Source organism: Paenibacillus amylolyticus, assembly GCF_051136285.1.
GTDB classification, from domain to species: domain Bacteria; phylum Bacillota; class Bacilli; order Paenibacillales; family Paenibacillaceae; genus Paenibacillus; species Paenibacillus amylolyticus_F.
The window spans coordinates 57,672-519,044 of sequence record NZ_CP194938.1 but is presented as its reverse complement, the minus strand read 5'-3'; the positions used below and the strand labels follow the sequence as shown (position 1 = coordinate 519,044).

411 protein-coding genes, 10 pseudogenes and 3 riboswitches (2 of these 424 running past the window's edge) are annotated in these 461,373 nt (G+C 44.6%); of the genes and pseudogenes, 170 read left to right on the top strand and 251 right to left on the bottom strand.

Going from position 1 to position 461,373, the window contains the following annotated elements:
* Together ACR8BL_RS02360 and ACR8BL_RS02355 are read left to right on the top strand one after the other, a co-directional pair.
* A protein-coding gene (locus tag ACR8BL_RS02360) for a beta-glucoside-specific PTS transporter subunit IIABC (RefSeq protein WP_434751123.1) crosses the window boundary here: on the top strand, positions 1-858 show its 3' portion. The gene continues 1,107 nt to the left of window position 1, outside the view; 858 of the gene's 1,965 nt are visible here — the last part of the coding sequence; its start codon lies beyond the left edge, outside the window; its stop codon occupies positions 856-858.
* A gap of 91 nt (positions 859-949) precedes the next feature.
* Entirely contained in the window at positions 950-2,416 is a 1,467-nt protein-coding gene (locus ACR8BL_RS02355; RefSeq protein ID WP_434751122.1) for a glycoside hydrolase family 1 protein, read from the top strand.
* A gap of 147 nt (positions 2,417-2,563) precedes the next feature.
* Here ACR8BL_RS02355 and arr read toward each other — a convergent pair whose 3' ends face one another.
* Complete coding sequence (gene arr / locus ACR8BL_RS02350) at positions 2,564-2,980, bottom strand: NAD(+)--rifampin ADP-ribosyltransferase (RefSeq protein WP_434751121.1); 417 nt, start codon at positions 2,978-2,980, stop codon at positions 2,564-2,566.
* A gap of 240 nt (positions 2,981-3,220) precedes the next feature.
* On the bottom strand, positions 3,221-4,105 hold the full coding sequence (locus tag ACR8BL_RS02345; RefSeq protein ID WP_434751120.1) for a LysR family transcriptional regulator: 885 nt from the start codon (positions 4,103-4,105) through the stop codon (positions 3,221-3,223).
* A 144-nt stretch (positions 4,106-4,249) separates the two neighbouring features.
* On the opposite strand from ACR8BL_RS02345, the gene ACR8BL_RS02340 reads away from it, so the two are divergent.
* Together ACR8BL_RS02340 and ACR8BL_RS02335 are read left to right on the top strand one after the other, a co-directional pair.
* Positions 4,250-4,996, top strand: a complete 747-nt coding sequence (locus ACR8BL_RS02340) for an acetoacetate decarboxylase (RefSeq protein ID WP_434751119.1) — start codon at positions 4,250-4,252, stop codon at positions 4,994-4,996.
* A gap of 13 nt (positions 4,997-5,009) precedes the next feature.
* A complete protein-coding gene (locus ACR8BL_RS02335) occupies positions 5,010-6,047 on the top strand; it encodes a ketopantoate reductase family protein (RefSeq protein WP_434751118.1) in 1,038 nt (345 codons plus the stop codon).
* A gap of 135 nt (positions 6,048-6,182) precedes the next feature.
* Here ACR8BL_RS02335 and ACR8BL_RS02330 read toward each other — a convergent pair whose 3' ends face one another.
* Both ACR8BL_RS02330 and ACR8BL_RS02325 read right to left on the bottom strand, forming a co-directional pair.
* Positions 6,183-6,833 carry a TetR/AcrR family transcriptional regulator gene (locus tag ACR8BL_RS02330; RefSeq protein WP_434751117.1) on the bottom strand — a complete coding sequence of 217 codons (651 nt, stop codon included), beginning with the start codon at positions 6,831-6,833 and terminating at the stop codon, positions 6,183-6,185.
* Positions 6,820-8,022, bottom strand: a complete 1,203-nt coding sequence (locus ACR8BL_RS02325; protein WP_434751116.1) for an MFS transporter — start codon at positions 8,020-8,022, stop codon at positions 6,820-6,822. The genes ACR8BL_RS02330 and ACR8BL_RS02325 overlap by 14 nt, the downstream gene beginning before the upstream one ends.
* A gap of 139 nt (positions 8,023-8,161) precedes the next feature.
* Here ACR8BL_RS02325 and ACR8BL_RS02320 point away from each other — a divergent pair, with 139 nt between their 5' ends.
* From ACR8BL_RS02320 to ACR8BL_RS02305, 4 genes are all read left to right on the top strand, one after another.
* Entirely contained in the window at positions 8,162-8,902 is a 741-nt protein-coding gene (locus ACR8BL_RS02320) for a class I SAM-dependent methyltransferase (protein WP_434751115.1), read from the top strand.
* 54 nt (positions 8,903-8,956) lie between these two features.
* Positions 8,957-9,145, top strand: coding sequence for a hypothetical protein (locus ACR8BL_RS02315; RefSeq protein WP_434751114.1), 189 nt, complete (start codon positions 8,957-8,959; stop codon positions 9,143-9,145).
* A 230-nt stretch (positions 9,146-9,375) separates the two neighbouring features.
* Positions 9,376-9,801, top strand: a complete 426-nt coding sequence (locus ACR8BL_RS02310; protein ID WP_434751113.1) for a hypothetical protein — start codon at positions 9,376-9,378, stop codon at positions 9,799-9,801.
* Positions 9,770-10,009, top strand: a complete 240-nt coding sequence (locus ACR8BL_RS02305; RefSeq protein WP_434751112.1) for an alpha/beta hydrolase — start codon at positions 9,770-9,772, stop codon at positions 10,007-10,009. Before ACR8BL_RS02310 ends, ACR8BL_RS02305 begins: the two co-directional genes overlap by 32 nt.
* 88 nt (positions 10,010-10,097) lie before the next feature.
* On the opposite strand, the gene ACR8BL_RS02300 is transcribed toward ACR8BL_RS02305, so the two are convergent.
* A complete protein-coding gene (locus tag ACR8BL_RS02300) occupies positions 10,098-10,355 on the bottom strand; it encodes a GlsB/YeaQ/YmgE family stress response membrane protein (RefSeq protein ID WP_434751111.1) in 258 nt (85 codons plus the stop codon).
* 173 nt (positions 10,356-10,528) lie between these two features.
* On the opposite strand from ACR8BL_RS02300, the gene ACR8BL_RS02295 reads away from it, so the two are divergent.
* The 4 genes from ACR8BL_RS02295 (at position 10,529) to ACR8BL_RS02280 (ending at position 14,715) form a co-directional block, all read left to right on the top strand.
* Positions 10,529-11,236, top strand: coding sequence for a response regulator transcription factor (locus ACR8BL_RS02295; RefSeq protein ID WP_434751110.1), 708 nt, complete (start codon positions 10,529-10,531; stop codon positions 11,234-11,236).
* A gap of 41 nt (positions 11,237-11,277) precedes the next feature.
* Positions 11,278-12,666, top strand: a complete 1,389-nt coding sequence (locus tag ACR8BL_RS02290) for a sensor histidine kinase (RefSeq protein ID WP_434751109.1) — start codon at positions 11,278-11,280, stop codon at positions 12,664-12,666.
* Positions 12,667-12,780: 114 nt separating this feature from the next.
* Complete coding sequence (locus ACR8BL_RS02285; RefSeq protein WP_434751108.1) at positions 12,781-13,500, top strand: hypothetical protein; 720 nt, start codon at positions 12,781-12,783, stop codon at positions 13,498-13,500.
* Between the two features lie 315 nt (positions 13,501-13,815).
* Complete coding sequence (locus ACR8BL_RS02280; RefSeq protein ID WP_434751107.1) at positions 13,816-14,715, top strand: cation diffusion facilitator family transporter; 900 nt, start codon at positions 13,816-13,818, stop codon at positions 14,713-14,715.
* A gap of 145 nt (positions 14,716-14,860) precedes the next feature.
* Here the strand turns inward: ACR8BL_RS02280 and ACR8BL_RS02275 are convergent, their stop codons facing one another.
* The 3 genes from ACR8BL_RS02275 to ACR8BL_RS02265 all read right to left on the bottom strand — a co-directional run bounded on the left by ACR8BL_RS02275 (position 14,861) and on the right by ACR8BL_RS02265 (position 16,166).
* Positions 14,861-15,331 carry a ferritin family protein gene (locus tag ACR8BL_RS02275; RefSeq protein ID WP_434751106.1) on the bottom strand — a complete coding sequence of 157 codons (471 nt, stop codon included), beginning with the start codon at positions 15,329-15,331 and terminating at the stop codon, positions 14,861-14,863.
* 126 nt (positions 15,332-15,457) lie between these two features.
* A complete protein-coding gene (locus tag ACR8BL_RS02270) occupies positions 15,458-15,907 on the bottom strand; it encodes a hypothetical protein (RefSeq protein ID WP_434751105.1) in 450 nt (149 codons plus the stop codon).
* 73 nt (positions 15,908-15,980) lie between these two features.
* On the bottom strand, positions 15,981-16,166 hold the full coding sequence (locus tag ACR8BL_RS02265) for a hypothetical protein (RefSeq protein ID WP_434751104.1): 186 nt from the start codon (positions 16,164-16,166) through the stop codon (positions 15,981-15,983).
* Between the two features lie 291 nt (positions 16,167-16,457).
* Between ACR8BL_RS02265 and ACR8BL_RS02260 the strand changes: the two genes are divergently transcribed.
* The 3 genes from ACR8BL_RS02260 to ACR8BL_RS02250 are packed head-to-tail and all read left to right on the top strand — an operon-like array spanning position 16,458 to position 20,704.
* Positions 16,458-18,356, top strand: coding sequence for a beta-glucoside-specific PTS transporter subunit IIABC (locus tag ACR8BL_RS02260; RefSeq protein ID WP_434751103.1), 1,899 nt, complete (start codon positions 16,458-16,460; stop codon positions 18,354-18,356).
* Between the two features lie 44 nt (positions 18,357-18,400).
* Complete coding sequence (licT, locus tag ACR8BL_RS02255) at positions 18,401-19,240, top strand: BglG family transcription antiterminator LicT (RefSeq protein WP_434751102.1); 840 nt, start codon at positions 18,401-18,403, stop codon at positions 19,238-19,240.
* 15 nt (positions 19,241-19,255) lie between these two features.
* A complete protein-coding gene (locus tag ACR8BL_RS02250; protein ID WP_434751101.1) occupies positions 19,256-20,704 on the top strand; it encodes a glycoside hydrolase family 1 protein in 1,449 nt (482 codons plus the stop codon).
* A gap of 114 nt (positions 20,705-20,818) precedes the next feature.
* On the opposite strand, the gene ACR8BL_RS02245 is transcribed toward ACR8BL_RS02250, so the two are convergent.
* Positions 20,819-22,195, bottom strand: a complete 1,377-nt coding sequence (locus ACR8BL_RS02245; RefSeq protein WP_434752985.1) for an MmgE/PrpD family protein — start codon at positions 22,193-22,195, stop codon at positions 20,819-20,821.
* A gap of 171 nt (positions 22,196-22,366) precedes the next feature.
* The gene (locus ACR8BL_RS02240; protein WP_434751100.1) at positions 22,367-23,326 is read right to left on the bottom strand and encodes a LysR family transcriptional regulator; all 960 of its coding nucleotides are present in this window, start codon (positions 23,324-23,326) and stop codon (positions 22,367-22,369) included.
* 228 nt (positions 23,327-23,554) lie between these two features.
* On the opposite strand from ACR8BL_RS02240, the gene ACR8BL_RS02235 reads away from it, so the two are divergent.
* The 5 genes from ACR8BL_RS02235 to map all read left to right on the top strand — a co-directional run bounded on the left by ACR8BL_RS02235 (position 23,555) and on the right by map (position 29,002).
* Positions 23,555-24,112 (top strand): DJ-1 family glyoxalase III, encoded by a 558-nt coding sequence (locus ACR8BL_RS02235; protein WP_434751099.1) that lies wholly within the window; start codon positions 23,555-23,557, stop codon positions 24,110-24,112.
* A gap of 12 nt (positions 24,113-24,124) precedes the next feature.
* Positions 24,125-24,679 carry a DJ-1 family glyoxalase III gene (locus ACR8BL_RS02230; RefSeq protein WP_036615521.1) on the top strand — a complete coding sequence of 185 codons (555 nt, stop codon included), beginning with the start codon at positions 24,125-24,127 and terminating at the stop codon, positions 24,677-24,679.
* A 27-nt stretch (positions 24,680-24,706) separates the two neighbouring features.
* The gene (locus ACR8BL_RS02225) at positions 24,707-26,638 is read left to right on the top strand and encodes a glucose PTS transporter subunit IIA (protein WP_434751098.1); all 1,932 of its coding nucleotides are present in this window, start codon (positions 24,707-24,709) and stop codon (positions 26,636-26,638) included.
* A gap of 13 nt (positions 26,639-26,651) precedes the next feature.
* Positions 26,652-28,067 carry a 6-phospho-beta-glucosidase gene (locus ACR8BL_RS02220; RefSeq protein ID WP_434751097.1) on the top strand — a complete coding sequence of 472 codons (1,416 nt, stop codon included), beginning with the start codon at positions 26,652-26,654 and terminating at the stop codon, positions 28,065-28,067.
* A gap of 194 nt (positions 28,068-28,261) precedes the next feature.
* Positions 28,262-29,002, top strand: a complete 741-nt coding sequence (gene map, locus ACR8BL_RS02215; protein ID WP_434751096.1) for a type I methionyl aminopeptidase — start codon at positions 28,262-28,264, stop codon at positions 29,000-29,002.
* 221 nt (positions 29,003-29,223) lie between these two features.
* Here map and ACR8BL_RS02210 read toward each other — a convergent pair whose 3' ends face one another.
* Complete coding sequence (locus ACR8BL_RS02210; protein WP_434751095.1) at positions 29,224-30,450, bottom strand: NAD(P)/FAD-dependent oxidoreductase; 1,227 nt, start codon at positions 30,448-30,450, stop codon at positions 29,224-29,226.
* A gap of 300 nt (positions 30,451-30,750) precedes the next feature.
* Here ACR8BL_RS02210 and ACR8BL_RS02205 point away from each other — a divergent pair, with 300 nt between their 5' ends.
* On the top strand, positions 30,751-32,130 hold the full coding sequence (locus ACR8BL_RS02205; protein WP_434752984.1) for an MFS transporter: 1,380 nt from the start codon (positions 30,751-30,753) through the stop codon (positions 32,128-32,130).
* A 63-nt stretch (positions 32,131-32,193) separates the two neighbouring features.
* Complete coding sequence (locus ACR8BL_RS02200; protein ID WP_434756535.1) at positions 32,194-33,393, top strand: macrolide family glycosyltransferase; 1,200 nt, start codon at positions 32,194-32,196, stop codon at positions 33,391-33,393.
* 163 nt (positions 33,394-33,556) lie between these two features.
* On the opposite strand, the gene ACR8BL_RS02195 is transcribed toward ACR8BL_RS02200, so the two are convergent.
* The gene (locus tag ACR8BL_RS02195; RefSeq protein WP_434752983.1) at positions 33,557-34,918 is read right to left on the bottom strand and encodes an alkaline phosphatase; all 1,362 of its coding nucleotides are present in this window, start codon (positions 34,916-34,918) and stop codon (positions 33,557-33,559) included.
* Positions 34,919-35,350: 432 nt separating this feature from the next.
* Between ACR8BL_RS02195 and ACR8BL_RS02190 the strand changes: the two genes are divergently transcribed.
* The 10 genes from ACR8BL_RS02190 (at position 35,351) to ACR8BL_RS02145 (ending at position 50,784) form a co-directional block, all read left to right on the top strand.
* Complete coding sequence (locus ACR8BL_RS02190) at positions 35,351-36,649, top strand: NCS2 family permease (RefSeq protein WP_434751093.1); 1,299 nt, start codon at positions 35,351-35,353, stop codon at positions 36,647-36,649.
* Between the two features lie 412 nt (positions 36,650-37,061).
* On the top strand, positions 37,062-38,051 hold the full coding sequence (locus ACR8BL_RS02185) for an alpha/beta fold hydrolase (protein ID WP_434751092.1): 990 nt from the start codon (positions 37,062-37,064) through the stop codon (positions 38,049-38,051).
* A 330-nt stretch (positions 38,052-38,381) separates the two neighbouring features.
* Positions 38,382-40,754 (top strand): glycoside hydrolase family 95 protein, encoded by a 2,373-nt coding sequence (locus ACR8BL_RS02180; protein ID WP_434751091.1) that lies wholly within the window; start codon positions 38,382-38,384, stop codon positions 40,752-40,754.
* A 226-nt stretch (positions 40,755-40,980) separates the two neighbouring features.
* A complete protein-coding gene (locus tag ACR8BL_RS02175; RefSeq protein WP_434751090.1) occupies positions 40,981-42,000 on the top strand; it encodes a LacI family DNA-binding transcriptional regulator in 1,020 nt (339 codons plus the stop codon).
* A 137-nt stretch (positions 42,001-42,137) separates the two neighbouring features.
* Complete coding sequence (locus ACR8BL_RS02170; protein ID WP_434751089.1) at positions 42,138-43,130, top strand: ABC transporter permease; 993 nt, start codon at positions 42,138-42,140, stop codon at positions 43,128-43,130.
* A 15-nt stretch (positions 43,131-43,145) separates the two neighbouring features.
* Positions 43,146-44,033: a carbohydrate ABC transporter permease gene (locus ACR8BL_RS02165; protein ID WP_434751088.1), complete on the top strand. Its 888-nt coding sequence runs from the start codon at positions 43,146-43,148 to the stop codon at positions 44,031-44,033.
* A gap of 50 nt (positions 44,034-44,083) precedes the next feature.
* Positions 44,084-45,727: a sugar ABC transporter substrate-binding protein gene (locus tag ACR8BL_RS02160; RefSeq protein ID WP_434751087.1), complete on the top strand. Its 1,644-nt coding sequence runs from the start codon at positions 44,084-44,086 to the stop codon at positions 45,725-45,727.
* Between the two features lie 15 nt (positions 45,728-45,742).
* On the top strand, positions 45,743-47,101 hold the full coding sequence (locus tag ACR8BL_RS02155; protein ID WP_434751086.1) for a glycoside hydrolase family 30 protein: 1,359 nt from the start codon (positions 45,743-45,745) through the stop codon (positions 47,099-47,101).
* 297 nt (positions 47,102-47,398) lie between these two features.
* Entirely contained in the window at positions 47,399-49,018 is a 1,620-nt protein-coding gene (locus ACR8BL_RS02150; protein WP_434751085.1) for a response regulator, read from the top strand.
* A gap of 11 nt (positions 49,019-49,029) precedes the next feature.
* Complete coding sequence (locus ACR8BL_RS02145) at positions 49,030-50,784, top strand: cache domain-containing sensor histidine kinase (protein ID WP_434751084.1); 1,755 nt, start codon at positions 49,030-49,032, stop codon at positions 50,782-50,784.
* A gap of 169 nt (positions 50,785-50,953) precedes the next feature.
* Here the strand turns inward: ACR8BL_RS02145 and ACR8BL_RS02140 are convergent, their stop codons facing one another.
* The 3 genes from ACR8BL_RS02140 to ACR8BL_RS02130 all read right to left on the bottom strand — a co-directional run bounded on the left by ACR8BL_RS02140 (position 50,954) and on the right by ACR8BL_RS02130 (position 54,433).
* Positions 50,954-51,844 (bottom strand): carbohydrate ABC transporter permease, encoded by an 891-nt coding sequence (locus ACR8BL_RS02140; protein ID WP_434751083.1) that lies wholly within the window; start codon positions 51,842-51,844, stop codon positions 50,954-50,956.
* Between the two features lie 15 nt (positions 51,845-51,859).
* Positions 51,860-52,750 carry an ABC transporter permease gene (locus ACR8BL_RS02135; protein WP_434751082.1) on the bottom strand — a complete coding sequence of 297 codons (891 nt, stop codon included), beginning with the start codon at positions 52,748-52,750 and terminating at the stop codon, positions 51,860-51,862.
* An 87-nt stretch (positions 52,751-52,837) separates the two neighbouring features.
* Positions 52,838-54,433, bottom strand: coding sequence for a hypothetical protein (locus ACR8BL_RS02130; RefSeq protein ID WP_434751081.1), 1,596 nt, complete (start codon positions 54,431-54,433; stop codon positions 52,838-52,840).
* Between the two features lie 340 nt (positions 54,434-54,773).
* Here ACR8BL_RS02130 and ACR8BL_RS02125 point away from each other — a divergent pair, with 340 nt between their 5' ends.
* The 10 genes from ACR8BL_RS02125 (at position 54,774) to ACR8BL_RS02080 (ending at position 64,013) form a co-directional block, all read left to right on the top strand.
* The gene (locus tag ACR8BL_RS02125) at positions 54,774-55,787 is read left to right on the top strand and encodes an alpha/beta fold hydrolase (protein WP_434751080.1); all 1,014 of its coding nucleotides are present in this window, start codon (positions 54,774-54,776) and stop codon (positions 55,785-55,787) included.
* Between the two features lie 120 nt (positions 55,788-55,907).
* Positions 55,908-56,528: an NAD(P)-dependent oxidoreductase gene (locus ACR8BL_RS02120; RefSeq protein WP_434751079.1), complete on the top strand. Its 621-nt coding sequence runs from the start codon at positions 55,908-55,910 to the stop codon at positions 56,526-56,528.
* Between the two features lie 265 nt (positions 56,529-56,793).
* Entirely contained in the window at positions 56,794-57,261 is a 468-nt protein-coding gene (locus ACR8BL_RS02115; protein WP_434751078.1) for a hypothetical protein, read from the top strand.
* Entirely contained in the window at positions 57,258-58,313 is a 1,056-nt protein-coding gene (locus ACR8BL_RS02110; RefSeq protein ID WP_434751077.1) for a CehA/McbA family metallohydrolase, read from the top strand. The genes ACR8BL_RS02115 and ACR8BL_RS02110 overlap by 4 nt, the downstream gene beginning before the upstream one ends.
* Positions 58,310-59,068: a glycerophosphodiester phosphodiesterase gene (locus tag ACR8BL_RS02105; protein ID WP_434751076.1), complete on the top strand. Its 759-nt coding sequence runs from the start codon at positions 58,310-58,312 to the stop codon at positions 59,066-59,068. The genes ACR8BL_RS02110 and ACR8BL_RS02105 overlap by 4 nt, the downstream gene beginning before the upstream one ends.
* On the top strand, positions 59,046-60,083 hold the full coding sequence (locus ACR8BL_RS02100; RefSeq protein ID WP_434751075.1) for a LacI family DNA-binding transcriptional regulator: 1,038 nt from the start codon (positions 59,046-59,048) through the stop codon (positions 60,081-60,083). Before ACR8BL_RS02105 ends, ACR8BL_RS02100 begins: the two co-directional genes overlap by 23 nt.
* A gap of 2 nt (positions 60,084-60,085) precedes the next feature.
* Positions 60,086-60,910 (top strand): ABC transporter permease, encoded by an 825-nt coding sequence (locus ACR8BL_RS02095; protein WP_434751074.1) that lies wholly within the window; start codon positions 60,086-60,088, stop codon positions 60,908-60,910.
* A 48-nt stretch (positions 60,911-60,958) separates the two neighbouring features.
* The gene (locus tag ACR8BL_RS02090; RefSeq protein ID WP_434751073.1) at positions 60,959-61,999 is read left to right on the top strand and encodes an ABC transporter ATP-binding protein; all 1,041 of its coding nucleotides are present in this window, start codon (positions 60,959-60,961) and stop codon (positions 61,997-61,999) included.
* A gap of 14 nt (positions 62,000-62,013) precedes the next feature.
* A complete protein-coding gene (locus tag ACR8BL_RS02085; RefSeq protein ID WP_434751072.1) occupies positions 62,014-63,177 on the top strand; it encodes an extracellular solute-binding protein in 1,164 nt (387 codons plus the stop codon).
* Positions 63,174-64,013 (top strand): ABC transporter permease, encoded by an 840-nt coding sequence (locus tag ACR8BL_RS02080; protein ID WP_434751071.1) that lies wholly within the window; start codon positions 63,174-63,176, stop codon positions 64,011-64,013. Before ACR8BL_RS02085 ends, ACR8BL_RS02080 begins: the two co-directional genes overlap by 4 nt.
* A 137-nt stretch (positions 64,014-64,150) precedes the next feature.
* On the opposite strand, the gene ACR8BL_RS02075 is transcribed toward ACR8BL_RS02080, so the two are convergent.
* A complete protein-coding gene (locus ACR8BL_RS02075) occupies positions 64,151-64,573 on the bottom strand; it encodes a VOC family protein (protein ID WP_434751070.1) in 423 nt (140 codons plus the stop codon).
* Positions 64,574-64,767: 194 nt separating this feature from the next.
* On the opposite strand from ACR8BL_RS02075, the gene ACR8BL_RS02070 reads away from it, so the two are divergent.
* The 3 genes from ACR8BL_RS02070 to ACR8BL_RS02060 all read left to right on the top strand — a co-directional run bounded on the left by ACR8BL_RS02070 (position 64,768) and on the right by ACR8BL_RS02060 (position 69,655).
* Positions 64,768-66,588, top strand: a complete 1,821-nt coding sequence (locus tag ACR8BL_RS02070) for a family 43 glycosylhydrolase (protein ID WP_434751069.1) — start codon at positions 64,768-64,770, stop codon at positions 66,586-66,588.
* 365 nt (positions 66,589-66,953) lie between these two features.
* Complete coding sequence (locus tag ACR8BL_RS02065) at positions 66,954-68,306, top strand: glucoamylase family protein (protein WP_434751068.1); 1,353 nt, start codon at positions 66,954-66,956, stop codon at positions 68,304-68,306.
* 329 nt (positions 68,307-68,635) lie between these two features.
* Complete coding sequence (locus tag ACR8BL_RS02060; protein WP_434751067.1) at positions 68,636-69,655, top strand: phosphotransferase enzyme family protein; 1,020 nt, start codon at positions 68,636-68,638, stop codon at positions 69,653-69,655.
* 86 nt (positions 69,656-69,741) lie between these two features.
* On the opposite strand, the gene ACR8BL_RS02055 is transcribed toward ACR8BL_RS02060, so the two are convergent.
* The gene (locus tag ACR8BL_RS02055) at positions 69,742-70,449 is read right to left on the bottom strand and encodes a transglutaminase-like domain-containing protein (RefSeq protein ID WP_434751066.1); all 708 of its coding nucleotides are present in this window, start codon (positions 70,447-70,449) and stop codon (positions 69,742-69,744) included.
* A gap of 29 nt (positions 70,450-70,478) precedes the next feature.
* Entirely contained in the window at positions 70,479-71,240 is a 762-nt protein-coding gene (locus tag ACR8BL_RS02050) for a helix-turn-helix domain-containing protein (protein WP_434752982.1), read from the bottom strand.
* A 292-nt stretch (positions 71,241-71,532) separates the two neighbouring features.
* Here ACR8BL_RS02050 and ACR8BL_RS02045 point away from each other — a divergent pair, with 292 nt between their 5' ends.
* A complete protein-coding gene (locus tag ACR8BL_RS02045; RefSeq protein ID WP_434752981.1) occupies positions 71,533-72,288 on the top strand; it encodes an SDR family oxidoreductase in 756 nt (251 codons plus the stop codon).
* Positions 72,289-72,403: 115 nt separating this feature from the next.
* Here the strand turns inward: ACR8BL_RS02045 and ureC are convergent, their stop codons facing one another.
* Both ureC and ureA read right to left on the bottom strand, forming a co-directional pair.
* Entirely contained in the window at positions 72,404-74,116 is a 1,713-nt protein-coding gene (gene ureC / locus ACR8BL_RS02040; protein WP_434752980.1) for an urease subunit alpha, read from the bottom strand.
* Complete coding sequence (gene ureA / locus ACR8BL_RS02035) at positions 74,116-74,739, bottom strand: urease subunit gamma (RefSeq protein WP_434751065.1); 624 nt, start codon at positions 74,737-74,739, stop codon at positions 74,116-74,118. The genes ureC and ureA overlap by 1 nt, the downstream gene beginning before the upstream one ends.
* Before the next feature lie 311 nt (positions 74,740-75,050).
* Here ureA and ACR8BL_RS02030 point away from each other — a divergent pair, with 311 nt between their 5' ends.
* Positions 75,051-75,935 carry an AraC family transcriptional regulator gene (locus ACR8BL_RS02030; protein WP_434751064.1) on the top strand — a complete coding sequence of 295 codons (885 nt, stop codon included), beginning with the start codon at positions 75,051-75,053 and terminating at the stop codon, positions 75,933-75,935.
* A 124-nt stretch (positions 75,936-76,059) separates the two neighbouring features.
* On the opposite strand, the gene ACR8BL_RS02025 is transcribed toward ACR8BL_RS02030, so the two are convergent.
* Together ACR8BL_RS02025 and ACR8BL_RS02020 are read right to left on the bottom strand one after the other, a co-directional pair.
* Entirely contained in the window at positions 76,060-77,619 is a 1,560-nt protein-coding gene (locus ACR8BL_RS02025) for an IS1182 family transposase (RefSeq protein ID WP_434750997.1), read from the bottom strand.
* 287 nt (positions 77,620-77,906) lie between these two features.
* The gene (locus tag ACR8BL_RS02020) at positions 77,907-79,085 is read right to left on the bottom strand and encodes an IS110 family transposase (RefSeq protein ID WP_434751063.1); all 1,179 of its coding nucleotides are present in this window, start codon (positions 79,083-79,085) and stop codon (positions 77,907-77,909) included.
* Between the two features lie 346 nt (positions 79,086-79,431).
* Here ACR8BL_RS02020 and tnpA point away from each other — a divergent pair, with 346 nt between their 5' ends.
* Both tnpA and ACR8BL_RS02010 read left to right on the top strand, forming a co-directional pair.
* Complete coding sequence (gene tnpA / locus ACR8BL_RS02015; RefSeq protein WP_434751062.1) at positions 79,432-79,905, top strand: IS200/IS605 family transposase; 474 nt, start codon at positions 79,432-79,434, stop codon at positions 79,903-79,905.
* A gap of 270 nt (positions 79,906-80,175) precedes the next feature.
* The gene (locus ACR8BL_RS02010) at positions 80,176-81,156 is read left to right on the top strand and encodes an ROK family protein (RefSeq protein ID WP_434751061.1); all 981 of its coding nucleotides are present in this window, start codon (positions 80,176-80,178) and stop codon (positions 81,154-81,156) included.
* A gap of 72 nt (positions 81,157-81,228) precedes the next feature.
* Here the strand turns inward: ACR8BL_RS02010 and ACR8BL_RS02005 are convergent, their stop codons facing one another.
* Entirely contained in the window at positions 81,229-82,431 is a 1,203-nt protein-coding gene (locus tag ACR8BL_RS02005) for an AraC family transcriptional regulator (RefSeq protein WP_434751060.1), read from the bottom strand.
* A gap of 311 nt (positions 82,432-82,742) precedes the next feature.
* Between ACR8BL_RS02005 and ACR8BL_RS02000 the strand changes: the two genes are divergently transcribed.
* Both ACR8BL_RS02000 and uidA read left to right on the top strand, forming a co-directional pair.
* Complete coding sequence (locus tag ACR8BL_RS02000; protein ID WP_434751059.1) at positions 82,743-84,095, top strand: MFS transporter; 1,353 nt, start codon at positions 82,743-82,745, stop codon at positions 84,093-84,095.
* A gap of 82 nt (positions 84,096-84,177) precedes the next feature.
* Positions 84,178-85,965: a beta-glucuronidase gene (uidA, locus tag ACR8BL_RS01995; protein ID WP_434751058.1), complete on the top strand. Its 1,788-nt coding sequence runs from the start codon at positions 84,178-84,180 to the stop codon at positions 85,963-85,965.
* Positions 85,966-86,106: 141 nt separating this feature from the next.
* Here uidA and ACR8BL_RS01990 read toward each other — a convergent pair whose 3' ends face one another.
* The 3 genes from ACR8BL_RS01990 to ACR8BL_RS01980 form a co-directional block, all read right to left on the bottom strand.
* Complete coding sequence (locus ACR8BL_RS01990) at positions 86,107-86,853, bottom strand: AAA family ATPase (protein WP_434751057.1); 747 nt, start codon at positions 86,851-86,853, stop codon at positions 86,107-86,109.
* A gap of 133 nt (positions 86,854-86,986) precedes the next feature.
* Positions 86,987-87,508, bottom strand: a complete 522-nt coding sequence (locus ACR8BL_RS01985; RefSeq protein ID WP_434751056.1) for a DinB family protein — start codon at positions 87,506-87,508, stop codon at positions 86,987-86,989.
* Positions 87,509-87,727: 219 nt separating this feature from the next.
* Positions 87,728-88,489 (bottom strand): helix-turn-helix transcriptional regulator, encoded by a 762-nt coding sequence (locus ACR8BL_RS01980; RefSeq protein ID WP_434751055.1) that lies wholly within the window; start codon positions 88,487-88,489, stop codon positions 87,728-87,730.
* 56 nt (positions 88,490-88,545) lie between these two features.
* On the opposite strand from ACR8BL_RS01980, the gene ACR8BL_RS01975 reads away from it, so the two are divergent.
* On the top strand, positions 88,546-89,967 hold the full coding sequence (locus tag ACR8BL_RS01975; RefSeq protein ID WP_434751054.1) for a family 43 glycosylhydrolase: 1,422 nt from the start codon (positions 88,546-88,548) through the stop codon (positions 89,965-89,967).
* Between the two features lie 167 nt (positions 89,968-90,134).
* Here the strand turns inward: ACR8BL_RS01975 and ACR8BL_RS01970 are convergent, their stop codons facing one another.
* Positions 90,135-91,058: an AraC family transcriptional regulator gene (locus tag ACR8BL_RS01970; RefSeq protein WP_434751053.1), complete on the bottom strand. Its 924-nt coding sequence runs from the start codon at positions 91,056-91,058 to the stop codon at positions 90,135-90,137.
* A 171-nt stretch (positions 91,059-91,229) separates the two neighbouring features.
* Here ACR8BL_RS01970 and ACR8BL_RS01965 point away from each other — a divergent pair, with 171 nt between their 5' ends.
* The 4 genes from ACR8BL_RS01965 to ACR8BL_RS01950 all read left to right on the top strand — a co-directional run bounded on the left by ACR8BL_RS01965 (position 91,230) and on the right by ACR8BL_RS01950 (position 97,367).
* Positions 91,230-92,105, top strand: coding sequence for a fumarylacetoacetate hydrolase family protein (locus ACR8BL_RS01965; protein WP_434751052.1), 876 nt, complete (start codon positions 91,230-91,232; stop codon positions 92,103-92,105).
* Between the two features lie 46 nt (positions 92,106-92,151).
* Positions 92,152-93,618: an alpha-ketoglutaric semialdehyde dehydrogenase GucD gene (gene gucD, locus ACR8BL_RS01960; RefSeq protein ID WP_434751051.1), complete on the top strand. Its 1,467-nt coding sequence runs from the start codon at positions 92,152-92,154 to the stop codon at positions 93,616-93,618.
* Between the two features lie 17 nt (positions 93,619-93,635).
* On the top strand, positions 93,636-95,696 hold the full coding sequence (locus ACR8BL_RS01955) for a YjhG/YagF family D-xylonate dehydratase (protein ID WP_434751050.1): 2,061 nt from the start codon (positions 93,636-93,638) through the stop codon (positions 95,694-95,696).
* Positions 95,697-95,777: 81 nt separating this feature from the next.
* A complete protein-coding gene (locus tag ACR8BL_RS01950) occupies positions 95,778-97,367 on the top strand; it encodes a glycoside hydrolase family 43 protein (protein WP_434751049.1) in 1,590 nt (529 codons plus the stop codon).
* Between the two features lie 84 nt (positions 97,368-97,451).
* Here the strand turns inward: ACR8BL_RS01950 and ACR8BL_RS01945 are convergent, their stop codons facing one another.
* Positions 97,452-99,020: an FAD-dependent monooxygenase gene (locus ACR8BL_RS01945; protein WP_434751048.1), complete on the bottom strand. Its 1,569-nt coding sequence runs from the start codon at positions 99,018-99,020 to the stop codon at positions 97,452-97,454.
* A gap of 120 nt (positions 99,021-99,140) precedes the next feature.
* On the opposite strand from ACR8BL_RS01945, the gene ACR8BL_RS01940 reads away from it, so the two are divergent.
* On the top strand, positions 99,141-99,800 hold the full coding sequence (locus ACR8BL_RS01940; protein WP_434751047.1) for a TetR/AcrR family transcriptional regulator: 660 nt from the start codon (positions 99,141-99,143) through the stop codon (positions 99,798-99,800).
* A gap of 46 nt (positions 99,801-99,846) precedes the next feature.
* Complete coding sequence (locus ACR8BL_RS01935; RefSeq protein ID WP_434751046.1) at positions 99,847-100,200, top strand: SH3 domain-containing protein; 354 nt, start codon at positions 99,847-99,849, stop codon at positions 100,198-100,200.
* A gap of 108 nt (positions 100,201-100,308) precedes the next feature.
* On the opposite strand, the gene ACR8BL_RS01930 is transcribed toward ACR8BL_RS01935, so the two are convergent.
* Entirely contained in the window at positions 100,309-101,199 is an 891-nt protein-coding gene (locus ACR8BL_RS01930) for a LysR family transcriptional regulator (RefSeq protein ID WP_434751045.1), read from the bottom strand.
* 123 nt (positions 101,200-101,322) lie between these two features.
* On the opposite strand from ACR8BL_RS01930, the gene ACR8BL_RS01925 reads away from it, so the two are divergent.
* On the top strand, positions 101,323-102,501 hold the full coding sequence (locus tag ACR8BL_RS01925) for an MFS transporter (RefSeq protein ID WP_434751044.1): 1,179 nt from the start codon (positions 101,323-101,325) through the stop codon (positions 102,499-102,501).
* Positions 102,502-102,724: 223 nt separating this feature from the next.
* Here the strand turns inward: ACR8BL_RS01925 and lpdA (ACR8BL_RS01920) are convergent, their stop codons facing one another.
* Positions 102,725-104,107: a dihydrolipoyl dehydrogenase gene (lpdA, locus tag ACR8BL_RS01920; RefSeq protein WP_434751043.1), complete on the bottom strand. Its 1,383-nt coding sequence runs from the start codon at positions 104,105-104,107 to the stop codon at positions 102,725-102,727.
* 206 nt (positions 104,108-104,313) lie between these two features.
* Between lpdA (ACR8BL_RS01920) and ACR8BL_RS01915 the strand changes: the two genes are divergently transcribed.
* From ACR8BL_RS01915 to ACR8BL_RS01900, 4 genes are all read left to right on the top strand, one after another.
* Complete coding sequence (locus ACR8BL_RS01915; protein ID WP_434751042.1) at positions 104,314-104,895, top strand: TetR/AcrR family transcriptional regulator; 582 nt, start codon at positions 104,314-104,316, stop codon at positions 104,893-104,895.
* A gap of 235 nt (positions 104,896-105,130) precedes the next feature.
* Positions 105,131-106,735, top strand: a complete 1,605-nt coding sequence (locus ACR8BL_RS01910; protein ID WP_434751041.1) for a xylulokinase — start codon at positions 105,131-105,133, stop codon at positions 106,733-106,735.
* Positions 106,732-106,998, top strand: a complete 267-nt coding sequence (locus ACR8BL_RS01905; protein ID WP_434751040.1) for a hypothetical protein — start codon at positions 106,732-106,734, stop codon at positions 106,996-106,998. Before ACR8BL_RS01910 ends, ACR8BL_RS01905 begins: the two co-directional genes overlap by 4 nt.
* Positions 106,999-107,078: 80 nt before the next feature.
* Positions 107,079-107,576, top strand: a complete 498-nt coding sequence (locus tag ACR8BL_RS01900) for an SMI1/KNR4 family protein (protein WP_434751039.1) — start codon at positions 107,079-107,081, stop codon at positions 107,574-107,576.
* 13 nt (positions 107,577-107,589) lie between these two features.
* On the opposite strand, the gene ACR8BL_RS01895 is transcribed toward ACR8BL_RS01900, so the two are convergent.
* The 4 genes from ACR8BL_RS01895 to ACR8BL_RS01880 form a co-directional block, all read right to left on the bottom strand.
* A complete protein-coding gene (locus ACR8BL_RS01895; protein ID WP_434751038.1) occupies positions 107,590-107,889 on the bottom strand; it encodes a hypothetical protein in 300 nt (99 codons plus the stop codon).
* Positions 107,890-107,974: 85 nt separating this feature from the next.
* Complete coding sequence (locus ACR8BL_RS01890) at positions 107,975-108,253, bottom strand: SDR family oxidoreductase (RefSeq protein WP_434756533.1); 279 nt, start codon at positions 108,251-108,253, stop codon at positions 107,975-107,977.
* A gap of 14 nt (positions 108,254-108,267) precedes the next feature.
* A complete protein-coding gene (locus ACR8BL_RS01885) occupies positions 108,268-108,462 on the bottom strand; it encodes a phosphopantetheine-binding protein (RefSeq protein ID WP_434752979.1) in 195 nt (64 codons plus the stop codon).
* A gap of 520 nt (positions 108,463-108,982) precedes the next feature.
* Positions 108,983-109,258 carry an alpha/beta hydrolase fold domain-containing protein gene (locus ACR8BL_RS01880; protein ID WP_434751036.1) on the bottom strand — a complete coding sequence of 92 codons (276 nt, stop codon included), beginning with the start codon at positions 109,256-109,258 and terminating at the stop codon, positions 108,983-108,985.
* Between the two features lie 74 nt (positions 109,259-109,332).
* Between ACR8BL_RS01880 and ACR8BL_RS01875 the strand changes: the two genes are divergently transcribed.
* From ACR8BL_RS01875 to ACR8BL_RS01825, 11 genes and pseudogenes are all read left to right on the top strand, one after another.
* A complete protein-coding gene (locus ACR8BL_RS01875) occupies positions 109,333-109,461 on the top strand; it encodes a DUF6254 family protein (RefSeq protein WP_222128654.1) in 129 nt (42 codons plus the stop codon).
* Positions 109,462-109,837: 376 nt separating this feature from the next.
* Complete coding sequence (locus ACR8BL_RS01870; protein WP_434751035.1) at positions 109,838-110,875, top strand: ornithine cyclodeaminase family protein; 1,038 nt, start codon at positions 109,838-109,840, stop codon at positions 110,873-110,875.
* Positions 110,876-110,888: 13 nt separating this feature from the next.
* Entirely contained in the window at positions 110,889-111,851 is a 963-nt protein-coding gene (locus ACR8BL_RS01865; protein ID WP_434751034.1) for a threonine ammonia-lyase, read from the top strand.
* A 222-nt stretch (positions 111,852-112,073) separates the two neighbouring features.
* A complete protein-coding gene (locus ACR8BL_RS01860) occupies positions 112,074-112,385 on the top strand; it encodes a nucleoside hydrolase (protein ID WP_434751033.1) in 312 nt (103 codons plus the stop codon).
* A complete protein-coding gene (locus ACR8BL_RS01855) occupies positions 112,382-112,954 on the top strand; it encodes a nucleoside hydrolase (protein ID WP_434756532.1) in 573 nt (190 codons plus the stop codon). The genes ACR8BL_RS01860 and ACR8BL_RS01855 overlap by 4 nt, the downstream gene beginning before the upstream one ends.
* 253 nt (positions 112,955-113,207) lie before the next feature.
* A complete protein-coding gene (locus ACR8BL_RS01850; RefSeq protein ID WP_434751031.1) occupies positions 113,208-114,248 on the top strand; it encodes a helix-turn-helix domain-containing protein in 1,041 nt (346 codons plus the stop codon).
* Positions 114,249-114,302: 54 nt separating this feature from the next.
* A complete protein-coding gene (locus tag ACR8BL_RS01845) occupies positions 114,303-115,094 on the top strand; it encodes an SDR family NAD(P)-dependent oxidoreductase (protein WP_434751030.1) in 792 nt (263 codons plus the stop codon).
* Between the two features lie 486 nt (positions 115,095-115,580).
* Complete coding sequence (locus ACR8BL_RS01840) at positions 115,581-116,327, top strand: ABC transporter ATP-binding protein (RefSeq protein ID WP_434751029.1); 747 nt, start codon at positions 115,581-115,583, stop codon at positions 116,325-116,327.
* Positions 116,311-117,936 carry a hypothetical protein gene (locus ACR8BL_RS01835; RefSeq protein WP_434751028.1) on the top strand — a complete coding sequence of 542 codons (1,626 nt, stop codon included), beginning with the start codon at positions 116,311-116,313 and terminating at the stop codon, positions 117,934-117,936. The genes ACR8BL_RS01840 and ACR8BL_RS01835 overlap by 17 nt, the downstream gene beginning before the upstream one ends.
* Positions 117,937-118,096: 160 nt before the next feature.
* Positions 118,097-118,660 (top strand): GNAT family N-acetyltransferase, encoded by a 564-nt coding sequence (locus ACR8BL_RS01830; RefSeq protein ID WP_434751027.1) that lies wholly within the window; start codon positions 118,097-118,099, stop codon positions 118,658-118,660.
* A gap of 232 nt (positions 118,661-118,892) precedes the next feature.
* Positions 118,893-119,492 (top strand): annotated as a pseudogene (locus ACR8BL_RS01825) (alpha/beta fold hydrolase); the annotation flags it as partial.
* Between the two features lie 66 nt (positions 119,493-119,558).
* On the opposite strand, the gene ACR8BL_RS01820 reads toward ACR8BL_RS01825, so the two are convergent.
* Positions 119,559-120,218 (bottom strand): helix-turn-helix transcriptional regulator, encoded by a 660-nt coding sequence (locus ACR8BL_RS01820; protein ID WP_434751026.1) that lies wholly within the window; start codon positions 120,216-120,218, stop codon positions 119,559-119,561.
* Positions 120,219-120,382: 164 nt separating this feature from the next.
* Here ACR8BL_RS01820 and ACR8BL_RS01815 point away from each other — a divergent pair, with 164 nt between their 5' ends.
* From ACR8BL_RS01815 to ACR8BL_RS01750, 14 genes are all read left to right on the top strand, one after another.
* Positions 120,383-121,741 carry an MFS transporter gene (locus ACR8BL_RS01815; RefSeq protein WP_434751025.1) on the top strand — a complete coding sequence of 453 codons (1,359 nt, stop codon included), beginning with the start codon at positions 120,383-120,385 and terminating at the stop codon, positions 121,739-121,741.
* Between the two features lie 12 nt (positions 121,742-121,753).
* Positions 121,754-122,071: a winged helix-turn-helix transcriptional regulator gene (locus tag ACR8BL_RS01810; RefSeq protein WP_434751024.1), complete on the top strand. Its 318-nt coding sequence runs from the start codon at positions 121,754-121,756 to the stop codon at positions 122,069-122,071.
* Between the two features lie 21 nt (positions 122,072-122,092).
* Positions 122,093-122,452 (top strand): HesB/IscA family protein, encoded by a 360-nt coding sequence (locus tag ACR8BL_RS01805; RefSeq protein ID WP_434751023.1) that lies wholly within the window; start codon positions 122,093-122,095, stop codon positions 122,450-122,452.
* Between the two features lie 21 nt (positions 122,453-122,473).
* A complete protein-coding gene (locus ACR8BL_RS01800; RefSeq protein WP_434751022.1) occupies positions 122,474-122,764 on the top strand; it encodes a HesB/YadR/YfhF family protein in 291 nt (96 codons plus the stop codon).
* Positions 122,765-123,343: 579 nt separating this feature from the next.
* A complete protein-coding gene (locus tag ACR8BL_RS01795; protein ID WP_434751021.1) occupies positions 123,344-123,748 on the top strand; it encodes a GNAT family N-acetyltransferase in 405 nt (134 codons plus the stop codon).
* A gap of 376 nt (positions 123,749-124,124) precedes the next feature.
* Entirely contained in the window at positions 124,125-124,991 is an 867-nt protein-coding gene (locus ACR8BL_RS01790; protein ID WP_434751020.1) for a carbohydrate ABC transporter permease, read from the top strand.
* 16 nt (positions 124,992-125,007) lie between these two features.
* A complete protein-coding gene (locus tag ACR8BL_RS01785) occupies positions 125,008-125,886 on the top strand; it encodes a carbohydrate ABC transporter permease (protein WP_434751019.1) in 879 nt (292 codons plus the stop codon).
* A gap of 38 nt (positions 125,887-125,924) precedes the next feature.
* Entirely contained in the window at positions 125,925-127,088 is a 1,164-nt protein-coding gene (locus ACR8BL_RS01780) for an efflux RND transporter periplasmic adaptor subunit (RefSeq protein WP_434751018.1), read from the top strand.
* Between the two features lie 39 nt (positions 127,089-127,127).
* Complete coding sequence (locus ACR8BL_RS01775; RefSeq protein ID WP_434751017.1) at positions 127,128-128,459, top strand: extracellular solute-binding protein; 1,332 nt, start codon at positions 127,128-127,130, stop codon at positions 128,457-128,459.
* A gap of 418 nt (positions 128,460-128,877) precedes the next feature.
* A complete protein-coding gene (locus tag ACR8BL_RS01770) occupies positions 128,878-129,312 on the top strand; it encodes an Imm26 family immunity protein (protein ID WP_434751016.1) in 435 nt (144 codons plus the stop codon).
* 86 nt (positions 129,313-129,398) lie between these two features.
* A complete protein-coding gene (locus ACR8BL_RS01765) occupies positions 129,399-130,064 on the top strand; it encodes a GntR family transcriptional regulator (protein ID WP_434751015.1) in 666 nt (221 codons plus the stop codon).
* 17 nt (positions 130,065-130,081) lie between these two features.
* Positions 130,082-131,773: a dihydroxy-acid dehydratase gene (gene ilvD, locus ACR8BL_RS01760; protein ID WP_434751014.1), complete on the top strand. Its 1,692-nt coding sequence runs from the start codon at positions 130,082-130,084 to the stop codon at positions 131,771-131,773.
* 591 nt (positions 131,774-132,364) lie between these two features.
* Positions 132,365-133,618 (top strand): phospholipase D-like domain-containing protein, encoded by a 1,254-nt coding sequence (locus ACR8BL_RS01755; protein ID WP_434751013.1) that lies wholly within the window; start codon positions 132,365-132,367, stop codon positions 133,616-133,618.
* Positions 133,619-133,644: 26 nt separating this feature from the next.
* On the top strand, positions 133,645-133,830 hold the full coding sequence (locus ACR8BL_RS01750; RefSeq protein ID WP_434751012.1) for a hypothetical protein: 186 nt from the start codon (positions 133,645-133,647) through the stop codon (positions 133,828-133,830).
* A 1,038-nt stretch (positions 133,831-134,868) separates the two neighbouring features.
* On the opposite strand, the gene ACR8BL_RS01745 is transcribed toward ACR8BL_RS01750, so the two are convergent.
* Positions 134,869-136,173 (bottom strand): hypothetical protein, encoded by a 1,305-nt coding sequence (locus tag ACR8BL_RS01745; RefSeq protein WP_434751011.1) that lies wholly within the window; start codon positions 136,171-136,173, stop codon positions 134,869-134,871.
* Positions 136,174-136,910: 737 nt separating this feature from the next.
* Here ACR8BL_RS01745 and ACR8BL_RS01740 point away from each other — a divergent pair.
* From ACR8BL_RS01740 to ACR8BL_RS01715, 6 genes are all read left to right on the top strand, one after another.
* Positions 136,911-137,906: a glycoside hydrolase family 43 protein gene (locus ACR8BL_RS01740; RefSeq protein WP_434752978.1), complete on the top strand. Its 996-nt coding sequence runs from the start codon at positions 136,911-136,913 to the stop codon at positions 137,904-137,906.
* 947 nt (positions 137,907-138,853) lie between these two features.
* Positions 138,854-139,441 carry a polysaccharide deacetylase family protein gene (locus tag ACR8BL_RS01735; protein ID WP_434751010.1) on the top strand — a complete coding sequence of 196 codons (588 nt, stop codon included), beginning with the start codon at positions 138,854-138,856 and terminating at the stop codon, positions 139,439-139,441.
* A 221-nt stretch (positions 139,442-139,662) separates the two neighbouring features.
* On the top strand, positions 139,663-140,136 hold the full coding sequence (locus ACR8BL_RS01730) for a YkyA family protein (protein WP_434752977.1): 474 nt from the start codon (positions 139,663-139,665) through the stop codon (positions 140,134-140,136).
* A gap of 316 nt (positions 140,137-140,452) precedes the next feature.
* Complete coding sequence (locus tag ACR8BL_RS01725; protein ID WP_434751009.1) at positions 140,453-140,599, top strand: paeninodin family lasso peptide; 147 nt, start codon at positions 140,453-140,455, stop codon at positions 140,597-140,599.
* 380 nt (positions 140,600-140,979) lie between these two features.
* Complete coding sequence (locus ACR8BL_RS01720; protein ID WP_434751008.1) at positions 140,980-141,678, top strand: DUF421 domain-containing protein; 699 nt, start codon at positions 140,980-140,982, stop codon at positions 141,676-141,678.
* Between the two features lie 22 nt (positions 141,679-141,700).
* Positions 141,701-142,327 (top strand): histidine phosphatase family protein, encoded by a 627-nt coding sequence (locus ACR8BL_RS01715; RefSeq protein WP_434751007.1) that lies wholly within the window; start codon positions 141,701-141,703, stop codon positions 142,325-142,327.
* A gap of 486 nt (positions 142,328-142,813) precedes the next feature.
* Here the strand turns inward: ACR8BL_RS01715 and ACR8BL_RS01710 are convergent, their stop codons facing one another.
* Positions 142,814-144,193: a sugar phosphate nucleotidyltransferase gene (locus tag ACR8BL_RS01710; protein WP_434751006.1), complete on the bottom strand. Its 1,380-nt coding sequence runs from the start codon at positions 144,191-144,193 to the stop codon at positions 142,814-142,816.
* 11 nt (positions 144,194-144,204) lie between these two features.
* Positions 144,205-145,020, bottom strand: coding sequence for a DUF6492 family protein (locus tag ACR8BL_RS01705; protein WP_434751005.1), 816 nt, complete (start codon positions 145,018-145,020; stop codon positions 144,205-144,207).
* Between the two features lie 236 nt (positions 145,021-145,256).
* Here ACR8BL_RS01705 and ACR8BL_RS01700 point away from each other — a divergent pair, with 236 nt between their 5' ends.
* From ACR8BL_RS01700 to ACR8BL_RS01655, 10 genes and pseudogenes are all read left to right on the top strand, one after another.
* Entirely contained in the window at positions 145,257-145,979 is a 723-nt protein-coding gene (locus ACR8BL_RS01700) for a YheC/YheD family protein (RefSeq protein WP_434751004.1), read from the top strand.
* 542 nt (positions 145,980-146,521) lie between these two features.
* Positions 146,522-146,659 carry a paeninodin family lasso peptide gene (locus ACR8BL_RS01695; protein ID WP_434751003.1) on the top strand — a complete coding sequence of 46 codons (138 nt, stop codon included), beginning with the start codon at positions 146,522-146,524 and terminating at the stop codon, positions 146,657-146,659.
* 610 nt (positions 146,660-147,269) lie between these two features.
* Positions 147,270-148,106 carry a class I SAM-dependent methyltransferase gene (locus tag ACR8BL_RS01690; protein ID WP_434751002.1) on the top strand — a complete coding sequence of 279 codons (837 nt, stop codon included), beginning with the start codon at positions 147,270-147,272 and terminating at the stop codon, positions 148,104-148,106.
* Between the two features lie 165 nt (positions 148,107-148,271).
* Positions 148,272-149,504, top strand: a pseudogene (locus ACR8BL_RS01685) (NAD(P)-binding domain-containing protein).
* Between the two features lie 79 nt (positions 149,505-149,583).
* Positions 149,584-150,612, top strand: coding sequence for a flavin-containing monooxygenase (locus ACR8BL_RS01680; RefSeq protein WP_434752976.1), 1,029 nt, complete (start codon positions 149,584-149,586; stop codon positions 150,610-150,612).
* Between the two features lie 31 nt (positions 150,613-150,643).
* A complete protein-coding gene (locus tag ACR8BL_RS01675) occupies positions 150,644-150,793 on the top strand; it encodes a hypothetical protein (RefSeq protein WP_434751001.1) in 150 nt (49 codons plus the stop codon).
* A gap of 209 nt (positions 150,794-151,002) precedes the next feature.
* On the top strand, positions 151,003-151,332 hold the full coding sequence (locus ACR8BL_RS01670; protein WP_154985670.1) for an ArsR/SmtB family transcription factor: 330 nt from the start codon (positions 151,003-151,005) through the stop codon (positions 151,330-151,332).
* Positions 151,329-152,765, top strand: coding sequence for an arsenic transporter (locus tag ACR8BL_RS01665; RefSeq protein ID WP_434751000.1), 1,437 nt, complete (start codon positions 151,329-151,331; stop codon positions 152,763-152,765). The genes ACR8BL_RS01670 and ACR8BL_RS01665 overlap by 4 nt, the downstream gene beginning before the upstream one ends.
* A 2-nt stretch (positions 152,766-152,767) precedes the next feature.
* Positions 152,768-153,193, top strand: a complete 426-nt coding sequence (gene arsC, locus ACR8BL_RS01660; protein WP_434750999.1) for an arsenate reductase (thioredoxin) — start codon at positions 152,768-152,770, stop codon at positions 153,191-153,193.
* Position 153,194: 1 nt separating this feature from the next.
* Positions 153,195-153,647 (top strand): protein-tyrosine phosphatase family protein, encoded by a 453-nt coding sequence (locus ACR8BL_RS01655; protein ID WP_434750998.1) that lies wholly within the window; start codon positions 153,195-153,197, stop codon positions 153,645-153,647.
* A gap of 699 nt (positions 153,648-154,346) precedes the next feature.
* Here ACR8BL_RS01655 and ACR8BL_RS01650 read toward each other — a convergent pair.
* A complete protein-coding gene (locus tag ACR8BL_RS01650) occupies positions 154,347-155,906 on the bottom strand; it encodes an IS1182 family transposase (protein ID WP_434750997.1) in 1,560 nt (519 codons plus the stop codon).
* Between the two features lie 267 nt (positions 155,907-156,173).
* Between ACR8BL_RS01650 and ACR8BL_RS01645 the strand changes: the two genes are divergently transcribed.
* The 17 genes and pseudogenes from ACR8BL_RS01645 to ACR8BL_RS01565 all read left to right on the top strand — a co-directional run.
* Positions 156,174-156,872: a response regulator transcription factor gene (locus tag ACR8BL_RS01645; protein ID WP_434756529.1), complete on the top strand. Its 699-nt coding sequence runs from the start codon at positions 156,174-156,176 to the stop codon at positions 156,870-156,872.
* 31 nt (positions 156,873-156,903) lie between these two features.
* Positions 156,904-157,740, top strand: a complete 837-nt coding sequence (locus ACR8BL_RS01640) for a sensor histidine kinase (RefSeq protein WP_434750995.1) — start codon at positions 156,904-156,906, stop codon at positions 157,738-157,740.
* Positions 157,737-158,396, top strand: coding sequence for a response regulator (locus tag ACR8BL_RS01635; RefSeq protein ID WP_434750994.1), 660 nt, complete (start codon positions 157,737-157,739; stop codon positions 158,394-158,396). The genes ACR8BL_RS01640 and ACR8BL_RS01635 overlap by 4 nt, the downstream gene beginning before the upstream one ends.
* 68 nt (positions 158,397-158,464) lie before the next feature.
* Positions 158,465-159,160, top strand: a complete 696-nt coding sequence (locus ACR8BL_RS01630; RefSeq protein ID WP_434758313.1) for an ABC transporter substrate-binding protein — start codon at positions 158,465-158,467, stop codon at positions 159,158-159,160.
* A gap of 53 nt (positions 159,161-159,213) precedes the next feature.
* Positions 159,214-159,657 carry an iron chelate uptake ABC transporter family permease subunit gene (locus ACR8BL_RS01625; protein ID WP_434750992.1) on the top strand — a complete coding sequence of 148 codons (444 nt, stop codon included), beginning with the start codon at positions 159,214-159,216 and terminating at the stop codon, positions 159,655-159,657.
* On the top strand, positions 159,654-159,995 hold the full coding sequence (locus ACR8BL_RS01620; RefSeq protein WP_434750991.1) for a FecCD family ABC transporter permease: 342 nt from the start codon (positions 159,654-159,656) through the stop codon (positions 159,993-159,995). The genes ACR8BL_RS01625 and ACR8BL_RS01620 overlap by 4 nt, the downstream gene beginning before the upstream one ends.
* Positions 159,976-160,608, top strand: a complete 633-nt coding sequence (locus ACR8BL_RS01615) for an ABC transporter ATP-binding protein (RefSeq protein ID WP_434752975.1) — start codon at positions 159,976-159,978, stop codon at positions 160,606-160,608. Before ACR8BL_RS01620 ends, ACR8BL_RS01615 begins: the two co-directional genes overlap by 20 nt.
* A 255-nt stretch (positions 160,609-160,863) precedes the next feature.
* On the top strand, positions 160,864-162,372 hold the full coding sequence (gene nikA, locus ACR8BL_RS01610; RefSeq protein ID WP_434750990.1) for a nickel ABC transporter substrate-binding protein: 1,509 nt from the start codon (positions 160,864-160,866) through the stop codon (positions 162,370-162,372).
* 2 nt (positions 162,373-162,374) lie between these two features.
* Positions 162,375-163,310 (top strand): nickel ABC transporter permease, encoded by a 936-nt coding sequence (gene nikB / locus ACR8BL_RS01605; RefSeq protein ID WP_434750989.1) that lies wholly within the window; start codon positions 162,375-162,377, stop codon positions 163,308-163,310.
* Positions 163,311-163,312: 2 nt separating this feature from the next.
* The gene (gene nikC, locus ACR8BL_RS01600) at positions 163,313-164,155 is read left to right on the top strand and encodes a nickel transporter permease (RefSeq protein ID WP_434750988.1); all 843 of its coding nucleotides are present in this window, start codon (positions 163,313-163,315) and stop codon (positions 164,153-164,155) included.
* Positions 164,121-164,975: an ABC transporter ATP-binding protein gene (locus ACR8BL_RS01595; protein ID WP_434750987.1), complete on the top strand. Its 855-nt coding sequence runs from the start codon at positions 164,121-164,123 to the stop codon at positions 164,973-164,975. The genes nikC and ACR8BL_RS01595 overlap by 35 nt, the downstream gene beginning before the upstream one ends.
* Positions 164,972-165,763 carry an ABC transporter ATP-binding protein gene (locus ACR8BL_RS01590; RefSeq protein ID WP_434750986.1) on the top strand — a complete coding sequence of 264 codons (792 nt, stop codon included), beginning with the start codon at positions 164,972-164,974 and terminating at the stop codon, positions 165,761-165,763. The genes ACR8BL_RS01595 and ACR8BL_RS01590 overlap by 4 nt, the downstream gene beginning before the upstream one ends.
* Before the next feature lie 263 nt (positions 165,764-166,026).
* A pseudogene (locus ACR8BL_RS01585) lies at positions 166,027-167,433 on the top strand (heavy metal translocating P-type ATPase); the annotation flags it as partial.
* A gap of 34 nt (positions 167,434-167,467) precedes the next feature.
* Positions 167,468-167,701, top strand: coding sequence for a hypothetical protein (locus tag ACR8BL_RS01580; protein ID WP_434750985.1), 234 nt, complete (start codon positions 167,468-167,470; stop codon positions 167,699-167,701).
* Between the two features lie 81 nt (positions 167,702-167,782).
* Complete coding sequence (locus tag ACR8BL_RS01575) at positions 167,783-169,759, top strand: sigma-70 family RNA polymerase sigma factor (protein WP_434750984.1); 1,977 nt, start codon at positions 167,783-167,785, stop codon at positions 169,757-169,759.
* A 268-nt stretch (positions 169,760-170,027) separates the two neighbouring features.
* Positions 170,028-170,318, top strand: a complete 291-nt coding sequence (locus tag ACR8BL_RS01570; RefSeq protein ID WP_434750983.1) for a hypothetical protein — start codon at positions 170,028-170,030, stop codon at positions 170,316-170,318.
* A gap of 21 nt (positions 170,319-170,339) precedes the next feature.
* Positions 170,340-170,480, top strand: a pseudogene (locus ACR8BL_RS01565) (tyrosine recombinase XerS); the annotation flags it as partial.
* A 487-nt stretch (positions 170,481-170,967) separates the two neighbouring features.
* Here the strand turns inward: ACR8BL_RS01565 and ACR8BL_RS01560 are convergent.
* Positions 170,968-171,558 carry a LysE family translocator gene (locus ACR8BL_RS01560; protein WP_434750982.1) on the bottom strand — a complete coding sequence of 197 codons (591 nt, stop codon included), beginning with the start codon at positions 171,556-171,558 and terminating at the stop codon, positions 170,968-170,970.
* Between the two features lie 138 nt (positions 171,559-171,696).
* On the opposite strand from ACR8BL_RS01560, the gene ACR8BL_RS01555 reads away from it, so the two are divergent.
* Both ACR8BL_RS01555 and ACR8BL_RS01550 read left to right on the top strand, forming a co-directional pair.
* On the top strand, positions 171,697-172,602 hold the full coding sequence (locus ACR8BL_RS01555) for a LysR family transcriptional regulator (RefSeq protein ID WP_434750981.1): 906 nt from the start codon (positions 171,697-171,699) through the stop codon (positions 172,600-172,602).
* Between the two features lie 115 nt (positions 172,603-172,717).
* The gene (locus ACR8BL_RS01550; protein WP_434750980.1) at positions 172,718-172,870 is read left to right on the top strand and encodes a hypothetical protein; all 153 of its coding nucleotides are present in this window, start codon (positions 172,718-172,720) and stop codon (positions 172,868-172,870) included.
* Positions 172,871-173,042: 172 nt separating this feature from the next.
* Here the strand turns inward: ACR8BL_RS01550 and ACR8BL_RS01545 are convergent.
* Positions 173,043-173,308 (bottom strand): annotated as a pseudogene (locus ACR8BL_RS01545) (PhzF family phenazine biosynthesis protein); the annotation flags it as partial.
* Between the two features lie 317 nt (positions 173,309-173,625).
* Here ACR8BL_RS01545 and ACR8BL_RS01540 point away from each other — a divergent pair.
* Positions 173,626-173,832 (top strand): helix-turn-helix transcriptional regulator, encoded by a 207-nt coding sequence (locus ACR8BL_RS01540; RefSeq protein ID WP_434750979.1) that lies wholly within the window; start codon positions 173,626-173,628, stop codon positions 173,830-173,832.
* The gene (locus ACR8BL_RS01535) at positions 173,833-174,273 is read left to right on the top strand and encodes a hypothetical protein (RefSeq protein ID WP_434750978.1); all 441 of its coding nucleotides are present in this window, start codon (positions 173,833-173,835) and stop codon (positions 174,271-174,273) included. It abuts the gene before it with no gap.
* Positions 174,274-174,507: 234 nt separating this feature from the next.
* Here the strand turns inward: ACR8BL_RS01535 and ACR8BL_RS01530 are convergent.
* Positions 174,508-175,213, bottom strand: a pseudogene (locus ACR8BL_RS01530) (IS30 family transposase).
* Between the two features lie 452 nt (positions 175,214-175,665).
* Between ACR8BL_RS01530 and ACR8BL_RS01525 the strand changes: the two are divergent.
* The 4 genes from ACR8BL_RS01525 to ACR8BL_RS01510 all read left to right on the top strand — a co-directional run bounded on the left by ACR8BL_RS01525 (position 175,666) and on the right by ACR8BL_RS01510 (position 180,986).
* Positions 175,666-176,340, top strand: coding sequence for a response regulator transcription factor (locus ACR8BL_RS01525; RefSeq protein WP_434750977.1), 675 nt, complete (start codon positions 175,666-175,668; stop codon positions 176,338-176,340).
* Positions 176,337-177,698 carry a sensor histidine kinase gene (locus ACR8BL_RS01520; RefSeq protein WP_434750976.1) on the top strand — a complete coding sequence of 454 codons (1,362 nt, stop codon included), beginning with the start codon at positions 176,337-176,339 and terminating at the stop codon, positions 177,696-177,698. Before ACR8BL_RS01525 ends, ACR8BL_RS01520 begins: the two co-directional genes overlap by 4 nt.
* 194 nt (positions 177,699-177,892) lie before the next feature.
* On the top strand, positions 177,893-180,019 hold the full coding sequence (locus tag ACR8BL_RS01515) for a serine hydrolase domain-containing protein (protein ID WP_434750975.1): 2,127 nt from the start codon (positions 177,893-177,895) through the stop codon (positions 180,017-180,019).
* A gap of 25 nt (positions 180,020-180,044) precedes the next feature.
* Complete coding sequence (locus ACR8BL_RS01510) at positions 180,045-180,986, top strand: alpha/beta fold hydrolase (RefSeq protein ID WP_434750974.1); 942 nt, start codon at positions 180,045-180,047, stop codon at positions 180,984-180,986.
* A gap of 106 nt (positions 180,987-181,092) precedes the next feature.
* Here the strand turns inward: ACR8BL_RS01510 and ACR8BL_RS01505 are convergent, their stop codons facing one another.
* Both ACR8BL_RS01505 and ACR8BL_RS01500 read right to left on the bottom strand, forming a co-directional pair.
* Positions 181,093-181,380, bottom strand: coding sequence for an IS3 family transposase (locus tag ACR8BL_RS01505; protein ID WP_434750973.1), 288 nt, complete (start codon positions 181,378-181,380; stop codon positions 181,093-181,095).
* Positions 181,377-181,817 (bottom strand): hypothetical protein, encoded by a 441-nt coding sequence (locus ACR8BL_RS01500; RefSeq protein WP_434750972.1) that lies wholly within the window; start codon positions 181,815-181,817, stop codon positions 181,377-181,379. The genes ACR8BL_RS01505 and ACR8BL_RS01500 overlap by 4 nt, the downstream gene beginning before the upstream one ends.
* Positions 181,818-182,013: 196 nt before the next feature.
* Here ACR8BL_RS01500 and ACR8BL_RS01495 point away from each other — a divergent pair, with 196 nt between their 5' ends.
* Complete coding sequence (locus ACR8BL_RS01495; RefSeq protein WP_434758312.1) at positions 182,014-182,367, top strand: hypothetical protein; 354 nt, start codon at positions 182,014-182,016, stop codon at positions 182,365-182,367.
* A 220-nt stretch (positions 182,368-182,587) separates the two neighbouring features.
* On the opposite strand, the pseudogene ACR8BL_RS01490 reads toward ACR8BL_RS01495, so the two are convergent.
* From ACR8BL_RS01490 to ACR8BL_RS01450, 9 genes and pseudogenes are all read right to left on the bottom strand, one after another.
* Positions 182,588-182,743 (bottom strand): annotated as a pseudogene (locus ACR8BL_RS01490) (RDD family protein); the annotation flags it as partial.
* A gap of 360 nt (positions 182,744-183,103) precedes the next feature.
* Positions 183,104-185,608: a WG repeat-containing protein gene (locus ACR8BL_RS01485; RefSeq protein ID WP_434758311.1), complete on the bottom strand. Its 2,505-nt coding sequence runs from the start codon at positions 185,606-185,608 to the stop codon at positions 183,104-183,106.
* A gap of 532 nt (positions 185,609-186,140) precedes the next feature.
* Positions 186,141-186,413 (bottom strand): hypothetical protein, encoded by a 273-nt coding sequence (locus ACR8BL_RS01480; protein WP_434758310.1) that lies wholly within the window; start codon positions 186,411-186,413, stop codon positions 186,141-186,143.
* Positions 186,400-188,238: a hypothetical protein gene (locus tag ACR8BL_RS01475; RefSeq protein ID WP_434750967.1), complete on the bottom strand. Its 1,839-nt coding sequence runs from the start codon at positions 188,236-188,238 to the stop codon at positions 186,400-186,402. The genes ACR8BL_RS01480 and ACR8BL_RS01475 overlap by 14 nt, the downstream gene beginning before the upstream one ends.
* A 10-nt stretch (positions 188,239-188,248) precedes the next feature.
* On the bottom strand, positions 188,249-191,824 hold the full coding sequence (locus ACR8BL_RS01470) for a DUF4132 domain-containing protein (protein ID WP_434756525.1): 3,576 nt from the start codon (positions 191,822-191,824) through the stop codon (positions 188,249-188,251).
* Between the two features lie 9 nt (positions 191,825-191,833).
* On the bottom strand, positions 191,834-193,024 hold the full coding sequence (locus ACR8BL_RS01465) for a VWA domain-containing protein (protein WP_434756524.1): 1,191 nt from the start codon (positions 193,022-193,024) through the stop codon (positions 191,834-191,836).
* A complete protein-coding gene (locus tag ACR8BL_RS01460) occupies positions 193,021-195,462 on the bottom strand; it encodes a DUF5682 family protein (RefSeq protein ID WP_434750964.1) in 2,442 nt (813 codons plus the stop codon). The genes ACR8BL_RS01465 and ACR8BL_RS01460 overlap by 4 nt, the downstream gene beginning before the upstream one ends.
* Positions 195,450-196,550, bottom strand: coding sequence for an ATP-binding protein (locus tag ACR8BL_RS01455; RefSeq protein ID WP_434750963.1), 1,101 nt, complete (start codon positions 196,548-196,550; stop codon positions 195,450-195,452). Before ACR8BL_RS01455 ends, ACR8BL_RS01460 begins: the two co-directional genes overlap by 13 nt.
* A 565-nt stretch (positions 196,551-197,115) precedes the next feature.
* Complete coding sequence (locus ACR8BL_RS01450) at positions 197,116-198,093, bottom strand: aldo/keto reductase (RefSeq protein WP_434750962.1); 978 nt, start codon at positions 198,091-198,093, stop codon at positions 197,116-197,118.
* Positions 198,094-198,281: 188 nt separating this feature from the next.
* On the opposite strand from ACR8BL_RS01450, the gene ACR8BL_RS01445 reads away from it, so the two are divergent.
* Together ACR8BL_RS01445 and ACR8BL_RS01440 are read left to right on the top strand one after the other, a co-directional pair.
* Positions 198,282-199,490, top strand: a complete 1,209-nt coding sequence (locus tag ACR8BL_RS01445; protein WP_434750961.1) for a cytochrome P450 family protein — start codon at positions 198,282-198,284, stop codon at positions 199,488-199,490.
* Positions 199,487-199,849 carry a ribosomal protein L7/L12 gene (locus tag ACR8BL_RS01440; protein ID WP_434750960.1) on the top strand — a complete coding sequence of 121 codons (363 nt, stop codon included), beginning with the start codon at positions 199,487-199,489 and terminating at the stop codon, positions 199,847-199,849. Before ACR8BL_RS01445 ends, ACR8BL_RS01440 begins: the two co-directional genes overlap by 4 nt.
* A 162-nt stretch (positions 199,850-200,011) precedes the next feature.
* Here the strand turns inward: ACR8BL_RS01440 and ACR8BL_RS01435 are convergent, their stop codons facing one another.
* The 9 genes from ACR8BL_RS01435 to ACR8BL_RS01395 all read right to left on the bottom strand — a co-directional run bounded on the left by ACR8BL_RS01435 (position 200,012) and on the right by ACR8BL_RS01395 (position 210,801).
* Positions 200,012-200,767, bottom strand: coding sequence for an SDR family NAD(P)-dependent oxidoreductase (locus ACR8BL_RS01435; protein WP_434750959.1), 756 nt, complete (start codon positions 200,765-200,767; stop codon positions 200,012-200,014).
* Between the two features lie 246 nt (positions 200,768-201,013).
* Complete coding sequence (poxB, locus tag ACR8BL_RS01430; protein ID WP_434750958.1) at positions 201,014-202,741, bottom strand: ubiquinone-dependent pyruvate dehydrogenase; 1,728 nt, start codon at positions 202,739-202,741, stop codon at positions 201,014-201,016.
* A gap of 283 nt (positions 202,742-203,024) precedes the next feature.
* Positions 203,025-203,786 carry an SDR family NAD(P)-dependent oxidoreductase gene (locus ACR8BL_RS01425; RefSeq protein WP_434750957.1) on the bottom strand — a complete coding sequence of 254 codons (762 nt, stop codon included), beginning with the start codon at positions 203,784-203,786 and terminating at the stop codon, positions 203,025-203,027.
* 130 nt (positions 203,787-203,916) lie between these two features.
* Positions 203,917-204,225: a Dabb family protein gene (locus ACR8BL_RS01420; protein WP_434750956.1), complete on the bottom strand. Its 309-nt coding sequence runs from the start codon at positions 204,223-204,225 to the stop codon at positions 203,917-203,919.
* A gap of 162 nt (positions 204,226-204,387) precedes the next feature.
* Entirely contained in the window at positions 204,388-204,639 is a 252-nt protein-coding gene (locus tag ACR8BL_RS01415) for a type B 50S ribosomal protein L31 (protein ID WP_434750955.1), read from the bottom strand.
* A 143-nt stretch (positions 204,640-204,782) separates the two neighbouring features.
* A complete protein-coding gene (locus ACR8BL_RS01410) occupies positions 204,783-205,073 on the bottom strand; it encodes an HPr family phosphocarrier protein (RefSeq protein WP_434750954.1) in 291 nt (96 codons plus the stop codon).
* A 167-nt stretch (positions 205,074-205,240) separates the two neighbouring features.
* Entirely contained in the window at positions 205,241-206,314 is a 1,074-nt protein-coding gene (locus ACR8BL_RS01405) for an NAD(P)-dependent alcohol dehydrogenase (RefSeq protein WP_434750953.1), read from the bottom strand.
* A gap of 165 nt (positions 206,315-206,479) precedes the next feature.
* On the bottom strand, positions 206,480-208,627 hold the full coding sequence (locus ACR8BL_RS01400; RefSeq protein ID WP_434750952.1) for an alpha-glucuronidase family glycosyl hydrolase: 2,148 nt from the start codon (positions 208,625-208,627) through the stop codon (positions 206,480-206,482).
* Complete coding sequence (locus tag ACR8BL_RS01395; protein ID WP_434750951.1) at positions 208,624-210,801, bottom strand: glycoside hydrolase family 52 protein; 2,178 nt, start codon at positions 210,799-210,801, stop codon at positions 208,624-208,626. The genes ACR8BL_RS01400 and ACR8BL_RS01395 overlap by 4 nt, the downstream gene beginning before the upstream one ends.
* Before the next feature lie 212 nt (positions 210,802-211,013).
* Here ACR8BL_RS01395 and ACR8BL_RS01390 point away from each other — a divergent pair, with 212 nt between their 5' ends.
* A complete protein-coding gene (locus ACR8BL_RS01390; protein ID WP_434750950.1) occupies positions 211,014-211,925 on the top strand; it encodes a helix-turn-helix domain-containing protein in 912 nt (303 codons plus the stop codon).
* 135 nt (positions 211,926-212,060) lie between these two features.
* On the opposite strand, the gene ACR8BL_RS01385 is transcribed toward ACR8BL_RS01390, so the two are convergent.
* Both ACR8BL_RS01385 and ACR8BL_RS01380 read right to left on the bottom strand, forming a co-directional pair.
* Positions 212,061-213,461 carry an aldehyde dehydrogenase gene (locus tag ACR8BL_RS01385; protein ID WP_434750949.1) on the bottom strand — a complete coding sequence of 467 codons (1,401 nt, stop codon included), beginning with the start codon at positions 213,459-213,461 and terminating at the stop codon, positions 212,061-212,063.
* Between the two features lie 186 nt (positions 213,462-213,647).
* Positions 213,648-213,950 (bottom strand): ArsR/SmtB family transcription factor, encoded by a 303-nt coding sequence (locus tag ACR8BL_RS01380; RefSeq protein WP_434750948.1) that lies wholly within the window; start codon positions 213,948-213,950, stop codon positions 213,648-213,650.
* A gap of 299 nt (positions 213,951-214,249) precedes the next feature.
* Between ACR8BL_RS01380 and ACR8BL_RS01375 the strand changes: the two genes are divergently transcribed.
* From ACR8BL_RS01375 to ACR8BL_RS01355, 5 genes are all read left to right on the top strand, one after another.
* On the top strand, positions 214,250-214,924 hold the full coding sequence (locus ACR8BL_RS01375; RefSeq protein ID WP_434752974.1) for a GntR family transcriptional regulator: 675 nt from the start codon (positions 214,250-214,252) through the stop codon (positions 214,922-214,924).
* A gap of 69 nt (positions 214,925-214,993) precedes the next feature.
* Positions 214,994-216,061 carry a mannonate dehydratase gene (gene uxuA / locus ACR8BL_RS01370; RefSeq protein WP_434756523.1) on the top strand — a complete coding sequence of 356 codons (1,068 nt, stop codon included), beginning with the start codon at positions 214,994-214,996 and terminating at the stop codon, positions 216,059-216,061.
* Entirely contained in the window at positions 216,058-216,933 is an 876-nt protein-coding gene (locus tag ACR8BL_RS01365; protein ID WP_434750946.1) for an SDR family oxidoreductase, read from the top strand. Before uxuA ends, ACR8BL_RS01365 begins: the two co-directional genes overlap by 4 nt.
* Before the next feature lie 170 nt (positions 216,934-217,103).
* Positions 217,104-217,835: a DUF421 domain-containing protein gene (locus ACR8BL_RS01360; RefSeq protein WP_434750945.1), complete on the top strand. Its 732-nt coding sequence runs from the start codon at positions 217,104-217,106 to the stop codon at positions 217,833-217,835.
* A gap of 56 nt (positions 217,836-217,891) precedes the next feature.
* Positions 217,892-218,263 carry a DUF4363 family protein gene (locus ACR8BL_RS01355; RefSeq protein ID WP_434750944.1) on the top strand — a complete coding sequence of 124 codons (372 nt, stop codon included), beginning with the start codon at positions 217,892-217,894 and terminating at the stop codon, positions 218,261-218,263.
* A gap of 135 nt (positions 218,264-218,398) precedes the next feature.
* On the opposite strand, the gene ACR8BL_RS01350 is transcribed toward ACR8BL_RS01355, so the two are convergent.
* From ACR8BL_RS01350 to ACR8BL_RS01320, 7 genes are all read right to left on the bottom strand, one after another.
* Positions 218,399-219,106 carry a M50 family metallopeptidase gene (locus ACR8BL_RS01350; protein ID WP_434750943.1) on the bottom strand — a complete coding sequence of 236 codons (708 nt, stop codon included), beginning with the start codon at positions 219,104-219,106 and terminating at the stop codon, positions 218,399-218,401.
* Positions 219,107-219,147: 41 nt separating this feature from the next.
* On the bottom strand, positions 219,148-219,639 hold the full coding sequence (locus ACR8BL_RS01345; RefSeq protein WP_434750942.1) for a hypothetical protein: 492 nt from the start codon (positions 219,637-219,639) through the stop codon (positions 219,148-219,150).
* 163 nt (positions 219,640-219,802) lie between these two features.
* Positions 219,803-220,873, bottom strand: coding sequence for a metal ABC transporter substrate-binding protein (locus tag ACR8BL_RS01340; protein ID WP_434750941.1), 1,071 nt, complete (start codon positions 220,871-220,873; stop codon positions 219,803-219,805).
* Positions 220,874-220,896: 23 nt separating this feature from the next.
* A complete protein-coding gene (locus ACR8BL_RS01335; protein WP_434750940.1) occupies positions 220,897-221,775 on the bottom strand; it encodes a metal ABC transporter permease in 879 nt (292 codons plus the stop codon).
* Positions 221,721-222,428: a metal ABC transporter ATP-binding protein gene (locus tag ACR8BL_RS01330; RefSeq protein WP_434750939.1), complete on the bottom strand. Its 708-nt coding sequence runs from the start codon at positions 222,426-222,428 to the stop codon at positions 221,721-221,723. Before ACR8BL_RS01330 ends, ACR8BL_RS01335 begins: the two co-directional genes overlap by 55 nt.
* A gap of 56 nt (positions 222,429-222,484) precedes the next feature.
* Positions 222,485-222,634: a 50S ribosomal protein L33 gene (gene rpmG / locus ACR8BL_RS01325; protein WP_036613813.1), complete on the bottom strand. Its 150-nt coding sequence runs from the start codon at positions 222,632-222,634 to the stop codon at positions 222,485-222,487.
* Positions 222,635-222,716: 82 nt separating this feature from the next.
* Positions 222,717-223,928 carry a GTP-binding protein gene (locus tag ACR8BL_RS01320; RefSeq protein WP_434752973.1) on the bottom strand — a complete coding sequence of 404 codons (1,212 nt, stop codon included), beginning with the start codon at positions 223,926-223,928 and terminating at the stop codon, positions 222,717-222,719.
* A gap of 305 nt (positions 223,929-224,233) precedes the next feature.
* Here ACR8BL_RS01320 and ACR8BL_RS01315 point away from each other — a divergent pair, with 305 nt between their 5' ends.
* Both ACR8BL_RS01315 and ACR8BL_RS01310 read left to right on the top strand, forming a co-directional pair.
* A complete protein-coding gene (locus ACR8BL_RS01315; RefSeq protein ID WP_434750938.1) occupies positions 224,234-225,256 on the top strand; it encodes a permease in 1,023 nt (340 codons plus the stop codon).
* Positions 225,257-225,499: 243 nt separating this feature from the next.
* Positions 225,500-226,498, top strand: coding sequence for a TIGR03943 family putative permease subunit (locus ACR8BL_RS01310; protein WP_434750937.1), 999 nt, complete (start codon positions 225,500-225,502; stop codon positions 226,496-226,498).
* Between the two features lie 642 nt (positions 226,499-227,140).
* On the opposite strand, the gene ACR8BL_RS01305 is transcribed toward ACR8BL_RS01310, so the two are convergent.
* The 6 genes from ACR8BL_RS01305 to ACR8BL_RS01280 all read right to left on the bottom strand — a co-directional run bounded on the left by ACR8BL_RS01305 (position 227,141) and on the right by ACR8BL_RS01280 (position 234,163).
* Positions 227,141-228,442, bottom strand: a complete 1,302-nt coding sequence (locus tag ACR8BL_RS01305) for a pyrimidine-nucleoside phosphorylase (protein WP_434750936.1) — start codon at positions 228,440-228,442, stop codon at positions 227,141-227,143.
* A gap of 214 nt (positions 228,443-228,656) precedes the next feature.
* Entirely contained in the window at positions 228,657-229,364 is a 708-nt protein-coding gene (gene deoD / locus ACR8BL_RS01300) for a purine-nucleoside phosphorylase (protein ID WP_434750935.1), read from the bottom strand.
* 279 nt (positions 229,365-229,643) lie between these two features.
* The gene (gene deoB / locus ACR8BL_RS01295) at positions 229,644-230,822 is read right to left on the bottom strand and encodes a phosphopentomutase (RefSeq protein WP_434750934.1); all 1,179 of its coding nucleotides are present in this window, start codon (positions 230,820-230,822) and stop codon (positions 229,644-229,646) included.
* A 36-nt stretch (positions 230,823-230,858) separates the two neighbouring features.
* Entirely contained in the window at positions 230,859-232,049 is a 1,191-nt protein-coding gene (locus ACR8BL_RS01290) for a NupC/NupG family nucleoside CNT transporter (protein ID WP_434756522.1), read from the bottom strand.
* A 232-nt stretch (positions 232,050-232,281) separates the two neighbouring features.
* A complete protein-coding gene (deoC, locus tag ACR8BL_RS01285) occupies positions 232,282-232,929 on the bottom strand; it encodes a deoxyribose-phosphate aldolase (protein WP_434752972.1) in 648 nt (215 codons plus the stop codon).
* Between the two features lie 295 nt (positions 232,930-233,224).
* Complete coding sequence (locus ACR8BL_RS01280; protein WP_434752971.1) at positions 233,225-234,163, bottom strand: sugar-binding transcriptional regulator; 939 nt, start codon at positions 234,161-234,163, stop codon at positions 233,225-233,227.
* A gap of 308 nt (positions 234,164-234,471) precedes the next feature.
* Here ACR8BL_RS01280 and ACR8BL_RS01275 point away from each other — a divergent pair, with 308 nt between their 5' ends.
* Positions 234,472-235,098: an FMN-dependent NADH-azoreductase gene (locus ACR8BL_RS01275; protein ID WP_434750933.1), complete on the top strand. Its 627-nt coding sequence runs from the start codon at positions 234,472-234,474 to the stop codon at positions 235,096-235,098.
* 152 nt (positions 235,099-235,250) lie between these two features.
* On the opposite strand, the gene ACR8BL_RS01270 is transcribed toward ACR8BL_RS01275, so the two are convergent.
* From ACR8BL_RS01270 to ACR8BL_RS01255, 4 genes are all read right to left on the bottom strand, one after another.
* The gene (locus ACR8BL_RS01270; protein WP_434750932.1) at positions 235,251-235,607 is read right to left on the bottom strand and encodes a hypothetical protein; all 357 of its coding nucleotides are present in this window, start codon (positions 235,605-235,607) and stop codon (positions 235,251-235,253) included.
* 188 nt (positions 235,608-235,795) lie between these two features.
* Positions 235,796-236,458 carry a class II aldolase/adducin family protein gene (locus tag ACR8BL_RS01265; protein ID WP_434750931.1) on the bottom strand — a complete coding sequence of 221 codons (663 nt, stop codon included), beginning with the start codon at positions 236,456-236,458 and terminating at the stop codon, positions 235,796-235,798.
* A gap of 16 nt (positions 236,459-236,474) precedes the next feature.
* Positions 236,475-237,974, bottom strand: a complete 1,500-nt coding sequence (locus tag ACR8BL_RS01260; RefSeq protein ID WP_434750930.1) for a rhamnulokinase — start codon at positions 237,972-237,974, stop codon at positions 236,475-236,477.
* Positions 237,975-237,998: 24 nt separating this feature from the next.
* Positions 237,999-239,789 carry an L-fucose isomerase gene (locus tag ACR8BL_RS01255; RefSeq protein ID WP_434750929.1) on the bottom strand — a complete coding sequence of 597 codons (1,791 nt, stop codon included), beginning with the start codon at positions 239,787-239,789 and terminating at the stop codon, positions 237,999-238,001.
* 488 nt (positions 239,790-240,277) lie between these two features.
* Here ACR8BL_RS01255 and ACR8BL_RS01250 point away from each other — a divergent pair, with 488 nt between their 5' ends.
* Positions 240,278-241,291, top strand: coding sequence for a LacI family DNA-binding transcriptional regulator (locus ACR8BL_RS01250; RefSeq protein WP_434750928.1), 1,014 nt, complete (start codon positions 240,278-240,280; stop codon positions 241,289-241,291).
* 151 nt (positions 241,292-241,442) lie between these two features.
* Here ACR8BL_RS01250 and ACR8BL_RS01245 read toward each other — a convergent pair whose 3' ends face one another.
* From ACR8BL_RS01245 to ACR8BL_RS01235, 3 genes are read right to left on the bottom strand one after another with little or no spacing between them, the layout of a single operon-like run.
* A complete protein-coding gene (locus tag ACR8BL_RS01245; RefSeq protein ID WP_434750927.1) occupies positions 241,443-242,336 on the bottom strand; it encodes an NAD-dependent epimerase/dehydratase family protein in 894 nt (297 codons plus the stop codon).
* Positions 242,333-243,115 carry an SAM-dependent methyltransferase gene (locus ACR8BL_RS01240; RefSeq protein ID WP_434750926.1) on the bottom strand — a complete coding sequence of 261 codons (783 nt, stop codon included), beginning with the start codon at positions 243,113-243,115 and terminating at the stop codon, positions 242,333-242,335. The genes ACR8BL_RS01245 and ACR8BL_RS01240 overlap by 4 nt, the downstream gene beginning before the upstream one ends.
* Before the next feature lie 33 nt (positions 243,116-243,148).
* Positions 243,149-244,129, bottom strand: coding sequence for a Gfo/Idh/MocA family protein (locus ACR8BL_RS01235; RefSeq protein WP_434750925.1), 981 nt, complete (start codon positions 244,127-244,129; stop codon positions 243,149-243,151).
* A gap of 321 nt (positions 244,130-244,450) precedes the next feature.
* Here ACR8BL_RS01235 and ACR8BL_RS01230 point away from each other — a divergent pair, with 321 nt between their 5' ends.
* Positions 244,451-245,035 carry a bifunctional transcriptional activator/DNA repair enzyme AdaA gene (locus tag ACR8BL_RS01230; RefSeq protein ID WP_434750924.1) on the top strand — a complete coding sequence of 195 codons (585 nt, stop codon included), beginning with the start codon at positions 244,451-244,453 and terminating at the stop codon, positions 245,033-245,035.
* Complete coding sequence (locus tag ACR8BL_RS01225) at positions 245,032-245,850, top strand: radical SAM protein (RefSeq protein ID WP_434750923.1); 819 nt, start codon at positions 245,032-245,034, stop codon at positions 245,848-245,850. Before ACR8BL_RS01230 ends, ACR8BL_RS01225 begins: the two co-directional genes overlap by 4 nt.
* A gap of 151 nt (positions 245,851-246,001) precedes the next feature.
* Here the strand turns inward: ACR8BL_RS01225 and ACR8BL_RS01220 are convergent, their stop codons facing one another.
* The 22 genes from ACR8BL_RS01220 to ACR8BL_RS01115 form a co-directional block, all read right to left on the bottom strand.
* Complete coding sequence (locus ACR8BL_RS01220) at positions 246,002-247,108, bottom strand: Gfo/Idh/MocA family protein (protein ID WP_434750922.1); 1,107 nt, start codon at positions 247,106-247,108, stop codon at positions 246,002-246,004.
* Positions 247,109-247,227: 119 nt separating this feature from the next.
* On the bottom strand, positions 247,228-247,953 hold the full coding sequence (locus ACR8BL_RS01215) for a ThuA domain-containing protein (RefSeq protein WP_434750921.1): 726 nt from the start codon (positions 247,951-247,953) through the stop codon (positions 247,228-247,230).
* Positions 247,954-248,025: 72 nt separating this feature from the next.
* The gene (locus tag ACR8BL_RS01210) at positions 248,026-249,198 is read right to left on the bottom strand and encodes a Gfo/Idh/MocA family protein (protein WP_434750920.1); all 1,173 of its coding nucleotides are present in this window, start codon (positions 249,196-249,198) and stop codon (positions 248,026-248,028) included.
* 148 nt (positions 249,199-249,346) lie between these two features.
* The gene (locus ACR8BL_RS01205; protein ID WP_434750919.1) at positions 249,347-250,408 is read right to left on the bottom strand and encodes a LacI family DNA-binding transcriptional regulator; all 1,062 of its coding nucleotides are present in this window, start codon (positions 250,406-250,408) and stop codon (positions 249,347-249,349) included.
* A gap of 208 nt (positions 250,409-250,616) precedes the next feature.
* A complete protein-coding gene (glpX, locus tag ACR8BL_RS01200; RefSeq protein WP_434750918.1) occupies positions 250,617-251,699 on the bottom strand; it encodes a class II fructose-bisphosphatase in 1,083 nt (360 codons plus the stop codon).
* A 690-nt stretch (positions 251,700-252,389) separates the two neighbouring features.
* On the bottom strand, positions 252,390-254,678 hold the full coding sequence (locus ACR8BL_RS01195) for a glycosyl hydrolase (protein WP_434752970.1): 2,289 nt from the start codon (positions 254,676-254,678) through the stop codon (positions 252,390-252,392).
* Between the two features lie 323 nt (positions 254,679-255,001).
* Positions 255,002-255,394, bottom strand: coding sequence for a hypothetical protein (locus ACR8BL_RS01190; protein WP_434750917.1), 393 nt, complete (start codon positions 255,392-255,394; stop codon positions 255,002-255,004).
* Positions 255,395-255,527: 133 nt separating this feature from the next.
* Positions 255,528-256,100, bottom strand: coding sequence for a (2Fe-2S)-binding protein (locus tag ACR8BL_RS01185; RefSeq protein ID WP_434750916.1), 573 nt, complete (start codon positions 256,098-256,100; stop codon positions 255,528-255,530).
* A complete protein-coding gene (pucD, locus tag ACR8BL_RS01180) occupies positions 256,097-258,409 on the bottom strand; it encodes a xanthine dehydrogenase subunit D (RefSeq protein ID WP_434750915.1) in 2,313 nt (770 codons plus the stop codon). Before pucD ends, ACR8BL_RS01185 begins: the two co-directional genes overlap by 4 nt.
* Before the next feature lie 105 nt (positions 258,410-258,514).
* A complete protein-coding gene (locus ACR8BL_RS01175; protein ID WP_434750914.1) occupies positions 258,515-259,474 on the bottom strand; it encodes an FAD binding domain-containing protein in 960 nt (319 codons plus the stop codon).
* Positions 259,475-259,552: 78 nt separating this feature from the next.
* Complete coding sequence (locus ACR8BL_RS01170; protein WP_434750913.1) at positions 259,553-260,203, bottom strand: nucleotidyltransferase family protein; 651 nt, start codon at positions 260,201-260,203, stop codon at positions 259,553-259,555.
* On the bottom strand, positions 260,169-261,212 hold the full coding sequence (locus tag ACR8BL_RS01165) for an XdhC family protein (protein WP_434750912.1): 1,044 nt from the start codon (positions 261,210-261,212) through the stop codon (positions 260,169-260,171). Before ACR8BL_RS01165 ends, ACR8BL_RS01170 begins: the two co-directional genes overlap by 35 nt.
* Positions 261,213-261,274: 62 nt before the next feature.
* Positions 261,275-262,600, bottom strand: coding sequence for a 5'-deoxyadenosine deaminase (locus tag ACR8BL_RS01160; protein ID WP_434750911.1), 1,326 nt, complete (start codon positions 262,598-262,600; stop codon positions 261,275-261,277).
* A gap of 80 nt (positions 262,601-262,680) precedes the next feature.
* Positions 262,681-264,276, bottom strand: a complete 1,596-nt coding sequence (ggt, locus tag ACR8BL_RS01155; protein WP_434750910.1) for a gamma-glutamyltransferase — start codon at positions 264,274-264,276, stop codon at positions 262,681-262,683.
* 42 nt (positions 264,277-264,318) lie between these two features.
* Positions 264,319-264,696: a hydroxyisourate hydrolase gene (gene uraH, locus ACR8BL_RS01150; RefSeq protein WP_434750909.1), complete on the bottom strand. Its 378-nt coding sequence runs from the start codon at positions 264,694-264,696 to the stop codon at positions 264,319-264,321.
* Positions 264,697-264,712: 16 nt separating this feature from the next.
* Complete coding sequence (gene uraD, locus ACR8BL_RS01145; RefSeq protein WP_434750908.1) at positions 264,713-265,249, bottom strand: 2-oxo-4-hydroxy-4-carboxy-5-ureidoimidazoline decarboxylase; 537 nt, start codon at positions 265,247-265,249, stop codon at positions 264,713-264,715.
* 279 nt (positions 265,250-265,528) lie between these two features.
* Positions 265,529-267,151 (bottom strand): PucR family transcriptional regulator, encoded by a 1,623-nt coding sequence (locus tag ACR8BL_RS01140; protein WP_434750907.1) that lies wholly within the window; start codon positions 267,149-267,151, stop codon positions 265,529-265,531.
* A gap of 273 nt (positions 267,152-267,424) precedes the next feature.
* Positions 267,425-270,190 carry a CHASE3 domain-containing protein gene (locus ACR8BL_RS01135; protein WP_434750906.1) on the bottom strand — a complete coding sequence of 922 codons (2,766 nt, stop codon included), beginning with the start codon at positions 270,188-270,190 and terminating at the stop codon, positions 267,425-267,427.
* A 198-nt stretch (positions 270,191-270,388) separates the two neighbouring features.
* On the bottom strand, positions 270,389-271,777 hold the full coding sequence (gene fumC, locus ACR8BL_RS01130; protein WP_434752969.1) for a class II fumarate hydratase: 1,389 nt from the start codon (positions 271,775-271,777) through the stop codon (positions 270,389-270,391).
* A 157-nt stretch (positions 271,778-271,934) separates the two neighbouring features.
* Positions 271,935-272,945: an aldose 1-epimerase gene (locus tag ACR8BL_RS01125; RefSeq protein WP_434750905.1), complete on the bottom strand. Its 1,011-nt coding sequence runs from the start codon at positions 272,943-272,945 to the stop codon at positions 271,935-271,937.
* Positions 272,946-273,127: 182 nt separating this feature from the next.
* The gene (locus tag ACR8BL_RS01120) at positions 273,128-273,943 is read right to left on the bottom strand and encodes an MBL fold metallo-hydrolase (protein ID WP_434750904.1); all 816 of its coding nucleotides are present in this window, start codon (positions 273,941-273,943) and stop codon (positions 273,128-273,130) included.
* Positions 273,944-274,129: 186 nt separating this feature from the next.
* Positions 274,130-274,396, bottom strand: a complete 267-nt coding sequence (locus tag ACR8BL_RS01115; RefSeq protein ID WP_434750903.1) for a hypothetical protein — start codon at positions 274,394-274,396, stop codon at positions 274,130-274,132.
* Positions 274,397-274,610: 214 nt separating this feature from the next.
* Here ACR8BL_RS01115 and ACR8BL_RS01110 point away from each other — a divergent pair, with 214 nt between their 5' ends.
* The 4 genes from ACR8BL_RS01110 (at position 274,611) to ACR8BL_RS01095 (ending at position 278,929) form a co-directional block, all read left to right on the top strand.
* Positions 274,611-275,843, top strand: a complete 1,233-nt coding sequence (locus ACR8BL_RS01110; protein ID WP_434750902.1) for an aminopeptidase — start codon at positions 274,611-274,613, stop codon at positions 275,841-275,843.
* 89 nt (positions 275,844-275,932) lie between these two features.
* Positions 275,933-277,165, top strand: a complete 1,233-nt coding sequence (locus tag ACR8BL_RS01105) for an aminopeptidase (protein ID WP_434750901.1) — start codon at positions 275,933-275,935, stop codon at positions 277,163-277,165.
* A gap of 254 nt (positions 277,166-277,419) precedes the next feature.
* A complete protein-coding gene (locus tag ACR8BL_RS01100) occupies positions 277,420-278,010 on the top strand; it encodes an RNA polymerase sigma factor (protein WP_434750900.1) in 591 nt (196 codons plus the stop codon).
* Positions 277,988-278,929 (top strand): hypothetical protein, encoded by a 942-nt coding sequence (locus tag ACR8BL_RS01095; RefSeq protein WP_434750899.1) that lies wholly within the window; start codon positions 277,988-277,990, stop codon positions 278,927-278,929. The genes ACR8BL_RS01100 and ACR8BL_RS01095 overlap by 23 nt, the downstream gene beginning before the upstream one ends.
* A gap of 2 nt (positions 278,930-278,931) precedes the next feature.
* Here the strand turns inward: ACR8BL_RS01095 and ACR8BL_RS01090 are convergent, their stop codons facing one another.
* Entirely contained in the window at positions 278,932-279,459 is a 528-nt protein-coding gene (locus ACR8BL_RS01090; protein WP_434756520.1) for a hypothetical protein, read from the bottom strand.
* Positions 279,460-279,861: 402 nt separating this feature from the next.
* Here ACR8BL_RS01090 and ACR8BL_RS01085 point away from each other — a divergent pair, with 402 nt between their 5' ends.
* Positions 279,862-280,035 carry a hypothetical protein gene (locus ACR8BL_RS01085; protein WP_434750897.1) on the top strand — a complete coding sequence of 58 codons (174 nt, stop codon included), beginning with the start codon at positions 279,862-279,864 and terminating at the stop codon, positions 280,033-280,035.
* Positions 280,036-280,065: 30 nt separating this feature from the next.
* Here ACR8BL_RS01085 and ACR8BL_RS01080 read toward each other — a convergent pair whose 3' ends face one another.
* From ACR8BL_RS01080 to ACR8BL_RS01005, 16 genes are all read right to left on the bottom strand, one after another.
* Complete coding sequence (locus ACR8BL_RS01080; RefSeq protein WP_434750896.1) at positions 280,066-281,529, bottom strand: Msr family ABC-F type ribosomal protection protein; 1,464 nt, start codon at positions 281,527-281,529, stop codon at positions 280,066-280,068.
* A 545-nt stretch (positions 281,530-282,074) separates the two neighbouring features.
* Entirely contained in the window at positions 282,075-283,367 is a 1,293-nt protein-coding gene (locus tag ACR8BL_RS01075; protein ID WP_434750895.1) for a hemolysin family protein, read from the bottom strand.
* Between the two features lie 292 nt (positions 283,368-283,659).
* On the bottom strand, positions 283,660-285,186 hold the full coding sequence (locus ACR8BL_RS01070; protein WP_434750894.1) for a sigma-70 family RNA polymerase sigma factor: 1,527 nt from the start codon (positions 285,184-285,186) through the stop codon (positions 283,660-283,662).
* Between the two features lie 230 nt (positions 285,187-285,416).
* Positions 285,417-285,878, bottom strand: coding sequence for a spore coat protein GerQ (gerQ, locus tag ACR8BL_RS01065; RefSeq protein ID WP_434752968.1), 462 nt, complete (start codon positions 285,876-285,878; stop codon positions 285,417-285,419).
* 114 nt (positions 285,879-285,992) lie between these two features.
* Positions 285,993-286,415, bottom strand: coding sequence for a cell wall hydrolase (locus ACR8BL_RS01060; RefSeq protein ID WP_434750893.1), 423 nt, complete (start codon positions 286,413-286,415; stop codon positions 285,993-285,995).
* Between the two features lie 176 nt (positions 286,416-286,591).
* Positions 286,592-288,292 carry a hypothetical protein gene (locus ACR8BL_RS01055; protein ID WP_434750892.1) on the bottom strand — a complete coding sequence of 567 codons (1,701 nt, stop codon included), beginning with the start codon at positions 288,290-288,292 and terminating at the stop codon, positions 286,592-286,594.
* Between the two features lie 206 nt (positions 288,293-288,498).
* Positions 288,499-289,248: an SDR family NAD(P)-dependent oxidoreductase gene (locus ACR8BL_RS01050; RefSeq protein ID WP_434750891.1), complete on the bottom strand. Its 750-nt coding sequence runs from the start codon at positions 289,246-289,248 to the stop codon at positions 288,499-288,501.
* A gap of 202 nt (positions 289,249-289,450) precedes the next feature.
* Positions 289,451-289,849, bottom strand: coding sequence for a DUF2500 domain-containing protein (locus ACR8BL_RS01045; RefSeq protein ID WP_434750890.1), 399 nt, complete (start codon positions 289,847-289,849; stop codon positions 289,451-289,453).
* 185 nt (positions 289,850-290,034) lie between these two features.
* Positions 290,035-290,322: a hypothetical protein gene (locus ACR8BL_RS01040; protein WP_434750889.1), complete on the bottom strand. Its 288-nt coding sequence runs from the start codon at positions 290,320-290,322 to the stop codon at positions 290,035-290,037.
* Between the two features lie 371 nt (positions 290,323-290,693).
* The gene (locus tag ACR8BL_RS01035) at positions 290,694-291,179 is read right to left on the bottom strand and encodes an AAA family ATPase (protein WP_434750888.1); all 486 of its coding nucleotides are present in this window, start codon (positions 291,177-291,179) and stop codon (positions 290,694-290,696) included.
* Between the two features lie 33 nt (positions 291,180-291,212).
* Entirely contained in the window at positions 291,213-291,779 is a 567-nt protein-coding gene (locus ACR8BL_RS01030; RefSeq protein ID WP_434750887.1) for a GNAT family N-acetyltransferase, read from the bottom strand.
* Positions 291,780-292,156: 377 nt separating this feature from the next.
* Positions 292,157-292,945, bottom strand: coding sequence for an HAD family hydrolase (locus ACR8BL_RS01025; protein WP_434750886.1), 789 nt, complete (start codon positions 292,943-292,945; stop codon positions 292,157-292,159).
* 32 nt (positions 292,946-292,977) lie between these two features.
* Entirely contained in the window at positions 292,978-293,757 is a 780-nt protein-coding gene (locus ACR8BL_RS01020) for a phosphotransferase family protein (protein ID WP_434750885.1), read from the bottom strand.
* Between the two features lie 56 nt (positions 293,758-293,813).
* Complete coding sequence (locus ACR8BL_RS01015) at positions 293,814-294,149, bottom strand: hypothetical protein (protein WP_434750884.1); 336 nt, start codon at positions 294,147-294,149, stop codon at positions 293,814-293,816.
* Between the two features lie 45 nt (positions 294,150-294,194).
* The gene (locus ACR8BL_RS01010; protein ID WP_434750883.1) at positions 294,195-294,767 is read right to left on the bottom strand and encodes a histidine phosphatase family protein; all 573 of its coding nucleotides are present in this window, start codon (positions 294,765-294,767) and stop codon (positions 294,195-294,197) included.
* Between the two features lie 141 nt (positions 294,768-294,908).
* Positions 294,909-295,928, bottom strand: a complete 1,020-nt coding sequence (locus ACR8BL_RS01005) for a fibronectin type III domain-containing protein (RefSeq protein WP_434750882.1) — start codon at positions 295,926-295,928, stop codon at positions 294,909-294,911.
* Between the two features lie 1,155 nt (positions 295,929-297,083).
* On the opposite strand from ACR8BL_RS01005, the gene ACR8BL_RS01000 reads away from it, so the two are divergent.
* Entirely contained in the window at positions 297,084-297,230 is a 147-nt protein-coding gene (locus ACR8BL_RS01000; protein ID WP_434750881.1) for a hypothetical protein, read from the top strand.
* Between the two features lie 274 nt (positions 297,231-297,504).
* On the opposite strand, the gene ACR8BL_RS00995 is transcribed toward ACR8BL_RS01000, so the two are convergent.
* On the bottom strand, positions 297,505-297,714 hold the full coding sequence (locus ACR8BL_RS00995; protein WP_434750880.1) for a hypothetical protein: 210 nt from the start codon (positions 297,712-297,714) through the stop codon (positions 297,505-297,507).
* 229 nt (positions 297,715-297,943) lie between these two features.
* A complete protein-coding gene (locus ACR8BL_RS00990; RefSeq protein ID WP_434750879.1) occupies positions 297,944-299,218 on the bottom strand; it encodes a WD40/YVTN/BNR-like repeat-containing protein in 1,275 nt (424 codons plus the stop codon).
* A 351-nt stretch (positions 299,219-299,569) separates the two neighbouring features.
* Here ACR8BL_RS00990 and ACR8BL_RS00985 point away from each other — a divergent pair, with 351 nt between their 5' ends.
* Positions 299,570-300,499 (top strand): L-lactate dehydrogenase, encoded by a 930-nt coding sequence (locus tag ACR8BL_RS00985; RefSeq protein WP_434750878.1) that lies wholly within the window; start codon positions 299,570-299,572, stop codon positions 300,497-300,499.
* A gap of 249 nt (positions 300,500-300,748) precedes the next feature.
* On the opposite strand, the gene ACR8BL_RS00980 is transcribed toward ACR8BL_RS00985, so the two are convergent.
* The 7 genes and pseudogenes from ACR8BL_RS00980 to ACR8BL_RS00950 form a co-directional block, all read right to left on the bottom strand.
* Positions 300,749-301,966, bottom strand: a complete 1,218-nt coding sequence (locus ACR8BL_RS00980) for a chromate transporter (protein ID WP_434750877.1) — start codon at positions 301,964-301,966, stop codon at positions 300,749-300,751.
* 113 nt (positions 301,967-302,079) lie between these two features.
* Complete coding sequence (locus ACR8BL_RS00975) at positions 302,080-303,015, bottom strand: tyrosine-type recombinase/integrase (protein WP_434750876.1); 936 nt, start codon at positions 303,013-303,015, stop codon at positions 302,080-302,082.
* A gap of 92 nt (positions 303,016-303,107) precedes the next feature.
* The gene (locus tag ACR8BL_RS00970; protein ID WP_434750875.1) at positions 303,108-304,196 is read right to left on the bottom strand and encodes a hypothetical protein; all 1,089 of its coding nucleotides are present in this window, start codon (positions 304,194-304,196) and stop codon (positions 303,108-303,110) included.
* A gap of 320 nt (positions 304,197-304,516) precedes the next feature.
* A complete protein-coding gene (locus ACR8BL_RS00965) occupies positions 304,517-305,902 on the bottom strand; it encodes an amino acid permease (RefSeq protein ID WP_434756519.1) in 1,386 nt (461 codons plus the stop codon).
* A gap of 595 nt (positions 305,903-306,497) precedes the next feature.
* Positions 306,498-307,626, bottom strand: a pseudogene (locus ACR8BL_RS00960) (glycoside hydrolase family 1 protein).
* 46 nt (positions 307,627-307,672) lie between these two features.
* Positions 307,673-307,807, bottom strand: a pseudogene (locus ACR8BL_RS00955) (PRD domain-containing protein); the annotation flags it as partial.
* 110 nt (positions 307,808-307,917) lie between these two features.
* The gene (locus ACR8BL_RS00950; protein ID WP_434750873.1) at positions 307,918-309,291 is read right to left on the bottom strand and encodes an amidohydrolase family protein; all 1,374 of its coding nucleotides are present in this window, start codon (positions 309,289-309,291) and stop codon (positions 307,918-307,920) included.
* Between the two features lie 313 nt (positions 309,292-309,604).
* Positions 309,605-309,755: riboswitch (FMN riboswitch) on the top strand.
* A gap of 144 nt (positions 309,756-309,899) precedes the next feature.
* Between ACR8BL_RS00950 and ACR8BL_RS00945 the strand changes: the two genes are divergently transcribed.
* Together ACR8BL_RS00945 and ACR8BL_RS00940 are read left to right on the top strand one after the other, a co-directional pair.
* Positions 309,900-310,880 (top strand): DMT family transporter, encoded by a 981-nt coding sequence (locus ACR8BL_RS00945; protein ID WP_434750872.1) that lies wholly within the window; start codon positions 309,900-309,902, stop codon positions 310,878-310,880.
* A gap of 195 nt (positions 310,881-311,075) precedes the next feature.
* Positions 311,076-312,584, top strand: coding sequence for an amidase (locus tag ACR8BL_RS00940; protein WP_434750871.1), 1,509 nt, complete (start codon positions 311,076-311,078; stop codon positions 312,582-312,584).
* A 154-nt stretch (positions 312,585-312,738) separates the two neighbouring features.
* Here ACR8BL_RS00940 and ACR8BL_RS00935 read toward each other — a convergent pair whose 3' ends face one another.
* From ACR8BL_RS00935 to ACR8BL_RS00900, 8 genes are all read right to left on the bottom strand, one after another.
* The gene (locus ACR8BL_RS00935; RefSeq protein WP_434750870.1) at positions 312,739-313,041 is read right to left on the bottom strand and encodes a hypothetical protein; all 303 of its coding nucleotides are present in this window, start codon (positions 313,039-313,041) and stop codon (positions 312,739-312,741) included.
* Complete coding sequence (locus ACR8BL_RS00930) at positions 313,041-313,820, bottom strand: peptidoglycan recognition protein family protein (RefSeq protein ID WP_434750869.1); 780 nt, start codon at positions 313,818-313,820, stop codon at positions 313,041-313,043. The genes ACR8BL_RS00935 and ACR8BL_RS00930 overlap by 1 nt, the downstream gene beginning before the upstream one ends.
* Before the next feature lie 14 nt (positions 313,821-313,834).
* Complete coding sequence (locus ACR8BL_RS00925) at positions 313,835-314,179, bottom strand: hypothetical protein (RefSeq protein WP_434750868.1); 345 nt, start codon at positions 314,177-314,179, stop codon at positions 313,835-313,837.
* A gap of 1 nt (position 314,180) precedes the next feature.
* Positions 314,181-314,492: a hypothetical protein gene (locus ACR8BL_RS00920; protein WP_434750867.1), complete on the bottom strand. Its 312-nt coding sequence runs from the start codon at positions 314,490-314,492 to the stop codon at positions 314,181-314,183.
* 447 nt (positions 314,493-314,939) lie between these two features.
* A complete protein-coding gene (locus tag ACR8BL_RS00915; RefSeq protein ID WP_434758309.1) occupies positions 314,940-321,098 on the bottom strand; it encodes a DNRLRE domain-containing protein in 6,159 nt (2,052 codons plus the stop codon).
* Between the two features lie 42 nt (positions 321,099-321,140).
* Positions 321,141-322,355: a hypothetical protein gene (locus ACR8BL_RS00910; RefSeq protein ID WP_434750865.1), complete on the bottom strand. Its 1,215-nt coding sequence runs from the start codon at positions 322,353-322,355 to the stop codon at positions 321,141-321,143.
* An 80-nt stretch (positions 322,356-322,435) separates the two neighbouring features.
* Positions 322,436-324,763: a hypothetical protein gene (locus ACR8BL_RS00905; RefSeq protein WP_434758308.1), complete on the bottom strand. Its 2,328-nt coding sequence runs from the start codon at positions 324,761-324,763 to the stop codon at positions 322,436-322,438.
* A gap of 24 nt (positions 324,764-324,787) precedes the next feature.
* Positions 324,788-326,029: a hypothetical protein gene (locus ACR8BL_RS00900; protein ID WP_434756518.1), complete on the bottom strand. Its 1,242-nt coding sequence runs from the start codon at positions 326,027-326,029 to the stop codon at positions 324,788-324,790.
* 21 nt (positions 326,030-326,050) lie between these two features.
* On the opposite strand from ACR8BL_RS00900, the gene ACR8BL_RS00895 reads away from it, so the two are divergent.
* On the top strand, positions 326,051-326,455 hold the full coding sequence (locus tag ACR8BL_RS00895) for a hypothetical protein (protein ID WP_434750862.1): 405 nt from the start codon (positions 326,051-326,053) through the stop codon (positions 326,453-326,455).
* Here ACR8BL_RS00895 and ACR8BL_RS00890 read toward each other — a convergent pair.
* The 21 genes from ACR8BL_RS00890 to ACR8BL_RS00790 all read right to left on the bottom strand — a co-directional run bounded on the left by ACR8BL_RS00890 (position 326,436) and on the right by ACR8BL_RS00790 (position 357,752).
* Positions 326,436-328,445, bottom strand: coding sequence for a hypothetical protein (locus ACR8BL_RS00890; protein WP_434750861.1), 2,010 nt, complete (start codon positions 328,443-328,445; stop codon positions 326,436-326,438). The two genes, ACR8BL_RS00895 and ACR8BL_RS00890, sit on opposite strands and share 20 nt — an antisense overlap.
* A gap of 60 nt (positions 328,446-328,505) precedes the next feature.
* Positions 328,506-329,111 (bottom strand): hypothetical protein, encoded by a 606-nt coding sequence (locus ACR8BL_RS00885; RefSeq protein WP_434750860.1) that lies wholly within the window; start codon positions 329,109-329,111, stop codon positions 328,506-328,508.
* A gap of 39 nt (positions 329,112-329,150) precedes the next feature.
* A complete protein-coding gene (locus ACR8BL_RS00880; protein ID WP_434750859.1) occupies positions 329,151-329,624 on the bottom strand; it encodes a hypothetical protein in 474 nt (157 codons plus the stop codon).
* 174 nt (positions 329,625-329,798) lie between these two features.
* Entirely contained in the window at positions 329,799-331,031 is a 1,233-nt protein-coding gene (locus tag ACR8BL_RS00875) for a hypothetical protein (RefSeq protein ID WP_434750858.1), read from the bottom strand.
* Between the two features lie 103 nt (positions 331,032-331,134).
* The gene (locus ACR8BL_RS00870) at positions 331,135-331,974 is read right to left on the bottom strand and encodes a hypothetical protein (protein ID WP_434750857.1); all 840 of its coding nucleotides are present in this window, start codon (positions 331,972-331,974) and stop codon (positions 331,135-331,137) included.
* Between the two features lie 14 nt (positions 331,975-331,988).
* Positions 331,989-333,071 carry a cell adhesion protein gene (locus ACR8BL_RS00865; RefSeq protein ID WP_434750856.1) on the bottom strand — a complete coding sequence of 361 codons (1,083 nt, stop codon included), beginning with the start codon at positions 333,069-333,071 and terminating at the stop codon, positions 331,989-331,991.
* 10 nt (positions 333,072-333,081) lie between these two features.
* A complete protein-coding gene (locus tag ACR8BL_RS00860; protein ID WP_434750855.1) occupies positions 333,082-337,050 on the bottom strand; it encodes a hypothetical protein in 3,969 nt (1,322 codons plus the stop codon).
* Between the two features lie 26 nt (positions 337,051-337,076).
* Entirely contained in the window at positions 337,077-338,897 is a 1,821-nt protein-coding gene (locus ACR8BL_RS00855; RefSeq protein ID WP_434750854.1) for a hypothetical protein, read from the bottom strand.
* 87 nt (positions 338,898-338,984) lie between these two features.
* Entirely contained in the window at positions 338,985-340,469 is a 1,485-nt protein-coding gene (locus tag ACR8BL_RS00850) for a hypothetical protein (protein ID WP_434750853.1), read from the bottom strand.
* A gap of 48 nt (positions 340,470-340,517) precedes the next feature.
* Positions 340,518-343,178: a PKD domain-containing protein gene (locus tag ACR8BL_RS00845; protein ID WP_434750852.1), complete on the bottom strand. Its 2,661-nt coding sequence runs from the start codon at positions 343,176-343,178 to the stop codon at positions 340,518-340,520.
* A gap of 15 nt (positions 343,179-343,193) precedes the next feature.
* Positions 343,194-343,580, bottom strand: coding sequence for a Low copy number virion structural protein (locus ACR8BL_RS00840; RefSeq protein WP_434750851.1), 387 nt, complete (start codon positions 343,578-343,580; stop codon positions 343,194-343,196).
* Between the two features lie 3 nt (positions 343,581-343,583).
* The gene (locus tag ACR8BL_RS00835) at positions 343,584-344,000 is read right to left on the bottom strand and encodes a hypothetical protein (protein WP_434750850.1); all 417 of its coding nucleotides are present in this window, start codon (positions 343,998-344,000) and stop codon (positions 343,584-343,586) included.
* 86 nt (positions 344,001-344,086) lie between these two features.
* Positions 344,087-347,575: a peptidoglycan DD-metalloendopeptidase family protein gene (locus ACR8BL_RS00830; protein ID WP_434750849.1), complete on the bottom strand. Its 3,489-nt coding sequence runs from the start codon at positions 347,573-347,575 to the stop codon at positions 344,087-344,089.
* A 14-nt stretch (positions 347,576-347,589) separates the two neighbouring features.
* Entirely contained in the window at positions 347,590-348,633 is a 1,044-nt protein-coding gene (locus tag ACR8BL_RS00825) for an S-layer homology domain-containing protein (protein WP_434750848.1), read from the bottom strand.
* 3 nt (positions 348,634-348,636) lie between these two features.
* Positions 348,637-349,257: an S-layer homology domain-containing protein gene (locus tag ACR8BL_RS00820; protein WP_434750847.1), complete on the bottom strand. Its 621-nt coding sequence runs from the start codon at positions 349,255-349,257 to the stop codon at positions 348,637-348,639.
* A 58-nt stretch (positions 349,258-349,315) separates the two neighbouring features.
* The gene (locus tag ACR8BL_RS00815; RefSeq protein WP_434756517.1) at positions 349,316-354,529 is read right to left on the bottom strand and encodes a hypothetical protein; all 5,214 of its coding nucleotides are present in this window, start codon (positions 354,527-354,529) and stop codon (positions 349,316-349,318) included.
* Positions 354,530-354,593: 64 nt separating this feature from the next.
* A complete protein-coding gene (locus ACR8BL_RS00810) occupies positions 354,594-354,962 on the bottom strand; it encodes a hypothetical protein (protein WP_434750845.1) in 369 nt (122 codons plus the stop codon).
* Positions 354,923-355,381 carry a DNA polymerase III subunit gamma/tau gene (locus tag ACR8BL_RS00805; protein ID WP_434750844.1) on the bottom strand — a complete coding sequence of 153 codons (459 nt, stop codon included), beginning with the start codon at positions 355,379-355,381 and terminating at the stop codon, positions 354,923-354,925. The genes ACR8BL_RS00810 and ACR8BL_RS00805 overlap by 40 nt, the downstream gene beginning before the upstream one ends.
* A 159-nt stretch (positions 355,382-355,540) precedes the next feature.
* Positions 355,541-356,599, bottom strand: coding sequence for a hypothetical protein (locus ACR8BL_RS00800; RefSeq protein ID WP_434750843.1), 1,059 nt, complete (start codon positions 356,597-356,599; stop codon positions 355,541-355,543).
* A complete protein-coding gene (locus ACR8BL_RS00795; RefSeq protein ID WP_434750842.1) occupies positions 356,600-357,061 on the bottom strand; it encodes a hypothetical protein in 462 nt (153 codons plus the stop codon).
* A gap of 295 nt (positions 357,062-357,356) precedes the next feature.
* Positions 357,357-357,752 (bottom strand): hypothetical protein, encoded by a 396-nt coding sequence (locus tag ACR8BL_RS00790; RefSeq protein WP_434750841.1) that lies wholly within the window; start codon positions 357,750-357,752, stop codon positions 357,357-357,359.
* Between the two features lie 634 nt (positions 357,753-358,386).
* Between ACR8BL_RS00790 and ACR8BL_RS00785 the strand changes: the two genes are divergently transcribed.
* Positions 358,387-358,665 (top strand): helix-turn-helix domain-containing protein, encoded by a 279-nt coding sequence (locus tag ACR8BL_RS00785; RefSeq protein WP_434750840.1) that lies wholly within the window; start codon positions 358,387-358,389, stop codon positions 358,663-358,665.
* A gap of 273 nt (positions 358,666-358,938) precedes the next feature.
* On the opposite strand, the gene ACR8BL_RS00780 is transcribed toward ACR8BL_RS00785, so the two are convergent.
* The 26 genes from ACR8BL_RS00780 to ACR8BL_RS00655 form a co-directional block, all read right to left on the bottom strand.
* Positions 358,939-359,229, bottom strand: a complete 291-nt coding sequence (locus tag ACR8BL_RS00780; protein WP_434750839.1) for a hypothetical protein — start codon at positions 359,227-359,229, stop codon at positions 358,939-358,941.
* A gap of 549 nt (positions 359,230-359,778) precedes the next feature.
* Positions 359,779-360,048 (bottom strand): thioredoxin family protein, encoded by a 270-nt coding sequence (locus ACR8BL_RS00775; RefSeq protein ID WP_434750838.1) that lies wholly within the window; start codon positions 360,046-360,048, stop codon positions 359,779-359,781.
* Between the two features lie 380 nt (positions 360,049-360,428).
* Positions 360,429-361,214, bottom strand: coding sequence for a sigma-70 family RNA polymerase sigma factor (locus tag ACR8BL_RS00770; RefSeq protein WP_434750837.1), 786 nt, complete (start codon positions 361,212-361,214; stop codon positions 360,429-360,431).
* Between the two features lie 173 nt (positions 361,215-361,387).
* Positions 361,388-361,618 carry a hypothetical protein gene (locus ACR8BL_RS00765; protein WP_434750836.1) on the bottom strand — a complete coding sequence of 77 codons (231 nt, stop codon included), beginning with the start codon at positions 361,616-361,618 and terminating at the stop codon, positions 361,388-361,390.
* A gap of 114 nt (positions 361,619-361,732) precedes the next feature.
* On the bottom strand, positions 361,733-362,074 hold the full coding sequence (locus ACR8BL_RS00760) for an HU family DNA-binding protein (RefSeq protein ID WP_434750835.1): 342 nt from the start codon (positions 362,072-362,074) through the stop codon (positions 361,733-361,735).
* Between the two features lie 383 nt (positions 362,075-362,457).
* A complete protein-coding gene (locus ACR8BL_RS00755) occupies positions 362,458-363,177 on the bottom strand; it encodes a sigma-70 family RNA polymerase sigma factor (RefSeq protein ID WP_434750834.1) in 720 nt (239 codons plus the stop codon).
* The gene (locus ACR8BL_RS00750) at positions 363,177-363,419 is read right to left on the bottom strand and encodes a hypothetical protein (protein ID WP_434750833.1); all 243 of its coding nucleotides are present in this window, start codon (positions 363,417-363,419) and stop codon (positions 363,177-363,179) included. Before ACR8BL_RS00750 ends, ACR8BL_RS00755 begins: the two co-directional genes overlap by 1 nt.
* Before the next feature lie 172 nt (positions 363,420-363,591).
* Complete coding sequence (locus tag ACR8BL_RS00745) at positions 363,592-363,834, bottom strand: hypothetical protein (RefSeq protein WP_434750832.1); 243 nt, start codon at positions 363,832-363,834, stop codon at positions 363,592-363,594.
* Positions 363,831-364,124: a hypothetical protein gene (locus ACR8BL_RS00740; protein WP_434758307.1), complete on the bottom strand. Its 294-nt coding sequence runs from the start codon at positions 364,122-364,124 to the stop codon at positions 363,831-363,833. Before ACR8BL_RS00740 ends, ACR8BL_RS00745 begins: the two co-directional genes overlap by 4 nt.
* Before the next feature lie 253 nt (positions 364,125-364,377).
* Positions 364,378-364,560: a hypothetical protein gene (locus ACR8BL_RS00735; protein ID WP_434750830.1), complete on the bottom strand. Its 183-nt coding sequence runs from the start codon at positions 364,558-364,560 to the stop codon at positions 364,378-364,380.
* A gap of 37 nt (positions 364,561-364,597) precedes the next feature.
* A complete protein-coding gene (locus ACR8BL_RS00730) occupies positions 364,598-365,095 on the bottom strand; it encodes a hypothetical protein (protein WP_434750829.1) in 498 nt (165 codons plus the stop codon).
* Between the two features lie 311 nt (positions 365,096-365,406).
* Entirely contained in the window at positions 365,407-365,736 is a 330-nt protein-coding gene (locus ACR8BL_RS00725) for a hypothetical protein (RefSeq protein ID WP_434750828.1), read from the bottom strand.
* Complete coding sequence (locus tag ACR8BL_RS00720; protein WP_434750827.1) at positions 365,714-366,070, bottom strand: hypothetical protein; 357 nt, start codon at positions 366,068-366,070, stop codon at positions 365,714-365,716. The genes ACR8BL_RS00725 and ACR8BL_RS00720 overlap by 23 nt, the downstream gene beginning before the upstream one ends.
* Before the next feature lie 87 nt (positions 366,071-366,157).
* Positions 366,158-366,469 (bottom strand): hypothetical protein, encoded by a 312-nt coding sequence (locus ACR8BL_RS00715; protein ID WP_434750826.1) that lies wholly within the window; start codon positions 366,467-366,469, stop codon positions 366,158-366,160.
* Complete coding sequence (locus ACR8BL_RS00710; RefSeq protein ID WP_434750825.1) at positions 366,466-366,684, bottom strand: hypothetical protein; 219 nt, start codon at positions 366,682-366,684, stop codon at positions 366,466-366,468. Before ACR8BL_RS00710 ends, ACR8BL_RS00715 begins: the two co-directional genes overlap by 4 nt.
* A 196-nt stretch (positions 366,685-366,880) precedes the next feature.
* Complete coding sequence (locus ACR8BL_RS00705; RefSeq protein ID WP_434758306.1) at positions 366,881-367,816, bottom strand: hypothetical protein; 936 nt, start codon at positions 367,814-367,816, stop codon at positions 366,881-366,883.
* Positions 367,817-368,291: 475 nt separating this feature from the next.
* Positions 368,292-368,495, bottom strand: a complete 204-nt coding sequence (locus ACR8BL_RS00700) for a hypothetical protein (RefSeq protein WP_434750823.1) — start codon at positions 368,493-368,495, stop codon at positions 368,292-368,294.
* Between the two features lie 114 nt (positions 368,496-368,609).
* Positions 368,610-368,993, bottom strand: a complete 384-nt coding sequence (locus tag ACR8BL_RS00695) for a hypothetical protein (RefSeq protein ID WP_434750822.1) — start codon at positions 368,991-368,993, stop codon at positions 368,610-368,612.
* Positions 368,994-369,099: 106 nt separating this feature from the next.
* Complete coding sequence (locus ACR8BL_RS00690) at positions 369,100-369,537, bottom strand: hypothetical protein (RefSeq protein WP_434750821.1); 438 nt, start codon at positions 369,535-369,537, stop codon at positions 369,100-369,102.
* Positions 369,538-369,611: 74 nt separating this feature from the next.
* Positions 369,612-372,197, bottom strand: a complete 2,586-nt coding sequence (locus ACR8BL_RS00685; protein ID WP_434750820.1) for a DNA polymerase — start codon at positions 372,195-372,197, stop codon at positions 369,612-369,614.
* Positions 372,198-372,312: 115 nt separating this feature from the next.
* Entirely contained in the window at positions 372,313-372,972 is a 660-nt protein-coding gene (locus ACR8BL_RS00680; protein ID WP_434750819.1) for a hypothetical protein, read from the bottom strand.
* Between the two features lie 451 nt (positions 372,973-373,423).
* Positions 373,424-373,954 carry a sigma-70 family RNA polymerase sigma factor gene (locus ACR8BL_RS00675; protein ID WP_434750818.1) on the bottom strand — a complete coding sequence of 177 codons (531 nt, stop codon included), beginning with the start codon at positions 373,952-373,954 and terminating at the stop codon, positions 373,424-373,426.
* A 104-nt stretch (positions 373,955-374,058) separates the two neighbouring features.
* A complete protein-coding gene (locus ACR8BL_RS00670; protein ID WP_434750817.1) occupies positions 374,059-375,159 on the bottom strand; it encodes a toprim domain-containing protein in 1,101 nt (366 codons plus the stop codon).
* A gap of 167 nt (positions 375,160-375,326) precedes the next feature.
* A complete protein-coding gene (locus ACR8BL_RS00665; RefSeq protein WP_434750816.1) occupies positions 375,327-376,610 on the bottom strand; it encodes a DnaB-like helicase C-terminal domain-containing protein in 1,284 nt (427 codons plus the stop codon).
* A gap of 446 nt (positions 376,611-377,056) precedes the next feature.
* Complete coding sequence (locus ACR8BL_RS00660) at positions 377,057-377,833, bottom strand: ATP-binding protein (protein WP_434750815.1); 777 nt, start codon at positions 377,831-377,833, stop codon at positions 377,057-377,059.
* Positions 377,833-378,807, bottom strand: coding sequence for a helix-turn-helix domain-containing protein (locus ACR8BL_RS00655; protein ID WP_434750814.1), 975 nt, complete (start codon positions 378,805-378,807; stop codon positions 377,833-377,835). Before ACR8BL_RS00655 ends, ACR8BL_RS00660 begins: the two co-directional genes overlap by 1 nt.
* Before the next feature lie 420 nt (positions 378,808-379,227).
* Between ACR8BL_RS00655 and ACR8BL_RS00650 the strand changes: the two genes are divergently transcribed.
* The 3 genes from ACR8BL_RS00650 to ACR8BL_RS00640 all read left to right on the top strand — a co-directional run bounded on the left by ACR8BL_RS00650 (position 379,228) and on the right by ACR8BL_RS00640 (position 381,400).
* Entirely contained in the window at positions 379,228-379,842 is a 615-nt protein-coding gene (locus tag ACR8BL_RS00650) for a DUF1989 domain-containing protein (protein WP_434750813.1), read from the top strand.
* Positions 379,843-379,953: 111 nt separating this feature from the next.
* Positions 379,954-380,580 (top strand): LysE family transporter, encoded by a 627-nt coding sequence (locus ACR8BL_RS00645; RefSeq protein ID WP_434750812.1) that lies wholly within the window; start codon positions 379,954-379,956, stop codon positions 380,578-380,580.
* 82 nt (positions 380,581-380,662) lie between these two features.
* Complete coding sequence (locus ACR8BL_RS00640) at positions 380,663-381,400, top strand: YqcI/YcgG family protein (protein ID WP_434750811.1); 738 nt, start codon at positions 380,663-380,665, stop codon at positions 381,398-381,400.
* 37 nt (positions 381,401-381,437) lie between these two features.
* Here ACR8BL_RS00640 and ACR8BL_RS00635 read toward each other — a convergent pair whose 3' ends face one another.
* The 6 genes from ACR8BL_RS00635 to ACR8BL_RS00610 all read right to left on the bottom strand — a co-directional run bounded on the left by ACR8BL_RS00635 (position 381,438) and on the right by ACR8BL_RS00610 (position 386,396).
* Positions 381,438-382,760: an amino acid permease gene (locus ACR8BL_RS00635; RefSeq protein WP_434750810.1), complete on the bottom strand. Its 1,323-nt coding sequence runs from the start codon at positions 382,758-382,760 to the stop codon at positions 381,438-381,440.
* A gap of 262 nt (positions 382,761-383,022) precedes the next feature.
* A complete protein-coding gene (locus ACR8BL_RS00630) occupies positions 383,023-383,307 on the bottom strand; it encodes a barstar family protein (RefSeq protein WP_434750809.1) in 285 nt (94 codons plus the stop codon).
* Complete coding sequence (gene psiE, locus ACR8BL_RS00625) at positions 383,282-383,725, bottom strand: phosphate-starvation-inducible protein PsiE (RefSeq protein ID WP_434750808.1); 444 nt, start codon at positions 383,723-383,725, stop codon at positions 383,282-383,284. The genes ACR8BL_RS00630 and psiE overlap by 26 nt, the downstream gene beginning before the upstream one ends.
* 17 nt (positions 383,726-383,742) lie before the next feature.
* Entirely contained in the window at positions 383,743-384,330 is a 588-nt protein-coding gene (locus ACR8BL_RS00620) for an RNA polymerase sigma factor (RefSeq protein ID WP_434758305.1), read from the bottom strand.
* Between the two features lie 76 nt (positions 384,331-384,406).
* The gene (locus ACR8BL_RS00615) at positions 384,407-385,714 is read right to left on the bottom strand and encodes a HAMP domain-containing sensor histidine kinase (RefSeq protein ID WP_434750806.1); all 1,308 of its coding nucleotides are present in this window, start codon (positions 385,712-385,714) and stop codon (positions 384,407-384,409) included.
* On the bottom strand, positions 385,701-386,396 hold the full coding sequence (locus ACR8BL_RS00610; protein ID WP_434750805.1) for a response regulator transcription factor: 696 nt from the start codon (positions 386,394-386,396) through the stop codon (positions 385,701-385,703). Before ACR8BL_RS00610 ends, ACR8BL_RS00615 begins: the two co-directional genes overlap by 14 nt.
* A 266-nt stretch (positions 386,397-386,662) precedes the next feature.
* Between ACR8BL_RS00610 and ACR8BL_RS00605 the strand changes: the two genes are divergently transcribed.
* Entirely contained in the window at positions 386,663-387,898 is a 1,236-nt protein-coding gene (locus tag ACR8BL_RS00605) for a DUF418 domain-containing protein (RefSeq protein ID WP_434750804.1), read from the top strand.
* A gap of 474 nt (positions 387,899-388,372) precedes the next feature.
* Here the strand turns inward: ACR8BL_RS00605 and ACR8BL_RS00600 are convergent, their stop codons facing one another.
* The 3 genes and pseudogenes from ACR8BL_RS00600 to ACR8BL_RS00590 all read right to left on the bottom strand — a co-directional run bounded on the left by ACR8BL_RS00600 (position 388,373) and on the right by ACR8BL_RS00590 (position 390,702).
* A complete protein-coding gene (locus tag ACR8BL_RS00600) occupies positions 388,373-389,263 on the bottom strand; it encodes an aldo/keto reductase (RefSeq protein WP_434750803.1) in 891 nt (296 codons plus the stop codon).
* Between the two features lie 222 nt (positions 389,264-389,485).
* Positions 389,486-390,181: pseudogene (locus tag ACR8BL_RS00595) on the bottom strand (SDR family NAD(P)-dependent oxidoreductase); the annotation flags it as partial.
* Positions 390,182-390,213: 32 nt separating this feature from the next.
* The gene (locus ACR8BL_RS00590) at positions 390,214-390,702 is read right to left on the bottom strand and encodes a GNAT family N-acetyltransferase (RefSeq protein WP_434750802.1); all 489 of its coding nucleotides are present in this window, start codon (positions 390,700-390,702) and stop codon (positions 390,214-390,216) included.
* Positions 390,703-390,905: 203 nt separating this feature from the next.
* Between ACR8BL_RS00590 and xerS the strand changes: the two genes are divergently transcribed.
* Positions 390,906-391,997 carry a tyrosine recombinase XerS gene (gene xerS, locus ACR8BL_RS00585; protein ID WP_434758304.1) on the top strand — a complete coding sequence of 364 codons (1,092 nt, stop codon included), beginning with the start codon at positions 390,906-390,908 and terminating at the stop codon, positions 391,995-391,997.
* Between the two features lie 407 nt (positions 391,998-392,404).
* Here xerS and mobB read toward each other — a convergent pair whose 3' ends face one another.
* Positions 392,405-393,106, bottom strand: a complete 702-nt coding sequence (mobB, locus tag ACR8BL_RS00580; RefSeq protein WP_434750800.1) for a molybdopterin-guanine dinucleotide biosynthesis protein B — start codon at positions 393,104-393,106, stop codon at positions 392,405-392,407.
* A gap of 7 nt (positions 393,107-393,113) precedes the next feature.
* On the bottom strand, positions 393,114-394,382 hold the full coding sequence (locus tag ACR8BL_RS00575) for a molybdopterin molybdotransferase MoeA (protein ID WP_434752967.1): 1,269 nt from the start codon (positions 394,380-394,382) through the stop codon (positions 393,114-393,116).
* Between the two features lie 179 nt (positions 394,383-394,561).
* On the opposite strand from ACR8BL_RS00575, the gene ACR8BL_RS00570 reads away from it, so the two are divergent.
* Entirely contained in the window at positions 394,562-394,852 is a 291-nt protein-coding gene (locus tag ACR8BL_RS00570) for an HNH endonuclease (protein WP_434752966.1), read from the top strand.
* A gap of 98 nt (positions 394,853-394,950) precedes the next feature.
* On the opposite strand, the gene ACR8BL_RS00565 is transcribed toward ACR8BL_RS00570, so the two are convergent.
* The 5 genes from ACR8BL_RS00565 to ACR8BL_RS00545 form a co-directional block, all read right to left on the bottom strand.
* On the bottom strand, positions 394,951-395,700 hold the full coding sequence (locus ACR8BL_RS00565) for a DUF4247 domain-containing protein (RefSeq protein WP_434750799.1): 750 nt from the start codon (positions 395,698-395,700) through the stop codon (positions 394,951-394,953).
* 11 nt (positions 395,701-395,711) lie between these two features.
* On the bottom strand, positions 395,712-396,218 hold the full coding sequence (locus ACR8BL_RS00560; protein WP_434750798.1) for a DUF4178 domain-containing protein: 507 nt from the start codon (positions 396,216-396,218) through the stop codon (positions 395,712-395,714).
* A gap of 31 nt (positions 396,219-396,249) precedes the next feature.
* Positions 396,250-396,651: a DUF350 domain-containing protein gene (locus tag ACR8BL_RS00555; RefSeq protein ID WP_434750797.1), complete on the bottom strand. Its 402-nt coding sequence runs from the start codon at positions 396,649-396,651 to the stop codon at positions 396,250-396,252.
* Between the two features lie 95 nt (positions 396,652-396,746).
* Positions 396,747-397,418, bottom strand: coding sequence for a PspA/IM30 family protein (locus ACR8BL_RS00550; RefSeq protein WP_434750796.1), 672 nt, complete (start codon positions 397,416-397,418; stop codon positions 396,747-396,749).
* A gap of 101 nt (positions 397,419-397,519) precedes the next feature.
* On the bottom strand, positions 397,520-397,852 hold the full coding sequence (locus ACR8BL_RS00545) for a hypothetical protein (RefSeq protein ID WP_434750795.1): 333 nt from the start codon (positions 397,850-397,852) through the stop codon (positions 397,520-397,522).
* 154 nt (positions 397,853-398,006) lie between these two features.
* On the opposite strand from ACR8BL_RS00545, the gene ACR8BL_RS00540 reads away from it, so the two are divergent.
* Positions 398,007-398,828: a polysaccharide deacetylase family protein gene (locus ACR8BL_RS00540; RefSeq protein ID WP_434750794.1), complete on the top strand. Its 822-nt coding sequence runs from the start codon at positions 398,007-398,009 to the stop codon at positions 398,826-398,828.
* 107 nt (positions 398,829-398,935) lie between these two features.
* Here ACR8BL_RS00540 and ACR8BL_RS00535 read toward each other — a convergent pair whose 3' ends face one another.
* The 3 genes from ACR8BL_RS00535 to ACR8BL_RS00525 form a co-directional block, all read right to left on the bottom strand.
* Positions 398,936-399,607: a 3D domain-containing protein gene (locus ACR8BL_RS00535; protein ID WP_434750793.1), complete on the bottom strand. Its 672-nt coding sequence runs from the start codon at positions 399,605-399,607 to the stop codon at positions 398,936-398,938.
* 2 nt (positions 399,608-399,609) lie between these two features.
* Positions 399,610-399,805: riboswitch (cyclic di-AMP (ydaO/yuaA leader) on the bottom strand.
* 188 nt (positions 399,806-399,993) lie between these two features.
* Positions 399,994-400,716, bottom strand: coding sequence for an amino acid ABC transporter ATP-binding protein (locus ACR8BL_RS00530; protein WP_434750792.1), 723 nt, complete (start codon positions 400,714-400,716; stop codon positions 399,994-399,996).
* A complete protein-coding gene (locus ACR8BL_RS00525) occupies positions 400,703-402,148 on the bottom strand; it encodes an ABC transporter substrate-binding protein/permease (RefSeq protein ID WP_434756703.1) in 1,446 nt (481 codons plus the stop codon). The genes ACR8BL_RS00530 and ACR8BL_RS00525 overlap by 14 nt, the downstream gene beginning before the upstream one ends.
* A gap of 225 nt (positions 402,149-402,373) precedes the next feature.
* On the opposite strand from ACR8BL_RS00525, the gene ACR8BL_RS00520 reads away from it, so the two are divergent.
* Positions 402,374-403,549, top strand: a complete 1,176-nt coding sequence (locus tag ACR8BL_RS00520) for a M20 family metallopeptidase (RefSeq protein WP_434750791.1) — start codon at positions 402,374-402,376, stop codon at positions 403,547-403,549.
* Positions 403,550-403,652: 103 nt separating this feature from the next.
* On the opposite strand, the gene glgA is transcribed toward ACR8BL_RS00520, so the two are convergent.
* Positions 403,653-405,089, bottom strand: a complete 1,437-nt coding sequence (gene glgA, locus ACR8BL_RS00515; protein ID WP_434750790.1) for a glycogen synthase GlgA — start codon at positions 405,087-405,089, stop codon at positions 403,653-403,655.
* Positions 405,086-407,065, bottom strand: a complete 1,980-nt coding sequence (glgB, locus tag ACR8BL_RS00510; protein WP_434752965.1) for a 1,4-alpha-glucan branching protein GlgB — start codon at positions 407,063-407,065, stop codon at positions 405,086-405,088. The genes glgA and glgB overlap by 4 nt, the downstream gene beginning before the upstream one ends.
* Before the next feature lie 226 nt (positions 407,066-407,291).
* On the opposite strand from glgB, the gene ACR8BL_RS00505 reads away from it, so the two are divergent.
* Complete coding sequence (locus ACR8BL_RS00505; protein ID WP_434750789.1) at positions 407,292-408,518, top strand: glucose-1-phosphate adenylyltransferase; 1,227 nt, start codon at positions 407,292-407,294, stop codon at positions 408,516-408,518.
* A 110-nt stretch (positions 408,519-408,628) separates the two neighbouring features.
* On the opposite strand, the gene ACR8BL_RS00500 is transcribed toward ACR8BL_RS00505, so the two are convergent.
* From ACR8BL_RS00500 to ACR8BL_RS00480, 5 genes are all read right to left on the bottom strand, one after another.
* On the bottom strand, positions 408,629-410,182 hold the full coding sequence (locus tag ACR8BL_RS00500) for a sensor histidine kinase (RefSeq protein ID WP_434750788.1): 1,554 nt from the start codon (positions 410,180-410,182) through the stop codon (positions 408,629-408,631).
* Complete coding sequence (locus tag ACR8BL_RS00495) at positions 410,179-410,877, bottom strand: response regulator transcription factor (RefSeq protein ID WP_434750787.1); 699 nt, start codon at positions 410,875-410,877, stop codon at positions 410,179-410,181. The genes ACR8BL_RS00500 and ACR8BL_RS00495 overlap by 4 nt, the downstream gene beginning before the upstream one ends.
* 14 nt (positions 410,878-410,891) lie before the next feature.
* Positions 410,892-412,190 carry a hypothetical protein gene (locus ACR8BL_RS00490; RefSeq protein WP_434750786.1) on the bottom strand — a complete coding sequence of 433 codons (1,299 nt, stop codon included), beginning with the start codon at positions 412,188-412,190 and terminating at the stop codon, positions 410,892-410,894.
* Between the two features lie 30 nt (positions 412,191-412,220).
* Positions 412,221-412,946 (bottom strand): phosphonate ABC transporter ATP-binding protein, encoded by a 726-nt coding sequence (locus tag ACR8BL_RS00485; protein WP_434750785.1) that lies wholly within the window; start codon positions 412,944-412,946, stop codon positions 412,221-412,223.
* Positions 412,947-413,029: 83 nt separating this feature from the next.
* Positions 413,030-414,220 carry an MFS transporter gene (locus tag ACR8BL_RS00480; RefSeq protein ID WP_434750784.1) on the bottom strand — a complete coding sequence of 397 codons (1,191 nt, stop codon included), beginning with the start codon at positions 414,218-414,220 and terminating at the stop codon, positions 413,030-413,032.
* Positions 414,221-414,432: 212 nt separating this feature from the next.
* Here ACR8BL_RS00480 and ACR8BL_RS00475 point away from each other — a divergent pair, with 212 nt between their 5' ends.
* Complete coding sequence (locus ACR8BL_RS00475) at positions 414,433-415,353, top strand: ArsR/SmtB family transcription factor (protein ID WP_434750783.1); 921 nt, start codon at positions 414,433-414,435, stop codon at positions 415,351-415,353.
* 58 nt (positions 415,354-415,411) lie between these two features.
* Complete coding sequence (locus ACR8BL_RS00470; RefSeq protein ID WP_434750782.1) at positions 415,412-416,176, top strand: HAD family hydrolase; 765 nt, start codon at positions 415,412-415,414, stop codon at positions 416,174-416,176.
* 81 nt (positions 416,177-416,257) lie between these two features.
* Here ACR8BL_RS00470 and ACR8BL_RS00465 read toward each other — a convergent pair whose 3' ends face one another.
* The 9 genes from ACR8BL_RS00465 to pdhA form a co-directional block, all read right to left on the bottom strand.
* On the bottom strand, positions 416,258-418,567 hold the full coding sequence (locus ACR8BL_RS00465) for a DNA topoisomerase 3 (RefSeq protein ID WP_434750781.1): 2,310 nt from the start codon (positions 418,565-418,567) through the stop codon (positions 416,258-416,260).
* A 126-nt stretch (positions 418,568-418,693) separates the two neighbouring features.
* Positions 418,694-419,185 carry a Fur family transcriptional regulator gene (locus ACR8BL_RS00460; protein WP_434750780.1) on the bottom strand — a complete coding sequence of 164 codons (492 nt, stop codon included), beginning with the start codon at positions 419,183-419,185 and terminating at the stop codon, positions 418,694-418,696.
* A gap of 369 nt (positions 419,186-419,554) precedes the next feature.
* Positions 419,555-421,042 (bottom strand): glutamate synthase subunit beta, encoded by a 1,488-nt coding sequence (locus ACR8BL_RS00455; RefSeq protein ID WP_434750779.1) that lies wholly within the window; start codon positions 421,040-421,042, stop codon positions 419,555-419,557.
* A 579-nt stretch (positions 421,043-421,621) separates the two neighbouring features.
* Positions 421,622-422,110 carry a dihydrofolate reductase gene (locus ACR8BL_RS00450; protein ID WP_434750778.1) on the bottom strand — a complete coding sequence of 163 codons (489 nt, stop codon included), beginning with the start codon at positions 422,108-422,110 and terminating at the stop codon, positions 421,622-421,624.
* A 27-nt stretch (positions 422,111-422,137) separates the two neighbouring features.
* Positions 422,138-422,932, bottom strand: a complete 795-nt coding sequence (gene thyA, locus ACR8BL_RS00445) for a thymidylate synthase (RefSeq protein WP_434750777.1) — start codon at positions 422,930-422,932, stop codon at positions 422,138-422,140.
* 282 nt (positions 422,933-423,214) lie between these two features.
* Positions 423,215-424,630 carry a dihydrolipoyl dehydrogenase gene (gene lpdA, locus ACR8BL_RS00440; RefSeq protein ID WP_434750776.1) on the bottom strand — a complete coding sequence of 472 codons (1,416 nt, stop codon included), beginning with the start codon at positions 424,628-424,630 and terminating at the stop codon, positions 423,215-423,217.
* 3 nt (positions 424,631-424,633) lie between these two features.
* Complete coding sequence (locus ACR8BL_RS00435; RefSeq protein WP_434750775.1) at positions 424,634-425,956, bottom strand: dihydrolipoamide acetyltransferase family protein; 1,323 nt, start codon at positions 425,954-425,956, stop codon at positions 424,634-424,636.
* A gap of 176 nt (positions 425,957-426,132) precedes the next feature.
* A complete protein-coding gene (locus tag ACR8BL_RS00430; RefSeq protein ID WP_434750774.1) occupies positions 426,133-427,110 on the bottom strand; it encodes an alpha-ketoacid dehydrogenase subunit beta in 978 nt (325 codons plus the stop codon).
* Positions 427,111-427,215: 105 nt separating this feature from the next.
* Complete coding sequence (gene pdhA, locus ACR8BL_RS00425) at positions 427,216-428,283, bottom strand: pyruvate dehydrogenase (acetyl-transferring) E1 component subunit alpha (RefSeq protein WP_090916691.1); 1,068 nt, start codon at positions 428,281-428,283, stop codon at positions 427,216-427,218.
* A gap of 254 nt (positions 428,284-428,537) precedes the next feature.
* Here pdhA and ACR8BL_RS00420 point away from each other — a divergent pair, with 254 nt between their 5' ends.
* Positions 428,538-429,272: an alpha/beta hydrolase gene (locus ACR8BL_RS00420; RefSeq protein ID WP_434750773.1), complete on the top strand. Its 735-nt coding sequence runs from the start codon at positions 428,538-428,540 to the stop codon at positions 429,270-429,272.
* A 213-nt stretch (positions 429,273-429,485) separates the two neighbouring features.
* On the opposite strand, the gene ACR8BL_RS00415 is transcribed toward ACR8BL_RS00420, so the two are convergent.
* Both ACR8BL_RS00415 and ACR8BL_RS00410 read right to left on the bottom strand, forming a co-directional pair.
* Positions 429,486-429,953 (bottom strand): low molecular weight protein-tyrosine-phosphatase, encoded by a 468-nt coding sequence (locus ACR8BL_RS00415; RefSeq protein ID WP_434750772.1) that lies wholly within the window; start codon positions 429,951-429,953, stop codon positions 429,486-429,488.
* A gap of 6 nt (positions 429,954-429,959) precedes the next feature.
* Positions 429,960-430,655 (bottom strand): trimeric intracellular cation channel family protein, encoded by a 696-nt coding sequence (locus ACR8BL_RS00410; RefSeq protein WP_434750771.1) that lies wholly within the window; start codon positions 430,653-430,655, stop codon positions 429,960-429,962.
* Positions 430,656-430,848: 193 nt separating this feature from the next.
* Here ACR8BL_RS00410 and ACR8BL_RS00405 point away from each other — a divergent pair, with 193 nt between their 5' ends.
* Together ACR8BL_RS00405 and ACR8BL_RS00400 are read left to right on the top strand one after the other, a co-directional pair.
* Positions 430,849-431,490 (top strand): thiamine diphosphokinase, encoded by a 642-nt coding sequence (locus ACR8BL_RS00405; protein ID WP_434750770.1) that lies wholly within the window; start codon positions 430,849-430,851, stop codon positions 431,488-431,490.
* Positions 431,491-431,828: 338 nt separating this feature from the next.
* Positions 431,829-432,329, top strand: a complete 501-nt coding sequence (locus ACR8BL_RS00400) for a C40 family peptidase (RefSeq protein ID WP_434750769.1) — start codon at positions 431,829-431,831, stop codon at positions 432,327-432,329.
* Positions 432,330-432,460: 131 nt separating this feature from the next.
* Here ACR8BL_RS00400 and ACR8BL_RS00395 read toward each other — a convergent pair whose 3' ends face one another.
* The 26 genes from ACR8BL_RS00395 to metH form a co-directional block, all read right to left on the bottom strand.
* The gene (locus tag ACR8BL_RS00395; protein ID WP_434750768.1) at positions 432,461-433,156 is read right to left on the bottom strand and encodes a winged helix-turn-helix domain-containing protein; all 696 of its coding nucleotides are present in this window, start codon (positions 433,154-433,156) and stop codon (positions 432,461-432,463) included.
* A gap of 144 nt (positions 433,157-433,300) precedes the next feature.
* Complete coding sequence (locus ACR8BL_RS00390) at positions 433,301-434,350, bottom strand: ThiF family adenylyltransferase (protein WP_434750767.1); 1,050 nt, start codon at positions 434,348-434,350, stop codon at positions 433,301-433,303.
* A complete protein-coding gene (locus tag ACR8BL_RS00385; RefSeq protein ID WP_434752964.1) occupies positions 434,347-435,114 on the bottom strand; it encodes a thiazole synthase in 768 nt (255 codons plus the stop codon). The genes ACR8BL_RS00390 and ACR8BL_RS00385 overlap by 4 nt, the downstream gene beginning before the upstream one ends.
* An 82-nt stretch (positions 435,115-435,196) precedes the next feature.
* Positions 435,197-435,400, bottom strand: a complete 204-nt coding sequence (gene thiS, locus ACR8BL_RS00380) for a sulfur carrier protein ThiS (protein WP_434750766.1) — start codon at positions 435,398-435,400, stop codon at positions 435,197-435,199.
* Positions 435,397-436,641, bottom strand: coding sequence for a glycine oxidase ThiO (thiO, locus tag ACR8BL_RS00375; protein WP_434750765.1), 1,245 nt, complete (start codon positions 436,639-436,641; stop codon positions 435,397-435,399). Before thiO ends, thiS begins: the two co-directional genes overlap by 4 nt.
* A gap of 34 nt (positions 436,642-436,675) precedes the next feature.
* Entirely contained in the window at positions 436,676-437,353 is a 678-nt protein-coding gene (locus ACR8BL_RS00370; protein ID WP_434752963.1) for a thiamine phosphate synthase, read from the bottom strand.
* A gap of 267 nt (positions 437,354-437,620) precedes the next feature.
* Positions 437,621-437,730, bottom strand: a riboswitch (TPP riboswitch).
* A 39-nt stretch (positions 437,731-437,769) separates the two neighbouring features.
* Positions 437,770-439,323 carry an ABC-F family ATP-binding cassette domain-containing protein gene (locus ACR8BL_RS00365; RefSeq protein WP_434750764.1) on the bottom strand — a complete coding sequence of 518 codons (1,554 nt, stop codon included), beginning with the start codon at positions 439,321-439,323 and terminating at the stop codon, positions 437,770-437,772.
* A 54-nt stretch (positions 439,324-439,377) separates the two neighbouring features.
* Positions 439,378-440,400, bottom strand: a complete 1,023-nt coding sequence (locus tag ACR8BL_RS00360; RefSeq protein ID WP_434750763.1) for a hypothetical protein — start codon at positions 440,398-440,400, stop codon at positions 439,378-439,380.
* Positions 440,387-440,938 (bottom strand): hypothetical protein, encoded by a 552-nt coding sequence (locus ACR8BL_RS00355; RefSeq protein WP_434750762.1) that lies wholly within the window; start codon positions 440,936-440,938, stop codon positions 440,387-440,389. The genes ACR8BL_RS00360 and ACR8BL_RS00355 overlap by 14 nt, the downstream gene beginning before the upstream one ends.
* Positions 440,938-441,333, bottom strand: a complete 396-nt coding sequence (locus tag ACR8BL_RS00350) for a hypothetical protein (protein WP_434750761.1) — start codon at positions 441,331-441,333, stop codon at positions 440,938-440,940. The genes ACR8BL_RS00355 and ACR8BL_RS00350 overlap by 1 nt, the downstream gene beginning before the upstream one ends.
* A gap of 16 nt (positions 441,334-441,349) precedes the next feature.
* Positions 441,350-441,835, bottom strand: coding sequence for an ABC transporter permease (locus tag ACR8BL_RS00345; RefSeq protein ID WP_434750760.1), 486 nt, complete (start codon positions 441,833-441,835; stop codon positions 441,350-441,352).
* Positions 441,836-441,898: 63 nt separating this feature from the next.
* Positions 441,899-443,737 carry a hypothetical protein gene (locus ACR8BL_RS00340; RefSeq protein ID WP_434750759.1) on the bottom strand — a complete coding sequence of 613 codons (1,839 nt, stop codon included), beginning with the start codon at positions 443,735-443,737 and terminating at the stop codon, positions 441,899-441,901.
* Between the two features lie 217 nt (positions 443,738-443,954).
* Entirely contained in the window at positions 443,955-445,781 is a 1,827-nt protein-coding gene (locus ACR8BL_RS00335) for a pilus assembly protein CpaF (protein ID WP_434750758.1), read from the bottom strand.
* 7 nt (positions 445,782-445,788) lie between these two features.
* On the bottom strand, positions 445,789-446,619 hold the full coding sequence (locus ACR8BL_RS00330) for a hypothetical protein (RefSeq protein ID WP_434750757.1): 831 nt from the start codon (positions 446,617-446,619) through the stop codon (positions 445,789-445,791).
* Complete coding sequence (locus tag ACR8BL_RS00325) at positions 446,616-447,329, bottom strand: hypothetical protein (RefSeq protein ID WP_434750756.1); 714 nt, start codon at positions 447,327-447,329, stop codon at positions 446,616-446,618. The genes ACR8BL_RS00330 and ACR8BL_RS00325 overlap by 4 nt, the downstream gene beginning before the upstream one ends.
* Positions 447,330-447,387: 58 nt before the next feature.
* Complete coding sequence (locus ACR8BL_RS00320) at positions 447,388-448,410, bottom strand: SAF domain-containing protein (RefSeq protein ID WP_434750755.1); 1,023 nt, start codon at positions 448,408-448,410, stop codon at positions 447,388-447,390.
* Between the two features lie 26 nt (positions 448,411-448,436).
* Positions 448,437-449,915, bottom strand: a complete 1,479-nt coding sequence (locus ACR8BL_RS00315) for a serine/threonine protein kinase (protein ID WP_434750754.1) — start codon at positions 449,913-449,915, stop codon at positions 448,437-448,439.
* 188 nt (positions 449,916-450,103) lie between these two features.
* The gene (locus ACR8BL_RS00310; RefSeq protein ID WP_434756515.1) at positions 450,104-451,153 is read right to left on the bottom strand and encodes an SAM-dependent methyltransferase; all 1,050 of its coding nucleotides are present in this window, start codon (positions 451,151-451,153) and stop codon (positions 450,104-450,106) included.
* Between the two features lie 6 nt (positions 451,154-451,159).
* The gene (locus tag ACR8BL_RS00305; protein ID WP_434750753.1) at positions 451,160-451,939 is read right to left on the bottom strand and encodes an ABC transporter ATP-binding protein; all 780 of its coding nucleotides are present in this window, start codon (positions 451,937-451,939) and stop codon (positions 451,160-451,162) included.
* The gene (locus tag ACR8BL_RS00300) at positions 451,936-452,253 is read right to left on the bottom strand and encodes a thioredoxin family protein (RefSeq protein WP_434750752.1); all 318 of its coding nucleotides are present in this window, start codon (positions 452,251-452,253) and stop codon (positions 451,936-451,938) included. The genes ACR8BL_RS00305 and ACR8BL_RS00300 overlap by 4 nt, the downstream gene beginning before the upstream one ends.
* Complete coding sequence (locus ACR8BL_RS00295; protein WP_434750751.1) at positions 452,250-452,591, bottom strand: cyclic-phosphate processing receiver domain-containing protein; 342 nt, start codon at positions 452,589-452,591, stop codon at positions 452,250-452,252. The genes ACR8BL_RS00300 and ACR8BL_RS00295 overlap by 4 nt, the downstream gene beginning before the upstream one ends.
* An 18-nt stretch (positions 452,592-452,609) precedes the next feature.
* A complete protein-coding gene (locus tag ACR8BL_RS00290; protein ID WP_434750750.1) occupies positions 452,610-453,458 on the bottom strand; it encodes a deoxyribonuclease IV in 849 nt (282 codons plus the stop codon).
* Positions 453,448-454,269: an Fpg/Nei family DNA glycosylase gene (locus tag ACR8BL_RS00285; protein WP_434750749.1), complete on the bottom strand. Its 822-nt coding sequence runs from the start codon at positions 454,267-454,269 to the stop codon at positions 453,448-453,450. Before ACR8BL_RS00285 ends, ACR8BL_RS00290 begins: the two co-directional genes overlap by 11 nt.
* A 7-nt stretch (positions 454,270-454,276) precedes the next feature.
* On the bottom strand, positions 454,277-455,086 hold the full coding sequence (locus ACR8BL_RS00280) for a TIGR01457 family HAD-type hydrolase (protein ID WP_434750748.1): 810 nt from the start codon (positions 455,084-455,086) through the stop codon (positions 454,277-454,279).
* Positions 455,087-455,439: 353 nt separating this feature from the next.
* Positions 455,440-456,381: a ribonuclease Z gene (rnz, locus tag ACR8BL_RS00275; protein ID WP_434750747.1), complete on the bottom strand. Its 942-nt coding sequence runs from the start codon at positions 456,379-456,381 to the stop codon at positions 455,440-455,442.
* Positions 456,382-456,456: 75 nt separating this feature from the next.
* A complete protein-coding gene (gene metH / locus ACR8BL_RS00270; protein ID WP_434752962.1) occupies positions 456,457-459,837 on the bottom strand; it encodes a methionine synthase in 3,381 nt (1,126 codons plus the stop codon).
* Positions 459,838-460,075: 238 nt separating this feature from the next.
* Between metH and ACR8BL_RS00265 the strand changes: the two genes are divergently transcribed.
* Positions 460,076-460,621 (top strand): cupin domain-containing protein, encoded by a 546-nt coding sequence (locus ACR8BL_RS00265; RefSeq protein ID WP_434750746.1) that lies wholly within the window; start codon positions 460,076-460,078, stop codon positions 460,619-460,621.
* A 149-nt stretch (positions 460,622-460,770) separates the two neighbouring features.
* Here the strand turns inward: ACR8BL_RS00265 and ACR8BL_RS00260 are convergent, their stop codons facing one another.
* Positions 460,771-461,373 carry the 3' portion of a GntR family transcriptional regulator gene (locus ACR8BL_RS00260; protein WP_434750745.1) on the bottom strand. Its footprint extends 72 nt past the window's final position, so 603 of the gene's 675 nt are visible here — the last part of the coding sequence; its start codon lies beyond the right edge, outside the window; the stop codon is at positions 460,771-460,773.

Below are 461,373 nucleotides of genomic sequence, written 5' to 3'. Positions count from 1 at the left end.
GCAATCTATGGTGTAACGTTGAAGCTGAAAAAGCCGTTCTATGCTTCGATCATCGGTGGTGCAGCCGGCGGTGGATTTATTACAGCAGTAGGGTTAAAATGTTTCGGTTTTGCCGTTCCGGGTCTGTTGTCCCTGCCTTTATACATTGGTCCAAATGGGGGCATGGCGAATTTCTGGTATGCACTCATCGGTGTGGGCATCAGCTTTGTTGTTTCCTTTACAGTGACCTTGTTGCTTAAGTGGGATGAACCGAATACGCAGCAAGCTGCTGTGCCAAGTTCCTCCGAGCAGGGAAGCGCAGCTGAGTTAACAGAAGAAAAAGCGACTATAGCTCCAACAACAGATCGGTCTAATCGAGAACTTGCACCCCCGCCTGTAAGCGTTCATTCGATTGAGGAAAAGAAAGGGGAAATATTCAGCCCGCTTACTGGTGAACTGGTCTTACTTAAAGAACTGCCTGATCCTACGTTTGCAGAAGAAATGACGGGAAAAGGCATTGCTATTTATCCAAAAGAGGGCCGTGTAACGGCACCTTTTGAGGGAACGGTCACAATGATTGCCAAGAGCAAACATGCCATTATGCTGACTTCCTCCAGTGGAATCGATATTCTCATTCATGTTGGACTGAATAGCGTGTCACTTAAAGGTCAGTTTTTTGACGCAAAGGTGGTTACCGGACAGAGGGTGAACAAGGGAGATTTACTGTTGGAGTTTGATATCGAGAGCATTCAAGCTGCAGGTATAGATCTGATCACCCCGGTCATTGTCGCCAACACGCCAGATTATCTTGATGTAGTCCCTGTTCAGGTGAAGGGGGTGATTCCAATGAATGAATTGCTGCTGCTCACCGTTCGTTAAAAGCTTATTACAAAACGAATGAAGGATTTCTATTGTACAGTGAGTTTTAAAATCTAACGTTATATTTACACAAAAAAGGAGAGAAACCATCATGACACAACCAACAAAACACACATTCCCTAAAGGATTCCTATGGGGCGGAGCTACCGCTGCCAATCAGCTAGAAGGCGCATTTGATGCTGACGGCAAAGGACTTTCCACCTCTGACATGGCGCCATATATTCCGCATGAGGACCGCAATGGTAAAGATTTTACGTTTGACGTAAACTCCGTTGAACTGGAACAGTATTTAAGTGGCAGTACGAATGTGTATTTTCCGAAGCGCAATGGGGTAGATTTCTACCACCGTTACAAAGAAGATATCGCATTGTTTGCCGAGATGGGGTTCAAAGTATTCCGTCTTTCCATCGCTTGGCCGAGAATTTTCCCGACAGGAGAAGAAACCGTTCCAAATGAAGCAGGGCTTGCCTTCTATGATAAAGTGTTTGATGAATTGTTGAAATATGGCATTGAGCCGCTGGTCACAATCTCACACTATGAAATGCCAATTGAGTTAACCCGCAAATACAACGGCTGGGAATGCCGTGAGATGATTGATTTGTATTTGAAATTTGCGAACACACTGTTTGATCGTTACAAAGACAAAGTAAAATACTGGATCACCTTTAATGAAATGAATATGATGCTGACCAGCTTGTATACGGGCGGCGGAATTTTGGAAGATAAAATCAAAGGTACACCGGAGCAGGTAGCCTATCAGGCAACACATCATCAGTTTGTAGCTAGTGCGCTGGCTGTAAAAAGCGGTAAAGAAAAAATGCCTAATGCCCAAATCGGCTGTATGATCTGCCGTCTGGAGACATACGCTGCATCCAGCAAACCGGAAGATGCTCTGCAAACCATGAAGGAAGATCAGATGAACCTGTTTTATCCGGAAGTACAGGCGCGTGGTGAGTACCCGTCCTACATGCAAAGATATTTTAAAGAGCAAGGCATTGAACTGGTGAAAGAACCTGAAGATGATGCGATTATCCGCGACAATACCGTTGACTTTATTGCATTCAGTTATTACATGACGTATATCGGTAAATACGATCCGAACGACAACAGCAACTCTGGTATGCTGGTAAGTCAGATCAAAAACCCGCATCTGAAAGCCACGGAGTGGGGATGGCCAATCGATCCAATCGGTCTTCGCATCGCGCTGAACCGGTTGTATGATCGTTATCGTATGCCGCTCTTTATCGTAGAGAACGGGCTCGGCGCTACGGACACGCTCGAAGAGGACGGATCTGTACATGATCCTTATCGCATTGATTACCTGCGTAGCCACATCGAGCAGATGAAAGAAGCGGTAGCTGACGGTGTGGAACTAATGGGTTTCACCAGCTGGGGACCCATTGATATTATCAGCTGCTCTACATCCGAGATGGGTAAACGTTATGGCTTTATCTATGTTGATCAAGACAACGCGGGTCATGGTTCGCTGGATAGAACACGCAAAGATTCATTCTACTGGTACAAACAAGTCATTGAATCGAATGGAGAGATCCTCTAAACGTCCGAAATATGGAATGTATACTTCTAACCTCAAAACCGAAGATATACAAATCCATTAAACAATATAATTATGTCATGCAAAGCAAAAGAAGGAGGGCCTACAAAAACAGGCCACTCCTTTTTTTATTATCAGCTCGTTCATACATTAATCATAGATTACATTTTTTCCTTCATCACTTAACTTTTTCAGAGATGAAGTCATATGATGTATCTCTTCATCGGTGTGTCTTTCCCATGAGGCTAATTCAGCAACTATTTTTAACGGAGATTTAGAACGATAGGATCGCGTAGGGTTTCCCGGGAATCTCTTATCCGTTACGTTGGGATCATTTTCGAATTCTCCTAATGGCTCGACAATGTAGATTCTTTCTTTTGCACTCGATCTGGCAAGTTCAGCACCCCATTTGGCAGCATTTAATGTTCCAGTAAAGTAAATGTGATTTGACTTTTTGTCTTGATAATTGGATAAAAATTGTGGCTCTAATAAATCGCCAATGTTCAGTTCTGCTTTGGTACCATGAAAAAAAGAACCTGGATCTAAAACCATTTTTTTGTCGTCCATATGACACACCCCAACTTTATAGATTTGTATTTAGCAGTATAGTGCAGGCACTGGTGAAAAAAACAGTCTGTTATCTAATTTTTAAAAACGTTATAATGGAAGTAGAGAGAAGAGGATCGGGCAGATCAGACCATGAATTGTTATATTGAAATTCTTAAGCCGCTAATTTAGCGGCTTTTTTGTTGTTACTATGAAGCGGTAGAAGCTGGTTACTAGTACGTGTTCAAGTACCTTCCTTATTCAAATCTTAAACATCGATGCATTCGATGCATAGTACGAGACAATAAAGTCACGAAATTGTGCCAAGTACGGCGACAAGTTTCGATGTCTCACCCATGACAAGCTGATTGGATAAACCACGGCATCGTCAGCAATGGGTACATAGTGCAGTCCAAGATTACGACAGACGGAGACCGGCAGCAAAGCAACACCCCGATCTAGCCTAATAATCTCGACCAATGTATGTGAATCAACCTCAAAAGCCAGATGTGGAACAAAACCAGCCTTCTCACATAACATCGTGGTAAATCGGCTGTATTCATCATTATTGGCGAGAGACAGAAAAGGTTCGTTGGCAACCGCATGTAATGAAATTTCCTTTTCCGCGCCATAAGCGTGGGCGTAAGGCAGGACAAGCACAATATGTTCCTCAACAAGCACACGGCTTGCAATCTCCTCATCCTGAATGGGGTGGCCCGTGATCCCCAGATCAATATCTCCTTTTTTCAGCTGCATCCTAATATCACTACGGCTTGCAATCCCTTGATGGAGCTGAGCGCTTGGACATACTTCGATATATTCACTAATTAGCCCCGATAGAAACCTCGAATTCGAGATCGCAATACGGATTAACTTTGACAGCTCGTCATCTTTTTGGTGGATGGCCAGCTTTGCATTTTCCAGTTCAATAAAAATCCGGTTGACATGCTTCAGCAAAATTTCTCCCGCTGCATTCAATTCGATGTTCCTGCCTTTTCGATGAAAGAGGGGTGTACCAATTTCGTCCTCCAGGCGCTTGATCGTTAAACTAAGTGAAGGCTGGGCAATATTTAACTGAGCAGCAGCTTTCGAGATATGTTGCGTATAAGCCACAGTTTGAAAATATTTTAGTTGGAGCAGCTCCATTTATATACACCCCTTATTTATTTTAATAAATATATATAGTACTTATTATGTATTATATTAAATTTAAAGAAAGTTGTAGACTTTATTTATAGCAAACAAATAACACAATCAACCAATCATTAATGTAAAGGCGGTGTCTTTTTCATGAAAATCGATGTGCACAATATTGCAAAAAACCTGAACACACCTTTAACGGCTCCGGCATATCCCATGCCACCTTATAAATTCGTCAACCGTGAGTACCTGAATATTATCTACCGAACAGATGAAAAAGCTCTACGCGCAGCCGTTCCCGAGCCATTGCAAATCACCGAACCACTCGTGAAATTCGAAGTGATGTGGATGCCGGATGTATCTGGACTTGGCGCATACACCGAAGCTGGACAGGTTATTCCGGTACAGTTCAATGGAGAAGATGGGGATTATGTGCATTCCATGTACGTGGACAACTTTCCCGCGATTGCGAGCGGACGAGAATTAACGGCCTATCCAAAAAAGCTCGGTGCTCCCAAGCTGTATACGGACTCTGACACACTCGTGGGCACACTCGACTATGGTTCACTACGCGTAGCAACAGCAACGATGGGTTTCAAACATGTGGAGATGGACAAGGAGCTTGCGATAAAAGAAATCTGCCGTCCCAATTTTATGATCAAAATTGCTACAGATTATACCGGGAATCTGCGCATCTGCGACTTGATCCGTACCCAAATTACCGATATCGAGGTGAAGGAGGCTTGGACTGGGCCAGCTCGCCTGCAACTGTTTGAGCATGCACTTGCACCTTTGGCAGATTTGCCAGTGCTTGAAGTGGTGTCCGCTTCGCATATCCTGACGAACTTAACTTTGAATGCAGCCCAACCTGTATATAACTATCTGGACGAAAAATAAGGAGGCAACACATATGAGAATTGCAATTGTAGGTGCAGGGTCACTAGGAACCATCGTGGGTGCTTATCTGGCAGATGGCGGAATGGATATGGAGTTAATTGATGCGTATCAGAAACATGTCGATGTTCTGAATCAGACAGGAGCAAAAGTAACCGGAACGACCGAGTTTCAGGCCAAAGTTAAGGCAATCACCCCTGAACAAAAGTCTGGCCAATATGATCTTGTGCTGTTGTTAACGAAACAATTGTACAATGAGTCTGTATTGAAAGAATTGCTTCCATATCTGCATGAAGACAGTGTCGTATGTTCTCTGCAAAACGGGATTCCGGAAGACAACGTGGCATCGATCGTTGGAGCTGAACGGGTCATCGCGGGTTCGGTTGAGTTTGGCGCTACATTTATGGAACCCGGCGTATCCAGTCTGACCACGGCGTATCCTCAATTCAAGCAGTACGCATTCCAGATCGGAGAATTGAATGGAGAGACGACCGAGCGAATTCAGCGTGTAAAAGAAGTGCTGGATCTGGTTGGCGGTACACATATCTCGGATAATCTGGTAGGAACGAAATGGTCAAAACTGCTGATCAACAATGCTTTTAGCGGATTGTCTGCGGCACTGAATGGCACGTATGGAGATATTCTGGATCATGAAGCTGGTATTCGAAGTGCGGTTCATATCATTGACGAAACGATCAAGGTCGGACATGCGAATGGTGTTTCTTTTGTCACCATGAACGGATTCGATATGGCTTCACTAGAGCTGCAGAGCGAAAAGGAAATCCCCGCACGTATGCATACGTTACGTCATGTGATGGAACCTTCCAGACTGCTTAAAGCGAGCATGTTGCAGGATCTGGAGAAACAACGTAAAACGGAGATTCATTATATTAACGGCGTAGTTTCGAGCAAGGCTAAAGGTACCGGGATTGCAACACCGTATAATGATATGGTGGTTAAACTGGTTCAAGCCGCAGAAGAGGCACATAACGTACCTGAGTTTAAGACAAACATTCTTGCTTTTGAACAGCTTTTGAAAGAATCACGGGTCTAAGGCTTGATGAATCTCACCAGTTTATAAACTGTCCTTCATATAAATAATAAGAATAATGTAAATAAATAAAGAAAGAAGCCTTTCCATTTCATGGTTTTAAGAAGTAATCATGAGGTGGGGGTTTCTTTTGTTTAATTACGATCTCGTGTGCTCATTGCTTACATAATGCAGCAGCATATCAACTAACTGTCTCGTCATCTGATCATCCAATTGATGAAGCTTATGTGAGCGGTGTGTAAACATCTTCTGAAGCATACCCATCATCACCGTAAATATGAACTGCGCCAGCTTAAGCGGAGGGGTAGCATTACGGATGCTGCCGTCGGCAACTCCTGAGACTAATGCTTGAAGCAGGAAGTGGTTCTCTTTACCGTTTTGGATAAACCGTTCATAGGTGTCTTTCAGTTCTTGCTGAAAATGAACCACCTCATAATTGATATCGAATAGTTGAATAAAACGAATATGGTCGGGATTCATCTTGGCAAAAGAAACCCATGCGTTCAGCATCGCTGCAAGCTGTTCACGGCCACTACCACTTGAGCTTGCAGCCTGTCCAACATGCTGTGTCATGGATTCAACCAACTGCATCTGAATGGTGAGCAGCAGCTCATCGATCGACTGAAAATGCTTATAGAAGGTCACTCGGCTTAGATTTGCTTCAGCGCAAATGTCTTTGATTTTAACTTGAAGCAAACCGTGTTTTAGAAAAAGTTGCTTACCCGCTTCGATCAGTTCATCCCGATTCTGATTTTTTAACTGCTGATGCCAATTCTCATTCGTTTGCATATCGGTTTCCTTTCCTGAAACGTTGTCCGCTCATCGTAAGTGATAATGCTGCCAGTAACATAAAGGCACCAAAAATATACGGAAAGTTCACGTTTTTGTCAAACAGCAGACCGGCAACAAGTGGTCCAAAGACGGTTCCTAAGCTGGAATACGTCGTATTCAGACCTGATGCATAACCTTGACGATCCCCGGCACTTTTGGATATCAGGGAGCTGACGGTTGGCCGCAGAAATGCATTAAATGCAAAATAAAGCGCCGATGCAAATAACAGAAATACCAGATTGACCTTAATTAACATAAGCAAAAGGGCAATTGGGGTCATGATTAAGGACAGACGGATGAGTTTGATTTCGCCCAAGCGTTTCACAAAAAAGTCCAGCAACCAGATTTGGATGACGATGCCGATAACAGCTCCCATGGTAATGATAATCGAGATGGTTGAAGCAGTGAAGCCATATTTGGTTTCCGCAAAAAGGGAGAAGACCGTCTCATAACTCATCAAACCAAAGGTCATCACTAGAATAATCAACAAGTATCCGAAATAGGGAACCTTGAATGAACTCCAGATTTGCTCGCCCATAGCGAAACCCTTTTTCTTCGAAGAAGAGAGTATTCTTTTTTCAGGTGGAAGAGTCTCGGGCAAAAGAAGGGTAAGCAGTGCGGCAACCAGACCCAAACCGGAAGCGACGAAATACGGCATACGCACACCCATCTCGGCAATAAAACCGCCAAGACCTGGCCCAAGCACCATACCCAGGTTCATCGATGCACCGAAATAACCCATCCCCTTGGAACGGGTCTCCGGAGTTGTAATATCAGCAACATAAGCCAGATTGGCTGGAACCATCAGACCTAGACTGATTCCTCCGATGAAACGAGCGATATAGAGGAGAGGCAAAGATGTCGATACCGCAAAAATAAGATCGGACACGACCACAAGAAACATTCCGGCCATAATCAGCTTTTTACGTCCAAACCGGTCAGCCCATTGTCCTCCCAGCGGCGAAAATAGAAACTGGGCTGCGCCAAAGGCTGCGACCAAAAATCCGGCAACGGTGCCTCCAGCATGGAACAGCTTGAGATACTCCGGTAAAATCGGGATCAGCATCCCTTGTCCCAACAAAGCAATAAACAGATTTAACATGAGAATGAACATCGGAAAGCGGGTGGATTGTGTCATCGAACTCATACGTTTAAATTTCTCCTTCTCCATCATTTACACACTTTTATATGGTTTACACATCGTTAACCTTTACTCAATGTAAATCATTATAGTGTGTTATAATTCCTGTTGTAAATACATTTTTGATGGAAAAGGGTGAGACATATTGATTGATCACAACAATCAGGAAGAGTATCGGGATCCGATGAATTATGATCTGGAATTTGGCGGAGAGACGGACAAATACGAATTCTTTCTTCAACTGGCTGAGAAACATCCGGGACATGTGCTGGAGCTTGCTTGTGGAACCGGATTAACCACACTTCATTTAGCGGAACGGGGTATTCGTATAACAGGTGTAGATATCGTAAAGCCCATGCTCGCGTATGCGAGGATCAAAGCGAAGGATCTGCCGGTTGCTTTTATCGAAGCAGATGCACGCACGTTTGAGTCCGATCAGCGCTTCTCTATGATTTTTCTGACGGGAAATGCATTTCAGGCATTTCTCAGCGATGAGGATCAGCAAGCATTGCTGCAAACCGTATATAAACATTTGGAACCCGGTGGAATATTCGCATTTGAAATGCGGAATCCGGACGGCAATGATCTATCGGATGAAGAGGAAGAGAGCTGGGGTACATTTGTTGATATGGATGGTGTTACGGTCAAGGTATCTGGTAGCCAGACGTATGATGCCGAGAACCAGATTATGCACTGGACGACCATTCGGGACTGGGAACATCGTCAAACGACGTCACGCATTGCTTGTCGATTTACTGATGTGCAGACACTGCAGCAGTTGCTGGAAAAGCAAGGTTTTACGGTAGAGAAACAGTATGCGAACTGGGATCAAACGTTGTTTCAACCCTCAAGTCCGATGGTGATAAGTTTATGTAAGAAAGAATGAGAATGCATTAAAATTAGGATTGAAATTACATAAGTAGAAAGGGGAATATTGAATATGACAACAACATCTAAGACTTGTAACGACTGTGGAGGTACATCCTTTGTGGAGGCAACCGATTTTATTAATTTACGTCCTTTGGATAAAAAGATGTCACTTGGTTCTGAACGTGTATATACGATCTGCCTGAACTGCGGTGAGGTCGTTTCCATTAAGGTGAAGAATCCGGAGAAGCTGGTGAAATAAAATAGTTCTCGGGAGAGAAAACAAACGAAACACTGTACTTTTAGCAAGACTTAACTGTTTCTATCTACTCGTCACAGGCAACCGATGCATGTATCGGTTGTCTTTTTTTGTTTTTTCCACCCCAACCCATATCATCACATGTCCGTATCACAAATCCCTCTCCTTGTATTTCAAATGTCACCTTTAATAGAATATCCGTCACTCTTCTTACGGCGATCGGAACACTAGCCATGAGTTATCAGGACAAGCTGGTCCGTCAGGCGACACAGGATTACGGTGATTATGAGGTATCATTTAACGGGGTTTCAGGCAACGACGTACCCCGCATCGTGAATCAGGCCGCCATAGGCAGTGCAGGAGTCATTCATCGTATTGGTTATGCAATCATAAGTTCCACGAGTGAAAAGGAGAAAAACGAAAACCCGTTTGCTGCGCCGTATCGTTATTTGAATGTGAAAGGATACGATTCACAAGCCATGTCCAAGCTTCAAATTCAATTGGAGAATGGACATCTGCCGCAAAAACCTAATGAAATCATCCTGTCATCCTGGAGCCTGAATAATTTCACTTCGAAACCAGCGATTGGTGACAAGATTACGCTAAACCTGGGGGATCGGCTCGAACTTGTCCGCACTTCAAATTACGGGAAGCAATGATGGTGTTCTGAACTGGGAATCGTGGGAAAAAGCCAAATCCAATCTTCCTAATGACACAACATTTGTAAGTATTGAAGGCGGCAACCATGGTCAATTTGGCTCATACGGAATGCAAAAGGGAGACAATGAGCCCAAGATCACAGAGCAAGAGCAGCTTAAAAGGGTCGTTCAGGCATTGAAAGAATGGTTTAGTAAGCTCAATCCCTAGAACATAAAAGATTAGAATAATTTCTTAATTACAAAGGACTCCAAGGGTTAAACCGAAATGGCCTAACCTTTGGAGTCTTTTAACTTTTTTAACGTCTTCGGAATGCACCGCCACGCGCTAGAGCAAAAAAGATCAGCAGCGCAATAATCGCTCCCACAATCGCGGGAATGATATGAAATCCTCCCAGCACAGGCCCTCTTGCACCAAGCAGCTCTGTTCCTAACCAGGAACCAATAAAGCCTGCGACAATATTTCCAATCACGCCTCCCGGCACATCACGCCCAATCAAATTTCCACTTAACCAACCGATAAGACCACCGACGATGAGTACCCATAAAAGATCCATGCATTTGTCTCCTTTCTGTTGGTTTATTTAAGTTATGTATGAAGCAGACGAACTTGAACCTGGAACCCGATGTTTTTTTGCCAAAGCATTGTTATAGTAGACATATTGAGTTCGTGTACGATAGAGAATGTAAAAAAACGAATGCATGGATATGCCGAACAGGAGGAATCCTTTTGAAAAAAATTCTAGTCATTGATGATGAAATCGCCATTCGAGATTTAATTGAGCTCGTACTAAGGCGAGAGAACTACGAGGTGCAGACCGCAGAGGATGGCAAAACCGGACTGCAATTGCTGGGTTCTTTTCAACCCGATCTGGTGGTGCTTGATTTGATGCTGCCAGACTGCTCCGGATATGACTTGTGCAAGGAAATCACCGGGAAACGTGCGGTTCCTGTAATTATGCTTTCTGCCAAAAATGAGATTATAGACAAGGTACTCGGGCTTGAGCTTGGTGCGGAAGATTACATGACCAAACCTTTTGATAATCGGGAATTGCTTGCCCGCATTAAGGTGATTTTGAGAAGAAACGATAACAGGGAGGACACGAGTGAAGTCACAGCAGTGGAAGCCACACGCATCATACATGAAGAGCTGACATTTGACCTGGAAAGCCGTAGAGTGCTGAAAAATGATGTGCCTGTCTCGTTAACAGCCAAAGAGTTTAAAATTCTGGAGACGTTACTCAGGAGGCCTGACAAAATTTACACCCGGGATGAGCTTTTACAGATCGGATGGGGTTATGACTTTATGGGAGACAGTCGCAGTGTGGATATGACCATCATGCGATTACGGAAGAAGCTGGAGGATAACGCGGACGAACCGAAATATGTGAGAACGATTTATGGATTTGGTTATCAGCTTGGAGGTGGCGAGGCCTGAAGTACGCAACCCGGTTACTGCTGAATTATTTATTTTTCTCCGTGCTGTCCTTTGGCATTATCATATTTGCCGTCAATAAAGCTATTGATTACTACAGCTTCATTACCATTGAAAAACAAATGATGGAGAAGGCAGATCTGTCGGAGTTGTCCTTCCGTGAAGTGCTGGCACAGCATCGATCATCATCAGGGGAGCCGCAGACGAAAGAAATCGTCAGACTTGCTCTGGAGAAGCTGAAAGCATCAGGCAAGGAAGTGCGTATCTATGACAGTTCCAAGCAGCTACTGGGCTTAGCTGTAGAGGGCATCATCATTAATGATGGAAAACCACATATTTTCGTGAAAAATATTGAAAAAGCTCTGAACGGCAACTATGTCTACACTGTAACAGATAATCATTTGCTTTATTTTGCGACTCCCATTCAGAATCAGTTTTACGAAAACGCTTATGTGTTTGAATTCGTGGAGGACATTTCGTACTTTTATGCTATCATGGATCAAATCCGTTATGTTCTGTTTGCCGGGGCAGGCGGATTCATTGTGCTGATTACGTTAGCCAGCCTGTGGATTGCACGCAGTACAACCAAACCGATTAAAGTGCTTCTTGGTGCTGCACAAAGTTTCTCCAGACAGGAATTTCGGAGAGTTCATCTGAACCGCAAGGATGAGCTGGGTATGCTCGCGGATGGACTGGATTCCATGGGACGGCAGCTTCACGATTACATTCAGTACCAGAAACAATTTGTCTCCAATGTATCTCACGAGTTAAAAACACCGTTGGCAGCGATTCGTGGTTTCTCTCAGTACCTGTATGAAGGGGAACATGAGAACAAAGAGTTGCAAAAAATCTATTCGCATCTGCTGCAGGAATCAGATCGGCTGACCCGTTTGATCAATGAATTGTTATTGTTATCCCGATTCGACAAGACGGGTTCAAGCGAACTGGAGGTCGAAAAGACGGAAATGAACGCGCTGATTCAGCAAGTTACCATGAATATGGAAGGAAAGGCGAAGGATAAAGAAATCAAAATCACAGTTCATAAAGCGCAGGGCGAAACCTCAGATGAAGGTGAAGGTCTGACAAAAGTCTATGCAAACGTAAATCCAATGCTGATGTCTCATGCGATTGCCAACCTTATGGATAACGCCATCAAATATTCAGGCAGTCATTCACAGATTGAAATAGAGATGGAATATACGCCAAACGAGGTGGGGATTCGGATACGGGATGAAGGCATAGGCATCGCTGGTGATGAGCTGGAGCGAGTACAGGAACGCTTTTACCGGGCGAAAAATGCAAGCACAGCGAATGGTTCAGGTCTCGGCCTTTCCATTAGCAAAGAAATCGTAGAGCGCTTTAATGGGTATATTGACGTGGAAAGTCAGTTAGGACAAGGGACTACCGTGACGATTGTCCTGCCTCGCGCGTAAATATAAGTGCAATTCAGGTGTTGTTACAAGACTGATACAATTCTGTTATGAGACTAACAAATGTTTTTTCTATAATTACTTCATAAGAACAAATCACACATTTATGGAGGGATTATGATGAAATTAACAAAGAAATCTGCGAGCTTTATCCTGCTAAGTGTTTTACTAACGATGGCTCTGACGGGGTGTCAGTCCACTGATGCCAAGTCACCAGCAACCGGACAGAACTCGGCTGAACAAAATACGTCGAACGGACAAAGTAAAGATGAAGGTACATCGGATTCAAAAAAATCAGATTCTGAAAGTACCGAAGGACAGAGCTCTGAAGTGGTGAAGGAAGGCTCAGTGCAAAAAGAAGGTAATGTAGTGTTGAAGGAGCTTGCTTTTGTTTATAATAATCAAACCATTGCCATTTCGGATACAGTGAATGAAGAGCAGATGGAGCAAGAGCTGGGCAAGCCGGATAAGATGAAATCTCATACGTATACTGCCGGCGATGGAACCAATATGGATAATTTAATCGGATTTACGGAAAAAGTATATACGTATCCTGGTCTGGAGATTAAAACCATCAGCGTACCTGGAGGAAAACAAGACTCGATCTTTAATATCAAAATTACCGATCCCAAGTACACAACTGTTCGAAATATTAAAGCAGGGGACAGCTTAGACACACTAAAAAAAGCGTATCCTGAAGGGAAACTGGTAGGTAATGGAGCACCTGACGAGGAGGATGACTTCCGTTACGAGCCATCCAACTACGTAGATGTCATGTCGTTCCATATTAAGGATGCCAAGGTCGAGAGTATTCACATCTTCAGTTTGTTAGACTAATGTAGTGCCCGATTCAAATCGATTGACAGAGCCACTTCATACGCTTCACTTTTTTTCAAACCTGCCCAATTGTGGGCAGGTTTTTATGTCGTTATGAGTCGATTATAGATTGATATAGAACAGAGCGCTTTACCTTTTAAAATATAGACAGCGTACAAGTTTGCCATACACAACTTTTTTGGATTCCCGTTAAACTCTTGCCGCTCTCAGATTATGTTTGCTCACACTTAAAACGTTTCTCTAGACCCACACAAATGTTGAATGATACCATCATACAAGTGTTACGAGAGTTGAAGATTGCAGGAGGAACAGAACGTGGATCAACTAAGATACGATAACTTAAAACTCGGGGAACGAGGGGCGATCATCAGTATCATCGCTTATATATGTTTGACCGCATTAAAAATGGTGATTGGCACAATTGCTGGCTCTGAAGCACTCAGAGCAGACGGCTTGAATAATGCGACGGATATTGTTGCGTCCATCGCTGTACTGATTGGCTTAAGGTTCGCCCAGCGTCCGGCAGATAAAGATCATACATATGGGCACTGGCGAGCAGAAACGGTGGCGTCTCTTGTGGCTTCTTTTATCATGATGGCCGTGGGACTGCAAGTATTGTTCGAAGCTTTCGGTTCTGTGTTCGAAGGCAAGCATGAATCTCCTGATCTTATTGCCGCATATACAGGCATTTTCTCTTCGGTTATTATGGTTTTGGTCTATCGCTATAATAAAAGACTGGCAACACGTATCAAAAGTCAGGCCGTTATGGCTGCCGCAAAGGATAACATCTCCGATGCTTGGGTGAGTATCGGTGCGGTCATCGGTATTGTAGGTTCTCAGTTCGGTCTGCCTTGGCTTGACCCTGTAACGGCAATTATCGTCGGTTTGCTGATCTGCAAAACGGCTTGGGATATTTTCAGAGAAGCTACACACCACCTTACGGATGGATTCGATGTAGAGTTGATTCAGGAATACCGGGACACGATTGCCGGAATTGACGGTGTGGAGACTGTTAAAGATGTGAGAGCGCGTAATTACGGCAGCAATGCCGTGGTTGACGTTGTAATCACCGTTCGAGGAGATCTCGATTTGCAGCAAGCACATGACATCTGTACAGATGTAGAGAATGAACTGCTGGAAGAGCATGATGTGTATACGGTACACGTTCACGTCGAACCAGAGCCGGAGCAGGAAACGCTCAACGAATACATGTAATATTGTTCTGAATTAAAAAGGGACAAGGTAACATAAAACCAGTAAACGATGATGTTTACTGGTTTTTTTGACGAAGTTGCTTATGGATCTGGGTTGTTTATCGATCTGGATTAGGTTTAACAGGCAGAAGCCCGCATTCCTCAAATTACTTGGGCATATTATACATGATCAGATTATTGTACTTATCCGCATGTTTTTGCTCATCCAGAATAATACCCCACACGGTATCTTTGTATATGCCGTAAGGGAGACCAAACCATATCTTTCTGTACTTTTCAACTGCGGCAAGTTCACCCTGAAACGCCTTTTGCAAACCACCCAAATAAGATGTAACAGTTTCCGGTGATTCAGTACTTCCGCCCGTGATCTCCTGACCTGTGAGGTCTTTATACATCTCTCTGAACATTTGATTATGCCCGCGCTCATCATCGCGAATGCCTGTAATGATTGCTGCTTGGTACGTATCAGGAGCCATGCGAATAAGAGCATCGTAGAATAGTTCATCATTTCGTTCACCTTGAACAGCCGATTGAATTAATCGAAGAGCTTCATCTGTCGATGTCGCCCACACGGGCATAAATGGTTTTCTATAAAAATAAGGATACGGTGCGTACATGCCAATCCCTCCAACACAATGATGAGTTAAGATATGCACATACACCCACCAATGTTAACTTTCCTTTATTTTATTTAGCTCGCTGTGAGTTGATCCATGGATACCCTCAAGGGTTTAACCTTCACCTCAATGGTTTGGAACGGACACTTTCAATAGCTTACTGTACCCATAAGCGAGCACAAACGGCAGGAAATAAGACCAGAATGTCCAGAAGATATTCCATCCGTTAAAATAAACAACATGACCCATCATCTTGGCAATCCACTCGATCAACGTTAACAAGAGTGCTGAAACAACGATACTCGGCCAAGGCCTGGCGTTTTTCACCAGAATCAGATACATCATAATACAGCCTGTAACCGGATATATGCCCAGATCCATCGGAAGGGCCGCATAGGCTTCATTACGAGTATGGGGCAGGATATTCCAGAAATAATTAAATCCAACACTGTTAATGCAATTGGATATTGCAACACCAAGAGGATAATAGATAACGAAGAGTTTATAGTGCCGCCGTAAAATCCATGCACCCAGTAGAAGGGGGATGAACATACCAATAATCCAGTTACCTAACATTTCTTTTCTCCTCCAACTTTAACTGCATGTCGTTGATTCCAGTCTCGGACTTTGAACGTTTATATATGACACTTTAATTGGTTTTCGACTGTTCCAGAAGGCGGTTCACCTTATTGTTCAATTCTTCCAGCTTTTTATCATAATGCTTGTACGTATACCATCCAATCACTGCTTTGACCGCCAAAAAGAGCACTGCAGCAAAGACAACCAAAATATAATTATGTGCGATCTGTCTTAACCAATCATTAACATGCTGCATGGTATATCACTCCTGTCACGTTCATATATTATTTGGTTAAGATGCCCATGAAATGCTTAAGTGATGCATAAGATATGATATGACTCTTGCGTGGAAGGTGTTGCTTTTTGTCGAAATCCATGCTACATTATCGATGTAAACGTTTATAAATGCAATAAACAACATCATATATGATTCAATTTGGCGTGTTACTGTTCGGCAGGCAAGGCCTAAATTGGGTGGTTTGTATATTTATTATACCCACCCAATTTAGGCCTTTTTTTATGCAAAATTTCAGGGTGAGGTGTTTACATGAATTACAAAGAAACCGCTAAGGCTATCCTTGACAAAGTAGGCGGACAAGAAAATATTAATGATTTTCTCCATTGCTCTACTCGATTAAGGATGAATTTGAAAGATCCAAATCAAGCAAAAACCGAAGAAATTAAAGCCATGGATGGCATCATGGGAGCCGTATACAGTGGCGGACAATATCAAGTTATTATCGGTAATGATGTAAGTTATGTATATAATGAACTTAAACAAATGATCACTATAAACACAGATGAGAAGCCGGAGCCAAACAAGAAAAGAGATATGAGTTTTAAAGGTTTGTTTGAGAGTTTTGCCGGATTGATTACGGGCATTTTCCAGCCGATCATTCCAGCAATCGCAGCGGCGGGTATGTTTAAAGCTTTGCTTTTATTGTGCACATCGCTCGGTATACTTTCTAAAGAAAGTCAGATTTACGCGTTATTGCTTAATATCGCCGATTCAGCGTTTTATTTTCTGCCTGTATTGCTGGCATACTCAAGTGCGCAGAAATTCAAAACCAATCCTTATATTGCAGCCACACTGGCGGGGGTATTACTGCATCCTAAAATGATCGCATTACTTGGCGGAGAAGTACCCGTGGAAATCGCTGGTATTCCTGTACCTAATATCAGTTATGCGTCCAGCGTTTTACCCATCATTCTGACCGTATGGCTCATGTCGTATGTTGAGAAATTTGCGGATAAGGTATCCCCTGGTCCAGTGAAAATCTTCTTGAAACCTTTAATTGTCATACTTGTCATGGCACCACTGGCTCTCACTGTTTTGGGACCCATCGGTAACTATTTGGGTGTAGGTTTGTCTGATGGTTTATTCTGGATTCAAGGTAAAATTGGCTGGTTAACCGTTGTAATTTTGGCTGTATTCCTTCCGTTTATCGTGATGTTCGGAATGCACAAAGTGTTTTATCCCGTTATTTTCGCAGCAATGGTTTCACCCGGATATGAAACATTGATTCATAGTGCAATGCTTTCTTCTAACATGGCACAAGGCGCTGGAGCGCTCGCGGTCTGGTTCTTGGCTAAGGACAAAAAATTGAAGCAAGTTGCGTTGCCAGCTGGTATATCTGGATTGTTCGGTATTACGGAACCTGCTTTGTACGGGGTACATTTACGTCTGAAACGTACTTTGGTAGCTTGTATGATTGGAGCGGGTTCAGCGGGACTCTTTGCCGGTATCGTCAACTTGAAAGCTTATGCAGCAGTAGGACCGGGTCTTGCATCGTTACCTATGTTTATCGGGGCTGAAAATAACTTCACATATGCCTTGATTACAGCAGCTATTTCTATCGTTGTTACTCCAATTGCCGTTTATTTCATCGGTTTTAATGATCCAGGAGCAGAAGATAATGCACAAGCTTCATCAGGAGAATCCGCTCAAGTAGAAACAACTCCGGCAGCTCCAAAGAAAGAGAAATTGCAGTCGCGTTTGGTTGTTTTCTCCCCGATTGAGGGCGAGGCAATCTTGTTAAAAGCAGTGAACGATGAAGCGTTCTCCCAAGAAGCGATGGGGAAAGGTATGGCGATTAAACCTTCCAAAGGTCAAGTTGTAGCTCCATTTGATGGAACAGTTCAAACTGTTTTTCGCACCAAACACTCGATCGGTTTGAGATCGGTAGAAGGCGTTGAAATTCTGATCCACATCGGGATTGATACTGTGAAGTTAAAAGGACAACACTTTAATGTTGTTGTTCAAGAGGGTGATGTCGTGAAACACGGACAACTTCTGATCGAGTTTGATATGGAGGCCATTGAAAAAGCAGGCTACGACACAACAACACCGGTTATTGTAACCAACAGTGGTGATTATCTTGAAATCCTTGGACATGAGCAGTCCGGTAAAATAGGAGCTGAGACACCACTAATAACCATTTTGTAATATTATGAGGGTGAGGTTCACCCTGAACATAGAGGAGCATGGATATGAGAGTAGTTAAGGTTCTCAATACAAGTATTGTTTTGGCCAAGCGTAATGACAAAAAAGAGGTTATCGCAATGGGCAAGGGAATCGGATTCAGAAGCAGACCCGGGGACATCATTAACGAAAATGAGATCGAAAAAGTATACGTCGTTGAGAATGAAGGCATGTCCTCGGATATGACAGCGCTGATGAGAGAGACGCCGGAAGAGTATTTAATTTTGGCAGACGAAATCATATCCTATGCTAAACAAGTATTATCAAGGGATCTCAGTGAGAATCTATACTTTTCGTTGACAGACCATCTTCATATGGCTGCCAAACGATTCAAATCCAATATTACGATACAAAATCGAATGTTATGGGAAGTGCAGAAGTTTTACCCGCAAGAATTCCTCATTGGGAAGCAGGCATTGAAGTTTATTAAAGATAAGCTTGGACTAGATCTGCCGGAAGAGGAGGCAGCTAACATCGCCTTCCATCTGGTCAATGCACAGCAAACGGAACAGAATATGAGTCAGGTTATGATTATGACCAACACCGTGAAGGATATTCTTAATATCATTCGTATTCAATATGGAATTGAGCTGGACACGTTAAGTATTAACTATTCACGCTTTTTGACTCATCTGCAGTTTTTTGTTCAGCGATTATTGGAGAATACGATGCTTGAATCCAAAGATGATGAATTGCTTGAACGGATCTCTAGTAAATATCCGGAGGAGAGCAATTGTGTTTCGAAGATCAACAACTACATTGGTGCAAAATTTGAACGGTTTATGTCCAACGAGGAGAGATTGTATCTCATCATTCACATTAGCCGTGTGATGGACAGAGCGCATTAATAGGAGGATTATGATATGACGACCATCAGAACATTTCCCGAAGGATTTTTATGGGGCGGAGCCATTGCAGCGAATCAGGCTGAGGGAGCCTGGAACGTAGCAGGAAAAGGGGTTTCCACCGCTGATACGGCTATGAATAAGAAAAACATAGGTGACTACAAAAAGCAAAATGCTGTAAGCTCGGAGCAGCTGGAAATCGCTCTTCAGGATCAATCTACATTGAATTATCCGAAACGAAGAGGAATTGATTTTTATCATCGCTATCCAGAAGACCTTGCATTATTGGGCGAGATGGGCATTAAAACATTACGTACGTCCATTGCGTGGACTCGAATTTTCCCGAATGGAAATGAAACGAATGCAAACGAAGAAGGTTTGCTATTCTACGATCGCCTTTTTGATGAGATGGTTAAGAATGGCATTGAGCCCTTGGTTACTTTGTCTCACTATGAGATGCCGATGTATCTGGTCGATCATTATGGAGGATGGACATCCAGAGACGTTGTTGATTTTTTTGTACGCTTTAGTACAACGGTGTTCAAGCGTTATAAAGATAAAGTGAAGTATTGGATCACTTTTAATGAAATTGACGGCATTGTGCGTCATCCGTTCACCAATGGTGGCATTGTTCCGGATCGCTTCGATAATGTTGAGCAGGCAGTATACCAATCGCTACATCACCAATTCGTTGCAAGTGCTTATGCGGTAAAGTTATGCCATGAGATCATGCCTAACGCTCAAATTGGATGTATGTTGACAAGCCTGTTGCACTATCCTCACACATGTAATCCACTGGATGTGCTGGCGGCACATAAAAATAATCAATTCAATCTGTTCTTTACCGATGTACAAGTACGAGGCGCTTATCCGGGTTACATCGAGAGATACTTTAGAGAACAGAATATTGTCATTGAAAAAGCTGTGGGTGACGACGAATTGCTGAAAAAATATACCGCTGACTTTATTTCATTCAGCTACTACAACTCCTTTGTTGCAAGTGCAGATAGCGAGGGCTTGGAAACAGTTAGTGGTAATACGATGGGAGGCGTAAAAAACCCGCATCTGCCTGTTAGTGATTGGGGATGGCAGATCGATCCGATTGGTCTGAGACTCGCGCTTAACAATCTGTACAGCCGTTATCAAGTACCTCTGTTTATCGTAGAAAATGGCATTGGTGCTTATGATACCGTTGAAGAAGATGGTACAATTAGCGATCCTTATCGTATCGAATACCTTCGTTCTCATATCGAACAAATGCATGAGGCTCTGCTGGACGGTGTTGAAATTATGGGGTATACCGTCTGGGGAATCATCGACCTGATCAGCTACTCTTCTTCTGAAATGGAAAAACGGTATGGTTTAATCCATGTCGATCAGGATAATGACGGAAACGGCACGCTTACGCGAAGACGAAAGGAAAGTTTCTTCTGGTATCAGAATTTGATTTCCAACAATAGACTATAATCTAGATACAGGAGGGGCTGTCCCTAGCCGTTTTATGACTTAGGGACAGCCCCTCTATCTTGTGCCATTTTGTTCTGGTTAAAAACATTTTCAGATATTCGTTAGCCAAATCACTTACAAGCAGAGCAGCATATCTACATGCTTTGAGTTCTCCAAATTTCGAATAAACTTAAATCTTTCTTTGTGTGTTTCGTCAAATGGAGTGGCAGAAAGAAAGCGATTGAATTTCTGTTCAAGCATTTCCCAGCCAAACGGTGTTTCAACATCACCTAAGGGTACTGGCATCCAGCGCCTATACGAACTGCCATCATACGTTGTTATTACAACGTGGGCAGCGCAAAAATGGGTCGGATGATCAGCTAGATACTGCTGCACTTCATCATCCAGTGTTACTGTGATTTTGTTAACCAGTTCATGCACCTCTGGATCGGTAAAGCTATCGAATATTAATTCCTCCGAATCCATACGGCCATATTTAAGAGCCACGGCTGAAGTAAATTGTGTGCTGGCCTGTGCTCCAATGGCTGTCTTCGGTTTTGGATTCGTTAGTCGGTAAACAAAGGAAGATGTTTTCACATCAACAGACTTGATCTCCGAAGGCGTTAAATGATAATCTTCACGAAGTTCCAGCATGGCGTCCAGCGTTGCGTGTAAGCCGCGCTGACAGGCATGGCGTTTAAAATATATACTCGTTACTTTAAAATCTATTCCCAGCCCATTTAATACATCACTTGTATCACAATGCCCGCTTGTACCTTTGAAGGCTTGAAAAAATCCATATCTTCCTTCTAATGCTGCATCAGGCCCCGTAAAACCACAGGATGCCAGTCTCATGGCTCTTAATCCGGTCAATGCGGCCCAGCCACTGCACAAAATTTTCCCCGATGTTCCATCATTCTGGTATTCAATCAAACCTCCTGTGAAAAGAGATGCAATCCCCATGGCATCTTTGGTCTGCTTGGCATCTGCTTTTGTTAGTTTGCATACCAATGCCGCTGCTGCAACAGCTCCGCACACCCCGGTAGCATCAAAACCTCTTTCACGATACATAAATGGATTAATCGCTTCACCTAACCTGGCATATACGTCGTATGCTGCAACAATAGCTGTAATCATCTGTTTGCCATCGTTTCGGTGTAATTGGGCCATACTTAGTAGAAGTGGAACCAGCACAGAACCGGGATGACCCATCGCATGACGATATCCATCATCAAGATCTGCACAGCGCGCCATCATCGTATGGATAAAGACTGCATGGTCTGTACTGGTGCGAACATCCTGTTCACCAAGCAGTGAAACCAATTCTTCATTTTTAATAACCGAGTCTGCAAGGGTTGCATATTTCAGGATGCGTTCACTTGCTTCCGAGTATCGGCCAAATATCATGTTACCGTAAGAGTCCAGTATCACTTGTTTACCGACCTCAATCGCCCTCTCGGAGAGATCCTCATATTGAAGGCGAGTTACATAATCAGCCAGTTCAACAATCATCGTTTTCACAACAATTCACCTCGTTATTTTGACTTCCATCCACGAATGTACGGGAAGTTTACATAACAAAAATATATAGTTGGCACGATGTTGAACTCCAGCACAAGTTAACTGCAATCACTCAACTTTTGTATGCACAAGATGGCTTGAAGGGCAATATCACTCGATTTGTTACTCGATTTGATGTAATGAAGGGTTGCAATAATGCTTGATTATTTTTTTCAGATCCTCTACGTAGGAAGGAAAGATTTTGTTTCTGTGATAAATCAATGCGAGCGGGTGGAGATAGGCAAAATCAGCGATCGGAAATACATGAAGCGGAGAGCTGGTATGCCCGGACTCATTCAACGCCTGTATTCCTGAAAGGTACATCGTTAACGAAAAACTTGCAGCATAATCTTCCGCACATAAAAGGTGATGAATGTCTGGTTGAGTTAATTCGTTAATGCAATACAAGGAAATATTACGTTCAGCGAGATGTTTATCGAGTAAAATACGAGAATTGAAGTTTTTCTTGTTCAGTACAAATGGAACATGTTGAAACAGACTCAGATCCGCACCTTGATTAAAGGTTTCGATACAATCGGGATACTGATCTGGGAAATAATGCTTAAGCAGATTGTCTGAAATGACCATGTACATTTGCTCATGCAGAATCGTTTCATACTTTACATTTTGCGTCACGATGTTGTCTACACCCGAGAGAAATAGATCCAGTGAATTGTTTAACACCATCTCCTGCATTTGCGGGGAAGTTGTACGATGAATTTCAAGCTGAACCTTTGGATGTAAGGTGTGAAATTCTTTTAACAGCTTCGGTACGATAATCGGATAACGCCCTTCGGTAATGCCAAAATGAATGGTGCCTGACTTATCCTCTTTCAAATCGGTGAGTTGATTCTCCATATTTTGATCCAGCAATTCAATTTGGCGAAGCGTGTTTTGCATAATTCTCCCTGCAGGTGTAAGAGCAATTTTAGGTTTTCGTTCAAAAAACGCAACCCCGTGTTTTTCTTCTAGACTTTTCAGATATTTGCTAAGGGACTGATGGGAAATATATAACCGCTTGGCTGCATTGGAGATATTTAACTCCTCGGATAGAACCAAAAAGTATTTATAGTTATTCAGCATACTGACCTCCTGTGTTTCCTCTCTGTGACTTTGATCAACGGATGACATATACCAACAAGGTTAGGATCATCATACTGCAACTAATAGTTACATACAAGCAATCTAAATGTGCTTTAGGGTTGCGGATATGTATGCTAAATTATGAATGTATCGCGGCACCTATAGCGTTGTAAGCGTGAGCAATAAAAAATTGCTTGCTCTGAATAAAATAAACAGGAGGTTATGTGCGTGAGTAAAGTTGCAGTTCTTTTAGCAGAAGGATTTGAAGAAAGTGAAACACTGACGATAGTGGATATTTTAAGAAGAGCCCATATCGAATGTCATATGATCAGTACAACGGGAGAAATGGTGCGAGGCAGTCATGACATCGTGGTCAAGGCTGATGCGCTCATCAGTGAAGATGTCAAAACCTACGATATGATTGTACTCCCTGGAGGAATGCCTGGGGCCGCTAATCTTCGTGATGATGAACGTGTGATCCAACTACTTCAGGAGATGAATCAATCTGGAAAATATGTAGCAGGTATGTGTGCGGCGCCACTTGCACTGGCTAAAGCGGGTGTTTTGGAAAATAAAAAGTTTACTGCCTATGTAGGCTATGATCAGAAGATTCAAACGAGCGGTACGTTTAAAGAAGACATTGTGGTTCAAGATGGAAACCTGATTACAAGTCGCGGCCCTGCAACGTCTTATGCTTTTGCTTTTTCATTGGTGGATGCTTTGGGCGGAGATAGCATGGCTGTGAAAAAACGTATGGTATATTTCAATGCATTTGATGCTGAATAGGAGGGAACTGAAATGACGAATAAAGTAGCAGTATTGATGGCGGAAGGTTACGAAGAGGGCGAAACGCTGACGATTGTGGATATTTTGAGAAGAGCCGGCCTGACATGTGACACGTTTTATTTTGGCGATAAGCTGGTTAAGGGCATGCACGGCATCTTTGTAGAAGCAGACAAACCTTTTGGCGAAGAAGTAAAGCAGTATGACATGATCGTTCTGCCGGGAGGCCGCCCAGGTGGACAAAACCTGAAGGAAAATCCCGATGTGATTGACATGGTGCAGTACTTCAATCAGAACAACAAATACATTGGCGCAATGTGTTCCGGTACGGTGGTACTGTCTGATGCCAAGGTCATTGAAGGCAAACAGGTAACAGGTTATGTAGGGTACGCTGAGAAATTGATTGGCGGCATCTTCAAGGATGAGGTTGTCGTAGCAGACCAAAACCTCGTTACAAGCCAAGGGCCTGCAACACCTTATCCGTTTGCATACAAAATTGCAGAGATTTTCGGCAAAGATACATCAGGCTTGCGTGAGAAGATGTTATATAACTTTGCCGGAGGCAAGTAAAGACAGCTAAGAGGGCGGGGGAATCATATGAAAACTGAGGAATTGGCTAAGGAAATTATCGCTAACATTGGACAAGATAATATTACGTATGCCACGCATTGTGCAACCAGACTGAGATTCAACGTAAAAGATGAGTCTCAAGTCAACTTGAAAGCGCTTGACCGACTGGAAGGTGTCCTGCGAGCGCAGTTTAACAGTGGTCAGTTGCAGATCATTATTGGTGCAAAAGTCAAAAGCGTTTTTGACGCAGTAAGTGAAAAGCTTGACTTGGATAATCAGGACATCGAAGTGAAAGCAGTGCAGCAAAAAAAGAATGTATTATCCCGAGTCGTGGAAACGGTGGCAGGTATATTCGGGCCAGTCATTCCCGTGTTAATTGGATGCGGTATGGTTAAGTCTGTCCTTGCAATCCTGACGACAATGAAGCTTCTTGAGACAACAAGCGGTGCATACCAAACCTTTAACTTGATTAGCGATCTTATTTTCTATTTTTTCCCCTTCTTCCTAGCAGTCAGTGCAGCCAAGAAGTTTAAAACGAACGAGTATTTAGCTGTTGCTCTTGCAGGCGCTTACATGTATCCGACGATCATGGAAGGTGCTGCAAAAGCAGCTGAGACCGGTATCACCAGCTTAAGTTTTTTTGGACTTCCGCTACTGCTCGTGAACTATAAGTCAACGATTATTCCGATTATTATTTCCGTTTGGGTCATGAGCTACGTACACCGCTTTGTTAATAAGCGTATACCCGATATGTTTAAAATTTTGTTTGTACCGATGATTGTGTTGTTTATCATGGTTCCACTTGGATTAATTGTATTCGGGCCGATCGGAACCTATTTCGGTAGCGGGGTTGCACAAATTGTAACGTATTTGTATACCGTTAATGGTGTGATCGGTGCCTTTCTATTCGGAACATTCAGGCCGCTTTTGATCATATTTGGCATGCATTACGCGATTACACCGATTAACAGCCAACTTATCGCAGAATATGGTTACTCGGTCATTTCACCAGCCAACCTGACAGGCAATCTGGCTCAAGCCGGAGCATGTCTTGGTGTATTCCTCTTGCTGAAACATAAAGCGAGTAAATCGAGTGCTTTATCCAGTGGTGTAACAGCCATGTTTGGAATTACGGAACCGGCTATTTTCGGGTTCAATCTGAAATACAAGCGGCCATTTATTTGTGCGATGCTTGCAGGAGGGATTGGAGCAGCTTATATCAATTTCTGGGGCGGAGGAGCTACAGCCCTGATTCTACCAGGAATTCTTGCGTTACCAACTTATATTGCCGATAGCTACATTCATATCATTATTGGTGTGGCGATCAGCATCACCCTCGCTTTAGTTGCAGTCTTGCTATGGGGGATCGAAGAAGAGATTCCAGTTCCTGCAATAACCAATGCTGGCGATGGGATGTCAAGTGCTACAACGCCTAGTCCTATAGCGGTGATGTCTGAATCTTCGGTATCCACATCTGCAAACGCAGGGAATAGTAGCGTAATTCGACCCTCTGGAACGTTAATCATTGGATCACCTATTAACGGCAGAATTAAAAATATGACAGAAATTGATGATCCTATCTTTGCTTTAGGCAGCGGCGCAGCAGTTGAATCCATCGACGGCAAAGTATACGCGCCATTTGACGGTAAGGTAGTCTCCTTGTTCCCGACCAAACATGCCATTGGACTGATGTCGAATGAGGGAGTAGAGATGTTAGTTCATGTGGGGATTAACACAGTTAAGTTGAAAGGTCAGCATTTTACTTCTCATGTGCAGCAGGGTCAGATCATTAAACAAGGTGATTTATTGCTCGAATATGATGTAGAAGCGATCCGAGCAGCAGGATTTGACACAGTCGTTCCCATTATTATTTCAAATACGTTTGAATATCAGAGTGTAGAGCAGGTCGCTACAGATCGAATTGCCCAAAATGAGGCATTGCTGCGCATTCATACTTAGAGGTGGTGAGATCATGAACAAATTATCTGAACACTTCCTATGGGGAGGCGCTGTTGCTGCCAATCAAGTTGAAGGCGGCTGGAACAAACGTGGCAAAGGTATTAGTGTCGCTGATGTGATGTCAGCAGCGGCGCATGGAGTTGAGCGGAGAATTACAGAAGGTATAGAGGAGAATGTATATTATCCTAGTCACGAGGCTAGTGATTTTTATACGAGATACAAGGAAGACATTCAATTGTTTCATGAGATGGGTTTTAAATGCTTTCGAACCAGTATTGCTTGGACAAGAATATTTCCAAACGGGGATGAGACGCAGCCGAATGAAGAAGGCCTGCAGTTCTATGATAACTTGTTTGACACCTGTTTGGCATATGGAATTGAGCCGGTAGTCACCATATCCCACTTTGAAATGCCCTATCATCTCGTGACGGAATACGGAGGATGGCGCAATCGAAAGCTGATTGATTTCTATCTGAACTACTGCGAAGCAATCTACATGAGATTTCGGACAAAGGTCAAGTACTGGATGACGTTTAATGAAATCAATATGATTGTACGCAAACCTTGGAAGCCAGGCGGAATTCAATGGGTTGAAGGAGAAAACAAACTGCAGACCATGTATCAGGCTGCACATTATATGCTGGTCGCCAGTGCCAAGGCAGTCAAACTAGGTAAAAAGATCAACCCGGAATTTATTATTGGCGGCATGTTTCTTCATCCAACGTCCTATGCAGCGACATGCGACCCTAATGATGTGCTCGCCCATGTTAAGAAGCTTCAGCAAGCTTATTACTTTCTCGATGTACATGTCAGAGGCAAGTATCCGCGCTCCTACGATCGGTTCGTGAAGCAGCATCAATTGCGCATCGAAACTGCTCCTGAGGATGAATTGACCCTGAAAGAAGGAACCGTAGATTATATCGGATTCAGTTATTACTCCAGTTCTGTCGTTATGTCTAACCCAACGGATCAGGACAAAAGCGAAGGCAATGAGATAAGTGGTTATAAAAACCCGCTCTTACCTGCCAGCGAATGGGGATGGCAGATTGATCCAGTAGGTCTTCGGATTACACTAAACTGGCTGTACGATAAGTATCAGATCCCCTTGTTTATTGTGGAGAATGGACTGGGTGCCATAGATGTACTGGAATCAGATGGATCAGTACATGATCCGTATCGAATTAATTACCTTAAACAGCATGTGAGTGAGATGAAAAAAGCAATTTTGGAAGATGGGGTCGAAGTAATGGGCTACACTCCATGGGGCTGTATTGATCTTGTCAGTGCTGGTACAGGAGAGATGAAAAAGAGGTATGGCTTGGTCTACGTAGACAAAGACAATGAGGGAAGGGGTTCTCTGAAAAGGATACGGAAAGATTCTTTCTATTGGTACAAAGAATGTATCGCAAGTAACGGGGAAAACATATAATGTTGAACAACATATGTTAATGATAAGCACTGTTTCGTTCCTTAAGGACAACAGTGCTTTTCTCATTATACAAGTAGTATAGTCGTATAGCAGGTAGTATTTTCAACGCAAAATGTTGCAAAGTGTAGCAATTTATGTTGCAATGAGATGAAACTTTCTGTTTACAAAGAAGAAGGAACGTGAGGTAAGCGTATATGATTGCAAAAACCGAAGAAGATTTTAATGGATTAAAAGAAATTGGCAGAATCGTTGCTTCCATCCGGGATACATTGGTTGAGCGTACGACTCCGGGTGTAACGACCAAAGAACTGGATGATTTGGCTGGGGAGTTATTTGAGAAAGAGGGCGCCATTTCTGCTCCCAAAAGTGAATATGACTTTCCTGGTTTTACATGTATTAGTGTCAATGAAGAAGTCGCTCATGGGATTCCAGGTGAGCGGGTAATCAAAGAAGGCGATATCGTTAACATCGATGTTTCCGGCTCCAAAAACGAATATTTCGCAGATACAGGCATTTCATTTGTTGTGGGTCAGGGAGAAGAAGTCTTAACAAAAATCTGTGAGGTAGCCAAACAAGCCTTTGAAGCAGGTTTGAAAAAGGCGAATCCTGGCTCTAAAAAGAGCGGCATTGGAAAAGCCGTATTCCTGACTGCCCGTCAGAATGGATTAACGGTTATTCGTAACCTCACAGGGCATGGGGTTGGTCGTGCAATACACGAGGCACCGGATCATATCTATAACTACAATGACACATCCGATGATGAGTTGTTAAAAGAAGGAATGGTTATTGCATTTGAACCCTTTATCTCTACGTCCGAAGAAGAAGTGTATCAAAAAGGAGACGGATGGACGTTTGCTACGAAAAACAGCTATGTAGCACAGATTGAACACACGATCATCCTGTCTAAAAAAGGGCCTATCATTATCACCCTGTAACTATAGAGGTATTATTAGGTTTTACAAAGGATATGCTTAAAGGGGCTGTCTCAAAAGTCATGTTATGATTTTTCAGCCCCCACTTTAGACAGGAGTTCAAGCAAGAGAGAAGCCTTCAAACCCACTTTAGCGGTGGTTTTGAAGGCTTTTCCGTTCAACGTTTGGGGCTGGTTTATCCGTCGGTACCCTTTTGGGACAGCTCCTTTTGCGTTGTGAACAAATTAGTGAGCTACTTTTTCAACAAGTGGTCTGTTCTGTAAATACAGATCCATATCGGGACTAGAGCCATGCACAATCTGATCCGTAACGATTTTGGCAAGAACTCCGTTATACACCGTTCCGTTGTCGCCATAAGCCATAATGATATAACAATGCGGATAGGAATCATACTGACCGATGACCGGCAAACCATCATGTGTTCCCCCGTAAAAAGCTCCCAAATAATACTCTGGTTCCGCCTGAATATGAGGAAAAAGCTTGTTAAACTCGTGGATCAGCTTATCTTTGCTCGCCAAAATTTTGGAATCCCTTGTTTCGGCGTAGGCTGTATCCTTATCCATGCCACCGATAATAATGCGATTGTCCGGAGTTGTTCGCATATAAACATATGGACGTGCCGTTTCCCAGATTAATGTGCGTTTGTACCAGTTTTCTAAATCCGAAACTGGCTTGGTAATGACAGCGTAGGAGCTGGACAGGGTGGCATTTTTCTCCACTTTAAAGTCTTTATCTTCATAGCCGGCAGCAATAATCACATGTTTGGCACGAATTTCGCGACGATCCTTGGTGTAGAAGACAGCCGTATCATCGCCGAAATGTTTACCTGAAATTTCAGTTTCCTCGTAGATTTGAACACCTTTCGACTTGGCTTTCTCAAGCAGACCATAGACAAACTTTAACGGATTCATCTCCGCATCATCATGATAATAGAGCGCAGCAGATTTAGAGAAAGGATACACACTTTTTATACGTTGCTCATCCCAAAAATCTACGTTGAAACCATGCTTTTTCAGAAGTGCATATTCTTCTTGCAATGTGGGAATATCTTCCTGGCAACTCGCGTAATACAAGCTGTCACGCCTTATAAAATCTGGATTGAACGGAAGTTCACCACTGATCTGCTCAATATGATGAATGGACTGCGCACACAATTTAAGATGACGAGCGGCTCTTTCTTCCCCGAACGTATGACTTAAAGAGACAAAACTCTTCTCCCCGGCATATTGAATCAATGCAGTATTGGTACTTGTGCTGCCTTCTCCAACCTTACGCTTGTCTACAACAACGACAGATAATCCTTGATCACTTAAAAAATGCGCACACTGTGCCCCTGAACTACCCGCACCGATAATAAGAACATCACAGTTAATATCCTCTTCAAGTTTCGGATAGGAAGGAGGGTTTGTTACCGTTGTGGGCCAATATAATTTACCGCTCTGCAGATCCATGTCGAATCTCTCCTTAGATATATTCGGTACGTAGTATGAGCACTTTACTGGAAGTCAATGCAGAGAAGATGCTTCTTGCGAAGGAGCGTATTACGAAATCTTGGAACAGTGAGTTATCTTTGGGCAGGCGCAATTAACGATGAAAAAGGAACTTATTAAACGTTTTTATTTACAAAGTAGGATACTTAATCTATATTAAAGATACATCTGCAGGTGTATTTTACTAATATTTCAATATTTATGGAGGTGTCCGTGACAAACGAGAAGCCGATCGGTATCTTTAATCGACGTTACAGTACCATGACCATTGGCATTATGTTGGTATTGACCACTTCAGCATTTGAAGGGCTCGCAATTACAACCATTGCAGCGAAAATAGCTCAAGACATGCAGGGGGTTCATTTATATGGCTGGATTTTCAGCGCGTTTTTATTATCCCAGCTTGTAGGAACATTGGTTATGGGTCAGCAAGTAGACAAACGAGGCGTATTCACATCTTTGCTTATATCTTTTGCTGTTTTTGTACTTGGCACAATCATTGCTGCTGCATCTATGAACATGTATATGCTGATTTTGGGAAGAATCTTTCAAGGATTTGGGGCCGGTGCATTAATTACATGTGTCTATGTGTGTGTAACGTTATACTATCCGGAAACGTTGCGAACACAGATTTTGGCGGCGTTCTCTATGGCATTTGTTCTGCCATCGTTGATCGGGCCTTATTTTGCAGGTCTCATTGCTTCTTATATGTCTTGGAGGTTTGTTTTCTGGATTGTTATTCCATTGATTGCCCTCGCACTTCTCCTTACATATCGGTCGTTTCGTGATTTGCAGCGCCGTATGCAAACTACAGGAGGAGCAACAGCCGTTGACTCCAGAACAGGGCAGGCCATTCTGCTAGCGATTGGAACGGGGCTGTTACTGACAGGTCTTGGCATGATTACGAATTGGCTAGGGGTAGCTCTTTCCATTGGCGGATTAATAATCATGATTCCGTTCATCCGCAAACTGATGCCTCAAGGGACATTTTTGGTTAAATCGGGTTTACCGGCAACATTGGTAACGAGAGGATTGTATGTGGCTTGTTATTTTGCAACCGAGAGTTTTGTTATTTTGGGTCTCACGGAGATGAAAGGCCTAGCCGCAGACACAGCCGGACTACTTGTAGCAGCAGGCTCATTGAGCTGGTCAGGTGCAGCATGGCTACAAGCTAGATGGGATGCAAAAGACCGGGGTGGAGGACGTAAGAAGAGAGTGACGCTCGGAATAGGCATCATGATCGGCGGAGTTATCTTGGTCATACTGGCTTTGTTTTTGGCAAATACCGGGATCATCCTTATCCTTATCTCACAGATTATTGTTGGTTTTGGTGTTGGCCTAGCTAACCCTACTACCGCGGTCATCGCTCTACAACATGCAGAACTTGGACAGGAAGGAAAGATGTCTGCAAATCTGCAGTTTGTCGATTCTTTTTATGTAGCTGTGAGCATTGGCGTAAGCGGTTCATTGGTTGCATTAGCGAAAACGATGGGATGGGGCATATCCATAGGGGTTCTGATGGTGCTGATGCTTCAACTCCTATTGGCTTTACTCAGCTTTTTCTCATCATTACGGATTGCAGTTGTGACTTCTCAATCACATCATCCCGCTGGGCAAAAAATAGATACACTTCCGATGTAAACAAACAACCGGTCAGACGAGATACAGATCGGAGGCACATATTACATTCAGGAGGTGCGCAAGATGGCGCGTGTGTTAGTTGTTATTACTCCGGCTGAAGGCCATGTCAATCCCTCACTTGGTTTGATCACAGAACTGGTCAAGCTTGGAGAAGAAGTTGTTTATGTATGTGCTGAGGAGTACCGTTCCCGGATTGAACAAACGGGGGCTCAGGTCATGACATATCCCTTTTTAGTGGATGCTTTTTCACATGACCCTATTCTCAAACCGTTGGAATATCGCCATCCATACCAATTCATACACATGATCACTTGCGGAGTGATACCCAAAATGATTCCCGAAGTGCTTCGTGTGATAGAGGATGAAACGTTTGATTATCTGATCTACGATTCCCTAATGGGCTGGGGAGGCAGGATACTAGCTGAGAAATTGGAGATTCCAGCGGTATGTACGATTGCTTCCTTTGCTTCCGTTGAGCCTTTGAGCATAAATGAGGAAGGTATCGATACACAGGAAATGTATGAAGCGATAATGCAAACTGCGAGAGAGATCGCAGCAGAGCATCAGGTTAGTATACCAGCAGTGGAGGACATGACAGCACATACAGGTCTATTGAACATTGTCTACAGCAGCCGTTATTTTCAGCCGAGAGCAGATGAATTAGATGATCGGTTTCTCTTCACTGGTTCGTCGATTATCCCGCGGAAGGATGCACCGGAATTCCCATTTCATTTGCTTTCTGAACGTCATCCTGAGACGGTATACATTTCTATGGGGACCATACTGAATAAAAGCCTGGAATTTTACAAATTGTGCTTTGAGGCATTAAAGAATCTGCCCATTAACGTTGTTTTATCTTCTGGCAAATATACTGAAATTGAATCTCTTGAAGAGCTGATTCCTGATAACTTTATTGTAAAATCATATGTTGCACAAATTGAACTACTTCAGCATACCAACGTTTTTGTTACCCATGCGGGAATGAACAGTGTAAGCGAGGCGTTGTATTTTGATGTACCACTTGTCATGATCCCGATGACTTCAGATCAACCTATGGTTGCGGGTCGCGTCAAAGAACTTGGAGCCGGGGTGGTGTTAGATCAACATCATTTGAACGCAATCCAATTACAGGAGGCCGTTATGGAAGTGCTCCACAATCCCATCTATAAAGAGAAGGCACATCTCATCGGTAAATCTCTGAGAGAAGCTGGCGGCTACACACGTGCTGCGGCAACCATTATGCAACAATTTGCCAAGGTATAATGCGGAGCCTAAGCTTATCTACTGCAATAATGAATAACATAAGCATATAAGCATGAATATGAACCCGCTCTCTTCATTTCAATCGAAAGAAGAGAGCGGGTTCACCTTAGAAAAACAAATATAGTTTGTTTCAACTAGACATCAAGCCGTGATACTAGATTATTTACTTACCCTTTTTCAAGACATCAAAAATGATTTTTGCATTATCGGTGTTATCAATTAACCCGGAGAAGCGTTGACTTCCTGGGCCATACGCGTACACCGGTACATCTTCACCGGTATGTCCACCTGTTGTCCAACCAGTGAAGGAGCGGTTGTCAATAATAGCTTCAATGGCATTATCAATTTTGGTCACATCTGCACTCTGAGCAGCATCTTTTACGGATTGAAGTTCTTCAGCAGTCAGCTCAAGTTTAAGATACTTTTTCAAAGTTTCATCTACAGAAGCTCCTTTGGCAATTTGAGCAGCCATGAAGTCAGGAGTACGAAGTGCAGCTTTAATGGGGTCTACGAAGAAGTTGTATTCACCATCTTTACCAAGGGTAAGGCCACCTGTAGAGTGGTCAGCAGTTGCAACCACGAGGGTTTGACCGTCTTTTTTAGCAAAATCAATTGCGGCTTTAAAGGCGGCAGCAAAATCGTCCATCTCACTCATGGCACCCACAATATCATTATCGTGACCTGCCCAGTCAATCTGACTGCCTTCAACCATAAGGAAAAATCCTTTTTTGTTCGTTTTAAGACGATCAATAGCCGAATTTGTCATCTCAGCGAGGGAAGGAGTTGCACTTGTGCGATCAATGAATTTATCCAGGCCACCATCCGCAAATAATCCAAGGACTTGTTTATTTTTGTTCCCCAGAAGAGATGCACGGTCCGTTACATAACTATAACCGGCTTTTTGAAACTCTTTGGTGAGATCACGATCTTTACGTATAAAATTGGTTTTGCCGCCGCCAAGCAGCACATCCACTTTATGTTTTCCGTTAATTAACTCGTCGTAATAGTCGTTTGCAATAGCATCCATATTTTTGCGGCTAATGTCATGAGCACCAAAGGCAGCGGGGGTGGCATGTGTAATCTCCGAGGTTGCGACCAAACCTGTGGATTTACCGATTTGTTTGGCTTGCTCCAATACGGTCTTCACAGACTTTTTATTCGTGTCCACTGCAATGGCTGCGTTATACGTTTTCACACCTGACGACATTGCGGTTGCTGCAGAAGCGGAATCTGTAACGTTTTGTTTGTCATCGTCGGGATAGGTCATTTGAGCGCCTACAAGATAAGGATCAAACACCGTTTTCTCCATCACCTTGGTAGCAGGATTATCCTTCATGTAACGATACGCTGATGTATACGACGTTCCCATACCATCTCCGATCAGGAAAATGATATTTTTGATCGGTTTTTTCTCTGCACCTGCGGCTTGAGCAATCGTTGCTTGTCCAGTTGAGAGAAGAGTAGAGGCTGAAACAGCCAAGGTTAGTGCTAATGCGGGCAATGCTTTTTTAGACAATTTCAAAATAGTTCCTCCTCATTTTATCTTTAATATGAATGCATGAAGTCTTGTTCATTTGTTCATCTTTAAGAAGATTATCATTCATTTGTAAACATAATCCATCGGAATTGTACGAAGAACGTAAAATAAAGGTGCGATCAAAAAACGAAGAAAATTCTCCAATAAACGAATAAAATCATTAAATTTTCCCGAATAGTTCGTAAATACTGTGAACAAAACCGATTTTCCATTGACATCTAGTGTTAAGTTTAATAAAATTCGAAATGGACATCAGGTTAGAAACATTAATATGTTCCCGAAACTTTACATTCGGAGCTATTCAGATCCTAACGACGAATATAGGAGCTTGAGAATTCCCATCCTATAGGTGTTAGGATTTTTTGTTTTTAGCTGTAAGAATTCATGAAGACAATATGAAAGTTGGAGGCTGGCTTTACGATGGACAACTGGTTCAAACTGAAAGAAAGAGGCACCACCGTTTCAACCGAAATTATTGCTGGTATTACTACATTTTTCACGATGGTATACATAGTGATTGTGAATCCTGGAATTCTGAGCGACACAGGAATGAGCTTTAACGGGGTATTCATTGCTACGATTTTGGCGAGTATTGTGGCAACGCTGATTATGGGACTGTGGTCCAATTATCCGATTGTTATCGCACCGGGTATGGGATTAAATGCGTTTTTCGCGTTTAGTGTGGTAAAGGGGTATGGCGTAACTTGGCAGACCGCACTTGGCGCTGTATTCATAGCGGGTATATTGTTTATTATTTTATCGCTGACTTCGTTTCGTTACATGCTGCTGGATGCCATTCCAGCCAGCCTCAAACATGCGATAACGGCGGGAATTGGACTATTCATTACAACGGTTGGGTTACAGAACGCAGGAATTATTGCCGATTCTGAATCCAATCTCATTACACTCGGAAATCTGGCGCAACCGATGACGTACCTAACGATTATTGGTCTAATCATCACCGTTACGTTGATGGCTTACAATGTCAGAGGATATTTATTTATCGGAATGGTCATTACCGCGATTATTGCGTGGTTCATGGGACTCTTCCAGATGCCTGCATCCATCGTTGCCATGCCGTCAGGACTCGGGGAAACCGCGTTCCAGATGGATTTGGCAGGTGTCTTCTCTAATGGAATATACACGATCATTTTCACGTTTTTGTTGATTACTTTGTTCGATACTACAGGGACGATGCTTGGTGTCGCGGAACAAGCCGGATTACTGAAAGATGGCAAATTCCCGCGCTCTCGTGGTGCATTGCTCGCTGACGCCGTTGGTACAACGACGGGAGCCATGCTCGGAACAAGCCCCACATCGGCTTATATTGAGTCCAGTACGGGTGTAGCCGCAGGGGGGAGAACGGGACTGACTGCGGTAACAGTAAGTGTATTGCTCGCCGCAACTTTGTTCTTTAGTCCAATCGTAAGTGTCATTTCGAGCATCCCGGCGATCACATCCCCGGCGCTCATCATTGTAGGTTTCTTTATGATTAGTGTTATTAGCAAAATGAACTGGAGTGATCTGGAAGAAGCCTTTCCGGCGTTCCTGATCATTATCCTGATGCCGCTGACGCACAGTATTGCAACAGGTATCGGGATTGGTTTCATTTTCTACCCTGTGCTCAAGCTGCTCCGTGGTAAAGGTAAAGATGTTCATCCGATTTTTTATATTTTTGCAATCCTGTTTTTTATTCAACTTGTATTCCTCGACCACTAAGAACGTTCATAAAGATGACAAAGAGAACTGCTTTTATATAAGCAGTTCTCTTTTTTTCTCAAATATACTGCTCATAAAACGATATAAAATGAATGATTTATTTACACAGAAACGGAGAGGACAGAAAAAACCTGGAAAAGCGGAGCTAAAAGCTTTCTGAAAGAAAGCTACTTCGAAAGCATAAGCTTAGCCTTTATCACCGGATTTTCCCTTTCCAAAAGGGAATCAAAAAAATCTGGGGATAACCGCTACTCTCCAGGTTATTCTGTCATCGGAGTGCTCGTGTAAAGCAATTCAACTTATATAAGCTAGTTCATATTCCGTTCATATTGGCGTCACGATGGCGACATCTTGCCAGATTATACTGTTGATAAGTCACCAAGACAGTTACACAGACTAAGGACGGGAGAAGATGAGAGTGGAAGAAATCGTAGAGATTAAACCAACAGAGAAGAAACGCGGCAAGAAACGCAAGTTATTCTTAAAGATATTCGGAGGAATCATCGCAGCGCTCGTGTTATTTATGGGCATCGTATTTGTGATAAATGTGATTAGCAATGGAATGGAAAAGAAAAAGATAGAAACCTATGGGCAGTATGTGCAAGTGGATGGCAAAAACATGAATGTCTCCATTCAAGGTAACGGAGAACAGACCATCGTGCTGCTTCCGGGGCAGGGAACGCCATCTCCTGTGCTAGATTTCAAACTATTAATTGATCAATTAACATCAGATTATAAAGTGATAACGATTGAACCGTTTGGCTATGGATTAAGTGATCGTACAGATAAAGAACGTACCTCTGAAAATATCGTTAGCGAAATACATGAAGCTGTGGAGCAGCTTGGTCTTGACCGCTATATTCTTATGGGACACTCTATTACGGGACTGTACAGCGTCTCTTATGTAAAAAATTATACAGATGAAGTGATTGCATTTATCGGTATAGACAGTAGTGTGCCTAATCAGCCTGGCATGGATGTGAAGCTCCCTCTGAAATTTATGCAATTTCTTCAAACGTCAGGTGTAATGCGTTTCCTCAAAAATGTGAATGCAGATCCTTACAAATCAATGGATTATGATGAGCATACCATAGAGCAGATGAACCTGATCTCGAACCAGGTATCGAGCAATTCGACCCTAATGAATGAGTTGAAAAATATGGGTTCTAACTTCAAAAATGCAGAGAAGCTGACGTACCCTCGCAATCTGCCGATGCTGCTCTTCGTTCAATCCAATAACACCGCGAATCCAAATTGGATACCGCTGCATGAGGAGCAAATCAAACAATCGGATCAGGGCAAAATGATTCCGATGGAAGGTTCACATTACCTGCATCATACGAAGTACAAAGAGATTGCTGAAGCATTCAAAGCTTATATGAAGAGTGTTCAATTACAATAAAGTAACTCATTAGAATAAAGCAATGAAGTGCTTGCAAACGTAACACTTGATTAAAGAGCGGTGCCAAATATGGTACCGCTTTTTAGTAAACACACATTTAACATCTTTATGTGCGAGTGATCGTGAAGGAAATAATATTAAAACATATCGAAAAAATAATGCTTTCATCCTAAATGGGATATTAAGGATTTTTTGTCATTCGTTTAAGCTTTTCTACATCATTTTTATTAAATATATATCTTCCCTTCGTATTGAAAGATATAATAATTGCTGAGCAAGTAAAATTAGAGTTTGTCCAAAAATCAAGTGCATTCGGAGGTAACGATCAGCATGAATATTCAGTTTGGCACTCCAGCCACTTATTGGGTTGAAGCATTGCCTATCGGCAACGGTAAGTTGGGCGGAATGGTCTTTGGCGGTATCGAAAAAGAACGCATTGCATTAAATGAAGACACGTTATGGTCAGGCTATGCACAGGATTGGAATAATCCGGAGGCAAGGGAAGTATTGCCTCAGATCAGGGATTTAATCGCCCGTAAACAGTATGTAGAAGCGGATCAACTTAGCAAAAAAATGATGGGACCTTTTACACAATCGTACCTGCCATTTGGTGATCTGGAGCTTGTAATGGAGCATGGGCAATTATGCGAACGGAAAACCTATCAACGCAAACTTGATTTGTCTACAGGCATTGTAAGCGTTTCCTATGAAATAGGCGGTGTGCGTTATGACCGAGAGGTGTTTGCTTCCCATCCGGATCAAGGTATCGTCATTCGTTTAACCTCTAGCAAAGAGGGCGCATTAAATTTCCGTACTCGTCTGAGCAGCCCGCTGCGACACGAAACTTCTGCTGCGAATGCTCAATTTGAACTGTCCGGAACCGCTCCTGAGTATGTATCACCTAACTATCATGATGTTGAAGTACCTGTCCGTTACGGAGATACGGAATCAACACGAGCAATGTCTTTCCATGGCAGACTCGCTGTATCTCATACCGGAGGTTCACTGCATTCAAGCAACAGTGGTCTGCAGATCACTGGTGCAACTGAAGCTGTAATTTATTTTGCAGGGGCTACGAGTTATGTTTCTACGGTTCAAACTAATGTGACTGCTCCCGATGTTAAAACGGCGGACGTTATTCGGCAGATTATGACATGTACCTATAATGATCTGTTTGAACGTCATGTACAGGATCATCAGGCATTGTTCAATCGGGTGCAATTGCATCTGGGAGATAGCATTGCCCCGCAGGACATGCCTACGGATGAGCGGATTGAGACATACGGAAGCAGTGATCCAGGTCTGGTCGAGCTTTTGTTCAACTATGGCCGCTATTTGATGATCGCCAGCTCCAGACCAGGCACGATGCCAGCCAACTTGCAGGGCATCTGGAACCAGGAAACACGTGCACCTTGGAGTAGTAATTACACGTTGAATATTAATGCAGAGATGAATTACTGGCCTGCGGAGACGTGTAACATGGCTGAACTGCATGAACCGTTGCTTGATTTTATTGGCAAACTTGCGGAGAATGGACGTAAAACGGCTGAAGTAAACTATGGCACTCGAGGCTGGGTAGCGCATCACAATGCGGACATCTGGGGACAGACAGCTCCTGTTGGCGATTATGGCGTCGGTGATCCGGTCTGGGCGCTGTGGATGATGGGCGGCGTATGGCTGACGCAGCATCTGTGGGAGCATTATGCTTTCTCAGAAGATAAAGAGTTTTTGCAGGAAACCGGTTATCCACTGATGAAGGATGCTGCTTTGTTCTGTCTGGACTGGCTCATTGAGAATAAAGAAGGACTTTTGATCACATCACCATCAACGTCACCGGAGATGAAATTTGTAGTTAACGGAGAACATGCCGCTGTAAGTGAAGCAACCACAATGGACATTTCACTCATTGCCGAGCTGTTTGATAACTGCATTCAAGCAGCTGAAGTGCTACAAACGGACGCGGAATTCGTGGATATCCTACGAGCGAAGAAACAACAACTTCTGCCTCTGCAGATTGATGCACAGGGACGTCTTCAAGAGTGGAGCGAAGATTTCACGGAAGAAGATGCACAGCACCGCCATGTGTCCCACTTGGTTGGTGTGTTCCCTGGCCGACTGATTACTCAGAAAAAATCACCTGACCTGATGAAAGCGGCCCGAACTTCACTGGAGATTCGCGGCGATGGTGGCACAGGGTGGAGCCTTGGATGGAAAATTGGTCTGTGGGCTCGCTTTGGAGAAGGTAACCGTGCTGAGCAGCTCATCTCTAATTTGCTAACTTTGGTTAAAGCTTATGAGCCAAGCAAACATGAGACTGGCGGAGTGTACGCCAACTTGTTTGATGCTCATCCACCGTTCCAGATTGACGGCAATTTTGCCGCAACTGCAGGTATTGCCGAGATGCTGCTGCAATCACATCAGGGATATCTGGAGTTTCTGCCAGCTTTGCCGGAACGCTGGTTGACAGGTTCAGTTAAAGGGTTGAGAGCAAGAGGGGGATTTGAAGTTAGTCTGCGCTGGGAGAATGGCAAGCTGATCGAAGCAGAAATTCTCTCGCATACAGGCAATACATGTTATTTGCAGTCTGTACCTGGTCTAAAAGTTCATCAAGGGGATACGGTTGTGCAACCCCCCCCGGAAAAAGACGATCAAGTTAGCCTGCTTACGCAAAAAGGACAAACGTATATCATTTCATTTGAATAAACATGAACTTGAATTCTAATGTTGTTCGAATGTAATGACTCGTATTGGATCAAATTATTCACTGTTGGAGCATGATAAGCTCAAGAGATAAGTGTTCATACCGCTGATCAATAAAGATCAGCGGTTTTCTTTTATACAAATTTGATAAGTTGATTGTTGTAATGAAAACGGTTTTATGCTATTTTGAATGTATAAAAACGTTTTAATAGCAAAGGAACATGAATTTATGGGAAAAATCACAATCAAAGATGTTGCAAGAGAAGCCGGTGTCTCCATCTCTACCGTTTCTAATGCCTTGAATGGTGTCGATGTTCTGAATCCGGAAACGAAGTCCCATGTGCTCAAAGTGGCCGAACGCTTGAATTACATCCCCAATCTCAATGGGAAACTGTTGAAATCGGGGCAGACGAAAATGCTTGGTTTCTTCACGACAAGTGTGTCGGGGCCATATTTTTACAAGTTAGTCGAAGCCATGTCGCGTGAGTGTGACCGTCTTGGTTATGGTCTCAATGTGTTTGTGACAAAAGATAAACATGTCATTATGAGCAATATTCTGGGCAGGCGGGTGGATGGCGTAATCATCTACGAAGAGCTTCGGATTGATGAACAGGATATTCTGTCGATGGAAAAAGACAAGATCAAAGCGGTTTTCCTGGATCGTGTGTATCAAAGCGAGCGAATGGGAAGTGTTATTTTTGACTCCTATGAAGCCAGCTACGAAGCTACCAAATATTTGATTGGGCTGGGTCACAAAAAAATTGCCTACATCTCTGGTGTAGATGAGATGTTTGACAGTGCACAGCGCCGGGAGGGTTATCTGGCAGCCCTTCGAGAATACGATCTCCCGGTAGACCAGGACTACATTATTCAGGGATATTTCGAAGAAGAGGCCACCTACAGTGCGATCAAATCCTTCGTTCATCTGCATCCAGGCAAGTTACCAGATGCTTTTCTGGCCGGTAATGACTTGAGTGCAATCGGATGCATTCAAGCGTTGAAATCCCATGGTTATGAAGTTCCGAGTGACATCAGCGTGGTCGGATTCGATGACATCGATATCGCTCCGTATTATTCTCCACCGTTAACGACGGTTCGAAATCAGATTGCAAGACAAGGCATTCTGGCTGTCACGCAATTGGTCAATATGATCAAGGAGCAGGAACAAGGGACATCGCAAAAACTGGCAGGGGAACTGGTGGTACGAGGGTCAAGTCATGTAAGAATGAACCGAAGAGATACCCGCTAATAACGGGTGAAATATTCTTCGGTTACTTCTTTTATTGATATTACAGAGAAGGGAGTTTCTCGCAGCAAAAATAAAAACGTTTTTATAAATAGGGAATAAATGCATTAAATGAAACATACAGAGGGGAGCAACGAAGAATGAGTCATCTTACGACCACAACAGCCAACAGGCAGCAGCAACCTCTAAAACCTGGCGGCAAATTGCCGTTGAAACAACGATTCCAAACGTTTTGGATCGATTTCGCCAGACAATGGGAGATCCAATCCATGGTTCTACCCGGTATCCTGTTCATGATTGTCTTCTGTTACATACCAATCTACGGATTAACAATTGCTTTTAAAAATTATACCGTCATTGATACATTGTCCAGTGCACCCTGGGTGGGGCTGGATAACTTCAGAATCATCATGTCAGACAAATACTTCTGGGATGCTGTCGTCAATACACTCGGCATCAGCTTTTTGAAACTGGGGATTGGATTTGTTATTCCAATTATTCTAGCCATTATGATCTACGAATTAAACAGCGGACGATTCAAGAAATTCGTGCAAACGGTTTCATATTTACCTCACTTTCTCTCGTGGATTGTACTCGGTGGCATGCTCATTACCTGGTTCTCCACAACTGGATTGTTCAATGAATTGCTGCTGGGTCTCGGGATCATCTCCCAACCACAAAACATTTTGCTGGACGCAGGCAAGTACTGGTGGATCGCTACGTTATCAGATATCTGGAAAGAAGCCGGATGGGGAACCATTCTGTATCTCGCCATCATGTCCAAGATTGATCCTACGTATTACGAGGCCGCCAAAATAGATGGAGCCAGCAGGATGCGTCAGATATGGAATATCACCTTGCCTAACATGAAGTCTATTATCAGTCTGAATCTGATCCTGACGGTCAGCGGACTACTCGGTTCGAATCTCGATCAAACGCTGGTGCTCATGAACTCACAGAACCGTGAGAAGGCCGAAGTTATTAATTCATATGTCTATCGCATGGGGATGTCGCAGGGTGACTTTTCATATGCTACCGCGGTAGGTTTGGGTGTTTCCATCATTTCTGTAATTCTGCTCATCACGGCAAACAAAATAACTAGCAAGCTGAATGACAACCAGTCTGTGCTGTAGAAGGAGGTCTTCCCTGTGAATGGAAAGGTGGCAAAAGAAGATCTGGACAGCCGGATCTTTGATACCCTCAATATCATTTTTTTAACAATCTGTACTATCGTCATTATCGTTCCGCTCTGGAATGTCATCATCTCGTCCTTTAGTTCAGGCAAAGCACTGGCAGAAGGAGGATTCATCTTCTGGTCACCCGAGTTCTCGCTGGAAAACTATCGAGCGGTGTTTAATGATTCAAACATTTGGCAGGCGTTCTTCATCTCTATATCCAAAACCACGATCGGTGTTGTGACACATGTATTCTTCTGTGCCATGGTTGGATACGGACTGAGCAAGAAGTACCTGAGAGGGCGCAAATTGTATGTAGCCATGGGTGTAATTACAATGTTTTTCTCCGGCGGTATGATTCCTACCTTTTTGCTTATTAAGGCACTTGGTCTCCTGAACAGCTTCTGGGTGTATATTATTCCGGCTTTGTTCAGTTTCTTCGATGTGGTCATCCTGATGAATTTCTTCCGTAATGTACCGGATTCACTGGAAGAGTCGGCGAAGATGGATGGGGCTGGAGACTGGCATATCTTTCTCAAAATCTTTATCCCGCTGTCCATGCCAGCAATGGCAACCATCGCTTTATTTAATGGGGTAGGGCAGTGGAACGACTTTATGACGACCAAACTGTATATCACAGACCAATCACTGTACCCATTACAGATGATGTTGTATGAGATTATTGTTCAATCCCAGACCCAGTCCATGCAGAACGTTGGCGGGTCCGTAGTGATCGAAACAACAACCAAAGGCGTGCAGCTTGCCACCATTGTGATTACCACATTGCCAATTGTGCTGATCTATCCTTTGTTGCAACGATATTTCATTTCAGGAATGATGCTTGGAGCTGTTAAGGAATAAACGATGGATTCACATCAACGATTTATATTCGACTACGAGGGGGAAAACACATGTTTAATTTTCACCGGGTACTGGGCAAAAGAGGGGTTAAAGGATGTGCAGCATTACTGACAGCGGTGTTAATGATTACGGGATGCAGCGGTGGTTCCGATGGATCGAGTGAAGCAAACTGGGTATCCATTGAGAATCGTTATACGGTTGATCCAGAGAAACCAGCATGGCAGCTCGATAAAAAGGAAGAAGTGACTGATTTGACCTGGTACGTCAATGCTGACTGGTGGAATACCGATTTTGGCAAAGATATCGTCACCAAAAAGATTAAGGAAGATTTGAACATTAACATCAAATTTATTACAGGCGATGATACCAAATTAAATACCTTTTTTGCTGGTGGAGATATGCCTGACCTGCTGACGGTGTTTGATTCCAATTCGCAAGTCGTGAGCAAAGCATCAACCTGGGCCATACCTCTGAACGATTTGGCTGAGAAATATGATCCGTATTTCAACAAGGTCGCGGCTGCGGACACGCTGAAGTGGTTCCAGCAAGCGGATGGCAAGACTTACGGTTATCCGAATTATTCCAACACACAAGCGGATTATGATAGTGGTAACATTCCAGCCAAGACCGCCTTTATTATCCGCAAGGACGTATATGAAGCATTAGGCAGTCCAGTCATGGGAACACCGGAACAATTCCAGAATGTGATGAAACAGATTAAGGAAAAGTTCCCATCGCTTATTCCGTTTGGCTTCAACGCCATCGGTGGAGGTACAGGTTCACTTGGAGATGCCTTACAGGATTTTATCGGTGTACCCTTGGAGACGGAAAATGGAGAGTTCTATGACCGCAATCTGGACGAAGATTATCTGACTTGGCTGAAAACATTAAATGCCGTGTACAGAGACGGCAATATTAGTGATGACAGCTTTGCGGATGACGGTACAGCCTTTGAAGAAAAAGTGAAATCCGGCAAATATGCGACGATGCTGCTCGACGGTACACCTCAACAAGGTGGAAATCTTCAGATCTATATGAGTGATAACGAAGGCAAAGAGTATATTGCCATTGATGGGCCGCAAAGTACCAAGGGCAACGCGCCAACACTGAATCAATCCGGTATTACAGGCTGGATGATTAATTTCATCTCCAAAGATGCCAAAGACCCGGCTAAAGCGATGCAAATTTTCACGTATTTGCTGAGTGAAGAGGGCCAAATACTGATGAACTATGGCGTTGAAGGAGAGACGTTTAAGAAAAAAGCTGACGGTACAGTGGAATTACTTCCGGCAGTGAAGGACATGCAATTGCATAATGCGGATCAATTCAAGAAGGATTATCGCCTGGGTGAATTTATGTTTTTCGGTCATGACCGTCATAAGGCGCTGAGTGCCGATGCCTTCCCGGAAGCCATTAAACAAATGCAAGCATGGGGCAAAGGCAAGCTGACACCTCATTTTATTCTGGAAAATATCAATCCAAACCTGGGAACACCAGAAGCTCGTGCTTTGTCTGCAGTTAACACCAAATGGAACTCCACGCTGGTAAGCATGTTGCGGGCAAAGGATGATGCCTCGTTTGACAGCGCCCTTGCGGCATATCAATCGTTCCTGGAAGAAAATCGCTGGCCTGACATCGTGAAGATCCGTAGCGAGAAGATGAAGCAGAATAAAGAGAAATTAGGCATGAAATAATGAGGAGGCTGCGCGATGACAACATTTAAAATATTCAAAACTACGGGGGAAAATGACCTGTTTCGTCTTCTTTCCCCCGAGGAATATAATTCGTTCAAGTCTACGGACGCTGATTCTTCAACCATAACCGTACAATTGGATGATGGTCAAACCTACCAGGAGATGGACGGGTTTGGAGCGTCATTCACGGATGCTGCTGCATATCTGATGAATCAAAAGATAACGCACGAACAGCGGACGGAAGTGATGACACGGCTGTTCCATCCGACAGAAGGGATCGGCTTGTCGGTGATACGCAACCCAATGGGAGCTTCCGATTATGCCCGTACTGTATACAGTTATAACGATCTGCCTGACCAACATACAGACCCGGAATTAGCCGGGTTTAGCATTGCACATGATGAAGCGGATATCATTCCGTTAACGCAGCAGGCGCTTGCACTGAACTCCGAGTTGAAACTGTTTGCTTCGCCGTGGAGTGCGCCCGGCTGGATGAAAACAAGTGGTTCCATGATCACTGGCCAGCTGAAGCCTGAGTGGTATTCGGCTTATGCCGAGTATTTTGTAAAAACCATTCAGTCATACGCAGTACATGGCCTGCCGATCTATGCGATTACGCCGCAGAACGAGGCTTTATACGAACCAGCTCATTACCCTGGTATGTTAATGCTTGCAGACGCACAAGCAGATTTCATTTCAAATCATCTCAAACCTGCTTTCGTGCGCAACAACCTTGACACCAAAATCTTCTGTTATGACCATAACTGGGATCGTCCGGATTATCCGTTGACTGTTCTGGAGCAAGCGGGAGAAGCAGTCGATGGGGTTGCCTGGCATTGGTATGGGGGAGATGCCTCTGCTCAATCCAAAGTATACGAAGCATTTGCGGGAAAAGAAGTGCATTTCACCGAAGGTTCCGGAGGGGAATGGATTCCACCGTTTGAACAAGCATTCTCCAATGTGATTCGAACAGGCATTCAGATACTACGAAACTATAGCAAGTCACTCGTTTTATGGAATATGGCACTGGATGAAAATAACGGCCCCACCGTACCGGGTTTTGGACAGAGCACTTGCCGCGGAATTGTACAGATCAACCAGCAAACAGGTGAGCTAGTCTACACACTGGATTACTACGCATTGGCTCATTTTAGCGCTTTGATCCGTCCTAAAGCGGTTCAGATTCAATCGGTTTCCAGTGATGAATCCGTATACACCGTAGCTTTTCGGAACACGGACGGAACTATCGCAGTGGTGCTGTTCAATGATGGGCAAGAAGCCCGGCAGGTCAAGATTGAGCTGCAAGATCAAGCAGTTCTCACTGTGCAGATGGAGTCTAAATGCGCCATGTCCATTTTAATATCGAACGAATAAATAAAAGCAGCAGATCGGCTATCGCTAATCTACTTATATTAAAGAAATGAAAAGCCTGCTTCAGCATTTATTTTATCTCCTCATTTCCAAGAATAATAACGCAAATGATAGAGACCGCCAAATTTTGGCGGTCTTTTATCGTTTGTCTATTTTTTGAATTGTTTTCGGATCATTTTTCTAACTATTCAAGGGGATTTCCTGCATGAAGTCCGAATAAATTACAAGATAGAATGTACATGCCCAATGAATATTTAGGGTGATGGCTCTTGTATAAATAACCAACTTTGGAGGACTTTCATGTATAAACTGATGATTGTGGAGGATGAACTGCTAATGCGTGTTGGCATTCGTTCGATGCTGAACTGGGAAGAACACGGCTTTTGTATCACAGGCGAGGCCAGCAATGGAAAAGAAGCATTGGAGCTTGCGATGGAAAAAAAACCAGACCTGATCATTACAGATATCCGAATGCCCCTTATGGATGGACTACAGCTGATCCAGGAAGTATCCCACTCGTTAAAGAAATGTAAATACGTTATCCTGAGCAATTTCGATGAACTGCATTATGTGAAGAAGGCTTTAAAGCTTGGAGCTACAGATTACCTGATTAAAAGCGAAATCAATGAGCATTCTCTTATGCAGCTTTTGACGAATATTCGAGAAAAGCTTCAGAGTGAACAGGATAGATTCAGCGCTTCAGCTTATGTATCCTCCGATTATTCCAAGAGCATCCGTTACTTAAAGGATAGTTTCTTCCAAGATCTTGTAAGCGGATTCACTCATGAAAAAGAATTACTTTCCAAAGCGGAAGAACTGCATTTCCGTATCCAGTCGGAGCATCTGGTCGTCATCAAGTTTATCGTGAATCATTATGAGAGGGCCAAGCAAAAGTATATTGAAAAAGGGGAAAAGTTGCTCCGCTTCTCCATTCTCAACATTATGGAGGAAGTCATCCCGTCCCGGTGGTCAAAGGAAATCTTTGTGGAAAGCTCGTCTGAATACTGGGTTGTTGTAAACGTTGGTTCTACACATGCTGATCTGAACAAGCTGATCTGTAAAATCATGTCTTCGATCAAGGATTTTATGAATTTATCACTTACAGCAGGTGTGAGTTCAGTGGTTTTCGGTTTTGCAGCGATCCGGAGGGCATGTCAGCAGGCAGAGCTTGCACTTCATGAGCGTTTTTTCGCTGGTGCAAACCAGATCTTACATGTTGAAGATGTACGTGAAACACCGAGCAGAGAAGACGTTGCACTTCTTCTGAATCCGCAGCAGGAACAGCATTTATTGAAAATTTGTATGAGCAAAAATAAAGAACAAGTCGAGCAGTTTCTTGATGGAATTCGCTCTGATTTGAGGGCTTTAGAGGCTGATGAGAAAAGTATCCGCAAACAATATATTGCATTACTTGAGATAATACATGCCCATTTACTGAACGTCACATCACGAAACAAACTTTCGGTGACTGAGAAATCGCCCTATGAAATTGTTCTGAATGGAGAGTACTGGCATGAGATCCATCAGGATGTACTGACTCACATCACGGAGAGGTTTAACGTCCCCTCTCATGGTACTGACGAGCACACGTATACTGACCTCGCTTTGGATCTCATCCACAAATATTATGCAGAAGATATTTCGCTGCAAAGTGTAGCCAGCCATATTAACGTTAATCCGTCATATCTAAGTCGATTGTTCAAGCAGGAGAAGGGGGAGAATTTCATCTCTTATCTGACCCGGGTTCGTATTGAACATGCGAAGGCTTATCTGCTCAGCAAAGAGCTGAAAATATATGAGATTGCGGACAAAGTAGGATATCACAACTACACGTATTTCAGTAAGATTTTCAAAAAAAGAACAGGGCTTACGCCAGAAGAATATCGGGAACAGCAGCATGTACATGCCAATCGTGAATAGAGGGGTTATCAATGAAATATACTCGGCCTTTTCAGATTAAATACAAAATTATGGTGATCTGTATCATCGTCATTATCTTTCCTGTTCTCGTGATGACTATTAATTCTTACTATTCTTCTGAGCGGTTATTATCACAAAATTACAATACATTACTCAGCGACTTAACCAAACAGACCAACATCCGTATTGACGAGTTTCTGAAAGAAATCGAAAAGATTACATTGCTTGCCAGCAATGGACTCAGTGACAGTTTATCGGCAACTCATGAAGGTAGCTTTCCTATTCAGGATTTTCTGCGTGTAAGTGATGAAGGCAACGAGATTGCCGCGTACAACATTCTAATGAATTACATCATGATGAAAGATCGTGTATTTTCGATTTATCTTTACAATATGAACGGAGGACAAGACCTGTTTGTAAGTCCGCATCAACCGATTGATCCCACTTTTAACGTGAGAAATGAGCTGTGGTTCAAGAAGTTTATGCATGACGACGAGCGCACAATCACGTTAACGACGCGAATAGACAAGCAGTTGGAAAATAAAGTGCTCGCCGTATCTCATGCGCGAAAAATTCATGATGTAACAAACGGGAAATTACTTGGGGTGATGGTAGTTAGTATCGATATCAAGTTTATTGAAATCGTGAACCGCAATTTACAGGAAGGGCTTCGATCCAGATTCATGATCATCGATGAAGATGACAAGATTGTGTACAACGTCAACGACCAATTAATTGGCACCTTGTTTCGGGATAACGTCCGCCCATCCGAAGCATATAACGTAGTTGTGAAAAGTCCTCTCAGTCAGCAGAAATGGACGACATATGTGTATATGCCACTTGAAGAGCTGACCGCTGACGGAAAAATATTAGGCCGAAATCTCGTCACGCTTGCTATTGTCATGTCTCTTTTTGCTGCGGTTATCTCCATTTTTCTGTCCCATGTCATTACTCGTCCTATCAAAAAGCTGCTGAATAATATTCGTCTCGTCGAAAAGGGACAGTTTGAACACGTGCAAGATATCCGCTCCCGGGATGAGATTGGCCATTTATCCACCCGGTTTAACCGCATGTCTCATGAATTGAAACGAATGGTAGAACGGATGCAGCAGGAAGAGGTTGAAAAAGCCGCAGCCGAGATGCGGGCACTGCATGATCAGATTAACCCGCACTTTTTATATAACACTTTAGGTTCCGTGAAATGGATCGCTTCGATGCAGCAGGCCGATAAAATCGTAGATATGACCGATGCGCTTATCTCTATGCTGCGATATGCCACAAAATCTGATGGAAGTCTCGTGAGGATTCGAGAGGAATTAAGCCATATTGAGCATTATGTGACCATTCAAAATGTACGATATTACGGCGGCATCCAGATGAAGGTTGAGATTGAAGAAAACCTGCTGAATTATGTTATGCCGAAAATGATCCTGCAGCCCATCGTAGAGAATGCCTTCTTTCATGGTCTGGCTGAGATTGAAGAAGAAGGGGTAATTACCATTCGGATTCAGCCGCAGGAGAATGATATTTCGATTGAAGTTGCTGATAATGGAGTCGGAATGGATCAGAACATGGTTCGCAGCTTGATGGAGGAAACACATGAACCCGTGAGTGGGAGCCGGGGGATTGGTCTATATAATGTGCAACGCCGGATTCAACTTCATTTTGGTCAACCATATGGAATACAGGTTAGAAGCCAGATTAGCAAAGGGACAACGTTTACCATCCGGTTGCCAGCAATACCCTGTTTACCAGAGTACAAGTGAAATGGTTAGGACCGAACAAAGTCGAACATATTCCAAAAAGTCTGCAAACCAAAGAACCTGTAGCTTGATGTCTACAGGTTCTTTGGTTTAATCTCTTATTTTTTGTTTTCGTTTTCGTTTTTGTGTGAACATGCAAACGGCATCTAAAATATTTGCCCCTGACTTCACATCATCCTTTAACGCTGCCAAGCACCAGTCCTTTGGTGAAATATTTCTGCAGGAACGGATAAATGAGCAAAATTGGAATCGCACCAAGGAACATCTGAGCTGCACGTCCTGTTCTGGCATTCATCATAGATAACAGCTGTGCATAATCTGAGCCTGACTTCAGCATCATCTGTTCAAAGCTTTGAAGCAACGTCTGCAAATAGCTCTGTAGCGGGTAGTTAGCCGGATTGTTCATATAGATAATGCCGTCGAACCAGGAGTTCCAATGTCCCACAATACTGAACAAACCAACCGTCGCTAGCGCAGGTTTGAGCAGTGGCAGCATGATTCGGATCAACACCTGTAGAGGGCCCGCGCCGTCAATGATGGCCGATTCTTCAATCTCCTCCGGTAATCCTCGAATAAAGTTCATCAGAATAATCATGCTGAATACGGGCAGGGCACCTGGAAGAATCAGAGACCAGATGGAATCGATCAGTCCCATTTTCACCACAACGAGATAGGTCGGGATCAAGCCGCCGCTAAACAGCATCGTAACGATGAAAAATCCCATGTAGACATTACGTCCCATCACCTTCTGTTTGGTTTTGGACAGAGGGTAGGCTGTGAGCACAATCAACAGCAGATTCACAAGTGTACCCAGAACCGTTCGCTGGATGGCAACCCATAACGAGGAGTAAAATGCGCCACCAGATAAGGCAAACTCATACGCTTTGGTTGTGAATTCGACAGGCCAGAACGTAACACTGCCCGCAGAAACCGCTGAACTGCTGCTGAAGGAGACGGCGAGTAAATTCACAAATGGCAGGACACAGAGCAGTGAGATGGTCAACAGGATCGTGTAATTCAAAATATGAAAGAGGCGCCGGCTTATACTTTTATCATAAATCATGCGAATATGCCCTCCTTAGAAGATACGGTAACCTGCCACGCGGTAAGCCAGAATGTAAGAGACAGCAACGAGAATACAGGAGATGATTGATTTAAATAATCCGACTGCGGTCGCGATGGAATACTGTGCCTGCTGGATACCCAGACGATACACATAGGTATCAATGATATCCCCGGTCTGATAAACGACAGGAGAATATAGATTATAAATCTGATCGAAACCGGCATTTAACACATTTCCAAGTGACAATACCGTCATTAAAACAATCGTTGGCATCAGAAGAGGCAGGGTGATATAGAGCGTTTGCTTCCAGCGCTTCGCTCCATCGATCACTGCGGCTTCATACAGACCGGGATCGATGCTGGTTAAGGCCGCCAGATAGACAACAGTGCCGAAACCGAAGCCCTTCCAGATGTCACTCACAATCATCGTCCATGGGAAGATCGAAGGGGTACCGAGAAAAGAGATAGGCTTGACGTCGAACAAACTCAGAAACGTATTAACGATGCCATCTGCACTCAGAATGTCGAGCATAATGCCCGCCATAATGACCCATGACAGGAAATTCGGTATATATACGAGGGTCTGGAACGTGCGTTTGATCCCGTTGTGCATGACTTCGTTCAACAGCAGGGCGAAAATAACCGGAATGACAATACCGCCAATCATTTTAAAAACGGACATGTAGAGCGTATTCCAGATCGTTCTTACAAAGTTGGGCTGATTAAATACATGGGTGAAATTATCCCATCCGACCCAAGGTGAGTTAAAGCCCAGACCGGGGTTATATTTTTGAAACGCAATAATGAGTCCATAGAACGGGATGTAGCTAAAAATAAACACCAGCACCACACTGGGAATTAACATGAGGTGGTAAGGACTTTGCTGTTTCCATTTTTTCAGCATTGCTTTTCCTCCGTTCAGTTTATCAACAAAGAGGGGTGAGACAGGCTCACCCCCTCCAGATTCACACCGCTTCACATCGCTAATGCTTTATTTTTTCCCATAGGCTTCGTTCACGGCTTCGATGGCTGTATCACCGCCAGCTGCACGCCAGTTCTGCACCACCACATCAAAGTAGTCGATGTTTTCACTGCCCATAATGATTTTGGTAAAACCTTCGGTCAAAATGTCGTCTAGTGTTGTGCCATAACTTGAGAGGGCTTCAGGTGTAACCCCCCATAGCGCAGTTTTGGTGTAATTACCGCTGTCGAGCACTTTTTTCGCCAGACCGTAGGCGTTTTTCGGAGCACCTTGTTGCAAATAATCCCCAACCGATCCCGGTGTTGCATTCTTGATGAACTCGACACTGTTGTTATATTTCTGCCACATCCCTGAAGTAGTAAGGCCGCTAGTGTCTTTGGTTTCAAGAGCTTTGGACACAGCCTCAAACTGCTCATAGTCTGAATTCGGATTAAGCACACGGAATGCACCAACCACATGGGCAATATCATTGTCCAGCAGGGCAGACAACGTCTCCGGTTTTTCCTTGCCGTTGCCTTCATCTACAATATAGGCATAGTCATTTAAGATCTCGATTACAGCCTGCGGATTGACAGCATCCTTTTTCATGACGATATAGTTGTTGTTGGCAAAAAAGATAGATTGTTTCGCTTCCTTACCATCCACGCTTGGAATGAGATATGGATAGAAGATGGCGTCTTTGCCCAGGTTGGCAACGGTATCTACGCCAGGATTGTACCCCCACCACTGATAATAAGGCTGGATGCCCACTTTACCAGCAACAATATCGGCATTCATGGCGTTGAAGTCCTTAATGGCAAATTCAGGATCAATGATACCCCGCTTATACCACTCTGCCCATTCCGCGAGTGCGTTTTTCATCTCAGGCTGGATGGAGCCATAGCTCAGTTTGCCCGCGCTATCCTCAATCCACATGTCGGGATGTGCATTCCATGCAATGGCGAGCAGGTTCAGATAATCAAGGGATTGATCTACAGCGATACCGTATCCGCCGTGTTTTTCCATAAATTTGAGAGCCATATTTTTGATATCTTCTATGGATTTCGGGTCTTGCAGTCCAAGCTCTTCTTTCCAGTCGTTGCGAACCCAGATAAAGTCCGGCTGATCAATTAAACCCCAATGCATCTGCGGTATGCCGAAGAGTTTTCCGTCTTTTTTACCAGATTCATAACTGTCTGCATCCGCTTTCATATAACTTTTAAGACGTTCCGAGGCGTACTGGTCAAAAGCTTCTGTCAAATCCATGACCATATCTGCCTCAACCAGTTGCCGCAACTGAGAAGGATTCACCCGGAAGACGTCTGGAAGTTCATTGGAAGAGATCGCAAGATTCAGTTTGGTTTCGTATTCATCACTGACCCAGTCTGTCTTGACGTTAATGTTTAATTTCTCTTTGTACCGCCGAGTCCAGACATTATTCGTTATATCATCGCCCTTTGGATATTTTGCTGAACTGTACTCCGATGTAACGGTATGAATCGTGACGGCACCTGTGCCATCGTCCGCATCGGTCTGTGTTTTACCTTTTCCGGTGTCATTACAGGCCGTGATCAATAACGTAGATATACTCATCGACAAGATCAGAAGCTTCATCTTTTGGTTCATTCACGTTCCCCCTCAGGTTCAAGTCATCGTTTAGGAATGTTGTACTTGAAGATATTGTAATGGAGAATGAGAGGAGGGGATATAAACGTTATTGACTAGAATCTGTATGATTTTTTACTTTAGAGGGATGTAAGAAGTAAGAAATGAGATGTACGTTGCACTTATTTTACCGAGTTGCACTTTATTGACCTGAGTGAATCGATGGAAGGGCATTAGACTCTGAATTCGTTTATCATGGTTCATCTTCTGTTCATATTGCATTCATTTGGAGGACATCCAAGTTGAGTACACTTGGCTTGATCGCAAAATCCACCACAGAAAGAAACAGGACTTGAAGGAGATGAAGAGGTTGATTCAACCAGATAACTCGGATTCAAAAAAATCAAAAGCAAGCCAGGATTCCAAAGCCAAGCGAGTTCTTAAACTTTTATTAAAAGTCATAGTCTCTATACTTATCGTCATCCTGCTTTTCATCGCGACCGTATTCACGGTGAACCAAGTCAGCAGTCATTCTGAACAAAAACGACTGGAGCACTACGGGCAACAGGTATCTGTCGATGGAAAACGAATGAACGTATTCATGCAGGGTGAAGGGAAAGAAACAATAGTCATTTTGCCCGGATTCGGAACAGCTTCACCTGCGCTTGACTTTAAACCGCTCATCTCTGAACTGAGTCCTCATTATAAGGTCGTAGTTGTCGAACCTTTTGGTTACGGATTAAGTGACTCGACGGACAAAGAGCGTAGTTCTGCTAACATTACACATGAGATCCATAGCGCTTTGCAAAGCCTAGGGATCAAACGTTATACGCTGATGGCTCACTCCATCTCCGGTCTCTATAGTCTGGACTATGTGAACCAATATGCAGATGAGGTACAAGCATTCATTGGGCTAGATCACAGTGTACCGTCTCTTAGTGAGCAAAAAGTTGAAGCATCCGACATACAGCCCATTAAATGGTTCCGCAACCTTGGTTTTGCCCGTGTGCAGTTGAAGCTAAGTGATGACCCGTATGAAGGGCTTTCCTATGACGACGATACAAGAGATCAATTAAACATCTTCATCCACAAAAATATGTATAACAACACGCAATTAAATGAAGCGGTGAGCATGTATTCCAACTTCGAGGCAGCAAAACAACTTACATGGCCGAGAGATTTACCCGTTCTTTTCTTTGTACAGAAGAAGCACCCTGTCGTGAAAGAGTGGGTTCCGGAGCATGAGAAACAGATCGCGAACGCTGAGCAGGGAGAAATGGTTTTACTGGAGGCGGGACATTACTTGTATCGCTCCCATCCCAAGGAGATTGCTCAGAAGATTAAGGAGTTCAGCGAAAAGATCACTACACATTGAAGCAACACCGTTATGCGGCGTACTTAGAGTACCCGGATAACGTTTTTTTTGTTATTCTATTGTTTTACGGGCAAAATGTTGGCAAACCATATAGTAAACATTACATCAGGAGGTTTCTTTATGCATATTTTAGTGCTCGGAGCTACTGGACGTGTCGGAAGCCATATCGTTACATACGCGCTTCAGGACGGTCACCAAGTAACGGCTTTGGTTCGTACGCCAGAGAAAATAAACACACATCATGACCAGTTGACGATTATACAAGGTAACGTGTTGGAACCCCAAGATCTCTTCCGTGCCATACAAGGCGCTGATGTGGTGATCAGTGCGTTGAATACGGATGGAACAACCACTCTTTCGGAAAGTATGCCGTTACTTATGGATGCTATGGTACAAGAAGGCATACAACGAATCATTACTGTGGGAACGGCTGGTATTCTGCAAAGCAGAACCGAACCTGAGAAGCTGCGCTATCAATCCAGTGAATCCAAGCGCAAGTCAACCCGAGCGGCTGAGGAACATGAACGGGTGTATACACTGCTAAAAGAATCCAATCTGGAGTGGACCATGGTGTGTCCAACGTATTTGCCAGATGGGGAACGTCTTGGTACCTACCGGGTAGAACGAGATATGTTGCCCGAGGGCGGCACTGAAATTTCCGTTGGGGATACTGCTGAATTCACCTATCGTCAACTCATGGATCGTCGGTTTATGAACTCCAGGGTCGGTATATCCTACTGACGCTGACTAAAAAGGCATCTATAATTCAGCTATGGGAAAATAGACTAATTCTCTTTGAGTGTGTGAAAACAATCAACTATGTCCTGATCAGAAGGGCCTGTCTTCTTTTAATAGAAGGCAGGCCCTTTTCGGCTTTACAGAATATTAACACGCGCCAGAAACAGGGCTGATAATCTCACCTTAACATAAGAAGTGGATGTGGGAACGGTCCCACAGAGGAATCATCATTTCTTTTTCATAACACGCTGAAGGGTGTGCTGTTCAAATGAAGGTACTGGATCTGACAGGAAGCCTCACTTCCCATGATTCAAAGACACATATCTGCATGCCATTTGTTGTCGAAACCGGATGCGCCAAGCTGCACATGCGCTTGCAATACGGGCCCAAAACCCTTGAGGATCAGGACAGATCCATAGAGCTGCTTAAAGAAAGTTACGATCTGTACATTTTACCCGAACAGCGTGAATACGCCATAGCGAATGCGAGTCGGCATCTCCCGTTAAAAAACCTGATGACCCTATCGCTGGACGACACAAGTCGATACCGTGGAGCTTGCCATCGCCATGATCCTATTCAGGAACTGTACATAACCAAACAGGATGCTTCCCCTGGACTGATACCGGGTGAACTGCCCGCTGGAACCTGGACGGTCATATTAAGCGTGCATTGTATTGTGACAGAAACATGCACCTATCAGATGCAAATCTGGACATCCGAGGGGGACAGCTTATGAAATGGCTCGCTTGTGAACTGCATACCCATACGCTGCACAGTGACGGCAGTCAGACCCTCGAAGAACTTGTTACAGGTGCCGCTGAACTCGGATTCGATGCTATCGCATTGACAGATCATAACACCATGTCTGGCTTGATCGGTAAAGGCGAGATAGAACAGGAATACGGGCTGCACATCATCCCGGGTATGGAGTGGACGACCTTTTACGGTCATATGGTGACTATTGGGCTTCAAGAATTTGCAGATTGGCGTGATGTGAGCCGGGACGATATTGAAAAAGGAATCGCGGTTGTTCATCGACACGGGGGTATTGCTGGACTTGCACACCCATTTCGTATCGGAAGTCCCGCCTGCACAGGCTGCTTCTGGGAATATGAGATTACGGACTGGCCTAGCGTTGATTATATCGAAGTGTGGTCTGGTACATTTCCCTCCATTCAGACGAATAATCATCGAGCCTTTGAACTATGGACACAAAAGTTGAATGAGGGATACCGGATCGCGGCCACCTCGGGCCGAGACTGGCATTCACAAGATAAGACCGATGATCCGCTCTCTGTCACATACCTTGGAATTGGGGAAGAGGCAAACATGGCTTCGCTTCACACAGATCACTTGATTCACTCCTTACGTGAAGGAAGAGTGTCTGTAACGATGGGGCCATTACTCACTTTGACGATGAGCGATGGAGATACCACTTACCCTCTGGGTTCTGTCGTTCCGCCTCCACTGCTCAGGACGCAAAATACGGAACAGCTGCTGCTGGCGCATATCACCTTGGACTTCTCTGCCCGTGCCGGAAAGTGGTCGTTACCAGATCAGACATTAATGATCAAGCTGTTCTCCAATCTGGGCGAGGAAGGACAGGCAGAGGTGGTCGGGCAACCAAACGAGCCTGTTCTGGAATTGCATATGCCGCTGTCTGCAAATGATGCAGCAGCACCTCGAACATGGATTCGTGCCGAATGTTGGGGAACGATGAAAGGCGCATATGTGCGAATCGCTTTTACCAACGCCATCTATTTTGAAGAAGGAGCGAAGCAACCATGAGCAGATTCCCGCTGATTACAGCACATACGGGTAGCATGGGACATCCTGATCACTCTTTTGAATCATTACAGGCTTCCTTGGGACTAGGGGTGGATATTTACGAAGACGATATTCGAATAACCCGGGACGGGATTCCCGTGCTCGCGCATGATGATGAAGTCGAACTCGAAGGCGGCAGACGAGGCTGTCTGGAGAAACTTACGTTGAATGAGTTGAATGCGAAGAGACTAACTCCGTTCACGACCCTTCAGGAGATGCTGCTGCAAATCCATGAGGCGGGTAAAATCATGAACCTTGATATCAAAACGGATCACGCGCTGGAACCAGTGTCGACCCTGATTGAGCAGATGCACATGAGAGAACACGTATTACTAAGCGGTTGTGCATATGAAACTGCAAAGAAAGCAGCCAGGTATGCACCACATATTCGCAGGTTACTGAATGTAAACCTGAAGCATCTGGGACGTATCCGCTATGCGGATGCTATCAATCAGATGTGCAAGGAAGCCAAAGATACTGGCTGCTTTGGACTAAACCTGCCTTTTCAGATCCTACAAGAGGATTTCACTAATATCGTACATTCGAACGGACTTGATGTCTATGTATGGACGGTTATGGAGGCTGAGGATATGCACAGGCTGGCACGATGGGGCGTCGATTCCATTACCACTCGTGATCCGCTGAAGCTGACAGCTGTGCGTGAAGAGATGAATCGGGCGGAGGAGAAACGGGTTGAACCAAAAGCTGAACTATAGTCTGCGAGAACTAGCAGAACTGGCAGGTGTATCCAAATCAACAGCATCCCGTGTGATCTCTGGCAATGGGTACGCAAGTCCTGATGTGCGAGAGCGTGTGCTTCAGGCGGCCGATCAGCTCCGATACAAACCTAGCGCAGTTGCAAGGGCCATGGTTTCGAAGCGCACGTATAACATCGGTGTCATCGTTTTTCGGGACAAGCTACCTATTGTATCCCACACGCTGTATGGACGAATTATTGATGAGATTCTAATGGCTGCTGAAGAGCTGGGTTATTCCATCTTTTTGAAGACGGATCGGGAAATGTCACTGCGCTCTACGGATTACATGCTGGAGCAGCGAGTGGATGGACTCATTCTGGTCAGTCGATTACAGAAGAACGTGATCGACTACGTTAAAAAATTCAATATTCCATATCTCATGGTCAACGGATCAACCGAAGATCCCGATGTTGTACATCTCGTTAGCAACGATGAAGCAGGAGGTCAACGCGCAGCAGAATATTTGGTTTCCTGTGGACACCGCCGATTCTTCGTCATTGCCGGGCCAGGCGAGCATCGAAGCCACTCGTTACGGCTGAAGGGTTTTTGCCAGCGTCTCGAATCACTTGGTATCTCCGCCTCTCAAGGGCAGGTTACCATCGTGCCATCTTTGGAATCGAGCTTCGAATCTGGACATCAAGTAATGGAAGAGAACTATGCAGCTTTCCGGGAAGGGCAGTACAGCGCACTTTTCAGTACAAACGACATGCTGGCACTGGGTGCGATGAAGGTGATGCTCGATCGCGGCATGCAGATCCCGGAGGATGTAGCGGTAATGGGTTACGATAACACGGAGTTATCCAGCATGGTTCACCCTTCACTGACTACGGTCAGCGTGGATGCCACAAGCATTGGGCGTGATGCCGTATCTATTCTGGATCGCCTGATTCGCGGGGAGAAGAATGTACCTCATTTGACCGAATACGAAAGTCACGTACTGATTCGACAATCGACAAAAAGAGAGGAGGAATAGATATGTTGTGGTACTGGAAACATGTTGGGCCAAGAAGAATCATTGAATTTGTATTACTGACCTTGTTCGCCATTTTCTTTGCAGGACCTCTGGTTAATCTGCTGGTGCTTGCATTTAGTGAAAAATGGAACTACCCGGACATTCTTCCTCAGATCTGGGGATTTAAATGGTGGGAATTCGTGCTGGCGAAGGATGACATCGTCTCGTCGATCTCGTTATCCTTCCTTATCGCTACGCTCGTAACTTTGCTGTCCATCGTCATCTGCATCCCGGCTGCGTATGCTTTTGCCAGATTGCAATTTCCACTGAAGCGCATGTTCCTGTTTTCGTTCCTTCTGACACATGCTTTTCCCAAAATGGGGCTGTATGTCTCCATCGCCGTACTTTTCTACCAGATCGGTCTGATGAATACACTTCTTGGTGTTGTGCTGATTCATATGATTAATGTGCTGATGTTCATGACCTGGATTCCCACCTCTGCCTTCCGCAACGTACACCGGGCACAAGAAGAGTCGGCGCGAGACGTTGGGGCGAGTCCGTTCAAAGTGTTTCGCAGCATCACATTACCTATGGCGATGCCCGGCATTATGGTTGCATCCATCTTTACCTTTCTCAACTCACTGGATGAAGCACAAGGGACGTTCCTGGTCGGTATTCCCGATTATAAAACGATGCCCATCGTGATGTACTCGATCATTTCCGATTTTCCAAGCAGTGCCGGAGCCGTATTCTCCATTATTCTGACACTGCCGACGATCATTTTGCTAGTAGCAGCCCAACGGCTGGTTAGCGCGGATGTGCTAGCCAATGGTTTTCAGATGAAATAAACAACGTTTCGGTCATCATACCGGGGCAAAAGGGAGGCAGTACGTACCATGCAGTTGTCAGTACGCGAGTTATCTAAACGTTACAAAACGGGCGATGGGGTCAGCGGCATCAACATCGATATTCAAAAGGGAGAGCTGGTTACATTGCTGGGACCTTCAGGTTGCGGGAAAACAACCGTGCTTCGGAGCATTGGTGGATTTCTGGAACCGGACTCTGGCGACATTCTAATCGAAGGCCAAAGTGTGATTCAGCTGCCGCCGGAGAAACGTCCGACCTCCATGGTGTTCCAAAGCTATAATCTATGGTCCCATATGTCGGTATACGACAACCTGGCGTTTGGTCTAAAAATTCGCAAAAAGCCCAAGGATGAGATTCAAACCGCTGTAGAGGATGCACTCAAGCTGGTTCGGCTGTCGGGGTTTGACAAAAAATATCCGGCCGAGCTGTCTGGTGGACAACAACAGCGCGTTGCCCTCGCGCGTTCCCTGCTGCTTAATCCGGCCGTGTTGTTATTGGACGAGCCATTCTCTGCACTGGACGCCAAACTGAGACATGAGATGCGCGAGGAACTCCGTGAGATTCAGATAAAAACAGGACTCACGATGGTGTTTGTGACGCATGATCAGGAGGAGGCCTTGTCCTTATCCGACCGCATTATCGTCATGAATCACGGGCGAATTGAACAAATCGCAGAGCCTCAACGGATTTATGATGAGCCTGCTTCATTATATGTTGCCAGTTTTATCGGCAAAATGAATTTCCTGAGAGGGGTGGCAGCAGGGGAAAGCATTCAAATTGGAGATATCCTTCTCCCAAACGAGAAAAATCTGGATGGACAGGTGATAGCAGCAGTTCGACCGGAAGACGTACAGTTGCAATTAACCGTAGGAGATCAGCAGAGCTTGGCAGGAAAAATCAAACAAGTGATGATTCTGGGGCATTATGCCGAAGTTACCATTGATCTGTCCCAGCTTGGTGTTATTCGTGCTTTTCTAAACAAAGAGGGGGTAGAGCAGCTTCATACAGGTAAGGACGTTCACGTATCGATCAGCAAAATGACTGCATTTCCACATGAGGAATCATACTGAGGAGGAAGAAAAATATGCTTAAGAAGAACCCTTTTTTATCATTGTTGACGGTAGTTGGATTGTCCATGTCTCTACTCGCAGGTTGTGGCAGCGTAAGTGATACCAAGGCAGCGTCAAGTGAGGGCAGCGCAGCTGCATCGAGTAAGCCCGTATCTTTTAACTTCTATTTTACAGGCTCACAAAATGTAAAAGACCTGTGGGACTCACTGGAACCGATGTTTGAAAAAGAACACCCGGATGTCGACGTTAAACTGGTTTACATTCCATCAGGCACTGGAGCAGAGCCAACCTATGACCGGATCCTGGCTGCCAAGAAGGCAGGAAAGGGATCAGGGGATATTGATCTGTACGAGGATAGCATCACTACCGTTTCCCAAGGAATCAAAGATGACGTATGGGCACAGCTGGATGCGAAGGACATTCCCAATCTGAGTAAAGTTAACGCTAATACGATGAAGGATGTTAACCATTATGCAGTCCCATATCGTTCATCAGCAGTTGTTCTGGCTTATAACAGCACTAAGGTAAGCAATCCGCCCAAGACACTGGATGAACTCATGACATGGATTAAAGCAAATCCCGAGCAATTCGCTTATAATGACCCTTCAACTGGCGGTTCGGGAAGCTCATTTGTGCAGACGGTTGTTTATAAAGATCTGCCAGAAGAAGACATTCACAACTCTGATCCAGCGATTATGGAGAAGTGGAGTACCGGCTTCAATGCCCTCAAAGAAATTGGACCATTCGTTTACGGCAAAGGCATTTATCCTAAGAAAAACCAGGGTACCCTGGACTTGCTTATGAATGGAGAGGTGTCCATGATTCCGGCTTGGTCCGATATGGTGCTGCAACAATTGAACGAAGGTTTGCTGCCGGATACGATCAAAATGCAACAGATTACACCAGGTTTTAACGGTGGCCCAACATATTTGATGGTGAATCAAGCGTCGGACAAAAAAGAAGCGATTAACACTTTCCTGAATTTCGTATTGTCCCCAGAAGCACAGGAAGTGATTGTAAACAAAATGAACGGTTTCCCTGGTATCGAGCTTTCCAACATGTCCAAGGAAGTACAAAGCAAATTTGACGGAGTAGCTGAAGGCTTCCGCACATTTAACATCGGGGATCTGGGCACAGAAATTAATAAACGCTGGCAGAGTGACGTCGCTGCTCAATGAGTAAGGAAATCAGGCAGTCGATTACAGGTATAGCGATGGTGCTCCCCTCCTTCGCAATCCTGCTGATTGTAGTCATCATTCCAATTATTCAGTCGTTTATTATGAGTCTGACCACTGATTCAGGCGGTTATGATCTGAGCCGATATACGTTTTTGTTTACTGACAAAGGCATGCGTGATAACATCGTTTTCACTCTGAAAATCACAGCGATAACCTGCATCGTCGTTATACTTATCAGCTACAGCCTGGCAATCTACATGCGTTTCAACCAAGGGCCGATTGTGAATCTGATTCGTAAAACGTACATGATTCCGCTTTTTATTCCGGGGGTTATTGCAACCTATGGCCTGATTAATCTGCTTGGCAACCACGGCTGGCTTGCACGTCTGCTGGAGGTGGTAGGGATAACGTTGCCGCGCATCATTTTTGATGAAAAAGGAATTATCATTGCGAATCTTTGGTTCAACATTCCGTTCACAACGATGCTTCTTAGTTCCGCACTATCCGGCATTCCTTCATCCGTGATTGAAAGTGCTAAGGACGTGGGTGTTGGCAGGCTGACACTGTTTACCCGGTTTATATTCCCGCTGTCCTACAAAACATTTCTTGTTGCAATAACCTTTGTCTTTATGGGGGTCATTGGCTCGTTTACCGCGCCATTCCTGATCGGAGCGAACTCTCCCCAGATGCTCGGGGTATCCATGCAGCAGGTGTTCAGTGTATTTCAGGAACGTGAACAGGCCGCAGCCATTGCATTTTTCTCTTTCTTGCTCTGTTCGGTGCTTGGGGCATTCTACATTCGTTCCATGGCAGAGGATGAGAAGGGGAGAATTTAAAGTCAAAGCAGATGTTTAAACTGGAACACGGCTTCATTGAAGTGGATTAAACATGAATTTAGCCCCTCTGAAGAGAGGGGCTTTTCATATTTTTGTTAATATACATGTTTTGCTTTACGTTTCGTCTACTTGCACCACTACTTCATACGATTGGAGATCGGGTGATCCTCATTCATCTGCAGCAAATCCCACAGGTTCCCGTAAAGGTCTTTAAACACAGCAACGATGCCATACGATTGTTCCTTCGGCTCTCTTACAAATTCAATTCCTTTGGATACCATGTCATTGTAATCTCTCCAGAAGTCATCGGTATTCAGGAACAGGAAAACACGCCCACCAGCTTGGTTACCGATAAACGGCTCTTGCTCCGGCTTGGAAGCTCTAGCGAGTAATATGGTTGTGCCGATGGAACCGGGAGGAGCGACCACCACCCATCTTTTATCCTGCTCAGGTTGATAGGTGTCTTCGAGTAACGTAAAGTTCAACTTTCGGGTATAAAACTCGATCGCTTCATCGTAATCGTTAACAACCAGGGCGATATGTATTATGGATTGAATCATAAGGGGTTAGTCCTCCAGTTCATTTGAGCTTAACTTTGCAATTATACCATTGTATACGAAGACCCGGCGGTGGTAAATGAGCGAAGTGCAGTAAGTTATACTACTCCTAAAAGCAGATTTGAAGTAAGATACAAAGTAAGTTAAGCGCTTTCTTTTATAAAAAATACTATACATAACTTAGGAGGCTAATGAACTTGTTGAACACAAACATAAACACAAACTACGCTGGATATCTCTTTGTGCATTTTATCGGTGAGCAGCCCGATGGAGAGCAGGTATATTTTTCATATAGTGAGGATGGCTTGCACTGGAAGGATCTAGGTGGAGGTAATCCCGTATTACGCTCCAAACTGGGTGAACAAGGCGTACGGGACCCGTTTCTCATTCGCTCCGCCAAGGATGGCAAGTTTTATCTGATTGCTACCGATCTACGAATAGCAAACGGCAAAGGCTGGGATACAGCAGTTCATGCGGGCAGCCGCGACATTGTTGTCTGGGAATCCAGCGATCTCACAACGTGGTCTTCTCCATGGACCGTAACAGTCGGTGTAGCGGGGGCGGGCTGCGTGTGGGCACCTGAAGCCGTGTATGATGAAATAGCTGATGAATTTCTTGTATTCTGGGCCTCGGCCACAGAGGAAGCACATGAATCTGAGCGTAAACAAAAGATTTACAGCGCACGCACCAAAGACTTCCGTACATTCACTCCATCGGAAAAGTATATCGAGCGTGAAAATCACATCATTGATACGACCATTCTTGCTTCATCGGGTTCTTACTACCGCTATTCCAAAGATGAAACAACCAAAAACATTCGCGTTGAAAAGGGTAACTCTCTGGACAAGGATGCCTTCACTCCGCTCCATGCGCCTCTGCTGGAAGCGCTGATGGGTGTAGAAGGGCCGCAGATATTTAAATTCAATGACCGGGAGGAGTGGTGTCTGATTGTTGATCGTTTTGCAGAGGGAAAAGGTTATCTACCGCTGTTGACGACTGATTTGGATAGCGGAAACTTCCGAATAGCTTCAGATGATGAGTTTGATATGGGAAAAACCAAAAAGCGACATGGCGGCATTTTGCCAATCACCGCGGAAGAATGTAACCGGCTGATAGCAGCGTATGGAGACGGGCACCAGGTACTGGCTAGTCAGTACGCCGACCCTGATATCGCAAAGGTTGACGACCGCTACTATATGTATCCAACTACTGATGGTTTTGATGGGTGGTCAGGTACACAGTTTAAGGTCTTTTCCTCGATCGATCTGAAGTATTGGCAAGATGAAGGTGTGATTCTTGATCTGGCAACGGATGATGTACCTTGGGCCATCGGGAATGCATGGGCACCAGCGATTGCCAGCCGGAACAACAAGTTTTACTACTATTTCTGCGGAAAGATGCCTAACGATGAGAGCGCTATTGGTGTCGCCGTTGCCGATTCCCCAACGGGGCCATTCCGAGCGGAGCCGCAGCCACTGATTACGATGGATCAATTAAGACGGCTTGGTATCACAATGGGACAAGCCATTGATCCTTCAATCTATGCAGAGCAAGATGGCAAAATGTATCTATTGTTTGGCAACGGGGATGCTGCCATTGTGGAGCTTGGTGACGATATGATCACGGTTCGTGAAGATACGATGCGTAACCTTGCAGGATTGCATGATTTCAGGGAGGCTGTAACCGTGTTAAAGAGGGATGGCCTATACCACTTCACATGGTCTTGTGATGATACGGGAAGTGAAGATTACCATGTCAATTACGGTACGTCGGAAAGCCTCTATGGCCCAGTGACCTATCACTACCCTGTTTTAAGTAAAAATGTAGAAAAAGACATGCTGGGAACAGGACATCACTGTATTTTCCATGATTCTGAAACGGATCAGTACCACATGGCTTACCATCGTTTTGTCACTCCGTTATCGCGGTTCTCCGAAGGAAAAGGGTATCACCGGGAAGTGTGTATTGACCCGATTCAGTTTGGAACGGATGGGCGAATGAAGCCTGTTGTTTTGTAAAATGATGGGATGGTTTGAGCAGTATTGAAGCGAACAATCACGATACAAACCAATGCAACTCGAATAGAGTATTGTGATTGAATTTCATCATTTGTATGTCTCATGGAAGCCGCTAACCCTAGCGGCTTTTTTAGCGTTTGCTTATATACGTACCTGGGTCGAATCTTCGCTCTTACACAAGAGAGAGTGACTACACGCATCAGAATCTCTGTTATTCATGAAACGTTTCGAAATGAAAACCAAAAGAAAAACCTGAATAAAACTATAAAAAGTAAGGGTTTTCATTTTGTTGTTTACCAATTATGGGCATCCGTGCTATCATAAATACGAAACGTTTCGAATTACATTTTGAAGGGAGAAAAGGGATGAACATTGTAAAAAGGTTAGGACTTGTTTTAACTTTTTGTCTGTTTGCCAGTACAGCTTTCACTCCTGTCTTATCGGCACATGATTCAGGTAAACCACAAGGTTTCAAACCAGAATTGAAAGCGGTTGCCGAGAAAACGTACAAGTACTTCAACGATTTTACCGATCCCAAAACAGGATTGACGTATGATGAGGTCAGAATGAAGGAGAAGGGCATCGAAGAAGCCAAACGCACTTCACCCACAAACATTGCGATGTACATGATGAGTACGGTTTCTGCGGAGCAAATGGGTATCCTTTCAAAGAAAGAAGCCGTATCCCGCTTGAAAACAACGCTTAACACACTGGAGAAGATGGATAAGTGGAACGGGCTCTTTTATAACTGGTATAACACAGACGATGGTTCCGTCAAAAAAGATTGGGGGCAATTTATATCTCAAGTGGATAACGGTTGGTTATCTGCTGGATTAATTGTCGTTGGTCAAGCCTATAAAGAATTGAATACACAAACCAGCACACTTGTTAAACAGATGAACTACACAACGTTGTACGATCCGGAAGTCGGTCAATTCCGTGGTGGCTATGATGTCGCCAAAGGCGCACTGACAGAGCACCATTATGGGTCATTTTACACAGAACCTCGTGTAGGAAGTTATATTGCTATTGGTAAAGGAGATGTACCGAAAGAACATTGGTGGAAGATGTATCGTACGATGCCTCTGGAATGGGATTGGCAGTCTCAGATTCCACAGGGTCACACGGTGAATTATGATGGCGTGGATGTTTTCGAAGGAAGTTATGAGTATAAAGGTAAAAAGTTCGTACCTAGCTGGGGCGGTAGCATGTTTGAAGGACTTATGCCGGGTCTCGTGATCAAGGAAAAGGACTTGGGTACTCAGGCATTAGGATTAAACAATCAACGTCATGTCGAATTGCAAATCGAATATGCCAAAGAAAAAGGATATGTTGCCTGGGGATTCTCCCCGTCCGCAACTCCAACAGGATATAGTGAGTTTGCAGCGACACCTCTTGGCATCTCAGGTTACAAAGACGGAGCAACGGTAACTGCACACGCAACATTCCTCGCTCTGGATTATGCGCCTAAAGAGGCACAAAAAAACATCAAAACGTTGAAAAAGTTAAACATGATGGGTAAATACGGCTTATATGACTCCATCAATCTGGACACCAAAGAGATTGCCAAAGCTTATCTGGCACTGGATCAGGGCATGATTATGGTATCCATTGCCAACTATCTGGAAGACGGGGTGATTCGAGAATATTTCCACAGTGATCCGATCGGTAAGAAACCTGAAGCATTATTGAAAAAAGAAGTGTTCTCCATTAAGTAGACCGGATTCAGCAGAATAGAACAGGAATAGGTTGAGAGTGCAACCGAAGAGAATAGTACCGAGGAGAAATCTTTCTCGTTTATCAGAAGTTCAGCTATTCAAATGGAACGAAGCATCGCTTGATGACGCTTCGTTCCGTTTTTTGTTTTCCTGCAAATGCTAGCTCTAGCAAATAACATATTCCTATTGCCGATCAGATATATGACTTTTCTGTGTAAAGCATAGTTTAAATTATTTACTACATATTTTTAAGCTTTTACTATCGTTACAATAACATATAAGAGAAGTAGTTAATTTTTACTTCATGAAAACTGCAGGGGGGATAACAAGTGAATGATTTTTTTAGATTTGATACGGATGAAGAACGGCGGGCGTTATTAATCAGAGCAAGGAAAGTTGTTTTATCAGCAATTCAACAGTATGACATAGAGTGGGATAACATCCAGTTTATTCAACTATCCGATTCGATTACGTATAAAATTGAAACCAGTACAGATAACCATTATTTGCTTCGCATTCATTCGGACCGATTGAGTAAAGAGGAAATTCGTTCGGAACTTTTACTGTTACAAGCACTGAACAAATCGAATGATCTAAAGGTACCCGAAGGAATACCAAGTTCTGATGGTATTTATGTATTGGACATCGAAACAGAGATAGGATATAGACGCCCTTATGTAACGATGATGCGGTGGATCGAGGGTGAAAAAGCACCAGGTGAATTTACGGATAGTCATGCATATAATATGGGGGTATTGATGAGCAGGCTGCATGAAGCAACAAAGGATTTCAATCCACCTTCTGAATTTGTAAGACCTACTTGGGGAGTAGAAAGTTTTAAACGTGATATGGCTAAGTTGGAACGTTATTATGAACATTTTTTATCCGAAGAGGCATGGAAGCAGTATCAAGATGCAGCTGAGAAGGTTGTATCCCAACTTACCACTATGCGTCCAAGTGAACATAACTATGGGCTCATTCATGCTGATTTACATACCGGTAATATGGTTTTTAATGATAATCAACCTTATCCGATTGATTTTGGAAGATGTGGGTACGGATATTATCTCTACGATATGGCAGGCAACATGTTGGAGCTTTGGCCAAAGCATCGATGGATGCTGATCCAAGGTTATGAGAGTATTAGGAAGTTGGAAACGGACTATACTCGGGATCTGGAATGTTTTTTCGTCATGTTCATGATCGAGAACTACTGCCATCACGCCTCTGATCCAAGAGAAACAGCCAGTTTAATCGATGAACAGAAATATGCCCAAGCATACATAAGAGAATATTTAAACGGTAATCCATTTTTATTCGAAGTGATCGAGCCTGTAAATATGGATTAATACGAAATTTCGCACGGAACGAAACAGAGAATTTGCTGAATCGTTCCGTATTTTTGTTGGGTGTTTTGCATCATAAGAATAAACGATCACCCCCGCCTAATGCTTCTCACATTCCTATTCATTAGATGCCTAACCACATGGCTGAATATCATTCTCTTGATTAGATTTAACTTTTGCGGATGGAGAGTAAAAAACTGATCCGGATTGTCAAACGTACCGAAATCCTGGAGAATACCTTCTTTTTGTACATAGGTATCATTTTCATTCCAAAAAATAGAGGGGTTTTGAAAATCATCCGTGGCCACTCCATAACCGCAAAATGAACCTGTACATTGTTTGAATTTTTGCTGAAGTTTGTGGAGATAGGGAAGATCAACGATGAAACCCTCCATATTTAACCACCTGTCGTTATATAAGACTTCAATCCAGCTATGGATGATCTCTTTCGGAGAAAGATGATAATACCAGCCATTCATGGCACCCTTCTGCAATTGCTTATGAATCGTAAAACCGTGAATGCGGCAAGGGATGCCCAGCGCTCTGAGCAGTGCCATGAACAAAATGCCTTTTGTATTGCACTGCCCGTAGCCGTCTTGCAGCACTTCTGAAGCTTGAATATCATCACCGCGATTATAACCAAATTCAATCTCGTCACGAACGTAATTATATACGTGCAGAATCTGCTCCTTTACAGAGAGTGAAGCCCAGTTACGACTGCGAATGAGGCTCTGGATGGCCGAGTGATTAAAGTTTAACAATTCCGTCTGCTCGAGATAGTGATACATGTTATTCATGATGAGCACCTCCTGTAAACATTGTATCGTCAGTACAGGGAGGAAACTTGCAAAAACACGCTATCTTTACGAATATCCTTCGCCGTCATGCCGAGCAATCGCTTGCTGGTATTGGCAAAATGAGAGGGCGTATCAAAACCGGCCGCCATGGCTGCATCCGTAATACTCCGTCCTTCAAAAATCAGATAGGATGCTTTCTGTAACTTATGTAACAACATATATCCGCTAAGTGAAATACCCGTATTCTCTTTAAACAAATGTGACAACCTGCTATTCGATAGACCGAACTGTTCAGCGTAAGTACGAATAGAGTGCTCCGAATCCGTGCAATTCTTCATTAATTGGATCAGTTCCTTGATTCGAGAGTCCGTGATGGCAGGTTGCATGAAATCCAGATGAAAGAAAGTCATGAGTTCTTGTACAAATAAACCATAACGTTCAGCATCATGGATTTGCGGTAAACTCGCTTTAATAAATCCGGCAACTTTTCCACTAACTTCTGAAGGGAAATTGGCGTATGCCTGTTTACCCATATACTGTTTAAAAGCTGCTGCGATGTTGGAGGTGCTATCTATTAAAAGCAATACCAAGGGCTGACCTGAGACCTGCAAGCGATGAGTAACATTGGAGTTAAGCACGATTCCAGCTGTAGATAGTTTTTCTCCCTGAACTTCAATCTGGAAATGATTTTCCAACGCAATTGTGACTTGAATAAACGTATGTTGATGTGCCTCAGCATCAATGGCATTGGAATGCACCAGAATGTGATGCTGCGCACCATATAAATTCATCAAACGGGGATCACCTCATAGATAAAATAAATACATGCTCACTGTCTATTACGCTACTTATAGGATAACTTTCAAATAGATTGTATCATCTAATCGCCTAATGTGGAGATACATATGTGATGGATGAAAAGTATGTTCTATCTGCATATCAAGGGAAAACGGAAGAGATTGGTTGAGCAGATCAGAGAACATTGGTCAGATCATTAAAGGTGATGTTCATCAGCTCTATTATCTACTATGATAAAGATTGATGAATATTTTCATAACAACTTCATGACATGGAGGTAAAATGATGACTCTAACTCAGAGAAAAATAGCAATCATCACAGGTGCCAGCGATCCAAGAGATATGGGCAGTGCTTTTTGCCGCAAGTTAGCTTCCAGAGATATTGATATTTTCTTCACACACTATAAGGCTGATCCTGAATGGATCAATGCCTTTCACAAGGAAATTGAAGACATGGGTGTTCGCTGTGCATCAATCGAGATCGATCTAACCGACCGTAACGCAGCACAACGAGTATACGAAAATGCAGTCGAGAAACTAGGGCAGCCTTGCATACTCATTAACAATGCAGCTTATAGTGTCAACACGGATTACAAGTCCTTTGACGCCGAATTCTTGGATAACCACTATGCTGTTAATATGCGATCGACGTTTCTACTGTGTACGATATTTGCCCGTGAATTCGAAAAATCTAATCTAACCTCAGGCAGGATTATCAATATGACGTCGGGACAGGATATATCACCGATGCCAGGCGAGTTAGCTTATGTTGCGACCAAGGGAGCGATCTCCGCCTTTACTACATCCTTATCCCGTGAACTTGCACCTTTAAAGATTACGGTAAATGCCGTAAACCCGGGACCAACCGATACAACGTGGATGGATGATTCCATTCGTGATTATCTTATGCCCAAGTTTCCACTAGGAAGAATCGGAGCCCCTGAGGATGCGGCCAATATTATTGATTTTCTGGTTAGTGAAGCAGGGGCGTGGATTACGGGGCAGGTTATTCATTCCGAAGGCGGTTTTATTCGGGAATAGTCGGATGCAACTGGCAAAAATAATAGATTGAAATCAAAAAAAGCTCAGCTAAGTTAGCTGGGCTTTTTCAAAGATATAATCAAAGTTTTGAACGAGGGGTAAAACGCTCTTCAAATTAACTCAAGAAATACCGCTGTGCCATTGGAAGTTCGTCAACCGGAAGGCAGCGCAGCGTTTCACCATTCACGGATACCGTATATTTTTTCGGATCAACCATAATATTCGGCGTTTCTCCGTTCAAAATCATATCTTTTTTACTGGCTGCACGACAGCCGGTTACAGGTTTTAATGCTTTACTGAGTCCAAGAGGAGAGAGAGTGCCTGCATCGATGGAAGCTTGTGAAACAAAGGTCGCACAAATGGCTGAACGTGCTTGGCCATAACTTCCAAACATCGGTCTGTACATATATGGCTGTGGTGTCGAGATGGTGGAGTTCGGATCTCCCATCACACTATGAATAATCATACCGCCCTTAACGACAAGCTCCGGTTTAACTCCAAAAAAGGCGGGTTTCCATAACACAAGATCGGCCATTTTGCCGACTTCAATTGAACCTACGTATGTGGAAATGCCATGGGTAATTGCAGGATTAATCGTGTATTTCGCAATATATCGTTTAACACGCTCATTATCTGCCTGATGATCACCGGTAAGCGAACCACGTTGTTTTTTCATTTTATCCGCCGTCTGCCATGTTCGGATTGCCACCTCACCTACACGTCCCATCGCTTGTGAATCCGAACTTGTCATACTGATTGCACCGATATCATGTAAAATATCTTCCGCACCAATCGTTGTCTCCCGAATCCGCGAAGCGGCGAAAGCGACATTCTCCGGAATTTTGGGATCGAGATGATGGCAAATCATCAGCATATCCAGATGCTCATCGACTGTATTTCGGGTATAAGGCATGGTTGGACTGGTGGAAGAAGGCAAGACGTTCGGCATAGAAGCTACACGTAACAAGTCCGGCGCATGACCGCCGCCCGCACCTTCAGTATGGTAGGTATGAATGGCTCGACCATTGAATGAACGCAAACTGTCCTCCACATATCCAGCTTCATTTAACGTATCGGTATGGATATTGACCTGAATATCATATTTTTCCGCCACGCTTAAACATTTGTCGATAACATAAGGTGTGCTTCCCCAGTCTTCATGAATTTTCAGCCCGCCGACACCAGCAAGTACTTGTTCGATCAACGCTTCAGGTCTGGAACTGTTACCACGACCAAGCATCACAAAATTCATTGGCAGTGAATCGAGCGCTTGTAACATGCGTTCAATATGCCATACGCCCGAGGTACAGTTGGTTGCAAGTGTGCCTGTAGCCGGGCCAGAACCTCCGCCGATCATCGTCGTAATCCCACTCTGAAGCGCAATTTCAATTTGCTGTGGAGAGATGAAGTGCACGTGGCTATCTACACCGCCAGCGGTCACAATCAAATTTTCACCAGAGATCACTTCTGTGCCTACCCCAATATACATGTCAGGATCGACACCATCCATCACAAATGGATTTCCCGCTTTGCCAATGCCCCGGATCAGTCCATCCTTAATCCCGATATCAGCTTTAACAATTCCCCAAGTATCGACAATAACAGCGTTGGTAATGACCGTATCCAGAACACCTTCATCCCGTGTCGCTAAAGGGTGTTGTCCCATACCATCTCTAACCGTTTTACCTCCGCCAAAAACACACTCATCTCCGTACACCGTAAAGTCTTTTTCGATCTCAATTTTTAACGAGGTGTCCGCGAGCCGAATCCGGTCTCCTGTTGTTGGACCATACATGCTTGCATACGTTGCACGATCAATGGTGTTCATCATTCAACCCTCCCGTTGGTTAGTCCGGCGAATCCGTGGATTTCTTTCGTTCCACCGATTTCAACCAGCGTAATTTCATGCATTTCTCCTGGTTCGAAGCGGATGGAAAGGCCTGAAGCGATATCTAGCCGATATCCTTTAGTACCTTCCCTGTCAAATGATAAAGCGGGGTTCGTTTCAAAAAAATGAAAGTGTGATCCGACCTGAATAGGACGGCTTCCCGTATTGGTCACGGAACGGGTAATTCGTCTCCGATCAGGCAGCAGCACAATGGGGTCATTCGCAAATTCATATTCACCGGGTATAATCGCATCATCGATCCGGGCAACTGGCTCATGTACAGTCACAAGCTTCGTTCCATCCGGGAACGTAGCTTCAATCTGGACTTCGCTCAGCAGCTCAGCTACGCCATCCATTACCTGATTCGCAGCCAAGAGGTGACGAGCTTCTTCCATCAGTTGTTTCACGGTTTTTCCATCCCGTGCACCTTCTACAACGAATCCTGAAATATATGCAGCCGCTTCCGGATAATTGAGCTGAACGCCACGTTTAAGCCTTTTATCGGCCATATCTGCAGCTAGATACATCAGTAATTTTTCACGTTCCTGTACGGTTAAATGCATAGTCAGCAACTCCTTTGCCGGGTTAAAATAATGAGAAATAACAGGATGAATATCATGTAATCTTTTTCCAATATCCACTTATGTTTGAAAATGTAACATGGTTGTCGGTGGCAGTCAAACAAGAATGTCAAATAACATAACATCAGAAGATCGATTTGTGCAAGAACACAAATGATTGTTAAAGAAAAGGTGCTTAACACAATATTAGTGCGGAGATGGGTGGGGCATGATGAAACTTCAGAGTGCACAAATCGTTGCGAAACCTTGGTTACATAAGGCTATACTTTACTTTAATTGAGAGGAGGGATCAGATGGATTGGCTGATGAGAATGAATCGTGCTCTAGATCATATTGAAACGAATCTATCCAACGAAATCAGTTTAAAAGACGTTGCGCAGTGTGCTTGCTGTTCTTCATATCAATTTCAGAGGATGTTCTCGTTCATTACGAATGTGCCACTGGCAGAGTATATTAGAAGAAGACGGCTTACACTGGCTGCTATCGAATTACAGACCAGTGATGCGAAAGTGCTTGATGTTGCAATAAAGTATGGCTACGAATCTCCGGTATCGTTTGCAAGGGCATTTCATGCGTTACATGGAGTGAACCCTGCACGTGCAAGAGAAAAAGGGACGGCGCTCAAAGCCTATCCACGGCTTTCCTTTCTTATCTCTATTAAAGGGGCTGAGCCTATGAATTATCGCATTGAAACAAAAGAAAGCTTTGAAGTGTTCGGGATCGAAAAAATATTCAGCTTATACGGAAAAGAAACCCCAGCCTACTTATGGAAACAAAGTCATGAGAATGGTGAGGTTGAAAAACTTGCACTCCATGCCAATGGGCTGCCTGATTTTTTAAATCAGAACTATCATCAAGTACACGCTATGTGCAGTTACAGACCGACGGAAGAAGAAACATTTCCGTATATGTTGTGTGCATTTAAAAAGGAGACAAGTGGAACTGCTGGTTACACCGTCATAACTATACCTGCGCATACGTGGGCCATCTTTTCATCCGAACCATTTACCTGGGATCAACTGGACGAGGTAATGGATACGTTATATAAACGTTTCTTCTCGGAATGGCTCCCCACAGCAGGTTATGAGCAAGTTGACGATCTCGAATTCGAGGTTACAGGAAACAACGATGGACTGCAATTTGTAGAATTATGGTTTGCTGTACGGAAAATCAATTAGTTGGTTCCATCTAAAATAAGCTAGCCTAAATAGCCAGAGCCAGGGGCTGTCTCAAAAGCCTTTAAAAAAGAACATCGGTGAAGAGAAGGAACACCGATACGTCCAAACGAGACCAAGCAGAGGTTCATCCTGATTGGTCTCGTTTACGTTTTTCCGCCATTGTCGCTTTTTTGAGCAGATTATGGGCAAGGCAAAGCCACCCGACCTCCAGGCTTACTTTTTGCAAGCCGCGAAGCAGGAATCTTCGGAATCCCCGATTGTTTTTCATTTGTCCAAACACACTTTCAGGCTCGATCATGCGCCGAACGGAAAGACGATATCCTTCCTCGCTGCGCAGGCGTTCTCGCATCTCGTTTTTTTGCCGCAGGTAGGTCAGGCTTATGGCAATTTCCCGATCTCCTTGGGCCCTGGTGCATATCGATTTCATGGGGCACTGGCTACAATCTTCGCTCAGGTAATGACGGGTGCGAATCGGGTAGCCGCTCTCTGTCACTGTCTGACGTTCCACGCGAAAATGTAATGTTTGTCCAGCCGCACAGGTCCACGTATCTGACGTTTCGTTGTAACTCCAGTTGTCTACTTTACCCATAGCTCGCTGAAAAGTCCTTGTTTTTTCCTTATGGTATGTCCCGTACTTCACGATACCCTGAATGTTTTTTTCCTCCAGATAACTGTAATTTTCCTCACTACCATACCCCGCATCGGCAATGACGGTCTTGGGTTTCTGGCCTAGCATTTTTTCCAGATGATCCAGATGGGGCTTCAGACATTTGGTATCCGTAGGCCGCTGGTGGACGCTGTAGCCTAAAACAAACTGATTTTCTGTTCCGATCTGTACATTGTATCCAGGCTTCAATTGACCATTTCGCATGTGATCTTCTTTCATTCGCATAAACGTCGCATCCGAGTCGGTTTTGCTGTAGCTGTTTCGCTCGCCAACAGTTTGAAGCTGATGCTCATATTTTTGCAACCGGGGCAGCAAGTCCTTCCGCAACTGGCGCACCGCTTTTTTGAGGGTTTTGTCCTTGGGTTTTTCGCTGAGTTTTTCTTCTAAGTGCTTCACGGCTTGCTCCAGCTTTTCCGCCGTGAGCGCCGAGGTTTCACCAAGTTCAGGCAGGTCGGCCCCGGTATGGACGGCATCCTCTTCGTTTTCTGCCTCTTCGATGGCTTGAAACAAGGTATGTACTTTTTCTTGCAGCTTGGCCTGGTGCTTGACGACGGCTTTTTTCCACACAAAGGTATAGCGATTCGCATTCGCTTCGAGCTTGGTTCCGTCCAAAAAATAGTGATCCAAGGATACGTATTGCTCCTGAACCAACAGCTCCAGCACATGGGTAAACACGGTTTCGAGCACTGCTTTCATCCGCTCGGAACGAAAGCGATTGATGGTACGGAAATCTGGTTTTTGGCGTGCGGCGAGCCACATGAACATGATATTTTCGCGAACCGCCTTGGCGATTTGCCGGGAAGAATAGATGCGCTGGGTGTAGGCGTAGATGATGATTTTAGTGAGCATTTTGGGATGATAGCTGTGGCGGCCACCACCAGGATATGCGGCGTTGAAAATGGAGTCGCTCAGGCGGTTAACTGCGTCATTCACGACACGCACAAGATGATTTTCGGGGATATCTGTCTCCAAATCCATTGGCAAGAACAGTTGATCCATGGTATATTGAATGTACAAAAGAAGCCCTCCTTAAAGTGGTTGCTCGACACTTCCATTTTACCAAGGAAAGGCTTCTTTTTGTTGTGTAAATTTGAAAACTGGGGCTATCCCGAGTCTTTTTATGACTTATGGGACAGCCCCTATTCATTATGGCTTTAGCCAGTTGAGTGCGTGAAACGCGCGAAACAAAAACCAGCTAATGTTTGTCAAGCATTTCAGCTTGGATGAGTTTTCTTTTCATGTTATACTTTTTTCGACCAATGCAAATAACCTCCACTGCAATGGAGGTTTTGGTTAAATATGGATTATACTTGGTAGGGCTGGCCCTTCTGCAAGATGGCGAAAATGTGATGCAACAGCTTGTTTGCGCAGGCGATCACGGCCACCTTGTAGGGCTTGCCCTCGTTTCTTTTTTTCTCGTAGTACGAGCGGATTCTTGCATTCGCATTCTTTCGCATTCCACATTGAACCGCTAAATATAGCGAACGTCTGAGCCTTTTAGAGCCTCGTTTCGTGATTCGTGTACTTGTCGCTGTGAACTTTCCTGAACTGAAAATCCCGGGGTCAAGGCCCGCAAACGCTACAAGTTGCTTCGCATCTCTAAACTGTTTCACATCACCTAGTTCAGCTACAATGGCTGCGGCCAGTTTCGTTCCAATTCCCGGAATACTTCTCATTAGTTCCACTTCAGGCAGATTTTCTGCGAGTTCCTCCATTTGTTTTTCGAGTTCCTCCAGTTGCCGAATCATCGCGAGCAATAAAGAGACCATTCCAAGCAGTGCCTTGCTTTGAGCAGGGCTACGCCGAATTTCTCTCCATTCATTCAGTACTTCCTCCAGTTTTCTCGCTTTTTCATGGGCCCATCGCTTGGAATGGGATCGTCCCGAATTACCCTGAATGACTTCATTCCAATTCGTCACACTTCCCTCCAAACAATGAGACAGCACGGTCAATGATGTTGTTGAAAACACATTGTAAAATATCTGCTCATACGCCGGAAAGACTTGCTCCAGCAAGGCTCTGCTGTTCAGCTTCGCCTGCACAAAGATTCCCGTGACAAACTCATGCTGCCGAGTCAAATGCTGTAGTTCTGTAAACATCTCATCCCAATTTCGATGTGGTTTCACGTCGCCGCGATAGTACATCTCTGCCAGATGCCAAGCATCTGCAGCATCTGTTTTAACTTTGCGCAACTGTGTTCCCTTGGCTCGCTTGGATTGCAAGGGATTCACAATGTAGTAGGTGTAGCCGCTCCGATTCAGACAGGACACTAAGGCACGATGGTAATGTCCAGTCGCCTCCAAAACAACCACTGGCTCAACTCCCGTTTCGGCTTGAAGGGCGCCTAATATCTCCGTGAATCGTTCGAACCCACTCGCAACATGCTCAATGACGATAGCTTTACCAACGGGCTCATTTCGTTTTTGAAATGCCTGTATCACACTTGAACCTTTAGCGACATCTACACCAACAACAGGTTCCATGTCCTCACTCCTTGTCTTTCGTTTCGCCGGTCCTTTCCACGATGGTTCCAAACCCATAGCTTCGCTTGTTATACGGGGTCAACTGCCCCTACCAGCCCAAACATGGTCTTTTGGAGGTCGTGGGAGAACTGTTTTTGTTACGAGGTCCTAGCCCCTAAAACCGCCACGTTCTCCCGGCTTCCCCCATCGTAAAACGACCACAAAAAAAGGCCAACCAGTAATTACTGGCTAACCTGATAATACGAAAACCACCCGCTATGCGGGTGGAGGGATGAAGGGTTTGACCATTATGACCATTCCAATACAATTGAGATGTTCAGGCTCAAAAAGAAAGGAATGGTCATTCATGGCAACCAAGAGCTACAGCCTAGCTCACACGAAGTGGATGTGCAAATACCACATTGTGTTCACCCTGAAGTATAGACGGAAAGAAATTTATAATCAAGTGAGAAGAGATTTAATTGAAATCTTCAAACGATTGTGCAAGTACAAAGGAGTAGAAATTATAGAAGGTCACATGATGCCCGATCATGTCCATATGCTGGTAGCCATACCACCTAAAATTGCAGTCTCCACGTTTATGGGATATCTAAAGGGGAAAAGTTCGCTCATGATCTTCGAAAAGCATGCCCAGCTCAAGTATAAATATGGAAATCGAAAATTTTGGGTCGAAGGGTACTACGTGAGCACAGTGGGGCTAAATGAAGCAACAGTGAGAAAGTATATTCGTGAGCAAGAAGCGCATGATCAGGCGTTAGATAAGCTGAGTGTAAAAGAATACGAAGATCCATTCAGCAGTAATCGGAGCAAAAAGAAGTAAACCAGTTTAACTGGTAAGTGAAAGAGACAAATAACAATGAGCCTGAACGTCCCTGCTGTCAGGCTAGCGTCTTTAGGCGCAGTTTGGCATCAGGGGGTTATACCCCAAGAGCAAACCACCCGTTGGACGGGTGGTCCTGATTTGTGAAATTTCCTGAACCCGGCACGGCAATAGCACTGCTATCATTGTATTCGCTGTAAATTTAGATTTTCCCCCGGTTTCGTGGTTTAATATTGAGGTGTCTATATCATTAAAAGTCAGGATGTTAACATGAGTAAATATATAATTGGAATAGATCTGGGCGGTACGAATATCAAATCCGCTGTTTTTAATACAGAATTCAAAAAAATTCAAGAGCGAAGTGATGCAACCGAAGCAGATAAAGGACCTGCTCATGTGTTGAATAAAATGGCAAAGATAACACAAGAAATGATGTTGGCCGAAGGAATCCATCCAGATGAGGTAAATTGTATGGGTATAGGCATACCTGGCTTATTAGATCCCCAAACGGGTTTATCTATATTTTCGCCTAATTTTCCCGAATGGGAGAATATCCATGTAGTGAATCATATGAACAAACATTTTGATTTCCCTGTTTTTATCGACAATGATGTACGCGTTAATCTATATGGTGAATGGCTGTTTGGTGCAGGTGTCGGTTGCCGCAACTTGGTATTAATTACCTTAGGAACCGGTCTAGGCTCTGGAATCATCAATGACGGGAAGGTAATCTACGGAGCAACCTCAAGTGCAGGCGAAATTGGACATATGAATATGTATAGAGAAGGTCGGCCTTGTCGTTGCGGGAGTTCAGGTTGTCTTGGAAGATACGCATCTGCCATTGGAATGGTTCGAACGTTGACGGAAAAGCTGGAGGCAGGCCGATCCAGTATGATTACGGAGTGGGTAGAAGGAGATGTGTCCAGAATCACAGCTCATATGATCTCGAATGCGTATGATCTTGGCGACGCGCTTGCTGTTGAAGTCATGCACGAAACAGGAGAGATATTAGGTTTCGGCCTTTCCAATGTGATAAATATGTTGAACCCAGAAATAATTATCGTAGGGGGCGGCATGTCCGCAGCTGGTGATCGTCTCCTTAACACCGTCCGTAATACCGTTCATAATCATTCATTAAAGCTCTCTTCAGGAGCTTGTACCATCGTGCAAGCCAAATTGGGCGGACAAGCGGGCGTGATCGGTGCTGCGGCATATGCGAATCACAGGCTACTTTCGAACACCGGAATGTAAATTTACTAAACAAGCTTTCAACAGCCGCTTTTACAGCGGTTTTTTGTTGTTTCTGACCAAATTTAATTTAATTTAATCTTGTTTTCTTTGATCTTTAAATTGTTTGGGAGTACATCCCGTATACGTTTTAAACACTTTCGCAAAATAACTCTGATCGTAAAAGTTCAAAAGAGTAGAAATCTCCGCTAATGAATAGTGAGAATACGTCAACAAATGTTGAGCTTCTTCAATTTTCGTTTTCAAAATAAACTGCGAAATGGAGATGCCTACTTCTTTTTTGAACAGATTGGACAAATAATTCGGATTCAATGCAGTGATTTTAGCCAGTTGTGCGATCGTAATCCGTTCATTTAAATGGTTGAAGATATAGTTTTGGCAGATGTTAATCGGTTTCGAGTATTTGTGTTTTTTACTACGCTTCACACGTTCCGCAAAATCAAGCAGAGCAACCTCCATTAAATCCTCTACCGCTTGGCTGTTGGTTAAATCCTCAATTTTGAGGATATAAAAATCACTAAGATTATAAGCAATCTCTTGAAAAACACCACCTTCTACCGCTGACCTTGTCGCAAGCGTGATAAGGGAGATCGCCAGATTCTGTTGACTACGCAAATAACTCGTCTTGGACAACACACTTTTTTTGCCTTGTTTATGAATCGTATGAAAGGATTCCAGCACCTTATCGGTTCTACCCAATCGAATGAAATCAAATACTTTCTTCTCTTTATCAATTTCAGTGTGAATGAGATTATTTTGACGGTCGTCTATGATTTGCTTATATGGTTGCTCGATTTCCAGCGTTTTTCTCCAACGCTCATTCTCATTTTTCATTAAGATTTCGTCCAGCGTTAGCTTCTCCTGATAGAGCATGAAATACATCATCATACTAAGATTAATCAATTTAAACGTACTCATCACAGGGACTCCGTCGAAATACATCTTCACTTTCTGGTGATCCACCTTAGCTAACAAATCACTTAGAGTAACACGAATGATTTCCTCTGTCATTTTAAAATTAATAACCGGGCCTACAATGATGATTCCTTTCCACTGATGATCTGCACGAATACGTATTGCAAAAAAATTCTCCAAATAGATTGTTTCTCGAAGGACAGGAAGTTGCTCGAGTGGCATGCTGGAAAACAGGTCTGTCATGATCTTATCGTCAGAGGGAAGTAAGGGGTTATGCTGGAAATCCACAGGGGTGACCTGATAGATTAGCTTGTATTCGTTATCCAAATAGTAGACGGGTACATTGTATAAATGATGTGTCATATTACATATATATTCAACGTTTTCATCACAAAAGTTATGCATCACCAAGCCTCCGTTCCAGTCTAAGAAGTGAAAAACACATGTGAATATTCCTATTTACATGTGAAACTTACCATATGAAACATCACAATACCGATTATAATTTGTCATGAAATCGATTTCAAGCATGGGTTTAAGGGGGATCAGCTACTTAAGCAATATACGGATCAGCTACATCCTGATATGAGAGCGTTATCAAAAAAAGCAGAATCATCTTGTAATAAAATAAGACAATAGTTATTCCAAATTTTTGAATAAAGAGGTGGATTTTTATGCGTCCTTTCGGATATAAGGATAAATTCGGCTATTTGTTTGGTGATTTTGGAAACGATTTCTTTTTTGCCTTGGTTGGCTCATTTTTGATGGTCTATTACACCGATGTATTTCATATTAACCCGGCAGCAGTCGGAGGATTATTCCTGTTAGCCCGTTTGTGGGATGCCGTAGCCGATGTCACGTGGGGACGTTTTGTTGATACGCGTAAAGCAAGCAAACATGGTAAATTCAAACCATGGATTTATCGCATGTCATTTCCGCTTGTAATCTCTGGGGTACTCATGTTTGTTTACATTCCAGGGATGCCCGATGGATTTTATCTCGCCTACGCTTATGTTACTTATATTCTTTGGGGAACGCTTTACAGCACCGTTAACATTCCTTACGGTTCCATGGCTTCAGTCATTACTGCTGACCCCGTAGAACGAACCGTGCTGTCTACATGGAGATCGCTGGGAGCAACATTGGCGCAATTATTTGTAGGCGTGGTGGGCCCATTGCTGTTGTTTGTAAATAACGAAGCGAGTGCAAGCCGTTTTTTACTGGGAGCTGTTATTTTTGGAATATTGTCCATTGCTTCTTATATGGCGTGTTATAAATTATCGCTCGAACGTGTTATCCCAGATGCGAATGAGAAACCCAACACCAACTTGAGAAAAACACTTTATGGACTTTTGAAAAATAAACCACTCATCGTCTTCCTGATCGGATCGCTCATTTTCTTAATCAATTTAATGTTGCTTGGCACGGTTAATACGTATTTGTTCAAGGACTATTTTGGTAACGCGCAATTACTTAGTGTGTTCAGTCTGGTGCAAGCTGCGCCTATTTTTATCGGAATGCCGTTAATCAAACCACTCGTAGCAAAGTTCGGGAAAAAAGAAGTTGCCGCTGCAGGCTTTTTACTCTCAACGCTTGTTTACTTGCTGTTATATCTCATACCGAACCTTTCGGCTGTTCAATACATGGCGATTCTGTTCATTGGGTTGTTAGGATACGGTCTGTTCAATCTGATCAGCTGGGCGTTTATTACAGACCTGGTTGACTATCATGAACATGTCACAGGACTGCGAGAGGATGCAACGATATATTCCATTTATTCCTTTTCGCGTAAAGTTGGGCAGGCCGTTGCTGGAGGTATTGGCGGGGTAGCTATGGCGGCTGTCGGGTATAATGCTACACTGCATGTGCAAACAACACGTACACTTGAAGGTATTTATTTCTTGGCAACGCTTGTTCCAGCTATAGGCCTGTTTCTCGTATTTATCTGCATAGCTTTCCTGTATCCATTAAACAAGAAACGTACAGCACAACTTGTAAGCGATATCAACGCAAAACGAATGAACTGATACCCGAGACCCGTTTCACAACGTGTACAAGGCAGGAGGTATAGGAAGCAGCTATTTTATAGAGAATGAAGGAGAGGTTCATATGTTATACCCTATATTGACCGAGACACGTAATCTAATCGATCTGAATGGAATCTGGAATTTCAAGCTGGATACCGGAGAGAGCTTTCAGGAAAATTGGCAAAAGGAAAAACTCCAAGATCCGATGCGCATGGCTGTTCCAGCTTCATATAACGATATCGGAGTATGCGCCAAAATTCGTGACCATGTGGGCTGGGTCTGGTACGAGCGGGAGATCACGCTGCCGAATGTGATGAGTGAAGAGAGAGTTGTATTACGGTTTGGCTCCGTTACTCATTTAGCCAAAGTATATGTGAACGGGGAGTTTGTTGCCCAGCACAAAGGCGGCTTTTTACCTTTTGAAGTTGAAATGAACCGTTACCTGCACAATGGAAAGAATCGCCTAACCGTTGCTGTAAATAATATCGTGGATGAAACAACACTACCCGTTGGTTCCATCATTGAGAAAGAACATTCAAATGGACAAACAACGGTGCACAATCTGCCGAACTTTGATTTTTTCAACTATGCCGGTCTGCATCGCCCTGTAAAAATATATACAACACCAACGACCTATGTTAACGATGTCACGATCGTAACGGAATTGGATGGACAGGTTCAGTATTCCATTGATGTGATTGGATCTGCGTCAGTTAAAGCTAAAATTATCGATGAATCCGGCTCTTTGGTTGCAGCATCCGAAGGCGAATCCGGTACAATGATCATATCAGATGTTAGACTCTGGGAGCCGCTGAATGCCTACTTATACACGTTGCGTGTAGAACTGGAAACCGAAGGGGAAACCATAGATGTTTATGAACAGCCGTTCGGGGTGAGAAGTGTCGAAGTGAAGGAAGGCAAGTTCCTGATTAATGATAAACCCTTTTATTTCAAAGGGTACGGCAAACATGAGGATACCACAATACATGGCAGAGGTTTTAATGAAGCGGCCAATGTACTCGATTTTAATCTGATGAAATGGTCGGGAGCCAACTCCTTCCGTACTGCACATTATCCATATTCTGAAGAAGTCATGCGACTGGCGGATCACGAAGGATTTGTTGTTATTGATGAGGTGGCAGCTGTAGGCATGCATCTGAATATGCTGGTTGTACATCGCGGAGGTGTGCTCAAGAACACATGGGACGAGCTTGATACGTTTGAACATCATCAGGAAGTCATTCGGGAACTCATCCAGCGGGACAAAAATCACCCCTGTGTGGTCATGTGGAATATAGCCAATGAGCCTGCCTCTGAGGAAGAAGGTGCGTATGAATACTTTAAACCGTTAATTGATTTAACGAGAAAGTTAGATCCCCAGAAACGCCCGGTTACCATTGTTACTCAAATGGAATCCTCCCCTGAAAAGGATCAGATTGCAGAGCTGTTGGATATTCTCACCTTCAACCGATATTATGGATGGTATGTGGATGGTGGAGATCTGGATTCAGCTAAGGAAAAGCTTCGCGCTGAATTCAATGGCTGGCTAAAGCGATGCCCGAACAAACCCTTCATGATGACTGAATACGGCGCAGACACGGTTGCCGGATTACACGATGTTGAACCTGTGATGTTTACGGAGGAATATCAAGTAGAATTTTACAGAGCGAACCATGAGGTATTCGATGAATTTGAACAGTTTGTTGGTGAACAAGTATGGAACTTTGCTGATTTTGCGACCAGTCAGGGAATTATCCGTGTACAAGGCAATAAAAAAGGAATTTTCACACGGGATCGCAAACCGAAAGCTATCGCACATGAACTGAAAAGACGCTGGACAACTATACCGGATTTTTATTACAAGAGTTAAGAACGAATAAGGAATATGACATGAAACCTTTCAGAATGATTAAATAAAAAAGACAGCTAATGATTATGATTAGCTGTTTTTTTTATTTAATGTCAGTGATAAGACAAGTTGCAGGAGCAGACCAGAGAGGGGGTGGTGTCCTTAATCGTCTGCGTTCGAATTTTCAAACAACTGCTGTATCATCTTATCCTTGTTATTTAAAAATTCCTTCATGATCAGGAAATGATCTGTTTCTTCCAAGGTCTGAATCTCAATGCCTTCCGATGTCAGGTTGAAAATCTGCGCATCGGGATATGCCATCAGAATGGGAGAATGGGTAGCGATAATAAATTGTGAGTTTTGTTGCACGAGTTCATGGATTCGGGTAAGCATAGCCATCTGACGAAGCGGCGACAACGCGGCCTCAGGCTCGTCCAGAATGTATAAACCATTTCCCCCAAACCGATGAACAAATGTCGAAAAAAAGGACTCCCCATGAGATTGCTCATGCAGAGATTTCCCACCATACGAATCCTTAATTGGAGGGCCATATGAAGGCTCACGATCCAACTCATCAATGGTTGTTGCCAGATTATAATAACTTTCGGCTCTGAAAAAGAACCCGTCCTTGGGACGCCGTGTACCTTTGACTAATTGAATATGCTCATACAAGTTCGAATGTGTAGCTCGGGTAGAAAACGTAAAGTTCATGGTGCCGCCTTCGGGATTGAAGCCCCACGATACAGCAATCGACTCCATTAACGTAGACTTGCCCATCCCGTTTTCACCAACGATGTATGTCACTTTAGGATGGAACTCAAGCGTGTGCAGGTTACGGATGACGGGCAAGTCAAAAGGATACTCATTGTAAGCGGCAATTTGATTGCGTTTCAGCTGTATTTGTCTCAAATAGGCTGGAGTTCCTTTCAATTCACTTCACCCCCGGAGATTAATAATACGCTTCGTCTGACCCGTAGTAATGGAGCTTCCTTTATACCCGGAATAGCCTACGAAATTATTTCGTGTTGAATGCCGTCACCCGTTATATCTGGACATTATAACGCTCACGAAGGATAGATAAGTGATGCAGCTCATGTCCGGTAATCACGTAAGCAATGGAGCGGGCGGAAGCCACTTGATCATTGACCAAACCTTTGCGTATCATGGCTTCTGGACTCAGACGACGAAGTAGAAGAAGCGTGGAGTGTCGTACCGCTGAATATTCTTCAGCCAGATCCACCACGGTATACGTTTCAAAAGGATGACCTGACATAAAAATGTCCTGATCGTACCCTGGAAGAGAAGTATTATCCCCTCTGGCAATACGAAGCAAACGGCCGCTCATAATGCGCTCATTATCAATAAGATGGCCGAAAACCTCTTTAACACTCCATTTCCCTTCACCATAACTGAAATTAGCTTGTTCCTCCGATAAAGAGCGAATTGCGCTTTCTACACGTTCAGCTTGCTTTTCCAACAATTCAACTACATTTCCTTCGGGAACAAGATGGATATATCCTTCGTAATAAGCTGCATATTCTTCTTGATTAGGTCTTTCGTTCATGTCATATCTCCTTAAAATATCATATTTTTGGTATTTATTTTAACATTATTTAGGCAAGAACCCTATAGTGAAGTCCAATATGAGGATTAATCAATTTTGGGTCAGGATAAGTCATTGCATTCCATATGATTGAACATCTATCTTTAATATAAGAGAGCGCTACCAATCCACAAAAATGATCTTCGAAATAGAAAAGGCTGTTCCAAATGGTGCAGATGCTCAGAGCTGTTGCTTGAATTGTTTAGGCGATACACCTGTAATCTGTTTGAACTGTCGGCAAAAATGCTCTACATTACGGTATCCGCACCTGTCGGCAATCTCTGCAACCGTATATGGATGGTGCCTAAGATTCTCTTTTGCCAATCGAATTCGGCTATGGATAACATCGTCCATACAGGACAATCCGAAGGCTTTTTTATAAATAAGCTGTAAGTACCCTGAGCTGATATTCATCGTTTCGGCCATTTTAGTAACCGTCCATGAATGACTCGGATCGTTGTGAATCGCTGTTCGAAGTTTCATCAGAGGATAGTGATGCGGGCCAATGTTCTCTTGGCCACAAGATTCCAGCAACTTGTTAAACAACGTTCGAAGCAAATAATCTATGGATGATTCCCGGTAGTCTTTCTGAAAGGAGTGCTCCGCGACAAGCAATTGAAACAGCTTATGACAATATTCGTGGTCATCTAATGGAAAAGGCTCGCCCAGCGGCAGAGAAGTATCAGTTACATACAGCTCATCACTTGCAAAACGAATCCAATCGTTCATATATTGCTCTGAACAAGCGCGGTAGTATATTTTCTGATACGGCGGATACAGAACAGCACAATGGGGCGGATATTCTTCCAGCTTACCATTCACCCAGAACTGTGCTGGAGTCTGCGTAACGACCAACAGCCAGCAATCATGACCTTCGGGTATATCAAATACAAACGGACTGTGATGAGCAGCATCATATTCAACATAAAAAATAGTATTCATTCCTCATTCTTCACCTTTCTTCATACAACATTACTTTGACAAGGGGTGCTTTTAAAATGAAAAAACAAGGTTTCAATCCATATCTTCCATCCTGGGAATACGTCCCTGACGGAGAGCCCTACGTGTTTAACGACAGAGTATATGTCTACGGATCACATGACCGCTTTAACGGACATGTTTTTTGCCTGAATGATTATGTATGCTGGTCGGCTCCGGTCGATGACCTAGGGAATTGGCGTAATGAGGGTGTTATTTATCAGAAAACAGATGATCCGCTGAACACGGACGGTCATATGTGTCTTTATGCACCCGATGTAACATCGGGGTCAGACGGTCGCTATTATTTATATTATGTACTCGATAAAGTGCCGGTGGTTTCGGTTGCTGTATGCGATACACCCGCAGGTAAATATGAATTCTATGGATATGTAAAATATACAGACGGCACCCGGCTCGGCGAACGAGAAGGGGATGAGCCTCAATTCGACCCTGGCGTGATGACGGAAGGAGAGTTTACTTATCTGTATACCGGCTTCTGTGGACCGGGCGACCGCTCCAGACATGGCGCAATGGCAACGGTGCTCGGTCCGGACATGCTCACGATTGTGGAAGAACCCGTAATTGTGGCACCGAGTCAACCGTATAGCGAGGGCACCGGATATGAAGGACATGAATTTTTTGAAGCCCCTTCAATACGCAAAAGAGGAGACCTCTACTATCTGGTGTATTCCTCGGTTGTAATGCATGAACTCTGTTATGCAACCAGTATATCTCCAACCACAGGATTCAAGTACGGAGGCGTCATTGTGAGCAACTGTGATCTCCATATCGATACGTACAAGCCAGCCGACAAACCGATGTATTATGGAGGCAACAACCACGGCAGCATCGTTGAGATCAACACGGACTGGTATATTTTCTACCACAGGCATACGAATGGAGATGCATTCAACCGACAGGGATGTATAGAAAAGATTGCTATTGAAAAAGACGGTTCCATCCCTCAAGTCGAAATGACCTCATTGGGCCTGAATGAGAGATTACTACAAGGTAAAGGGGAGTACCCCGCTTATATTGCATGCAACCTTTTTACCCAAGATGATCAAGTCTACACCGGTGGTTTCGGTGCGGGTGCTTGGATGGATAGCCGTTTCCCGAAAATCACACAGGATGGCCGAGACGGCGATGAAGAAACCGGATATATTGCCAATATGACGGAATCAGCGACAGCCGGTTTTAAATACTTCGACTGTAACGGCATCAGCCAGGTCACAATCAAGGTACGTGGATACTGCAACGGACACTTTGAGGTGAAAACCGCATGGGACGGTTCGGTTCTGGGGACAATCCCGGTACACTTCACCAATGAATGGAAACCGTACACGGCTGCAATAAACATTCCTGACGGTAAGAAGGCCTTATATTTGACATACCGTGGAACGGGAAGCGCAAGCCTGGCTTCATTTATATTGGATTAACTTAGGCACCCATAAAAATTGGCAATAATTCAGTCCTTCATAACATCCCATCATAAACGGTATAAAATGAAATACAGATTTCATCTGCGCAAAGACCAAGCAGCCACTGGTGAGGCCACTCATCTATGAGCTGCTTTTTATGTTGCCATCGTATTTTATCGGAAACCTTACACTTGTTCTCCATCTTGTGTATAATTCGTAACGCACTGCTGGGCATGAGTGCGAAATTCGCTTGGTGCGATACCTGTCCACCGTTTGAACTGACGACTGAAATGCGCATTGGTTTTGTACCCGAGCATCATCGCAATGTGATCCACGTTCAGATCGGTTTGTTTTAATAGCCGCTGCGCTTCATTCAGTAACGTTTCCGATAAATATTTGCGCGGTGCCTGACCATATACTTCTCGAAAAATCCGGTTGACCTGTGACGTGCTCAAGCTTAACGATTTCGCAATATCCTGAATCCAGGTACGGTTATTATCCTGAATTTCACTATGTAAATGAATATATCGTACCGAATCCTCAATATGCTCAGCGATCTGATGGGCAATGGTCTCTTTTCTGGATAGAGTAACGGATGCGTTCTGCGATAATTGTCCTACCAGCGAACCGAGCAGCTCAAATACGGCGGCATGCACCTTCATTTGTTTGGAGGAGGACAATGAATCAGACAAATTCTCTTTGGACAGCTCATATAAGGTAGAGAGGATAGGGGATATTGCCAGTGCCAGATTCGAATCCGCCGGATAATAGGTATCTTTGCAGCGATTGAGTTCCCGACAGAAGGAAGTATCATGTACGCTGAAGTGTACCGAAAAATAAGTAAACCCTTCCGGCCCTGCTCCTATGCAGGAATGGGTCATACCCGGACGAATGAACAAAAGATCACCCTTGGACTGCTCATGTAGCTTTCCATTGATCACCATGCTCATCTGACCCTCCATCATCCAGTGAATTTCATACATCGAATGTTCATGGGATGGATACGTCCAGTTCGAATCTGCTTTTCTGGCATGCAATCCCATTAATTGAAACGACAGACGAACATCGGGCAGACGGCCTAAATACATGGCTTCTGAAAGATTCGTCACAACAGCTCAACTCCTTTTGGAACGATTCTGTTTAACTTATAAACTCATCTTAACAGAAAATCAATGCGTGAAAAGGGTAACTCATCAGAGTGATTAGAACATCGTCATGAGACATTGCTGATGCTAATGTATAACTATCAACCCGATAGGGGAAACAGGGGGCACGCTTACATGCGAATTATTCGATTTCTGGATGGAGAACAGAAGTGGCTGGCAGCCGTTACGGATGATGAACAAGCCTATCGTTTGCCGCAGGCCGATTTCATGACCTTGATCTACCAAGCAAGGGAGCAAGGCGTTACGCCGGTTCAACTTGTTGAAAGCGCTTTTAAACCAACAAACAAACTGACAGATGATTGGACAAGCCTGCATATTGTTAATCCCATCGAAGCCCCGGAAGTCTGGGCAGCAGGTGTGACTTATCAGCGAAGCCGGGAAGCGCGTAATTACGAAGCAACAGATGGCAAGCTGGATGCAACTACTTTTTACGATAAGGTTTATGATGCAGAACGTCCGGAGATCTTCTTCAAATCCACAGCTGCACGTACCATTGGACCGAATGAAGTAGTCACGCTCCGCAGCGATTCCACATGGCAGATTCCAGAGCCTGAGCTTGGCCTCGTACTTGCCGCAGATGGCAGCATTGTAGGATACATTGCAGGCAATGATATGAGCTGCCGGGATATCGAAGGGGAAAACCCACTGTATCTGCCACAAGCCAAAATATGGCGCAATTCCTGCTCCATCGGACCAGCAATTCGACTGGCGGAAACGGTGAAGAATCCGTATGACCTTAACATTGTCTGCGAAATATACCGCAATGGAGAGGTCGTTGTGAGAAGTGATGCCAGTACGCGTGATTTAAATCGTAAGCTGGATGACTTGGTTTCCTTTTTGGCAAGAGACAATGATTTGTTTGACGGAACCGTACTCCTGACGGGTACCAATATTGTACCGCCGAATGATTTTACATTGGAGCCAGGAGATCGCATTGAAATATCGATCAGCGGAATCGGCACACTCATTAATCCTGTTATATCAAACTAAAGTCAATCTAAATTTCCAAACGATTTATGTAGAGAGGATGAAGAAGATGAGCGCTTTTCAATTAGAGCAGACCTATAACAACTTTATTAACGGAGAATGGGTGAAGGCTTCAAGCGGCAAAACTGAACCCAGTATCAATCCGGCAAATCGAAAAGAGGTCGTGGGCAATGTACCCGCCTCAGGCATTGAGGATCTAAATCAAGCTGTAGCATCGGCTAAAGCAGCCGCGAAGACTTGGCGGAAATTAACTGGCGCAGAACGAGGTAATTATCTTTTTCAGGCAGCCAATATACTGGAACGCAGGGCCGAAGAGGTAGCGGAAGCCATGACGAGAGAAATGGGCAAAACCTTCCCTGAAGCTAAAGGAGAAACGATGCGTGGCGTCGCTATCTTAAGATATTACGCAGGTGAAGGCATGCGTAAAACGGGTGATGTTATTCCGTCAACAGACAGTGAAGCTTTGATGTTCACCACGCGTGTACCTTTAGGTGTTGTTGGCGTTATTGCGCCGTGGAACTTCCCGGTAGCTATCCCGATCTGGAAAGCGGCTCCTGCGCTAATCTACGGGAACACCGTAGTATTGAAACCTGCTCAGGAAACAGCAGTCACGGCGGCTAAGGTATTAGAATGTTTTGCAGAGGCAGGCCTCCCGGCTGGGGTTCTCAATCTTGTGTGCGGCAAAGGCTCAGTGATCGGTTCTGCACTGGCTGAACATCCAGATGTGAACGGAATTACCTTCACGGGTTCCAACGAAGTTGGTAAACGTGTCGGTGCGGCGGTACTCGCTCGAGGAGCGAAGTATCAGCTTGAGATGGGTGGCAAAAATCCGGTCATTATTGCAGCGGATGCTGACTTAGATCTGGCTGTGGAGGGAACGATCAGCGGCGGTCTGAAATCAACGGGGCAGAAATGTACAGCTACCAGCCGCGTAATTATTGAACGAAAAGTTTATGATGCTTTCAAAGAAAAGCTCCTGTCACAGGTCCAGGAAATTCGTTTGGGCGATGGTATGTCTGCGGGCAGCTGGATGGGTCCATGCGCTAGTGAATCACAACTTAATACCGTGCTGAGTTACATTCAAAAGGGACATGATGAAGGTGCCGTGCTGCTAGCTGGAGGAAACAGACCGGACAGTCCTGAGCTTGCAGAAGGATTTTATGTACAGCCGACGGTATTTGAAGGTGTCGAACCGCATATGGCCATAGCTCGGGAAGAAATATTTGGCCCAGTTCTGGCCTTGATGCCTGTAGAATCCATTGAAGAAGCTATAGCACTGGCCAATGATAGTGACTATGGATTGAGTGCTTCGATCTATACACAAAATGTGGGTTCTATGCTTTCATTTATCCGGGATATGGATGCCGGACTTGTAAGAATTAATGCGGAAACCGCTGGTGTAGAACTGCAGGCTCCGTTTGGCGGAATGAAAATGTCCAGTTCTCATTCCAGAGAGCAAGGACAGGCAGCTATTGAATTTTTCACCGCAATCAAAACAATCTTCGTGAAGTCATAAACTGTGGGGAGGGTATCATGTACGAACAGATCCAATCCATTATGGGGGAAAATTCGCCTGATATGAGCAACAAAGCGTCTAAATCAGGGGATAAGGTAGCTGATCCGAAGGAATGGACTTCTGATCATGGACAGAGGCAGTCTGATCTCTTCGAGATCAAAGCCCATGCTCCCGGCGTGGAAGGACGTCTGCCATTAACCGATGATTTGCTGCGAAATGCACCAAGTGGCGACTTGTTTGGTATGTCCCAGAATGTCGGCATGGGCTGGAAGCCTGGAGAATTAAACGGAAAGCAGTATCTGATCTTAAGTACACAAGGCGGCATTCGTAACGAGGACGGTAGTCCCACTGCGCTTGGTTATCATACGGGTCACTGGGAGGTGGGACTCCTGATGAAAGCTGCGGCAGATGAATTATCCAGCCGTGGCGGAATCCCTTTTGCCGGTTATGTCAGCGATCCCTGTGACGGCAGATCGCAAGGAACAACCGGCATGTTCGACTCGTTACCTTACAGAAACGATGCAGCGATGGTTTTCCGCAGATTGATTCGTTCTTTGCCCACACGCAAAGGTGTGCTTGGTGTTGCAACATGTGACAAGGGACTGCCCGCTATGATGCTTGCCCTCGCGGGTATGCCGCAGTTGCCAGGCGTTATTGTTCCCGGCGGTGTCACTCTTCCGCCTACAGATGGGGAAGATGCAGGCAAGATTCAGACCATTGGTGCAAGATACTCGAATGGAGAGCTTTCCCTGGAAATGGCATCGGAGTTAGGGTGCCGCGCTTGTGCGACACCAGGTGGAGGCTGCCAGTTTCTGGGGACAGCGGCAACCGCGCAGGTTGTAGCTGAGGCGATGGGCATGACCGTTCCTCATGCTGCTCTGGCACCTTCGGGGCAACCGATTTGGATCGAGATGGCACGTCAATCCTCACGTGCACTGATTCAGATGGAGACTCAAGGAATAAGAATGGCCGACATTGTCACAGATGCATCGATTCGCAATGCCATGGTTGTACATGCGGCCTTCGGTGGATCTACCAATCTGCTTCTTCATATCCCGGCCATTGCCCATGCGGCAGGTCTAACGCTGCCCAATGTACAGGACTGGATTCAGGTCAATAAAATTGTCCCGAGACTCGTTAGTGCGCTGCCGAACGGTCCTATCTTTTATCCAACCATTCGGGTGTTTCAAGCTGGCGGTGTGCCAGAAGTGATGCTTCACCTCCGACGTCTTGGTTTGTTGGATGAGACTGTGAAGACTGTAACCGGCACATCTTTAGCTCACGTACTGGATTGGTGGGAGTCATCGGAGCGCCGGCAGGTTATGCGAAAACAATTGCAGGAGAGGGACGGCATCGATCCGGATCGTGTCATTATAAGTGCAGAACACTCCCAGCGCCTGGGCATCTCCTCCACCGTCACATTTCCAACGGGCAATATTGCTCCGGAAGGCTCTGTTATCAAATCAACGTCCATTGACCCGGATGTACTCGATGAAAATGGCATATATCGTCACCGGGGGACAGCCAAGGTGTTTACTACCGAACGTGAAGCGATTCGAGCGATCAAAACAGGCGGAATCCTCGCCGGTGACATTATCGTCCTCCTCGGACGTGGGCCATCCGGTACGGGGATGGAGGAAACGTATCAGCTTACCTCTGCGCTCAAACATCTGTCTTTCGGAAAATATGTTTCGCTCATTACTGATGCCCGCTTCTCTGGTGTATCCACAGGTGCATGCATAGGTCATGTTGGCCCCGAAGCGCTGGCTGGCGGACCGATTGGCAAGCTGCGCAACGGTGATCTGATTGACATCGTCGTGGATCGGAGCACACTTGACGGGAGTGTTAATTTTGTCGGAAAAGAAGGGATGGAGGTTTCTCCTGAAGAGGGGGCACTCATCTTGGCACAGAGATCTTTTCATCCAGACATGCGTCCTGATGAAGCACTACCGGACGATACACGCTTGTGGGCAGCGCTGCAATCCGTCAGTGGAGGCACCTGGAGAGGGAACATATACGATGTTGACCGCATCATAACTGCACTTGAGGCTGGAAAAAAGGCGCTTGGTTGGAACTGAGGCCCTGAAATCAATCAGTCCTTTTACGATGTGCTAGCCAGCAATGTTTTATAGCTATTAATTTTACCGGAGGTTGCTTTCATGAATACATCCACAACCATGATTACCAATCCCATTCTAACCGGCTTTCATCCCGATCCTTCCATATGCCGTGCAGGAGAAGATTATTATATCGCTACATCCACCTTCGAATGGTTTCCGGGTGTACGCATTCACCACTCCAGGGATTTGGTTCATTGGCGTGCGTTACCTTCACCATTGACTCGAATATCCCAGTTAAACATGGAGGGAAATATTAACTCTGGAGGCGTATGGGCGCCTTGTCTAAGCTATGATAACGGTGTGTTTTATCTGATATATACCGATGTGAAGAGTAGGGTAGGTGCTTTTAAAGACACTCACAATTATCTTGTGACCACAACGGATATTGAAGGCCCATGGTCAGATCCGATCTACCTGAACAGCAGCGGCTTCGATCCTTCTCTGTTTCATGATGAAGATGGACGCAAGTGGCTGCTCAATATGATCTGGGATCACCGCAAAGGTAAAAACCGCTTTGCAGGCATTGTACTTCAGGAATATTCGCTTCAGGAGCAAAAACTGGTCGGAACTGCCGTCAACATTTTTAAGGGGACGGAACTGGGACTGACAGAAGCGCCACATCTGTATAAACACAACGGTTATTATTACTTGGTTACAGCTGAAGGCGGAACGGGTTATGAGCATGCGGTGACGGTTGCCCGTTCACGTACATTACAAGGCCCGTATGAAGTTGATCCAAGCAATCCGATGCTCACTTCAGAAGGCAGGCCGGATTTACTGTTGCAAAAGGCGGGACACGGAAGTCTCATTGAGACACATACGGGCGAATGGTATATGGCACATCTGGTGGGCAGACCTGTGCTGGAGAAACACTGTATCCTTGGACGTGAGACAGCTCTGCAGCGTTGTACGTGGAACGAGGATGGATGGTTAAGGTTAGCAAGCGGAGATCGATATCCAGAGCTTCAGGTAACAGCTCCAAAGATCAAACCGCAACCGTTGGAAATCGCAGATGAGATGGATCACTTTGATCAGGCTGAACTTCGTCACGACTGGAATACTCTTCGTATTCCGCCTGACACAACGTGGCTTACACTGTCTGAACGTCCTGGCTATTTACGCTTGTATGGGATGGAATCGATGAGTTCAACACACAGACAAAGCATGATCGCACGCAGACTACAGGATTTTGAGTGTGAAGTCGAAACATGTCTGGAATTCGCACCGGATCATCCACAGCAGATGGCAGGACTGATTCTCTATTACGACACGCAGGATTATCTCTACCTAAGAGTAACGTTTCATGAAGAAAAGGGATTGTGCCTTGGCATCATCCACTCCAAGTATGGGGTATATGATGAACTTGTGGAGGACATTCCATTGCAATCGGGGAGTCGCATTCGTTTAAAAGCCGTGATTAAGCATGATCGTTCTTGCTTTTACTATGCGTTAGGAGATCATGTAGCATCATGGATTCAGGTTGGTGAGTGGACGGATATTACCCATCTGTGTGATGAATCCCCAGAATACATCCGGTTCACGGGAACCTATATTGGTCTCTGTGTGCAGGATCTCGGCGGAACTCGTAAACATGCTGATTTTGATTATTTTCGTTATTCCACATCATAAAAAATGAAGAAGATGGCTCCTGTTTTCACGGGGGCCATCTTTAGGTTGAGCATCAGGAGCTTCCAACATATAACCTAGTTTTAATTAGTTCGCGCGATAAATAGAGTTCAGGTATTGTAGAATCAATGCGCTGTCCTCAATGGAAGTACGTAATGCGATGTATCCGTCGGGACGAATCAATATAAGCGTTTCGCTTGTAACATCGTACATTTGATAGGCATTACCTGCCGTGTCAATGATACATTCTTCTCCTTCCACATGTGATGGCACAATGCAATGCGTGTGGAGTTCATCAAAAGTGAAGCCCTGTTGAGAAAGGTGATCTGTACGGTTTACAAAAGCTAAAAGAGTCCAGTGTGAGCCGCGCAACAGGTCAAAGACATCTCCTGTGAACTCAGCACTTTGCAGGCCCTCGGCATTAGGAGCACGATCTCCAGGCAATGAACGGGTAACATTGGCTTGAAGAGAGGGGCGGGTAAGAGAACTTAAACGATAGGAAATAAGAAGCCCGCTCGTTAGATCATCGGATATGTTGCTCAAAGATTGGGATAATGCTCCACGTTCAGTCGCTGTTCCTAAGATAGCCCCCATTTTTTTTGTGCTATCCTCAAGCACCACTTGAGCCACAGGACGACGTTCTTCATCATAGGTGTCCAGCAGGGTGGTGTTTGCTCCGCGTATGACGGATTCTAGTTTCCATCCTAGGTTGTAAGCGTCCTGTATCCCAGTATTCATGCCTTGCCCTCCGGCTGGTGAGTGAACATGCGCGGCATCGCCGGCAAGAAAAACCCGACCGCTGCGGTAACATTCAATCATTCGGACGTTGATCCGGTAGATAGATAGCCATAAGGCATCCATAATCCGAACATATCCAGCACCTGCTCGTCGGTTAAACAACTCCTGATACACTTCTAAAGACGGCTTTTCCGGTTCCTTGATATCGGACGGAATGGTAGCTTGCAATTGCCAAATGTCGGATTTAGGTAAAGGTGTCACTCCGACCATCCCCTCCGGAGAAGTCCAGATATGGATATGATCACGATCCAATCCTTCCAAACGCACATCGCCAAGATACCACCGTTCATGATCGTGTGTCTTCCCAACCAACGGAAGTTGGATAAACTTGCGAATATTACTTTTGCCACCATCAGCGCCAACCACATAACGGGCATGAATTTGCTCTTTTCCTACTGGTGTATTCACTGTTACCTGTACACCCTCCAAGTCTTGAACAAGTCCTACAGCTTCCATATCCAGCTCAACTTTACCACCAAACATTGTATATTGGTCACGTAATGCCTTTTCCACATCAAATTGAGCAATCCAGACCGGATCTGGATAGGGGGATCCCAGTTCAGCACTGGCCGTAACGGTAATAGAAGGCTTAACCATACTTTTGCCATCTTCGGTATAATAGCGCACAGGTAAATCCACGAGACCTGTGTCCATAATGTAACGAACGGCGTCTAAATCATCAACGACTTCAAGCGAACGGGGCTGAATCCCTTTGGCACGAGATGCTACGTTATACAAGGTGCTTCGTTCGATAATCCGATGGTCTACGTTTCGACGGGCAAGGTCGCAGGCAAGTGTCAGACCTGTTGGTCCAGCCCCAACAATGAGAACATCAACAAAAGACTGTGGTGTGTTCATAAGTAAATTCCTCCTTGATTACGGATTTGGTAGGTAACATTAACTAAACTACACCGTGCAGTGTAATTTGTAAAGTGCAACTCATTTTTGATAGTATAGTCATAGGGGGGAAGCTTAAGGATGAATACTACGGAAATCAAAAAAGTCCGCAAAGGCTCTTCTGACAAAAGAGCTAAAATTATGGCGGCGGCAAGAGATTTGTTTCTCTCAGATGGGTTTGATCGTTCCAGTGTTGATGCGGTCGCAGCTAAAGCAGGCGTTTCCAAACGGACAGTTTATGATTATTATGGTGACAAACAAAACTTACTGCTGGCTGTTGTAGAAGAAACCAGTGGGGCAGTTTTGGACATGATCAAACAAGGGATATCAGACTACCTCTCGGAATTCGAGGATTTGGAGCAGGCCCTTATTTTGTTCTGTGAACAATTCGTAGTTTCTGCGAACGGTTCTTCTGATTACAGTGCTTTGATCCGTCTAGTTACGATGGAAGAAGCCAACCTACCCATCTCTTTTTTAGAAAAGTTAGACAACGCAACGGAAGAGGGGCTGATCAGGAGGTTTACCGAGTTTGGAGAAAACGGACTGCTTAATGTGCCCGATCCTGAACTGGCTACAAAGCATTTCGCCGCATTAACGTTTTTAATGGTATTTAATCAACCGAAAAAAATCGGGAATTTGCACGATGAACAAACCAAACGAATCATCACTGAAGGGGTACGTGCCTTCCTTCGCGCCTATGGACAATGCGCCATTTATCACAAAAAAGAAGAATTGTCCTGATCGTTGGTTTCACTTCTTAAAGAACTACATTCTGGAGGGAGTACATATGAAGCAATACAAGGTAATTCACCCGCATCAGTCGAATTATCCAGACCCTATTGTGTTGGCTAAGGGAGATATTGTTCATTACGGAGAGGAAGATACTGAATTTCCGAACTGGATTTTTTGTGAATCTATTGAATCTAAAAAGCGTGGTTGGGTGCCGAAGCAAATACTGAGCACACCGAATGAAGAACTTATGACAAAAGTAAAGGAGGACTACGCTGCATACGAATTGAACGTGACTCCTGGTATGATCGTCCAGAAAGAACTTGAGCTGAACGAATGGAGTCTTGTGCACACGACTGAAGGTGAGAAGGGGTGGGTACCTAATAAAGTCATCACCCCATTAAAACAATGACAATCAGCTTCTTTTTGATTATAAAAACCAATATCTTTAAAACGGATTACTGACGCATATTTAACCATTCCGATTGCAATATCGCGTATTGACACTCATAAATAAACCTCAGTTCGTTTTTAATTTAAAAAACTCGATCAACCATTCCGCTAGCTGTTGCTGCGCTTTACTGATGAACCGATCAGCGTAATATGTCAGCTCCATGTGCCGAACAGGTGCGTCCCCCGCAATAGGTATCGTTACAATATCTTCCCAACCCGAATGCTGCTTTAACAGTTCCCTCGGCTGAATCGTGGCACCAATGCCAGCAGCTACGAGCTGCAACAGGGATGATGCAGAACCAGCCTCCATCACCGTAGTTAACTCCAAGCCTTGTTCCCGGAAAACCTCATCCACCAAATCTCTGCCTATATACCCTTTGGGGTACATGACCAGCGCAAGCTGTGTCAATTCTTCAAGGGTTATTTCATGTCTTTTCGCAAGATCACTCGATGAATGAACAAATAGTTCATAAGGTTCGCTCCCCAAAGGGATCTGCACGAGGCGTTTATCCTTGGGGCCACGTAGCCCGATGCCAAGATCCACTTTATGTGTTAATACTTCGTCTCGTACATAGATCGTTGAGAAAGCCTGCAGTTTGGTGTCCGGGTACCTTGTCTTAAATTCCACGAACAGCGGAACGAGTTGAAAATCAAGATCAGAGGGTAACACAGCGAGTCGAACCGTTCCGCGCTTCTCCGATCGCAGCTCTTGAATCGCACTTTTTGCATCCATTTCAGCCTGAATCATTTTCATGCCGTATTGATGGAGAAGTCTGCCTGCCTCGGTTGCAACGACTTTTTTTCCAATTCTATCAAAAAGAGGCATACCCACTTCCGCCTCCAGCAGACGGATCTGCTGACTAAGCGTAGGTTGTGAAATGCCCAGAATCTCTGCCGCGTTCGTGAAATGAAGATGCTCAAAAACCGCCATAAAATAAGTTATATTTCGTGTATCCATCTTTTATCCTTCGCATAATAATAGTATTTTACTATCATTATAATACGAATTATTGGATTGATCAATGAAACAGACGGCTTTATACTCATATTTAATTCAACAAGATTCAGGAGGAAGAGAAAGGTGAAAAAAACATTTTATTTATTAGCTCTATTCTTCGCAGCATTGAATCTGCGTCCCATCATTACTTCTGTGGCATCCATGATGAGTATGATTCAAGCGGAACTGGGTATCAGCGCATTAACAGCAAGCCTGATGACTACATTGCCCGTCCTGTGCATGGGACTGTTCGCCCCAGCCACCACAACGTTAAGTCAGCGTCTCGGTTTGGAGCGAACTATTTTCATCTCGCTTTTTCTCATTACACTCGCCACTGCACTCCGCAGTGTAGATCCATCTGTTACTATTTTGATCGTTACCGCGTTGGTCGGTGGGATTGGTATTAGTCTTGCCGGGCCATTGTTGTCCAGCTTTATTAAAAAGTATTTCCCGGCAAACCCTGGCATAGTCAGTATTTACTCCGTATCCATGACAATTGGAGCGGCCCTGGCATCTGGGTTGACCATTCCGATTTACACACAACGTCAGCATAATCTTTCATTTGCTTTGTCCTGTTGGGCTATTTTGGGGATCGTTGCTGTATTCTTCTGGATTGGACTTATTCGAAAAAATAAACCTTCCAGCAGTGATATAAAACGTCTCAGATTACCGCTGGGTAACAAAAAAGCAATTCAATTCACCTTGTTTTTTGGTTTCATGGCCAGCATGTTCTATAGCTTGACGGCATGGATTTCACCCATTGCCCTTAGCTTTGGATACAGTTCACAACATGCCGCGTTACTTCTAACCGTGTTCACATTGATTCAAGTTCCTGTCGCGTTATTGATTCCGAATCTTGTAAATCGCTCGGGGAAGATCAAACAATGGCTTGTCTTGTGCAGTGTGTCTGAACTCATCGGTCTTGTGTTACTCTTGTCACCAGTGCCGATGCTTCCAGCAGTTCTTTTTCTCGGTATCGGTGCCGGTGGATTGTTTCCGCTAGCGCTGATGCTGCCCATTATGGCAACAAATACGCCGGAAGAAGCAGGAACGTGGTCAGCGATGTCACAAATGGGAGGTTACATCATGGGTGCTTTCGGCCCACTTATTATAGGACGGATCTTTGATCTTAGCGGACAGTTTTACATATCTATTATGGCCATGCTGGTCATTGTACTGCTAATGATTAGTGTACAGCTGTCCATGAACTTGGGGAGAAGAGCTGTAGAAACTCCTCAGGATAATGAACCACAAAAGAACTGAGAAGCAAGATACAAAAACTACACAACTTCACAGTACAAATCGCCGCATCCTATTGTTTGAACAGGTTTGCGGCGATTATTCATTCTATGCAGTAACCTGAAAAAAGGATGGAAACGCAAGCGGTGTTAATTGAATACCCATTACGAGAAATGAAGGGTACAGTATCTGTGATTCCGGAATATACAAGTCCCATTTGAATCTCATGATGTTCTCTCCCTAGTTATCATTTTTTCACTCGACGACAAGCTTGTTCTGCAGCTTCCATAATGATTTCTCCCAGCGTTGGATGAGGATGAATGGTCATTGCCAAATCTTCCACCGTAGCTCCCATTTCAATAGCAAGAGACAACTCTGAGATCAGCGTAGAAGCTTCAGCCCCGACAATCTGTGTACCTAATACAAGACCCGATGTAGCGTGAGCTACAATCTTCATAAAACCTTCGGTTTCCTTTAGAGCAAGTGCACGGCCATTGATAGAAAAAACAGATTTTCCAACAACAATGGGAATGGATTTTTGCTTACACTCTGTCTCGCTAAGACCAACGCTAGTGATCTCCGGATGAGAAAACACAACTAACGGAATCGCCTTGTAGTCGATGATAGAGGGTTTACCCGCGATAGCCTCTGCTGCAATTTTTGCTTCATACGAAGCTTTATGAGCTAAAGCAGGGCCTTGAACGATATCTCCAATAGCATAAATATGTGGGATGGATGTTCTGCACTGCCCGTCAATCTCGATCAACCCTTGTGGAGTAAGGGAGAGACCTATATTTTCAAGACCTAAGGTTCCATCTGTGTTCGGTTTTCTGCCTACCGTAATTAACGCATATTCCGCTTGAACAACTTGGCGTTCATTCTGACTTATATAGTGGAGATCGATGTGACTCGTATACTGGTCTGCTCCTGTAACCTTAGCTCCGGTTAAGATGGTTATGCCATCCTTTTTCAGTTGACGAATAACAGGCTCAACCAGCTCTGCTTCGAATCCGGGCATGATCTGTTCACTTCCCTCAAGCATCGTAACTTTGGTTCCAAATCTCGCAAACATCTGCCCCAGCTCCACGCCAATATAACCGCCGCCAACCACAACGAGACTATCCGGAATTTCGGTCAGCGATAGCGCTTCGGTGGATGAGAGAATACGTCCGCCGAAGGGAAGAGCACTTATTTCAATTGGACGCGAACCGGTTGCCAGTATGAGATGTTTAAAGCTTATTCGACGCTCACCATCTTCAACATGATGAATTGCGGCAGTATGTGCATCAATCAAGCTTGCTTCTCCTTTCAGTACAGTCACACTAGCCGTTTTAAGCAAAAACCGAACCCCTCCAGACTGCTTATCCACCACGGCTTGCTTGAAAGCCTGAGCCTCCTGATAGGAAACACCATTGTCAACAGAACCCCATTGCCTGCGTAAGGTAAAACGATCCGCTTCACCAATTAGCGCTTTGGAAGGAATACAACCTACATGCGTGCATACACCTCCGATCTGCTGACGCTCTACAATGGCTGTTTTCTTACCTAATTGTGACGAACGCAGTGCAGCCACATAACCTCCGGGCCCTGATCCAATGACCAGGGTATCTACTACTTCTAGTGCCTTCATAAGGGTACCTCCAAAATAAAATATGATGATCATAATATATTATAGTCATCATATTTTAAGGGAGTCAATACTCCATTTATAATCACTCTTCCTCCGCAGAAGATGTTGATCTATGAATTGACATTAAATAATATGATAAATATAATATTTTGAAAAACGATCCTTAAATACAGACATAGAGAAAACAAAAAAGGAGAGGAAGCAGGATGCCTTATCCGAAAGGCCACAAACTCAAAGTCCGGAACCATATTATTATTAGCGCCGCTAAAGCATTTCGAACCCATGGCGTGCGGAATATAAGTCTTCCACATATTATGAAAGGTGCTGGACTGACACATGGGGGATTTTACTCGCATTTTGAAAACAAAGATCAGCTTGTGATGGAGACTTGCCATTTTGCTATTAGTGACACCATCGAAATGTTGCAAAAAGTTGCTGATAAAAATAAAAACGAAGATCAGCCTCCGATTGAGGCTGTCATTGATTTTTATTTGAGCTCCTTGCATCGAGATCAAACGGAAGTCGGTTGTATCTTACCTGCACTGTCAGGAGAGATTTCCCAATTATCGGAGGATATTCGGCAAGCTTACACGCAAGAGTTGCAACGTTATATCGCGTTTATTACAAATATGGCCGGAATGGATGCCTCTTCTGGATATGCACTAGTAAGCAGTATGGTGGGTACTCTTGCTTTGGCACGTGCAGTCAGTGATTCAAAGCTCAGTGATGATCTGTTACAGGCAGGCCGTATACAGGCCAAACAAATGGTAAACGCCGGCTCCATGTAATACCTAAAGTAATTGATAGGACATATGGATGGGGGATTGACATGTCTTATTATCATTTGCCAAAAATGTTGTTTTACATCCATTTTAGGCAGGTGAGAATTGAGGATGTCTTTCTTACATTTCATAGTCAAAACTTAGTTTATCCAATATACAAAGTGTGCTAAACATGTTATTATCACACCAAGTTATTCAATTCATACGATATCACTCTTTTAAAAGGTGGTGCGCGCCCGTAATGGATAAATATTTTAAACGAGCGATCGTCAGTGGAGACACCTCGCTTGGCATTGAATTTGGATCAACACGGATCAAGGCTATTTTGATCAATAACAAGTTTGAAATCATTGCTTCCACAAGTTATGAATGGGAAAATCAATGGAATAATCAATACTGGACCTATCACCCTAATGAGATGGTTCAAGGGTTACAAGACGTGTATGCTCAACTAAAGCAGCAGGTTTGGATGAATTATGGAATAACACTGAACAGAATAGGCTGCATCGGACTATCCGGCATGATGCAAGGTTACCTTGTTTTGGATAGAGCAGGGGAACTGTTAGTTCCATTTCGTACTTGGCGTAATATCACAACGACTACTGCAGCAGCATTCTTAACCCGGGAATTCCAGTATAAAATTCCAGAGCGCTGGAGTATTGCGCATCTGTACCAAGCCATCTTAAACCATGAAGAACATGTAAGGAAGATTAACTATATGACAACGTTGTCGGGTTACATGCACTTTCTTCTAACAGGCCATAAAGCGCTAGGTGTGGGGGATGCATCAGGCATGTTCCCAATCAACAGGTCGACAAGAGGGTACAATGAAGAGATGATTGAACAGTTTAACGAATTGATAAGCCATAGAGATTACCCATGGAAACTGGAAGATCTTTTACCTACTGTATATTCGGCCGGTGATCATGCGGGTTATCTTCATGAAGCTGGTGCGCGTCTCATTGACCCGGAAGGCGATCTGCAAGCCGGCATTCCATTCTGCCCTCCAGAAGGGGATGCCGGAACAGGCATGGTGGCTACGAACAGTATCCAACCTTACAGCGGTAGTATATCTGCAGGCACGTCTATTTTTGCTATGATTGTTCTGGACAAAGATATCGGGGTATATCCCGAGATTGACATTGTAACTACACCTGATGGAAGCCCAGTAGGTATGGTTCTTGCCAACAACTGCACTAGTGATATTAATGCATGGGTCAGATTGTTTCATGAATTTTGTGATGCATTCGGATATAAAGCTGACGCTAGTCATCTGTTTCATGTTTTGTTTAATAAAGCGCTCGAAGCAGACCCGGATGGAGGCGGTTTGCTGAGTTATGGTTACTACTCGGGAGAGAAAATTACTGGCGTAACTCAAGGACGTCCGTTATTTGTTCGTACTCCAGAGAGCCGATTTACACTCGCTAATTTTATGAGAACACATCTGTTCAGTGCGTTTGGCGCATTAAGAGTCGGAATGGACATTTTAACTCAAAGAGAAAGTGTAAAGGTTGACCATATCTTGGCACATGGCGGATTATTCAAGACGCCCCTGGTTGGCCAGAAAATGTGTGCAGCCGCACTTAACGTTCCCGTATCTGTCATGCCGACTGCTGGTGAGGGCGGTGCATGGGGTATAGCCGTATTGGCTTCCTATATGATTGGTAAGGAGAACAACCAAAGCTTAACCGATTACCTCAATCTGAACGTATTTCGTGACGTCGAAGCAATGAGGATTGATCCGGATATTACTGATGTGAACGGATTCGCCCGATTTATGGAACGGTACACAAAAGGAATAACGATTGAGCAAGCAGCAGCAGATCATTTTACAGAAAAGAGATGAATCATTTGACTGAATTCGTTTGGGGAATATTTGTAGCAGATGCCTCTGCACCCTTTCCTGACTTCTTTCCTATCGGCATGTACGGCACGAGGGAGGCCGGCTTGAAAGAAATTCATTCTTTACCCCGAGATCACAATTATCAATTGCTGCGATTGCCGCTGAATCATAACTTTGCCTTTTACCACAAAAAAACGGGTAAGCTGGCAGGAATGGAGTCGATCCATCACGAACATTTTCATTTTAAGGATGAAGGTGAACTGTAGCTCTTATGTCTCTGATGGCTACGCTATGCTATGCTCGATCGTTCGAGAGAAAATCTTGTGAGGAAGGGGGACTATACGATATGGATAAAATCATTCTGGAATTTGTGACTTGGGCTGAGTCAAATGGTTGGATTGTAACTCTTAAATCTGAACCTGGCCTCAATCTGGATCATCGGTTAATCACAAGATACACGAATATGCCCCCGGAATATACAGCGTTTTTGCATGTGGTTAAACAATGCGTGACACCAAGCGAGCAGACCTGGTTCCTGTGCGAGGCTGACTACAACAATAGCTCCGATTCTGAATTCCAATGGAATGAATTTGAATTAATCAGCCTGGAAGCAGCAATAGATGATGCGGCATGGAGATCAGAAATAACGACATGGTGGGATCATTATCTGCCATTCATGGTGTCTGTTCATGATGGATATTCCTTTTATGCCATTGATCTATCCAATGAAATTGGTGCGGTTGTAAGCGGGGAAGAGCCTGAATTCGAAGAGGTTACACAAGTGGCAGAAGATTTACATCATTTTTTACAACTCATTATGTCAGGCTCAATTGCTGTGGGATAACATCAGCAGGGAATTAAACTGCGCACCTTCTTCTCAACACCAAGAAACAATAGGAGCGCAGTTTAAAATTTTTCAATTGGATACTTATCTTTTCAAGCGTCTTTCTAGGAACCCCGACATTCTTCATATAATTAAAATAACGTTTCATCAAATCGGTGTTGATTTCCGGAAAATAAATCCCCAAAGAATCCAAAGCATGTTGTGTATTAGAGGAGTCGTACTTCGGCATGTTTTCGTATAGCTCCCAGATACTCTTATCTTGCTCAACTTTCTCTGCAAGCATAGAAAGAAACAGCATTAATGCGTTATTCATGTGATCGCTATCTTTAATAAGTGATGTTAACCAATTCCAATAGCTTTTCTTCTCAATCTCATAACCTAATTCAAGCTTGATTTTTTCAAAAAAGAGATTTAGTTTCCAGTGACCTCTGATAGGGTGGAACGAGATGGTACGCGCGATTAAAGTTATCCGGATTACTGCATATGCCTATTACAGCTCTCGCGACAACATTAACAGGTGCAAATTCTTTACGTTGGTTCGGTAAATCAGGATAAGATTTCAGCTGAATACAGCCCTTGATCAGCTTCGCCATATAATCTTCTGTATTACAAGCTCCAGTTTCTGTATCCCCCATAATAAATCCTGGTCTAAGCACCGTAACAGGAACTCCACGCATTTTAGCTTCCCACACTAACTGTTCCGCAACCCATTTGCTTGAAGACTCGCGCGAATGTGTCGGGAAGGAGCTGAAGTATTCTTCTCAAGAAACCGTTCTAATTGAATAAGCATCTTGGCGGCTAGTATCGAATTCCCGCCTAAATCAAAGAAGGTATCATGTATTCCTATCGGGTTAAGATGAAGTATGTCTGACCATAGTTTACACACAGCTTCCTGTAATTCGTCCGTTGGTGGTTTATATTGCGCGTTAAATTCAGGTCGCTCGAATTGTTTCACGCGTATTGGATGAAAAGATGATCCCTCGTGATCAGTACGATGGAATCTTGCTGATCCGCGACATTCATCCTTCAACAAAGTAGAATTTAGCACAAAATCTAATGATACCTAACGAACTGAACGAACCGAGTAATTAGAGGAAAGTGCTCAGGATGTTTAGAAAAGCCGCTCTATAGCGGCTTTTTTAAATTTTGGTTTAGATTAGACTTTTTTACAATGTCTTTTTTCTAAAATGTTATTGATGCTTCTGCTTATTTTGGATAATGTCTATAATCTGTTTAAGCGCCTTTTTCGCTTCAGTATCGGAAATACGGGGAATAGTTGATTCATTTTGGGATACTCAAAATAGTTTATGTCAACCAACTGACGAGCAGCTTTTTCTCTGAATTTTCGAGCATCCGGAAGGAAAAGTTCATGTGTACCAATAAACACGGAAATCTTACCCAGATTTTTAATTTCTCCATGAATCGGACTCACTAAATAAATATGAACGAGATGTTTCACCAGCGTACCTCTTTCCAGCTTCAACCAGCATCTCCCAATTCAACATGGGCTCTTTATCTATCATGGCAAGGACTTGCGGGTTATTTAGGGTGATATCCAGCCACGGAGAGAGTAGAATAATGTCCTTAGGCTGCGGCAATCCCTGCTCTAATAAATATTGTGCCAAGGCTAGAGAAAGACCACCTCCGGCAAAAGAATGAATATGTATTTTCGTCAGTTTCATGCGAATGAAAGCAACTTGTTAATGACATCCTACAGAAGTAGTAAAATTCTCATTTCCTGAGGAGGAGATCTTGTATGGCTCGCCAGAAGAAAAGGCAGGAAGCTGCTTGGAAGTCACGGAAGCAAGAACAGCACCCTCATGGTAAAATCAGATCGCTCAAAGAAATATCAAGCGAATATGAAGAGAAGAATACTACGGACTAAAAGCATGACTGTCGGCGATATTTGCCGATAGTCATTTTAACATTTACATAAGGACACATGCCACGAGCATTGGAGAAGCGTATACGTTTTACTTCGGGCGAGTGAAATCCACAAAAGATTCCATAGTTAAAGTTATGTAAACCAAAACTCTAAAACGAGTACTTAGGCTGATATCCCCACAGGAATCTTGTTTAGCGCTGAAGGTAAAACAGTATTCCATGCAGCTGAGAGTTATCGTTGTATTCTCCACAAAATTCAGCTAAAATAAAGCTACAAATTTGATATTATGCTTGTTTTTATCCCCGGGTAAAAACGATTAAAGCATTGAGTCTCAATCCCCACTAGGGCCTACGTAATGTAGGAGGGATGAGATTCAATGCTTTTTTTGATAAAGAAGGAGGCATACCAGGTGCGATTTTTAAGTGATAACGATGTCAGACAAGGATTGAATGTACCGCAGGTGATACATCTAGTAGAAACAGTCTACAAGGCTAGGAGTAAACATAACACGGAGACTTGGCCAACGATCTTTTATGATTTTGTTCCAGGCAAGGCAGATATGGACATCAAATCAGGGTATTTGAAGGGTGAAAAGGTATTCGGACATAAAACCATTACATGGTTTGCCGAGAATGAAGCGAAGCAGCTCCCCACCTTAACAGGACTCATAAACGTATTTGATGCCGAAACAGGCAGACCCTTAGGAATAACCGAGGCCTCCTTTATTACTGGCATACGAACAGGCGCTTCGGGAGCGATCGGGGCAAAGTATCTAGCAAGACAGGATTCTGAAACTCTGCTTGTTGTAGGCTCTGGAAACCAAGCGATCTTCCAGATCGCCTGCGCCTTGTCTGTGCTTCCGAACTTGAATACAGTTTGTGTTGCCGCCAGGGATCAAGAAAAGCTGAGTTCTTTTGTTGACGCAATACCACACAGACTTCAATCTGAATTTGGTATGAACATAGAGAACGTTACATTTGCAGCAGCCGAATCGCTGGAACACGCCGTGAAAAGCAGTGATATTATCATCACCGTAACCTCATCGAGAACACCAATCATTAAGAAGGAATGGGTCAGGGAAGGCACACATATTTCTTGCATAGGTGCAGATATGATAGGGAAACAGGAGATTGATTCCAGCCTGATGTCACTAGCATGCCTATTTGTAGATGATAAAGAACACTGTATGCAAGTGGGTGAGGTTGAAATACCGCTGAAGGAAGGCAAGATTACAGAAAGCCATATAAGCGGTGAGATCGGCGATTTGATACTAGGGAAAATAGAGGGAAGAACCTCAAACGAACAAATCACTATATTTGATGCGACAGGTATGGCGATTCTGGATATATATGCAGCAAAAATGGCGTTACAGACTGCAGAGGACCGAAATTTAGGCATTAAAATTGACATCTAGGGGAGAAAGAGAAATGACTTTTAGCTATGAACATGTGTTACAAGCTTATGATCGCATCAAGAAACATCTGAAGCAAACACCACTTGAAGAGTCGTTCTATCTAGGCGATCTGAATAGAAGATACTTTTTCAAACTGGAGTCCTTCCAACGAGCAAAGAGTTTTAAAATCCGAGGCGCATTAAACAAAATGATGACGTTGTCCGAGGAAGAAAAGAACAGAGGCGTTGCCGCCATTTCTTCAGGTAACCACGGTAGTGCTGTGAGTTACGCAGCTTCTATTCTCGGAATTCATCACGTCCAGGTGATTGTTCCCGAAACGACAGCCCAAAGCAAGATTGATAAAATGAACTGTTTTGGGGCAGAAGTGATGAAATTAGGTAAAGATTTTGACGAGGCTCATACGCTCGGCATGAAGTACATTCATGAACATCATTTAACTTATATTGATCCTTACTACGATGATCTGGAAATTTATGGTGGACAAGGGACGATAGGCATTGAAATTTTAGAACAGAACCAAGATATTGATACAATTGTCGTTCCAGTAGGGGGTGGGGGTCTGATTACAGGGATTGCGGTAGCTGCCAAATCGATCAAACCGTCCATCCGAATTGTTGGAGTGCAAACCGAAGCCTGCCCGGCCATGATCAAATCTTACGAAGATCATACCTTATATGAACAATATCCTAGCGAGGAATCCCTCTGTGACGCACTCCTTGGTGGGGTTGGAAAACTGAGTTACGAGATGGCTAAAGATTATGTTGATGATTTGATTGCCGTGTCGGAGCATTCGATTGGCCAAGCCGTAAGTTTTCTGGCGAAAGAAGAAAAATACATTATTGAAGCAGGAAGTGCTACTGTGGTTGCGGCAATTACGGAACACAGAGAACGAATTGGAGGGCAAAATATCGCACTTGTGTTAAGCGGTGGCAACATTGATGGAGATGTACTCCTGAATATTTTGTCTAAATTTTAACCTTTAAAATCCTGAAATGCATTTCGAAGAAACGCTATCATCTCCAAGCTGTGGAATAACCTGTGCATCTGTTTCGGCTAGTTTTGAGGAGCCTGCTCCCCGGACCGATGTCTTAAAATGGGGAATTTATGATAACTGAGTCATATCAAATGTTGGAGATGCAGTATGGGGATTTGCACTGCTCTCTTGTATAGCTGATTTCAGATACAGGAGGCTTAATACATGGAAAAAGTACTGCTTGATACCGATATTGGCGGGGATATAGATGATGCAATCTGTCTGGCTTATTTATTAAGAGAACCACAGTGTAACTTAGTTGGCATTACAACCGTGTGTGGAGAACCAGAGAAGCGGGCGGCCATTGCGAGTGCCATTTGTAAAACAGTCAAGAGGGATATTCCGATTGTTGCTGGATTAGATAAAACGCTGCAGCCTGTGCCTGTTTACCCAACCCCGGACGGTGCGGCAGCATTGTGTAACTGGGAACACGATATCTATGAAAATCGGATGCAGGTGCATTTATGTATGAGATGATCAGGTCTAATCCACATGAAATTGTGCTTCTCGGCATTGGGAACATGACCAATATTGCAACGCTGTTTAACATATATCCTGACGCCTTGTCTCTATTAAAAGGACTTTATGCGATGAATGGATATTTCGGTAAAGAAAATTTGCCCGAAGCCTGTTACAATTGGAACTCATGGGCTGATCCGCATGCTTCCCAAATTGTTTTTGCTGCCCAAATAGCGATTAACCGAGCCATTACACTGGAAATTACAGATCAATTAACGATAGAAGCAGCTAGAGCGGGAGAACTTTTTGTTGCGAATTCGGCGTTAATGAAATCCGTCTTTGATTTTGGGAACTCGTGGTTAGAAAGCTCGAACAAGCTGACCTTACATGACCCACTCGCGGCCGTAAGTATATTTCATCCTGATGTTTGTGAATTCGAAAAAGGTTTTGTCCGCGTTGAAACCCAGGAGGAATCCTTGATGGGGGCGACCTCATTTAGAGCTGATCCTAATGGAAACGTGGAAATTTCCCGAGAAGTCGATAAGAAACGTTTTTATGAAATTTTATCGGGTACATTACAGAGCTAAAGAGATATTCCTAATTAAAGTCGCTAATTTAGCGACTTTTTATGTTATAGGGACAAGTTGTCCATAGTGTTACAATACACCGGAGGTAATTCAAAGAAAGGATTGTTTGGAAAACGGCGTAATTCGTTAGTCTGTTGTCACCCTGTGCTAGTTACATATCAGAAAGTTAAGGGTATCATCATATTCATGAGTCAGCGAAGACGGTGAGGTTTGTCATTCGGGTGTTTCAGTCAGCAGAAGGAGGTGCAAATGAATGTCATCCCATTCCTATAACCGTATCAAAATGCCTCAAGGTTTCTGGGAAGGGCTACGTCAGTTAGGGATTGCCTCACATGATGTAACTCGGAAAGCCGGATTACCGCTTACCATAATTTCCGAAACGACAGTAAGCACCACTCAATATTATGCTATTTGGCAAGCGTATTCTGACCTTACAGGCGATGTTGCCCAAGGAATCATCAGGCTTGCAACCGTTTATGAAGTAACGAAGTATCCGCCGCCGATATTAGCCACATATCATGCCCGTGATTATCGCGATGCATTGCATCGGATGGCCAGGTATAAACAACTCTGTCCTCCTGAAAGCTTAAAGATGGTTGAGATGGGTGAGAAATGTATGATTGATTTGGAGTGGATCGTCACCGATCAAACATGCCCGCCATTACTGGTTGGTCTTACATTAGCATTCCTGCTTGAATTGGGACGTAAAGGAACAGGTCAGCCTCTCACTGCCAGTGCAGTAGAATTTGCCCAGCCGATGGGAGATGTACAAGCACTTGAAGTTTATTTGGGGTGCCCTATCCGAACAGGGGGCAGTAGAAATCGGTTGACGTTACATCGAAAAGACCTGGATCTTCCTTTCCTCACCTACAATGAAGAGTTACTTGAGATTTTGAGCCCTGCACTGGATCATACGCTACATGAATACAAAGTAAATCGTTCCATGTCGGACATCGTTAAATGGATCATGAAGCGTAGCTTGAGCGCCGGATGTCCAGAAGTACAAACCGTCGCTAAGGAATTGGGCATGAGTGACCGCACTTTGCAGCGCCGATTAATGGATGAAAAAACAAGTTTCGTACACCTGCTCACGCAGGCAAGACATGAACAAGCTCGGATGTACTTGACAGACTTATCACTTAATATCAAGGAAGTTGCATTCCTGATTGGATATGAGGACCAGAATTCATTTTACCGTGCATTTCGCGCTTGGGAAGGAGTTACACCTGCCAATTGGCGAAGCAAACATGCGGAGAGATATGCCAAACCAGAAGATACATTTACAGGTAGATAAACACTTATTACATTCAACTAGAAGCCAACTAGACAGAAAAGGGAGAGATGGTTTGTGGAAATGGGATTAAATAACAAAACAGCATTGGTGACAGGATCCACCAAAGGAATCGGTAAAGCGATTGCTATGGAGTTAGCCCAAGAAGGGGTCAACGTACTTATCAATGGACGATGTGCTGAAGAGGTGGAACGAGTCGTTCGCGAAATCAAATCTGTTTATCCGAACACTTCTCCTCAAAATGCGGCTGCAGATATTGTCAACGTCGCTGAACGTGAAGCATTGTGCAAAACGTTCCCACAGGTTGATATTTTGATCAACAACACCGGGATTTACGAAATCATGTCCTATTATGATGTAGACGACACTGTATGGGAAAAATATATTCAAACGAACGTTCTTTCCGCAAACGCACTGACCAAATTTTATTTGCCAACCATGCTGGACAATGGATTCGGAAGGGTCATCTTTATCGCGAGTGAAGAAGCTGTAATGCCTAGACATATGCCGCAATATGCTGTAACCAAATCCATGCTGCTCTCTTTATCGAAGAGTTTAAGCCAATTGACAAAGGGCACGGAAGTAACGGTAAATACCATCATGCCTGGACCAACCCTCTCGGAGAATGTAGAGCAGATCATCGAGAGTGTCATTCAGGATGAGAGTCTGACCTTTGATGAGAAAGAAAATACGTTCATGGCGACCAATCTTCCACAATCTGAGTTGCAGCGCTTCATCAGACCAAGCGAGATCGGAAGACTAGCAACATTTGTATGCAGCCCTTATGCAACGCCATTTAAAGGTTCACCGATCCGTATGGACGGGGGAATGGTTCCAACAATTTACTAGTGAAATTACATCCATAAGTGGTTTACATGGTCAGGAACTAACAAGAGATTATAAAAACAGTCGCTAATTTAGCGGCTGTTTTTACGTTTCCGCTTTTACTATATTCACAATAGACAGAAAACGGAAATTAGATGAGATTTTAACTAAGCCTTAACTAATATGTCATTAAGCTAAGCGATAAGGCTGCTTTATCATGCTTAAAAACATCCTAGCGGACTATCATTGAATAGTTCGTTATCTTTTATTCGCAGATACAACAAGGAATAATATAAATCAAGATCGAATACAAGAAAAGTAATTCTCTAATTTCCCAATATTATCAATTGGATATCATTAAGATGATTTAACTTCTAAAGGGATGTTAATGGCTGTCCTTTTATGAAAATAATTTGAAGGGACTGATCTGTATGAAAACTAAAGAATTATTAAATATGAATACGAACGAGATACAAAAAACGAAATGTTGTGAAAGCGAGGAGCTAATTAATGAGATTGGTATTACAGGATTTAAGGAAGAGTTTTGGTGAGAAAAAGGTACTAGCCGATGTAAATTTCCAATTTGAAAAAGGGAAGATATACGGCCTTCTTGGACGAAATGGTGCTGGAAAAACAACATTATTTAATTGTTTGGGTGGCGAGATTCAAGCGGATAACGGCACGATGAAACTGGTGAACGAATCTACATCACGTGATTTAGAGATGGATGATGTAGGTTACGTATATTCTCTGCCCATGTTACCTGAATTTCTTACTGGATATGAGTTTGTACGTTTTTTTATTGAAGTTAATGGTGATGTGATTGAAGGGCAAGGAAACGATATGGATGGCTTATTCGATATGATACATATGTCACATGAAGACCGCCACAAGCTCATTAAACACTATTCACATGGAATGAAAAATAAAGTTCAAATGTTGTTATTTTTACTCATCAAACCTACAGTGATCCTGCTGGACGAACCGCTTACTTCTTTTGATGTTGTCGTTGCCAGCGAGATGAAACAGCTGTTGCGTGATATGAAAAAGGATCATATCCTCATTTTCTCAACTCATATCTTGCAATTGGCAACAGATCTGTGCGATGAGTTAATTATTTTAAATCATGGGAGTTTGACTTCGATTTCACCTGAAATTCTCACTCAACCCGACTTTGAAGAACAAATTATCAAGTTATTGCGAAATGAAAACGAACTTGGTATGGGGGAGGAGAATGCCGATGCAGGGAATCTTTAGTACGATTTCTCTCATGTGGCAGCTGCAGGTGATTACGTTAGTCAACCGCTTAATATATTTCACGCAAAGGTTACCGGTCGTAGGCATTTTCATTCGTGATCAAACGTATGCTGCTTTCCGGACGAAACGCACACTAGGTGCAATCGCAGTTATTTTAATGTTTGGCGCTGGTTTGTTAGAAAGTTTACTCTACTTCTGGGGAATGCTCGCACTGCCCATCCTTTTATGGACAGAAGATACTAATACGGATCAATTTGCACTTCTTCTTCATATGTATTTTTGCATTAGTGGCGTAATGGGTGGGATAATTAGTGCAAAAGTGTTGGAGTCAAACAAGATGAAATACACTGCCACCAGGCTTATGCGAATCGTTCCAACCCGATTTATGCGAGCTGTTCTGCTTCACCGCTATATAACCTTTTTCTTATATCAAGGGATTTCATTTATCCTGGTTTCCGTTTATTTCAACTTTTCAATTGTTCATGCCTTGCTGGTCGTGGGGATCATAACGTTATGGCGGGTGCTATGCGAATTATTTCATTTGACAGTATTTCAACGGAAGGGCATAGTCTTTGTACAGAAAACATGGGTTATGAGTTTAACAATGTTAATCGCGCTGACTCTTGCATACCTTCCCTTAACCCCATGGGGTATCCCTTTATTTGGGGCTGTAATACTGGATCAAGGATGGCTTGTGACATTGATAATGTTGTCGGGAACTGTCGCTGGGTATGTCCTGTTAAAACATACGGATTATTCCGACGCTGTGCGCGCAGTAACAAACTATGCTGATCCATTGTTAAACATAGAAATCATGTTGGCTGATCTTCAACAACGAATGATCCAGTCGAAAGACAATGATCTGAGCGGGATTCCATCCTCTACACCTCATGTCAGTCAGAAGAGTATCTCAAGCCCAAAGGGATACAAGCAAATTCACCAACTGTTCGTTACGAGGCACGTTAATCTCCTTCGGTTACCGTTTCGCAGACGTTTAATAGCCGTTATGATCATTGGTTTAGTATTATCTTTGTTGGCATTCATCTTCAATGATCACATCTCTCTGGATTACATTGGAAGATTTACCCCTGTACTCATTCTTGCTATGCTAAACCTGACTGTAGGTAGTCAAATCTGCAAAGTTCTGTTCCTCCATTGCGACAGGCCACTTATGCGCTATGCATTTTACCGCAAGCATTCAAAGGTGCATTTCCTTCTAAGATTTAAAAGTTTATTAAGTATGAATCTAAAATTAGGTTTGTTGTTCGCAGCTGTAATGAGTGTACCCATACTCATATTAACCGAGGGACGGAATATAGGTTCACTCCTTGCTATCTGGATTTTGATTATTACGCTGGCTGTTTTCTTCTCATTACATCATCTATTGTTGTACTATGTGTTTCAGCCTTACACAACGGAGTTGGAAACGAATAATCCTTTGTTTACAATCGCGAACAGTCTTATCTCATTAGGCATCGTTGTAGCGATGTTTTTAGGGCCTACACTTTGGGTATTAACTGCTGCCCTAATTGTATTGACTGTAGGTTATCTGTTCAGTGCTGTACCTCTTGTCAGCAATTATGCTGCAAACAATTTTAGAGTAAAATGAGGGGAGTATAGGGCTCATCGTTCTTCGTAAAATGATCTTAATTTAAACGGTAGAGTGTATCCTCCCTTTTGAAAAGAAGGGGGGATTCTGTTATGACGTAACAACATGAATTAACAACTTCAATAGATTGAGGTTTAAATACAATCTGGAGGCGAATAAAGTGCTGGAGTTAGAGTTTACTACCATAGAGGCGTGGGATGAAGCATTGTGGGCGCGGATGAAACCAATCTATCATGAAGCTTTTCCAAGCGGCGCCAAGTCTCAAGCGATTCTACGCAGTATGCTGGATCGTGGAATTGGTTATTTGCACATAGGCGTACATCATGGAGAAGTGGTTGCGATGGCTGTTACTGGACTGGAGGGGAAGGATGCTTACCGCATCCTGATCATCGATTACCTCGCGGTTGAACAGAAGTTGCGCGGGTCGGGCATAGGGGCCTGGATGCTGAGGCAACTCAGAGCCTGGGCGTTAAGGGAACACGGGATCAAAGGTATGCTTATCGAGGCGGAGTCCGGGACAACAGAGCCTCATCAGTTACGCATTCAATTCTGGCAACGCAACGGCTTCATCCTGACCTCTTATGTTCATCAATATAGAATGGTGCCTGAGCCATATCAGGCAATGATGCTGCCACTGGATGGAAGCACGCATGTGCCTGATGATGGTAAGGCACTATTTCGTTATATCAATGCTTTTCATAAGGTTGCTTACCGGAAGAGTTAGACCGCAATTATGGTAGCTCATTGAAACCGTAGCCCTGATCCATTCAGCCCTTCTAGACGATGCTCAATGCGATATTTGGAGGGGGGACTGATTGTAATCTTAATGACGGATCATGATACGAAATCGCAGAAACCACTGTTATTGTACAGATACCGCTTTCGGTGTCATGGCTGCGGTACAGGAAGCATTGCTCTTTTCCAATACGAGAGAGATTGAAGTTTTATCTGCGCTTACCACAGAAAATATGGTTAGTGAAATTCATGAAGCGTTACAGCAGCTTAATATTCATCGTTACACGCTCATGGGTCACTCTATTTCAGGAATTTACGGACTAGACTATGTGAACAAATATCCAAACGAAGTAAGTGCCTTTGTCGGGATTGATAGCAGCGTTCCAACGCAGGGAGGTAACGATGCTCCATTTCCAACTGAAACGTACAAATTGCTTAAAAAATCAGGATTCTACCGATTGTTAATGAAACTGGCCCCTGATCAACTGATTGCACCCGACGTTGATGATGAAACCAGAGAACAAATTAGAATACTTTCACTCAAAAATACGTTTAATCCGAACAACCTGAATGAAGGAGAAAACTTCGGCTCTAATTTCAAAGCAACGGAGAACCTGACCTTTCCCAAAGAACTTCCTGTGATTTTCTTCTTACAAGCGAATGATACCGAAACAAAAAACTGGATACCCTTGCATGAAGAGCAAGTTAAAGATTCTGTGCATGGGAAAGTGATGACATTCGAAGGAGGACATTATTTACACCATACCCGATCCAAAGAAATGGTCGAAAACTTTAGGAAGTTTATGAATGAAATAAAATAAAAGATATCAATAAGGACCGATGTGAAGTAAACAAAAGAGCAATCTCCATTGAGGTTGCTCTTTTCTTCATGGTTTATTTTGCCTGACCGTGTATACGCATTTTGTTCCTCCTGCTAAAAGGTACTCTCCCCGTTCAATATGAACATTATTGCCTAGAACCGTTTTAAATAAATGTAATTCATTCTTGCATAACCCGGTACATACTGCCGCCGCCTCACAGATTGGGCAATGCTTCTCAATAAATAGGAGGCTGCCATCATCCTGTGCCTTAACCTCGGCCATATAACCTTCATTTGTTCGAATTTCGGCCAGTTTCTCCAATTTCTCTCTGACTCCTGATGCATCGCCAAGATGCTGAAGATATTGTTCTTGCATATTTTTATTTCGAACATCCAGCAGCTTGTCCAGCCCTTCATTACCAAAAGCTTCTTTCATCGAATGAATGAGACTGACGGATAAATCGGAATAGCCGCTTGGGAAAAAACGATTAGCCGCAGGAGTTAATATCCATAGCTTGGTGGGTCGACCCATGGGACGGGCCTCTTCCACATTCGTAACTAGTCCTTCTTCTTTCAGCGCATTCAAATGTTGACGAATAGCCATTCCAGACAACGAAAATTGAGAGGAGAGTGCCACAACATCCATGCCACCTCGCTCCTTTAACAGATCAATGATGGCTCTTCGAGTACTGGTGGAGACATCTTTTTTGACTTGATTTCGGCTCATAGTGCATCTCCTTTTGAAGCAACTAAATTTACCTCACTCCCTACATTTTAAACAAAAATGTTGACAAAGTCAAAGTGGAACTGTAGCTTAACATTATAAACAAAAATGTTTACTAAGTATCCGGATACGAGTATACATACCAATTTTCCTGGAGGTCACATTTCATGTCGTCTAATCATCAAGGTATTTTCAGCCCACGTTATTTTGCACTTTCCATAGGAATCATCTTGTCAGTGATGGCCGTTGGATTCGAAGGTTTATCCGTAACCACCATAGCTCCTTCGATTGCTGGAGACTTAAACGGTCTTAGCCTGTTCGGGTGGATATTCAGTACGTATTTGCTTGCGCAGATTATCGGAACGCTGATCGTCGGTCGGATCATAGATAAAAAAGGACCTGCAGCACCGTTTAGTGTTGCACTTCTGTTGTTTATTGTAGGGCTGATTGCTGCCGCAACAGCAGGGGATATGTATATCATGATAGGATCACGGGCTCTGCAGGGTTTGGGTGCCGGAGCTATGATGACTTGTGTGTATACGGCAATATCTTTAAGTTACCCGGATGAGTTACGTGCCAAAATACTTGGAGCATTTGGTACAGCCTATGTTCTTCCGTCCATGCTCGGTCCATATGTAGCAGGTCTTATCGCAGATCAGTGGTCCTGGCGGTTTGTTTTCTGGGGGATCCTACCTGTGCTGGTTGTTTCAGCATTTCTTAGTTTACCTGCTTTCAGGAAATTGAAAGTGCAGAATACGGGAGGGGATAGCGGATCTTCATCCACTTGGATGGCGTTACTCTTAACGATGGGTACAGGGATTTTCCTGGTTGGTCTAAGTAGGCTTCCGAGCATTATGGGATTTGTTTTAGTCACAATTGGTTTCGTATTGATGGTATTTCCTCTCCGTAAATTGCTACCGAAGGGAACACTTACGTTGCGTAGAGGAATGCCAGCAATTCTGGCAACTCGTGGGTTGTTCTTCGCAGCCTATACCAGCACACAGAATTTCTTGGTATTGGCTCTAATCGACGTAAAAGGAATTACACCTTCACAGGCCGGATTAATTGTAGCGAGTGCTGCATTAAGTTGGTGTATCATTGCGTATCTGCAAGGACGGTGGGATGCGGCAGATCAGGGCCGTGGACGTCATATGAGAATTTTTCTTGGGGTATTGTTACTTGCGATAGGGATTGCCATCGTATTTTGGGTACCTGTTGTGACCGTTACCATTGCAGTTATTGGTCAGATCATCGCAGGAGTCGGTATCGGATTGGCGCATCCGATTAGCGGTGTTGTCGCATTTTCCCAGACGGGGGAGGAAGGCGTGGGCCAAACCTCGGCAAATCTGCAATTTGCAGATTCTTTTACACCTGGTGTAGTGATTGGCATCGGTGGTTCCATCCTTGTCGTGTGTCAGGCTGGCGGAATGTCACTTCAATCCGGCTTAATTGTAGCCATGGGTTTTCATCTCTTGTTGATCGTCATGAGTATCATTGCCAGCACTCGGATCTCACCACGCGGATGAATAAGAAAGTGGGTGTACAGACCATTGTTCACTGAAGATTCGAATAAAATATTTACGGCTTATCGTATCATCGGAACGAAATGGACGATCCATATTCTATGTGTTCTGTCTCAAGGCCCGAAGAGATTCGGCGAAATTTTCGAAAGCATTCCTTCAATTTCCGAAATGATCCTCGCCAGACGTCTGAAGGGTCTTCAACATGATCATTTGGTCAAAAGAACAATACGGACACATCCTACACAAATTATTTATGAACTTACAGCAAAAGGAGCTGCCCTTGCTACATTCATCCCCTGTCTAATGGACTGGGATAGAAAATTTTCAAAATGATACCATCAAGGAGGAATGAAGATGATCATCGAGGTCAGTGATATAGCATCGGATAGAATAGTCGAAATTTTATCAAGTTCGGATATCCAAAATGCTTGTCTTAGAGTAGCCGTTGATGAAGGGGGATGCAGTGGTTTATCTTATACCCTTGTCGTGGATGACCAGCAGGCAGAAGAAGACGTTGTATTAAATAAAAAGCAATTTAAGATATTGGTTCACGCGAACAGTATTCCATATATCGATGGTCTTGAGATTGACTATGAAGAAAGCGGAATGTTAGGCGGATTCACCATGAATAATCCAAATGCCAAAGTTTCGTGTGGATGCGGAGCCAGTTTCAGAATGGCCAATTATCGTGGCGAAGTGAAAAAATGTGATTAACTAAGGAAGGAGTGCAGAGCAATGATCTCATTTGTAGTAACTGAACAAGCAATCGATTCATTTAAGAATGAATGGGAATTGGAAGAGGGCCAATATGTAAGGATTTATGCAAAATATGTCGGAGGAGGCTCCGATGCTTTTACGATTGGCATAAATGCGAGTGCTACACCGGTTGATCCCGCATTGGTTCAATCCATTGGAGGATATCATTTCTTTGTTGTTGAAAAAACAGATGCTTGGATTTTACAGGATGAACTTCTTCAAATAGATTGTAATGAAAATGGTATATTTTCAAACAAAATCTCCTATTGAGCATGTAATAAAGAAGGAGCATCTTTATTCGCCGGAATGAAAAACAGGGCTGCAGGAACTAGTGAATTCCTCCATATATAATATATCCAGGATAAATGATAAATCCGGCAATATTATAACGATAACCCTTGATCCATTCATCCTCTATTTGAGGATTCCCTGGCTACTTCTCCAAACTAGCAAAAACCACCGAAATGGCTTTTCGGTGGTTTCATTAAGAAGGAAGATGCCCAGTGATTCATTTTTAATGAATTATCGGATGTTATTAAGAACAGCAATGCCGTTATAATGGGGCCTGTATATTTAATTTCTCACTCCAAGATTCAGAAATTGGTTGAAATGCTCTAATTAGGGTGAGTGGCTGTGACCTAACAGAATTAAATCCTTTTAATCAAGGGAAATTACGCGTGTCCTTTCACTACCACCAACAACACCTCGAAAATTTATTAATGTAAATCAATACAAATTAACTTCAATTAATCCATTTTCTATACATATTTATAATAGTACATTAGTGAATAAAGTTATTATTCACTTTGAGAGAAATCCGTAATTAGTTTTATGAAAGGAAGGTATAGGATGAGTATTTATTACGCTTCAAGCAAAGAGGACATCACTGCGGATGCACTCCAAGAGTTATTTCTTTCGGTAGAATGGGAGTCTGGCAAGTATCCAAACGAGCTTTTACAAGCAATCAGAGGGTCTCATTCCATTGTTACCGCTTGGGAAGGAGGAAAGCTTGTCGGTTTAATAAATGCTTTGTCAGATGGTGTTTTAACGGTATATTTTCATTATATGCTTATTAATCCGAGTTATCAGGGTAAAGGTATTGGCAAGGAAATGATGAATATAATGCTTGATAGATATAGCGAGTGTAAAACAAAAGTATTAATTTCTTATCCTCATGCTGTGGATTTCTATAATAAATTTGGCTTTGATACAGAAGATGGAGCTACACCAATGTTTATCTCAGAGTTGATATGATCGAACTATCGAGAAATGCTAGTTCAGGTTAACAGTAAATAAGCGTTGAGAGACAGAAAAACATATTTCCGTTGCAGTCGCTCGTATGAGGACCACTTTCCAAGTGGTCCTTATTTGCTTGATGCTGTGTATCAAGCAGGAGGGAATGATTTTTAATAGATGAGTCTGATCAAAGACAATAGAAATCGAACGAAAGTCACTCTCGAATGTAGCATCGGTGTTAAGAAACTGCAAAATCAGTAAGAAACTTTAGAAATTTTTAATAATTTACCACTATTTTCTTAAGCAATCTTTTCTAAACTTGAATGCAGAGGGAGGCGAAACAGAAACCTGAATGAAAAACAAATTGACAGTGAAAGGATGAATCTAGAAAACCATGAAAAAATGGCTCCGTAAGGATGCTTCGGCGGCCATGTTCTTCCTTGTGCCAAGCAGCATCGGATTCGCACTCTTTTACCTTATTCCGTTTGCCATGGGCGTGTATTATTCGTTTATGAGCCATTCAGTAGACGGTCATTTTGTGGGGCTCAATAATTATCGTGAGCTACTCGGAAGTACTTCTTTTCTTAAAGCAGCTTCCAACACGTTATACTTTAGCGCGATCAGTGTTCCACTTATGATCATACTGTCATTGGGGCTCGCGATGCTTTTGCATAAAAATGTCTATATCCAAAAATGGCTTCGAACAGCATATGTTATGCCGCTTGTTGTGCCCACCGCTTCGATCATCATGATTTGGCAGATCCTTTTTGATTGGAACGGCTCTCTAAACGCCTGGCTGGACAGTTTCGGATACGATCGTGTGGATTGGATGAAGTCCGAGTCGGCACGCACAGTCGTGATTATCGTGTATATATGGAAGAACATAGGTTATAACGTCATTCTATTCCTTGCCGGGCTGCAGCAAATTCCAAAGGATTACTACGAAACGGCACGAATTGAAGGGGCTGGTCGTTTACGGCAATTCCGGAGTGTCACACTCGTTTACATCACCTCGACGATGTTTTTTGTCGTGATTATGTCGATTATCAACTCATTTAAAGTGTTTCGGGAAACATATCTGATTGCAGGCGATTATCCCCATGACAGTGTTTACATGCTGCAGCACTATATGAATAACATGTTCATATCACTCGACATACAGAAACTAACGGCAGCGGCAACCTTGATGTTTGTCAGTATACTACTGATCGTTCTGGTGCTGTTTGCGATGGAGCGTCGGCATCGGCAGTACATGGAATAGGAGGTGAAATGAGTCTGTGCGATTAGTGTACATATTGAAAAATGGCGTATTAACATTCGGTCTGATTGTTATTGCCTTCATCTTAATATCACCTATTGTGATTATATTCACAAATTCACTGATGACAGAGCAAGAAATTGGGATCAACTATGGCCTGGTTGGGCAAATGACGAAAGCAGCAGTCGGTAGAGAGGGTATATTTGCAAACTTGAAATTGATACCGGATAAGGTGTCCTTGGCACAGTACGGGAAGGTATTCATCGACAATCCAAAATATCTAATGATGTTCTGGAATTCGGTGTTCATGGTGGTGCCGATTATTGCAGGTCAGACTCTTGTTGCGGCTCTGGCTGCCTATGCATTCTCCAAGCTGAAATTTCGCGGCCGAGACTCCATGTTTTTGGTATATGTCATGACGATGCTCATGCCATTTCAAGTCACGCTGGTACCGAATTATATTATGGTCGATCGGCTTGGGATGCTGAATAGTATAAGTGCCATCATTGTTCCTGGCATCTTTGCAGCTTTTGGCGTGTTTATGCTCAGACAATTCATGCTGGACATTCCTTACGCTTATATTGAAGCTGCCAAAATGGACGGAGCAGGTCATTTGCGGATTTTTGTAACGATGATTGTTCCAATGATCAAGCCAGGGTTAGCCGCACTTGTGATCCTGCTTTTCGTTGATTATTGGAACATGGTGGAACAGCCGCTTATTTTTTTGAATGACCCGTTCAAGCAACCGCTGTCCGTCTTTTTATCCACAATTAATCAAAGTGAGCGGGGTATGGCTTTTGCTGCATCGATGCTCTATATGGCTCCGATGGTGATGGTATTTCTGTATGCGGAGTCGTATTTCATTGAGGGCATTCAATTATCCGGCGTTAAAGGTTAAATTTTCAGTGCGGCTTTTGGGAGGAGAGAAGAAAGGATATGGAGTTAGGTTCAGGGGCTGCCGAGCAGAGACGAAAGCGAATCATTGTAGTCGTGTTCATCAGTTTTATGGGATTGCTGCTGCTATTCACATTGTTCAGCAACACGCTGCAATCGCTGACCTTACCGAAAGTGACCACGGAGCAGCCTAAAAAGGGAGGTATTCCTTTAGTTATCGAAGGTAGCGGAATCCTTCAGCCGATCGCTGAAGCGAAGTTATCCGGTTCAACCAACTGGAAAACTCAGCAGATTCATGTGAAAGAAGGTGATCGTGTCAAGAAAGGACAGAAGCTTATCACCTATGACAGTAAACCGGCAAAACAAGATATTGAAGTTGAAGTAACGAATCTGGAAAAGCAGAAGATCGATCAGCAGAGTTTTCAGGACCAGTTTATTCTGGCGTCTTTTGAAGAAGATGAACTCAAGCGGCGCAGCGCACAACGTGATATTGAAAAAGGCAAACTTGATATCGCTGCACAGGAGCGCAAGATCAACGAAATGAGAGAGCATGTGTCCAAAAATCAGGTGCTGACCGCTCCGTTCGAAGCTATTATAACAAAGCTGAACGCGGTAGAAGGACTGGCTTCCACAGGAGAGCCGGATATCATTGTCTCGAAAAGCAGCCAAGGGTACAGATTCGAGGTTAGAGTGGATGCAAAGCGTCTGTCTACCTTAGGCATATCCATCGGAGAACGGATCAAGGTAGAGGTAGATACAGATCAAGAGCAGCAAGCCAGAAGCATGGATGGCATCCTTGAAGAAATCAATAATGAGAAGCCACTTATAGAGGGGTCATCTGAATCTGATGAAGGAGTGGGGGTGGTAACCATACCTCAAAAGATTCTCCGCATTAAGCTCCTCGATGCCAAACTGAAAGGAGGTGAGCAGGCTCGGATCAGAATCGAGAAAAGTTCTCTCGATCAAGGTCTGCTTGTTTCCAATGGAGCTATTCATCAGGACCGGCAAGGCACTTATGTTTTTGTAGTGGACCAGAGACCTGGTGCACTTGGTAATGTATTTGTTGTCCGTAAAGTGGACATTAAGTCCAGCGAGAAGAATGACAAAGAAACGATGATCCAGACCGACAGCATCTATGCAGAGGATAAAATCATTCTGAACAGCAGCGAGCCTATGCAGGATGGCGACCGTATTCGCTTGGAATAGGGAGACGTAATAATAAAAAGAGATCAGGAGGAATTTAGAATGAAAAAGTGGATTTTGCTCCTTGCTATGGGGACAATCATTACGAGTTTAACCGCGTGTGCTTCAGAGGAAAGCAGTACATCGGCTAAAGTTAAATCGAAAGATGGCAGAACAGTACTTACGCTGTCCGTGACAGAGTCAAATCCATTTTATCAAACGGTGGAGAAAAAATTCGAAGAGAAATATCCCGAAATCGATTTGCAAATCAATGCATATAAAACGGGCGAGCAATGGGGCCAAGGCGAATTCGAAAAATACCGGAATTCAATGAATACAGCCATGTTATCGGGAAAAAGCATGGATATCATTGAAATTGACAGCCTGCCACTTAAAGAATATGTGAGCAAAGGTTTTCTTCTCAACATGAACGATTTGCTCAAGCAAGATCAGACATTGGATAAAAACGATTTGCAAATGAATATTTTGAACGGTTTAAAGATGAATGATGGAATGTATACGATTCCTTTGGGGTATATGTTACGAGTATTTGTAGGAGATGAGGCGATGCTGAACAAAGCAGATGCTCAATTTGATGACAAGACATGGAACTGGAAGGAATTTGAGAAGGTTTCAAAGGAAGTCATTCAAAAGGAAAACGGACAGGATAAGATTTATGCTTTAGCATCCTACCCGCCGGAGCTCCTTTTTCAAGAAATGCTTTATGAGAACTACGCCGCATTCGTCGATCCTTCAGCCCAAAAGGCAACATTTGATTCTCCCGAATTTGTCAATATGTTGGAGCAAGTTAAACAAATGTACCAGGATAAGATTGTGACATCGGAAGAGTCAAAGCGGGGCAATCAAATATTTAGCTCAACGCCGATTACGTCGCCAATTGATTTTATCGAAGGGCCCTACATGTTATTTGATCAACCCAAGCTGTTGCAATCACCGCAAGCGGGAGAAAACGGAAATCGCAAGGGATCGCGAATTTCTATCATGGCACAATTCGCAATTCATGCCAAATCACCCGTAAAAGATGAAGCCTGGAAGTTCATTAACTTCTTATTGTCGGAAGAAGTGCAGATGCTGCAAGATCGAGAAGGATTCTCGATGCTTAAATCCGTGAATGAAAAGAAGATTGAGGAGCTGCATGAAAAAGTTAAAAATGGCGAATACAAGCTTTCGAGTGGGGAGATGGCAAAAGTACCGGATGAACAGTTCACCGTGTTTAAACAAGTTGTTCAATCCGCCGATCAATATGTAGACCTGGACGTTAAAGTGTTAGGTATTGCCGGAGAAGAGTCCCTCGCATTCTTTGGTGGACAGAAAACGGCAGAGGAAGTAGCCAAGCTGATCCAAAACCGGGTCACCACCTATCTAAACGAATAACTGAACTTCATGAGCTCATCATAGGAGTGATCGACCCGAGCAAAAAATCTATTGAAAAGATATTAACGCTCGGTACCGATTGAACTTTAGCAACAATAAATTATTCTCCATGAACTTGAATACCAACTTGAGGTCGAGGGACAAGAACATATTCCTAATGAAGTCGCTATTTTAGCGGCTTTTTTATTTAATCATTACAAATTCGTTTAGCAAATACTTTAGCAAATAAAAGAGAAGGCAAATGAATGTGATTTTATATCAAAGAAGTAGAGACACGAGGAAGAGAACAGTAAATGATTATAACACATGGCGGCGCTAAGCTCAAAATATTATTTCAGCGAATAGCTTTATTGCATTTCTCCGCATAATAAGAAGATCAATAAGCTTATGAGAGCTGCAACGAGGAGTTTGAATAACCTTGAAAAAGACAAAAATTAATCGGATAAAATTGGGTGATATCTATGCTATACCTTTGCCTAACGGTAAGTTTTCCTTTGGAAGAAGGCTTAAAGACGCCAGCATTGCAATCTACGATCACATAAGTGACTCTATAGATGAGTTACCGAAAGATGAGAAGTATCAGTTTATTGTGGGTGTGTATGATCATGTTCTGAAATCAGGAAATTGGCCAGTCGTTGGGAATCGTGCTTTTCTGGATGAAAATGAGGCTTGGCCCCCACCTGCATGCATGGATAGGATATCAGGAGAGTACTCGATATATCATTTGGGAGAAATCAGACCTTCGGATCGCAAAGAGTGTGAGGGATTAGAGATGGCGGCGGTTTGGGATGCTCATCATATTATTGATAGAATAATGGGAGATGATAAGTGGCACCGAGATCGGAATAGATAGTGAGAGCTAAAATGAAATAATAATTGCTTCTTGGTTGTGTATGCGATATATTGCATATAAGAATAATTGTAATGAGGTTGAAAACCATGCCTATTCCTAAAGATTTTGCTTTACCCGTCCGTATGTCCGCAAAAGAACGAGCGTTTTCACAGATACAACGATGGATTATTGATGGAACACTTCAACCAGGTGAGAAGCTTATTGATGCGGAAATAGCTGAATCGCTTGGAGTCAGCCGGACACCGATCCGAGAGGCGTTTCAGTTACTCGAAGTTCAAGGTCTCGTATCTATGCATCCAGGAAAAGAAACCAAAGTAACGTGTATTGAGAAAAACGATATTTTTAAGATGTATTCAACGATGGCGGCTCTTCAGGCTTTAGCTGCTGAAATCACTGCTGAAATTATTGTTCCAGAACAGATCGAGAAATTAAGAGCATTAAATTTAGAATTCGCAAGTTCTATAAAAAATGGTCAAGTGTATCAGGCTATGGAGGTGGACGAGCTATTTCATAATTATATTGTGGAGCTCTCAGATAATCCTTATGTGGCCACATTTAATGCATCTCTTCAGATTCACATTAGGCGTTTTAAATATGTGTTTTTAAAACAACCTAATACGGCTACACTAGCTTCAGTCGAAGAGCATGATTTGATTATTAAAGCTTTTGAAGGCAAAAATAGTGACGATGCCCATAATCTAATGAAACAAAATTTTATCAGACCGATGCAGGAACTGAACGATATACTTTGAAATCAGGGGTGAGTGACATGGAAAATAAAAAAGATCTTCGTATTCGAAGCAAGGTAATCAGTGAAGGTGCTAACCGGGTACCGAACAGAGCCATGTTGCGTGCAGTTGGTTTTCAAGATGAGGATTTTAAAAAGCCAATGATCGGAATAGCGAGTACGTGGAGTGAAGTAACTCCGTGTAATATGCACATTAATGATTTAGCGGTGCAAGCTAAGCAGGGCGCACGTAAAAACGGCGGTGCTCCACTAATTTTTAATACGATTACCGTTTCGGATGGGATCTCAATGGGGCATGGTGGGATGTTGTTCTCACTCCCAAGTCGGGAAGCGATAGCTGATTCGATTGAAATTGTGACTGGAGCCGAGCGTTTTGATGGCGTTGTTGCGATCGGTGGTTGTGACAAAAATACGCCTGCATGTTTGATGGCTATTGGACGAATGAACATTCCTTCCGTTTATGTCTATGGAGGAACCATTCAACCTGGTAATCTCGACGGTAAAGACGTAGATATCGTTTCAGCTTTTGAAGCCGTTGGTCAATATCAGGATGGCAAAATAACAGATGAACAGTTGCATAAGGTCGAATGTAGTGTTTGCCCGGGTCCAGGGGCTTGCGGGGGGATGTATACCGCTAATACGATGGCAGCGGCTGCAGAGGCTATGGGTATGTGTTTGCCTGGTTCTTCTTCGACATCAGCAATCTCGGCGGATAAAGCATTGGAATGCGAAGCAGCAGGTAAGCAGGTCATCTCACTTCTTGAACAGGAAATCTATCCAAGAGACATTATGACGAAGAAAGCATTTGAGAATGCGATCACCGTTGTTATGGCTCTGGGGGGATCAACTAACGCATTTCTCCATCTGCTAGCTATTGCGCACTCGGTAGAAGTCGATTTAACCTTAGATGATTTTGAGCGCATTCGTTTGTGTGTTCCTCATTTGGCAGATCTGAAGCCAAGTGGCCAATATGTGATGCAGGATTTGAATGATATCGGCGGTGTTTCAGGAGTAATGAAGCTGTTGCTTGCTGAGGGATTACTTCATGGAGATTGCCTCACGGTAACGGGTAAAACGTTAGCGGAGAATTTAGCGGAATCTGCTCCACTTGAAAATGATCAAGAGATTATACGACCACTCAATAATCCACTTAAGCCAAACGGACCTCTAGTTGTACTTCGGGGAAACCTCGCTCCTGAAGGCGCTGTTGCCAAAATGTCAGGCATGAAGATACAGAAGTTTTCCGGTCCCACAAAGGTATACGACAGCGAGGATGAAGCGACAGTAGCGATTATGAATGATGAAATTAAAGAAGGAGACGTCGTGGTCATACGTTATTGTGGTCCGAAGGGTGGACCTGGTATGCCTGAGATGCTTTCCGTTACAGCACTCATTGTAGGAAAAGGGCTCGGCGGGAAAGTCGCCCTCATCACAGATGGTCGATTCTCGGGTGGTTCACATGGATTTGTAGTCGGTCATGTATCACCTGAAGCACAAGTCGGTGGACCGATCGGTTTGCTTAGAAATGGTGATATTATCACGATTGATAGCGATATCCAAGAGATGAGAGTTGAGGTTTCAGAAGAAGAGCTAGCTGCTCGAGCACAAGCGTGGGTACAACCGCCACTGAAAGTAAAATCCGGTGTGCTCGGTAAATATGCCAAACTAGTTTCCTCTGCTTCCAAAGGTGCAGTAACCGATTTAATGGAATAGTCAAAAAAACATTGAGGTCGCATGTAAAAAGAGAAGGAAGAAATGTACGACGAAAGCTTGAAGCATACGGTACAAAAAAGTAACAATTTTAGTAATCAAGAATGCACAAGAAAATAAAGAATAATTCGTTTTGTAAAGATTAAACTTTTATCCCCCGTTATTTTCATGAGCTGAAAATGAACGGGTTTTTTATTTTATCGATACAAGTTCTTTCTTGTGCCAAAATGACGAAATTAACCTGCTCTCATTTATCCAAACGTTAAATTTCCAGAAACACATCATATGCATCATATGTTTAATCTTTGTTAGTACCTTATTTCTACCTTTTAGTATCTCCAGTAAGCGCAAGCTTCTATGGTGTATTATGTAGATGGACATATGATATATTTATTAAAGCAGGAATCAAACCAAATGAATGGCATAAAGGGAATATATTGTTTCAGGAAAATACTATTATGTTGTTGATGTAGAAAAATACACCTTTATGACTACAAGCAAGTACAGGATTATCAGAGCATACCTATATGAAACTTTGTTGGTGAAGAAAGAGTAGACTCCGTCTGCTCTTATCTGAGTATGGAGGAAGAAATTATGAACGAAACATCAATTTATTCGAATTCAGGAAAGTACAAAGATGGGTTATACCTAGCTCTGGATAAGCACAGCAAAAATACAGACGTATTTATCGCTTCAGCCTTTTTCACGAGACATGAATACATAGAAGAGTTAGTTAAGAATGGTTGTAAAGTTCATTTGGTTGTTCGTCTGGGGTTCCCGACTTCCTCAAAAGCACTGCGTAAAGTGTTGGGTTTGCGTAACGTGTTTGTCCGTTATTTCACTTCGGCTCGTTTCCATCCCAAGCTGTATCTCTTTGAGGATATCGCATTTATTGGTTCTTCAAACTTAACGGGAAGTGGGATACTCACAAATAATGAACTAAATGTCTCGATAGATAAAGACCATGCAGGTTTCGATCGTGTAAGGGATATTTTTGCTGATTATTGGGATAATGCCGCAGTGTTAAAATCTGACGTGCTTTCCAAGTACGAAGAAGCAGAAACTGTAATGAAAAAGGCAAAAGGCGAGTATGAAGACAAGATGAAAGGTATTTCACTCGTTGAGTTGCCAAACACTAATTGGCAGGGGCGTAAAAAGAAGAACCCTAACTTATATGTAGAAACTGTTCAACGTAAATACCAAACATTCTTGTCGGCTTTCAAAGAATTGGAGTCGGAGTACCTGTCTGTGAACAAACGTCTTATTTCAGACGATGTACTACCTTTACGTTTGGAGATTCACAGGTTTATGAACTACATCAAGGATATCCCTATGCAAGGAAGAACATCTAAGGGTGTGGAACATCCGATTCGTAGAGGAGAAGACCTTAAACTATTTGTAAGAAATCAAATACATAACTTCCACGATGAAAGAGGGCATCATAATTTCTCGGACGTCATTGGTAAGTACAAAAAGCTAACCACTGCCTTTGAATCGTCTGAAAGCATTCAAAATCTATCTGCAGAAGACCTGCTAGATTCATTGCTTTGTGTAAATGCGTTTAAGGAGCACATCCGAAGTTCTGGTGAAATAACGACAGTGCGCGACACTTTCTATAAATCTAACGATATCAATCGTGTGAAGGCGAGCATCACTTATTTGTTATTTGGTAAAGAAGAGTTCGAAGTACGAGTATCGAAATGTTGTGTATCTGATGATTACAAACTGAATGATTTCGGACCAAACAGTATGAAAGAGTTGTATGGTTGGATCAATCCAGATGGGATTCCACTCTACAATAATAGAGTAAGTTCAAGCATGAGTTGGCTAGGGTACGGGAATCTATAACATTAAGATTAGTGGAGGTTGTGTAGATGATGGGAGGGCTGATTGCTTCTGTTGCTTGGATCGGCATGATACTCGGAATTGCATTTATTGCATTAGGATTTGGTGAAGGAGCAAGAGGTGAAGGTCGTTACAATTGGTCGGTTGTAATCAATAAATATATGTGTGGTGGGATATTTTTGTTGTTAATCTGCGCTTCTTGGTTATATATGTAATTTCATTTCTATAAGAGACAATATAATAAGATTATACTGGATCAAAAATTCTACAATGCACGTGTTCAGGTAATCCTGTTGACCGAAAAATATATTGGTATATAATAGATATTTAAAACAAAATAAGGATATCACAATCTATGTATAAAATGTTGATTGAACCTGGTATTGGAATTGGCGAACTGAAATTAGGTATGATTAAGACTGAAGTAAACGATGCAAGATGAATGGTTCAAAGAAATGTGCACAGAAAATCAAGAAGACGAAATGCGGTATTTATACTTTCAGACAGTAGCAGTTTTCCCTAATGATAGCTTGTATTACAAAGGTTTGATTTAATTGGATAAATCAAAATCCTCCTGAGTGGAGGTTTTTTTGATTGTGAATTTCAGATATCTATACTAATGAAAGGCTCGTTTTATCAACATATAAGAAAGTCTAAGCACCATTTATCAAATCCATTTCCATTAGTACGCATAAGGTAGGAGGAATATGATATATAACAGACTATTCGGAAAGTACGTTACGAATGACTATGAAGAGGAGGACTGTGCAGAATGGAATTCAAATTTGGGAACGTTGCTATTGTTCTGCCCCCTTTACAACTCACAATTATTGGGATCATCATTATACTCTTGTTAGTAAGGTGGAGTAAACAATTAGAGACAAGACGTTTTACCGTTTTCTTTTACTGTTGGATCAGTACACTCGTTACACCAATCTATTCCTATGGTTCATCAGAAGGTGACTTTCAGCTATCGCTTCCCATTGGATTTTTATTGATTTTATTATATTTATCAAACCGAGAGAGATACCATCCATCAAAAATGAAGGCGAGTCTTCTAGGGCTTTCCATAGCGCTATACCAGCTAATTCTTCAATATGTTGGATAGATGCATTGACGGGGGATGAGGGATTACGAGTAGTAACCCGATGGCTAATATGAAATACCCTAATAAAAAAACGACGTATGCCTAGCTCTTATCAAGGAGCTAGGGCATACGTCATTATTCAGTTGAATGTGCAAGCTTGCATAGGTTATTTTAAAACGTATTTGGTGATCGTTTCACCCATGTGAATATAGAATGTGTTTGCATCGTGAAAACGAATATCAGCTTGGTGGAAAAGAGCTTCATCGAGTTCAAGGGTGTTTTTTACTTTTAATGTCCGCGAATCTAGAATGTAGTAGACGGCCTTCTTCGGCTCTGGTTTAGTTGAATCATACCAGGCTTGTGATTTATCAGTGGCTCCAAAGACGATACTGTGATCGTTGAGTTGTTGTAGCAATCCTTGTGCAGGTAAATCATCAAATGTCTTGGTCGCTATCAATTGATTGTTAGTATTGTACAAACTAAGCTTATTTTTTTCTTGAATCAAGTAGTTATTTCCTAAGGATACATATATAGAATCATACATGCCGTGGGCGTATGTTGTGCCGTACACGACATCTTGTGCTGGCTTAGGCAAACGTCTGGTCCATTTTTCTTCCCCGTTAGGCTTGTAGCCGTGTAAAGTTTCTACTTCCGTCTTAGCATCGTATATAGGAACAATCACAGTGCCGCCACTGAGCACTTCAAAGTCAGCATGCACGATATTGACGTGATCTTGCGGTTGGACAGCAGAAACAACCTTTTTACCAGTGGATATGGAATAGATATCAATGGTCGTCGTGTTTCTCGGTGCATTAGAATTGATCAATCCGACGTAGTTGCCCTGAATATGACGCATGTGACCAGGAAACTCCGTTTTGATAAGCTGCTTGCCTTCCTGGTTGTAAATTGTGATTACGCTAGTTTCTTTGGTGAACGTAACTATTGCTATACGACCATCTTCCAGTATATTGAATTGAAAATGCTCTTTGAATGTTTTGACCCAACGTTGCTTGTTATTGGAATCCAGGGCAATTAATTTGTATACCTTTTTGTTACCAGACATTACCTCATCATAATAGTAGACATTACCTTCCTCATCCAAGTCAAAAGAATTATAGCGCATAGGTGAGTCGTGAATCCATTTTTGCTTTCCTGTTTTATCATCTATCGCGAGTATTGAATTTACAGCTTTAGATTTGCCGGCAGAACGAGCTGTTTTATACAAGAATGTATATGCGGTTTCTAGATTAGTCAGTTCTGACACAATAGGAAAAACGACTCTCCCAGTGTAATAATTGTTCTTACTATGTATTTGTGTGGTCGTATCGGACGGTACATGATATGTCCATTCTGGCTTAGGAAGTAGCTTATAACCCGCAGCAGATATGGTCATGTTGGTTGAGACTAAAGGAATCGTAAGAAGAGCGGTTAAAGTCGTCATTAAAAATGTACGTTGAATGATTTTTCTCATGGTATAAGTTACTCCTATTCTGGTTGTACTGGTGACTATAGACTATAGATCTATAAATGCTATATTCAAATTGTTACATGCAGTCTCCTAGTTAGTATGACTCTCAAATTAGATTTTTTACATACAACAGGGAAATGCAGATGGAATAGTACAATCACTACAATAATTTTCACATTCCTCCTTACTTTTGGTTAAAACAACCTTTCAAGTATAACATAAGATTCTGAATCAGCTACACTTAGTTGGACGAAGCGTTATAGATAGAAATTGTACATTTTTTCGGGGAAGACCTTTAGTATGTATATTGGAAAAAACAAGCGGGGAGTGTACAATTACATCAGAGATTGTAAGCGTTTGCTTTAATTGCAAAGGGAGGGTGCGATGCGTTCAATGAACTACCCTAATCCCGTAATCGTCGGATATTTAAGCGCTATTCTCGGAACGATCAAGAGAATGCCTACACGCTGGAAGATGAGGTGCCTCCCACGTTCGCGTACCTCAATCAGCAGCTTCACCGGTTGGATACCGGGTTAAGCCCGAACTCCACGCCCGAAACTGAAGGAGAATATGCAAGACTCGTGGCGGGGCAGAACAAATCAGCTTAGTCTCCGCTGCGCTGGACATTTCAATCTCTGCTCCAACTCTGCGGATGGATGTCCTGGCATGAAGTCCCGGAGACAGTACATGTATACGTCCTGAATTCAATTCTATTATTCCAATACCAAAGGAGATGCCTTATGAAACAACAACAACTACCTAAGCCCCACCAGCCGCTCGTAACCCACATCTTCACTGCGGACCCGTCCGCCCATGTCTACGAGGGCAAAATCTACATCTATCCTTCCCATGACCTCGATCATGACGAGCCGAGCAATGATAACGGCGACCAGTATAAAATGGAAGACTATCATGTCCTCTCGATGGACAACTTCGATTCCCCGGTGGTCGATCATGGCGAAGCATTGCATCTGAGAGATATTCCATGGGCCTCCAAGCAACTCTGGGCACCGGATGCCGCTTATAAGAACAATACCTATTACCTGTTCTTCCCGGCACGGGACCATGACGGTATCTTCCGTCTGGGTGTGGCAACATCAGAGTCTCCGGCAGGACCGTTCACGCCCCAGCCGAATTATATGGAAGGTAGCTTCAGTATTGATCCGGCTGTGCTGGTGGATGATGACAATCAGTCATACATCTATTTCGGCGGACTCTGGGGTGGTCAGCTGGAGAAATGGCAGACTGGCAGCTTCGTGCCAGATGCGGAAGGACCGGCTCCTGACCAGCCGGCGCTTGGACCGCAAGTTGCATTGCTTAGCGACGACATGCTGTCCTTCCAGAGCAAGCCTGCCGAGATATCGATTGTCGATGAAGACGGGAATCCGATTCTGGCCGGGGATGAGGACCGGAGATATTTTGAAGGCCCATGGATGCATAAATATAACGGATATTACTACCTGTCCTACTCTACAGGAAGCACGCACAAGCTCGTATATGCGATTGGCAAGAACCCGATGGGACCATTCACGTTCAAGGGCGAGATTCTCTCTCCAGTTATCGGCTGGACAACCCACCACTCCATTGTGCAAGTTGAAGACAAGTGGTATCTGTTCTATCACGACAGCTCCATGTCGGAGGGCGTCAACCACAAGCGTTGCGTTAAATATTCCGAGCTAAAATACAACGAAGACGGAACGATCCAGAAGATCAATCCTTATCCAGATGCCGAGTAAGCTGGTGGGTTATCGGAAACAGATCAGATTACAAGATAAGGTATAACATGAAGCAGCTCCTGACGGGGCTGCTTTTTTGGATAGGAGGATCAGTTGTGTCACTCAAACGCAAATCAGATCAACCTAACGAATAGCTGTCTGACAAATTAAGGATGCCAAGGACAGGAACTTGTACCGATTGCCTAAATGGACAAGAACATGTTCCCATTACCGATTAGATGGATACCTAATTGGAGTTTAAAGCTTTCTCATTATACTAATTTTTGCTACAAAAGTTCGTTTGGCTTCGTCAAGCATAATTCCGCAAAACATATCCGAATATATAAAAGTAAATATAAATTAGCTCAGGACCCTGGTGAAGCTGGGGTCTTTTAGTTGTTCAGCCGCTTGGTTGGTCCGCAATATCGCAGATAAAATCACAGCGACAGAAATTTTTTATTGCAAATCAAACTTTTTGAACAACTCGCCCGTCTTGCTCCCGTAAGGCAATTGCAATTGATGGTTACCCGCGCGGGCCCAAAGGAGTGTCTGATTAGATGAGAGTCGGCCGGAAGCTGGAAAAGCTTCTAATCCAATGCATCACCGAAAACCTGAAGAATACGGGTTGCCGAAGTGTTTAACGAGAAGCTCAGCACCTTGAAAACAAGGCTCTATCAAGGACTGCCGAAGCTTCGGGTGAACATGAGCGAGGAAGACCAAGAGGAGGAGAGACGATAATGCATGACAAGCTGAATAGGATAAAGCAGGAGTATGAGTCCACTCCTATTCCCGATGAATTAAATGGGATGGTGGACAGAACGATCGCCTCCCGACGAACTTTTCTATTAATCTTATGTAAGAACAAGTTCAAAGATTAATAGTTAGCATAAATAACGAGATGATAGGACGAGGACAGGTTTTGAAATCACATCATGAATCAACAACAGTGAGCGGAAGTGCAATTCGCGGTGGAAGTCGCAAACGAAGACACGGGGCAGTTGCTGGATATTATGAACCAGTATGATGCTAAAGCTACATTTTTTATGGTTGGAGAGAATCTGGATCACTACCCGAAAGCGGTGAAGTGTTTGGTGAAAGAAGGCAGTTATCCCGGGCTGCATAGTATGACACATAGTTATAAAAAGTTATATAAGAGCGGAAGCGCAGACAACTTTTTGAATGAGTTTAAAGAAGTACAAAATAAGGTCGAGGCATTGATTGGATATACGCCACATCTAATACGTGCGCCTTATGGAAGTAGCCCGCAGATTGGTGAGGCTTTTAGAGGGGATATCGCGGAAGCAGGGTTTAAAATGTGGGACTGGACTACGGACTCACTTGACTGGAACCTTCCCGGGCAGCCCAATAAAATTATATCCCGGATACTCAAAGGCGTACACCGAGATACAGAAGTTATTCTGATGCATGAACGGAAACAGACTGTAGAAGCTCTGCCACAAATTTTAAAGTTGCTGAAAGCAAAAGGCTATGAGTTTGAGGTTTACAATCCGAATGAGCATCTGGTAGTTAATTTCAGCCACGATACTCGCTTGTAATTCAACTTAGATAAACTAACAATAAAAGAGGGAAAACTCGTGAACATTATAAGTAAAAAACGGACCCACGCTGTTCTCATTACTGTATTGCTCCTCCTACTTAACGGATGTGGAGAGTCTCAGGAGCCTGCGGTCAATCAGATTAATCATCTAGCTCAAAATAGTCAGGAGATCGACAAAGGCCTGGAGTCCCTTTCAAATCATGAACAAGAAGATATGAAATTATACAATGTTATTCTGAGTCAAGGGAAAGAGAAAACAGTAATGTTACAGGGTTCCTGGATCAGGTGGAGACTCATATTCAGGCGCGAAGAACTATTCTTGATCAATTAGAAAGAGCTAGGCAGAAGGATGATGAACAAACGAAATCACTTCAACAATCACTGCTAAAACTTTCGTTCGAAAAAGAAGAATCACTTTCTCTCGCGGGAAAAGCTCTCGAACAATTTGAGTCAAGAAACCAAACACTTCAGATGTTTATTGAAGCTTATGGACTGGGTTTGGATGCTGAAGAGCAAGTGTACGGATCCATGAGAGGACGTACTAAAACGGATCTTAAAGAAATCAAACTTGCTATTCGGAAACGAAATGTTCTATATGACAAATTGATTGAAATTCAAGAAAAGTTCAATTTACTGACCCAGACATTTAACAGTACTCAAGAGCAACTTATTAAGCTAGGCCATGAAAGATGAGCGAAATTAAGATCGACAACTTCCATGCTAGATAATGAACCGATGATCAGAAGGGTTTGAGTTCACGGAGGGTTCGAAATCAAACAATAAATAAAAAAGCTATATATAGGCGAGCGGGCTTTAACTTGGGTCAGTAGCGCTACAGGGAAATACTTAACCCAGAGAAAGGGATGAAATAGGTTGTTTACTTAGATACGTAATGTGTCTTATAATTTCATTAAGATACATATCGTATCTTAAAAAGTTTGTTTAACGCAAGTAATGTAAGGTTGCTCGCATCTTGGTGCCAGTTTTTGTAGAAAGGAGGGGACGAGCGATGGAAACGAAAAAAGCGCCTTGGCAGGCACCGAAATTAGAGGTTCTGGATGTGCGGCAGCAAACGATGGCTGGCCGTGGATACAGGCAAGTTGATTGGATCTCCGAACATGATGCAGACCTATATAATCCAGCGTCCTCAAGTTGAAAATCGTATTCTTGCTCAAAAGGTCGCCTGTGGGCGGCTTTTTTATTTTATCGGTACAAGTTCTTGTCCCCAACCAAGGAAATGATTTAAGATTTTTCGAAAATTTGCATCGAATGATAAGGATTGTCTCAAGTATCAAAAAGCGCTAGACCAATTTCAAGAAGCAATGCAGGCTTATCAAAAACAATAAATATCAACACCATTTAAACAATTAACTTACTTTCGCACTAAAATGTTTACTTAAAATCCCAAGCCATAGTTTGGGATTTTGTTATCTATTGTTTGGAAATCATTACAATGTATCAAAAAATGGTGCTGGAGCATCATTGTAACAATAACGTTTAACGATTGAAGGAGTGCTTAGCTTGCTAGATCATTTCATGATTCTAATTAGAAGTATCTCTGCCTTTTTACTTCTATTAGTTATCGCACGGATATTGGGGAAACAAACCTTGTCAAACATGAATTTTCATGAGTTTGTCACTGCAGTAATAATGGGAGCGATTGCAGCCAATTTAGCTTTTAATGAGAAGATGGAAGTCATGCATCTTCTCATATCGTTAATTGTTTTTACTTGTACCTCCTATCTGTTGTCTAAAATGAATCTAAAAAGCAGAAAACTACGTTTAATGGCTGAAGGCTCACCAACTGTATTAATTGAAGGGGGAAAAATTATGGAGAATAATCTCGCAAAGAATAAACTAACATTAGATTCCTTGAACCAGATGTTAAGACAAAAAGATATATTTAATATCGAAGAAGTAGAATATGCATTGCTGGAAGTGAATGGACAAGTTTCGGTGATGAAAAAAGCCGGTTACAGAGTAGCTACAGTTCAGGATGTACATAAAAAATCTGAACAGAAACAGGAACGTATGCCTGTCGAGTTGGTTATGGATGGAGTGGTTTTAGTGATGAATTTGAAGTTAAATGGTATATCCGATGAAGAGTTATTACTACAGCTTGAATCAAACAATAAGAAAGTCGCTGATGTCTTCTATGCAGTAAAAGGAAGCGACGGAAGATTATATATCGATTACTATAAAGATCAATTAAAACACCCTGTTGATATAGAATAAAAGAAAATGAGGTGGAACAAAAATGTACCGTTTGTTCATAGTAGTACTTTGTCTTTTTCTGTTGCTTGGAAGTACCAATACTACCAGGGCATCAGAGCTCTCTGCTAGTTCTCTAATACATGATCTTCAAAATGGTGGGTACATACTTTATATCCGACATGGAGATGCAACTTTAGGAGAAGATCAACAAGATCTTAGTTTGACAGATTGTACTACACAAAGAACTTTAAACGCTTTGGGAAAGGAACAGGCTGAGAAGTATGGCAATGCTATTCGAAAATTAAATATTCCTGTTTATATGCCCGTGGAAGGTAGCCCCTTATGCAGAACCGTCCAAACGGCTCAAACTGCTTTTGGTATACAAAATGTAAAAGTTAATGATTTTTGGATAAATATATATAAACTCAGTCAAAATCCGAGCACTGAAACCATAAACAGTACACTACAAGTTTTTACCAAAGAAGTTGAACAAACAACTCCAAGTAATTTCAACCGGGTAATTGTAGCTCATTCTTTTCCTCCAGGGTTAGGGTTGGGAGAGCTCTCAAGTATGGAAACTGTTATTATACAACCTCTGGGAGATCAAAGAGGGTATAAGGTTATTGGGAAACTGAAACTAGAAGACGTTTTGCGGCTAGCAGGAATGTAATACTATATTAAATTATCTTCGCACTGTTTGCAGATTTCATGATGAACTGAACGATTAAGAGCAGCTTTAAGCACAAAAGCTGCTCCTCATTGAGTTTTCATTGAATTCACCCTATTTCTTCATCTTCATGTCTGGGGATAAATTCATCTTGCCAGGTTATAGTTTAGCATGTTGTTGTATCTATCAGCATGTTTTTGTTCTTAAAAAATGATTCACCACACGGTATCTTTATAGATTCCATAAGGAAGTCCGAACCAAATCCTTCTATACTTTTCTATAGCTGTTAATCACCTTCAAAAGCTCTTTGTAGTCCACTTAAATATGAATTAATTGGGCCCGGTTGTTTGTTACTTTCACCTAAAATGTCTTGCCCAGTGAAATCTTTATATATTTGTCTAAACATCATGTTGTGTCCTCGTTCATCATTTCACCTGAAGACTGAGAAAATTTATTTGAATCAGACAGTGATTTTTTCTTCATCTAGCATTAATCCGGTGTTTTATAAGATCCTGCAATCTCAATCATTACCTTCCAATCCTGTGCTTCATAAGGCATGCTTTCCTCATTCTCCGATACGCCAAGCTGGACCTCATGAATTACCATCCTGGTTTCGGCCAGAATAGAAAAGAGGCTATTCAAGGTAATCGCAAACTGATTGCCTGTGGTTACCTGCCTGATCTGCCCGTTAATAAGCACCTGCCCACTGCCTGAAATTACAGTCCATGCTCGGCAACCTAATCGATGCTGGCGTAATCCGATATGTTTGCCGGGCAAGAGAGTCATATTCAATGTGGTTACGGTTGTATTTTCGTTTTCTACCGATCTCTCCATGACACGATAGCTGCCCCAAGTTGCCTCGACATACATTGGTTGCAGTGGAATACTGCCCAATTGCTCTTTAATTTCATTTGAATCTTTTTTGTTGGCTATGAGAATACCGTCCGGACTTGCGACAGTGATAATACCTGGGACTCCAATGACGTGGATCGGGTAGAGGAGCTCGTTAACGATGTAGGAATCCGGGGAGGATTCGGATATTCTGCCGTGTCCCAATACATTGGAATCCAACTGCTCACACAGAGCATCCCAGCTTCCGATATCCTGCCACACACCCTCATATGGCAGTACAACTGCCCGTTGCGATTGTTCTGCAACTTGTTTGTCAAAACTGCGTTCAGGCAATTGTTCATACAGAGTTAACAATTGTTCGTAATGAACCGGAAGGCCATTTTTTTCAATATGGGACAACATAAACGCAAGAGAGAAGGCATACACCCCGCAGTTCCACAATGCGCCATGCTGTAGCAGGGTTTCAGCGACATCCAATTCAGGTTTCTCTATGAATTGTGTTACCGGTGCATAACCATTAGGTGCTTTTCTTCCTGGCAGGATGTATCCATATTGTTCTGAAGCGTATGTGGGCCTTGTCCCAATTAAAATGATATCAGCATGAGTCTGTTTCAATATATCCGGAAGTAATTTGAAGCTCTTAAAAAAGTCCTCATCTGCGAACACATCCGCTGGCGCGATACAAATCATATCGTCAGGTTCAGCCGCTCCGGAGGATTTCAGATACAAGGTCGCCAAGGCAGCTGCGGTAAATGTCCCCCGTTTAAAAGGTTCTCCAATGACGGGTATCTTGCCTTTGGTATGACGGGCTGTAATGTCGGTCTGGTCCTGATGTGAAATGATGAGCGTTGAGTCCAGTAGGCCTGAGCTGTCAAGCTGGCGGCATACTCTGCTGATCATGGATTCCCTTCCACCTGCAGGTGACGGAAGTATATCCACGAACAGCTTGGAGCGAAGCTCATTGGACAGCGGCCAAAGCCTTTTGCCTGCGCCGCCACATAGCAGTACGATATGCATGGTCTTCCTCCTTAAGCTCGGGGAGTTTTGCTATAGATTTTACGTTTGTGAAAGGAAAGAGATCGGTATTTAAGCGCAAAATTGCGAATTTGTTGTTCTTTTAACGAGGAAGCGTTCATGTTCAGACTTTTATTCATGGAACTCTTCAGGGTCATGCTAGCCGGGCTTTTCGAATACATAAAATTGGCATAGGTTTCATACTCAGAGAACCCAAACTGCTTCTTCTTATTGATATTCGAGATAATCGCTTTGTACCATGGCAGCTGATGTATCGTTTCAATTTTCTTTTTCAAAGCAGAGAGTTTCGACTTTTCGAACAGCATATAATGGGTGACAAAAGAGCGTGGGCGTGGCGCTTTCATGTCTAACAGCTTGCGGTAGGTGTTGAAATATTCTGGCTGACTCCAGTCGCGACAGTAAAATACCGTCTTATTATCAACAATAAATGTATGAGGTTTAATGAGCACCGTATCCGCATCCATCACCAGAAAGTGCTTCGCTCTCACAATGTGATCCCCGTTCATTTTAAGCAGTTGTTGATATAACCAGCCTGAGCGGTCCCAGCGTGATGATTGATAGTGTATATCATTTTTGGTGATAGGCAGGACTGAACGCTCGTTAACAAAAATGCAGTGTTTGCGGGAACAAAGGTTTCTGATTTTGTTGCTGGTTGGGGAAACAATATAAATCTGTCCAATCGGATGCCGCACATAACGGCGAATATTATCGATAACTTGAGGAAGGGTGCTCAAATCTTTTTCGATCGCAGGTATAAGAACATCGATCATAGGCGCACGATTTAACTGTATTCCATGCTGAACTGGCATCTTCTCAACTCCTTGCACAAATGGTTACGTCTTGTTCATGATATGTGTGCAAAATTGGTTTGGTCAGGGCATGTGTTAATATACCATTTTTACGAACAAGGGCATTTGATTAGGATTGTTTTATCGGTATTACATATAATGCATGATCTTGATGAAACATCAGGGTTTGATTCATTTGTTGAAGGGAGAAGTGTTATATGGGGGTTGATAAATTGAAGCCGTTAAGAAGCAAATGGTTGAAAACAAAAGTGATCCTCAATAATGGTTCTATCAAACCATTTATACCTGATACGCAACGATGTAACAAAGCCAACCTGTGGTCCATGATCAGCAGATACGGTATGGTTTATATTAAACCCGAGATTGGCACTTACGGAATGGGTGTCATAAAGGCGGAGATGGTAAGTCATCATAATTTTGCCTATCAGATTGAACAAAAACGACTGTCGTTTGACAACTTTGACTCTTTCCATGCAAGTCTTGTACGTCTGGTGCATAAAAGAAGCTATCTCATTCAGAGAGGAATCGATCTGCTTAAGCACAACAAGAGGCGTTTTGATATCAGAGTCATGATACAGTTAAGCCCCGACAATCAGTGGGAGGCTACGGGAATCATCGGCCGACTCGGTCATCCGAAAAAAATCGTGACCAATTATCACAGCGGTGGTAAACCAATGGATGTTCACAGACTGCTGGAATCTCATGCATCCCTGAAACGCAGAAACGAACTCATCCAGGAGATGAATGAGCTTGGATTACGTATTGCACGCCACATGAAGAAAAAATACCCGTACCTTAAGCAAATCGGCGTGGATATTGGGTTGGACCAGAGTTTGAAACCCTGGATTATTGAGGTGAACGTCAAACCGGACCCTTATATTTTCAACCAATTAAAGGACAAGAAAATGTATCGAAGGGTGATAAAATACTTCCGCCATGCTGCTAAAAAAACAAAATAACGTTTCTCTTTTAATCATAACAATATCACCCCCGCAGTCCGTTCTTATTCTGTAATCCATGCAGGGAGCGAGCTGTTCTTTTTAGAGTTATACCCTTACTTGGCATCTGTTTTGTCGTCTTAGAATTTTGCGGAAAAAGTGAATCTATCTCGAAAATTACTCTTAGCAGAAGTCCAGAAATGGCAGCATGAAACGACAAGAACATATTCCCATTGAAGTCGCTATTACAGTGGCTTTTTTATTTTATCAGTACAAGTTCGTGTCCGGAGCCAAGGACAAGAACTTGTACCGATTACCGATTAGATATGTGTCTAAATAAAAAAGCTATATAGAGGCGAGTTGGCTTTAACTTGGGGCAGTTAGCGCTACAGGGAAATACTTAACCCAGAGAAAGGGATGAAATATTTGTTTGCTTGGATACGTATTGTGTCTTATAATTCCCATTAAGATACATATCGTATCTTAGAAAGTTTGTATCGCGCAAGTAATGTAAGGGTGCTCGCATCTTGGTTCCAGTTTTTGTAGAAAGGAGGGGACGACCGATGGAAACGAAAAAAACGCCTTGGCAGGCACCGGAATTAGAGGTGCTGGATGTGCAGCAAACGATGGCTGGCTATGGATTCAGGCAAATTGATTGGATCGAAGAACATGATGCAGACCTATATGATCCAACGTCCTGATGATCATACTTCAAATTGAAAATCGTATTCTTGCTCAAGAGGTCGCCTGTGGGCGGCCTTTTCGATGCTCAGATGAGGGATAAGAACATGTTCCAATTTCCAATTAGATAAATATCTAAGTGTAGAAGTGAGTCTAACGAAGAGATTTTCTTATGCAATAAAGTTAACTTCAATGACATAGTATTGGAGAACTGACGCGGGACAAGAACATTGTACCATTCAAAACCAGTCGTTGAAACACATGTGATACACCAGGGGGGGATGACAAACAAGTCGCCTTTGGAAACCAAAATACATTAGTCCCCAATCTGATGAAGCCCTTCTCCTTCATATACATAAGCGATTTCAACAAAATCATGGTGATGCATCGGCTCTTCTTTTGTCAGCTTCACATGGACGGGGTGAAGGAGTCAAAAAAATACTCTTCTCTAAATACGATTGAATTGTGCATGATCAGATTCCCTCCGCTTCGTAAGTCATTTGGTAGGAAGCATTGCTTACGGACAATATGTCTGTATTTTTTGGCGCATTCAACCATATATTGGATTCGTTAATTATGTTAGAATAGGTTCTACACCATTTATAGCGTTGTGAGAGGGGAGTGATCATTTTGAATACTTCTAAACAAATGATGCCTCATAATTCCAATGATCGTTTTAGTAAACTTGGAATTTATAGCGTCCAAAGTGTCTTTATTATTCTGTTCTTGCTGTTAACCCCTGTCTACTATTTGAACAAATGGGACTTTAAACGTCACAAAAAGCGGAATCCTTTCTACACCAGTAAATTGGTTCGATTGCAAGAGCGTTATCCTATTTTCTACGAATTGGCCATGTACGTTCAAAATTTCCCTATTCCTCGTAATGTCTACAAAGTTTTACCCCCTTTAAAGGGCGATGTTCTTCAGGTGGGCTGTGGTACAGGTTTATTGAACAAGTATCTTCGCAAGCAGAAGGATGTTCGTTTTCTCAACATGGATCCGAATTTAAATGCTCTAAAACTTGGAAAGAAGTGGGGAAGGTTTAATTCTTATATCCATGCTTTCATTGATAAGCCGACTTCTTTACCTGATCATAGCTGCGATATGATTTTGTTTGCACGAAGCTTTCATCACATTCGCTATCACAAAAAAGCCTTCATAGAGAGCTGCAGACTGTTACGTGACGGTGGATCTATCATTATTGCGGACCCGGTTGTTCTCAAGTCTCTTTCAGGTTCTGTAACGGCCGGTGGTTATATGGCGAACTCTTCGATTGATGGTGTAATTTGGAGATTCACCAAAGAAACATTAATTACTCACATAGAGCGCTGTCTTCCTCCTGAATTAAAGATTGAATCAGTAACCGAAACGAGACAAGTGCATGTAACGAATTATAATTTATTTGTACCTCAGACAGATATCGTAGTGGTACTGCGAAAAAGGGAGGCTGTATACAATGACAACTAGTTCAGATTTAATTATTCGACCTTAAGATATAGTTGTTTTCCGAACTAGTTACGGTAGAGAACTGGAACATTGGTAACGTATGCTGTACACCACTGGGATAATACTTATCCCATTTATTTAATATAATACTTGCAAAACGCAACTAATTATGAGGATGAAACTAAGATGATTAAACATATCCCTGTGAACCAAGTGAGCTGCTGCGAAGCACCAGTACAAGAGAAGAGCAAATTACCTGTTGCGATCATTGGAGCTGGACCGGTTGGTCTTGCCGCAGCAGCACAACTCATTTCAAAAGGTGAGCCGTTTATGTTGTTTGAAGCTGGAGATGAAGTGGGGGCAAACATTCGAAAATGAGAACATGTACGACTGTTTTCGCCATGGCAGTATAACATCGATAAAGCTGCTAAAGAGTTGCTGCTATCGGCGAATTGGGTTGCTCCACAAAACGAAAAGATCCCGACGGGTAAGGATATTGTCGAACATTATCTAAAACCTTTGGCTGCGCTACCTGAATTAAGTCCAAATGTGCATTTGAATACGAAAGTTACTGCGATCAGTCGCAAAGGGTTAAGCAAAGTGAAAACAAGTGGGCGTGAGAAACTGCCGTTTGTGATTCATGTTGTACAAAACGGATCTTCGTTTATTTATGAGGCGCGGGCTGTTATCGATGCCTCGGGGACATGGTCCAATCCCAACCCGCTTCGATCAGACGGTCTATTTTCAGAAGAGGAAAAAGCGCTTAATAGCCACATTTCATACGGTATTCCTGCTGTATTAGGAAAAGAGAGAAATCGATATAGCGGCAAGAAGGTGCTTGTTGTAGGAAGCGGACATTCTGCGATTAACACGTTGCTTGAACTTGTAGAGCTTCAAAAACAAGGTGAACAGATCCATGTTTCCGGAACCATAAAAGATGAACAAGTGGTGATTGATCACATCGATGAAATTGTAGGTAACACAGGTTCTCGTCCTGACTTATCGATGGTGAGAGAAGTACGGGTATTGACGGACCCAAGCTTAGATTGTGTTTATGAGCTCGCGCCATTAATTGACCCCAATATCCACAGTTGCGGAACAGTTCGACCACATGGCGAAAAAGAACTCCGTCAACCAGAAAAGGACTTTTATATCGTAGGTGCCAAAAGTTATGGAAGAGCGCCAACTTTCCTCATGGCAACGGGATATGAGCAAGTCAGATCCATAGTAGCTGCTCTAGTGGGAGATATGGAGTCAGCACAAAAAGTAGAACTGGAACTGCCAGAGACGGGCGTTTGCAGTCTTGGTGCTAGTGGCACGGAAAGCTGCTGTGAACCGGTTCAAGTGAAGGAAGCATCTTCGGATTGCTGCTCTCCTTCAAAAAACGAAAAGGCAGGATCGAATTCCTGCTGCGGATAATCAAGAATTCAGAGCTACTGCATCCGAATCGTGATGCAGTAGCTTTTTATAGTAGGAGGGAGAAAATAAATTGAAAAACATGATTTATGATTGCATCGTTATTGGTGGTGGTCAATCTGGTTTGGCAGCAGCCTATTACTTGCAAGAAGCTAAACGGAACTTTATCATCCTTGAAAAAAGTAGAGAGCATTTAGGATCATGGGCAAATTACTATGATAGCTTAACGTTGTTCTCGCCTGCACCGTATTCCTCATTGCCAGGACTCCCATTTCCAGGCGGTGCAAATGTTTATCCGCGCAGAGATGAGGTTGTTCAATACTTAAAGTCTTATGCAGCTACATACAATTTTCCAATACACTCAGGGCAAGAAGTAATTAAAGTGGATAAGGAAATTAATATCTATACACTCCATACCTCAACCGGAGAACAGTTTCGTACAAGGTCCATCGTCTGTGCAAGCGGGGCATTCATAAATCCTCATATTCCAGACATTCTTGGCCTGCATGAATTTAAGGGGGAAATGCTTCATGCTAAGAACTACCAAAATGAGAAACAGTTTACAAACAAACGTATCATTGTTGTGGGAGGAGGCAATTCGGCGATCCAAATAGCGGTTGAACTGGCTAGGACGGCGCATGTAACGATTGCATCCAGAAGCCCGATCAAATTCAAGCCGCAGGTCATTGCAGGGAAAGATATTCACTTTTGGCTGACCATACTTAGGCTTGAACAATCCAATTGGGGTAAACGATTATTGCAAAAAAGCAGTGATGGTGTCCTTGATACCGGTATATATAAAAATGCTATTGATCAAGGTAAGCCTGATGCCAAACTGATGTTTAAAGCTTTTACGGAAAATGGGATAGTGTGGGCAGATGAGACTCGTGAACATGTGGATACCGTTATTTTTGCCACAGGGTATATCCCGAATTTTGAATATCTTAGTGGATTGAATGTTCTTGACTCATCAGGTGTACCTTTAAAACAAAGCGATGAAAGAATTCATTTTGTAGGTATACCGTGGCAGACCTCTTTTGCTTCGGCGACGATTCGAGGCTCAGGGAAAGATGCGAAAAAAGCTGTGCAATCGCTTGTGAAAAGATTGTGAGCTAACGAATCTCAGGAGGGTGTTATAATTTGTGATTATAACTATTCTTGAGGTGACTTTAATGAAGGGCACACTTTTGTATACCGCAGCGCAACTTAATGATGCAATTTTAAAACAATGGCACGTAGAGGTATATCAGCATGATGAATTATTAGATCAAGGTGGAGTCATTGAGTATTAAACGAAAGATATAGTTAAGATGAAAGGCAGTCATTATTTTATGAAATCAAAATGTGATTTTTTAGTTCGTGACTAAAAAGTCGGTAATCTTTATTGCCGGCTTTTTTGATGCACTGAACTTCTTATATTCGTCATTGATTATATAAGTGATTCATTATATGATTATATCATTAAATGAAGCCGACAAGACTAATCACAGGGGGTGTACATATGGAACAAAGAATTCAGGAGATGGCTGAGGCGTATAAGTTATTAGCTGATAAAACACGTTTGACCATCATTGCGCTACTTCAGGAACAGGAACTTTGTGTATGTGATATCACTGACATTATTGGCATGTCACAACCAAACGCCAGTCAGCATCTTCGAAAACTAAAGGCAGCCGGTCTCCTTAATGAAAAGAAAAAAGGGCAGTGGGTGTACTACTCTCTTAATCCAGATGCAGAAGCATATGTTCAGTGTGTGTATCCGTATCTGCCATCCATGAAAGATAAAATAGCAGGATTGAAAAACTGCTGCGGTCCTCAGGAGGAAGCATGACCATTATTGCGATTTTAATCTTTTTGCTGACACTGACTTTTGTGATTTGGCAACCTAAGGGACTTAATATTGGATGGTCAGCGTCAGCTGGAGCTGTCCTTGCACTTCTTTTTGGAGTCGTCAGTCTATCCGATGTAGGTACGGTTACAGGAATCGTATGGAACGCCACGCTTGCTTTCGTAGCTATTATTTTAATTTCACTGATTTTAGATGAAATTGGATTTTTTGAATGGGCTGCACTACACATGGCAAGGCTCGCAAGAGGTAATGGTAAGTTGATGTTCGTTTATGTTGTGCTGCTTGGGGCAGGGGTGGCAGCGTTCTTTGCAAATGACGGTGCCGCACTGATCTTAACGCCCATTGTGCTTGCTATGGTCCGAGCGCTCAAATTTGATCAAAAGATGATTTTACCTTTTATCATCGCTAGTGGTTTCATTGCAGATACAACTTCACTTCCGCTTGTCGTGAGTAACCTCGTCAATATCGTTTCTGCCGATTACTTCGGTATTGGCTTTGTGGAGTATGCGAGTCGTATGATTATTCCGAATTTCTTTTCAATATTGGCAAGTCTTCTGGTCCTGTTTTTGTTCTTTAGAAAGAGTATTCCAGGGAACTACGAAGTCAGTCAGCTCAAAAAGCCAGCCGAAGCGATCAAGGATAAGAAACTGTTCAACATATCTTGGGTGATCTTAGCCGTCCTACTGGTGGCGTACTTGATGAGCGAGTTCATTCAAGTTCCGGTGTCTGTTATCGCTGGGGTTATAGCCATCTTGTTTATCTTAGCTGCAAAGCGAAGTCACGCTATTCAAACCTGGAAGCTCATTAAAGGGGCTCCATGGGCAATCGTGATTTTCTCTATCGGTATGTACGTCGTCGTTTATGGACTGCGAAATGTGGGATTGACGGATGAACTTGGTAAGGTCATTCAAGCTATTGCCGACCAGGGGCTCTACATCTCCACACTTGGCATGGGCTTTCTAGCTGCAGTATTGTCTTCGGTTATGAACAATATGCCAACGGTGATGATTGATGCGCTTGCTATTAATGGAACCAGCACGCAAGGTGTCATCCGGGAATCCCTGATTTATGCCAATATTATCGGCAGTGACTTGGGTCCGAAAATTACACCGATTGGATCGCTCGCCACACTTTTGTGGCTACATGTACTGTCCCGCAAAGATGTAAAAATCACGTGGGGAAGTTATTTCAAAATTGGAATTGTGCTCACCATCCCAACGCTCTTTATCACGTTAACAGGACTGTATTTGTGGTTACACTTGATTCATTCAACAAGCATAAACATTTGGTTGATGATTGGCGTAATCGCAGTAGCATTGGTTGTTATTGCTGTGATCATAAAAACGTTGATTAACTCAAAAATGAGCGAAGCGAAAATACAAGTAAGCCAAACCAAAGACAAAGGAGATCAATAATCATGAACAATAAACCACTTGTTTACTTTTTGTGTACAGGAAACTCTTGCAGAAGCCAAATCGCCGATGGATTTTTAAAGGCACTTGGTAGTGACAAATATGAGGTGAGAAGTGCTGGGTTAGAGGCACATGGCTTAAATCCTCGTGCTGTTCAAACGATGAAAGAAGCTGGAATCGATATTTCAAGTCATACATCAGATGTAATTGATCCTGAGATTTTAAAACAAGCAGACTACATCATCACGCTTTGTGGTCATGCCAACGATAATTGTCCAGTTGTACGTAATGATAAAGCTGAAAGATGGCATTGGGGCTTCGATGATCCAGCCAAGGCGACAGGTACAGAGGAAGAAATCACAGCTACATTCGCTTATGTCCGCGATTCAATTCAAGCTCGAATCGAGCAGTTCTTGAAAGAAGGTAAGTAAAATGGATCACGCCGAAAAGAAATACCATGCACTTATTGCTGAACAAGTTTTTATGGGCGGAGCTACCGACGTAGAGGCAATGGTTCTTAATGAAGACATTGAGGTTGTGGTGGATCTTCGAGAAGAAGCAACAGAGTGCGCGTATCCAGCAGATCATGTGAAGTGGGTAAAGATTCCGCTTGATGACGATACGAAAGAACATGAAGCCGAGCTTTTTAAACAAGCCATTCATGAGGTTGTTGGAGCATATAATGCCGGCAAGAAGGTCGCCTTTCATTGTGGTGGAGGCAAGGGTAGAACGGGAACTGTTGCAGCCGGAATATTGTTAGAGCTAGGGTTGGCAAATACGTTTGAGGATGCTGAGATAAAGGCAAAAAGCATCAGAAGTATCATTAATATTAAGCCAGAGCAAAAGGAATTATTAAATAAAATATTCTTAAATAAAGCCTTTTAATCGTTGCGTTAACGGGAAGCGATAGCATAATAAAATTAAGAAAGCAGCTGATCAATGTGATTGGCTGCTTTTATTCAACTAACGTAAAGCATTACAAAAGTGAAATTTCGTAATAAAACTAGCCGTTGAGGGACAAGAACTTGTGCCGATTACCGAAATGGACAAGAACATAGTCCGATTGCCGATTAAATCTATATCTAAACATTAAGCACATGCAACTTAAAACCACTCATTAAGCAAGAGGGATTAAGGATTAAAGGGTTGCAATTATCGCATTAATTCCTTTCTAACGCATAAAAGCCGCCATACAAGTTAGTCATAAGCCTCTAAAGTGGACAGTACAGAAATGAAAGGTTTAAGCTACGGCCGATGCAACGATAAAAAAGCGTAAACAGGAGGAGATGAAATCTTCTCTGCTTGCGCTTTTTATTTGTCGTGCTAGTTAAGGGATTAACCTTTCAGGCTTTTTCCGTTGGTAGCGATGACTTCTTTGTACCAGAATTAGCTTACTGGGAGAGACTTTGTTAGTTTCTTAGATAAGTATGTTCGGTATGTTCTAATATCCATATTACTTATCGTTCATACATTGTTTGCAATTGAGTAATAATCTTCTGAACGGGGCTGTCTCAAAAGCCTTTAAAAAAGAACATCGGTGAAGAGAAGGAACACCGATACGTCCAAACGAGACCAAGCAGAGGTTCATCCTGATTGGTCTCGTTTACGTTTTTCCGCCATTGTCGCTTTTTTGAGCAGATTATGGGCAAGGCAAAGCCACCCGACCTCCAGGCTTACTTTTTGCAAGCCGCGAAGCAGGAATCTTCGGAATCCCCGATTGTTTTTCATTTGTCCAAACACACTTTCAGGCTCGATCATGCGCCGAACGGAAAGACGATATCCTTCCTCGCTGCGCAGGCGTTCTCGCATCTCGTTTTTTTGCCGCAGGTAGGTCAGGCTTATGGCAATTTCCCGATCTCCTTGGGCCCTGGTGCATATCGATTTCATGGGGCACTGGCTACAATCTTCGCTCAGGTAATGACGGGTGCGAATCGGGTAGCCGCTCTCTGTCACTGTCTGACGTTCCACGCGAAAATGTAATGTTTGTCCAGCCGCACAGGTCCACGTATCTGACGTTTCGTTGTAACTCCAGTTGTCTACTTTACCCATAGCTCGCTGAAAAGTCCTTGTTTTTTCCTTATGGTATGTCCCGTACTTCACGATACCCTGAATGTTTTTTTCCTCCAGATAACTGTAATTTTCCTCACTACCATACCCCGCATCGGCAATGACGGTCTTGGGTTTCTGGCCTAGCATTTTTTCCAGATGATCCAGATGGGGCTTCAGACATTTGGTATCCGTAGGCCGCTGGTGGACGCTGTAGCCTAAAACAAACTGATTTTCTGTTCCGATCTGTACATTGTATCCAGGCTTCAATTGACCATTTCGCATGTGATCTTCTTTCATTCGCATAAACGTCGCATCCGAGTCGGTTTTGCTGTAGCTGTTTCGCTCGCCAACAGTTTGAAGCTGATGCTCATATTTTTGCAACCGGGGCAGCAAGTCCTTCCGCAACTGGCGCACCGCTTTTTTGAGGGTTTTGTCCTTGGGTTTTTCGCTGAGTTTTTCTTCTAAGTGCTTCACGGCTTGCTCCAGCTTTTCCGCCGTGAGCGCCGAGGTTTCACCAAGTTCAGGCAGGTCGGCCCCGGTATGGACGGCATCCTCTTCGTTTTCTGCCTCTTCGATGGCTTGAAACAAGGTATGTACTTTTTCTTGCAGCTTGGCCTGGTGCTTGACGACGGCTTTTTTCCACACAAAGGTATAGCGATTCGCATTCGCTTCGAGCTTGGTTCCGTCCAAAAAATAGTGATCCAAGGATACGTATTGCTCCTGAACCAACAGCTCCAGCACATGGGTAAACACGGTTTCGAGCACTGCTTTCATCCGCTCGGAACGAAAGCGATTGATGGTACGGAAATCTGGTTTTTGGCGTGCGGCGAGCCACATGAACATGATATTTTCGCGAACCGCCTTGGCGATTTGCCGGGAAGAATAGATGCGCTGGGTGTAGGCGTAGATGATGATTTTAGTGAGCATTTTGGGATGATAGCTGTGGCGGCCACCACCAGGATATGCGGCGTTGAAAATGGAGTCGCTCAGGCGGTTAACTGCGTCATTCACGACACGCACAAGATGATTTTCGGGGATATCTGTCTCCAAATCCATTGGCAAGAACAGTTGATCCATGGTATATTGAATGTACAAAAGAAGCCCTCCTTAAAGTGGTTGCTCGACACTTCCATTTTACCAAGGAAAGGCTTCTTTTTGTTGTGTAAATTTGAAAACTGGGGCTATCCCGAGTCTTTTTATGACTTATGGGACAGCCCCTATTTTTTATCATTTAACGGTATGCTGTTTACGATAAACTCATTTTACCCATTTCTCACTAGAGCAAGACGTAAATGAACGCTATCTCAGTTTGATTAGATGGAGGTATGACATATGAATGGGACCCTGCAGAAAAACAGAATATTGATCGTAGATGATGATGAAAGGGTCCGGAGGTTGCTTAAAATGTACCTGGAAAAAGAACAATTTATTATCGAAGAGGCCGCCCTTGGTGTGCAAGCTTTGAGCAAACTTCATAAAGGTTCTTATGCATTAATCATTCTCGATTGGATGCTTCCTGACATTAAGGGTATTGAAATATGCAATTATCTGCGATTGAGTACAAGCATTCCTGTGATGTTTTTGACAGGAAAGTCTGAAGAAGCGGACCGAATTGAGGCGTTTAAGGCAGGAGCAGATGACTTTGTGATGAAACCCTTCAGCCCCAGGGAAGTTGTGCTTCGGATCAAATCGATGATGGCACGTTTTACCGGGTTTTACGGGCATGTTATACCAGATCATTCCGCCAGTGAAGTAATGATTTCATCCATTTTAATTAATCCCACTTCTAGAAAAGTTCTGGTAAAAGATGAAGAAATTCATATGACACCTAAAGAATTTGATTTGTTATACCATCTGGCAACTCATCCAGAGATCGCTTTCTCCAGACAGGATTTGCTGAGAATCGTCTGGAAGGTGGAGCAAAATGAAGAACTGGACTATCGAACCGTAGATACCCATGTTAAACGATTACGTGATAAATTATCGGAATATGTAATGAATCGTGAAGATCTCATTCAAACTCTGTGGGGGTTTGGTTATATCCTTCGTTTGCCCCATTAAATTTTCTCTATTAAAAACCAGGAGGAGCATCATGTCCTATAAACAAATCAAATGGATGATTCTATTCATTCCAACCATTACAGTCGCTATCTGGGAATATGTCAGACATCAATTTTTACTACCCTATATCTCGATGGATTTGGGCAATTGGTTAACACCGGTGTTGGTTTATCTTGTTACGATTACATTGCTAACCAAGCTATTTCGTATCCTTGAAAACATTCAGAAAGAATTGGAACGTGCACGTTCTGCCAAAGCTGCACTTGAAGCACGTGAAGAGCTGGCGCGAGAACTTCATGACGGAATAGCTCAATCTCTATTTTTGCTATCTGTTAAGGCAGAAAAGCTTGAAATGGGAAGTGACGGAAATCAACAAGAACAGCACGTTCTGTCCATTCGTAAAACGATTCATGAGGTGAACCGTTATGTCAGACAAGCAATCACCAATCTTCGACTGGATCGTGACGAAAATCCTGTACACCAGACCTCACCATCATTAGTGAAGCAAGTTCATGCGATGTCTAAAGACATCCGCACACCAATCCATATTCACTGGGATTTAGAGGAGCATCACCAAGAGGATAAAGAAAAAATAGAATTGTTAGCTTGTATACGTGAGGCGCTCATTAATATGGACAAATATGCGTCAGCTACAGAAGGATCAATCACTGCAGTAGGAATGAGCCATAGCTGGAAGATTACGGTGTCGGATAATGGTAAAGGATTTGAGGGAGATCCATTTGCCAAGAAAAACAAGTTCGGTCTACGAATTATGAAGGAGCGTTGCAATGAGATGGGATGGATTATGAACATGTATCGTAAGGATGGAAAAACCATCGTTGAGATTCAAAAAGGGGGACTCGTATGACAAAGAGCACAACAAGAGTGTTGGTCGTTGATGATCACGTGCATGCAAGGGAAGCCATCCGTGAAATTTTGAGTATAGACGAACACTTTGAGATCATCGGTATGGTAAATAACGGTCAAGAGGCGATTGACTTCATGGAGAAGTGGCTTCCCGATCTCATTTTGATGGATATTCAAATGCCCATTATGGACGGACTCGAAGCAACGCGGAGAATCAAACTCGTTTTTCCCTATGTGAAAATAGTTGTGATTACGGTTTCGGACGACATGATTCATCTACTTGAGGCGCTCAAAAGGGGTGCGCAAGGATATCTGCTCAAAAATTTGGAACCCACGACATGGCTTGAATATCTGCATTCCATCATTAATGAGGAAGCCCCCATGTCCAGAGATGTTGCCTATCAGATCCTGAAGGAAGTTAATGTAACAGAAAAGAAGAAAACCGAAGTTAAGCTGACGACTCGAGAACTGGATATTTTATATGGGGTAGCTGAAGGATGGACGAACAAAGAAATTGCAGGGAAATATGACATATCAGAATACACCGTGAAGAACCACTTGAAAAATATTTTACAGAAGCTACAGTTACAAAATCGGGTTCAATTAACGCGTTATGCTCTTGAGCAAGGACTTGTTTGGAATACTAACAGACTTTAGCTGTGAGCTTCATCTGTTATTTCATTAATTGTCAGTTTCTCTTTTCACTTAGCTAAAAAATAGCTCAGTTGAGGCAAGAAGCGACCGAAGTTCCCAAAGTAGGATTTATGCACGAGGTTAGTATGGAAAAGTTAAAACCTGATTTGGTGATCGGTCAGCGCTTTGACCATGGTAAATTGAGAGAAATTTTCAAAGAAGCTAATATCCCTTTAGCAAATCTTAACACTCAATCTATTGAAGACATAAGACAAAATACGATTTTGATGGGGAAAATTACAGGTAATGAGCAAAAAGCGGAAGAGCTTGTAGATCAGATGAATTCAGAAATCAATCAAGTTATTGAGCAGATTCCAGATGAAAAGGAAATGCCGACTTACGCCATACTAACCGTTATGGGAGACACTGCATATGTCGAGCAGAGTTCAACAATAGCAGTAGATATTGCAGATCAGTTAAAACTTCGTAACGCTACAGTATCCATAGATGGAGAAGCTTTTGCCGGATATATCCCGTTTAGTATGGAAGAGATGGTGATGATTAATCCTGATTATCTCTTTATTCTTTCCCACACAACGAATGAGGAAGCTGAGTCAATGATCGAAAACAATTTCAAATCAAATCCAGCTTGGAACTCGCTTTCAGCCATTTCAAATGACCGAATGTACGTTCTTCCGAAAAATAAATTTGTAACGGCTTCTGGTGTTGATGTCTCCGAATCTTATAAATATATGGCAGACTTGATCGATTCAAGTCAAACGAATTAAATATTTATGATTGAGAATAATCAGTTAAAAACAAGATAAGCTGGAAAATCTTCATGATTGGACTTTTTGTGACCTTCGCTATACTTAGCGTCATAATTAGTTTGGCTTTTGGAGCTATTTCAGTAGATGTACGGTCCATTTTAAGTACTTCACTTGGCAACACAGATTCGGATTACTACACGATTATATGGAATATTAGACTGCCACGTACACTTGTAGCCGTATTTGTCGGCGTAAATTTAGCTCTTTCGGGCGCATTACTACAAGGGGTGATGCGTAACCCTATGGCTGATCCCCATATTATCGGTGTTTCCTCCGGTGCAGGTTTATTTGGAACAACCATGCTGTTAGTCTTTCCTGCCTACTCACATTTTTCAAGGAGCGGTTTCCTTTATGGTAGGAAGTCTGTCCGCCAAAAGCTGGGGACATGTGGAGACGATTATTCCTTACAGCATTATTGGATTAATATTGGCTTTGCTAAGCGCCCAAGCGTATGAATGTACTGTTACTCGGGGATGCGGAATCAAGATCACTAGGACTAAACACAGAGGGCTATCGTTTATGGTTTATTGTTATAAGCGCGCTCCTTGCTGCCAGTGCTATAAGCATTGTGGGTCTGCTCGGATTTGTTGGCTTAATTGTTCCTCATGCTGCAAGGATTCTTGTGGGGAATGATTATCGAATATTACTACCGGCTTCAGCGCTGCTGAGATTGACCGTTCTATGTTTATCGGACACCATTGGCCGTGTTGCTTTCGCACCAATTGAGCTGCCCGTGGGCATTATTATGGGTATGATAGGCGCTTGGAAAGAAAATTCATACTGCCGCTGGTGAAATTATATTTAAAAATAGTGATATCAATACCTGGAGCAGAAAAGCTTTTGCTAGAGAGTTAGCCTTTTTAATGCAAGTACATGAGAGCAATCCCGAGGTGACTGTTAGACAGCTCATTGAGTATGGCCGTTTCCCTCACAAAAGGAAATTTGAACGATTAAATCAAGAAGATCAGGCCATTGTTGATCAAGCCATCTCTCTTACTCATTTAGTGGATTTAGCAGAAAGAACAGTAGATCGTTTGTCTGGAGGGGAGCGCCAGCGGGCATGGATCGCAATGGCACTGGCCCAACAGCCTGCTGTTTTGTTATTAGATGAACCTACGTCCTATCTAGACATACACCACCAGCTTGAAATCATTGAACTGATTAAACGTTTAAATATCGAACAGGGCATTACAATCATTCTGGTCCTACATGACATTAATCAAGCAGCAATGATCTCCGATCAAGTCATTGTGCTTCAATCTGGCAAACGATATGACAGTGGCCCTCCTCAAAATGTGATCACACAGAAAATGCTGCGTGATGTTTTTAAAGTTGATGCCGAAGTAGATATTTCCTCTGAAAATGAATGGATCACTGTCTACAACTTTCAACTATTCAAGGAATAAATACAAAACAACCTCTGAAAAATAAGAGGTTGTTTTGTATTTACCATTCACGACTGAAAGTGAAGTTAGAGTGTATGAAGCAGCTGGTGTAAACGGCTTGAGCATTTTTTGTCACAGTTTTTAGCTGTAATAGCTCATAGGAGCTATACCGAATATGAATTTCATCAAGTACGATAGAACACGTACTGTTTTTACACATTTGAAAGCCTTATTAATGGAGGTTATACAACGTTGCAGACAAAGAGAAAACTAACAATGCTATTGGTTTTATGCGCAGTGCTCGTCATTTCGGCATGTTCCAGCACAACGAAGGAGACAGCCACGAAGCCTGCAGCAACGGAAGACAAGGAAGTCACATTTTTGTTCAACTTTGCAAGCCAGACCATAGACCCACATCAAGATTATACCCCACTCAGAGCAGGCATTACCGAAACTTTAGTGAAACTGAGTGAAGATTTAAAGATTGAGCCATGGCTAGCCGAAAAATGGGAGACGGAGGACGGACAACATTGGACATTTGAGATCCAAAAGAACGTAACCTTTCAAGATGGACGAGCGCTGGATGCAGAAGCTGTGAAACAATCTCTGGAACGAGCCATCCAGGTGAATCCAGGTGTAGAACAGGTTCTAAAGATTAAAGAAATGAATGCGTCTGGTCAGACGCTGAACATTACGACTGAGCAACCTTTCCCGCAATTTCCATCTGAACTCGTTCACCCGAATACGTCCATTCTGGATGTTAACGCACCTGATCCGGACAAAAAACCGGTTGGCACGGGGCCTTTCAAGGTCACGTCCTTCACAGCCGGAAGCTCGCTCAAGGTCGAGCGCTTCAATGAATATTGGGGAGGAGCTGCCAAGCTGAGTCGTGCCTCATTCAATTTTAACGAAGATCCGAGTGCCCGGCTGTCCGCATTAATGTCAGGGGATGCCGACATTGTGTATCGTCCGCCGGTTGAAAGTCTGGAGACGATGAAAAGTGATCCAAGCCTTCATCTCGAATCCGTGATGAGTTTGAAGACCCACGAACTTATTTTCAATGCACATCAACCCGAATTTCAAAACAAATATGTTAGAAAAGCCTTTGATGCCCTCGTGAACCGTGAAGAATTGAAGGATGTCCTCATGGCCGGACAAGCTACGCTTGCATCGGGACCATTTATGCCGAATTTCGCCTTTGTGCCTTCCTATGAAGCTAAAACGACAGGTGTTGATGCTGCACTGAAGTGGTTTGAGAAGGCGGGCTATCAAGTAGAACAGGGCAAAGTAAGTAAAGATGGTAAACCACTGAACTTAAAACTTGTCACGTATACATCTCGAGCAGAATTCCCACTGTTCGCTCAGGTGCTGCAAGCACAAGCAAAAAATATCGGTATCCAAATATCGATAGAGTTTGTGGATAAATATGAAGACTATCTCCTTTCTTTAGATGACTGGGATCTGGGCACATACAGTCCGATCATCGCACCACGTGGAGACGCGAGTTATTTCCTTAATGTTTCCTTTAAACCGGACGGTACATTGAATTTCGGCAAAATCAATGATGCGGAACTGAATCGCTGGATTGATGAACTAGACCAGATGGTAGATCCAGATGAACGAAATGCACAGATTCAAAAAATTCTTACACATATTGATCAGGAGACCTACTATTCCTATCTTGTTCATCCAAATACACTCGTTGTCTATAAAGATCGGGTGAAAAATTGGGTGACTAGCAAAAGTGAGTATTACATGCTGACTAATCAATTGGATGTAGAGTAACCATGGGAAGGCTTTTAAAACGAAGTATAGAATTCTTCCTTTTTATTTTGCTTTTATCCTTTATCAGTTTTGTATTTATGAAATTAGCTCCTGGGGATGCCGTAAGAGAGATGCTTCGCGCAGAAGATGTAGCCGTAACCTCGTCCCAGATTGAAGAGCAGAGAGAGGCATTGGGACTAAACGATCCTGTGTTGGTACAATACGGGCAGTGGCTCGGCCGACTTGTTCACTTCGATTTTGGAACGTCGTATATGACGAATCGACCTGTTATGGAGGAATTGTTAGGCAAGTTACCGGCAACATTACTGCTAACCTGTTCTTCTCTTTTGGTGCTGATCGTCATCGCCATTCCGCTCGGTACACTGTCTGCGTTATATCCTAATCGCGTCATCGACCGGTGTAGTCGTCTTCTGGCTGTTCTAGGCACCTCAGTCCCTAGCTTCTGGCTGGGGCTTCTTTTAATAGAAGGCTTCTCTGTGAGAACACATGTATTTCCCTCTATGGGGACAGGGAGTATGGCACATTTGGTGCTCCCCTCCTTAACACTGGGTTTGACGATGGCAGCCGTATACGTGCGTCTCATTCGTTCCAGTTTGCTTGAGAGTCTGGGACAGGATTTCATTAAGGGGGCACGTTCCAGAGGATTAGGCGGAGCAAGTGTGCTCGTTCGTCATGCTTTCCGGCATGCGCTCACTCCCGTTGTCACGATGTTTGGAGTAAGCATCGGAAGTTTGCTTGGTGGAACCGTTGTGATTGAGGTGTTGTTTGCTTATCCGGGTATGGGGAAATTCATAATCGACGCCATTCAGAGTCGGGATTATCCCGTTATCCAGGGTTATATGGTCTTGATGGGCCTGATCGTTACGATAATCCATATTCTCGTTGACCTGCTCAATGATGTTCTAAACCCCGAGATTCGATTAAAGGGGGAACAATGAGGATGTTTAAATCTAAACCGAACATAGTTTATCCTTTGAAAACACGACAAAACCGGGTACACATTCTAATTTTGGTACTCCTCATTTTGGTTATACTCTGTGCACATTATATCGTTCCGTATGATCCCTATGCAGTAAACTTGACTGTACGCCTGCTGCCCCCTGATATGAATTATTGGCTTGGAACTGATGACCTCGGTCGGGATGTATTCTCTCGACTGTTACTCGGAGGAAGAAATACGGTTGGAACCAGTCTGATCGTTCTCCTGGGTTCACTTGCGATCGGAGTTCCTGCCGGTTTGTTAGCTGGATATGCAGGCGGCTGGATGGATCGCGTATACAAACGAATTTCGGATGCGTTTCTTGCGTTTCCGGACTTCATTATCGCGATTGTGCTCAGTGGGCTCATGGGGCCAGGTATCTTCAATCTGATGATTGCCATCATTTCGGTCAAATGGATTACGTATTCTCGTATCGTTCGCAATAGCGTCAATGCTGAAAAACAACAGGAATACATTACGATTGCCCGCTTGAGTGGTTTACGTCCTCATCAGATTTTGAGGAAACATTTGTTGCCACATGCCTTATCACATGTCATTGTGATCGCTTCTCTGGATATGGGGAAAATCATTCTCATGATTGCCTCGCTCTCGTATATCGGGCTAGGTGTGCAGCCACCTGCACCTGAATGGGGGGCCATGCTGAACGAAGGACGGGTCTATTTTCATAGTGCACCCTATCTTATGATTGCACCTGGTCTCGCGATCATGCTTGTCGTTCTCTGTTCCAACATGCTGGGAGACCGTGTTCGTGATCAATTGGATATTAAGCGGAGCAGGGAGTGAGAAAGTCATGAGTTTACTTGAATTAAAAGGACTCTGTCTTATGGCTGGAGAGCAGATCCTGGTTCACGAAATGAACTTGTCCATTAAGGCTGGCGACTGGCTGACGGTCATCGGGGAAAGTGGCAGTGGAAAAACACTGACTGGCTTGTCTATCGGACGTTTGCTTCCACATGGGGTGCGCCATGCAGCAGGGCAAATTACGTTTAACGGTCAATCTTTATCAGAGTTACCTGAGAGACAGATCAATAAGCTGCGTGGCAAAGAGATCGCCTACGTATTTCAAGACTACACCGGCACATTTAGTCCGTTCCTTAGGATAGGCAAACAACTGGATGAGACGATAAGGGTTCATTATCCATGGGGACGAAAGGAACGGAAGGAACGAATCCTGAACGTATTGGAGCAGGTTTCCTTGCCTGCCAAGCGCGTTGTGGAGAGCTATCCATTTCAGTTAAGTGGTGGACAATTACAGCGGGTATCTATCGCGACTGCAATGCTGCTTGAGCCAAAACTACTGATTGCCGACGAGCCTACGTCTGCGCTGGACTGGGTTACGGGGACAGAGATACTTGATCTGCTCATCCAACTTCAAGAGAAATCCGGCTGCTCCATATTGTTCATCACACATGACCTCAAGCTTGCCAGACGCTGCGCGGATCAGATTGTCATTATGCGGGAAGGGCGAATCCTGGAAGAGGGGAAAGCTGAGGTCGTACTGACACAAGCTACACATCCATATACCCAAAGACTTTTGGCAGCCGAGTCCATGCTGAATTATACCGAACCTGGAGTAGTTCCTGAACGAGGTGAAATGGGATGAGTGAAGACGCACTGCTCACCGTTGATAACTTGGTCAAGACCTATTCAGGACATACAAGGGCAATCGACGGAGTTTCCTTCAGCCTTCATGCAGGAGAGTGTGTAGGACTGATCGGAGAAAGCGGGAGTGGTAAGAGTACACTGGCCCGTTGCTTGTTATGGATGGAAAAAATAGATTCCGGGCGAATATGGTTTCAGGGAAGAGAGATTATACAGTCCCGGACTGCTTTTGCCTATCGAGCCCTTGAGGGACGAGTTCAGGCCGTATTTCAGAATCCAGCATCCAGTCTTAATCCTCGGCTTCGAGTAATTGATTCTTTAATGGAGCCGCTGGATAACCTCAACAATCGAATACCGAATATTGTGGCAGAATGCCGTCATAACAGACAGAAATGTGCTGCACGGCTGCTGGAAATGGTGGAGCTGCCCATTCACCTTTTGCAACAATACCCGCATCAACTTAGCGGTGGTCAGAAGCAGCGCGTAGCCATCGCCAGAGCGATAAGCAGTGAACCATCCTTGATTATCATGGATGAACCAACATCCAGTCTGGATATGATTACTCAAGCTCAAATCATGGATATGCTGATAAGATTACAACAACGGATTGGATTTGCCTGTTTATTCATTTCACATGACCTGGGCACAATTCAACGTATATCCGATCACATTATGGTGATACAGCAGGGCCAAATCATCGACCATTTTGCCAAAGAATCCTTGTTCTCATCGGAGAGGCATTCTTATACGCAACAGTTAGTTCACAAATTCGCAGAACAAAGAGTTTAAAGTATAGAAATCCGGCTAACGCGATAGCCGGATTTTATTTATGACCATATTAGGTAGAAAATATCGCCTAGCTACTTTAAGTTCATATATTATTTTCATTTGTGACTAAAACCGCTTGAAGGTAGCCCTTAAGAGTCATCCAGTGTTTGTTCTTATTCAAGTATGATAGTTCTAGTTGATTGAAATGAGCATACAACCCTCTAACACTGTATCAACATGAACGGCTAGAAGCAATTTCGTTCAAAAAAAAGGAGACCGCAATGATGGACAAGCTTTCTACCCCAAAATCAAAACAGCCTTCAACTAATACAGATGATCATCCTGCACTGTGGCAAACAACCCTTCACATTAAAGGGATGACTTGTGCAGCCTGTTCAGCTCGTATTGAAAAGGGATTATCTCGTATGGAGGGCGTACAACAGGCTAACGTCAATCTCGCAATGGAGAAGGCAACGATATCCTATGATCCTGCCAATATCGGTATACATGATTTTCGGAACAAAGTAGAAGCGCTGGGCTTTGAGACTGTCACCGAATCCGTTGACTTGAACATTACAGGCATGACGTGCGCTGCATGTTCAGCACGAATTGAGAAAGGTCTCTCCAAGCTGCCTGGTGTGTCTCGTGCCAATGTGAATCTGGCCCTGGAAACGGGTCATGTCGAATACGTTTCTGGAACATTGAAGGGCTCGGATCTCATCTACAAGATCAGACAATTGGGTTTCACTGCCCAGTTAAAAGAAACGGAAGAAGAGACCATCTCTCTGCGAGAACAGGAATTACAGCGAAAAAAATGGAACTGGATTCTGTCGGCTATTCTTTCTCTCCCATTATTATGGGCGATGGTAGGTCATTTTTCATTCACTTCCTGGATCTGGGTACCTGATGTATTTATGAATCCATTGTTTCAATGGGTACTCGCTACTCCTGTGCAATTCTTCCTGGGTCGCCAGTTTTACATCGGTGCGTATAAGGCATTGAAAAACCGAAGCGCCAACATGGATGTACTGGTTGCTCTGGGAACAAGTATGGCTTATTTCTACAGTCTCTACTTGACTTCATTAACCAGCACGGGTGGATTATCCGGTCACAATCATGGAGGTAGTGCAGTTGTAACGGATACTGCGAATGCTGCGGCACAAGCTCCGGTTGATTTTTATTTTGAAACCAGTGCAGTCCTGATCACTCTTATTCTGCTTGGCAAATGGTTGGAGGCTTTAGCCAAGGGACGCTCCACCCAGTCAATCAAAAGCCTAATGAAGATGGCTCCGCGTAGTGCAAGAGTGATTAGGGATGGTCAGGAAATTAGTCTGGTGCCTGAATATGTCTTGATGAACGATCTTGTTATCGTGAAGCCTGGCGAAAAGATACCCGTAGACGGTGTAGTGGAAGAAGGATTCTCATCCGTTGATGAATCCATGTTGAGTGGTGAAAGCCTTCCCGTGGACAAGAAACCGGGTGACTCTGTCACAGGAGCTACATTGAACAAAAACGGTATACTCCGTTTGAGAGCAACACGTGTGGGCGCAGACAGCGCACTATCGCAAATTATTAAGATTGTGGAACAGGCGCAAGGCTCCAAGGCCCCCATACAGCGTATTGCGGATACAATTTCAGGTATTTTTGTCCCCATTGTAGTCAGCCTTATTAGTACGTTAGCTTATATCATTAAGGCCAAATTAGTGGATGGACAATGGAAGATTGATGATTTGGGTGGACGTTCAAGGGCGTGGAACCCATGAGGATATTGCGAAAGAAATCCATGTCGCTCGCGCCATCGACTACCGGGGGATCGAACGGGGAATGGACTGTGAGTTCTCCAATACCCGTACCGGGCTGGAAGAACTGCTTCAGTGGATGAAGGAGCTTCAGCAGGAACACGCCAAGAGTGACGTACTCTTTGGCACCCGTGCTTGCCGCATGCGGGTGGTCACTTGATCGGTCAGTTCCAGAATAATGTTACATTAATTAAATCCAAACCCCCGAGTTAGCTGTCTATATAACAGGAGGTGAACGACAATGATCGATGCACAGCAACAAATCAACGCCGCACAAAACGGAGATCACGATGCCTTCGTTTCTCTTATAAAGGATCGAACGGATAAGCTGCATCGAGTGGCTCGCCATTATGTACGGGAGTCCAAAGATGCGGAGGATATCGTTCAGGATGCCCTGGTTAAGGCTTATGAGTCACTGCAAACGCTGCAGCAAGCCGAAGCGTTTGAGAGCTGGCTTACCAGAATTGTGGTGAACCGGGCGCTCAATCATTTGGAGAAATCCAAGCGTGTTCACCTGAGCGAAGACCCGCAGGCGCAAGAGCCATTGGTCGTTAATGATATCGATCAAACCCTGGATCTGGAGCGTGCATTGGCCAGTCTGAATCCGAAGCTGCGTCAGCTCCTGTTCTTAAAATATAAGAAGGACCTGACCCAGCAGCAAATCGCCCATCTCCTGGATATGCCATTAGGTACTGTAAAAACACAATTACGGAAGGGGCTGGAACATTTGCGCAACGAAATGGCTCAAGATTTTCTCGAACGAGATCTGGATACATTACGCATGCAGTTAAGACAACAGGCAGAGCACCAGTTTGCCGTTTCACCGGATTATGATCTGATCGTCAATGACTATCAAGAGAACACCATGAGGGGAACTGGGAAGGGAGAAGCGGGATTCTTATGGGTTAAAACGGGGAGTGATGACGCCGTTTCTGCCACGCTCTCCAGGGACGGCAACTTGCTAGACTATGCCATTTCCTGGGCCTCATTGGACAACGAGACACGGATATCTGAGGAGGAGCTCAAACAGCAGGCAGAGCAATTCCTGGAAGATCATTATCCCGGCGCACTGCGTGATTTTCCGTATTGTGAGATGGAGTGGATGGAAGGGATGTTTGGGTACACACGACAGCAGAAGGCGATGGGGCTGCCGCTTCCTGAGACGGGATGCCTGATTATGGTTCACCCCAGCGGTCGCGTGGTCGGATTTAGGTACTACGGAACCGTTCCAGGGCCAACACTCCCAACCATGATCACGCCAGAAGAGGAACAGATGGCGTGTATGAAGGCGAATTTTTTGCTACATGTGGAATATTGCGTATTGGACAAAGCCGTGTACACGGATGGTGACGATCAGGTCCATCTTGTTTACGCCCCCCGAAGTAGAGGACTAATCTATACTGCATCATCACAGGAGGAAGTTCCGACAGCCTATAGGGCAGAAGCTGTCCCCTCTGACCCAAGAACTCTGGACGAGTGGCCAGGTGAGTTCCCGCCCGCACGAAGCCTAGAAGAGTGGATTGGCGTAGACAACGACCAATTTCAGTTAGTACAAGACGACAATATTGGCTCGAACACCAAGTTGATGGTGTGGAAGCAACAAAATGAAGAGCGTCCAGCCAAGAATGACCGGTCTTGGAAGGCCTATTGGGCTGATCAGATGGAGGGAGCGGTCAAGGCGCGAGTAGGCAGCCAAACCGGACAATTGATTGACTTTGTTTCGCATGGTAAGCCAGATCAACTAGCTCCATTAACCTGGGATCGAGACGCATGTATAGAAGTAGCTATGGACTATGTCCGAGGACTAGCAGCCGAAATGTTGCCGTATCTCAAGCTTCTAACTGAAGAAACCGACGACGAAGATCGTTTGGAAATCATTCGCTTTGGTGTATATATTCAAGACATATCTGTCAGGGATGAATGCTATCAACTAGCTGTTGACCGCTCTAATGGGAGGGTCAAAAGTTTGATGTCCCCCTCCATAAGGCCAGAACAGTTAAAGAAGCTGGAGACCGTGCCTTCATTTGATTACCAGACAGCCATCCTCCGATGGACGGCACAGGCCAAGCTGCGTCTGCAATGGGAACGGATGCACAATGCCAGGGTGGAAGAGTCCCCGTACGAACTAGTGTATCGAATGATTGGTAGCGGGCACGAGCGGACGCCCGAAGTGCTTGATGCGCATACGGGGAAGTTATACGAAAATACTTTTTACTGACAAACAAAAACATCTATATAGACCGCAATTAAGGGCTGGAAGGCATTCAAAAGCCTGCGGACGTAGAACAGCATTGGAAGGAGGTTGGTGTCCATTCCAGAATGCCCATCGATGGTTCCTTATGAAAGGACGATCCCATCCTTTCTTCCTATCCACCATCCCGTGTATACGAGGTCATCGAGCGAGATCATGCAGGAAGAGCGATGGAGTTTTTGAGAAAGCCAGAGAAGCCGTCTTTGCGTTCAACCTAATATTGCGCGGGGACAGCATGCTGCGAAAGTATTTGTTTCTGGCGGTACTCCAGCTTGCGCGTCACCAACCGGACTTCAAGCGCTGGCATAAGCAGAATGTGAAAAAGGGGGATGGGCAAGATGCAATCTATGTTAAACTTATTGGAAAGCTAGCTCGTATTCTCATTGGTATGGTTCAGCATGGAGAAACGTATCGCAGCCTAACCAGAGCACGCAGCAATAACAAAATAACAAAAACCGCACACACTAAGGAAAGAACGACTCACTCACGAATGTTGACCCATTCGCAGGATAAACAGAACGCATAGAGGAACCGAGTATAGCAAGCGTTTATTGCAGTACCTGTAGGATGCAAAGGTAAAAATAGACGTTTAACACAACGTTCTATAGAAGAACTTGTTGAGAAATATGCAACAGCCTTTGGAAAGCCGGCTTTGACGGTTCATTCTTCTTTAAGGCATTCATTTTCCATTACTTAGACAAAGGGCATAAATTCATGAATCTGGTTATACGACGGATGGGTGGGAGTTAAGTGTCGAGGGACAAGAACATGTTCCCATTTCCGATTAGATGTATATCTACGTTTGAGAAGTAAGTCTCTTTTGAGCTGCTAACACGATAAAGGATGGATTATGATCAAGAGACCAGCTTCAACACTAGGGGGGACGGTAAATGCTTAATGTGACTTTGGTTCAAGGGAGGAGGAAAATATGAACTATCTTACTTTGTGCTGATATCTGGGACAAAAACCTGTACCTATTACCATATTTGACAGGAACATGTTCCTATTCACAAATAGGTGTATATTTAATCATTTTTTGCCCCTTAATTCATTAAGCTAACGGGCAGGATAGTGATATAGAAGTGCAGAAATTGCATATTGCCAAATGAGTCAAGTTATGGGGAGACGAGACCTTCGAGAAATCGGAGTAAGAAAACCAGCGGATCTTCTTAATCCTAATAGTTCGAAAATAAAAGAAAAATTGCTACAATAATCAATGATCCGCCCATCACCAAATTAAAAACCTTAATGCCGTTCTTCACTTTCATAAGAAATTGTAATTTCGATCCTAAAAGGGCCCAGGAGGCAAGTGAAAGATAACAAATGAGAAAATAAATAACCACAAACACAAGAAGCATCGAATAGGAAGTATTCGAACCAAAGGCAGAAACACCGGAAAGACATGCAATCCAAGCTTTGGGATTAAGCCACTGCATAAGAAAACCGTGACGAAAACGTGGCAGTTGTTCCTCTTTTAACTCGATTTCTGTATGTGAAACCATAATTTTGTAGCCAATATAACTCATGTATCCTGTCCCTATATATCTTAGCAATTCATAGAATATAGGGACTTGCGCCACGAGATTGGATACCCCTAAACCAACAGCAGTTAACAAGAATGTAAACCCGACTGTTGAACCGGATACGAAAGGTAATGAGTGCTTAAAACCATAATTGACTCCAGAAGAAAGAATTGTTATGTTCACAGGGCCTGGAGAGATCGACATGGATAATGAAAAAAAGCACATTGCAATGAATAGAGACATGATTGCATACTCCTTATATAGTTTATCTGGGATTACTATAGCTCATCATGTTTAAAACCGTCTAATTTCAAGTTCTGATCGGACCCATCGGGAAAACGGAATGATTCATGCAAATACATCTGAGGAGGTCTAGGATAGTTGGAGCTGTATCAATTGAAAACCTTTATAGAAATTGCCCGAACTGGCAATTTGACCGAAGCGGCAGCGCATCTTAACACAAGTCAGCCGGCTGCAAGTGCACACATCAAAGCCTTGGAGAAAGAAGTTGGTTTTCCTCTCTTTTATCGAACTTCCAAAGGAATGACTATTACAGAAAAAGGTTCGAAGATATTGTTGGAAGCACAGAAAATACTCACCTCCCTAGATGATTTCTATCTTAAAGCGAGTGATTTGAAGGCAGAATCAGACACCATTCGGATCGGGTTAAATACAAACGGGCAGCTTCTTCGAATAGAGAAATTGATCAGGTTTATTTCGGAATGCCTGCCGCAGGTAGAATTGCATTTTATCGATATTAAAAGTGAAGATTTCACCCAGGATTTGACCAGCGAGAAAATAAGCGTTGGTTTTTATTATGGGAATGTTGCACATCCGTCCGTATACTCCATCAAACTCCATTCCTTCAAGATGGTTGTGGTCTATCCCAACAGTTGGGATGTACCACCGAAGAAGAGGTTGTCCCTGGAGTATTTTGCAGAAAAGCCGTGGATTTGGACAACACAAGGTTGCCCCTTCTATAAACAATCCATCGATTACTTCCTGAAACAGGATATGGTTCCGCAAAAAATCATGTATGTCGATGACGAATCTCTGATAGGGAAATTGGTTCAAGGAGAAATTGGTTGTTCATTGCTGGCGGAGCCAATAGCTATGCGGTTTGCTAATGAAAACATGTTGCAGATCTGGGAGGGTATCGATCTCAATATTGATCTACATTTTGGTTATCTAAAGGATAAAAAGAGCGATACTGTGTTCCTTGAAATAGGCTCAATAGTGGATAGGATATGGAACGCGGATGGTATCTCGATAGTAAACAGTAGCTAGTAAGATTATGATGAGAATCGATAGTTCCAATCTTATAATCTCAACTAACGGGAAACTATAGTTCAATAATATGAACGGGCAGGATAGTTGAACAAACCTTAGAGGAGAAAAAAAAATGTCGAGGGACAAGAACATTGTCCCATTGAAAGTCGCTATTTTAGCGGCTTTTTTTGTTTTATCGGTACAAGTTCGTGTCCTTGGCTTGGGACAAGAACTTGTACCGATTGCCGGAATGGACAAGAACATAGTCCGATTACCGATTAGATGATCATCTAAATGAAAAAAGCTTTATAAGTAGCGTAAAACAGGGCAGTTTTCACATTCTTATGGAAAACAAAGACTCGATAAGAGAAATACGGTCAGCTAGGGATTTCAGGGAACGTAATCTATAATTCTTTAATTATTTTGTATTTTCATTTTAAACGTAAGCCTTCCAAATCTTAGAATTGCAAATCAGCAATGGAATATAAGACAGCTCTGCCAGCCATTTTCACACGATCATTTCGAGTTTGCAGTATAAAATTTCACCACGTTTAGAAAGCTGTCTTACCGTTAACCTTTTTGCCCAGTAGGGAATGAAGTTACAGTGCGCGGAACCCCATACTGGATCTTCATTTACGTTTAACTTTGGAAAAAAGCTTCTAGATACAAAATCGAATTTGTCGCTTTTCGCTGTAATGGAGACACCAAGACCGTCTGGTAACTCTTAAGAAAAAACCGACTGAGTGTGCAAACATTTTGAGGAGAAATGCACCCTTTAGGGTGGACATTGAAAAAAAACCAGGTTCAACCTATGAAATTCTATGGGATTAGAATTATTCTGACGAATTCAGGGGAGGGGCTCATTATCATAGGCACATCGTTCGGATTGATCCATAACGACCAGAAGCATAGAGGAAGCCCCATTTTGCAAACTCCTTCGGTAAAATTAGTAAACCATATAGAATGCAAAGTTAACTTGACACATAATGCAAAGTGAACTATGCTAAAAATGCAAAGTAAACATTGCAAGGACGTGATCATTTGAAGACAAGAATTGCAGAACTGCGTAAGCAGCATAAGCTGTCACAGGAAGAGCTGGGACGAATTGTTGGCGTTACCCGGCAAACCATCACCTCTATTGAAAGGGGAAAGTATACGGCTTCCCTTATTCTTGCTTACAAAATCGCAAATTTTTTCGGACTCACCATTGAAGATGTTTTTGATTTCAGCGAAGTGGAGGAAATGTAAATGGACAAGTACAAGATTAAAGTAAAAACTCGCAAAAACGTACTGTCACTGGTAGCCGCTGCTACCCTATTGATCTATGTAGGACTTATATTTTACCAAGGTGGACTACCCGATTTACCTAGTTTTATAAAGGGATTTCACACAGGCGCTTTTATCGGGGTTGAAGTGGCTGTCGCTTTTTTCCTCGTCAGGTATATTAAAGCCAGCAATAATGAAGCCGAGCTGAAGAAGCAGTATATTGAGGAGAATGACGAGCGGAGTGTAATGATACTCCAGAGTGCCGGCACACTCAGCGCAGCAATCATTCTCATTGGTCTAGGCATTGCCTCCGTAATCGCCGGTTTCTTTAATCCCTTGATATTCTACACCTTACTAACTTGCTTATTATTTGTTTTAATCGTATTTTTTGCACTGTGGATGTATTATGCGAGAAAAATTTAAGGTTTTGATCAAAGCAGAGGAGAGCGGTAAATGTTTAGCGGATATCGAAATACTGGTTCATCAAGCGAAAATTTTTAATAAGACAGTTGATCGTTTCATAACTTAAGAAGAGAATGATGCTCATACAACCAAAACGAATACGTTCAAGCGTAAACAGATAAAATTACAAGATAAGGCATAACATGAGGCAGCTCCTGACGGGGCTGCTTTTTTATTTTATTTTAAGACGGATTGTCAAGCCAAGTGCGACAGTTCCTCTGAAAAGGATTCGTGAGCGGTTCTCCACCCCAAGCATTTTCGTGGTCTGTGATTGATCAGGTCCAGAGCGTTTTCTAGAGCCTCATCCGTGATTTGGGCGAAATCCGTTCCCTTGGGGAAAGACTCTCGCAGGAGCCCATTGGCATTTTCATTCGAGCCGCGTTGCCAAGAGGAATAGGGGTCTGCAAAATACACCTGCACGCCATGAACGGCTTCCAGACTGGTGTAACAGGCAAATTCCTTGCCACGGTCTGCGGTAGCGGTTTGAAACGCACGGACAGGGTACTGCGAAGCCGCTACCCCAAAGGCAATCTCCATGGACAATGCGGTACGATCCGGCATACGAATCGCAGTGTACAAGCGAGTTTTTCGCTCAATGAACGTGGCTACGCATCCCTTGCTTTTTCCGCGACCTGAGACCACCCTGAAGCTTTTCTTCGATGCGATTCGCCAGATCCAGATTCCACTTGCCTTCAGAAACGGATGCCTTACGCCGATGGATATAGCCCTCTTGAGAAGCCTTTGCGCAGTACGGGTGTTCTGCTGCATTTCGGCGGAGTTCCCGGCCAATCGTGGAAGGATGTCTGCCAAGTTCTTTGGCAATCACTCGGGTACTTTTCCCCTGCTGGTGGAGGATTTCTAGCTTGCTGCGTTCGATTATGCTAAGATGTGTGTAGCTCATGGTGGATTCTCCTTGTGTGAATGGTTGTGTGAGAACTTTCATTCTACACGAATCCGGCCATGGGCCATTTTTTATTTATTTCCAGTAGGTGTCGCACTTCATATTACAATCCGTCTTTTAAAAAAGGAGTATCGTCCATAAGAATCACTTGTGGGCAGGAATTCTGGAAAATTACGCCACGGTGAATCTGTACGAGTTACTCAAAAAATGGCATTGAATAGCTTTTAATTGTCTTTAGGGGCTTCCGGTTTCACGTAAACCATGCACTTCCTATCTGACCAACAACTGCCGTGGATGCGATCTGGACTGCTACCGGACAGGCCAAAAACAACTCAGAGGGATCATTTTTCACATTAACACCATTGCATGATTTCAACCAATGAGGTAGCATAATTTAGAATTCTTTACACTTGCTCAACCGAAGAATTATTTTTTTTAGGAGAGTGCCAACGATGACTACGATTTTGGTTGCTGACGACGATGCTAACATTCGCAAACTCGTTGGTTTATTTTTGCGTAACAACGGATTTACAACGATCAACGCCGCAAATGGAAAGGAAGCCCTGGATATCTATACCTCCACGCCAGTCGATTTGGTCATTCTTGATATTATGATGCCCGTTATGGACGGTTGGACATTATGCGAGGAACTTCGAAGAGCCAATCCGGATCTTCCATTACTAATGCTGACGGCAAGAAGCGAAACCTGGGAGAAAGTACAAGCTTTTCAGCTTGGAACAGATGACTATATGACGAAGCCATTCGATCCGCTTGAGTTAATGGCTCGCGTTAAGGCACTGTTGAAACGATACCGTATAGGTGTAACACAGACGATCCAGTTAGGAAACGTTATTCTGAACCAGCAGTCTTATAAGGTCGTGAGGGGCACAGAGTCGTTCACCTTGCCGCTTAAGGAGTTCGAATTATTGTACAAACTAGCTGGATTACCGGGACAAGTCTATACGCGGGAGCAATTAATCGATCAAGTATGGGGAATTAATTATACTGGCGATGATCGAACAATAGACGTGCATATTAAACGTCTACGCGAACGTTTCGCCGAAATCTCTGATTTTCGTATTGAAACGGTGCGGGGGCTGGGCTACCGGCTAGAGGTGCAGGAGTGACCGGCTCCCTATATACACGTGTAGTCCTGACCTTTCTGGTGTCCGTGATCGGGGGCACAATCCTTTCTTTTCTTGCTACAACCTGGATATTTCAAGATAAATTAAACGAAAACTTACAAGGCTCCTTGCTTGACTTTGGCCAGGATATCGTCCGCATCTACGAGACATTGCCTCTACGCGAAGCAGAAATGTTTATAAGTGAAATGAAACAACTCAACTCTTACCACATTCGAATCTATAAAGCAACGGGTCAGTTTCAATCCTATGGAGAACTTAAAGGACAACATCCTTTCCTAGTGACTACAGAACAAGTGAAGAAAGTGCTGGATGGGGAAAGGGTCCAAGTTAATGGAATCGATACGATCTTCTTGGGATTGCCGATAAAAACTGAAATGGGAAGCATAGCAATGTTTGTAGAGCCCCTCACTTCCTCTTCCACCTCATTTCTTATCAAGTTTGTTGTAACCTTTTTGATTTGTTCCTTGTTAGCAGGAAGCCTATTGATACTAATTGCGGCTATTTTTCTGGTAAGACCGATCAAAAAATTGACAGAAGCGACCCGGCTTATAGCTGCTGGAGATTTCAACGTCAAGCTTAATATTAAACAAAAGGGTGAGATAGGTACTTTGGCTCGCAGCTTCGAAGAAATGATGCACGATCTACAGCAGCTTGAGCAGATGCGCAGGGAATTCGTAGCAAACGTGTCCCATGAAGTTCAGTCGCCCCTCACTTCCATTTCCGGTTTTGCTATAGCGCTCAAACAGGTAGACATCCCGGATGACGAACGAAGCTCTTATCTCGACATTATCATCACTGAGACTGCACGGATGTCCAAAATAAGTGATAGTCTGCTAAAGCTGAGTTTGCTCGAATCTCAGTCATTGCAAATGCGACTTGCCACGCTCAGTCTGGATGAACAGATCAGACGAGTAATCGTCGCTATTCAACCCCACTGGTCGGCCCGTAACATTCAGTTCGATCTTGATTTGCAGCCAACCAAAATCACGGCCGATCATGACCAGTTAAATCAGGTGTGGATCAATATCTTTGGCAATGCCATCAAATTTTCCGAAGATGGTGCCCGAATTAGTATCAGGATCAAACAGAATATCAAGAACGTGACGATCCGCATATCGGATTCGGGTATTGGTATTCTCCCGGAAGACCAAAAGCGTATATTTGACCGCTTCTTTAAAGCAGATCGTTCCCACAGTCAGAAATATGAAGGAAGCGGTATGGGACTAGCTATTGTAAAGCAGATCGTCTCGCTTCATCAAGGGGACATCCGGGTGGAGAGCGAATATGGACGAGGAACGACCTTCATAGTCATCTTGCCAATCACAACACCCACAGAGTGATTGGATTTCATGCCTTCACTAGGCTATGACACCCTATATAAACCTCCTTGCGTATGATAATTCAAACTTTTTTGGCCTGTTCATCCTCCGTTCATACTCTAGTAATTAGGGGGACATCTTGGTTTGTTATATTGTCTTTAGCACCCACGTTATGGTGGCCTAACACAATGATGAAGACAGGAGTAGATGCAAGAATGAAACTAAGAGAGGTAACCAAACTGAAGATGAGTGTGAGGAGAGCAGGAAAGAGAAATACTATAGCTGCTGTGACTCTCATGCTGACGATACTTGCCCCAATGTCTGCAATGGCCGCACCGGCTCCCATGAAAAACAGCAACTTTACGTATGAGACAACAAAGAAAACCGTAATCGAAAAAGCCAAATTACTGACTGAAACGTACGGTACGACGAGTCTGCAATATGCGCTCATTGATGGTGGAGAGATTACGGTGTCCGGTCAAACGGGGAAGAACGATCTAAACGACAAGGTACCTCTTACTACGAACACGATCTATGGCATTGGTTCAACCAGTAAAATGATGCTTACAGCCGCTGTAATGAAGCTGGTTGATGAAGGCAAGATTGATTTGGATGTGCCTGTGGTGAACTATATGCCTGATTTTACAATGAAAGATAACCGATACAAACAGATTACACCGCGCATGCTGTTAAATCATTCCTCTGGTCTTCTGGGCACCTCAACCAGCAATGCCACCTTGTACGGAGATAATGACACGTATTCACATGATACGTTGCTCGATCAATTGGCGAATCAAAACCTGAAAGCAGATCCCGGCGCATACTCCGTCTACAGCAACGATGGCTTTTCGTTAGCCGAGATTTTGGTTGAAAGAGTGAGCGGCCTCGATTATACCGCATTTATACACAAGTATTTTACGGAGCCTTTGGATATGAACCATACCAAAACACCACAGGATGTGGTTAATCCGGCAGAAATGGCGGGAATCTATTCCCCTTTTTATAAGGGACAACTTCCAAAAGAGAATTATAATATCCTCGGTACTGGAGGTCTGTATTCCACCGCTGAAGATCTGGTCAAATTTTCACGAATCTTCACGGGAGAAGTTAAGGGTATTCTTTCAAATAAGTCTGTAAAAGCTATGGCACAAGAAGAGTATAAAAGAGGCATGTGGCCTAAGGATAGCGATACGCTGATGTCTTACGGGTTAGGATGGGATAGTGTGAACTTGTTCCCATTCAACGAATACGGTATTCAGGCCGTTATGAAAGGAGGAGATACGTTATCTTATCATTCTTCACTCGTGGTACTTCCGGAATACAACATGGCTGCAGCCGTGATCTCTTCAGGCGGGTCAAGCTTAACCAATCAATTCATTGCGAGTGATTTATTACTCAGCGCACTTGAAGAAAAGTACATTATTAAAGAACGGAAGCCGGAAAAATCATTTGGCGTACCTGTGAAGGCAAATATGCCTAAAGGAATATCCAAGTATGCAGGTATCTATGGTGAGAATAATTCAGTTACGAAGATCAAAATAAATACGGCTGGACAAATGACGCTCTCCTCACTCACAGCTCCAAGTAATCCGGTTCAAGAATACACCTATACATCAGAGGGTACTTTTGTGAATGATGATGGTACAGAAAAGTTGAAATTCGTTGAGGAGAAAAATGGGAATACCTACCTGTGGTCTCGATCTTATATCTCCGTTCCAGGACTCGGACAGGTGGCTCTCTCAGAATATAATGCGGAGAAGCTTAAAGCCAATACATTACCCAAGAAGATTAACGCTGCATGGGCAAAGCGCGATGGTAAAAAATATTATCTGGTGAATGAGAAATACACATCCATTCTCTATCTTAATGCTACATCGATCCTGCCTATTCAGTTGAATAAAGAGAATCCAGGGTATATGTCCAATAATAAGATTATTGGAGCCAACGAAGCAGCCAATCGATTGCAGATTCCAGGTTCTGCCGGACGTGATACGATGGACATTCATTTCTCCAAAAAGAACGGAGGAGAGTATCTTACATTTTCAGGTTATGTATACGCCAGTGAGGAACTGGTAAAACCCATCTATTCGGGTAAACAATCCACAACAACCATTCAAGCAGATGGATATGCCAAATGGTTTTCGGTACCAGCTACTGCGAAAGGGAAAGTCATGACAGTGAAGTTGCCTGCAAATGGAGCTTTTGCTGTCTATGATCAGAACGGAATTTGTATTAATCACAGCGTGGTCAGCGGTAAGAATATTGTTGTTTTACCAGAGAACGGCCGTATTGTATTTGCAGGTGAGGCTGGTGCCAAATTTGAAATTTCATTGAAAAAGTAAATAAACTCAACAGGAGAGAACCATCATGATGAAAAAAATATTAATTATTTTGCTCAAAATATTTGGTGCGATCGTTATCGCTTTTGTATTATTTATTGCGACTGTCTTTATTGTTAATGTAGTTAGCAACAAATCGGAGGAAGGGAAAATAAAACCTTATGGCCAATTTGTAGCGGTTGACGGCAAAAACATGAATGTGTTGATTCAAGGAAAAGGCAAAGAAACGGTGGTATTGCTTCCTGGATATGGTACACCCGCCCCAGCCCTTGATTTCAAACCGCTCATCGATGAGCTATCTCCATTTTACAAAGTCGTTGTCATTGAACCTTTCGGTTATGGATTAAGTGACATTACTGAAAAAGAGCGTACTACGGAAAATATGGTTAGTGAAATTCATGAAGCGTTACAGCAACTTGGTATTCAGCGTTACACGCTCATGGCTCACTCCATTTCAGGGATATATGGACTGGATTATGTGAACAAATATGCAAACGAAGTAACTTCCTTTGTCGGCATTGAGAGCAGTGTCCCAACGCAGGGAGGTAACGATGATCCATTCCCAACCGAAACGTATAAACTGCTTAAAAAATCAGGATTCTACCGATTGTTAATGAAACTGGCCCCTGATCAACTGATTGCACCCGATGTTGATGATGAAACCAGAGAGCAAATTAGAATACTTTCACTCAAAAATACGTTTAATCCGAACAACCTGAATGAAGGCGAAAACTTTGGTCCTAATTTCAAAGCAGCTGAGAACTTGTCCTTCCCCAAAGATCTTCCGTTGATTTTCTTCTTACAAGCGAATGATACCGAAACGGAAGGATGGATACCTTTGCATGAAGAGCAAGTCAAAGATTCATTGCATGGAAAAGTGATGACTTTCGAGGGGGAACATTATTTGCACCATACCCGATCCAAAGAAATCGCGGAAAATTTCAGGAGATTTATGAAAGAAATAAAATAATAGATATCAATCACTACTGAACTGCTCCCCGTCAAGTAGACACTTTAAAAAACAAAAATGATTCGTTTGGATACCTTAGCTCGGATGACGTGCTGAGGTATCTTTGTTATGCTGCTCTTCGGTATTCGTTCGGAGACAAACCGTCCAGACACTCTGTGTAACGGTAGTTGTTGTAGTAGCGCATATAATGACGAACTGCGCAGTACAGAGCTTCATAGGTGTCATACTTCGTAAGATAATAACTTTCTGACTTGTATGTGCCCCAAAATCGTTCAATGGGCTGGTTATCCAAACAGCGACTTACACGAGACATGCTCTTTGTAAATCCGTACTTCAACTGGAGCCTTTTATACTCATGAGACGTGTACTGAAAGCCTCTGTCGCTTTGAATCATTGGGGACACACCTGGAGATATTTCACAATTTCGATTCGTTCCTCGAATGTGGTTTTACGTCCTTTTTTCATGTGAGATCGTCCTTTACCTTGAAGGGTGTTTTTCCATACGATCTCTTGAGTATACTTGGAAATCCATCTCGATAAAACGCTTCGGCTTGAAATATGATAGGTTTGGATTGCCTTTTCTATGGAGGAACGCCCAGACAATACATCCTGCACGGCAGCTTGTTTAAGCTCGTTGGAGTACGCATGCCATGTTCTTGATTCCACTAATCCGCGCAAGCCCTCTTCTTTATATTTCCATATCCATTGCCTGATCGTATACGCACTATATCCTAATTGCTTGGCTTCCTGGTTTGGACTGGACTCCAACGCAAGGCACTGCTTCACTGCGCGTAGTTTCGCTTCAAGGGACACCTGGCTTCGTTTAGACATTAGAAAAACTCCCATCATAGTAGACGTAGAAAGTTTTGTTTTTTTCTACTGTCTACTATGATGGGAGCATATCAGCTTTTTTGTTTTAAGAAACCAAGTTCTTGTCCCAAGCGGAGGACAAGAACTTGGTTCCTTTGCCGAAAAGGACAAGATAATTGAAGATCACTTAGATTATTTCTGCGAACAAATTGTAAGTTTGCAAATGAAAATTCAAAATAGTATTGACGCAAGAATTCTATTTTGGATTATCGAAAAATTAGTTATTCAATTCAGCGAGAACTTTTTTAACGCCTGGCTGAAGATAGCAGGGAAGAGAAGCAAGGAAATTAGCACGCCTTCATGGGAAGAAGTAATTGCAATGAGAGATCGATCTTTTCCAATAGTAGCTTTGAAATACAATTTTGCTGAGAAAAGTTCATCTAGTTCAATCGAATATCACGATTCAGAAAATGAAGAAGTGTCAGGTGATAAATACATTTGTCCATATCAACATGAAACTGTCAAACGTAGTATTTTTACTATGGCGTCTTATACACCTCAATCAGTGTGATATGATGATTTAACGGTTTTTTGTTGCAGTAAAAAGATATAACTTAAAGGCAAAAGGAGGCAATGGAACAATGTTGTTGTCTTTTAAGGAACAATGTTCTTGTCCTCAGACAAAAAGCGGTATCCAAATCTAAATGTCCATATACATATGTACAAAATACTAGTTTTGTGAAACAGTATAATGTTTTATCTTAAGTCAGCTCAATTTTATCTATTTTCACTTAATCCCACACAACTTCTGTTCCCGCAATAAAATCATGTATTGCACGCCGATCTTCCCGTAATCCAATCATAAACATGCTCACAATAATTCCAATACCTAAGGTCAATGAGTACACAAGTCCTGCCACTAAAACTCGCATTAACATTGTAGTTATTCTAGGTGAGTGATTCTTGTGTGTCATCGCTTGGCCATACCAATAAAAACGCACTCAATATTTTGGCAAACGACTCATCTGTATCATAGTTCCCGGTAATTACACCTGCGATTCATATCTTGATGCGTGGATATTTGTATTATACTTGAAATATATACCATTTGGTTCATATTATTCATTTTAATCTCCTAAACCTCTTCCATCCCACTTTGTGAATTTATGAACGTTCTTATTTAAATTAACATGTTGGACTTACATTTTCACATAGGACACCTTATAAAATTAAAGAAAGTAAAATAAAAAAAAGCCATATGGCTTCATATGGCTTCAAAATGTATATCCCCCTACTCATTCAATAATCTAATAAAATGCTTTCCAGAAAGACCCTTCCGTATTAATAATGCTCATGATCTGACTAAACGGAATCGTAAATGTCGGAAATCCCGCAGCATATGGCGCGATATCATAGGGATTAAAATAAAGATGCAGTGCATCCGCTGTCACAAAAAAAGGCTGATTCGCACTTATACCAGTGTACGTATCTGGAAAAACATAAGAATACTGCGGATCATTTTTGATCTGCTCCCCTACAATCTGGCTTAACACCTTCACATAGTCACTGTTTGGTTTAAACAGATCCTTCAACTCGTACAGCTGGCCATTCGAAAGATTAATGATGGCATATATCATCGTTGGCATACCATGTGCGGCTCCAGCCGGATAGTTGTAACCAGTTAATTGCATTTGAAGCAATTGCTTCTGGTAGAACGTGATATCAAAATCACCGGTATACGTATAATCCAGTTGCTGATCTGCAGGAACAGGTTTCACTTGGGAAAGCTCCCTCAGCCTAGCATTTAACTTATCCTGCTCTGCTTGATTGCTCAATCCTTCAACCTTCGGATAATAGACGAGGTAATCTCGGTTAGGTTTATACTTCTCCTCACGCACCCGATAAGGCGGATGTAGAGGTACGATTATATTTTGCTGCCATATGATCTGTCCAGCTCGGTTCACATAGGATAAACGTTGATCCACAAACACCTTAATGAGATTCGGTGCCACAACTTCCATGGATCCTGCCCCTGTCACACGAGGATATCCTGGAGCTGGTCTGCCGCTCAAATCCAACAGATAAGTCTGATTTCCATCCGATGCGGAAGCGAGACCCTGTTTGTAATTTTCCACATTGCGATAGATAAAGTCCGTTAGTCTCCTGCCATTCATCTCAGAGATCGCATACAGCGAGCCAATATAAGGTTCCTCTGGCTGAATAGCTTTTCCAAGTGCATACCTGTGCTCCCCAAGCTCCCGAATGTCGTTATAGGCAGGTTGAATTACAAATGAACCCTGCGTATTAATAACACCATAGTTGGATTTGTAATCCTCTGCTGTATTAACAATCGCCTGCCCACCGCTAAAAGGAAATGCTGATGTAAACTTGGGCTGAATACGAATATTACCCCGTTCATCGATGTACCCGTATTTGCCCGAGGATTCTTTTTGAAAAGCAAGCAATCCATCTCCTAGCGGCCCTACATAGGTATATGGATAAGTCGCATGCCGATTTCCGTTCCGATCGATGAGCGCATATTCCTGATCTTTAATCTGTACAACAGCTTTGCCATGCTGAAAATCATTTGCTGACGCAAATTGTGCTCGAATCACTTCATTTCCCGAAGCATCCAGGTAACCATATAGACTCGATGAGCCATTCGCCTGATTTGGGTTATTATCGTAAAACATGGCTCTGCCTTCATGCATATCTGCGATAAACGGGTACGCCCGTTTGGTCAGAACCGTGCCCTGCTCATTGATCATTTTAAAGCCTTGAGAATCAATAGCCATAGCGCGCTCTTCAGAAAAAGAATTGATAGAATCGTACACTGGTTGAACCACATACTGTCCTTGAAGATTAATGACACCCGCACGGCCGTTCTTCACGACAACTGCCAATCCATTCGGCTGAAACGCCTGAGCTTCCTCCAGAACCGGCTCCAGACGAATATGTCCCTGTGCATCCATATAACCCCATCGAGTCCCGCTCGTTGTTCGAACAGAGACAGGATATAACCATGTCGTAACTCTGGTAGAAGAACTAGCAGCCAGCGCCTGTTTAATTTTTTTCTCCAGTTCAAGCAAGTTCTCTCTCGAAGGATACGCTTCCGGAAAGCTTAGCGCCTTCTGAACTGAAGTCAGTGCTGCAGGATATAGCCCTGCTTGAAATTGAGCATCCGCAAGGTAATACCAATAGAATACATAGTCGGGATAATGCTGTGTTAACTGTTCGTAATATTGCACTACTTTAGGATAATAGGCGGGGTACACATCCGTTGCTGGAACCCATTGACCCTGCTGCCACCGAATAATATCTACCCGATAAGCTTCCCCAGTATCGTGAATCCACAGCGCAACCTCAACCTTACCATCTCGCCCATGCGCACCAGGCATATCCATAATCTCAGCATAGCTATAATATAAATCGTCAGGAGCAATATCCTTCAGACCAGATTCAGTCCATTCATATACAGCAAGCTTTGACCAAATCGCACCAATCTGCCAGCCTACGATCAGATTATTTCTTGCCGTTGAAGTTGCAGGTGCTGCCGTGAGCAGCGTAACGCCATATCCAAGCCCTTTTGTCAGAGCCATCTTGATCCAATGTCCTTGAACAAACTTTAATATAAGCAGATACAGCTCGCTATTCAGTTGGTAAACAGCTGCAATCTCAGGCATTCCATCGCCTGTAAGATCAGCTGCATACACAGCCGGATGTAGATTGGGCTTATCAATCGTAATGACCGTTGCCCCCGCCGGAATATGTTGATTCACAATTTGCAGTAATAGCGGTTCACTCATCGACATCTTCGCTTCCTCCCTTATGACCGCATTCGCCTAATGGTATGCGTCTTTACTCGGGATATGACACGAAAATGTTTGATGTCTTCGTTTTACTCTTCAAAACTCACCTTTTGTCCATTAAGGAGTATATAGTTTACATCCTCTACCGAGATTGTTTCAGGTGATATCCATTTGAAATGGTCATTATCGAACTGAAATATGCTTGAAGTAGCAACGATCAATAGCCTTATGTTTTGCAATCGTCGCAAGATAAGTTTTCAGAATGCTTCACCCGGATTGAAATGCCTCTGGTTGCTGCCAAAATGTGAAAAAGGTATCCGCGACACATTCCTCAATCTCTTCATTGGACACATGCTGAAGAATTGAATGTGCAATCTTACACAACAAGCTCGCATATTTAGCTTCATAACTTATATTCGTTTATCAAAACACTTTTACTTACATTACAACAACAAAAAAATGCAGGTGGCTGAGCCTCTGCATTTTTTGTGTTATTTATTTTTTTACAATGTTAAAGCCCAGAAAGAGATCAATCTTATGTTTGCACACTGATCTGCACATACTGGGCCAAGCGGCAGTACTGATCCAGTAGCTGTTCTTCATGCCCTTCGCCAAGAGCAACCCGGCGTCCTGCTTCCAAAACACCATGGATCAATTCGTGCAGGAAATGCATTTGCATTCGTTGCACATCCGTAGCTAGCTGTCCCAGCAGCTGAATATCTCGAATGGTAAATTGAGATAACCCGCGAAGGAGAATTTCCTCAGCCCAGCCAGATAACTGCTGCATGCATTCATTATTTTCTTCCAAAACGCCCCATCCTTCCGCTACCGGAATCCAGCTTTAAACTAAGCAGCGTCTGGCCCTTCAGGAAACTGATTGGGCTGCACCTTTTCCCCTCCAAGCGTACAAACGCATAAAAATGTTCAAGCTTCTGAGAACCAAATCCCGACTCCAGCCTGTTAATCATAGACTGCCAATCGGATGAGTAAGGAAGCGTGAGTGGCAATCGCTCCCCCTCCGTATTTTCTACGGTAAGGATCAGATCTTGCGTCTGCTTATTGAATGTATGCTCTACAATGCGAGTTACTTCAATTATGGCCAGCCGTTCTTTCGGTTCTGCGAATAAATAGATAGAATCAGGCTGCTGTTGAAGTGCAGACGAGATATCCATGAGATACGAACCAAAATCCAGATCTGTCACATTCGTTCGTGGCAGAATATTCAGCTTCGCTCCATCGCCTGACGATATCCGTCGTTCTTCATTCACTTTAACGGACTGAAACTGTACTTCCTCTCCCGTAAACTGACTAAATGTCAGATTGGGTAGCCAAGGCGTATAGGCTGCATAATGTTCAGCAAACGAGAATTGTTGATCCTCGTAATAAACCGCACGCACATCACTGTACGTATACATCTGCCCATCATCCAAGCAATAGAAATAATACGTTATCCCGCGGAATCCGGAACGTGTCTCCCAAGAGTCTGCACCCAGGCCATAGAGATGAAGTGAAGGCACCGTAAAATACTTGCTTCGAAAGCTGCCAACAAGCTGATTCTGTTGCTTGATGGTTATCGCACTTTGTACAAGTACCTCTAAGGCGAGATAAAGCTTACTTATGCGATCCAGCATCGTCTGCATGGAGAATCGCACATGACGTTTGAAAAAAAGCTGAAGCTCTCCCTGAATTCCGCGCAAATTGCGTTCAACATCTGGAAGGTTACTGCTATGCGCAGCAATAGCCAATGTCTCGAGCTGAGCCATATAGGACTGGGGCAGCCTTGCGAGTCCTGTTTTAAGCATGCCTGCCAACATTTCGCGGCACTCACGAACCGTTTGAAGGGAGAACTTGGGCTCGTATGCGCGAACACTCAAAGCCTCTGTATCATCCAGTCCATGAATGATACGATATCGCAACAATGCTTCAAGTTTGGCCATCTTTCCGGCAGTCTGCTTTAATTTGCATAAAGCTTTAGTCAGATTAGGCTCTTCTGTAAAAGAAACCTCAATATCCTGACTTTTCAAATGTATGGTAAGCAGTGTATCCTCCGTGATCTGAATGTCTTCCGGGTAACGCAAACGAAAAACAATTTCTTCAACCATCGTTGAAGTATATGATTTGATGATTGGCGCAAGATCGGCTCCAAGCATCCAGCGAAAACGAGCATTCTCTTCCGATGGTTGAGTTGGCAACTCGTAACCACGACTGGCTGACTCCTTAACGAGAAGAAGTTTATCCTTATCAAAGGCCTTCTGCTTCTCGGAAAGCTCATGCACTTTCGAATCCTCAGATTCTTCATGCATAACTGGTGATGGCTCTGTCGCAGCATCATGTTCTACCGTTTGCTGCCGCTGATCATACAAAATCGCAATTAACACGTGCTTGCAGATATTCTCGGATGGACAAGAACACTGCCACTCATCCAGCGTAGCATGGAGGGTACATTCCGTACCCTCACTTAGCTGACAGCTGACCGATGCTGCATGCCACGTGTACTGCACAGATACACCCTGCTCCAGCTCTTTAAGCGCCCTTTTGTATAATCCTTTGTTCGCATAACGAATGAGATAATCCTCTGTGCACAGCTTCGAAAAATGCCTGAATTTCTGCTTAAATTCATTGGACTCGTTCATACCCACGGAATCAGCGCCCCGTTGCTCTCAAAATATCATAGATGGTTTCACTAAATACCCGACCTGGAATCTTGCCCAGAGGAATCGATTTGTTATCTGCGTAATAATAGTGCTGTCTCTTGCCGTTTGGTTTGAAGAAATGTAATGATTCCAGCGTAACATCATCCAGTCCTTCATAATAAGTGATACTTGTACCGCTGAATCGAAGTTCAGCAACGATCTCTCCATACTCTTTGTAAAACTCATGGAACCAACCGCCGTCTTGTGCAGGCCCTTTAATCCAGCCGTATTTCTCCAAAGCTTTCGGGAGAGCAGTTGGTGAGAACTCCTCTTCCGGAAGACGTTCAAATTCTGTCTTGGCCTGATCTTCATCCTCAATCAAGTGGATTTGACGTTTCAGCTGCTCAAAAGGCTGTTTGACCTCATAATCCTCAAGCTGAGTAGTCCATCCCTCCAAAATTTCCTGATCCAGTTCAAGAGGATGCACAAGCCCTACCTGAGCCCCTGATGGTAAATCCGTTTCATCCTCATCCACCGTATTAAACGTACCGTCCTCCATATACCGGAATGTGCTGACCAACTCACCATCTTCATATATTCCCCAGATTAATCCAACAGCGAACTTCTGCATGATCACATTGTCCACAAACAGGGATGTCCATTCATCAGCCGTCCAGAGACGTTGCTTCGACAACGATTCTTCCAAACGCTGTGTCTGGATCGTCACCATCGTTTTTAGATCCTTCTTCAATTGGGTGAAACGTGCCTTGGATTGTGCCGCAAGCTCAGGGTCATCCTTTTGTGCCGGAGCAGGCAAACTTTTGACTGATTTACCTGTCTCCTCATTCATGACGACAACCTGCAGCTCGGCATTGACTTTCACTTGGAAGGAGCGTTCTCCATAACTTAGCTGCAAAGTACCATTTTCATCAAAACCAAGGGAAGTGACAAGACGGTCTTCAAGCTGTTCCGCAGTCAGCCCCATGTTCTCAGCAGCAAGCTGTAATGCTTCTTCCGCTGCTCCTTTAACCTGGCGGTTCTTCACACTGCGTTTAATCTTATCAATCGCCATAAGCGCGGAAGGTTCTTTCAGATACGCCAGCACCTTCACTGCCTCTGCTGCAATAGCACCACGGCTGTTTTCTGTCCATTCTTTAATCTGCGGAGTCAAAATATGAACAATTTGAATATCACCGAAGAGTGCAGAGACATACATGACCCATTTTTCCTTCGCAGGTGCACCTTCATGAATCCATATCTGCAGTAGTTCTTTTGACAAGCGGATCAACGAAGCCTCACTCACATATTCTCTGAGTTCATTTAACCGCTCATTCGGCCCAGACCCGTGATCAATAGATTGCAACAGTACATACTGTTTGATCCGATCATCCAGAGGCTGACCGTCCGCTGAACGGATTAAAGCTGGCAGTTCCTTGAGAGGTAACCAACTAATCCGGGACATCTTTTTGGCATCAGCCAGATCAGCAAGCGCTGCGTGTGCATACTCAGGACTTAGCTCAGCTGTATCGAGCAAAATCTGAATCAGATTTTTCCAATCCGCTGCCTTCTCGTTCTGCAAAAGCTCTGTATATAATTCCTTACTGTTATCCAGACTTCGGATCGCTGTTAACGCCATTTCTTTAATGGATGCCTTTTTCTCGGCACGATAAATCATCGTATACAGTTCTTGATCAGGAACCCGGTTGAATTCGGCCAGAGCAATACTGTTCGCCCGTTTGGACGCGTCTTGCAAGCCTGCCTGAATAGCTGTCACCAACTGTTTCTTAGGCAAGGTAGCTCTCTGCTCAAATGCAACCTCCAGCGTTAATATACGTGTGTCCGTTGGCAGTTTTTTGTACTGCTTCAATGCGTACTCCAGATTTTGCTGCAAAATACGGCGATACTCATCCTGCGGCATCGATTGATACGTATAATCCGTCATACCATTCAACGATATTAGACTTGTTAGCAACTGTTCGCGTTTAACTTGAGGATCGTCACCATATGCATTCAATATTTGCTCACCGCTAAATGCATAAGAATGATACATATCTGATACAATATCGAGCGTCCATTCCGGATGGGTTAGCAAGATCGCAAAACGGTGCATCGGTTCCGAATCAAGTGGTAGGAAACTGATGCTAATGAGATTGTTAATCCGTTTACGATCCCGATTGACATGATTAAACAACCCGCGGCTGTCTTTGTCTGCCCAATATTCCTCAAATGTGTTCTCACCACTTAAATATCTGGCAATGGCAAGTCCTTGCCGCCCACCCTCTAGAGGTTGACGCAGTACACGGAATACAGCCTCTTCGATTGTAGTTTCCGGATGATGTAAAGTGATTCCCTGATCCAACATCATTTTATGAAGACATAATTTCAGAAATGGTGCCCTGACAATCTCATATGCTCGTTTGGAGTGTTCAGGTTGACTGGCAATTGCCGCCTTAATTATAATCCATGACACGCGGTATGAGTTCAACTCGATCTGCATCAATTCAATTAATTGATAGGGCTCGTTCAGCGGGATCAGACCAGCCAGCAGATCATCTTCGCTTCTTGAACGAGGATTCATACTAAGTAAATACTTACGAACCTCCATCGGATATATCTCATGTAAGTGATGAATGAATTCAAGAAGTACTTTGCCAACCTCACTGGCGTTATCCAGAAACCGCTGCTTCCCTCCATAGATATTCGTCAGATATAACACCGCACTGCTAAGCAACACCATGGTCTGATGAAAATCGGCATGTGAAACATGATGTTTCGGGGAGAAAGTGATTTCCGGGTAGTGCTTTGCAATCAGTTCACTGCGTTTTTGCTTTAAGAATTCCTCTTCTAGCAACTGGGTGGAACTGTTCTGTTTACCTTGAACGCTGCCTGCAATTAATGGTTCGATCAACGAATACAGCTCTGTGTGGAGCTTTGCCGCATCATTCGCCATAACATATTGGAACAGCTCGGGCAGGGATGCACTGATTTCTTTGATCTCGTTCATATTGGTAAACTCACAATCCGGTTGCAAACACAATTGAACAAGAATCATGGCATCAACCACATCTCTGAAATTGCCCTGACTATCTGCCTTTTTGGAATCAAACAACCATTGGGCTCGCTTCACGCGTCGCTTAAGCTCCGTGAGAATTTCTTCTTCGCCAGCATATTGCTTCATTTTCTTCAAATGGGATAACAAGTCGCCCATCCGGTCTGGACTCTTGCTTTTTGCATTTAATCCGTAAGCCTCCGAATCCTCACCGAGACAAGCTGTGAATGCGTTAACCCCCCAAGGGCTTCTGCGGAAATAATTCGACTCCAGATGCATAGCAATTGCTCCGGCACGGAAAAAAATATCTCCATCGTCTTTCTTGCCAAGCTTGGATAGTGCCTCTACAGTTCGATAGACGTAATGGCTCGTCTTGCCCATCATATCAGGAAATTTTTCTGTCGCACCCATAACATAATCAATAATTTCGGAACTGCGATCGGTCGTGAGTGAGTAATCATCTGAACAGATTGAAGCGAACTTTTCTACTAAACTCTCTACTGCACGGTCTGCGGTAAGCATCATATATTCCTCCATTAAGTTGGTTTAAGTAATCATTTCTCCAATCCATTCGGCAAGCTCATTAGGCGTTATAGCTGCGACTTGTGCTCCCATATTGGCCAGCGTCTGCGCGGCATGTTTGTTATATACCGATTCTCCATTGAAATCGAGTGCCGTGAGAACAAGCAACTTGCATCCTGAATCGATAATATCCTTGCACGCTTGATACATCTGATTGATCGGAAATCCTTCCACCAGATCACTGACCAGAATGTATATCGTTTTACCAGGATTCTCGATCAGCGTCTCTCCGTAACGCAGCGCTTTGGCAATATGAGTTCCTCCGCCAAGTTGCACATTCATCAGCACGTCCACGGGGTCCTCAAGCCGGTCACTTAAATCCACAACCTTGGTATCAAAAATGAACAGTTTCGTGCGTAACGCATTCAAACGATAGAAAATACTCGCCATGACCGAACTGTAAATGACCGAATCCATCATACTGCCGCTTTCATCTACCCCGATAATGATGTTCCACTTATTGTGCTGCTGTATATTCCCATCAAAATAAAGACGATCTATCACAAACCTTCGTTTATGTTTATCATAATTTTTCAGATTGCGGGCAATCGTGCGTTTAAAATTCAGGTTACGCAATGAACGCACTGAACTGGACGCATACTTACTTCGTTTCCCCATAATACTGGCACGGGTATGTAACTCCAGCTTCCTCCGTAGATCCTCAACGACTGTCCGCACAATATCTTTGGCACTCCGCAGTACTTCACCTTTCATACGTCCCTTGAACTGCATGATGTTTTTGAGAAGGTTCATATTAGGTTCAAGAGACTCCAGCAGCTTTTTATCTGTTAACAGTTCCGTAAGTCCATAACGATCCAATGCCTGTTTTTCCAAAATTTCAACCGTTGATTTGGGAAAAAGATCTCTGACCTTGTGTAACCAATTCGGAACGGTAAGCTCTGATGAACCACGTCCACCTTCTTTGCGGTAACCTTGCTCTTCCCCGTATTCACGGTTATACAAATACCCTAAAATCTCGTCCAGTTCCACATACTGAAATTCGCCCGTTATATATTGATCTGATTCACACAGGCCCACCTCAGCCGATTCACCAAGAATCAGGCGCCAACGGTTCAAAGTTTCGACAGCACTTCGTTCTTCCGTGGCAGGCTTCTCTGTCAATGGTTCGTCTTGTCCATGAGGTGCTTCGTTCATATTAACTTCCATGCTGCAAACTCCTTCCGAAGCGCCTCATCCCGCGTTCTGTATTGAACGAGCATCTGTTCATCCAGCACAGGGGTCGTCATCTCATCCGGCATCATCTGATGCAGATTTGTCACACGTTCAGCAATTAGATTCGTTTCCATCGGCGTAAAATAAGTGAAAGCCAGACGTAGTTCTGGAATCATCGCAATAAAATCGTCATAGGACAACTGCTCAATCAGCCCATTTAGCTCCGACAACAACTGATCTTCGTATAAAAAGGCATCCCGCGCAACCGTAAACACACCCTGTAAAAATAATGCCGTTTGACGGGTCTGTTCCGGTGTTCCACGAATATACCCCCTCGCACGCTCCACAATTTCCTCTCGGGATCGGTCACCCAGTCCGGATGCAATAGCGATACAGACCCCCTCAAGTTGAGCAGGAAGCTTCGGATCTGACAAAAGTTCATTCAGATGGATCCGAAACACCGTATCCTGGAATTGCTCCTCTGATGACTCCGCCAGCATCGCAAGTAACTTCAACCCCTGAATAATGCCTTCATGTTCATCGGCGTTCGTTCTGGAAAGCTGCTGCAGCTTGTCGACCGCGTTACTGTAGGCTTCCGATACGAGATCAGACAGGTGAGCATCATCCGATAATCCAAGCAACCTGCGGTGCTGATAAATCCGATTCAGAATGGTTAAGCTGTTGCACAAAGAAAGGAAGTGTCCATCTGTCCGCAGGGCAGCCCGAACCTTGGCATACAAATGCATGGCTGTCTCCTGAAGACCCATCAGCAGTGCTTGAAGCATCAGACTTGCAAGCTCTCCGCTGTGATGATCCGGGATGTCTTGCATCTGCTCCTCCATTTTACGAGTAGCTGCACCAGCAAGCGTACCCCCATACAGAGAATTTTCAATGAGCCGCGCTTCAATCCGTGAGGAATACATGTATTCCCAAGTTTCACGAACCAGGTTCATATCACGCTGTGCGATCCAGTCCGGACCTGCTTGGCGCTTCGCAAACTCGGGAACCAGATAAGAGATACATTGAAACAACTGGCTGATCAAGCGATGTTCTGGTTTAGCATATAAATCAAGCACTTTTTTGTGCTGTCCAGTCGTTCGAATCTGGAGTTTATGCTCCGTACAACGAGTTTTAAAATCCTCCACGATCGGGATATGAAAAGCATTAGGCGCAACACTTCCGATGGCATCCCCGGTTAATAGAAGCTGCAGTTCCTGCAACGGCTTATCAGTGGCCAGCGTAAGTTCTCCTTTGATGAATGAAGAAAGTGCCGCGTCCATAAGCTCATAAACTCCGCCTTCTCGCTTGCCTCTTAGCTCTGCCAGACCCTGTATCATACTGTAAGCCTCGATCGCATCACTTGTAGATACATGTTCTTCTCTTTCCCTCAGCTTACGCATCAGTCTCGATAACACATTTAGCGTGGTTACACGGTAAGGAGAACTTGGAGAACGAAGAATCTGACCCCAGATTTGATCATAAAAGTACACATAGGGCATGCCGCTGGCATAACCATTCAGACGATCAGCCTCGGCAAACGTGTACACCATGGGATACATCTGTTGCTGAAAGTCCACTGCATCTGCTGTAGCCTGCTGTGTTGTCGCGCCCTTTGGCTCCACTTCCTGATGAATGGAATTCACTAAGCCATACGTATGAAAACCTCCGGTAATAACAAGCACACGTTGATACTTCTTTTCTGCTTCCTTAATTCGTTTCACCATATGCGCTTCACGTAACAGGTCACCATTTGCAATCAGCCGCTCAGGGGTGTAACACATTCTGGATAGTGTACAGTAGGTGAAAACATCCTGAACAAAGACAGGGGTCTCTTTCTCCAGACCACCGATCTCAAATACCTTTTCCCACAATTCATCAAAGCTGCGGCAGTTTGTTTTCTCGCACAATCGGTTAATGAAGTCTGATCCGGCAAGCAGCGTTTCGTCCTGAATGGATATCTCTTTCTGCTCTGTTTGCGGAGGGTTGCCCGCACGTCCCGATACATGCCGATAATCCAAATCAATGAACTGTGTCGGAATGCCAAGCCGATGAGCTTCCTTTAGCGCAACATATTCAGGTGAATACCGAAGCATCGGATAATAACAGGCTTCTCTTCCATATTCATCTTCACAGGTATAATACAGACTGACTGGAGGAAGGGTCGCTTCATCCGTGAGAACAGAAATGAGCGGGTTGCCGCTTTCCGGTCCCTCAATCAGAATCATATCGGGCTTGTACTCTCCGATTACACGTAGCAGATGATGCGCACAGGCCGGACTGTGATGCCGAATTGGAAAATAAACCGTTCTGTTATTCAAATTAAATACACTTGTATCAAATATGGATTGCAGCTGATTCAAATCGGTAACATCCGATAAGACGGCAGGGTCAGCAGACTGTACCTGGCCTAACCGATCCATTTTCTTTCCTCATAATAATTCTTCCAGATCGCCTCTTCCGCAGAGCGAGCTTTGACAATTTTGGAAAAGTAGTTCTTGAGAATAGTTAAATCCTTATCATTTTCCTTAGCAATCGTTCCCAACATATTTTGCACTAACCGATCCAGCGCAATGGATTTGCCTTCGTAATAATAAGAGGTCATCGCGCTTTGCACGTACACGGACACCGCTTCTGCAGTACTCATGGACGCTTGAGGCGTATCCAGCTTATAACCTTCTCGCGACATCCCTGTCCGCAGTTCCATAAACGTAGTCGCCAGCAGCTCCACCACGTCGGTTTGAATTTCGGTATCAATTCCACTATGTAATAACAGGTTTCTCGCCTGAGATTCAATGATTTTGGCTTCCATTTTGACATTCTGAATCGGCTTGATCGTCTCAAAATTAAAACGCCGCTTGAGCGCACCGCTCATCTCGTTCACACCTTTATCCCGAATGTTAGCGGTAGCGATGACATTGAATCCAGGTTTGGCAAAAAGTACACCTCCGTCAAGCTCCGGAATACTCATGACTTTATCGCTCAGAATACTGATCAAACTGTCCTGTGCTTCGGCCGGACAACGTGTAATTTCCTCAAAACGGGTGAGGATGCCCTTTTTCATGCCATTGTATAACGGGGAAGGAACGAGAGCCGCCTCCGATGGTCCTTTGTCCAAAAGCATCGCATAATTCCAGGAATACTTAATCATATCTTCCGTTGTTCCAGCCGTACCCTGTATCGTATTCAGACTGGTTCCCGAGATAGCAGCTGTAAGCAGCTCACTAAGCATTGTTTTGGCTGTACCTGGCTCACCAACCAGCATCAATCCACGATTCCCCGCAAGTGTAACAACTGCACGTTCGATTAATACATCATTTCCGTAGAATTTACGAGTGATATTAATTTGTTCTCCATCCAGCATGGCTGGTTGATCTCGACCAATAATAAAATCCCGCACATGCGCTGGCGACAATAACCAGTTAGGCGGATGATGGCCCTGATCCTCCTGCTGTAATGCCCGTAATTCCTTCTCATATAACGTCTCAGCTGGCGGTTTAAGCATCTCCATTATCAAGATGTCTCCTCTCATATCAAACAGATCGTATGTTCCTATTTATTTTCATTTTATCATAGCCTTGGCACACTCAGCCTTAAATCCCGCAAAAATGGTTGAAACGTCCTTCTTACCTGCACTCATCTGTAAGTCCAAGGTCTTATATGCCCGTACAAGTATGAACATTCTCTCCCGGTCTAATTATAGAATGAAGCGCTCACTCTGCACCCACAATATCAGTTAGACATATGTATCCGATTATATTTATTAACTAGCAAACTGCATAGAAAAGGCACTACAATCTTATAAACATTTAGACATAGGCTTTAATCACATCTCATAAAAGTAAAATTGTAAAAAGGAGCTGTCCCAAAAGGGTACCGACGGAAAAGCCTTCAAAACCACCGCTAAAGTGGGTTTGAAGGCTTCTCTCTTGCTTGAACTCCTGTCTAAAGTGGGGCTGAAAAATCATAACATGACTTTTGGGACAGCCCCTTCATCCGTTATTTCTTTCGTTCTTATTTGACAGCAGGTCATAACATCATTACACGTTAAACTTCGAACATGGCTATATCGCTACTTACATTCTGCGTCCGCAAGAAGAAGAATACAGCTCGTACCATTCATATCGCGTCAGTTCAACCTGAGTCGCGTCGCGGCAAGCGAGAATCCGCTCCGGGCGAATCGAACCAATGACTGGCTGAATCCCGGCCGGATGTTTCATTAGCCAAGCCAACACAATGGCTTCTCTCGTGACACCACGCTCTTTGGCAATCCGACCCACCAGTTCTGCCGTTGCTTCGATCTCAGACCGCTGCCCGTCGATGATCCTTCCTGTAAATCTGCCTTGTGCGAGAGGGCCCCAGGCTTGCAGCTGAATATGCTCTGCCTGACAGAATTCCATCGTACCGTATGGAAAAACATTATCTTTTGCCTGTGCACGGTTAACAGTCACACCAGCTTCTACAAAACCAATCTTATCAAGGCTCATCTCCAGCTGATTAACGATGAATGGCACACGACTGTACATCTGAAGCAAGCGGATCTGTTCCGAGCCCATATTGGACACGCCGAAGTGCCTTACTTTGCCAGCCTGATGAAGTTTAGCCAGTGCTTCTCCAATCTCCTGCGGGTGGGCGAGCGGGTCAGGACGGTGCAGTAGCAGAATATCCAGGTAATCTGTGCCGAGCCTGGATAAAATGCCGTCAACACTCTCTACAATATGTGCACCTGATGTATCATAGCGCTGTGGGCCTTCATCATCGCCTACCAGCCGAATTCCGCATTTCGATTGAATAATGATCTGTTCACGAAGTCCATGCCTATCAGATAATATGCGCCCAAATACATGCTCCGCTTTACCACGTGTATAGATATCTGCAAGATCATAATGAGTAATCCCGATCTCCAGTGCGGACTCTACCGCTTGACGGCCTTCGACCACCAAATCTTCGGTAATGGGTTGTCCGTCCCATTCTCCACCAAAACGCATGCACCCCAGAACAATCGGACTCGCGGTAATCTGATGATAATGCAAAGGCAACTGCCTATATGACATTCCCTCATTCACCTCGTTTTTTTATTTTGCGAACGTATTCTTTACACTCTCTCTTGTCTTCTTGAGTCTCCCGCTATATTCCTGCATCACTCGCATTTTTATCGTCTCGAAACAAGGTTTTGAACCTTCACTTATGGAATATATAGAAAGCGACATATCTTACAGCCATAGGAGAGGAGATTACACATTTGAATCCGAATGAATCTAACAAATCCAATGAGACATCAAGCACTGATTTTTTCACAGCATCATTTACGCAGAATCCTTATCCGGTATATGAGAAATTAAGAAAAGATGCTCCACTCTTCAAAGTCATGTTCCCTCAAGGAGAGTTTGGCTGGATGATTACCCGATATGAGGACGCTGTTCAGATTTTGAAAGATTCTCGTTTTAGCAAAGATATGGTTAAGCGCTACGGGTCAGAAGGTCAGAGTATATTTTCCAGTAACATGCTGTTCTCCGATCCACCCGATCACCGTCGTTTGCGGGGCTTGGTACAAAAGGCTTTTACACCAAAACTTGTCGAAGATATGAGAAACCATATCCAGAGCATTGCGGATAATCTGCTGAACAATTTGCCTTCACAGGAAACGATGAATCTCATTGATGACTTTGCCTTTCCGCTGCCCATTATTGTCATTAGTGAAATTCTCGGAGTTCCGCTGGAGGATCGTGACAAATTCCGCATGTGGTCCAACACCTTCATTGATGCATCTACTGCCAAGAATACAGAACTTTTACTGCAACATAAACAGGAATTCATTGAATATCTGACTGACTGGTTTGCCAAAGTGCGCAAGGAACCCGGACAAGATCTGATCAGTCAGCTTGTCATAGCTGAAGAGTCCGGTGAGCAGTTAACTGAAAGAGAATTACTTAGTGTTGTCTCTTTGCTTATTATAGCGGGACATGAAACTACTGTTAATCTCATTGGTAACGGTATGCTAGCCCTGTTAGAGCATCCGGAACAACGTAATTTGTTAATTCAGCAGCCTGAGCTTATCCATCAAGCCATTGAAGAAATGCTGCGATATAACGGCCCGGTTGAATTCAGCACCTCACGCTGGGCTTCAGAGGATATGGAATTCCGCGGGCAGCAGATTGCTAAGGGTGAACTTGTCGTTGTTGCACTGGATTCAGCCAATCGGGATGAAGAGCAATTTAAAGACCCGGATGTGTTTGACATTACACGTGAGAAAAGTGCTCATCTCGCTTTTGGCAAAGGTATTCATCTCTGCCTCGGTGCGCCGCTCGCCCGTCTTGAAGGCGAGATTGCCGTAAGCACACTGTTGAATCGTTTTCCAAACATGAGATTGCAAAACGATGTCGATACATTAGAATGGAGACCAGGCATGATCGTTCGCGGCGTCAAAGAAATTCCGGTGCAACTGAAATGAGCAATTTCTTATTTGTCGTGTTCCTGTTGATTATTCCGATTTTGTGGTCAAAGCTCAGTAAACTGCAACGTCAGATGGATGAATTAAAAACAGAGGTGGAGCAACTTCGAAACGGCACATCCCCCGAAGCGAATCGCTTTGTTCTCAATCATTCATCTTTTTCTAATGATTCTGCATCGTTCTCTTCTTTTGCAGGTGCAAGCTCTACTGCTCAGAGTGAGTTAAATAATGAGTTAGATCAGGAACTGCTTGCCATGGTACACAGAGGAAACAAAATTCAGGCGATAAAAAAGCTGCGTGAAGCCCGCAGCCTCTCTCTAAAAGAAGCGAAGGATTATGTCGAAGCACTGGATAGGTAGAAGTATGATTCCGTTTTGACCATGATCTTCTGCTAGAGGTAGTGTCGTGTTGTAAAATAGCTCTTGAGCTGATTAGTCGTAAGGCAGCAAGAGGGACTGTGCGGATTATCCACACAGTCCCTCTTTTTCATGCTCTATTTTAAAATGTATGGATCTACCTTCTTACTGAGCAGTAACAGCGCCATCAATCGGATACACAGCTCCGTTAATGTACGGCGCTTCGTCTCCAAGCAGGAAGGAAACCAGATTGGCAATCTCTTCCGGCTTGCCCAAACGTCCGGATGGAATGCTATTTACCGTAGCCTGGAAAACTTCCGGATTATCTTTGCCAAATTGAACAACCATCGGTGTCTCAATGGTACCCGGCGCAATTGCGTTTACGCGAATGTTTTCCTTGCCATATTCAATCGCGGCTGTACGTGTCAAACCAACAACACTGTGTTTGGTTGCTGCATACGGAGCTACTGCAGGAACACCTACAATCCCAGCGGTAGAAGCCGTATTTACAATGGAACCGCCACCCGTTTTGAGCATTTCAGTAATAACATATTTTAATCCATAAAATACACTTCGCAAATTAATATCGATGATTTGGTCAAATTGCTCGATTGTATGTTCAATTAATTTGACGCCTGGGCCCGCAATACCCGCATTGTTGAAGAACAGATCAATCCGGCCAAACTCTTCGACTGTCTTCTTCACATAATTCTCTACCTCAGCGGCTTTACTCACATCGGCCTGAACAAAAATAGCTTTGCTTCCCAGCTGTTCAATCTGTCTCACCGTCTCAAGACCTGTCTTTTCGATCAGATCAACAACAACGATAGAAGCACCTTTCTCAGCCAATTTCAGCGCTGCGGCTTGACCTAATCCACTTCCTGCTCCCGTAATGATGGCTACTTTTCCTGCGTGACTCATGATGATCTCCTCCAATTATGTGCCATTTGTGATTGCACCTATTCATTCCCCGGTTTCTTATGGATGAACTATGTAAGTCAGAAGGATAGGATACCTTCCTGACTTTACCTATTCTAAACAACCATTCACTTAAAAACAAACCAAAATGATATTGATCTATACGATTGATACGATGTTCGCCTAAACAATACGATCCGAAACTAGTCCAGCTCCCAATCATAAGCCTGGCGCCCGTACCAACTTGCTCTACCGAAGCAAATTCGTTTTTGCTAGCTCAATTAATTCATCGCCACGTCCGTTGAGGACGGCTTTCATCATCCATAGAGTGAATCCTTCAGCCTGTTTAATATTAATTTTCGGTGGCAGAGACAACTCCTGACGATTCACAACAACGTCGATCAACACCGGGCCGTTATGTTGCAAAGCACGCTCTATGGCTCCTTCAAGCTCCGCAGGATCTTCCACACGTATGCCCTCAATGCCCATCGCCTGTGCTACCATTGCAAAGTTTGGATTTACAAGCTCCGTCCCCGATTCGAGGAACCCAGCAGCTTTCATCTCCAATTCTACGAAACTCAGGGCGCCGTTATTAAACACTACCACGTTAACCGGAAGATTATGCTGTTTTAACGTGAGTAGATCCCCCATAAGCATCGCTAAACCGCCGTCTCCGGATAAAGAGATGACCTGTCGTCCGGGATTAGCAACCTGAGCACCAATCGCCTGTGGAAGTGCGTTTGCCATTGTTCCATGATTAAATGATCCCAGCAATCTTCGATTCCGGCTCATCTCAAGATAACGTGCCGCCCATACCGTTGGTGTACCCACATCACAGGTAAAGATCGCATTCTCAGCGGCGGCATCACTGATTACTTTGGTTAAGTACTGCGGATGAATTGGCTTTTTGCCTGGTTTGCCTACAGCCAGCTCGTCCAACTCTTCTCGTACTTTCGTGTAGCGCTTCACACTTTTACGCAAATGCTTATCACTATGCTCAGCTGTCAGGTATGGAAGTAATGCTTCAATGGTCGCCTTGATGTCGCCGCATACGCCATAATCCAGCTTGGTGCGCCGGCCCAGATGTGAGGTTTGAATATCCACTTGCAGCACCGTTGCATCTTCCGGGTAGAACTGACGATAAGGAAAATCCGTACCCAGCATGAGCAGCACGTCACAATCCATCATGGCATGGTATCCAGAAGAATATCCAATTAATCCCGTCAGTCCCACCGAGTAGGGGTTCTCGTATTCCAGGTATTCTTTACCTCGAAGCGCAATAACCATAGGGGATTTTAATCGGCCACACAGCTCCAGTAACTGTTCACGCGCCCCTGCACATCCGGCTCCGCACAAAAGAGTGATTTTTTTGTCTTCATTCAAATATTCTGCCAGCTTGGCAAGTTCCGGCTCCGAAGGATGTACTACCGGATGCGGGGCATGGTACACATGCTCGGGAACGGGCAGATCAGCTGCCTCAAGTCCAGCAACATCTCCCGGTAGCACAATGACAGACACACCCGAACGCGCTACTGCCGTTTGCATAGCCATCGTAACCGAACGTGGCATCTGCTTGGCTGTTGTAATCACTTCACAATAATGACTGCATTCCTGGAACAAATACTCCGGATGAGTCGCCTGAAAATATTCACTGCCAATCTCATCACTCGGAATATGAGCAGCAATAGCCAGGACCGGCACACGATTTCGGTGACAATCGTAGAGTCCGTTAATCAGATGCATATTCCCCGGCCCACTGCTGCCAGCGCATACTGCGATGCTGCCACTCACTTGAGCATCTGCACCTGCGGCAAAAGCCGCCACTTCTTCATGACGTACATGAATCCATTCAATTTTTCCCGATTTGCGGATGGAGTCGAGGACCGCGTTCAAAGAGTCTCCAACAATGCCATATATTCGATGAATACCCGCGTTTAACAAGGCTTCAACTAGAACGTCTGCAATCGTTTTTTTCATGAGGCTTGGTCACTCCTTAATTACGTTATTTTGATTAGGTTTCCATCCCGTGAATATACCTATTCTTATACCCCAATTTTTTGAAAAACGAATCAACATCATATGTCAATCCAAGTATAAGGAAACCACCTCGTTATCATCTGATTCATAAAATAAAAATCCGTCTGCCCTTGAAGGCAAACGGATCAGTCCAAAAAACATCAATTTACAAATTATAAATTGCATCTGTTCCAAAGAGCATGTATTTCATAGTGTTTTTCATTCATTTGATTTAAAATACAACTCAGATTGCAGGCATGACATTGCCACCGCTTACAGGAATATATGCCCCAGTAATAAAAGAGGATAAGTCTGACGCCAAGAAAGCAACAGCGTTTGCAATCTCCTGATCTTCTCCCCTGCGTTTCAAAGGTACGGTCTGGGTGTATGCTGCATCATGCCCAGGTTCGCTGCTTCGATCCCGTTCACTGATCGTCCAGCCTGGAGCAACCTGGTTGACCGTAATCTGATATTCGCCGACTTCCTTGGCTAACACACGATACACACCATCCATGCCGCGTTTACCAGCAGTATAGGCAGATTGATGGGCAAAGTTCTGCATCGCACATTCCGTATTAATTCCGATAAAACGGCCTGATCTCATATCCTGCATGTACGGAATAAAAGCTTTCGCAAGATATACGCTCTGCATGACACAAGATTCAAACTGACTCAAGTAATCTTCAGGGGCTTGCTCCAGCACCGTCGTCCACTCGTATTGAATGACTGCATTCGCAACGACAATGTCTACTCCGCCCAGCTTGCTCTGGATTTCATCCCGGATCCGAAATGCGGCATCCTGTTTGGTGATGTCACCTTGCACAATAACAACCCGACGACCCAGTGTTTCGATCTCGTCCTGTAGTTGTGTGGCCTTCGTCTCATTGTTTATGTAATGCAGTGCCAGATTTGCGCCGCAAGCAGCAAGTGTACGAGCAATAACTCTTCCCAATTGACCGGTTGCCCCTGTCACTAAAGCCGTTTTTCCTGCCAGATCCAATTGCATGGCCGAAATGACCTCCTTTTGAACTCCACCACAAGCGGAAAACGCTTTCGATCATCTACATTTACTTCTCATTTCATATCCATTTTAGAATGATGATGCTTTCCAATCCTCTAGCCTTACTTTTACATCATTATTCGCCACCGTATTGCACAAGATCAATTTCCTGAAAACGGCTGACTTCCTTCTCCCAGCGTTCTGCAACATATTGACGGTGCACGGGATGATCATTGTAAGCATCATAGGCAGCCTGATCCGCAAATTCCATGGAGAAGCTATAATCAAACTCGTTTTTTGCACTCACCTGCCGCAGTACCTGAAATGTTTCGACACCTGTAATAGCCGCAAGCGCTTCCTTACTTTCTTTCAAAAAAACCTCGGCTTCCGTTGTATCTTTGCCTGCATAAAGCGAAAACGTTACCATATGTGTTATTCTGCTCATCTCTGTTTCCTCCTCCACTATGTTCAAACTCTGTACTCTAGTTTACAACTGAATATGTTGAAAGCGCAATATTTGGTTGATCTGCTTCCTAAACGAAGGACGATCAGACGCAAAAAACCCCCGGAATCATCTTCCGGGGGTTTCTCCTCATCTATAAGAGAACTAGTTTTTGAGGTTGTATTTACGGTTAAACTTATCAACACGTCCACCGATGTCCACGTTTCTTTGTTTACCAGTGAAGAACGGGTGGGATGCAGAGCTAGTGTCCACACGAATCACTGGGTATGTGTTACCATCTTCCCATTCCATTGTTTCGTTCGAGAACTTAGTGGAAGAAGCAACGAATTTGAAGTCAGCACTTGCATCGTAAAAAATAACGAGCTGTGTCTTAGGATGGATGTCAACTTTTGGCATAATCTATTTACACTCCTTTAATATGGGTACTCCCTAGAATCAAACTAAACTTTATTATACTCTTTTTTTGCGCGAAGTACCAGCAAGATTTGATGAAAAGACAAAAAAAATATAATTCGTGCGATTGGGTATCTGATCCATCATTAAGCTGGCCCTTTTTCCAGTACATACAGCATGTACTCGAGCGCCTCCAATTCATCCCTTCCCTTGGTCTGTAATCGGACAATACTGCCGTTTCGAAGCGGTAGCAGTGCCATACCGAGCAGGCTCTTCACATCTACACGATGCTCATGTTCAGACTCCGTATAAGACAATAATATATCCGACGCAAAACGTGACGCTTGAGAAGATACCGACAACAGCTCATCCCGATGAAAATCCGCGTGAATCATAAACTCATGTGTTCTCACAACCTTCAGTTCCTTTCGCTCCATTATGAACACCTGTAAACGTGTGTTTTCATTTATATATTAAAATCAACATGAATTATACCATGTGCTGGCAGGTTGTCTATGCCTTTCATACGGAAAATAAAAATTTTCTGTCTATCCCCGAAAAAAGCCCCGTACACATCTGTGTACAGGACTCCATCCAATTTCTTTTACATGCCGTTCGGATAAACCATTACTTTCAAACTGCCACTTTTATTGTGAAGCGCCCGCTCCATGGCTTGCTGTGTCTCTTCAAGTGTATATCGATCCGTGATCAAAGACATTACATTATGCTGTCCGGAGCTCAAAAATGCGATCCCCGCAGGATATGTGTTGGCGTAACGGAATATACCGTAGATATCCACTTCATTATCCGCAATAAACGGCACATTGATGGCAATCTCATCCTGTGCAGGCAACCCAACAATGGCCAGTTTGCCTCCCCTGCGTAGAGAGTAGAGAGCGGATTGTAGCGCTTTGGGGTTCCCAGCTGTCTCCCATGCCGTATCCACCCCGATACCACCGGTGATTTCCCGGATAACAGCTAGGGCATCCTCATGACGCACATTGATGGTATGTGTTGCTCCCATCCGGCGCGCGGCCTCAAGCCGCACTTCCTCTAGATCCGTTACAATAATCGTCTGTACTCCGAAGGATTTGGCAGCTGCAACAGCCATCAGTCCGACGGGCCCCATGCCCATGATGGCCAGAGTAATACCCGGTGCCAGCTTACTGCGGCGTGCTGCATGAATACCAACCGAGAAGGGTTCATTCATTGCTGCTTCCTCATAGGTCAGATGATCGGGGATTGGAAACACCATGTCTTCTCGTATGACCATGTATTGCACAAATGCCCCGTCGACTGGAGGGGTCGCCAGGAATTGAACTTCCGGGCACAGATTGTAACGTCCTTCCTTACAAGCTGTACAGTGACCACATGTCACCCCAGGTTCAACAGCAACTCGATCTCCTACTTTCAGCCTGGAGACATCTGTTCCCACGGCCGCAACAACACCTGCACATTCATGACCTAAAATAATCGGTTTCTCCACAATAAACCTGCCAATGCGACCATGCTCGAAATAGTGTACATCTGATCCACAAACGCCTACGGCCATCACTTTTACAAGTACTTCATTAGCTGAGGGTCTAGGGACAGGCTGTTCCTCAATGTTGATATGTCCTGGCTCTGTCATTACAGCAGCCTTCATCATCTCAGGTAGTTCGAGTTGACTCATATGCATTCTCCTCCTTGTGCTTGTCAGTGCTGTCTCTTGGTTCAAAGAAAACGTTGCGTACTTCGTACATTATCGTTATCTGTCAGATGATCGCTCATGGATCATTTCCCCAAATCAAACCAATCAATGTTATAACTTCGCATTCAATGAAATTCAATGAATACTAATCGATTAATAGATGGTTCTTGCCTGTTCATCCTGAATCCCGCTCTTGCGATAAAAATACGTGTTAATTATATCCCGCCATTCCTTTGCATGTTCCACCTGTTCCTCCTGCAACGCTGCAACCTTGTTAAAGATGTCCGGATCCACTCTGCCCTCCAGCTCTCTCCAAGTTTCGGCTAATGCTTCAGCCTGTGCAACACCTTCGAAATGAGTATCGTAGATGTGCTGAATGACTGTCTTACCAGAGTGCAACACATGTGTATACGGAACGTGATGGAAAAAGAGAATTAACTCATCGGGACAAGTTTCCAACGATTCATAACGAGCAGCATTTTCCGGATGATATTGGGAAGTGTACCCTGTACCACTCTTCACCGTCCGATCAACCCCAATTCCATGACAGTCGGCAAAGTGATACGTTCCCCATTTGGAATACTCATAACCGTCTACATTAGGTCCATAATGGTGATCCGGATTCACCATCCAGCCTACACCAAGAGGGGCTGTATAGTTTTCATAGATATCCAGCGAAGACAGCAACATGCCCGTAATCCGCTCCACAACCTGTTCATCATGTCCAAACGTTAACCTTACCCACTCATCTGCAATGGTTTCTGCCGAAAGTTCAGGATTCCACCCGAGTCTGCCGTATCCGTATAGATTGGCTTGGGCCAGCGGATGTCCCGTCCAACTTGCATCAGCACCGATATTAGACACAGCTGCAAATCCACTGTATGGACGCTGATAGAGCGAACCGTCTGCGATGCGTTTGATCTCTGAGCCTTTACCTTTGGCGTAGGTGTCAAAATCCAGAATTTCCTTCCATTGTGGCACCAGGTAAGCTAAATGACGCTGCTGCCCCGTATATTCCTGTGTAATCTGAAATTCGATGACTTGGTTTGTATTCTCCATTGCTCCGAATAAAGGAGATACCGCTTCCCTTACCTGAAAATCCATAGGTCCATTTTTGATCTGCAAAATGACATTGTCGGCAAATCGTCCGTCCAACGGCTTAAAATGATCATACGCCGCGCGTGCCCGATCTGTGGAACGATCCCGCCAGTCCTGCTTGCAGTTGTATACAAAGCAGCGCCAGATAACAAGTCCACCGAATGGACGGAGGGCTTCAGCCAACATATTTGCACCATCAGCATGGTCACGGTTATACGTGAACGGCCCCGGACGATTTTCAGAATCGGCCTTGATCAGATATCCGCCAAAATCCGGAATTGCAGCATATACCTTCGCGGTTTGAATGTTCCACCACTCCCGTACCTGTTGATCCAGCGGATCAGCCGTCTGTAGACCACCAACTTCGATTGGACTGGCATAATTGGCACAAAGGAATAAACGAACACCGTATGCTCTGAATTCAGCGGCTACCTTGGCAACATCGCCCAGATAGCGTTCTGTTAGAAACAAGCTCTCTTGTTTATGGACATTCACATTATTAATAGATATCGCATTAATACCCGTTGAAGCGAGTAATCGAGCATAGTCTCGAATTCGTCCTAAATCTTGTGTAAACTCACCGTTTTCGTAAAAAATAGAACGCCCGGCATATCCCCGCTCAATACTGCCGTCCACATTATCCCACTGATTAATCATGCGCAGTTGATTCACGGGCTGCTCTGTAATCAAAATCTGCTTCTCCCCGTCAATCGTCGAATCCGCCTGATCCGTCCCTCTTTGCTTCAGCGTCAGTTCCCGAAGCAAATGAAAGACAGCATACAGGACACCTTGCGGCGTCTCTGAACCAATAACCAGTTCACGAAGAGATTCATCTTCACGAACGATAAAACCTTCACCCTGTACAGCAGCACGTTCCGTCTCGGTAAACGTACTAGTCACCAGACTGTTGCCTGCCCAAGTGCCCAACCGGATGGAAGGTTTACGTTGTTCGTCTGTTTCAGTACTCTGGGTCTGAGAGTGGCTAATAACGGGTTGTTCTCCATATAACATGCTAAGCCCTTGCGTAAGCTCAGCAAGTGCTGTGTCGATGACTGGATGCTTTTCCTGTACATCAATCTGCTGGCTCCAGAGAGGAATTGCCGTTCTTACAACCCCGTTCACTCCTGGCAATGCTGTATGATAACCTAGCCATGCTTCATACTGCGGACCGGATAGTCCGGATTGAACAATAGTTTTACTCATTGTACAGCCTCCTTGCTTGCATAGATCTGTGCAAGACGATTATTCTTGCCTTCAAGCAACCATAGAATTGAAGTTACGCCACGTGGATAATATTTGCTGCCCACGGCAACACCGGATAAAATCTGGTCACTCCAGCACCAGTAGGATTCCTCCGGATGAAGTAGCCATTTCACATGAGCTGCATCCGCTGCTTTTGTCTCATCCCACTCCACACCCAAAATCTCACGGGTGATAAATTGGGACAGATAGATTTTACTCAACCAGGAGTTGTTACTTGTCGAAGATAGCTTCCAGCCACCATCTTCAAACAGGCATGTTCCAGGAACAAGCACCGTTTTCAGATGTGTGTGCAGCGCCTTTATATATGATCCGAACCGGCCGTTAACGTCCAGTGCTGCTTCACAGCCTGTAAAATACGGGAATACCAGGCCTTCGATGGCCGGAATGATTCGTGAGTCGTTATTTTCTGCGATAACTGCCGGGATGTAACCACCATCTGTCAATTGAGCAGCAATGCTTGCCGCGCAGCGATCGGCTTGTTTTCCAGCCTGATGGGATAGGTCTGCCAGTTTCTCAACTGCAAACAGTTTCTCGAGTGCAACATAGACAGCCCAACACTTCCCAGCAAGATAGATGTTGTTCCGTGACTGTCCAAGAGATACGTCCAGACTATCGTAGGTTGTAATCTCTGCCCCGCCTTGTGTCCGGCTGCTATCCAGCCCCATCAAACCGTTACGTTGATCTTCTTCGGGATGATCGCGGTGAAGCATACTTTGGAAACATTCCTGTATCACTGGCAACATCTCTTTAATAAATTCCTGGTCCTTCGTCTGCTCAATATATACCGTTGCACAGCAGAGCCAGTTCACCAGCTCTTCATGGCTCATCTGCGAGAAACAGTCATCGATGCCGACGAGTTCATATGCCGAGTGACCTGGGCGAGAAAATACATTGGCAATACCAATATCGTGGGTAAATGTGATGCCCCCTGGATATAACTTTTCTTCCCCTGGAAAACGAACCTCATCGGTATAGCTATAACGCTTCACGAACCACTCCAGCTCATTACGCACAGTCCACGGATTAAGCGCAAGCTCGAAGTATAGTTGGTCTGCGGTCAGATCCAGTGTGTTCATCATGCGATATTCCCCTTCATTCACAATCCAGAGCGGCTCTCCATCCGCATCGAGCAATTGTGTACTGGCATAGTAGCTGTGGATGGAATGGGCGAGCATAAAGGACTGATCTTCGCTCAGCGCTGCTGTTCCAAGACGCCGATCCACTTCGGCACAGGATGCAGTCAATACATCAAAACGATTCAGCGCATACTCGCCTGCCTGCAGAATGTCAGCAAAGTAACGTGTATACCAATATGTTGTATCCATTCCGGTAGTTACAATGCCGCCGCGATAGAAACAAACTGCGAATTGGAACGTACGTTTCTCACCTGCAGGTACTTCCATCAGCAACACAGAGGTTGATCCTAAACCAAATGCCAGATTATCCCGATGTTTTTCCTCCAAAATTTTCTCCAACGTGAATCCGCGTGCAGGCCACAGACCTTCATTTTTGGACACAATGGCTGTTAAACGACCTTGTCCAATCCCTGTCAATGATCCGCCCTCTGGTCCGCCAATCAAACGCATCGCAGAATAGGGGTCACTGCCTTGATAGCCGAAGTAACCTTTACGTGTCTTATCGCCTTGAGTATTGTCAATCGTCATCTCAACCAATACCGCTGGCACAAGAGCATCCATGAGTGCTTCACGGTCTGCACTCTCTGGATGTGGAACGGGACGTACAGGGGAATAGATACGGAATTCAAGATCCCCTGCGTTCCACGTATCTGTGCCTGAGCTGAACTCCCGAGTGATGTCTTCATCCATGAATGCCGAAATCAATGGCTTAGTCGCTGCGCCATCAGCTTGCTTTCCGTTCTCCAGCTTCTCTACATCATAACGGCTGCTCTCATCTTCACTTGCTTCATAAAAAGGCAACGCCTGATAGTGCTCTCCATCACGAGCCTGTAATCCAATATATACGTTCTGGTCGGCTGGCTTGCCAAGTTCAAGACCTAGCCCGCCTTTAGCCCCTTTGTAACCTAGCGTGAAACTGGCAAATGCACCGATTGGCGCATGATGCGCGTTGTAAAAAATGGCTCTGGATGTACTCAACCTTTATAACCCCTCTCGGAATAAGAAATGCATACGTTTTCATTAGCCCCATCCTACCATGCACTGCTCGTCCAGACCATGAACAAATCAATCGAATATTTACCCAAATCGAGCTGATGTATGATAAAATATAAAGCGGTTACACTTTTCAATTTTTAAGTAAATCATTCTGAGTATGTACATAAACCCGACTGACATAAGGAGGAATTCGAATGTCTTCCACGTATTTACCTCCCGATCTGGGAGAAAGTGTGCATGAAGTTTTTTACCCAGATGTGCAAACCACTGTGAACCTGTTTGCCATTCATCTACGCAGTGTTGGAACCAACTGGGACTACCCGGCGCACGAGCACCCTCAATATGAACTCAATTATGTAACAAAGGGTGTTCAATATATGACGATAAACGGTACTTTATACGTACAAAATGCTGGCGAACTGCTGTTGATCCCTCCGGGAAGTGTACATTCCAGTCAAAGCCGAAACGGGCAGGGTTTCACTTATTTTTGTATGCATTTTGACATCGACGATCAGTTGTTTCTCTCCCTCCTGGCTCGAATCAAACAGATTTTGTTCAGTGCTGACAGTCCAGTTACTCAGCAGATTGAACCGGTGCTGCACAAACTGATGTCCTCTGCTCACGATCAATCCGCCAGTGCCATGGTACAGCGTATGCAACTACAATCAGCGGTGTTTGAACTATTCGGGCATCTGTGGGAGACCGTTTCGCAGGAAGCGGCACAGACGTTTACAGATGGATACGAGCGGATTGAACTGGCACATCAGATTCGTACTCGTTTACAAGGGCTAATGAGCCAGCAATTCAAACAAGGCGATGAATCCGACAGCCACTATGGGATCGATGATATCGCTGCTGAACTCGGCATCAGTACTTCGCATTGCAATCGTGTGTTCAAACAAGTATTCGGGCAGTCACCTCGGACCGTTTTATCCCAAATGGTGCTGCACGAGGCCAAAGTTCTGTTAGGAAACCCACAGCTCTCTGTGCAAAATATCGCGGTGATGCTCGGGTATAAGGATATTGCCCATTTCAGCCGTCAATTCAAACGGTGGTCCGGGATGTCTCCATCCCGTTATAGACAGGAACAGCCTGTTCTGGAGTGATGTCCAGCAACAGGCTGTTTTTAGTTGAAGGTTAGGAATTTAGGAATTTAGGAATTTAGGAATTTAGGAATTTAGGAGTTTAGGCTTTTAGACTTTTATCAGACGTTCACGGCAACATTTGATATATGCAATCTTTCACTTCAACAGACGTTTGATCAGCGAAAGTTTATTATTATAAGGCGGGTACAGCATATGTGGATTAAGCTTGGTACTTTTTTTCAGAACACTTTTCATATGAGAAAAGGTTTCGAAGCTGTACCGTCCATGGTACGAGCCAATTCCGGAATGACCTACGCCTCCAAACGGCAACCGAGGGTTAGCGACATGAGTGATCGTATCGTTAATACAACCTCCGCCAAAAGAAACCTCGGTTAACACTCTATCCTGAACCGCTGGATCGGACGTGAACAAATACAAAGCGAGCGGCTTTGGACGTTTAATAATTTCTGCAATGACTTCATCCAGATGCCCATAACTGATGATCGGCAAAATCGGTCCGAAAATCTCATCTTCCATTGTAGCTGCATTCCATGAGTCCACATCAATTAAGGTCGGCTCGATAAAGCGATCCTCCTCATCCGAAGTCCCTCCATAGATCACCTGATCCCGATCTCGTTCAATAAGCGTGGTGAGTCGTTTGAAATGTGACTTGTTCACGATGCGTCCATAATCCCAGTTATGCTGAATGTCCGTTCCAAAAAAGGTTACAATAGCTGCTTTCAACGCATCAATCAAGGGTTGTTTCACACGCTCATGTACCAGGAGGTAATCGGGTGCAATACAGGTCTGGCCTGTGTTGAGTAACTTACCCCAAATAATACGCTCTGCCGCAACTTGAATATCCGCCTGTTCATCTACAATGACAGGACTTTTCCCTCCAAGTTCGAGCGTGACAGGAACAAGGTTTTTCGCGGCAGCCTCCATCACAATTTTGCCCACGGGTACACTGCCTGTAAAAAAGATATAGTCGAACGGCGCATGAATAAGTGCTGTCGTTGTGTCTTTCGCCCCTTCAACCACCTGTACATATTCCGGCTCGAATACTTCCTCAATCAACTCCCGTATAACAGCCGATACGGCAGGTGTGTTCTCGGACGCTTTAAGCACCGCTGTATTCCCTGCGGCAATCGCACCAACCAGAGGTTCAATGAGAAGCTGAAATGGATAATTAAACGGCCCAATAATAAGAACTGCACCGTAAGGCTCAGGAATGATATAACTTTTGGAACCAAGAAGCGCCAATTGTGTTCTGACCTTGACAGGTTTCACCCACTTTTTGATTTTGCGCATCGTGTGTGTGATGCTGTCGAGCATAAATCCGATTTCTGTCGTGTAGGATTCAAATTCACTTTTGCCTAAATCTTGATACATCGCCTCCGTCAGTCTGGATTCATACTTCTGTATAGCCTGTTTTAGTCTGGACAATCGCTCTATTCGCACTTCAGCTGAACGCGTAACACCCGAACGAAAAAAGGTACGTTGCTTCTCCAGGATTACATTCACATCTTTAAGGGTTAGCTCCTGAAATGTTGTCATGATAGTTATACTCCTTCTTAATTAGTTTACCGATGAAAGGTTTAAACTGACGAACCTATAGGACACATGCCTTGGCATGTTATTTTTCTTTGCTTGTCGTTACTCAACTTACTATAAATATTGTAGACCAGTACTTTAAGTCGATACCTTACATAAGCATCCTTGCGTTAACATCCGCTGATTAACTTAAAGACATTCCTCTTCGAGTGCAGCGACCAGCTGTTTCAGCAGATCAACGGAACCATGCAACGAAGCTGAATAATAACGTTGTGTGCCCTTCTGTTCTACGGAGATGAGTCCCTTCTCCAGCAGCAACTTCAAATGATGGGATATGGCTGGACGGGAGAGGCTGGACTGTTCCGTAATTTCATTCACGGTCATTTGCCCTTTCTCACTCAGCATAAGCAAAATGGACTGACGATGGTTGTCGCTCAGCACCTGAAATAACGGGATACAGGTTTGGAAAATCGTGATCGCTTTCTGGCTCATAATATACACCTCAATGTTCAATCTACATTCTCTTCGGTCACTATCATTTTCTATATTCTTTATCATTCTATAAACTCTATATATATTTCCATTCGTTTAAACATTTAAACCTATAGGAAGAATTGTACCTCCTTATATCTCAAATTTCAAGCTAACCGGCTCAAAATATGTAATTCATGAAAATAAAACGCTTCCAACCTACCATACTTGTATGGTAGTATATCAATGAAGGAGTTGAAGTTGTGGATCATACCCCCAAGTTATCATCCAAAGCCGGGTTGTCGCCCTTATCAAATCATTTGTCTGCGCTGAACAAGCAATCCTACTCGACGCGAGATTTGGTGTATGACACGCTGAAACAACAGATTTTAAGTCTGCAGTTGCCTCCAGGCACAGCCATTTCGGAGAAAGAAATCGCGCTGGATTTCCAGATTAGCCGGACTCCTGTGCGCGAAAGTTTTGTCCGTTTGGCTCAGGAAGGTCTGTTGGAAGTGTACCCGCAGCGCGGTACGTATGTCTCCCTCATTCAAGTCGATCTGGTCGAAGAAGCCAGATTTATGCGCGAGCAGCTTGAACGAGCCGTCATTCGTCTAGCTTGTGCACACTTTCCAGAGGAGCAGATGTCTGCCCTTGAACATAATCTTACACAGCAGCAACAATGCCAGAACGAACCGGATGATGGACGCATGTTTCAACTGGATGAGGAGTTCCATAGCACTCTTTTTGCAGGCTGTAATAAAAGCAAAACCTGGACCGTGATTCAGCAGATGAATGTGCACTTGAACCGAAGCCGGATGCTTCGTCTGTCTTCGGATCATCACTGGGATCACTTGATTGAGCAACACCGATCCATGGTTCAGGCGATTCAGCAGCAAGATGCAGAGAAAGCAGAACGTCTGATGCAGGATCATTTGCATTTGACTGTAACAGATCTGGCTGTTCTGCGGAGTACATATCCTTCCTACTTTCAATAATTAGGAATGACTGCTTTTCACATCGTAATGCATACTGTTGCTTCCACTAATTAGGATGAGGTGAATGGGATGAAGATGGTTTTTCGCTGGTTTGGCGAAGGCAATGACACGGTATCGCTGGATCAGATCCGGCAAATCCCCGGCGTCGAAGGCATTGTATGGGCATTGCATGATGTTCCTGCAGGCGATGAGTGGCCGATGGACAAAATACTCGCTGTTAAGGCAGCTGCGGACAAAGCCGGGCTGCATCTGGATGTGGTAGAAAGTGTTAATATTCATGAAGATATCAAGCTTGGCTTGCCTTCCCGGGACAAGTATATTAGCAATTACATTAAAACCATGGAGAAACTTGCCCAAGTGGGGGTCAAGGTGATCTGTTATAATTTTATGCCGATCTTCGACTGGCTGCGTACCGACCTGCACAAAGAAATGGAGGACGGATCAACAGCTCTCTTCTATGAGGCCAGCAAAATTGAGAACATTGAACCACTTGAACTGGTTCGCAAAATCAATGAAAACTCCACCCTGACAATGCCAGGTTGGGAACCAGAACGACTGCAGTATTTGACAGGCTTGTTTGAAGCCTACAAAGATGTGAGTGAGGAAGATATGTGGGATAATGCACGTTACTTCCTGCAAGAGATCATCCCTGCCGCCGAGCGCCTTGGCATTCGTATGGCTATCCATCCGGATGATCCACCATGGCCGATCTTTGGACTACCTAAAATTATTATCAATCAGGACAACGTCCGCAGATATCTGAATCTGTATGATAGTCCGTCGAATAGTGTGACCCTGTGCAGCGGCTCTCTGGGGGCGAACCCGGACAACGATATCATCGGTATGATTCATGAATTCAAAGATCGGATTCCATTTGCTCATATCCGTAATGTGAAGGTCTATGAGAATGGTGACTTTATCGAAACTTCTCACCGCAGTCAGGACGGAAGTGTAGATATCGCAGGGGTTGTAGAAGCCTATCATCATATTGGTTTTGAAGGATACGCAAGACCCGACCACGGACGGCATTTGTGGGGAGAAGAATGCAGACCAGGTTACGGGCTGTATGATCGCGCACTCGGTATTATGTATCTCTGGGGTGTCTGGGATTCACTGCAAAGGAGGGCAAACGCATGAGCGAACATAATTCGAACCTGAATCTGGAACGTACTTCTCGCCTTGAAGGCAAAACAGCCGTCATTACCGGAGGGGCAGGCGTATTATGCCGCTCTATGGCTGAAGAACTCGCAAGGCACGGCGCCAAGGTGGCCATCCTGAACCGGACGGTATCCAAAGGTCAAGACGTTGCAACCGCGATTGAAAAAGCCGGAGGTCGTGCCATTGCCGTTGCATGTGATGTGACCCAGGCCGAAAGTGTACAGGCAGCAGCCGATATCGTTCGTGAGCAACTCGGCCCATGTGACATATTGATTAACGGTGCAGGCGGTAATAACGCCAGTGCCAATACAACGAATGAAATTTTTAAACCGGAGGATTTGGGTAATCCGGATGTGACCACCTTTTTTGATGTCAGTGTAGAGGGGTTTCGGCAGGTCATGGATCTGAACTTTGTCGGCTCCCTTATCCCGACTCAAATTTTTGCCAAACACATGATTGAGCGTGATGTACTGGCTACGGTCATCAATATATCGTCCATGAGTGCCCCATCTCCCATGACTAAAGTGCCTGCGTACAGTGCTGCCAAAGCTGCCATTAACAATTTTACACAGTGGCTTGCCGTGCATCTGGCGGAGTCCGGGATTCGAGTCAACGCGATTGCTCCAGGCTTCTTCCTGACTGAGCAAAATCGTAATCTGCTTCTACAAGCAGATGGCTCACCTACAGAGCGCTCCAGCAAAATTATTGCGCATACCCCAATGCGCCGTTTTGGTAAACCGGAGGATCTGCTCGGTACGTTAATGTGGCTGGCAGATGAGCATCAGTCCGGCTTCGTGACTGGCATTGTTGTGCCTGTAGACGGCGGATTCATGGCCTATTCCGGCGTATAGCCTTCTTTTTGGACACCTCGATTGTCTGGAACAGATTCACAATCAAACCGAACCTCGTGATATGCTCACGGGCTTCGGTTTTTTTGGCGTTGATTTGACGTTCAGCCAGTAAGGAATAAGTTGGAACGTTGTGGGCAAGGATTGTGGAGGTAAAGGATGGTGATAGATATATGATGGAGGAAACCACAGTCGTTGCGGTTCGAGCGATTATCGCTTTTCTTACCTTAATGATCTATACGAGAGTATTAGGAAAACAACAGATGGGCAACCTGACCTATTTCGATTATATAAACGGTATTACGATTGGCTCCATTGCAGGTACATTTGCAACGGATTTGTCATCTAAAGCGTGGATTCATTTTGTCGCGTTAACCATCTTCACCTTAATCACCATCATCTTTCAATACATTACGCTGAAAAGCCGCGCCTTCTCCCAACTCATGGACTCGGATCCCACTCTTGTCATTCAGAACGGCAAAATTCTGGAACAAAATCTGAATCAAATGCGAGTGAAGTTCGATGAACTCACCATGATGCTGCGACAAAAGGATGTGTTTGACCTGACCACGGTCGATTATGGCATTTTGGAACCGGACGGCACTCTCTCCATTGCTCTAAGAGCAGAGAATCAGCCCGTTACTGCAAAGGATATGCACATGCACCCGCCACCTCAGAAGCTCATGACCGAGCTTATTATCGACGGGGAACTGATTAAGGAAAAATTGGCAGAACGAAATAAAGACGGCCGCTGGTTAACAGAGCAATTGAAATCACAAAACCTGACGATTCAGGACATTGCATTTGCAGCCATTTTACCGAATGACAAGTTATACATCGATTTGTACAAAGATAAGTTATCCAACAAGATGGGTACAGATGAGGAAAAAAATGACGATAATTAATTGCAGTCCATTACAAACAATCTGACCAAACTTGTCCCTGGAGGTGCTGAAATGAAATGAAAAAGCATAAATGGCTGATCTATACGCTTCCTATCCTCATTCTGTTGCTTTTTATCACGATCATGGTTAGCGGCCCTTGGCTAAAAAAACCTTTTGGCACGCAGGATCGGTTACTTGAATCTGTCCAAATGCTGGAGAAACAGGTTCAGGACAAACAGTGGGTACCAGCCAAAGCTCAGGTCGAGTATGCTATGCAAGCTTGGGATCGGATCGTTAACCGCATTCAATACAGCGTAGAACGTGAGAGCATTTATGATATTCTGGGCGCACTTGCACGAATTCAAGGCGGCATTGCGGCGAAGGATGATCAGGCGATCATGGAGGAGATTTATTATTTTTATGCGTTATGGGATAATCTCGGGGACTAACTACAAATTAGCTAAACGTAGCTTCACGAGGTATACATCGATGCAAACTCCTACCGGAAAAATTAAAAAGCACCTCCTTTTCAAAAAAGGAAGTGCTCTTCGCTCATCAACCATAACCTAATTCATGTCTCGCTCTTATGCTCTGTTCAACCCACGGGACTTTGGCTTTGATGAACTTGCCGTGCCTTCTTTGCGGAAGAAAAGTGCGAGCGCGCCTTTTGCACACCATAAGGCAAACAAGGCAAACAACGTACCCCAGAAAAGTGCTGGCATGAACGTCTGTTGTGCCAGATTAGCCGCGTCTCCAGCCTGAGATGGGCGAATCCAGGATGTCCAACCGATATACATCGCACTGACCACCGACTCCTCCAGCGTTATGAAGGCGAGTAACAGATAGTAGTACTTGGCAATCTTCACACCAAAAATCATAATAACTACATTCAACGCGATAAACCCGGTCAACCACAACATACCGAATTCACCTCTGACATATAAAAGCAGCGATACAAGGGCGACTGCCGTCATGATTCCCAGGCCCCACGTGTGCCGACCTTTACGGTACAAGTAAAACAGTAGCCATGCAAAAAGTGATGCACCAATGTACCCTGCCAGCGAAACAAAAATCGCTCTTCCCGATGTCAGCATAGACGAATACGTTACACCGCTATGATCCGCGTATAATTCAATGCGCAGCACTTTGCCAGACAAAACCAGCGTCATTAGCGCATGAGCGAATTCATGAATCATCGTATCCAAATTACGAAACAAAGACGAGAACGGGATAAACCGGGTTAGAAATACAGAGGCCATAAGAAAAAGTATCGTTTTGAGCCACTTGTTCAATCTATTCAGACCTCCTTGCCTTCAAGTAGCGAGCTTATCCATTATATTACGTCAGGCTTCCCTACTTCGTTTCGTCTTTTGAAGTCAAGAGCGCACTGTTCAATCCACCAGCAGAAGCTTCGATTGTGTCCAATGAAAAAAGAGGATAGATCATATCGCCCCCGCCCTTTCTCATAAGTAACCATAAGTCGATTTCGCATCCGCACCATTGCATCGTTCACAAACTGCTCTGCCGCTTGGCTTTGAATGAGCGTTACATAGGCATATAGGGAATGATCGACAGGTTCATCCAGGGGGCTGACCCCGGCACATGAAAACTCCGTCCGCACCCCTGCTTCCTGCAGCAGGCTCAGTGTACGAACCAGTTCTGCATCGACTTCTACCCCATTCCATATCGCCGTCCGTTTGGGTGACACGGTTCGTTTGTCCCGTTCTGTCCAGTGCAGGAGTTCCTGTTTCCGTCTTCTCCACAGACGGGTAGGCTGTTCACTTAACAGCACTTCCTGTTCTTCATTTCCTTCATATAAATTCATCTTGTTCCTCCTGGTCTGCATATCCGATCATCTCAAACGAAAGAGAGCACATCACTGTGCTCTCTGCTTCGCAAAAGGCAAAGGAACAGGTTACGTTCATTCCTCAGCATGTTGTTATATTGTACCTTTTTCGGTGAAAAGCATCAAATGACAATCATCGTTTCTACTCGTTCAACGCCAGCTTCAACGCTTCCAGATTCTCTCTCATCACACGGATGTAATCTTTGCCTGCCTTAACCTCATCTTCGGTCAGACCTTCAATCGGATTTAACACGGCTGTCTTGGCACCAATCTCTTGTGCAATGGTCTCGGACACTTTGGATGAAACGAGGGTTTCGAAAAAGATCGTTTTCACTTTGTGTTCCTTAGCAAAATCAATGACCGACGCCATCTGCGCTGCGGATGGTTCCTGTTCAGGAGACAACCCGGCAATTGGAACCTGCTGCAAACCATATTCTTCTGCCAAATAGGCAAAAGCCGCGTGCTGTGTAATGAAGTCCTTACGTTTGCTGTTCTTCACAGCCACCCTGAAATCCTGATCGAGTGCTTCCAGCTTGGCGATATATGCATCTGCGTTTTGCTTGAACTGATCTGCATGCTGAGGTGCCGCTTTCGCAAGTCCTGCTTCAATGTTACGCACTTCCTTGATAGCCAGTGCCGGGGACAACCACACATGAGGATCAAGTCCGCCATGATCGTGGTCATGCTCTTCCCCTGCGGCGGCATCGTCATGGTCGTGCCCTTCCTTCGCAGTAGCATTATCCGCATGATCATGCTCTTCAGTGGTTGTTGCTTTGTCGGCATGATCATGCTCCTCTTCTTCGCCGCCCTTGTGGATCGTAATCCCTTGACTGGCTTCTACCTGCACAAGTTTACTATTGCTCAGGCTGTCTTTGACCTGATCCATCCAGGATTCCATACCTGCCCCGTTGTAGACGAGAACGTCTGCTTTTTCAATACTGGCAATGTCCTGAGGCGTTGGTTCCCAGTCATGCGGCTCCATAGCTGGCGGAATAAGGGTATGTACATCGGCCAGATCACCCGCCACGTTTTTGGTAAATTCATACATCGGATAAAAACTGACCTCTACATTCAACTTTTGTTCTGAAGTCGCCGGAGTTGATGCAGCTGCAGCCTGATCTGAATTGGATGCCGTTGTCTTTTGACCGCAGCCAGTTGCAACAAGTGCCAAACTGAACATAAGTCCCAGCGCGGAAGTTTTGCCAAATTTCATCGTATGATTTCCCCATTTCATCTTTATGTGTTGCTTTTTGAATGAATATATAACGTTGCTGTCTGCTGTTGTTTTACTGCGCGATGACGCTTACGGTTGTATAGTGAAATCAACTTTTGAGCCGATATTCCAGTCAACAGGAAAAGTAACAAGATGAGCGCAATCGTTCCTCCCGGAGGTGTATTCCACTGATACGAAGCGGTGAGACCGCTAAAAATGCCCGTCAAACCTGTAATGACAGCAATAACAATGGCTGCGGCAAAACTGCGTGCAACTCTCAAAGCTAATGCTGCCGGTAACACGATTAGTGCAGATACAAGCAGTACACCTACAATTGGCATCGCAGAGGCCACAGTCATTCCGGTTAGTATCGCAAAGGCAAAGGATAATCCTCTGACCTGAACGCCTCCAATGGAAGCCGTCTCTTCATCAAATGTCAAATTGTACAACGGTCTTCGCAGAACGATAAAAAAGGTCAATCCGATTAAACATACCACGGCCATCATCCACAGCTGGATATTACTCACCGCGACGATGGAACCAAACAGATAAGAACTGAAGGTTTTGGACAGATTCATTTTCAGACTCATTAACACAACAGCCAGAGCCAGGCCTGAGGTCATAATGATCGCAACAGGCACCTCACTGTATGTGCGATAACTTCGCCTTAGCTGCTCCACCAAGAGTGCACCAATGATCGCAACAGCGAAACCGCTTAGAACCGGATTCAGATTCATGACGGAACCCAGAGCAACACCTGCCAGCGAAACGTGAGAAAGTGTATCCGCCATCAGTACCTGCCGTCTGAGCATCAGATATACACCCAGAATGGGTGCAATGATCCCAATTAGCCCTCCTGCCCAGAAAGCACGTTGCATGAATTCGTACTCAAACACTGCCATTCCTCACTTTCTTGTCGCTCCAAAGTGATCGTTCGATCAAGCCGGCTACCCACCTCTTCCAGACCATGTGTAACCATAATGATGGTGAGACCATGAACATCTGCATAGTGACGCATCAAGTCATAAAACCCTTCTCTACTGCGCCGATCCATACCGGTGGTGGGTTCATCCAGCACAAGCACTTGAGGCTGTCCAGCCAAGGCACGTGCGATACAGATCCGCTGCTTCTGTCCGCCCGATAGCTCCCCTACACGTGCATTGCGGTATTCCCACATGCCAACCTCACGCAGGCTTCGTTCAACAATGGCCTCTTTGTCCGAGGTGAATCTTCGAAAAAGGCCCAGCTTATGATAACATCCGGATCGCACCAGTTCGATGACCGTGCTGGGAAAACCACTATTAAACGAGGCGACTTGCTGAGGCACATAACCGATCTCCAGTTTTTTGCCTCGGAGCTGCTGTCTGTTCATATGTACCGAACCACTCCAGGGCTTCAAGAGCCCCAGTAGCAGTTTCAACATCGTTGTCTTCGCAGAGCCATTCGGCCCCGTGATACCAACAAATTCGCCCACATAAATATCCAGCGACAGCTGATCAATGACCGGCTCTTTGCCATATCCAAATACGACATCACGCATGGAAGATAAAATCATGGTGTTACCTCTTTCTTTTTTTCGTAAATATTACGATTTAGAAAAATCAAATTTTTTTAGCGTGTTTCCCGGTGAATTGTCATCTTCTTCAAACGAGGTGAATACTTCTTCATCTCCAGACGTTCTGGATGGTTACGCTTGTTCTTCGTTGTTGTATAATTGCGGTCTCCGCACTCCGTGCAGGCTAAAGTTACAATGACTCTCATGGTGTTGCCTCCCTTTATCTATTCGTAATAATTACTATTTAATGATAGTAGCCTAAGCCTTTTATTTTGTCAACTTCTTATGTTAGCTCCACTGTGGAAAAGGATCTTTCAGTTCGCGCCAGTTCATCTGCATCTCTTCATCCGTAAGCAATGTCTCGTCCAATGTTCGTTCAATGGCTGCACGATCCATATCGATCCCGATAAACACCAGCTTGGTTACCCGGTCACCCCACTCTTCATCCCAGTCCGGAATAGCTGGAAGTGTGTCGCCAAAATGAAGATGCCGCTCCTCTTCGCTCATCGCTCCTACCCATATTCCAGCAGGTGCAAGCTGTTTGGACGTACCCGCATGGCTAAACGAAACAGCCATATGGTTACGTGTAGCCATCCACATCAACCCTTTGGAGCGAACGATACTGTCTGGCCACTTAGCGATCCAGCGCAGCAGGCGCTCAGGATGGAAAGGACGTTTGCGGTGGTATACAAACGAATGAATACCGTATTCCTCGGTCTCAGGCGTATGCTCTTCTTTCATTATTTCGCGGATCCAGCCCGCGGACTGGCTTGCTTTTTCAAAATCAAACCGTCCTGTGTTCAAAATCTCTCTCGGATCAATCTTTCCATGCGTAGTACGAACCAACTTGGCTTCAGGTTGCATCGCATGCAGTGCCTTTTCCAGCTTCGATAGTTCTACTTCGGACACCAGATCACATTTGTTCAGCACAAGAACGTCACAAAATTCAACCTGATCGGTTAGCAAATGCACAATGCCCCGTACGTCATCTTCTCCGGCTTCCTGTCCGCGATCCTTAAGTGTCTCTTTCGAATAAAAGTCCCGCCAAAACTGAGCAGCATCCACCACTGTTACCATCGTGTCCAGACGAGTGAATTGGGTCAGATCAATGCCGAGTTCCTCATCAATGTACGTAAAGGTCTGTGCCACAGGAACCGGTTCACCAATGCCCGTGGATTCAATTAATATGTAGTCGAACGAGCCATCCAGCGCAAGCCGCTCCACCTCTTTCAGCAAATCTTCACGAAGTGTGCAGCAGATGCATCCGTTTGACATCTCAACCAGCTTCTCATCGATCCGTGATAACCCGCCTCCATCCCGAATCAAACCTGCATCAATATTGACTTCACTCAGATCGTTTACGATGACGGCCACACGCATGCCTTCCCGATTATGAAGCACGTGGTTTAACAAGGTGGTTTTACCTGCTCCAAGATAACCACTAAGAACCGTAACCGGCACTCGATTCGGAGTTTGTTGTTGTTGATCTGTTACTGACATCATTGTTTCCTCCACTTCTTATCGTTAAGTTAGTGATCCATCAAAGATTCTGGGATGTTGAGATAGAAAATTGGGATGATGGATGTTGTACTTATATAGTGTACTTATTTGGGTGATGTATTTAATCGTAATTATTACTATTAAATACATTGAGAACTATACCTTACTGCTCCTTAACTTGTCAACTGGATGTTTGTTAATGAACATTTTAATCGTAAATTCACTGATTAGCTGAATGAATCGATGTATGTTGCAGCAAGTACAAGCATATATTCTAGCAAAGTTCTAGTAACGGAGGTCTTTTCATGAGAATGGCAGCTAGTTTGAAACTTCTCACCTTCCTGGTTCCCTGTGCCTTTTTGGTTCCGGTTGTTATTGCGTTTGCCCCGGATCTGAATAAGGTCTGGAATAGCGAAGCGTTGCAAAATATAAAAACGGTATTTGTGAGTATTTTTCTGGAGGCAGCGCCCTTTCTGCTCATGGGGGTGTTCTTGTCCTCTCTTATGCAGTGGTTTGTATCGGAAGAGATGGTGCGAAGACTCACACCCAAACATCCCGTTGGCGGCGTGCTTGTGGCGGGGCTGCTTGGTATTATTTTTCCCATCTGTGAATGCGGAATGATTCCGGTTGTGCGGCGGCTGATGCATAAAGGCATGCCTGCGTACATAGCGGTTACGTTTATTCTTAGCGGGCCTGTCGTGAATCCAATTGTGTTTACCGCCACGCTGCTCGCATTTCCTAATCACCCTGAGATCACTATCGCTCGTATGGGACTGGCATTTGCTGTGGCGGCTGCGGTTGGCGGGCTTGTGTATGTTTTTGTGAAACGTAATCCTCTGCGCTTGCCCAAAGCAGTCGTGACCGAAGTGAAGACACACCCTGGTTTCAAAATGGCTTCTTCGCATTCGCACTCTCATACACATCCAAAGAATTGGCGCAGTTTTTTTCTTCATGCTGGTGACGAGTTCGTTGATATGAGCAAATATTTAGTGATAGGTGCCCTGATTACAGCTTGTATTCAGACCTTTGTCAGCCGGAGTGATCTGATTGCACTGGGGAACGGCCCGGTTGCGTCGTATGTATTTATGATGGGGTTTGCTTATGTCTTGTCCTTGTGTTCTACTTCAGATGCTTTTGTGGCTTCGGCTTTTTCACATACATTTGCTCTCGGCCCGCTGATTTCCTTCCTTGTTCTCGGTCCGATGCTGGATTTCAAAAGCACACTGATGTTGCTCTCCACCTTCCGCACCCGCTTTGTCATTGGCTTAAGTCTGGCGATTATTGTTCTTGTTTTTGCAGGCTCGTGGCTAGTCAACATCTTAGGGTGAGGGTTGAAAAACTTTTCGATGTGATTGTCGATTGGCAGTCCTAATTCTAAGTGGTAAGTAAAAACAACGGAGAATCAAAGCGATTAGATAAAAATTGAATCAAACTAGATGAGATTTGAAAAGGTTCGATGATAATGAAAAGTATAATTGATTAATGCCATTAATGATTAATGCTATAAACTAATTTTCCGGCTAAGGTTTCATGATTTGTGAACTGATCTATAGGTGAAAGGAGTGAAAAACATGATTCGTGCAAGTCATGCAATGAACAACAGCTTTTTTGCAAAACGAACCTCCATTCAGTGGCATACCCTCATTCGTGCAGGATGGATCGGCTCTTTGGCTGGTTATATTATGCACCTCAAATCGAGCAACTCCCTCCATTATTATCTGGCTCCTACGATGCAAAAGCTGCTTCTCGGTTGTGCAGTTCCACTCCTGTTTATAGCTGTGATTATGATATGGCATGCTCTTTTTGGTCGAAATGAATTCGACTGCGGTTGTGAGCATCCTCCTCCTTCCGGGGTTTTTCGCAGCTCAATGGTCTATGGTTTGATTGCTCTACCATTATTGCTTGGCTTTCTGCTCCCAGATCACGCTTTGGGCAGTTCGATGGCCAGTCAGAAGGGTATGTCCCTGACGTATGCTCCGCCTGAAATTCGGCGTAAAGATCCATTGCCAGATGCGGCTGCTAAGTTGAGCGTACAAGATTATACGGTCACGCAAGGTACAAAACAGCAAAATGACAAGTTATCCGAAGTATCTGCCAGTGTGCAGTTTGTACCGCCGGATGAGTATAGCCGTGAATTTGCAGAATTGGCGAAAAAATTATATGCAGAACCTATCATTCATGTGTATCCCGAAATATTTTCAGAAACTCTAGGCACCATTGATATGTTCCAGCGCCAATTCACGGGCAAAGAGATTATGCTTACCGGATTCGTTTATCGGGACGACAGCATGGAACATCAATCTCATTTTGCGCTAGGACGTTTTCTCGTCATGTGTTGTCCGGCAGATGCGGCTCCTTTCGGTGTCATGATTCACCTTCCGAAGGCGAAGCAGTTTGAAAAAGATAGTTGGGTTCAGGTTCGTGGTATCATCGGCTCAGCGCAGGTGGATGGTAAGGATACACTGGAGATTCGGGCAACAACCGTAACCCCGATTAATCAGCCAGCTTCTCCATACATTTACACGAGCGCCGATTCCGTTAAGGCATATGATAAGATCGTAAGTGAGTAAGTGAGTAAGTAAGTAGGTTAAGTAAGTAAGATAGAAGAAGTAGAACATCATCGAGTTGAAAAAATTAACGAAAAGGGTCGCCAACACGCCCTTCTTAATTCTAACGGTCTCAGACGAGCTTATTTAGGCGAAAAAAGGCGCCCTGAAATTCTAACGATCACCAGAGAGCTTATTTTGCTGAAAACACCAGAAAAATGCCCTACATCACCTTAAATTTTTGAAATAGGGTTTGCTGTGATCGTTAGAAGAATTAACGCCCTGATTTAACCAAAATAGCGTTTCTGGTGATCGTTAGAATTTTCAAACCTCCTCAGAGTGGCTCTCTCACTGCTGGGAAAATAGTTGTTAAATCGTTCGTTAGTAACTCGTCACAGCGAAACAAACCTAGACACTGACTTTATTTCAGTAAAGAAGTGAAAAAGTTTTAAATTGACATAAAAAAGACGGGCAGATTATATCTGCTCCGTCTTCTTTGTTAGATTATGTTCACCTGTATGTTTACAATTGAATATTTACAACTGTATGTCCGCAAGGGATCTTACGGCAGTTTGTAGTAGTCTAGCGGACTACAGGCAGCAGGAAAGTCACAAAGTGCACCGTCACCCTGCTTTTCTATCCCACTTATTTACCTTAATTATCCTTTTACTCCGTTACGATATCATGAACCAATACAGGTGCGTCGGCATGATCTGCGATCGTAATGTTTTCCTTAATTTTCGCAATTACTGCATCGACATCTTCACGATTTGCGTGGATCGTTACGAGAGACTCGCCAGCTTTCACTGCATCGCCCACTTTTTTGTTCAGCATCAAACCAACCGCCAGATCAATTTCGGACTCTTTCGTTGCACGACCAGCACCAAGCAGCATCGCCGCTGTTCCGATCTCGTCCGCAACAATTCCAGCTACATAACCGTCGCGATCTGCTGGTACTTCGATCAGATATTGTGCTTGTGGCAAGCGCTCCGGGTGATCTACCACAGAAGCATCTCCGCCTTGGTTCGCCAGGAAGTGTTTGAATTTCTCCAACGCTTTACCGTTCTGGATCACTTCTTTGAGTTTCTCTTCAGCATGCTCCAGTGAATCTGCTTTACCTGCGAGGAACACCATCTGACGCCCCAGTGCCAGGCACAGCTCTTCCAAATCTTTCGGGCCTTTACCTTGGAGCGTAAGAATCGCTTCTTTGACTTCCAGCGCGTTACCGATTGCAAGTCCGAGTGGTTGAGACATATCAGAGATAACTGCCATCGTTTTACGTCCTACATTGTTACCAATGCTAACCATGGCGTGTGCCAACTCTTTAGCATCTTCTGTTGTTTTCATAAATGCGCCTGCGCCAGTTTTGACGTCCAATACGATCGCATCTGCACCGGCTGCAATTTTCTTACTCATGATGGAACTTGCGATCAGCGGAATGGAGTTTACCGTTGCCGTTACGTCACGGAGCGCATACAGCTTTTTGTCCGCAGGTGTGAGGTTGCCGCTTTGGCCGATAACCGCTACCTTGTGCTCGTTTACAAGACGAATAAACTCTTCTTTTTCCAGTTCAACGTGGAACCCTGCAACGGATTCCAGCTTGTCCGTTGTGCCGCCAGTGTGTCCCAGACCACGTCCGGACATCTTGGCTACAGGTACATCGAGTGCAGCCACGAGTGGTGCAAGCACCAAAGTGGTTGTGTCACCAACACCTCCTGTGGAGTGTTTATCTACCTTAACTCCTTCGATAGCAGACAAGTCAATCGTTTCGCCGGAGTTTACCATCGACATAGTCAGATCTGCACGTTCCTTATCCGTCATATCTTTGAAAAATACAGCCATCGCCCATGCGCTAACTTGATAATCCGGAATTTCCCCTTGTGTATATCCTTGAACAACGAAATCGATCTCCGCTGTTGTCAGTTCTTTTCCGTCACGTTTTTTGGCAATTATGTCTACCATTCTCATGATAATCTCTCCTTGTGTAAAATTGATTGTACAGAACACGTGTTGAGCGGGAGACGTTCCGACTCCAGATCGTTCTTTCGAGCGCTGTTGTCTCCCCATTTCTCTGAATCACCATTATGCATGGTTGAAATTCGGGGAAAAAGGCGCACGCTTCGCTTCTCCAGAATCAATTCCGGTTCCTTCACTCCATGCTTCAACACCAGTTTCGATATTTTTACAGGGTAATCGCTGTATCCAACGCTACAACCATCATGTCGTTAAATGTTTTTTGACGCTCTTCAGCAGAAGTCTCTTCACCTGTCAGCAAGTGGTCACTTACGGTCAGGATAGTCAAAGCGTTCACACCAAACTTCGCAGCAATGGTGTACAGTGCTGTTGTTTCCATCTCTACGCCAAGCACGCCGTGTTTCATCAATTTTTCTGTCACCGAACGGTCATCACGGTAGAAAGAATCTGAGCTGAACACGTTACCGACATGAATTTTCATGCCTTTTGCTGTAGCGCGGTCGTAAGCTTCCTTCAACAATGAGAAGGTTGCAATTGGTGAGAAATCATATCCACCAAAAACATGTTTGTTCATGCTGGAATCCGTACAAGCTGCTTGTGCCAGGATCACATCACGTACACGTACATGCTCCTGCATTCCGCCACAAGTACCTACACGAATCAGGTTTTTCACGCCATATTCGGTAATAAGCTCATTTGCATAGATTGCAAAGGATGGAATCCCCATCCCTGAACCTTGCACGGAAATCCGGTGACCTTGATATGTACCTGTGAAACCGAGCATGCCACGAACTTCGTTGTAACATACAACATCTTCCAGATACGTGTCAGCAATATACTTCGCGCGGAGCGGATCTCCTGGCAAAAGGATCGTTTCTGCGATATCTCCTGGTTTTGCTCCGATATGTGTACTCATGTAATCTCCTCCAATAAAAATCATCTTGTTTTTTTGTTCCGACTCACATCGTATAGAACCTGTACATTCCGATAACTATATCCTGGCATAGCATACGTGCAGAGCTGGCTCCCTGTGGTACAATTCACTGCCATTGAATATCATCAAGGTCCAATGAAATTATCCAGGTTCAATCAGGAACAGTGAAACATCACCCCGGAGCCCTCTCTGCCTATGCTACGATCAACTTGATAAGGATCATGCCCTTAACGATGCAAACATCATTCGTGATACGCAAATCTATTTCAACTCGTTCAAGAAACTTTTTCCATACTCTGGCAGTTTGACTCCAAAGTTATCCGCTACCGTAGCACCGAGATCGGCAAACGTGCTACGCAGTTCAAGCTTTTTACCCTCGCTGAAACGTGGGGAGTAAGCCAGCAGCGGTACATATTCACGCGTATGATCTGTGCCGCGGTAGGTTGGATCATTACCATGGTCAGCTGTGATCAGCAGCAGATCATCGTCTGTCATTTTCGCAAAAATCTCTGGTAAACGTGCATCATAATCTTCAAGGGCTTGCGCATAACCTTGCGGATCACGGCGGTGACCGTATAACGCATCAAAATCAACCAGGTTCAGGAAACTGAGTCCAGTGAACTCTTCATCCAGTGTTTCAGACAACTTGTCCATGCCATCCATGTTGGAGACCGTACGAACGGACTTTGTCACCCCTTCGCCATCGTAAATATCCGCAATTTTACCCAAAGCAATAACATCCAAACCGCCGTCTTTCAATTCATTCATTACAGTGCGGCCAAACGGTTTCAGCGCGTAGTCATGACGGTTCGCTGTACGTTTCCAGTTCCCCGTCTCGCCCACGAATGGACGTGCAATAATGCGTCCCAACATATACGGATCTTCAAGCGTGATTTCACGACAGAACTCACAGATCTCATACAATTCTTTCAAAGGAACGATATCTTCATGAGCTGCAATTTGCAGAACGGAATCAGCCGACGTGTAAACGATCAGTGCGCCTGTTTCAACATGCTCCGCACCCAGTTCATCCAAAATTTCCGTGCCGCTGGCTGGTTTGTTACCAATCACCTTACGTCCTGTCTTCTCTTCGATGCGCTGAATCAGCTCATCGGGGAAGCCGTTCTCGAACACACGGAAAGGTGTATCAATGTACAGGCCCATGATCTCCCAGTGACCTGTCATCGTGTCTTTACCACGGGAAGCTTCCTGCATTTTGGTGTAATACGCTTTAGGTTTATCCGCAACAGGGATACCCTGAATTGGTTCAATGTTGGACAGTCCGAGACTTGCCATATTCGGCATGTTCAGACCCCCACGTTCACGTGCAATGTGACCCAACGTATCGACGTCAAAATCATCAAATTCTGCTGCATCCGGCGCTTCGCCGATCCCTACAGAATCCATAACAATCAGATGCACTCTTTTGAATGTTGACATAACTTAAGCACTCCTTCCAGCTTCCAATAATCCGACTTATAAAAACAGTCCAGTGATGATCGCAGACAGCACACTGACCAGCGATGCACCGTAAAGCAGCTTCAGACCGAAGCGGGCCACCACATTGCCCTGTTTCTCATGAAGTCCCTTCACTGCACCGGCAATAATACCGATGGAGGAGAAGTTGGCGAAGGATACGAGGAAAACGGATACGATCCCCGTTGTTCTGGCAGACAATGCGGTCTGTTTGCTCAGATCCAGCATGGCTACGAATTCGTTGGACACCATTTTGGTGGCCATAATACTGCCCGCCTGAATCGCTTCTTTCCAAGGGACACCCATAACAAAGGCAAAAGGTGCAAACACATACCCAAGCAGTTCCTGGAACGAAATACCGATTACAGCGCTAAATATTCCGTTAATCAAGGCAATCAGGGCAACAAAACCGATCAGCATCGCCGCTACGACAATTGCTACTTTGAATCCATCCAGAATGTATTCTCCCAGCATTTCGAAGAACGATTGTTTCTCTTCTTCCCGTACTTCCAATATATCTTCTTCCTCCGTAACCTGATATGGATTGACGATGGAAGCAATGATAAAACCGCCGAAAAGGTTAAGCACCAGCGCTGTCACCACATATTTCGGATCAATCATTGTCATATAGGCGCCGACAATGGACATCGATACCGTGGACATTGCTGATGCACAGAGGGTGTACAGCCGATGTTTCGGCAGCAGCCCGATTTGTTTTTTCACGGAGATGAACACTTCAGATTGCCCCAAAATCGCCGAAGCAACCGCGTTATATGATTCCAGCTTGCCCATTCCGTTGATTTTGCTTAGTACCAGACCAATATATTTTATAACAAAAGGTAAGATTCGGATATACTGCAGGATACCAATTAAGGCAGAGATGACCACAATCGGCATTAACACAGTCAGGAAAAACGGACCACTCCCGCCTTCTGCTCCAATGTTTACCAAACCGCCGAAAACAAAGGTAATCCCTTCAGCTGCATAATCAAGCAAGTTTTTAAATACAGTGGAAAAACCGCCAATCAGCCATGTTCCCACTTCCGTATTCAGCAAAGCGTAGGCTAGTACAATCTGTAAAACAATCATTACCGCAAGCGGTCGGTATCGAATCTGTTTCTTACCGTTACTGGCGATATAAGCTAGTCCAAAAACAACGAGTAAGCCAAGAATGGCTATAAGGTATTTCATGTGATCACTCCTTTGAAGATCGTTAATCCCGTTGTATACACAGCTCAAAGGGTATTAAATCTAATAATTAGACAGTTGGGTCAATGTAATTTTCAGAAATTTTTATAAAGCGCTTACAATAAATTCCGAAAATGGATTAGATGTGAGCTAACAACAGGCTTGGATATTGTATTGTGTAAAAATCCCCTGAACCCTGCCATCGTTTCAACAAGGTTCAGGAGAATAATTTATTTTAGTAGGAAGAAGTAGACTCGCCGCCTTGCATGATTTTCACGCCAGAGCTTGCTCCGATTCGAGAAGCTCCTGCTTCAATCATCTTCTGCATATCTTCCAGGCTGCGTACGCCACCAGAAGCTTTGACACCTACATCAGGGCCCACAGTACGGCGCATTAGGGCGATATCCTCTGGTGTTGCTCCGCCAGTGGAGAACCCTGTCGATGTTTTGACAAAATCTGCTCCGGCTCTGACAGCCGCTTGACAAGCACGTACCTTTTCTTCATCTGTCAACAGACAGGCTTCAATAATTACTTTTACCAATGTACCTGCTGCAGCTTCAACAACCGCACGAATGTCTTGCTCTACAATATCATCATGACCATCTTTCAGTGCGCTGATATTAATAACCATATCGACTTCAGTTGCGCCTTTAGCAATGGCATCTTTCGTTTCAAATACTTTTGTTTCGGAAGTGGACGATCCCAGAGGGAAACCGATCACTGTGCAGATATTTACGCCAGTTCCCTGAAGCTGCTGTGCAGAGTAAGATACCCAGCCCGGATTAACACATACAGATGCAAACTGGTATTGCTTCGCTTCTTCGGTCAGTTTCGTAATCTCATTACGGGTTGCGTCTGCACGAAGCAGCGTGTGGTCGATCATTTTGGCTAATTGTGATGTAGTCAATTGAATCTCTCCCTTATCAATTTATATCCTTACACTACCATGAACATATGTAAAAATCAATTTGAACTTATGTTCATATGTGATTTATTGATCCAATAATGAACTTTCTGTTACATCAAAGGAAAAACCACTTCTTCCGTTTATTTTCTGCCTTACATAGTAAAACATCCGCCCGGATGTCATGGCAGATGTTGTCATTGATGAACTAAATATGAAATTGGGCGGTAGACAAGGTTAATAAGCCACACGTGTAACCCATCTATGCGCTTTCCTATAAACGAAGTAAAGCCTGCGCTGTAAACTGATCCGTAACCAATATGTTCGCATACTGGCCTTTCAGAGCCGCATGAATGGCTTCAATTTTGCGTACACCACCAGCGACAAGAATCGATTTCTCCTTGTTTCTCAGTTCCGCCAGATCAATTCCAACTGTCCTGCTGTTAATTTCCTCACTGATCAGTTGCCCTTCCGCGTTGAAAAACCGTGAACAAATGTCACCCGCCCCGGACTGCATCAAAAGTTGCTGTTCCTGATCATTAAAATAGCCCAGCTTGAAAAGCAGTGCATCCTCTTTCACGGTTCCTACCGTAAACATGGCGATATTCGCCTGTCTCCCCAGCTCAACAATTCGTCCGATATGACGGTCAGCCTCAACCATTTTTTTCACTTCAATATTATCGAAGATCACCGGAAGCGGCAGATACCTGGGAACCGTGTGGAATGCCTCCGCAAACAGATGTACAATCTCTGGCGCGTAGGTGTTTACATGGGAGTGGCTTACACCCCCTTTTAGCTGTACCACTTCAACACCCTTAACCTGCTTCGGTCTGAGTTGACGTGCAACCGCATACATTGTCGTTCCCCATGTCACACCAATAATGTCCGCATCCTGCACGGTTTCCTGCAAATAGTCCGCGGCTCTCTTGCTAATATGCTTCTGAATCTCCTCATCACTCTTCAAAGGTGCAAAACATACCAAGGCCGTCTCCAGATTATATTTGGCTTTGAGCTCTCCAGCAATAATATCAATATCCTCCAGCGGATCCATAATCTCAATACGCACATACCCTCGATCTTTGGCGTACTGAAGCAGTCTGGATACGGTGGGACGTGACACGCCCAGTCTTGAGGCAATATCTTGCTGGCTGTAATCGGACTGATAATACAATTTTGCCGCTTCAATACTTAATCGCTGTTTCTCCAGGTCCATTCCCATGTGCATTCATCTCACTCATCTTAATATGGTTGGAAAATAAAACATGTAACTTCTCGTGCACAGCTGGCTGCACTTGTATTGAAAATCGCTTGCTCCGCTAGAATACTTGTCCTTATATATTATACATATATTAAGAATTCCATCACTATATTTTGCCAAAATGTGAATACAAGTCATCTTCGCCTTCACGATCACTAACTCGCATGTATCTCACCTTCATTTACGAATAAGAACAGACATTATACATCATACTACTCCAGTCACTGGACCCCAACCTACATTCGAAAGTGAGGACACCTGATATGTCTACTCTACTGTACATTACGGCCCACCCGCATGATCACCAAACCTCGTTCAGTATGGCTGCCGGCCAAGCTTTTATTGATGCGTACAAGGAAAGTCATGCTTCAGACGAAATCATTCATCTCGATCTGTATCATTCCCATATTCCGTATATCGACGCAGATGTATTCAGTGGATGGGGTAAACTGCAAACCGGAGGAGACCTGACCTCTGAGGAGCAGTCCAAGGTCCAGCGTCTAAACGAGCTGTCCGATCAGTTCGCCAAAGCTGATAAATATGTATTCGTCTCACCGCTTTGGAACTTCTCGTTCCCGCCTGTACTCAAAGCATATATCGATTCAATCTGTGTAGCAGGCAAAACATTTCGTTACACAGAGCAAGGCCCGGTAGGACTTCTAACGGACAAAAAAGCATTGCACATTCAAGCCCGTGGCGGAGTCTACTCGGAAGGACCCGCAGCTCAGATGGAATCCGGACATCGTTATTTGGGTATCATCATGTCATTCCTGGGTGTGCCTAAGCTGGATGGAATCTTTGTCGAAGGACATAATCAGTACAAGGATCGTGCAGAGGAGATCAAACAAAAAGGAATGGAAGAGGCACAGCGTTTCGCCAAACAGTTCTAGGCAAGGCCGAGGTCTGCTACCGTAACCGGTACCAGCTCATCAGCCCATATGATATTTAAAATATAAAACCCGCATCACAGCCCTTGAGATACATTCCCAAGGCGTATGCGGGTTCTTCTGTATGAAAAAGTTTGACGTTTTAATGTTTAATCTCAGCCCTTGTGCGTTCCGGCACTGGCACGACTCATCGTTTCAAGCTTGCGAGTAATCGCATGACGATCTATTTTCAGTCCCCAGATCATCTCGATAATCTGTTCTTTCTCCTCGGGGTGATCGGCTTGTTTCAATTGCAGCAACAGTTCGTGCATCTGCTCATTAATATCTTCAAACTGATGCCATAGATCCTCACGTACTTCGGTCGAATCCATGTGATGGTTGGCATCGACTTCTTCTTTCAATGCTTGTAGAATAGCGTCTTTCCATTCCTCATCACCAAGTTGTTTTGCAATGTTCAGGAGATCCAGATAATCGTCAACAAGAAGAGAGTTTAATTCAGCATATGTTTTCATCGTTTATTGCATCCCCTTTTCTTTCTATTTACCCAGTATTATACTCGGTATTTCGGGTAATGCAATAGTTGTCGAGAAAAAGGGTAACATTTACTTTACTCATGTCATATTTTGACGAATCTCATATCCTTGAAGTTCTCCCATGTATCTGCATTGATTTGATTATGCCTCTTTCTCTCCGTGCCAGATCAGGATTTAAGGTGCTGCAATAACTGAACTCGATAGGCTTCGCTTTCAAGCGACTGAATCTCTTTATATTCTTCGGAACTCAGGATTTTAGGTTCACCCGCAGCCTTAGCGATCATATATACCTTGGCACTTTCCTCTACCACTTGTGTGCGGTAATATGCCTCACGCAGATTTTTACCTGTCGTAACCAGTCCATGATTCACAAGAATGAGTGCAGAATGTTCGTTGACCTTAGCAGCCACTGCGTCGGCGAGCAGCTTCGTAGTTGGTAACACATAAGGCACAAATCCGATATCTCCAACCAGTGCTGACTGATCCGGAAACAGATGTGGAAGATGGTCAAAAACAAGACTGAGGGCTATGGTGTACGCCGGGTGTGTATGCACAATTGCCTGAATATCCGGGTTCACGCGATAACTGAACAGATGCATCAGCACTTCAGAGGAAGGGCGTGTGGCACCTGCTTGCGTCTCTCCTGTCTTAATATCAATGGCAATCCATTCTTCCGGTTCCAGTTCCTCCAAAGCAAATCCGCTTGGAGATAAAAGCATCGTATTACCAGAACGCGCGCTGATGTTACCTCCTGGCCCAACAACAAGCCCTTGGGCTACCGCCTTTCGGGCGTATTTGGTAAGTTCCTCTCTAATCTGTTGTTCAGACATGTTTTCTCCCACTCCTTTATTGCTGATGTTGTTTCAGTCGGGTGATTTGCTGGTACCTGTCATACGCTTCCTGCCAGCAATCTGACTCTTGAGGTGTATACATCTCCGGTTCAAAAGAAGCCAATACAATGTCACGAATTTCGGACAAATCACCTACTTCTCCAAGAGCTACGTACTGAAGCAGACAATTGCCAGCCGAAGATGCCTCAACGGGTCCAGCGATCACCGGAACACCTGCAGCGTTTGCTGTAAACTGGCAGAGCATGCGATTGTGCACACCACCGCCTACCATATGAATGACAGGAGGCCTTGTGCCTGTAATGTGTTCAAGTTCATCCAGTGTCTGCCGGAACTCCAGTGCCAGACTTTCCAATATACAGCGAACGATGGCTCCAGCGGTTTCAGGGACAGCCTGGCCAGTTTGCTTGCAATACAGCCGAATTCGTTCGGGCATATCTCCTGGGCTCATAAAAACACCATCTCCCGGCGAGACCACAGATTGATGCGCACGTGCTGATATAGCAAGCTGGATCAACTCTTCATGGGAGTAGAAGCGATTTTCCCGTTCCCACTGGCGTTTGCACTCCTGGAGCAACCACAGGCCTGATCGGTTTTTCAACGTCCGCACTTTACCGTCCACGGCTCCTTCATTCGTAAAACCAAGATTACGACTAAGATCACTCAATATAGGAGTTTCTCGTTCAATCCCCATAAGGGACCATGTACCGCAGCTGATAAAAGCGAAGTCCGGTTCAGTCGCGGGGATCGCCGCCAGTGCTGAAGCCGTATCATGTGACCCCACGGAAACGACTTGCATGGGGCCGGTGCGAAGTTCTCGAACCAGATCATCTGTTAAATGACCAAGTAAAGTCCCTGGCTGAACTAACCTTGGAAATAACGATGCAGGTAACCCCAGACGTGTTATTAACGATTCATTCCATCTTGATTCCCCGCTATGAAGTAAACCACTTGTACTTGCTATCGTGTACTCGCACGCTTGCTCACCAGACAAATAATAGTGGAACAGATCCGGCATGAATAACAAACGCGTATCTGCATCAGCATCTGCTGTACTGTCCTTAAGGTGACCGAACAACTGAAATATCGTATTAATCTGTTGAGGCAATACACCCGACATCGAATACAGCTCTTGTTCACTGACCATCGCCAGCACATCGTTCATCGATTTTGCATGACGTGCATCCCGATAATGACGCGGGTTCCTGCGTAATCTTCCCTCACCATCAATTAGACCGTAATCAACGCCCCAAGTATCTACAGCAATGGATTGTACCTGTGTCGTTATACCTTCGGTGCCTTTGAGTATCCCTTGTTTGAGCTCATGAAATAGACGAAGGAAATCCCAGTACATTTCATCCCGAAGCTGAACAGGGTTATTAGGAAAGCGATGAACCTCTTCCAGCGTCAGTCGGCGTCCGTCCAGAGCGCCCCGTACTACCCGACCACTACCAGCACCGAAATCGGCAGCCAGCACATATGCCGCCTGATTGCCCATATGAACTCCCCCTATGCTCAGCGTCTAACGATACAATGGTCCAAATACGCTACAAGCGCGATAATCGGCACTCTCCGGCTCACTTGTGCCAAACAATCCCCATGCCCGCGGACGGAAGATATCTGCTTCAGACACGTTGTGCATATTAACGGGGATACGCAACATCGATGCCAACGTAATCAAATCAGCACCGATGTGTCCATACGAGATTGAACCATGGTTCGCCCCCCAATGATTCATCACCTCATACACCGAGGTGAACGCTCCTGAACCCGTGAGAATTGGAGCAAACCAGGTTGAAGGCCATGTTGGGTCGGTTCGCTGATCCAGCGTTTCATGAACATCCTCTGGCAGATCCACTGTGTAACCTTGAGCTATCTGTAGCACGGGTCCCAATCCCTTAACCAAATTCAAACGGGTCATCGTCACCGGCATACCGCCCTTGGTCAGAAAGTCAGCCGAGTAGCCTCCTCCGCGGAAATATTCAACGGAAGCCGGTCTCCATGAGGTTGCTTTCAGACAATGCTGCACTTCTTCGTCTGTAATCTCCCAAAAAGGTTTGAGAACCGGCTTGCCATCTCTCGATTGCTCCCCTGTTCCGTCGAGGGCAGCAGAACCGGAATTGATCAAATGTAAAATGCCCGCTGCAGCGTGCCCCTCCAGTTGATGTCCAGTCACCCGTTTCACTGAATCAGGGCTCCAATACGTGCGTACGTCCGCAAAAATCTGAGCCGTATGTGTAAGTAGTGACCCAAACAACATGGATACTCCGTTTAGACTGTCATTCTCGGTAGCCACTAGATAGGGTGCGCGCTTGCCGTTCCAGTCGAACGTGGAGTTCAGTATGGACTCCAAAAAATCTCCATTAGGTGCATGATCCGTCCATTGCCGCTGGCCTTGGAAACCAGATACAATGGCATGATGTCCCATGGCCTCTTCTTCATATCCAAGTGCAGCAAGCTTCGGATTACCAGCCATCAGATCCCGTACGATTTGGGTCATTTTAACAACGGTCTCCCACTCATCCTCTTTACGTTTTCGATCAGACTGAAGATGCTCCGGGTTGTTATCCGGACCTTCACTGCAATTCTCCTTCACCCACGCCAGAGCCAGCTTGTATTCTTCAGGGTCATAGATTTCTTCTTCGATGCGCCGTGTCAATTCGCTCATATCCACATATTCGTTTCGCATGCCCAGATATTCCTGAAAAAAAGAATCATTCACGATGGAACCTGCAATGCCCATCGATACGGAGCCAATGGATAAATACGCCTGCCCCTTCATCGTGGCTGCGGCAAGTCCAGCACGGCTGAATCGAAGCAATTTCTCACGCACATCCTCTGGAATGGTCGTGTCACCGCCGTCCTGAACATCTTCACCATAGATGCCGAACGCAGGGATGCCCTTCTGGGCATGTGCAGAAAGCACCGCCGCCAGATATACGGCTCCTGGCCGTTCCGTGCCGTTAAAACCCCAGATGGCCGTTGGAATAGACGGTGACATATCCATCGTTTCCGTACCATAACACCAGCAAGGCGTTACCGTAATCGTAACACCCACATTGGACCTGCTGAACAACGCCGCAGCGGCTGCTGCTTCGGCAACGCCACCGATACAGGTCTCGGCAACTACGCATTCGACGGGCGAACCATCGGCATAACGAAGTTCGGATGAGATCAACTCAGCTACCGACGTTGCCATACGCATCGTTTGTTCTTCCAATGACTCACGCACACCTTTGCGTCTGCCGTCTATTGTGGGACGAATACCAATCTTGGGGAAAGCCTGATCATAACGATAATCCTGATGAGTCATACGAGAAAATCCTCCTTTTAGTGCATTTCAACACATGCATATGGAATTGAGAATATTCTGACTGAACGATAAGCGACAAAAGAAAAAGAAATCAAATCAGACTAGCGGATGAACATTTGCCGATAACCACACTTTTGAAAGATTGAATACTTTGAATGCGTTTACATTCCTCTAAAAAATAAACCACTCTCATTAATCATCATCAAATGTCATTCACTGCACCTTGCGGACAATGAACCATTATGAAAAATAACGAGAACGGCTGTAGGGTTAAGTGTATAAACGATCTTATCGAGATATTTTACAAGGATAATCAATAGAACTTTTAACTAATCTGCACTTGTGTTTACCAATTGAAAGATTGGTTTTACTGTTAAAATAGGGCAAAGGGTTACCGGTAACCCTAACATAGCATGTGCCTACCTTGCTGTCAATCGTCATTATCCTATAGAATGAAAAGACTATGTTGCGGAAAGGTTCGATTCCATTTGATTACAATTTATGATATCGCCAAACAAGCGAATGTCTCCGCCATGACGGTCTCCAAAGTCATTAATCGGACAGGCCGCATCAGCACCGCTACACGCGAACGTGTGCAGCAAGTCATTGATGAACTGGGATACATTCCGAATTCCAATGCACGAAGTCTGGTATTGCAGCGGACACAGATGTTATCTCTGCTTATTACGGACATCACCAATCCTTTCTATACAACGCTTGCCCGCGGGGCTGAAGACGCAGCACATCTGCGGGGTTACCGTGTTTTATTTGGCAACAGTGACGAGGATTATCGAAAAGAAAAAGAGTACGTCGAAGCCATTCTGTCGACACGGGTAGATGGTGTTCTCTTTGCACCTGCAGGTGACCGTTCTTTCAACCATCTACAGCAACTACAAGCACGAAACATTCCGTTTGTGTTTTTGGATCGTACTGTGCCTGGCATCACTTCAGATGTTATTGCCGGAGACAGCCGTGAAGGTGCTATAGAACTCATGCGTTACCTCATAAAGCTTGGACACGAGCATATTGCGCTGGTCAACGGATCTTCAGAAGTTTCGACTGCCAGGCTGCGAGAAAAGGGCTACATTGAAGGACTTCGGGAAGCCGGGATTGCTCCTGATCCCTCGCTGGTGCTCCGTACCAGCTATCGGGATTTCAGTGATGATGAGGGGTTGGAACGCTTGCTCTCTCGACCTCAGCAGCCTACCGCTATTTTTGCGGCAAATAATATGCTGGCGATCGGAGTTATCCGCCTGTTACGCAAGCGAGGACTTAGAGTACCCGAGGACATCTCTGTTGTTTGTTTCGATGACCTTGATCTGGCTTCTGCCTTCGATCCTTTCCTGACCGTCATTGCACAGCCTGCATACGAATTCGGATATCAGGGGATGCAGATGCTGATTGACCGGATTGAAGGGAAACTGACTTCCGATGCTGAAACGATCATTTTACCTTCCGAGCTGCGAGTACGTGCTTCTGCTTCAGTACTGTCTATTAACTGATATTCGAAAAATACACACCACAAATAGGACGTCCCTGAGATTATATCTCTGGTTCGTCCTATTTTTTTGATAATGAATTTATGTCTGTGACTCATCTACTGTTGAGCCTTATTAGCTCACTTATGCCGGATAGGAACTTTCTCCTGACAGTTTATCGTTCTGACTGCAACGCGAGTGCAATCTCACGCACAAGACCTGGCAGCCAGTCCATAAGGGATTCAAATGTATACCCGGCCTGCTCTGCTTTAGTTGTGTCCATTGTCCAGGACTGCTCCACGCCGAAAGGCGACATGTCTTCGTCCGCGGTTTGCTTCATAATCTGAGTCTGCATTCCTGTCACCGTTTCGATCAAATGCATCATTTCTATGAGTGTAACCGAACCCTTCGACGCGGCATTGACTGGGCCAGTCAAGGATACATTTCCAAGCCAGGCAAGGAATCTAGCAGCTTCCGTCGAATGTATAAATCCAATCTCCGCTTCGGGATTTGGCATCCCGATCGGTTTTCCCTGCTGCACATGTTTAATATGAAAATGAAGCCTTCTGGTGTAATCATCCATGCCGAGTACAATCGGTATGCGCATCGCTGTTACCGGGAAGGATGCCGTTTGAAAAAATACAGCTTCTGCAAGCCTTTTACCTTCACCGTAAGTAAAGTCTTCCTTGTTGCCGTACTGCAGCGGATAAGTATACGGATCAAAATCCGTCTCCACAAACCCCGGTCTCGGTTCCCCGTACACCGAAAGCGTAGAAGTGAACACATACCTATTGGTACGTCCGGCAAATGCTTCACACGCAACTTTCGCCTCATTCGGGGAGTAACAGATATTATCATATACAACATCCCATTGATCCGACTGTGCGGCTTCTGCTAACGACTGTGGGTCTTCCCGATCCATCCGAATTCGCTTCACTTCCGCTCCAAAATCGACTTCCGTCTGCCCGCGTGTAGCCACCGTGATCTCTGATTTGCCTTCCCATAACAAATGATCCACCAGACGTTTACCGAAGAAACGGGTACCTCCAAGGATAAGCACTTTTTTCATCTAATTTCCCTCCAATACAATGATAATGACGGCTTCACAATACGAAGCATCGTATGGGCATTACGCTGGAATTCATATGACGTTTTAATCTCAGAGACCACACAGCCCCTTTTCTCTAAAGACGCCTTCAGTTCATCCATAAACTCATAACGCTTGCCCGACAGATCTACTGTTGGAAAAATACGAATCTCCTGCCTTGTCACACGCAACAGTTCCAGTAAGGTCTGAATATGAAAATCAAAACTTAACCGATCTGCATAAGTGAATAGAAAATGTGCGGATAAGGTCAGATCAAACTGCTCATCGTTAAAAGGTAATTGAGGTAATACGGTGTGCACATAACATTCAGGATGAGATCTCATATCAGCTACACAATCCGTAACCGCACGCAATCGTTCTTCCTTCAACCCTAGAATCGATCCAAACTGATCCCAGACATACTTTCCTTGAACTGCCTGCATTTGTTTCATCGTATGTTCAATGTCCTGCAATCCCTTGGTCTCAAGCTCTTGGATGCCATACTGATAAACGATATCTCCTGCAACCGGATAAGCCCCATGCTTTCGAGCCTGACTGCTAAACGAACACGCACCTCCGGGACAATCCAGGATTGTACGGCCTTCAAGTTCATCCGTAGTCAGATGGAACATGTTCATATATTCCTCAAAAGTTCTTCCGATAAAAACAATCTGTGACAGCTCCAAGCCGTTCTCTTCTGCATGTTTCACTTCTTCTCTGCTCTTCTGATCGTTCGCGATCCTCTGCTCTTCTCGGCTCATCTATTTCGCTTCCTTCCTGGTAAACTGTTTCGTTTAATCGTTGGGGAAAACAAGACCAATCTGCTGTCTGATCTGATCCATCACCTTCATCGTTTGATAAGAGCGTTCATACGTGTTCATATCGGATTCTTTTTTCCCTTGTTGTACCAGATTTATGAACTCCTCAACTTCATAATACATCGCTGGATGTTGCTGCTCCACCGTTAAAACCTCTACCGTCCCATCATTGTACCGAATCTCTGCATGTTCAGGCGAACCGATCTTGTCGATGATGACACTGCCGCGCTCTCCCATTATTTCACTAGGTACATGTGAATTGGCAATTTTGGAGTACGTTACGACAGCATCCATTCCCTCATAATTCAACAGCACACTGCCTTGCCCGTCCACACCGGAGTCCAGCATCATGGCTTGGGATTGAACCTGCTTTGGTGCCCCAAATAATGTGATGAGTGGATATAAACAGTACACACCTAGATCCATCAATGCCCCGTTTGCCAACTCTGGCTTGAATGCGTTCAGCACGATGCCTTCCTTATACTTATCGTAACGCGAGGAATATTGCGAATAACCCGCTATGTACTTACGAACAGGGCCGATTTTGGACAGATGCTGCTCTATACTTTTAAAAACCGGAACAAGAGTGGACTTCATCGCTTCCATCAGCAGAACATTATGCTTCCGCGCTGTCTCAATCATGCTGTGTACTTCTGCGGCATTAGCCGCCAAAGGTTTCTCACACAATACATGCTTGCCATTTCTCAGGAATAGCTCCGCCTGCTGCGCATGCAGCGTATTTGGCGTTGCAATATACACTGCATCTAACGTGTCACTGGCCGCCATCTCCTCCAGATTCGTAAAACGATAGGCGGCATCATACCGGTCTGCAAATGCATTAGCCTTATCTTCTGTACGCGAAAATACCGCCGTAAGCTGAAAACCCTCTACTTGAACAGCAGATTCCAGCAGTCTTTCTGTAATCCAGTTGGTACCTACTACACCGAATCGAACCATGTCTATCTACCTCTTTCGTCTATGACTGATATCAGATATCTGTTATATGTTATTTACTTAAAATCATAGGATCTCTGTTTCTTTAGTACACTGTCGGTTTCATAACCTATCCTCTACATTGTAGCGCATATCTCAGCAGGAATGAAGGAAGCGCTAATCTCACATTGCTTATAGAGATTCAATACCATGTATTCTCTACTATATAAGTGGAACTTATCATTAGTTCAACTTATATGTTTCAATATTGATATCTTGCGATTTTAATCCGAAATGCCGTGATTTACTCCTTATGCAGGGTATAATTATAACAGAGGTGAACCTATGAAACATACGCAGCGAAATGATACTCTACCCCCATGGATTCCTGAGGAGTACTGGGATGCAATAATCCAAAATGACCACACATACGATGGTACGTTTTTCTACGCGGTACAGACAACCGGTATCTTCTGTCGCCCCTCGTGTAAATCGAGAGCACCCAACTCCGATAATGTCCTGATTTTTCAAAATACAGAGCAAGCGCTGGCTCACAAGTTCCGACCATGCAAGCGCTGTAAACCTACGGGAGAACGAGTACCAGACCAGGAGTGGATTCACGGGGTGACGGAGTATATTAATAAACATTACGCAGAACTGCTCACGCTGGATGTACTTGCTGCTGCAAGCCACGGGAGTCCATACCACCTGCATCGGGTGTTCAAACGCATAACAGGTCAGACTCCCGTGCAATACATTCAGACCAGGCGGATAAACGAAGCACAAAACCTGCTTCAACATACACATCTAACCGTCACCGAGATCGCACGCCAAGTCGGTATCTCTAATCCGGCATATTTCATTTCCGTTTTTCGAAAGCACACGGGAGTTACTCCTTCACATTATAGGGAAAGGCATGACAGCCCATGAAGACGCAACTGACCTACAAACTCCCCAAAACGTTATTAAATAAAGGTACTGGCTTCTTAAATGGTTACACCCACACCTTAAACCCGTACACTGGCTGTACTTTTGCATGTTCATACTGTTACGTCAGGCAGATGCCTGTTTCCTTATTTCGCAAGGGAGACTGGGGAAGCTGGGTTGATGTAAAAAAAGAAGCCTCCGGCATCCTCGCCAAAGAATTGCAGCGTGCCCGTAAGAAAGGCAAAGTAACCATCTTCATGTCGTCCAGCACCGACCCGTATCAACCCGTCGAAGCTCGGGAACAAATTACACGTTCATTGCTGGAAACGATGCTACTGTATCCGCCGGATTTTGTATTGGTGCAGACGCGTAGCCCTCTTGTAACTCGTGATATCGATGTTCTGCATCAGCTTGGTGAACGTGTGCGGGTGAGCATGACGGTTGAGACGGATCAAGATGATATACGCAAACACTTTACCCCCTCTGCGCCGCCCATTGCAGGCCGCCTCCATGCACTTAAACAACTTAGAGATGCTGGTATTCCTACACAGGTTGCCATAGCCCCCGTTCTGCCGAGTAGTGAACAGTTTGCCTCTACGCTCCGGCCGCTCGTTCAACGCGTATGCATTGATGATTATTTTATGGGTGACGGTAGCGAAGGCAAACGAACCCGAAGACTTGGGATGGAGAATCTTTATCAAGAGATCGGAATGCAGCACTGGTATCAACCCGATGCCTACCAAACAGTTGTTGAACGTATGAAGGCCTGTTTTGCAGAACATGAAATCTATATTAGCCAGACTGGATTTGAGCCTTGATTAGATATACATGTCACTGGATGTCCTGAACAGTTAACTGAACCCTAAGTACACTTGGTATACAAGACCCTTCGCATACAAAACAGCCTCTGTCCCTATTTCTGAGACAGAGGCTTTCATTATGTTAATAGGCTACTACCAACCGTTGCCCTTACTGATCCAGTGTATATAGCGGCAAATTAACCGGTAGTGCAGCAGGACGCTGACATGTACTCTTCATCTTGTAGAAAGTCTGTTCATCCGATGAGTCATGGAACGCCCACATCGCTTCGAGTACGTGATAAGCCAGTTCGCCGCTGGCACGATGTGTGCGCCCACTGTGAACCGCATAGGCCATATCCGCCACGCCGATGCCACGTGTGTTTTCCTGATAGCCCGGAAGCAGCGGAGCTTCCGTCCATTCGTGTTCACCTATCAAACGATAACGTACCGGACCACCAAAGGTGTTCGGGTCAGGGACTTGCAGTGTGCCATGAGTCCCGTAAATTTCGATTGGTGGCAGCGCACTTCCACCAAATACATCAAAGCTTGTAATCAGCGTACCGATGGCTCCCTGTTCAAATTGCAGCAGACCGGTGACATGTGTTGGAATGTCAACGGGAATGATCTGGCCTCTCTTTTTCTCACTCGTAATCGTTCGTTCAGTCATCGCCTTGCCTGTCATTCCTGCAATCGACTTAATCGGCCCCAGTAATTGTACAAGTGCAGTCAGATAATAAGGCCCCATATCAAACATCGGTCCGCCACCACTTGCATAATAGAACTCCGGATCAGGATGCCAGAACTCATGTCCCCGACTCATCATGAAGGCTGTTGCCGCTACCGGCTTGCCGATAATACCATCCTCTACGAGTTGCAGTGCCGTCTGAATACCTGAACCAAAGAAGGTTTCAGGTGCGCAGCCGACCAGCAGACCCTGACGTTTCGCTGTTTCTAGTACAGCCTGCCCTTCTTCACGGGTAACCGCGAGCGGTTTCTCGACATAGACGTGTTTGCCTGATTCCAGCGCACGTATGCATACGTCTGCATGAACGGCAGGAATCGTCAGATTGATGATCAGTTCAATCTCGGGACTCGCAAACATTTCGTCCACAGTATATACGTTAGGAACGTTGTAGGCTGCAGCCTGCTCCTCTGCCCGATTCCGATCCAGGTCGGCGACCGCAACCAGCTCAAGCACCTCGAAACGGTGACAGTTCTCCATGTAGATGCCGCTGATTTTACCACAGCCGATAATACCTACTTTCATTTTTTTCATGCCCTTGCTCCCTTCGCCGTGGATCTGATATATGTTTAAAGTTCTCTTATGGATGTCATATAAGTGCGAAATCACAAATGTACAAATTGACCAGGATAATTAACTGTAACGGTAAAACATTAGGTTTGGTTGTCTGCCATCCCTGTGTACACCTCGGTTGCATCCGTTGTCCGGCTCTTCGCCAGTTCTTTGCCCGCGGCTGTCCAGAGAAAACCACTACGCATCATTTCGGTTACAGGTTTCATATCTACGATGTCTGCATGGTGTCCGAGTGAATTGTAAAATACACGTCCTGCACCCCAGCGCTTTGTCCACGCTACAGGCATATCAACAGGCCCATTCGCAGCATGAGGACCCGATACAATAGGGAAACGAGTAGTTGCCAGCACCTCTACAGCCGGGTCAACGTGCAAGTAGTACTGCTCACTTTTTACCTGAAAATCTTCAATATGTTCAAAAAGCGGACTAGAGCCACGCTTCATGTTCACCATGTATTCCACGCCATCGTTGCCTGGATGAGCCACCCATTGTCCGCCCGTCATAAACTGCCAGTCAACGTTGTTACGGAACGCGTCACACATGCCGCCATGCAGACCTGCAAGGCCTACACCGCTCTGTACAGCCGCTGAAACGTTATTCACCAGTTCCTGCTCAATCTGCCCCATCGTCCATAGGGGCACGATCAGATCCAGGCCAAGAAGCTTCTCAGCGTCTGCATACGACTCCAAGGTATCGGAGACTTCAACTTCGAACTGTTCTTCCTTTAAAATACGTTCAAAAATGGCTGCGACTTGTTCTGGCTCATGTCCATCCCAGCCGCCCCATACAATCAGTGCTTTTTTCATCGCTAGATCCTCGCTTTCGATTCATTCGATTTTGATTTCCGTATCTCGTTATTACATCGTTACATTACATCGTTACATTTCCTCAAGGGTTACCCAGCGGCGCTCCGTTACCGAACGCTCTACCGCTTCCAATACAGCCTGACACGCAACTCCATCATGGAAGTTTGGAGACGGCTGACGGCCCTCCGAAATAGCGGTTACAAGTTCCAACATTTCATGTGTAAACGTGTGTTCAAAACCAATCGTATGTCCCGCAGGCCACCAAGCCTCGGCATATTTATGCGCAGGATCGGTAGCGAGTACGCGGCGGAAGCCCTGTACATCCTCGTCATCCTTCGTAAAATAAACTTCCAGTTCGTTCATCCGCTCAAAATCAAAACGCACACTGCCCAAGCTGCCGTTAATCTCAAAAGAATTCGTGCTTCGATGTCCGGCTGCAAATCGTGTCGCTTCAAAACTGCCAAGCGCCCCCCCTGCAAATCTCGCCAGGAACAGCGTGGCGTCATCCACGGTTACCTCACCTTTAGGTGCATCTGCACTTGAACTTCCTTTGGCACTAAGACCTGTCATCTCGGAAGCGAGCGGACGTTCTTTGATGAACGTTTCACTCATACCTATGACCTCCTGGAACTCACCAACGAGGAAACGTGCGAGGTCAATTAAATGTGCACCGAGGTCACCATGTGAACCGGAACCTGCGACATCTTTTTGCAGACGCCATACGAGCGGGAAGTTCGGGTCCAGAATCCAGTCTTGGAGGAAAAACGCACGGAAATGATAGATTTTGCCCAAACGTCCGCTTTCGATCAGATCCTTTGCCAGTTGTACTGCTGGAGAGAAACGATAGTTGAAACCAACCATATGAGTTATGCCGGCATCTTCTGCAGCCTGAAGCATCTCGCGGGAATCAGCCAACGAAAGCGCGAGGGGCTTTTCACAGAACAAGTGCTTGCCTTGACGAGCTGCCTCCAGCGCAATTTCCTTATGAGCATCACTTGGAGCATTAATGTCAATGAGATCGATGTCATCCCGTTTGACCAGCTCACGCCAATCCGTGACACTCTCCGACCATCCAAACTGGTCGGCTGCTGCCTGAACTCCCTGTTCATTCCGACCGCAAATGACCGACATTTCAGGCTGTAGCGGAGCAGATGGGAAAAACATCGGCAGACTGCGATAGGCATTGCTATGGGCCTTCCCCATAAATTTGTATCCAACCATTCCTACGCGAAGACGTTTTGACATGTTCATTTCCTCCTTGGATAGAATGTAGAAACATTTTATAGAATGTAGATAACCGACCCGCATTATTTTACATAACGATTGAACATCGGCTTAAACGATGTAATACCGAATAGAAGTAAAATTCCAGACGTTTCAAAGTGTGCTAAGCTCAAATAGGTCGGCTGGAAGAAGCACGAATAATCAACTCAGTGGGCAACAGCGTTCTTGGAGAGTCATAAGTAACATTAGAATGATATTCTTTTACTTCCAGGGCATCCGTTGCTTTGTTGGAACCATGCATCAGTTTGGATACAGCAAGCTCTCCCATCTCAAAAAAAGGAACCCTGATGCTGCTCAGCGCCGGAACCGCCATCTCGGCCGCATCGGAGTCATCATAACCAACGAACGCCGGAAAATCCTGGGTCCGTACCCCTCGTTCCCGCAAGCCATGCATCACGCCAATCGCCATCCGGTCATTCGCTGCAAACACTGCATCAATCTCATGCAAACGCTCAGCTACAATGGCTGCCGCCGCAATACCGCTCCGCCTGCTGTAATTCCCTTCCAACAGCAAGCCGGGATCCAGCTCCATGCCCGCCTCGTGCAGACCCAATCGCACGCCCTTCAACCGATCCTGACTGTTCGAATAGCTGTCTGGCCCATTCAAAAAGGCGATTCTGCGATACCCCTGATCTGCAAGATGGCTTATAGCAAGCCGGCTTCCCTCGACATGATCAGCATCGACTTCCGTAAACGATTCGCCTGCAAAATGCTGGTTCAACACACAGAACGGATGGCCTTCCCGATCTAGTTGCTGCATGGCTGCCAGCTCATCCTGATCATGTCTTGCACCAAGAATGATACAGGCATCAATCTTCTGTCTGCGAAAAAGATCCGTATAATTCATGGTCTCACCTGCGGTTTGGAACATGACCAGCAGATCTAGGCCGTTGTCTCTCGCTTTGCTTCCTATACCACTTAACATTTCCGAGAAAAAATAGGCCGAGAACAGATGTGCCTTCGGAACATAAGGCAATACAACGCCCAAATTGCCGCTCTTGCTTCTGGCAAAGCTGCGGGCAAGTGCACTGGGCACGTAACCTAACCTCTCGGATGCTTCAAGCACCCTGCGGCGAGTCTCTTCCCTGATCGGTCCAACGCCATTCAAAACCCTGGATACCGTCGCTTCGGAAACCCCGGCGAGCTCAGCGACTTCTCTGCGAGAAGCCATGTCTTTCACCTCCTTCAGATGAAATGCGCAAGTTAAAAACCATCTAAAATATTCATTTATGTACGCGCGTACATTTTCTCATGCCATGTAACCGTTGTCAATGCTAAAACAACAAAAAGAATGAGGAATTCGGGATTAACCCTTTTCCTCATTCTGATTTGTCAATGACGTAGTATATAGTCACTTCTATTAATAAGAAGAACATCTCTTATCCATTCGTTATTACGGTTGCTTCCTTGGTAGACTGGTTGAATTCCGCCTGTTCCATCGCTTTAGTCAGTTTTCGAATACGATTCGATGGCTCGGAGGACGCCTGAAGTTTACGAACCTTATGCAATACCTCCTTGTTTGGCAGGAAATGCTGGGAACGAATAAAACGAATCGTTTTGGTTTTGGCACGCATGACAATCGAATCCGTCTCCGCTCGGTCATCTGCGAGATAACGTACTCCGCCAAGAATCTCACCCGGCGTTACTCCCGTTGCGGCAAAAATAACATCCTCGGTTCCGATCATGTCTTCCATCGTTAACACCTTGTAAGGGTTATCAATTCCCATCTGCAAGCAGCGTTGGAATTCGTCTGCATTGGCAGGCATCAAGCGGCCTTGAATCTCGCCTCCCAGGCAAGATAAGGCTGCAGCAGCCAGTACACCTTCAGGCGCTCCGCCTGAACCAACATACAGATCAATTCCCGCTTCCGGAAAGGCTGGAGCCATTGCCCCGGCAACATCGCCGTCACTAAGGAACTTGATCCGCACGCCAACTTTCCGCAGCGTCTTAATCGTACTCTCATGCCGCACACGATCCAGAATCATCACGGTGAGATCGGAGATGTTTTTGTTCAGAGCAGCTGCAGCCTTCTCCAAGGTCACCTCAACGGGATCTTCAATGCTGACCTTCCCCACCAGCGCAGGACCAACAGCCAGCTTCTCCATATACATGTCCGGAGCGTGGAGCAGATTACCTTTTCCCGCAACCGCAATGACCGACAGCGCATTGTTCAACCCTTTGGCTACGATCTCTGTGCCTTCCAGAGGATCAACAGCGACATCAACCTCCGGCCCTTCTGCATTTCCTACTTCTTCACCGATGTACAACATTGGGGCTTCATCCATCTCACCTTCCCCAATCACGACCGTGCCACGAATGGACACGGAATCGAACATGGCACGCATGGCTAAAGTAGCCGCTTCATCTGCACTATTCTTGTCGCCTCTTCCCATCCAAGGGGCAGAAGCTAAAGCCGCCAATTCTGTTACTCGCACAATTTCCAACGCCAGTTCGCGTTCCATGGTTGCCACTTCCCTTCTGGTTTTTCACAGCATACCGTGAAGGTCATCTGAAAATCTATCGCAAATCCATATCAAATCAATCTATAAACGGCGTAGCAGCAACCTCTTATCGATTTATTTGCTAATTTTCCCATTTATTAATTAGTTGATTTCCACTTATTTCGAGACAAGTTTAGCGTAAGGATCGCTCCCTTTTCACTCGTCTTAACATTAATATTTTTTCCAATTTTCAAGGTCATTTTCCTTGCCATTCCCCGTTCAAGAGATTAAGTCACGTTGCTTGGATTATGGAGTGTTGTAACCTGAGTAAGAGTGCCGTTTTGAGCAAAAGTTAGAAGCAGCAACTGCGCATTTTCTGGCAGAATCGAAAACGATTTTCGGGAAACTACACCCGGTTTAAACTGCCCTAATAAAATGGAATTTGCGCACTGCAATTGAGATCATTTTTCCAAGCTTGAATCCATCTAACCAGAGGGTGCATTTTAATATTAATCAGGCCTTTATCTTTTCTCAATGTCATAGACTGTGTCTATGAATGACATCGAAAAATATAAGTTTACATAATATTAGTTATGGTAATGATATTCACTTCCTGACCCAATTTATTCCACTTTTGTTTCTCCGAGCAGAATCAAACAAGACCGAACCCGTTGAGCAGCCAACAGATCCAGTCTTGTTTGATTTTATTGTTTAAGGTTCAATTCCCCATACCAACTGATTACTTACGTATCCGGTAACCTTGTTATGATTCACATATTGATTTCCCGCTGCCATGAAGGAATAGTCATCCGCCTGGTTGTAATTCGACCAGTTGTTTTTCGAAAAACGTGCCTGAATCTCTGCACTTTCGCCCGGATTCAACGTACCTGCACTGCTGGTGAACCCCACCTCCACATAATAGTCAGCTCCAGCCACAGGAGTCGCCAGCTTGACGAACGTACTAGTGACGTTAGCACTTCCAACAGTTGCCCAATCCGACCAAAAGGTCTGTGCTTCTTCTCCGTCAACCGTATAGTAATACCGAACCTTTACACCACTCAGGTTAATGGCGGTATCGCCAGAATTGATGAGTTTGAATTTGGGAGCAATCCCGTTGGTCGAAGCGCTTGTATTCCCATTGTAGGCCTGAATCGTTAAGTTACTGTCAGGTGGCACAACAACAACCGAACTATCCACTACATTTAACTTAAGAACGGCATCATTACCTCCGTCAAAATGAAAAGTTAGACTCGTCTGACCCAAAGGTAATGTTGCGAGATAAGACTGGTTTAACACCACCGTTGATCCTGATACCGTATAATGCTGCCCGGATACGAGATTCACCGCTCCTTTCGAAATGTTTGTAAGCTGATGCCCGTTCAAGGTGAGAGAAATTGTGATATTTTGTGCATGACTTGCTTCTTTATCAAAGGTTGCACTTCCGGGTGAGATGACCGCACTTGGATTCGGCTGATTCACCTTCAGATCCGGTAACTCATCCAGAGTAATGACGTAATCGCTTTGATAGAGCGCTTTCAATGTGGCCGGATAATTGAATGCATCACTCATCAGATGCTCACCATACCACGGACAGAAATAGAGCCAGCCCGCCTTTTCCTCGGTAAGATTCTTCACACTCGGAACCGTATCGTTCTCTGTCATTGCCACCATCTTTTTGCCATTGGTCAGGTTCACCAGCTGATAGAAAATAGAGCTAATCGCATCCTCATTTGGAACACCCGACAATCCATCATAACGGTTGTAGATCGTATTGTATTTGTCGTAGCCCACTAGATCTACCTGATCATCCCCAGGATACCAAGCCGGAGAAGTACTATATACATAGCTGTTGTACGTCCAGATCAGATTATGCAGGTCATACGTTTCGGTCAGCTCCTTGTAGATCATATCCCAGAGCTTTTTATACACATCCGCTCCAGCAGAAGCCCACCAGAACCAGGCTCCCTCGCCATTCAACCCTCCATTCCCTTCTGCTTCATGATAAGGACGGAAAATGACCGGCACATCGTTATCCTGTAATATCTGCAGCTGCTCCGCCAAATCCTCTATCGTCATCATGACGTATTGATATTCCTTCGTACCCGGGATTACAGCCTTGGCTGTATCAAAATTCGTTTCGGTCGGTTTGTAGGTCGCCTCTTTCCAATCCACAAAATCGCCAAGCTGATACGTATTAAAATTACGCGGCACATTGATATGCCAGGATGCGGTTGCAATTCCTCCCCGGTTATTGACCCAATCAATCATGCGATCGGTTGTACCATCTTCCCAGCCATAAAGCGGGTTATAGTTCATAAAATCAAAACCACGGATGGCTGGATATTTACCTGTCAGATCATGAATCCATTCAAATTCAAGTTCCGAATCTCCGTCATTTCCTCCTCCATAGATCTCCTGTTGACCCGAAATGATGTTATGTCCATATACCTCCGTTAAATAGTCCATTAATCGTTGTGTTTCCGGTGTAGCCTGAGAATCCGTGAGTACAGGTTGCACATTTAGCGGATCAAGATCGGCATAATCGATTGTAAATGTATCAAAATAAGCATACCCCCAGCCAGCCTTCAGTTGAATACTATTGCTGCCCTTATTTAATTTGTGAAAACCAAAATCATAGTCCGACCACGTCGTCGTGTACGGAAGCATGTAAGAACCTTTAGTTACCCCGTTTACCGCCAAATATTGAAGCCTGCCGTCCATGCTAAGCTCCTGCATATAGCGGGTAGAAATGCTGTACATTCCTGTCTCGGGAACAGTCACGTTTAAGGTGATCGTACCCGAACCCTGCATCCAGACAAATCCGCTGCCCGAATAGCCAGGTTTAGGTTGTCCGTAAATTTGGTTAACCACCTGCAAATCCGAGGTTAGCTCCGCATCTTCGCCCTCAATGGTCAACAGCGGGGCATTCGCTTGCGCCGCAGGTGCAGGAACAATCAGCATGCCAAACAACAGCACACATGCTAACATCACGGCAAGCATCTTTTGAACCCTTCTCCTCCATTCAATCTTTTTTCCCATCTTCATTCCGATTCTCATTTTCATCTCCCTTTCCATTTGAAATGTGAGAGCGAAATGTGCATAACTCTAATCATGATGACGCTTTCATATGTAAACATATCACGAGCGGAGTTAGTTGTAAATATATGGTTATTTTTGTTCGGTAAATGCTTTATTTTTCAGTATAAATCTATGAGTTCACTAAAATAATACTTCACAAAAAACATAACGAAAACGGTTCTATTCATGTCCATAAACTTTGTTTTTTCATACTTTATGCATCCTTATGTATCTAATCTCTTCATTCATCTGACACCCGAATAAACATACTTAATTCTTTTTTTATTTCCTGACACCCAAGTAATCATGAATTCCGGTGACGTATCATTGCTGTTGTCCAAGACGAGTTCTTCCACGTTTTTTGTTATATCCAAACGATAGTGTCCATTAGATGAAAGAACATCATGATATTCGATCGTATTGTTCGGGTATACAACCAGAACTTTTACGTTGCTTGCTTTTTTCGCTGGAATCATCTCAAACGTTACGGTTGCTTTGTAAGTTCCATGATCGCCCCCATAACTTTCGACAAACTGGCTTGTATTTACGACGGCTTCATTATTTTCAACGTAATTTACGAGCAGCATAATCAGAAGCAGACTTACCACTGCACCGAGAAACAAATGTTTTTTCTTCATAGTAATCACCCCACAAAAAAATAAGAACCTTCTACGTGCAGAGCTCTATCTCTCACTCGCAGAAAATTCTCTATTATTCTTAATATTACCAGAATTTTGCGTAAAACTTAAGCTTTGATTCTGCTTCGGATAGTCAGGTTTCAGCAACATCTGTTTGTAAAATGTTAACTGCTGATCTGCTAACGTCTTCTTTCAGCGGAATTTCAATCGTTCCTTTGGCTGCGCAACGCTCACTTGCCCTGTTTACCGCCCGTATAATCCCGCCGTATCCTGTACAACGACAGAGATTGCCGCATAACCCCGATTCAATCTGTTCCTGCGAAGGATTTGCACACTCGTCCAGTAAAGCCTTGGTGGAAATGATCATACCCGGGGTGCAGTATCCACACTGGAATCCGCCTTCTTCCACGAAGGCTTGTTGAATCGGGTGAAGCTCTCCCTTTTTCTCACCATGAAGTCCTTCAATTGTCGTAATCTCACTGCCCTCACATTGATAAGCCATAACGAGGCAGGCATTGACCGGCTCTTCATTCATAAGGATCATACATGCACCGCAGCGTCCAACCTCACAGGACACCTTGGTTCCGGTTAGCTGTAATTGATTCCGCAGGATATCGACAAGTCGGGTTCCAGGGGAAACGATGAGTTGTCTTGACTGTCCATTCACCACAGCGCTCCATTCCGGTTTGAGGGGTTGGTTGATCATGATGGCTTCACTCCTTCTGGTAAAAGAACACTTAGTCCCTTACTCAACTCTTCACGCGGCACGGGAAGACGATTAACCCATACACCTGTCGCCTGGTGAATCGCCGCTGTAATAGCTGGTGCAAGCGCAACGGAACCAATCTCGCCAATGCCTCTCGGTCCGAATGGATCTCCTTCAGGTAAATCTTCAATCGCTTCTACTTCCAGCTGCGTATGGATATCCTTAATCGTTGGAATCAAATAGGTGTCCAGATTGGCTGTAACATAACGACTATGCTGCATGACGGCATCCTCGGTTAACGTAAATCCAAGCGCCATCACACTGCCGCCCTCAATTTGACCTACATACCCCATCGGATTGATTATCGGCCCTGCAGCCACAATATGCCGTGTATCCAGTAGTTTGGTTTCGCCGGTCAGTGTATTGACCTCTACCTCCGCAACCACCGCGGCATACGTATAGAGGTAATGCCCCCCCATAACATCGTCCGGCGTGGTGGGATAATGAAAGCTGGTATCAAAAATCCACTCCTGCGCTTCACCCTGCTTCACAAGCTCACCATAGGAAACGACTGGGCAGGAAGAGGCTGATACAGATTCCTCTGTCTTTATCCATACTCCCCCTGGTCCTGTCACCAGCTTCGCCGCAGAGATCCCTGTAATTTCTGAAGCAACATCAAGCAGCTTGGAGCGGAAACCATGCTGCAAACGCTGCAAGGCCATCCAAGCCATCGTGGTGGAACGGGATGCCGTACTGGAGCCGCTATGTGGCACACGATCTGTATCCCCAATAACAATGCTCAGATCCGATGGTTGGCACTGGAACAGATCACAGAGCATAATCTCCAGCGTGGCTACAAGACCTTGCCCAAATTCCTCGTAACTGAAAGCCACTTCAATCTTACCCTCGGCATTCAGAGACAATCGTCCGCCTGCAGGGTCTGGAATGCCGTAACCAAGCCCGGCTCCATGCATTGCGATGGCCGCACCGACTCCCCGTTTGATCCATGGAGGAAGTGACAATTCCACCTGGGGATGAAGATGCTTTTGCCATAGTTCCGAGCGGTGTATCGCTTCCCATACTTGAGATAGTCCATCCGTGGGCAAAATACGCTGGTTCAAGGGTCCTGGATCATGTTTCTGCCGCAAATTACGCCTGCGTAACTCCCAAGGGTCCATATCGATCATTTGTGCCAGACGATCCATCTGACCTTCCATCGCAAAGATCGCCTGATTCCCTCCAAAACCTCGAAACTCCCCTGATAGTCCATTATTCGTATATACAGATACACCTTCTACATCCACATGCGGAATCACATACGGCCCCATACAATGCTCGGTACAGAAGTTTAATACTGGTGCGCCAAGCGTTGCATAGGCACCGGTATCTGCCGTAATACGAACCCGATGCGCCTGCAAAATGCCTTCACGGCTCATGCCCGTCTGCATCTCGATCTTCATCGGATGGCGTTTCAATCCTGCCCGTACCGACTCTTTGCGCGAGTTGTGCATCTTGACAGGACGGCCGCATTTTAACGCAAGTAGCGCACCGTAAGGCTGTACGTTCAGTTCATCCTTCCCGCCAAACGAGCCGCCAATGGGTGACGACACCACTCGAATATGTTCTTCCGGGCAACCAATAATACGTGCGAGCTGCATACGATCCTTATATCCATGCTGCGTTGCCGCATAGACATGAAGACGTCCCTCCTCATCCGGGACAAACAGGCCACCTTCTGTCTCCATATATGCATGCATTTGTCTCGGGGTATAATAGGTCTCCGTTACAACATAATCACATGTGTCAAAAGCTTGCTGGGCATCTCCTCGTTTAATCTCTGTGCGATGCAACACATTGCCGGGACCATGCGGATGCAGTTCCGGCGCACCTGCAGCTTGTGCAGCATCCGTGCTGTCCAACGGTTCAAGCTCCTCATACTGCACCCGAATGGCTCCCAAGGCAAGTAAAGCACGTTCGGGTGAGTCGGCCGCAACAGCGGCAATCGCATCACCAACATAGCGAACAACATCCTCACAGAATACGGGTTGATCCGGTGTCGCAATCCCGAATCGGTTAAGCCCAGGGACATCCTTAGCCGTTAACACGGCATATACCCCCTCCATCGCCTCCGCTTCCAATGTATCGACGGACAGCAGCCGTGCATGGGGATACACACTTCGCAACACTTTACCATAGATCATGTCAGGCAAGGTCATATCGGTCAGATACTGTAGTTGCCCCGTTACCTTTGGAGGGCCATCCGGCCGCAGGTGCCAGCGTTTCCCGCTCTGTTCCCGGTTAATCAGCATGATGTCTCTCCCCTTCCATTGCTCCTTTTTTCGAGCCTCGAATTGTCGATTCCGGTAGATGCCCAGATGACATAACGACATAGATACTGCTCAGGTTTAGGCATCCTAGATACGAATGGATTGAAAAGCCTGCCATAGACCCGCTCCAATTAAATTTCCTGCTGCCTGTATCCTGTAAGTTTCGGTTGCAAAAGCATCCGTATAGGATGCAAATTCGCCAGCAACATGGGCTGCAAGCCCGGCAGCTTGAGCAGCATCTGCTTTTCCTGATCGAAGCCACTGCTCCGTCTCAGTCAGTCTCACCGCTATACCCGATCCGCCACCAGCAGCAATCGCAATCCGTTTCCATTGTCTGTCATCCGGGTCAAACTCCCCGAGAAAAGCTACGGTAACAAGTGAGGCAGTAAATGCCTCTCTACGGCCTAATTTATGGTAAAAGGATATTTGCTGATTTCGTTCCGGGATAGATTGATCGGACTCGTAAATGCCTTGCTCCGAATCACAAGACGTCAGGTCTCCTCTCACACGGCTGCACGGAATATGAATGGAGACTAATACATCTTCTGCATTCAGCCTTGTATCCCGTCCATCTAATAGCCATGACCTCACATTTTGAGTCTCCATGCCATGGCAGGTCAGCCAATGTAGCTCCGCGTCATACACAAGCAGAGCCGGTAACGAATCCCCGACACCTGATGCGATATTTCCACCGATGGTCGCCAGGTTTCGTACAGAAGGAGCTGCAATGGCCAAGACAGCCTCGTGCAAGATAGGAAGCCGCAGAAGCAAAGGATCTGTTACACATTCCTTTAAACGGGTCATGGCTCCAATCACAATCTCATCCCCTTGGAGAGATATTCCGCTCATCTCGGGAATGCGGGCCAAACTAACCAGATGTTCAGGTGGAACTTTCACTTCTGATTCCCACTGGGTTCGCAACAACGTTCCTCCGGCAGCATAACACCACCTTCCTTCAAGCCGCTCTCGAATGATACGCAGTTCTTGCAGACTATCCGGTTGCCACACAGAGGGCAGTGTACCAGAGCCGTATCTCGGCGTTACCATGGCTCCCCCTCCTTTATTCTTCTGAGTTCCCTTAAAACTCTTGGGCTTTCTTGCAACGTGTTGCAAGATGTCTTATTCTCAGGCTTCTCTCCACATCCGTTCTTCTGCATAATTCAAAATCCGTTGCAATTGCGGCTCTGTATCAGCATCCCAGAAGCTCTCTTGGGGTAAAGTCACTTGAACACCTTGGTATTTTGGGTTGCAAAGCATTTTACGTGCTCCCTCGTCTCCATGCAGGGACAACAACGGACCGAACATGTGGGAGCGAAAAGCAACCGGCGGTTTACCTCCCTCACCTTCCGTGCCCGATACATAATCACACATGGGGTTATCACCCAATACCGCAGCGACATGATTGATCTCCTCTGTCGTTAGAAGGGGTTGATCTGCCATCAGAATCAGAACGCCTTTCGGCCTGTACTCCATGGCTGTCCATATACCGCAGTGAAGAGAGTTCGCCATACCGCCGGCATAATCTCTGCATAATGCAATGCGGAATCTGGATTCTGAATTATACGTGTACGAGGATGTTCGAAGCCATACCTCGGACACCCATTCAAGGCTGTCCTCCGGTTTGACCACACAGACAACCTGATCCAAACCGGAGTTCAGGGCGGCTTCCAGTGTCCATGCCGCCAGCGCTCTTCCATCCGGCATGGTGACCGAGAGTTTATCTCGTCCGAGCCTGGTGCTCTTACCCGCCGCCAGAACGATACCTGTCGTTTGCATAAGCTCCGCTCCTTTTTTTGACCATCAACGCGGAATTCCTGGTCGTTCTTATCCGTCTGTCCGCAATCAATTCAGCAGCAATGCTGATCGCGATCTCCTCCGGTCCGGCTGCCCCGATGGACAAACCAACCGGACTATGCACATGATCCAGCGGCGGCAATCCATCAAGTAAACGAGCCGTACGGGTACGTGAACCCATAATGCCGAGATACGCATATTGACTGCCCGCCAGCAGTTCTAACATCTCTCGTTCCCGCGGGAATTGGTGGCTCATCAGAAGGATATAATCCTGTTCCTTAATGTTTAGTTGCGAGAAAACCTCCTGAGGAAACCCCTGTATCAGTACTGCTTCAGGAAAACGTTCGGGTGTACAGAAGGAATCTCGCCAATCTGTGATGACTACACGAAATCCAGCGGACTGAGACAATCTGGCAACCGGTACAACGTCATTTCCGGCTCCAACGATGATCAAACGCGGTTTGGGAGCATAGTGCGAAGTGAATGAGTGAGGATGAGAAATATTCCATGGTTTTATCCAATGACTCGATTCTATTCTTGAGCATTCATATTGGACGTCACTGTAACCTTCATTAAATGTTCGACCAAAAGAGATCATTGAACCAGTATCCAAAACTAGCTGCATCTGTTGTATAATGTAACGCAATTCCCCGATAATTGGCTCAATCAGCACGACCACAAGACCGCCGCAGCCGATCGTTTCACCCCAAGACAAGTCATCTTCGGGTCGCATATCGTAAGTAGCAAGCTCGAATTGCTCCGTCTCCAGTACCCGGCTCACCCGCATTTGCAGATCACTCTCCAGACAGCCCGGGCTGATACTGCCAAACATCCTGCCGTCCTCGGTAATGATCATGCAGACGCCCTGTTTACGATAAGCATGCCCTTCCACCTTAATCGCAGTAGCGAGCACGCTTCGAGTTTCCCGAGTCGCAATAGCACACAGATCATGCATTTCCATCTGAGCCGCCACCTTTCTACCTTCTGCCATTCATCCTTCTCGGGATTAGAAAATTAATAGGCCGGAAAAGCTGGTGTACGTGTACGTTTCGATTACATGCGTTTCATGAGACGGGCAATGCTTTTATTCGACTCTCGCAGTACGATATTGCGGTCAATTGTCTGGATCTTACGACTACTCAGCACAACGCTGCCATCGATAATAACGGTTTCCACACAGCTACGAGTTGCTGAATAGACAACACGGGAATAAATATCGGTTTCATAGGATGGGTATGTGTGAAAATCATCGAGATCCAGCAGGATCATATCTGCTTTTTTGCCTACTTCGAGACTGCCGATTTCTCTGGACATGCCTAACACTTCCGCACCACCCATCGTTGCCATACGCAGTACCGTTCTGGCATCCATCACTGTCGGCCCATGCGGCACCTTCTGAATCAGAGCCGTCATACGCATTTCCTGGAACATATCCAGATTATTATTACATGGCGCACCATCTGCCCCGATCCCCACTGCGATCTGCCGGTTCAACAGGTCGGGGATGTCCGCAATCCCGGAGGAAAGTTTCATATTGGAACCGGGACAATGGGTGATTTTTACACCACGTTTGCGAATAATCTCCTTCTCTTCCTCACTCAGCCACACACAGTGAGCAAGCACGAGCCGAGGGGTAGCCAGGCCAATGTGATCAAGGTAGACGATGTTGCGCATACCTCGTTCATGTTCTACCAGTTCAATCTCCCCACGATTCTCGGAGGCATGAGTGTGCACCTTAACGTGATATTTATTGGAGAGGTCACGCACCTCCACCAGCAATTCCTCTGTGCAGGATACGACAAACCGTGGACAGAAAGCATATTGAATGCGGCCCCCGCCAAAACCGTTCCATTTTTCCAGCAAATCAACGCTTTGCTGTAGTGACTCCGCCGTATTTTCGCGCAGAGGTTCAGGAACCTCATCCCCATGATCCATCATCACTTTGCCTGAGATCACCCGAATGCCGCTCTGTGCCATCGCTTGAAACGCGGATTCCGTATGATGCACCGTCTCCATGTCAAGAATCGTCGTTGTACCGCTGGAGATCAGTTCCCCTAGCCCGAGCATCGCCGAGTAATATACGGATTCTTCATCATGCGCCGCCTCCAACGGCCAGATGCGTTTGCGAAGCCAATCCATTAACTCCATGTCGTCCGCACGTCCGCGAAACAACGTCTGGCACAGATGAATATGGGTCTGGATAAAGCCGGGCAGCAGCACTTTCCCTCGTGCATCAATGACCTGATCTGCCCTCGTCTCATCAATGTGTAAGGCAATTTCTTTGATTTTGTTATCTTCAATGAGCAGATCTCCCGTAAATACATCTTCTTCCGCATTCATAGTGACGAGCTGTGCGCCTTTGAGAAGAATCTTTCCCATGCCAATCTCCCCTATCCCCGTTCTATCTTGTCTATTTGTCCTGTGTTGTTCGTTCTCTACCTCATGCTCTTTCTCTGTAACTACCAGCCAATCGCGATTCCATCCCCTCTGGGGTCAGCTGCGCCACTGATCAGGCCATCCTCCCGAATGACAATCCCCTGTGAGTGTCCCATAATTCCATCCCATGGCGCTCTGGCTTCAACCTTATGCCCCCATTTCGCAAGAGCAGTACACACATCATCGTGGTACCGATTTTCCACTCGCATCGTGTCACTCTTTTCACCCCATGTACGACCATATAGCCAGCGTGGCAGGTTAATCGCCTCTTGAATACTCATACCATAGTCCAGAACCCCAGTCAGAACAGATAACTGCGTCTGCGGCTGCCCTTCTCCACCTTGTGTACCAAGCAGCATAACGGGCTTCCCGTTACGCATCACCAGACCTGGCATGAGCGTGTGAAAAGAACGTTTGCCTGGCTCGAGAACATTGGCTTCCTTCGTGTCCAGAGAGAAAAAAGAACCCCTGTTTTGCATTAAAATCCCCGTATTGCCCGGGATATAAGCTGCGCCAAAATCATAGTACAAGCTTTGGATAAAGGAGACGGCATTACCTTCAGCGTCCACCACTGCAGCATAAGCGGTATCCTGCCCCAAGATTGGAGACAAAAATGGCTGTGCAGTAGACGGCGCAGACTGGATTTCATTCCATAGCTGCCGTGCATAGGGTTTGGATAACAGATGGGTAAGCGGGATCTCTCTGAAATCCGGGTCAGTCAGATACCGATCTCGATCCTTAAAAGCCTTTTTCACCACTTCGACCATCAGATGATAAAATTCAGGTGACGTACGTGCCACAACAGACAGATCTACATGCTCCAGCATGTTCAACATCATCAGCAAGGAGAACCCTTGTGAATTAGGCGGCAGCTGATAAACCTCGTAACCACGATACGATGTGCCGATAGGCTTCACCCACTCGCCCTGATGATTAGCGAAATCTGCTCGTGCAAGCATCCCTCCGTCTTCCCGAATAGCTGCCGTTAATTGTCTGCCTAGTTCTCCCGTGTAGAATACATCCCGCCCTTCGGACTGTATAAGTCTTAAGGAGGCGGCAAGCTGTTTCTGAACGAAAATCCCCCCTTCCTGCAAAAGGGTGCCAGCAGGGGCAAAGACCGCTCGAAGCGGTGTATGCCCCATAATCAATTCCTCATCCCGTTCCATCCAGAACCGCAGATCACGGGATACAGGGCAACCTGCGTCTGCATACTGCACGGCGGGTTCAAGCAATTGTGCCCAAGGAAGCCTGCCGTACCGTGACCAGACCGCCCACCACGTATCCACCATCCCAGGAACGGTGATGGCACTGAGTACCCCCCGCTGCGGTATCGCTTTGAGCCCCATAGCTTTAAACGTTTCTGCATGGAGCCCTTCAGCCGAGCGACCGCTTCCGTTATAGCCCGTAACCTCACCGCTTGCCCCGTCGTGAATCAGGAAAAATGCATCTCCCCCAAGCCCCGTCATGTGCGGGAACACTACACCAAGGGCTGCACTCACGGCCACAGCAGCATCATAGGCATTGCCCCCCAGATGAAGAATGGAACTCCCCACCGCACTTGCCAGATAATGTGGTGTAGTTACCATTGCGTTTCGCCCCATCGGCATCTGATTTAACATGCAGCTCCCCCCTTTCCTGAATCTAATCGGATATGTGAAAGGTCAACTTCCCCGGTAAGTACTATATCCCCCTGGTGCAATCAATAAGGGAATATGATAATGACTCACGGCGTCCATCACTGCAAAACGAATGGGCACCACAGTCCACAAAACATTGCCCTTCTCCGTTTGAGCTCCTTGTGCAAAATATCGATCTACATGGAAACGCAGTTCGTATTCACCCTCTTCCAGCATCCCTTCCCGCAGCAAAGGTGCATCCAGACGCCCGTCCTTATTCGTACGCGATTCCGCCACCTTACTTCTACATTCCACGTCTCCCGACCTTTTTACAACGTACAGTTCAATCCGCACTCCTGAGGCAGGGACACCTTTGGATGTATCCAGCACATGTGTAGTAATTCGGCCTGCATTTAGTTGCATCGGATACCATCACCTTCTATCTTCTCTTTTCATCATTCTCAAGATCCGCCCCGCACTGTGAAAGCCATTGTCGCAACCGTATATCAGCTATCTTAAAGACTTCATTTAATGCTGTCCCGAATTCATCCTCCGGACCTCTCCTCTGCCGAATTCGCATCGATTCAAGAATGGATGCAGCTGTATGCCCCTTAACTGCTAATATGAATGGAAAGCCAAATTGCATCGTATACTCTTTGTTTAACTGCCGAAGCTCGTTATACTGTTCTATCGAGAGTGAATCCAGACCGGCACCTGTCTGCTCCTCGGCAGAGCTTCTGCTCATGCTGATTCGCGCCCCCAAGTCCGGATGCTTACGAAGCAACTCCAGCTTCTCTTCCTGCTCCAAAGCCAGAATTTGTTGTGTCATAACACGCATCATCTCTTCCAATGAATCAAAAGGCCGAAGGACGGCAGAACGCTCTGCAATCCATGCCGAATCTTCAAACAAAGAGCCGAATGTTTGTATAAACTGTGCATCAGACCAGCTATTAATGAGATGTATAGGATCACTCATGTTAAAACCTCCGGTCTAAGATCGATTATTGTTCCTCATTATATTCATCACAATAAGATGTGACAATAATATTCACGCTGTTTTGTGATATAACATAACATCAAACATGTGAATTGTTATTCATGCACGGGATTTCTCTTTTCTTTTTCCTCTTCACGTTAATAAACCGCACTCACCGGTTAGGAAAGTGCGGTTTATTTCATCGTTGTATGACTGTATGACCATCACTCAGCGCATCTCTTACATTATGAGCATCATAAGCATCACGAGCATTAATCATTACATCCGAAGTCTGAGAGGTTTTTTTTCTTTATCCTTCACGAACTTACGGAAGGTGAAGACCAGCTTTAATTTGAGCAAATCATTCGTCTTTTTGAAATCCAATTGCAGCAGACTGCTGATCTTCTCCATACGGTAAGTTACCGTATTTCGGTGTACATAAAGCTCTTTGGCTGCTTCATTAATTAATCCATCATTTTCAATAAAAGACTCCAATGTGCTCATGAGCACCTGATTGGGATCGCCGTCTCTGGCCAGCAATGGTTCGAGCACTTTGTTACAGTAATTCTCCATAATTTGTTCCGGCACATGTTGGAAAACATACGCAAATTCCAACATCTCAAATTGTAATGCTCGATCCTTCATACCGAACCTGTGAGCCAGATGACGTGTATCCAGACATTCATGATACGCTTCACGCAGTGACGTCGGCTCATGTTTCATTTTACTAATCCAGAAACGAGGCCCCGGTGCCCCCTTGGCTTCTTGGGCTGTGAATACATCGCCGAATCGATTGATGAGAAAAGCAGATAACTCTTCACCATAATCACGCCCGGTTGGACAATTATAGATAGAGAGGATTCCCTCATTCATCTGAAAATGCTGGGAAGCGGTAAATTGCATCAGCGGATTGTACTGCAGCTCCCGATGAATCTGTTTGAGCAGTTTGCCCTCAGCGAAGATATTCGGTTCCAGCGTAGTTAACACACATTGATACGTGCCTTGAAACAGGTGCACGCCTTTATTTTCACTCAAAGTCATGAGTTCCTGCATCGTTAGTTTCTGATCCACATACTGGGTAAGCAGCGTGCGCATCTCATCCTGAACCGTTGGATTGATATGCTCGCGGTAAGTCATATCCATGTAAAAGGCAAGCACATCTGCTGCCTGCTGAAATAGCTCTTCCTCCGCTCGCAGGGACAAGGCAGAGTCCGTATATACCAACAAGAAACCATACTCTTCGTCCGTTTGTTTAATCGGCACACGATGACAACTTCCCTGATTCCATTTCACCCGGTGCATGACCGATTTCCAAGGCCAACCCTGCATAACTCCATTGTCCGACATTACATCGTCATTCGCATAAAGTATGTGCCCGCGCGGACCTATGACTGCAATCGAATAATTGAGGATCATGGACATTTCGGCAAACACATTGCGATGCTGTTGCTGCTGTAATGCAAAATGCATCAATTTCTTCTGTTTCTGCACCACCTCATGAAGCAATCGATGACTGCGTTCATGCTCCACTTTAAACAAAGCATTCATCTGATCGGAGAAGGTGAACTGGAATGGAAGTTCCAAGAGTGGCAGACGAAGTCGATCCGCTTCCTCCACAATGCCTTCGGGAATGGATTGCCAGAAACGTCCGAGCTTGATACCAAGACCGGCACATCCACGTTCATTTAGACGTTGCATCAATCGAAGGGCGTCCGGCTCACTATCTTTTATCATAAAAGCAGTCGTAAACAGCATTTCCCCCGATTTGATCCAATCTGCAATATCAGGGGCGTCCATGACGTTTACAGACTTCATCATGCGTGAAGTCCCTTCCTCGCCTGCAACCAGTTTAGCCTCGGACAGCGGGTATACCTGTAAAGCTTCTTTAACGGTAAGCTGCATGGACATGACCTCCCATATAATTGACGTATAATGTAACCATCTCACTTAGTAAAGACTGTTTATTTATCATCCCACCCAAAAATCAGAATGATCAAAACCTTTTCTTCAGTTATTTGTTAAGTATTATAACACCAACTTCCAAAAAGAAGCTTACATGAGAAAAAAATAAAACCTATGTCTCCATGACAGCATCATCATGCTGCCACGGACATAGGTTTTATTTTTTACATACGCATCCTCATTTTTATAACAGCGATGATCAGCCTGATCAGATCAAATCCCCATCTTTTCGTGATTCAACCATAATTTCATACGGGATAATACATCTTTGATATTTAGCGGTTTGCTGAGATAGTCATTTGCACCGGCGGCGATACATTTATCCCGATCTTCCTTCATCGCTTTGGCTGTGAGTGCAATGATTGGAAGCTCCGTCAGCCCCAGTCGTTCCCGAATCCGGCGAGTTGTTTCATATCCATCCAGTTCCGGCATCATAATATCCATCAGGATGATATCCGGTTTAAGCCCTCCTTGTTCCAATAGCTCCAGACATTCCGTTCCATTCTGAGCAGAGATCACATGCATGCCATATTGCTCCAAAGCATTCGCAAGTGCATATACGTTACGGATATCATCATCCACGACAAGAATACGGCGGCCGCTAAATAAGGATTCCTGGAGCGGAGTTAGCAAGATCTCCCGATTCTTCATATCCACCTGCACCTGAGGTGATGACGAGATATTATGTTCTTCTGACGTTGTTTCTTCTGTTTCATCAATAAAAAGTCTGTGGCCCTGCTCATTCTTTACTGCTGGGCCTTCTCTATGCAGAGGAAGAAACAGCGTGAATACACTGCCTTGTCCCACGCGACTTGCTGCCGAGATTGAACCACCTAACAACGAAGCAAGGGATTGAGAGATAGAAAGGCCTAACCCTGTACCGCCATATTTACGGGCAGTTGCACCATCAGCCTGTTTAAATGCCTCAAAGATCTGAACCAACTTATTCTCCTCGATGCCAATTCCTGTATCACTTACGGAAAAAGCAATGACTTCTGTATCCTGCCCCGCTTGATCGGGCTCGGTCAGACTCATTTGAGAGATCGTCAGCGCAACTTCACCTTCACTCGTAAACTTGAACGCATTCGAAAGTAAATTTCTTAGAATCTGATGCATCCGCATCTCATCCGTTTTAATCGTATCCGGCAGCGGGCTCTGCAATTGAATTCGGAAGTCAATTTTTTTCTGCTCTGCTGTTTTCAAGAAATACTGATTCATCACTTCTGGCAACGTGTCGAGATAAACATCATCAAACTCCACTTCCATCTGCCCGGCTTCAACCTTGGACAGATCAAGAATATCGTTAATAAGGTTCAGCAAGTCTTTACCCGATCTATGAATGACGGCAGCATAATTCTGTTCTTCACTGCTCAGATGATGATGTTTGTTCTCAGCCAAAATTTCGGAGAGAATCAGCATGCTATTGAGGGGCGTTCGCAGCTCATGCGACATATTCGCCAGAAATTCCGATTTGTATCCCGAACTTGTGCGAAGTTGATTGGCCAGCACCGCAAGTTCTTGGGCTGTATTTTCGGCAGCACCTTTCTGGGCTTCCAAACGTTCATTCAGCATATGCAATTCTTCTGTCTGCATCTGTAATTCTTCCGTCTGTGATTGCATCTCTTCCGTTTGAAGCTGCAACTTCTCTGATTGTGCCTGTAACTCTTCGTTCAAGACCTGTGACTCATCATAAAGCTGTTGCAACTCCATCCGCGTGACCGTCGAATGAAGCGAAACACCGAAGATCACCGTTAATTCCCTGATCCATTCCATGGATTGCTCTGGTAAAGGCTTCATCGACGCGAGCTCCACGACAGCTATGGTCTTTCCTTCAAACAGGATAGGCACAACAGTAAGTGAACTTGCCGAGGTATGGCCTAACCCGGAAGCAATCCGGATGTAATTCTGGGGCAGATCATTCATTCGCAGAACCCGCTGCTCCATGGCACTTTGGCCCACCAGGCCTTCGCCGGGTGCAAGTGATATTTTCCCAAGTGAATGTTCCTTCTCACCGCCCCCTGCATAAGCAGCCACACGTACCAAGCGGTTGTCTTTCCAGTAATACAGCACACTGTACGGAATCTCCAGCATAGCAGCAAGCTCACTGAGGAACAAACGGGACAAGCCTTCCAGTGTTGTTGGGTTCTGCAAAAGCGTAGCAATACCCGTGAGTTGATCCTTCACCCGGTTTTGTTCCTGTACTTCATCCAGCAACTTATTCGTTTCATGCCCGAGATCAGCGACTTCATCTCGTGTTCGCACTCGTATCCGTTGCTTCAGGTTCCCCCCTCTGGAAATATCGCTAATCGTCTGCTTCACTTCTTGAAGCGTTCTCACAATATTGCCAGAGATGATTAAAGCTGCGGCAATGGACAACGCTGCAATCAGAGCCCACAGAGTGTACATGATCGTCAGCAGAGTCGAACTACGGTTCGCTAAATCCGTCACTCTGGCTTCCGTCAGCATAATTTCGGTATTACGAAAGGTGGTAAGCTGGGACCGAAGTAGATCAATTTCCCTTTTACCGGGATCTGTTTCAAAAAAAGCGAGAACCTTGTCCTGATCCCCTTCTTTCTTCAGCTGTACGGATCGTTCGCCAGCAATCTCAATCCAGCGGGTAATATGGGACTTAATATTTTGCAAACTTTGTTGCTGTGCCGGGTTATCGCTGATTAAGGAATATAACTGATCATAATTGGCGTTCCACTCAGAAAGACCTTGATCATAAGGCTGAAGATAACTCTCTTTTCCGGTAAGCATGAATCCTCGTTGTCCCGTTTCCATATCCAGCACATTTTTTTCAATCGCGTTGGTCAGATTATGTACGTCCAGATCATGATGACTGATAAAATCATTTTCCTTCTGCAACACATCGATTTGGGCCGAAAGTACCAGCAGTACTACACCAAATAAAAGCACAACCACAAGATAGCCCAATACAATTTTGGAGCGTATCGTAAATCTTCTCGTTTTAGACAACGTAGGACCCTCCAAATATTGATGAATACTGAATAAAGTCATGAAATCTGTTGCATTAGTATTTTATATGTATAGATATCGTCTGACAAGCAAAATATGCGGAAATATAAGAAAAACGACCTGCTTTCGCAGGCCGCCTTCCGGGACTTTATTCGTATTTATTAATAATTGTAAAAAAGTCAGATCGTAATGAAGAGTTTAGGCCTTTGGTGCAATCATTTTGGCCGGGTCTACATATTGATCGAACTGTTCTTCTGTAAGAAGCCCCGTTTGTAACGTAGCTTCCTTCAAAGACAATCCTTCCTTATGCGCCAGCTTTGCAATTTTGGCTGCATTTTCATATCCAATGTGAGGATTCAGAGCCGTAACCAGCATAAGCGAGTTATCCAGATTATGTTTGATCTGATCCAGGTTTGGCTCAATGCCTACAGCACACTTGTCGTTAAATGCAATGATGGAGTCAGCAAGTAATTGCACGGATTGCAGGAAGTTATAGATAATGACCGGCTTGAATACGTTCAGCTCAAAATTACCTTGGCTGGCCGCGAATCCAATCGCCGCATCATTCCCCATCACTTGCGTCACAACCATCGTAATCGCTTCACTCTGTGTCGGGTTCACTTTACCTGGCATAATGGAACTGCCCGGCTCGTTCTCAGGGATGCGAATCTCACCGAGGCCGCTACGTGGGCCGCTTGCCAGCCAGCGTACGTCATTGGCAATTTTCATCATATCCGCTGCAAGCGCTTTTACTGCACCGTGAGCATACACCACTTCATCATGGCTTGTCAGAGCGTGGAATTTGTTCGGCGCAGATACGAAATCTTTGCCTGTATGTTTACCGATCTCCTTGGCAGTAAGATCACCAAAGTCAGGGTGTGCATTAATTCCCGTTCCTACAGCCGTACCACCAATCGCAAGCTCTTTCATGTACTCTACGCTCTCGCGAATCATACGCTCACTCTTGCCCAGCATCGCTTCCCATCCGCTGATCTCCTGACCCAGCGTAATCGGTGTCGCATCCTGAAGGTGAGTACGTCCGATTTTGATGATATCTTTAAACGCTTCCACTTTTTCCGCAAAAGTCGCTTTCAACACGGCAATCGCTGGCAACAACTGATCTTCCACAGCAAGAACACCTGCGACGTGCAATGCTGTTGGGAACGTATCGTTGGAGCTTTGTGACATATTCACATCATCATTCGGATGCAGGCGCTCTTCCTTGCCCTTTTGCTCCAGCAACTGGTTACCCAGGTTGGCAATGACTTCGTTCACGTTCATGTTGGATTGTGTACCACTGCCCGTTTGCCATACAACTAATGGGAAGTGATCGTCGATACGTCCTGCTATAATCTCGTCTGCCGCATAAGCAATCGCATCTGCCTTCGCCGCTGATAATTTTCCTAATTTATGGTTACTTGCCGCAGCACTTTTTTTCAAAATGGCAAGAGCGCGCACCAATTCCATGGGCATATGCTCGCGTCCAATCGGGAAATTCTCCTTACTGCGCTGTGTCTGAGCGCCCCATAGCCTGTCGGCTGGTACTTTCATTTCGCCTAACGTATCTCTCTCAATGCGGTATTCCACTTGCTTGTCCTCCTCCAAAATATTGGTCTGGGTCTCTACAAAGCTTGTGTATCTCGTCATATTATACATGATTTGCGAGCAGGTTTTCACCTTTTCGACAAAATTGTAAGCGTAGCGCAAAATGGAAGGAATCAGAGTGAGTTCAATCCATCACCGACTATTTTTGAGCAGCAATCGGATATAGACGACTTGTCTGTTCGAACAATTCCCCTGGCTGCAGGCCAACAAGACCAATCTCTTCCGCAGAAATCCCTTCTAGATTCGGGGCATTGACCAGATTCATCTGTGGTTCCGGACAGAAAAATTCATTGCAGGCATTATTGTTCCAGATCATCCAATGTTTATAAGATGTACCTACATCGTATACCAGCTTGTCTCCTGTGCGGTGATCCGTCAGTTCCATATAGTTACGGCCATTCTGAGGCTCCGCGGTATAATGGTTATCCATGGCTGCAAAAAACGGACTGACTCCGCCCTGTTTAAGCTGTTCTTCTTCCGGTGTAAGCGGTTGAATTTCTCCCGTTGGCAGAGAACGCTCATTTAATTCACGGCGCTGACCAATGGTCACTTTCGCTGTATAATCCGAAGACTGACTGTCCGGTGCAAAAGGAACTTTAATCGCCGTATGGAAAGCAAAAAGGTTTGGCATATATTCTGTACCCGTATTGTTCACGATCAACTGTTGTTGCAGTCCATGAATGCTCAAAGAATAACGAAGCGTTACACTGAACGTAAACGGCAAATATTTGTAGAAAGCATGGCCTTCTCCAATACTTTGGCTGAGCGTGACGTAACTCTCCTGATCATTGGAGCCATAACCTTCCACCGTCCAAGCCACATCATGCAAAAATCCATGCAAATGATTGCCTGTCGCAGGTTCATTGATCGGCAGTTGATAGACTTTGCCATTCCAAGGGAAACGCCCATCCTCATACCGGTTTGGCGGGGATAGAATCGGAATGCCGTACACGGCAGGAGCCGCCATGAATTCATCCATCTGATCCTGATCCGGCTCGCGCAGGTAGCTATATCCTTTTTCCGTATCCCGAAAAGCAACCAGGTTCGCGCCAACGCTTGGAATTACTGCTGCTTCCAATGAAGCAAAGCGAAGCCATACCGCAGGAATGCCGCCAAATTGTTCTTCAAACGCTGTATTCTGTTGTGTCATCGTTATATGTACCTCCTGCATACTAAGGTTATATTATACGGCTCGACTATATCATGATTGCGCATAAAATAACAATCTGAGATCGAGAACAAATGAAACAAAGTATGGAAAAACAAAAAGACAGCTGCAGGTTCAGCGGCTGTCTTTTTCGGTCTACAGCTCTGCCATATCAGGCGAGCATCTTAGTCTAATTCTACGTATCTACCATACTTCGGCACTGCATCTTCTTCAAAATGCTGATCCAGCTGCCTGAGCGATTCATGCAGCATTTCCCCGCTTAACACATGTCCGTGTCCCGTCACGGCCACCTTGGGTTCCAGCTGTTTGATGTGCTGAACCGATTCATGCGCGGCCTGCCAATCCGTTGTAAAATACGCCGGTGGGCCATGCAGCTGTTTGTCCTGCAGTAGAACACTCCAAAGCGACTCTTGCTTCACTGTGACTATCGCGTCACCAGCAATCAGCAAACGATCCGCTTCGCGGAACAAAGACACATGCCCCGGTGTATGACCTGGTGTATGCACCCAGCTCCATCCCGTTATTCCGGGCACAGAATGATCCTGGGGCAGACTGAACACCCGATCATCCAGATTGATTGCTTCGTTAGGATACGTAAATGACAACCGCGCCATCAGACCCCCGCCCACGGAAGGGTCTGCCGGGGGATAATTACTCAAACCCGTGAGATATGGGATTTCCAGTGGATGTGCATACACCGGCACTCCCCAGAATTGTTCCAGTTCTATCACCGTTCCCACATGATCAAAATGACCATGCGTTAAAATAATCGCAGACGGCGGACCTTGAAAACGCTCGGTTGCCACATCAACAATGTGATTCGTGAATTTTGACATCCCTGTGTCCACGAGGACCCAGCTCCTGCTTCCCGGTTCTCCAATGAACACGACATTCACAAAAAGGGTACGCAAGCTCAAAATATCAGGAGCCACTTCCTGGGCGCTGGTCATTCCTGATGTGATCAGATTGTCAAATGCCATTCACGGTTACCTCCCATCAGGCGAATTGTCTCTCTGGTTAAGTTCATCTCGTAGACTTCCCTTTTCTGGAATATCTATTCGGAATCTCGAAAAAATAAAAATAGACGTTGCGCACCCTGCTCAGGGCACACACCGTCTAGTATAGTCAGGCAACTCGGACAATAGAACAAGAACATCTGCTACCTGTTAAGCCGGATAAGCGTCCAAAGCTGCATCCAGCAATTGATTGTACAGATCGTCATCGTTTTCCAGCAACTCGTCCATTTTCAGCAGTTCTTCTTCGTCTCCCGACTGCTCCGTAAAATGCAAACTGTAATCCCAATCCTTGCCGTTCTTGCTCATAAACGTAACTTCATATACGGACTTGTCACCATCCGTCTTAAATACCGTACTTCCTACAAAACTTTTTTCATCCTCACGACGCATCTCTGCGCGAATAATTTCGATATTCACTCTTATACTCTCCTTTTAATCTCTCATTTAAAGCATTTCTCCAACTTTCTGGCAAAGCTGTTTGGTAATTATTATTGGTTAATTGTACAATATATATCGTAGCAACGTATACATTATTCAAATAAGGTTCTATGCTGACTCCTCACACACGCCAAAGAGGACTATAATAGACCGCCAGCTACGATATTCATATCACATTGGAGGAAAAAATAGCATGAACAATTTTGAATCAAATTTGCAACAATACGCTGAACTGGCTGTCAAAGTAGGTGTCAACGTACACCCTGGCCAAACGCTTGTGGTGAATGCGCCGATTACGGCAGCTCATTTTGTACGCTTGATCGTCAAGGCTGCATACAATACAGGTGCGAAACTGGTCAAAGTCAATTGGAGTGATGAGACGGTTACCCGTCTTCACTATGATCTGGCTCCAGATGAAGCGTTCTCCATTGAACCGAAATGGTTTGCAGGCGAGATGACTGAGCTTGTTGAAGAAGGCGCAGCAATTCTGCATGTCATTGCGGAAAACCCGGATCTGCTGAACGGAGTCGCTCAGGAGCGCATCGTAACGAGCCAAAAAGTTCGCGGTAAAGCGCTTGAGAAATATCGAGCCTATCAGATGTCTGACAAGTTCAGCTGGTCCATTGTGGCTGTCCCTTCCCCTGAATGGGCAGCTAAAGTATTCCCGGATCTGCCAGAATCACAGCAAGTAGATCGCCTGTGGGATGTTATTTTCAAAACGGTACGCATTGGAGAACAGGATGCCGTCGCAGAATGGAAAACACACCTGCAGAACCTGGACTCCCGTGCAGATCTTCTGAACAGTAAAAAATATAAAAAGCTCCACTACACCGCTCCGGGTACAGACTTGACGATTGAACTTCCAGAAGGTCATATCTGGGTATCCGGCGGCAGTGTAAACGAGCAAGGACATGTGTTTATTGCGAATATGCCTACAGAGGAGGTCTTCACTGCACCACTGAAAACCGGTGTGAACGGTACTGTGCGCAGCACGAAACCACTCAGTCACGGTGGCAATTTGATTGACGGCTTCTCTCTCACCTTCAAGGATGGACGTATTGTCGATTACACAGCAGAACAAGGTGTGGATGCACTGAAAAACTTGATCGAAATGGATGAAGGTGCACATTATCTGGGCGAGGTTGCACTTGTTCCACACAAATCGCCGATTTCGGACACGAACATTCTGTTCTACAATACATTGTTTGATGAAAATGCATCGAATCACTTGGCGATCGGAAATGCCTATGCGTTCTGTCTGGAAGGCGGCAAAACGATGTCCAAGGATGAGCTGATCGAACGTGGCATGAACTCCAGTCTAACCCACGTTGATTTCATGATCGGTTCGGCTGAAATGAACATCAACGGTGTAACATCTGAAGGTACAGAAGAACCCATTTTCGTGAATGGAAACTGGGCATTTTAATTGGCCCTATGCCTGAAGAGAGGAGATTTCTCCTCTCTTTTCCTGTGTCTGAATCTAAACCTATACCGAGAATTACGGAGGGACTTTCTATGTTAAGTTTTGAACAAAAGCTGGATCGTTACGCTGAACTCGCTGTCAGAGTTGGGGCAAACGTGCAGCCAGGTCAGATTTTTGTCATCAATGCGATGATTGATTCGGCTCCACTCGTGCATCTGCTTGTACGTAAAGGTTATGAAGCCGGTGCAAAGCAGGTTATCGTTAAATATTCCGATGAAACGGTCAACCGTCTTCGCTTTGAAATGGCCCCCGAGGAGTCCTTCGAGGAAATTCCAAAGTGGCATGCTGCCGAGATGGAAGCCCTGGCGGAGAACAATGCCGTTTTTCTGACGATTTTGTCTTCCAGCCCTGACCTGATGAACGGCATTGATCCTGCCAGAATCTCGGCGCATCAGCGTGCCTTCGGTCAGGCGATGACTAAATATCGTCAGTATCTGCAAGCCGATAAAATGAGCTGGACCGGTATCGCTTGTCCTTCACCGGACTGGGCAGCCAAGGTGTTCCCGGATCTACCAGCAATGGAACAGATGAATCGGCTATGGGATGCGATATTTGCAGCTGTGCGCGCAGATGTAGACGACCCCATCGCTGCATGGGAACAGCATATCGAACGTCTGGAGTCACGTGCCGTTGCGCTCAACAACAAAAAGTACAAGGTACTTCACTATCTCTCCCCGGGAACAGATCTGACTGTGGAGCTTCCTGAAGGGCATATTTGGGCACAAGCTGGCAGTGTGAACGAACAAGGAACCCCTTTTGTAGCCAACATTCCAACCGAAGAAGTCTATACGGCTCCTGCGAAATTCGGTGTGAATGGCAAAGTAACCAGCACCAAACCACTAAGTTACGGTGGCAGTATTATTGACCGGTTTACCCTTACATTTGAGAAGGGACGGATTGTAGACTTTCATGCCGAGGAAGGTCAGGAAACATTAGAGCGCCTTATCTCCATGGATGAGGGTTCTCACTATCTTGGTGAAGTTGCTCTTGTGCCTTTTCACTCCCCTATCTCCGAGAGTGGCATTCTCTATTACACAACGTTGTATGATGAAAATGCATCCTGTCATCTCGCGATTGGCAGTTCATACGCTTCCAATATCGAAGGAGGCAAAACGATGTCTCCTGATGAACTTGCGACTCGGGGCATGAACTCCAGTATCACTCACGTTGATTTCATGATGGGTTCACCCGAGACCGATATCTACGGCATTACGGCGAGCGGTGAACGTGAAGCCATCTTCTTGAAAGGCAATTGGGCATTCTAAAAGCGGGAGTGTAGCAGAGGCTTTATGGAGTTAATCGTTGTCACTTACCAATTAAATAGACGGTTTTGCTGCCATGAGTTCTATGGTTTGCAAGATCGTCTATTTTTTATTTTTAAGCAAACAACAGACAGGGTCGGAACTCCCTCTTTTCGGGACGATAATCAGGTCTATCGGACATTGTACGCTTTCCATAATCTGTTGTAAAATGTAATGATACCAATGTTTGTGGACTGTTGACCAGAAAGGAGAACATCATGGCCAATCGGCTCCAGCTATTACTCGCTTCAGATTTTCATCAATTAGGATCTGCCCTTCAGGAAGAAGTCTATTATGAATACTATAATATGGTGTACGGATTGATCGTATATATCATCAAGGAACGTGCAGCGGCAGAGGATATTATTCAGGATGCTTTTATTAAAATTATTAAAAATAAACCCCTCTTCGAAGACGAGGTTAAACTCAAAGCCTGGCTCAAAGTTGTCACCCGAAATACCGCAATTAATTATTTGAGAAAAAATAAAAATAACCGTAACCAATTGGACACCGATAGTGTTTTTATAGATATAGAGACGATGAATCAAACCGCTGTTTCGGTTGAAAGCATGGTTGAGACACAGATGATGCAAGAATCCATCGAGCATTACCTCTCTCAGTTGAAACCGGAATACCGCGTACTTGTTGAGTTACGGTGGAAAGAAGGCTTTTCTTATAGGGAAATTGCTGAATTGCTGAACACCACTGAAGACATTGTGAAACAGCGACTATTCCGGGCACGTGGCAGTATCAAGAAGAAATTACATAAGGAATGGGGTGGAAGCATTGAGCAAAGGCAAGCTAAATAAGCTTGAACAGCAATTCGATTCAGGCCTGGAGGATGAATATTTTGATGCAGCGTTTGAGCAAGCATTTGATGAAGCTTTCCAGCAAGCTTCCTCCGCCCCTTCCGCCTCCCATACGGAGTCAATGCAGCAATCCTGGCAAAAGGTACAGAAAGAGATCGAAAGAATCGGTGCCCGTAAACGCAGGATGCGCACGTTCAAACTTTCAGGCATCGTGGCAGCTTCCGTGACCATTGGAGCGGTCATTTTCAGTCTGCCTTCCGGCACACAAGCCGTATCCCCTATTGTTCAATCGATCAAGAATTGGGGGAATGGCATGAAATCGATTATGGTTGAGGAAAAGTCTGTAAATCTGAGTCCTGATCCCTCTACCGCCAAAACGCCTCCTCCACCGGAGCGTGAATCCAGCTTCGTTTCTCCGGATGAGGCTGCAAGCGCTCCTGCCTTTGAGCTCAGTAAACACATTTTCCGCTCAGTTGCTGTGACCGAAGAGATCGCTCGGGATGGATTTGTGGGAGAATTTATATTATCCAAGGCAATCCCTGCCCGGTTTAATAAGGTGAAATACGAACTCATGCTGGATACAGATAATCCGGTTAACCCTGAAGACTATTACCAGTCCGAGGTACTAAGGGTGAAATACTCCATACAGGGCAAAAGTGATACGGACGAACTTATACAGTTTGATTATGAGTATGTTAAGCCTGGACAGTCGATTGAGAAATCGCCACTACAGAAAAGTGAAGCTGTGAAGCTCGTGGATGGCAGTGAAGCGCTTGTGTATGTAGGCCCCCCTTTTAGTTCCATACAGTGGATGACAGGTTCACTCAGCATGAGTCTGTTTGGATCAGTAACTGAAGAGGAAATGATCGCCATTGCCAATGATTTTCTGGAGCAGAACTCGCCTGCCAAATCAAAATAAAACTAAAACAATACACTAGGTGTAATATGCATAGATTGATCGGATGTCGTTCCATCATTAGCTGTATGAACACTAACGACACGATAATAATAACCCGCAGTGACCTCCCAATCCACATTGGATCGAAGGACATTAGTTCTTGTTTGAGTTGAAGAGCTGCCTTTGAATGTTACCCAGGCTGTTCCTGTCCAGCGTTCCAAACGGTAATTCACAGATAGTGTCTTCATATCTTTGTAAGTCATTGTGGCTGTATTTACGATGGCATGAAGTCCTTCTCCACGTGTTAATGAACCGATCGCATGGTAGATATGTACGGGTGTGGCAGCTCTGGATTGAATGGAATACTCCTGAGGTTCGAGCGGCGGCGGAGCGGTTCGCGCTCCCGATGTCACGTTGATTATCGGACTTGCAACTGCAGACTGTTCTGCTGGCAGAATAAGAAGAGCTGGTGCCGCCAAAGTAAGAACAAGTGTTACTTTCAGGATTGGCGTACGACATATTTCCTCGCCCCATCTACGTATTTTCTTCATCAATTATTCCCCCTCAGTATCCATGATTATTTTGGTGTAATCTATTAAACGGACGGAGCAGATAACTGGTTTCAAAAAAATAAGGACGCCCGATTTTTCAATCGGTAGCGTCCTTTCATCATTTTGCAGGGTAATAACAACGATGAAACCTAAATTAATCGATCTCGTATTATGAGAAATAGACTTCATTCGGCGGAATCCATGTTCATTCTTTTTTAAGCAGATGTACTAGGAAGTACAAAGCGAGGTGTACCTATGAATAAGCATTCTGCATCAAGAAAACACTCGTATCCTTCCAGTCCCTATCAGGTAAAAAAACATAACCCGGTTCTGACTTCCAAGCAGGTAAGCTAGTACGATAATTTTGAAGTACGTTTCAAAGATCAAGACCGACTGGTCACGATGAGAACGCCGACCCCAACGAAAGGTACTTACTCAAGAAAATTAAACATCCAACATGATGTTCCTCCCGGCGAACCAGCGTATGTGACGTACAAACGAATTCGCATCGACACCAGTCTGGTGCATGAAGACCGTTATGCGGCTGAAGTGATTCATGCACCAAAAGATTCATAAGTCTGCTTTACGCAAACAATATCATCTGATTTACCTTACTCGAACGATTTGTTTATGCTCTATAACATATACATGATCAGCAACATTATCGATCATTCGGGCATCATGCGTGATAAAAATAATCGTGCCTTCATAACTTTTCATCAATTGCTCCAGTGCTTCCAGCGCAGGAATATCCAGAAAATTGCCCGGTTCATCCATAAGCAAAATATTGTATCGGCCAAGCAATATTTTGGCCAGCTGTAACTTCATCATCTCACCGCCGCTTAATACCGCCAAACGCTTGCGTACATCCTGCTGAGAAAACCCTAGAGAAGCTAGTACAGCTCGAATCTCCGGCACCTGATAGTCACAGTTATCCTGCATGAATTCCATGACGCTCTGATGGCGCTCAAACGTGTATGCATGTTGTGCAAAATATCCAATCTCTGCCTTTGGCGATAGTGTGATGCCTTCTTCACGGTTCAAGATCATGTTGAACAGCGTTGTTTTCCCTGCACCGTTTACACCTGTCAGCGCGATCTTTCCGCCAAGCGGAAATTGAAAAGACGCATTTTCCAAAATAACTTTATTAGCAAAAGTTTTGTTTAGGTCTTTTCCTGTAATCGGAAACGGATTGTGAAGTCCTAACGTGTTACTCTGACGAAAGTGAATCGTACGAGTGACCTCTGGCGCTTGGATATTACCTAATATTTCAATGCGCTGTTCTATACTTTTCGCTGCTTGATGAAGCTTCTTCTGTTTACTTCCAACCGATTTTTGATGCGCAAGCCGCCCGCCGTGATCGGAGCTGTTCTTCTTTGAAGTGCCCTTCTCTTTATGATCTATTTTCCGGGCCTGATTTCTCTTCTCCGTAATCGCTTTTTCCAGCCGTTCTCGTTCATTCACATATTGTTGATACTGAACTTCCTGTTTTTTCTGGTTCTCGTTCTTCTGAGCCAAGTAATCAGAATATCCGCCCCAATACTCGGTAATCTTCCCATCTTTCAACTCCCAGATTTTATCAACTACCTGATCAAGGAAATATCGATCATGACTGATGATCAACAACGCTCCCGTATAATAAGAGAGCTGATGGATCAGAAAATGAATCCCTTCTGAATCGAGATGGCTCGTAGGTTCATCTGCAAAAATGCCGTGCACTGACCCAGACAGAGCCTGAGCAATTTTCAGCCTTGTTTCTTGCCCGCCACTCATCTGCTCTCCATCGGTTTTGTTTACACCCAGCTTGCCTGCCAATGCGTAATCTACTTCTTCCTGAGTCACGCTACGCTCCATCTGTGGAATATAAGCGAAACTGCCATGCCTCACGATTTCCCCACAGGATTCAGGCATCTCACCAAGCAACACTTTTAGCAATGTGCTCTTGCCCGCCCCATTGGCTCCAACCAGACCGATTCGATCATATTCATAAAGCTCTACGTGTTCAATATCTAATACCTCACGACCCGAATATTCCACGTAAATCTCTTTTGCGTTAATTAATACATTCATTCAAGTTACCTCCTTCTAAAATCGCAGTTTTCATGTTCGCAGGATCACCTGCGATAATAGAAGGGGATTATATAAAGAAATACCAATGCATATATCTCATGAGTCTTTGCTCCTCTCAGGTTGTAAACGTTTTGTTCACAAACAAAAATGCAGACCCTAGCCCACTGGGGGCTTGAATCTGCATTACTCACGTTTAGAAGGCACATCGATACAGGCATAGCGAAATAAGCTAGCCAGATCAAAATCTATGTCTCTCCATACGTAAAATAAACAGATTAAAAAAGCCCACGATTGTGGAAAAATCAGCTTTTTTCAACTGTTTATCGAAGACGCATGGAATGAGTCATAGGAACGAGCCTCCTCTTCTTATATTAAATTGAATATTACCATGGGGGTCTTTAAGCGTCAACCTGTAACGAATGCTTATAAGTGAGCAATCAAAAAAAGCCGCTAAACATTAGCGGCTTTCACACATAAAGAATCTCTCTAAACCTCTAAAGAAACATTTATCCTTTAAAAGGATGAATGTTATGCTCGCCAAGGCACTATGCACCCTCACCTTCGACGAGCATTTCAAGCTTCACGACATTCACACGCGAAATCCGCTTGTGTTCTGTCTCCTTAATAACAAATAGATACCCATCGTACTCAACCGATTGACCCACTTCAGGCGGAATTGCATCCACTCTGGAATATAACCAGCCGCCAATCGTATCGTAATCAGCTCTATCCATCTCAATGCCAAATCGTTCACTAACTTCTTCAATCAGCATTAATCCGTCAATCGAATATTCCATTTCATCCACTTGCTCAATTACCGGACGCTCATGATCGAATTCGTCCTGAATCTCGCCGACGATCTCTTCCATGATATCTTCAAGCGTGACCATACCGGAGGTTCCTCCATACTCGTCGATCAGAACAGCAATCTGTGTCTTGCTGCGTTGCATACGCTTGAGCAGATCACTGATTAGCGTGGTGTCCGGCACGGCGAGAATTGGACGAATCACGGATATGGTGTCCGTTAGCTGGGATCGCATCAGGTCCTTAATGTGAATAAAGCCGATAATATGATCCTTGTCTCCGTTATATACGGGATAACGGGTTCGCATGCTTTCGCTCGCGATCTCCATATTTTCCAGCATGGACTGATTGGCATTAAGACAGATCATTTCCGTCCGCGGAATCATGATCTCACGGGCGGTTGTATCCGTAAAATCAAATATATTATCAACAAGTGCTAATTCAGTATTATCAATTAAACCGCTCTTATTGCTTTCTTTCATGAGAATACGTATTTCATCTTCACTATGTGCATCGTCCAGCACCGAAGCGGGTGCCATTCGAAACAGTCTAAGCAATCCATTAGCCATGCCGTTCAGCATCCAGATGAATGGGAACATTAATTTGTAAAAGACCGTCAGAAGCGCCGCAGACCACAGCGTAATCGTCTCCGACTTGCGAAGCGCCATCGTTTTGGGAGCCAACTCTCCAAGGACAATATGCAAAATCGTAATAATCACAAAGGCAATGACAATTGAAATGCCATGTACATATACCGGACCCAGTCCAAATGCCATAAACAACGGCTCCAGCAGTCGTGCAATGACAGGCTCTCCCAGCCATCCTAGACCAAGTGAAGCTAAAGTAATGCCAAGTTGACAAGCGGACAAATACGCGTCCAGATTACGTATAACGTTAGAAGCGTATTTTGCATTTCGATTACCTGCTTCTACCAAAGCCTCAATTCGGCTGCTCCGCACCTTCACCATCGCAAACTCTGCTGAGACAAAGAAACCATTCATCAATACCAGTAAACCAATTAAAATCAAACTCATAATACTCGGTAAGGGGTCACTCAAATGTTCTTCCTATTCGCCGTTATCGTTCGGCAAATAGGTCCACCTCCTTCGAAAATGTAGGATATTAGCCATTCTGCCGTTCATATGCAATTTCAACTTCCCAATGCGTCCACCTCCTTCTGCTTGTGCTGAATAACATGGATATGCTTCTTTTATTATATAATTCTACACTACACAGTCAATCCGTGTCCTATGACACTTAAAAGGCCAAATCGACAAAATTTGTTTACAAAAGTAGCGATTACGCTGTTTTATTCACATTTACACTTTAGACTTCACCTTTTCTGACATGTAATCCGCCGACCCAATATTCATCCTCTCTGAAGGTAGTCCAGTCGACTTCACCATTCAATACCTGAACCCCAAGTTCCGTCAGAGACAATACAGCATCACGAAATGTCTGATCATACTGGTTATACTTCGGAAAACTTACCGCTCCTGTCATGTGAATAAGTGCAGCTGACCCTTCCGACATCCTCTTCAGATGTGCCCAGTATTCCAGATCACCCATACCGAGAACATGCAGCTTGTCTCCTACCTTACGAAACAGATCATGCGGACGCTGAATACCAGCTCTGATCGTCTCCAGTGTGGTCTGTTCAATACTGCCCAGTCCATTGGTTACGGATGGCAATCTAGATAGATGTGCCTCAAATGCTGCCTTTGCAAAAGGCAATTCAATCGTTCCGTCCTGCATGTATTCCTGATGTTGCCGAATGTCAAATGAGGTGTACGCTTCCCAGAACTGTTTACCTGCCTGAAGTTCCTGCTTATCAATGACATGCCAGTTTCCTGACAAACTTCCAATCTGCTTCGAAGTTAGTTGTCCCAGTCCTCTGAAAAACTCCACCTCCGGGTAAGAATCGATACAAAGAAGATTCAGACGTATTTTCTGTAGATCCTGTCCACTAAAATAGTGCAGCAAATAGGATAACATCGCTTGATCATAGAGGTCATACTCGAACCATAACACAATCTCTTTATACTGCTGCAATGAACGAAGTTTCTCTTCTAATACTTCAACCTGTAAATACTCCTTCTGTGGTATGCCCAGTTCATTTTCAAGTATAATAGCACGTTGCTGACGCGCACTCTTATCTGCCATATTTGTGCTAACAGGACCGTAAGTGTACAACTCCCTCCAAACGAGAATATCTCCTTGTATACCGCTCTCACGCAAGCGATTGGCAGCATGATCTCCGTTCATAATATGCAACATGCTTTTTCCCCCTTCGTGTAGTTCATTGAACATAGACGCCAGATCTCGTACCGGCAACGAACGTTTAAGTTTTGCTCGGGCATCGAATAATCTTTTCTTTAATGCAGGCACATTAACCTCAAGAAAATCGGAAATTTCTTTCAGTGTATACCCTTGGAAATAAAACAGATCAACCACAACTCGCATCGATGATGGTAACTGGGCAATGGAACTGCGTAGCGTCTGCTGTAACTCCTTCTGCATCGCTCGAACTTCCGGATCAAGCGCCAGATCTTCCTCACGGAATACCGTTTCTATTTCTTCTATGGGAACAAATGAATGCCGTTTACGTCTCAACCAGCGATAACATTGCCTTTCCACAATGACTTTGAACCATCCAGGAAAAGCTTCCGGCTTATCCAATTTGCCCAGATTGGCAAACGCTTCAGTAAACGCCTCCTGTGCAACATCTTCTGCGCCATACGCATCCTGCAACTTCTGATAGGCCACGGCCAGTGCCATTCCTCGATATTGGCGCACCAGTTGCTCATAGGCTTCCGGTTCTCCATGCAATGCTCCCTCAATCCATGATTTCAACACCGTGAACTCCCTTCATCTGTCATTCTTTGCTGTCTGATCTTGTATGTGGATTGCTCCAATTTTGTTTTTCATATGTAAGTGCCTCGAACTCTTGATTAGGTTACTTTATTTTCTATTAAAAAAGCAAAAGCTGTCCCGTCTGCAGATTGTACTGCAGATGGGACAGCCCATATTTCCGTATCTGTTAGATGGAAGCCTAACTTAGGATGAAGCGAGATAAGACTTGTTTAGAATCTGCTTGGCGCTTGCGGGAAGTTGCCAACAACGCCCGGATATTGATACAGCAGTGGCTCATCAAACGTTGCATAGTCGAAGTTAACCATCAACAACATGATTCTTCTACCGGTTTTAGGATCACTGATAATGATGTGGTCACGTCCAGCTGCTTCAATAATACCTTGGAATATACGAGCGTTCCATTCTTTGTTTCCTTCGTATGTCATGTAGAATGTACCGAATTTACCCAGGTTTAAACGTAAAATATTTTCAATGTATGATTGCTCAAACTGTGGAGCTGTAGTGGAAACGACAGTTCCTGACGGTGTCATTGGGCTTCCGCTGGATACGAGTGGCGGTACACTGGTGGAGCTTGGCGATACCATGCCAGGTGTTGGTGACATCGACGGCATACCATTACCGACTTTGTAAGATGTTCCCTGAACTTGAGAATTCGCTTGTGCTCCTAACACTGAATTCGCTTGTGCACCCAATACAGAATTGGCTTGCTGACCCATAGTTTGAGTTGGTTGATAAGGTGTGTTAATCACGATAATTCCTCCCTGAATATGAAAATTGGTAATGGATTAATAGACGTCCGGACAGTCTTCGCCTGTCGGACTAAAGAAACAATGTGCCTTGAAACGTCCCGTGTTGGGCTGGTTATACCACGTTGACGGGCAATCCCCAACCGGTCTGAAAAACCATAACGAGTTACTTGCTGGCCAGAAACGTTCGCCGTTAATGACACGCTGCGCCAACCGAATCTCGGATTGTCTCGCCCGCTGATAGAAGTATCCCTTCTGAGTGGACTCAAAGCCCCCCGGATTCTGAAAGACCATGCGGTTCATATCACGAATGTTGCCAAAATCGAGACAGTCCGCCAGCACACGATTCACGCCGACATTGCCTACCAGCAACATGCCTTGTTCCCCGTCACCCTCGGCCTCTGCCCTCATCAGTCTCGCCAAGAGCTTGACGTCTTCCGAGTTGGTCTTAATTACAGCCATCGTCTGTTCCCTCCCTTGTAGCAGCTGTTCATCACCGTACATCGTATTGTGCAGGAGCCTATTCGGTGACACTATTCCAGATTTTTTCCATAAAAAAAGCCCGGAACCTCACGTAAAGTGAAGTCCCGAAGCCTTTTTCCTACTCTTACTTCCCTTCTCCTAATCAGGTGGACACATTAAGGTTTGGATTCAATCCAGTAATCATAGGCATGTACCAGATTCCCTTTGTAAGCTTTGTATCCCGAGAGAAGTTCAGGCAGTTTGCTCATCTGAATTTCCATTTCCTTGGCTCCTTTTTCGTGAAAGGAAATATGTGTACCTTCAAAATTTTCTTTCATTTCGACAGAAATGAGCAACGGTTTGCCTAAACGATCTGCAATCTCCATCTCCTGGCTTACCACAGCAGCTATCCCGTTGGAGCCTTCTGCGGTGTTACGGAATGCCATCAGAGATACATGATCCAGTGTATCAATCATAAACTCAGTCACAGAGATCTCCTTGCCCGGCAGTGGGAAGGTATCCAGCCACACTGCAAGATCCGCACTTGTTTCAAGATTGCTATCCTTCTTCGTCTCTTCCTGGAAATAAGCGATATTTGATGCCCATTCGGTCAGCAGTGTATCCCGGTTCTCCGTCCATTCAGGCAGAGTATACGGCTCGATATCCAGATGAATGCCCTCGAACCGCTCGTCCGGTTCCACTTCGGCATTGTAGTTCTTCACGTAATCGATCAGCCGTTTGATCCGAGGACGATTTTCCTTTTTGCCCCAGATCGGATGTCCACCCATCGCATGAATTTCGATTCCTTGAGCTTTTGCTCTTTTCACAAAACTACGGTAACTGGAGTACGGCTGATCCAGATCCAGTCGTACATATAACCAGTTAATCTTCTGTTTTTTTGCAAAAGCCAGAATATGCTCTCCGCCATCATCCGTCACCTGCGAAGCCTCCCAGATGTAGGTTCCACGAATCTCAGGTGCACTTGCAGGCGGGTTCACAGGTTTTTCAGGCAACGTCTGATCATCAGGCTCCAGCTCTCCCCAATACGTCAGATCATGTACAGCTGAACCGGCATAAGACTTATGATCTCGGAATGCAGTCGCGACCTCCTGAAGAGCAGTTTCCAACTGTAAGGAGCCTTTGCCAGCAAAACTGGTAAACTCTTCACGAGGCATCGGTTTGGTGTTTACACCTACGGTAACACTTGTACCACTGATGTCTGCCCACTGCATCTCCTGTTCAATTAAACGAATAATTCCGTTACTCCCTTGTGCAGTATCACGGTAAGCAAGCAACGTCACATGATCTACATTTTGAATAAACCAGTGTGACAGTGCTTCGTTATCTGCATCGTCAGCCGTTCGATTCCCTTTGACTGTGTATGAATCGAGCCAGAACGGCAGATCGACATGTACGGCTGTTCCTCCATCCCGCTTCGCTTGATTCAATACCTTCTTCATATTGCTGATCCAGGACTGTACCAAAGGTTTGGCGTCTTCCTTCCATGCAGGCAGCACGTATGGTTTAACATCCAGATGGATTGCATCAAAACGTTCACTCGCTTCCACAGCCTGATTGTAATCCTGTACCCATGAAGTTAATCGAAGCATAGGGCCCTCACGGCTTTGAACAGCCCAGTAGGGATCTCCGCCCAGTGCCTCAATGGTTATACCCTCCCGACTCGCTTTGGCAATAAACGCTCGGTATACTTCTTTGGATATACTCATGTCCACGTTCACATACAGTCGGTTAATCTTATGTTTAGCTGCATTTGCCAGCAGCTCGTCTCCTGCATTCTTAACGGACTGTGCCTGCCATACCCAGGCGGCTCGTATATCCACATCGTCAGCCTTAACAGGTGACTTGATCCCGATCATTATCATTCCTCCGATCAGTAATAACAGCCAACATACTTTCCGGGATGTTTTCCCGAACATACACTCCCTCCATTCCTGTTCTGTTGTAAAATCACATTCATTATAGCAACCGACTTATCAAATTCAAATAAGCCCAAGTGCTTAACTTGGGCTTATTCCAACTTCGAGGAGTCTTGAACGAGCTGCTCCGGGTCAACGTCCCGGTTCTAGTCCTCATATATCATTTTTCGGGTCATACCACCGTCAACTACGAGATTAGTCCCTGTGACAAAGGTATTAGCAGGGTCGGATAAATACAGGCAGGCCCTTGATATATCCGATGGCATGCCAACCCTGCCGGATGGATGCTGTTCGTGGTCTTCTGCTCTAAGTTTGGACTCGTCACCGGTCTCAATCCAGCCGGGACTGATACAATTGACCCGAATTTGGTCCTTACCAAGTGAGACCGCCATCGCATGTGTCAGTGCAGTAATCGCACCCTTCGATGCGGCATATGCCTCGCTATTGGGCTCAGACATCATCGCACGAGTCGAAGCCATATTTACGATGGCGCCGCCATGATCATTTTTTTTCATATGCCGAGCCGCCTCCCGACTTGCCAGAAAGCAGCTTCTCACATTGGTATTGAGTATATCGTCCCATTCGTCTATCGTTAGCTCATAGGGAGATTTCCATCTGGATACGCCGGCGTTGTTCACCAGTACATCAATCTGCTTGAACTCCTTCACTGCCGTATCGAACAGTTGCTGAATATCCTGCTCTTTCCTCACATCACACTGAACAAAGATGGCTTCACCGCCTTCATTGCGTATGGAAGCCGCCGCCGCTGCTCCCTCGGCTTCCTGAACATCGGCAAGCACGACTTTAGCCCCGGCAACCGCGTAAGCTTCAGCAACACTTCGCCCAATGCCCTGGGCAGCCCCAGTGACAACAACAACCTGATCGGTAAATGACATGATCATATTCCTCCTCTGGTAAGACTGTCTGTTTTGTTTAGTTTGATATACTGTACTTGTTACCTCGTTCATTTCTTATCGATTTCCTCTAACTCTATACTTATATACAAACACGTTCGTCCCATTAAGAAACGCTTGTCCCCGAATCCGTCAAAAAAAGCTTACGCCACTCGGGCGTAAGCTGCTCCATTTTCAACCTCTTTTACCCTCGCAAACGTTCGGTATACAAGCGATTCGTTCGCTCAAATCCAATATACCGGGTTCCCTTAAACGAGAGCCGCCCTTCGTCTCCCTCCGCACACATACTATACTCTTCACCATTCACTTTGAACTCCAAGCGATCACCGCTCTCTACTTCGAAGGTGACGTAATACAATGTTCTTACGGGAGTCGTGCTACCGGAATCCGAAGGTGGCTGGCTCATCTTTACTCGTCTGCTGGTAATGCGAGAGTGTACGGTCAGTAATGGCTCCGCATTATTGCGTCCCCACCTCCATACTTCTTTGCCCATTGATAACAGCACAATACCCAGAATCAGGACAAATGCCACCGGAAAGACGGTTCCAAACAAATCAAACATCCAGGATGATTCAATGCCCATGTCTCTCCCCTCCGTTCATACACTTCGGACAGCCGGAGTCTTGACCCGTCTTCTGTAAATGTATATGCGGACGAACACAGAACTTGTTAACCTGATGAAATATTTACATCGTATATCTTAGGCAGAACACCGCTATTATTTTGAAAATACTTAGCCATGCATCAACTGTTCTACAGGGCAATTTATTAAGCAGATTTAGTTAGAGAATCAGGCTGCGGCTCAATCACAATATAGGAGTGGTGGCTGAAAGGCAGCCATGTATTCCATAGCGATTCCAGTTCATTTACACACATCTTTCGGTTGTAATGTACTTCATCACAATTTCGCTTGAGAGCCAGTGACTCTGCCAAATAAAAATGGGCTTCATCATACCCGATGACAGGCACAAAGTGTAGAAATCGCCGATCTGCATGAACCCTGATAAACAAAATGACAGGCACGCCGCGACTGATCTGCTTCCTTAAGGTGTTCACATTGCCACGTAAATACGTGGCCTTGTACCCCAGTTTTTTGAAAAAAACAATAATGGCTTTCGGATAAAATGTGCCATCCAGAAGTTTGCGCGGATATGTTCGATACAGCTCATTTCATTCTGATTCGATGCCGAAATGCCTTAACACATATGCACTGGAAAAAGCAGCACATTCGACGTTCTTTTGTACCTCTGTCTTATTCGGAGCCTCGATGAGGTATGTAGTTGGCACTTTAACGATGTTCATATCATCTTTTTTGGGAAGGTTATAATATCGAAAAATCAACCAGACAATAGCTAGCCATATGACAATATTGAATATCATTTCGAAAATTCCTCCTGCTAGTCAACTTACTATGATAAAAAACTCTATTACCAGTTTCCTCTGACCCACTGTTCAATCTGTTTCGCAGCTTCCTCGGAAGACAGATCCGTTGTATCCACCGTCGGCATCGCTGGGTCAAAGGCTTTATCCGCATTCTGCAACAACCAGTTCGCAAAATTACGATGATCTTCAATCGCATTGTCGTCCCAGCCACGTGCTTGCAACCGCATCTCACGTGTGGCATCATCACAATGTAGATTCAAGTAAAGAATACGATCAAATTGTTCGATATATTTGGAGGATGCAATATTTTCCGGTACCATCGTGCCGCATAAAACGGTGCCTCTTCCGCTTAACGAGATACTATGAGCAACTCGCAGCCAATTCTCTTTGGCAATCTGCCAATCTACGTTGTCGATGATATCCATATCAAAGACGTCAAATCCAGGCAAAAGCTTGCGCACATGCGATGACACTGTTGTTTTGCCCGTACCACTCGCACCTGTGATTACAAATAAGGGTAGTTTATTCATTGAAATGTTCCTCCTGTTGTCGTCTCATAAGCTCTAATCTCGCTGTGACTCCCTAGACTCCCACTCCTCAGCCCTTAGACCGTACATCACTCGATGTAGAAATCTCCCATTCAAAAACTCATAATCTCGCAGCTCACTTTCACGTTGAAAACCCAGCTTCTCAGGTATGGCACGACTTCTCCGATTGTTGGTTGCTGCACCAATCTCCACTTTATTTAAGCCAAGCTGTTTAAATGCGTGCTCAATAAGTACGTTGACTGCTTTCGTGATGAGTCCATTTCCCTCATAATCCTGACCCAGCCAATAACCAATCTCAGCCTTCCTGTTTCCATGGTCAATGTCACAATATCCAATCGAACCCGCCAGTTCACCTCGAAACCAGATCCCTAACCAGTATCCTTCCTCCCGCGCGTAACTTAGACGTGTGCGTTCGATAAAACCTGCTGAATCCTCTTCAGTCGAAGTCATGTCAGGAATCCTGAGCCAGGTTCCGAGATGTTCCCGGTTTCGATCAATTAATCGAAATAACGCTGCTGCGTCATTGGATGTAAACAGGGAAAGGTAAGCTGTATCCGTACCATCTAAGGCGTGTTTAAACATGTTGAACCCTCCCAGACGTTTATTCTAAAGCCTCCTTGATCTGCTGCCAGCCAGCTCTAAATCTTAGATCGGTCTGTATTCCCCTTGAAAATGAAATTGGTAGACGTCGCTGATCCGAATGTATCCAAGAATACAATCTCCTCTGGGTCTGTTCACGATGTCACAGCGAAGCGAACCAACTTTACAGCAGTTGCTTTTTCAAATCCATCCGTATGTACGTTTTCTCGTAACTTGAGCCATCTTCATTGTAATAAACAGCCTGCTTCGTGTACGGCTCCTAACTTTTCATTATTCCGAACAGAACAGAGGCCGGTGATGTCCCCAGCAACAGCTGATCTTACGTTATATCTCATAGCTCTGGCCCTCCATACCTTCCTTTAACGGCATTCCTGATACAACCTCTCCAAAATAACAGCCACACCGTCACATTCATTGGTTGCTGTAACCTCTTTGGCTCTGCTTTTCAGTTCTTGAATCGCATTTCCCATCGCCACGGGCCAGCCGCATTGTTCAAACAGGCCGATATCATTCGCATCATCCCCAAAAACCATCACATTCTGAAGTGCAACCCCCATGGCATTGCAGATGACTGAAACGGCATGTTCCTTGGAAGCCTTTGGCGCCGAGACCTGGGTTAGTTCACCTTGATCCGTAATCAATATGTTCAACTTCCCTTCGAATCTCTCAAGAAAAGCCGCCCTGTCCATATTCCCTGTAAAAAGAATCTTGGAAGCTTCTTGCTGTTTAAGCTCCATCAATGATCTGACAATCGGCTGGCCTTTTACTTTCATTATAGTCTCTGCATCATAAGGCTTCATGCTCATCCATTCGTCTCTCACTTCTAAACTAATGTCTAGATCCGGATTACATGCCAAACAATAATCCAGAACCTCAGCAGTTATCTCAGCCGTAATCCCAATATGGTCGTTACTCCCAGTATGTCTGCAATCAACATAAGCACCGTTATAATAAACAAATGAACCTAGCTCCAGCAATTCTTTTGGCAAAAAAGTCTTCACTGCCCTCGGCGGACGCGCCGTTGCAAATATGAATTTAATCCCACGATGGGCACATTCCATAATCGCCTTTACGTTTCGCTCGGAAACTTCTTTGTTAGCCTTCAATAGGGTTCCATCCAAATCTACAACGATTACTGAAAATATCATAGGTCCTCTCCTGCCCCACTTCTGTACACTTCTTAAAAAAAGCTATAAATTCCATCTTCAAAGTATCGATATTCTTCATTCGTCAATCTGCGCTTACCATACGCATCATAAAAGATTTCCTTGTCCCGCTCATTCTCAAATGCATTCGGTTTAGGTCGGATTGCTAAAGCCACATCATACCTGGGATCACCATAGGCAGCTCCCGCCCAATCGATCATTCCCACTACCTCACCATCACGGACAAGAACATTATCAATGGTGAAATCCCCGTGTATTAAGGTTGGCTGCACTCGGCTTGGTCGGTTCATTTTCAAATGAGTGAGCATATCCTCGTTCCCGTCTACTGAATAATGAGCTAGATTATACTCTGCTTTCGTTAATATATGATCAAGCCAAGCGGGCTTCACCTGTTGCCATTCAATCGGACATGGACATTCATGCAGTTGTATCAAACAACGTCCGAAGCTGACAATCGCCTTTTCTTTATCTTTCTGAGGCGGATGACTGGCGAGAAATTGCCTCAACGATATTCCGTCCACATAATCCATCAACAGCCATCTGGAGTGGTTCTCTATGTAAAATGAATGCGTTTTCGGAATAGGGAGTCCTGTTCCTTGAAGAAGCTGCAAAGCGGCATACTCATCAGACAACCAGGCATTGAAGAGTTCGTGCTCTGTTTTTTTGATGACATATCTCTGATCCGCTGTATCCAAAATAGCTACGGTAGATGTATGTCCTTGACGAGGAAAAGTTATTTGCTTCACGCTTCCGATTTGCTCTAATATCTCAGATGGAATATCTGCAATTTGCAAGGGAATTCCTCCTATAAACAGCTTCTTCTCCTATTACCATGTGAGAGTTTTATTCATTATGTAGTCAAGAACTGTTCAATCTTACGCTCAATTTCTGTCCTGCTTTTAGAACGAAATTCCTTGATGACATCCCCATGATTAGAATGTGAATCGAGATTCTGATTGGTGGACACCAGTCTGAGGAAATACTCACCTTCGACTTTAAACTCAGGATACCAACCGAGATCTACCCGCTTATTGGTTCGATCATGTTCTAACAGCATCAAATCTTCTTTAAACTCCCAGCGAATCTCGTCACGAGCATCCGTAAATTGTTCAGGTTCAGCTTCTGTGAAATCATTCCAAACTACCCGCCAGCCAGACGGGATACGCAGAGGCACTAATTTGTACATTATAAACCTCCTTTCTCCTTTATTCCTACTTGAGTCAGAAGCAGCCTAAGTTAGATGTTTAGTACAGTTATATAACGAACAATTCCACTGGGGATGCCCGCTGTGCAAGTGTGTTACCGATGTGTTTGATAGATTTTCCCTGATATCCATATGAGCAAGCAACCTTTTCATAGTGAGACTCAGAAATGCTCCGTGACTTACCACCAATATGTTCTGATCTGCATGTCGGTCAGCCAGGTCAGAAAGACAAGCCCTCCCCCTTTTTACAATAGACTCATGTGACTCAATGCCCAGATCGAGTTTGGACCAGCCATATCCCCACTTGTCTACACGTTCCTGCTCTGTTGTACCTTCAATCTGTCCACAGTCCATCTCACGCAGCCGGGAATCTATACGTATCTCAATTGAATCGGCCTCACCAATGATGCTAGCCGTTTCCAATGCTCTCGACAAATCACTGGAATAAATAACATGCCATGGTTCGGATTTAATTCGGTCAGCAAGCAATTGTGCCTGTCTTCTCCCCTCAGCATTGAGCGGGATATCGGTATGTCCTTGCGTCCGATATTCATCATTCCAGTCGGTTACACCGTGGCGGATAACGCCAATCATAGCCATATGTATTCCTCTTTTCTAAATACCCTTATCCATTCCTGCATCTTCCATGTAGAACGAAGCTATCACATGATACAGCTGTTCGTCAATGGCTGATGACCAAAAAAAACACCCCACCAACCTAAGTTGATGGAGCACTCTTTCTTAGTATTCACTTACCTCAAAAGTCAGAATTCGATCAAACAGAACATAGTCCTTACGGCTTTTAAAGGGGCCTTTGTTATTATCATGTTTATCAATAGCGTACGAAGCTTTTCCGCTACCTGCTTGTTTTGTTTCGTACCAATTGATGAAGTTGTTGACTTCTTGCATACTTAGATCAAATTCTTTTTCAAGACCAGTGGTCATTGTGACGACGAGTATCGCACGGTTGTCAGACGGTTGTTCAGGTTCGGTGACAGTTCCTTGCGGAGTTGCTGATGCTTCGTTAGATGGCTGGAATTCGATGCCATTCACAATTGCTGTAACCACAAAGTAATATGTAGTTCCATTTGTCAAACCTGGTATAACCAAGTTTCCATATTCATCTTTAGTCGCTGCCACTGTTTCCGTATATTTTCCGGACTCCGTACCAAATCTTACAGTGTAGCTTTCTGCATTTTTAATCTGATTCCAGTTAAGTGATACTTGACTATCATCAGCAGATGCTACTAGGTTAATCGGATAACTAGGTTTCTGAATGTTTAAATCAATTGCATCAATTGTCACATTTTTAGCTGTTAGAAGATTCTTTACTATAACTGTATGTTCACCATAGGGCAGATTAAATTTTTCATATAAAATTACTTGTCTATTATCATTCTTTTTAACTCCTGAGTATATTTCTGCAACCCCATCTGTTGTTACCTCTACAGAAGTACTTTCGTGCGCTTTGTAACTTGAAGCTATTAATCGGAATGCATTTCCAGTAAACTTAAATGAGTATGTACCACTCTTAGTATATTGCTGAGTACCTTTAAAGTTTAAAGCAGCTGTGTCTGTAAACCATGAACCTTCAAATTTTATCATTGGATCTAAATCATCGTACCTTGTCCATCCTTTCTCAGGTGAAGTTAATTGATCACCAACAGACGCTGCGGATGCGTTCAAATTGAACAGTCCAAACGATAATAAAACTAACAGACCAAACAAAAACCCTATCTTTTCAAACGACTTGCTCTTCATAAAAGTATTCCTCCTGAAATGTTTTCTTTCAACAGATCTAAAGATATAACGACTAGCATTTTATGTCTAAACATTAACTTGCTGATCTATAAATATAATCTAAATTTTTGAATTTTTATTTTATACTGGATAAAGAATAGAGAAAGATATGTGATTTTTTCTATAATATTTTGCAAAAAAGAACCACCCTTTTGGCGGTAATTCGTTGATACAACTGAATTTTCAGCTCCATTTTTCTTTGCTACTGATCGCTTCAATGCCTCCAATAAAAAAAGCAGATCCAGTGAAGGAACGACTTTCAAAATGATATGTATTATTTAGATAATTTGACTTCGTATACAAGCTGATAATGCGGAATGCCTTTATACACAAAAAAATACATACAAGCGATAACGAGTATACCAAATACAATGTTAAACGCCTGGCCTCTCAACCTAAAAACATATCTGACCAACAGCCCTGCGACTACTAGTGGTAAAGCTATATATAAGACTAAGGTTTCTACCATTGCTGCCGACATAGCTTTAAATGTACTTGTTCCTGCTTCTCTGAAAATATCCAGTTTAACACCTCCTTACAAGATTATAAGATTGGAGTCCATACCGTCCGCAGCAAAAAACGCTTCGCTCTTTGCTTTAAAAGCATACTTACTTTGCAACTATAGAAGAAGAACAAGACGACTTTACTGCACTAATACGATATAAGTCAAACAAGTAAAGCACTGATTTTCACATCGAATCATTGCTTTTCTCGCTAGTCCTAACATTATCAAAAGAAAGCTCATTACCTTCTTTTGTTAGTGATAGTGCCAATTTGGCCCAAGCTTCATTTCTTAAGGGATCGTCATAAATTTTTGAGATTATAGACTTTGGACTCAACCAAACGAGATAGATCATCTGGATGATCCCCCTTTTAATCCAACTGTTCCTCGTGCACCTTCCAGAAACGTTACAGTGAGTAACAGAACTGGTCAGCCAATTAGGGGTTACTTCTATGAACAGAATTTGCTTGCCAAAGCCTATGAAATACATGAGCAGAGGTCTTATACTCCACATTGATCAACAAAAGTTCACAAAATTACCTTTCAATAATCCCAGTAAATCACCTCAATATTCCAATAAATGATATAATGACTTAAAATAAGGGGGTGAACATATGAAAAAGAAATTGACTGTACTTGGAATGATTGTTGTCTTAACTCTTTCAATGTCTTCGCTTATCTCAGCAGCACCATTAGATCCTATTGAGCCACAAGGATGTAGCTTAGGTGGTCCTGCTCGTTATTGCGACATGCTTCAGTAATAAATTTCAGTTAGCTGGCTAGGACTAATAGCCAGCTATTTTATTAAAACGTAGGTCACCGGGATGAGAAAATAACACTCGGAATATACACTCATGTTACTCAAAAGATGCAGATGACTGCTGACCAAAGATTAAAAAAGCACTTTGCTGAAGTATTGTATATGAGTGTATTGCAACATATGTGATTTTTTCGGTGGTTTTTTTGCAAAAAAGAAAACCCCCTTTCGGGGGCCTTTCGTTGATACAACTGCATTTTCAGCTCCACTTTCTTTCACTAAGCGTACATCATATCCATGAATCCGCGAGTTAAATCTACACCTTCGGCTGGTTCCAGCTGTTCTTTTTCTGTATGTGCAGCCATGCAAGCCTTCACTGCTTCTTCAGTGGTGCAACGATTGGCATCGTCACATGTGTAGCATAAGTGAAGCATGTATCTTGTTAATTCATCCGCCTGCGTGAATTGAGTTTGACCGTTGGTTCTCATCTTCATCACTCCTTTTCTTCTTGAGTTAACTATAACATCATCTAATCCATTTATTTGTGATTAATTTCACAATGTAATGAAAAAATAAAATAAAAATAAAGGGAAAACCTCAAACCGAGATCTCCCCTTCATTTCCGTCTCCAAAAGCACATTCTCATCACTTACATGTTAGAGCTGGTACTAGGTCTCATTTAGCTCGAAACCATCCGTCAGACTCTCACTCCATACATTACAACACTTCCCAATGCTCTCCGCCGTCAATGGTCTGCAGCAGTAGCGATCGTTTAGCATCTGTATTCTCCATCAGGATCCAGCCAAGCTTCGGCGATACCATCTGCATTTTCACGATCTCAGGATAGTCTTTGAAAATCTTTACTAAAACACTGCTTGCAGGATGTGCTTTCCACGTTTTTCCTGTATCCTTCGTGTAATACATGATGCCCTTCTGCATCGCCCAACCTTCGGATGGACTGAGGAATACAGGCGCCAGGTTGCGATTGATCCCCGTTTGTTTGTTCAGATTAAACGCATAGGTCTTCCAACTTACGCCACCATCTGCTGTGAAGAAACCACTGAAAATCATGCTATCACCATTGCCACAAGACATGGACATCCAGGCCGATTTGGCTTCACGCCCAAAAAATTGAGGCGCACTAATCGTGAAATTACCACATGCACTGTATTTATCCCGATCAAAAAAAGAAGAAGCTGTACGCCAATCCTCTCCACCATCTGATGTCACATACAACTTCGGTGTACCAAATTCGATAGTACTCAGGAATCCATGCTTTGAGTCCGAAAATGTCATCCCTGTGGTGTAGCCACGCCTTGAAATTTCACCTGTTGTTGTTTTATCCTTCTCATCACTGGAAGTCATTCTCTCCCAGGTTATGCCCCCATCCTGAGTACGATACAGATCCTTGTCCTGTTTGCCAATACCCGTATCTAGTGTCGTTAGTACCCAGCCCTTCTCTGGAGAGACAAAGGAAATTCCCGTTACCTTGTTTGTCTTGGACAAAGAAGATAAGCTCCAGCTCACGCCCCCATTATTGGTACGAAGCACAATCGTATCGGTGCCTCCCATTCCCTCTCGAACAATCCAGCCATGCATACGATCTACAAAATAAATACTTTCTCCATATTTCGGATTAGCCGGAAATTGCACATTTTCTGAGGGTGAAATGTTTGTCCACGTTTTCCCCTGATCCTGAGTGTAATAGAGCCGAAGCGCATTACGCGTGACTCCCCAAGCCAAGCCGCCGTTATCATTAATGAGTTGAAAATCGGTCAAACGAGTCTGAATTTGATATTTCGCCATCTCCGCTGCTTCAGCGTTATTATTTGTCGGAGGTACAACGGTAAGAGTCTGCCCTACGTTACCCTCATCCTGTTCCGGAGGTTCTACAGCCGGTGGCTGCTCTGTTTTGGTACATGCAGCGAGCAAAATGATAATACCTATAGACAGCAATGCTGTCTGCGCTATTTTTCTCCATTGCAAATGCAAGTGGGTTCCACCTCTCCAATCCATCAGACAGACGCGCATGTCTCTATGATGAAGTTATATTTACGATTCATCAGAATCCACTGCTCCTATTCTACCACAAAATTCGACCTAAAGGCTCACACCCGCATGGGTACCTGTCGATTGTTAGATGTTATTGCGTAATATTGTTCTGAAAACCAATGATGTATGACACTTTTTGTCACGTTAAGTCCGGTTATACTTCGCCTGTTTATGGAATTTTTCCTCGTAATCTGGCACATGTTGTGAAAAAAGTTATAGACAAAACTCGCTTTATCCACCCATATCCCTTAATATGGATGATAGTATACCCAAAAAGGAGAGGTTAAGATCATGACAACAAGTTCAGCATTGAAGCCCAGTCGTGTGGTTATTATTGGCATGGGTGCGGTAGGAACAACTACGGGGTACACGCTTATGCTAAGACAGCGTTCGTCCGAGTTGGTATTTGTGGATGTGAATCATGATAAAGCAACCGGCGAAATGCTGGATATGAACCACGGTCTACCATTTACCGGAGGCGTAAAGGTATGGGCTGGTGACTACTCCGACTGCAAAGATGCCGATATTATTATCATTACTGCGGGTGCTTCACAAAAACCGGGCGAGACTCGAATTGATCTCCTGAAGAAAAATGCAAGCATTTTCAAAGATATTATTGATCGGATTACGGAGGTTAACTCCCACGGTATTTTGCTAATTGCCACGAACCCTGTTGATATCTTATCCTATACTTCCTGGAAACAAAGCGGCTGGCCAGCTTCCCGTGTCATCGGATCAGGTACATTGCTGGACAGCGCACGGTTCCGTTATCTGATTGGTAAAAATAAAGGCATTGACCCTCGCAGCATTCACGCTCACATCATTGGTGAACACGGCGATTCCGAGGTGCCTGTCTGGAGTCTGGCTAACGTTGCAGGAACCGACCTTGAACTGGACGAAGAAACACAACAGGACATTTTTAACAGCACCAAAAATGCGGCTTACGAAATCATTAATGCCAAAGGAGCCACTTCCTATGCAATCGCTCTGGCACTGGATCGTATCGTCGCTGCTATTTTGGGTAACGAAGGCTCCGTTCTGAACGTATCCACGTTACTTCAAGATTACAACGGCGTTTCCGATGTGTATCTGGGCGTGCCTTGTGTCGTAGACCGTCATGGCGTCCGTGAAATTCTGCCTCTTCCGTTGAATGAAACCGAGAAATTGGCGTTCCAGGCATCTGCGAACAAATTAAAAGAACAGATCGCCGGACTGGAATAACACATCAATTATGCAATAAAAGAGACCATTCCAAGACTCTGCATAGAGTTTTGGATGGTCTTTTGGTTATCTAAAATTTTAGACAGAATCAGCCTTTGTTGCGGAAGTTCGTTCCACTTTAATCTAGGATATCGCCTAGAGACACGCTTGATGATGTGAGCTTCAACTCAATTAAGCCTTCTAGTTTACATAATAATAATGACGGAAACCAAAATGACGAGAACTAAGCTCCCTTATTAAACGACCTATTCAATTCAAAACCACACCACCAACGATGCCTAACATAACAATACTCCAAGGTGGGCATTTCCAGAAAGTCAGCAGTACAAAGAGTACACATATCAAGGCAAAATCTGCAGGTGACAACACGGCGCTTGTCCACAACGGCTGATAGAGTGCAGCTAACAGAAGACCCACGACTCCTGCGTTGATCCCTGCCAATGCACCTTGCATATGTGGGTTACTGCGAATCCCATTCCAGAAGGGCAATGCACCAATTATAAGCAAAAATGCCGGTAAAAATATAGCAATCGTAGCGATAAGCGCTCCTGCTCCGCCCATCGAAACAGTCCCAAGGTACGCAGCAAAGGTAAACAACGGACCAGGAACCGCTTGCGTTGCACCGTAACCTGCCAGGAAATCATCTTTACTAACTAACCCGTAGGGCACAAGTTCCTGTTCCAGCAGTGGCAACACCACGTGTCCCCCACCAAATACCATGGATCCTGCTCGGTACATGGAATCAAACAGAGCAATCCACTCCAAGTGTATTATCTGACGCAGAATTGGTAATATCACAAACAGACCTGCAAAAACAAATAAACACAGCACAGCCAAGCCGCGACGGATTGGAACATTCATTTTAACCACCGAAGCAATTGACGCATTACGGTACATCCTCCAGCCAATTAAACCTGCCAGCACGATCAATATGACCTGACTGTAAGGAACCGTCCATAATAAAGCTGCCGCAGCGACTAACACAGCGATGGTAATCCTCACTTTATCAGGGGTGAGCTTCTGAGCCATGCCCAGAATAGCATGGGCAACAATCACTACAGCTACAATTTTCAAGCCGCTGATCCAACCCGCGTGGCTCACATCGTATCCTTTGAACAAAAAAGCAAATGCCATTAAAACAAGCACCGACGGCAAAGTGAATCCGATCCACGCCATTAATCCCCCAAGTAGACCCGCACGCATAACACCAATGCCAATCCCCACTTGACTGCTGGCAGGCCCAGGGAGAAATTGACACAAAGCTACAAGGTCAGCATAACTCTGCTCGTCCATCCATTTTCGCTTGCGTATGTATTCATTATGAAAATAACCCAAGTGTGCTGTTGGGCCTCCAAAGGATGTCAGCCCCAGTTTGGTTGCAACCATCAGCACCTCCCAGAATGCCAACCAACGATTCGGTGGAACATTCTGCTCTTGTGAATTCGAAGCCGGATCGTCTGCATTCATACTCGCCCATCTCTCCCAGCAGGTCATTGTTGTTGTGACTGTTATTGTAATTGTAATTGTAATTGTAATTGGCCCTCATTTTTAACTTATCTCAAGTAACGGCTTCTCTTGATCTATTTTGTTATTTCACTAAGCGGAAGTTTGACATCCAGCAGAGCCATTGCCTCTTCTTTTTCCCGGCTGGTGACATGGGTGTATACGGTTGTCGTCTGAATGGAGGCATGTCCGAGCAATTCCTGCACTGTACGCAGATCAGCTCCCCGCCGCAGCATCATGGTGGCGAACGAGTGACGAAGCTTATGGCTGGAATAGCTTTGGCGCTGATGAGACGGCGCTTCCTTCTGGAAGCGTTCGAAGGTTTCTGTGGAGATGAGCTGCATGCTGCGAATGGAGAGACGCTTTCCTTTTTGCGATATAAACAAAGCTTCTTCTTTCTCGCCGCGCCAAGGATTCAGTCGCTCCTCGAGAGCCTGAGACAATACTTCTGCTACCGTTTCGGGAACGGGGATGGAGCGCCATTTCCGTCCCTTACCGAACACATCCAGTGTTCGCCGCTCGGGGTTATAGTCTTTGCAATTAAGCGCATGAACTTCACCCACACGCAGCCCCATGTAGCCCATAAGCAGAAAAATGGATAGATTACGGGTGCGGTACTTCCCCTCGACGGATGTTAGAAAACGTGTCAAACCACTTTCGTCCAGAAAGACGGGGGCACGATTTTTCTCCGTTTTGGATTTTTTGATACCAGATGCCGGATTAGTGGTCAGCACTTCAAGTTCAATGAGGGATTTGTAGAAACAGTTGATCGCCGCGTGTTTACGATTACGGGTAGCATCACTCACGCCACGCTCCCTTGCACGAGAAAGATATGAGAGTACATGCAGCTTCTTCACTTGATCCAGCGATTTTCCCTGAATAGAAATAAGGAATTCCACCACATCCCCCGTGTAGGATTTGACCGTATGTCCCGTGTAACCGGCATCCTTCATCCAGATATGAAAAGCCTCCAGTTCATCTGAATACTGCTCCTGAACCTCTTCATTGATCATCTACTCCCCTCACCTCCTCTGATTTCTCACATATTAACTGTACTGTATGAAATGACCTTACCATCTGCACACCGATGACAGAAAATGGATTCTCAAGTTAATGGAAAATCAACCTCTTCTACAATGACAACATCGGCCATTAGCAAAATCGTCTCCGGTTGGCCCTTACTGCGCGTAAGTACAAACGACGGAATTGGATTTTCATGAAGTTCATTCACGGATTCCGCAATTTGAACATACAGATCCAGATGAAATGTCTCTCCTTCGCCTGGAATATCAATAACTGGCCAATCTTTGCGAATGCAATCCGCCCAAAAAGCCAGTTCATTCGCTGGAACAATACTTAACCGCTGTACCTTCGGATCAATGTAAAATATGGCTTGTCGCTCAGGCCCATCCCCAAGCTTGTCCCATGCCAACATATTAGCGGCTTGCTCGTTTGGTGGAGAGTAAATGGAATAACACCACGGAGTCATACCCCATACTACCGCCATAAGCCCTTCTTCAAGTAAAATATCCAGCTGACCTTCTGTAAAATGTTCAATCAAATTATGGTTGCCTGTTCCGAACAGTTCTTCCACTCGCTTCGCAACACGATCCAGATCCGCAAGAATGAATCCTCTTCTGCCGTAGGAGTCGAACACATGATGATTTCGTGTCCATACTGCTGATGATGAATCGAGCATTGGGGCTTCTGCCGGGAACAGTGTAATATGTACGGTATTGACCTGTGCGTATTTCACCATTGCCAGCTGTTCCGGTTCCAACGGACCTTCGGCGATCCGAGGTGTTTTTCGATGCAGGGCAATGCGTACCTCATATTCTCCCGCTTCATAAGGTACCAGATCAAGTTCAATAGGATAACTTATGCCTTGAATTGAAGCAATCGAAATCCGACTATTCTCGGTCAAATGAATCGCATATTGTACGTACGATATTTCGGATCCATATAGAATGCCAGCATCCTCTCGGAGAATAGCTGTCTGCAGTTGCTGTGCGATCACGGAAACTTTGCGGCCATCCTCCAGATGTCGCTGCGGATCGATATCGAGCTGCACATCTTCTGCGTCACCCTCATGAGATATGATCAACTTCGCCTCTGTGAGAACCGTTGAGTCCGCGAGTGCAAATCCAAAATGCGACGAGTGTTCATTGTAATCGTTATGTAATAGTTCCTTCATAAATTAACCCCTCTCTTCGGTTCTGGTTGCAGATCACACCACCCAAATATATTTCATATTTGGTTTAGCCGCAACCCCGGCCTTGTCATACATCCGGCATGCTCCCTTTAACCCTTACCCATTCGAGTGTCGAGTCTAACGTACCAGAATTCATTTAACAATATTTTTTCGATATTATCCTTAAATTGTGCATATTTCTTCTTTCCCATTTCTTAACTCAAATAGCGGCACAAAAAATCCCTGCTCCTTCGTCTCGCGAATGGAACAGGGACTCATCATAGTTCACGTTTTTTGATTACTTCCGGTTTAGATTTTTGATTTCACTTCCGCCGAAGTGGATTCAAATGACTGTGGTTACGACCATACACAAAATAGATGACCAATCCGATGATCAACCATCCGAAAAATGTAATCCAGGTCAGCGCTGCAAGGCGAGTCATCAAGTAGAAACAGCCGAGAGCGCTCAAGATCGGAATCAACGGTACCAGCGGAACGCGGAATCCCCGTTTAAGATCAGGGTTATTTTTTCGCAATACGATAATCCCGAGACTTACTACTGCAAAAGCAAACAACGTTCCGATGTTTGTAAGCTCCGCCAGATGGCCGAGTGAAATGAAACCGGAAAACAAAGCAACAATAGCACCTGCAACCCAGCTTCCAATCGCCGGAGTTTGACTTTTGCCACTTACTTTGGAGAACACCGGGGATAACAATCCATCACGAGACATCGAATAGAGCAAACGGGTCTGACCATACATCATCACCAGTAATACCGTTGTAATACCCGTAATCGCTCCTAGAGACACAATCCAGGACAAGCCGTTTAATTGAACAAATTCAAATGCAAAGGCTACCGGATCACTCACGTTTAACATGTTATACGGCACGATACCTGTGAGAATCAGAGATACTACAATATAAAGAACGGTGCACACTGCAAGAGAAGCGATAATACCAATGGGCAGATCACGCTGAGGTCGCTTCACCTCTTCAGCCGCTGTTGATACAGCATCAAACCCGATATAAGCAAAAAACACTGTAGCGGCACCAGCGGTCACACCTGAAAAACCAAACGGCAAGAAAGGATGCCAGTTTGCTGGCTGAACATAAAACACACCCACCCCGATGAAGATCAATACGACGATAATTTTAATGGCTACCATGATCCCATTTGCTCTCGCCGCTTCCTTTACTCCTCGGGTAAGCAGGAACGTAATGATTAATGTAATTACAGCCGCGGTAATGTCAAAATACGTGCCTTTTTCCGGATTAAACGCACTCGTTAACGCATGAGGCAACTCTAGTCCGAATCCGGATAATAAGGTCTGGAAGTACCCCGACCAGCCGCTAGCTACCGCCGCACTCGCAAAGCCATATTCCAGAATAAGATCCCAGCCCAGAATCCAGGCAATCACTTCACCAAATGCGGTGTAGCTGTAAGTATAAGCACTGCCCGATGCCGGAATTGTGGAGGCAAATTCAGAGTAACATAGAGCGGCAAACGCACAGATAGTACCTGCCAATAAAAAGGATAACACCAGACCAGGTCCTGCATATTTAGCAGCTGCCACACCTGTCAGTACAAAAATGCCGGTACCAATAATCGCTCCAACGCCAAGCGTCGTTAGATCAAAGGCTCCAAGTGCCCTCTTCAATGCACCGCTCTCATTCGCTTCGCTGGCAATCGGTTTTTTGCGGAATAACATACTGATTCTTTCATTTCTGCTCATACACATGTTCCTTTCATGGTGAAGCTTGAATATGTTGCGACGTAATAACGACGAAGGTAGTCTCATCTGTTCTACGAAAAACTCATTTGTTCTATCTTAAGCATCACCTATAAAAACCTATCGAATTCTACACATTATCGCGTTGAATGATTAAATTTATTTTTGAGAGATAGCTGATTTTGACCTTAATCCACGAAAAATATCATGTTCTGTTACCCAGGTTAAATTATGAAAATGGATTTAAATTAAAACTGCGTATAATTTATATTATGCGCAGTTTTTTTTGAAGGCTTTAACAAACTAAATCGCGCTATATACTGTTGTTATACGAATTAACGCAGATGAAAGATATTTTCGGCTTTTTCCGCTGTCATCTCTTCTCTTAATTCGTCAAATGAGTACGCCTCCGCCAACCTGCAATCTATTTACAATCGTCTACAGTTTATACAAACAAAAAAGCCGCTGAATTCAGCGGCTCCTTGCAATCTTTCAATCAATCCCATTGTTGTGCCATATCTACATCTCTCGACTAACGATTATGGAGCAACGATACTTATCTGCACTGCTAATCCTAATGCAGATCTTCCCCATTGGATTCAATCACTTTTTTATACCAGTAGAAACTGTTCTTTTTACTTCTCTTCAGCGTGCCTTTGCCTTCGTTATCCTTATCTACATGTATGAAACCATAACGCTTGGCCATTTCACCAGTGGAAGCACTCACAATATCGATGCAACCCCAGGCTGTATAACCGATCAGGTTAACGCCAACACGGACAGCTTCTCTCATTTGTTCAATGTGAGCGCGCAAAAACTCAATTCGGTACATATCGTTATATGGTACCATCCTCTTCAACCACATCAACTGCACCCAGGCCATTCTCTACAATCATCATCGGAATGCGATACCGATCGTATACGTGGTTAAGCACGTACCGGAGTCCAACCGGATCAATCTGCCAGCCCCAGTCCGTAGCTTTCAGATATGGATTTTTGTATCCACCAAAGACATTACCTTGGGTCTCATCCCCCTCTGGTCGCGTACCTACCACGTGAGATTTGTAGTAGCTAAAGCTATAGAAATCAACACAACCTTGTTTAAGAACTTCTTCATCGTCTTCGGCCATCTGAATGCGGATATTTTTCTCTTCAAAATATCTCTTCGCAAAGTTAGGATATTCCCCTCTAACTTGTACGTCACTGCTCATCATATTGTTGATCTGATCCATTCTTAATGCCTGTAACATATCTTCCGGTTTACATGTACTTCCGTACCCATGGCTGTAATTGATCATACAGCCAAGTTTGAAGTCTGGATTGATCTCATGTGCAAGCTTGACAGCTTTGGCACTCGCCACGAATTGATGGTGCAGCGCTTGAAATCTCATCTGCGTGCTGTCCACTGATGTATTGTTAATGCAAACGGTGCCTCATAATGGGAGATTGTAACGATGAGTTCGATATTATATTTTTTCAGTTCATTGAACACATTGTCGTAAAATTGAAGCCCTGCTTCATGAGAAGGGTAATGAACCCCCTCTTCAGTCGTTATCGTAATGCGGAACCGTATGGGTTCCGCCCGTCATCATATCGGCTGTACTCGCTTTTTTACCATCAAGGTTCCAAGCACCTTCGTATTGATTCGCCGCTGTTGCACCACCCCACATGAAAGATTCAGGGAAACCATTTTTGTTATACATAAACAAGTCCTCCTTAAATAATCTTGATGAGATTTTCACCGATTGTTTCAGACAACAAAGCATTATTGAAATTCATACCCTGCTTGTAACGTGCCACAGCAAAGTTAATATGGTCCGTTAACGTTAGATATATATTTTCATTGAGTTCCTTGTTTAAGGACTGCTTGGCGTACTGAATGATTTTGATTTGAAAAGTAATACACATTATCGATTAGATCAAAAAGAAAAAATATAAGTAAAAGAGCCGTATTCCAGATTAACGGCCCTTTTACTTTATTTATGCTACCAATCTTACGAAAAAACAACCCGATTCGCATCGGACATCCGATATTGCGTCAGCAAATATTCCGTACTCTGCATGGCTTTGCGGCGAATTTCATCCAGATCCACATGTAACAATTTGCCCTCTCGCTTCACGGGTTTTCCGGCAACAAAAACCGTGTCCACATTGGATGGATTAGCAAATTGCACCACAGCTCCAATAGGATCATGCACCGGGAACAGATTCAGGTCTGTTGTACGAATCATAATTAAATCCGCTTCTTTGCCCGGTGTAAGCGATCCCGTTTTCTGCTCCAGTCCTAAAGCCCGTGCACCCGCAGACGTAGCAAATCGCAGCACCTGGCTTGCCTGCAAACTCAGTTCTCCAGGCATTTCCCCTTGTTGCAGCAATAATTCATTCGTTCGGGAACGTTCAGCTTGCAGGGCAAACTTCATCTGTGAGAACATGTCTCCACCAGTCGAGGTGACTACATCCACTCCAAGCGTTGGCGTACCTCCATGTTCCAGAAAATACCCTGTAGCTGGATAGCCATGTCCCATCATCATCTCGACTTCAGGTGTGACTGACAAAGAGGCTCCGCTATCTGCCAGCATTTTGAATTCATCCATGCCCATCGTATTCCCGTGAACAACATTGATTCGTGGACTAAGCAGCCCTGCCTCATACATTCGGCTGATCGAACGGTCCGCTGATCCCCAGCTCCCGAAACCGACATGCATCGAACAAATCGCATCCAGTTCTTCTGCAAGCCCTATGTCCTGCACCGTAGTATCCCAGTGGCTAAACTCTGGGCCGCGAATAGCAAGTCCATAGGTGAGTAGTTGATCATTCGAAGAGAAATATTTCGCTTTAACACCTCTAACATTTTCAGGATAAGCCAACTTGCTATCTCGATTCCAATACACCGTTTCACCTGGTACACCATGGGCAAAAACAGCACGAATTCCTGCATCCTGCAGTCCTCGAATCAGCTCATCCGTATGTTCAGCCGAGTATGGCATACTCCAGTCCAGTACTGTGGTCACGCCTGCGTTAAGCGCTTCCAGTGATCCGAGCAGATTGGCGATATAGCTATCCTGTGGACGAAGCTTGCTTCCCATCGCTCCATAGTACAAATTTTGCAGATATACAGGCAGCGACCAGTTTGTTCCCGCTGTTTTGACGAGTGATTCCCACATATGCCGGTGTGTATCCACTAATCCAGGCATAATAATCATGTCCGAAGCGTCGATGACCTCAATATCTGCATCAGACACCTCGATATTCGGTTGAATGGCCGCAATCACAGAATCCTGAATAAGTACATCTGCCCTGTTATACTGACCAATACGAGCATCCATCGATAATACACAACCGTTCTTCAAAAGATAACTTGTCCCCATGAGACACCTCTCCCATCATAATGGTTTGTAAAATGATCCAATCTGCATTGCTTATTTCCTTTTGCTTATGACTATATTTTCGCTAGTATATATACATTATATATCAAGTATTATTATTTATCAAATTCTGGAAGAGATAACTCCAATCTACATGGAGTTCATGGATCATACATAGTTAAACCAGATTGCTAAACTTCATGCTTTTCCTCAACTGGAGTGTTGTTTTCTAAAAAAACACTTGAACTGATAGCGTTTACAGGAATAAGATGAACTTCATAAGGTTACAACTTGTTCAATACACTAATTAATTGAATAGGATCTTCGGGGTAGGGTGCAATTCCCAACCGGCGGTGATGTTCTTATAGAACCAGCCCGCGACTCGCTGTTTAAGGTTACGACCTGGCAGCGACTGACTTGGTGAAATTCCAAGGCCGACGGTACAGTCCGGATGAGAGAAGATCAACACAATGGCAGGCCGTATAGGGGAAGTCTTTTCCTTGACGCCTTGTCTTTGAATGGTCCCCCGTATATTTGGCGTACGCCAATACGGGGGATTTTGTCGATTTTGCCAACTGAAGATTCCGTGTTCTGACGAAGGAGTCCTGAATATGGAAAACACATCAACTGCATCAACGATTTATCGCAAGGAACGAAGTAATACCGGCTTTTGGCTGGTTGTGCTGGGCGCAGCGCTCTGGGGTGTAGACCCGTTATTCCGCATCCTTTTGCTGAAAACGATGACTTCTACACAGATTGTTCTAATCGAACACATCATCGTCAGTCTTGTCGCGATTCCGGTATTATGGAAATTTAGGGATGATCTGAAAAAACTGCGTGCACGTCACTGGATCGCTGTTATCTTCATCTCCTGGGGCGGCTCAGCCCTGGCAACGGTATTATTCACTTTGGCGCTTACCCATAACGACCCCAACACGGTATTGTTATTGCAAAAAATGCAGCCACTCTTCGCGATTGTACTTGCGAAATTAATATTAAAAGAAACGCTGCCGCGTCACTTCGGAGGACTGTTCATTATTGCGCTGGCAGGAACGTACTTGCTTACGTTTGGCTTCTCACTGCCGCTCGGCAACTGGAATAACTGGATTCATGCAGGGAGTCTGTTATCTCTTGGTGCCGCAGCCTTATGGGGTGGATCTACGGTCATGGGTCGACTGATGCTGGGGCAGGCAAGATACGAAACGGTGACATCCCTTCGCTTTGTCGTTGCACTTCCACTCCTGATCTTCATGACCTGGAATGAAGGCGCACCTTGGACACTTCCCGCAGGTACAGGCGCACAAGCAGCTGTTATTCTGAATATTCTGGGGCAGGCACTATTGCCAGGATTGCTCAGTCTGCTTCTCTATTACAAAGGATTGTCGTCAACCAAAGCTTCTGTCGCAACCTTGGCCGAACTCAGCTTCCCGATGGCCGGTGTGCTCGTGAACTGGATTGCTTTCCGTACGCTGATAACCTGGGAACAATTGCTCGGCTTTATCCTGATCTGGATCGCACTATTCCTGATCTCCAAACAGCAGGAACGTTCTACACCGATCGCCGAAGCCGCACCCAAACTTCGCACGGAGTAATACATTTTCATGTGATTCAAACAACCTAAGCACTGTTTCATCTTAAAGAGGTGAGCAGTGCTTTTTTTCTGCTGTTTTTTCTTCTATTATGATGGCTTATCGTTTTGTCTTTTGTCCGTCTAGGTGGTACGATGGCTTATGGAACTTGGAACATGAAATCAAACAGGAACTATTTTCAGAGAGGAACGATTACTAATGTCTTCATTCTCATATACCTCCTATGACGCCATAGGACTCGCCGAACTGATTCGCTCCCGGGAAGTATCCCCGGTTGAACTGCTTGAAGCTGCCTATGCACGTCTGGAAGAAGTGAATCCGCAACTGAATGCAGTTATTCGTACATATGAAACACGTGCTCGGCAAGAAGCCAGCATGGTTAGGCCTGGAGAACAGCCATTTGCGGGTGTGCCGTTGCTACTCAAAGATATTTCTCAATCTTTGGAAGGTGAACTTCTTACCTCTGGCTCACGTCTTTTCAGCAAACATCGTGCCCTTCGCAACTCCAATTTCGTAACACGTCTGCAAGAAGCCGGCTTTATTGTAATCGGACATACGAATACACCAGAATTCGGATTAAAAAATATAACCGAGCCCTGGCTGCATGGCCCTACACGTAATCCATGGAATGTGAACCATTCTCCCGGCGGCTCTAGCGGCGGTGCCGCTGCAGCAGTGGCATCCGGCATCGTACCGCTTGCAGGAGCAAGTGATGGCGGAGGTTCCATTCGAATCCCTGCTTCATTCAGTGGTTTATTCGGACTAAAACCGACACGCGGACGCACTCCGGTTGGTCCGGGCGTTGGACGCCAGTGGCAGGGAGCCTCCATTGATTTTGCCTTATCCCGCTCCGTCAGAGACAGTGCTGCACTACTGGATACCCTTCAGATTATTCAGCCGGAAGCCGCATTCCATGCACCGTTATTCCCCGGAAGTTACCTGGCTGATATGAACTATCCGCATCATCGCAACTGGCGTATCGCTTATACGACAGATTCACCTGTCGGCACACCTGTCAGTGAAGGTGCCAAAGATGCGGTGATGAAACTAGTCCGTTTCCTCGAGGCTCAAGGGCATCATGTCGAGGAAAAGTTAAGTCCAGTCAATGGCGTACGCTTGATGGAAAACTATTACATGATGAACAGTGGTGAGATGGCCGCAATGATCTCCTCGATGGAACATGGCTTGGGTCGTTCACTCACCGCAGATGATATGGAGATTGAGTCGTGGGTACTCGCTGAAGCCGGCAAAAAAGTATCTGCTGCTGAATTTGTGCACAGTTTGGCAGAATGGGACGTGGCAGCTGCGCAGATGTCTACGTTGTTTGAACGGTATGATTTTTACATCACACCTGTCAACGCTTTTCCTGCACCCCGAATTGGAGAATTGACGCCACACTCAGAGCAGATTCAACATCTGATGTCTGTCAGCGATCTGGACAAAACAGCACAGCAAGAGCTGATTTATGAGATGTTCAAGCCAAGTCTCACCTATACACCTTTCACGCAGCTTGCGAACCTTACAGGTCAGCCGGCCATTAGTCTTCCTCTGCATTTGACTGCAGAAGGTTTGCCAATGGGCGTTCAGGTTATGGCAACGAAAGGCCGTGAAGATTGGTTATTACATCTGGCGGGACAAATCGAATCCTCCGAACTGTGGCTTGGTATGAATGGCAATCCAATGTTCCCGACCTCGACAAAAGGCTAAAACTCGCAAAAATGCAAAAAAAGCCAGCAGTATTATAAACTGCTTGGCTTTTTTGGGGGTATAAGTTTACATAATAATTATGATGTAATATATATCTGAACCACTTTTTAACCGGATAAATTTTCCTATCTTTATTATAGTTGTGCCACCCATTCTATTCCCTTTTAATTCCTATTTTTTTGAGCCAATCACTCAGATAATTAGCCCCACGGGACGCTAATAAGCCAGCAGCTACAGTAGATGAGTATGCGGCTATTCCGGTAAGTCCGAATGGATTAAGCCCGAATGCAAATGCCAGTCCTACGCCTACTATAATGGAAACGGTATACGTGACTGTATCCTTAATAGGTATTGCTTTCTTAATAACCTCAGTGATCGCTTCTGTTAAACTCGCGACAAGCATCCAAAGACCGATTGCACCTACTGCTGTAGCCAGTACGCCAGTTAAAGATACCATTATTTATTCACCGCCCTGGCAATTAGGATTGTGTTTAGGAACGCCAGTTCAGAAGCAGTCAGCGTACCATTCTTGGCTTTGGTAATCCAAGCATCGTCCGTAAAGAACCCTTTATCCTTAAAGTCTGTCAGGTTCTTTACAAGCATATCTATTGCCCATTTATCAAGCTTCATAGGTTCATCGTCCTCCGATACTTCAGTTTTAGTTGGTGATTCAGGCGTACTGCAGTCCTTCAGTTCAGCCGCCACATCGTTTAGGAATTGAGTCTTACTGATCCCCAAAATTTTCAAGGCGTTCTTGTAAGGATCGGACTTGCGATTCGGATCAAGCTCATTATGGCCTGAAATGCGCTTCAGGGGATTCAGTCCGTACTTGTTACACAGATACGCCATATACCACACATACCGTTTGTAAGCTTCTTGGTTATTGATGTTCCCCTTCTTATTGGAGTAACACAGTTCTACCCCGATTGCATGGTCATTGGAGTCAAACCCGTAAAGGTCATTGTCTGTAGTGACGTTGTACAGCACGTGCCATGCCTTCTCAGTGAGCGGCACACACTCAATGATGTTCTTATCATCAATAAAGGTATGCGCAGAAGCACTCTGGGCGTTAGCAGAGTTCGTATAATAGTTCACGTTACCCACCGCTGTACTGCCGTCATTACCTGTGTCATGCGCCACAATGAATTCAATTCCTCGGTTCTTTAGACCGGAACGTCTCTTCGTATTGACTGGTATGTATTGCTGTACAATCGAATACTTTATCTTGAAAGCCACCTATTTCACCCTTTCTATTCAATCTTTGGAGTACGATCCCTTACCGTTTCCTCCACGATATGATTGACACTTTCTACTTGAGCATTACTAGGAACGGTAAGGGTAGTTTCTATATTGGGAGTCTTGAACTCCCTCACTGTCTGTACTGCGAACACCCCGCCCACAATGGTCATAACGACAGGGCTAAGGCTTATTATCACCTCAATCGAGATAGCGCTGACCGCCACCCCGAAGAAAGGTACAAAGAATGCAACAAGCAGAAATAGTGCAAACAGACCACCGAACAGTACCATTAAGAAATCCTTAGCGGAGAAGCCGTCACTATCGTTCCAGAATGCGTTCTTTGCAAACTTCCCCATCTTAGCGCACGTTCCCCCTCCGGCTTGAGAGTTGAGCCACCAATTGCTCTACCTTGATATTCAGTAGCCTGTTCTCACTAATCAGTTCCATGTTTTCCTGACGAAGCGTGATGACTTCGTTGCTTAGTCTCTCAATCTTTTCTTCCGAAGCTGTGAGACGTTCAATCAACCTTTCACGGAAGGCTTGCTCGTCTTTGGAGAGCAGCTCTCTATCCGTTACCTTGTTATTGTTTTTGCCGCTGGCGTAGCCGATTACACCGGATACAGCAGTACCAACGAGGCCAACGATTGCTGTGATTACACCTACGTCCATATCTGTCACCTGACCTTTTCTATCTGTTTGTGGGTACGTTGATAAGTCACATAATAATCCGGTGTATATTGTGTGACTAAAAACAACGGGATGTGATGTAATAATGAATTATGCGGAGAAGCACTCTACCTGCAAACAGTTAAGAATTTGTCCGAATTGACCATAGAAAGTTACGAACGGGATATCAAAAGTTTTTTTCTGTCGAAACAACTCCTTCTGACATAATTACAGCCATCGAGTCATCCTATATTAGAAAATAAATAGCGCATCTTGACGTTCTTGGTAGTACAAGGTCTTCTGTTAGCGGTGAAAAGAAAATAAAGCAATCTCTGAAGCTGAAGTTGCCGCTTTGATATACACAGCTAAATTCCATCTGCTTGCAACTACAATATAGGTAATTTCACCTAAAAAATAACCCCTACCGAGTATGGTAGGGGTTATTCCTCGTTACATAATGAAGCAATATCCGTAGTCAGCAACTACATCAATTGTGGATATAAGATCGTTACGGTAAAGCACGTAAATTTTCGATGGGACTGTATGGAATTGCCATGTTTCGATGAAGGAAGGGATGTCTGATTTATCGGACTGCCTAGCTACAATTCTACCGTCGAGGTCTTTGTTAGCACTTCTTCTGATAGTGATTGTAGAAGTCAGGTCGAATTTCTCAGTTCTCCTTACCTTGATGCTACAGCTTAGTAGGTCGCTTTTCTCCAAAATTTCAAAGCGCATAGGGATTTCAGAGAATGCACTTCTACGGACAGTGATTTTGGAGTTCAGGACTTTCCATTGAATGGTGTTAATGCTACCTCCAATGTCGCTGTTGTCTCTCTGCCTTACGACAATCTTACCGATCTTCTCGTTATTTCCCCAAACCCTTACAGCAATCTTGGAAGTCAGGTCAGCAGTAGCCGCCCTTCTTACCGTAACTGCGCCCTCTAACTCCTTGAAGATGTGAATTTCAATGGATGACTTGAGGTCTTTGTCAGCGGACTGGCGAACCGTAAGTCTACTTGGTAGGTTATTGTGAACGTGCGCTTCGATGTAAGACACCAAGTCGCTGTCAGCCACAGGAATAATGAATACTTTACCTGTCATTTTGTTGAGTGCAGGGATACCCAAAGCTGTAACAAGGTCAGAGTTCCCTCTGTAAACTATATTCACATCAGAGTCTAGGTCTTCTACTCCATTTCCGCGAACCACCATGTTGCCTGTGATATCTGTAATGGAGTGGATAAGGACATTAACATATCCCTCTATGTCAGACGATGGATTTACTTCAATGCTTGATTCAAGGTCAACATCGCCAACGGGAATGAAGTCTGCTTTACCTGTCATCCAGTTGTCGAACCTTACACCGATTGTCGATGGGAGGTAGTTACTGATTAACGGAATAATTACAGAAACTAGGTCTCTGTTCTCGTTCCTAATAATCGTCGCTTGCCCCGCCAAATCGTTCTCACCAAACGCCTGTACTGAGATTGTGCCAGTGAACTGAGACCACTCTTGAACCTGAAGCATGGACGGAATCTCGCTGATGAAGCGGTTTTTAATTCCGATAACTGCCATAAGATCTTTATTATCGTAGGCAGGGACGGCGATGTGAGATGCTAAGTTACCTGAAATGATACGAATACTCGAAGGGATCATGTTTGCGCCCCAAACTTCAAGGCTTCCCAAGATGTCATTCATATACTTCACGTAAATTTTACTGCTCAGATCTTCTGTTTCACCGAACATTACGAATAAGGAGGATGCGATGTCTCTTCGCTCAAGCACCTCGATCGTAGACGTAATGTCAGGTCTGCCTACTGCCAAGACCCCTTCAAAGGCTTCGCCGTCTTCCCTTCTTACCTCCGCACTAGAATCGAGGTTGGCACTTCCGTTGACTTTAATCGAGCACTCAATTGAGAATCGGCTTACGCTAACAATTCCAGTGATGGAGGTGTCGCTTTCAGCTTGGACTTTCAGTGTGGAGTCGAGGTCGTCACGGTCGCTTACCTCTATGCTTGATGTAAGTTCAGGTCTGCTTACTGCGATGCCCGCCGCCAAGTCGCTGTCAATTGCTGCCTTGACTGTAATCAAGGACGCCATATCGGCAGGAAGCTGGACTTCAATGCTAGATGTAATATCTGGAACACTTACCGACAATAAGGTTGGTAAGTAAGCGAACCACGTAGGCTTTACTGTAACCTGAGAGGCAAGGTTTTCGGTGTATCTTACATACACCGTACCAAGCAAACTGTTCCCGAGCACATACAGCGATGCTAGGATGCTATCGTCAGTTACCACGTTGACGTTCAGTTCGGAATACAGATCTTTGTTAACAGCGGCGTAAACAGAAATCTGACCGCTTAGCTCACTCTGATCGTACTTCTGTACCACAACTGAACTAGTAAGATCTTCGTTGACTTTCTGCTTGGCTGTCACTGAACCACTGAATTTGTCAATAGATACTGCTATGGTAGATGGAAGGTCTTCTCCTGTTTCGCCGCGAACCGTAAACGACAACTGAATGTCGTTATGAGGAGTGACGTACAGACTCGAAGGTCTTTCCCTAGCGTTTACGATAATCCAAGAGAAGAAGTCTTCATTCTCAAACACTTTTACGCTGACCGTAGAGTCCAAGTCTTTTCTATTTTTAACGTAGAAGCTGATTGGGAAATATGGTCTGCTCACGGTAATCGAGCCGTCAATTTTCGATGTGTTCTTATTCGCAACCCCTAAAGTAGCAGCAAGAACAGCGGCACCTCTATACATGACCTTAACCTTAGATGGCATATCAGGCTTACTTACAGTTACGCTACCGATTATTACATTATTGCGTGTTACTTCAATACTGGATGAAATCTCTACGTCGAGTCTTGCAGGGATTCGCACTCTCAGTCGGGAACTCAGGTTCTTACGGTACGTTACCATGATGAAGGAATCAATGTTCGCCCGCCCACTGCTCCAGATTGCAGGATTGTAGTACGTGACTTGCAGTTTAGGCGCGTAGCCTTGAGACTCCTTGGAGAAGAAATATTCATACTTGCCGTCAGTTTCGTCTTGAGCTACAAGGTAAAAGTCAACAAGTGTTTCCCCTGCCAAGTATCTGTCGATTACATACTGCGTCACGTCGAATACAACGCAATTTTCGTCCGTGTTTACTTCGTAGCTTGTCGTAATCTCCGAGCCTGTATTCGGACGGTTAATCCAAGTTACCCCGTACTCCGACCACTGCCCCGTCACAGCCATGAGACGAAGTGTTTTCGTGGGGGCTTGACCGTAGTAAAGCTTGAGTTCAACCTTGTCAACTTCGTAGCCGTCTTTCAGATTGTCGATGTTAAAACCGAGTAACGAGCGAAGTCTGTTGCCTTGATAGTTCCCCACTGCGAAGGAAGTCTCTTCACCGTAGTTCAGGGTAGGAATAGCTTCCCTTACGTATGTGTCCTTCACAGCACTTAGAGTTTCATGCTCACGGATTGGCTGAGTGATATCCACAATACCCGTCATCCTGTTCGTAGGCGCTACACCTAGTACAGCAAAGATATCCTTAGACCCGCCCGTTGTTACATCGAGCGTTGTTTCCAAATCGCCATATGCACGGATCTTGGCTGTCAGCTTACCGAGGAAGTCGGAGTGACCGACATAAACTACTCTAATCGAGCCGCTCAGGTTATTGCGCTCAAGGACTTCCAACTTACCGTTAATGTCTTTTCGGTTAAGCACGTAAGCTTGAGAGTTAAGGTTATCTGTGACAGACCGACGAACAACGATACGCCCTGCGAGGTCTCTTGTAATCCATACGTCAATGTTAGCAAGGAGGTCGTCTTCTTCTGTTCTTCTGACTATGAGTTTACTGTTTATTGATTTTTCAAAGGTCTGCCGTACCGTAATCGAACCATCCAAGAGATTGTATTGATATACGTCAATGACGGAATCAATGTCACTTGCCAAACGCACCCGTACAATAAACTTGGAAGATAAGTATTCGTTTCCGTAAGCAGGAATCTCAAGTCTTCCGGACAGGTATTCAGAGTTGACACGGATACTCGAAGGAATCATGCTTGCCCCAACTACGTCAATCTCAGACCAAACGTTCTGTCTGTGAGGAACGTCAATTTGGGAGAGGAGATTATCACCCTCTAAGCGTCTTACGATAATAATCCCTACGATATCACTGTAGATTTTCGGGAAGATATTACCGAACATGTCTGAACGGGAAATGCTCAAGGAACTGCCGATACTGTGATTATCTGTGCGCCTTACAGTAATCTTGCCAGGCAGGTCACTCATAAATCTCACATACACCTTAGAAGGCATATCAGGGATGGATGCGACAATGCCTGAAGGAATCTCAGTGATGCGAGAATGTCTTACTACGATTCGACCGCCGAAGTCGGAATAAGGATTCACTTCAATTTTACCGATAAGGTCAGGTCTACTAACCGAAATACGGGACGCGATTTCCGAGACGTCTCCACCCTGTACGGTCATCGTACCTTCGATATCATCGCGGTACAGTACGTCAATAATACCTACCTTGACTTTTTCGCTGACAACGAAGCTGGATGGGATGTCAACATCTATCGATCGCTGAACGGTGATTATGCCAACCTTGTCAATGTAAGGACGGACAGTGATTGTTGAAGGTCTATCCTTGATGTTTACGATAATCCAGCCGTATAGTGAATCTTCTCCCCAGACACGTACACCCAACTTTGAAGGGGTGTCTTTGCGGTTAGCTACGTACAATTTTGTTTGAAGATTTGGTCTAGATACTGTCAACTTGCCGTTTTCGAGGTCGAACAGACCAGCTTCGCGGATACGGATGGTCGATTTCATATCTCCCCAAGTGCTCTGCTTAACTGTACCCTTACCTGTCATATTCGGACGACTAACCGTGAAACTGGACGGCAAGTTTTCGAAACGTTTACCGGATGGAGTGACTGTAATCTTACCTGTTAAATCGTTGTTGCCGCTATACTTGTGGACATTGATTTTAGAAGTCAGATTCGCTACCCTTGGGTATGTAACCAAGATTTTAGTATCAATTCCAGAACGTCCTGTACTACGAATCACTTCATCGAAGTAAGTGTACTCGAGGGACGGTGCTTGGCTTACTCCTGCATCCATTGAGAAGAATTGCACGGAGTTAGCAGTCTCGTCAGCCGCTACTAGATACAAACTGATATCGTCCGTGCCTTGCTCTTTCGCCTGAAGGATGAAGTCAGTAATGTCAAAGGTAATGAACCCTCTCGCTTCGTCAGCGAAGTGCATTCCTTGGTTTACTATAGCCCCCATCTCAGGTTGGTTGCTCCACGTTACGCTATTCTCTGTCCAAGAGCCATTGACTGCTCTTAGTTCAAGAGGAATCGTCGGAGTTCTACCAAGAGAGTGCTTCAGCTTGAGGATGATTCTTTCAAGCTTGTAGTCCGTGCTCATGGATAAAATGTTAGTGATGTTGAACCCGATTAAGCTTCTAAATACTTCTTGTCTTGCTTCACTGTAACCTGCGACCAAAGTTTGCTCCGCACCATAGTTCAGCTTAGGGTAAGCTTCCCGAACAAATGCGTCACGTTTGGCAGTCAAGATATCTGTGATGCGCATAGGTTGTGTGATATCCACAATAGCAGTCATGCGGTTAGCAGGTGTTACCCCCAACGTCGTACGAAGGTCTGACACTTGGTAAACGTTAATGTTACCGCTGAGTTCGAGGTCGTTTGTGCCCCAAATGAAGGAAGTACCTGTCATTAGGTTGCTGAATCGAACACCGATTGTGGACAGAACGTCATTATCCGTCTTAACGTTTACGGAGAGTTTGGAAGACTTGTTATAGCCGTACATAACTCCTTCAATGGTCTGCTCCAAGATGTAGTCGCTACTTACACGTAACTGCATCGAGAGGTCTTTGTCCGCAGGGTAAACAGCGTAAATGACCGAAGCCAAGTCTCCTTTTGACTCGCCCCAAATCGTAGGCACTTTACCTTGAAGTTCATTATTCTCTCTGATTGAGATTCGGCTGTTAAGATACTCGTTCTTGGTTCTAATGACGTTAACCTGAGAAGTAATGTCACTGTCTCTTACGCCCCAAATAAACGCTGTACCGTCTGCTGAGTTCGTCTCGCGGACAGATATCTTGCCTTGTAGGGATTCAACCATAGGCGGTGATACTGCGATTCTTCCCGCCAAATCGTCTCTAGTCTCTGTAGTCTTTTGATTCACCGTGTGTGTTGCTGTAAAGTAACTATACTTAGAGTCAATTCTAAAGTCTGCCAAGAACGTTGTGGATCTTGGGTAAACCATGCCGTTTATTGTAAAGTTAAAGCTTCCGTAACCATAATTAGTGGTTCCATGACCCACCTTAAAATTAAAGAGCTTCGACTTAGGCAGTAGGTCTTGATACGTCGTCAGGTTTAGTGTCTGCTTCGTGCTAGTCGTATCGGAAGCCGCCAAAGTTACGCTTGTAGTCTTAGGCAGTAGGTCTTGATACGTCGTCAGGTTCAGTGTCTGCTTCGTGCTAGTCGTATCGGAAGCCGCCAAAGTTACGTTTGTAGTCTTGGGTAAAACAACGTGCGAAGCCGAAAAACTCGATCCTACACCGATGACGGACTCTGCTGGCAATTCAATCACTCCTTATCCCATTGTATTGAGATGAAAAACCCATTACTCTGCGGAAGTGACTGTAGCAGTAATATTGAACTGCCCTGCGCCCGTCACGCCATCATAGGTCTTTACTCGAACATATAAATCAAACTCCCTGCCACGTAGTATGTTAAGTCCCTTCAGCTCAAGTGGGTTACTGTTATCGGTAAATGAAGCGTCCAGACTAAATTGAAGTTCAGTCAAATCGGACACTCCATCGGCCCTTGTCCAAGCAAAGGACATTTCTGTAATTTTATACATATAGCCGTTCTTCAGTCTTATTTTCTTAACAGGAGACATGCCGCCTTCGAGTACTGCCCCGAAGTCGATGTTCGAGATGGGTCGACCTGCATCCAGAAGCAGGAACGTTCTGAAGTCTTCGAACCATAACATTGGATAAGTACTTGGCTGTAACACCCAACGTGTATACGTGATATCAGGTTGCGAAGAGTTCAGGTTGTACATAAATGCGGGGTCTTTAATGGTTAACTCTGTCATTGCTGTGGCCAGAGAGATGTATCCGGCATAGTTCATTCTATTACTGTAGTACAGGTTGAACTGCTTGGTTGAGTCACCGTTCTGCATGTTACCAGACACCCCACCACAGTAGCTGGCGTTAGCTACTGTGGTGATGGTGTTAGATGCCCATACGTTGTACATGACTGCACTAGCACTAGCAGAACTTCCTACGACAGCACCGAAGTAATTGCCGTACATAGCAAATGTTACATTCAACACATAGACGTTGCGAATTGTGCCGTTACTTAACAGCCCACAAATCGCACCTGAGTAAACCGATCCTGATAAGTTGCCACCTCTTACGTAAACATTCTCAATCAGTGCTGCGGCGTTATTCATGGCCCCGCATACGGCACTCTGGTAACCCTGCGAGGAATTGTTTATGTTAATATTCTCCATACCAAAGTTCTTGATCGTACCCGTGCCTAGTTGGGGAAACAGCCCACTATACGCTGTGTTTTGACGGTTAAAATAGTTTCTGATTACATAGCCATCCCCGTCGAACACGCCATTGAATGCTACCGTGTGACCTAACGCGAATCCAGTGCCCGTGTTGTAAGGGGCGACGTTGAGGTCGATATCGTTCGCAAGCTTCGCGTTCTTCGTGTTGTAAAGCGTGTTGGACTTGCTACAGAATTCAAACAAGTCGTAAGCATCTTCAATGAGATATGGGCTATTGACAGAACCATCCCCACCTTTAAATACACCATTTGCCATTATCCATTCACCTCTCTAAGAGTAGTTTTGTTGCGCGTGAAAAAGCCCTTACCACCAATATAAGGTAGTAAGGGCTCTATTTAGCTTTGCCGTGGGTCTGCCTTAACGAGTATGTCGAACATACCTCCCCACATCGCTTGCCTTGTAGTCGCAATCCGCACATAGAAACTAATCTTGTCATTGTGCTCAAGCGGCTCTACATACACCAGTTGGGGGCGCGGTTCAAACGGAGCATCAAGCTTACTAATCTCAGCTTTGGCATTAACCCCATCAAGTTCTCCTTGGTCTACCCATATCCGAATGTTCTCGACGGGGTAACCTAAAGTGTTCTTTACAAACACTCTCTCCGCCGCCGTGGTCTGTCCTGCCACCATCGTACCGAAGTCGAGGTATTTCAGGATTTCACCAAAGTCGTCGGAGTAGAAGGTCTCTGTGGCGTTACAGAAAAGCAGTCCAGAGTAGCCGCCGACGAACGTTTTCTCCCAATTCTTTGACCCGCCCAATTCGTCAAGTGTCTCAACCCGTACCGTATTGTTCTGGGACTTCTTAATCTTCTGCCGTGGAATAACAAACTGGATATTGAAAGGGACATGAGTATAGCTCGAGAAGTCAGATTCAGGGTAAAGCTGTTCACCGTTTACGAAAATTCGATACTGTACTGGGTCGCTATCGGGGTCAGCCACCTGGAGATTGATGAAATTACCCTTAACATCCCCTGAGATGGTTGGCGCGGTATTCGTCTTAATTATAATTTGCGTAAACGTGGTTAACGTCCCAAGGTCATCCGTGGCTTCAATTTTTAATGTGTTTGCGCCTACGACAAAATCTGAGTTGTTGATTACCACCGCAACGTTGGCTGGTGACGATTCAAGTTCCGTAAATCCCGTAGAAGGGTATTTCTGAACGCTGTTGAGCAACACCCTGTACTGTACCTTGTCTCCTTCGGCGTCGCTAACCGTGCCACCCAAAGTCACATTGTCCTTGTGTAACTGCGTGGCAGATAATTCAGGGGTTACGATCGGAGGTTGGTTGGTCTTGGTTACATACCAACCAACCGAGTCCATCCTACCCACGTCATCCTGCATCTCTAGCAGGACAAAGTTGTTGCTACCTATATCAAAGTACGTGTGCGGCAAATCCTTGGACACAGCAATATCAGGAAGTTGTGCCGCTGTCCACCCCACTGAAGGAAATCGCTGAATGCCGTTTACACTAATCTTGTAAGAGGTCAGGTTAGACGTTACGTGAGATAAGTTAGCTATCAGCGATACGCCTTCCTTATGGAAGGAAGTGTTCATGCTTAGGACGTTGAGTTGGAATACTACCTCAGCCCCGCCCATAGACCTCTTGTTATCATTGGTGATGTAAAGGAAGTTAGGGTTTGGGCTGCTGTTACCTGCGTTATTAGAGACACCTAACTGACCGTACAGGTTGTACCCCGCCGCATATGCTCTACCGTCGTTGTCTACGACTACCGTGTGATAATATCCGCAGGACACTTGTTTTACGCTACTGCGTACAAGACGCACCGTAGGTTGGGTTGTGCCACTCGTCCCATTCCCTAACTGCCCCTGGTCATTGTGTCCGAAGGTGTAAAGGTCATTACTGTTGGTTATTAGCGCTGAGAAATAGCCGCCTGCTGCCACAGACCGAACGTTGGTCATAACCGTTCGCGGTAGAGAGTAGCCGTTACCTGTGCCATTACCCGTAGTCACGCCTAGCTGACCATAGTAGTTGTAACCCATCGCCATCGCGTTTCCGTTGTCAAGAAGAACAAGCGTGTGGTAGATACCTCCATCCACCTGCTTTACGCCTTCCATCACTTTTGTCCATCTTACAGCAGTGCCGCCAGATACCCCTAGCTGACCGTAGTTGTTCTGCCCCACGGCATACAAGTCTCCATTCTGAGCGATATAGAACGAGACGTTGTACCCTGCCCCTATGTTCTTCGCTCCTGAAGCTGTTTTGGTCGGACTCCAAGTATCTCCTGTCACCCCCCTGCCTGATTGGTAATACCCGTTGTAACCGAACGTATACACATCTCCGTTGTTCTTTAGCACCACGGAGTGAATATACCCACAGGCTACCTCTTTAACGTCAGTCATAACAAGCACAGGGGTTGTAGTAGAGTTGTCAGTCCTCCACTGCGAAGACACTCCAAGTTGACCGTAGTAATTGTACCCCATGGCGTACAATTCTCCGTTTTCAAGCAGGACAAGCGTGTGGTAGTTACCTTCACCTACCTGCTTAACATTGGAGAATTGGGTTGTCTTTTGTGGAGCGTAGTTGGCACTGCTTGATCTGTTTCCTCTGGTTTGACCTAGCTGACCGTAATGATTATACCCGAAAGCGTACAAGTCTCCATTACTCTTAATAAGTGACGAGTGTAGTGACGCGTGGGAACTCATTGAATCACCTTCCTTAGCCCGCCATTAGGCAGGGTCACCTACGACACGAATATCGAAGAGACCCCCGCCGACGGCTTGTCTTGTAGTATTGATTCTCACGTAGAATGGGACTCTCTCGCCATATTCTAAGTGTGGGATTTCCAGTGTGCTTCTTGGTATAAATGGGTCTTCATCGGCACTCAACTCTACCTTTTCGTAAACAGCGTCAAGGTCTCTTTGAGACACGAACAAACTGACATTCTTCACTGCGTACCCGACAGTGTTCTTCAGATAAACCTTGAACGTTCCTGTCGTGTTGCCCGCGACGACCGTACCGGTGTCCAACAATTTAATGATTTCACCAATATCCGTGGAATAGTAAGCCCCATTTTCGTCTGTAAACATAAGACCCGAGTAATCGATGAGTGCATTGGTTGCCCAAGTAGACTGCATACCCAAGTCGTCCTCAGCAACTATCTCAACTTTATGGATGTTACCGAACTGTACTTCTTCAGCGGGAATTTTATAATTCACATATGCAGGGGAGTTCAGTAGACCTGTCATGTCCATGTCAGGCGGGTATATTTTCTTCCCGTTAAGTCTGACTTGGTATCTCAGCATATCCCCGTTCGGATCGGTCAACCGCGCGTACAAGGTCTGCCCTCTTACATCGCTCTGGTCAAACTCTACGGCATCATTTACCTTCTTTACTGTTAGCGATGTAGTCCTTACTGCACCCAAGTCGTCCATCACGGTTAACGTAACCGTGTTGTTTCCGACTCTCATATCCTTATTCCTTAACTGAATGGTGTAACTGAATGGTGTCTTGATTAGCGTTGAGTAGTCACCCGAAGGAGGTTGAATCGGTACATTATTCAAACTTACCTTAAACTGCACAGAATCCTTCTCCGCATCAGTAACATCGAAGCTCAGTGTCGCGTTTTCCTTGTGTACAGAGGAAGGTACAACTTTCATATCGGACAATGGGGCTTGGTTTGTCCTTGTGATAAGCGTAGACACAGGATTAGGCGTAAGATACGTGGATGAAGGGTCTTTCGTCTCCACATAGATAGTAGTCGAACCGAACGGGAATTTAGTTGCATCTATTGTATGTTTGGCATTATATGGCAATTTAACCGACGGGGAATACCCACTCGTAGGGTATAACTGTGCTCCTGCCCCCGTATAGATACGGTACTGTGCTTGCTTCGCCGCAGAATCTCTACCCGACAAAGAAAAGGAGACGTCCACACTTTCTTTATGGAATATACTAGGCGTAGCCTTCATATCCGTGGTGTCAATTCCTGAGTGCTCTACCCAAAAATCGGTAATGAACCCACCATTCTCTCCTCTAAGCACAGAACCATCGGTATAGTAGCCGAAGACGAGTGTGTGACTCCCTGCCGCAAGATCCCTCTCGAACGTGAACCATCCCTGGCTTCCACTTATCGTAGTTATTCTCGTACCGTCAAAATTAAACCAAAAGAAGTCGTAGTTCTGTTCGCTGTTTACCCTGTATTGAAAGTGAATCTTTCCTGCACTTGGAAAGGTGTACGTCCAAGTAAATTGCGTACTGGAACCATGACCTATGGAAACAGTTCCAATCTGGCTTCCCGTATTTCTATGGCTACCGTTCCACGTAAACGTCTCGGGACTAAACTTCTCTGTGATACGCATGAACTATCCTCCTCCCCTACAGCGCATCGGCTGTAACTAAGATTTTGAAGATACCGCCGCCAACCGCATCGGGGTTACAGTTCAGCCGCACGTAGAATTTCTGAGACTGGCCCGTGTCATACGTCGAAGAGAAGAACAGAGCGGACTGCGGGTCGAAAGGGTCTCCCTCTTCGCTAAACTCAATCTTTTCACTTACAGGGTCTAACTCCAATTGGTCTGCTTTTATTCTCAGGTTCTTCACGGGATACCCGAGCGTGTTCTCTACTGCAATCTCGAACACCTCAGATTTCTGGCGCGCATAGTTCACACCAAGGTCCAGGTATTTGATAAGAAGTCCAAACTCCGTTGTGTAGTAGTTACCGGTGGGGTCTTTAAACATCAGCCCACTGTATTTTAATATCCCCGTGTAAGTCCATGTCGTTGAGTCTCCGGTTGAGTCCTTACACTCCACAATCACCGTATTCGATTGATTGGACTTGAACTTCTTGAGCGGAATCGTATACATGAAGCTGTAAGGTACAGGAAACGGTACAGAGAACGATTCTTCAGGGATGACTTGTTCACCATTCAGTAATACCCTATATTGAATCAGGTCTCCGTCTGCGTCATTAATCGTCCCATAAATCGTGTTACCTTTTATGCTAAGATCAAGTACGGGCTTGCTGTTAAGCTTCGTGACCGTGCTCGAACCGCTGACAACGGTTGTGTTTGTCTTGAAGTTGTCCTTGGCTTCTACGGTGATTGTGTTCACTCCGTTAACCAAGTCACTCGCCCTAAACGACCTCCTGATACTCAGCGGTGACGTGTACTGCGATACTGACCAATCGGAATAGACAGCCTCATTCAAGAGCACTCTGTAAGTCATCCCGTCATTCAGATCTTCGTCTGTAACTGTAGCTTCAAAGATGACGTTTTCGCTATGAACGGATACTTTATCTACCGAAGCAACAATTAGCGACTGTTTATTGACCACGGTTACCGTAAAGTTCTTGGTATGTATCCCGCCAAAGTTATCCTTCATCTCAATCGTTACAGTATTTTCTCCGAGGGCAAACAAGTTGTTATCTAAGGTAATAGAGTTCCCTGAAACTGGAATAGTGGACATGGCCCCGAATGGTACAATTAAATTGTCGTTAACCTTAACCTGCCACGATGCTGTTGAAGCTGTGCCTGCCGTCTCGTTGTCCACGTCAAAGTTAAATACCAAGTTTTCATCGTGGATCGTGCTATTAAAGGAGACGTTAGTCGTGACTAGGTGAGATAGATTCAGCACCTGTACTTGGTTAGTTGCCGCAATGTAGTAAGCCACGCTAGGCATAACAGGATTCACCTGAATACATTTAAGGGAAGCCCCTCCAATTGATGACAGGCTACTAGGTGCTAAGCTACCCTGATAAACTCCATTATCCTTCCTAAAGCATCCGAGAGTACCGTCCGACTCGTTAGCGCCTGATCCCCAATAGTAGAAATTGGATGTGACCCACAGACCGCTTCCTGTGAAACTGGAATCAAGTGAGTGACCGCCGCCAATGGTTGTCATTAGAACAGGAGAAGTGGCTTTGCTCTTTGTGTCCCAACGGTAAAGCCCATTGTTGGTCCTGTTCCAGAAGTATACGTATCTTTCCCCGTCCCACCCGCCACGACTGTACGCCGTCATGTTGTTAGGCGCGGGTACAGCTACCCTGGAAGTTACTACGCTTGTGTTGGTATTAATCGTCCAATAGAAAAGAGTGTTTCCACTCTTTGACCAGCCTACGAGATAGTCCTGACCTTTATCAATGAATACAGCGTAAGCGTAAGGGACAGAACTGTTATTCTCGCAGATGTTTCCAATGACAGCATCGTTACTGTACCAGTTAACAGTCCTTATGAATGACCCCACTGAGCCGTCCGCATTTTTTACGTAAACGGAAACAGAACTCAAGCTTCCATTTACTATATATAAAACCTTGTCGCCAACCATTACGTCTACGGCTGTGCCCACATTAGCCAAGGCGGTCGCCTTACCGCTGTTAACGAATATCAATTCTCCAATAGATACAGCCATGAGTTATCCTCCTTAATAATGGAAAAGACTGTCTTAGGATCAAGACAGTCCGAAATTAACTTCGCCGCCCACGCCTTTTCTCAGTGGAGCATTGATTTCCTCAGCGATTCGATTATTCTTCTTAATCACAAGCGTACCATCAAGTTTTTGGTCTGCTACGAGCCAGAAGTTCATGTACATCGACTGACCAAATGGAATCTTACATAAAGCCTTGAACTGGAACGTAACCCCATCAATCTCTATTACGGACTTATACCCAAAGTTATACTGGTTGATGATCGTGTCCGTCATTCCACCACCACCCGCAAGGTTTACAGTAGATTCCGCATCCTTATAGGTAATCGTATCGCGGAAGTGATCTGCAAGACCTGTCAGCGGGTACTCTTTGTCTCCTACTTTATAGGTGACTTCTATTCCTGTGCCATTGAGGTTGAATACCCCGTCAGCTTCGTAGAATAGCTTACGCCCGTGACCGATAACGCCAAAGCGAATCAGCTTGTCTCGTTCGAGCGAGTAAAAGCTGTGCTCTTCCTTCGTCTGAAAGTCAAATTCAGATAAGTGAGTTCCGTCATAGTACTCACCTAGCCAAATGAAGTCTTGTTTAACAGGAGAGACTCCGTTGTGTTCAGTAAAAATCGAAATCATGTTGCATTTTCCCCCTTCATTGTATTGAAGATTATATGATTATACGTACTGGTAGGAAACACGAGTCAGGAATGTTACCAAACCTGCGGTAGCCGTTGGCGGGACGTTGGCACGGAGCGTAACTTTTGATAAGTTAGCTGTCGTATTGGCAGTGGCGACGTTACCATCATTAGCCGCCCCTTTGATTGTCTTCGCGGCAGTATCCGACTTGGTTGCACGAATATCTTTTGTAACTGTGCCGCCGACAGCCGTAAACGCGGTTTCGGACAGAGAGTCAACTTTAACCTCAATCCAAGTGTTGGTAACAAGTTCACCTGTGTTACCCCCCGAACTATCCTTAGTAGTGATTGTGCAGTTCTGCATGTCGGAGACTGCTGTAGAACCGCCACGGTTATTCCAAATCAGTACCGTAAAGGTAGTGGACAACGAACCTGCGTCAACCGTACCGATATCCCATTGCGTTACTTGCGAAGAATTATCGGATGTATACCAAGAAACTATTGGTGCTGGCATTGTATTTCCTCCCTATATTGCTTATTTCTCGACTTCGTTCTTGTCAAGTTATAAACAATATAAGTTGGGCAGGTGAAACCTTAACAACTGCTGTGTAAATTGCTACTTCTATATTGAGCATTTTATAGTCAAATATCGCTACAAATAAAAGACCCCGATTAAGGGGTCTAACGACTAGAGAATTTTCTTGTACTTAACAAACAGTACATCAGGGATTCCATCAGTAACCTTCAACGTTTCAGGTGCGAAGTCCACACCACGGACTGCTCCGTTACCGTCTACAAGGTAATCGAAGTTGATACCAGGTGCTTGTACTTGACCGTTAATGAACAAAAGGACAGTCTTGGGTTTAGCCAGACCGTTTACGAAGACATACTCGGTCTCGCCACCCGCCGCTTCAAACATTTCTTCTTCATCTTCAGTTTCAAGCTTCACCAAGCGGTCTTTCTGAGCTTTAAACTCAGCATCAGCGACAGTCTCAAGGTTAACGATACGCCCCTCAGCAGTGCCGAAGTCTCCCGCTTTAAAGTAACCATTAGCCGAGTCAGCATCACGGTCAGCAATACCAGCAGTCAGTGTATCAACGTCAACCAAACGCTGTGCAAGGTCAGCCAGGACAGCCTGTACATTAGCACCATCGTAGTTAGGGTCAACGACTACACCGACAAGGCTTGCTCCTTTAGTAGCCGCTGTGGATGCCAAGTCGCTACGGATAGCTGTATCAGCATCCGTACGTGCTTGAATCTCGTTAGCAATTTGTTGCACAATGTTAATGGTAAGGTTAGCATTACCATCATTGTCCAGTGTTCCAGATCCGCCGTAAATATCCTTCATCAACTGCTTAAGGTTCATGTAGGCCTTAGCGTCAACAGCATCGGCTACGAGACCTGCCCCGCCGCTAACAATAGCGTCAACAGGGATTACAGACAAGTTAGTACGAGTAATGTACTTGTAGTCAATGGTTACAGCATCCACGAACCTGTAAGGGGCTTCTGCTCCTGCGACCTCACTGAAGAAGTCGAGGTAGAACTCTCCTGCATCCTCACGGACTTTAGCGTAAACTCGATCGCCGTCTTCATCAATGAACGGGAAGTCTTGCGACCCATTCTTACGTATCTCGAGTTCTTTACCAACAACAGTTCCTTCGCTGTTGGAATCTGCTGCTACGACAGTGTTCAGAATGTCAGACGTAATTGTGATGGAGCTCAGACCCGCACCAACTGCAATCGCGTTCTTTTGAACGAATACGTCGATTTTGGTATCTTCAAGGGATTCACGGTGAGCGTGGAAATCAATATCCAAGTACTTTTCATTGATTTTGTTGGCAACATCGAAGTGGTTGTTACGCATCAACTTGTTGTTCAACTGCTCGCCACGGAATCTAGCAATACCTCTAGTTCCTGCCATATTCTTCACCTCTCTTATTATCATCTAGCGGTGTCTTCCTCTACCGCAAATACATTATAAGCAAGTAATCCAACATTTTATTGATAGATGGTAGACTGAGTTACTACCTGAGCCGAACCATTAATTCTATGGTCACACCCTCAATACCTTCGCCCCGTTCGACCACGTTAATGCGGAAATGGTCATCCTTGTTGATTCGAGGAACGGATATAGCATAAGGTCTACTTGACGTTCTACTAGAACGCTCAGTCCCATCCACCACAAGATTGCTATGGAAGATTGTCTCCCACTCAGGGGTTGCGCTGTCGTAGCTTTCCTGAGAGCACTTCTCAATCTGGAATGCGGTGTCTGCTACTCCTTCACGTGATGTAGAAGCGTAAACCTCAGTGATATCTCCCTCATACGGGAATCTCATGACTAGCTTGGCTACACCATCAAATACCCGACTCATGACGAACACTATTGTCTTTGATTCTGCCCGCTGCTCAATAAAATCGAGACGGTCGTCAAGGCTATTGTAGGGAGCATCTCCGTCCTTGTATTGCCTAGCCTTATGTACTTCTTCTTCCAGAGCCAAGAACCTGAGCCCGTCAATGTTGTCATTTCCTTGACGGTATTCAGGCTTCCAAGTACGGATGAGTATTTCATCGCCTGCCTGTAGCTGTACAGTGTGTCCGGCATACGGCGTGTCTCCTTCATACTTGCCCAAGTCCAGACGGATAGTTGTTGGGTCAATCTCTTCGTAGCCGCCGCCTTCCAGCAAGTGCGCCCCGTTAAAGTACACATCTAATTGCTTCGTGCCCATACGATATTCATGGTCAAGGTAAAGGAACAGCCCACGCTCTAACGCGAGGTACTGCTCGTCTACGATGATTTCTTGCTCGTCCCAATACTGAAATTCGCCGCCACCATAGCGGCGAAGGGTCATCTTAGTTCCTGCCATTTACGCTCACCTCCTTACGTATGGTTAATATCCAGAATAAAGTGCAGAGGTTTAATCTGAAAACGGTCTTCCATCTTCTCGACTTTCATCCAGAACTTTCGTTCCCCAAGAGGTGGCAAACTACCCATGTCCAGAAGCTTCGAGAAATCCCCTGTCGGCATATCTGCTCCATCATCGTCGCAAATATCTGCCCACTCGTACCCAAACGTCTCCATGTACTTTAGGATGCCAAGGGATATCGTATTTGCAGGTTTCTCCTTGGAAGGGTTCTGTAGTACCATCTGAACAAGAATCTGATTGTCGTACATCGTTCCAAGATACGTGTCTGTCTCTTTATTAAGTTCCCTGCCGTTCCAGGCGACCTTCAGTTCAGTGCCGAATAGGAAAATGTCACCACCGTAGATGTCAAATGCGCCAAGACTCGATAGGAGTGTTCCTTCCGTATCGTAAACCCTGATCATCCCGTTATAAGGCATCGAGGGAAGGTCAATCTCACAACCTGTCCAGCTAGGCTCGACCACGGCCGAAGCCACTGAATACCCGTCAGGGTCACACAAATAAACCGAGTATCCCATGGGTAGATTACCTATCGTAATTTTGTCGCTCTTACACACAACCATTCTATCGAGGTTCAGGGTATCGAAGTTCGTCTCTGCACGGTGCTTTAGGATCACACCCATTTTCTCAGCGACCATGGGAGCAGTATCGAATATCTCCCACCCACTACCACGATTGGCATAAAACGTCCACTTGTTACCTCTCTTAAGTGCCCGCCAACGACTATACTCTCTTGTGGTTGTGTCCTTGCTTTCAAGGAACTCCAACCGATGATACCCGTCCTGCCAAATGATAATACCGCCTTCATCTAGCAACTCTGTCGGTACGTAGTCTGCGGTCACTTCCATTAGAAGAGTCTGCTCTTCAGGAACATCAAACATGATCGAAGTGCCGCTTTCAGTGTGCGGCATGATGACCTGACCTAAAGCATTGTCGATTGAAACAGCATCACTAGGTGAAAGGGTATAGCGGGAATGAATACTCCCGCTATCGAACCTGTCATCGAAGATCAAGCCACTCGACTTCTTATAGATTCCCAATTATTATCACCTACCTTGTTTTCTTCCAGTTCCAAATGCTCCAAGAAGCGATCTTACCGATAATGAGCCAGATTCGAGGTTTCTTCGGTTCTTCAGGTGTCTTGATCATACCGCCCTCAGGCTTCTCGATGGTCGTCTCGATTACACGCTTAGGACGTTCTGCTTCTTCTGCTTGGTCAATATCAACTTCGAGAACTCGCTTAGGTCTGTCGGCTTTCTCTGCCTGCTCAATGCCCACCTCAATCGCCTTAGTAGGTCGAGCGGCTTCTTCCGGTTCGCTGATATGCGTCTCAATAGGTTCACGGTTATTCGTTACTTCGGAGTTATCTTGAATGTCGGTCTCAATTTGTAACCTCTTTCGTGTTCCTGATTCCAATTGTTCAATGACCGCAAGGTCTTGGTGTGGACTATACTCAGCGAGTTCTCCCGCTTGAATCAGTGCATCCGTTTCCTTGTCGCTTACAGCTTCCTCAGAATCATGTACGACTGCTTCAGCATGGGTTGTTGTTGTCGCTACCTCCATTTCCGAGATAGTTCCGACTTTACTGCTATCATCAATATAAGCAGATTCATTCTCGTGAATAATGCCGGTTGTCGAACCATCATGGTATGCGGCTGATTCTCCTTGATGAACGACCGCATCTTCAGAACTGGATGACGTTGCTCCTTCAATGCCCGCCACAATTGCGTCATTAGTCTCGCTGTGTGTAGCCCCCTCTATCTTGGACTCCACTGCTTCATATCCCTTGTCTGTGAACGTTGCCATAACTTCTTCGCCAAGAACCGTCTCCTTCGCGACATCGCTCTGCCAGGCACTCTCCAACTCCTGAATAGACGTAGGTGAGTTCCCATCACTAATTCGAGCGCCTTCGATTTCACGGATAACTGCATCTCTATCTGTTCGCTGTTCTCCCAGACTAATACCGTGCCACACACCGTCCACGCTTGTGTCATTAAAGGCAGTCTCCGGTTTGTGCTCATACCCGACATGTTTGCTATTGGACTGTACCGCCATCTCTATGTTCTGCATAATGCCGTCAGCACTGGTTGCTTGATCAGCCGTTTCCGGTCTTCCTATTATGCCTTCGTACTCCATGCCTGCCGAGCCTGTTTCAAGTCTTGCGCTCACACCTTCAGTAACAGAGTCCGACAGTGCAGTCTCAAGCCTTGTCCTTGCGCCTTCAGCCATAGGGTTTGATAACGCTGTCTCAAGCCTTGTCTTTGCGCCTTCAGTCATAGGGTCCGATAACGCTGTTTCCTGTAGATGGATTACACCATTTCTTGTAATGTCGGAGTCTGCCGCTGTGAGAGCTGTCGGTTTAAGTCCTTCACCAGATGTCTTCTGCTCTCCCGTGTCCAGCTTTTGAATAATCCCGATGTGCTTGTTGGCTTCAGCGATTGCCTTACTGATTTCAGTAATGTCTCCCGTCCGGTTAAGATCAAGTAAAGAAGCACTTAACATTTCCTGCGGCATAGTGCCTAGCGGTTCTAAGACATATCGCCCGGTCGTCGGAGATTCTACAAGCAAATCTGCGCCCTTGTTGTGTTCGGCCTGAACTTCTTTCTGATTGGAAGCGATGACCGTCACTCCTGATCCCGCCTGTTTCATCTTCTCTATTACCGTCTGCGTGATAGCAGGGAAATCGGCTCGAGTAAAGCCTTGAGTAATACTATCTTGGATGATGCTTCCCATTCCTGCTTCAATGAAATCAGCAGCTTTCGAGCCGTACATGATTTCCATGAGCCGTACAGCCTTCAAAATTTCAGGGGATTCTGCAATCACTCCATGAATCTGCTCGAACGTGTAAAGGGACTCCAATTCGGCTTGCACACGCTCTGTCATACCAGCTTCCGTCCACTCTTCTACTCCAGCTTCCTTCATGTCGCTCGTTTTAGTAGAATCCATGAATCTATCAACCAGTGAGTTGCCGTCTACATACACTTCTGCGTCATTGATAAGCTGGATAACTGCATCTCCGCTCACGTAAGTAACATGCGTAAAATCGTCAACGTGAATGTCAGCTCTATACTCCTGTATGGCGAGTCCTTGGGAAACCAGTTCAAGATAACCAGCATTGTCTCCAATAGCACTAGAAGCGTCTGTAAAACGTCCTGCTTTGTTCGTGTCAGAAGTATACTCTGCAGCTGTAAGATGGTTCTCTGTAGCATCCTTGATGCTATCTGCGCCTGATAAGGAGGAAATAACGATATGCTTATCGTAATAGTACGATTGCTCTAATTTCTCAATCCCCGCCTTGTACTCCATCTCAACCTTACCGCTTTCCATTTCAAGGGGAAACCCACCCTCATATCTTGTGTCAGCCGTCAAAGTCTGGTCAATCAGGAGCATCGAGTTAGCCCAACTATCGGCTTTCGTTAATGTCTCAAGTTCGCTATCCTGCCTTGTATCATAAGTCAAAAACTCCTGCATATCCGCTGAAACACTTGTGTCCACAGATTGTGTAGATTCGATTCTAGCTTCCTTTACATGAGGGCTGGACATAGGCAAGGATTCAATGCTTTGACCGTTTTCGTAGGTAACAGCAGCGGTCTGCTCGTCTGTCTGTACGTGGGCGTAAATCAAGGTCTCGTACATCAAACTATCTTGCATTTCGGCATGCTTTACATTCTCGCCTTGTGCCATGACACCCTTCACCCGGCCATCGTAAATCGGTTGAATCAATTCGCCCTTCGCTTCGCTTTGCTGGCTTGCTTGCATGACCACATCCGTCTGGAGGAACTCCTGAGCATCAGCATTCTGATAAGTATGAACCTCAGTAAAAGTCTCAAGATCAGCATCCTTATGTGTATATACCAACACAAACTTGCTCAGGTGAGCAGGTTCGTTGTGAAGGGTTTCTGCCAGTATGTAATCATTTATCTCAGCTTCACCGCCGTATGTATCGGCTAATGTCGTAAGCGTAAGTTCAGCTTCATTCTGCTTCTCAGCATAAACAGGTGCCCCGGTCTGAGCGTCAGATACCATACCCGAACGTCCCATCTCTGTGCGGGAAACAAAAGCATCTTCCGTGACCTCCAGACGTCTCGCTTTCTCCCTATGCCCAAGAGAACCTTCTAGCTGAGTATCCGCAAGCACATCGTCTTCCAACGAAGATTTTTTTACAACAATCTCTGCCAGTTCGTAACCTTGCTCACTTCCCTCACTTGCGAGGACTGCGTACTCTAAGGGGTAGGTCTCCCCCATTGCCCTGTAAAACCCTAACTCACTTGACTCTGTACAAGACAACTCACCCACCAAGTTGATATTAGGGTCATGCGTTGCTGTGCTGGATAAAGTAATCTCTCCATCTAAAATACTGCGGACGATGTTGGATAGGATCGCCCGCCCTTCTTCAACATTTAACCGAACACCATTCTCTGCCGATTCCATCCCAACCATGTGTGCGTCATACGATGTACCAGATACCGCGGATTCAATTACGTGGACTACGCTCTGTTTATTAGATAGAGAAATGGAAACCCTGTTCCCTTCTGCAACGGTAACCTTAACATCGTAAAGATCACCGGAAGACATTTCTTCAAGATGTGAAAATCGATCTATGCGACTACCTTCACTCACCGCCGTACCTTCAGCATCAAGTACCTGCTCTAGCCTACGTACGCACTGTTGTTCTTCAGATTTTGTGTCCGTGACTGTTTCGCCGTTAAAATACTTATGGATGCCCGACAGGTACGATACAATAGAAGCAACTACAGTCTCGACCTCAAAACCGTCATATGGAGTGACGTACTCAGCACTTCCTAGCCGCCCAAATAATCCGGTAGCCGAGTGAGGTACTTTATTTGCGCTCTTCATGGTATCTTCAATCAGTGTTCGATAGGTACTGTTAACGGGAGCGGTCAGGTGATATTGATTGCCAGCATGGATAATCTGCTCAAACCCAATTGTCAGTTCATAGCCCTTTTTAGAAAAAAGGGCGGTGAAGCTGATTAGGTAAGATTTCTTACCGTTCATCATTCACCGCCAACCTCCCTTGCTATTTATTACGAGTTCTTCTTCAGCGTCTCTTTCAGGATGCCGAGACCGATTGGAGCAAACGGCGACATGTTAGCCAGTGTGAACGGGCTGACAGGTGTGTCTGCCAACGTGTAGCGGTAAAGTTGCTTGTACTCGTAAGTAGCAAGGACTTCCGATTCAGCCGCAGGTGCTTTTCCCTCAAGGAAGTTGATTGTCTTCGTCTCGATATCAACCGTGTAGTCTGTGCCGAGCACTTGGTCTACACAATCCACCTGAACTTCCAACATAAACGGAGTGCCGTCATCCTTCAGAGAAGGTGAGTGCGCCATATGGAATACTTTATTAAAACCAGTCCCCTTGCCTACTTCCTCATGGTCGGATGTCTCCACGACCTCAAGTTCATCGAGTTGGGAAATGTTCTTAGGGTGTACGGCGTAACATTCGTCAAGCTTGCCTACAAAACCATCATTAGGGTGAACAATGTACATTGGCGAGATGTGATACTTACCACTGTATACCGATGGATTAAAACGTGATTCACCCGCATCAACGTTTTTATCGTGCGTAATAAATGCAAGATAGTGTTGTTGGTAGTACGTTCCGCCAATGGACTGCTGAAGCTGTACCCCGCGGTTTCCGTTGGATGTGTTATTACCGTAGTCCACGTAAACTGCACCTAACTTCATATCCTTTTTCCAAACAACCTCATCGGCTTCCCGGCAACCGGAGATAATGACGTTGTTCTTACGAGGAGACTTACCCAGAGTCGTTAGCCTCCCGATGTACAACGGAGCGAAGTAAGTATTCTCAGCGCCCGGAGTAGGATCTGGACGGAAAAACATTACGATTCGGTCTTTGGTCACATTCCCCCAATAGTACATCGTACTATCACGTTGCCATCCTCTATCAAAGTTCTGCAATGGAGTGAATGACAATGCCGTTGGTAGAGATGGGTAGATGTAGTAAATGGAAGAGTAAACAGCATTCATTAGATCATTCGGTTTATCGGGATCAAAGTTCTTGACTGTGATATCACCGTAATTCAGCGTTTCGTTTCCTGTGGCATTTAGAATTCTGATGTAGGATGCGTGTAATTCTGCCCCTGAGTCCGGTGCTTTGCCAACAAACGTTACACTATTATTACTGTAGTCAACAGTGTATACATTTGCATCCTGTTCTACCTGATTCACATAAACCCTTACAGTATCCGCTTTAATCGTCGCCACCGTTGGGATTTGGAACAACTTACGAGTTCCATCACCATCCGGTAAAATGGATTCAGGGTCACCAACTACTACAGAACCGCTAACGCCTTGTACGATTCGTTCGCCCCGCACATCATCGAATGTGAAGAAGTACATACGCTTCACTGGCTGAGGTGCGATTGGAGATGGGGAATAGTTTGCTGTAATTGCGTCAGTAGACAACGGTGCGGACGTGAAAGTGATGATACCGTTCATTTCATCCAGAACGTAGTCAGTCGAAGCAACCGCGTTACCGTTCTTATAGACGATTACGGAATCTTTGAGTACAGGGAACACTTGGAAGTGGAACTTCGTGTTTAATGTCTCGTTTACAAGCAACGCACCCAGGACGGAGTTCTGTGAAATAAATTCTTGCTCACCCAAGGTTGGCTTGTTTTTTTTGCCGTATCCATAAACCATGCCGAAGTTCCGCATTTGGTTGTCCGAGCCGAAAGACCGGAACAAGCGGACATCTGCGAACTTCGTACCGTCTTGAGATACGGAGCGGTACTTAATGAATGTATCCCATCCCTTGGAGTTAAACAGTGCTTCAAGGTCTTTAGGGAACAGCTGAATCGTGGAATCTCCATCAAACCAACTCACGATAAATCACCTCTCGTTTTGAATTCCCCCGTCCATTATTCTAATTAAAAAGATGTTTTTAATAGGATTAATGACAGGGGTATATTGTTATGGGGTTGTAGGCTGTGTTGGTGCAGGTGTCGGAGTGACCTCTACACCTTCGTCATCTACCGTATTTAAGTACAAGCCGATACCTGCTGGACGATACTGAGTTCCCGGTTTACTTGTCAGTGGGGATACACCCTCAACCAAGAAGTAACGGAATACATCGAATTCGTCAGGGCAGTGCTCCTTCTTCACACGCAGTTTATTTGCGTTAAAGGATAGCGCCGAAAATGCGATGGTGTCTTTCAGTGCTCCCCTCACCCCTTCTTCTGGATGAACCACATATAGCTTGGAAGTGTGAACTTTACCGCTATATCGGGAAGGGTTAAAGGAATACTTGTAAAGAGGATTCTCAGCGTTGTTCCAAGCCCGCGGGTAGTCCCGCTTACCATCCTGCGAAGTACGCATTGGAGGGATGGCGTTGGCTGGAGCGTTCCAGGACAGGTAGTATGCCTGATATCGAGCACCGAGTTTACCACGGCTGACCATAACGTTATCCAATCCGTTTGCAGGATACTTGGGGTAGGATTTCATTAGCGGCATGATGTTCGGTTGTCTCTTCGTCGTGTCATCGAAGTCGTATTCAGCGATGGCCGTCAGCCCCGCTGAGCCTGTCTGTGTCACGATCGGTACACTACCTGTGAACATGGCGTAGGCATCGTCACCTTCTTCAATGCTTTCCAGCTTACCGAAGTAAAGTGGAATGATTGGAACAAGGTTTCCTTCCGGTGCAGGTACGTTGTCACATTGGATGATGAAGAACAGGCTATCTCCGTTCAAGTGACCTTTAATGGAAATTTCCGAGTCAGCCCACCAGTTGGTATTCTGAATCGCATAGTTGATATTGTCGTCGTGGTAGTTTTCCAAGAAGTTGGTACGAAGACCAGCTTGCATGATTGGAGACTGCATCCGACTACCTTCAGCTTTAGATACAGTGAAGCTAGGCGTTGAGCCTGTGGCTGTGGCTACCCAACCTGCCGCTTCTACTTCGATATCCAGAGCCGCCCTTTTCAGGTCGCCCGAGTTAATCCAAGGCAGTGTTACATCAGAGTAGTTAGGCATAAGTCCCGCTAACTTCTCGACCATGTAGAAGTACAGAGTCTGTGGGGAACGATACTTACGGAACTCATTTGTAGCCCATTCCGAGAACACCGCAAGTGTTGCTGGAACAGGAGCTTTGGAATCAGGTGACTTGTTTAGCTTCCGAAGTTGACCAAGGTTCTGATTCCAAGTACCAAGAACAGCTACACCAAACATCTTACCTGCAGTGTTCTTGTAAATGAAATGCTCTGCCACGTAGATTGGAATGTCGGCCAAATCTAGACCGTTATACCCGCTTCGCATAATACCCGCGTCAAAAACCACCTTCTTAAAGTTAGCGACTGTCTCCCATCCTTGAGTAGCAAGAAGTTCTCCCAACCGAGGTTGAATATCCTGCTCCGTTACCTTTGGGGTAAACGATGCAGGAGTTGTGTCGATAAATGGCATTTAAATAGCACCCCTTTGCTTATTAGCTTTATATGGCAAGCCCTGCTGTTACACAGGACAGTTTACCAGGTATTCCCAAGATGAACCTGACCCTGAACTGGAGGACATGACCACCTTTATTTGTGTTACGCCGCCAACAGGACTGTACTGGAATTGGAGCGAACCTCCGTTAGATACTTCCCTGTTGGTGCTGGCAAGCAACTGGTTCTGATAGTAAACATCCATACGGTCAGCTACCCCATACATGTTGTAGGTGACAACGACTCGTCCAGATGAATTGCCCATCTCATGCAGTTTCTCCGTATAAGCCCCTCCGCCAGAATCATTCAGCTTACCGCACTGCAATGTATTAGCCGGTGGCGGTGGTGGCGGTGGTGGCGGCACGTATTTGGCAGTTACCGTTATGGTTGCCGTAGCCGTTGCCTGCTGACCTACCTCATTCCACACGGTAAGCTTGACCGAATACGTGCCGACATTGTTGAACGTAAACGTTGCATTATCGACTGTATACAAGCCCTTTTTCACATCACTCGCCACTTCCCACTTGTAATTCGTAATCGGGGAATGCTTGTTGTACAGCGATGTGAACTTGATTGCCGTGTCCTCTTCTATGCTTGAGTAAGCAGGGTCGATGGACAGAATCAGAGCAGGGGGTTCAGGCGGTGCAGGAGGAATCTCAGGGAGAGTGTACCCCGCCTTCAGGATGCCGAGAGCGGCAGGTCTGTATGGCGTTGCAGGTCTCTTTGTCAGTGGGGAGATTCCTTCGACCAAATAGTAAGAGTAAACCTCATACCTGTTCTCGTCGTCACAGTAATCTCTCACAGCCTTTAACTCGTCACCATTCATTATAGTTAAGGGAGAGGTTAAAATAACATTTCGCAGTGTTCCGAACGTACCATCTTCAGGATGAACCAGAAGTGCACGGGATGAATGGGCTTTCCCGCTGTACCTTGACGGACTAAACTGGTACTTGTATTGCTCGTTTATGTAATCTTTCCAAGCCCTTGGGTGCTTATGGTTGTCAGCATTTTCCCTTAGCGGTGGCATAGAATTAGAAGGGACATGCCAAGACAGGTAATGCGCCTGATACCTTGCACCGAACTTATTTCGCTTGACCATAATGGAGTCAATACCGTTACTTGGGAAGTGCGGATACTCCTTCATAACAGGAAGCAAAACCTCTTGCTTGATGCTGGCATCGTCATAATTAAACTTACCGGACTGCTTGAGAGAGGCTTCTGCGGTAGCCCCGTCCTTGTTGTATGCCGTACCCGAGAATAAGGCAGATGGTGTACCTTCAGCGTTTCGATTAGTCTCGATATGAATCTCAAGAAACATCCGGCCGGATACCGGCGTGTAGCCACTCACTCCATCTCCACTCACTGCTTCAATGGTCACAGAGGACATGCCCTCGATTCCCGTGATATTGAACTGCCCCATCAACTCAGCATCGTTCCTGTTACTTGTCGGCTCTACCGCCCCGATGGTATTGAACTTCCCGATCTCCTGTCCTGCGATGGTCAGCGTGACAGCTTCGTCAGGCATGTCGCCGTCCGTGTCACCCATTAGCCATACCTTTACATACGAACCTGCATTGACCATTGGTTTACCTGAGATAATTGTGGAAGTCTTCGTTTGCTTCCGGTAGAAGTCGAACGTGATGTCCCGATTAATTACCTCTTCTGTCAAGCCGTTCACATCGAAGTCTCCCATGTAAAGAGGAATCGCAGGTACGGCGTTGTCATCCCAAACCGGAGCAGTGTCCGCAACGATAATCAGCATGAGCGACTTACCGTCCACGAATCCTTTGACGAACACCTTACTATCGTCCCACCAGTTCGTAAATTTTACGTCAACGAAAGCAATCTTCTCTGTGTGCTCAAGCTGAGGGATTCTTGTACGGGACGTGACTATTGGCGACTGGTACATCTGAGGGAAGGAATCAGTAATTCTTGACTGAAGAGCGTTTGTATTGTTGTCCAGACCCCACATGCTTGTCTGCACCTCAACATCCAAAGCCACCCGTTTCAATTCATTGACATTCTCCCACCCAACCATCATCTTCCCGTTTCCAATCCACTTCTCAAGCTGGTAAAAGTAAAGTGTATGCCGCTCAAAGAGCGCATCTTCGTTAGCCTTCTGAATAGCCCAAGAGAATACGCCGCTGTCCTGCGGTGTCAACTGAGTCCCGTAATCGGCATTCTTGTCATAGATTGCGAATGGTACTTTACAGCCTGTCCGTCCGATCTGCTCATTAATGTGAGCTAGCATCGCCATGCCGAACAGGTTTCCCGATATATTTCTGACGACGATGTGCTTGGTCACATAGAAGTCGAAGGTGTCCGCTGAGCCGACCGTACTGTAGTAAATCGCTACCTGACCGGATACCCCTGCTTCAAAGGTAATCGTGGTGGTTTCGTCAGTATTCTTAACCGCCGTGTAATAGGATGTTGGAGCAATCTCCCCATCAAGGAAGATGTAGTAATCATCGTTTAGTACCTTCGGCAAATCTATTACAGGGTTAGCCAACGGAAGGTAGAAACGCTTGATTGTTGGCTTGGTCAGCTTGTTGGAGTAGGCTACCTTAGTAAACTCTGCTACCTTTGACCAGCCGTTGGTTGTCATGATTCCAGCAAGCCCTTCTAGCAGGAACTCTTCGTTGATGGTCGTGTCGAGCCACGGCGTTGGCTGGTAAGACGTATCTGCCATTTCATCACCTCCTTTCTATTTGAGAGTTTGGTAATTTGCCCATACTACCTTAGGCTTGCCGCCCTCATTGAAGAACTCAAAGTGAAGTTGCGTTCCCTTCTTACACGGGATAATCGCCGTCAGGTACATACCCTCCGGTAAATCCTTCGTGTAAATGTTCTTACACACCAGCCGTTCCCCTACGTACAAGTTCCAATAGTCCCTTGCTTCATAGTTGGATACGCCGACTGCAACGGAAAGCAACTCACAATCCTCTTGAATGGTCAGCTTGTGTTCAACCTTTCCCGCCATTTGGGACTCTATCATAATCCCTTCAATGTACGGGTTAGTTTTGGTAGGCATAAAAGGAGGGTCGAGTCTACCGCCTACCAAATAACTTGCAAAATTTGCTCCGCTAGACATTCACTACACCGCCTTAATATATTCGAGTTCCAGATTCTTAAATAATCCGTTCTCTCTAATAATAGTCGCTCTAACCGTGCTGAAAGATGCGATATCCGTTTCCTCTTCTAATTCCTCATTGACCAAGGAAGGATATGTAATCTCTATCAGAAAGCCTTCCACGATTAAATTTTCATCCCGTTCAAGGGTCAGAACTTCGATTACACCGTTATCGTATGTGTACACCACAGAGGTTACGAGAGCAGTATAACCTGCCAATTCTCTGCGGGCTTCCACGTTAATTACATTCGGTTCTACAAGTGCATCCATGACAGTTAAATCATCGCCGCCAGTGTACAGACCGGACTTCTTCATCTCCCTACGAATTAAATCGAGTATGGGATAGATTTCATTCGCGTTTACAAAGTTTCTAGTGTCCATAGCATACACCTCACCTTTCCATAGCATTATAAGAAAAAGCAGGGAACAATTAGCGCCTTAAGCGTAAGTGCTCCCTGCCTATGTGGTTATCCTACTTCTGATATAGACTGCCACGTCAACTCTAGGTAGTTGACGATGCCATCGCTGTTACCGACGATTCTGTTCCCCTTAACCAAGAAGTAATTGGCAGTGAACGTCTTGGAATCGTATACGTAAACAGAGTCCAGCAGTTCGATTAACGGATTACCTTTGACCACGACGTTCTTCGTCCTTGCCTGACGTTTGTAATCAAAGAAAATCTTATTGGCCACATCCTCCTTCAAGTCTCTCAAAGAGTTTCCGTCTATCTCTTCAATCCAATCCAACTGCGCGCCCGCTGTGCGGATATTTCCCTTGGTTGCGATAATCAGAGACTTGTCGAAGAAGTGTTCCACGATACCTGCTGTACCGGAAATCATCAAGTGATTTCTGACACGGGAGTAATCCGTAGAAGAAGTAACTTCCAGTAGATTCTCTCCATCAATGAACTCCCACTTCATGCCCGCTACCATAGCCCAGTCTGGTGAATCGAGGAAGTCCATCTTCTCCATTCGGAACGTTCCATACCTGTCGCAGTAGGCACGGTAAGGAATATCTTGGATAAGAGACTGTACGGCATCTGAAGCGTTTGTACCTATTGGGAAGGATACACTTGCCACGAACGGATTCTGCCAGCCGCCCACTTCCATAATATTCTCCTGAGTTACGGCTTCAAGTTCTCCGCTCTCCTTGTTGAATTTCATGAAGGTGTCCTTCCCTTTGTTCACGTCAATGTAAACTGTGTCCTCAATTACGTAGTCAGGGTTGCTCATATCCTCCGAATGAAACTTCCACGTGCTCATTCCTGCATGGACAACAATGTCTTCTACAATGCTTGATTTAATCCAGGAGAACGCCCCGCTATCTCCTGAATAAGCTTCTTCCGGTGGGTACTGCATAGGCTTGTAGAAGATAAATTCCTCAAGCATGTCGTACCTGTCTACGCAGCTAAACGAGACGGTCTTATCTTCGGAGTTCTCCGTAATTTCGCCTTTAATCATTCCAGTGAATACACGGACAACTTCTTCCCCGTATCCCGCATAAATCCTGATTGGAGTGTACTCGCTTATAACATGCCGCAGTTCCCCTTCTTCGTAATAACTCAACGGAGACTTGTCAGTCTTAAATGAGTCAGGGAACTCTGGTCTACGCTCCCAAGATGGAGAATAAATACCGGAAGAGTTGTCCAGCGTTAGCCGTGCGGTACTAATAGTCGCATCGAGGTGTGTGTTGATTTCCCAACTCATTACGTCCTTATCGATGGAGTACATGTCCTCATAAACGAAGTCCCCAACTTCGTACCACTTCTCATCATACGTGTCACCAATGGCAGTAGCTAGTTGCTCGATGGCGTAGTCGTTGGAAGAGTACTTCACACTATCGAGATACATCGTTCCATCCGTCACTGCAAACAGGATTCTGCTTTGGTACGGATAGTCGAATGCCGCCCCACGGATTCCGGTGTTGACCCAGACATCATTTATCTTCACATACACGTCGATATCCGTTTGGTCATGGCAGACTACTGTGTACTCGATAAAATCAGAAGTCGTATTGAGCTTATACGTGCCGCCACCAGAAGTATAAATTTGGTCATTCTTGATGTTCAGAAGAAAACCCTTCTTTCCATCACTTATAACTAACTTACCGCTGGTACCTGCCGCTGTCTTCAGGCTAAAGTTAATCGTAAACGGAAACTTCTTGATTTTACCTAGCCGCTCGATACCTGCTTCACCCCCGTTGGTCGAGATTGCCTGATAATCTCCCTTGTCCTTCTGTATGACCGTGCTGTACGGAGTCCATTGGTTGGCACTGTTCATTCCATCTTCAAAGTCCCACATTGCCTTCGACTCAACGGTCTCTACATCGAACTCTTTCGCTCTGAGCCACAAGATACCGAACTTTCCTCTCGATGCTTTCGAGGAATTGGCGAAAGTGAATTTCACCACGTTATGTCCTTTGGGCATCGGGATGGAAGGTGGGTATGCCACTCCGTTTTTAGCGCTAACCCCGTTGATACGAACTACTTCGTAATCATTAACTGTGACGATCATCGTGTCATCCAGTTCAAGGTCAGAGAAGTATGCCCAGCCAAGGTTTCCTGCCTTAAACCAATCATGCTCAAAAACCAACGTCTTTACCTGACCTGCCCCGCCCGTTCCGTTAAATCCGAGAACGTTCATCGAAGTCTTGTCATCAACAACGGTCATTTGAATAGCACCGTTTGTCTCTGTGTACTTCTTGACATCAAGCGTAGTCTTCTTGGTCGTAAAATCCTTGAAGTAGGTTTGTTTAGTGGTTGTCCTGTTGTATTGGTACGTGACGATTTCCTTGTCGATGCTGGCATCTCCCGCCGAGTCTGACGTTCTTGGTTTACCATCGCCCCAAGACTTGACTCTTACAACAACGGGCTGCCTTCCAAACTTAAGGGCATTCGCCTTCGTATCATAAAGAATGTCAATCCGGTTGCCTTTGATATCCCCGCCTGTGTCATCCGCAAGATACTCTCCCCAACTCGTTCCATTGACAATCAGTTCCACTTTACTCTTCAAAGGAATAAGAGAGGGATCTACCGCGATGATCTTCCAGTTCTGCCATGTTTTCACGTTAGTTCCGCCCTTTGTGATTCCAATACAGCCGGGGCAATCTGATACATATGCCGTTGCTTCCATATTGTATTCAACGTAGGAGGTCGAGTCTGCCATTACCTCTGAAGCGTCCATTAGAACAGAAGCATCCTGAATGTTCCTTCGGTCAATTTTCTTGCTTGCTGTCTGAATGGTTTTCTTGCCCCGCAGGAACGGTTCAGGATTCTGTGGTACGTCGTTAAATCGTACTTCAAAGTGTAAGTGCGTTCCGTCACCGCCACCACTGGAGATGGAGTGTCCGGTGTTGCCTCCCAGACCTACAAGACCACCTGCGTTAACCTTATCCCCCACACTAACACTGATTTTGTTTAAGTGAGCATACCTTGTCTGCCATCCGTTTCCGTGATTGACGTAGACGACTTTACCATACCCTCTCAAGGTTCTGGCGATGGTTACTGTACCTGCCCACACAGCGTATACAGGGTCGTTCATCGCCAGATCAAGGTCAATCCCTTTATGCTTCTTACGGGAACAGCGAGGGTCTGTCTCGAACCAGTCGGTGATATACATCCCGTTGATGGTACGCTTGCCATTCTCTTTCCCGTGCATCGTTGAACTTGTTTTGATTGGCATGGAGAAGTCTGCGTTTCTCAGATCGGTGCTGGTATCAACCAGCGTACCGTCAACGTAGTTCGTAATCTTCTCCGCTTTGTCGATGGACAACATATCATTCACTGCACTGTCTACAACGTACTGGACTGCATCGTATTTTCTACGAAAGCCCCGTACATATGATGTTTTATCCAACTCTACGATTACCCTAGGCTCGTTCCCTAGCGCGTTCACACGCTCCATAATTCCTTGTAGCAATTGCCTTGAAGGGTAATTAACGTTAGATACATAAGCCACTTAAGCCACCTACCTTATCTATATTTCTCCGTAATCCACTCGATCAATCTGTTGAGGAAGGTTACGGCTTCCGCTCTTGTAATACATGCTTCCGGTTCAAACTTACCATCTTCATAAAGCGGGAACACATAACACCCGTCATGGAATTTTTCATCTAACAGGGTCAGTACATCGTTCGAGTACCATTTGGAAAGAATAACATCCTTATCCACAATCGGTCTCAGCGGCGTATCATTGTAGGTGAATACACGGTCGGTGTACCGATTGTGCAGATTCTCGTAAATACGGCTCATGAGTGCGAAGAAGTCTCCGCGACGAATACGAACGTCTCCGAAAAATCGATCGTTGTACGTCACTCGCCCTGATTCCACGACGACTGTTTCACTTGTACGTCTACTAACCTTTTTAATTACGGCGTTATACCCTATGACAGCAGGGAAGCCATTGTACATGTATGGCAAGTAAACTTCACCTTTATGAATAACAAACACGTCACGCTGAAATCCGATCGCGTTCCGGATGACCACGCCCGCATCACTTCCTGCGCCAACGGTGACGAGAAGTCTTTTCAGCTTCACGCCAAGGACTGTACAAGACTCCGGTTGGTTGCTGTAACTGAAATGGTATGTAGAAGCATACTTCAGGGTAGCGTGTGGCATCCGGTAGTCGCCTGATTCGTTGTAAGGGGTATTGACACACCCGATATCTTTCCGATCAGGGATGCCATAAGCAATGACCACAACTTCAATGCCCGCCGACAGCGGGTTGGTCATTGTCACTTTTCCGTTCTCTACCTTCTCAGGAAGAACCTCCACCCCATTTACGATGACGAACACCGGATTGTTCACGTGGTATTTGTAATCAGGTACAAGAAACTCTTGCTGTCCGCTTACGGTCACGAACCGCTTGACCATTCGCTCGTACCCTTCTTTGAACACGTTGTACGTCATACCGCTTAAAACCTCTACGTCACCCGTCAAATCCGTTCTCAAACGGGTAATCTCAAGTGTATCACGGTAATACCAATCCAGCGGATCTACGTCAATCCATCTTTTCATTTCTTAATACCCCCTCAGCAACTTGTCTACGTGTCGATATGTCCGCATAAGGAACGTAATGGATTCTGCTCTTGTAGCCGCTTCGTCCGGACGGAAATAAACAACAGACTCCCCGTCTGCTTCCCAGTTCGTTGCGACAAGTCCAAGCTGTTGCATATTGTCGATATACTTTTTTGCCCAATGGTTTTCGATATCAATGAACTCTGTCATGTACTTGTACTCAAAATCTTGCTTGCGGACGAGAGACATGCCGATGGTTACGATGTACTTCGTTTCCATCTCAGCGGTTTTAATATCGGGTTCTCCGGTCAGGATGCCGATGTAAACTGTACCCTTCTCGTCGTAATACTTATGTTGAGAGCCGATGAACTGAAGCCAGTCGGCATATTCCTTCTTAGAATAAAACAGCATGGTTAGGGTAGCGTTATAATGAGACGTTCCGTTCTGCACAAGTCCCGCAGAAGATGCCAAGGTCTGGTTGACATGGGTCTTCAGGTAAGGCGTCGGCGGTTTGTACTCCGTAATCAGCTTTGCCTTGACCTGATTAAACTGGACTCCGTTGTCGTAAAACAGTTTCTTCTTATATACCGAATCCTCTGACAAGAGGTCATTTTGTTGTGTCATGGTCGTACCTCCTTATAAAATAACTCCCCATCTCATTATAAGACGGGGAGTGGTTTCGCTAACTTCTATAGTTGCTAGGATTCATAGCCTGTTGGCTACGAAGGTTTCCTACCCGGCCGACAGACAAGCCTTGTCCAATGGATTGTCCGACTTGTTGCAATTGGCGGTTTGTCATACCGTTGGTGATGTTAGGAAGCGTGATGTTGACGGTGACATCCCCTGTACCAATGGTTGTCGTGTTGTGAGTGTTGCCACGGGTAAGGTACTCGTAGCGGCTCATAGCACTTACTCCATTAGGCATGTTAAACGTTCCCGCTGTGGATTTCATTTCATCCAGGATACCCAACTGAGTCTGTAAAGATTGCTTTTGCAAGTCTCGGATTTCGGCGTTAATCTTAGTCGTTTCGTCCGCTCCCGCCGAAGGAAGTTTAGCTCTCAGATCGGCAATGACTTGATTGATTTCAGATACCTCTTGCTTGGCATTGGCAATCCGCTTGTTACGAAGCATAGGCGAGGAGTCGTCAGGGTTACCAGTCCGTAACTTGAGTTCCAGTAAATCATTCTCACGGTCAGAACTGTTGTCCTGTATCTTAGCCCTGCCAATTCCGATGGAAGCAAGATTGTACTCCTTAATACGCGCTTGCTCATTGGCGATTGTATTCCGAAGCTGTAAAACCTGCATTGCTTGGTCATCGGTGAGATCTCCGTCGGCTTGGATGGCTTGTAGATTCGCCAACTCATTTTTCATCTGAGATAGCTTACTCAGTGTAATCTTCTTCATGATGTCCAAATATTCTTGAGACTGAGTGTCCATGTTGTACGCCGCCGCCAGTTCCTTGGCTTGAGCAATAAGGTCAATGCGAGACAAGCTGGTGTTAACCTTACGAACCCGACTTTGATACGTTTCTTGTTTTGAGTTCAACTCTTCCGGCATAATAACAGCGTTTCCTTCGGATTCCACTTTATCTCTTGTCGAAGTAAGGTTATCGTAAGCCGCTTTAGCATCGGTGTACTCTTGCGACCCAGGGGCAGCGTTGTCCATAACAGCCTTGGCGTTGGCAATATACTTGTCAATGATAGCCAGTTCTTCATTCAATACTTGTCGCATGGATTCAGACTGCTTCTTACGAAGTGCAATGTATTCGTCGGAATCAGTCTTCATTCCGCCCATGAGCGCACGAAGCGTGTTAATTTGGCTGGTGTCTTTAATCTCATTGATACGGTCAGAGACACGGCTTAGAACAGAGCCAGAGTCGATGGAAGAGAACTGGGCTGCACCTTCCTTGTACTTGTCGTCATAATCCTTCTCCGCATTCTTTTGAATTCTCTTATCCTCTGCCTCTTTAAGCTTTGTTGCTTCGTACTGCTTGCTAATCGCTTTTTGTCGCATCTTTTCTGTTTCAGCAGCACGTCCAGACTTTGCATTAAACTCAGCAACGGCTTCCTCTACTGTCTGTCCGCCGACGGCTTCCCGTTGTTTGAGATATTTTGAAAAGTCTTCACGACTTCCCGAGAAATTGAAATAATTCATCATCTCGTCCAGCATGGCGTCGCCTTCATATAAGCCGAAGTTGGATGGAGTTCCATTGGTTAATGACGATATCCCGTTCATTGTGGAGTAGTAAAACCCTGTAGCCTCATTCAGAGCCCAACTCCAACCGCCTTCAGCATTCGCGTTAATCTTGTTAGCCATGCCTTTCAGGTCGTTGTCACGGTCGTCAGCCTGAGCAAGTAACCTTTCGTCATCTGTTGACATGTAAGACTCTGCCAATCCTTTAGCCGCTTGAGCGAGACCGATTGCCCCGGCAATCTCCAGCGCCATCTTAGCGAAACCTCCCGCTAAATTCTTAACAGAAACCAGAGCTCCCTTGCCCAAATCAGGAATATCCTTCAAGAACTGCTTGAACCCATTCTTGAGGGACGCCGTAGAAGACATTGAGGAGTTCATGCCTCGTACAGCATTGGACAGATCTCCGAAGGCAGGAGATGCTTGTCGAGCAGAAGCAGCGGCTTCCCGCTGGGTCTTCTCGTAATCATCCATCGCAGTACTCAGCTTTTGGATATCGTCAATCGGAGGTAAGCCGTTTCGCTGTCTGTCCACCAAGTGGTCTTCAAATCCCTGGAAATCTCCTTGTGACATTTGGGACATCCTATTGGACAAATCCAAGTAATTGCTATCGCTTGCTCTATGAGTATTAAACACTCCTTGATTGGCGGTGCTGCTGTTCAGGGTGGTCAGGAGGCTAGGGGTAATGACCGAAGCCAGTTCAGCTCGGGTACTTAGGCGATTGTGATACTGCTTCGTCCGGTCGAATTTTTCAGCATTCGTCAACTCCTTGCCTGGCTGCCAATTTTTAGCTTCGTCCATCGTGCTAAATAGAGTCTGCAAATCTTTAACTTCTACCTTATTAGAAGTCAGGTAGTTCTCATAGTGCTTACGTTGCTTGTCCGTCAATCCGTTCAGATCACTTAAATATCCACCGAGCAATGGGTCTTTCTGCATCTCTCCGACCTGCTTACGGCTCATTTTCTTGATAGAATCATCAACATCCATGCCTGATACGTTCTTCAGGAATGCAGTACGTGCAGTCTCTCTCTGAAAGTTTGGTCTAAAGGCAGCATCAACCTTCCCAGCTCCCCACTTGATCCCCTTAAGCAGCATCATCCCAAGCAATACGTTAGATAACACGTCTCCTAAGGTGACGAACAATTGGGCATTCTTCGTTACGTGTTCCGCCATGTTCATAAGTGCGTAGGACACTTTATTGATGGTAGGGGTCATCTCCTGAACAAGAGCATCAAAGGCAATAGTTATGCCTTGCCCTGCCCGTTTAGTGTTGACGAGTGGGTTGTCTACAGATGACTTAACCATGTTCTCATATTTAGATTTATCAAAGTTTCCACTAACTTCCATGGTCTTAACAAACGTGTTCATAATCTCGTGCATTGTAGCCGCACCTTTGGAAGATTGGTACGTACCAAACAAAGCATCGTTGGTATTGCGGACGGTAGGGCTGTCTGCACCGGACAACTTCTCGGCAATGGACTTAAATAATTCCTCCGCTGGAACAAGAATCTTTGCTCCTGTGTCATCAACTTTCGCGAGACCCAGTTCCTGCAATTTTTTCATAGCTTCAGGAGATTGAAGTCTGTTGGCTACTTCTGCACTGTCGTCGCCGTAGTATGAATCAACCTGTGATTTATCCATCTTGTTCAGTGCATTAGGGGACTGTAATCTATTCAGGATGGAGTTGTAGAAATTATCAACTTTCCCTCCTTCAAGTGCAGTTCCTTGGAGAGTCGTACCCGCCATAACGATTGCCGTTTCAGGGTCAACTTTGGAACTTGAACTTTTCAGCGCATCCATAATTTGCTCAATACTTGCTTTTGTCACGTCGGATACAACCGCCAAAGGTTGTGCGATTCTATCCTCCAGATCAGCCACCCCAAGTCCAAACTTAGCCTTCGTTGACGCGAGACCATTGGCGATATTGACAGGATTACTTCCAGGGGCTAGTGCATTCAACTGTGCAGTTACGCGGACAAACTCCTTCATCTCTACAGGGTCATCAAGCAAACCAGAAGCCATGCCGCCTACTTGATAAAGCTGTTTGTAATCTGTGCCGTAAAACATAGACTGCTGTCTGATAAAGTTTTGCAGATCGCTGACCGTACTCTCCACGCCAGCCATGTTCGTCCTTTCAAGCGGGTTGCCGTCTTTGTCCTGGTTGTATTTGTCCTTCTGCTTCAAGTTCTGCATCATTTTAAGCTTTTCAGGTTGAATATTCTTAAATGCCTCAACCCCTTTAGACATCGCCATCATTAGAACATTATCGAAGGCTCCCGAAATTCTTTGACGCATGATGTTGATGATTGCCCCTTGTACAGCTTCGGCGTTAACCGCTCCCGACCCACTAGCCTTTTCACTACTACTGCTTCCTTTGGATGCAGTTCCTCCACCGTCGTTGAGACTGTCAGAAGAAGACGAACCAGGACGAGGTGTAGAAAGGCCAAGTCCTCCTGTATTCCGAATCTGAGTATCACTGTTAAGTCCACCTGGTCCGGATTGAACCTTATTAATCTCTTGGATGATCGACTGCATCTGAACGTCAAATTGCTCACGGATTTTGTTAATTAATGCATTGTTGATGCGGTTAATCTGATTCACAAGATGATGCTTCAACTTAGGCTCAGGAGTGATTTCCACATCTTGTATGGCCTTTGTTAATTGCTCAATCTCTTCCTGAACATTGTTGCTCATTTTCTTATCAAGAGCCTTCGCCACTCGTTCAAATTGAGCCTTCAATCCAGCGCCGCGAATAGAGCCTAAATCGACTGTACCGAGCGCTTCCAGCTTGTCCACCGTAGTGTCAAGTTCCTGAGCAAGAATCTTCTTGACCTTCTTGCTCAGGTCGCCTAATGGAATCTGCATCTTGCCCGCCATTGCAGTGTTAATGCCTGCAACAGTTTTGTTGACGTATTCATTCAGGCTTTGTTCGATTTCGTTAGGGATTCTCTTTACTTTGTCCGCAACTTCCATTCCGCTCATGTCGGGAATTTCAACATCCAGTGCTTTCAACAATTTTTCCTTAGCTTCCTTGATTACCTTGTTCAGATCTGCCTTGGAAATTTTCATGTCACCGGCATCAGCTACGTCAGGGTTCTGAAGCATATTCACAATCTTTTGTTTGATTTTATTGACGAAAGCCATAACCGTTTCCTTGCCAATCGTAATCTGTAAACTGTCAAGAGTTTCCGATTTAACCTGATTGGATTTTTGCTTCTGGATCGTACTGACAAGGTTTCGAATTTGTAGTTTGATGACCTTGGCTACTTCTTTATTAATCTCGTTAAAGCCATCTTTACCGATAGGAAGCTTCTGTCCGCTAACGTAGTTAGGGGCGATTTCAATATGTATGTTACGAACATACGTCCGCAACTCTTCGTTGATTTCATTTTCTACTTTGCGCAAGATACCTTGAAGAGTCTCAGGTTTAACACGGAGCCCAGCCGAACCTAACTGTTCAAGAACAATCCCGTTCCCTGCGATGAGATTGTTGAGTTCATTTGTCAACGACTGACGGAGATTGCTTCCAGACTCACGTGATACCTGCGATTGCAAACCGGACAGAGACGAACGCATTGCGTCAATCCGCTGCTCCAATCTACCAAAACGAGAATCGAGAGTTTCCATCTCCTGCCCATATCGAGCCATATGATCTATGGATTTCTGCAACTCTAAAATTACGTCCGTTTGGATTTTGTTGTTCATAGTCTCACCACCCTCATAAAATAAAACTCCTGCCCCTCCCTAGAAGGAAGCAGAGCAGGAGGATTTATAATAGCTGTGCAAGGAAATTCATGTCTTCCGCATCGGCTACTTTATAACCATTCATGTATTTACCGTCAGTTGTTACTTCCTCTTCACTGGTTGAATCACCAGCAGGAACGCTTCCTCCGAACAGACCGCCAAGCGACATGGTAGAAACCTTGATTGTAAACTGAATGTGTTCGTTGCATTGTTCCAAGTAGTAACCTAACTGAGGTAAGGTTAACTGCCACACATCATGCTTTTTCAAGTGGCAGTAGTGGGCCAGTTTGAAGAAGATGTTAGCCCAATCGACAGGCGGCTGACTGTCATAGTCTTCTTCCTCTTCCTGAGTGGTTACATGGACTTTTTTAGCCCATTGAGACCAATCATGCAATCGATAATCTGTTTAGCCGTCTCCAAATCAACGTACTCGCCAAGATGCTCGACCGTCATGTGTTTGTAATATGGCTTAAATGCCACCAGGAGTACCTCAAGCAACTCCTCAAATCTATCTTCCTCATCTTCAGGGATAAGGTTAGCGATGATTACACCGGAATCAATCGTATTGAGTCTCTTCATCAACTTTCGAGCATCAAGCAACCCTAGTGGTGGGATGTAATACGTCTTACCATCACGTAAACGAACCTGTTCATCTGTCTCGAAGAATACTTTTTCACGAATGTCAGCTTCATCTTGGGTTAGTGGCTTCTTCTCTTCTTCAGCCGTTCCCTGTGGAGTCTGATCTTCTACTTGACTGGCCACTTCTTCAGCGATGCCTCCAGCTTTTGGAATAACTAAATCTCGTTCACTCATTTGAATAGCCCCCTTTATATTTCTCCCCCAAAAAAAGTGAATCAAATTGACTACAGGGCGGGGGAAGTCCCTGCAATCAACTCATAGAACATTCTAAGTAAGTCAGCCTAGACTCTAACATTAGGTATGTAAAAAGACTCCCCGAAGGGAGTCTAGTGATTAGCATTCTTCCGCAGATACAGAACCGACTTCGTAACGCTTGATAGAACCAAGCTTACCATCCGGACGTTCAGGGTCGATTACTGTCAGCGTTACGCTATGCGTGGACGCTTGTTGACGTTGTGCGTCGAGAGTGAAGTTGGACTTCACGCGGCATTGAAACAACTCGGTTTGAAAAGCTTGGATCGTACCGTCCTTCTGCTCGAACTGACCATCGTGAACAACATGTACTGTCAACGGCATGTCTTTGGTTGTGATATCGAGGATATCCACAACTTCGTTCCGTTTGTAGTTGACGTAAATGTTTACGTCTTTGAGGGCCGAGTTGAACTTCAGAATGCCACCACTTACTACGTACTGGTCTTCCGTAGGAGTAGAGCTAGTCGTTTTCTTAAGCAATTTGTTACCTTGCAGAGTACGAACAGAAATCTGAGGGTCAACGTTCAGGGATGCTCCGTACACAAGATCAACAGTAAAGTCTGAGCCGTTCTGTTTAACCGTGTGCTTTTCTTCCAGCACCCACACGAAGCCGTCAGGGTCTGGTGTGATTCCAGCCAGTGCCGCAGCGTAAACGATGACAACAGTCTTACCTGCAAGCGCCATATCAAATACGACATCCTGACCAGTGACCGTAACGTCTGTACTCAAGTCAGCGCCGCCCACAGCACCCTCGAAAGACTTAGGTGATGGAGAAGCAAGAGCGACTTGAGTAAGTTTCGCTTGAAACGGAGAAGCGGAAGGGACTACAAAGGTCTCAGTGACCATGCTGTACGCAGAACCAGAAACACCTTCACGGAGTTTCGAGCCAGTAGCCAAACGTACCAGGTTAAGGTCGAACTTAGCGGATTCCGCTGTGATATCGATTGTCTTCTTACGCAGCAACGTATCCAGTGCTACGCTGGAGTCACCGCCCTCAATGTCCTGCATGTCCAGCTGAATATCCAGACGCATGTTGTTCAACGTACCGATTGTAACGAGGTCGTCACAGTTCGGGATTTTCGCCATAAACTTACCAGCGCCCTTAATCAACATTTTTTTGTTCTTAGTAACCTTACTCATTCAGAAAACCTCCTTATATTTATCTATCCCAATAGTGAAGCATATTTGGGTGAAATACTTGTAGGTGTTCTCTAGGTCGATGTCGTCTTCAGCACTTGTGACATACTCACCTTTGAACACACTTCCTTTCGGCATCCAAAAGTATTGATCGTCGAAAATTTGGCAAATGCGGTCAGCGATGTTCACTGCCAGTTCCACGTCATCCTGTGTATAGATATCGAAATCAACGATGAACCTATACTCATGGTAATTCTCGCCTCTTGCGCCGGGATTTTTGTAGAACGTAACCAAGGGCAAGTTGTGCTGAACTAAGCCCTGCGGCTTCTTTCTCTTCTGGATCTTCGTTGCCAAATCTTCCAGAGAAGCGTCTGCCTCCAGCCCCAGCATGGCAAAAATCTCAGGGTCTTGACGAAGCGTGGAATGAATATAGGCGTAAACATCAGAGACGTTGATCTTTCCCATATCATCACATCCTCTTATGAATGCTTCATATACCAATATAAGTTGAGATAGGTATATTTTTAACCGCCCTGCGTACTGCGTTGTCCACCATCGAAAATGGACTCATTAAGATTGTCTGCGAACACGGAGACGGGGCAAAATCTACCTAAACGGTTGTTTTTCATCCTCTCAGGAGTGCTCCTGACGTTGGATTCATGGATGTTGTCGCCCAAATCAACCACTGCCCATAGGGTCTTTAGCAGCCAAGTAGAGGGTGTGCGTGCTATCGATGACCATCCATCCCAACCATGCTTCTTTACTTGATTTCGATAATGGATACCACAGGCTGGCTACCTGAAGTCATAAATAACTTCCGAGTCTTGAAAGCCTTTTGCTCCTTGAAAAGCACACGTTGATCTTCATTGCCCACTCGGAGATTCGGCTTGTCACTGACATAGATATCCCCGAAGCCCAAGTTCTCGACAATCAAGATGGTATCTTCTTCTTGAGCGTTATAAATGAACTGACCGGAATTTGAAAGTTGTTGGGTAAACTCTGCAACCACATCGCCCTCCAATCCATCCACACTAACCGTATCAGTCTTTACTTCAGGGGCTTTAGGGGCCTTAGCTAGTACTTTTAGCTTGGCTTCTTTCTTCGTTTCTGAAGGGGATTCAGCAGCCCTCTTCCGTTTGTTTGTTGTTCCTACCATTGTTAAAATGCTCCCCTCATTGTGATATGTAATCATTCAACCCAAGTAAAAGTCATCAACTAATTTCTGACCAGACTTAGATCAGACACTCCGTCCAGGAGCGTTACTGTGACTTTCTCACCACCTTTCTATCTTTGTCACAGGTCATTATAGGGTGAAGACCTTTTTGAACTTAAAGTAGGTCGTATTTACCTGCTGTACGTTCATTATAGGTAGGTGGAGCCTCGCTTTAACGAAGGCTTATAAAAACAAATAGCGTGACCGGCAGGGTAACGCCACGCTTCACCATAGTTTTACTCAGTGAGTATTTTCACTAAACCTTCTCTATGTTTATTACTTTATATCTCTTTTATCTTTTATCTTTTTATCTCTTAATCTTTTATATCTCTTTATTCGGTGTAAACTTTACAATACAGAAACTCACAACAAATGCACTTTTTACACTTCATAGGGAATCTGAATGGTAAACTGTACACTTCAGACTGAATGGTAAACCGTACACTTCAGACATAACATGCAGTATGCATCTATTTAATTCCGTATATTGTATAAAAAGAAATATATAAACACGTATATAATCTACTAATCTTGTGAATAATGTCTCTACCAACAAAATGAGAGGTAGTGAGATTCCATGAGAGCAAGCACATACGGCGTGGTAAAGGACGTAGAAAATGAGAGTTATTGGCTGGCGGCTGACCTATTTGAGAGAGGGTTGAATGCTTCGGCTATCACCACATACCTTGCGGTGATGAAACTTCTGAGCGATGGCAGGACGGAGTTCCCGTTGCAAGATGACATCGTAAAGCTGACTAAACAGAGCAGGAAAACAGTTGTCGTATCATTACAGGCTTTGGAGGATTGCGGAATACTGTTCTATGTTTATACCAAAAGAAACAGAGCCACGGCGTAAGTTGCCTGTGGCTTTGTCTTTAGTTTCTGGATGCCCCTCTCTTCTTCATACATGGTCTACATCCAGTGAGTGTTTTTGGTAGAACTTGCATCCGTTGGTTGGAATCATCTAACTCTTCAAGCAAGACCAAGTAACCATACCGGTTCATGACTTTTCCCGTAATATTACCGATACAATGGAGACAAAGCAGGGGCTCTCCTTGAAGCCCTTCGGCAACAAAGTTCTCCCTTGCTTTATCTGTGACGTACCTGAACTCGCACTTCATGCACTTGATTAGCGAATCCACTTTACGTCAGTCCCTTTGTTCGACTTCTTACCGGAAAGAGTTAACAGCCAACGCTTCACTTCTCGAACCAATTCCTTGTAAGGGTCATTAGCGAATCTCTTGATTGGATCACCGTTCAGTAGAATACAAAAGTTATCTTCATTCGTCTTGTCGAAGTCAATCGCTCTATCAAGCAACCTAATATCGACGGCTTCAGATCCGATATGCAAATTATTATATAATAGTACATTCAAGTTCTTCACCGACGTGTCGGTAAAACCTGATCTCAGATATTTCATTGTTATCCCCCTAGTCCAAGTAATTTTCTCCGTATCTCCGCTTTCTTCTTATCTTGAGCACAAGGTCGACACTCGTAAATTCCCATGTACCTATCCACTAACTCTTGATAAGGAACATTCAAGGCATCCGATAGACAATGGATACATTTACTGTCTTCCGTCTCATAGATAGTGGCTAGAGCCTTTGCATTCTGCGTAATAAACCTTCCGCAACCGCATTTCAATATGACCACCTCATGTAACAATATAGGCAGGTTTGTGCGCATTTGAACTTTTTGTACGCACTAGATGCATCCTTTAACTTAGATGGCTCGACTGCTGATAATGTAAGGAGAAAGTTAGTAAAATACTCGAAAAATTTTCTCGAATAGGAAGAATACTCCTAGACATACGTGTGCATGAGAAAAAAAGCCTTGAGTATCAAGACTTTTAATGCAAGCATTTTAAGTTCACGGTGCACTTAAGTGAATCTATCACATTACTTCTTACACTATATAGGAATTTATCTGGATGCCAACGCTAGTACCTCTTTCAAACAAACATGTTTTATTACCCCAAGTAAAATTTTATGTATTCTTCTAATTGGTCTAGCCAAGCGTCGATGGTCTTCTTTGTTAGAGCACTGCTGAAACGCCCTAGTTCTCTCTCTTCGTAGCTTACAACCACTGTCGGGATGAACTTAACTTCCGTGTGAATGGAAGGATCATACTCAATCCTGGAAATGTCGACCTTCTGTCGTTCCTGTGCAATCTTGTCAAGAGTCTTCTGTAAGCGGCGGCAGTGACCACAGTCGTTGCTGTAATAAAGAGTCAGGTTCATTCGTCACCGTAATTATTCGGGAACTTATAGAACTTTCCGATAGTTACTGTCCATTTACCGAAGTGCAAACACACATAGATACTTCTCTTGCCCATATGGTTGTTAGTGTTGAAGTTAGCGCCTATAAGAAAAGCTTGGTTGTCGTATACCTCAATGTTCCAGCCATGATAGTCTCGTTCTTTCATAGTCGTTCCCCTTTCTATTAGAAGTTTAATCGCCAGCACTTGATGATAAGCAATGATTGCATCCGCATCCTGAGCGGCGTTTTACATATTCAGTACACCGTATTACAGTCCAAAGTGAGACCAAGTGAAGCATCCTTCGTGTCACTTACCTCATGTTCAGCTCAATGCAGTTGTTCAAGCAGTTCGCTTATTAATTTAAGCACCTTTTTGAATGGCTTTCTGACGGATGTAATAGAGAACCCTTGTTGAGTAGGTGGCGGGGTCGTATCCACACATCTCAAGCAGTTCCGTGATATCTTCGATGCAGAGGTTCTCATTACGCTCCTTGGTTTCCTGAGCGATAATGGATATCTCCCGTTCATACTTGGAAGGAATCTTGGTTTTCTCTTCTTTTACGTTAGACTTACGGCTCTCGATTTTACTTCTAATTCGAGCCAAGGTACGGTTAATCGTCATCGGGTAAACGTTAAGACGTTCTGCAATCTGTGTATTGTTGTTGCTCGCGTCCTCCAAGACTAAACACATGACCTTCTTCTCGAAATCCGTGAACATAGGGTCTTCCAGTAATTGCTTTACATAAAGACGATTGGTAACTTCTTCTTCAATACTTCTCTCGTCCTTGTTGGCGAACTCAAAGTTATCAATTCCATCGTAGTGCTCAAGTTCATCACTGAACATCGCAATCTCTCGATAGCGTTCGACAGTCACCTTAAGCAGTTGGGACATTTCATCCTCAGCGGGTCGATACCCAAGAGATTCCTCAATCTCGGCCATCCTCTTAATGAGGTCAACTGCACCACGACTTAACCGGACAGACTGAGAATCACTATAAAGAAGCTGATTGATTTCCCAAAGGATGGGGCGCACGACAAATGTCGTAAACTTGATGCCCCTATCAAAGTCAAAGTCTCTAATAGATGTGAGTATGCCGATACATGCGTGTTGGTACAGTTCGTCCTCGGTGATACGAAACTTTGACACAAGTTCCTCGACATTCCCTTTAAAGTGTTTAATGATAGAGAAGATAAAGTCTCTATTAGCTTTCAAGAACTCGCCCATGAGTTCTCTATCTTCTTTACATGCTTTCAGGAGTTCTATATTGTGCATATCCTTCAGATTGTCTTGCCTAAGATTTAGGTAGTTGAGACTCAGCACTAGTACTTCACCTCGAACTGTCTGTCTTCTTGTACAGCTTTCAAGAAGTTCACTACCTCACCATCTGCTGTAACCACGACACCATCATCGTTGACTTTAAGAGTTTTCTTGAAATCGCCCCACTTCAATTTCGGTCCTTGAGGTTCTGCGAAGCCGGTTACCTCCATTAACGCTTTGTACGCAGCGTCATCCATTGTCTCGATTTTCTTGTGGGTATTAACAATACTCATTTATCCCATCTCCTTACGGTATTACACCGCGTTATTTGCTTCATACTCTAGTAGTCGCGCTATGTATGGCAGGAGATGCGTCAAAAAGAAAAGACCCCTCTCGGGGTCTTTCTATTACTTCAGCGGATAGGTTTTCTTGCCGATCTTAAGTCGTTTCTTTGCAGAGTCAGACGGTTTGATAAGGATTGCTCGATATGGTTCAATGATCATCGGCTCTCCGGTCTGAGGATTCTTGACATGCTTTGCGTCATAGTCCTTGGGTTCGAGATTAAAGGAATTGATAAGATAAATTTTGTTGCCTTGAACCAAATTTTCCAGAATAGTATCGAGACCTCTCCGCAGAACACGCTCAACATCATTTGGGTGAATCTCATGAAGCGCTTCGTTCTGGTGGGATTCATCCTTCAAGACCTCTGTGGTCTCTCGGATTATATCTTTCAAGTGCTTATTAGCCATAGCGATAACTTCCTTTCTCGGTGTATTACTGACCAATATAGGCGATTCGCTATGGGCTAGTAACATATCATGTGTAATTACCTCTTGATTGTCACCAGTGCTTTGTTTACTTTTGACAGATATTAGTATTGTACGTTCCCCGTTTTACGTTACCTCGCCCTGAAGGTAGTACCCGTCTCATCCTGAATCATTGCTAGAATAGTATAAGGACTAACCCCTTAGGTCTTGCTGCTATCCATATCCCACATCACAGACTTATGGTTTAATAGAGAATGTGCTCGTGTCTCCAGCTCTCCTTTTACAGTGACAATGCTTCAGTCAGCGAGACCTCCCTGCCATAGAGATTGAAAGTGACCTTGTTCAGGGAGATAAACATACCTCCTTTACTTCGTAGCGTAGCCCTTCATTCTTCCGAAGCGCACCGCTTTCTTCTCTATTTTTTCCAATATCCTACTAATTTGTACCTGCGAAACCCCATAGCGTATGGATAGAGTAGACTGCTTATTGCCGCTGTGGTGGTACTCGAACCAGATTTTACGTTCACGCTCAGTCAGGATATCCAGGAAGTCCTTAACGATTAAGTGGTTGACTACATCTTGCTCGAGGTCGTAGTCGCTCTTTAGTGCGTCCAGCAAGGTTACTTCCACGTTGCCTGAAGAATCATTAAATAGAACCTCGCTGAGTGACCGGAGCTGCGGTTTGTATTCCAGCAGAATCTTGGCCTGCTTCTCAAAAATATCAAGAGCGGCGGCTACGGTTGAAGCATCCTCATCATACAACTCCAGCTTACAGAATCTTGGATACTGTTCCTTAATCCACCGTGAAGTCTTTACCTTGTTATTGTCCCGGAGGAATATGCGAATCTCCCCGATAATCATAGGCACAGCATAGGTGGAGAAATGAAACCCCAACTCAGTGTTGAACCTGTCTCTTGACTTCAGGAGACCCATCAAGCCCACTTGCAATAGGTCTTCGTAATCAGCACCGGAAGAATGTTTAATCCCCTCAAGTAAAGTCACGTACCGCTGACATACGCTGTGTACAAGGTTTTGGTGGGCGGTCACGAACTCGTTGTCCGTCATGCCTCTTACGTTAGTTGTCATTAGACAACGTCCCCTTCAGTTTCAAGAACTTTCAACAGGGTCTCGTAGGAAGGCAGGTTGATTACTGTCTCTTCAATCCAGTGCTGGAACATATCGAACTTATCTTCAGAGACCAATTTCTCTTCAGTGATGGAACTCAGGAAAATACTCTTTCCGTTAGCTTGGAAGTGAATCTCCTTCATATGTTTCTCAGGAACTTCTTTAAGTAGCAAACCTGCGGCTATTCTGTGGTCAATATTCATCTATATCACACTCCCTTTACTCTCAGTAGTAGAGTTATGTAGGGAGAAAGATGCGAAAGAAAAAGAGACCCGAAGGTCTCTAATTTCTTACAAGTTATCCCGATCGTTGGAAGAGGTTGGTTTAGCGTAGTTGCGTGGCTTGTTTTCAAAGAAGTCAGACTGATATATTCCTTTAGATTAGGTTTAAGCAGGCAAAACAGGAGTTAGCTTTTTCCCTGATAGCGTCGATATCTTCATTCAATTTGATGTCCGAATTGTACAAGTCTCCATAGCTTTCTTTCAGGGCATCTAGTTCGGCAGAGATAAGGCACTTGGCCTCCCCTTCAAGCACATTGGTATAATCCAGTCCCATATCAGAAACAGCCTTCCTGTTGTTCTGAAGGATTCCATAAACGTCACTGAACTTAATTTTCATCGTCTTGTCCTCCTAATCGTGCTGAGACGGTTAGTGTAGTCTGCCGAGAAGCAGTCCTGAAGACACTGAGTGTTACCTTCAATTAAAGCCTGAAGCCCAGAGCTGGAAGATACATCAGCGTTCATGATACGTTCTAACAATGCTTCAAGCTGATTCTTGTTTCTGCGAATTACGTCTACCGTGGCGGGCGATACATGCCGCATGGCTTGCTTCATATTCCTGATAGCACTCTCAATCATCTCTACTTGCTCTACTACAACTCCAAGAGTGTAAACATAAGTTCTTCCCATTTTATCCCTCCTAGTAATGTGCATTTAAGGTATCCCGGCATTTGTTTTGAGTTCTCTATAATTGTCGTTCCATGTACGTTATAAGGTGCGGGCTACGTGATATGAAATGTCACAAGGCCGTGTGCCCTTGTGTTGATTGATGACTTTCATTTAACTTCTCGCCAAAACACGAAGTCATAATCTGAAGTTCGATATAGAGTCAGTTATTAAAATAACACCATTCAGGGCGTGCCTGCATTTTTTTCGCATAGACCTAGGCCTTCGAGCGACGAATCATCTTCATTGCTTGCTTCTCAGTGGCACGGCGTGTGGCTCGGTTATAAGCCATAAATGGGATGGACTTGTCCAGCTCTCCTGCTTTAATCAAAGAAGCCACATCAGATATTAACAGTGGGCTATTGCCCTGAATCCTTGCGTTTTCGTGTTTGTCCATCATCAGTTTTTACCTTCTTTCGCTTGAGGGTCTTTGTGCCCTAGATGGTAGAAGCGAACTTATAGATTTGGCAGATACAGTCGGGATCATCGCAACCGTTAGCGGTAGTGTTTTGTTCAGGGAGGATTTCTTGGTGCTCATAGTACCCTTGAGCTACGACGGTGATGATACGATCTCCATCGTGCATACGAATGATGGCTGAATCTCCTGCTCCGATGAAGTGGAACTTACCTGCTTCCAATTCTTCCTGTGCGGCAGAAACCAGACCATGCTGAATCTCTTCGTCGGTAAGTTCTCCGGCATTTCCGAAGTATTCAAAACCCTGCGGGAATGAAGGGACTACAAACGTTTCCTCTGACTCTAGCGTTTGTTCAGCTAAAGTGCTTTCTAATTCCTTGACACGGTTCAATAAGTCCTTATTTAACTTGACCGTCTCGTCATAGCAGGCGGCTTTCTGGATGAGGGCAAGAAGGTCACCATCGGCCATGCTAGGCACTACAGGGAAACCGAAAGGGTTAAAGGAAATTGGTTTTGTCATTGTTGTTACCTCCGTTGTTTGTTTACTTTCTCTATAGTGGTCGTTTCATACTAGTCGGTGGTTGCGATTGATTATGCGACTTCCTCCCGCTCCGTTGCAAAAAAGAGACCCGAAGGTCTCTCATTGCATTATAAGTTTAAGTGAATACTCACCCTCTTTTTCAATGAATCCAAAGATCTGATCAACGCGGGTTATCAAAGCTTCGCCTATGAACTCTAGTAGTTAACCACGACTTCCTGCTTTGGTTTCACAGGGTTAATGTAGCGATGGTCGTAGGTAAGAGGCAGGATTCGAATCTATCCAAGCTACTATTAGATAGTTGCGTTATGGGTAGGCTCGGTTGTACCCTCTTTCACCTCTTCTGCTTTTAATGTCCAGTACGTCACCTTTGTAAAGGGAATGCCTGATACCTCACCCAAGATGTTTTCTACGGCGAATACTTCACCGTCCTTTTGATACTTGCGGAATATTTTCTTGTATTCATCCTGTACATCCTTAGCTGCCTTGAGGATTATTTCCACAGGCTTGTTTACACCATCCTCGACAATCTTACCTTTGAGCTTAGGGTCAATCTCGAACCAATCGACCCTCTTAACTTCGCCGTTGTCAAGGAAAAACTTAGCTGTTATCTGAATCTTCATGATTAATGTCACCCTCTTCGTCTGTATACTGGTAGTCTTTAAAGTCTTTAATGTGAATCTCAATGCTCTCCATCCATTCACCTTGCTCATTCAGCATCTGTTCAATCTCTATGAGTTTCTGAAGGTTATACTTGCTGACCGGAGGAACGATAGATTCCTCACCTTCGTCGTATCGTACCCACCACCTGCGGACAGTCTCGATAGTAAATGTCTGATTGATGAAGTTTCCACAGTGACTGCACCACAGCACCAACGCCTTATCACATTCCATCTCTTCAGGTGTAAAAGAAGAACGTGCCCCACAGTGGGGGCACTTGTTTAAGAATCCGATCATTCATGTCACCTCTCTATAGTAGTCAGCTTATAATCAGGAGGAGTTACGATGTCCTCTCTTCAGGTTTCAAATCTAGCTTTAAACTTTTTACTTATTTGTGCTCTCGACGGTTACATTGCGGGAAGGTTTAATGAAGGAAGCCAGCAAAGCAATACCGGCGAAGATTTGCGGCAAAGCGGAAGCGGCAATTACTGTGTGGAAAATCGTACTCAACGTACCAGCCACGAATGAACCCGCAATGACTTTTAACCCGAACCCGATAACCCAACCTACCAAGAGAGCAAACAAAGGTTTAAGTAGAATAGTAATAATAATAATTGCTGCTGCTCCTGCAAACCCGACTGCTCCTACCGCCCCAATCCCCAAACCTGTCAATAACGCTCCAACTACTTTTTTCATTGTCGAATCTCTCCCTTAAAGTATTTGAAGTAATCATGCTTATCACTTAATGGTTCGTACTTGATTCCGTTGTCGGCGGGGTAAGGCTCAGTGTGAATTACTTTTAATTCCTGAATATCTCTAGGTATTCCATTAGGGTAAGCTGCACAGGTCATCTTCTCCCGTTCGTCCCTATTAAAGTGCTTGCAGAAAATGCAAGGAACTGTAATATCCATTACAAAAATCCCCTCTCAATTGCCGTCAATTCCATTTCTTTCGTATACGTGACTGATTGAGTTTCTTCTATATAAAGGAGTTTCACTCAGACAGGCAAGGCAACGTAAGACGGACTTAGTGAAGTTTGTGCCTTCTTAACAGAGGTGTAATGCCCGTCTTTGAAGGTAGTTTTATAAAACACGCGTTGGCACAGAGTTACCACCCCTCACATTTGAATCCACCGTACTGCTCGTACCACTCCCATATCTTCGCATCAATAGGTACTCCGGTTATCTTGGCGGTGAATGTTTCAGGAATCAACTCAATAGGAAACCACTTGGTCGCGTAGTTGCAAAGGTGGTTCGCTATATACGCCGATTCCGCATTGGTCAGGATTGTCTTCGCTCCGTAATTGTCAGGGTCAAGGGCAGAGTACGTATAGAACTGTTGTGCTCCAATGTTGTGATAATGAAGCCAGTGCCCAATCTCATGAATGACAGTCCTCAGTTTATTAGGAGAAGACTTCTGTCCGGTATCGTATTCCATTTGAGCGATGACATCAGCGTTGGCGTAGTCATACGTCTTACTTACGACAACCTTTCCAGAGGAAGGGTCAAAGTATCCATTTGCACCATTACCGTTCTCAATCTGAATTGTTAGCTTATGCTTCTGAATCATGTCAGCGAAACCACCGCAGGTATTCAGGAGTAACGCTAACGCTTCTGTCACATAGTTAGCAGCGTCAATCTTTTTGGCGAAGTTTACTGACACTCCCAAGTTACTTGCCCACTTCTCAGCTTCAGCAACGGAAGTAAACGGTTGCCATGTAACAGGAAGCTGTATACCACTTTCCGGTGCGTCCGGTGGTTGTTGGTCTTCAGCTGGTTCTTCGGGCGGGTCAGGGTAGTTGCCTAATTCAGTTGTTCCGGTGAGTACAAGGTTAACGTCAGGCTCCGTAAGGAAGTGGAACATCAGCTCAAGATTCTTTCCGTCTCCATGTGGTGTGTGGTACTCAAACAGGAACTCTTTACCTGCCACCACCGGATGCGCTACCTGAAAGTACAAGCCTTCTTCATAATTCTTGCAGTGGATGTTCCTCGCGAGCACCTTTCCGTCCACAGTTAAATTCCAGTAGTCTTCGACTGTGTTCATGTTTGTTCTGATAGATACCGCATAGAACTCAAGATCATGAGACATTGTAAAGGTATCCTTTAAAACCCGATCCCCGTTCGCCTTGGCAGGAATCGAGATGGCTCTGCCCACAAAGTGAGGGTGAGGTTTTGTAGGGTAGTAGGGTGGGTCTAGCCGCCCACCGACAGCGTAACGATTAAACATTACGACCTCCCTCAGTCTTGGAATCAATTATTTTTGTAATCACCCTGAGACGGAACTCGCAAGTTGCTTTGAGTTTCTCGAACTCTTCCAGAAATTTATCTTTAAGGCCGGTTACCAAGTTAGACCAAACAATACTTGAAACTTTTGATATCACTTCATCTACCCCCATCTGTCGTAGAAGTTGTACAGCACTATTTTCTACTTGTCTGTGATATACCTTGATGTTCTCGTGATGTTGCCGCCCACGGAAAGCAGAATCTTTTACAATGGGGAATCACTCAAGAGTGTCCTGCTAGTGTAAAATAGCTGTTTTACCGTTCATCTGCTCAACTTGATTCATGACTTGCATCATCTCTTGAGCGAAGGTGATAATCATTGCGGCGGCTACATCAGAATCGGCTTCCTTTTGCCGACCGCCATTCTTAGCGATGTTCTTTGCCGTGTGAGCAACCTTACCTGCGATGATTTCAGCGTATTGTTCTGTTGTAATCCTCATAGCTTGTCGCCCCTTTCTCTAGATACATAATCAGTTCAGAAGTGGATGGAAAATCCATAGGACAATACTCCACCGTTCCGTCGTCTTCTTTTGTTCCGCACAGTGTCTACGATTTTATACGCTGAATGTTCCCGCTTTACGTCCAACTTGAAGCTTGTTAGATTGCAGGATGTAAATGAGTTGAGCAGTTGTCACAGAACCACCGAACTTACCTTCAATCTCACGAGTCAAAACATCTTGAGCACGGTCAGGTCTCGGCAAGACAACAGTGGGTTCTTCGACCAAAGTGTAGCTGTAAATACCGTCACCCAAGTTGTCAACACGAATTTTGTAGCCTTGCTTGTACAGTTCTTGGAGACGTGCCGCCCAACGCTGGCTGATTTCGTGCAGTTCATAGTTAGCCAACCCTTTAGAACCTGCGTTACGAAGTGCGTTCAGTACCATCGCTCGTTGAGAAGTACGCTTCTGCGTATTAGGGTTGAATTTTACTGTTTTCATGTTTCCCTAGCTCCGTTTCGGTTGTTTGTTTTGCCTTACACTCTCAGTAGTCAAGCTATCTATGTAAAAAGGTGCGGTAAAATAAAAAAGACCCCGCAAGGGTCTTTTAGGTCTTCTTGGCTTGTATCCTTGAGGTTAAGTTAATCGCCCCTAAAGTAGGTTCAGAAGCCGAAACGGGCGGCTGGACTTGGTACGGCTCGTCTCCTATAAAGGCAGTAGCGCCATTACCGGACACCGCCATTGTTACGTTTTCCCCATGATCTACTGCTTCAATGACAAGTACCGTTCTTGGGTTATCGTCGTGGATACCGCCCACCTTGGCGTAAACAGGGCATCCTGCCGCCGTTAATCTACTTGCGATATGCTGAACCAGTTCGGAGGTTACATGCGTATGGCTGGTCTTATACTCCCCTACGTTTAATGTGATGGGGTAATCCGTTCCGTTGACAGTAACAACGATGTTGTCATTAGTTCCGGTTTTAATCTCTGTGTCTTGGGCAAGAGAAACGTTTCCCCACACCCTAATTCCTGAAACTGTTGCCATGTTATCGCTCCTTTCAGACTTGCTTTATCTACAATATATGGTACTCAACTTAGATACTAACAAAGAAGCCGTTATTAAACGGCCTCCTCTTCTTCCTCTTCGTCATCCTTATCAGTAAACATACCGACTTCATACTCAATACCGAACTTGGAAAGCTTCTTCTTAACCTCTTCCTCGAAGATCTCTCTCCAATCCAAGGCACCTTCGCCCATAAGACGGATTTGCTCTTGAGAGAAGTTGCCACCCCAATAGGGAGATACCTCGATATCGGATTTGAATTGGACTCCTGCATCGTTAGGGATAACATTAGCCATAGTATCTGTAATCGCCTTTAGTACGGCAGGGTCAACGGTCTCAGGGGCGTCGAAAATCAACTCGTCGTGCACCTGAAGGACAAGGTGGATATCATCCTTCTCAAGTTGAGACACATAGCCATTGATTACCCACTCACGACGGTTAAAGCATGTCGTTCCGTCTGGTCTTTTAGGGTAGAACAGTTCCACCATTGCCTTCTTGGATTGGTCAGCGCTTGAGCCTTGGATTTTGGAGTTACAACTCTGCCGCTTGCACTTTTCAATTTTCCAGTGCCATCCAGAACGCTTCCACATATCCTCCTGTTTAGCTTCAGCGATAGTCTCACCGAATCTGCGTTTACGTCCAAGAACAGTCTCAATGTACCCCTTCTCCATGACCTCTTTGTGGGTTGTTGCTTCCCACATAAGATAGTTAGGCATGGATGACTTAAAGCCGTCAATCAGTTCCTTTGCTTCCTCTTTACTGGATTCAATTTGGTCACTTAAGCCCAGCTCCGTAATACCGTAAATTACACCAAATACTACGGACTTGGTTTTCTTTCGAAGTAACTCAAAAAATGCGGCAAGGCGTTCAATAGTCGGACGAACAATCTCCGTAGTAGAAGAGTTAGCGCCCTGCTCTTTATTGTTCAGGTAAGTTATTGCAAAGATAAGTTCCTGAGAACCTGCATACTTCGTAATCGCTTCATCTACGTTGGTGCTGGTCTCTTCTTCTGAATCTCCCTTGTAACTCCGAATCGTCTCAAACATATCATAGTCGAAGCTGTGAATCTGGCACGTTACCCTACTGTGCATATCAAGCCCTAGCCGGAAAATATCAATGAGGGTTTGTTCCTGAGTAAAGATAGCCAACCAGCGCAATTCCTGTTGCGAGAAGTCTCCGCTGACCAGCAGTCTCCCGCTAGGGGCACGGAAGGCGTAGCGAATCAGGTCAAATTTTGATGGGATTTGCTGAAGGTTTGGTGCAGAACAAGAAACACGTCCAGTCCTTACCAGTTGGTTGTAGGAACAGTGGATGATTCCCTCTATCGTATCGTCAGGAAGCTTATTACAAAACGCATCAATTAGCTTCGACAGCCCACGGTATTCCAGAATATAGTCGATAATTCTGTGAGTCTTATCACCAATAGTCACCGTTACCTTCTTATTCCTAGTAAGTACCTTCTTACTTGTAGACATTTTAGGTACTTTACGCTTCAGGTCTTTGTCGTAAACCATTTCAGCCTCAAGAATCTTATGCTCTACATATAGTTTGCTAGCTAGTTGTGCGGGAGAACCTAGGTTAAACTCTTCCACTACTCCATACTCTTCCTTAAACTTAATCCCCTGTCGCTGTCGAGTTCGTGACTTCACAAGAGTAATGGTGCCGCCTAAGACGGTGAAAATATCTGTCTCAAGTTCGTACAATTTCTCTTGTAGAACTTTACCAATAATATCCTTAAGAAACTTGGAGTCTAGCTCTACTCCACGTCGTTCTGCTGTAGCAAAAACAGCCAGCAATGGCATCTCAACTTCTCGAAAAAGACGGTAAACTCCGTCTAGTCCAAAAGATGGATTTTCCACAATGCTTTTTTGATATCTGAACACCCAATGAGTCATGAATACGTCATGGCAAGCATAGTAGTTAGCAAGCCTGTGAGGTATACTATCGAATGGAATCTTGTCGAACATACTAACGAATTTAAAAGTCGGACGACTAAGTTCATCTTGGCTCAATTTGCCCAGCTCGATTAGCCAAGGAAGAGCGTAAGAGTTATACCATTCTTTCAGACCTTTTGGTTTATTTTCGTTTAACAATCCGCCCATAATCATCGTGTCCCAATGAATATTAAACGTAATGTCAATATCTGCCCAATTTTTGAGCGCATGAATATCGAACTTTGCGTTTGCCATGACGATCATCTCTTCTGCTTCTAACAGTGGTTTAAGGGCGTTTGATACCTCATTGAATGACAAAGATTCAACATTGATCGACATTTCATGAAGAAAAGGGCGCATGGGTATGTTAAAATACTCTTCTGATTCAAAACCTATGGAAATTGAGATTAAACTGTCCCGCCAGTTGTTTAGTCCATAAGTTTCAGTGTCGAGATAGACAAAGGCATCGCCTTGATACATCGTTTTATATGCTTTATAGTAGTTGACTAATCGCTGAAGTAACTCAGGAGTGTTGATGAGCGTGTAATTGTCAGGCATGACAATTGATGCTTCAATGTCTAAGATTTTCTGTTCTTTCTTAGTGAGTTTCTTCGCCTTTTTAACTATTTCTGTGTTCTTAGTGCGTATGGTTCGGGCAGACTTTTTTTCGCCCTTAGCTATAATGTTTATGACTTCGTTATCTGACACAATGCCCCCTCCATATCGAAATAAAATTAATTTTGTGATGAATATTATTGACTGTCGTATATAAATAGAGAAATTTAACAATGAGGGGCATTTTAGCCCCTCACGTCATTACAGATTAGAATGGAAGTTTGCGTTGTGTTGCGGGTACTTCTTGTTGCTCGTAGGCTGACTGACCACCTTGTGATGTTGGATTATAAACGTTAGGTTTAGTCTGGGCACCTGCTACCAACGTTTGCATGAAATCTGCAATCTCGTCTGGGCTATGTGGTGTTACTTGGGGTGTAATATCAGGCATCTGGTCGATTAATTCTTGCGTCGGGAAGTCCAGAGCAGGTTTTCCGGCTTCAGGGTTTGTAACATAGCGGCGGGCACTGTAGGCAGTGTCGGAAGCCCCTTTACCAGTGCGGTAAAGGGTCACAAAGTTCTTAGTAGGGTCGCACTCGTCAAAATTGAATTCTTGGTTCAATTTTTGAACGTGAGATTTAGCCAGAGAGACGAATTTGACTCTCTTATCTACAGGGTCATACACACGGAACTTAATCCGCAATGCAGGATATTTGGAAGGATTTGCTTTGCAAAGTGGGCAAATGTCTTTGCCGGGGCAACGAATGTATTTAGGTGTGAGAGCCGCTTCATAGTGCTCACGGATACCGAGCAGGTCTTCAAACCAGTCAATGAAAAGCATAGTCATCGGCTTTCCCTCTCCGAAAGTAATAAAATCTGCACCGCCAGATAGAATTGCTCCAAGACCACGAACTACTGTGTTAGACATCATGTGTTTCCTCCAAATGTATTTTGTATTTGAGGTTCGCTGACCTCTTAATGTAAGTCGTTCGATCTTCTTAAAAAGGAGAGAATGGATTTTCAAGAAATTGGATACGATATAGATATATGTAAGGATATTTAATTTTCTTTTAATATTTCTTCTTTAATATCAGTAGTGGATGTATACCTTTAGAAATCTGTGTCATTTGCTTCAACTACTCATTTGTTATAAAACTTGTTTTAATTACGTTGTTTTACAACATAGTGTGTTGACTTACCCTAAGTGCCAGTTGTAAAATGTTTCTATGAGAAATTTGAAACATATATATATATGAAAAGTTAAGGGATTTTAAGGTAAAGTATGTTATACTTTAAAATAAAGAAATATTGAAACCAAAAACTCCTGAGCACTCTTTTACTAATAATTTATGTATACTTTATAAGGCAATTAAATTAGGGTGTTACTCCTGACATAACTTTTTTAACGTGTTCATCGCACGGGAAGCATGAGACTTGTTCAAGCCAAGCAAGTTAGAAATCTCTGTTGGTTTCATATCTATCCCTTCCTCTGTGAAGAGCATGAAATCAATGATTCGACGTTGTTGCGGTGTGAACATACAGAGGTTGTTCAAGTAATCCGTTTTTACGTCAGACAGACCATAACCTATCTCTTCAGTTGCGTAAGAGAAATAATCGATAGTCGAACCATGTTCTTCATCTGCCCCATCGCAAAAATGAACATAGGTGCTGTTTTTGTTAATCATTCGGTTGTTTTTGCGGTAGTAGTCAAATACTGCACGTTGAACAACAGTATGAGAGAATGTGAATATATCTTTCTTAACTTGTCCTTTGTCGATGGCTGTAAGAATACGAAGAACGGCTTCTGATTGGACTTCTTCACGGTCCTCACTTCTCACACCTTTCAGTATAAATTTGAAGATAGGTGTTAAGGACTCTATATCGAAGTTTGCTATAGTTGTTTGCGTTGTCATGGTTAATATTCCTCCAACGGTTCCATGTATAATGTGTTCCCAGTAATATCAGTGGTTGTTGCCTCGTCTGATTAAGATGTGATTAATTTTGAAAAGAATTTTTCCTAATTGAACATTGACCCAATCAGGTTCACGTTGTAGGTTTCGAGACGGTGTAGTAAACAAGCATTAAGCAGATCATTGCTGTCTTTGAGCGCAGGAAAGCTAGGATAGCGTACACGGTTCACGATGAACCCTGCCCTATCCAGTAAGATTGCGGCTTCTTTCATTCCCTTCTCGCCGGCTTTATCGTTATCTAGCATCAAATCAATCTCCTCGATGCCAGCCAGCTGTAACTCCCTAATTTGATTTGTAAAAAGGATACATCCGTTTATTGAGATTGCGGGGATATCCACCTGATAGTTGGACATACAGTCGGTAGGTGATTCAACCATCCTGACTCGTCTAATTCGGTGTTTCGTGGTTCTAAGTTTGTTAATGAAATGCAGACCAAAAACAATATCTTTCTTTATCGCACTGCCTTCATTAATGAACTTAGTACCGTGATAACTGTTGCCTATCTTCCTCTTCTGCACAAAACGGAGTTTTCCGGATCTTGTCCTCTGAGGGAATACAAGCGTCTCAGTTGCAGTGTCAACACAGATTTCGTAGGTTTCAAGGGTTCTGTCGTTAAATCCCCTAGAACGCATGTAATTCATGCCAGTCTGATAGAGTAGTTCATTACTAGCCCTCGAATCTTTCATGCTAGTTAGAACGCTCTCTTCAAGGTGGGGGATAACGTACTTGTTCCTGCGATTATCTATGAAGTCAACCATATCGAACGTTCTTCGTTGTTCCTCGATGATATAGGTAGAAAGCAAAACTTTAATGCCTTCTCCTTCATCCATATCAAGAGCGCTCTCTATTAAGGTGTCTATTGTTCCTAAGTAGCCACAAAAAAAGCAGTTACAGTGATAGGGCGGTTCTTTAGAGATGCCAAAAGATGCCCTTGTTTCGGCGTGTAACGGACAGCAACTCATGACCCATTCACCTGTATCATTCAGTCCTGTGAATGCTTTAGGGTTACTTAGAACCTTCGAGAGATGCTGATAAGAGAACCTGAGCTCATCTGTTAACTCTTCAGGATCAATATGCAAGGATTCAAGAATCTCTATATTTGGATTCTCTTGTTTGAGAGAGAGATTAATCACTTCCTTTTCCCCCATAGCTGGACGAAACCGGGAGGGTAGATTTCTGCCTCATCCTCATGAACATTGAAAAAGTTTGGAACATATTCGCAGGAGCCGTTACCTCCTTACCCTCCCTATACGCCTCTAAGCTACCAGAGTTAAGATAACGTTGTACCCGCATGGGCTAAGTCCCTCCCTCTCTCTTAGAAGTATTGTTCGCCAATGGAGTCATCCAGGATGGAGACGATACCAGAGTCGAAGTCATAGCGCACAAGGAACGATTGCCCGCTTGCATTTTCACGATTTTTTATGACCAGGATTTTAAAGGTGTTGTCACTCACTTTTACGATAGAGATGCCCTTTGAAGCATCCTGTACGATGGCGAAGGTTTCTCCAATGTCTCCCGCATCTACGTTCTCCGTAATGTCTCTCTTTACTTTCTTAAGGGCATCGCGGTTCGCTTGTGCGACAACTATTGCGGGCTTACCAGTATCGAGAATTAAGTCTCGAACTCCTGCCGATACATCAAACAGGCGCTGTCTAAGATCGCCACTACTCCGTGAGGTAAGTCGTAACTTGGATAATTGGTCGAGTGTCCAACGATTGTGACCTTCTCGTTCGAGTATCCGGTGGATTTCGTCAAGCGTGTAAGGCTTGCCACCGTTACTCTTAAGGTCGTAAATCGCCATGTCTTTTTTCTTCTGCTTAAGGCGGTCAATAAACTCCGCATAAGCTTCTCGCTTTTCGTTAGAGAGCGTACCGCGTGTTAAAGCTAGGCGTGACACTTTGGCGAGTGTGTTATCCCAGTTATGGGCAATTTCTGACGCTCTTTGCTCCAAGGCGAAGTAGGCTGGATAGTCATCATCTAATGTACTGTTCCATGCCGCTGACATCATAAAGGATGATATTAGGGTTTTCCCCATGTTTGTTGGCGCGAACACTAGGAAGTAATCGACCGCCCCATCTGTGTATTCTAGTCCGTTGGTCGCTAAATCAAGCGGTTTGAATCCAGTAGTCATTCCTATAATTTCATCTTGTGCCTTACCGTGGATTTTGTTATAAGCATCGAGACGTTCTTGAGCGTTCTTGATGTAGGAGTAGCCCTGGCCGGTTGAGCCGATAGACTTCAGAAATCTTCCTGCTTCCATCTGAAGTTGTTGAATAGCCGCTGTCGTTTCCTTTTTGGCGAAAGTCTCCGAAGCAGATACCAGTATCGGTTTGAACTCCCTATAAAGAAAGTCCTCCTTCATAGCTCGCACAACGTGGTCGATGTTTTCCAATTCCACTAGCTCAAACGTATCAAATTTGTTCATTACCGTTTCTATGGTTGGCAGGTATCCATTGTTCTTTTTGAAGCCTTTGACGTACTCGAAGGTGTCTTTGTGTACCTGAAAATAGCCCTCAGTAATTCCTGCATCCTCGACAACGCCCCACTCTTTGACGTTTAGGACGTGGTTGAGTAGCTGAAGTTCTTCGATTGCCGCCATTGTGTTCCCTCCCAATTTCCGATTACACTCTTAGTAGTCGAGTCATGTACGGAAAAAGGTGCGGAGGGCTTCCAGCTAAGGCTCTATGTGACTTCATTTCCCTCATCGATCACTTCTTCCATTGGTAAATAATTGGTATGTTTCAGAAATAAGAAAGGACTCACCGAATACAATTAGAAAAGTAATTGCATTCGGTGAGTCCTTTACGAAACGCCCTACGGTTTTTCATGTAGCGACTGTTCTTGAGGTAGGTCACGCGATCAGCGCAACTACGTTGTCTGATCGGTGCTCCGTTGTGCTGTTTTCCCTTGCTTCTCTAAGTTCGTACTGGGCTGTTATGAGCTGTATAACAACATATATGGAGTCTCATTCAACTATGTTGTTTGCAAATAGCTCGATAATATGTATGTCTTCACTACACACATCAACAAACGATCTACTTAAATTTAGTATTTGTAGGTATTATCTTCTCTTCTGTCTCTGCCGCCCAACGGAATGACCATCGTATTGTAAAGCATTCGAGATACAATCATGTCTCCAAGCATGTCATCTTGACGTAATATCGAATCAGGGAAATTACTTGTAAAAATTGTACTCTTCTGTTCTTCTTTACGGAAGTCAATAACATCATAGATAAGGTCTCGAATGATTGGGGTGATTCGACCGCTTCCGATATCATCCAGTATCAGTAACGGAACGTTATTCATCTGGTTGAGTTCTCGGTGGGCTTCGTAGGTAAACTTCTCGTCATTACGAGTGTAAATATCCCTCTGACGGTTAGCCCAAGCCCCAAATTTTACATACATTCCCACAGGAGTTTCATAATCAAACCATTGTGGGTCACGACAAACTTTGTAAATAAACTCATTAAGAACGGCATTGGCTGTCCATGATTTACCTGTACCTTTACCCCGGTTAATCAAGGCAAGGTTCGTACCTGAAGTGACAAAGCCTACCGAATTAGATAACAAGTCCTTTAGAATCGTTGCAAAGTCAGTGTTGTCCGCATCCTCAACATAGTTGTGCAGGTTGGCAGTACGGTACTCCTTGGGGATTTTAGCCAAGCCTATAGCCTTTTCCAATTTGTCGTATCCCACACAATAGGTGAGCGTATGCTGGGGCGGCAACTTCACTTCACCGCTACGAAGTTTGCACCAGTCCTTTACCACACAGGTTTCACATGTGCTAAACAGTTCTGTCGTTGTTCCAGTCAATATACTCATTAATTACCTCCTTTAATCCTCTTCAGGAAGTCCTCAGCAGACATGCCGCTCTTGGTCTGTACGGTAGTTTGAACCATTTCCTTCTTCTCTTGTTCCGCGATATAGAACGGTTTCTTGCCTTGCTCAAGGAACAAATCAATCTCTGCCGCCCGTCCTGAGGTACAGAACCACTCAAGGGATTGATGATCGTATCCAATTTGGAAAAAGGCATCCATTCTTAACTTCATTAGCGCCTTATTGCCGTCAACATTCTTGAGCAAGCGCCCAATCATTCCACGGTGTTTACTTCGGGCGGTTTCGTGCGTTCTACCTGTAGCATCAATAAACTTCTCATAGAAGTACTGAACGAAGTTGTCGTTCTTCCATCGGTCGATGTCTTCAGGCAGGGAGAACCTGCCTTTCCCTCCCCAAAAGTTGTCCGATTTTTCGACAGTGCCGCTTAGGGGGTTTCTCATTACTTCCTTTGCCGCATGTTGGTCGGAGATATCAGGCTTCGCCTTTCCACCGTACGGCGGGCTGAACATATCGTCACCTTCCCTCTTCACCCTGCTTAAAAGGGTCTCGCGTATATGTGATTCAGTCTCAGCATCGACAGGAATTTCCCGAAAGATGACACCCTCTTTTTTAAGCTTCTCAAGCATCTTAATAAAGCCTTCATATACATCTTCGTATAGGCAAACCTCAACTTCTTTGTACACGGAATTTACACACCGCCAGAACATTTCGGATACATGTAAATGGTCAATCTTGTCTATGTCCATCAGATAGTAGGAGTTCGTCTTCCGATTACCGTTACGTTCCTTCAGGATGAATCCCTTCTCACAAAGTTCATCAATATACTTGATTGCTGTTTTCTTGGTGCAGTTGCAAGCCATGGCAATTCGTGATACGGCAGGGAATGCTTCTCTTCCGTTCTCAAAAACGTACTTGGATATCACGCCGTAGGCTATCTTAGACGTGTCCGATAATTCCAAACAAGAGACCACCATATTCGGCAGTTGCACATGTCCTCTGTTTTCAGAGTCACGGTACACGAATTGCTTTTCGCTAGATACGATCACCTGTCCTTTGTATTGCTCCATGGTTAAATCATCTCCCTACTCTTTAACTGATCGGCGCAAGTATTAACAAAGTTGCGGGAGATCTTACATATGTCTCAACCCCTCTGCTATTAATAGTCGATCTATGTATGGAAAAAGATGCTCGCCCGAAGGCGGAACTTTATTAACCCATTAGATGTACTCCCGATACAACTACTTGAAATTGAATATATAAAATAGATAAAACACGATCCTGAGTGCATGAAATAACTTCTTTCCGTTAGGTTAGAATATGAATGAATTGTCCTCTCTTTTCACATACTGAAAGCAAGATTACAGGAGGTGCGTGAACGTATGAGTAGTTTGCAAAAAAACAAGCAATCTTATGTAATACCAGCCAAAACTGGGTATGGACTAGTTGTTTCCAAAGGCTCTATTCTGAGAGTCACAGATTTGGAAGGTCAACAAGTTGTTGATTTTGTAGCATTTGATACCGATGATATGAATCACCGTCTTGATCCTGGTGTAACGATGGATGTTTTACGAACCTGTCGTATTAAACCTGGACAAACTTTATACTCTAATCGGTATAAACCTTTATTAACCATAATAAAAGATACCGTTGGGGCACATGATTTTTTCAACTCGGCTTGCCGTCCTGAAATGTACGAGCTGTTATATGGTAAAATTAATCATGCCAGTTGTTACCAAAACCTGAATGAAGCCCTCGGTCCCTTAGGCATTATGCCACCAAATCAGCATTATCCATTTAATCTTTTTATGAAAACAACGATGGATGAGAGTGGTAACATCGCTGTGATGACACCTGATTCCCGTGCAGGCGATTATGTTGAGATGGAGGCTTTGCAAGACCTGACAATTGCTATTTCGGCATGTCCATGTGAGGAAAGTGCCTGTAATGGTTATCACTGTACACCCGTTCAACTAGACGTGAGTAACGTTAAATAATGTGACTTGATTTGTTCTAATACACTCCTTACAGGAATAGGATGACTTGTACATGCCTTACGTTGAACAGTACATGTTATTCCATGCATCTGTTGAGGAGTGATTTTGTTTATGTCGGTGCTATTCAGTTATATTTTTCTCGGGATATCCTTATCCGCACCTGTTGGCCCTATCAATGCTGCACAATTAGATCGCGGAGCACGTCATGGATTTATGCATGCTTGGGTGCTGGGAATAGGTGCCATGTTTGCGGATTTGGTGTACATGCTTTTCATTTATTTTGGTATCGCTCACTTTTTGAATACTCCGTTTATGCAAGCTTTTTTGTGGTCATTTGGCAGCTTCATTTTGATCTATACTGGCATAGAAACATTGACCAAATTAAGACAAGACATCAAGGACAGCACCATGGTAGAATCAAAAATACACCATTCCTTCATCACTGGATTTCTAATGGCGCTATCCAATCCATTAAATATTTTATTCTGGCTTGGCATTTACGGCTCAGTTCTTACCTCTGCAATAAAACATAGCAACATGGCTGATATATTGCTTTACAGCTCTGGCATTTTCATCGGCATTTTAATTTGGGATGTTATTATGGCCTTTATGGCAAGCCGTTTTCACAAACAAAACAATGAATTAATTCTTTACTGGGTATCTGTTATCTCAGGGATTAGTTTGATTGGGTTCGGGATTTATTTTGCATTTGAAGCAATCCGTTTTATATTTTTCTAAATCAGTGTTCGCATAGACAGTCACCCAACTCCTTTTGATTTAATACATTATTAGGGATTAAATCAAAAGGAGTTGTAACCGTATGTTGGAATTGTATAGTGCTGAGGAGTTAAAACAGATTTTCGAACAGCTTCCTTCCTGGCAGCAAGAGTCTTTCACACAGTTTTCTAACATGATTGCAGATGAAGAAAATACGTATCCATGTGTTCCTGGCCGTATCGGATTTTTGTCAGGCCATTTAAGATATGCTTTTATTTCAGACCCACGTCTCCATAGAGCCTCTAAAGAGTTGGCGAGCATACTTCAGCAATACGGTGCTGTCTCACGTGAAACGGGTCTTTATGCCTCCCTTGTAGTTATATGTGAGACTCCATCTGACATGAAAGAACATACAAGCGTAGAGCAGTATCAAACTTTATTCTGGCAAGTGCTGAGTCGCACGACCACGCATGACTCTTCCCCATGGCCCGATCATATTTCAAAGGAACCAAACGATGCTTCCTGGGAGTTTTGTTTTAACGGAGAACCGTATTTTTGTTTTTGTGCTACTCCCGCTCATCTTCAGAGAAAAAGCCGTCATTTCCCATTTTTCATGCTAGCTTTTCAACCCCGCTGGGTATTTGAAGCCATAAACGACGAAACTTCGCTTGGTCGTAAGATGAAAACGTTGATTCGCAAACGATTAGCCGAGTATGATACTGCTCCTGCTCACCCCTCACTTATGTGGTACGGGCAAAAGGATAATTTGGAATGGAAACAGTACTTTTTGCCGGACGATGAGCAAACCATCTCCAAGTGCCCTTTTATGCGTAAAAAATAAACATAACAACACTGACAGCAAGCTGATTGCACTTCGTTTATGATGTTAGTTTTCTCAGCCGATGCTTATGCACGATATAGGTTACAACAGATAAAAGCAGCACGAGTCCAATACTAACCAGCAGACCAATTCTACTGGTTTTTTCCAATGCCGTACCTGCCACAGCGACTATAATTAGGAGAATGGCAATACAGGCTTTGATCATTCCCCATTTGGCAGGTTTGATTTTGCAAATATATGTCACACAGATGAGAAGCCAGGTATACATCAGAACAAGGCTTCCTGCCGTTGTGATATATTCAAATAATGTTTTCGGCAACCATAAAGCCATTAACGTAGACAGAATCAAACCTGCTGCTGTGCAAATCAAAGCATAGATCGGTATCTTCTTTTTGCCCATCGTTTTGGTAAATATAGATGGCGCATCACCGTCTTTACCTAGCTTCACAAGCATGGAAGTAATCGCATATAAGGAAGCAACCATTGTTGAAAATCCAGCAATAATCAACACTCCATTCATAATATGTACAACAACGTGTAATCCGATGGATGACATGGCTTTGACGAGCGGACTTTCATCCGCAGTCACTTGGTTGGCAGGCAGCAGAATCAGAGCTATCGAGATAATGTACAAAGCACTAACGGAGAATAACATAACTCGACCTGACTTCATTGCATCTTTCGGCTCTTTTAGCCTGGCGGCCATCAAACCCATAACCTCGATTCCCGCAAATGCAAAAAAAGCATAGATAAATCCGCTCCAAGCACCTCGGATACCCTGAGGTAGCCATTGGTTATGATTCACAGACGGAGCGATTGATAACTCTATTGGTAGCCATTGAAGACAAGCCGCACCAACAATGAAAATAAAAGCGACTGTAGCTGCCAATTTGATTACCGCCAATATATTTTCTGTTTGTGTAATTCCCTTTGCACCTAGCGCAGCAATGCAGAGGCCAACACAAGCATAGATAGCTACGAAAGCCCATAATGGGAATTTAGGGAACCAGAACTGCGAAAACAGCCCCAATGCTGTTAGAGAGCTGCCCATAATCAGCATTTCAGAAGACCAATACATCCATCCACTGCCAAACCCCGCCCATGTTCCAAACGTTTCTTTAGCATAGGTTCTAAACGCTCCTTCTTTGGGATCGTTCGCAGTCATCTCAGCCAATGCGCCGTATACAAAGTATGTTCCTACTGCTGCAAGCAGAAGCAAAACGAGCACAAAAAAACCGGACCAGCGAATGGCCAAACTGGAGCCGAGAAAAAAACCAGTGCCCAGAGTACAACCCGCACCAAACAGCGCCAGGCTAAGCCACCCTAGCATTTGCTCTTTATGTTTCTGCTGTTTTTTCATTTTGTTTCCTCCTCTACCTTCTCTCACTTAAAATGTACAATTCCGAATTTTTTATGTCTCTTTCACTAAAATAAAGCGTTTAGAAAAAAAAGCTGCCCTTTCATAGAGAAAGGAGCAGCTTTTCTATTGACGTTCACCTCAGCATGTGAAGGTTCGTTAATACGTTACTCGGAGTTGACTGGAGTGGGATTGTTTGATGTACAGAAACGTAACAATGGAGCATATTTGATTTACTATTATGAATTTTTCATATATTGAAATTTTATAATTTCACTGTAAATCTAAACAATTCCTCCAGCTGTTCATCGACCTCGTACAGTAAGTTCATCAGTTGATCTGCGTAAGGTCCAATCGCGGCTCTGCTGTCATTGTAATGAATCCATTCCAGCGTAACTGGCACTGGCACATGCCATACTAACGCTTCCCAGAGGGTATCCATACTCTCAAAATGAGCGGGCTGCAGCGAAAATTCGGTCTGAACCATGCGCTGCAGATCCTCTACGCTTCCTATCGTTTTCCCATCAATGATCACTTTCACTTTTTTCATATTTCTGAGCTCCTGGATTCCGTCGATTTGATATAAAAAGAGCACCTACCATGATCAAAATAGCCAACGACCACCAGAACGTCGACATTGCTTGATCATGATCTATAATAATTAATCGGATTACCGCTGTGATTCCAATATAAATAAAGTAACGAAGAGGAAAATGAAAATTAGATTTAAAGTACTTCACAATTAAAGCGATAAATTCAAAGTACAAGAAGAAAACGAGCAATTCGGATAACATTTCATAGTAGCTATCCTGACGAGTTACAAAAGACTGGTACACAATTTGTACGATATACCATGTCTCACTAATTAGCAGTGCGCTTAAAGCTAAGGCCAGAAAGAACAGGCAGATATTCAAAAGCGCTTGTAGAATGTATGGTGTTTTTTGAAATTTAGTAATTAAATCTTTCATTTGTCATGTCTCCTGTTTCAATACGTGATGTCAATTAACTGTTGCTTCATATGTTTTCTTCCTCGAAAGAGATACGTTTTGGCCGTGTTTTCAGGTATATCATTCAATACACTGATGTCTTTGATGGTCATTTCCAAGTAGTACCGCTGATAGACGTAGTGCCTCCACTTCCCTGGAATCTGATAAAATGCGTCATTGATCCGACGTTTGTACTCGGAAGAAGTCTCATTCTGAATCAGCCTTTCTTCAGGGCCAGGTTCACGGGACATTAGATCAGATGTAGCATCTGGAGACGTTTTTGTATCCTCTACATATAACGCAGTTGTGGCAAGACTCTGTCTCTTTTTCTTGCGCAGAACGTCCAGGCATACATTTCTCCCAATGGTATAAATCCAGTTTACGACATTCTTTTGGCTGTTCATTTGTTCAATATGCGTATATACCCGCAAGAATGTCTCCTGCACGACATCATCTCGATCCTGCGGATCTCGGAAATAACGCGAAGCCAGTCTCCATACCATCGATTGATAAGTGGCCATAAGTGACGTAAACGTAGATTGAGTTGCAAATAAGGTACCTTTCATAGGTTTCTCTATCGGGTTCATTCTGATTCCTCCACAGATGTAATTAAACCCCTTGTGTGTTTTTATCTGAAATGTAAACTCACTTCAACAGCAAGTTTTATACCTTGGATTTACTGAAACTCAACACAACACGATAGCTGGTTCCTTCTTGACTCCTGGAAAACTGCCCTTGCATACGGTTCATCATCCGGCTTATGATCCTCTCTCCCAGACCTGTACTTTCCGGAGAAACCTCTGCAATTTTGATGGTGTTGGTCAGTTGAATTTCAAATATCTCCGCATTCGAGTTGAATGTAATACAGATTTCATCCTTGGGTTCTGCATACTTCAACAGATTGGACAGAATATTATCAAAGACCCGCCCGAGTTCCTCCAAATTCACCGTGATATAAACTTGCGGCAGTTCACCCATAATGCGGACTTTAAATTGCTCCTGGCGCAAAATGGCAATCTGATCGGATATCAGATCATAAATCGCCTCCTGCACAGCAATGCTTTCGAGGTCTTCCTCTTGCTCTTTATCCAAAAGGAAATAATCAAACAAGTCATCGGAAAGCTTTTTGAGTTGGATGGCTTTTCCATATGCATTCGTAATGTAACGGCCCTTGTCTGAAACGGACTCACTGTGTTCTTTCTTTGCAAACTCCAAATACATAATCAAAGAGGTCAGCGGGGTTCGCATATCATGAGACATTTCGGTGACAAGACTGCGACTCTCCGCTTGTAATGTTTCAATCGCATCCAGCTTATCCAGAAAGGCTTTACGGAGCTCCTCAATGCTTTCAGCGATCATGGCTAATTCATCGTGACCGCGAATCGTCATTTCATAATTTAGCTCTCCACCTTCAAGAATGTGAATCTCCTCATGAATCGTTCTTAGATAAGCGAGACTCCGACGAATGCCTAGCAGTACAATTAACAGGAAGATTAACGTCGAGCCGAGTAGTTCCAGGGTGAAGGTGATATCGTAATATCGGGATGAGAAAAATCCGTCAACCGTTACTCTCCCCTCTCCATCACTAAACATAACTGAAAATGAATGCTTTTGAGCGTATAGCGTTTCCCGCTCTACCCCATATCCTGACTCATCTTCCACCGAGTAATTGGAATCATATTGCAACACTTGATCTTTGTAGATGGTGAGCATAATGTAGTTCTCTTTTTTCACCCATTCCCCAAATGCCTTGCGATCAGTTGAAGATAGATTATTCGTCTTAACAAATTGGCTAAACTTCGCAATCGATTGAGCCGACTCACTTTTGTAGTATTCATCCGAGTTAAGGTATCTGTCAATCAACCCATTACTGACCTTCTGCATCGTCACAAAGATCAGACCACTTACCGTAGCCGCGAGCAAAATGATTAAAGCTAATTTTTTGGTAAGTGTAAATTTACGGTGTGCCAAAACGATATCCTCTCCCCCATTCGGTAAGGACATAAACCGGGTGCGCCGGATCATCTTCTATCTTTGCACGCAATTTGCGAATGTGTACCATCACTGTATTATTTGAAGAATAAAAATACGGCTGTTCCCAGACACTCTCGTAAATATTATGCGCAGAAAATATTTTGTTTCGTTTGCTCATCAGGAGCTTCAGGATGCGATACTCCAGATCAGAAAGCTTGATCTGTTGTCCTTCTTTTGAGACCTCATTAAAATGCTCATTGACCTTTAATTTGCCCCCAACAAGAAAAGTATCTCCGCTCTCTTTTTTCTCCTTGTAAATCTTGTATCTTCGTAGTTGGGCGATGACCCGGGCATGAAGCTCTGCTTCTGAAAATGGCTTTGTCATATAATCATCACCGCCTGCCAGAAGACCTTCCGTTTTATCCAGCGTACTCGATTTAGCAGTTAAAAACAGAATAGGAACGTTAGAATAGGTTCTAATCTGCTCACATGTTTCGATCCCCGAGATCCCTGGCATCATGATATCCAAAATGACCAAGTCTAGGCCGTTATCTACGAGTTGCAGCGCACCCTGTCCGTCTCTGGCTCTTAACACTTCATTGCCCGCTCTTGTAAGAGACTCTTCTAATAGATCACCAATATCCTGATCATCCTCTACGACTAATATCCGATGGGACATATCTGACTCACCTCATAATTCCTGATGTTATTACGCATCCTCACTATATATCGTCCTTCGGCAACTCTTAGGTAATACAATAAATCATAAATCTTAACCATTTATGAATGCAATCAATTGTCATACATTCGTCACAAATTTTAAATAAAAAACGATCCTTCAGAAACTGTTAAGAATCGGACAGTATAGTTATTTAAGGTAATAACAGTATTTATACACACCAAGACTCGCTCGGCCTAAAAATAAAAATGAATAGGAGAAATGTTATGAATGAAAATGTGAAAAAAGAGAACCTTGCCCAACCCCTGAGTTTGAAAGAACGTGTCCATTTTTTAGATATCGTTCGTGGATTTGCTATGCTCGGCATTATTATTGTGAATTACTTTTTGATCGTAGACTCGATGAAGGGATTTGATATGAATTCTAACGATCTGGTCCACAGCTTGGTTTCCACATTCGCCGAAGGAAAATTCATTACGTTATTTTCTTTTCTGTTTGGTGTTGGATTTATGATTTTTATGGATCGGGCTGTACAACGCGTAGAACATCCTCGAAAACTTTTTGCTCGCAGGTTAATCATTCTATTCTGTATCGGCTTATTGCACATCACCTTTATATGGGTTGGCGACATATTGACTTTTTACGCCGTAGCCGGATTTCTTCTACTCGCGTTTTATGCTCGCACTCCTAAAACGATATTGCGCTGGATTATCGCTCTTATATCGATGCAATTTCTGGCTTCCATATTTATGATGATCTATAATGCGATGAGAACTGCATCCTTGAACATGCCAACTTATTTCGATTTCACATTAACCAGTCATACCAGCCTTACCTATTGGGACTCCTTGGTAGCACGATGGGCAGACATGGGCGTGATGGCGGCAAGTTCATTTTCTACGGTTTATTCCATGTTCCTGATGTTCCTGATCGGTATGTATTTTGTAAAGATGGACTTCTTCACAAACATGGAAACAAAGCAATCGATTTGGAAGCGAATCTGGTTCATTAGCTTGGGTGCATTTATACTTACTCAGTTAAGTACGATGCTGAATACACTTATTTCGAGTGAAAATACATTTTTGATGGAGCTTTTCATGATCCTGGCTCAACAAGGGAACTTAACCGGAAGCATGTTTTATATGAGCAGCCTCGCGATGCTGTTTATGTATGTTCCTGCGCTCCGAAAAGCGTTGATGGTATTTACCAAAGTTGGACGTATGTCGCTGACCTGTTACCTCCTTCATTCCATCATTGGAACCGTGCTTCTGCTTCCATATGGATTTGGATTCGCTAGTTCTATAAAACCTATGGGTACACTTACACTCAGTATTGCTGTGTATGTTGTGCTCGTAATTTTCGCCTCACTGTGGCTAAAACGCTTCAAAATCGGGCCAATGGAATCGATCTGGCGCAAGCTTACGTATGGTAAGGTTAACCGTGCTTCCAAAACAATTCCGACCACGCTCGTCCAGCCATTGAACAGTGATTTTCGTCAGTAAGCAGTGATTAGAGCCACATAGTCTGTGCGATTCGCTCCACCTAACCAAAAGCCCCTAGGGGGCTTTTTTTTAAATTCTTCTTAATAAAACTTTACATGAAACGATGTAAATATATCGTCACGCTCTCAGCTCTCTACTGATATCGCTTAATCATGTTGAGGCTTCATAACAAGCGTCATGCGTGAAATCAACCAACGTAGTTAAAAATACCTTCCTATTAATCTACGTTGAAAACCATGCCGTCCTCCCCCACCTTTATTACAGGTATTACAGGGTTTTGTTCTGGATGGATTCTTATTGTGAATTTTTCATATGTTGAAAAAATAATATTTCGAAGTTTAAGTAGTTAATTTATCTGCCTTTCCTCTCATCTGACTTATTCTGAGCACAAAAAAACTGCCCAAAAAGGCAGTTCTCCAGAGATCCTAATCATTCAAAACAACTACTTTTAAAGCGTGTTTGAATGAACTGGGATTAGATGCGGCCAGTCCAGTCAGCTCGTGCGACTTCTTTCCAGCGTGCACGAATGGCCTCATATTGCTCCTTCTCTAGCGGCACCTTCGCCACCAGATCAGCATTTTGCTGCCAACGGTCAGGTTTGGCAGTTCCCACAATTGCGGTATGCACACCTTCAGTGCTCAGTGTAAATCGCAGTGCAATCTCCACCACTCGTTGTGCTTCTTCGCTCAAAAAGTCATATTTCAGTTCGTTTAACCGTTTCCAATAGTCATAAGCATAATCATCTTCTGTTACTGTATCATACATCCAGGCTACATTTGCAATCGGTCTTTTGGCAATAATGCCCATATTTCGTTTACGCGCCTCAGGCAAAGTCAGTTCAATTGCTTCCTGATCAGCAATATTTAATGATGTCTCCAGACTGTCAAATACACCTGTACGGATAGCATATAATGCATCTGTCGTATCCCCGCTATACCCGATAAAACGGGTTTTTCCAGCCTCTTTCGCCCGCTGCAGCACTTCAATCACATCACCCTGTCGAAGCACTTCTTCTGAACAGCTGTGCAGGTGGATCACATCCACATAATCCGTTTTTAAGCGCTTGAGACTACGATCAACAGTCTGTTCGAGCACGTTGGCATCCCAATTGGGCCCGTCCACACCTGCTGCATGTCCACATTTGGTAAAAAGAAAATATTCTTGCCGCCGATGTCCTAACACGTCACCAATTTTTTCCTCACTGTCACCGTAACATTCCGCTGTATCAATCATATTTAGACCCGCATCCAAAGCACGGTTAAGTAACAATTCTACGTCTGCCTTGGATGCATCCCGAATCTCAGAGCCGCCAAAACCAAGTGTACTGACTTTCATCCCGGTATTTCCGTAATTACGAAGTTCCATCGTGATCCTCCTCCAAAATAGGTTAGTGGCTTAAATAAGATAAGTACCATACAGAAGACTTCCGTATTCTTCGTATTATTTCATTTGCATCATTTGCAGGTTGACTTGTCTGCACGGTGTCGTATTTCATGTTGTCGCGTTCATAAGTTATTACCCATTGGAGCAGAAAGCAGCACATTTTAAAAAAACTTCTCTCTTACATTTTAGTACACATGAATACGTTTAGAAACCGTAAATAGACATACCGCCATCAACCAATAAAGTCTGGCCTGTAATATAACCTGCCGCATCCGAAGCAAGAAAAACAACGGGGCCAACAATCTCCGGTAGCTCTCCTAAACGCCCAAGCGGTGTACGACTAGTAATTTCTTGCATATACTGCGGATCATCAAGCAATTTCTCCGTCAGCGGAGTGCGGAAATACCAAGGTCCGACCGAGTTCACACGAATACCATATTTCCCCCACTCCAGCGCCAGCACCTTCGTCATATGGATTAAAGCCGCTTTTGTTGCCCCATATACAACACCTGTTCGCAATGCTGTATGTCCGCCGACCGATGAGATGTTAATAATTTTGCCATCCCCATACGGCTTCATATGCTGACCCGCCCATTGTGAAGCAAAAAAAGCTGATTTAAGATTCGTTTGCATGATCGTTTCCCACTGTTTATCTGTTACTTCCAGGGCTGGCGTTCGGATGTTCATACCTGCATTGTTCACGAGAATATGAATAAGCCCCATCTCGGAAATCGCCTGCTCGAAAGTCTCTTGCATCTGCTCTTTAGAAGTTACGTCGGCGCAGAGAGCCAATGCTTTGCGTCCCGTCTGTTCAGTAATCGCCGCTGCTGTTTCTTCGATCTCCTTCATCGTGCGGGATACAAGCACGACATTGCTCCCCGATTCGGCTAGACCAACTGACTTTATTTTTACAGGCTTGTCTTAATGTTGTATCATGTTACAAAATACTGACTAGGATTGCCCAGTTCCGGATGGAATTTTTCTCGGAAACGCCCTCCGGTATAGTCGCCAATGATTTTACGCCAGAACGCCTGCGCAATCATATTATTCCGAACCTGTGTTACTTTCCATCGCCCGGGGAAACGTCTAAATAATTCATACGCGGCTTGTGTTCCAACGCCGCTGCGCCTGTATTTTTGCATAACAAAAAATTCGGTCAAATAGTAGTCATTATCCTTGCTCCCTGGTTCTAACTTCTCTACAAGTGCAAATCCAGCCGGTGCTCCTTCACTCGTGATCAGAAAAGGAAACTTTCGACCTGTCTCCGTCCAGAAAGCATCCAGACCCGGATATTCCGGAAAAATGCCATCCTGATCTACATCGATATTCAGATATTTCGTAAAATCATAGAGATAAAATTGCATGAGATGCCGAATCACCTGACTGCGTTCGCGGGGAACCAGCTCAATCTGCATATTCATTTGGTTCGCCTCCTCTAGTCTAGTATGCATGTATAACATACTGTAAACCTTTATTAGACATAGGGCAATAACATGACATGGCTTAACGTGTACAACCCGGTTCTTTGCATATCCTCCAGTAATATCAAACAAGATGAGTGCATGTAAATTATGGTACACTTAATATACTTTGATAAAACAATCGTCATATGGAGGTGCCGAATTTGACCAACGTGCAAAAAGAGATTGACCGACGTAAACTGGATGAAAAACTACCCTCAATGCCCTGGTTTGTTCAGCAATTCATTGACTATAAACTGCCTGACCTCTCTCCGTCTACACTGCTAGAATACTTGAGAGATTATGATACCTTTTTCAGCTGGCTGCGTGCAGAAGGGTTGTCTCAGGCTGACTCGAACCAAGGAGTGACATTGACCGAACTGGAAGTGCTTCGCATGGATTCCGTTACTGCGTACCGATTATTCCTGACCACGAGACGCGAGGGTACCAATTCAAGAATTACGGTTTCACGTAAACTTTCTTCCCTGCGGTCGTTATTTCATTATTTAAGCCAGATTGCTGAAGATGAAGACTTCTACCCCCTTCTTAAACGGAATATCATGGCCAAGATTGAGATCAAACGCACCCATAAACCAAAAGACACCGCCGCAAAACTCAAAGGAAAAATATTGGAAGAAAATGAGTTGCTTGAATTTATCGGTTACATTCTTGAGGGCTATGCCATAGATATGCAAAAGAACAAACAAGCCCTTTACTCACATGAGCTGAACAAAGAACGAGATGCTTGTATTGCTAGCCTTATTCTGAACTCAGGTCTGCGGGTATCCGAAGTTGTTAATTTGAATGTGGATGACCTTGATCCAGGCAATAAACTGCTTTATGTTTACCGCAAAGGTAACAATGATGAAACGTACAAAACTCCCGTATATTTCAGGGAACAGGCCAAAGATGAACTGGCAACCTATATGAACCTGCGGCAATCACGGTATCGCACACCCAAACGAGAAAAGGCGCTCTTTATCGCACTCCGTAACGGGGAATCGGAAGGCAGCCGCATGACTAAACGTGCCATTCAGGCAATGATCATGAAATATGCCAAATGTTTTGGCAAGCCCTATCTGACCGTGCATAAATTACGCCACTCTTTCGCCACCGACTATTATTTGCAAAATGACATTTATAAAACAAAAGAACAGCTTGGTCACGCTTCAACCGAAACGACCGAAATCTATGCGCATCTGACTGACAAAACGATGTCGGAGGCCATTGAACGCCGCGTAGAAGAGAACGCTTAAAGTTAAACTAGTTCTTAATGCTAAAGCTCACGTTATAGCCAAACCAATACTAGCACTCGACGGCCAAGACTCGACTTAACGTAGTCATCTCGAGAGTCGCAGGTAACAGGTAACTATACATGTCGCTGAGTACCCTTGTCATGAAGCAAGGCACCACGTGCTGCACACAGCACGTGGTGCAAAATAAACACCAAGACAAAATAGCGGGCCATTCGAAGATCTATTATATGAAGGAATATAAAATGAAGATCCATTTATATAGTCGAATCCGTTGTTATTCTCGAATAATTGTATCCAACATCTCATATCAGAGTTCTAAGTTTACATAATTATTGTTACGTAATAACAGTGGCAGATTGGATTTAGTTCGTTTTAAGTACAATCCTATTCGCATTGCTTACATCACACTACTTAGTATACATAGATAATAAGTTTAACTGAAGCACAGCATCTACAATGACTTCCCGCTCACTGAACAAAAAACTTGGTATAGCTCTATCTTTAAGATCCAGTTCCTTATCCATTTCAGAACTTAACTTTTCCGCAATTTTTCTTACCTTCCGCTCATCATATCTGTTCCCAGTTCCTCTTATCCCTGCCTCTGCTTCCAACCTTGTTTCTACGTCCAATACCGTTCCTGTTTTTTCTCTATCTGTCTCTTTTTCTAAAGCTTCTTTCATTAACTCCGGTGACCAAAATACAATGCCAACCACATCTTCAAGCTTACGAACCAGGGTCAGATCATCAGCTTGTCGCACCATAACTAATTTGGGGTACGTCGCATCCTTGAAGCCTTCAATCACAATCCAGTCATAGTCTGACAATTGGCTCAGCATCTCGTCAAGCCGAGTGTGATGCTGCTTAATAATCGCTGTTCTTTTCTGAGAAATAACCACAACAGCGTTCGCACCGGCTTTGCCAAACTGATAGGAGTCCGTGCCTTCCTGATCCATCTCAAAATGGTCATGTCCATCATGTTTGATGGCAGCAACCTTCAATCCTTTAGCAGTAAGTCCGGCAATGAATGTAGCTGTCATCGTTGTTTTGCCTGTATTTTTATATCCAACAACTTGTATGACCTTTGGCCCTGTAGCACTTGTTTTATCCATAAGCCAGCTACCTTGTTTGCCCGGTGGGTAGTTTGATAATTGTGACCCGTTCCCCTGCTGCTATGCCCTTTTTCTCAGGCGGAATCACAATCAGACAGTCACTGTCTTTAATTGTAATCATGACACTCGACTCATCCACACGGGAAGCTGCAGGAGCAGCATATACTTTTCCATCCCGAATAATTGTACGTCCGCGTACAAAGCGTGTGAAATTGTTCACTTTTGTATAGCCATCCTCTAATATCACAGTCCACTCTTCCAAGTATGGATAGGGATCTGCTTGCATGGTGCGAAGTGTTGGACGAACAAACAGATTAAACCCAACAAAACATGCTCCAGGATTACCTGATAGAGCAAATAACAGCTTGTCCTTATACACAGCAGCTGTCGTCACACTGCCCGGACGCATGGTAACTTTGTTAAAAAGAAGTTGCATTTCTTCTTCCAACACAAGTTCACCCATAATATCGTAATCGCCAACGGATACCCCGCCTGTCGTCACAACGATATCATTGTCTCGAATCGCTTCCTCCAGTTTCGCCCTTGCTGTATTCACATCGTCTGCAATGGCTCCGTACATAACCGGTTCTCCCCCGGCTTCAATCACCAAAGAACGCAGCATATAGCTGTTACTGTTACGAATTCGGCCAGGCTGCAAAGGCTCATGGACTTCAAGCAACTCCGTTCCTGTAGCAAAAATAGCCACTCTCGGCCGTTCAAAGACCGGCACTTCAGCCAAACCAAACGTTGCCAGCACAGACTGTTCACCTGCTCCGATCACTGTACCCGCTTCGATCAGCTGCTGCCCCTCCTGCACTTCAAGCCCAATTGGAGTAATGTTATCTCCGGCCAGCATCTGACGTTTCAGAGCAACCCAGTGCTCACCTTGTTCTTGCTTGCTTTCCGTCATCTCCATCATAACAACAGCATCCGCACCATCCGGAACTTGAGCACCGGTCATGATTCTTGCAGCCGTTCCAGGTGTAATATTATGTTCTGGTGTATATCCACACGGGATCTCATCAATAACCCGAAACCATACTTGATGTTCACTTGTAGCCAGAGCCGTGTCTGCACTTTGAATCGCAAAACCATCCATACCTGATCTCCGAAAAAAAGGGTACGCATGTGGTGCTTTAATCGACGCTGCTAGTGTACGACCATGTGAATCGGCAAGAGGTACATATTCAATCCGGCCTACAGATACCCTGGTAGCAATTCTGGCCTGCGCTTCGGGCACTTGTACAGCCGAACGATGAAATTTGGCGGTGCTCATATCATATGAATCGGAAGTTTGTTTCACAGTAGTTTACCTCCTGAAGTCTTTTTCTCATTTAAGAAAGTGTAGCCCGAATATGTGCCGATGACAAGTCGATTGATCACTGAATCACAACAGGAAACATGAATTATCCTGCAGTTGCGCATAATAACATTCGATAGTCGGAGGTGAATATCCTGAATAATCACTGTGAGTTATGTGGCAGAGAGCCCGTCGAAACAACGGTTCATCATCTAACCCCGAAGGAAATGGGTGGCAGCCTGATGCCCACAGCTAATCTATGTATTCCTTGCCACAAACAAATCCACTCGTTATATACAAATCGGGATCTGGTCTCGCTTGGACTTACGGATCTGCAATCCCTGCGAACAGATGAACGCATCGTTCCTTATCTACGCTGGATACGCAAACAGCCCGCTTCCACAATTCCTCGTGTTCGCAAATCCCATCACGTCCGTAAATCATAAAAAAAATAACAGTAACAAAGGTGCTCACTGCCGCATCCGCCAGTCTCACACCATGTTACTGTTATTTCGTCATCCACCTCATTGGGATTACGTCATGTTTACCTTCGCCTCATAATCCTGCCGCCGCCGACCCTGGTCTTTGGCTTTTTGTAGGATTTTTTCGGTGAATCAAACAAACCACCCAAACCTCCGCTACTTTTATTACGGTCGATGCTTCCTCTACTTTGATCTTTTTTGCGATCAAACCAACCACTGCCAGAACCAACACTTGTGTCCTTATCACTGCCACGCCGGGTAATGGAACCTTTCCGCTCAACGGTAAGAGGCGGAGCCAGCTTTTTATCATTGCTTGTTGGGGCTCGGTAAGAGCCAGCACTCGGTTTGTACGTATCCCTGTCTGTATATCCTCGATAGTTTCCAGATCCGCGTCCACCAAATGTATCAAACAAATTCCCAATTATGGTTGCTGTCAGATAACCCTGCAAGAAGGAGGAACTATAATTCTGACGTACATATTCCTTGGAATCCACTTCGACAAGTGTATCTTCTGGCTTCTTGGGATCTTGCTGCAGATGATAATATTGATCCTGATACACCAGGAACATACGCTCTGTACTTTCTGCCGAAATCTGATCCGGTTTTCGTTGATCGGACAATTCCTTTGCAACTTCAGGAACCGTGCGATTCTCAGCCCGATACACATAAGAGGTTGATTGACCGCTACCACTTACAGATTCAAGGGGATATGTATCCTGAACCGAAGGAGCGGAACCGCATGCAGACAACAGAGACATCACAAGGCTGAGGACTAGCATTAATTTCAATCCATGTGCCAAGCGTTTTTTCATTGGAACCTCTCCTAGTTCGAACGAATCACTTTGATATCCGCAGGAAGAATGGACTCACCCTCATAAAGGTTAAACCTTCTGTCTTGCCATTCCACACGAAGAAGTTTGTTATCATCCGATTGATACTGCCACACCAGCTGCTCACCAGCCTGACCATAAGGTGTTCTGCCCACGGTCTGAACCATGCCTCCATACTCTTCCTCCAGATGATACACTTGGTCATCCAGTTCAAGAATGGTAGGTACCTCATCGGGGGCATCAAGTCTTCCATCGATCGGTGAATACAAGGCATAACGTGTTATTTCACGTTCTTCTATCTGCAAATAACGAAATGCACTTCCATCCTGCAGCGTTAATACAACTGCATTACGAGCCCGATTCTGTACCCTTCCAACGACTTCATACGTGACCAGAGACACCTCACAGATATCACCAGGAGCGAGCTGAAGCATCGTTTTTTCCGATTGGGGTGGCTCCGGCTTTGTTAGTATTCCTTTAATACGTTTCCATACACTCATGCTAATTACTCCTGTTCGTCATCTTATCGGTTTACAGGCAAGCTGCAATGATCAAGGCGCCCACGATATGTAAAGCACCAGAGAACAATCCATACCCTGTTTTACCTTGTTGTATTCCCGTATCCAGATCCAAAGTGGCCCATTTACGAATCATAAAGTGAACGACACTTTCCAGAATCAATAAAATAACAAAAGATACAACAGAAACCAGCAGCGCTTCTCCGAGATGTCCAGCTGTTGAGATCGACGTTGCAAGCACATAACCTTGCGCAAACAACTTCATCACCATCCGGGTTGTGACCGCCATATTGCCTGCCTTAACCTCAGCAAAATCCTTGTATTTCGTAAAAAGTGAATCCACATACATCAGTACAAAAAGCAAAACTGAACCAGAAGCCGTCCAGACCAGCATCGCCAAAATGTTTAAATCCATTTACACAGCCTCCACTTATCAACATGATTCGCATTTAAAAGCGAAGGAGAAACACTGTTCTCCTCCGCTGGTTAACCCTGCTGACTGCCAAGGTGTTAGTTTTTATTCTCGTACTGTTTCATAAGTGCAGCAAGTTCGTCTTCAACCGCAGCATCCTTGCCAAGTTTCTCGAACTCTTCATCCAGTGACTTACCTTTGGAAGACATCTCATTGCTTGCTTCAGCCTGAGCTTCCATCTGCATCATTTTCTCTTCCATGCGTTTCATCCCAGCACTTGCAGTGTCTGAGCTGAATCCGTTCAGAGCCTTGTTGATTTCCGTTTGTGCTTTAGCTGCATTGTAACGAGCAACCAGCGTCTCACGTTTATTTTTCATTTGAGTCAATTGTTTGCGCATCTCATCGAGCTTACCACGAAGATTGTCTGCAGACGCTTTGTTTTGATCATAGCTGGTTTTGTATTCCACCATTTTCTCTTCCGCTGCTTTTTTCTCTTCCAGAGCGCGGCGAGCAAGATCCATGTTCTGTGCACGAGCTGCTGTGTGCGCCTGCTCTTCACGTTTCTTCACAAGTGCTTCCTGTTCCTCGAACAGTTGCTTGAACTTCTTCTCAATCGCAATCTGAGCGGCAACAGCTTTCTCTGCATCCTCAAGATCTTCTTGCATGTCACGGATATATTGATCCGTCATCTTGATTGGATCTTCTGCTTTGTCGATAATTGCGTTAATGTTGGACATTGTCAGGTCACGTAATCTTTTAAAAATGGACATTAGGTTATTCCTCCCAGTGGATAGTGCATTGTATATAAAGATACATACGCAACAATCTGCAACACGTTTCAAATTTGCAGAAAAAATTTTAAAACTTGAATCTACATTTTTTTATTCAAATGTTCATCCATCAGTCTCTCTGCAGTCTGCACGATTTCATCAATCTGCATTCGTGTGATGCTGTCAAAATGGATACCCATAATTACGGTTACTGTAACCTTCAATTGTATTGCAGCCTTACGAGCAAGCCGCTCACACAACTCTTGTTCCTTATGCCCTGGAATATGCACCGTTGTCCCGCTAACCCGATCGTGGTCAACATAAAATGTAGATACAGCTCCGATATGAGCTTTCCCACCAGTGACCAAAAATATCTTGTCCTGCCCCGCTTCAAAAACCTCTAAACGAATGGATTTCAAATCATATGTACTCATTCTCTCTCCACCTATCCTTTTCTATATGTTATATATGGTGAAATTATCGCTTTCATAACCTAATTGTGACAATGAGACTTCTCACAGCCGCATAAAAGAAGTAACCAAAGGGCATACCATAGAGAACGCAATTTTGGAAAAGGAGGCCGTTAAAATGCGTAGACGCCTCGTCATGCTCGCAATCGTTACTCTCATATGTTCCGGAATTTATCCGGCCCCTTCGGTTACTGCCTCTGATCCTGTTTCTGAGACTTCATCGCGCGGAATGTCTAATCCAAAGGTTACACCGGCTTCTAGCTCGGATGTCAGAGATGAACAGCTGACTTTGGGTCAACTTCGGCAGAAATATGCGGATACCTTCAAAACAAATGGCCCTTCCACCAAGCAAGTTGCACTGACTTTTGATGATGTGCCAGATCCGAGGTTCACCCCCCAAGTGCTTGATGTTTTGAAAAAATATAAGGTTCGTGCAACCTTCTTTGTTGTAGGCAGCCGTGCGGAGAAACATCCGAATCTGGTGAAACGTATGGTAAAGGAAGGGCATATTGTAGGCAATCACAGCTATAATCATCCTGAATTCAGCAAATTATCGATGACTGCCTTTCGCAGACAAATTTTACATACGGGAGATATCATTCATCGCCTGACCGGGTATACGCTGAAAATGATTCGTCCTCCTTACGGAGATATTAATGAGGAACAACTTCGTTGGGCAGCGAAACAGCACTATAGTATTGTGAACTGGAATGTGGATTCGCTGGATTGGAAAGGATTGTCCAAGGAAAAAGTTAAACATAATATTCTCTCCGCGGTGAAACCCGGCTCCATCGTATTGCAACACGCTGGTGGCGGTACAGGATCGAATCTAAAAGGTACAGTAGAAGCTTTGCCTGAAATTATCGAGGAATTGCGGAATCGAGGATATGAATTAGTCACGTTGGACGAAATGCTCAAACTGCCAAAAGAGAAACAATAAGCAAAACAAACAAGATGCTCCTCGCCGTAGTCATGAATCATTCTCATCATGATTGCGCCAAAGAGCACCCCGTTTATATTTTGGCCTTAAATGAGAGCGTCAAAGCCTTATTTTAAAATGTAAAGCTCAACATCCTGAAAACCAAACGAACTTACAAATGTCTTGCTTCCAGGGATGAAGATATCGATGCGATTTCCCTTAATTGCACTACCTGCATCCAGAGCGGTTGCTACGAAAGCCTGTTTCGGCAATCCTGGATGTGTGTGTCCTGTCACCAAAACCTTGGTGCCAAAAGGGATAACCTTGGGATCTACCGCAATCGTACCCAATTCCAGCGGGTTGCCAAAATAATCAACGGGGCCCCATCCACCATTCTCAGATGCATCAGCGGAATATGCAGTTGCTTTAACACTTAGTGTTTTGCTATAGTCAAAAGTCTTACCCCAAGCCTGTACAACTTTATTATCCGAATTTACGTCAAGGCTTGCAGCTGTAACCGTCTTTTCCTGTGACTTTACTTGAGCTGGTGCCGCTGCCGCTTTGTTTTCATTACCTGGGATTGTAATTTTCAAACCACCATAGATGTTATAAGGTGAAATGTCTTTATTGGTTTTGACTAATGTGTTCATATCAACACCGTATTGCTTGGATAGAGTGAAGAAGGTGTCCCCTTCTTTGGCCACATGAACGGAATCCGCGAGAGCCGGAACGGCTTGAATGAATAAAATGGATGTCAGTAATGCGATGGCAGTTTTGGCTAAACGTTTCTTGTTATACATGGTTTTCCTCCCTCATTATGCCTGCGAAGTTAGTTGTCGGATTCGAATGGAGGAGCCCACCCTATAGGCTTTACTTGACATGCTGAAGCATTATGTACTCCTAATTCACCCCAAGCAGTATGTTTATCGAATGAATAACACCTCTGCATCGTTACGTCCCCCGCACTTCCACTTCGGAAGTTTCGGCAGACTTCAATATATCACAATTTTGTAACTTTAACTGTAGTAAATGTTTCCATTTGGCGTTTTGATAAGATATACAGGTAACAGAAACGTTACTTTTCCGGTTCTACATTTTCTTCAAACAACAAAAAAAACGTTACCGGATTTTGAATCCGATAACGCCCTTTTTAACCTTTTCCTGTACGTAGGATGGATTGGATGAATTAAAGCACTTTGGCAAGAAAGTCTCGTGTACGCGGATGTTTCGGTGCTCCAAACACCTCATCAGGCTTACCTTCTTCGACAATAACCCCGCCGTCCATGAACAGAATCCGGTCACCTACCTCACGTGCGAAACCCATCTCATGAGTGACAATGACCATCGTCATTCCGCCTTCAGCAAGACGTTTCATGACTTCCAACACCTCTCCAACCATTTCCGGATCAAGAGCTGACGTAGGCTCGTCAAACAGCATGACATGCGGCTGCATCGCCAGTGCTCTTGCAATTGCAATCCGCTGCTTCTGTCCACCTGATAACTGATTGGGATACGTATCTTTTTTGTCCGCTAAACCAACCGTTTTCAGAAGATCCTCAGCAATTTTGTTTGCTTCATCCGTAGATTGCTTTTTCACCTTAATTGGTGCAATCGTGATGTTCTGCTGAACCGTTTTGTGCGGAAACAGGTTGAAATGCTGAAATACCATCCCCATTTTCTCACGCGTAGCATTGATGTTGTGCTTTGGATCAGTGATCGAAACACCTTCAAAATCAATTTGCCCGGATGTAGGCTGCTCCAACAGATTCAGACAGCGAAGGAACGTACTTTTTCCCGAACCCGAAGGGCCAATAACCACAACGACCTCACCTTTGCCAATCGTTACGTCAATGCCCTTCAGGACATCATTTTTACCATATGATTTGTGTAATTGTTTAACGTCTATCACTTGCACCCAACTTCCTTTCCAATCGACCTAGCAGCTTGGACAAAATAAATGTCATGACAAAGTAAATCGCTGCCGCAATAAGGAATGGATTCATTCCTTGGTACGTAATGTTTTTGACAACACTTGCCTGATACATAATATCCACCATACCGATGACGGAAATAATGGATGACTCTTTGATAATAGTCACAAACTCGTTACCAATCGCCGGCAGCACGGCTTTGAAGGCCTGTGGCAAAATAATATAACGCATCGCCGAAGCTCTGCCCATACCGAGTGAACGAGCAGCCTCCAATTGACCACGATCTACGCCTTGAACACCTGCACGGAAAATCTCGGCAAGATAAGCACCGCTGTTAATGGAGAGAGTCATAATCCCCGCCTGAAGTGCTGTGAAGTTGATGCCAAAGGTTAAGGACACTCCGTAGTAGATAATCATGAGTTGCACCAGCATCGGCGTACCCCGGATCACTTCAACGTAAGCTGTACCAATCCAGCGTAATATGGCCATATCATGCAGACGGAACAGGCAGATAATGAGACCGATGATTACTCCGAAGAATACGCCTAGAGCTGATAATAAAAGCGTATATCCAACACCAGTTGCATAAAAGCTTTTAAATTGCCAGAATACCTCAAAAATATTTTTAGATTTATCTTTATCGACATCTTTGTCAGCCATCAACAGACTTGCGTCCGTTACCATCTGCTGTATTTTATCCTCGCTTTTCAATCGCTCCAGCGTCTGGTTTACTGCCTTCAGCAGCTCCGTATTGCCTTTACGAATCCCGATTGCTGCCTCAACCTGCTCCTCGTCCGGAACCGCTGGGGCAAGACCAATGATATCATCGAGATATCCGGCAGCTACGGTATCTTCCACAATCGCCGCGTCCACACGTTTCGTTTGCAGCTGGAGCACGATGTCAGAGATTTTATCCAGTGAAGTGAGCTTCGCACCTGGAATCTTCTGGCCAATTGTTTCTTGAATCGAACCTTTTTGCACGCCGATTTTGGCATTCTCCAATGCCTTCATGTTCGGGTATTTATCCTTGTCAACATTGCGAACCATAATGACTTGTTTGGACTTATAATACGGTTCGGAAAAATCAATGCTTTGCTTACGCTCATCTGTCGGTGTCATCCCTGAAACCACCAGATCAACACGTCCGCTCTGAAGTGCAGGCAACAGTCCATCAAAGCCCATGTCTTCAATAACAAGCTCTGCTCCCAGATCTTTAGCAATTTCTTTGGCAATCGCAATATCAAACCCGACGATTTCATCTTTGCCATTGATTACTTTGTGGAATTCGTAGGGTGCAAAATCGGCACTTGTCCCGAGAACCAGTTTTTTACCGCCTGAACTGTTTGTCGTTCCACTCGCCAGCGCCACAGGTGCAGCCGCCGTCAAAAAAAGAAGGAACGTTAACAGCATTACAGTATAACGACTTATTAATTTCAACCTTGTTCTCCCCTTACAATGCTATAATTACTTTGACATATTGATTCATCCGTCATGTTGATGACTGAGTCATTATAAAGTACAATGCATGATTATGCAATGCATTTTGGAGATCAAATTTTGACTTGTTTCTGAAAAAATACTGCAAAGATGTTATAATCAATTGGATATTTTCATCTTTACTTAAGGAGTTTACCTATGACAGCCAATAAAACTCAGATTTTTAACGTTATTGATCAATATGCTTCCCGTTTCAAAGACATTTCATCATATATTGGAGCCCATCCTGAACTTGGAAATGAGGAGTATTTGGCTTCTGCCCGTTTAAAGGAAGAATTGTCTTATCATGGATTTGAAGTTGAAGCTCCGATTCTTGGACTTGATACGGCTTTCATCGGTGTATACACTTCAAGCAAACCTGGCCCTACCATTGCACTGTTATGCGAATATGATGCCTTGCCGGAGATCGGACATGCTTGCGGTCACCACTTAATCTGTATGATGAGCCTTGGCGCGGCCGTTGGCCTTAAAGCTATTGTGGATGACGTCGGAGGCACGATCAAAGTGTTTGGTACACCTGCGGAAGAAACACGCGGGGCAAAGGTGCCAATGGCAGAAGCGGGTCTGTTTGATGACTGTGATGTCGCGCTGATGGCGCATCCGTTCTATGCTTATGAAAAGTCAGGCAGTTCCTTGGCTATTGATGCCGTGCAATTCGAATTTCATGGCAAATCTTCACACGCTGCAGCCAGCCCGCATGAAGGGATTAATGCACTGGATGCCGTCATTCAAACCTTTAACGGCATTAATGCATTCAGACAGCAAGTGAAGAGCACTGTGCGTATTCATGGAATCATCAACAGTGGCGGTCAAGCCGCTAATATTATCCCGGACTATGCTTCTGCGCAGTTTTATGTGCGTGCAGCTACACGCAAAGAACTGAACGTGCTGACAGAGCGTGTTATTCAGATTGCTCAAGGTGCTGCGCTCCAAACCGGATGTAAGCTCGTGACATCCAACTACGAAACATCTTATGATGAGATGGTAACGAATGAGACCTTCTCTGACGCGTTCAGTCAGAATTTGATGGAGCTTGGTATTCCGCAAGGTGAGATCGTCAGCGGAAACGATCACGGCTCGATGGACATCGGTAATGTTTCCCTGAGATGTCCGGCCATCCATCCTTATATCCGTGTAGTTGATGAAGTTCATACGCTGCACTCCATTGAATTTCGCGATTTGGCATTGCAAGAACGTGCACTGGAAGGCATGATTTTGGGAGCCAAAGCGCTTGCTGCTACGGCATACGATGTCCTTAGCAAACCTGAATTGCTGCAGGCGATTCGTAAGGAGTTTGAGCAAATTACTCGTTAATCCCTTAATTTTTATCTATATTTATTTATTTCTATATCTTCTTGAAACAACAAAAGCCGCAGTTATCGAAGCTGCGGCTTTTGTATTCAAGTTCAACATCAAATCAGCTCTCACCCTGGATTCGACGATAAATATCCATATATTCCCCAGCCGATACCTCCCAGCTGTATTCTCCGCTCATTGCATTTTTCACAATCTTCTTCCATTGATCTGGCTGACGATAAAACTCTTCCGCTCGCCGAATGCTATTCATCATGTCATGAGCATTAAAGTTTGTAAACGAGAAGCCATTCCCTTCCTCTGTAAACTCATTGTAAGCTTGAACAGTATCATTCAAACCACCTGTTTCTCTTACAAGTGGTACACTTCCATAACGCAAGGCCAGCAATTGGCTGATCCCGCATGGCTCAAATTTTGACGGCATCAGGAAAATGTCACTTCCAGCATAGAAACGACGAGACAAACCGTCATTAAATATGATCTGAGCTGACATTTTCAAGGGATAACGATTAGCCGCTTCCCGGAACCAGTGCTCATATGCAGAATCCCCGGTACCCAGTACGGCAAATTGAATATCATCGTAATAGAGCAACTCATCCAGAATGCGACACACCAGATCAAGCCCTTTGGAATCAACAAGCCTGGTTACCATCACCATGAGCGGAACGTCTGGACGAACCGGCAGCCCCAACTCTTTTTGTAATTCGATTTTATTTTCGATTTTTTTGGACAGGCTCGTTCTGTATTTGACCGCGATTTTATTGTCCGTTGCCGGGTTGTAACTTTTGGTATCAATGCCGTTCACAATGCCGCTGAAGCGATCACCGATTGAACGGAGTAGTCCATCCAGCCCATAACCGTAATATGAAGTCTGCACTTCCCTGGCATATGTCGGGCTCACCGTTGTCACATGATTAGAATACACAATTCCTGTTTTCAGGAAATTCACATTTCCATAGTATTCCGCCCCATCCATCGTGAAATACCGGTCATCGAGCTCCAGGATTTCGCTAAATAACTCGTGTGGGAATACACCTTGATACAACAGGTTATGTATGGTGAACACGGTTCGAATCGCACTATAAAATGCGTCGTGAGCATAGTGAGCCTTGAGCAGCAGTGGAATCATTCCAGCATGCCAGTCATGTGTATGCAAGACGTCCGGCTTGAATTCAATTTGCGGAAGCACCTCAAGTACAGCACGGTTGAAAAAGGCAAATCGCTCCCCGTCATCCATGTACCCATAGACTCCGTCCCGTCCGAAATAATACTCATTGTCTACAAAATAAACGGGTATCCCGTCAAACTCCAGCATTTCAATTCCACAATAAGCTCTACGCCAGCCCAAAGGCACATCCGTAACAATCACAGGCTTCATCGCATCTTTATATTCGTCGGGAATTCCTTTATATTTCGGCAAAATCACTCTTACGTCAGCCCCGTTTTTTTTCAAAGCTTGTGGCAATGCACCAATAACATCTGCCAGTCCTCCGGTTTTGATAAACGGATGTGCTTCTGCCGCTGCAAATAAAATATTCATGCCTTAGTCCCCCTCTTCGGTTTAAGCGTGCTGTCCTCTTTTTTTACTGACTTTTTTTTCGATTTCACGGAAGCGCTACCTTCAGCGATGGGCTCCGTTTTCCGGCGTGTATTCTTTTTTAAAATCACGATGCTGAGCGGCGGTAAATCCACTTCCAGGCTGTTTTCATGCCCATGAAATGGAATCTTTTCCGTAGGGATCTGCATATCATTAGTTATCCCTGAACCACCGTAATCCGAATGATCACTGTTCAAAATTTCGGTATACATACCGGGACGCATGACGCCAATCCGGTAACGCTCCCTTTTAACCGGCTGAAAGTTAATGAGCACAAGGAGTGTATCCGTAGGTTTTTTTCCTTTGCGTATAAATGAAATGACACTTTGGCCCTGATCATCCGGAGTGATCCATTCATAACCGTCAAAGGAATGATCAAGCTCCCATAAAGCTTTTTCACGGACGTAAAGCTCAGACAGCTCCCGTTCAAACTTGTGCAGGTTGCGGTGACTGTCATAATTCAGCAAAAACCAGTCCAGTTGATCCTCATCTTTCCATTCGATGAACTGGCCGAACTCTCCACCCATGAATAATAGCTTTTTGCCCGGGAATGTCATGAAATAACCAAGAAACGCACGCATACCTGCGAATTTCTGCTCATAACTTCCTGGCATTTTGTTCAAAAGAGACTTTTTACCATGAACGACCTCGTCATGAGACAGAGGAAGCACATAATTTTCAGAAAAGGAGTATACAACCGGGAAAGTCAGCAAATGATGTTTGGAAGGACGGTCGTGAAAATCAGATTCCATATAATCCAAAGTATCATTCATCCAACCCATATTCCATTTGTAGTTAAAACCCAGCCCTCCCTTATCTACCGGCATCGTGACCATTGGCCATGCGCTGGATTCTTCAGCCATCATCAAAGCATAAGGGAAATATTCAAAGATGGTTTCGTTTAATTGTTGTAAGAAGGCGACAGCTTCTTTATTCTCCAAGCCACCTTCATCGTTCGTTCGATATTGACCTGGTTGCTTTTCAAAATCAAGACGAAGCATGCTCGTAACTGCATCAACTCGGAGTCCATCAAAATGATACATCTCCATCCAGTACAATGCGTTGGAAATAAGGAATGAGCGCACTTCCGGTTTGGAGTAGTCAAAACTAAGCGTACCCCAGCCCGGTTTCTCCGCTAACATCGGATCTGCGTATTCGAATAACGGAGTACCATCAAACAGACGCAACCCATGTGCATCCTTGGCAAAGTGAGCTGGTACCCAGTCCAGCAATACACCAATGCCCGCCTGATGTAGTGTATCCACCAGATACATCAGATCTTTGGGTTGCCCATAACGGCTAGTTGGTGCATAAAAACCTGTATTTTGGTATCCCCATGACAGGTCATACGGATGCTCGCTGAGGGGCATCATTTCAACATGGGTATAATTCATCTCCAATAAATAAGGAACGAGCAAGTCCGCCATCTCACGGTAGTTATAAAGGCTACCATCTTCCTTGCGCTTCCACGTCCCCAGATGCATTTCATAAATATGTAAAGGTTTGTTATACAGCGTACGTTGCTTGCGTCTCCATGCGCCGTCATTCCATTTGTAACCTTCAATGGAACTTGTGACAGATGCCGTTTGCGGGCGAACTTCCGCCTGAAAAGCGTAAGGATCAGCTTTGAGAAATTCGGTTCCGTCTTCCGTTAAAATACGAAATTTGTATAAAGTACCTTCTTCAATTCCCGGAAAAAAACGACTCCAAAATCCTGATTCGGGTATCTTATATAAAGGTTCCTTTTCCCCTTGCCATTCATTACGGTCCAGAGCCAGTCCCACTTCTACGGCATTTGGTGCCCATACGGTAAAGCGGAACCCTTGACGGTGATCGCGAGTCTCAGGATGCGCGCCCAACATTTGATAACTGTGATGAAGATTACCTTCATGAAATAAATAAATATGCTCAGATGACATATCCGGTTGTGCCAACGGTTCAATAGCCAAGGGATCACCTTCTTTTCTCCAGAAAATAGATATAACGCTAACCATTACCCCATTCTAGCCAAATTGAAAAGAAAAATGCGTTGTTTTAAAAAAACATGTATTTTTTCAGAATTTTTACAATAACTATCGTTTCAGAGGCTTCACTTTCGTTTACTAATGTACTACACTGCACAAATATTTTGGGAGGGAAACGATCATGTTTAATAAAGATTGCATCGCTATGCTGTTGGCGGGAGGAGAAGGAAAGCGATTAGCTCCTTTAACCTCGAGGATTGCTAAACCCGCTGTACCGTTTGGCGGGCACTACCGTATTATCGATTTTCCTCTCAGTAACTGCGTCAATTCAGGGATTGATACTGTAGGAGTACTGACGCAGTACCAGGCGGAATCATTGCACGAACATATTGGTCAAGGAGAACCATGGACAGATGCCAACTCGAATGAGAGTGGAATCTCCTTGCTTCCATCTTATCATACAGGAAATGACGAATACTTGGGAACTGCGGATGCCATATATAAAAATATCGACTATATTGACCAGCAAAATCCCGAAAATGTTCTAATTTTGTCGGGTGACCACATCTATCATATGAATTATCGTGAAATGTTGGAGGCACATAAAGCCAATAATGCTGTGGCAACAATCTCTGTCATGGAGGTACCTTGGGACGAAGCACACCGCTTCGGCATCATGGCCGCAGATGAGGATCTGCGCGTAACTGAATTTGCCGAAAAACCGGCTGAGCCCAAAAGTAACCTGGCTTCCATGGGCATCTATATGTTTAATTGGCAATACTTGAAACGTCATCTGCTTGAAGATGCTGCCAATCCGAACTCCAGCCATGACTTCGGAAAAGATGTCATTCCACAGATGTTAAATGAAAACAATTCACTTTATGTATATAACTTTAATGGTTACTGGAAAGATGTTGGTACAGTGAAAAGCCTTTGGGATGCGCACATGGATCTGCTGTATAACGAAGAAAACTGGAGCCTGCAAAAAGAAGACTGGCCGATGTTCACCCGTGAATGGCGATCCAAACCGAGCGCCATTAAAGCAAGACAGACGCAAATGCAACATCTGGCATCCATGGTTCATGACTCCTGCGCCATTGAAGGCCGTGCTGAACGCTCCGTCATCTTCTGCGGAGCTGAAGTGGGCAAAGGTTCTGAAGTGCTGGACAGTGTCATTATGCCAAACGCACGCGTAGGTCGAGGCGTTCATATCGAACGTGCAATTATCGGCGAAGGAGCCATCATCAAAGACGGTGCAATTGTCAAAGGTACAGCAGACGAAATCGTCGTTGTTGGCCCTAACGAGATCGTAGGACCCAAACCAGCGTTACGTACACAGCCCGTACGCATTCTTAAAGAAGTGTATGAGAAAAGTAGCCGTCTTCGTACTGGCGAATTATCCTCATAAGTTTAATTGCGGTAGATATTAAAAAAAGGCGAGCCATATTGGCTCGCCTTTTTGGTTTTACATATACGATGTTCATTGTCTAATTACAACATGAACTGTAGAACGAGGAATTAACGTTTCTCTCCCTCAGTTGATGGGTCATGAGCCTGTATCTGATCATTCTGATCAGGCTCCGTAGTTGCATTAGCCGGCTCCCCTGGTGTATCAGTTCCGCTCAGCGCTTCCTCATGTGTTAAATCTTGCTCAACTGGAGTTATCTCCTGCTTAAGCATAGGTAAGGATACCGTAACCGTTGTCCCTGATCCAAGCTCACTTTGCATCGTGATCGTGCCCTCATGCAGCTCCACAAGTTCTTGTGTAATGGCAAGACCAAGTCCGGTTCCTCCATTTTGATGATTCACCTGGAAGAAACGATCTCTTACTTTGATTAGATGTTCCTCGCTGATCCCGATGCCTGTATCTTGCACAACCGCTACGATCTGACCTTCTTCTTCTTTGACCGTGAGGAAGATCCAGGAGTTCTCATGTGAGAACTTGATCGCGTTATCCACGATGTTTAGGAACACCTGCTTCAATCGATTCCCATCACCATATACATTGTAAGCATGCGTCTCATCGGTTTCCAGCTTGAGATGTACCTGCTTTTGTTCGGCTTTGGCCCATACGTTCAGCATCGTCTCCTGCACAACTTCACGGATATTAACCGTGCCTTTAACCAGTTTCATTTGATTTTGCTGCAGTTTGGAGAAATCAAGCATCTCTTCCACTAGTCCAATCAATCGCTCCGTTTCCTTCGCGATGATGCCCATACCAATGCGTGTTTCATCCGGATCGTAGCCACCTGAATCAAGCGTTTCACTCCAGCCTTTGATACTCGTCAGTGGTGTGCGCAATTCATGGGAAATGGACGAGATAAAATCATCCTTGATCTGATTACTGCGAACAATTTCATGAGCCATGAAATTCAATGTTGAGGCAAGTTCGCCAAGTTCGTGCTTGTAATTCCCTTTGACCCTCACATCCAGTCGGCCTTTAGCCATCTGAGCAGATACTGCTGTAATGCTATTAATTGGGCGGACAATGGAATTGGCCATTCCGATACTGATAATCAAGACGATAGCAAGTACACCAACACCCACGGCAATAGCCAACATTCCCATAACGAGTAATTTGGAGTTTACGGATTCAAGGGATGTCAGATAACGTACAATGTACGTATTCTCACCGCCAAGATCAAATTTGTTCGCTACCGCCATAACCGATTCGCCCGTATTTGGCTGCCTGCCAATCCATCGTCCCATATCACCGTTTAATGCCTGCATAATATCGCTTGTTTGCAGTACCGTTCGATCCGATTCAAATGCCGTCGAACTCGCCAGGACGCGGCCATTCAGATCCAGAATTTCCAGTTCGGTGTTATCCAATGCAAGACGAACCAAAAGTCTGGATAAGTTATTATTGCCATCTTCTCCATTACCTGCTCGGGCAATGGGCTCTAGGAAGTCTCTGTTATTGGTAATGTGAGTGCTGATTGTATTGTAGATACTCTCGTAATAATACCGCTGTACAGCCAGCATAAACACAAATTCAACAAGCACCAGAGCGAGGAAAACGACAATAAAGTAGTGTAATACAATCTGCCGCGTAATTCCTTTTTTGATCATTGATCCCGGCCCTTCCATTTGTACCCGTGACCCCAAACAGTTTGCAGGTATTCAGGCTCGGAAGGATTGTTCTCAATTTTTTGACGTAGACGACGGATGTTAACATCAACAATTTTGGGATCACCCATATACTCTTTGCCCCATACGTGATCCAGCAACAAATCACGGCTCAGTGGCGTATTTTCTTTTTCCAGGAAGAACTGAATTAAAGAAAACTCTGTAGGCGTTAATTCAATCCCTTCATTGTTCTTTTTAAACTGCTTGGAGATCAGATCCAATGAAAACGGCCCCGATTGGAAGGTAACTTTGGCGGCAGTTTCGCGATGTACGTTAACACGACGCAGCAACGATTGAATTCGTGCAATCAGTTCAGTCGGACTAAACGGTTTGCTTACATGGTCGTCTGCCCCAACCGAGAGGGCATATACTTTATCCTGCTCCTGAACTTTTGCCGTTAGGAAAATAATGCCGAGTCTTTCGTTTGTTTCACGAATCCGTCTACACACTTCAAACCCGTCTATGCCGGGAACCATAACATCCAGTAATGCCAGATCGATATCCGGAACAGTTTGCAAAATGCGGAGCGCCTCATGACCGTCACCGGCCTCCAGTACTTCGAATCCATTTCTTTTCAAGTTAATGACAATAAAACTGCGGATGGATTCTTCATCCTCAAGAATAAGTACTTTACTCATCAAGTTCTTCCTTTCTATTCAGCTGAGAAGTTTTTGCTTAATGCATCCTTGCCCGCCTCAGATTGTGCTACACGCGATGCAATTACCCGATCTTTCGTTCGAGTAATTTCCTTCCAGCTTTTCCCCTTTTCAAGATCCCACTGTGAAAATGTAAAATATTTGATCTCTGCTACGGTTTCATCCGTTTTGATCATTTTGAACCGGATATATTTATCCTTCTCCGATCGAGTGTCAATCGTGATTTTGCCGTACCATTCAGGCTTTAAGTTAAGATGAAACAGATCCGCATCATCCCGGAACTGAAACGATACAAACTTCTTACCTTCTTGGCCATCCCACTGGTAGAACGTATAAAACCACATGCGTGAATCAAATACGTAGTGTTCCCAGCCTTTTGGTGTTTCTTTTAATCCAAACTCAATAATACCATCATTATTCACATCACCGCTTAAAATTTTGTCATCTCTATACGTTTGATCCGGTGATTTAAAAGCGCTGACGAGTTTATTGTCTTTCACATACATAATTTGTGTAAACGAACTGCGATCATCGAGATCTGCATCCAGAACGATGCCGGTTTTCCCTTCGGCAATCTCACCACCAAGCGCGTTGTACACCTCTTTGACCGTATAATCCGTAACGACACGATCCATTTCCTTAAAGCTGTCATCCTGATATTGATACAGAGCAATGCTGGCAAAACCGTTAGCGTTCAGCGAAACAATAACAAAATCACTTTTCCCGTCTCCGCTTAAATCAAGCTCATTGCCCTGCATATCATCGATAATAACCTGATTATACGGCACGCCACCCAGTACCTGTTCCAATACCCCGCCTTTGTAAGAATATGCAGTTAAGGCTTTTTGATCCTGCAGGCTGACACCAACAATGATGTCCGGGTTCCCATCATTCGTAATATCCATGACCTTGAAAGATTCCAGCTCGTTACCCGGTACATCAAACGTCAGTTTTTTGACCCAGCTTCCTCCCTGCTCTTCCAGAATCATACCGTGGATACGTACGTTCTCATTAGGCGTCTCATAAAAAACGATGGCCTCGCGAATGCCGTCACCATTCAGATCTTCTACTCGGATCATGCTGGTGTTACTCATATCTTTGGGCCGAATCAATTTACTTTCAGGCGGTGTTTCCTTTTGCACAATGTTATACAGCTTTTCCTTGTCCGTAGACATCATCGGCGGCTTCATTAGAAGCTTGGGGTCACTGATAACCGTACAGCCGCTTAATACTGCTCCAAGCAGAACAGCCATCGAACTAGCCGCTATACAGCGTCCCCATCGCGAATTAAGCAATCTCATCACTCTTTTCATTAAGCACTCATTTTAAAGCTGGTTTTTCTCATGCTGTGTCAATCTACGTCCTCGTATATCAAAAACGATTCTGCCTTCCGCGATTCCCCAGATTCGCGAAGCATGTTGCTCTGCCAGTTCAATCGGCAGCACGGCAATAACCGTTGCTCGTTCCTCATCACACAATTTACGCAGCGTTTCCAGCACGGTACCCGCCGTATGTGGATCAAGTCCAATGACTGGTTCATCTGCCAGAACAACCTTGGCACCATGAGCAAGTGCTCTTGCAATAGCTACCCGCTGCTTCTCACCGCCGCTCATTTTTTCAGCGATTTGATGCGCTTTATCCAGTAAACCCAGACCCTCAAGGTGATCCATCGCTCCCATATAGTCATCTGAGCGTACCATCCCTGTTGCCATCCTCCACAATGGGGTCTGACCGAAACTTCCAATGAGTACATTTTTCAATGCGGTTTTCCTGGGATATAATTGCGGGTTCTGCTCCAAGTATGCCCATTCCCGTCTGATTTTTTGTTTACCGCTCCAGCCTTCCTTCAAAATATCCATGCCATCTACGGTAAAACGACCTGAATCCCACTTCTCCTTCATCGCCAAACATTTTAAAAGCATGCTTTTACCGCTCCCGCTGGAGCCAACCACCGCAATCATTTCTCCTTGCTGCATATCAAAACGAATATCACGCAGAATCGGAATACGATCCGCTCCAACGGATTTGCTCAAGTTCTCCACTCTGATCATCGCGATGTCTCCTCTTGTCCATGTTTTTCCCTACTACTAGTGTACTCGGAAATGGACATCAATTTCCATGCGAACACCAGCTTCTATTTTAACACAAATTCCACTTCCCGTTTACGCCGAAATAATATACCTGTGACGCCAAAAATGAAATACATACAACCAAGCATCACAAACATGCTGCCAGGTGACACCCAGTTGATCAACTGTCCTCCCAGATTCGGCCCCACCATACTTCCAATCGTGAAATGGAAGGACGCTACAACATTAGCTGCAGGCAGCAACACTTTAGGTAAGATATCTGCAGCATAAGCAAGTCCCAAGGAGAAGAACGAACCAACGAGCCCTCCCGCAACAAGCAGTAACACAAGCGTGAGCCAGAAATTCGTGCCTGCAAGAGGAACCAGCATAAATGCCAGGCCACCGCCGATCCCGGCTGTCATCAGAATTTTTTTCCGACCATATCGGTCACTTAACATCCCGAGTGGAAGCTGAAGGAACAATCCGCCGATCCCTATAAAAGGAAGTAATGTGGCAATCTGATTGGTATCATATCCGATTCGCAGTCCGTAAACCGGGAAATTGCTGTTCATGCCAGCTTCCATGTAACCGTATAAAAGGGCCGGCAACAGTGCATACCATGCCCAAGCGAAACTGCGGCGAAAACGCCGTTCCGGCAACTGAGCATGCTCTGCTTTTTCCGGCTTGGTATCCGGAAGCTTCATGAGTACCAGAATGAGCACGGCCGCCATGCCTGCAAAAAGCACCAGGAATGGAACTGCATCGCCGTACCCGAGCAATTTAATTCCTAATGGCCCGATACTGAAACCAAGTCCGTAAGACATACCATAAAGGGAAATATAACGCCCTCGCTTCTCAGGTGTAGTAACCAGCAGTACCCACAACTGAGCAGCATAATGCAAAGCACTGTCTCCAATGCCAACGATCAGGCGTAGCACAAACCATATTTTGATATCCGGAAAATACGGAAAAAGGATCAGGGGAAGCATCACCAGAATCAAGCCGCCAACAATCAGCTTTTTGAACCCCAGTGCTCCCAGTAAACGTTCGGCTACCAGTGTCATGGCGAATGATCCAACGTAAAGTGCAGCAGCATTCAGCCCGTTTAACCCCGGAGAAACCCCTTGTTGCTCCAGAAAAATGGATAACACAGGCAGCAACAGTCCTTGACTGATCCCTGCTGCCACAATCACGGTAATCAGGATCAGATAATTTAAAGTTGAGGGTGATATTTTAGATTTGAATATAGATGCCACGGAATTTCATTCCTCCTGCAAACGCAAACAAAGAAAAATCGCCATCGCTGACGATCTTTAGTCTGTTATTTATATGGATGTATACTTTCTTCCTAAACCGGGGCACAGCCCCGGACTTGAACATTATAGTGGACAACGCCCGGTAAAACAAGCCATAATAGTACATAAGTCGCTGTGTATATCTAGATGTGACGGGAGGATTCTGCATCATTATGGCTTATCATGTTAAAATTGATGTCTCACCGATATATGAGATGCTAAACAGCTTTTTGGTTTATGTCACGAAAAAGTGGATTCAGCATCTGGACGTTGGTCCTGAATGGATTCTGGACGTTGAAGGCAAGCTAAGTTCCAACGTGCGAGCTGCGCTTGCACCTGCTGCCACTTGGCCTTTTGACGATTTTGATGTCCTGTTTGCCTGGGCAGCTTATCAGAACACAACTTCAGAGAATAAGGACTTTCTGGACATGCTCGCAGGACTTTCAGCTGATGAACTGTTTGCGCGCATCTCTCCGTTAATGCCTGAACTTACTATAGAAGAATCAACCCGTATTCGGAACAGCTACGTCCCATTACTGCGACTATGGGATCAGCACTACTGTCAGAATATTAGCGAAGACCACCGCGTATGGCTCGAAGAAGACGCGGAAGAAAAGCGGATTTTGCTTGAAAAGATGGGCCCTGAACTGTTAATTGAATATGCCACCGCGGGTGTTATCGTTGAACCGATGCCTGGATTAAACGAAGTCATTCTGTTCCCAACCGTGCATAACCGTCCAATTAACATGTATTGCTTTTATGAAGGCATGATGATTATTCAGTATCCTGTAGATACACCTGAAGAGAATGAAGATGAACCGCCAACGTGTTTGTTAAGATTCACCCATGCTTTGGCAGATCCCGAAAGACTTCGCCTGTTAAGATATGTATCGGATGAACCCAAGTCACTCTCCGAGATGTGTGAAGAGCTGGGCAAAGACGAAGATCCTGTTAAGGATCAGGTCATGGCCCTTCGCATTGCAGGTCTGCTGCGTACACATTTGCTGGGGAGCAACCGTAAAGAAAAATACAGCATCCGTCCAGATGGTGTATCTGAATTGAATATGTTTCTGGAATCCTACATTCGCATCTGAGTGATATAACCGGATTGTGAGTTTTCCGCAACAAGCGCAGGCAAGGAGTGAGCTAGCTTTGACTTTATCAAAACAACATATATTGTTTGACCTCGATGATACACTTGTGTATTGCAACAAATATTTCAATCTGGTTCTGGGAGAGTTCTTTGAGAACATGCAGCAATGGTTTGACGGTCATGCCCTGACCACACAGCAGATTCGGGAGAAACAGCTGGAAATAGATGTTACCGGCGTGAACAAAGTCGGGTTTGCAAGTCACCATTTTCCACAGTCCCTGATTGATACGTATCGATACTTTTCCCAAAAATATGCCCGAGCGACTTCACCCAAAGAAGAAACGTATCTGAGCAAACTGGGCATGAGTGTTTACACTCAGGAAGTTGAGCCTTACCCACATATGGTAGAGACTTTGGAAGAGCTTAAGTCTGCTGGGCATTCTCTTTATTTGTATACTGGCGGAGAGACAGTCATTCAGCAACGTAAGATTGATCAGATGAAACTCTCCATCTATTTCGATGATCGAATCTATATTCGTCAGCACAAAAATGTTCAAGCACTGGAAGGCATCCTGTCCAAAGGGCCATTCGACCGACGAGCAACCTGGATGATTGGCAACTCGCTTCGTACAGACATTATGCCTGCCGTGAATGCCGGAATTCACAGCATCTATATCAAACAGCCCAACGAATGGCAATATAACATTGTTGAGCTGCAGCCAAATCCGAACACTTCCATGTATACGATCACTGCACTGGAAGAGGTCCCCAAAGTTATTCATGAAGATATACAACAGCAGCAACAAAAGAGAACCCTTGGTTAGAGGGTTCTCTTTTCGTTCAGAAACCAGAAACCCCTTCTTCTGTAATAGGAGATACCGGGTTTCTTTTTTATATGTGCAAATTTACGATGAAGCTTCCTGCTTCTCTCCGGATAACTGGCCTGTGACAACATCCTTCAGAATAATACGCGCCTTCACCGTGCTTCCATCCTTGCGTTTGAATGAGAGAACTTGTGTGCTGCCCTTCTCTACTAAGGACTTCAGCATCGTGCTTGTTATTTTTTTGCCAGCATATTCTTTCCATACCACAAATGTACATCCTTCTTTGAAACGAGAACAGCCATATCCCTTCTTGCCCTCAATAATATGCCCGTTGCATCCAGGTGACGGGCATGAAGCAAGAACTTCCCTTGCTCCGGGACGTGCAGCGCTCATTTGCATGGTTGTACGAGTAGTTGAAGCTGTCTTTGCAGCTGATGCCTTGGTTGTTCTCGCATCATTAGTAGATTTAGCAGCTGTTTTGCTCACAGCCGTTCTACCGTTCCCTTTGCCTCTGCTCCCACGAGCATCTTCACCAAACGCGTCAGCTGCAGCCGGAGCCTGCACACGGACTTTCTCAATAATAGATAACGTGAATTTCTTGACGTTTTCCATGAACTTGTCCTGTTCTGCTTCACCTTTGGAGATTTGATGTAACCGGCGTTCCCATTGTCCCGTCATCTCAGGTGAGGTTAGCAAATCCACACCGGCACGACGGATCAATTCAATCGCTGTTCGTCCCTTAAGGGTCAATTGCATCTTCTTCCCCTGCATCGTAATGTAACCTACGTTTTTGAGACGTTCGATCGTAGCCGCTCGTGTAGCTGGGGTTCCCAGACCGCTATCCTTCATTGCATCACGCAATTCTTCATTCTCAATCTGTTTGCCTGCACTCTCCATCGCCTTGAGCAGCGTACCCTCGGTATAACTTTTGGGCGGCTGGGTCGCTTTCTCCTTAAACTCACTCTTCGTACATTGAACAGGCAAATCAGGCTGTACGGCAAAAGCTTTGTCCGTCCATTCCTCTGTTTCCTCTTCTTCATTGCTGTTTTTCTTCGCTTTTTTCTTACCCGAAGCACCTTGCTCCGGATCACCTGAACCAAGTACCACCTTCCAACCGATGGACAACAGTTCTTTTACAGACGTTTTGAACTGATGTTTTTCTACTTCGGTAAGTACAGTATGCTGTTTATACTCAGCTGGTGGATAGAAATGAGACAGAAATCGTCTCACAATCAGATCATAAATATTCTGCTCATCCTTAGACAGCGTTCCCGGGCGTTTTAATGTTGGCAAAATGGCATGGTGATCCTCTACCCGGCTTGGGTTGCAGACCCCTTTGTTATTTTTATGCACCAGTTCAGGCTTGGCATTCAAAGCTAGCTCGCTGTATGTTCCGTTCTTAAGCAAATTCAGCGTTTTATGCATACCTTCAATGTTCTGCTCCGTCACATAGTTTGAATTCGTACGAGGGTATGAGATTACCTTATGTTTTTCGTACAGGGCCTGTGCAATATCTAACGTTTTCTTCGCCCCATAACCATATTTCGCATTCGCCTCACGTTGCAAAAGTGTAAGATCATACAAGCGGTATGGATAATCCTTCGTTTGCTTGGCTTCATACTTGATAATCTGGCCTGTCTTGCCTTTGACACTTGTCGCAATTGATTCTGCTACTTCGCCATCTGTCAGTTTATCACCCTGACGCACGCCGCGGTATTCTACCCCTTCCTGTCGAAACCAGGCCGCTACTTCATAGAACGTCTGTGATTGAAACGCCTCAATCTCTATCTCACGATCATAAATTAACGCTAATACGGGTGTCTGCACACGGCCCACAGACAAGAGTGCATTGTGCCTTGTTGTAAACGCCCTTGAGGCATTCATGCCAATCAGCCAGTCTGCTTCACTTCGTGCACGGGCAGCATGTGTCAGATTTTCAAATTCAGCCCCATCTTTCAGTCCATCAAACCCACGTCGAATGCTTTCAGCTGTCAAATCCGATATCCACAGACGTTTTACAGGCTGACGCAGCTTCAATTGCTGCTGAATAAGCGCAAATATATACTGTCCTTCCCGCCCGGCATCACAAGCATTAACAATCGCTGAAGCTCGCTTTGCAAGTTCTCCAATCATTTTAAGCTGATCCTTCGTCCTCGGATTCGGTACAATTTTAAATTGATCCGGGATGATCGGCAAATCCGCGATGTTCCAGCGCTTGTATTTTGAATCATAGGCATCCGGTTCAGCCAGTCCAAGCAAATGTCCAATCGCCCAAGTGATGATGTATTGTTCACCTTCCAGGTAGGTACGATTATTTTTTGCTTTTGGTTCTATGACGGCGGCAATGGTTCTACCCATATCGGGTTTCTCCGCAATAACCAGTGTCTTCATCCGTCCATCTCTCCTCCTATTACCGCCAGCATGACGGCAAAAAGGGGACTTCCGCCGACGGAAGCCCCTTGCTTCTGAAACTCATTATATCAGATTTTGGATTCAAGAGCATCTATCCGTGATGAATTAACCGGCAGCTTGCTCTTCGAGCGTTTGTTTTTGTCTGCATTCTTTGCACACACCTTGAAAGTCCAGTCGATGGTCTGTGACAGCAAAACCGTACTGACGCAAAACCTGCTGCTCCAAACGCAGCAGACCATCTTCCATAATTTCTTCTACGCTGCCGCATTCGGTACAGATCAGATGGTGATGATGATGAGAGCCATCTGTGCTGCGCAGATCAAAGCGAGCCGCCCCATCGCCGAAATTGATTTTCTCTACAACCTGTAAGTCACTGAGTAGCTCCAGTGTGCGATAAACCGTTGCGAGTCCAATCTCTGGAAACTTTTCTTTCACCAAGAGAAATACTTCTTCTGCACTAAAATGATCCTTCTCATGTTCCAACAGTACACGTACTGTCACTTCACGTTGTTGAGTTAACTTGTATCCTTTATCAACCAATTGGTTTTTAATTTGATGAATTTGCTCTGAAATGGACTTGTCCCGATTACTTGCCATACGGGTGCACCTCCGTTATAAATTAGGTTCCCTTTTCTTACTTAAACCATTCTTCATTCAATTACTCGGATCGTAATAAACAACACTATATTGTAAAACTTCATATCCGGTTTACAATATACATAAATTATATTTTGTTTTAGCTTATTTATAATAATTATAATCTAATAATAAGTCTTCATCTTAGAAAATGCAATGCTTTCTATCACACTTTCACAAGAACTGGGAATAACCAAGGTTTTCTTTGTAAAAATGCATAGAAAAATAACCCTCGCACATGCGAGGGTTATTTTTCTCTTTATTTATGCTATTCATATTTCATGACATTAATAATGATAGTAGTAAAGTAGAATAAGCTATATATCAAGCTTAAACCAATACTGTTGCACCCATCAAATATTTATCGACTTCACGTGCCGCTTCACGACCTTCATTGATGGCCCATACGACCAGACTTTGACCGCGACGCATATCACCTGCTGCGAATACTTTGTCTACGTTTGTGTTGTATTTGCCATAACGTGCTTTCACATTCGTACGGCGATCCGTTTCAAGTCCCAACTGCTCAACCAACGTTTGCTCCGGTCCATCAAAACCGATGGCAATCATCGCCATCTGCGCAGGGAATACCCGCTCTGTACCTGGCACTGGTTGATAGATTTTGCGTCCAGTCTCATCGACGATACGTTCAATTTGAATCGTATGCAATTCTTTGAGATTGCCCTCTTCATCACCTACAAATTTGGTGGTCATGATGGAGAATTCACGCGGATCTTGACCAAACAATGCTTTGGCTTCTTCCTGGGCATAGTCCAGTGTGTACACATTCGGAAATTGCGGCCACGGATTGTTAATCCGATCACGTTCAAGCGGCGCCTGAGTGTGGGTACCAAATTGCGTTATGGTGCGGCAGCCGTGGCGCAGCGATGTAGCTACACAGTCAGAACCCGTATCTCCGCCCCCGATTACAATAACATCTTTATCCTTCGCGGAGATGTAGTTGCCATCCTCCAGGTTGGAATCCAGGAAGCTCTTAATGCTACCATTCAGGAAGTCCATTGCATAATGTACCCCTTTCAAGTCAGCACCTTCGATGTTGAACTCACGCGGCTTGGTTGCACCGCCACACAGAACAACAGCATCATATTCATTAACGAGTTGCTCAGCCGGAATATCTTTTCCGATCTCTGTATTCGTAATAAACTGGATTCCTTCAGCTGCCAGCAGATCTACACGACGCTGTACCACTTTTTTATCCAGTTTCATCGTTGGAATTCCGTACATCAGCAACCCACCGACACGGTCCGAACGCTCGTATACCGTTACCGTATGCCCTGCCTTGTTTAATTGAGCAGCTGTTGCAAGTCCCGCTGGACCTGAACCGACTACGGCTACACGTTTGCCAGTGCGTTTCTCCGGTGGCTGTGGTACAACCCAGCCCTCTTCAAATCCTTTTTCAATGATGGCTTCTTCAATGGTTTTGATCGTTACAGGCTGACCAATCAGTCCCACTGTACATGAGCCTTCACAAGGAGCTGGACAGATACGACCTGTAAACTCCGGGAAATTGTTTGTTTTGTGAAGGCGCTCCAGCGCTTCCTTCCACAAACCGCGATAGACGAGATTATTCCACTCTGGAATCAGGTTATGAACCGGGCAGCCTGAAGTGCCGCCAGTCATATCTATACCTGTATGGCAATAAGGGGTACCACAATCCATGCATCTTGCACCTTGTGTTCTGAGCTCTTCTTCAGCCATATGTTTATGAAACTCTTCCCAATCCTTGATGCGCTCCGCCGGCTCTCGATCGGCAGGGAGCTGCCGTTTGTATTCCATAAATCCAGTAGGTGTAGACATCTTACGTTTCCCCCATCCGTTCTTGTCTTAATCCCTTCATGTGCATGGCTCTATATGAAATGGATTACTCTTTTACCTGAGTTTTTGTCTATTGTATCACAAAATATGCTCAAAGATATTTCAATAATAGTAGCATTTACGACATTGAATATTAAATGGATTATCCGCATAATTATTTGTATTTTATACATCATAGCGTTCATATGAACGTATGGTCAATAGCTTTATTTTGGACATAAAACGCAACCTCGTGCTTCATATCAAACGAAAGTTAAAGATATAAATCGAATAAACGTCATCTTAATGTAAGATAAAATACCATTAAAATCAAGATTTTTGAGAAAGTCCATTGTGACTCACGATTACAACACATGATTTAAAGCTTTACAACGTTGAAATCCAACAGTTTTTAGACTATCCAGTCATTCCCTCATGTTCATTCTATGTATATTATGCAAAATAAACCAGTTAGATGTTATATTGATGTGAAGAATAATCCAATCGGACATGAGTATCTATAATTACATAAAAAAAGACACTGTTCACGAAAATTCGCGGAGCCAGTGTCATTGATATCTTCTATCTTTTACGCTCGTAAAACTCGAATGTAAAAGGGTAAACATTTTTTTCGTCTTGCTCGCCTTCAATCTGCTTCTTTAACTCCCATTCTGACCAGTCTACTTCAGGAAAAAAGGTATCTCCCTCAAACTCTTCATGAATTCTGGTCACAATGAGCCGATCTGCAAACGGTAAAAACTCCCGATATACCTGAGAACCTCCGATCACACAAAGTTCTTCACCCTGAGCTACCTTCACTCCCTCTTCAATCGTATGTACGATCTCAGCATGCTCCGCTCTGTAATTCAAGTCCCGGGTGACGACAATATTACGGCGCTGTGGAAGGGGTTTACCGCCAAAAGACTCCCACGTATTACGTCCCATAATAATCGTTTTGTTTATCGTTTGCTGTTTGAAAAAAGCCATATCTTTTGGCAATCGCCAGGGTAGAGAGTTATTACGTCCAATTACACCATTCTCTCCCATTGCCCACACCAGTTCAATACTCAAGGGCCGCACTCCTTCCATTGAATTTATTTAAACGGCAATTGGAGCTTTAATGCCCGGATGATGTTCATAATTCTCAAATTCAAAATCCTCAAACTTGTAATCAAAAATGGAGTCGGGCTTACGCTTGATCACCAGCTTAGGCAAAGTAAAAGGTTCCCGCTCCAGCTGCGTTTTCACCTGCTCCACATGATTGGAATAGATGTGCACATCACCGCCAGACCAAATAAAATCACCTACTTCAAGATCACATTGCTGAGCAATCATATGTGTCAGAAGTGCATAACTCGCAATATTAAACGGCAAACCGAGGAAGGTATCCACGGAACGCATCGTCAGCATACAGGATAATTTACCCTCAGCCACATAAAATTGAAACGCAAAATGACAAGGTGGCAATTTCATGTTGTTAATCTCGGCCACATTCCACGCACTCACCAAATGACGGCGGGAATCCGGATTGTTTTTGATCGAATCCACAACCGCTGCAATCTGATCTATTTTCTCCCCGTTCGGTGCTTCCCATGTACGCCACTGCGAGCCATACACCGGTCCAAGATCACCGTTCTCGTCTGCCCAGTCATCCCAGATCTTCACACCATTTTCTTTCAGATAGGCAATATTCGTATCTCCGCTCAAAAACCACAACAACTCATGAACGACCGATTTCAAGTGAATTCGTTTGGTCGTTACAAGTGGGAAACCTTCGGACAAGTCGTATCGAAGCTGTCTGCCAAATACGGATTGCGTTCCCGTTCCAGTACGATCCCCTTTGTGCACGCCATTATCCAATATATCTTGTAATAAATCGAGATAGTTTTTCATGTTGGTATCTCCTCGCATCTCTATATATGTTGCACACTCACTCATACCCATTAGGGTGCAGACTTCTCAAGTCTGATCATTACTAAAGTGTACCACAATTGAGTACTAGGATGAAATGAATTCACTAAACAAGTTGAGGAGTGTATTCTTCCATCATTTTATGCACACCGATATCCTGATCTTCTCAATTACAACTCAAAAAAGAGACGAACAACGCGTTAGCGCCATTCGTCTCTTTTGAATGTAAATATAATGCCGGACGAATCCGATGCTTCGATGATCTTAGCGGGAGATAATGTGGATCGGGTGACCCATTACCAATTCCGCTGCTTCCATCACGATTTCGCCCAAAGTTGGGTGAGCGTGAATAGTCAGCGCCAGATCTTCCAAAGTTGCACCCATCTCGATTGCAAGACCAAGCTCAGCAATCAAGTTGGAAGCTTCCAGGCCAACGATTTGGCAACCCAATACAAGGCCACTTTCTTCGTCAGCAACGATTTTCACGAAGCCTTCAGCATGGTTCAAAGATACTGCACGGCCATTACCCGCGTAAGGGAATTTGCCTGATTTCACTTTATAACCTTTTTCTTTTGCTTCTTTCTCCGTGTAACCTACGCTAGAGCATTCAGGATCTGTGAACACAACTGCTGGCATACATTTGTAGTCTACTACAGATGGTTGTCCAGCGATTGCTTCCGCAGCCACTTTACCCTCATAAGAAGCTTTGTGTGCAAGAGCGAGACCGGATACGATATCACCAATTGCGAAGATGTGAGGAATACTTGTGCGACCTTGGTGGTCAACTTTAACGAAACCACGCTCGTCAACGTCAACACCGATCATATCAAGACCCAGTTCTCCATCTGTGTTTGGACGACGTCCTACAGTAACGAGCAGGTAATCTGCAGTTACTTCTTTGGACTCACCATTTACAGAATATTTAACAGTTACATCTTTATCTGTTTGCTCAGCGCTTTCTGCTTTTGCACCCGTTACGATTTCGATGCCTGTTTTCTTCATGTTTTTAGCCACAAGGCTAGTCATGTCTTTATCGAAACCTGGCAATACAGTATCCAAACCTTCGATAATCGTTACTTTCGAACCGAATTTGGAGTACATTTGACCAAGCTCAGCACCTATGTAGCCGCCGCCGATAACGATCATGCTTTTTGGTACTTCAGGCAGGTTCAAAGCTTCTGTCGAAGACAAGATGCGTCCGCCAAACGGGAAAGGTTTCAGTTCGATTGGACGGGAACCTGTTGCAATAATTGCATTTTTGAATTTGTAACGCGGAGATTCATGATCGTTGAATACACGCGCTTCGTTTTCGTTGATGAACATGCATTCACCGTTGAAAACTTCAACTTTGTTGCCTTTGAGCAAACCAGCTACGCCGCCAGTCATTTTCTTAACAACGCCGTTTTTGAATTCTTGAGTTTTGCCAAAATCCACTTTTACGTTCTCTGCGGAGATACCAAATGCTTCGCCGTGGAGTGCGGATTCATATTGGTGTGCAGCCGAGATCAGAGCTTTGGATGGGATACATCCGCGGTTCAAACATACACCGCCCAGCTCGGATTTGTCTACGATCAATACGCTTTGGCCCAGTTGTGCAGCACGGATGGCAGCTACATAGCCACCAGGTCCTGCACCAATTACTAATGTGTCGATATTAAGAGAAGCGTCGCCTACTACCATATCTTACACCTCCATAACAAGCAGCTCAGGGTTAGCGAGCAGCTGTTTAATGTAATTCATAAAGTTTTGTGCTGTTGCGCCATCGATGATACGGTGGTCGAAGCTCAAGGACAATGCCATTACAGGTGCTGCAACAACTTCGCCGTTTTTGATAACCGCTTTTTCGCTGATGCGTCCTGTACCCAGGATTGCAACTTCTGGGAAGTTGATGATTGGAGTGAAGAACATACCGCCAGCAGAACCGATGTTACTGATGGAGATTGTGCTTCCTCTCATTTCGTTCGCGCTCAGTTTGCCATCGCGTCCACGAGCTGCCAGATCACGAATGGAATCAGCGATCATCCAGATGGATTTGCGATCAGCATCTTTGATTACAGGAACGATCAAACCGTTGTCTGTATCAGTAGCGATACCGATGTTGTAGTATTTTTTGTACACAATTTCATTGGCTTCTTCATCAATCATTGCGTTCAAAGCAGGGAATTGACGGGAAGCTGCAACCAATGCTTTTACGATGAATGGCAAGTAAGTAACTTTTGTACCTTTTTTCTCTGCGATTGGTTTCATACGTGTACGGAAAGCAACAAGCTCAGTTACGTCCACTTCGTCCATGATTGTAACGTGTGGTGCAGTGTAAGCCGATTTAACCATTGCATTGGAGATCGCTTTACGAATACCTTTGAATGGTACGCGCTCTTCTTCAAGGTATTGATCAGCTGCTGCCGCTGCAGGTGCTGCAGATTTTTTCTCTTCTTGAGCCGGAGCTTCGGAAGATGCTGCTGCGGAAGAACCGCCACCATTTTTGAAGGATTCCACATCTTCTTTGGTAACTTTACCGTTGTTGCCAGTGCCGTTAACCTGAGCGATGTCTACACCTTGCTCACGAGCAAATTTGCGTACGCTTGGCGTAGCCAAAACGTCTTTAGCAGGTACTGCAGGAACGTTATTGTTGCCGCCTTCTTGAGCTGCATTGGAGCTGGAAGCTGCTGCAGATGAACCACTTGTGTCCGCTCCGCCTTGTGCTGCTTCTTTCTCTTGTGCACCTTGGTCTTCAGCAGGAGCGTCGTCTTGCTCAGGCAATTCGCCTTCAGCATCGATAATCGCTACAACTTCACCAACATGGCAGACTTGACCGTCTTTAGCGAAAACTTCAGTTACTGTTCCGTTAACCGGGCAAGGAACCTCAACGACCGCTTTGTCGTTCTGTACTTCCATGATGATATCGTCATCAGTTACTTTGTCCCCGACTTTGATGTGCATCTTGATGATTTCGCCTTCGTGAAGGCCTTCGCCCAGTTCAGGGAATTTATATTCAAATTTAGCCAACTGAAAAACCTCCTTGATTATGTGCTCAATCCTGAAAACAACCCTTAACTCCAAAAACTAACTGTTACTGCGAGTGCAAATAACTGTCAATCAAGGGGCTAATGGCTGTTTACAGTGCAGCCTGTGCTGCGATGTGAATCACCATACTGCGCCTTGCGGCATGTCAGATGATTGAATTAGAAATTAACGACTTTGTTAACCGCTGCAATGATGCGCGCAGGGTTAGGCAGCCATGTATCTTCGATTTGTGCAAAAGGATATACTGTATCCGGGCCAGCTACACGCAGAACCGGTGCTTCCAAGTGCAGGATCGCTTTTTCATTGATTTGTGCAATGACTTCAGCCGCAACACCTGCGCTCTTTTGAGCTTCTTGTACAACAATCGCACGGTTTGTTTTCTTAACGGAAGCAACAACCGTATCGATATCGATCGGGCTGATCGTACGAAGGTCGATAACTTCAACTTTGATACCTTGTTTTTCAAGCTCTTCTGCAGCTTTTACAGAAGTATGAACCATCATACCGTAAGTAATGATCGTTACATCAGAACCTTCACGAACAACGTTTGCTTTACCCAGTTCAACAACATAGTCTTCTTCAGGAACTTCTGCACGGAAAGCATGATACAGATTCAAGTGCTCCATGAAGAATACAGGATCGTTGTCACGGATAGAAGCGATCATCAGACCTTTTGCATCGTAAGGGTTAGAAGGAACTACCACTTTAATACCCGGAGTTTGCGTGAGCAAACCTTCCAGAGAGTCTGTGTGCAATTCAGCCGCTTTTACGCCGCCACCAAATGGTGTGCGGAATACGATTGGAGAATTGTATTTACCGCCGGAGCGGAAACGCATACGAGCAGCTTGAACCACCATTTGGTCAAGGGCTTCGAAGATGAAACCTACGAATTGAATCTCAGCTACCGGACGGAAGCCTTGAATACCCAAACCTACAGCCAGACCGCCGATTGCGGATTCAGCCAGCGGTGTATCAAATACACGCTCTTCGCCAAACTCTTTTTGTAAACCTTCCGTTACACGGAAAACGCCGCCTACATTACCTACGTCTTCACCGAAAAGCAAAACGTTAGGGTCACGTTTCAACTCTACGCGAAGCGCATCACGAATTGCTTCTTTCATGTTCAATTGTGCCATTTGCTTCATTTCCTCCTTAAACATTGACAGTTCACATTTGAATTCATACATGTATACCGGGACACCAGAAGCGGTGCCGGATGTTTATGCTTTATCGGAAAAAACTTATTGGAAATCAGCTTTTTGCTCTTCCAAGTGCTTAGGCGTTTGTTCGAACATGCTGTCGATCAAGCCTGAAATCGTCATTTTCTCGGTTTTTTCCGCTTTTTTAATCTCTTCGTTCACTTTTGCTTTTGCTTCTTCTTTCACACGTGCTGTATCTTCTTCAGTCCACAGACCTTTTTTCTCCAGATACTTAGCGAAACGTGCGATAGGATCTTTTTCGCTCCACTCTGCTTCCTCTTCTTTTGTACGATACTTGGAAGCATCATCCGAAAGGGAGTGTGGACGGAAACGATAGGTTACTGCTTCGATCAACGTTGCGCCTTCTCCGTTACGTCCGCGCTCAGCAGCTTCCTGAACCGCTTTGATAACAGCGAAGATGTCCATACCGTCAACTTTAACACCTTTGATACCTGCTGCTACCGCTTTGTGAGCGATGGACAGAGCTGCTGTTTGTTTAGCAAAAGGAGTTGTGATGGCATAGCCGTTGTTTTGTACGAAGAAGATTACAGGCAGTTTGTATACACCAGCGTAGTTCAGACCTTCGTAGAAGTCACCTTCGGAAGAACCGCCATCACCTGTGTATGTGATAACTACTTGTTTTTGTTTCTTCAATTTGTAACCCATAGCAATACCCATTGCGTGCAGGATTTGAGCACCAATGATGATTTGCGGCATCAACACGTTAACGCCATCCGGAATTTGTCCACCATGTTGGTGTCCACGGGAGTACAAGAATGCTTGATAAAGAGGAAGTCCATGCCATACGAGTTGCGGAATGTCACGATAGCCAGGACATACAAAGTCTTCTTTTTCAATTGCAAATTCACTACCAACCATTGTAGCTTCTTGACCAGATACTGGAGCATAGAAACCAAGACGACCTTGACGGCCCAGGTTTACTGCACGGTCATCCCAAGTACGGGTAAATACCATGCGGTACATAATTTCTTTTAATTGATCATCGGAAAGCTTAGGCATCATGTCTTTGTTAACAATTTCGCCGTCAGGAGACAGCACGGACAGAGCTTCTACATCCTCTGTATACACTTCATAAGGAACCTTGCTCATTTTTTTCTTCACCTCAACAAAAAATTTGAATATCAAGTTCCGCTGTTATATTATTATTATACACCTGTTTCACTGCATACGTCAAAGAAATCCGTAATATTTTTATGTTTCCTTTCGGATTGTATGTATAACAGAGGTTTAATATTGGTATAACAGCATAATACATGATTACGTGTTTGACCTATCCTCGCACCAGGTTAATCTTACCGTATTGCAAGGTCGAATGCAAAAATAACCCGGAAAGGTGACGTTTTATGACGGATTCCCGCTATTTGAAACGCACAATTGTTAAAGAAGAGATCGAGAGTCGTTTTCTCGGTGAGAAACGCACTCTGCGTATTTATCTTCCCCCAGGCTATAATGAGTTGCTTAGCTACCCTGTCGTATATTGTCAGGATGGCGAGGAATTTTTCAACTTTGGCCGAATTGCCACCACCGCGAATCGCATCATTCTCGATGAAGGCGCCGAACCTTTCATTATTGTAGGGGTTCAAGTGGACGTCTCTGTAAGGACTCAAGAGTACGCTCCTTTTGGCAGCCGATTCAAAGACTACACGAAGTGCTTCGCAGAAGAGATTATTCCCTATGTAGAAGAGAAATATCCTGTAAGACGCTCTCCGCAGGAACGTATTCTTGCCGGTGACTCGCTGGGCGGTAGTGTTTCGCTTCATCTGGCGTTGATGTACCCTGAGCTGTTTACCCGCGTCATCAGCATGTCCGGTGCCTTCTACTCTGCTTCCCAGGAAATCTACGCTGCAGCTGAAGACCTGTCCTGGTTGTCGATCTGGATGATTGTTGGTTTGCAGGAAACGGCCTTTGAAGCTGATACTGGAACGTATGATTTTGTGCAGCTGAATCGGGATACCCGCGATCTGCTGGAGAAACGTGGTGCTCTCGTCTCCTATCAGGAGAAAGACGGGAATCACCAGTGGGGCTTTTGGCAAAAGGAACTGCCAGATGCTTTGCTTTACTTTTTGCAAGAAGCATAATTGAAGAGAACACCAAAGATAATGTAGGAAGAATCAAAGCATTATAATAACCATTCAAAATTTGTTAAACAGGCGGCTGCTTAGCCGTCTTTTCTTTTTTTATCTTTACTATCGGCCAATTTATTGTTAACGCTTACATTCATGCACTGAAAAAGAAGCAGGAGTTGCGAATTATTGCCTTCCTGCTTCTTTGCCATTTCACCAATGCGGTTTTTATAATGAATTCTCTTCTTCAATTCTGTTTAACAACACATCGCAACCAGCATTCACCAGCTCGTACACTTCTTCAAAGTTCCCTGTGTAGTATGGATCAGGTACTTCTCTGAGCTTTTCGTTCGGCAGCAAATCCATGAACTTGATAATCTCTGCGTCTTCTCCACCCGGCAGACTTCGCACATTCTCTGCGTTGGAATTATCCATACATACAATATAGTCAAATTCAGTGAAGTCTCCACTAACAAATTGTCTCGCACTCATATTGGCATAAGAGATTTGATATCCATCCAGCAACTTGCGAGTCCCCTCATGCGGAGGTTTCCCCACGTGCCAATTGCCTGTACCAGCCGAATCAATACGAATCTGTTCTCCAAGCCCCTTCTCCAGAACTTTGTGGCGCATAACCGCTTCTGCCATAGGTGATCTGCAAATGTTACCGAGACATACAAATACAACGTTAATCATGTTATGTTACTCCCCCTTGCTCAATGTACCTGGAATCACGGATGGTGTATGCTGCGGAATGAGATTCTCCGGCTTCAAATGCACGTTTTCGCTTGGAGTCAACGAACGACGCGGCAGCTTCCATTTATAATGGACAGAACACATCCGGAAAAAGACAACTGTTACAAAACAAATCAGCAATCCAATGTTCGTTGTAAACCAGCCCATTCCGATGGCAAACCCCGCTGCCATTGCCCATACCGCGTAGATCTCATCACGCAGAACAAGCGGTTTACGTCCGGCAAGAAGATCCCGAATGATACCTCCGCCAATTCCCGTCAACACAGCTGCAACGATCACAGCACTGATGGGATGACCCATGTTGGCCGCATACAATCCGCCTTGAATCGCAAAAGCAGCTAGTCCAATCGCATCAAACAATGCCTCTGTCCGTTTCCAGTGACCGATCCACTTCAAAGGAAGTATAAAAGCAACGGCCACCGATATCAGTGCAAGCATAATTAACGAGCCCTGACTCCACAATGTCGTTACAGGCACACCTATGAGCACATTCCGGATCACTCCGCCTCCGAATGCTGTGACAAGCCCAAGAACGAGTACGCCCAAGATGTCATATTCCTCTTCCATGGCTACAAATGCACCGGACATTGCAAATGCAATTGTACCTATAATGCTGAATACTTCAAAAATGTGTAAGTCCAACCTGTTCAAACCTCACTTTTCAAGTCATCTCCATGTCGCTCTCCCCATTGTATCCGCGAGTACAGAAATTGTGCAACCACATTTTGTCGATTATACTGGTTTGGTGTATAGTTTTAACCTTTAGTACCTTTAGTTCAGAATTAAATAAACACGGTTATGTGTTCCCTCTATAAATAAGGAAGGATGAAATAGAATGGATTATAAACGTATTGTCATTTTCACAGGTGGCCAGCTCGCTAAAGAATTCCTTCAGGAGATTAAGCCCGATGACGTCATTATTGCGGCAGATCGTGGTGCCTTGTATCTAATCCAGCATGGCATCAAGCCACACATCGCAGTAGGCGACTTCGATTCCATTACAGATGATGAACGAGAGATCGTAAGCAGCAACAGTATGGAGTTTGTAGCTTGTGACCCAATCCATAAAGATCTTACAGATACGGAAATGGCTTTTGAGACCGCACTGGATCATGAACCTACTCATATTCTCATCTTTGGTGCAACGGGTACACGAATGGACCATACTCTCGCGAATGTTCATATTTTGGTTCGGGCTATGCAGCATCATATCTCCTGTGCACTCCAGGACGAGCACAATTATATGACGTTAACCACCTCCAGCTGTATCGTTGAGCAGCGCGGATATACCTATGTGTCTCTGCTTCCGTTAACGCATGAGGTCACAGGGATATCTCTGGAAGGATTCATGTATCCTCTGGATCAAGCTACCATCCGTATGGGGCAGTCCTTGGGCATCAGCAACAAGCTCCTGCACGAATCAGGAACAGTAACAATTGATAGCGGTCTGCTGCTCATTATTCAAAGCAAGGACTGAACCTATGCAACACGCCGAGAGTGTTGCATTTCAAAGTTAAGATTGCCATAGCCTGCTGCTCAGTATCTAATTATTACTTTTTTGTAACCTGATGTATGGCGTTTAAAATAGCCTCATATGAATGAATTCCCTTGAATATCAAGGGGGTTTTTTATTTATCGCATTTTCCTGTTCGTCAATGATTAATTTTTTGACATTTTTAATCGTATTTTAATAAAGACATGCAAACTACTGACCAATCAAGGTTTTTGCTTATGTATCCAATTTCTAGGGTGTTACAAACCTGTTATACTCGCTCTAGCAACTTAACGAAAACGAATTTTGGAGGTACTAACTACATGAAAACAAACTTCTTCATCCAAAAGGCCGTAACCGTCGGGTTGTGCGCTACACTAGGTTTTGGAGCTGTATTAATGACAAATGCACCTGTTGCACAAGCCGCAACTTCGTCGGTATCAACAGGACAACAAATTGTAAACTACGGTAAAAAATTTATGGGAACTCCATATAACTTTGGTGCTTCAACAACAACAACCAGAAACTTTGACTGCTCTTCTTTTATGAAGTACATTTTCAAAAAGTATGGTGTAGATCTTCCGCGCACTTCCGCACAGCAATCCAAAGAAGGTAAATTTGTCTCTAAAGCCAATCTTCGTGTTGGTGATATGGTCTTCTTCTCAAGCGGCAGCCGCTCCACCGGTTCTAATGTTACACATGTTGGTGTGTACGCAGGAAACGGCAAAATTCTTCACACATACGGTTCACCAGGCGTAACCCTGTCAGATCTGAACTCTGGTACGTGGAAAAGAACGTACATTACAGCTCGCCGCGTCCTCTAGTCCACCTGTCCCTATATCATTCTAACTAACGACCGGATCAATTGATCCGGTTTTTTCATGTCATCCTGTCTTTATAAATACCCGAAACAAGCCTTCTTTCAAACTGGAGAATAGTGGATTCTCTATTAAAATTAGCCGCTCTCGAGCATATAACCGATTCCTCGCACCGTCTGAATCAGTTTCACATCTCTACCTTTATCCACCTTAACCCGCAGATGTTTAATATACACGTCAACTACATTGGTATCCATGACATGTTCATATCCCCATACCTCGCGCAAAATATCACTACGTGTACAGGCCTCATTCAGATGCATGGCCATAAACTCCAATAACTCATACTCCTTAGGGGTCAAGTTCAGATATTGTCCTCCACGGCTTACTCGTCGCGACCGAAGATTAATTCTGAGGTCTCGTACCACAATGATATCCTCACCCTCATATGTTGCACTTGCAAACAGTCGAAGCAGACTGCGAACTCTGGCAAGCATCACCTTCCAATGCACGGGCTCCTCCATTACATCATTCGCTCCAAAATCAAGCCAATCGATAACCCGCTGCGGAGAATTCCCGGGGATTATTACCATTAAAGGTATGGACAAGCCTTTCATGCATTTCTTCAAAGCCATTTTATCTTGTTCACTCTGATTCGAATGCTCAGGCTCATCAACCAAAATGATTAAATGTGTACGAGTCGATTTCATATCACCCTTCTCATTCAATTCAGACCATTCGATGTGCTTCACTTCATAACCTTCGTCTTGCATGAAGTGCATGATCCGGTTCACCAACTCACCAGTCCCCATTAATATGATGGCTGTTTTCATCCTTTTTTTCACCCGGCCCGTCTGTATTCCGTCGCTACTTGGCATGGATTGTACAGTTAGGATGCCATAAAAAGAAAAAGTCCATTCCCGCCGGGAACAGACTTTTTCAGTCATGAGGATGTTAAGCCAAATGATTAATGTTATTCAGCCAAAATAGCGATGAACCAATATACGCGCTTCCGCCGTATCTTTTGTTCCATGAACAAGTACACGACCATCCTGAAAAATGACCAATCGATGATTACCTGTTGTGAACGACACCAGAAAAGGATTGCTCTCTACTTTGCCTTCCCCAAGCCGTTCCAATCGAACTGCTGTCTGCGCAAGATCCAGCTGTCTGCGCCGGGCAGGCCGAATCTGAACCGTGTCCCTGCCACACAACACATCGGTTTTCTCAAGATTGGATGCAGAAAGAAACGGATACGTGGCTGATGGGCTGCATGAAGCACAATCCTGTTTTTTCGCCCCATCTACATTGATGGATATGTACTCGTTCCTCCACACATCAAATGACAACAGTTTACGTCTAAGAGCAGCTGTATTACCACTTAGCAATTTCATTGCTTCCGCTGTCTGATTGGCTGTCACCATCTGCACCGCTTGAGGAATAATGCCCGACGTGTCACACGTATCCCCACCGAGAGGTACTTCTCCAAGAAGGCAGACTAAGCACGGCGTATCACCAGGCAAAAACGTATACGTAATACCGTAACTTCCGACACATCCCCCGTATATCCAAGGGATTTGATGTTTCTGCGCCATATCATTAATAAGTAGTCTTGTATCAAAATTATCCGTTGCATCCATGATTAGATCGGCCTGCCCAACAAGTTCTTCCAGTTCGTCGACTCGTACATCCATCACTTGGCCTTCGATGCGAACTGTTGAATTAATTGCTGTTAGACGTTTGGCAGCCGCCATCGCTTTGGGCATACGTTCTATGGCGTCCTGCTCTACATAAAGCTGTTGCCGCTGCAGGTTGCTCCATTCCACATAGTCCCGGTCAACAATGGTAATCTGTCCAACACCGGAACGGACCAGCGTTTCTGCAATACCTGTTCCGAGTGCCCCGGCTCCAATAATGAGAACCTTGCTATCCTTTAGTCTTGCTTGACCTTCTTTGCCAAGCGGCGCATATCGTTCCTGTCTGGAATATCGATCGGCCTGCTCCGCTTGATGTAACTGATCTGTCATGTATGAACCATTCCTTCCACCGGACTGCTTGCCGCAGCATAACGTTTTATTGGAATCATGCCTGATTCGTAAGCCAGTCTGCCTGCTTCAACCCCAAGTCGCATGGCTTTTGCCATAGTAACGGGATTGTTGGACCCCGATACAGCCGTATTAAGCAGAACGCCGTCTGCCCCAAGTTCCATCGCATAAGCAACATCTTTGGGCGAACGTAAACCTGCATCCACAATTACAGGCACTGCCGCCTGTTCTATGATGATCTCCAGATTGTACGGATTGATAATACCTCTGCCTGCACCGATCGGAGAAGCTCCCGGCATGACTGCATGTACGCCCAGCAACTGGAGTCGTTTAGCTAAAATGACATCGTCCGAGATATAAGGCAGCACAGTGAATCCTTTTTCGAGCAAAATACGGCAAGCTTTGTACGTTTCAAGCGGATCAGGCAGTAACGTTACCCCGTCTCCGATGACTTCGACTTTTATCATATCACAAAGCCCTGAAGCTCGTGCAAGCTCGGCAATTCTTACTGCCTCCTCTGCAGTCGAAGCCCCTGCGGTATTAGGTAGCAGCGTATACTTGCGTAGATCGAGCGTATCCAGAAAGTGCTGCTTGTCGGTCTCCTCCAGATTCAAACGACGTACCGCAAAGGTTAATACCTCTGTACCTGAAGCCTCCACAGCCTGGCTCTGAACTTTCAAATCTGAAAACTTGCCTGTTCCAAGGAGCAATCTCGATTCAAACGTATATTTACCAATACTTAACATCATTAATCCTCCTAGTATTTAATAAGATTTGATCGCAACTACGATATAAGAAAATTCAACCATCGCCTGTGAATCACCTTGCTTAGCCACCGCCGACAAAATGAACAATCTCAATCCGATCGCCTTCTCTTAACGTTGTTGTTTCATGATGATCTTTGGTCAAAATATTACGATTCAACTCAACCACCACCGTTTTCACTTGCAAGTTGAATGATTGCAGTAACTTGTCGACACGGTTTAACCCGTCGTCAACCTCCATCTTCTGACCATTCACGATAATATTCACAGCATAACACCCCTTCTGTTCATTCGATCAGGCGACAATGCTTCAATCCCGATCTCTTCCGCACTTTTACCCTCCAGCATCTCTGCAATCCAGTGACCTGTTATCGCACTAAGTAAGATTCCATTGCGAAAATGACCATATGCCGTGTACAAACCAGTAATTTGTCCACATCTGCCTATATACGGCAGTCCATCCGGGGTGGATGGTCTTACACCTGCCCATGCCCGCAAAAAGTCTGCCTCCTTGATTCCCGGAACCCAATAATTTGCGGCACCAAGTAATCGTTGCACACTATTAGCAGATACGCTGTGATCTTTTCTTCCTGGCAGACTGGTTGCTCCGATCCATACCTCTCCGTTGGCCTTCGGAACGATATAGACGTCTTCTGCATATACCGTTCGATCGGGTCTGTATGCTGTCTGTTCTGCAGGAAACCGAATAGCAATCATTTCACCTTTCACCGGAATTGAAGGCAAGGTCACTCCCACTTGATGCATCAGTAGCTCCCCCTGCAAACCAGCAGCCACGATAACATGTTTACAAGTTATCTCTCCCTTGGCAGTTGTAACCGCTCGGACTCGATCGTTGTTCACTAATAAACGAACATCTTGAGCCCCTTCCCAGATCCGGGCACCCATCATTTGAGCCGACCTCGCATAGGCTCTGGTCAACGATACAGGTAGAACTTCACTCTCCAGTGGTCTGTAATACGCACCGTATGTCTCCCGATTCAACCATGCCACTTCCCGTTGCACCGTACTCCGATCCCACCAATGCTGCCCCGAATCCGAAGAGACATTTCGTTTATCCTTGTATTGACTTAAATCACTATATGATCGAAATGGTGTAATGAACCCGCTGCGCCTCAAGCCAACTTCCATACCTGTTAGAGCGGATATTTGATCTTTGTGCTTATGCAATAATTCTCTGCTGTCATATGCCGCCTGTGCTAGAAGTGGATGTGCAAATTCTTCACTATCTGCTGCAAGCATACCAGCAGCTGCGGAGGAAGTTCCACTGGCAATCTCTGATTGCTCAACAAGAAGCACTTCCTGTCCTCTGGATGCCAATTCAAAAGCAATTGCACAGCCTACAATTCCACCACCTACAACAATTGTTTCTGCCTGAAAAACTCCCGGTAAGTCAGTTGAAGTATCCGATGTGGACATCATCATAAATCGATGTTGATCACACGAGGGTGCGGTAATACCTTCGGGTTGACCCATTCCTCTCTGTTCCATTTTCTCATCCCCTTGATTGTGCATTGAGCAGCATTCATTTTCCTGTTTCCACAGACTGTTTTAAAAGGGCTGCTGCATGAGCAGGATTTTCATGTTGAAGTACACCCGAGATCACAGCGGCACCCCTGGCTCCCGCAGACCTGACAGCTTGAATGTTATCCGGCTGGATGCCCCCTATTGCCATGACAGGTACGTTCACACCCGAGCATACTTCCGCCAATGCTTCTAATCCCCTTGGAGTTATATCCGGTTTGCTTGCACTCGCATATACATGCCCGAAAAAAAGGTAATCTGCTCCATACTCTTCTGCAATTCTCGCCTCATGAATTGAATGTACAGATACCCCCAAACGGCGCTTTAGATCATGCCTGTTTCCGGGTTCCACCGTCATTTTTGCCTTGTGTAACATGTCTTGGCTCCAATGCACCCCTTGATAACAAGCATCTTCAGGCGTAAACCGGTTCGCACCGTTGATTACAATCCGAGAAACAGGAACACCGGATTCTACCATCAATCTGGCCCAGTTTAATCGCTGGTGTAACGGAAGCTGCTTTTCCCGGATATGAATATAATCCACCCAAGGCCAAATTTCTTTAGCTGCCTTCAGTGTGGCTTCTTGTTCCCCTCTATTGCCGGATATCACATGCAGCTCAAAAAGAGAGTTGTTTCTTAATTGTTCATCCGATACTTTTGACTTGTCCTCAAACATCATGTTAAACACTCTCGTTCTCCCTCCTTTCAGCTACAGGCTCCGAACGACTTAACAAAAAACGCAACAAATATATAATCAAAAAAAGCCACTCCCGTAGGGGAGTGGCTGCGTATAAACAAAGGTTCAGTTCAATAACAAACATTCGACGAATACCTGATCAAAAGTGTAATAGGTAACCCTATAACTGTCTGCTCGAGTATTGAAATGTCTGCATCACGATGTAGTAAAGATCCCTTTTTCCATTGAAGAATCATGTAATATCGTTTTCGCTGAAACGCGCCACTTCCCTACGCTGGTATGATCCAGATCAGGTGCGAAGGGTCCGGAATCGCATTCTTCCATCTCAGCCGCATCGTGCGGCCCCCCTAGTGTTCATATGAAGTTGTAGCCTATATTACCACAACCGGTTTTTTTTGTCATTGTGCTTTTTCAGACCACTCTTCTACATTCCACGTTTTGGTGACCCAGCCTTCATAAAAATCCGGTTCGTGAGATACAAGCAAAACGGTTCCCTTGTATTCCTGCAACGCACGCTGCAGTTCAGCCTTCGCCGTTACATCCAGATGGTTCGTCGGCTCGTCAAACAAAACCCAGTTGCTTTCACGCATCAGCAGTTTACACAATCGAACTTTAGCCTGCTCTCCTCCGCTCAGCATGTTAAGAGGACGAGTGATGTGCTCATTTTTAAGCCCACAGCGCGCAAGATGACCTCGCACTTCATTCTGTGTCAGGTGAGAAAATTCATTCCACACGTCGTCAATCGGTGTAATATTTCCAGCGCGTACTTCCTGTTCGAAGTAAGCTGTCTCCAGGTAATCTCCAAGGAATGTTTTACCGCTGATTGGCGCAATTTTACCCAGAATTGTTTTGAGAAGAGTTGATTTACCTACACCGTTACATCCCACAATGGCAATCTTTTCTCCACGTTCAATCGTCATCGTCATCTTGGGTAATAGCGGATACGTATAACCGATTTCAAAATCGATACCCTCAAAAACAGTTTTGCTACTCGCGCGCGCATCCTTGAACTTAAATGTTGGTTTTGCAGCTTCGTCTGGACGATCAATACGCTCGATTTTGCCGAGTTGTTTTTCACGGCTTTTCGCCCGGCCTGATGTTGAAGCCCGAGCCTTGTTGCGCTGAATGAAATCTTCTTGTTTTTTGATGAATTCCTGCTGCTTTTCATAGGCATCGATGTGCTGTGCTTTCTGCATACCCGCCATCTCCAGGAATTTATCATAGTTGGCAGCGTACCGAGTCAATTTGGCAAACTCCAAATGATAGATGACATTAACAACGTCATTCATGAATTCCGTATCATGAGAAATCAGCAGAAAAGCATATGGGTAGTCTTTCAGATAACGTGTCAGCCACTCAATATGCTCTACATCCAGATAGTTGGTCGGCTCATCCAATAGAAGGGCAGTAGGTTTCTCCAATAATAACTTCGCAAGAAGTACCTTCGTGCGTTGTCCACCACTAAGAGAGGCAACATCCCGATCAAGGCCGATCGCATTCAATCCCAAACCGTTCGCCATTTCGTCCACTTTCACATCGATCAGATAAAAATCGCCCTGTTCCAGCTGTTCCTGAATTTCACCCATCTCTTCAAGCAGTTGTTCCAGCTTATATGGATCGGCATCAGCCATCTGATCCGTGATCGCCATCATTTCCTTTTCCAGTTCCAGCAATGGGAGAAAAGCATCTTTGAGCACATCACGAATGGTTTTGCCTGGTGTTAACTTCGTGTGTTGATCAAGATAACCATAACGGACCTTAGGTGTCCACTCCACTTTACCGCTATCCTTAAGCAATTTTCCCGTCAGGATATTCATGAGTGTTGATTTTCCGGCACCATTTGCTCCAACAAGCCCAACTCGTTCTCCGGCGAGCAAACGAAAAGAAACATTTTTAAACAACGTACGGTCTCCAAAATTGTGACTAACGTTTTCTACTGACAATAAACTCATATGATGAGACTGCTCCTATCTATTTACATTACTTTTAGTTATCGTTTCAAACCCCTATTCTAGCACAGGTTCAGTCTTTTCTGAAAGTAATGAAAATTGGGCAGAGCAATCATATTCATAGTAACCCATGGAAGCCGCCTGCTTTGCAGTCGTAAATACCTCTTCAGCACGAAAACCTGGTTTACAGGTCGCTGGATAATGATATTTTATCCCTGTCGCGGGATCTATTCCGCCAACAACTGCTGTTTTTTTGACCAGTCTGCCCCCGCCTATCGCAAAATTATTAATCTTCTGATCCCCTACAGCAATACCCTGTATAAAAGCCATGATTCCTGTATCATTGATCGAGTTGTACCAATTCTCTTGTGAGATCAGAGGCATCGTAAACAAATAAGATATACCATTTTTCCTGGCGAATTCATTATGGCGATTGATTACGTCTGCTAACTCATCCTGTACACGGGTCACGATCCGGCTGCGCCGTACCTGTTCAAAGATTTTAGAATCCTGAAGCAGTGTAATCGTTGAACTCGCGGCCAGTTCATGCTGAAAACCTTCGATCCATTTCCCTGCACCAGCATCATAAGCATATACATAACCGTCAAGTGTGAAATTAATGCTGTTGCCGTCCGAATCGGAATATGTATAAGGTTTTTTCGGGCTCCACACCAGTCTGAGAGATACTTCCATTGCCCCAGTCATCTCGGTTTCCTTAGCAAAAATATAATAACCGTCATAATCCAGAATAATGATCGCCGGGATATAGTCAAACATATGTTGGATAGCCATCTGATCATCCTGTATTCCCATGTTTAATGCCATCGTCTGGGTAAAGGTGGACAAAGCCAGCTCTTTATCCGCCTTCACGAACTTGGCAGAATCATAGCCTGCTTCATCATCTTGTTTTTCATTCTGGTGCATAACTGCGCCAGCATCCATCACTGCAGTTTGAAGTGCTGTTTGGTAGCGGTAAGCCAATTCATTGGCCTTTTGTGCATCATGTGTATGGAACGTTAGTATGTAAAAGAGCGGAAAGAAAATAAGTACAAACACAATGGAAAGCTCAGTAATCTTCATTCAGTACCATGCCCCCATAAGAAGCAAAAACCGCAGCAGCTTGGGCAGTGCCTTGCAACCATTCCCTTAATATCATGGAAGGTGTGCGATTAGTGCTTTTAAGACTGACGGTAAAGAAATCACCCATGTTTAGCGTATATCTACGCCCAGGGTCATCCATGGACAATGTGCTGGATAACGGGTATAGACGCTCTCGGATCTGGGACAAATAGTATGCATCATGAACAATCTCATATGTGCCTGTGAAACTGTTTTGATTCATTGGATCTGAATAGTGAGGCACATACTTTTTATGTAAATGTTCCAGGGAGATATCATAGTTGTTGCCTGTTTGGGCTAACTGCTCTTGGAATTCCGCCAGCATTCGAGGAGAGATATATCCCTTCGTTCGGACAGCATCGACAAACCTTGTGACACTCTGGGTCGCCGTCATGCGCGCAATATCATCCTGACGTTCGGCGGTCTCAGCCGCAGGATACACATAGAGCAGAAGCACGGCAAGCAATACCGCAAACAACTTGGATGCTGCATTGAGCACTATCTCTCTACCTCCTTCCAGAAAGAAAGTTTTAACAATTCTCCGGATGCACTTCGTTTATATTCAGTTCGATAGTTCCCGTATAGCTCAACTGGAATCATGGCTGAAGGATTTACAGGCGGGTCGATCACAGACCCATAACCGTTCACTTCCACTTGAACCCCTGAACCTGTCATTTGCCGTACGGTATGCAGAACCTCAGCTCCGGTATATCTGACTATTCCGCTCGTCTGAAGTGTCGTATGCACTCTGCCTTCCATAGTTGCATTTGTTTCCACCCTGTCGTTCAAAGCATTGGTTAAAATACGGATATTCCACTGCCCGTACAGGCAGGCTGTCACAAATAGGACAACCGCTGTGCAGAACAGCATCAGATGCTGTGTGTTCCGGGACATGTTCAACCATCTCCAGTCAGGATTGCTGAAAGATCAGACCTCTGACAACATTAGATCGGTCTTTAACAATAATCGCCTTGAATTTGCCGCTAGGATTAACGTATTGATTATCTTTTTCACTCATCGTCTGATTGATGCTGCCTACCTTGTCATCAGGTGCAATGACAGACCCATAGTCCGCATTATTCAGATCCTGAGAGATATTGAGCTGATTGCCGTACCATTGTCCGCTTTTGTTTTTCCCTGTAATAACCTGGATACCAAATTGATCTTTGTCCGCATATTTACGTAAAGCATTGGTCACTTGTGAGCCACTAATCGTTGTTCCGTCATATACGGTAAATGCTGCTTGAGAAAGTTCTGTTTGAATATCTGCAAAGTTATTCTGTGCTGTTTTGGTTGCCTCCTGAGCCGAAATAAATAACAACACCACAATTGTAATCAAAGCAATGGTCAAAAATATTCCTGCTGCCACCTTTAAAGCACTTGATGCATTATTCATATGAAATACCCTCCTAGAGTGAAATGTTTGATTTTATGTTCATTTGTTCCTTAAAGTGAAGCACTACAGTTTCTGAATTTGTTCATAATACATGTTCATCTGCATAAAACTCATGCCAACCAGCGGAATAACGAGGTACAGGAAGATCAAAGCATAAATAGGTGCGAAACCGATCATTCTTCCCCATCCTGCCTTGATATCAATGATTTTGTTGTACTCCTGTTTGCGTTGCTCAAAATAAAAGGCCATCATGCTTTCCAGATCATCAAAAGCTTCACGAATGGATATTTTACCTAGAGCCAGCTGCAGTTTATCAATTAAACGTTGAAATTCAGGCAAACCCACTTCCTCTTTTAACTGTTCAAGTGCTGGTTCAGGGCCATGTTCGAAGTGCAGCAGACACTTTTGCAAAGGCCTTTTGAAAATAACAGCAAATCGATTGAGCCATTCCACAATCTCTTCCACAGACATACGATCCATCTCACGCAAAATGGAAATCACCGTCTGGAATTGATAGATTTCATGGCGCATATCCAAGCTTCTCATTTTACGTTGGAACAACATGAGCCAGATTGGCAGATAATAACCGCCTATACCCATCACTAGTGCCAAAACAGCCTCCCACCACCGCATATACTGGTTGTTATACGCCTCTAACTTGTCTGTAATCCGTTGAATTGCCGCCGTCTGGGCATCATGATCCAGCTGGACTGGTGCAAGCTTCAACAACGCATTGGAAATATGCTCGTAAGTAGCTCCCTGCTGCATTTCGACATCTGCCATAACCGCTCCATCCAGTGCAGTCTTCTCCATAGCTACTTTCAGATCCGTCTCAGACATTACACCAAACATACGATCATCCCTGATTGGATCATGCAATATATGATTACGCTCGACCTGATGTAACAAAAGAATCAAGCCTATACTCAGAACCAGACAACTTGCAAACAACATTAATCTGCGAATAGCCAGCCATTCGTATTTTAACTCGGTATTGCTCTCTCTCATTAACCTGATGGTCTGAGTGTACCCGGTTGTCCCAGGTTTGGGAGCAAAAAGCATAGCCATCCTCCGCAAAAAGATTCGTTTATACAGAAACCGATCCAGTGTCGATTGCTTCTGCCCAGAACGGTAGCGGGTTTCATCATATTGTTGAAGACGCTGTAACAGCAGGTAGGCAACAATAATGATAACGTAAATGGAAATTTTGGTGATAAAGCCAAGCTTGCTGCGATAAAACTCATCCATCGTCGGAAAACTGACCCGAGCCCAACGCTCAATCGGCCCTGTAAATAAGATAGGAGCAAGAGCAATCACATTTAGTCCTTGCAGCAGATAATCAAGCCGGTCACGCCTCAAAATTTCCAGATGAATCTCTTGAGTCAGATTACCTAATCCTTGGAGATAAATGGAGCCCTGCTGCTTGTCCTTGTCTCCAAACTCCATCACCATATAAGAAACACCAGCAAAACCTTTGAGAAAACGGTTTGGTGCCACTTCATAATACCGCTCAAGTGCTTCATTGGGATCGGGTGAAGTTAAAGCCTCATAGATCAGCCTGACTTGTTCGGCTGCTTCTCCTGCCCCCGCCTCGGACGCTTCGTACAGTGCTTCCTCAACCATTCCATGTTGGTGATACCGATGTCTTACATCGGCAAAAAGATCAAGCATCTGCACCAGCAGTTTTTTCTCCATACGACTCAGGCACATATCCAGCACAAGACTGTTTAGTACGACAGCACAAAGGATGGCCAGAACGATAAAAGTGAGGGCAGGCTGCAACCAAAAGAGTGCAACACTGATACTTCCATACCCGCCCATAATAATCAGAACAACAGTCATTGTGACTCTGCGAAGCGCTGGTTCGTCCTTGGCATAGCGATAGGAGATTCTTTTTTGCACCTGTAAAATATACGCCGATAGCAAAGGTACCCTCGTCCCAATTTGATACGCCTGCAACAAGAACGTTCCCCAGCCCCTATTCCTTTTGCCCTGGATGCTGATGACATTCGAAGCTGTGTATGTTGAGACTGATTCTTTTCGCCGCAATACATAAAGAATGAGAAACGTGATGACTAAACCACCTGCACAAATGCCAATTATCAACAATAGAAGCCATTTAATGCTCATATGTCTCACCCCAGTGATGTCCCATAAACTGCTCAAACTTTTTAGCATCTGACAGTGTCATCTGTTCCTTCATATCCACGATGCACGAAGCGGAGATCGGGGCAGTCGCCACATATTTACCATGCTGATATTCCATAACATTACGAAATGTAAATCCGGCTCTCTCTTTCATAAGACCTTCATCACGGGGATGGGGAATACATTCTGTAATCCGCTCAATATATCTGCGGCCCTCTGCATCTTTCTTCATATGAACATCAAAGTTAATGACACTGACAACCTGTTCTTCGGCGATATGTTCATGCTGGAACATACCTGTTTTGAGCAGCGAATTCCGGAGAGAAAACACCAGATCACGGAATGTTTTGGCATGATGCGTAAACAGGGTGAACAGACTCGCCACTTGTGACATCTGAATCATCCAGGCAGCCACCTCATCACTCGCAACCTCACCGAGAATGTTTACTGTCCCATCTGTTTTTTTCTGCAAATCCAACCCTTGCTGACCAGATATATGTTCCGTCTCCCGAAAACTCAGAATGTTGCGGCGACTGTAGATCCGTCTTAACTGCAGCTCGAATGCCATCTCCTGTACTCGCAGGGTATAAGAGGCATAGATATGTTTCACCATTGCCATCAGCAATGTTGTTTTACCCGAACCCTGAGCACCGGTCACGGCTGTGATCCGACTGCCTTTCATCAAATATTGCAGCAGTTCGATTGGTAATTGTACGTTGTTACCTATAATCAACTGTTCGAGTGAAGCATTAGGAATGTCAAACTTCCGGACAAAAAATGCCCAGGATTCGGAAAAAGGAGGACGCACAACGACCACACGCGAGCCGTCTTTCATTTCATTTACCTTATAACCGCTGGCCTCTGATAATTGGCCAGGATAATTGTATTTATAGATGTTCTGACATACTCGCTTCAACTCTCGAATACTGCCAAAACTCAAGAAAGACAGGTGTATGGACTTACCCTTATAAAAAATCCAGACACTCTCCATCCCGCTAAGTGGTTCTTCATCATGTTCATCCTCAAAAGCATGTTCCAAAAGATCATTCCAGGAAGCCGGTGTGTGACTCACCATATTTGGGAACGTTTCGAGAACCCCGCTCACCCCTCCACTTACACCATCGATCCGTTGATCCCTGATCTCATCCACGACTGAGAATCCTTTGTAGTGTTGGTACACACGCTGCACGATAATTTCTACCTTTTCTCTGAATTCCAATTCCCGGTATTCACACTCAAATACATACTGAATGTCTCGATCGGAAATATAATAACTACCGCCATCTTGTGTACCTTCTTCCAGTCGAAGTTTACCTAAATCATAAGTATCGATCATTCTGGAAAGTGCATCTGTCCCAAATTGCTGACGGTACATATAAAAGACGATCTCAAAGCGATCTTGTGTGGTTAACCGTTCAGGTTCAGCGAACATCATCACTTCATCCACGTTAGACTTGTTCAGACCAATACTTCGTGTCAACAAGTCAGCAATCAGGTTTTTGACATACGTTTTGTCACTGATGCTTCCAGACACACAACCTTTGAGTGCTTTTCTCATCTCAGCACGCTGATTGATTCTACGGCGATACTCTTCCTCATGTAAACCTGCGTCTGCAAGCTGACTATGACTTATTTCATGCAATGAATGTTTAACTTGTTCAATTAATGACTCAATCGTAAAAGATTCCTGTTCAGGTATACGCTCGCTTTTATCTCGACTGTATGCTCGATACTTGAACCAGACATAATACATGCCTGCAATTAGAATAATCGTTATGATAACTGCATTCCAAACCATTGGAGATTCAAGCTCCCCTTTCTAGCCTCTTCAGCACAGTACGCATCCCCGCACCGTCCATAATCAGGCGAGCGAGTTCCCCCATGCCAGCGGCAAAACTCCCTTTTCGAACATCTTTTTTATCACCTGGATTCTCAAGCTGTAGATATCTGGCAACGTCTCTGCGATTCATTGCATCCAAAAAGCCGGTAGTATACGGGATAGCAGAAAGACTCCCCTTGTATCTGAAACCACGCTTAATATTGGAGAGCGTAGCACGAGAATGTGAATCATATTTATTAATGAGTACATGCAGCTTCCGTTCATTCGGGTGTTCGGGCAAGATCTCTTCAAAAAATTGTTCCAGATTCCTCATATCTTGATTCAGAACAACGACAACATAGTCTGCTTGTTTCACCAGTAAGTCTGAATCAACATTTGTGCGCTCTGCATCCAAAAGGACGAGATCATAACATTGATTAGCGGTCTCCATCAGCTTTTTTAACAACTTCGCATTTTCACTCGCAGATCTCTCGCTCCAGTTCATACTTCCGGTCAACAGATCAAGTCGATCTTTCAGCAATGGCTTGGTGTAATCCCTTAAATTGTGCTTGTTCAGACTTCCGCTATGAAACAGTCGTTCAACGGCATCCCAACCGTTCTCTTCAAAAGAATACAATACCTCAGCTGAAACTTTCTCATCCTGAAATAAACCTGCTTCTATACCAGAGTTCGCCCGACCTGGATTAATCAATAGCACTCTGGTTCTATACTGGAGTGCCATGGCGTATGCACTAAGCAAAGTACTTGAGGAACAACCCATTTCCGCAAAAGGACTCCAAAACGTGATCGTACTCATGCCCTCACCCTCCCTGCTTCCTTGATCGCACGGCGGCTGTCAACATTCTCCCACCCCGTTAGTTGCTCCACAACACGACATAACGATTTTTTGTAGTTTCTGGACAGTGGGCCTAGCTGCACACAGCGATGATGTTCATTTTCAAGCTTAACGGCAGCGCTCAGTTCATCCCATGGAAGGATTAAGGATTCCCCCGTCCATTGAAAGGGACTCCCTTCTAGGTAGGCCCACAGATAATGGGCTTCAAGTCTGCAATCCACACCATGAATTAGCATTCGCTGGAAAGTCAACTCTTCAGGAAGTTCCTGTTTGTTAAGTAACTGTTCCAGCCATCCTTTCCCTCGCTCCAGATTGTATCGCTCATAGTCACTCACCCAGACACGAACATCTGCCGCAAGCCATAAATTCCTTGAAGCAAAGTGCAAAGTCTCCATGTCGTATAACACATAATCATAACTGTCCAGAGTCTCGCCGCTCATCTGTAAGTGTTGTTCTACTGCCACCCCAGTAACAAAATGACAGGCTATATCAAACCCTTCAAATTCGACAATCCGTAAAGATTGTTGATGATCCCCGACGCAATATCCATATTTCTGTTGCAACGTACCATCCACTAGCAGAACCCTCTTACCTGTCGAAGCAAGTATTTTGCACAGGTATAACATCAGGTCATTTTTCTCGCATAAACCTGCAAAAATCCAAATATGCACTGATAAGCGCCCCTCAATCTCAATTTAATGTTGTTACAAGAAGTAAAAATCTTTTTAATTACTCATTTCCCGTCAGCAATTGCTGCTGTTCCTTCAATGTTGAAGATTGGATGGTGTCCGATGCCTCTCCAGTTTGACCCGCTTCCATATTGCCTGTCCCGTCATTCCAAATCGTTCCGTTAGCCCCGGATGAACCTTGTGCTTTCGGCCTTTTGTTATACGTAACCGAGGATTGTGCCACATCCTGTTCAACACCTTTGGATGGTGCTGACATGGACGCAGCTAACGAGCTTTCAAGTGAGCTTCGAACTTGCCGTGATAACTCCTGTTCAGCATGACGCACAATGTTGGGATCACTCTCCAGCAGTTTTAACACTTCGGAATTGGCTGGATACGTCGGGATGGCCGCTGTCTGAAATTGTGGTTCTACATAGGTTAGAGCATAGATTGAAGCTTTATGTAAATAGGCATCTACGATTGCACTGGACAGCGACAAAATCTCTTCTTCAGTCATCGTAATCCATAATGTCGCTGCATTTAACCGTTCCACCTTTTTCTTGGATAAGAGAATGTAGTCTTGACCTGTCGGAAACTGAATCCGAACGTCAATCATGTCGCCTTTCACAAGTGAGGATGGCAGTAGGACAACTTGCAGCTCCCGATTTCTTAAATCAGGCGACGCCGGTGCTTCCTCGTACACCATCTCCGTTGTAATGGCTGTTCCTTTTTTAAGCACAATTTTGGCTGACTGTCCTTCCAGTTTCTGCGTACTAGACCACAAATTCCGTGGAGCTTGCGCATCCGGTATGGCAATCAACTTCAGATCCTCGGCTGAGATGGCTTCTCCCGCTTCAATATCCCTAACGGTAACCCATCCTTGGGCTCCGGAATTCCATTGCTGTAACAACTGCGTTTCTTTCTCCTCATACGCTGACAGATAACGAGCCTCCATAGCAGACCTGACATCTTCTGTTGTTTGGAACTGGTATATCACGTATCCTCCAAAGATCATACCCACAGCTCCTGCTCCAATCAGTCCTGCATAAACCAGTTGACGACTTTGTTTTCTTAATTTGGACAAAAGAGGCTCTCCTTTCGCAATCTCCTCTACTCATATACTTTTTTACGTGAAAAGAATGAACGTTTTGGGGGCTGTCTCGCTATCAGATGACCCAACATATGTGAGAACACTTTATCCATATGCGGCTCCTTATCAAATGGGTCAAGCTGCAGCGGCAATCCGTAAACACTTGATGTATTCAGCGTTCTACGTACACGATCTACAGCGTCTGATGCGGCAAGCGGAAGACAGTATATCCATTTCTCCCGTGGATACCGATGATGTGTGCGCACAAAAGAACTGATCTCTGCTTGTTTCCATTCTGCCCCGGAACCAATAACGATGGGCAGATCTGCACGCAGAAACTCCTCAAGCCGGTTTTGATCCTGACCGCTCCCGAGATCCATCACAATGAATTGGTAACTACCACCCAGCAGGGATAAAATATCGGCTCTACCTGACTGCTTCCAGTAATGCACACCATCCACCGCAAACTGCCTGCTTGATGCCACAGGTTTACCACCTAGTGCAATTTGCTGAATACGTGAGAATGATTGAGATCGTGGTGACATTTCGATAACAGCAACCTTGAAGTTCTGCCTCTCCAGATAATGGCTAATTGCTATCGCTGTATGCGTAACACCAGCCCCGGCGGATGCCCCGGTAAGTGCAATCACTCGGGTCCCTCCACCAAGCGTCATCTGATGATCTGAGTGGGAGGGCATAACTCCAGGTGTTCGAAGCAGTTCTTTTCTCACCTCGTCAGCGGTTTGGAACCGCTCATTCGCATCATATCGTAATAGCCTTCTCGCAACGGGAATGTAGGTTCGTGGGACATCACCCCGTATAGAGCTCTCCACGCCTTGAATCCATTCGGTATAAGCTCCGCTCGTCATCAGATACAACATCAAAGCTCCAAGACCATACAGATCTGAACGAGCATCTGTTTGCCCAGAACCATACTGTTCCGGGGCCGCAAACCCGGCTGTACCGAGTTTGACCGTATCTTCGTCATGCTGATTCTTATAACTGCGGGCAATACCAAAATCAATCAGCCGCACTTCATGCTCCGGTGTAATCATAATGTTAGAGGGCTTCAGATCCCGGTAAATGACCGGAGGATCCAGGTTATGCAAGTAACTGAGCACTTCCAGCAATTGAAGAACAAATTCCATCAACTGCTCCACCGGAATTTTGCCCCGACACTGTTTGAAGTAATCACTTAACGTTAAGCCTTCAATGTATTCCATGACCAGGTACGTATAACCATCTTCGTCAGGCACAAAAAAATCAACGATTTGCGGAAGCCTCGGATGACGCAACGATGTCAACAGAGCCGCTTCTTTCTCCATGCTTCCTTCATAAGGCATCTTCATGACACTTTCTTTCACAGCCCAGATTTTTCCTGGTAGCTTAAGATCCTCTGCCTCATATACATGGCTCATCCCACCTGAACCAAGAATAGACAAAATACGATATCTTTCTCCCAGCAGGCTTCCTCGTTCTAGCCTGGCCGGATGTCTCATAGGTATTCCTCCTTTCAAACAACATGAAAAAAGGGAAAGCTTCACCGAAAATGAACAAACCGGAAATCCAGTTATGCTCACATCGGGATGCTTTCCCTCAAATTTCATATCGTTATGGTTAATATTGGTATCATTATAGTACACAAAATCAACCGTTGTAAAGCAGTAATTTTTATAAGTTAAGTCACTTAATATTTAATCATATAAAGTGTGATCTCTTCACGATTATGGAACAGTTGCTTCGAACGTTGAATCTGCATCCTTGAACGCTCAAATGTATCGATCACATCTTTAATGAGCGCGAGTGGTTTCTTGTGTAGTAATTTTACCGTGACAATCGCTGTTCCACCGGATTGAAGACTGTACAGAAGATCAGATACCAGCCTGCTCATCAGCTTCGGACTCCAGCTCATATCACATACAAGCAGATCGAACTCGCCTTCGCGGAAGCGGACATCCCCTGCATTTTTTTTCAAAAAAGTCAATCGGGGTGAAGCCAACAAGGTTGCATCCATCTTCGCCGGATCTACCGCCGTTACCTCTAGCCCACGTTCAAGCAGGAATGATGTCCATCCCCCCGGCGCAGCCCCAATATCCAGTGCTTTGTGAAACGAAGTAAAATCAATGCCAAACGTTTGCTCGGCTTCAAGCAACTTAAACTTGGCTCGTGAGATCTGCCCCTCTTCCTTCTGAAAACGGACCGCTCCACCGCTCCAGTCTGACAGATTCTGCTCCGGTCTGGACACACCGGCATATAACATATCATTGGCAGCAAATACCGAAATGATATACTCAGCATCTCGAATAACCCACTCACATCCCAGATCATCCAGCTTTTCAGTCAGCGTCTGTTTCAAGGAAGCTGCGTTTTCGCGCCAAAACGAACCTTCCGTTTTGCGTGTTTGTATCACAACTTGAGCACCTGACAATTCCTTATGATTCAAAATAAATGCAATTAGTTTCTCCAGAGACTGCTCCGGATCTTCCGCGTTCTCTTGGAATTGAACAGGTTGAATATGACGTAAAAACGTTGGTGACTCTTGGAGCAGTCTAGCCGAAACTTCTTCCTCTGCCGCTGGTAAACCTGCAAGCAGAATTTCTCCTGGAACAAGCACAGTGCTCTTAACTGCTCCAAAAGTACGGCGTAACTCCTCCTGCGCATAAGGCGCAAATCCGTGATTCGCAGTGCATATAAAACGGGAAAAATCAGCTTCTCCCGAAGACGATTGTGTACTCAACTTGTGTTACCCTCCAGAACGTACGCGTATCCACGGTCGATCTTCATGCCACTGAATATCCACCGGAATATCATACGTATGCTTAATTGTATCTTCTGTTAATATCTCATGTTTCGGTCCAGCCGCGGCAATGCGTCCATCACGGATCAGTGCAACATGAGTAAACAACGGCACGATCTCTTCCACATGATGGGTCACGTACACCACCGTCATATTCCGCTGACGCAAACGATCAATCTCGATCAGCATCTTCTCACGTTCATACAGATCAAGGCCAGCACAGGGTTCGTCCATAATAAGCAGCTTCGGTTCAGCCATCAACGAACGTGCCAGCATGACTTTTTTGCGTTCTCCCTGGGATAACGTCCCCAGCGGTTGATCTGCCAGTTTCGAGAAACCCATCTCATTCAGCAGCTGCATCGCCTTTGTTTTCACTTCGTCCGGAATCGTCTGATAGAAACGCAAAAAAGCATATGCTCCTGTAGCAACAACTTCCCATACTGGGTCGCGTAAGGTTAGTTTTTCAATCAATGTTTGACTGATATAACCAATTTCCTTGCGAACCTCCCGCACGTCACATTGTCCATACACATGTCCGAGCACTTCGATGCGTCCCTGACTTGGAAACATATATCCATTCATCATTTCCAGCAGGGTGGTTTTACCCGATCCATTACGCCCTAAAATAACCCAGTGTTCACCCTGTTCAATACGCAAATGAACATCATCCAGAATCTGATTTTCATCGCGGCGAAGCGAAATTTGCTCCATCGTTACAATACTCATTTCAACACCGCCTTCCGTATTTCATTCAGCAGATGCTCAACGGAGTTCATCCGGTATAACATGGAAGGCACATCTTGCTCACCATCAAACAACATTAACGCCGGTACACTCGAAATCTGAAACTGCTGAACAAGCTCGGGAATATCGTGAATATTCATTTCATATAAAACACCTTCTGGCAGCATATGCTCGGCGACTTCCAGCATACGACGGGCAGCTGCACACGTTCCACATAGTGGCGTATAGATAAATACAGCCTGAGGCATGCCTTCCCATACACTCCGCATTAACATTTTGGATGTGATTGGCTTCATGGCTTCTCCGCCTCCGCAGCCACCCGTAGCATGACCTCACCCGTCATCGGACCGTTATGGATCATCACCGAGTCCGGTTTATTGCTATACAACATCTCATACATTTGGCGTTTTCCATACATACTCGACGTATGTAAATAGATTTCGCGTGGATACAGCCTTTCCCGTACAATCGCCGCTGCAACCTCACCGCCATTCATCGAATCCGGCCCAAGCTCATAGTCCAGTGATAGGATGTCAACTTCACCTTCTCTCAGTAACAAAAGACACTCCTCTGCATTGGTAGCCAGAACAAATCCTTTTGGACAAGAACGATAATCATCCAGAAAAACATGCATCGTCTCGCACCTCCCAACTTATAACCAGGAACGCATGAGTTGTATATCTTCACGGTGCGTTCCATCTTCTCCTGTTTCCGTCTCCAGTACAACAACCGCTTGTTGAATATGTGGAGATTGCAGTAGTCTTTGCATGGATTCATAGCCGATATGTCCCAGACCAATTCTCGCATGTCTGTCTTTGTTCATGCCGGATGCGTACTTGGAATCATTCAAATGAACGGCCGCAAGCACATCCCAATATCCAAGCTGCTTGCCCTTCTCCAACAAAGTAGCCTCATCTCCGGCAATCCACATCCCTGAAGCAAAAGCATGACATGTGTCGAAACAAAAAGCAATATGTTCAGGATACCGGCTCAGCTTGCGAATCTGGATCATCTCTTCCATCGTTGTCCCCATGGGTCCATGATCTCCTGCCTGATTTTCAAGCAAAATCTTGGATTCTCCTTGCCACCCTTCCAGCGCGGTATCCAGACAGTGAATCAAATTCCGATATCCCTCCAGTGGATCTTTGGTTTGAACATGGCCAAAATGAACGACCGTTCCAACAGAGCCACAGGCATCCGAAATTTCAAGATCATTGCGAATCGAAGAAACAATAGCATGAAAACCCGCCTCTCCACGGGTCGTTCCAAGTGCCGGGTTCGTGGGATAGGGCGAGTGAGCGATAGATGCTAGTCCGTGCTCTGCACACCAATCCCTGCACTGTGCAGCATCCTTCAGATCCAGACGTTTCAGACTGAGACTGCGCGGGTTTTTCGGGAAATACTGAAAAGCCGTTGCTTCCATCTCATATGCTCTCTTAGCCGCCTGCAAAAATCCACCTCTGGTGCTGACATGTGCGCCGATGCCGGTTTTAAGCCTCATGCTGACATTTCGGACAGAAAAATGCCTTTTTGCCCGTAATTTCAACTTTCTCAATCGTTCCCCCACAGCGTGGACAAGCTTCGCCTTCCCGGTCGTAAACCCGGCACTGCTCGTCAAACTTTCCTGTTTTGTTATCTCCCTGCATCAATGGCATTTCCATATAACCACCCTCAGATGCAGCTTCTCGCAGCACGGACTGCATGGAGTGGTACAGCCGCTCGGTGAGTTCAGTCGAATTTGCAATATTCTGCGTTTTCGAGCTTGGTCTAAGTCCAGCCGCAAAGGCAATTTCATCTGAATAACAATTACCAATGCCTGCAATAATATGTTGGTTTACTAAGGTTGTTTTGAGTGTTCCCCGGCGTCCTTTAAGCAACCCGGCAAAACGCTCCTTGCTCATCCGGCGATCCAGAGGCTCTGGACCAAGATCGGACATCGCTTCTTCCGTTTCTTTGGAAGTCATCAGATGCAGATAACCAAGGCGTAAGCCGATAAAAAACAGAATATGTTCTCCAAATTGAATCTCTACCTGTGTGGTGCGGTCAGGACGCTCGTCCTCTGTACCCCAGAACATCATGCCACCTAACATAAGATGTAACACCAGGCGTTTGCCGTTTGCGAGGTGAAAGATCAGATGTTTTGCGCGCCGTTCCACAAATATAATCCGATTGCCTGTTAGTTCACTTATGAACACATCAGTAGTTGTATTAATCGTCTTTTCACGGTTCACAACTACTCCTGTAATCGGTAAATCAAGTATATGCTCGGACAATAACGTCCGGTAATTTTCCATTTCCGGCAACTCTGGCATTCTTTATCTACTCCTTCTTGGAAGCTTGGTCTGCCCGTTGGGTCATCCATGCAATCAGTGTATGCAAATCTTCAAAAACATGATCAGGACGTGCCTTCACGGCCTGAATATGTCCATCCATGTTCTCATGTGTAGTAATGCCTGTCAGAACAAGCAACGTCTCACAGCCCGCTGCCACGCCTGCGGCAATATCTGTACGCATATTATCTCCGATAACAGCTACTTCTTCAGCTTTCAAGTTTAACCTTTGAATGGCTGATCTCATAATAATGCTTGAAGGCTTGCCGATAACTGTTGGCTGCACGCCTGTTGCGGCCTCAATAGCAGCCCCAATCGTACCTGCACCAGGTGTTAATCCATCATCAGCAGGAAGTTGAAGATCAGGATTCGTCAAAATAAACTTAGCTCCCCCATTAATCCAGCGGAGTGCCTTCGTTAATTTTTGATATGAAAATTCACGGTCAATGCCTTGAATGACATATTCGGGTTCATTCTCTGTCAAAACTAAGCCGGCTTCTTCAATAGCCTGGATCAAACCGATTTCACCAATACACGCTACCTTCGCCCCAGGAGTTTCTACAGCAACATATTCAGCCGCGGCTACCGCAGATGTGCATACCTCAGAAGCATCAGCAGCAATTCCCATCCCATTCAGATGATCTGCCACACCTTGCGGTGTACGGGATGAATTATTGGTCACGAATAAATAAGGCACTCCCTGCTCCTGCAACGTCCGAATGAGCTGATCGGCTCCATCGATACGATGTCTGCCATGATACAACGTACCATCCAGATCGATCAGATAGGCCTTGATCATACACAGCACTTCCTTTCTTCTCCCATTCACATTTCAACCTAACAAAAAGTCTGGCGATGAAAACAAACATAATATGTATGCAAGCATGTAGGATGGCTTATATTCACAGAAACACGCAACAAGTCGAACCGAATCGAAGACAGACGGTTTATCTCGCGCGTCTTCTGTACAAGCTTGTCATTTCCTGCGCTTTCCCGGAAAATAATTCGGATCATTTCCCTGCTCATATTGCCCATCCTACACGCTTTCTGACCAGATTGCAAAAGGGACCTCGGGAACATTTCCCCCTCAGTCCCATCTTATTCGCAGGTTGTTTATTACAGCCTGTTCTATCCTTCTAGGCTCACGCTTTATTACAATGAATCAGGCTTGCCATGCACTACAGGAATAAGCTGGTGCTCATTCGCAAGTCGTGTATTTGGGAAGATGGACTTCGCTTCTTCCAATAGAGGCTGAAGCTGCTCCTCATCCTTATAACGCGAGCTGAAGTGAGTCATGATGAGCTGTCCTACATTCGCCGCTCGGGCCGCTTCTGCCGCTTCTCTGGACGTACTATGATAGTACTCATGAGCTGTATCGGCCAGATCATGCATAAACGTTGCTTCATGAACAAGAACGTCTGCATCTTTGGCTAGAGGCTGCACGTTATCGCAAGGACGCGTATCCCCCAGGATTGTGATCACCATTCCGCGTTTTGGCGCTCCCAAAACATCCTCAGGACGTACCGTATCCCCATTGTCCAGTGTAATCGTCTCTCCCCGCTTTAACCGTCCGAACAACGGGCCTGGTTTCAGGCCGTAAGCTGCTAGTTTAGCAGAATCGAGACTACCAGGACGATCTTTCTCGGTAATTCGATACCCATAACTGTCGATACGATGTTCAAGTAAGGCAGACTCTACAATAAAGCTCTCATCTTCAAACAGAACACCGCCAGTATGCTCCACAATGTTCAAATCATAATTTAAGTGGGATTGACTAAGTTCCATCGTTGTTGCAATCATGCGTTCCGTTCCTGGCGGTCCATATACCGTGAGTGGAGTCGTTCCACCCTGATATGCTCTGCTGGACAACAAACCCGGTAATCCAAACACATGGTCACCATGCAGATGGGTAATAAATATTTTCTCCAATTTGCTCAATTTGAGCGGAGAACTTAAAATCTGGTGTTGTGTTCCTTCCCCGCAGTCAAACAGCCACAGAGCTCTGCGCTCATCCAACATACGTAGTCCAATGGACGTTACATTCCGTTGCAGCGTAGGTACACCAGCATTAGTTCCCAGGAAATATAGTTCCATTCCGGATCGCACCTCTTTCTGTTGCCAGCAAAAAACCTCCGACCATGCGGAGGGCTTGCCTGACAACTTACGAATTTATGCTTTTTCAACGTTAAAATATTTAGCCTGCGGATGGCTGAACACCATCGCAGACACAGAAGCTTCAGGTTCCATCATGAAACCTTCGGTTAATTCTACACCAATATCTTCAGGCTGCATCAACTTGAATAACGGGCCCTGATCCTCCAGATCCGGACAAGCCGGATATCCAAAAGATACTCGAATCCCCTGATAACGCGCGCCATGACGCTGCTTCATCGTCATTTCAGCTGAATCCGGGAAGCCCCAGATATCTCTCATCATATGATGCACACGTTCCGCTAGTCCTTCCGCTACTTCCAGTGCCACCGATTGCAGTGCGTGTGAGCGTAGATAATCACCTTGATCCTTCCACGCTGTGGAAAGTTCGCGTACACCATGGCCCGCAGTAACCACAAGAAAGCCCACATAATCCATCTCACCAGATTCAACTGGCTTCAGGAAGTCGGACAAACACAGGAACGGCTCTACCTTTTGACGTGGGAACGTAAAGGTATGCAGGATGTTTCTGGTATCTTGCGGATCATAAATGATGACGCTATTGCCGCTCGACTGTGCCGGAAAAAAGCGATACATTGCATGAGCCTGAATGATTCCGTCACGAACTGCCTCCTGCATAATTCCGTCTACGACCGCTTTCAGATCCGTTGCCTTGGGATCACCAGCAGCGAGCAGCTGTTCAACCGAACCGCGCAGCCCCAAATGATGTCCAAGCAGCATCTGCATATTCACATAAGGCAGGATGTGTGATAATGGATAATTCCGCAACGTATGACGCTCCAAATCTGGCGGCACAAGCACAGGATGATCAGCGGAAATGGCCGAGCGTTCTACCCGGGTAAGTTCAGGAAGCACCTGAACCTCACCTGCATTTGAAGCATCTGCTTCCTTTTCCGCCTCCATCTCGGCCTGCATCTCTTCACGCGTCAACGGATTCATCAGCTTGTTTGCCAGGTCCAAACCATCCATTGCATCCTTCGCATAGACAACCATGCCGTTATATTCAGGACGAATCCGATTTTTGGTGAACTTACGTGTCAGTGCCGCTCCACCTACCATGATGGGTACATCAATTCCGGCTGTACGCAAATCCTGAGCGGTGAGAATCATCTGTTGTGCTGACTTAACAAGCAAACCTGACAGGCCGATAGCATCAACCTTTTCTTCCCGGTATGCCTCGATAATACGCTCTGGTGGTACTTTTATACCCAAATTAATGATCCGGTAACCGTTGTTGGACAAGATGATCTCCACCAGGTTTTTACCGATATCATGTACATCTCCTTTAACGGTCGCTAGAATGATCTTTCCTTTGACAGAGGTTTCATTCTTCTCCATAAACTGCTCCAGATAGGCCACAGAAGCTTTCATGACTTCTGCACTTTGAAGCACTTCAGCTACAATTAACTCATTGTTGTTGAAGAGACGTCCGACTTCTTCCATGCCGCGCATCAAAGGACCGTTGATGACTTGGAGCGCTGTGTATTTGGCTAGAGCCTGCTCCAGATCGGGCAACAAACCCTCTTTGCTTCCTTCAACCACATAAGATGCGAGACGTTCTTCTAATGAAAGGTTAGAAATTTTTTCTTTCTTCTCTACCTTTTTGTTACGGAATGCGGCTACGAAAGCAGCCAGCGTATCATCGTTTGTATTGTATAAAAGCTCTTCCGAGAGTCTGCGTTCTTCTTCTGGAATGGAAGCGTACCGCTCCAGCTTTTCGGTATTCACGATAGCATAATCCAGTCCTGCTTTGGTACATTCATATAGGAAAACAGAGTTTAACACCTCACGGCCCGCTTCCGGCAGACCAAAGGAGATGTTACTGATCCCTAGAATCGTATGACACTCTGGCAATGCTTCCTTAATGACACGTATACCTTCAATCGTTTCTTTGGCTGAACCGATATACTGCTCATCACCCGTTCCTACCGGAAACACCAGTGTATCAAAAATAAGGTCTTCAGCCTTCAGGCCGTATTTGTTCACGAGCAAATCATAAGAACGTTTGGCTACCTCAAGCTTGTCCTCACGACTAATTGCCTGCCCACGTTCATCAATGGTTCCGACAACCACTGCTCCACCATATTTATGCAACAGCGGGGTTACTAATTCAAATTTCTCTTCGCCATCCTCAAGGTTAATGGAGTTAATAATCGCCTTCCCTTGAGAATATTGGAGGGCCGTATCAATAACCGCAGCATCTGTCGTGTCAATCATCAGCGGAACCTTGACCTTTTTGACAACAAGCTCTAGGAACTTGATCATATCTTCCGTTTCCTCACGGTCGGGATCCTGTACGCAGACGTCAACGATGTGTGCTCCATTTTTAACTTGTGCCCGAGCAATTTCTGAAGCTTCTTCGTACTTGCCTTCGACAATCAAGCGTTTGAATTTTCGTGAACCGAGTACGTTGGTGCGCTCACCAACCATATAAGGACGATTATCCTGCTCAACATATACCGGCTCAATTCCCGACAATGCAGGCGGGTGTGTTCCGTTCAGTTCTCTTGGGGGGTACTTGGCGAGTGTATCACGCATGGCGCGGATGTGCGCAGGTGTTGTTCCGCAGCATCCGCCTGCAATGTTCAACCATCCCTGTTCTGCAAATGCCCCAATTTTCTGAGCAAGAGAGTCTGGAGACTCGTGATAATTACCATTCTCATCAGGTAGACCTGCATTCGGATAACAACTCACAGCTACAGACGCCATGCCAGAAAGGGAACGAATATGGTCACGCATGAACTCCGGACCTGTCGCACAGTTTAGTCCCACCGAAATTGGGTTAAGGTGTTCTAAGGATATATAAAAAGATTCAATGTTCTGACCAGCCAAGGTCGTACCCATTGGTTCGATCGTACCCGATATCATTAATGGTAGCTTAATTCCGCTTTGATCAAATGCTTGCTGAATGCCAATGCTGCCCGCTTTCACATTGAGGGTATCCTGTGAGGTTTCAAGCAGTAGCGCATCAACGCCTCCCTCTATTAAAGCAAGGGCTTGCTCGAAATAGCTGTCAACAAGCTCCTGGAAAGTCACCCCGCCAGTCACAGACAACGTTTTGGTTGTTGGACCCATCGCACCGACCACATATCGTGGAGACTCTGGTGTGGAGAAGCGGTCAACCGCTGCTTTGGCAATTCTGGCTGCCTCCAGATTTATTTCGCGTGCACGATCTTGTATATCGTATTCAGCAAGCACGACTGAAGTCGCACCAAATGTATTGGTCTCAATTAAATCGGCACCGGCCTCCAGGTAATCCTCATGAATACGCTGGATTAGTTCAGGACGTGTCAGCACCAACATTTCATTACATCCATCCAGATCTTCACCGCCGAAATCTTCGCTGGTCAGATCAACTTGTTGAATCATTGTCCCCATTGCACCGTCGAGGATTAATATTCGTTGTTTTAATGCATCGTGTAGAGTAAGCTTATCCAATATCTTCACCCCCGCAAAACGTTAAATCTTAGTTTAACAGAAACTTACTTAATGTGAAAGATCGGCTTTGCTCCCGAAAGGTCGCGAATTTGCAGGAATGAAGCAGAATTGTGAATCGACAAATTTTGAGCAATCCGATATAATATCAATTAATCCAAGTGGAAAAGAGGGAAAGCGCATGGCTGAAATTGTTATCCGAAACACGAACGAACGGATCACTGGAGACGAGAACGTTCGAAATTTCTTGAACAAATATGACGTATTATATGAGAAGTGGGATGCTTCCAAATTAAGTGCTGAACTGCAAAATAACTTCGGTTTGACCGATGATCAAAAGCAGGAAGTATTGAAAACCTATGATTACGAGATTAAAGAACTGGCAGCGCGCCGCGGTTATCAAATCTGGGATGTTATCACCCTTTCAGAACAAACACCAGACATCGAAGAAAAACTGGCTAAGTTCGAAGAGATCCATACACATGCGGAAGATGAAATCCGTGCAATTGTTTCTGGTAAAGGGATCTTCGTCATCAAGTCAACGGATGATACAGGTTACTTTAATGTAGAATTGTCTCCTGGAGACGTCATATCTGTTCCTGAAAACACACCGCATTTCTTCACATTGATGGAGAACAAACAGATTATTGCGGTACGTCTATTCATTGAAAAAGACGGCTGGATCGCCGATCCCTATCCGGATCCGACATTTATCAAAAACGCTTAATCTATATTGAAAGTTAACGCGCTTAATCAACCCCCTGCTCATAAGAGCAGGGGGTTGATTATATTGATGTGTTTTAAGTTATGTCTCATCGTAAGAGAATGGACAATCATCGCAGGAGTATAGAAGTACAATGACTCCATTATCTATCCTTAGGTGAAATAATGAGGGTACTTGTCCTTTAACATTTCCTGCTCGACAACCACAAGTCTAAGATGCGCTTCCATTACCTGAGCTGCTTCTTCCACCTGTCGTTCTGTGACCAGCCGTAGAATCTCTTTATGTTGAGAGATGATCACTTCGAGATTGGAATCTTCTGTTAGCCGAAGCAAACGTAATCGATTAAACGGTATGTTCAACTGCTGCAGCATCTTCCATGTCCGTAGCTTGCCAGTACCCTGAAATAAAATCTGATGAAATTCCTCATCCAACTCAAACAACCGATAAAAGTTTTTTTTTCCTATACACACTTCCTGCATGGCAATATTGGTTTCAAGTCTGAACATGTACTCGTCAGGAAAGGAAGTACAGGCTAACATGACGATTTCCTTTTCCATCTTCTCTCGCATAAACCGGCCTTCTTCCACATGCTCCAGGTTAATGTGTGAAACAATGGTACCACTCTGTGGAATGATGTCTAGCAGTTCTTCCTCCGCCAGCTTCATAAAAGCCTCGCGCACCGGTGTTCGACTCACCTTTAATTCATCTGCGATCTCTTTCTCCGAAATTTTGGTGCCTGGTTCGAGCTGCAGATG

What these genes read in the sequence shown, in the direction of transcription:
- ACR8BL_RS00730 (WP_434750829.1), bottom strand. Translation starts at nt 365,095, where the DNA reads ATGACAAAACCAATTTCCTTTAACCCTTTCGGTTTCCCTGTAGTGCCT.
- glgA (WP_434750790.1), bottom strand. Translation starts at nt 405,089, where the DNA reads ATGAATATTTTATTTGCAGCGGCAGAAGCACATCCGTTTATCAAAACC.
- ACR8BL_RS02020 (WP_434751063.1), bottom strand. Translation starts at nt 79,085, where the DNA reads ATGGAACCTGTTGTTGGTGTAGATGTCGCTAAAGGTTCAAGTGTGATA.
- ACR8BL_RS02230 (WP_036615521.1), top strand. Translation starts at nt 24,125, where the DNA reads ATGACGAATAAAGTAGCAGTATTGATGGCGGAAGGTTACGAAGAGGGC.
- uxuA (WP_434756523.1), top strand. Translation starts at nt 214,994, where the DNA reads ATGAAGATGGTTTTTCGCTGGTTTGGCGAAGGCAATGACACGGTATCG.
- ACR8BL_RS00630 (WP_434750809.1), bottom strand. Translation starts at nt 383,307, where the DNA reads ATGAAAAAAGTGAAAGTGATCATTGATGGGAAAACGATAGGAAGCGTA.
- ACR8BL_RS00495 (WP_434750787.1), bottom strand. Translation starts at nt 410,877, where the DNA reads ATGAGTAAAGTACTTATTCTTGAGGATGAAGAATCCATCCGCAGTTTT.
- ACR8BL_RS00540 (WP_434750794.1), top strand. Translation starts at nt 398,007, where the DNA reads ATGCGTAGACGCCTCGTCATGCTCGCAATCGTTACTCTCATATGTTCC.
- ACR8BL_RS02105 (WP_434751076.1), top strand. Translation starts at nt 58,310, where the DNA reads ATGAGCAGATTCCCGCTGATTACAGCACATACGGGTAGCATGGGACAT.
- deoD (WP_434750935.1), bottom strand. Translation starts at nt 229,364, where the DNA reads ATGAGTACACATATCGGAGCAAAACCAGGAGATATCGCAGAAACGATC.
- ACR8BL_RS00640 (WP_434750811.1), top strand. Translation starts at nt 380,663, where the DNA reads ATGTTGGAATTGTATAGTGCTGAGGAGTTAAAACAGATTTTCGAACAG.
- ACR8BL_RS00670 (WP_434750817.1), bottom strand. Translation starts at nt 375,159, where the DNA reads ATGGGGGAAAAGGAAGTGATTAATCTCTCTCTCAAACAAGAGAATCCA.
- ACR8BL_RS01110 (WP_434750902.1), top strand. Translation starts at nt 274,611, where the DNA reads ATGAACAATTTTGAATCAAATTTGCAACAATACGCTGAACTGGCTGTC.
- ACR8BL_RS01355 (WP_434750944.1), top strand. Translation starts at nt 217,892, where the DNA reads ATGAAAAAGCATAAATGGCTGATCTATACGCTTCCTATCCTCATTCTG.
- ACR8BL_RS00715 (WP_434750826.1), bottom strand. Translation starts at nt 366,469, where the DNA reads ATGAAAAAAGTAGTTGGAGCGTTATTGACAGGTTTGGGGATTGGGGCG.
- ACR8BL_RS02170 (WP_434751089.1), top strand. Translation starts at nt 42,138, where the DNA reads ATGAGTCATCTTACGACCACAACAGCCAACAGGCAGCAGCAACCTCTA.
- ACR8BL_RS01485 (WP_434758311.1), bottom strand. Translation starts at nt 185,608, where the DNA reads ATGTCGATGAGTGAACCGCTATTACTGCAAATTGTGAATCAACATATT.
- ACR8BL_RS00295 (WP_434750751.1), bottom strand. Translation starts at nt 452,591, where the DNA reads ATGCATGTTTTTCTGGATGATTATCGTTCTTGTCCAAAAGGATTTGTT.
- pdhA (WP_090916691.1), bottom strand. Translation starts at nt 428,283, where the DNA reads ATGAGCAAGGTTCCTTATGAAGTGTATACAGAGGATGTAGAAGCTCTG.
- ACR8BL_RS01320 (WP_434752973.1), bottom strand. Translation starts at nt 223,928, where the DNA reads ATGTCAGTAACAGATCAACAACAACAAACTCCGAATCGAGTGCCGGTT.
- ACR8BL_RS00950 (WP_434750873.1), bottom strand. Translation starts at nt 309,291, where the DNA reads ATGGGGACAAGTTATCTTTTGAAGAACGGTTGTGTATTATCGATGGAT.
- ACR8BL_RS00925 (WP_434750868.1), bottom strand. Translation starts at nt 314,179, where the DNA reads ATGGGGAAGTTTGCAAAGAACGCATTCTGGAACGATAGTGACGGCTTC.
- ACR8BL_RS00635 (WP_434750810.1), bottom strand. Translation starts at nt 382,760, where the DNA reads ATGAAAAAACAGCAGAAACATAAAGAGCAAATGCTAGGGTGGCTTAGC.
- ACR8BL_RS01515 (WP_434750975.1), top strand. Translation starts at nt 177,893, where the DNA reads ATGAAACTAAGAGAGGTAACCAAACTGAAGATGAGTGTGAGGAGAGCA.
- ACR8BL_RS00720 (WP_434750827.1), bottom strand. Translation starts at nt 366,070, where the DNA reads ATGATCGGATTCTTAAACAAGTGCCCCCACTGTGGGGCACGTTCTTCT.
- ACR8BL_RS00565 (WP_434750799.1), bottom strand. Translation starts at nt 395,700, where the DNA reads ATGAAAAAACGCTTGGCACATGGATTGAAATTAATGCTAGTCCTCAGC.
- ACR8BL_RS02340 (WP_434751119.1), top strand. Translation starts at nt 4,250, where the DNA reads ATGAAAATCGATGTGCACAATATTGCAAAAAACCTGAACACACCTTTA.
- ACR8BL_RS01360 (WP_434750945.1), top strand. Translation starts at nt 217,104, where the DNA reads ATGATGGAGGAAACCACAGTCGTTGCGGTTCGAGCGATTATCGCTTTT.
- ACR8BL_RS00660 (WP_434750815.1), bottom strand. Translation starts at nt 377,833, where the DNA reads ATGAGTATATTGACTGGAACAACGACAGAACTGTTTAGCACATGTGAA.
- ACR8BL_RS01330 (WP_434750939.1), bottom strand. Translation starts at nt 222,428, where the DNA reads ATGATTTTATCTTCCATGCGTGATGTCGTATTTGGATATGGCAAAGAG.
- ACR8BL_RS00665 (WP_434750816.1), bottom strand. Translation starts at nt 376,610, where the DNA reads ATGGCGGCAATCGAAGAACTTCAGCTACTCAACCACGTCCTAAACGTC.
- lpdA (WP_434751043.1), bottom strand. Translation starts at nt 104,107, where the DNA reads ATGAAGGCACTAGAAGTAGTAGATACCCTGGTCATTGGATCAGGGCCC.
- ACR8BL_RS01815 (WP_434751025.1), top strand. Translation starts at nt 120,383, where the DNA reads ATGTCGTCTAATCATCAAGGTATTTTCAGCCCACGTTATTTTGCACTT.
- ACR8BL_RS01380 (WP_434750948.1), bottom strand. Translation starts at nt 213,950, where the DNA reads ATGAGCCAGAAAGCGATCACGATTTTCCAAACCTGTATCCCGTTATTT.
- map (WP_434751096.1), top strand. Translation starts at nt 28,262, where the DNA reads ATGATTGCAAAAACCGAAGAAGATTTTAATGGATTAAAAGAAATTGGC.
- ACR8BL_RS02065 (WP_434751068.1), top strand. Translation starts at nt 66,954, where the DNA reads ATGAACATTGTAAAAAGGTTAGGACTTGTTTTAACTTTTTGTCTGTTT.
- ACR8BL_RS01905 (WP_434751040.1), top strand. Translation starts at nt 106,732, where the DNA reads ATGAATCATTTGACTGAATTCGTTTGGGGAATATTTGTAGCAGATGCC.
- ACR8BL_RS01440 (WP_434750960.1), top strand. Translation starts at nt 199,487, where the DNA reads ATGAGCAATTTCTTATTTGTCGTGTTCCTGTTGATTATTCCGATTTTG.
- ACR8BL_RS01590 (WP_434750986.1), top strand. Translation starts at nt 164,972, where the DNA reads ATGAGTGAAGACGCACTGCTCACCGTTGATAACTTGGTCAAGACCTAT.
- ACR8BL_RS01475 (WP_434750967.1), bottom strand. Translation starts at nt 188,238, where the DNA reads ATGAACGAGTCCAATGAATTTAAGCAGAAATTCAGGCATTTTTCGAAG.
- arsC (WP_434750999.1), top strand. Translation starts at nt 152,768, where the DNA reads ATGAACAATAAACCACTTGTTTACTTTTTGTGTACAGGAAACTCTTGC.
- metH (WP_434752962.1), bottom strand. Translation starts at nt 459,837, where the DNA reads ATGGGGACAATGATTCAACAAGTTGATCTGACCAGCGAAGATTTCGGC.
- ACR8BL_RS00695 (WP_434750822.1), bottom strand. Translation starts at nt 368,993, where the DNA reads ATGAAAACAGTAAAATTCAACCCTAATACGCAGAAGCGTACTTCTCAA.
- ACR8BL_RS01105 (WP_434750901.1), top strand. Translation starts at nt 275,933, where the DNA reads ATGTTAAGTTTTGAACAAAAGCTGGATCGTTACGCTGAACTCGCTGTC.
- ACR8BL_RS02250 (WP_434751101.1), top strand. Translation starts at nt 19,256, where the DNA reads ATGACGACCATCAGAACATTTCCCGAAGGATTTTTATGGGGCGGAGCC.
- nikA (WP_434750990.1), top strand. Translation starts at nt 160,864, where the DNA reads ATGCTATTGGTTTTATGCGCAGTGCTCGTCATTTCGGCATGTTCCAGC.
- ACR8BL_RS01880 (WP_434751036.1), bottom strand. Translation starts at nt 109,258, where the DNA reads ATGAAACTGACGAAAATACATATTCATTCTTTTGCCGGAGGTGGTCTT.
- ACR8BL_RS01560 (WP_434750982.1), bottom strand. Translation starts at nt 171,558, where the DNA reads ATGTCTCTATTCATTGCAATGTGCTTTTTTTCATTATCCATGTCGATC.
- ACR8BL_RS01045 (WP_434750890.1), bottom strand. Translation starts at nt 289,849, where the DNA reads ATGGGCATTGAATCATCCTGGATGTTTGATTTGTTTGGAACCGTCTTT.
- ACR8BL_RS02125 (WP_434751080.1), top strand. Translation starts at nt 54,774, where the DNA reads ATGAAGAGGTTGATTCAACCAGATAACTCGGATTCAAAAAAATCAAAA.
- ACR8BL_RS01745 (WP_434751011.1), bottom strand. Translation starts at nt 136,173, where the DNA reads ATGAGAAAAATCATTCAACGTACATTTTTAATGACGACTTTAACCGCT.
- ACR8BL_RS01120 (WP_434750904.1), bottom strand. Translation starts at nt 273,943, where the DNA reads ATGGCATTTGACAATCTGATCACATCAGGAATGACCAGCGCCCAGGAA.
- ACR8BL_RS02190 (WP_434751093.1), top strand. Translation starts at nt 35,351, where the DNA reads ATGGACAACTGGTTCAAACTGAAAGAAAGAGGCACCACCGTTTCAACC.
- ACR8BL_RS02325 (WP_434751116.1), bottom strand. Translation starts at nt 8,022, where the DNA reads ATGAGTTCGATGACACAATCCACCCGCTTTCCGATGTTCATTCTCATG.
- ACR8BL_RS02090 (WP_434751073.1), top strand. Translation starts at nt 60,959, where the DNA reads ATGCAGTTGTCAGTACGCGAGTTATCTAAACGTTACAAAACGGGCGAT.
- ACR8BL_RS01175 (WP_434750914.1), bottom strand. Translation starts at nt 259,474, where the DNA reads ATGGTAACGCCGAGATACGGCTCTGGTACACTGCCCTCTGTGTGGCAA.
- ACR8BL_RS00940 (WP_434750871.1), top strand. Translation starts at nt 311,076, where the DNA reads ATGTCTTCATTCTCATATACCTCCTATGACGCCATAGGACTCGCCGAA.
- ACR8BL_RS01855 (WP_434756532.1), top strand. Translation starts at nt 112,382, where the DNA reads ATGATCAGGTCTAATCCACATGAAATTGTGCTTCTCGGCATTGGGAAC.
- ACR8BL_RS01080 (WP_434750896.1), bottom strand. Translation starts at nt 281,529, where the DNA reads ATGAATGTATTAATTAACGCAAAAGAGATTTACGTGGAATATTCGGGT.
- ACR8BL_RS01680 (WP_434752976.1), top strand. Translation starts at nt 149,584, where the DNA reads ATGATTTATGATTGCATCGTTATTGGTGGTGGTCAATCTGGTTTGGCA.
- ACR8BL_RS00280 (WP_434750748.1), bottom strand. Translation starts at nt 455,086, where the DNA reads ATGATCAAGGCCTATCTGATCGATCTGGATGGTACGTTGTATCATGGC.
- rpmG (WP_036613813.1), bottom strand. Translation starts at nt 222,634, where the DNA reads ATGAGAGTCATTGTAACTTTAGCCTGCACGGAGTGCGGAGACCGCAAT.
- ACR8BL_RS01965 (WP_434751052.1), top strand. Translation starts at nt 91,230, where the DNA reads ATGCGAATTATTCGATTTCTGGATGGAGAACAGAAGTGGCTGGCAGCC.
- ACR8BL_RS01210 (WP_434750920.1), bottom strand. Translation starts at nt 249,198, where the DNA reads ATGTCAAAACGTCTTCGCGTAGGAATGGTTGGATACAAATTTATGGGG.
- ACR8BL_RS01620 (WP_434750991.1), top strand. Translation starts at nt 159,654, where the DNA reads ATGAATGTACTGTTACTCGGGGATGCGGAATCAAGATCACTAGGACTA.
- ACR8BL_RS01900 (WP_434751039.1), top strand. Translation starts at nt 107,079, where the DNA reads ATGGATAAAATCATTCTGGAATTTGTGACTTGGGCTGAGTCAAATGGT.
- mobB (WP_434750800.1), bottom strand. Translation starts at nt 393,106, where the DNA reads ATGGATAAAACAAGTGCTACAGGGCCAAAGGTCATACAAGTTGTTGGA.
- ACR8BL_RS01505 (WP_434750973.1), bottom strand. Translation starts at nt 181,380, where the DNA reads ATGATTCAAAGCGACAGAGGCTTTCAGTACACGTCTCATGAGTATAAA.
- ACR8BL_RS01795 (WP_434751021.1), top strand. Translation starts at nt 123,344, where the DNA reads ATGAGTATTTATTACGCTTCAAGCAAAGAGGACATCACTGCGGATGCA.
- ACR8BL_RS02095 (WP_434751074.1), top strand. Translation starts at nt 60,086, where the DNA reads ATGTTGTGGTACTGGAAACATGTTGGGCCAAGAAGAATCATTGAATTT.
- ACR8BL_RS01195 (WP_434752970.1), bottom strand. Translation starts at nt 254,678, where the DNA reads ATGCTTGCCGTGATGTTAGCATGTGTGCTGTTGTTTGGCATGCTGATT.
- ACR8BL_RS02010 (WP_434751061.1), top strand. Translation starts at nt 80,176, where the DNA reads ATGAGTAAATATATAATTGGAATAGATCTGGGCGGTACGAATATCAAA.
- ACR8BL_RS01635 (WP_434750994.1), top strand. Translation starts at nt 157,737, where the DNA reads ATGACAAAGAGCACAACAAGAGTGTTGGTCGTTGATGATCACGTGCAT.
- ACR8BL_RS00500 (WP_434750788.1), bottom strand. Translation starts at nt 410,182, where the DNA reads ATGATCAAAAAAGGAATTACGCGGCAGATTGTATTACACTACTTTATT.
- ACR8BL_RS01435 (WP_434750959.1), bottom strand. Translation starts at nt 200,767, where the DNA reads ATGAGTCACGCAGGAAAAGTAGCCATCATTACGGGAGCAGGAAGTGGA.
- ureA (WP_434751065.1), bottom strand. Translation starts at nt 74,739, where the DNA reads ATGCATTTAACCGTACAGGAACGTGAAAAATTACTGATGTATCTAGCT.
- ACR8BL_RS02355 (WP_434751122.1), top strand. Translation starts at nt 950, where the DNA reads ATGACACAACCAACAAAACACACATTCCCTAAAGGATTCCTATGGGGC.
- ACR8BL_RS01670 (WP_154985670.1), top strand. Translation starts at nt 151,003, where the DNA reads ATGGAACAAAGAATTCAGGAGATGGCTGAGGCGTATAAGTTATTAGCT.
- arr (WP_434751121.1), bottom strand. Translation starts at nt 2,980, where the DNA reads ATGGACGACAAAAAAATGGTTTTAGATCCAGGTTCTTTTTTTCATGGT.
- ACR8BL_RS01365 (WP_434750946.1), top strand. Translation starts at nt 216,058, where the DNA reads ATGAGCGAACATAATTCGAACCTGAATCTGGAACGTACTTCTCGCCTT.
- ACR8BL_RS01655 (WP_434750998.1), top strand. Translation starts at nt 153,195, where the DNA reads ATGGATCACGCCGAAAAGAAATACCATGCACTTATTGCTGAACAAGTT.
- ACR8BL_RS00545 (WP_434750795.1), bottom strand. Translation starts at nt 397,852, where the DNA reads ATGAGTACATATGATTTGAAATCCATTCGTTTAGAGGTTTTTGAAGCG.
- ureC (WP_434752980.1), bottom strand. Translation starts at nt 74,116, where the DNA reads ATGAACACCATTGATCGTGCAACGTATGCAAGCATGTATGGTCCAACA.
- ACR8BL_RS01005 (WP_434750882.1), bottom strand. Translation starts at nt 295,928, where the DNA reads ATGAAGAGCAAGTCGTTTGAAAAGATAGGGTTTTTGTTTGGTCTGTTA.
- ACR8BL_RS00745 (WP_434750832.1), bottom strand. Translation starts at nt 363,834, where the DNA reads ATGAAAATTAAGTTCAGTGACGTTTATGGAATCCTTCAGAACAACAGG.
- ACR8BL_RS00835 (WP_434750850.1), bottom strand. Translation starts at nt 344,000, where the DNA reads ATGGACACTAGAAACTTTGTAAACGCGAATGAAATCTATCCCATACTC.
- ACR8BL_RS01270 (WP_434750932.1), bottom strand. Translation starts at nt 235,607, where the DNA reads ATGAAAACATATGCTGAATTAAACTCTCTTCTTGTTGACGATTATCTG.
- ACR8BL_RS02175 (WP_434751090.1), top strand. Translation starts at nt 40,981, where the DNA reads ATGGGAAAAATCACAATCAAAGATGTTGCAAGAGAAGCCGGTGTCTCC.
- ACR8BL_RS00575 (WP_434752967.1), bottom strand. Translation starts at nt 394,382, where the DNA reads ATGAGCACCGCCAAATTTCATCGTTCGGCTGTACAAGTGCCCGAAGCG.
- ACR8BL_RS00760 (WP_434750835.1), bottom strand. Translation starts at nt 362,074, where the DNA reads ATGGCTAATAAGCACTTGAAAGATATAATCCGAGAGACCACAGAGGTC.
- ACR8BL_RS00820 (WP_434750847.1), bottom strand. Translation starts at nt 349,257, where the DNA reads ATGACACAACAAAATGACCTCTTGTCAGAGGATTCGGTATATAAGAAG.
- ACR8BL_RS02185 (WP_434751092.1), top strand. Translation starts at nt 37,062, where the DNA reads ATGAGAGTGGAAGAAATCGTAGAGATTAAACCAACAGAGAAGAAACGC.
- ACR8BL_RS00415 (WP_434750772.1), bottom strand. Translation starts at nt 429,953, where the DNA reads ATGATTAACGTTGTATTTGTATGTCTCGGTAACATTTGCAGATCACCT.
- ACR8BL_RS01220 (WP_434750922.1), bottom strand. Translation starts at nt 247,108, where the DNA reads ATGAAAAAAATGAAAGTAGGTATTATCGGCTGTGGTAAAATCAGCGGC.
- ACR8BL_RS00765 (WP_434750836.1), bottom strand. Translation starts at nt 361,618, where the DNA reads ATGAGTATTGTTAATACCCACAAGAAAATCGAGACAATGGATGACGCT.
- ACR8BL_RS01310 (WP_434750937.1), top strand. Translation starts at nt 225,500, where the DNA reads ATGATTCGTGCAAGTCATGCAATGAACAACAGCTTTTTTGCAAAACGA.
- ACR8BL_RS02030 (WP_434751064.1), top strand. Translation starts at nt 75,051, where the DNA reads ATGGATTGGCTGATGAGAATGAATCGTGCTCTAGATCATATTGAAACG.
- ACR8BL_RS01775 (WP_434751017.1), top strand. Translation starts at nt 127,128, where the DNA reads ATGAAAAAGTGGATTTTGCTCCTTGCTATGGGGACAATCATTACGAGT.
- ACR8BL_RS01820 (WP_434751026.1), bottom strand. Translation starts at nt 120,218, where the DNA reads ATGAGCCGAAATCAAGTCAAAAAAGATGTCTCCACCAGTACTCGAAGA.
- ACR8BL_RS02080 (WP_434751071.1), top strand. Translation starts at nt 63,174, where the DNA reads ATGAGTAAGGAAATCAGGCAGTCGATTACAGGTATAGCGATGGTGCTC.
- ACR8BL_RS00965 (WP_434756519.1), bottom strand. Translation starts at nt 305,902, where the DNA reads ATGTTATTCCGCAAAAAACCGATTGCCAGCGAAGCGAATGAGAGCGGT.
- ACR8BL_RS01710 (WP_434751006.1), bottom strand. Translation starts at nt 144,193, where the DNA reads ATGCATATCGTACTGCTATGTGGCGGCGCAGGCAAAAGGCTTTGGCCG.
- ACR8BL_RS00350 (WP_434750761.1), bottom strand. Translation starts at nt 441,333, where the DNA reads ATGTCCCGGAACACACAGCATCTGATGCTGTTCTGCACAGCGGTTGTC.
- ACR8BL_RS01315 (WP_434750938.1), top strand. Translation starts at nt 224,234, where the DNA reads ATGAGAATGGCAGCTAGTTTGAAACTTCTCACCTTCCTGGTTCCCTGT.
- ACR8BL_RS00475 (WP_434750783.1), top strand. Translation starts at nt 414,433, where the DNA reads ATGGCTTATCATGTTAAAATTGATGTCTCACCGATATATGAGATGCTA.
- ACR8BL_RS00465 (WP_434750781.1), bottom strand. Translation starts at nt 418,567, where the DNA reads ATGAAGACACTGGTTATTGCGGAGAAACCCGATATGGGTAGAACCATT.
- ACR8BL_RS02200 (WP_434756535.1), top strand. Translation starts at nt 32,194, where the DNA reads ATGGCGCGTGTGTTAGTTGTTATTACTCCGGCTGAAGGCCATGTCAAT.
- ACR8BL_RS00400 (WP_434750769.1), top strand. Translation starts at nt 431,829, where the DNA reads ATGAAAACAAACTTCTTCATCCAAAAGGCCGTAACCGTCGGGTTGTGC.
- ACR8BL_RS01875 (WP_222128654.1), top strand. Translation starts at nt 109,333, where the DNA reads ATGGCTCGCCAGAAGAAAAGGCAGGAAGCTGCTTGGAAGTCACGGAAG.
- ACR8BL_RS01050 (WP_434750891.1), bottom strand. Translation starts at nt 289,248, where the DNA reads ATGTCATTTACCGATCAGGTTGTTGTTGTCACTGGGGCTGCCCAGGGC.
- ACR8BL_RS02310 (WP_434751113.1), top strand. Translation starts at nt 9,376, where the DNA reads ATGAGTTATCAGGACAAGCTGGTCCGTCAGGCGACACAGGATTACGGT.
- ACR8BL_RS00345 (WP_434750760.1), bottom strand. Translation starts at nt 441,835, where the DNA reads ATGAATAATGCATCAAGTGCTTTAAAGGTGGCAGCAGGAATATTTTTG.
- ACR8BL_RS01780 (WP_434751018.1), top strand. Translation starts at nt 125,925, where the DNA reads ATGGAGTTAGGTTCAGGGGCTGCCGAGCAGAGACGAAAGCGAATCATT.
- ACR8BL_RS00875 (WP_434750858.1), bottom strand. Translation starts at nt 331,031, where the DNA reads ATGGCAGGAACTAGAGGTATTGCTAGATTCCGTGGCGAGCAGTTGAAC.
- ACR8BL_RS00430 (WP_434750774.1), bottom strand. Translation starts at nt 427,110, where the DNA reads ATGGCACAATTGAACATGAAAGAAGCAATTCGTGATGCGCTTCGCGTA.
- ACR8BL_RS01265 (WP_434750931.1), bottom strand. Translation starts at nt 236,458, where the DNA reads ATGTCTGAACAACAGATTAGAGAGGAACTTACCAAATACGCCCGAAAG.
- ACR8BL_RS00900 (WP_434756518.1), bottom strand. Translation starts at nt 326,029, where the DNA reads ATGAAGGCTACGCCTAGTATATTCCATAAAGAAAGTGTGGACGTCTCC.
- ACR8BL_RS02335 (WP_434751118.1), top strand. Translation starts at nt 5,010, where the DNA reads ATGAGAATTGCAATTGTAGGTGCAGGGTCACTAGGAACCATCGTGGGT.
- ACR8BL_RS00690 (WP_434750821.1), bottom strand. Translation starts at nt 369,537, where the DNA reads ATGGCAACAGTTTCAGGAATTAGGGTGTGGGGAAACGTTTCTCTTGCC.
- ACR8BL_RS00920 (WP_434750867.1), bottom strand. Translation starts at nt 314,492, where the DNA reads ATGGACGTAGGTGTAATCACAGCAATCGTTGGCCTCGTTGGTACTGCT.
- ACR8BL_RS00385 (WP_434752964.1), bottom strand. Translation starts at nt 435,114, where the DNA reads ATGTTAAGTATTGGTAAATATACGTTTGAATCGAGATTGCTCCTTGGA.
- ACR8BL_RS00780 (WP_434750839.1), bottom strand. Translation starts at nt 359,229, where the DNA reads ATGAAATATCTGAGATCAGGTTTTACCGACACGTCGGTGAAGAACTTG.
- ACR8BL_RS01980 (WP_434751055.1), bottom strand. Translation starts at nt 88,489, where the DNA reads ATGAATACTATTTTTTATGTTGAATATGATGCTGCTCATCACAGTCCG.
- ACR8BL_RS01100 (WP_434750900.1), top strand. Translation starts at nt 277,420, where the DNA reads ATGGCCAATCGGCTCCAGCTATTACTCGCTTCAGATTTTCATCAATTA.
- ACR8BL_RS02110 (WP_434751077.1), top strand. Translation starts at nt 57,258, where the DNA reads ATGAAATGGCTCGCTTGTGAACTGCATACCCATACGCTGCACAGTGAC.
- ACR8BL_RS02285 (WP_434751108.1), top strand. Translation starts at nt 12,781, where the DNA reads ATGATGAAATTAACAAAGAAATCTGCGAGCTTTATCCTGCTAAGTGTT.
- tnpA (WP_434751062.1), top strand. Translation starts at nt 79,432, where the DNA reads ATGGCAACCAAGAGCTACAGCCTAGCTCACACGAAGTGGATGTGCAAA.
- ACR8BL_RS02205 (WP_434752984.1), top strand. Translation starts at nt 30,751, where the DNA reads ATGACCATTGGCATTATGTTGGTATTGACCACTTCAGCATTTGAAGGG.
- ACR8BL_RS02135 (WP_434751082.1), bottom strand. Translation starts at nt 52,750, where the DNA reads ATGCTGAAAAAATGGAAACAGCAAAGTCCTTACCACCTCATGTTAATT.
- pucD (WP_434750915.1), bottom strand. Translation starts at nt 258,409, where the DNA reads ATGCTGATTAACCGGGAACAGAGCGGGAAACGCTGGCACCTGCGGCCG.
- ACR8BL_RS01720 (WP_434751008.1), top strand. Translation starts at nt 140,980, where the DNA reads ATGATTCTAATTAGAAGTATCTCTGCCTTTTTACTTCTATTAGTTATC.
- ACR8BL_RS01510 (WP_434750974.1), top strand. Translation starts at nt 180,045, where the DNA reads ATGATGAAAAAAATATTAATTATTTTGCTCAAAATATTTGGTGCGATC.
- ACR8BL_RS00645 (WP_434750812.1), top strand. Translation starts at nt 379,954, where the DNA reads ATGTCGGTGCTATTCAGTTATATTTTTCTCGGGATATCCTTATCCGCA.
- ACR8BL_RS01160 (WP_434750911.1), bottom strand. Translation starts at nt 262,600, where the DNA reads ATGGGAAAGATTCTTCTCAAAGGCGCACAGCTCGTCACTATGAATGCG.
- ACR8BL_RS02120 (WP_434751079.1), top strand. Translation starts at nt 55,908, where the DNA reads ATGCATATTTTAGTGCTCGGAGCTACTGGACGTGTCGGAAGCCATATC.
- ACR8BL_RS00790 (WP_434750841.1), bottom strand. Translation starts at nt 357,752, where the DNA reads ATGGTAGGAACAACAAACAAACGGAAGAGGGCTGCTGAATCCCCTTCA.
- ACR8BL_RS00825 (WP_434750848.1), bottom strand. Translation starts at nt 348,633, where the DNA reads ATGAAAAGATGGATTGACGTAGATCCGCTGGATTGGTATTACCGTGAT.
- ACR8BL_RS01945 (WP_434751048.1), bottom strand. Translation starts at nt 99,020, where the DNA reads ATGAACACACCACAGTCTTTTGTTGATGTTCTCATTGTTGGGGCTGGA.
- rnz (WP_434750747.1), bottom strand. Translation starts at nt 456,381, where the DNA reads ATGGAACTATATTTCCTGGGAACTAATGCTGGTGTACCTACGCTGCAA.
- ACR8BL_RS02330 (WP_434751117.1), bottom strand. Translation starts at nt 6,833, where the DNA reads ATGCAAACGAATGAGAATTGGCATCAGCAGTTAAAAAATCAGAATCGG.
- ggt (WP_434750910.1), bottom strand. Translation starts at nt 264,276, where the DNA reads ATGTTAAATCAGATGCCGATGGGGCGAAACGCAATGGTAACTACACCA.
- ACR8BL_RS01215 (WP_434750921.1), bottom strand. Translation starts at nt 247,953, where the DNA reads ATGAAAAAAGCACTGATTGTATGGGGCGGCTGGGATGGACATGAGCCA.
- ACR8BL_RS02270 (WP_434751105.1), bottom strand. Translation starts at nt 15,907, where the DNA reads ATGTTAGGTAACTGGATTATTGGTATGTTCATCCCCCTTCTACTGGGT.
- ACR8BL_RS01190 (WP_434750917.1), bottom strand. Translation starts at nt 255,394, where the DNA reads ATGAAGAAAAAACATTTGTTTCTCGGTGCAGTGGTAAGTCTGCTTCTG.
- ACR8BL_RS00390 (WP_434750767.1), bottom strand. Translation starts at nt 434,350, where the DNA reads ATGACAGATCAGTTACATCAAGCGGAGCAGGCCGATCGATATTCCAGA.
- ACR8BL_RS00980 (WP_434750877.1), bottom strand. Translation starts at nt 301,966, where the DNA reads ATGAATGCAGACGATCCGGCTTCGAATTCACAAGAGCAGAATGTTCCA.
- ACR8BL_RS00285 (WP_434750749.1), bottom strand. Translation starts at nt 454,269, where the DNA reads ATGCCAGAGTTGCCGGAAATGGAAAATTACCGGACGTTATTGTCCGAG.
- ACR8BL_RS00885 (WP_434750860.1), bottom strand. Translation starts at nt 329,111, where the DNA reads ATGATTTCGATTTTTACTGAACACAACGGAGTCTCTCCTGTTAAACAA.
- ACR8BL_RS01805 (WP_434751023.1), top strand. Translation starts at nt 122,093, where the DNA reads ATGATCATCGAGGTCAGTGATATAGCATCGGATAGAATAGTCGAAATT.
- ACR8BL_RS01305 (WP_434750936.1), bottom strand. Translation starts at nt 228,442, where the DNA reads ATGAGAATGGTAGACATAATTGCCAAAAAACGTGACGGAAAAGAACTG.
- ACR8BL_RS01225 (WP_434750923.1), top strand. Translation starts at nt 245,032, where the DNA reads ATGAAGACGCAACTGACCTACAAACTCCCCAAAACGTTATTAAATAAA.
- ACR8BL_RS01985 (WP_434751056.1), bottom strand. Translation starts at nt 87,508, where the DNA reads ATGAACGAAAGACCTAATCAAGAAGAATATGCAGCTTATTACGAAGGA.
- ACR8BL_RS01955 (WP_434751050.1), top strand. Translation starts at nt 93,636, where the DNA reads ATGTACGAACAGATCCAATCCATTATGGGGGAAAATTCGCCTGATATG.
- ACR8BL_RS02075 (WP_434751070.1), bottom strand. Translation starts at nt 64,573, where the DNA reads ATGATTCAATCCATAATACATATCGCCCTGGTTGTTAACGATTACGAT.
- ACR8BL_RS01865 (WP_434751034.1), top strand. Translation starts at nt 110,889, where the DNA reads ATGACTTTTAGCTATGAACATGTGTTACAAGCTTATGATCGCATCAAG.
- ACR8BL_RS00800 (WP_434750843.1), bottom strand. Translation starts at nt 356,599, where the DNA reads ATGAGTAAGGTTACTAAGAACAAAAAAATGTTGATTAAGGGCGCTGGT.
- ACR8BL_RS02085 (WP_434751072.1), top strand. Translation starts at nt 62,014, where the DNA reads ATGCTTAAGAAGAACCCTTTTTTATCATTGTTGACGGTAGTTGGATTG.
- ACR8BL_RS00910 (WP_434750865.1), bottom strand. Translation starts at nt 322,355, where the DNA reads ATGGCAAATGGTGTATTTAAAGGTGGGGATGGTTCTGTCAATAGCCCA.
- ACR8BL_RS02055 (WP_434751066.1), bottom strand. Translation starts at nt 70,449, where the DNA reads ATGAATAACATGTATCACTATCTCGAGCAGACGGAATTGTTAAACTTT.
- ACR8BL_RS00970 (WP_434750875.1), bottom strand. Translation starts at nt 304,196, where the DNA reads ATGAAGGAACTATTACATAACGATTACAATGAACACTCGTCGCATTTT.
- ACR8BL_RS01450 (WP_434750962.1), bottom strand. Translation starts at nt 198,093, where the DNA reads ATGTCATATAGGCAGTTGCCTTTGCATTATCATCAGATTACCGCGAGT.
- ACR8BL_RS01465 (WP_434756524.1), bottom strand. Translation starts at nt 193,024, where the DNA reads ATGAACGAAGCACCTCATGGACAAGACGAACCATTGACAGAGAAGCCT.
- ACR8BL_RS01415 (WP_434750955.1), bottom strand. Translation starts at nt 204,639, where the DNA reads ATGCCAAAAGTTGACATCCATCCTAAGACACAGCTCGTTATTTTTTAC.
- ACR8BL_RS01915 (WP_434751042.1), top strand. Translation starts at nt 104,314, where the DNA reads ATGCCTTATCCGAAAGGCCACAAACTCAAAGTCCGGAACCATATTATT.
- ACR8BL_RS02220 (WP_434751097.1), top strand. Translation starts at nt 26,652, where the DNA reads ATGAACAAATTATCTGAACACTTCCTATGGGGAGGCGCTGTTGCTGCC.
- ACR8BL_RS01385 (WP_434750949.1), bottom strand. Translation starts at nt 213,461, where the DNA reads ATGACAACATTTCAGGAGCTAACCCTTAAAGATGTGAATGTAATCCTG.
- ACR8BL_RS00775 (WP_434750838.1), bottom strand. Translation starts at nt 360,048, where the DNA reads ATGAACCTGACTCTTTATTACAGCAACGACTGTGGTCACTGCCGCCGC.
- ACR8BL_RS01665 (WP_434751000.1), top strand. Translation starts at nt 151,329, where the DNA reads ATGACCATTATTGCGATTTTAATCTTTTTGCTGACACTGACTTTTGTG.
- ACR8BL_RS00860 (WP_434750855.1), bottom strand. Translation starts at nt 337,050, where the DNA reads ATGATGAACGGTAAGAAATCTTACCTAATCAGCTTCACCGCCCTTTTT.
- ACR8BL_RS01275 (WP_434750933.1), top strand. Translation starts at nt 234,472, where the DNA reads ATGTCTACTCTACTGTACATTACGGCCCACCCGCATGATCACCAAACC.
- ACR8BL_RS00650 (WP_434750813.1), top strand. Translation starts at nt 379,228, where the DNA reads ATGAGTAGTTTGCAAAAAAACAAGCAATCTTATGTAATACCAGCCAAA.
- ACR8BL_RS01950 (WP_434751049.1), top strand. Translation starts at nt 95,778, where the DNA reads ATGAATACATCCACAACCATGATTACCAATCCCATTCTAACCGGCTTT.
- ACR8BL_RS01410 (WP_434750954.1), bottom strand. Translation starts at nt 205,073, where the DNA reads ATGGAGCGAAAGGAACTGAAGGTTGTGAGAACACATGAGTTTATGATT.
- gucD (WP_434751051.1), top strand. Translation starts at nt 92,152, where the DNA reads ATGAGCGCTTTTCAATTAGAGCAGACCTATAACAACTTTATTAACGGA.
- ACR8BL_RS01850 (WP_434751031.1), top strand. Translation starts at nt 113,208, where the DNA reads ATGTCATCCCATTCCTATAACCGTATCAAAATGCCTCAAGGTTTCTGG.
- ACR8BL_RS02145 (WP_434751084.1), top strand. Translation starts at nt 49,030, where the DNA reads ATGAAATATACTCGGCCTTTTCAGATTAAATACAAAATTATGGTGATC.
- ACR8BL_RS01390 (WP_434750950.1), top strand. Translation starts at nt 211,014, where the DNA reads ATGTCTTCCACGTATTTACCTCCCGATCTGGGAGAAAGTGTGCATGAA.
- ACR8BL_RS01910 (WP_434751041.1), top strand. Translation starts at nt 105,131, where the DNA reads ATGGATAAATATTTTAAACGAGCGATCGTCAGTGGAGACACCTCGCTT.
- deoB (WP_434750934.1), bottom strand. Translation starts at nt 230,822, where the DNA reads ATGTCAACATTCAAAAGAGTGCATCTGATTGTTATGGATTCTGTAGGG.
- ACR8BL_RS02155 (WP_434751086.1), top strand. Translation starts at nt 45,743, where the DNA reads ATGACAACATTTAAAATATTCAAAACTACGGGGGAAAATGACCTGTTT.
- glgB (WP_434752965.1), bottom strand. Translation starts at nt 407,065, where the DNA reads ATGTCATCTGAGCATATTTATTTATTTCATGAAGGTAATCTTCATCAC.
- ACR8BL_RS01425 (WP_434750957.1), bottom strand. Translation starts at nt 203,786, where the DNA reads ATGCAATTGGATCTGGCAGGAAAAACGGCTTTAGTGACAGGGGCAACC.
- ACR8BL_RS01235 (WP_434750925.1), bottom strand. Translation starts at nt 244,129, where the DNA reads ATGGTTCGATTCGGTGTAGTAGGTACCAACTGGATTACAGAAAGACTG.
- ACR8BL_RS00805 (WP_434750844.1), bottom strand. Translation starts at nt 355,381, where the DNA reads ATGAGTGAACGAGATTTAGTTATTCCAAAAGCTGGAGGCATCGCTGAA.
- ACR8BL_RS01750 (WP_434751012.1), top strand. Translation starts at nt 133,645, where the DNA reads ATGATGGGAGGGCTGATTGCTTCTGTTGCTTGGATCGGCATGATACTC.
- ACR8BL_RS00620 (WP_434758305.1), bottom strand. Translation starts at nt 384,330, where the DNA reads ATGAACCCGATAGAGAAACCTATGAAAGGTACCTTATTTGCAACTCAA.
- ACR8BL_RS01580 (WP_434750985.1), top strand. Translation starts at nt 167,468, where the DNA reads ATGATTTGGGTGGACGTTCAAGGGCGTGGAACCCATGAGGATATTGCG.
- ACR8BL_RS01140 (WP_434750907.1), bottom strand. Translation starts at nt 267,151, where the DNA reads ATGCAGCTTACCGTTAAAGAAGCTTTACAGGTATACCCGCTGTCCGAG.
- ACR8BL_RS01165 (WP_434750912.1), bottom strand. Translation starts at nt 261,212, where the DNA reads ATGGCAGAAGGTAGAAAGGTGGCGGCTCAGATGGAAATGCATGATCTG.
- ACR8BL_RS00505 (WP_434750789.1), top strand. Translation starts at nt 407,292, where the DNA reads ATGTTTAATAAAGATTGCATCGCTATGCTGTTGGCGGGAGGAGAAGGA.
- ACR8BL_RS00315 (WP_434750754.1), bottom strand. Translation starts at nt 449,915, where the DNA reads ATGAGACATCCGGCCAGGCTAGAACGAGGAAGCCTGCTGGGAGAAAGA.
- ACR8BL_RS00560 (WP_434750798.1), bottom strand. Translation starts at nt 396,218, where the DNA reads ATGAGTGTATGGAAACGTATTAAAGGAATACTAACAAAGCCGGAGCCA.
- ACR8BL_RS01890 (WP_434756533.1), bottom strand. Translation starts at nt 108,253, where the DNA reads ATGCGTGGAGTTCCTGTTACGGTGCTTAGACCAGGATTTATTATGGGG.
- glpX (WP_434750918.1), bottom strand. Translation starts at nt 251,699, where the DNA reads ATGGAACGCGAACTGGCGTTGGAAATTGTGCGAGTAACAGAATTGGCG.
- ACR8BL_RS01550 (WP_434750980.1), top strand. Translation starts at nt 172,718, where the DNA reads ATGTCGAGGGACAAGAACATTGTCCCATTGAAAGTCGCTATTTTAGCG.
- ACR8BL_RS01470 (WP_434756525.1), bottom strand. Translation starts at nt 191,824, where the DNA reads ATGGAGGAATATATGATGCTTACCGCAGACCGTGCAGTAGAGAGTTTA.
- ACR8BL_RS00905 (WP_434758308.1), bottom strand. Translation starts at nt 324,763, where the DNA reads ATGAGTTCCCACGCGTCACTACACTCGTCACTTATTAAGAGTAATGGA.
- ACR8BL_RS00725 (WP_434750828.1), bottom strand. Translation starts at nt 365,736, where the DNA reads ATGAAGATTCAGATAACAGCTAAGTTTTTCCTTGACAACGGCGAAGTT.
- ACR8BL_RS00995 (WP_434750880.1), bottom strand. Translation starts at nt 297,714, where the DNA reads ATGAGAACCAACGGTCAAACTCAATTCACGCAGGCGGATGAATTAACA.
- ACR8BL_RS02300 (WP_434751111.1), bottom strand. Translation starts at nt 10,355, where the DNA reads ATGGATCTTTTATGGGTACTCATCGTCGGTGGTCTTATCGGTTGGTTA.
- ACR8BL_RS00985 (WP_434750878.1), top strand. Translation starts at nt 299,570, where the DNA reads ATGACAACAAGTTCAGCATTGAAGCCCAGTCGTGTGGTTATTATTGGC.
- ACR8BL_RS01940 (WP_434751047.1), top strand. Translation starts at nt 99,141, where the DNA reads ATGAATACTACGGAAATCAAAAAAGTCCGCAAAGGCTCTTCTGACAAA.
- ACR8BL_RS01085 (WP_434750897.1), top strand. Translation starts at nt 279,862, where the DNA reads ATGAGAACGCCGACCCCAACGAAAGGTACTTACTCAAGAAAATTAAAC.
- ACR8BL_RS01455 (WP_434750963.1), bottom strand. Translation starts at nt 196,550, where the DNA reads ATGGAGATGCTTAAACCGCCAGCTGAGACGTTATATGAGAAGGAATTA.
- ACR8BL_RS00455 (WP_434750779.1), bottom strand. Translation starts at nt 421,042, where the DNA reads ATGTCTACACCTACTGGATTTATGGAATACAAACGGCAGCTCCCTGCC.
- uraH (WP_434750909.1), bottom strand. Translation starts at nt 264,696, where the DNA reads ATGCAACTAAATGCAGGCCGAATTACTACACATGTGCTGGATACATCC.
- ACR8BL_RS02160 (WP_434751087.1), top strand. Translation starts at nt 44,084, where the DNA reads ATGTTTAATTTTCACCGGGTACTGGGCAAAAGAGGGGTTAAAGGATGT.
- ACR8BL_RS00975 (WP_434750876.1), bottom strand. Translation starts at nt 303,015, where the DNA reads ATGATCAATGAAGAGGTTCAGGAGCAGTATTCAGATGAACTGGAGGCT.
- ACR8BL_RS00680 (WP_434750819.1), bottom strand. Translation starts at nt 372,972, where the DNA reads ATGATGTCTAACACAGTAGTTCGTGGTCTTGGAGCAATTCTATCTGGC.
- ACR8BL_RS02225 (WP_434751098.1), top strand. Translation starts at nt 24,707, where the DNA reads ATGAAAACTGAGGAATTGGCTAAGGAAATTATCGCTAACATTGGACAA.
- ACR8BL_RS01030 (WP_434750887.1), bottom strand. Translation starts at nt 291,779, where the DNA reads ATGTTTAAACACGCCTTAGATGGTACGGATACAGCTTACCTTTCCCTG.
- ACR8BL_RS02180 (WP_434751091.1), top strand. Translation starts at nt 38,382, where the DNA reads ATGAATATTCAGTTTGGCACTCCAGCCACTTATTGGGTTGAAGCATTG.
- ACR8BL_RS02140 (WP_434751083.1), bottom strand. Translation starts at nt 51,844, where the DNA reads ATGATTTATGATAAAAGTATAAGCCGGCGCCTCTTTCATATTTTGAAT.
- ACR8BL_RS01035 (WP_434750888.1), bottom strand. Translation starts at nt 291,179, where the DNA reads ATGAATAAACTACCCTTATTTGTAATCACAGGTGCGAGTGGTACGGGC.
- ACR8BL_RS00405 (WP_434750770.1), top strand. Translation starts at nt 430,849, where the DNA reads ATGGATTATAAACGTATTGTCATTTTCACAGGTGGCCAGCTCGCTAAA.
- ACR8BL_RS01405 (WP_434750953.1), bottom strand. Translation starts at nt 206,314, where the DNA reads ATGCATATGAGTCAACTCGAACTACCTGAGATGATGAAGGCTGCTGTA.
- thyA (WP_434750777.1), bottom strand. Translation starts at nt 422,932, where the DNA reads ATGAAAAACTATCTCGATTTATTACAAGATATATTGGATAATGGCGTG.
- ACR8BL_RS01765 (WP_434751015.1), top strand. Translation starts at nt 129,399, where the DNA reads ATGCCTATTCCTAAAGATTTTGCTTTACCCGTCCGTATGTCCGCAAAA.
- ACR8BL_RS01090 (WP_434756520.1), bottom strand. Translation starts at nt 279,459, where the DNA reads ATGAAGAAAATACGTAGATGGGGCGAGGAAATATGTCGTACGCCAATC.
- ACR8BL_RS02115 (WP_434751078.1), top strand. Translation starts at nt 56,794, where the DNA reads ATGAAGGTACTGGATCTGACAGGAAGCCTCACTTCCCATGATTCAAAG.
- ACR8BL_RS00365 (WP_434750764.1), bottom strand. Translation starts at nt 439,323, where the DNA reads ATGAGTTTATTGTCAGTAGAAAACGTTAGTCACAATTTTGGAGACCGT.
- ACR8BL_RS00785 (WP_434750840.1), top strand. Translation starts at nt 358,387, where the DNA reads ATGAGAGCAAGCACATACGGCGTGGTAAAGGACGTAGAAAATGAGAGT.
- ACR8BL_RS01240 (WP_434750926.1), bottom strand. Translation starts at nt 243,115, where the DNA reads ATGAGCCGAGAAGAGCAGAGGATCGCGAACGATCAGAAGAGCAGAGAA.
- ACR8BL_RS01245 (WP_434750927.1), bottom strand. Translation starts at nt 242,336, where the DNA reads ATGAAAAAAGTGCTTATCCTTGGAGGTACCCGTTTCTTCGGTAAACGT.
- ACR8BL_RS01975 (WP_434751054.1), top strand. Translation starts at nt 88,546, where the DNA reads ATGAAAAAACAAGGTTTCAATCCATATCTTCCATCCTGGGAATACGTC.
- ACR8BL_RS01055 (WP_434750892.1), bottom strand. Translation starts at nt 288,292, where the DNA reads ATGATCGGGATCAAGTCACCTGTTAAGGCTGACGATGTGGATATACGA.
- ACR8BL_RS01075 (WP_434750895.1), bottom strand. Translation starts at nt 283,367, where the DNA reads ATGAGTTTGATTTTAATTGGTTTACTGGTATTGATGAATGGTTTCTTT.
- deoC (WP_434752972.1), bottom strand. Translation starts at nt 232,929, where the DNA reads ATGATCGACCACACGCTGCTTCGTGCAGACGCAACCCGTAATGAGATT.
- ACR8BL_RS02050 (WP_434752982.1), bottom strand. Translation starts at nt 71,240, where the DNA reads ATGAATTTATATGGTGCGCAGCATCACATTCTGGTGCATTCCAATGCC.
- ACR8BL_RS00605 (WP_434750804.1), top strand. Translation starts at nt 386,663, where the DNA reads ATGAATGAAAATGTGAAAAAAGAGAACCTTGCCCAACCCCTGAGTTTG.
- ACR8BL_RS00815 (WP_434756517.1), bottom strand. Translation starts at nt 354,529, where the DNA reads ATGAACAACAAAATCCAAACGGACGTAATTTTAGAGTTGCAGAAATCC.
- ACR8BL_RS01695 (WP_434751003.1), top strand. Translation starts at nt 146,522, where the DNA reads ATGGAAACGAAAAAAACGCCTTGGCAGGCACCGGAATTAGAGGTGCTG.
- ACR8BL_RS01870 (WP_434751035.1), top strand. Translation starts at nt 109,838, where the DNA reads ATGCTTTTTTTGATAAAGAAGGAGGCATACCAGGTGCGATTTTTAAGT.
- ACR8BL_RS00370 (WP_434752963.1), bottom strand. Translation starts at nt 437,353, where the DNA reads ATGATGTTTGAGGACAAGTCAAAAGTATCGGATGAACAATTAAGAAAC.
- ACR8BL_RS01420 (WP_434750956.1), bottom strand. Translation starts at nt 204,225, where the DNA reads ATGAGCAGAATAACACATATGGTAACGTTTTCGCTTTATGCAGGCAAA.
- ACR8BL_RS02245 (WP_434752985.1), bottom strand. Translation starts at nt 22,195, where the DNA reads ATGATTGTTGAACTGGCTGATTATGTAACTCGCCTTCAATATGAGGAT.
- ACR8BL_RS01060 (WP_434750893.1), bottom strand. Translation starts at nt 286,415, where the DNA reads ATGGCTGTAATTAAGACCAACTCGGAAGACGTCAAGCTCTTGGCGAGA.
- ACR8BL_RS01260 (WP_434750930.1), bottom strand. Translation starts at nt 237,974, where the DNA reads ATGGGCAATCAGGCGGCATATGTGCTGGCTGCCGATTTCGGTGCTGGT.
- ACR8BL_RS01280 (WP_434752971.1), bottom strand. Translation starts at nt 234,163, where the DNA reads ATGGACCTGGAGAAACAGCGATTAAGTATTGAAGCGGCAAAATTGTAT.
- nikB (WP_434750989.1), top strand. Translation starts at nt 162,375, where the DNA reads ATGGGAAGGCTTTTAAAACGAAGTATAGAATTCTTCCTTTTTATTTTG.
- ACR8BL_RS01500 (WP_434750972.1), bottom strand. Translation starts at nt 181,817, where the DNA reads ATGTCTAAACGAAGCCAGGTGTCCCTTGAAGCGAAACTACGCGCAGTG.
- ACR8BL_RS01025 (WP_434750886.1), bottom strand. Translation starts at nt 292,945, where the DNA reads ATGATATTTTCAGTAATCGTTGTAGATTTGGATGGAACCCTATTGAAG.
- ACR8BL_RS00460 (WP_434750780.1), bottom strand. Translation starts at nt 419,185, where the DNA reads ATGGCAAGTAATCGGGACAAGTCCATTTCAGAGCAAATTCATCAAATT.
- ACR8BL_RS02240 (WP_434751100.1), bottom strand. Translation starts at nt 23,326, where the DNA reads ATGCTGAATAACTATAAATACTTTTTGGTTCTATCCGAGGAGTTAAAT.
- ACR8BL_RS01930 (WP_434751045.1), bottom strand. Translation starts at nt 101,199, where the DNA reads ATGGATACACGAAATATAACTTATTTTATGGCGGTTTTTGAGCATCTT.
- ACR8BL_RS02265 (WP_434751104.1), bottom strand. Translation starts at nt 16,166, where the DNA reads ATGCAGCATGTTAATGATTGGTTAAGACAGATCGCACATAATTATATT.
- ACR8BL_RS01125 (WP_434750905.1), bottom strand. Translation starts at nt 272,945, where the DNA reads ATGACACAACAGAATACAGCGTTTGAAGAACAATTTGGCGGCATTCCT.
- ACR8BL_RS01525 (WP_434750977.1), top strand. Translation starts at nt 175,666, where the DNA reads ATGACTACGATTTTGGTTGCTGACGACGATGCTAACATTCGCAAACTC.
- ACR8BL_RS01935 (WP_434751046.1), top strand. Translation starts at nt 99,847, where the DNA reads ATGAAGCAATACAAGGTAATTCACCCGCATCAGTCGAATTATCCAGAC.
- ACR8BL_RS01725 (WP_434751009.1), top strand. Translation starts at nt 140,453, where the DNA reads ATGGAAACGAAAAAAGCGCCTTGGCAGGCACCGAAATTAGAGGTTCTG.
- ACR8BL_RS01290 (WP_434756522.1), bottom strand. Translation starts at nt 232,049, where the DNA reads ATGAAATACCTTATAGCCATTCTTGGCTTACTCGTTGTTTTTGGACTA.
- ACR8BL_RS02000 (WP_434751059.1), top strand. Translation starts at nt 82,743, where the DNA reads ATGCGTCCTTTCGGATATAAGGATAAATTCGGCTATTTGTTTGGTGAT.
- ACR8BL_RS00535 (WP_434750793.1), bottom strand. Translation starts at nt 399,607, where the DNA reads ATGTATAACAAGAAACGTTTAGCCAAAACTGCCATCGCATTACTGACA.
- ACR8BL_RS00705 (WP_434758306.1), bottom strand. Translation starts at nt 367,816, where the DNA reads ATGAACACAGTCGAAGACTACTGGAATTTAACTGTGGACGGAAAGGTG.
- ACR8BL_RS00735 (WP_434750830.1), bottom strand. Translation starts at nt 364,560, where the DNA reads ATGATGGACAAACACGAAAACGCAAGGATTCAGGGCAATAGCCCACTG.
- ACR8BL_RS00935 (WP_434750870.1), bottom strand. Translation starts at nt 313,041, where the DNA reads ATGGTATCTTTAACTGGCGTACTGGCTACAGCAGTAGGTGCAATCGGT.
- ACR8BL_RS01010 (WP_434750883.1), bottom strand. Translation starts at nt 294,767, where the DNA reads ATGGCTATGATTGGCGTTATCCGCCACGGTGTAACCGACTGGAATGAT.
- ilvD (WP_434751014.1), top strand. Translation starts at nt 130,082, where the DNA reads ATGGAAAATAAAAAAGATCTTCGTATTCGAAGCAAGGTAATCAGTGAA.
- poxB (WP_434750958.1), bottom strand. Translation starts at nt 202,741, where the DNA reads ATGAAAAAAACGATTGCAGACGTTCTAGTTGAAGCCTTGTTAAACGCG.
- ACR8BL_RS00750 (WP_434750833.1), bottom strand. Translation starts at nt 363,419, where the DNA reads ATGAATATTGACCACAGAATAGCCGCAGGTTTGCTACTTAAAGAAGTT.
- ACR8BL_RS02150 (WP_434751085.1), top strand. Translation starts at nt 47,399, where the DNA reads ATGTATAAACTGATGATTGTGGAGGATGAACTGCTAATGCGTGTTGGC.
- ACR8BL_RS01860 (WP_434751033.1), top strand. Translation starts at nt 112,074, where the DNA reads ATGGAAAAAGTACTGCTTGATACCGATATTGGCGGGGATATAGATGAT.
- ACR8BL_RS00795 (WP_434750842.1), bottom strand. Translation starts at nt 357,061, where the DNA reads ATGGGAAAGATCAACGTCTCTGATGTTTACGCCTATATTCATTCCACG.
- ACR8BL_RS00395 (WP_434750768.1), bottom strand. Translation starts at nt 433,156, where the DNA reads ATGAAAACAGCCATCATATTAATGGGGACTGGTGAGTTGGTGAACCGG.
- ACR8BL_RS00290 (WP_434750750.1), bottom strand. Translation starts at nt 453,458, where the DNA reads ATGAGGCTTAAAACCGGCATCGGCGCACATGTCAGCACCAGAGGTGGA.
- ACR8BL_RS01570 (WP_434750983.1), top strand. Translation starts at nt 170,028, where the DNA reads ATGCTGCGAAAGTATTTGTTTCTGGCGGTACTCCAGCTTGCGCGTCAC.
- ACR8BL_RS01205 (WP_434750919.1), bottom strand. Translation starts at nt 250,408, where the DNA reads ATGGCTTCTCGCAGAGAAGTCGCTGAGCTCGCCGGGGTTTCCGAAGCG.
- ACR8BL_RS00550 (WP_434750796.1), bottom strand. Translation starts at nt 397,418, where the DNA reads ATGTCCATTTTTAAAAGATTACGTGACCTGACAATGTCCAACATTAAC.
- ACR8BL_RS00600 (WP_434750803.1), bottom strand. Translation starts at nt 389,263, where the DNA reads ATGGAACTTCGTAATTACGGAAATACCGGGATGAAAGTCAGTACACTT.
- ACR8BL_RS00755 (WP_434750834.1), bottom strand. Translation starts at nt 363,177, where the DNA reads ATGACAACTAACGTAAGAGGCATGACGGACAACGAGTTCGTGACCGCC.
- ACR8BL_RS00555 (WP_434750797.1), bottom strand. Translation starts at nt 396,651, where the DNA reads ATGGATTTAAACATTTTGGCGATGCTGGTCTGGACGGCTTCTGGTTCA.
- ACR8BL_RS01345 (WP_434750942.1), bottom strand. Translation starts at nt 219,639, where the DNA reads ATGAATTTATATGAAGGAAATGAAGAACAGGAAGTGCTGTTAAGTGAA.
- ACR8BL_RS00330 (WP_434750757.1), bottom strand. Translation starts at nt 446,619, where the DNA reads ATGAGTACGATCACGTTTTGGAGTCCTTTTGCGGAAATGGGTTGTTCC.
- uraD (WP_434750908.1), bottom strand. Translation starts at nt 265,249, where the DNA reads ATGAGTGATCCTATACATCTCATTAATAGCTGGTCTGATGCACAGTTT.
- licT (WP_434751102.1), top strand. Translation starts at nt 18,401, where the DNA reads ATGAGAGTAGTTAAGGTTCTCAATACAAGTATTGTTTTGGCCAAGCGT.
- ACR8BL_RS00850 (WP_434750853.1), bottom strand. Translation starts at nt 340,469, where the DNA reads ATGCCATTTATCGACACAACTCCTGCATCGTTTACCCCAAAGGTAACG.
- ACR8BL_RS02260 (WP_434751103.1), top strand. Translation starts at nt 16,458, where the DNA reads ATGAATTACAAAGAAACCGCTAAGGCTATCCTTGACAAAGTAGGCGGA.
- ACR8BL_RS01015 (WP_434750884.1), bottom strand. Translation starts at nt 294,149, where the DNA reads ATGTACAAATTAGTGCCTCTGCGTATCCCGTCTGGCTGGCGGGTAGTT.
- ACR8BL_RS01840 (WP_434751029.1), top strand. Translation starts at nt 115,581, where the DNA reads ATGAGATTGGTATTACAGGATTTAAGGAAGAGTTTTGGTGAGAAAAAG.
- ACR8BL_RS00610 (WP_434750805.1), bottom strand. Translation starts at nt 386,396, where the DNA reads ATGTCCCATCGGATATTAGTCGTAGAGGATGATCAGGATATTGGTGAT.
- ACR8BL_RS02130 (WP_434751081.1), bottom strand. Translation starts at nt 54,433, where the DNA reads ATGAACCAAAAGATGAAGCTTCTGATCTTGTCGATGAGTATATCTACG.
- ACR8BL_RS00335 (WP_434750758.1), bottom strand. Translation starts at nt 445,781, where the DNA reads ATGGTTTGGAATGCAGTTATCATAACGATTATTCTAATTGCAGGCATG.
- ACR8BL_RS01535 (WP_434750978.1), top strand. Translation starts at nt 173,833, where the DNA reads ATGGACAAGTACAAGATTAAAGTAAAAACTCGCAAAAACGTACTGTCA.
- ACR8BL_RS01625 (WP_434750992.1), top strand. Translation starts at nt 159,214, where the DNA reads ATGATTGGACTTTTTGTGACCTTCGCTATACTTAGCGTCATAATTAGT.
- ACR8BL_RS01800 (WP_434751022.1), top strand. Translation starts at nt 122,474, where the DNA reads ATGATCTCATTTGTAGTAACTGAACAAGCAATCGATTCATTTAAGAAT.
- ACR8BL_RS01230 (WP_434750924.1), top strand. Translation starts at nt 244,451, where the DNA reads ATGAAACATACGCAGCGAAATGATACTCTACCCCCATGGATTCCTGAG.
- ACR8BL_RS00265 (WP_434750746.1), top strand. Translation starts at nt 460,076, where the DNA reads ATGGCTGAAATTGTTATCCGAAACACGAACGAACGGATCACTGGAGAC.
- ACR8BL_RS00520 (WP_434750791.1), top strand. Translation starts at nt 402,374, where the DNA reads ATGACAGCCAATAAAACTCAGATTTTTAACGTTATTGATCAATATGCT.
- ACR8BL_RS01715 (WP_434751007.1), top strand. Translation starts at nt 141,701, where the DNA reads ATGTACCGTTTGTTCATAGTAGTACTTTGTCTTTTTCTGTTGCTTGGA.
- ACR8BL_RS00880 (WP_434750859.1), bottom strand. Translation starts at nt 329,624, where the DNA reads ATGCCAGCACCAATAGTTTCTTGGTATACATCCGATAATTCTTCGCAA.
- ACR8BL_RS00590 (WP_434750802.1), bottom strand. Translation starts at nt 390,702, where the DNA reads ATGAATATGCAGATTGAGCTGGTTCCCCGCGAACGCAGTCAGGTGATT.
- lpdA (WP_434750776.1), bottom strand. Translation starts at nt 424,630, where the DNA reads ATGGTAGTAGGCGACGCTTCTCTTAATATCGACACATTAGTAATTGGT.
- ACR8BL_RS01185 (WP_434750916.1), bottom strand. Translation starts at nt 256,100, where the DNA reads ATGATCAACCAACCCCTCAAACCGGAATGGAGCGCTGTGGTGAATGGA.
- ACR8BL_RS02345 (WP_434751120.1), bottom strand. Translation starts at nt 4,105, where the DNA reads ATGGAGCTGCTCCAACTAAAATATTTTCAAACTGTGGCTTATACGCAA.
- ACR8BL_RS02045 (WP_434752981.1), top strand. Translation starts at nt 71,533, where the DNA reads ATGACTCTAACTCAGAGAAAAATAGCAATCATCACAGGTGCCAGCGAT.
- ACR8BL_RS00710 (WP_434750825.1), bottom strand. Translation starts at nt 366,684, where the DNA reads ATGGATATTACAGTTCCTTGCATTTTCTGCAAGCACTTTAATAGGGAC.
- ACR8BL_RS01400 (WP_434750952.1), bottom strand. Translation starts at nt 208,627, where the DNA reads ATGAGTAAAACTATTGTTCAATCCGGACTATCCGGTCCGCAGTATGAA.
- ACR8BL_RS00845 (WP_434750852.1), bottom strand. Translation starts at nt 343,178, where the DNA reads ATGGCAGATACGTCTTACCAGCCAACGCCGTGGCTCGACACGACCATC.
- ACR8BL_RS00300 (WP_434750752.1), bottom strand. Translation starts at nt 452,253, where the DNA reads ATGAAGCCAATCACATCCAAAATGTTAATGCGGAGTGTATGGGAAGGC.
- ACR8BL_RS01895 (WP_434751038.1), bottom strand. Translation starts at nt 107,889, where the DNA reads ATGAATAACGCATTAATGCTGTTTCTTTCTATGCTTGCAGAGAAAGTT.
- uidA (WP_434751058.1), top strand. Translation starts at nt 84,178, where the DNA reads ATGTTATACCCTATATTGACCGAGACACGTAATCTAATCGATCTGAAT.
- ACR8BL_RS01000 (WP_434750881.1), top strand. Translation starts at nt 297,084, where the DNA reads ATGAAAAAGAAATTGACTGTACTTGGAATGATTGTTGTCTTAACTCTT.
- ACR8BL_RS01335 (WP_434750940.1), bottom strand. Translation starts at nt 221,775, where the DNA reads ATGGCAGTGTTTGAGTACGAATTCATGCAACGTGCTTTCTGGGCAGGA.
- ACR8BL_RS02210 (WP_434751095.1), bottom strand. Translation starts at nt 30,450, where the DNA reads ATGGATCTGCAGAGCGGTAAATTATATTGGCCCACAACGGTAACAAAC.
- ACR8BL_RS01170 (WP_434750913.1), bottom strand. Translation starts at nt 260,203, where the DNA reads ATGCAAACGACAGGTATCGTTCTGGCGGCGGGTAAGAGCACCAGGCTC.
- ACR8BL_RS00525 (WP_434756703.1), bottom strand. Translation starts at nt 402,148, where the DNA reads ATGCTGTTAACGTTCCTTCTTTTTTTGACGGCGGCTGCACCTGTGGCG.
- psiE (WP_434750808.1), bottom strand. Translation starts at nt 383,725, where the DNA reads ATGAAAGATTTAATTACTAAATTTCAAAAAACACCATACATTCTACAA.
- ACR8BL_RS00675 (WP_434750818.1), bottom strand. Translation starts at nt 373,954, where the DNA reads ATGACAACGCAAACAACTATAGCAAACTTCGATATAGAGTCCTTAACA.
- ACR8BL_RS02275 (WP_434751106.1), bottom strand. Translation starts at nt 15,331, where the DNA reads ATGTACGCACCGTATCCTTATTTTTATAGAAAACCATTTATGCCCGTG.
- ACR8BL_RS00305 (WP_434750753.1), bottom strand. Translation starts at nt 451,939, where the DNA reads ATGAGTATTGTAACGATGGAGCAAATTTCGCTTCGCCGCGATGAAAAT.
- ACR8BL_RS00360 (WP_434750763.1), bottom strand. Translation starts at nt 440,400, where the DNA reads ATGAAGATTACTGAGCTTTCCATTGTGTTTGTACTTATTTTCTTTCCG.
- ACR8BL_RS00700 (WP_434750823.1), bottom strand. Translation starts at nt 368,495, where the DNA reads ATGAGGATTACAACAGAACAATACGCTGAAATCATCGCAGGTAAGGTT.
- nikC (WP_434750988.1), top strand. Translation starts at nt 163,313, where the DNA reads ATGTTTAAATCTAAACCGAACATAGTTTATCCTTTGAAAACACGACAA.
- thiO (WP_434750765.1), bottom strand. Translation starts at nt 436,641, where the DNA reads ATGGAACAGAGAGGAATGGGTCAACCCGAAGGTATTACCGCACCCTCG.
- ACR8BL_RS01790 (WP_434751020.1), top strand. Translation starts at nt 124,125, where the DNA reads ATGAAAAAATGGCTCCGTAAGGATGCTTCGGCGGCCATGTTCTTCCTT.
- ACR8BL_RS01740 (WP_434752978.1), top strand. Translation starts at nt 136,911, where the DNA reads ATGAAACAACAACAACTACCTAAGCCCCACCAGCCGCTCGTAACCCAC.
- ACR8BL_RS00740 (WP_434758307.1), bottom strand. Translation starts at nt 364,124, where the DNA reads ATGGGAAGAACTTATGTTTACACTCTTGGAGTTGTAGTAGAGCAAGTA.
- ACR8BL_RS01705 (WP_434751005.1), bottom strand. Translation starts at nt 145,020, where the DNA reads ATGCCAGTTCAGCATGGAATACAGTTAAATCGTGCGCCTATGATCGAT.
- ACR8BL_RS00840 (WP_434750851.1), bottom strand. Translation starts at nt 343,580, where the DNA reads ATGTCTAGCGGAGCAAATTTTGCAAGTTATTTGGTAGGCGGTAGACTC.
- ACR8BL_RS01640 (WP_434750995.1), top strand. Translation starts at nt 156,904, where the DNA reads ATGTCCTATAAACAAATCAAATGGATGATTCTATTCATTCCAACCATT.
- ACR8BL_RS02315 (WP_434751114.1), top strand. Translation starts at nt 8,957, where the DNA reads ATGACAACAACATCTAAGACTTGTAACGACTGTGGAGGTACATCCTTT.
- ACR8BL_RS01755 (WP_434751013.1), top strand. Translation starts at nt 132,365, where the DNA reads ATGAACGAAACATCAATTTATTCGAATTCAGGAAAGTACAAAGATGGG.
- ACR8BL_RS00485 (WP_434750785.1), bottom strand. Translation starts at nt 412,946, where the DNA reads ATGATCAGAGTGGAGAACTTGAGCAAATCCGTTGGAGCGGATCGTATT.
- ACR8BL_RS00420 (WP_434750773.1), top strand. Translation starts at nt 428,538, where the DNA reads ATGACGGATTCCCGCTATTTGAAACGCACAATTGTTAAAGAAGAGATC.
- ACR8BL_RS01575 (WP_434750984.1), top strand. Translation starts at nt 167,783, where the DNA reads ATGATCGATGCACAGCAACAAATCAACGCCGCACAAAACGGAGATCAC.
- ACR8BL_RS00945 (WP_434750872.1), top strand. Translation starts at nt 309,900, where the DNA reads ATGGAAAACACATCAACTGCATCAACGATTTATCGCAAGGAACGAAGT.
- ACR8BL_RS02005 (WP_434751060.1), bottom strand. Translation starts at nt 82,431, where the DNA reads ATGACACATCATTTATACAATGTACCCGTCTACTATTTGGATAACGAA.
- ACR8BL_RS01835 (WP_434751028.1), top strand. Translation starts at nt 116,311, where the DNA reads ATGCAGGGAATCTTTAGTACGATTTCTCTCATGTGGCAGCTGCAGGTG.
- ACR8BL_RS01460 (WP_434750964.1), bottom strand. Translation starts at nt 195,462, where the DNA reads ATGGATCGGTTAGGCCAGGTACAGTCTGCTGACCCTGCCGTCTTATCG.
- ACR8BL_RS00870 (WP_434750857.1), bottom strand. Translation starts at nt 331,974, where the DNA reads ATGGCAGGAACTAAGATGACCCTTCGCCGCTATGGTGGCGGCGAATTT.
- ACR8BL_RS01255 (WP_434750929.1), bottom strand. Translation starts at nt 239,789, where the DNA reads ATGACTCATCAGGATTATCGTTATGATCAGGCTTTCCCCAAGATTGGT.
- ACR8BL_RS01340 (WP_434750941.1), bottom strand. Translation starts at nt 220,873, where the DNA reads ATGAAATTTGGCAAAACTTCCGCGCTGGGACTTATGTTCAGTTTGGCA.